The organism is Pseudomonas sp. GB2N2 (assembly GCF_054897705.1).
The window spans coordinates 686927-1148299 of sequence record NZ_CM142701.1 but is presented as its reverse complement, the minus strand read 5'-3'; the positions used below and the strand labels follow the sequence as shown (position 1 = coordinate 1148299).

428 protein-coding genes, 2 tRNA genes and 17 pseudogenes (2 of these 447 only partly in view) are annotated in these 461373 nt (G+C 59.9%); 247 read left to right on the top strand and 200 right to left on the bottom strand.

Translation table 11 applies throughout. The annotated features are described in order from the left end of the window. The 4 genes from ACYZT4_RS05385 to rarD all read left to right on the top strand — a co-directional run. Positions 1-759, top strand: partial view of a hypothetical protein gene (locus tag ACYZT4_RS05385; protein WP_461985855.1) — the final stretch only. 1410 nt of this gene lie to the left of the window's left edge; the window shows 759 of its 2169 coding nt (coding positions 1411-2169); the start codon falls outside the window, past its left edge; the stop codon is at positions 757-759. Then, positions 716-1813 (top strand): NAD(P)/FAD-dependent oxidoreductase, encoded by a 1098-nt coding sequence (locus tag ACYZT4_RS05380; protein ID WP_461985853.1) that lies wholly within the window; start codon positions 716-718, stop codon positions 1811-1813. The genes ACYZT4_RS05385 and ACYZT4_RS05380 overlap by 44 nt, the downstream gene beginning before the upstream one ends. A gap of 33 nt (positions 1814-1846) precedes the next feature. Then, complete coding sequence (locus ACYZT4_RS05375; protein ID WP_461985851.1) at positions 1847-2860, top strand: aldo/keto reductase; 1014 nt, start codon at positions 1847-1849, stop codon at positions 2858-2860. 183 nt (positions 2861-3043) lie between these two features. Then, on the top strand, positions 3044-3925 hold the full coding sequence (gene rarD, locus ACYZT4_RS05370; RefSeq protein ID WP_461985850.1) for an EamA family transporter RarD: 882 nt from the start codon (positions 3044-3046) through the stop codon (positions 3923-3925). Positions 3926-3985: 60 nt separating this feature from the next. Here the strand turns inward: rarD and hppD are convergent, their stop codons facing one another. Continuing rightward, complete coding sequence (gene hppD / locus ACYZT4_RS05365; protein ID WP_461985848.1) at positions 3986-5062, bottom strand: 4-hydroxyphenylpyruvate dioxygenase; 1077 nt, start codon at positions 5060-5062, stop codon at positions 3986-3988. Between the two features lie 414 nt (positions 5063-5476). On the opposite strand from hppD, the gene ACYZT4_RS05360 reads away from it, so the two are divergent. Next, positions 5477-7012: an EAL domain-containing protein gene (locus ACYZT4_RS05360; protein WP_461985846.1), complete on the top strand. Its 1536-nt coding sequence runs from the start codon at positions 5477-5479 to the stop codon at positions 7010-7012. Between the two features lie 233 nt (positions 7013-7245). Beyond that, positions 7246-7611 (top strand): histone-like nucleoid-structuring protein, MvaT/MvaU family, encoded by a 366-nt coding sequence (locus tag ACYZT4_RS05355; protein WP_461985844.1) that lies wholly within the window; start codon positions 7246-7248, stop codon positions 7609-7611. A 167-nt stretch (positions 7612-7778) separates the two neighbouring features. On the opposite strand, the gene ACYZT4_RS05350 is transcribed toward ACYZT4_RS05355, so the two are convergent. Then, positions 7779-8303, bottom strand: a complete 525-nt coding sequence (locus ACYZT4_RS05350; RefSeq protein WP_461988557.1) for a DUF4946 domain-containing protein — start codon at positions 8301-8303, stop codon at positions 7779-7781. Between the two features lie 143 nt (positions 8304-8446). On the opposite strand from ACYZT4_RS05350, the gene gloA reads away from it, so the two are divergent. Beyond that, positions 8447-8968, top strand: coding sequence for a lactoylglutathione lyase (gloA, locus tag ACYZT4_RS05345; RefSeq protein WP_461985842.1), 522 nt, complete (start codon positions 8447-8449; stop codon positions 8966-8968). Positions 8969-9076: 108 nt separating this feature from the next. Here the strand turns inward: gloA and ahpF are convergent, their stop codons facing one another. The 4 genes from ahpF to galU all read right to left on the bottom strand — a co-directional run bounded on the left by ahpF (position 9077) and on the right by galU (position 14031). After that, positions 9077-10642 carry an alkyl hydroperoxide reductase subunit F gene (gene ahpF, locus ACYZT4_RS05340; protein ID WP_461985841.1) on the bottom strand — a complete coding sequence of 522 codons (1566 nt, stop codon included), beginning with the start codon at positions 10640-10642 and terminating at the stop codon, positions 9077-9079. 124 nt (positions 10643-10766) lie between these two features. Continuing rightward, the gene (gene ahpC, locus ACYZT4_RS05335; protein ID WP_461985840.1) at positions 10767-11330 is read right to left on the bottom strand and encodes an alkyl hydroperoxide reductase subunit C; all 564 of its coding nucleotides are present in this window, start codon (positions 11328-11330) and stop codon (positions 10767-10769) included. Between the two features lie 369 nt (positions 11331-11699). Then, on the bottom strand, positions 11700-13061 hold the full coding sequence (gene gorA / locus ACYZT4_RS05330) for a glutathione-disulfide reductase (protein WP_461985838.1): 1362 nt from the start codon (positions 13059-13061) through the stop codon (positions 11700-11702). 130 nt (positions 13062-13191) lie between these two features. Continuing rightward, the gene (galU, locus tag ACYZT4_RS05325; RefSeq protein WP_415769266.1) at positions 13192-14031 is read right to left on the bottom strand and encodes a UTP--glucose-1-phosphate uridylyltransferase GalU; all 840 of its coding nucleotides are present in this window, start codon (positions 14029-14031) and stop codon (positions 13192-13194) included. Positions 14032-14309: 278 nt separating this feature from the next. Here galU and ACYZT4_RS05320 point away from each other — a divergent pair, with 278 nt between their 5' ends. Together ACYZT4_RS05320 and ACYZT4_RS05315 are read left to right on the top strand one after the other, a co-directional pair. After that, on the top strand, positions 14310-14498 hold the full coding sequence (locus ACYZT4_RS05320) for a hypothetical protein (protein WP_461985836.1): 189 nt from the start codon (positions 14310-14312) through the stop codon (positions 14496-14498). A 144-nt stretch (positions 14499-14642) separates the two neighbouring features. Then, positions 14643-14924, top strand: coding sequence for a hypothetical protein (locus tag ACYZT4_RS05315; RefSeq protein ID WP_461985834.1), 282 nt, complete (start codon positions 14643-14645; stop codon positions 14922-14924). An 11-nt stretch (positions 14925-14935) separates the two neighbouring features. Here ACYZT4_RS05315 and ACYZT4_RS05310 read toward each other — a convergent pair whose 3' ends face one another. Together ACYZT4_RS05310 and ACYZT4_RS05305 are read right to left on the bottom strand one after the other, a co-directional pair. Then, the gene (locus ACYZT4_RS05310) at positions 14936-15166 is read right to left on the bottom strand and encodes a hypothetical protein (RefSeq protein ID WP_461985833.1); all 231 of its coding nucleotides are present in this window, start codon (positions 15164-15166) and stop codon (positions 14936-14938) included. Positions 15167-15232: 66 nt separating this feature from the next. Then, complete coding sequence (locus tag ACYZT4_RS05305) at positions 15233-15592, bottom strand: hypothetical protein (protein ID WP_461985831.1); 360 nt, start codon at positions 15590-15592, stop codon at positions 15233-15235. Positions 15593-15804: 212 nt separating this feature from the next. Here ACYZT4_RS05305 and ACYZT4_RS05300 point away from each other — a divergent pair, with 212 nt between their 5' ends. From ACYZT4_RS05300 to ada, 4 genes are all read left to right on the top strand, one after another. Continuing rightward, a complete protein-coding gene (locus ACYZT4_RS05300) occupies positions 15805-16107 on the top strand; it encodes a DUF1883 domain-containing protein (protein WP_461985830.1) in 303 nt (100 codons plus the stop codon). 34 nt (positions 16108-16141) lie between these two features. After that, positions 16142-16312 (top strand): hypothetical protein, encoded by a 171-nt coding sequence (locus tag ACYZT4_RS05295; protein WP_461988828.1) that lies wholly within the window; start codon positions 16142-16144, stop codon positions 16310-16312. A gap of 68 nt (positions 16313-16380) precedes the next feature. Beyond that, positions 16381-17046 (top strand): DNA oxidative demethylase AlkB, encoded by a 666-nt coding sequence (gene alkB, locus ACYZT4_RS05290; protein ID WP_461985828.1) that lies wholly within the window; start codon positions 16381-16383, stop codon positions 17044-17046. Between the two features lie 86 nt (positions 17047-17132). Continuing rightward, positions 17133-18191, top strand: coding sequence for a bifunctional DNA-binding transcriptional regulator/O6-methylguanine-DNA methyltransferase Ada (gene ada, locus ACYZT4_RS05285; RefSeq protein WP_461985826.1), 1059 nt, complete (start codon positions 17133-17135; stop codon positions 18189-18191). A gap of 18 nt (positions 18192-18209) precedes the next feature. On the opposite strand, the gene acuI is transcribed toward ada, so the two are convergent. Continuing rightward, the gene (gene acuI, locus ACYZT4_RS05280) at positions 18210-19193 is read right to left on the bottom strand and encodes an acrylyl-CoA reductase (NADPH) (protein ID WP_461985825.1); all 984 of its coding nucleotides are present in this window, start codon (positions 19191-19193) and stop codon (positions 18210-18212) included. Between the two features lie 165 nt (positions 19194-19358). Between acuI and ACYZT4_RS05275 the strand changes: the two genes are divergently transcribed. The 10 genes from ACYZT4_RS05275 (at position 19359) to ACYZT4_RS05230 (ending at position 28351) form a co-directional block, all read left to right on the top strand. Continuing rightward, on the top strand, positions 19359-21812 hold the full coding sequence (locus ACYZT4_RS05275; protein ID WP_461985823.1) for an autotransporter: 2454 nt from the start codon (positions 19359-19361) through the stop codon (positions 21810-21812). Between the two features lie 107 nt (positions 21813-21919). Then, entirely contained in the window at positions 21920-22984 is a 1065-nt protein-coding gene (locus tag ACYZT4_RS05270; protein ID WP_461985821.1) for an NAD(P)H-dependent flavin oxidoreductase, read from the top strand. Between the two features lie 143 nt (positions 22985-23127). Further along, complete coding sequence (modA, locus tag ACYZT4_RS05265; protein ID WP_461985819.1) at positions 23128-23895, top strand: molybdate ABC transporter substrate-binding protein; 768 nt, start codon at positions 23128-23130, stop codon at positions 23893-23895. After that, positions 23896-24576: a molybdate ABC transporter permease subunit gene (modB, locus tag ACYZT4_RS05260; protein ID WP_461985817.1), complete on the top strand. Its 681-nt coding sequence runs from the start codon at positions 23896-23898 to the stop codon at positions 24574-24576. 3 nt (positions 24577-24579) lie between these two features. Continuing rightward, positions 24580-25659 carry a molybdenum ABC transporter ATP-binding protein gene (gene modC / locus ACYZT4_RS05255; protein WP_461985815.1) on the top strand — a complete coding sequence of 360 codons (1080 nt, stop codon included), beginning with the start codon at positions 24580-24582 and terminating at the stop codon, positions 25657-25659. Between the two features lie 71 nt (positions 25660-25730). Beyond that, complete coding sequence (locus ACYZT4_RS05250; RefSeq protein ID WP_461985814.1) at positions 25731-26771, top strand: DNA topoisomerase IB; 1041 nt, start codon at positions 25731-25733, stop codon at positions 26769-26771. A 71-nt stretch (positions 26772-26842) separates the two neighbouring features. Next, complete coding sequence (locus ACYZT4_RS05245) at positions 26843-27064, top strand: hypothetical protein (RefSeq protein WP_461988556.1); 222 nt, start codon at positions 26843-26845, stop codon at positions 27062-27064. Between the two features lie 111 nt (positions 27065-27175). Continuing rightward, positions 27176-27406 (top strand): hypothetical protein, encoded by a 231-nt coding sequence (locus tag ACYZT4_RS05240; protein ID WP_461985812.1) that lies wholly within the window; start codon positions 27176-27178, stop codon positions 27404-27406. 297 nt (positions 27407-27703) lie between these two features. Further along, positions 27704-27988, top strand: coding sequence for a hypothetical protein (locus tag ACYZT4_RS05235; protein WP_461985810.1), 285 nt, complete (start codon positions 27704-27706; stop codon positions 27986-27988). A 159-nt stretch (positions 27989-28147) separates the two neighbouring features. Then, complete coding sequence (locus ACYZT4_RS05230; RefSeq protein WP_461985809.1) at positions 28148-28351, top strand: hypothetical protein; 204 nt, start codon at positions 28148-28150, stop codon at positions 28349-28351. 53 nt (positions 28352-28404) lie between these two features. Here ACYZT4_RS05230 and ACYZT4_RS05225 read toward each other — a convergent pair whose 3' ends face one another. Next, positions 28405-28845 (bottom strand): hypothetical protein, encoded by a 441-nt coding sequence (locus ACYZT4_RS05225; protein WP_461985807.1) that lies wholly within the window; start codon positions 28843-28845, stop codon positions 28405-28407. Positions 28846-29219: 374 nt separating this feature from the next. Between ACYZT4_RS05225 and ACYZT4_RS05220 the strand changes: the two genes are divergently transcribed. Together ACYZT4_RS05220 and ACYZT4_RS05215 are read left to right on the top strand one after the other, a co-directional pair. Next, positions 29220-30350: an SGNH/GDSL hydrolase family protein gene (locus ACYZT4_RS05220; protein ID WP_461985805.1), complete on the top strand. Its 1131-nt coding sequence runs from the start codon at positions 29220-29222 to the stop codon at positions 30348-30350. A 386-nt stretch (positions 30351-30736) separates the two neighbouring features. Continuing rightward, positions 30737-30829, top strand: a pseudogene (locus ACYZT4_RS05215) (tyrosine-type recombinase/integrase); the annotation flags it as partial. A 121-nt stretch (positions 30830-30950) separates the two neighbouring features. Here ACYZT4_RS05215 and ACYZT4_RS05210 read toward each other — a convergent pair. The 6 genes from ACYZT4_RS05210 to ACYZT4_RS05185 form a co-directional block, all read right to left on the bottom strand. Further along, a tRNA-Leu gene (locus tag ACYZT4_RS05210) sits at positions 30951-31037 on the bottom strand. A 194-nt stretch (positions 31038-31231) separates the two neighbouring features. Continuing rightward, a tRNA-Cys gene (locus ACYZT4_RS05205) sits at positions 31232-31305 on the bottom strand. A gap of 415 nt (positions 31306-31720) precedes the next feature. Continuing rightward, positions 31721-33067: a glutamine synthetase family protein gene (locus ACYZT4_RS05200; RefSeq protein WP_461988554.1), complete on the bottom strand. Its 1347-nt coding sequence runs from the start codon at positions 33065-33067 to the stop codon at positions 31721-31723. 24 nt (positions 33068-33091) lie between these two features. Then, positions 33092-33646 (bottom strand): helix-turn-helix domain-containing protein, encoded by a 555-nt coding sequence (locus ACYZT4_RS05195; RefSeq protein ID WP_461985803.1) that lies wholly within the window; start codon positions 33644-33646, stop codon positions 33092-33094. 26 nt (positions 33647-33672) lie between these two features. Beyond that, the gene (locus ACYZT4_RS05190) at positions 33673-34962 is read right to left on the bottom strand and encodes an NAD(P)/FAD-dependent oxidoreductase (protein WP_461985801.1); all 1290 of its coding nucleotides are present in this window, start codon (positions 34960-34962) and stop codon (positions 33673-33675) included. Between the two features lie 161 nt (positions 34963-35123). Beyond that, positions 35124-36326, bottom strand: coding sequence for an NAD(P)/FAD-dependent oxidoreductase (locus ACYZT4_RS05185; RefSeq protein WP_461985799.1), 1203 nt, complete (start codon positions 36324-36326; stop codon positions 35124-35126). Positions 36327-36591: 265 nt separating this feature from the next. Between ACYZT4_RS05185 and ACYZT4_RS05180 the strand changes: the two genes are divergently transcribed. Next, positions 36592-37155, top strand: a complete 564-nt coding sequence (locus ACYZT4_RS05180; RefSeq protein ID WP_461985797.1) for an RrF2 family transcriptional regulator — start codon at positions 36592-36594, stop codon at positions 37153-37155. Positions 37156-37158: 3 nt separating this feature from the next. Here ACYZT4_RS05180 and ACYZT4_RS05175 read toward each other — a convergent pair whose 3' ends face one another. Both ACYZT4_RS05175 and ACYZT4_RS05170 read right to left on the bottom strand, forming a co-directional pair. Next, entirely contained in the window at positions 37159-37494 is a 336-nt protein-coding gene (locus tag ACYZT4_RS05175) for a hypothetical protein (RefSeq protein WP_461985795.1), read from the bottom strand. Between the two features lie 70 nt (positions 37495-37564). Next, the gene (locus tag ACYZT4_RS05170; RefSeq protein ID WP_461985794.1) at positions 37565-37783 is read right to left on the bottom strand and encodes a hypothetical protein; all 219 of its coding nucleotides are present in this window, start codon (positions 37781-37783) and stop codon (positions 37565-37567) included. Positions 37784-37954: 171 nt separating this feature from the next. On the opposite strand from ACYZT4_RS05170, the gene ACYZT4_RS05165 reads away from it, so the two are divergent. Beyond that, positions 37955-38194 (top strand): hypothetical protein, encoded by a 240-nt coding sequence (locus ACYZT4_RS05165; protein ID WP_461985792.1) that lies wholly within the window; start codon positions 37955-37957, stop codon positions 38192-38194. A gap of 295 nt (positions 38195-38489) precedes the next feature. Next, positions 38490-38852, top strand: a complete 363-nt coding sequence (locus ACYZT4_RS05160; RefSeq protein WP_461985790.1) for an NUDIX hydrolase — start codon at positions 38490-38492, stop codon at positions 38850-38852. A 13-nt stretch (positions 38853-38865) separates the two neighbouring features. Here ACYZT4_RS05160 and ACYZT4_RS05155 read toward each other — a convergent pair. Together ACYZT4_RS05155 and ACYZT4_RS05150 are read right to left on the bottom strand one after the other, a co-directional pair. Next, positions 38866-39581 (bottom strand): annotated as a pseudogene (locus tag ACYZT4_RS05155) (1,6-dihydroxycyclohexa-2,4-diene-1-carboxylate dehydrogenase). Between the two features lie 39 nt (positions 39582-39620). Further along, positions 39621-39923 (bottom strand): annotated as a pseudogene (locus ACYZT4_RS05150) (benzoate 1,2-dioxygenase electron transfer component BenC); the annotation flags it as partial. 172 nt (positions 39924-40095) lie between these two features. Here ACYZT4_RS05150 and ACYZT4_RS05145 point away from each other — a divergent pair. The 3 genes from ACYZT4_RS05145 to ACYZT4_RS05135 are packed head-to-tail and all read left to right on the top strand — an operon-like array spanning position 40096 to position 42445. Next, complete coding sequence (locus tag ACYZT4_RS05145; RefSeq protein WP_461985788.1) at positions 40096-40599, top strand: Hcp family type VI secretion system effector; 504 nt, start codon at positions 40096-40098, stop codon at positions 40597-40599. Continuing rightward, a complete protein-coding gene (locus tag ACYZT4_RS05140; protein ID WP_461985786.1) occupies positions 40596-42062 on the top strand; it encodes a hypothetical protein in 1467 nt (488 codons plus the stop codon). The genes ACYZT4_RS05145 and ACYZT4_RS05140 overlap by 4 nt, the downstream gene beginning before the upstream one ends. After that, positions 42059-42445 (top strand): hypothetical protein, encoded by a 387-nt coding sequence (locus ACYZT4_RS05135; protein WP_461985784.1) that lies wholly within the window; start codon positions 42059-42061, stop codon positions 42443-42445. The genes ACYZT4_RS05140 and ACYZT4_RS05135 overlap by 4 nt, the downstream gene beginning before the upstream one ends. A 313-nt stretch (positions 42446-42758) precedes the next feature. Here ACYZT4_RS05135 and ACYZT4_RS05130 read toward each other — a convergent pair. The 4 genes and pseudogenes from ACYZT4_RS05130 to ACYZT4_RS05115 form a co-directional block, all read right to left on the bottom strand. Continuing rightward, positions 42759-43127, bottom strand: a pseudogene (locus ACYZT4_RS05130) (AraC-like ligand-binding domain-containing protein); the annotation flags it as partial. 160 nt (positions 43128-43287) lie between these two features. After that, positions 43288-44217 (bottom strand): catechol 1,2-dioxygenase, encoded by a 930-nt coding sequence (gene catA, locus ACYZT4_RS05125; RefSeq protein ID WP_461985782.1) that lies wholly within the window; start codon positions 44215-44217, stop codon positions 43288-43290. Positions 44218-44268: 51 nt separating this feature from the next. Then, the gene (gene catC / locus ACYZT4_RS05120) at positions 44269-44559 is read right to left on the bottom strand and encodes a muconolactone Delta-isomerase (RefSeq protein ID WP_461985780.1); all 291 of its coding nucleotides are present in this window, start codon (positions 44557-44559) and stop codon (positions 44269-44271) included. 10 nt (positions 44560-44569) lie between these two features. After that, positions 44570-45718: a muconate cycloisomerase family protein gene (locus ACYZT4_RS05115; protein WP_461985778.1), complete on the bottom strand. Its 1149-nt coding sequence runs from the start codon at positions 45716-45718 to the stop codon at positions 44570-44572. Between the two features lie 126 nt (positions 45719-45844). On the opposite strand from ACYZT4_RS05115, the gene ACYZT4_RS05110 reads away from it, so the two are divergent. Continuing rightward, entirely contained in the window at positions 45845-46729 is an 885-nt protein-coding gene (locus tag ACYZT4_RS05110) for a LysR family transcriptional regulator (protein ID WP_461985776.1), read from the top strand. Here the strand turns inward: ACYZT4_RS05110 and ACYZT4_RS05105 are convergent. The 3 genes from ACYZT4_RS05105 to ACYZT4_RS05095 form a co-directional block, all read right to left on the bottom strand. Next, positions 46726-46968, bottom strand: a complete 243-nt coding sequence (locus ACYZT4_RS05105; protein ID WP_461985774.1) for a DUF1652 domain-containing protein — start codon at positions 46966-46968, stop codon at positions 46726-46728. The two genes, ACYZT4_RS05110 and ACYZT4_RS05105, sit on opposite strands and share 4 nt — an antisense overlap. Positions 46969-47084: 116 nt before the next feature. Continuing rightward, entirely contained in the window at positions 47085-47984 is a 900-nt protein-coding gene (locus ACYZT4_RS05100) for a polysaccharide deacetylase family protein (protein ID WP_461985772.1), read from the bottom strand. Between the two features lie 100 nt (positions 47985-48084). Next, positions 48085-49032: an ABC transporter substrate-binding protein gene (locus ACYZT4_RS05095; protein ID WP_461985770.1), complete on the bottom strand. Its 948-nt coding sequence runs from the start codon at positions 49030-49032 to the stop codon at positions 48085-48087. A gap of 297 nt (positions 49033-49329) precedes the next feature. Between ACYZT4_RS05095 and ACYZT4_RS05090 the strand changes: the two genes are divergently transcribed. From ACYZT4_RS05090 to ACYZT4_RS05070, 5 genes are all read left to right on the top strand, one after another. Then, the gene (locus ACYZT4_RS05090) at positions 49330-50316 is read left to right on the top strand and encodes an aliphatic sulfonate ABC transporter substrate-binding protein (RefSeq protein ID WP_461985769.1); all 987 of its coding nucleotides are present in this window, start codon (positions 49330-49332) and stop codon (positions 50314-50316) included. Between the two features lie 63 nt (positions 50317-50379). Then, the gene (locus ACYZT4_RS05085; RefSeq protein ID WP_461985767.1) at positions 50380-51216 is read left to right on the top strand and encodes an ABC transporter permease; all 837 of its coding nucleotides are present in this window, start codon (positions 50380-50382) and stop codon (positions 51214-51216) included. A gap of 3 nt (positions 51217-51219) precedes the next feature. Then, positions 51220-51933, top strand: coding sequence for an ABC transporter ATP-binding protein (locus tag ACYZT4_RS05080; RefSeq protein ID WP_461985765.1), 714 nt, complete (start codon positions 51220-51222; stop codon positions 51931-51933). Between the two features lie 41 nt (positions 51934-51974). Next, positions 51975-52655: an SOS response-associated peptidase gene (locus ACYZT4_RS05075; protein ID WP_461985763.1), complete on the top strand. Its 681-nt coding sequence runs from the start codon at positions 51975-51977 to the stop codon at positions 52653-52655. Positions 52656-52921: 266 nt separating this feature from the next. Beyond that, entirely contained in the window at positions 52922-53194 is a 273-nt protein-coding gene (locus ACYZT4_RS05070; protein ID WP_461985762.1) for a hypothetical protein, read from the top strand. Positions 53195-53380: 186 nt separating this feature from the next. On the opposite strand, the gene ACYZT4_RS05065 is transcribed toward ACYZT4_RS05070, so the two are convergent. The 3 genes from ACYZT4_RS05065 to ACYZT4_RS05055 all read right to left on the bottom strand — a co-directional run bounded on the left by ACYZT4_RS05065 (position 53381) and on the right by ACYZT4_RS05055 (position 54605). After that, positions 53381-53530 (bottom strand): hypothetical protein, encoded by a 150-nt coding sequence (locus ACYZT4_RS05065; RefSeq protein WP_461985760.1) that lies wholly within the window; start codon positions 53528-53530, stop codon positions 53381-53383. Between the two features lie 65 nt (positions 53531-53595). Next, the gene (locus tag ACYZT4_RS05060; protein WP_461988553.1) at positions 53596-53907 is read right to left on the bottom strand and encodes an AzlD domain-containing protein; all 312 of its coding nucleotides are present in this window, start codon (positions 53905-53907) and stop codon (positions 53596-53598) included. Further along, positions 53907-54605, bottom strand: a complete 699-nt coding sequence (locus ACYZT4_RS05055) for an AzlC family ABC transporter permease (RefSeq protein WP_461985759.1) — start codon at positions 54603-54605, stop codon at positions 53907-53909. Before ACYZT4_RS05055 ends, ACYZT4_RS05060 begins: the two co-directional genes overlap by 1 nt. 160 nt (positions 54606-54765) lie before the next feature. On the opposite strand from ACYZT4_RS05055, the gene ACYZT4_RS05050 reads away from it, so the two are divergent. The 3 genes from ACYZT4_RS05050 to ACYZT4_RS05040 all read left to right on the top strand — a co-directional run bounded on the left by ACYZT4_RS05050 (position 54766) and on the right by ACYZT4_RS05040 (position 57150). Further along, the gene (locus ACYZT4_RS05050; protein WP_461985757.1) at positions 54766-55698 is read left to right on the top strand and encodes a GGDEF domain-containing protein; all 933 of its coding nucleotides are present in this window, start codon (positions 54766-54768) and stop codon (positions 55696-55698) included. Between the two features lie 36 nt (positions 55699-55734). Further along, positions 55735-56118: a DUF2784 domain-containing protein gene (locus ACYZT4_RS05045; protein WP_461985756.1), complete on the top strand. Its 384-nt coding sequence runs from the start codon at positions 55735-55737 to the stop codon at positions 56116-56118. A gap of 114 nt (positions 56119-56232) precedes the next feature. Further along, positions 56233-57150, top strand: coding sequence for a LysR family transcriptional regulator (locus ACYZT4_RS05040; RefSeq protein ID WP_461985754.1), 918 nt, complete (start codon positions 56233-56235; stop codon positions 57148-57150). Positions 57151-57160: 10 nt separating this feature from the next. On the opposite strand, the gene ACYZT4_RS05035 is transcribed toward ACYZT4_RS05040, so the two are convergent. Then, complete coding sequence (locus ACYZT4_RS05035) at positions 57161-58738, bottom strand: sensor domain-containing diguanylate cyclase (RefSeq protein ID WP_461985752.1); 1578 nt, start codon at positions 58736-58738, stop codon at positions 57161-57163. 56 nt (positions 58739-58794) lie between these two features. Further along, positions 58795-59322: a DUF3087 family protein gene (locus tag ACYZT4_RS05030; protein WP_461985750.1), complete on the bottom strand. Its 528-nt coding sequence runs from the start codon at positions 59320-59322 to the stop codon at positions 58795-58797. A gap of 230 nt (positions 59323-59552) precedes the next feature. Between ACYZT4_RS05030 and ppnN the strand changes: the two genes are divergently transcribed. The 3 genes from ppnN to ACYZT4_RS05015 all read left to right on the top strand — a co-directional run bounded on the left by ppnN (position 59553) and on the right by ACYZT4_RS05015 (position 62185). Beyond that, positions 59553-60926, top strand: coding sequence for a nucleotide 5'-monophosphate nucleosidase PpnN (ppnN, locus tag ACYZT4_RS05025; RefSeq protein WP_461985748.1), 1374 nt, complete (start codon positions 59553-59555; stop codon positions 60924-60926). A 144-nt stretch (positions 60927-61070) separates the two neighbouring features. Beyond that, complete coding sequence (locus ACYZT4_RS05020) at positions 61071-61808, top strand: response regulator (protein ID WP_461985746.1); 738 nt, start codon at positions 61071-61073, stop codon at positions 61806-61808. Positions 61809-61960: 152 nt separating this feature from the next. After that, positions 61961-62185, top strand: a complete 225-nt coding sequence (locus ACYZT4_RS05015; protein WP_461985744.1) for a hypothetical protein — start codon at positions 61961-61963, stop codon at positions 62183-62185. A 140-nt stretch (positions 62186-62325) separates the two neighbouring features. Here the strand turns inward: ACYZT4_RS05015 and ACYZT4_RS05010 are convergent, their stop codons facing one another. From ACYZT4_RS05010 to ACYZT4_RS04995, 4 genes are all read right to left on the bottom strand, one after another. Beyond that, positions 62326-63780 (bottom strand): FAD/NAD(P)-binding protein, encoded by a 1455-nt coding sequence (locus tag ACYZT4_RS05010; protein ID WP_461985742.1) that lies wholly within the window; start codon positions 63778-63780, stop codon positions 62326-62328. A 184-nt stretch (positions 63781-63964) separates the two neighbouring features. Next, positions 63965-64114, bottom strand: a complete 150-nt coding sequence (locus ACYZT4_RS05005) for a hypothetical protein (protein ID WP_461985740.1) — start codon at positions 64112-64114, stop codon at positions 63965-63967. Positions 64115-64197: 83 nt separating this feature from the next. Next, entirely contained in the window at positions 64198-65601 is a 1404-nt protein-coding gene (locus ACYZT4_RS05000) for an LLM class flavin-dependent oxidoreductase (RefSeq protein ID WP_461985738.1), read from the bottom strand. A 155-nt stretch (positions 65602-65756) separates the two neighbouring features. After that, the gene (locus tag ACYZT4_RS04995) at positions 65757-66320 is read right to left on the bottom strand and encodes a helix-turn-helix domain-containing protein (RefSeq protein WP_461985736.1); all 564 of its coding nucleotides are present in this window, start codon (positions 66318-66320) and stop codon (positions 65757-65759) included. Between ACYZT4_RS04995 and ACYZT4_RS04990 the strand changes: the two genes are divergently transcribed. The 7 genes from ACYZT4_RS04990 (at position 66315) to ACYZT4_RS04960 (ending at position 73591) form a co-directional block, all read left to right on the top strand. Next, on the top strand, positions 66315-67355 hold the full coding sequence (locus tag ACYZT4_RS04990) for a DMT family transporter (RefSeq protein ID WP_461985735.1): 1041 nt from the start codon (positions 66315-66317) through the stop codon (positions 67353-67355). The two genes, ACYZT4_RS04995 and ACYZT4_RS04990, sit on opposite strands and share 6 nt — an antisense overlap. 163 nt (positions 67356-67518) lie before the next feature. Beyond that, positions 67519-70437, top strand: coding sequence for a monovalent cation/H+ antiporter subunit A (locus ACYZT4_RS04985; protein ID WP_461985733.1), 2919 nt, complete (start codon positions 67519-67521; stop codon positions 70435-70437). Beyond that, the gene (locus ACYZT4_RS04980) at positions 70437-70781 is read left to right on the top strand and encodes a Na+/H+ antiporter subunit C (RefSeq protein ID WP_003202835.1); all 345 of its coding nucleotides are present in this window, start codon (positions 70437-70439) and stop codon (positions 70779-70781) included. Before ACYZT4_RS04985 ends, ACYZT4_RS04980 begins: the two co-directional genes overlap by 1 nt. Next, on the top strand, positions 70778-72463 hold the full coding sequence (locus tag ACYZT4_RS04975; protein WP_461985729.1) for a monovalent cation/H+ antiporter subunit D: 1686 nt from the start codon (positions 70778-70780) through the stop codon (positions 72461-72463). Before ACYZT4_RS04980 ends, ACYZT4_RS04975 begins: the two co-directional genes overlap by 4 nt. Further along, on the top strand, positions 72460-72948 hold the full coding sequence (locus tag ACYZT4_RS04970) for a Na+/H+ antiporter subunit E (protein ID WP_461985728.1): 489 nt from the start codon (positions 72460-72462) through the stop codon (positions 72946-72948). The genes ACYZT4_RS04975 and ACYZT4_RS04970 overlap by 4 nt, the downstream gene beginning before the upstream one ends. Before the next feature lie 5 nt (positions 72949-72953). Further along, positions 72954-73232, top strand: coding sequence for a K+/H+ antiporter subunit F (locus ACYZT4_RS04965; protein ID WP_461988551.1), 279 nt, complete (start codon positions 72954-72956; stop codon positions 73230-73232). Then, positions 73229-73591, top strand: a complete 363-nt coding sequence (locus tag ACYZT4_RS04960; protein WP_461985726.1) for a Na+/H+ antiporter subunit G — start codon at positions 73229-73231, stop codon at positions 73589-73591. Before ACYZT4_RS04965 ends, ACYZT4_RS04960 begins: the two co-directional genes overlap by 4 nt. Positions 73592-73716: 125 nt before the next feature. Here the strand turns inward: ACYZT4_RS04960 and ACYZT4_RS04955 are convergent, their stop codons facing one another. From ACYZT4_RS04955 to ACYZT4_RS04945, 3 genes are all read right to left on the bottom strand, one after another. Further along, positions 73717-74154: a DUF3995 domain-containing protein gene (locus ACYZT4_RS04955; RefSeq protein WP_461985724.1), complete on the bottom strand. Its 438-nt coding sequence runs from the start codon at positions 74152-74154 to the stop codon at positions 73717-73719. Positions 74155-74240: 86 nt separating this feature from the next. Next, the gene (locus ACYZT4_RS04950; protein ID WP_461985723.1) at positions 74241-75254 is read right to left on the bottom strand and encodes an ABC transporter substrate-binding protein; all 1014 of its coding nucleotides are present in this window, start codon (positions 75252-75254) and stop codon (positions 74241-74243) included. 152 nt (positions 75255-75406) lie between these two features. Continuing rightward, a complete protein-coding gene (locus tag ACYZT4_RS04945; protein ID WP_461985721.1) occupies positions 75407-75877 on the bottom strand; it encodes a hypothetical protein in 471 nt (156 codons plus the stop codon). 473 nt (positions 75878-76350) lie between these two features. On the opposite strand from ACYZT4_RS04945, the gene ACYZT4_RS04940 reads away from it, so the two are divergent. The 3 genes from ACYZT4_RS04940 to ACYZT4_RS04930 all read left to right on the top strand — a co-directional run bounded on the left by ACYZT4_RS04940 (position 76351) and on the right by ACYZT4_RS04930 (position 77287). Next, the gene (locus ACYZT4_RS04940) at positions 76351-76539 is read left to right on the top strand and encodes a hypothetical protein (RefSeq protein WP_461988549.1); all 189 of its coding nucleotides are present in this window, start codon (positions 76351-76353) and stop codon (positions 76537-76539) included. Between the two features lie 146 nt (positions 76540-76685). Then, positions 76686-76916, top strand: a complete 231-nt coding sequence (locus ACYZT4_RS04935) for a hypothetical protein (RefSeq protein ID WP_461988548.1) — start codon at positions 76686-76688, stop codon at positions 76914-76916. A gap of 131 nt (positions 76917-77047) precedes the next feature. Beyond that, positions 77048-77287 carry a DUF2789 domain-containing protein gene (locus ACYZT4_RS04930; RefSeq protein WP_054052826.1) on the top strand — a complete coding sequence of 80 codons (240 nt, stop codon included), beginning with the start codon at positions 77048-77050 and terminating at the stop codon, positions 77285-77287. Between the two features lie 202 nt (positions 77288-77489). On the opposite strand, the gene ACYZT4_RS04925 is transcribed toward ACYZT4_RS04930, so the two are convergent. The 3 genes from ACYZT4_RS04925 to ACYZT4_RS04915 all read right to left on the bottom strand — a co-directional run bounded on the left by ACYZT4_RS04925 (position 77490) and on the right by ACYZT4_RS04915 (position 81017). After that, on the bottom strand, positions 77490-78713 hold the full coding sequence (locus ACYZT4_RS04925; RefSeq protein WP_461988546.1) for a methyl-accepting chemotaxis protein: 1224 nt from the start codon (positions 78711-78713) through the stop codon (positions 77490-77492). A 579-nt stretch (positions 78714-79292) separates the two neighbouring features. Next, complete coding sequence (locus ACYZT4_RS04920; RefSeq protein ID WP_133836065.1) at positions 79293-79697, bottom strand: TraR/DksA C4-type zinc finger protein; 405 nt, start codon at positions 79695-79697, stop codon at positions 79293-79295. 399 nt (positions 79698-80096) lie between these two features. Beyond that, positions 80097-81017 (bottom strand): AraC family transcriptional regulator, encoded by a 921-nt coding sequence (locus tag ACYZT4_RS04915; RefSeq protein ID WP_461985719.1) that lies wholly within the window; start codon positions 81015-81017, stop codon positions 80097-80099. 89 nt (positions 81018-81106) lie between these two features. Between ACYZT4_RS04915 and ACYZT4_RS04910 the strand changes: the two genes are divergently transcribed. The 5 genes and pseudogenes from ACYZT4_RS04910 to ACYZT4_RS04890 form a co-directional block, all read left to right on the top strand. Further along, positions 81107-82072 carry an oxidoreductase gene (locus tag ACYZT4_RS04910; protein WP_461985717.1) on the top strand — a complete coding sequence of 322 codons (966 nt, stop codon included), beginning with the start codon at positions 81107-81109 and terminating at the stop codon, positions 82070-82072. 74 nt (positions 82073-82146) lie between these two features. Beyond that, positions 82147-82494 (top strand): metalloregulator ArsR/SmtB family transcription factor, encoded by a 348-nt coding sequence (locus tag ACYZT4_RS04905; RefSeq protein ID WP_461985715.1) that lies wholly within the window; start codon positions 82147-82149, stop codon positions 82492-82494. Between the two features lie 73 nt (positions 82495-82567). Beyond that, positions 82568-83038 carry an arsenate reductase ArsC gene (locus ACYZT4_RS04900; protein WP_461985713.1) on the top strand — a complete coding sequence of 157 codons (471 nt, stop codon included), beginning with the start codon at positions 82568-82570 and terminating at the stop codon, positions 83036-83038. Positions 83039-83050: 12 nt separating this feature from the next. Continuing rightward, a pseudogene (gene arsH, locus ACYZT4_RS04895) lies at positions 83051-83584 on the top strand (arsenical resistance protein ArsH); the annotation flags it as partial. Then, a pseudogene (locus ACYZT4_RS04890) lies at positions 83580-83729 on the top strand (N-acetyltransferase); the annotation flags it as partial. The pseudogenes arsH and ACYZT4_RS04890, both read left to right, overlap by 5 nt. 58 nt (positions 83730-83787) lie before the next feature. Here ACYZT4_RS04890 and ACYZT4_RS04885 read toward each other — a convergent pair. Both ACYZT4_RS04885 and ACYZT4_RS04880 read right to left on the bottom strand, forming a co-directional pair. Then, positions 83788-85185, bottom strand: coding sequence for an MFS transporter (locus tag ACYZT4_RS04885; protein ID WP_461985711.1), 1398 nt, complete (start codon positions 85183-85185; stop codon positions 83788-83790). A gap of 491 nt (positions 85186-85676) precedes the next feature. Then, positions 85677-86690 (bottom strand): GlxA family transcriptional regulator, encoded by a 1014-nt coding sequence (locus ACYZT4_RS04880; RefSeq protein WP_461988544.1) that lies wholly within the window; start codon positions 86688-86690, stop codon positions 85677-85679. A gap of 103 nt (positions 86691-86793) precedes the next feature. On the opposite strand from ACYZT4_RS04880, the gene ACYZT4_RS04875 reads away from it, so the two are divergent. After that, complete coding sequence (locus tag ACYZT4_RS04875; protein ID WP_461985710.1) at positions 86794-87702, top strand: alpha/beta fold hydrolase; 909 nt, start codon at positions 86794-86796, stop codon at positions 87700-87702. Here the strand turns inward: ACYZT4_RS04875 and ACYZT4_RS04870 are convergent. From ACYZT4_RS04870 to ACYZT4_RS04860, 3 genes and pseudogenes are all read right to left on the bottom strand, one after another. Beyond that, positions 87689-87919: pseudogene (locus ACYZT4_RS04870) on the bottom strand (MFS transporter); the annotation flags it as partial. The gene ACYZT4_RS04875 and the pseudogene ACYZT4_RS04870 sit on opposite strands and share 14 nt — an antisense overlap. Positions 87920-88063: 144 nt before the next feature. Then, a complete protein-coding gene (locus ACYZT4_RS04865; RefSeq protein WP_461985708.1) occupies positions 88064-88525 on the bottom strand; it encodes a GNAT family N-acetyltransferase in 462 nt (153 codons plus the stop codon). Positions 88526-88571: 46 nt separating this feature from the next. Further along, positions 88572-89963 carry an aldehyde dehydrogenase family protein gene (locus ACYZT4_RS04860; RefSeq protein ID WP_461985706.1) on the bottom strand — a complete coding sequence of 464 codons (1392 nt, stop codon included), beginning with the start codon at positions 89961-89963 and terminating at the stop codon, positions 88572-88574. A 116-nt stretch (positions 89964-90079) separates the two neighbouring features. On the opposite strand from ACYZT4_RS04860, the pseudogene ACYZT4_RS04855 reads away from it, so the two are divergent. Then, positions 90080-90423 (top strand): annotated as a pseudogene (locus tag ACYZT4_RS04855) (LysR family transcriptional regulator); the annotation flags it as partial. A 132-nt stretch (positions 90424-90555) separates the two neighbouring features. Here ACYZT4_RS04855 and ACYZT4_RS04850 read toward each other — a convergent pair. Further along, positions 90556-90957, bottom strand: coding sequence for a VOC family protein (locus tag ACYZT4_RS04850; RefSeq protein WP_461985705.1), 402 nt, complete (start codon positions 90955-90957; stop codon positions 90556-90558). A gap of 17 nt (positions 90958-90974) precedes the next feature. After that, positions 90975-91718: an SDR family NAD(P)-dependent oxidoreductase gene (locus tag ACYZT4_RS04845; RefSeq protein WP_461985703.1), complete on the bottom strand. Its 744-nt coding sequence runs from the start codon at positions 91716-91718 to the stop codon at positions 90975-90977. A 138-nt stretch (positions 91719-91856) separates the two neighbouring features. Between ACYZT4_RS04845 and ACYZT4_RS04840 the strand changes: the two genes are divergently transcribed. From ACYZT4_RS04840 to ACYZT4_RS04825, 4 genes are all read left to right on the top strand, one after another. Beyond that, positions 91857-92753, top strand: coding sequence for an AraC family transcriptional regulator (locus tag ACYZT4_RS04840; protein ID WP_461985701.1), 897 nt, complete (start codon positions 91857-91859; stop codon positions 92751-92753). Between the two features lie 244 nt (positions 92754-92997). Further along, entirely contained in the window at positions 92998-93489 is a 492-nt protein-coding gene (locus ACYZT4_RS04835) for a DUF1214 domain-containing protein (RefSeq protein WP_461985699.1), read from the top strand. Positions 93490-93623: 134 nt separating this feature from the next. Beyond that, positions 93624-94817, top strand: a complete 1194-nt coding sequence (locus tag ACYZT4_RS04830; protein ID WP_461985697.1) for a GAF domain-containing sensor histidine kinase — start codon at positions 93624-93626, stop codon at positions 94815-94817. A gap of 213 nt (positions 94818-95030) precedes the next feature. After that, entirely contained in the window at positions 95031-96089 is a 1059-nt protein-coding gene (locus tag ACYZT4_RS04825) for an alpha/beta fold hydrolase (protein ID WP_461985695.1), read from the top strand. A gap of 179 nt (positions 96090-96268) precedes the next feature. Here the strand turns inward: ACYZT4_RS04825 and ACYZT4_RS04820 are convergent, their stop codons facing one another. The 3 genes from ACYZT4_RS04820 to ACYZT4_RS04810 are packed head-to-tail and all read right to left on the bottom strand — an operon-like array spanning position 96269 to position 99333. Beyond that, positions 96269-97366, bottom strand: coding sequence for an extracellular solute-binding protein (locus tag ACYZT4_RS04820; protein WP_461985694.1), 1098 nt, complete (start codon positions 97364-97366; stop codon positions 96269-96271). A gap of 1 nt (position 97367) precedes the next feature. Beyond that, the gene (gene aguB, locus ACYZT4_RS04815; protein WP_461985692.1) at positions 97368-98276 is read right to left on the bottom strand and encodes an N-carbamoylputrescine amidase; all 909 of its coding nucleotides are present in this window, start codon (positions 98274-98276) and stop codon (positions 97368-97370) included. Between the two features lie 4 nt (positions 98277-98280). Continuing rightward, positions 98281-99333: an agmatine deiminase family protein gene (locus tag ACYZT4_RS04810; RefSeq protein WP_461985690.1), complete on the bottom strand. Its 1053-nt coding sequence runs from the start codon at positions 99331-99333 to the stop codon at positions 98281-98283. A 134-nt stretch (positions 99334-99467) separates the two neighbouring features. On the opposite strand from ACYZT4_RS04810, the gene ACYZT4_RS04805 reads away from it, so the two are divergent. Beyond that, positions 99468-100340, top strand: a complete 873-nt coding sequence (locus ACYZT4_RS04805) for a LysR substrate-binding domain-containing protein (protein ID WP_461985688.1) — start codon at positions 99468-99470, stop codon at positions 100338-100340. A 43-nt stretch (positions 100341-100383) separates the two neighbouring features. Here ACYZT4_RS04805 and ACYZT4_RS04800 read toward each other — a convergent pair whose 3' ends face one another. Continuing rightward, complete coding sequence (locus tag ACYZT4_RS04800) at positions 100384-100761, bottom strand: RidA family protein (RefSeq protein ID WP_461985686.1); 378 nt, start codon at positions 100759-100761, stop codon at positions 100384-100386. A gap of 180 nt (positions 100762-100941) precedes the next feature. Between ACYZT4_RS04800 and ACYZT4_RS04795 the strand changes: the two genes are divergently transcribed. The 5 genes from ACYZT4_RS04795 to ACYZT4_RS04775 all read left to right on the top strand — a co-directional run bounded on the left by ACYZT4_RS04795 (position 100942) and on the right by ACYZT4_RS04775 (position 106350). Continuing rightward, entirely contained in the window at positions 100942-102252 is a 1311-nt protein-coding gene (locus ACYZT4_RS04795) for a flavin-containing monooxygenase (RefSeq protein WP_461985684.1), read from the top strand. A gap of 21 nt (positions 102253-102273) precedes the next feature. Beyond that, entirely contained in the window at positions 102274-102690 is a 417-nt protein-coding gene (locus ACYZT4_RS04790) for a RidA family protein (RefSeq protein ID WP_201194257.1), read from the top strand. A 119-nt stretch (positions 102691-102809) separates the two neighbouring features. Beyond that, positions 102810-103487, top strand: a complete 678-nt coding sequence (locus ACYZT4_RS04785; RefSeq protein WP_461985681.1) for a DUF1028 domain-containing protein — start codon at positions 102810-102812, stop codon at positions 103485-103487. Next, entirely contained in the window at positions 103484-104635 is a 1152-nt protein-coding gene (gene argE / locus ACYZT4_RS04780) for an acetylornithine deacetylase (RefSeq protein ID WP_461985680.1), read from the top strand. Before ACYZT4_RS04785 ends, argE begins: the two co-directional genes overlap by 4 nt. A gap of 299 nt (positions 104636-104934) precedes the next feature. Further along, positions 104935-106350, top strand: coding sequence for a purine-cytosine permease family protein (locus tag ACYZT4_RS04775; RefSeq protein WP_461985678.1), 1416 nt, complete (start codon positions 104935-104937; stop codon positions 106348-106350). A gap of 93 nt (positions 106351-106443) precedes the next feature. Here the strand turns inward: ACYZT4_RS04775 and ACYZT4_RS04770 are convergent, their stop codons facing one another. From ACYZT4_RS04770 to ACYZT4_RS04740, 7 genes are all read right to left on the bottom strand, one after another. Then, entirely contained in the window at positions 106444-108255 is a 1812-nt protein-coding gene (locus ACYZT4_RS04770) for a dipeptide ABC transporter ATP-binding protein (protein WP_461985677.1), read from the bottom strand. Continuing rightward, a complete protein-coding gene (locus ACYZT4_RS04765) occupies positions 108252-109097 on the bottom strand; it encodes an ABC transporter permease (protein WP_461985675.1) in 846 nt (281 codons plus the stop codon). Before ACYZT4_RS04765 ends, ACYZT4_RS04770 begins: the two co-directional genes overlap by 4 nt. A 10-nt stretch (positions 109098-109107) precedes the next feature. Continuing rightward, positions 109108-110169: an ABC transporter permease gene (locus ACYZT4_RS04760; protein WP_461985673.1), complete on the bottom strand. Its 1062-nt coding sequence runs from the start codon at positions 110167-110169 to the stop codon at positions 109108-109110. After that, positions 110162-111730: an ABC transporter substrate-binding protein gene (locus ACYZT4_RS04755; RefSeq protein WP_461985671.1), complete on the bottom strand. Its 1569-nt coding sequence runs from the start codon at positions 111728-111730 to the stop codon at positions 110162-110164. Before ACYZT4_RS04755 ends, ACYZT4_RS04760 begins: the two co-directional genes overlap by 8 nt. Before the next feature lie 10 nt (positions 111731-111740). Further along, positions 111741-112940 carry an LLM class flavin-dependent oxidoreductase gene (locus tag ACYZT4_RS04750; protein WP_461985669.1) on the bottom strand — a complete coding sequence of 400 codons (1200 nt, stop codon included), beginning with the start codon at positions 112938-112940 and terminating at the stop codon, positions 111741-111743. Positions 112941-113122: 182 nt separating this feature from the next. Continuing rightward, positions 113123-113869 (bottom strand): class II aldolase/adducin family protein, encoded by a 747-nt coding sequence (locus tag ACYZT4_RS04745; protein WP_461985667.1) that lies wholly within the window; start codon positions 113867-113869, stop codon positions 113123-113125. Positions 113870-113884: 15 nt separating this feature from the next. Next, positions 113885-114940, bottom strand: coding sequence for an ABC transporter substrate-binding protein (locus ACYZT4_RS04740; RefSeq protein WP_461985665.1), 1056 nt, complete (start codon positions 114938-114940; stop codon positions 113885-113887). 430 nt (positions 114941-115370) lie between these two features. Here ACYZT4_RS04740 and ACYZT4_RS04735 point away from each other — a divergent pair, with 430 nt between their 5' ends. The 13 genes from ACYZT4_RS04735 (at position 115371) to ACYZT4_RS04675 (ending at position 132782) form a co-directional block, all read left to right on the top strand. Continuing rightward, a complete protein-coding gene (locus ACYZT4_RS04735; RefSeq protein ID WP_461985663.1) occupies positions 115371-116639 on the top strand; it encodes an acyl-CoA dehydrogenase family protein in 1269 nt (422 codons plus the stop codon). 163 nt (positions 116640-116802) lie between these two features. Next, complete coding sequence (locus tag ACYZT4_RS04730) at positions 116803-118584, top strand: ABC transporter ATP-binding protein (RefSeq protein ID WP_461985661.1); 1782 nt, start codon at positions 116803-116805, stop codon at positions 118582-118584. After that, positions 118577-120445: an ABC transporter ATP-binding protein gene (locus ACYZT4_RS04725; RefSeq protein WP_461985659.1), complete on the top strand. Its 1869-nt coding sequence runs from the start codon at positions 118577-118579 to the stop codon at positions 120443-120445. The genes ACYZT4_RS04730 and ACYZT4_RS04725 overlap by 8 nt, the downstream gene beginning before the upstream one ends. A 307-nt stretch (positions 120446-120752) precedes the next feature. Next, positions 120753-121913 (top strand): LLM class flavin-dependent oxidoreductase, encoded by a 1161-nt coding sequence (locus tag ACYZT4_RS04720; protein WP_461985657.1) that lies wholly within the window; start codon positions 120753-120755, stop codon positions 121911-121913. A 20-nt stretch (positions 121914-121933) separates the two neighbouring features. Then, a complete protein-coding gene (locus ACYZT4_RS04715) occupies positions 121934-122986 on the top strand; it encodes an ABC transporter substrate-binding protein (RefSeq protein ID WP_461985656.1) in 1053 nt (350 codons plus the stop codon). Positions 122987-123022: 36 nt separating this feature from the next. Next, positions 123023-124081, top strand: coding sequence for an ABC transporter substrate-binding protein (locus ACYZT4_RS04710; RefSeq protein WP_461985655.1), 1059 nt, complete (start codon positions 123023-123025; stop codon positions 124079-124081). Between the two features lie 332 nt (positions 124082-124413). Then, positions 124414-126684, top strand: a complete 2271-nt coding sequence (locus ACYZT4_RS04705) for a TonB-dependent receptor (RefSeq protein WP_461985653.1) — start codon at positions 124414-124416, stop codon at positions 126682-126684. Between the two features lie 135 nt (positions 126685-126819). Beyond that, positions 126820-129282 (top strand): TonB-dependent receptor plug domain-containing protein, encoded by a 2463-nt coding sequence (locus ACYZT4_RS04700; RefSeq protein ID WP_461985651.1) that lies wholly within the window; start codon positions 126820-126822, stop codon positions 129280-129282. A gap of 227 nt (positions 129283-129509) precedes the next feature. Beyond that, positions 129510-130271 (top strand): ABC transporter permease, encoded by a 762-nt coding sequence (locus ACYZT4_RS04695; protein WP_461985649.1) that lies wholly within the window; start codon positions 129510-129512, stop codon positions 130269-130271. A 9-nt stretch (positions 130272-130280) separates the two neighbouring features. After that, complete coding sequence (locus tag ACYZT4_RS04690; RefSeq protein WP_461985648.1) at positions 130281-131042, top strand: ABC transporter permease; 762 nt, start codon at positions 130281-130283, stop codon at positions 131040-131042. A gap of 13 nt (positions 131043-131055) precedes the next feature. Beyond that, positions 131056-131850, top strand: coding sequence for an ABC transporter ATP-binding protein (locus ACYZT4_RS04685; protein WP_461985646.1), 795 nt, complete (start codon positions 131056-131058; stop codon positions 131848-131850). 126 nt (positions 131851-131976) lie between these two features. After that, complete coding sequence (locus ACYZT4_RS04680) at positions 131977-132138, top strand: hypothetical protein (protein ID WP_461985644.1); 162 nt, start codon at positions 131977-131979, stop codon at positions 132136-132138. Positions 132139-132191: 53 nt separating this feature from the next. Then, positions 132192-132782 carry a helix-turn-helix domain-containing protein gene (locus ACYZT4_RS04675; protein WP_461988543.1) on the top strand — a complete coding sequence of 197 codons (591 nt, stop codon included), beginning with the start codon at positions 132192-132194 and terminating at the stop codon, positions 132780-132782. A 175-nt stretch (positions 132783-132957) separates the two neighbouring features. Here ACYZT4_RS04675 and ACYZT4_RS04670 read toward each other — a convergent pair whose 3' ends face one another. Beyond that, positions 132958-133467 (bottom strand): hypothetical protein, encoded by a 510-nt coding sequence (locus tag ACYZT4_RS04670; protein WP_461985642.1) that lies wholly within the window; start codon positions 133465-133467, stop codon positions 132958-132960. Between the two features lie 395 nt (positions 133468-133862). Between ACYZT4_RS04670 and ACYZT4_RS04665 the strand changes: the two genes are divergently transcribed. Further along, positions 133863-134324 (top strand): DUF3574 domain-containing protein, encoded by a 462-nt coding sequence (locus tag ACYZT4_RS04665; protein ID WP_461985640.1) that lies wholly within the window; start codon positions 133863-133865, stop codon positions 134322-134324. On the opposite strand, the gene ACYZT4_RS04660 is transcribed toward ACYZT4_RS04665, so the two are convergent. From ACYZT4_RS04660 to ACYZT4_RS04635, 6 genes and pseudogenes are all read right to left on the bottom strand, one after another. Continuing rightward, complete coding sequence (locus ACYZT4_RS04660; protein WP_461985638.1) at positions 134321-135685, bottom strand: APC family permease; 1365 nt, start codon at positions 135683-135685, stop codon at positions 134321-134323. The genes ACYZT4_RS04665 and ACYZT4_RS04660 overlap by 4 nt on opposite strands. Before the next feature lie 47 nt (positions 135686-135732). Beyond that, positions 135733-138120: a TonB-dependent receptor plug domain-containing protein gene (locus tag ACYZT4_RS04655; RefSeq protein ID WP_461985636.1), complete on the bottom strand. Its 2388-nt coding sequence runs from the start codon at positions 138118-138120 to the stop codon at positions 135733-135735. A 617-nt stretch (positions 138121-138737) separates the two neighbouring features. Then, a complete protein-coding gene (locus tag ACYZT4_RS04650; RefSeq protein WP_461985634.1) occupies positions 138738-139793 on the bottom strand; it encodes a substrate-binding domain-containing protein in 1056 nt (351 codons plus the stop codon). Between the two features lie 33 nt (positions 139794-139826). Continuing rightward, positions 139827-140852, bottom strand: coding sequence for an ABC transporter permease (locus ACYZT4_RS04645; protein WP_461985632.1), 1026 nt, complete (start codon positions 140850-140852; stop codon positions 139827-139829). After that, positions 140845-142413, bottom strand: coding sequence for a sugar ABC transporter ATP-binding protein (locus ACYZT4_RS04640; RefSeq protein WP_461985630.1), 1569 nt, complete (start codon positions 142411-142413; stop codon positions 140845-140847). The genes ACYZT4_RS04645 and ACYZT4_RS04640 overlap by 8 nt, the downstream gene beginning before the upstream one ends. Positions 142414-142551: 138 nt before the next feature. Continuing rightward, positions 142552-142623, bottom strand: a pseudogene (locus tag ACYZT4_RS04635) (metal ABC transporter permease); the annotation flags it as partial. 84 nt (positions 142624-142707) lie between these two features. On the opposite strand from ACYZT4_RS04635, the gene ACYZT4_RS04630 reads away from it, so the two are divergent. Beyond that, on the top strand, positions 142708-142965 hold the full coding sequence (locus tag ACYZT4_RS04630; protein ID WP_461985628.1) for a DUF7693 family protein: 258 nt from the start codon (positions 142708-142710) through the stop codon (positions 142963-142965). Between the two features lie 7 nt (positions 142966-142972). Here the strand turns inward: ACYZT4_RS04630 and ACYZT4_RS04625 are convergent, their stop codons facing one another. The 3 genes from ACYZT4_RS04625 to ACYZT4_RS04615 all read right to left on the bottom strand — a co-directional run bounded on the left by ACYZT4_RS04625 (position 142973) and on the right by ACYZT4_RS04615 (position 146000). After that, positions 142973-143605: a Vgb family protein gene (locus ACYZT4_RS04625; protein ID WP_461985627.1), complete on the bottom strand. Its 633-nt coding sequence runs from the start codon at positions 143603-143605 to the stop codon at positions 142973-142975. A 34-nt stretch (positions 143606-143639) separates the two neighbouring features. Further along, positions 143640-144860, bottom strand: a complete 1221-nt coding sequence (locus tag ACYZT4_RS04620) for a helix-turn-helix domain-containing protein (protein ID WP_461985625.1) — start codon at positions 144858-144860, stop codon at positions 143640-143642. Between the two features lie 123 nt (positions 144861-144983). Next, the gene (locus ACYZT4_RS04615; RefSeq protein ID WP_461985623.1) at positions 144984-146000 is read right to left on the bottom strand and encodes a M14 family metallopeptidase; all 1017 of its coding nucleotides are present in this window, start codon (positions 145998-146000) and stop codon (positions 144984-144986) included. 118 nt (positions 146001-146118) lie between these two features. Between ACYZT4_RS04615 and ACYZT4_RS04610 the strand changes: the two are divergent. Beyond that, positions 146119-146658 (top strand): annotated as a pseudogene (locus tag ACYZT4_RS04610) (TetR/AcrR family transcriptional regulator); the annotation flags it as partial. On the opposite strand, the gene ACYZT4_RS04605 reads toward ACYZT4_RS04610, so the two are convergent. The 19 genes from ACYZT4_RS04605 to ACYZT4_RS04515 all read right to left on the bottom strand — a co-directional run bounded on the left by ACYZT4_RS04605 (position 146614) and on the right by ACYZT4_RS04515 (position 166246). Further along, positions 146614-147621 (bottom strand): DMT family transporter, encoded by a 1008-nt coding sequence (locus ACYZT4_RS04605; protein ID WP_461985621.1) that lies wholly within the window; start codon positions 147619-147621, stop codon positions 146614-146616. The pseudogene ACYZT4_RS04610 and the gene ACYZT4_RS04605 sit on opposite strands and share 45 nt — an antisense overlap. Next, positions 147621-148319 (bottom strand): ABC transporter permease, encoded by a 699-nt coding sequence (locus tag ACYZT4_RS04600; protein WP_461985619.1) that lies wholly within the window; start codon positions 148317-148319, stop codon positions 147621-147623. Before ACYZT4_RS04600 ends, ACYZT4_RS04605 begins: the two co-directional genes overlap by 1 nt. A gap of 5 nt (positions 148320-148324) precedes the next feature. Continuing rightward, on the bottom strand, positions 148325-149038 hold the full coding sequence (locus ACYZT4_RS04595; protein WP_461985617.1) for an ABC transporter permease: 714 nt from the start codon (positions 149036-149038) through the stop codon (positions 148325-148327). Positions 149039-149183: 145 nt separating this feature from the next. Next, positions 149184-149966, bottom strand: coding sequence for a transporter substrate-binding domain-containing protein (locus tag ACYZT4_RS04590; protein WP_461985615.1), 783 nt, complete (start codon positions 149964-149966; stop codon positions 149184-149186). A gap of 27 nt (positions 149967-149993) precedes the next feature. Continuing rightward, the gene (locus ACYZT4_RS04585) at positions 149994-152000 is read right to left on the bottom strand and encodes an aminotransferase class I/II-fold pyridoxal phosphate-dependent enzyme (protein ID WP_461985614.1); all 2007 of its coding nucleotides are present in this window, start codon (positions 151998-152000) and stop codon (positions 149994-149996) included. A 174-nt stretch (positions 152001-152174) separates the two neighbouring features. Next, the gene (locus ACYZT4_RS04580) at positions 152175-153809 is read right to left on the bottom strand and encodes a 5-guanidino-2-oxopentanoate decarboxylase (protein ID WP_461985612.1); all 1635 of its coding nucleotides are present in this window, start codon (positions 153807-153809) and stop codon (positions 152175-152177) included. A gap of 196 nt (positions 153810-154005) precedes the next feature. Next, positions 154006-154710, bottom strand: a complete 705-nt coding sequence (locus ACYZT4_RS04575) for a winged helix-turn-helix domain-containing protein (protein ID WP_461985610.1) — start codon at positions 154708-154710, stop codon at positions 154006-154008. Positions 154711-154794: 84 nt separating this feature from the next. Continuing rightward, positions 154795-155430, bottom strand: a complete 636-nt coding sequence (locus ACYZT4_RS04570; RefSeq protein WP_461985608.1) for a TetR family transcriptional regulator C-terminal domain-containing protein — start codon at positions 155428-155430, stop codon at positions 154795-154797. Positions 155431-155478: 48 nt separating this feature from the next. Beyond that, on the bottom strand, positions 155479-156180 hold the full coding sequence (locus ACYZT4_RS04565) for an NAD(P)H-dependent oxidoreductase (RefSeq protein ID WP_461985606.1): 702 nt from the start codon (positions 156178-156180) through the stop codon (positions 155479-155481). Positions 156181-156212: 32 nt separating this feature from the next. After that, the gene (locus ACYZT4_RS04560; protein WP_461985604.1) at positions 156213-158300 is read right to left on the bottom strand and encodes an acetate--CoA ligase family protein; all 2088 of its coding nucleotides are present in this window, start codon (positions 158298-158300) and stop codon (positions 156213-156215) included. Between the two features lie 18 nt (positions 158301-158318). Continuing rightward, the gene (locus ACYZT4_RS04555; RefSeq protein WP_461985603.1) at positions 158319-159479 is read right to left on the bottom strand and encodes an acyl-CoA dehydrogenase family protein; all 1161 of its coding nucleotides are present in this window, start codon (positions 159477-159479) and stop codon (positions 158319-158321) included. Between the two features lie 22 nt (positions 159480-159501). Next, positions 159502-160293 (bottom strand): enoyl-CoA hydratase/isomerase family protein, encoded by a 792-nt coding sequence (locus tag ACYZT4_RS04550; RefSeq protein WP_461985602.1) that lies wholly within the window; start codon positions 160291-160293, stop codon positions 159502-159504. A 292-nt stretch (positions 160294-160585) separates the two neighbouring features. Continuing rightward, positions 160586-161497, bottom strand: coding sequence for a SphA family protein (locus tag ACYZT4_RS04545; RefSeq protein ID WP_461985600.1), 912 nt, complete (start codon positions 161495-161497; stop codon positions 160586-160588). Positions 161498-161589: 92 nt separating this feature from the next. Then, a complete protein-coding gene (locus ACYZT4_RS04540; RefSeq protein WP_461985598.1) occupies positions 161590-162651 on the bottom strand; it encodes a 2Fe-2S iron-sulfur cluster-binding protein in 1062 nt (353 codons plus the stop codon). A gap of 10 nt (positions 162652-162661) precedes the next feature. Continuing rightward, a complete protein-coding gene (locus tag ACYZT4_RS04535) occupies positions 162662-163021 on the bottom strand; it encodes a phenol hydroxylase subunit P4 (protein ID WP_461985596.1) in 360 nt (119 codons plus the stop codon). Positions 163022-163084: 63 nt separating this feature from the next. Next, positions 163085-164641 (bottom strand): aromatic/alkene/methane monooxygenase hydroxylase/oxygenase subunit alpha, encoded by a 1557-nt coding sequence (locus ACYZT4_RS04530; RefSeq protein ID WP_461985595.1) that lies wholly within the window; start codon positions 164639-164641, stop codon positions 163085-163087. Between the two features lie 53 nt (positions 164642-164694). Then, positions 164695-164967, bottom strand: coding sequence for an MmoB/DmpM family protein (locus ACYZT4_RS04525; RefSeq protein WP_461985593.1), 273 nt, complete (start codon positions 164965-164967; stop codon positions 164695-164697). Beyond that, positions 164964-165959, bottom strand: coding sequence for an aromatic/alkene monooxygenase hydroxylase subunit beta (locus tag ACYZT4_RS04520; protein WP_461985591.1), 996 nt, complete (start codon positions 165957-165959; stop codon positions 164964-164966). Before ACYZT4_RS04520 ends, ACYZT4_RS04525 begins: the two co-directional genes overlap by 4 nt. 32 nt (positions 165960-165991) lie before the next feature. Then, positions 165992-166246, bottom strand: coding sequence for a phenol hydroxylase subunit (locus ACYZT4_RS04515; RefSeq protein ID WP_461985589.1), 255 nt, complete (start codon positions 166244-166246; stop codon positions 165992-165994). Between the two features lie 372 nt (positions 166247-166618). Between ACYZT4_RS04515 and ACYZT4_RS04510 the strand changes: the two genes are divergently transcribed. Beyond that, a complete protein-coding gene (locus tag ACYZT4_RS04510) occupies positions 166619-168322 on the top strand; it encodes a sigma 54-interacting transcriptional regulator (protein WP_461985587.1) in 1704 nt (567 codons plus the stop codon). Positions 168323-168511: 189 nt separating this feature from the next. After that, positions 168512-169441 (top strand): catechol 1,2-dioxygenase, encoded by a 930-nt coding sequence (gene catA / locus ACYZT4_RS04505; RefSeq protein ID WP_461985585.1) that lies wholly within the window; start codon positions 168512-168514, stop codon positions 169439-169441. A gap of 48 nt (positions 169442-169489) precedes the next feature. On the opposite strand, the gene ACYZT4_RS04500 is transcribed toward catA (ACYZT4_RS04505), so the two are convergent. After that, positions 169490-169621 (bottom strand): hypothetical protein, encoded by a 132-nt coding sequence (locus tag ACYZT4_RS04500; protein ID WP_461985583.1) that lies wholly within the window; start codon positions 169619-169621, stop codon positions 169490-169492. 322 nt (positions 169622-169943) lie between these two features. Between ACYZT4_RS04500 and ACYZT4_RS04495 the strand changes: the two genes are divergently transcribed. The 9 genes from ACYZT4_RS04495 to ACYZT4_RS04455 all read left to right on the top strand — a co-directional run bounded on the left by ACYZT4_RS04495 (position 169944) and on the right by ACYZT4_RS04455 (position 180786). Further along, positions 169944-171515 (top strand): aldehyde dehydrogenase family protein, encoded by a 1572-nt coding sequence (locus ACYZT4_RS04495; RefSeq protein WP_461985582.1) that lies wholly within the window; start codon positions 169944-169946, stop codon positions 171513-171515. 35 nt (positions 171516-171550) lie between these two features. Then, positions 171551-172885: an acetyl ornithine aminotransferase family protein gene (locus ACYZT4_RS04490; RefSeq protein ID WP_461985580.1), complete on the top strand. Its 1335-nt coding sequence runs from the start codon at positions 171551-171553 to the stop codon at positions 172883-172885. 29 nt (positions 172886-172914) lie between these two features. Beyond that, on the top strand, positions 172915-173691 hold the full coding sequence (locus ACYZT4_RS04485; RefSeq protein ID WP_461985579.1) for an ABC transporter substrate-binding protein: 777 nt from the start codon (positions 172915-172917) through the stop codon (positions 173689-173691). A 99-nt stretch (positions 173692-173790) separates the two neighbouring features. Then, entirely contained in the window at positions 173791-175872 is a 2082-nt protein-coding gene (locus ACYZT4_RS04480) for an oxidoreductase (RefSeq protein ID WP_461985577.1), read from the top strand. A gap of 1 nt (position 175873) precedes the next feature. Continuing rightward, positions 175874-176569: an ABC transporter permease gene (locus ACYZT4_RS04475; RefSeq protein ID WP_461985575.1), complete on the top strand. Its 696-nt coding sequence runs from the start codon at positions 175874-175876 to the stop codon at positions 176567-176569. Beyond that, positions 176566-177285, top strand: coding sequence for an ABC transporter permease (locus ACYZT4_RS04470; RefSeq protein ID WP_461985573.1), 720 nt, complete (start codon positions 176566-176568; stop codon positions 177283-177285). Before ACYZT4_RS04475 ends, ACYZT4_RS04470 begins: the two co-directional genes overlap by 4 nt. A 35-nt stretch (positions 177286-177320) precedes the next feature. Next, complete coding sequence (locus ACYZT4_RS04465) at positions 177321-178133, top strand: ABC transporter ATP-binding protein (protein WP_461985571.1); 813 nt, start codon at positions 177321-177323, stop codon at positions 178131-178133. A 66-nt stretch (positions 178134-178199) separates the two neighbouring features. After that, the gene (locus ACYZT4_RS04460; protein WP_461985569.1) at positions 178200-179537 is read left to right on the top strand and encodes an aspartate aminotransferase family protein; all 1338 of its coding nucleotides are present in this window, start codon (positions 178200-178202) and stop codon (positions 179535-179537) included. 31 nt (positions 179538-179568) lie between these two features. Then, positions 179569-180786, top strand: coding sequence for a DmpA family aminopeptidase (locus tag ACYZT4_RS04455; protein ID WP_461985567.1), 1218 nt, complete (start codon positions 179569-179571; stop codon positions 180784-180786). A gap of 69 nt (positions 180787-180855) precedes the next feature. On the opposite strand, the gene ACYZT4_RS04450 is transcribed toward ACYZT4_RS04455, so the two are convergent. Continuing rightward, positions 180856-181722: a MurR/RpiR family transcriptional regulator gene (locus ACYZT4_RS04450; protein ID WP_461985565.1), complete on the bottom strand. Its 867-nt coding sequence runs from the start codon at positions 181720-181722 to the stop codon at positions 180856-180858. Positions 181723-182059: 337 nt separating this feature from the next. On the opposite strand from ACYZT4_RS04450, the gene katG reads away from it, so the two are divergent. Then, the gene (gene katG / locus ACYZT4_RS04445; protein ID WP_461985563.1) at positions 182060-184315 is read left to right on the top strand and encodes a catalase/peroxidase HPI; all 2256 of its coding nucleotides are present in this window, start codon (positions 182060-182062) and stop codon (positions 184313-184315) included. Between the two features lie 177 nt (positions 184316-184492). After that, a complete protein-coding gene (locus tag ACYZT4_RS04440) occupies positions 184493-185512 on the top strand; it encodes an AbrB family transcriptional regulator (RefSeq protein WP_461985562.1) in 1020 nt (339 codons plus the stop codon). A gap of 335 nt (positions 185513-185847) precedes the next feature. On the opposite strand, the gene ACYZT4_RS04435 is transcribed toward ACYZT4_RS04440, so the two are convergent. Further along, on the bottom strand, positions 185848-186723 hold the full coding sequence (locus tag ACYZT4_RS04435) for a LysR family transcriptional regulator (protein WP_461985561.1): 876 nt from the start codon (positions 186721-186723) through the stop codon (positions 185848-185850). A 99-nt stretch (positions 186724-186822) separates the two neighbouring features. Here ACYZT4_RS04435 and ACYZT4_RS04430 point away from each other — a divergent pair, with 99 nt between their 5' ends. Beyond that, positions 186823-187743: a DMT family transporter gene (locus tag ACYZT4_RS04430; RefSeq protein ID WP_461985559.1), complete on the top strand. Its 921-nt coding sequence runs from the start codon at positions 186823-186825 to the stop codon at positions 187741-187743. Here the strand turns inward: ACYZT4_RS04430 and treS are convergent. Continuing rightward, positions 187721-189787 carry a maltose alpha-D-glucosyltransferase gene (treS, locus tag ACYZT4_RS04425; RefSeq protein ID WP_461985557.1) on the bottom strand — a complete coding sequence of 689 codons (2067 nt, stop codon included), beginning with the start codon at positions 189785-189787 and terminating at the stop codon, positions 187721-187723. The two genes, ACYZT4_RS04430 and treS, sit on opposite strands and share 23 nt — an antisense overlap. A 127-nt stretch (positions 189788-189914) precedes the next feature. Further along, positions 189915-191042: a GGDEF domain-containing protein gene (locus ACYZT4_RS04420; RefSeq protein ID WP_461988541.1), complete on the bottom strand. Its 1128-nt coding sequence runs from the start codon at positions 191040-191042 to the stop codon at positions 189915-189917. Between the two features lie 149 nt (positions 191043-191191). Between ACYZT4_RS04420 and ACYZT4_RS04415 the strand changes: the two genes are divergently transcribed. The 6 genes from ACYZT4_RS04415 (at position 191192) to ACYZT4_RS04390 (ending at position 201758) form a co-directional block, all read left to right on the top strand. Beyond that, a complete protein-coding gene (locus ACYZT4_RS04415; protein WP_461985555.1) occupies positions 191192-192631 on the top strand; it encodes a DHA2 family efflux MFS transporter permease subunit in 1440 nt (479 codons plus the stop codon). A gap of 234 nt (positions 192632-192865) precedes the next feature. Continuing rightward, positions 192866-194866: a type VI secretion system tip protein TssI/VgrG gene (gene tssI, locus ACYZT4_RS04410; protein ID WP_461985553.1), complete on the top strand. Its 2001-nt coding sequence runs from the start codon at positions 192866-192868 to the stop codon at positions 194864-194866. After that, entirely contained in the window at positions 194863-195729 is an 867-nt protein-coding gene (locus tag ACYZT4_RS04405) for a DUF4123 domain-containing protein (protein ID WP_461985552.1), read from the top strand. The genes tssI and ACYZT4_RS04405 overlap by 4 nt, the downstream gene beginning before the upstream one ends. Next, the gene (locus ACYZT4_RS04400; protein ID WP_461985550.1) at positions 195726-199358 is read left to right on the top strand and encodes a toxin VasX; all 3633 of its coding nucleotides are present in this window, start codon (positions 195726-195728) and stop codon (positions 199356-199358) included. The genes ACYZT4_RS04405 and ACYZT4_RS04400 overlap by 4 nt, the downstream gene beginning before the upstream one ends. A gap of 229 nt (positions 199359-199587) precedes the next feature. Then, the gene (locus ACYZT4_RS04395) at positions 199588-200472 is read left to right on the top strand and encodes a hypothetical protein (RefSeq protein WP_461985547.1); all 885 of its coding nucleotides are present in this window, start codon (positions 199588-199590) and stop codon (positions 200470-200472) included. 155 nt (positions 200473-200627) lie between these two features. Further along, positions 200628-201758: a hypothetical protein gene (locus tag ACYZT4_RS04390; protein WP_461985546.1), complete on the top strand. Its 1131-nt coding sequence runs from the start codon at positions 200628-200630 to the stop codon at positions 201756-201758. A 23-nt stretch (positions 201759-201781) separates the two neighbouring features. Here the strand turns inward: ACYZT4_RS04390 and dapF are convergent, their stop codons facing one another. The 4 genes from dapF to mqo form a co-directional block, all read right to left on the bottom strand. After that, complete coding sequence (gene dapF, locus ACYZT4_RS04385) at positions 201782-202597, bottom strand: diaminopimelate epimerase (RefSeq protein ID WP_461985545.1); 816 nt, start codon at positions 202595-202597, stop codon at positions 201782-201784. An 88-nt stretch (positions 202598-202685) separates the two neighbouring features. Then, positions 202686-203804: a glycosyltransferase family 61 protein gene (locus tag ACYZT4_RS04380; RefSeq protein WP_461988540.1), complete on the bottom strand. Its 1119-nt coding sequence runs from the start codon at positions 203802-203804 to the stop codon at positions 202686-202688. 69 nt (positions 203805-203873) lie between these two features. After that, positions 203874-205028: a hypothetical protein gene (locus ACYZT4_RS04375; protein ID WP_461985543.1), complete on the bottom strand. Its 1155-nt coding sequence runs from the start codon at positions 205026-205028 to the stop codon at positions 203874-203876. Positions 205029-205276: 248 nt separating this feature from the next. Continuing rightward, positions 205277-206932: a malate dehydrogenase (quinone) gene (gene mqo / locus ACYZT4_RS04370; RefSeq protein WP_461985542.1), complete on the bottom strand. Its 1656-nt coding sequence runs from the start codon at positions 206930-206932 to the stop codon at positions 205277-205279. A gap of 384 nt (positions 206933-207316) precedes the next feature. Between mqo and ilvD the strand changes: the two genes are divergently transcribed. Then, entirely contained in the window at positions 207317-208999 is a 1683-nt protein-coding gene (ilvD, locus tag ACYZT4_RS04365) for a dihydroxy-acid dehydratase (RefSeq protein WP_461985540.1), read from the top strand. 39 nt (positions 209000-209038) lie between these two features. Here ilvD and ACYZT4_RS04360 read toward each other — a convergent pair. The 3 genes and pseudogenes from ACYZT4_RS04360 to ACYZT4_RS04350 form a co-directional block, all read right to left on the bottom strand. Further along, positions 209039-209632, bottom strand: a pseudogene (locus tag ACYZT4_RS04360) (methyl-accepting chemotaxis protein); the annotation flags it as partial. Positions 209633-209944: 312 nt separating this feature from the next. Next, a pseudogene (locus ACYZT4_RS04355) lies at positions 209945-210592 on the bottom strand (methyl-accepting chemotaxis protein); the annotation flags it as partial. Between the two features lie 169 nt (positions 210593-210761). After that, positions 210762-211499, bottom strand: a complete 738-nt coding sequence (locus ACYZT4_RS04350; protein ID WP_461985538.1) for a DUF72 domain-containing protein — start codon at positions 211497-211499, stop codon at positions 210762-210764. Positions 211500-211664: 165 nt separating this feature from the next. Between ACYZT4_RS04350 and ACYZT4_RS04345 the strand changes: the two genes are divergently transcribed. Next, complete coding sequence (locus ACYZT4_RS04345; RefSeq protein ID WP_461985537.1) at positions 211665-212096, top strand: nuclear transport factor 2 family protein; 432 nt, start codon at positions 211665-211667, stop codon at positions 212094-212096. Positions 212097-212257: 161 nt separating this feature from the next. Here the strand turns inward: ACYZT4_RS04345 and ACYZT4_RS04340 are convergent, their stop codons facing one another. Beyond that, entirely contained in the window at positions 212258-212848 is a 591-nt protein-coding gene (locus tag ACYZT4_RS04340; protein ID WP_461985535.1) for a TetR/AcrR family transcriptional regulator, read from the bottom strand. 193 nt (positions 212849-213041) lie between these two features. On the opposite strand from ACYZT4_RS04340, the gene ACYZT4_RS04335 reads away from it, so the two are divergent. Together ACYZT4_RS04335 and ACYZT4_RS04330 are read left to right on the top strand one after the other, a co-directional pair. After that, a complete protein-coding gene (locus tag ACYZT4_RS04335; protein ID WP_461985533.1) occupies positions 213042-213755 on the top strand; it encodes an SDR family oxidoreductase in 714 nt (237 codons plus the stop codon). Positions 213756-213765: 10 nt separating this feature from the next. Beyond that, positions 213766-214674 (top strand): alpha/beta fold hydrolase, encoded by a 909-nt coding sequence (locus ACYZT4_RS04330; protein ID WP_461985531.1) that lies wholly within the window; start codon positions 213766-213768, stop codon positions 214672-214674. Positions 214675-214681: 7 nt separating this feature from the next. Here ACYZT4_RS04330 and ACYZT4_RS04325 read toward each other — a convergent pair whose 3' ends face one another. The 4 genes from ACYZT4_RS04325 to ACYZT4_RS04310 form a co-directional block, all read right to left on the bottom strand. Continuing rightward, positions 214682-215680, bottom strand: a complete 999-nt coding sequence (locus ACYZT4_RS04325) for a bile acid:sodium symporter family protein (protein ID WP_461985528.1) — start codon at positions 215678-215680, stop codon at positions 214682-214684. Positions 215681-215801: 121 nt separating this feature from the next. After that, positions 215802-217310, bottom strand: coding sequence for a tripartite tricarboxylate transporter permease (locus ACYZT4_RS04320; RefSeq protein ID WP_461985526.1), 1509 nt, complete (start codon positions 217308-217310; stop codon positions 215802-215804). Between the two features lie 24 nt (positions 217311-217334). After that, complete coding sequence (locus ACYZT4_RS04315; protein ID WP_461985524.1) at positions 217335-217829, bottom strand: tripartite tricarboxylate transporter TctB family protein; 495 nt, start codon at positions 217827-217829, stop codon at positions 217335-217337. Further along, entirely contained in the window at positions 217826-218797 is a 972-nt protein-coding gene (locus tag ACYZT4_RS04310; protein WP_461985522.1) for a tripartite tricarboxylate transporter substrate binding protein, read from the bottom strand. The genes ACYZT4_RS04315 and ACYZT4_RS04310 overlap by 4 nt, the downstream gene beginning before the upstream one ends. A gap of 157 nt (positions 218798-218954) precedes the next feature. Between ACYZT4_RS04310 and chrA the strand changes: the two genes are divergently transcribed. Further along, entirely contained in the window at positions 218955-220163 is a 1209-nt protein-coding gene (gene chrA, locus ACYZT4_RS04305; RefSeq protein WP_461985521.1) for a chromate efflux transporter, read from the top strand. A 48-nt stretch (positions 220164-220211) separates the two neighbouring features. Here the strand turns inward: chrA and ACYZT4_RS04300 are convergent, their stop codons facing one another. Beyond that, entirely contained in the window at positions 220212-221300 is a 1089-nt protein-coding gene (locus ACYZT4_RS04300) for a polyamine ABC transporter substrate-binding protein (RefSeq protein ID WP_461985519.1), read from the bottom strand. Between the two features lie 49 nt (positions 221301-221349). Beyond that, on the bottom strand, positions 221350-222651 hold the full coding sequence (locus ACYZT4_RS04295; RefSeq protein ID WP_461985517.1) for an NAD(P)/FAD-dependent oxidoreductase: 1302 nt from the start codon (positions 222649-222651) through the stop codon (positions 221350-221352). A gap of 144 nt (positions 222652-222795) precedes the next feature. Here ACYZT4_RS04295 and ACYZT4_RS04290 point away from each other — a divergent pair, with 144 nt between their 5' ends. Then, the gene (locus ACYZT4_RS04290) at positions 222796-223695 is read left to right on the top strand and encodes a LysR substrate-binding domain-containing protein (RefSeq protein ID WP_461985515.1); all 900 of its coding nucleotides are present in this window, start codon (positions 222796-222798) and stop codon (positions 223693-223695) included. Here the strand turns inward: ACYZT4_RS04290 and ACYZT4_RS04285 are convergent. Continuing rightward, positions 223692-223913, bottom strand: coding sequence for a hypothetical protein (locus ACYZT4_RS04285; RefSeq protein WP_461985513.1), 222 nt, complete (start codon positions 223911-223913; stop codon positions 223692-223694). The genes ACYZT4_RS04290 and ACYZT4_RS04285 overlap by 4 nt on opposite strands. 201 nt (positions 223914-224114) lie before the next feature. Here ACYZT4_RS04285 and ACYZT4_RS04280 point away from each other — a divergent pair, with 201 nt between their 5' ends. The 5 genes from ACYZT4_RS04280 to ACYZT4_RS04260 all read left to right on the top strand — a co-directional run bounded on the left by ACYZT4_RS04280 (position 224115) and on the right by ACYZT4_RS04260 (position 230480). Continuing rightward, a complete protein-coding gene (locus ACYZT4_RS04280; protein WP_461985511.1) occupies positions 224115-224372 on the top strand; it encodes a DUF2790 domain-containing protein in 258 nt (85 codons plus the stop codon). A 38-nt stretch (positions 224373-224410) separates the two neighbouring features. Next, positions 224411-225082: a heavy metal response regulator transcription factor gene (locus ACYZT4_RS04275; RefSeq protein ID WP_461985509.1), complete on the top strand. Its 672-nt coding sequence runs from the start codon at positions 224411-224413 to the stop codon at positions 225080-225082. Further along, a complete protein-coding gene (locus ACYZT4_RS04270) occupies positions 225079-226482 on the top strand; it encodes a heavy metal sensor histidine kinase (protein WP_461985507.1) in 1404 nt (467 codons plus the stop codon). The genes ACYZT4_RS04275 and ACYZT4_RS04270 overlap by 4 nt, the downstream gene beginning before the upstream one ends. A gap of 299 nt (positions 226483-226781) precedes the next feature. Beyond that, positions 226782-227966, top strand: coding sequence for an acetyl-CoA C-acyltransferase family protein (locus ACYZT4_RS04265; RefSeq protein WP_461985505.1), 1185 nt, complete (start codon positions 226782-226784; stop codon positions 227964-227966). A 126-nt stretch (positions 227967-228092) separates the two neighbouring features. Continuing rightward, entirely contained in the window at positions 228093-230480 is a 2388-nt protein-coding gene (locus tag ACYZT4_RS04260; RefSeq protein ID WP_461985503.1) for a DUF3772 domain-containing protein, read from the top strand. A gap of 98 nt (positions 230481-230578) precedes the next feature. Here the strand turns inward: ACYZT4_RS04260 and ACYZT4_RS04255 are convergent. The 3 genes and pseudogenes from ACYZT4_RS04255 to ACYZT4_RS04245 all read right to left on the bottom strand — a co-directional run. After that, positions 230579-230722 (bottom strand): annotated as a pseudogene (locus ACYZT4_RS04255) (aldehyde dehydrogenase family protein); the annotation flags it as partial. A 110-nt stretch (positions 230723-230832) separates the two neighbouring features. After that, positions 230833-231759, bottom strand: coding sequence for a Gfo/Idh/MocA family protein (locus ACYZT4_RS04250; RefSeq protein ID WP_461985501.1), 927 nt, complete (start codon positions 231757-231759; stop codon positions 230833-230835). Between the two features lie 200 nt (positions 231760-231959). Further along, positions 231960-232601, bottom strand: a pseudogene (locus tag ACYZT4_RS04245) (LysR family transcriptional regulator). A 159-nt stretch (positions 232602-232760) separates the two neighbouring features. On the opposite strand from ACYZT4_RS04245, the gene ACYZT4_RS04240 reads away from it, so the two are divergent. After that, positions 232761-233126, top strand: a complete 366-nt coding sequence (locus ACYZT4_RS04240) for an isochorismatase family protein (RefSeq protein WP_461985499.1) — start codon at positions 232761-232763, stop codon at positions 233124-233126. A 243-nt stretch (positions 233127-233369) separates the two neighbouring features. Here ACYZT4_RS04240 and ACYZT4_RS04235 read toward each other — a convergent pair whose 3' ends face one another. Next, positions 233370-234446, bottom strand: a complete 1077-nt coding sequence (locus ACYZT4_RS04235; protein ID WP_461985497.1) for a saccharopine dehydrogenase family protein — start codon at positions 234444-234446, stop codon at positions 233370-233372. A 267-nt stretch (positions 234447-234713) separates the two neighbouring features. Between ACYZT4_RS04235 and ACYZT4_RS04230 the strand changes: the two genes are divergently transcribed. After that, positions 234714-234950 carry a hypothetical protein gene (locus ACYZT4_RS04230; protein WP_288110417.1) on the top strand — a complete coding sequence of 79 codons (237 nt, stop codon included), beginning with the start codon at positions 234714-234716 and terminating at the stop codon, positions 234948-234950. A gap of 83 nt (positions 234951-235033) precedes the next feature. Here ACYZT4_RS04230 and ACYZT4_RS04225 read toward each other — a convergent pair whose 3' ends face one another. Both ACYZT4_RS04225 and ACYZT4_RS04220 read right to left on the bottom strand, forming a co-directional pair. Then, positions 235034-236116 carry an alkene reductase gene (locus ACYZT4_RS04225; protein WP_461985495.1) on the bottom strand — a complete coding sequence of 361 codons (1083 nt, stop codon included), beginning with the start codon at positions 236114-236116 and terminating at the stop codon, positions 235034-235036. Between the two features lie 28 nt (positions 236117-236144). Then, the gene (locus ACYZT4_RS04220) at positions 236145-236885 is read right to left on the bottom strand and encodes an SDR family oxidoreductase (RefSeq protein ID WP_461985493.1); all 741 of its coding nucleotides are present in this window, start codon (positions 236883-236885) and stop codon (positions 236145-236147) included. A gap of 100 nt (positions 236886-236985) precedes the next feature. Here ACYZT4_RS04220 and ACYZT4_RS04215 point away from each other — a divergent pair, with 100 nt between their 5' ends. Then, positions 236986-237945, top strand: a complete 960-nt coding sequence (locus ACYZT4_RS04215) for a LysR family transcriptional regulator (protein ID WP_461985491.1) — start codon at positions 236986-236988, stop codon at positions 237943-237945. Positions 237946-238114: 169 nt separating this feature from the next. Here ACYZT4_RS04215 and ACYZT4_RS04210 read toward each other — a convergent pair. Together ACYZT4_RS04210 and ACYZT4_RS04205 are read right to left on the bottom strand one after the other, a co-directional pair. Continuing rightward, positions 238115-238350, bottom strand: a pseudogene (locus ACYZT4_RS04210) (hypothetical protein). 16 nt (positions 238351-238366) lie between these two features. Further along, positions 238367-240226 (bottom strand): ABC transporter ATP-binding protein, encoded by a 1860-nt coding sequence (locus ACYZT4_RS04205; protein ID WP_461985489.1) that lies wholly within the window; start codon positions 240224-240226, stop codon positions 238367-238369. Positions 240227-240443: 217 nt separating this feature from the next. On the opposite strand from ACYZT4_RS04205, the gene ACYZT4_RS04200 reads away from it, so the two are divergent. After that, a complete protein-coding gene (locus ACYZT4_RS04200) occupies positions 240444-240827 on the top strand; it encodes a hypothetical protein (protein WP_461985487.1) in 384 nt (127 codons plus the stop codon). 180 nt (positions 240828-241007) lie between these two features. Then, positions 241008-241322, top strand: a complete 315-nt coding sequence (locus tag ACYZT4_RS04195) for an LLM class flavin-dependent oxidoreductase (protein WP_461985485.1) — start codon at positions 241008-241010, stop codon at positions 241320-241322. Between the two features lie 235 nt (positions 241323-241557). Here the strand turns inward: ACYZT4_RS04195 and tauD are convergent, their stop codons facing one another. The 11 genes from tauD to ACYZT4_RS04140 form a co-directional block, all read right to left on the bottom strand. Beyond that, positions 241558-242391, bottom strand: coding sequence for a taurine dioxygenase (tauD, locus tag ACYZT4_RS04190; RefSeq protein ID WP_461985483.1), 834 nt, complete (start codon positions 242389-242391; stop codon positions 241558-241560). A gap of 2 nt (positions 242392-242393) precedes the next feature. Continuing rightward, positions 242394-243380: a taurine ABC transporter substrate-binding protein gene (gene tauA, locus ACYZT4_RS04185; protein ID WP_461985481.1), complete on the bottom strand. Its 987-nt coding sequence runs from the start codon at positions 243378-243380 to the stop codon at positions 242394-242396. A 281-nt stretch (positions 243381-243661) separates the two neighbouring features. Then, positions 243662-246685 carry a D-2-hydroxyglutarate dehydrogenase YdiJ gene (gene ydiJ, locus ACYZT4_RS04180; protein ID WP_461988539.1) on the bottom strand — a complete coding sequence of 1008 codons (3024 nt, stop codon included), beginning with the start codon at positions 246683-246685 and terminating at the stop codon, positions 243662-243664. A gap of 34 nt (positions 246686-246719) precedes the next feature. Beyond that, a complete protein-coding gene (locus ACYZT4_RS04175) occupies positions 246720-248264 on the bottom strand; it encodes an amidase family protein (RefSeq protein WP_461985479.1) in 1545 nt (514 codons plus the stop codon). A 149-nt stretch (positions 248265-248413) separates the two neighbouring features. After that, entirely contained in the window at positions 248414-249310 is an 897-nt protein-coding gene (locus ACYZT4_RS04170; RefSeq protein ID WP_461985476.1) for a glycine betaine ABC transporter substrate-binding protein, read from the bottom strand. 47 nt (positions 249311-249357) lie between these two features. Then, entirely contained in the window at positions 249358-250026 is a 669-nt protein-coding gene (locus tag ACYZT4_RS04165) for an ABC transporter permease (protein ID WP_461985474.1), read from the bottom strand. 2 nt (positions 250027-250028) lie between these two features. Next, positions 250029-251027 carry an ABC transporter ATP-binding protein gene (locus ACYZT4_RS04160; RefSeq protein WP_461985472.1) on the bottom strand — a complete coding sequence of 333 codons (999 nt, stop codon included), beginning with the start codon at positions 251025-251027 and terminating at the stop codon, positions 250029-250031. After that, positions 251024-251713, bottom strand: coding sequence for an ABC transporter permease (locus ACYZT4_RS04155; protein WP_461985471.1), 690 nt, complete (start codon positions 251711-251713; stop codon positions 251024-251026). Before ACYZT4_RS04155 ends, ACYZT4_RS04160 begins: the two co-directional genes overlap by 4 nt. A gap of 345 nt (positions 251714-252058) precedes the next feature. Beyond that, positions 252059-253054 (bottom strand): GlxA family transcriptional regulator, encoded by a 996-nt coding sequence (locus tag ACYZT4_RS04150; protein ID WP_461985469.1) that lies wholly within the window; start codon positions 253052-253054, stop codon positions 252059-252061. A 170-nt stretch (positions 253055-253224) separates the two neighbouring features. After that, positions 253225-254199: an alpha/beta hydrolase gene (locus ACYZT4_RS04145; protein WP_461985467.1), complete on the bottom strand. Its 975-nt coding sequence runs from the start codon at positions 254197-254199 to the stop codon at positions 253225-253227. 34 nt (positions 254200-254233) lie between these two features. After that, complete coding sequence (locus ACYZT4_RS04140) at positions 254234-255127, bottom strand: amidohydrolase family protein (protein WP_461985465.1); 894 nt, start codon at positions 255125-255127, stop codon at positions 254234-254236. Positions 255128-255504: 377 nt separating this feature from the next. Here ACYZT4_RS04140 and ACYZT4_RS04135 point away from each other — a divergent pair, with 377 nt between their 5' ends. Continuing rightward, positions 255505-255666, top strand: a complete 162-nt coding sequence (locus ACYZT4_RS04135; RefSeq protein WP_461985463.1) for a DUF2986 domain-containing protein — start codon at positions 255505-255507, stop codon at positions 255664-255666. Here the strand turns inward: ACYZT4_RS04135 and ACYZT4_RS04130 are convergent. From ACYZT4_RS04130 to ACYZT4_RS04120, 3 genes are read right to left on the bottom strand one after another with little or no spacing between them, the layout of a single operon-like run. Next, positions 255647-256564 (bottom strand): LysR substrate-binding domain-containing protein, encoded by a 918-nt coding sequence (locus ACYZT4_RS04130; protein WP_461985461.1) that lies wholly within the window; start codon positions 256562-256564, stop codon positions 255647-255649. The two genes, ACYZT4_RS04135 and ACYZT4_RS04130, sit on opposite strands and share 20 nt — an antisense overlap. Before the next feature lie 6 nt (positions 256565-256570). Further along, positions 256571-258784 (bottom strand): xanthine dehydrogenase family protein molybdopterin-binding subunit, encoded by a 2214-nt coding sequence (locus tag ACYZT4_RS04125; RefSeq protein ID WP_461985459.1) that lies wholly within the window; start codon positions 258782-258784, stop codon positions 256571-256573. Beyond that, on the bottom strand, positions 258784-259248 hold the full coding sequence (locus ACYZT4_RS04120) for a (2Fe-2S)-binding protein (protein ID WP_461985457.1): 465 nt from the start codon (positions 259246-259248) through the stop codon (positions 258784-258786). The genes ACYZT4_RS04125 and ACYZT4_RS04120 overlap by 1 nt, the downstream gene beginning before the upstream one ends. Positions 259249-259366: 118 nt before the next feature. Here ACYZT4_RS04120 and ACYZT4_RS04115 point away from each other — a divergent pair, with 118 nt between their 5' ends. The 9 genes from ACYZT4_RS04115 to ACYZT4_RS04075 all read left to right on the top strand — a co-directional run bounded on the left by ACYZT4_RS04115 (position 259367) and on the right by ACYZT4_RS04075 (position 269726). Then, positions 259367-260257, top strand: coding sequence for a LysR substrate-binding domain-containing protein (locus ACYZT4_RS04115; RefSeq protein WP_461985455.1), 891 nt, complete (start codon positions 259367-259369; stop codon positions 260255-260257). Positions 260258-260587: 330 nt separating this feature from the next. Then, positions 260588-261517: an amidohydrolase family protein gene (locus tag ACYZT4_RS04110; RefSeq protein ID WP_461985453.1), complete on the top strand. Its 930-nt coding sequence runs from the start codon at positions 260588-260590 to the stop codon at positions 261515-261517. 4 nt (positions 261518-261521) lie between these two features. Then, complete coding sequence (locus ACYZT4_RS04105; protein ID WP_134418495.1) at positions 261522-262427, top strand: amidohydrolase family protein; 906 nt, start codon at positions 261522-261524, stop codon at positions 262425-262427. A 160-nt stretch (positions 262428-262587) separates the two neighbouring features. Further along, entirely contained in the window at positions 262588-263973 is a 1386-nt protein-coding gene (locus ACYZT4_RS04100) for a UbiD family decarboxylase (protein ID WP_461985451.1), read from the top strand. Positions 263974-263984: 11 nt separating this feature from the next. Further along, a complete protein-coding gene (locus tag ACYZT4_RS04095; RefSeq protein WP_461988538.1) occupies positions 263985-264608 on the top strand; it encodes a UbiX family flavin prenyltransferase in 624 nt (207 codons plus the stop codon). 62 nt (positions 264609-264670) lie between these two features. Continuing rightward, a complete protein-coding gene (locus ACYZT4_RS04090; protein ID WP_461985449.1) occupies positions 264671-265723 on the top strand; it encodes a CobW family GTP-binding protein in 1053 nt (350 codons plus the stop codon). Between the two features lie 254 nt (positions 265724-265977). Further along, positions 265978-267345, top strand: a complete 1368-nt coding sequence (locus tag ACYZT4_RS04085) for a nucleobase:cation symporter-2 family protein (protein WP_461985448.1) — start codon at positions 265978-265980, stop codon at positions 267343-267345. Positions 267346-267357: 12 nt separating this feature from the next. Further along, positions 267358-268746, top strand: coding sequence for an amidohydrolase family protein (locus ACYZT4_RS04080; RefSeq protein WP_461985446.1), 1389 nt, complete (start codon positions 267358-267360; stop codon positions 268744-268746). 122 nt (positions 268747-268868) lie between these two features. Further along, a complete protein-coding gene (locus tag ACYZT4_RS04075; protein ID WP_461985445.1) occupies positions 268869-269726 on the top strand; it encodes a hypothetical protein in 858 nt (285 codons plus the stop codon). A 55-nt stretch (positions 269727-269781) separates the two neighbouring features. Here the strand turns inward: ACYZT4_RS04075 and ACYZT4_RS04070 are convergent, their stop codons facing one another. The 4 genes and pseudogenes from ACYZT4_RS04070 to ACYZT4_RS04055 all read right to left on the bottom strand — a co-directional run bounded on the left by ACYZT4_RS04070 (position 269782) and on the right by ACYZT4_RS04055 (position 274806). Next, complete coding sequence (locus ACYZT4_RS04070) at positions 269782-270426, bottom strand: ABC transporter substrate-binding protein (protein WP_461985443.1); 645 nt, start codon at positions 270424-270426, stop codon at positions 269782-269784. Positions 270427-270458: 32 nt separating this feature from the next. Next, a pseudogene (locus tag ACYZT4_RS04065) lies at positions 270459-270623 on the bottom strand (2OG-Fe(II) oxygenase family protein); the annotation flags it as partial. Between the two features lie 445 nt (positions 270624-271068). Then, the gene (locus ACYZT4_RS04060; RefSeq protein WP_461985441.1) at positions 271069-273975 is read right to left on the bottom strand and encodes an EAL domain-containing protein; all 2907 of its coding nucleotides are present in this window, start codon (positions 273973-273975) and stop codon (positions 271069-271071) included. Between the two features lie 135 nt (positions 273976-274110). After that, positions 274111-274806 carry a tRNA (adenine(22)-N(1))-methyltransferase gene (locus tag ACYZT4_RS04055; RefSeq protein WP_461985440.1) on the bottom strand — a complete coding sequence of 232 codons (696 nt, stop codon included), beginning with the start codon at positions 274804-274806 and terminating at the stop codon, positions 274111-274113. A gap of 159 nt (positions 274807-274965) precedes the next feature. Between ACYZT4_RS04055 and ACYZT4_RS04050 the strand changes: the two genes are divergently transcribed. The 6 genes from ACYZT4_RS04050 (at position 274966) to ACYZT4_RS04025 (ending at position 279847) form a co-directional block, all read left to right on the top strand. Then, positions 274966-275682: a class I SAM-dependent methyltransferase gene (locus tag ACYZT4_RS04050; RefSeq protein ID WP_461985438.1), complete on the top strand. Its 717-nt coding sequence runs from the start codon at positions 274966-274968 to the stop codon at positions 275680-275682. A gap of 19 nt (positions 275683-275701) precedes the next feature. Further along, positions 275702-275890: a hypothetical protein gene (locus ACYZT4_RS04045; RefSeq protein ID WP_461985437.1), complete on the top strand. Its 189-nt coding sequence runs from the start codon at positions 275702-275704 to the stop codon at positions 275888-275890. A gap of 228 nt (positions 275891-276118) precedes the next feature. Then, positions 276119-276298, top strand: a complete 180-nt coding sequence (locus ACYZT4_RS04040) for a hypothetical protein (protein WP_461985435.1) — start codon at positions 276119-276121, stop codon at positions 276296-276298. A gap of 230 nt (positions 276299-276528) precedes the next feature. Further along, entirely contained in the window at positions 276529-277284 is a 756-nt protein-coding gene (locus ACYZT4_RS04035; protein ID WP_461985433.1) for an SDR family NAD(P)-dependent oxidoreductase, read from the top strand. Between the two features lie 56 nt (positions 277285-277340). Next, the gene (locus tag ACYZT4_RS04030; protein ID WP_461985431.1) at positions 277341-278630 is read left to right on the top strand and encodes an epoxide hydrolase family protein; all 1290 of its coding nucleotides are present in this window, start codon (positions 277341-277343) and stop codon (positions 278628-278630) included. A gap of 14 nt (positions 278631-278644) precedes the next feature. Then, positions 278645-279847 (top strand): MFS transporter, encoded by a 1203-nt coding sequence (locus ACYZT4_RS04025; protein WP_461985429.1) that lies wholly within the window; start codon positions 278645-278647, stop codon positions 279845-279847. Between the two features lie 26 nt (positions 279848-279873). On the opposite strand, the gene ACYZT4_RS04020 is transcribed toward ACYZT4_RS04025, so the two are convergent. Then, on the bottom strand, positions 279874-280758 hold the full coding sequence (locus ACYZT4_RS04020; protein WP_461985428.1) for a LysR family transcriptional regulator: 885 nt from the start codon (positions 280756-280758) through the stop codon (positions 279874-279876). A 152-nt stretch (positions 280759-280910) separates the two neighbouring features. Between ACYZT4_RS04020 and ACYZT4_RS04015 the strand changes: the two genes are divergently transcribed. Continuing rightward, entirely contained in the window at positions 280911-282449 is a 1539-nt protein-coding gene (locus ACYZT4_RS04015; protein WP_461985427.1) for an MFS transporter, read from the top strand. Positions 282450-282480: 31 nt separating this feature from the next. Beyond that, complete coding sequence (locus ACYZT4_RS04010) at positions 282481-283389, top strand: LysR family transcriptional regulator (protein ID WP_461985425.1); 909 nt, start codon at positions 282481-282483, stop codon at positions 283387-283389. 33 nt (positions 283390-283422) lie between these two features. Here the strand turns inward: ACYZT4_RS04010 and ACYZT4_RS04005 are convergent, their stop codons facing one another. Together ACYZT4_RS04005 and ACYZT4_RS04000 are read right to left on the bottom strand one after the other, a co-directional pair. After that, positions 283423-283752, bottom strand: a complete 330-nt coding sequence (locus ACYZT4_RS04005; protein WP_461985424.1) for a YciI family protein — start codon at positions 283750-283752, stop codon at positions 283423-283425. A 49-nt stretch (positions 283753-283801) separates the two neighbouring features. Then, positions 283802-284131, bottom strand: a complete 330-nt coding sequence (locus ACYZT4_RS04000; RefSeq protein WP_461985422.1) for a YciI family protein — start codon at positions 284129-284131, stop codon at positions 283802-283804. A 239-nt stretch (positions 284132-284370) separates the two neighbouring features. Here ACYZT4_RS04000 and ACYZT4_RS03995 point away from each other — a divergent pair, with 239 nt between their 5' ends. After that, a complete protein-coding gene (locus ACYZT4_RS03995; protein ID WP_461985421.1) occupies positions 284371-284919 on the top strand; it encodes a TetR/AcrR family transcriptional regulator in 549 nt (182 codons plus the stop codon). Between the two features lie 103 nt (positions 284920-285022). Here ACYZT4_RS03995 and ACYZT4_RS03990 read toward each other — a convergent pair whose 3' ends face one another. After that, entirely contained in the window at positions 285023-286000 is a 978-nt protein-coding gene (locus ACYZT4_RS03990; protein ID WP_461985419.1) for a zinc-dependent alcohol dehydrogenase family protein, read from the bottom strand. A 128-nt stretch (positions 286001-286128) separates the two neighbouring features. Between ACYZT4_RS03990 and ACYZT4_RS03985 the strand changes: the two genes are divergently transcribed. After that, on the top strand, positions 286129-286728 hold the full coding sequence (locus ACYZT4_RS03985; RefSeq protein WP_461985418.1) for a TetR/AcrR family transcriptional regulator: 600 nt from the start codon (positions 286129-286131) through the stop codon (positions 286726-286728). On the opposite strand, the gene ACYZT4_RS03980 is transcribed toward ACYZT4_RS03985, so the two are convergent. Next, positions 286718-287293 carry a TetR/AcrR family transcriptional regulator gene (locus ACYZT4_RS03980; protein ID WP_461985416.1) on the bottom strand — a complete coding sequence of 192 codons (576 nt, stop codon included), beginning with the start codon at positions 287291-287293 and terminating at the stop codon, positions 286718-286720. The two genes, ACYZT4_RS03985 and ACYZT4_RS03980, sit on opposite strands and share 11 nt — an antisense overlap. A gap of 104 nt (positions 287294-287397) precedes the next feature. Here ACYZT4_RS03980 and ACYZT4_RS03975 point away from each other — a divergent pair, with 104 nt between their 5' ends. Next, complete coding sequence (locus ACYZT4_RS03975) at positions 287398-288279, top strand: NmrA family NAD(P)-binding protein (protein WP_461985414.1); 882 nt, start codon at positions 287398-287400, stop codon at positions 288277-288279. A gap of 346 nt (positions 288280-288625) precedes the next feature. On the opposite strand, the gene ACYZT4_RS03970 is transcribed toward ACYZT4_RS03975, so the two are convergent. After that, on the bottom strand, positions 288626-288967 hold the full coding sequence (locus ACYZT4_RS03970) for a hypothetical protein (RefSeq protein ID WP_461985413.1): 342 nt from the start codon (positions 288965-288967) through the stop codon (positions 288626-288628). A gap of 165 nt (positions 288968-289132) precedes the next feature. On the opposite strand from ACYZT4_RS03970, the gene ACYZT4_RS03965 reads away from it, so the two are divergent. The 3 genes from ACYZT4_RS03965 (at position 289133) to ACYZT4_RS03955 (ending at position 290931) form a co-directional block, all read left to right on the top strand. Beyond that, positions 289133-289390, top strand: coding sequence for a hypothetical protein (locus ACYZT4_RS03965; protein ID WP_461985412.1), 258 nt, complete (start codon positions 289133-289135; stop codon positions 289388-289390). 84 nt (positions 289391-289474) lie between these two features. After that, positions 289475-290314 carry a glutathione-dependent disulfide-bond oxidoreductase gene (yghU, locus tag ACYZT4_RS03960; protein WP_461985410.1) on the top strand — a complete coding sequence of 280 codons (840 nt, stop codon included), beginning with the start codon at positions 289475-289477 and terminating at the stop codon, positions 290312-290314. 164 nt (positions 290315-290478) lie between these two features. Further along, positions 290479-290931, top strand: coding sequence for a hypothetical protein (locus ACYZT4_RS03955; RefSeq protein ID WP_461985408.1), 453 nt, complete (start codon positions 290479-290481; stop codon positions 290929-290931). Positions 290932-290994: 63 nt separating this feature from the next. Here ACYZT4_RS03955 and ACYZT4_RS03950 read toward each other — a convergent pair whose 3' ends face one another. Continuing rightward, positions 290995-291774, bottom strand: a complete 780-nt coding sequence (locus tag ACYZT4_RS03950) for an SDR family NAD(P)-dependent oxidoreductase (RefSeq protein WP_461985407.1) — start codon at positions 291772-291774, stop codon at positions 290995-290997. Between the two features lie 198 nt (positions 291775-291972). Here ACYZT4_RS03950 and ACYZT4_RS03945 point away from each other — a divergent pair, with 198 nt between their 5' ends. Next, complete coding sequence (locus tag ACYZT4_RS03945) at positions 291973-292272, top strand: hypothetical protein (protein WP_461985405.1); 300 nt, start codon at positions 291973-291975, stop codon at positions 292270-292272. Between the two features lie 141 nt (positions 292273-292413). After that, on the top strand, positions 292414-294540 hold the full coding sequence (locus ACYZT4_RS03940) for a TonB-dependent receptor family protein (protein WP_461985403.1): 2127 nt from the start codon (positions 292414-292416) through the stop codon (positions 294538-294540). Between the two features lie 29 nt (positions 294541-294569). Here ACYZT4_RS03940 and ACYZT4_RS03935 read toward each other — a convergent pair whose 3' ends face one another. Genes ACYZT4_RS03935 through ACYZT4_RS03925 form a run of 3 tightly spaced genes read right to left on the bottom strand, consistent with a single transcriptional unit; the run spans position 294570 to position 297508 of the window. Further along, positions 294570-295592, bottom strand: coding sequence for a sensor histidine kinase (locus ACYZT4_RS03935; RefSeq protein ID WP_461985401.1), 1023 nt, complete (start codon positions 295590-295592; stop codon positions 294570-294572). Positions 295593-295601: 9 nt separating this feature from the next. Continuing rightward, positions 295602-297077 carry an ATPase domain-containing protein gene (locus tag ACYZT4_RS03930; RefSeq protein ID WP_461985399.1) on the bottom strand — a complete coding sequence of 492 codons (1476 nt, stop codon included), beginning with the start codon at positions 297075-297077 and terminating at the stop codon, positions 295602-295604. Next, positions 297074-297508, bottom strand: a complete 435-nt coding sequence (locus ACYZT4_RS03925) for a hypothetical protein (protein ID WP_461985397.1) — start codon at positions 297506-297508, stop codon at positions 297074-297076. Before ACYZT4_RS03925 ends, ACYZT4_RS03930 begins: the two co-directional genes overlap by 4 nt. Before the next feature lie 268 nt (positions 297509-297776). Here ACYZT4_RS03925 and ACYZT4_RS03920 point away from each other — a divergent pair, with 268 nt between their 5' ends. Continuing rightward, positions 297777-299114: an MFS transporter gene (locus tag ACYZT4_RS03920; protein ID WP_461985396.1), complete on the top strand. Its 1338-nt coding sequence runs from the start codon at positions 297777-297779 to the stop codon at positions 299112-299114. A gap of 25 nt (positions 299115-299139) precedes the next feature. Here ACYZT4_RS03920 and ACYZT4_RS03915 read toward each other — a convergent pair whose 3' ends face one another. Then, entirely contained in the window at positions 299140-299619 is a 480-nt protein-coding gene (locus ACYZT4_RS03915) for a VOC family protein (protein ID WP_461985395.1), read from the bottom strand. Between the two features lie 320 nt (positions 299620-299939). Here ACYZT4_RS03915 and ACYZT4_RS03910 point away from each other — a divergent pair, with 320 nt between their 5' ends. Beyond that, positions 299940-300788, top strand: coding sequence for a hypothetical protein (locus ACYZT4_RS03910; protein WP_461985393.1), 849 nt, complete (start codon positions 299940-299942; stop codon positions 300786-300788). Between the two features lie 143 nt (positions 300789-300931). Here ACYZT4_RS03910 and ACYZT4_RS03905 read toward each other — a convergent pair whose 3' ends face one another. Beyond that, a complete protein-coding gene (locus ACYZT4_RS03905; RefSeq protein ID WP_461985392.1) occupies positions 300932-301324 on the bottom strand; it encodes a GFA family protein in 393 nt (130 codons plus the stop codon). Positions 301325-301455: 131 nt separating this feature from the next. On the opposite strand from ACYZT4_RS03905, the gene ACYZT4_RS03900 reads away from it, so the two are divergent. The 12 genes and pseudogenes from ACYZT4_RS03900 (at position 301456) to ACYZT4_RS03845 (ending at position 313750) form a co-directional block, all read left to right on the top strand. After that, on the top strand, positions 301456-301860 hold the full coding sequence (locus tag ACYZT4_RS03900; protein ID WP_461985390.1) for an antitoxin Xre-like helix-turn-helix domain-containing protein: 405 nt from the start codon (positions 301456-301458) through the stop codon (positions 301858-301860). Further along, positions 301854-302546 (top strand): RES family NAD+ phosphorylase, encoded by a 693-nt coding sequence (locus tag ACYZT4_RS03895; protein ID WP_461985388.1) that lies wholly within the window; start codon positions 301854-301856, stop codon positions 302544-302546. The genes ACYZT4_RS03900 and ACYZT4_RS03895 overlap by 7 nt, the downstream gene beginning before the upstream one ends. A gap of 138 nt (positions 302547-302684) precedes the next feature. Further along, positions 302685-303044, top strand: a pseudogene (locus ACYZT4_RS03890) (hypothetical protein); the annotation flags it as partial. Positions 303045-303282: 238 nt separating this feature from the next. Beyond that, positions 303283-305352 carry a type VI secretion system Vgr family protein gene (locus ACYZT4_RS03885; RefSeq protein ID WP_461985386.1) on the top strand — a complete coding sequence of 690 codons (2070 nt, stop codon included), beginning with the start codon at positions 303283-303285 and terminating at the stop codon, positions 305350-305352. After that, entirely contained in the window at positions 305349-306182 is an 834-nt protein-coding gene (locus ACYZT4_RS03880; protein ID WP_461985384.1) for a DUF4123 domain-containing protein, read from the top strand. The genes ACYZT4_RS03885 and ACYZT4_RS03880 overlap by 4 nt, the downstream gene beginning before the upstream one ends. Next, complete coding sequence (locus ACYZT4_RS03875; RefSeq protein ID WP_461985382.1) at positions 306179-309466, top strand: toxin VasX; 3288 nt, start codon at positions 306179-306181, stop codon at positions 309464-309466. The genes ACYZT4_RS03880 and ACYZT4_RS03875 overlap by 4 nt, the downstream gene beginning before the upstream one ends. Next, on the top strand, positions 309463-310413 hold the full coding sequence (locus ACYZT4_RS03870; RefSeq protein ID WP_461985380.1) for a hypothetical protein: 951 nt from the start codon (positions 309463-309465) through the stop codon (positions 310411-310413). The genes ACYZT4_RS03875 and ACYZT4_RS03870 overlap by 4 nt, the downstream gene beginning before the upstream one ends. Before the next feature lie 35 nt (positions 310414-310448). After that, positions 310449-310622, top strand: a complete 174-nt coding sequence (locus ACYZT4_RS03865) for a hypothetical protein (protein WP_461985379.1) — start codon at positions 310449-310451, stop codon at positions 310620-310622. Further along, on the top strand, positions 310619-311530 hold the full coding sequence (locus ACYZT4_RS03860; RefSeq protein ID WP_461985377.1) for a hypothetical protein: 912 nt from the start codon (positions 310619-310621) through the stop codon (positions 311528-311530). The genes ACYZT4_RS03865 and ACYZT4_RS03860 overlap by 4 nt, the downstream gene beginning before the upstream one ends. 258 nt (positions 311531-311788) lie before the next feature. After that, positions 311789-312058, top strand: coding sequence for a hypothetical protein (locus ACYZT4_RS03855; protein ID WP_461985375.1), 270 nt, complete (start codon positions 311789-311791; stop codon positions 312056-312058). A 147-nt stretch (positions 312059-312205) separates the two neighbouring features. Further along, positions 312206-312742: a cupin gene (locus ACYZT4_RS03850; protein ID WP_461985374.1), complete on the top strand. Its 537-nt coding sequence runs from the start codon at positions 312206-312208 to the stop codon at positions 312740-312742. A 438-nt stretch (positions 312743-313180) separates the two neighbouring features. After that, on the top strand, positions 313181-313750 hold the full coding sequence (locus tag ACYZT4_RS03845) for a chorismate mutase (protein ID WP_461985373.1): 570 nt from the start codon (positions 313181-313183) through the stop codon (positions 313748-313750). Positions 313751-313758: 8 nt separating this feature from the next. Here ACYZT4_RS03845 and ACYZT4_RS03840 read toward each other — a convergent pair whose 3' ends face one another. After that, positions 313759-314274, bottom strand: a complete 516-nt coding sequence (locus ACYZT4_RS03840) for a GNAT family N-acetyltransferase (protein ID WP_461985371.1) — start codon at positions 314272-314274, stop codon at positions 313759-313761. Positions 314275-314303: 29 nt separating this feature from the next. Further along, positions 314304-314693, bottom strand: a complete 390-nt coding sequence (locus ACYZT4_RS03835; protein ID WP_461985370.1) for a c-type cytochrome — start codon at positions 314691-314693, stop codon at positions 314304-314306. Positions 314694-314911: 218 nt separating this feature from the next. Between ACYZT4_RS03835 and ACYZT4_RS03830 the strand changes: the two genes are divergently transcribed. The 4 genes from ACYZT4_RS03830 (at position 314912) to ACYZT4_RS03815 (ending at position 320511) form a co-directional block, all read left to right on the top strand. Beyond that, positions 314912-316285 (top strand): glutamine synthetase family protein, encoded by a 1374-nt coding sequence (locus ACYZT4_RS03830; RefSeq protein ID WP_461985368.1) that lies wholly within the window; start codon positions 314912-314914, stop codon positions 316283-316285. A 7-nt stretch (positions 316286-316292) separates the two neighbouring features. Continuing rightward, entirely contained in the window at positions 316293-317684 is a 1392-nt protein-coding gene (locus ACYZT4_RS03825) for an aldehyde dehydrogenase family protein (RefSeq protein WP_461985366.1), read from the top strand. 3 nt (positions 317685-317687) lie between these two features. Then, positions 317688-318848, top strand: coding sequence for an iron-containing alcohol dehydrogenase (locus ACYZT4_RS03820; RefSeq protein ID WP_461985365.1), 1161 nt, complete (start codon positions 317688-317690; stop codon positions 318846-318848). Between the two features lie 106 nt (positions 318849-318954). Next, a complete protein-coding gene (locus tag ACYZT4_RS03815; RefSeq protein ID WP_461985363.1) occupies positions 318955-320511 on the top strand; it encodes an amino acid permease in 1557 nt (518 codons plus the stop codon). Positions 320512-320683: 172 nt separating this feature from the next. On the opposite strand, the gene ACYZT4_RS03810 is transcribed toward ACYZT4_RS03815, so the two are convergent. Beyond that, positions 320684-321019: a hypothetical protein gene (locus ACYZT4_RS03810; RefSeq protein ID WP_461985362.1), complete on the bottom strand. Its 336-nt coding sequence runs from the start codon at positions 321017-321019 to the stop codon at positions 320684-320686. A 165-nt stretch (positions 321020-321184) separates the two neighbouring features. Between ACYZT4_RS03810 and ACYZT4_RS03805 the strand changes: the two genes are divergently transcribed. Beyond that, positions 321185-322843 carry a sensor domain-containing diguanylate cyclase gene (locus ACYZT4_RS03805; protein ID WP_461985360.1) on the top strand — a complete coding sequence of 553 codons (1659 nt, stop codon included), beginning with the start codon at positions 321185-321187 and terminating at the stop codon, positions 322841-322843. 90 nt (positions 322844-322933) lie between these two features. Beyond that, a complete protein-coding gene (locus ACYZT4_RS03800; RefSeq protein WP_461985358.1) occupies positions 322934-324646 on the top strand; it encodes an amidase in 1713 nt (570 codons plus the stop codon). Positions 324647-324704: 58 nt separating this feature from the next. On the opposite strand, the gene ACYZT4_RS03795 is transcribed toward ACYZT4_RS03800, so the two are convergent. Further along, positions 324705-324959: a hypothetical protein gene (locus ACYZT4_RS03795; RefSeq protein WP_461985356.1), complete on the bottom strand. Its 255-nt coding sequence runs from the start codon at positions 324957-324959 to the stop codon at positions 324705-324707. Positions 324960-325110: 151 nt separating this feature from the next. On the opposite strand from ACYZT4_RS03795, the gene ACYZT4_RS03790 reads away from it, so the two are divergent. Then, positions 325111-325338 carry a hypothetical protein gene (locus ACYZT4_RS03790; protein ID WP_461985355.1) on the top strand — a complete coding sequence of 76 codons (228 nt, stop codon included), beginning with the start codon at positions 325111-325113 and terminating at the stop codon, positions 325336-325338. 223 nt (positions 325339-325561) lie between these two features. On the opposite strand, the gene ACYZT4_RS03785 is transcribed toward ACYZT4_RS03790, so the two are convergent. The 3 genes from ACYZT4_RS03785 to ACYZT4_RS03775 form a co-directional block, all read right to left on the bottom strand. Next, positions 325562-326887, bottom strand: a complete 1326-nt coding sequence (locus tag ACYZT4_RS03785) for an OprD family porin (protein WP_461985353.1) — start codon at positions 326885-326887, stop codon at positions 325562-325564. Between the two features lie 140 nt (positions 326888-327027). Further along, positions 327028-328377, bottom strand: a complete 1350-nt coding sequence (locus ACYZT4_RS03780) for a GntT/GntP/DsdX family permease (protein ID WP_461985352.1) — start codon at positions 328375-328377, stop codon at positions 327028-327030. 419 nt (positions 328378-328796) lie between these two features. Then, positions 328797-329489, bottom strand: a complete 693-nt coding sequence (locus tag ACYZT4_RS03775; RefSeq protein WP_461985350.1) for a hypothetical protein — start codon at positions 329487-329489, stop codon at positions 328797-328799. Positions 329490-329540: 51 nt separating this feature from the next. Between ACYZT4_RS03775 and msrA the strand changes: the two genes are divergently transcribed. From msrA to ACYZT4_RS03760, 3 genes are all read left to right on the top strand, one after another. Continuing rightward, positions 329541-330047, top strand: a complete 507-nt coding sequence (msrA, locus tag ACYZT4_RS03770) for a peptide-methionine (S)-S-oxide reductase MsrA (protein WP_461985348.1) — start codon at positions 329541-329543, stop codon at positions 330045-330047. Between the two features lie 110 nt (positions 330048-330157). Continuing rightward, positions 330158-330466: an NIPSNAP family protein gene (locus ACYZT4_RS03765; RefSeq protein ID WP_461985346.1), complete on the top strand. Its 309-nt coding sequence runs from the start codon at positions 330158-330160 to the stop codon at positions 330464-330466. Between the two features lie 35 nt (positions 330467-330501). Beyond that, the gene (locus tag ACYZT4_RS03760) at positions 330502-331932 is read left to right on the top strand and encodes a M15 family metallopeptidase (RefSeq protein ID WP_461985344.1); all 1431 of its coding nucleotides are present in this window, start codon (positions 330502-330504) and stop codon (positions 331930-331932) included. A gap of 4 nt (positions 331933-331936) precedes the next feature. Here the strand turns inward: ACYZT4_RS03760 and ACYZT4_RS03755 are convergent, their stop codons facing one another. From ACYZT4_RS03755 to ggt, 3 genes are all read right to left on the bottom strand, one after another. Then, entirely contained in the window at positions 331937-332395 is a 459-nt protein-coding gene (locus ACYZT4_RS03755) for a GNAT family N-acetyltransferase (RefSeq protein WP_461985342.1), read from the bottom strand. Positions 332396-332449: 54 nt separating this feature from the next. Further along, complete coding sequence (locus ACYZT4_RS03750; protein ID WP_461985340.1) at positions 332450-332983, bottom strand: cysteine hydrolase family protein; 534 nt, start codon at positions 332981-332983, stop codon at positions 332450-332452. 67 nt (positions 332984-333050) lie between these two features. Further along, positions 333051-334778: a gamma-glutamyltransferase gene (gene ggt, locus ACYZT4_RS03745; protein ID WP_461985338.1), complete on the bottom strand. Its 1728-nt coding sequence runs from the start codon at positions 334776-334778 to the stop codon at positions 333051-333053. Between the two features lie 149 nt (positions 334779-334927). Here ggt and ACYZT4_RS03740 point away from each other — a divergent pair, with 149 nt between their 5' ends. Continuing rightward, positions 334928-335440, top strand: coding sequence for a methylated-DNA--[protein]-cysteine S-methyltransferase (locus ACYZT4_RS03740; protein ID WP_461985337.1), 513 nt, complete (start codon positions 334928-334930; stop codon positions 335438-335440). 19 nt (positions 335441-335459) lie between these two features. Here ACYZT4_RS03740 and ACYZT4_RS03735 read toward each other — a convergent pair whose 3' ends face one another. Further along, on the bottom strand, positions 335460-336047 hold the full coding sequence (locus tag ACYZT4_RS03735; RefSeq protein ID WP_461985336.1) for an NUDIX domain-containing protein: 588 nt from the start codon (positions 336045-336047) through the stop codon (positions 335460-335462). A 52-nt stretch (positions 336048-336099) separates the two neighbouring features. Continuing rightward, complete coding sequence (locus ACYZT4_RS03730; protein ID WP_461985334.1) at positions 336100-336537, bottom strand: hemerythrin domain-containing protein; 438 nt, start codon at positions 336535-336537, stop codon at positions 336100-336102. A 145-nt stretch (positions 336538-336682) separates the two neighbouring features. Here ACYZT4_RS03730 and ACYZT4_RS03725 point away from each other — a divergent pair, with 145 nt between their 5' ends. Then, entirely contained in the window at positions 336683-337108 is a 426-nt protein-coding gene (locus ACYZT4_RS03725) for a GNAT family N-acetyltransferase (RefSeq protein ID WP_461985333.1), read from the top strand. Positions 337109-337156: 48 nt separating this feature from the next. On the opposite strand, the gene ACYZT4_RS03720 is transcribed toward ACYZT4_RS03725, so the two are convergent. Then, positions 337157-337507: a hypothetical protein gene (locus tag ACYZT4_RS03720; RefSeq protein ID WP_461985331.1), complete on the bottom strand. Its 351-nt coding sequence runs from the start codon at positions 337505-337507 to the stop codon at positions 337157-337159. A gap of 164 nt (positions 337508-337671) precedes the next feature. Here ACYZT4_RS03720 and ACYZT4_RS03715 point away from each other — a divergent pair, with 164 nt between their 5' ends. The 9 genes from ACYZT4_RS03715 (at position 337672) to ACYZT4_RS03675 (ending at position 342562) form a co-directional block, all read left to right on the top strand. After that, complete coding sequence (locus tag ACYZT4_RS03715; RefSeq protein WP_150714095.1) at positions 337672-337920, top strand: hypothetical protein; 249 nt, start codon at positions 337672-337674, stop codon at positions 337918-337920. A gap of 20 nt (positions 337921-337940) precedes the next feature. Then, positions 337941-338270 carry a DUF6388 family protein gene (locus ACYZT4_RS03710; protein WP_461985330.1) on the top strand — a complete coding sequence of 110 codons (330 nt, stop codon included), beginning with the start codon at positions 337941-337943 and terminating at the stop codon, positions 338268-338270. Positions 338271-338298: 28 nt separating this feature from the next. Further along, entirely contained in the window at positions 338299-339003 is a 705-nt protein-coding gene (locus tag ACYZT4_RS03705) for a YoaK family protein (RefSeq protein ID WP_461985328.1), read from the top strand. A 90-nt stretch (positions 339004-339093) separates the two neighbouring features. Beyond that, entirely contained in the window at positions 339094-339486 is a 393-nt protein-coding gene (gene tusD, locus ACYZT4_RS03700; protein WP_461985326.1) for a sulfurtransferase complex subunit TusD, read from the top strand. 1 nt (position 339487) lies between these two features. Continuing rightward, a complete protein-coding gene (gene tusC / locus ACYZT4_RS03695) occupies positions 339488-339850 on the top strand; it encodes a sulfurtransferase complex subunit TusC (protein WP_461985324.1) in 363 nt (120 codons plus the stop codon). Continuing rightward, entirely contained in the window at positions 339850-340143 is a 294-nt protein-coding gene (tusB, locus tag ACYZT4_RS03690) for a sulfurtransferase complex subunit TusB (protein WP_461985322.1), read from the top strand. The genes tusC and tusB overlap by 1 nt, the downstream gene beginning before the upstream one ends. Continuing rightward, on the top strand, positions 340140-340475 hold the full coding sequence (locus ACYZT4_RS03685; RefSeq protein WP_461985321.1) for a TusE/DsrC/DsvC family sulfur relay protein: 336 nt from the start codon (positions 340140-340142) through the stop codon (positions 340473-340475). Before tusB ends, ACYZT4_RS03685 begins: the two co-directional genes overlap by 4 nt. Further along, positions 340472-341464 (top strand): glycosyl transferase family protein, encoded by a 993-nt coding sequence (locus tag ACYZT4_RS03680; protein WP_461985320.1) that lies wholly within the window; start codon positions 340472-340474, stop codon positions 341462-341464. The genes ACYZT4_RS03685 and ACYZT4_RS03680 overlap by 4 nt, the downstream gene beginning before the upstream one ends. A 90-nt stretch (positions 341465-341554) precedes the next feature. Next, the gene (locus ACYZT4_RS03675; protein ID WP_461985319.1) at positions 341555-342562 is read left to right on the top strand and encodes a glutathione S-transferase family protein; all 1008 of its coding nucleotides are present in this window, start codon (positions 341555-341557) and stop codon (positions 342560-342562) included. 120 nt (positions 342563-342682) lie between these two features. Here ACYZT4_RS03675 and cysG read toward each other — a convergent pair whose 3' ends face one another. From cysG to ACYZT4_RS03645, 6 genes are all read right to left on the bottom strand, one after another. Further along, the gene (gene cysG / locus ACYZT4_RS03670) at positions 342683-344077 is read right to left on the bottom strand and encodes a siroheme synthase CysG (protein WP_461985317.1); all 1395 of its coding nucleotides are present in this window, start codon (positions 344075-344077) and stop codon (positions 342683-342685) included. Continuing rightward, a complete protein-coding gene (gene serS, locus ACYZT4_RS03665) occupies positions 344078-345358 on the bottom strand; it encodes a serine--tRNA ligase (protein WP_461985315.1) in 1281 nt (426 codons plus the stop codon). A 15-nt stretch (positions 345359-345373) separates the two neighbouring features. Next, entirely contained in the window at positions 345374-345748 is a 375-nt protein-coding gene (gene crcB, locus ACYZT4_RS03660) for a fluoride efflux transporter CrcB (RefSeq protein WP_461985313.1), read from the bottom strand. Further along, positions 345748-347070, bottom strand: coding sequence for a replication-associated recombination protein A (locus tag ACYZT4_RS03655; RefSeq protein WP_461985311.1), 1323 nt, complete (start codon positions 347068-347070; stop codon positions 345748-345750). The genes crcB and ACYZT4_RS03655 overlap by 1 nt, the downstream gene beginning before the upstream one ends. Positions 347071-347219: 149 nt before the next feature. Then, a complete protein-coding gene (lolA, locus tag ACYZT4_RS03650) occupies positions 347220-347843 on the bottom strand; it encodes an outer membrane lipoprotein chaperone LolA (RefSeq protein WP_461985309.1) in 624 nt (207 codons plus the stop codon). Between the two features lie 80 nt (positions 347844-347923). Next, positions 347924-350335: a DNA translocase FtsK gene (locus tag ACYZT4_RS03645; protein ID WP_461985307.1), complete on the bottom strand. Its 2412-nt coding sequence runs from the start codon at positions 350333-350335 to the stop codon at positions 347924-347926. A gap of 488 nt (positions 350336-350823) precedes the next feature. Here ACYZT4_RS03645 and aat point away from each other — a divergent pair, with 488 nt between their 5' ends. From aat to infA, 3 genes are all read left to right on the top strand, one after another. Continuing rightward, the gene (gene aat / locus ACYZT4_RS03640) at positions 350824-351504 is read left to right on the top strand and encodes a leucyl/phenylalanyl-tRNA--protein transferase (protein WP_461985305.1); all 681 of its coding nucleotides are present in this window, start codon (positions 350824-350826) and stop codon (positions 351502-351504) included. Positions 351505-351561: 57 nt separating this feature from the next. Beyond that, positions 351562-352269, top strand: coding sequence for an arginyltransferase (locus tag ACYZT4_RS03635; protein ID WP_461985303.1), 708 nt, complete (start codon positions 351562-351564; stop codon positions 352267-352269). Between the two features lie 100 nt (positions 352270-352369). Beyond that, the gene (gene infA, locus ACYZT4_RS03630) at positions 352370-352588 is read left to right on the top strand and encodes a translation initiation factor IF-1 (protein WP_002553999.1); all 219 of its coding nucleotides are present in this window, start codon (positions 352370-352372) and stop codon (positions 352586-352588) included. A gap of 110 nt (positions 352589-352698) precedes the next feature. Here infA and clpA read toward each other — a convergent pair whose 3' ends face one another. Next, a complete protein-coding gene (gene clpA / locus ACYZT4_RS03625; protein WP_461985301.1) occupies positions 352699-354969 on the bottom strand; it encodes an ATP-dependent Clp protease ATP-binding subunit ClpA in 2271 nt (756 codons plus the stop codon). A 30-nt stretch (positions 354970-354999) separates the two neighbouring features. Continuing rightward, the gene (gene clpS / locus ACYZT4_RS03620) at positions 355000-355383 is read right to left on the bottom strand and encodes an ATP-dependent Clp protease adapter ClpS (RefSeq protein ID WP_034146919.1); all 384 of its coding nucleotides are present in this window, start codon (positions 355381-355383) and stop codon (positions 355000-355002) included. A 225-nt stretch (positions 355384-355608) separates the two neighbouring features. Here clpS and cspD point away from each other — a divergent pair, with 225 nt between their 5' ends. Beyond that, positions 355609-355899, top strand: a complete 291-nt coding sequence (gene cspD, locus ACYZT4_RS03615; protein ID WP_461985299.1) for a cold shock domain-containing protein CspD — start codon at positions 355609-355611, stop codon at positions 355897-355899. A 70-nt stretch (positions 355900-355969) separates the two neighbouring features. Here the strand turns inward: cspD and icd are convergent, their stop codons facing one another. Beyond that, a complete protein-coding gene (gene icd / locus ACYZT4_RS03610) occupies positions 355970-357226 on the bottom strand; it encodes an NADP-dependent isocitrate dehydrogenase (RefSeq protein ID WP_008033986.1) in 1257 nt (418 codons plus the stop codon). Positions 357227-357731: 505 nt separating this feature from the next. On the opposite strand from icd, the gene ACYZT4_RS03605 reads away from it, so the two are divergent. The 22 genes from ACYZT4_RS03605 (at position 357732) to nuoN (ending at position 383911) form a co-directional block, all read left to right on the top strand. Then, a complete protein-coding gene (locus tag ACYZT4_RS03605; RefSeq protein ID WP_461985298.1) occupies positions 357732-359957 on the top strand; it encodes an NADP-dependent isocitrate dehydrogenase in 2226 nt (741 codons plus the stop codon). Between the two features lie 214 nt (positions 359958-360171). Beyond that, positions 360172-360618, top strand: a complete 447-nt coding sequence (locus ACYZT4_RS03600; RefSeq protein ID WP_461985297.1) for an NUDIX hydrolase — start codon at positions 360172-360174, stop codon at positions 360616-360618. Between the two features lie 59 nt (positions 360619-360677). Further along, positions 360678-361802 (top strand): tRNA 2-thiouridine(34) synthase MnmA, encoded by a 1125-nt coding sequence (gene mnmA, locus ACYZT4_RS03595; RefSeq protein WP_461985295.1) that lies wholly within the window; start codon positions 360678-360680, stop codon positions 361800-361802. Then, a complete protein-coding gene (gene hflD / locus ACYZT4_RS03590) occupies positions 361799-362422 on the top strand; it encodes a high frequency lysogenization protein HflD (RefSeq protein ID WP_461985293.1) in 624 nt (207 codons plus the stop codon). Before mnmA ends, hflD begins: the two co-directional genes overlap by 4 nt. A 127-nt stretch (positions 362423-362549) precedes the next feature. After that, the gene (purB, locus tag ACYZT4_RS03585) at positions 362550-363920 is read left to right on the top strand and encodes an adenylosuccinate lyase (RefSeq protein ID WP_461985291.1); all 1371 of its coding nucleotides are present in this window, start codon (positions 362550-362552) and stop codon (positions 363918-363920) included. An 86-nt stretch (positions 363921-364006) separates the two neighbouring features. Beyond that, entirely contained in the window at positions 364007-365176 is a 1170-nt protein-coding gene (locus ACYZT4_RS03580) for a ribosomal protein uL16 3-hydroxylase (RefSeq protein ID WP_461985290.1), read from the top strand. Continuing rightward, positions 365169-365594: a GNAT family N-acetyltransferase gene (locus tag ACYZT4_RS03575; protein ID WP_461985288.1), complete on the top strand. Its 426-nt coding sequence runs from the start codon at positions 365169-365171 to the stop codon at positions 365592-365594. Before ACYZT4_RS03580 ends, ACYZT4_RS03575 begins: the two co-directional genes overlap by 8 nt. A gap of 158 nt (positions 365595-365752) precedes the next feature. Continuing rightward, the gene (locus tag ACYZT4_RS03570; protein WP_461985286.1) at positions 365753-366514 is read left to right on the top strand and encodes a secretin N-terminal domain-containing protein; all 762 of its coding nucleotides are present in this window, start codon (positions 365753-365755) and stop codon (positions 366512-366514) included. A gap of 483 nt (positions 366515-366997) precedes the next feature. Continuing rightward, a complete protein-coding gene (aceA, locus tag ACYZT4_RS03565; RefSeq protein ID WP_033057066.1) occupies positions 366998-368323 on the top strand; it encodes an isocitrate lyase in 1326 nt (441 codons plus the stop codon). Positions 368324-368971: 648 nt separating this feature from the next. After that, complete coding sequence (locus ACYZT4_RS03560; RefSeq protein ID WP_077045930.1) at positions 368972-369385, top strand: NADH-quinone oxidoreductase subunit A; 414 nt, start codon at positions 368972-368974, stop codon at positions 369383-369385. 10 nt (positions 369386-369395) lie between these two features. Then, positions 369396-370070 carry a NuoB/complex I 20 kDa subunit family protein gene (locus ACYZT4_RS03555; RefSeq protein WP_008146035.1) on the top strand — a complete coding sequence of 225 codons (675 nt, stop codon included), beginning with the start codon at positions 369396-369398 and terminating at the stop codon, positions 370068-370070. A 73-nt stretch (positions 370071-370143) separates the two neighbouring features. Continuing rightward, the gene (gene nuoC / locus ACYZT4_RS03550; RefSeq protein ID WP_461985284.1) at positions 370144-371928 is read left to right on the top strand and encodes an NADH-quinone oxidoreductase subunit C/D; all 1785 of its coding nucleotides are present in this window, start codon (positions 370144-370146) and stop codon (positions 371926-371928) included. A gap of 2 nt (positions 371929-371930) precedes the next feature. Continuing rightward, the gene (gene nuoE / locus ACYZT4_RS03545) at positions 371931-372428 is read left to right on the top strand and encodes an NADH-quinone oxidoreductase subunit NuoE (protein ID WP_007946422.1); all 498 of its coding nucleotides are present in this window, start codon (positions 371931-371933) and stop codon (positions 372426-372428) included. Further along, on the top strand, positions 372425-373780 hold the full coding sequence (nuoF, locus tag ACYZT4_RS03540; RefSeq protein ID WP_461985282.1) for an NADH-quinone oxidoreductase subunit NuoF: 1356 nt from the start codon (positions 372425-372427) through the stop codon (positions 373778-373780). The genes nuoE and nuoF overlap by 4 nt, the downstream gene beginning before the upstream one ends. Positions 373781-373916: 136 nt before the next feature. Next, positions 373917-376631, top strand: coding sequence for an NADH-quinone oxidoreductase subunit NuoG (nuoG, locus tag ACYZT4_RS03535; RefSeq protein ID WP_461985280.1), 2715 nt, complete (start codon positions 373917-373919; stop codon positions 376629-376631). Continuing rightward, a complete protein-coding gene (gene nuoH, locus ACYZT4_RS03530; RefSeq protein WP_461985278.1) occupies positions 376628-377635 on the top strand; it encodes an NADH-quinone oxidoreductase subunit NuoH in 1008 nt (335 codons plus the stop codon). The genes nuoG and nuoH overlap by 4 nt, the downstream gene beginning before the upstream one ends. A 12-nt stretch (positions 377636-377647) precedes the next feature. Further along, a complete protein-coding gene (gene nuoI / locus ACYZT4_RS03525; RefSeq protein WP_157712570.1) occupies positions 377648-378193 on the top strand; it encodes an NADH-quinone oxidoreductase subunit NuoI in 546 nt (181 codons plus the stop codon). A gap of 9 nt (positions 378194-378202) precedes the next feature. Then, a complete protein-coding gene (gene nuoJ / locus ACYZT4_RS03520; RefSeq protein WP_461985276.1) occupies positions 378203-378706 on the top strand; it encodes an NADH-quinone oxidoreductase subunit J in 504 nt (167 codons plus the stop codon). A gap of 2 nt (positions 378707-378708) precedes the next feature. Continuing rightward, entirely contained in the window at positions 378709-379017 is a 309-nt protein-coding gene (gene nuoK / locus ACYZT4_RS03515; RefSeq protein WP_007905077.1) for an NADH-quinone oxidoreductase subunit NuoK, read from the top strand. Further along, on the top strand, positions 379014-380867 hold the full coding sequence (gene nuoL / locus ACYZT4_RS03510) for an NADH-quinone oxidoreductase subunit L (RefSeq protein ID WP_461985274.1): 1854 nt from the start codon (positions 379014-379016) through the stop codon (positions 380865-380867). Before nuoK ends, nuoL begins: the two co-directional genes overlap by 4 nt. 40 nt (positions 380868-380907) lie before the next feature. After that, positions 380908-382440: an NADH-quinone oxidoreductase subunit M gene (nuoM, locus tag ACYZT4_RS03505; RefSeq protein ID WP_461985273.1), complete on the top strand. Its 1533-nt coding sequence runs from the start codon at positions 380908-380910 to the stop codon at positions 382438-382440. A gap of 7 nt (positions 382441-382447) precedes the next feature. Continuing rightward, the gene (gene nuoN / locus ACYZT4_RS03500) at positions 382448-383911 is read left to right on the top strand and encodes an NADH-quinone oxidoreductase subunit NuoN (RefSeq protein WP_461985271.1); all 1464 of its coding nucleotides are present in this window, start codon (positions 382448-382450) and stop codon (positions 383909-383911) included. Between the two features lie 431 nt (positions 383912-384342). Here the strand turns inward: nuoN and ACYZT4_RS03495 are convergent, their stop codons facing one another. Genes ACYZT4_RS03495 through ACYZT4_RS03470 form a run of 6 tightly spaced genes read right to left on the bottom strand, consistent with a single transcriptional unit; the run spans position 384343 to position 390278 of the window. Beyond that, positions 384343-386085: an ABC transporter substrate-binding protein gene (locus tag ACYZT4_RS03495; protein ID WP_461985269.1), complete on the bottom strand. Its 1743-nt coding sequence runs from the start codon at positions 386083-386085 to the stop codon at positions 384343-384345. 46 nt (positions 386086-386131) lie between these two features. Beyond that, the gene (locus ACYZT4_RS03490) at positions 386132-386404 is read right to left on the bottom strand and encodes a DUF2160 domain-containing protein (protein WP_392890280.1); all 273 of its coding nucleotides are present in this window, start codon (positions 386402-386404) and stop codon (positions 386132-386134) included. Positions 386405-386414: 10 nt separating this feature from the next. Next, positions 386415-387215 (bottom strand): carbohydrate ABC transporter permease, encoded by an 801-nt coding sequence (locus ACYZT4_RS03485; protein ID WP_461985267.1) that lies wholly within the window; start codon positions 387213-387215, stop codon positions 386415-386417. Between the two features lie 8 nt (positions 387216-387223). Beyond that, positions 387224-388090, bottom strand: coding sequence for a carbohydrate ABC transporter permease (locus tag ACYZT4_RS03480; RefSeq protein ID WP_157712578.1), 867 nt, complete (start codon positions 388088-388090; stop codon positions 387224-387226). Then, the gene (locus ACYZT4_RS03475; protein WP_461985265.1) at positions 388087-389184 is read right to left on the bottom strand and encodes an ABC transporter ATP-binding protein; all 1098 of its coding nucleotides are present in this window, start codon (positions 389182-389184) and stop codon (positions 388087-388089) included. Before ACYZT4_RS03475 ends, ACYZT4_RS03480 begins: the two co-directional genes overlap by 4 nt. After that, positions 389184-390278: an ABC transporter ATP-binding protein gene (locus ACYZT4_RS03470; protein ID WP_461985263.1), complete on the bottom strand. Its 1095-nt coding sequence runs from the start codon at positions 390276-390278 to the stop codon at positions 389184-389186. Before ACYZT4_RS03470 ends, ACYZT4_RS03475 begins: the two co-directional genes overlap by 1 nt. Positions 390279-390609: 331 nt before the next feature. Here ACYZT4_RS03470 and ACYZT4_RS03465 point away from each other — a divergent pair, with 331 nt between their 5' ends. Next, complete coding sequence (locus tag ACYZT4_RS03465) at positions 390610-392448, top strand: sigma-54-dependent Fis family transcriptional regulator (protein WP_461985261.1); 1839 nt, start codon at positions 390610-390612, stop codon at positions 392446-392448. Positions 392449-392505: 57 nt separating this feature from the next. Here the strand turns inward: ACYZT4_RS03465 and cysS are convergent, their stop codons facing one another. Both cysS and ACYZT4_RS03455 read right to left on the bottom strand, forming a co-directional pair. After that, positions 392506-393888 carry a cysteine--tRNA ligase gene (gene cysS, locus ACYZT4_RS03460; protein WP_461985259.1) on the bottom strand — a complete coding sequence of 461 codons (1383 nt, stop codon included), beginning with the start codon at positions 393886-393888 and terminating at the stop codon, positions 392506-392508. A 17-nt stretch (positions 393889-393905) separates the two neighbouring features. Beyond that, positions 393906-395606, bottom strand: a complete 1701-nt coding sequence (locus ACYZT4_RS03455; protein ID WP_461985257.1) for a glutamine--tRNA ligase/YqeY domain fusion protein — start codon at positions 395604-395606, stop codon at positions 393906-393908. A 248-nt stretch (positions 395607-395854) separates the two neighbouring features. Here ACYZT4_RS03455 and ACYZT4_RS03450 point away from each other — a divergent pair, with 248 nt between their 5' ends. Together ACYZT4_RS03450 and lpxH are read left to right on the top strand one after the other, a co-directional pair. Continuing rightward, positions 395855-396358 (top strand): peptidylprolyl isomerase, encoded by a 504-nt coding sequence (locus tag ACYZT4_RS03450; protein WP_461985255.1) that lies wholly within the window; start codon positions 395855-395857, stop codon positions 396356-396358. After that, entirely contained in the window at positions 396355-397107 is a 753-nt protein-coding gene (gene lpxH / locus ACYZT4_RS03445; RefSeq protein ID WP_461985253.1) for a UDP-2,3-diacylglucosamine diphosphatase, read from the top strand. Before ACYZT4_RS03450 ends, lpxH begins: the two co-directional genes overlap by 4 nt. Before the next feature lie 131 nt (positions 397108-397238). Here the strand turns inward: lpxH and ACYZT4_RS03440 are convergent, their stop codons facing one another. The 7 genes from ACYZT4_RS03440 to ACYZT4_RS03410 form a co-directional block, all read right to left on the bottom strand. After that, positions 397239-398768, bottom strand: a complete 1530-nt coding sequence (locus ACYZT4_RS03440; protein WP_461985251.1) for a DHA2 family efflux MFS transporter permease subunit — start codon at positions 398766-398768, stop codon at positions 397239-397241. 164 nt (positions 398769-398932) lie between these two features. Beyond that, entirely contained in the window at positions 398933-400135 is a 1203-nt protein-coding gene (locus ACYZT4_RS03435; RefSeq protein WP_461985249.1) for an HlyD family secretion protein, read from the bottom strand. Positions 400136-400150: 15 nt separating this feature from the next. Continuing rightward, positions 400151-401620, bottom strand: a complete 1470-nt coding sequence (locus tag ACYZT4_RS03430) for an efflux transporter outer membrane subunit (protein WP_461985247.1) — start codon at positions 401618-401620, stop codon at positions 400151-400153. Then, positions 401617-402090 (bottom strand): MarR family winged helix-turn-helix transcriptional regulator, encoded by a 474-nt coding sequence (locus ACYZT4_RS03425; protein ID WP_461985245.1) that lies wholly within the window; start codon positions 402088-402090, stop codon positions 401617-401619. The genes ACYZT4_RS03430 and ACYZT4_RS03425 overlap by 4 nt, the downstream gene beginning before the upstream one ends. Positions 402091-402325: 235 nt before the next feature. Then, a complete protein-coding gene (locus ACYZT4_RS03420) occupies positions 402326-405994 on the bottom strand; it encodes a translocation/assembly module TamB domain-containing protein (protein ID WP_461985243.1) in 3669 nt (1222 codons plus the stop codon). Then, complete coding sequence (locus ACYZT4_RS03415) at positions 405991-407718, bottom strand: autotransporter assembly complex protein TamA (protein ID WP_461985242.1); 1728 nt, start codon at positions 407716-407718, stop codon at positions 405991-405993. The genes ACYZT4_RS03420 and ACYZT4_RS03415 overlap by 4 nt, the downstream gene beginning before the upstream one ends. A gap of 88 nt (positions 407719-407806) precedes the next feature. Then, positions 407807-408457: a GNAT family N-acetyltransferase gene (locus ACYZT4_RS03410; protein WP_461985240.1), complete on the bottom strand. Its 651-nt coding sequence runs from the start codon at positions 408455-408457 to the stop codon at positions 407807-407809. 176 nt (positions 408458-408633) lie between these two features. Between ACYZT4_RS03410 and xthA the strand changes: the two genes are divergently transcribed. Next, positions 408634-409446: an exodeoxyribonuclease III gene (gene xthA, locus ACYZT4_RS03405; RefSeq protein ID WP_461985238.1), complete on the top strand. Its 813-nt coding sequence runs from the start codon at positions 408634-408636 to the stop codon at positions 409444-409446. Between the two features lie 191 nt (positions 409447-409637). Then, entirely contained in the window at positions 409638-410978 is a 1341-nt protein-coding gene (locus tag ACYZT4_RS03400) for a substrate-binding domain-containing protein (RefSeq protein ID WP_461985237.1), read from the top strand. A 33-nt stretch (positions 410979-411011) separates the two neighbouring features. Here the strand turns inward: ACYZT4_RS03400 and ACYZT4_RS03395 are convergent, their stop codons facing one another. Together ACYZT4_RS03395 and ACYZT4_RS03390 are read right to left on the bottom strand one after the other, a co-directional pair. Then, positions 411012-411530, bottom strand: a complete 519-nt coding sequence (locus ACYZT4_RS03395; RefSeq protein WP_461985235.1) for an ankyrin repeat domain-containing protein — start codon at positions 411528-411530, stop codon at positions 411012-411014. 96 nt (positions 411531-411626) lie between these two features. Then, complete coding sequence (locus tag ACYZT4_RS03390) at positions 411627-413465, bottom strand: long-chain-acyl-CoA synthetase (RefSeq protein WP_461985233.1); 1839 nt, start codon at positions 413463-413465, stop codon at positions 411627-411629. A 342-nt stretch (positions 413466-413807) separates the two neighbouring features. Here ACYZT4_RS03390 and ACYZT4_RS03385 point away from each other — a divergent pair, with 342 nt between their 5' ends. Then, positions 413808-414086: a DUF3509 domain-containing protein gene (locus ACYZT4_RS03385; RefSeq protein WP_222585371.1), complete on the top strand. Its 279-nt coding sequence runs from the start codon at positions 413808-413810 to the stop codon at positions 414084-414086. A 100-nt stretch (positions 414087-414186) separates the two neighbouring features. Here the strand turns inward: ACYZT4_RS03385 and mtnC are convergent, their stop codons facing one another. From mtnC to aroC, 5 genes are read right to left on the bottom strand one after another with little or no spacing between them, the layout of a single operon-like run. Continuing rightward, the gene (gene mtnC, locus ACYZT4_RS03380; RefSeq protein WP_461985231.1) at positions 414187-414870 is read right to left on the bottom strand and encodes an acireductone synthase; all 684 of its coding nucleotides are present in this window, start codon (positions 414868-414870) and stop codon (positions 414187-414189) included. A gap of 4 nt (positions 414871-414874) precedes the next feature. Then, positions 414875-415420, bottom strand: coding sequence for a 1,2-dihydroxy-3-keto-5-methylthiopentene dioxygenase (locus ACYZT4_RS03375; RefSeq protein WP_461985229.1), 546 nt, complete (start codon positions 415418-415420; stop codon positions 414875-414877). A 13-nt stretch (positions 415421-415433) separates the two neighbouring features. Beyond that, entirely contained in the window at positions 415434-416054 is a 621-nt protein-coding gene (locus ACYZT4_RS03370) for a methylthioribulose 1-phosphate dehydratase (RefSeq protein WP_461985227.1), read from the bottom strand. Further along, positions 416051-417202, bottom strand: coding sequence for an MFS transporter (locus ACYZT4_RS03365; protein ID WP_461985225.1), 1152 nt, complete (start codon positions 417200-417202; stop codon positions 416051-416053). Before ACYZT4_RS03365 ends, ACYZT4_RS03370 begins: the two co-directional genes overlap by 4 nt. 28 nt (positions 417203-417230) lie before the next feature. Then, positions 417231-418322 carry a chorismate synthase gene (gene aroC / locus ACYZT4_RS03360; protein ID WP_461985223.1) on the bottom strand — a complete coding sequence of 364 codons (1092 nt, stop codon included), beginning with the start codon at positions 418320-418322 and terminating at the stop codon, positions 417231-417233. Positions 418323-418451: 129 nt separating this feature from the next. Here aroC and ACYZT4_RS03355 point away from each other — a divergent pair, with 129 nt between their 5' ends. After that, a complete protein-coding gene (locus tag ACYZT4_RS03355; RefSeq protein ID WP_461988537.1) occupies positions 418452-419405 on the top strand; it encodes an alpha/beta hydrolase in 954 nt (317 codons plus the stop codon). A 99-nt stretch (positions 419406-419504) separates the two neighbouring features. Continuing rightward, complete coding sequence (locus tag ACYZT4_RS03350) at positions 419505-420296, top strand: hypothetical protein (protein WP_461985221.1); 792 nt, start codon at positions 419505-419507, stop codon at positions 420294-420296. Between the two features lie 49 nt (positions 420297-420345). Here the strand turns inward: ACYZT4_RS03350 and prmB are convergent, their stop codons facing one another. Continuing rightward, complete coding sequence (gene prmB, locus ACYZT4_RS03345; protein ID WP_461985219.1) at positions 420346-421254, bottom strand: 50S ribosomal protein L3 N(5)-glutamine methyltransferase; 909 nt, start codon at positions 421252-421254, stop codon at positions 420346-420348. Between the two features lie 239 nt (positions 421255-421493). Between prmB and ACYZT4_RS03340 the strand changes: the two genes are divergently transcribed. The 10 genes from ACYZT4_RS03340 (at position 421494) to ACYZT4_RS03295 (ending at position 433414) form a co-directional block, all read left to right on the top strand. Further along, on the top strand, positions 421494-422084 hold the full coding sequence (locus ACYZT4_RS03340; RefSeq protein ID WP_461985217.1) for a cysteine hydrolase family protein: 591 nt from the start codon (positions 421494-421496) through the stop codon (positions 422082-422084). A 131-nt stretch (positions 422085-422215) separates the two neighbouring features. Next, positions 422216-422536, top strand: a complete 321-nt coding sequence (locus ACYZT4_RS03335) for a hypothetical protein (protein ID WP_461985215.1) — start codon at positions 422216-422218, stop codon at positions 422534-422536. A gap of 87 nt (positions 422537-422623) precedes the next feature. Continuing rightward, positions 422624-423181, top strand: a complete 558-nt coding sequence (locus tag ACYZT4_RS03330; protein WP_461985213.1) for a Smr/MutS family protein — start codon at positions 422624-422626, stop codon at positions 423179-423181. 77 nt (positions 423182-423258) lie between these two features. Further along, positions 423259-423804: a GTP cyclohydrolase I FolE gene (gene folE / locus ACYZT4_RS03325; protein ID WP_060541549.1), complete on the top strand. Its 546-nt coding sequence runs from the start codon at positions 423259-423261 to the stop codon at positions 423802-423804. Between the two features lie 99 nt (positions 423805-423903). Further along, on the top strand, positions 423904-424275 hold the full coding sequence (locus ACYZT4_RS03320; RefSeq protein WP_461985211.1) for a glutathione S-transferase N-terminal domain-containing protein: 372 nt from the start codon (positions 423904-423906) through the stop codon (positions 424273-424275). A gap of 352 nt (positions 424276-424627) precedes the next feature. Further along, complete coding sequence (locus ACYZT4_RS03315; RefSeq protein ID WP_461985210.1) at positions 424628-425977, top strand: NCS2 family permease; 1350 nt, start codon at positions 424628-424630, stop codon at positions 425975-425977. Positions 425978-426042: 65 nt separating this feature from the next. Continuing rightward, complete coding sequence (locus ACYZT4_RS03310; protein WP_461985208.1) at positions 426043-426672, top strand: LysE family translocator; 630 nt, start codon at positions 426043-426045, stop codon at positions 426670-426672. A gap of 115 nt (positions 426673-426787) precedes the next feature. Next, on the top strand, positions 426788-430042 hold the full coding sequence (locus ACYZT4_RS03305; RefSeq protein ID WP_461985207.1) for a calcium-binding protein: 3255 nt from the start codon (positions 426788-426790) through the stop codon (positions 430040-430042). A gap of 71 nt (positions 430043-430113) precedes the next feature. Further along, entirely contained in the window at positions 430114-431724 is a 1611-nt protein-coding gene (locus tag ACYZT4_RS03300) for a hypothetical protein (protein WP_461985205.1), read from the top strand. A gap of 385 nt (positions 431725-432109) precedes the next feature. Continuing rightward, complete coding sequence (locus ACYZT4_RS03295) at positions 432110-433414, top strand: hypothetical protein (protein ID WP_461985203.1); 1305 nt, start codon at positions 432110-432112, stop codon at positions 433412-433414. Positions 433415-433508: 94 nt separating this feature from the next. Here ACYZT4_RS03295 and uraH read toward each other — a convergent pair whose 3' ends face one another. Continuing rightward, positions 433509-433862, bottom strand: a complete 354-nt coding sequence (gene uraH, locus ACYZT4_RS03290; protein WP_010456673.1) for a hydroxyisourate hydrolase — start codon at positions 433860-433862, stop codon at positions 433509-433511. A 440-nt stretch (positions 433863-434302) separates the two neighbouring features. On the opposite strand from uraH, the gene puuE reads away from it, so the two are divergent. From puuE to ACYZT4_RS03250, 8 genes are all read left to right on the top strand, one after another. Next, positions 434303-435229, top strand: a complete 927-nt coding sequence (puuE, locus tag ACYZT4_RS03285) for an allantoinase PuuE (RefSeq protein ID WP_461985201.1) — start codon at positions 434303-434305, stop codon at positions 435227-435229. Next, entirely contained in the window at positions 435226-435741 is a 516-nt protein-coding gene (gene uraD / locus ACYZT4_RS03280; RefSeq protein WP_461985199.1) for a 2-oxo-4-hydroxy-4-carboxy-5-ureidoimidazoline decarboxylase, read from the top strand. Before puuE ends, uraD begins: the two co-directional genes overlap by 4 nt. 88 nt (positions 435742-435829) lie before the next feature. Further along, a complete protein-coding gene (alc, locus tag ACYZT4_RS03275; RefSeq protein WP_461985197.1) occupies positions 435830-436825 on the top strand; it encodes an allantoicase in 996 nt (331 codons plus the stop codon). Between the two features lie 91 nt (positions 436826-436916). Continuing rightward, the gene (locus tag ACYZT4_RS03270; protein WP_461985196.1) at positions 436917-437420 is read left to right on the top strand and encodes an ureidoglycolate lyase; all 504 of its coding nucleotides are present in this window, start codon (positions 436917-436919) and stop codon (positions 437418-437420) included. A gap of 50 nt (positions 437421-437470) precedes the next feature. Beyond that, a complete protein-coding gene (locus ACYZT4_RS03265; RefSeq protein ID WP_461985194.1) occupies positions 437471-438772 on the top strand; it encodes a urate hydroxylase PuuD in 1302 nt (433 codons plus the stop codon). 166 nt (positions 438773-438938) lie between these two features. Beyond that, positions 438939-440291: a nucleobase:cation symporter-2 family protein gene (locus tag ACYZT4_RS03260; RefSeq protein ID WP_461985193.1), complete on the top strand. Its 1353-nt coding sequence runs from the start codon at positions 438939-438941 to the stop codon at positions 440289-440291. Positions 440292-440462: 171 nt separating this feature from the next. After that, positions 440463-441248 (top strand): outer membrane protein OmpK, encoded by a 786-nt coding sequence (locus ACYZT4_RS03255; protein WP_461985191.1) that lies wholly within the window; start codon positions 440463-440465, stop codon positions 441246-441248. A gap of 375 nt (positions 441249-441623) precedes the next feature. Further along, positions 441624-442409, top strand: a complete 786-nt coding sequence (locus ACYZT4_RS03250) for an outer membrane protein OmpK (protein WP_461985189.1) — start codon at positions 441624-441626, stop codon at positions 442407-442409. 87 nt (positions 442410-442496) lie between these two features. Here ACYZT4_RS03250 and ACYZT4_RS03245 read toward each other — a convergent pair whose 3' ends face one another. Together ACYZT4_RS03245 and ACYZT4_RS03240 are read right to left on the bottom strand one after the other, a co-directional pair. Beyond that, complete coding sequence (locus ACYZT4_RS03245) at positions 442497-443651, bottom strand: patatin-like phospholipase family protein (RefSeq protein WP_461985188.1); 1155 nt, start codon at positions 443649-443651, stop codon at positions 442497-442499. A gap of 31 nt (positions 443652-443682) precedes the next feature. Next, complete coding sequence (locus tag ACYZT4_RS03240; protein WP_461985186.1) at positions 443683-444615, bottom strand: lipid A biosynthesis lauroyl acyltransferase; 933 nt, start codon at positions 444613-444615, stop codon at positions 443683-443685. A 118-nt stretch (positions 444616-444733) separates the two neighbouring features. Here ACYZT4_RS03240 and minC point away from each other — a divergent pair, with 118 nt between their 5' ends. The 7 genes from minC (at position 444734) to ACYZT4_RS03205 (ending at position 451521) form a co-directional block, all read left to right on the top strand. Further along, positions 444734-445465 (top strand): septum site-determining protein MinC, encoded by a 732-nt coding sequence (minC, locus tag ACYZT4_RS03235; protein WP_461985184.1) that lies wholly within the window; start codon positions 444734-444736, stop codon positions 445463-445465. A gap of 202 nt (positions 445466-445667) precedes the next feature. Next, the gene (gene minD, locus ACYZT4_RS03230) at positions 445668-446480 is read left to right on the top strand and encodes a septum site-determining protein MinD (protein WP_150631077.1); all 813 of its coding nucleotides are present in this window, start codon (positions 445668-445670) and stop codon (positions 446478-446480) included. Then, a complete protein-coding gene (gene minE / locus ACYZT4_RS03225) occupies positions 446480-446734 on the top strand; it encodes a cell division topological specificity factor MinE (RefSeq protein ID WP_007944431.1) in 255 nt (84 codons plus the stop codon). Before minD ends, minE begins: the two co-directional genes overlap by 1 nt. Before the next feature lie 103 nt (positions 446735-446837). Beyond that, positions 446838-447473: an RluA family pseudouridine synthase gene (locus tag ACYZT4_RS03220; RefSeq protein WP_461985182.1), complete on the top strand. Its 636-nt coding sequence runs from the start codon at positions 446838-446840 to the stop codon at positions 447471-447473. 211 nt (positions 447474-447684) lie between these two features. Further along, entirely contained in the window at positions 447685-448974 is a 1290-nt protein-coding gene (locus ACYZT4_RS03215; RefSeq protein WP_461985180.1) for a M18 family aminopeptidase, read from the top strand. A gap of 124 nt (positions 448975-449098) precedes the next feature. Beyond that, positions 449099-449275 carry a hypothetical protein gene (locus ACYZT4_RS03210; RefSeq protein ID WP_461985178.1) on the top strand — a complete coding sequence of 59 codons (177 nt, stop codon included), beginning with the start codon at positions 449099-449101 and terminating at the stop codon, positions 449273-449275. Between the two features lie 77 nt (positions 449276-449352). Beyond that, complete coding sequence (locus tag ACYZT4_RS03205) at positions 449353-451521, top strand: mechanosensitive ion channel family protein (RefSeq protein WP_461985176.1); 2169 nt, start codon at positions 449353-449355, stop codon at positions 451519-451521. 110 nt (positions 451522-451631) lie between these two features. Here the strand turns inward: ACYZT4_RS03205 and ACYZT4_RS03200 are convergent, their stop codons facing one another. Next, positions 451632-453305 (bottom strand): DEAD/DEAH box helicase, encoded by a 1674-nt coding sequence (locus tag ACYZT4_RS03200; RefSeq protein WP_461985174.1) that lies wholly within the window; start codon positions 453303-453305, stop codon positions 451632-451634. A gap of 433 nt (positions 453306-453738) precedes the next feature. On the opposite strand from ACYZT4_RS03200, the gene ACYZT4_RS03195 reads away from it, so the two are divergent. Next, positions 453739-454530, top strand: coding sequence for a crotonase/enoyl-CoA hydratase family protein (locus tag ACYZT4_RS03195; RefSeq protein WP_461985172.1), 792 nt, complete (start codon positions 453739-453741; stop codon positions 454528-454530). A gap of 124 nt (positions 454531-454654) precedes the next feature. On the opposite strand, the gene ACYZT4_RS03190 is transcribed toward ACYZT4_RS03195, so the two are convergent. Next, positions 454655-455410, bottom strand: coding sequence for a spermidine synthase (locus ACYZT4_RS03190; RefSeq protein WP_392890336.1), 756 nt, complete (start codon positions 455408-455410; stop codon positions 454655-454657). Positions 455411-455546: 136 nt separating this feature from the next. Here ACYZT4_RS03190 and ACYZT4_RS03185 point away from each other — a divergent pair, with 136 nt between their 5' ends. Continuing rightward, entirely contained in the window at positions 455547-456893 is a 1347-nt protein-coding gene (locus ACYZT4_RS03185; protein ID WP_461985170.1) for a class II 3-deoxy-7-phosphoheptulonate synthase, read from the top strand. Positions 456894-456964: 71 nt separating this feature from the next. Here ACYZT4_RS03185 and ACYZT4_RS03180 read toward each other — a convergent pair whose 3' ends face one another. Both ACYZT4_RS03180 and ACYZT4_RS03175 read right to left on the bottom strand, forming a co-directional pair. After that, a complete protein-coding gene (locus tag ACYZT4_RS03180; RefSeq protein WP_461988535.1) occupies positions 456965-458194 on the bottom strand; it encodes a winged helix-turn-helix domain-containing protein in 1230 nt (409 codons plus the stop codon). A 76-nt stretch (positions 458195-458270) separates the two neighbouring features. Then, positions 458271-458486, bottom strand: coding sequence for a DUF1127 domain-containing protein (locus ACYZT4_RS03175; protein ID WP_461985169.1), 216 nt, complete (start codon positions 458484-458486; stop codon positions 458271-458273). Between the two features lie 96 nt (positions 458487-458582). Between ACYZT4_RS03175 and ACYZT4_RS03170 the strand changes: the two genes are divergently transcribed. Beyond that, entirely contained in the window at positions 458583-459437 is an 855-nt protein-coding gene (locus ACYZT4_RS03170; protein ID WP_461985167.1) for a LysR substrate-binding domain-containing protein, read from the top strand. Here ACYZT4_RS03170 and ACYZT4_RS03165 read toward each other — a convergent pair. Continuing rightward, a complete protein-coding gene (locus ACYZT4_RS03165) occupies positions 459427-460161 on the bottom strand; it encodes a sulfite exporter TauE/SafE family protein (RefSeq protein WP_461988533.1) in 735 nt (244 codons plus the stop codon). The two genes, ACYZT4_RS03170 and ACYZT4_RS03165, sit on opposite strands and share 11 nt — an antisense overlap. A gap of 152 nt (positions 460162-460313) precedes the next feature. On the opposite strand from ACYZT4_RS03165, the gene ACYZT4_RS03160 reads away from it, so the two are divergent. Together ACYZT4_RS03160 and ACYZT4_RS03155 are read left to right on the top strand one after the other, a co-directional pair. Then, positions 460314-460775, top strand: coding sequence for a MarR family winged helix-turn-helix transcriptional regulator (locus ACYZT4_RS03160; RefSeq protein ID WP_461985165.1), 462 nt, complete (start codon positions 460314-460316; stop codon positions 460773-460775). A gap of 199 nt (positions 460776-460974) precedes the next feature. Beyond that, a protein-coding gene (locus tag ACYZT4_RS03155) for an organic hydroperoxide resistance protein (protein WP_461985163.1) crosses the window boundary here: on the top strand, positions 460975-461373 show its 5' portion. 21 nt of this gene lie beyond the right edge of the window; the window shows 399 of its 420 coding nt (coding positions 1-399); the start codon lies at positions 460975-460977; its stop codon lies beyond the right edge, outside the window.

The window sequence follows — 461373 nt, the reverse complement described above, 5'->3', positions numbered from 1 at the left end:
GCAGAAGTTGCGCATCAACAAAGGCAAACCTGCTTACCCGACGCGGGAGCCGGCACATTCAGCCCTGGCTGGTGCGCGGCCCCCGTATGGGGCGGCGGATTCAACCCGCGATCGCTCGACGCTTCCGTGTTGGGAAGCCCGTTGACGGATGACATGAAGATTTGTGATGCGACTGGCGCCTACTGGCCCGTACTTTCTCCGGACTCGTCAAGAAACTACGCGCCCGAGAAAAAAGGGATTTCGATCATACCGTTGCAGAACAACGAACAACTTGCATGCGATGGCGTCAACACTCCGCGCCTGATCCAAGTAAACGGTGAGCGGCTCGTGGAGTACGCCAGTTTCGACCACGTCGACCTCACGAAAAACGCCCTCGCCAACCTGATATCGGTCAGTCTTCTGGCCCACACGACAGCAGAGGATTATCAGGCGCGAATCTTGTCGATGCACAATGCCTTCGGAGCGCTAGGCGCCGTGACTCGAACAGAAAAAGCAGCGTGGTCCGTCCTGGCTTTCCAGAAAGTCACCCGTCCGGATCAAGAGTTGGAGAAGGCAGAGTCAGCCACAGGAATGACACTGGACGCCCCCGTGCATGCGTATCAGATTTACAGCTACACCATGCAGAGCCAGATTCCCGCTGATTTCACCAAGCGCAGGGCCGAAGTCATCGACTTGTATTTCCTGTTTGTCAGTCCTGCATCATTGTTGATCAAGCATGAGCAAGGCCCTTGGCAGGGGCGCTACATTGTCCAGCCATGACGTGGTCATCATCGGCGCCGGCCCGGCCGGCAGCGCTGCGGCGATCTTTTGCGCGCAGCATGGATTGAGCGTGGCGCTGCTTGACCACTCGAGGGTTTGCCGTGATCGCCCCGGCGAAACGCTGCCGCCAGCCATCGAACCTTTATTGCAGCAGCTAGGCATAGCCGACCCGGTTTTGCCGGGCAATTTCATTCGGCATTCCGGCAATTGGGTGCAATGGGGGTCGCCGCGTCGCTTCAATGCCTTTGGCGGTGATGCGGATGGCCCATGGCGCGGGTTTCAGATTCCCCGACGCCTGCTCGACGGCTTGTTACTCAACCGGGCTCAGGCATCAGGCGTTGCCGTTGTCCGACCGTGCCGCGCCTTGAAGGTTATTTGCAACAACACTGCGGTGGTCGGCGTGGACACTGACAAGGGCGTTTTCCACTGCACTCAGTTGATCGACGCCACTGGTGCGCGGGGATGGCTGGCGCGACAACTGGGATTGGAGCGTCATGCGTATTCACCTCCATTGCTGGCGACCTACGGTTACGCCAACGGAAACTCTGCGGTTTGCGACGACGCCCCCGCTATCGTTGCGCACAGGCATGGCTGGTACTGGATCGCAAGAATCGGAGCCGACTCGTATGCTTGGACCCGTTTGCACTTCGACGGTCATCCATCGAACCTGCAACCGCCAGCGGAATTCGGGCACTTGCAGGATTTCTCCAGAGTGCGTGGTGCCGATGTGACCTGGCGCGCCTGTCGGCAATGCGCCGGCCCCGGCTATTTCATGGTGGGTGACGCCGCGTCCATACTCGATCCCGGCACCTCCCATGGCGTGCTCAAGGCGATCATGTCGGGGATGATGGCGGCTCATGCCGTGGTGAAAAGCCTGGCTCATCCCATCCACCAGGACGGCTTTAAACATCAGTACCGAATGTGGCTCAACAGCTGGTTTGCACGCGACATGGGCAAGATGCGCGAGTTCTACGCCGCACACCCGGCACCGCCCGACTGGCTGGCAAGCGCGCCGATATTTCATTTTGATACGCCGGACGTTTCTGGTATTTGATTAACTCTTTCCCTCCAGTAAAAGGATTTCCTCATGAGCTACCGCACGCTGGGTCATTCGGGTCTACAGGTGTCCACTCTGACCCTGGGCACGATGATGTTCGGCGAACAGACCAGTACCGAAGATTCCCTGCGGATCATCGACAAGGCCTGGGATCAGGGCATCAATTTCATCGACACCGCCGACGTCTACACCGCGGGCCGTTCTGAAGAAATTGTCGGTGAAGCGATTGCCGGTAACCGCCATGAATGGGTGCTCGCCACCAAGGTCGGGTTTGGCCCGGTGGACGGCGTGCCGAACCGCAGCGGTTTAAGCCGCAAGCATGTTTTCAATGGCATCGATGCCAGCCTGACGCGTCTGGGCACCGACTATGTCGACATCTATTACCTGCACCGCGAAGACCACAACACGCCGCTGGAGGTTACGGTGTCCGCCATCGGCGACCTGATTCGCCAAGGCAAAATTCGCTATTGGGGTCTGTCGAATTATCGCGGCTGGCGCATCGCCGAGGTCATTCGCGTGGCGGACGCACTGGGTGTCGATCGTCCCGTCATCAGCCAGCCGCTGTACAACATCGTCAACCGTCAGGCCGAATCCGAGCAGATCACCGCCGCGTACAACTACGGTCTTGGCGTGGTGCCTTACAGCCCGCTGGCGCGCGGCGTACTCAGCGGCAAATATGCGCCGGACGTGAAACCGGACGCCAACAGCCGTGCCGGACGCGCCGACAAACGCATTCTGGAAACCGAATGGCGCGTGGAATCCTTGCGCATCGCTCAACAGATCCAGGAATACACCCAGGGTCGTGGCGTGGGCATCGTCGAATTTGCGATCGCCTGGGTGCTGAACAACGGTGCCGTCACCTCGGCCATTGTCGGACCGCGTACCGAAGAACAATGGGACGCCTACACTAAGGCGCAAGCGGTGAAGATCACGGCGCAGGATGAGGCGTTCATCGATTCGCTGGTGATACCGGGGCATTCGTCGACGCCGGGGTTCAATGATGTGGGCCATTTCGTGTCGGGGCGTAAACCCCGTCACGGCTGAACAAACACAATCCTGTGGGCGCGTGGCTTGCCCGCGATGGCATCAATGCGGTTTCAATGACGCACCGCAGCGCCTGCATCGCGGGCAAGCCACGCTCTCACACGATCGGTGTTAATCGGTTGGTCGTCGCGAAAACCACGTATCCTCCGCCCACCGTTTCACGCTCAGTTTCGCGAGGAAAGTTTGTCTAAAGGTATCGCTCTCTCGGTGTCAGCCTCGGTGCTATTTGCCGTCATGTATTACTACACTTCATTGCTCGCCCCGTTGAGCGGTGTGGAAATTTTCGGTTGGCGAATGCTCCTCACCGTACCGTGCATGACCGTGTTCATGGTGGTGTCCGGGGAATGGAAGCGCGCGCTCGAGATCGCCCGGCGAGTCATCGCCCAGCCGAAATTGATGGCCGGCCTGATCGCTTCATCGGCCCTGCTTGGGGTGCAGCTCTGGTTGTTCATGTGGGCGCCGCTCAATGGCTACAGCCTCGATGTGTCGCTCGGCTATTTCCTGTTGCCGCTGACCATGGTCCTGACCGGTCGGCTCGCCTACGGTGAACGCCTGTCCTATCTACAGAAAGTCGCGGTGTTTTTTGCCTGCCTCGGCGTGGTCAACGAGATCTACCAGGTCGGTGGATTTTCCTGGGCGACCTTGCTGGTTTGCGTGGGCTATCCGACGTATTTCATCGTGCGCAAACGCCTGTCGGCAGACAATCTGGGTGGTTTGTGGCTGGACATGGCATTGATGCTGCCCGTGGCCTTCTGGTTCGTGCAAACGGGCGATCAAGGTTTCGGGGTGTTTGATCAGCATCCATGGCTGTCGTTGCTGATCCCGATTCTCGGCGTGATCAGTGCCTCGGCGCTGGTGATCTACATCATCGCCAGCCGGCTGTTGCCTTTCAGCCTGTTCGGACTGCTGAGTTATGTAGAGCCGGTGTTGTTGCTGGGCGTTGCGTTACTGCTCGGGGAGAGCATCAAGGCCGGGGAATGGCTGACGTATATTCCGATCTGGATGGCGGTGCTGGTGTTGATGTTTGAGGGGTTCAAACATCTGGTCCGGCAGCGCAAACCCTAAGATCACACAAAACAATGTGAGAGCAGGCTCGCTCCCACAGTTTTTTACAGCGCTAATGGTTTAGTCAGTGGACAAAACTCCACGACGAACCTGATCGCGTTCGATCGACTCGAACAATGCCTTGAAGTTGCCTTCGCCGAACCCATCGTCGCCTTTACGCTGGATGAATTCGAAGAACACCGGGCCCATCAGGGTTTCCGAGAAGATCTGCAACAGCAGGCGCCTGTCGCCCGACTCGGACGAACCGTCCAGCAAAATCCCGCGCGATTGCAGTTGGTCGACCGGCTCGCCGTGGTTCGGCAAACGGCCTTCGAGCATTTCGTAGTAGGTTTCCGGCGGCGCGGTCATGAAGCGCATGCCGATCGTCTTCAGACGATCCCACGTGTCGATCAGGTTATCGCTGAGAAAAGCAACGTGCTGGATGCCCTCGCCGTTGAACTGCATCAGGAACTCTTCGATCTGCCCGGCGCCCCTGGAGGACTCTTCGTTCAACGGGATGCGGATCATGCCGTCCGGTGCCGTCATCGCTTTGGAGGTCAGGCCGGTGTATTCACCCTTGATGTCGAAGTAGCGGATTTCACGGAAGTTGAACAGCTTCTCGTAAAAGTTCGCCCAGTACGCCATGCGCCCGCGATACACGTTGTGGGTCAGGTGATCGATGATTTTCAGGCCGGCGCCAACCGGATTGCGGTCAACACCTTCAATGAACACGAAGTCGATGTCATAGATCGAGCTGCCTTCGCCAAAACGGTCGATCAGGTACAGCGGCGCGCCGCCAATGCCTTTGATCGCAGGCAAATTCAGTTCCATCGGGCCGGTTTCGATATGGATTGGCTGGGCGCCAAGTTCCAGGGCCCGGGCGAACGCCTGCTGCGCATTCTTGACCCGGAACGCCATGCCGCACACCGACGGTCCGTGCTCCGCCGCGAAGTACGAGGCGACGCTGTTGGGTTCATTGTTGAGGATCAGATTAATCTGGCCCTGGCGATACAGGTGCACGTCTTTGGAGCGGTGGGTCGCGACTTTGCTGAAGCCCATGATCTCGAAGATCGGCTCCAGGGTATTGGGGCTCGGCGATGCGAATTCGATGAATTCAAAGCCCATCAGGCCCATTGGGTTTTCGTATAAATCTGCCATGGTTGGCGCCTCATCATTATCGGGTCAATTAACGGATCGTTAGTTGCTGGCAATGCTGAGACCGGCGGGTGGCGCGCAGGAGATGCCCCGCACGCTGCGGGCGAGGAAGTCACCGTAGATCAATTGAAACCCAAAACTCTTCATTGTCGACCCAAAGCTATTGCGGGCGATGCTTCTGATTCCAGAAACGATTATTCTTGTATGCGTAATTCGATTCTACACAGCGTAAACAGGTTTGTCCGCCTTCAGTATCAAATCCCCTTTTTCCCTGCTCGCGCAAGGGGTTTGAGCGACATGAGCGGCCATGGCCATCTATCATGGCGACAACCGAACTCTTTTTGGGAGGCGAGCCGTTGCCCTGCCAGCATTTGAGAGCCCCTCTTCATTGTGTTTTCATCGTGACAGGTTTCGCAAATGCCCCTGACTGCCAAAACCCGCCGCACCCGTGGCACCCGAATCGTTGTGACCGTCCTGAGCTGCGCCCTGCCGATACTGTTGGGATTTGCCATTCTTTATGTGCAGGCCGGACGCGCGCTCGAACACAGCACCCGAGTGACCGCCGAAGAAGCCGTCCGCCAGTTCGACCTGATGCTCGACAACACCGCCCAAGCCGCACACGAGCTGCTGCCGCTGGCCGGCCAACGCTGCGACGACGTCAAACTGGCCTTGCGCGAGCAGGTCACCCGTCGCCCTTTCGTACGCTCGACCAATCTGGTGTGGGACAACAACGTCTATTGCAGTTCGTTGTTTGGTGACGTTCAGGAGAAAGTCAACGCCGGCGACTACACCCAGGGCAAGTTGTGGCTGAGGAATGGCAACCCGGTGACGCCCAATACCGCGCTGCTGGTGTATCGGCTCAGCGAAGGGCAACAGGGCGCGCTGACCACCGTCGACGGTTATCACTTGAGCAACGTGCTGCGCCTGATTGGACGCCAGACCTTATTGTTGGTACAGGTCGGCCCGAGCTGGCTGTCGGCGGACGGCAAGGTTCACCAGGATGCCCTGCCCACCCTGCCCGTCGCCGAAAGCAAACGCTCCTCCTCGCGCTATGCCTTCACCGTCACGGCGGGTTCTCCCGAGGGTGAGACCTGGCGTTACATGCGCAGCGAGTATCCGCCGCTGTTCAGTTTGTTGATCTTCTTTGGTGTCGTGTCCGGACTGATCGGACATGTCTTGCAGAAACGCTCGTCTTCTCCCAGTCGTGAAATCCAGCGCGCATTGGACGCGGCGGAGTTCGTCCCGTACTTTCAACCGGTGGTACATGGCGCGAGCAAAAAGTGGGCCGGCGCCGAAGTTCTGATGCGCTGGAATCATCCGAAGGAAGGCCTGGTTCGCCCGGATATGTTCATCCCGGTTGCCGAGCACTCGGGCTTGATCGTGCCAATGACTCGCTCGTTGATGCAGCAAACCGCGCAAGTGCTGGCGCCTGTCTCCCCCTCGTTTGACGAGCCGTTTCACATCGGTATCAACATCACCGCCAGCCACTGCAAGGACCTGGAACTGGTCAACGATTGCCGGGCGTTTCTCAATGCTTTTGCGCCGGGCTCCATCAGTCTGGTGCTGGAGTTGACCGAGCGTGAACTGATTGAGCCCACGGCCATTACGCTGCAGTTGTTCGAGCAACTGCACGCGTTGGGCGTGAAGATTGCCATCGACGACTTTGGCACCGGTCACTCAAGCCTGGGTTACTTGCGCCAGTTCAATGTGGACTTTCTGAAAATCGACCAGAGTTTCGTCGCGATGATCGGCGCCGATGCGCTGTCCCGGCACATCCTCGACAGCATCATTGAGCTTTCGGCCAAGCTCGACCTGGGCATCGTTGCCGAAGGTGTCGAAACCGAGGAACAAAGTGACTATCTCACCACCCACGGCGTGAACTTCTTGCAAGGTTATCTGTTTGGTCGGCCGATGCCCGGCGCCGATTTTGTTAATGCATTAATTCAGCATTAACTAACGCCTTTATGCGACGAGACAACGAAATCGCGCACCGATTTGAATCAAAAGACTACTGTTGTTACATGAAGAAAAAGACAGGATTTACTCTTTGCCAATTAACTACTACAATTTTTCATGCCTGCGCTAGATTGGCAGGTGAGCCATTATCACCGAGTCGCTTCAAGGCACTTGGCTTATAGCTTTGTTTGCGGTTGGTATCAGCCAAACACACTATTGGAGTAAAGATATTGTCCAGACTCGCTGAATTTCGTGCAGCTGAAAAGGCCCTTCAAGAGCAGCTCAAGCAGCTGGAATCCCTGAAGAACGATGCCGGGCTCAAGAAAGAAATCGAATTCGAAGAAAAGCTCCAGGGGCTGATGAAAACCTACGGCAAGAGCCTGCGCGACATCGTCGCCATCCTCGATCCGAACCCGGGAAAATCCGGCCTGCAACAGGCCTCCGCGCCTAAAACCCGCCGCGCTCGCGTGGTCAAGGTTTATCAGAATCCACACACGGGTGAACTGATTGAAACCAAGGGTGGCAACCACCGCGGGCTGAAAGCCTGGAAGGAGCAATACGGTGCTGGCACCGTTGATTCCTGGCTACGCGGATAACTACTCGCGGCGACAAAAGAAGCCCTGCATCAAGTGGGGCTTTTTCATGGATACCTGTTAAATGCAACGATCGCAATCGATCAACTCGCTACTTGCCGTTCAACTTTGTGCTTAATCCGTTCGGGTATCTAAAGATTGCGAAATGCACGACCGTGCAACTCGCCCCACTAAAGTTTCAGGCTGTTACGGGCCGCCGCTATTTCCTCCTGACTCGCCTTATAAGCGTCGGCCTGCCCCGCGTACGAAAAAACATAAGCTTTATCCGCACCCACCGCCGCGACCAATGTTTGCGACAGCACATGCCGGCCGTTTTGGGTAATCGTGCAGGTAGTTTCCAGCGCCGCCAGTCGGCTCAAAGTCGTGGGATGAATTTTATTGCAGACACTTTGATAGCCGCCCTGAAAGAAATCCTTCTGCACCGACTTGCGCATTTCCAGCAACACGCCCTGCACATTCACCTGATGCCCGCTGTCCACCGGGGTCATGGTCAGCTCCATGACCATCACCGGCGTACCGCCCTGATCGTTTTTCACCGCGCGCTGCCGCGACACCTCGGGCTTGGCGTCATCTTGTGGAATCGCTTCAACTTCCCAGCCGTCTGGCCAGGACACAACCGGCACGTCTGCGTGAGCACCAGCAATGCTTGAGAGCAGGCCAACCAGAACGAATAGCGATTTACAGGATCGGATCATTGCGAACAACACTCAGGGATTGAGCCGCAAAGTCTGAGCCTCGCCCGCCTGTGAGGCAATAGCCGACGGTTTGCGTTTGGCGATGCCCGCGCCCTTGCGTATCATTGGCGCCATCGTTAGCCCCACTTATGTCCGGAGGGCCCATGAGCCTGCACGAATTGAACACCTTCCCAGGCGTTACCGCCCAGCCTGAAAGCGCCACCCAGAAATTTGTCTTCAACCACACCATGCTGCGGGTCAAGGACATCACCAAGTCCCTGGATTTCTACACGCGCATCCTCGGTTTTTCGCTGGTGGAAAAACGCGATTTTCCCGAAGCCGAATTCAGTCTGTATTTCCTCGCGCTGGTCGATAAATCCCAGATCCCGGCCGATGCCGCAGCCCGTACCGAATGGATGAAATCGATCCCCGGCATCCTTGAGCTGACCCACAACCACGGCACCGAAAACGATGCGGATTTCGCCTATCACAACGGCAACACCGACCCGCGTGGTTTTGGCCACATCTGCATCTCGGTCCCGGACATCGTTGCCGCGTGCGAGCGCTTCGAAGCGCTGGGCTGCGACTTCCAGAAACGCTTGAACGACGGGCGCATGAAGAGCCTGGCGTTCATCAAGGACCCGGATGCCTACTGGGTTGAAATCATCCAGCCTGCACCGCTGTAACCCACTGTCCCGATTGATCGTTCCTACGCTGGGCGAGGGGACGATCAGCGTTGAGCACAAAAAACCCCATGATCGCTCATGGGGTTTTTGTGTTTTCCGCTTCGGGTTTTACGCCGGAGCCGACGTCCGGATAAGGTGATCGAATGCGCTCAGGGAAGCCTTGGCACCCTCGCCCACCGCAATCACGATCTGTTTGTACGGCACCGTAGTCACGTCACCGGCAGCGAACACACCCGGCAGCGATGTCTCGCCGCGCGCATCGACGATGATCTCGCCACGGGGCGACAGCTCGACGGTGCCTTTGAGCCAGTCAGTGTTCGGCAGCAGGCCGATCTGCACGAAGATGCCTTCGAGGTTGACCGTGTTGAACTCTCCCGAATCGCGATCCTTGTAGACCAGACCGCTGACTTTTTGGCCGTCACCCTTTACTTCACTGGTCAGTGCGCTGGTGATCACGTCGACGTTGGGCAGGCTGAACAACTTGCGCTGCAACACCGCATCGGCGCGCAGTTTGCTGTCGAATTCCAGCAGCGTGACGTGGCTGACAATGCCGGCCAGATCAATCGCCGCTTCAACCCCGGAGTTACCGCCGCCGATCACCGCGACGCGCTTGCCCTTGAACAGCGGACCGTCGCAGTGCGGGCAGAAACACACGCCTTTGGCTTTGTATTCCTGCTCGCCCGGCACGCCCATTTCACGCCAGCGTGCACCGGTGGCGAGAATCAGCGCTCGGGTTTTCAGGCTGGCACCGCTTTCGAAGCGCACTTCGTGCAACTCGCCAGGGTTTTTCGCCGGAATCAGCGCAGTGGCTCGTTGCAGGTTCATGATGTCTACGTCGTATTGCTTGACGTGTTCTTCGAGGGCGCTGGCCAGTTTCGGCCCTTCGGTTTCTTGCACGGAAATGAAGTTCTCGATCGCCATGGTGTCGAGCACCTGCCCACCAAAACGCTCCGCCGCGACACCGGTGCGAATGCCTTTACGGGCAGCGTAGATCGCTGCCGCAGCACCGGCCGGACCACCGCCGACCACCAGCACGTCAAAGGCTTCCTTGGCGCTGATTTTCTCGGCCTGGCGCTCGGCACCGCTGGTGTCGATCTTGGCGAGAATTTCTTCCAGGCCCATGCGACCCTGGCCGAAGAGCTCGCCGTTCAGGTAGATGCTTGGCACGGCCATGATCTTGCGATCATCGACTTCGGCCTGGAACAACGCGCCGTCGATCGCAACGTGGCGAATGTTCGGGTTCAGGACCGCCATCAGGTTCAGCGCCTGGACCACGTCCGGGCAATTCTGGCAGGACAGCGAGAAGTAGGTCTCGAAGCTGAACTGACCTTTGAGCGAGCGGATCTGTTCGATCACTTCCACGCTGGCTTTCGAAGGATGGCCACCGACTTGCAGCAGCGCCAGCACCAGCGAAGTGAATTCATGGCCCATCGGGATGCCGGCGAAACGCAGGTTGATATCGGCACCGGGGCGGTTGATCGAGAACGACGGCTTGCGTGCATCGTCACCCTTGTCGACCAAGGTAATTTGCGCGGAAAGACTGGCGACTTCTTTCAACAGTTCAAGCATTTCCCGGGATTTCGCACCGTCGTCGAGGGATGCAACGATCTCGATCGGCTGAGTGACCCGTTCCAGGTACGACTTCAACTGGGTTTTAAGATTGGCGTCCAACATACGGGCGATTTCCTTTTGAATTCTGTAAAAAAAACGCCCGAGCGAATATCGCCCGGGCGTTTTACAGGGCGGTGCAGCTTACGAGTAGGTGCGGGATTGCGCCCTGATGAAGCGTGTCACAGACTTAGATCTTGCCGACCAGGTCCAGGGACGGTGCCAAGGTGGCCTCGCCTTCCTTCCACTTGGCTGGGCAAACTTCGCCTGGGTGAGCAGCCACGTATTGAGCGGCTTTGATCTTGCGCAGCAACTCGGAAGCGTCACGGCCAACACCACCGTCGTTCAGTTCGACGATTTTGATCAGGCCTTCAGGATTGATCACGAAAGTGCCACGGTCAGCCAGACCGGCTTCTTCGATCAGCACGTCGAAGTTGCGGGAGATGGCGTGGGTCGGGTCGCCAATCATGGTGTACTGAATTTTGCCGATGGCTGGCGAAGTGTTGTGCCAGGCAGCGTGGGCAAAGTGGGTGTCAGTAGAAACACTGTAGATTTCGACGCCCAATTTCTCGAAGGCGCTGTAGTTGTCAGCCAGGTCTTCCAGCTCGGTCGGGCAAACGAAGGTGAAGTCGGCCGGGTAGAAGAACACGACAGACCACTTGCCTTTCAGGTCAGCGTCCGAGACTTTTACGAAGTCGCCGTTTCTGAATGCGTCAGCTTTGAATGGTTTAACTTGGCTGTTGATGATAGGCATCGTTGACTCTCCGTCAGGGGTTAAGAAGTTGATGGAGTGAACTCTACCCACTCGACGGACGGATGACTCATTGGCAAAGTTGATGCTGCTGATGGGTTTTCGCTATTAGCCAGTAGTATTAATAGAATGAAAAGGAATCTAACGCTTCCGTGTAGCAGCTACCAAAGGTGACGTTCGGCTGCGAAGTCGTTGTAAGGTCAAAACTGGCCGAGGCCCATGCAGAGCTTGAGGCGAACATGGCAGGAGCGAGCTCGCTCGCGATGGACGTTAACGATAACGCTTAATGTCAAATGCCCAGCGGCGTCCTTGAGTTTCTCGCGAGCAGGCTCGCTCCTATAAGGATGAACCGCCAGGCACAGACATACCCAATTAGCCCGCGACCGGCGTACGCATGGTGACAAACTCCTCGGCAGCCGTCGGGTGCACGCCGATGGTGTCGTCGAAGTCGCGCTTGGTGGCGCCTGCCTTCAAGGCAATCGCCAGACCTTGCACAATCTCACCGGCATCCGGCCCGACCATGTGGCAACCCAGCACCTTGTCGGTCTTACCGTCCACTACAAGTTTCATCAATGTGCGCTCCTGACAGTCGGTCAGTGTCAGCTTCATCGGGCGGAAACGGCTTTCATAAATCACTACGTCGAGACCAGCCTCGCGAGCTTCTTCCTCCGAAAGGCCGACAGTGCCGATGTTCGGCAAGCTGAACACCGCGGTCGGGATCAGCTTGTAATCCACCGGACGATACTGCTCAGGCTTGAACAAGCGCCGCGCTACCGCCATGCCTTCGGCCAGTGCGACCGGCGTCAGCTGAACGCGACCAATCACATCGCCCAGGGCCAGGATCGATGGCTCGGCGGTTTGATACTGTTCGTCCACTTCGACAAAGCCTTTCTTGTCGAGTTTGACGCCAGTGTTTTCCAGCCCCAGGTTATCCAGCATCGGACGCCGGCCGGTGGCGTAAAACACACAATCCGCCGCCAGCTCACGACCGTCCTTGAGTGTTGCTCTCAGACTGCCATCGGCACGCTTTTCGATGCGCTCGATGTCGGCGTTGAATTGCAGGTCCATGCCACGCTTGGTCAGCTCTTCCTGCAAGTGTTTGCGCACCGCGCCGTCAAAACCACGCAGGAATAGGTCACCGCGATACAGCAACGTGGTTTTGGCGCCCAAGCCATGGAAAATCCCGGCAAACTCGACGGCAATATAACCACCACCCACCACCAGTACGCGCTTTGGCAGTTCTTTGAGGAAAAACGCCTGATTGGAGCTGATGGCATGCTCGTGCCCCGGAATGTCCGGAATCTGCGGCCAGCCGCCAGTCGCGATCAAAATATTCTTCGCGGTAAAACGCTCGCCATTGATCTCGACCGTATTGGGGTCAACGATCTTGGCGTGGCCTTCATGCAACGTCACACCGCTGTTAACCAGCAAGGTCCGATAGATGCCGTTGAGGCGATTGATCTCGCGATCCTTGTTGGCGATCAGCGTCGCCCAGTCGAACTTCGCTTCGCCAGTAAGCGTCCAGCCGAAACCCGAGGACTGCTCGAAGTCTTCAGCGAAATGCGCGCCGTAGACCAGCAGCTTTTTCGGCACGCAGCCAACGTTCACGCAGGTACCGCCCAAGTAGCGGCTCTCCGCCACAGCGACTTTCGCGCCATAACCGGCTGCGAAACGCGCAGCCCGAACACCGCCGGAACCGGCGCCAATCACATAAAGGTCAAAATCGTAGGCCATTTTCAATCTCCTCGGCAGGGCACCAGCATACCCGCCGCCGTTTGTTGGGCAAGCGCTGAAGGCTTTTAAGGGGCGGCAAATGAAAAAGCCACCCGAAGGTGGCTTTTCAATACAAGCAAATCAAGCGCTATCAGTAAGCCTTGCCAGTCTTGTAGAAGTTCTCGAAGCAGAAGTTGGTCGCTTCGATGTAGCCTTCAGCACCACCGCAGTCGAAGCGCTGGCCCTTGAATTTGTAGGCAATTACGCAACCGTTTTTCGCCTGCTTCATCAGCGCGTCGGTGATCTGGATCTCGCCGCCTTTACCTGGCTCGGTTTGCTTGATCAGGTCGAAAATGTCCGGAGTCAGGATGTAACGGCCGATGATGGCCAGGTTTGACGGAGCATCTTCAGGAGCCGGTTTTTCGACCATGTTACGCACGCGGTACAGGTCATCAGCAATCAACTCGCCAGCGATCACGCCGTACTTGTTGGTTTCCTGCGGATCCACTTCCTGGATCGCAACGATGGTGCAACGGTACTGTTCGTACAGTTTGACCATCTGGGTCAGCACGCCGTCGCCTTCGAGGTTGACGCACAAGTCATCCGCCAACACCACGGCAAACGGTTCGTCGCCGATCAGCGGGCGACCGGTGAGGATAGCGTGGCCCAAGCCTTTCATTTCAGTTTGGCGAGTGTAAGAAAACGAGCACTCGTCGAGCAGCTTGCGGATGCCGACCAGGTACTTTTCCTTATCGGTGCCCTTGATCTGGTTTTCCAACTCGTAGCTGATGTCGAAATGGTCTTCCAGGGCGCGCTTGCCGCGACCCGTGACGATGGAGATTTCGGTCAACCCGGCATCCAATGCTTCTTCGACGCCGTACTGGATCAGTGGCTTGTTTACCACCGGCAGCATTTCTTTGGGCATGGCTTTAGTCGCTGGAAGGAAGCGAGTGCCGTAACCGGCTGCTGGGAACAAGCATTTCTTGATCATATGAGTCCTTGAAAGGGCTGTGTGTACGAGTTTCGGCGCAGTCTAATCAGGCGGCGTGCACCTTTCAATGCCCCGCGCTGGCTAACCGATGCCATCATAGAGAAATATTCTCGCGGATAGTTCCGCAGATCGTCCTGGCGCTCTTTATAGATAGCAGAGATTCGACAGTCCGCCGTCAAATCGCTCCCATGCAGGCGCACCACCCTACACCCATCAGCCCCGGCTGGGTGCATTTGGCGCTATCATTGCGCAATTGAACCAGCCAACGAGGCAAATAGATGTCGGAAGCAAAGAGTGTCAACGGGTTCCTGATCAATCAGGCGAAAGACGGCCAATGGTGGGTAGACGGTGTTAGCGGCGAAAATATCGCCGGGCCATTCCCGACCGAAGCGTCGGCGATTGAAGTCGCCTCCGTTCTCGAGCTTGAGCACCCGGCGCCAAAACGCCGCGGCAAGGACAAGTCCTGATCGGATGTCGACTTGCCTTAACAAGCCCTGCCTCGCGCAGGGCTTTTTTTCGCGATGGAGGCCGATGAAGTGGCCTTTCGCTATAACCTTTTGATTTTGGCGCTGTCACAGGCTTAGCCCCATCATCCTGACGACGACCACTCCATGAAAAAATTCTTACCGCTGATTGCATTGCTGGTCCTGAGTGGCTGCGCCACCACAGAAACAACGTACCTCAACAACGGCGAGCAGGGCCTGGCCATCGACTGTTCCGGCGAAGCCAATTCCTGGGCCGCCTGCTATGAAAAAGCCGATGCCTCCTGCGCCGGCACCGGCTATCGAATCGTCGGCACCGACGGCACACCCTCGACCAAGGAAAGCGACAAGACCCTAGGCGTCGATGTCGGCAACTACAAGAACCGCAGCGTTGTGGTCGTCTGCAAGTAAGGCGCCCTGCCCTACAGTTGAATTTCGGCGAATTTGATCCCGAGACCGCGCACGGTCTCGATCAAATCGTCGAGGCGACTGAAGGATTCGACTTCATCGTTGTCATCCACCAGGAAGTAACTGCGCCCGGCGCTCTTCTTGAAAAACACGATCCATTCCCCCAGGTTCGCCGGGTTCTGAATCACATGGGTGGCAGAGATATGTCCTTCTGCCTGGCGCTCCCGTACTTGCTCTCGCTTCATGCCCGACTCCAGAAATGACAAAGCCGCCAATGCGTTGCTTTGACGGCGCTGATTGTCACCAGCTTATCAGCCGGAAATGCACGCAGTGGCGGCATTGCGTACATCGGTCGGGCGCATTGGCACGTTGGACATGCGCTCATGCAGCTTGATGCCGCTGCCACCGGAGCGTTGTTCAATATCAAACACGGCGGCAGGACCCGAGGCGAATTTCCCAGGAACGATGACACGCACGCCTTCCTTTTCCTGCGGCTCGATTTGCAAGGCCCCGCGACTGCTGGCCAGCTTCTCCGCCAGGCATTGTGCGTACTCATGGGGCTTTTTGCCTGAAATCACGTTCATGGTGGGCAGCGTCTCGTTGATTTCCGAAACACCCGCACATCCACTGATCGCCAACGCAAATGGCAAGACCCACAGACCCCACTTCATACAAAACCTCCGATAAAGACCCTCGGACAGCACAAACGCTGGTTTTCTCCGAGGCTCACTGCTTTTCTCGCTCATGGAACGGCGAATAACTGTTTTAAATTGTCAAAGCGCGCCTCAACGATCGGATAATAACCTGTTCGGGCTGATAAACTGCGCCAATCGCCCATGCTATCGTTTTGATTTTGTAGAAAAAGCCCTTCTGGAGGCGCCTCATGAAATTTATCCACCAGCGCGAGCACCTCAATGAAGACGACATTGTCGTCATCCAATGCTCCCAAACGTGCAACATCCGCTTGATGAACGACGCCAATTTCCGCAGTTTCAAGAATGGCGGCCGTCACACTTACCACGGCGGTGCTTTCGACACCTTCCCGGCGCGTATTACTGCACCGAGCACCGGTTTCTGGAACATCACCATCGACACCGTCAACAGCCGGGCAATCAGCGTGACCCGCAAACCGACCCTGACTCACTCGATCAAGATCATCCGTCGCTCCACCACTAAACTGAGCTAAGCGACCTCCGACTCGAACACAAGCAGGTATGACCGTGGCCCAAACGACCAAATACGTTATCAAATACAAGCTTAATGGCGAACGCCGCTTCGAATTCGCTCAGCTTGAAAACGGCACCGAAGCAGAAGCCAAAGCGGCGCTGGACGCCATTCATGGCCAGGGTGAAGACGTCATCAGCGACATCAGTGTCAGTAAAGCGCTGTAACAGGATTCGGAGCGACCGCAGGGAAGCCGCTCCCTTTGGCATCATCTTTCACCACGCGCGATGACGCCATGAAACCGACCACTTTCGATTTGTTCACCGACGCCGAGCCTGAGCAACAACCCCGACGTGATCAGATCGGCGAACAGTCCTGGGTGTTGAGAGGCTTTGCCCTGCCCTGGCTGGATCAGTTGCTGCCCGCACTGGAGGAAGTACTGGCCGCCGCGCCGTTTCGGCAGATGGTCACGCCTGGCGGCTTCACCATGTCAGCGGCCATGAGTTGTTGCGGCACCTGGGGTTGGACTACCGACCGCAGCGGTTATCGCTATACCCGCAACGACCCCCGGACCGACGCCCCTTGGCCGAGGATGCCTGACGTGTTTTTCTCGCTTGCACAAGAGGCGGCGCGCGAAGCCGGTTTTGCTGACTTCGTACCCGATTCCTGCCTGATCAACCGCTATGTGCCCGGTGCGAAGATGTCTTTGCATCAGGACAAGGACGAAGCGTCCTACAGCGCACCGATTGTTTCTGTGTCCCTGGGGTTGCCGGCGATATTCCTGTTTGGTGGTTTTGAACGCAGCGACAAAAGTCAGCGAGTGCCGCTGTTGCATGGCGATATCGTAGTGTGGGGCGGCGTTGACCGTTTACGTTTTCATGGGGTCTTGCCCATCAAGGATGGTCAGCACCCGCAACTTGGTGAACAACGGATCAACTTCACTTTTCGCACGGCTGAATGAACCTTGGAATTTGACCGCAAGACCCGGAGTGCGACGACGCCTCCTGCTGATTAATCTGAATCAAACAGGTCAAAGGACACGCCGCCATGACACCCTCGATAATCGCCACCGAGAAAGATCCCCGCTGGGCCGCTGTCGTCGCTCGCGACCCCAATGCTGACGGGCAATTTGTCTACGCGGTGAAAACCACCGGCATTTTTTGCAGCCCCAGCAGTCTGGCGCGCCTGCCAAAACCGCAGAATGTCGAGTTCTTCGATACCGCCGAACAGGCACTGGCCGCCGGTTACCGCCCAAGTAAACGCTCCGCGAAAGATCGCAGTGATATTGCCGAACGACACGCCGCCATCGTGGCCGCCGCTTGCCGCCAGATCGAAACCGCTGAAGACATGCCGGCATTGGGTGAATTGGCCGACACGGCAGGCCTTAGCAGTTTCCACTTTCATCGGGTGTTCAAGGCTGTGACCGGGCTGACACCCAAGGGCTACGCCACCGCCCATCGTTCCCGTAAAGTTCGTCAACGTTTGACCGATGGAGGCTCGGTGACGAATGCGCTATATGACGCCGGTTTCAACTCCAACAGTCGTTTCTATGAGTCGGCGGATTTCCTGTTGGGCATGAAACCTGCAGATTACCGTGCGGCCGGTCAGAACAACGACATTCGGTTCGCCGTTGGCCAGTGTTCGTTGGGCGCCATTCTGGTGGCGCAAAGCGAACGCGGTGTTTGCGCCATTTTGCTGGGCGATGATCCGCATCAATTGGTCTGCGATCTGCAGGATAAATTTCGCCGCGCCCACCTGATTGGCGCCGATCATGAATTCGAGCAACTGATCGCCAAGGTGGTCGGCTTTATCGAAGCCCCGGCCATCGGTCTGGATTTACCGCTTGACGTCCAGGGCACGGCTTTTCAGGAGCGGGTCTGGCAAGCGCTGCGGGAGATTCCAGTCGGCAGCACGGCCAGCTACGCCGATATCGCCCAGCGCATCGGTTCCCCTAAAGCGGTGCGCGCCGTGGCTCAGGCTTGCGGCGCGAACAGCATCGCGGTAGCAATCCCTTGCCACCGCGTCGTGCGCAGCGACGGCAACCTTTCGGGCTACCGCTGGGGGGTAGAGCGCAAACGGCAGTTGCTGGAGCGCGAAATCCAATAGATCAAAAGATCGCAGCCTTTAGCGATTGACGTCGACGACAACCCTCCCTCGCAACTGACCAGCGAGCAATCGCGGTGCCGCTTCGATCACTTCACTCAAACCGATCTCGTGGCTGATCAGCGGCAACAAGGCAAAGTCCAGATCTTGGGCCAGACGATTCCAGGCCAGTACACGCCTGGCTTTGGGTTGAGTGACGCTGTTGATCCCTGCCAGGGTCACGCCACGCAAAATGAACGGCGCCACGGAGGCCGGAAAATCCATCCCTTGCGCCAGGCCACAGGCGGCGACCGTGCCGTTGGCTTTTGTAGCCGCACAGGCGTTGGCCAATGTGTGACTGCCGACCGAGTCGATCACGGCTGCCCAGCGTTCCTTGGCAAGCGGCTTGCCGGGCAACGACAATGGGGCGCGATCAATGATTTCGCTCGCGCCCAACTGTTTCAAGTAGTCGTGCTCGGAGGTACGGCCCGTGGATGCAACCACCCGGTAGCCGAGTTTGCTCAGCAACGCGATGGCAAAACTGCCTACGCCGCCGTTGGCGCCCGTCACCAGGACATCGCCTTGCTCTGGCGTGACGCCGTTATGCTCGAGCGCCAGAATGCTCAGCATCGCGGTGTAGCCGGCAGTGCCGATGGCCATCGCCTGGGCGGCGGTGAATTCCCGGGGCAATGGAATCAGCCAGTCGCCGTTCAGGCGTGCCTTCTGCGCCAGTCCGCCCCAATGCCCTTCGCCAACGCCCCAGCCATTGAGTACGACTTGATCACCGACCTTGTAGTCCGGATGCCCACTGACTTCGACGGTTCCCGCCAGATCGATGCCCGGCACCATCGGGAATTTTCTCACCACCGGGCTGCTGCCGGTAATGGCCAACCCATCCTTGAAGTTCAGCGTGCTATACGCCACACGCACCGTCACATCGCCCTCGGGCAGTTGATCGTCATTGATTTCTTGCAATGTGGCCCGGTAACCGCTGTTGTCTTTGTCGATCAAAATGCCTTGAAACATGACTGTCTCCTACGGAACCACTGGTTGTGGTGCAGTTGAAATACCACACGGCAACATTTTGCCGTACCCGACTTTAATCCAATCCGGGCGTTTCCATGGCCGGCGACTATGCTTTTTCCACGGCCTCGAAATGCCGCGAGAACTGTCCTGTCGATGGAGCTGACAATGCCTCACTTACGCGCCCTCTCTGTTTCGCTGATGCTCTGCCTGCTGGCTTTTACCGGCGTTCAGGCTGCGTCGGCAAAAGCGCCACCCGCCTCCACCGAACAGGCTCCGGCTAGCCCTAGCTGGCCGCAAGTACTGACCAGTGGCGACACCAAACTGACGATCTATCAGCCACAGCTCGACAGTTGGGACGGCTATACCCTTCAGGCCCGAGCGGCGGTAGAAGCCACCGGCAAGGACGGAAAATCCACCTATGGCATCGTGCAATTCAGTGCCCACACCCTCGTCGACAAGGCGACACGCTGGGTAGCACTCGATCAGTACAAACTCATCAAAGCCGATTTTCCCTCAAGCGCAGCGCAATCCGACAGTTGGGTCGCGGCGCTGCAGAAAGACGCGGCGAATCGCAAGAAAACCATTTCCCTCGATCAGCTCGAAGCCGCTGTCGGGGTGCTCGCCGCAGAACAGAAATCCAGCGACGACCCGATAGAAAACACGCCGCCGACCATTATCACGTCCGATGTTCCAGCATTGTTGGTGTACATCGATGGCGAGCCCGCCTATCGTCCGGTGGACGACACAGCCTTGCAGCGAGTCATCAATACTCGGCCGCTGTTGCTCAAGGACGCTCAGGGCAAACACTATCTGCACGTGTTCGACGGCTGGATGGTGGCTGACGGGTTGAGCGGAGACTATTCACCGTTGCTCGCGCCCTCCGCCGACCTGGAAAAAGCCAAGAAAGCCGCGATTCAGAGCCGTCAGGTGGACCTGCTGACTGGTCAGAGCGATCCGAAAGATAAAATACCGACCTTGGCCAAGCCGCCGATCCCGCACATTTATATCGCAATGGCGCCCACCGAGCTGATCGTCACCGATGGCACGCCGCAGTGGCAGCCGATCCAGGGCACTCAATTGCTCTATGTCACAAACACTACCGGGCATATTTTCAAGGAAATCGGTGATCAGGACAGTTACGTGCTGATCTCCGGCCGGTGGTTCCGTGCGACGGATATGAATGGCCCGTGGACGTTCGCCCCCGCCGACAAGCTGCCGGCGGACTTTGCCAACATTCCCGATGACAGCGCCAAAGAAAACGTCAAGGCGTCGGTGGCCGGTACTCCCCAAGCGAGGGAAGCGGCGATCGCGGCGACCATTCCACAGACGTCGGCGATCAAGAAAAGCCAGGTCAAAATAACCGCGCCACCCTTTGACGGTGAGCCGAAGCTCAAAGCAATAACCGGGACGACGCTGCAATACGTGGTTAACAGTCCGACGCCGATCATCATGGTCGATGCCAAAAGCTGGTACGCCGTGGAGAACGGAATCTGGTTCAACGCCACTTCGGTTCAAGGCCCGTGGTCGGTCGCGACCTCTGTGCCTGCAGTGATCTATTCGATCCCGCCCAGCTCGCCGATGCACTACATCACTTACGTGAAAGTCTATGAAGCCAGCGGCGATACCGTGGTCGTCGGTTATACGCCAGGCTATCAGGGTTCGACGGTAGACCCGAACAGTGGCGTAGTGGTCTATGGCACCGGTTATCCGTATACGCCGTGGGTCGGCAGCGACTGGTACGGGCCGCCGGTGACCTACGGTTTTGGCGTCGCGATCCGCTACACGCCCTGGACTGGCTGGACATTCGGCTTCGGGTTCGGCTGGAGCTGGGGCGGCAGCACCGTGGCCATGGGTTGGGGCTGGGGCGCTTATCCGTGGTGGGGAAATTACGGGTGGGGTTATGCCTGGGGACCGCATTTGTATCCGGCCCCCATGCCATGGGGCGGCGCTGCCTATGGTTACCACGGCGGTGCAGTGGCCTGGGGGCCCGGTGGCTGGGCCGGCTCCACGGGCAACATTTACCGTCAATGGGGCGACCGCGCCTCGGTCAGTCGCTATGGCGCCGGGTACAACGCCTGGACGGGGAATCGCTGGGCTGGTCAGGTCGGCGCCTCCTACAACTCGCGAACCGGTATCTCGGCTGCGGGGCAGCGCGGCGCGGTACACAACGTCTACAACGGCAATTACGCAGCCGGGCGCAGCGGCGTGGCGGTTGGCCCCAACGGTGGCGCCATTGCCGGTCGCCAGGTGACGGCGGGCAACGCGCGTACGGGCAATCAGGTCACTGCTGGCCGCGGCGCAGTCTACAACCCCAACACCGGCAATTCCACGCAGATCGGTGGTGTGCGCGGCCGTAACAGTAGCGCCGCGAGGGTCGGCGACAACGTTTACGCCGGGCATGACGGCAACGTTTACAAGAAAACCGACGACGGCTGGCAGTCGATGGTCGGCGGTGCGAAGCGGGTCAATCCTGCTAACAATGCGCAGGTACAAAACCTCAACCGCGAATCTGCGGCGCGCTCTCTCGGCAACGATCGCCTGAACAACTATCACAATTCATCCCAAGTCATGAACCGCTCGTTTGGTGGTGGCGGTGGCGGCGGACTGCATCGGCGTTGAGGGAACCCACCCGATGCAAAAACTCGATTGGTCTAGCGCCTGTCATTGCTGGTACAACTCCCAATCGACCGTCCCTGCCCTGTTTTTGACTCCGGAGAACCTTGCAAATGAGCCAATGGCCAGACACCCGAATTCTTGATCTGCTCGGGATCGAGCTGCCGATCATCCAGGCGCCAATGGCCGGCGCCACCGGTACGGCCATGGTGATCGCGGCGAGCAACGCCGGAGGCCTGGGCTCAATGCCCGCGGCCATGCTGAGCACTGAGCAATTGCGCGAGGACCTGAAGACGATCCGGCAACACAGCCAGCGCCCGTTCAACGTCAATTTTTTCTGCCATCAACCGCCGGCCGCCGACGAGCAACGCGCCCGGGACTGGAAGAATTTACTGGAGCCTTACTACCGGGAACTGGGCGTGGATTTCGATGCGCCGACACCGGTGTCCAATCGTGCGCCGTTCGACGACGCGACCTGCAAAGTCATCGAAGAATTCCGTCCTGAAGTGGTGAGCTTTCACTTTGGCCTGCCGGAAAAAACCCTGCTCGATCGGGTCAAGGCGACCGGGGCCAAAGTGCTGTCATCAGCCACGACCGTCGAAGAGGCCATCTGGCTGGAGCAGCACGGCTGTGACGCGATCATCGCCATGGGTTACGAAGCCGGCGGGCATCGGGGCATGTTCCTAAGCGATGACCTGAGCAGCCAGGTGGGTATCTTCGCACTAGTACCCCAGATCGTTGACGCAGTGAAAGTCCCGGTGATTGCCGCCGGTGGCATTGCCGATGCACGCGGCGTCGCGGCGGCCTTTCTGTTGGGCGCCTCGGCGGTGCAGGTGGGGACGGCGTACTTGTTCACGCCAGAGGCCAAGGTCAGCGCTTCCCATCACAAGGCATTGCGCACAGCGAAGGAAAGCGAGACCGCGGTGACCAATCTGTTCACCGGTCGCCCGGCGCGGGGCATTCTGAATCGGGTGATGCGTGACCTGGGGCCGATGAACGACAAGGCGCCGGCCTTTCCACTGGCTGGCGGTGCATTGATGCCACTGCGAGCGAAAGGTGAAGCAGATTTCAGCAATCTCTGGGCGGGACAGGCGTTCACCCTGGGGGTCGAGATGACGACGGCAGAGTTGACGCAACGCCTGGCGGAAGAAGGTTTGGCCAAACTAATACGACGCTGATACGCCCCCTGTAGCAGCTGCCGAGGCTCGGGGTGTGCCTGAAACATCGCATCCAACACATTCCGTTTGCAGGCAATTCGCTATATATTCGACTATATAGCGTTTTCACCCCTCGCTGTACTTGCCTACCACGGAGCCGTTTCATGACCATTCGTGCCTCACGTTTTGCCCCAACCTGCCTTGCGAGCCTTCTCGCCGTGTTCGCCATCGGTGCTGCACAGGCCGACGAAGTTCAGGTAGCCGTTGCGGCCAACTTCACTGCCCCCATCCAGGCCATCGCCGCTGATTTCGAAAAAGACACCGGGCACAAACTGGTCACCTCGTTTGGTGCAACCGGCCAGTTTTATACCCAGATCAAGAACGGTGCGCCGTTCGAAGTGTTCCTCTCGGCGGACGATACCACCCCGCAAAAACTCGAAACCGAAGGCGACACTGTCAAGGGGTCGCGCTTCACCTACGCCATCGGCACCCTGGCGCTATGGTCGGCCAAAGAAAGTTATGTCGACGCCAAGGGTAAAGTGCTGAGCGACAATCAATATCAGCATTTGTCCATCGCCAACCCGAAAGCTGCACCTTATGGATTGGCCGCCGCTCAGGTACTGGCCAAGCTGGGCCTGACCGACAAGGTCAAGGACAAGATCGTTGAAGGCCAGAATATCACTCAGGCCTACCAGTTCGTTTCCACTGGCAACGCTGAATTGGGCTTCGTCGCCTTGTCGCAAATCTACAAAGACGGCAAAGTCACCGGCGGCTCGGCGTGGATCGTTCCGGCCAGCCTGCACGACCCGATCAAACAAGACGCGGTGATCCTCAACAAAGGCAAGGACAACCCGGCCGCCAAGGCGCTGGTTGAATACCTCAAAGGTCCGAAAGCCGCTGCAGTCATTAAATCCTACGGTTATCAACTCTAAATGACGCTATCAAGTGCCGATTTTTCCGCGATCTGGCTGACCCTGAAACTGGCGTCACTGACAACAGTCATCCTGCTGATCATCGGTACTCCGATTGCGTTATGGCTTTCGCGCACCCAGTCCTGGCTGCGCGGCCCGGTCGGGGCGATCGTCGCCCTGCCCCTGGTGCTGCCCCCCACAGTGATTGGTTTCTATCTGTTGCTGGCGCTTGGCCCCCACGGGTTCATTGGCCAGTTCACTCAGTCGCTAGGGCTTGGCACCCTCACTTTCAGTTTTGCGGGGTTGGTGATTGGCTCGGTGCTTTACTCGATGCCGTTCGTGGTCCAGCCACTGCAAAACGCATTTTCTGCCATCGGCACCCGCCCGCTGGAGGTGGCCGCGACCTTGCGTGCCAATCCATGGGACACCTTTTTCACCGTGATCCTGCCGCTGGCCCGACCCGGTTTCATTACTGCGGCGATCCTCGGTTTCGCCCACACCGTCGGCGAATTCGGTGTGGTGTTGATGATCGGCGGCAACATTCCCGACAAGACCCGCGTGGTCTCGGTGCAAATCTACGATCACGTCGAAGCCATGGAATACACTCAGGCTCACTGGCTGGCCGGAGCAATGCTGATGTTCTCGTTTGCCGTGTTGCTGGCGCTTTACTCCAGCCGTAAAACCAAAGCGGGCTGGAGCTGATCGATGATTCTTACGCGCTTGAAACTGAGTTATTCGGGATTTGCCCTCGACGTCGATCTGCAACTCCCAGGACGTGGCGTCACCGCTCTATATGGCCACTCCGGATCTGGCAAGACCACGTGCCTGCGCTGCATCGCGGGACTGGAACGTGCCGAACAGGGATTTATTCAGGTCAACGATGAAGTCTGGCAGGACAGCGACAAGAACATCTTTGTAGCGCCGCACAAACGTGCGCTCGGTTATGTATTTCAGGAAGCCAGTCTGTTTGCGCATCTTTCGGTGTTGGCGAATCTGGAGTTTGGCCTCAAGCGTATTCCGAAACCGCAGCGCCGGGTGGACATGGCTCACGCGACGGAACTGCTCGGCATCGGCCATCTGCTGGATCGGCATCCGCAGCACCTTTCCGGCGGCGAGCGGCAACGCATCGGCATCGCCCGCGCTCTGCTCACCAGCCCGCGACTGCTGTTGATGGATGAACCGCTGGCAGCGCTGGACGCGCAACGCAAAAGTGAAATCCTGCCATATCTGCAACGGTTGCACGACGAACTGGACATTCCGGTGTTGTACGTCAGTCATTCCCAGGATGAAGTGGCGCGGCTGGCCGACCACATCGTGTTACTAAGCCACGGCAAGGCGCTGGCCAGTGGTCCCATCGGTGAAACCCTGGCTCGTCTCGATCTGCCACTGGCGCTTGGCGATGACGCTGGCGTGGTGATCGAGGGCCACGTCAGCGCGTATGACGCCGACTATCAGTTACTGACGTTGCGACTCCCGGGGAGCGCCGTGAACATTCGCGTTGCGCACACGCCGCTCAACGTTGGCCAGGCGCTGCGGTGCAAGGTTCAGGCGCGGGATGTCAGTCTGAGCCTGCACAGCGTCGAGCACAGCAGCATTCTCAACCGTCTGCCGGTCACCGTGGTCAGTGAATTGGGCGCGGATAACGCTGCTCACGTCCTGATTCGGCTGGACGCCGTCGGCACGCCTCTGCTGGCACGAATCACCCGTTACTCTCGGGATCAATTGAACGTGCGCCCTGGCCAGCAACTCTGGGCGCAGATCAAGGCTGTGGCGGTGCTGGCGTGAATCTGCTGGCACCTCTGCAACGGCGCGCGGTCAATGGCTGTAACGGCCCCTGATCGCCAAGGATTACCGCCATGTCCGATATCGCATTGCCCGACGTCTTGCCACCCGACCTGCATTACGTCGACGACACCCAGCCCGGCATCACCCGCAAAAAACTGCGCGGCAAGTTTTGCTACTTTGACCCCACAGGTCAGCGCATCAAGGATGCGGACGAGATCAAACGCATCAACTCCCTCGCCGTGCCCCCGGCGTACATTGATGTGTGGATCTGCGCCGACCCGCGCGGGCATCTGCAGGCCACCGGACGTGATGCCCGAGGGCGCAAACAATATCGTTATCACCCACGCTGGCGCGAAGTCCGCGATGCCGACAAGTATTCGCGTCTGCGGGACTTCGGCCTGGCCCTGCCGAAACTGCGCAAACAACTCGAAGCGCTTCTGGAAGCGCCTGGGTTCAGCCGCGACAAAGTCATGGCCACGGTTATCACCCTCCTTGATGCCACGCTGATTCGAGTCGGTAATACCCAGTATGCGCGGGACAACCGCTCATACGGGCTGACCACGCTGCGCAACCGTCACGTCGAGGTCAACGGCAGTGCGATCAAGTTCCAGTTCCGTGGCAAGAGCGGCGTCGAACACCAAATCACCGTGAAAGACCGGCGCCTGGCGCGAATCATCAAACGCTGCCAGGAAATACCCGGACAAAATCTGTTTCAATACCTGGACGAAAATGGTGAGCGGCACACTGTCAGTTCCTCCGACGTCAATGCCTATCTGCAAACCCTCACCGGTGCCGACTTCACCGCCAAGGATTACCGCACATGGGCCGGCAGCGCGCTGGCATTGGCGGTGCTGCGTGAATTGCAGTGGGAGCCCGAATCGGATGCCAAGCGCCATGTGGTGGACATGGTCAAGAACGTCGCCAGACAACTCGGCAATACCCCGGCGGTCTGTCGCAAGTGCTACATTCACCCGGGGGTAATGGAAGGATTTCTGTTGGGCGCACTGGCGCAGTTGCCGCGACCGCGCGTGCGTAAAGGGCTCAGGGCAGAGGAAGTCGGGTTGGCGATGTACCTGGAAAGGATGATCGAGGCGACTCAACCGACGAACTGACCTGCCCATTTTTTGCACGATCACCAATGGCTTCTATAGTTGGTGTGACAGAAATCAGCTTCGGTGGCGCCATGGAAGACATTTTCGTTGTGAAACGCTGCAACAAGATCATCATTCATGGCCGCCGAGCCGGGGAAGTCGATCATCAACCACCTGACGCGGCGGTCTGGTATCGCATCGCCGATACGCGCACCCACGGCTTCATCGGCGACGGTTTCGATCGTGAAGAAGACGCTCAACGCATGTGTCAGCAACTTAATGCCCGGTCCCAGGTGACAGCCCGACAGGGTTGAAGTCCGGGTCTATACTGAGTTGGCTGAAGGATCAGCAACCCCATTGGCAGAGACCTCGCACCACGCGGGCTTTTGCTGCTACAGCCAGGTTTCTTGACGGAGGTGTTTGCCATGTCCGAAAAAGAGTCCATCACCACCCTGCTCACCCTGCTTGACTCACGCCAGGCGCGCCTTGCCGCCGCGTGCAAGGAAATCGCCGATTGGGTTGATCATCAGGGCGGACATCCCACCGCCCTCAGAATTCGTGATCGCCTCAATGACATCGAGAAGGACACACCCCTGATCCGCAACACGCTGTCTTCGCTCAAACCGATCGACAAGCCGCTGCCTCGATTCAGATGAGACTGATCTGGATACGAACATATGGTTTGATTCAGGGCGCATGAAAGGCGACGTTTTCGTCATCGGGCGCGTCTTTGCCCGATCATCTAAAGCGGAGTTCCACCCGGCCAGGCGCCGGGATTTTTTGGCCTGGTCATTTCACACGGTATTCACAACTTACGCCGTACAGTGAACCTACTCCTTTTGATGAACCCCTTGGCCCGCCCGCACGCGGGCCTCTTTTTGGCTGCCGCCCGGGCGCCGAACGTCGCGACTTGAGGAAGGTCAAAACCTTACACGTCACTAAGGAGACGTCTAATGGTTACTCACTTCAAAACTGGCGGGCATCTCGCCTGCGGTCACAAAGGCAGCAATCTCACCTCATCCACTGAACTGACCCGGGTGAAATGCAGAAGCTGCCGAAACACTGATGCTTTCAAGGATGCGCGCAAAGACCAGCGCAACGTTACACGGCGCGCCGCACGCAAAGCCAAACTCACTCACACCGCCAATGACTGGCGCGCAGCATGGGTCGAGCGGCTGACCGCAATGGCCGGACTGCAACGATTGCCTCGTGGTTTTACCGGTCAACCCTTCGTTTAGCTGACAGGTCTGGCGGTTGTGACATTTGTCTCAGCCGCCTCTCCCATGATTCCCCGTAGAAACCTTGATTTTTTGGCGACAGGCCACTTCTTCGACTAGGGTTTCAATCTCATCGAAACTGCATAGTCCGCTGTTTGGGACCAATCAAGGAGGAGAAAAATGACACCTATTCATATTGCGGAGAACACTTACCGCGCTTGGTCCAGCCCAATTCTGCTGGAACTCAAGGAGAGAGAACATCAGCTGGATCCTGCCGCGCGCCAGGCACTGCAAAATGTCCTGGTGGAGAGACGGCTTGTGGATACTGGAAACCCTTCGGGCATTGAGCGGCGCAATACTGAAGAAAACGACAGTCAGGTTTAGTGGATCAGAAGCAGCCCAGGATTGCCTGAGCGCTCACCTGCAAAGCCTTGTTATTAGATCTCACCCGTTTCGCGACGCAATCGCGAGCCAATGCGTTCATTACGGAACAGCCATCGTGGTAGCTCGAAAAGATTACGCGCGCGAACGATAAGCTTTTGGGCAGTTGAGTTGCGCCGCTCCCTCACAATCATCCGGCCGATCTCAAAGCCGAAATCATCGGCATCGTCGCGCGACGCGAAACGCAAGGGAGAAACTTCACGTACCTCTCGAAGCTCTTTGCCGCGAAACCAGACCGAGATTTCGATCTCGTGATGCGTTAGCGTATTTTCTGGCTCGTCTGGCTTCGTTCTGATGGGACCGATTGTAGTAACAACGATTTCATAACCCGAGTGCGTCTTTTGTTTCGTAACTATTGAAGAATCGTCCATCAATACCAACGTCCACTGCTCGAAAAGATTGGGCGCGACAATACTCGAAATTTCGAGCAATACCAATTCGCCACCACACAGTAGTCGCATCTCGTTACAGAATGAGGGCAACAGGAAACCTGTTCCAGCAACCGAACTGCCAAGGCTTTTTTCAGACGCCGGCGTGGCCCTCCCCCCACCATGAGCTGTCCTTACCTTCATCCAAACGGTTGCGGATCGTCCAGGCAAGAGAGATTTGGCCCACCAGGCTTCTTGCCGCGGCCCTCACTGCAGCACCTGCGGTCCTATGATGGTGATTCAGCCAATCACTAGAAAATCCAAAAACAATGGTATGGACCAAAAATCTTTGGCTAAGATCGCTAGGCCGATAATTTCAGCTACGGACACCCATCAAACTGGAGGCTGTCAAGCTAACATCACCTTTACTCAAGGAGGACGCCATGATCGCCAAACTATTTTTAACGTTGCTTTTCGTTAGCAACTTTGTTTTCGCTGCCAGCGGGCCTGACGGAGCATTTATAGATGAAGACTTTCATTCTTGCATCAATATAAAATGCAGCGATTACGTTGTCCGCAAATTCCATATTGATCAACGAGCGTTAACAGGCCCAATAGTCTACGGCGAATCATTTTACGTTGAAGAAGGACGTTCAGACGAACATAAAACAATATTCGCTCCGTCCCGCATTCTCTTGGTTTACAACCCAACCAGCGGTGAAATCCTTAGACCACTCATCGACTACATACAAAACGATGAAGGAATAAAGATATTACCAGGAAGCTTGATAAAAAAAGCGCCTGTCGGCTTCTCAGGAAACATCAGCGATGACGACAAAAATAAATATGGAGTTAAAATAACGCTGGAGTTTCAAAAATATCAATACGCAGTAACCTACGAAAAGAAGGATGTATTTAATCCAATTTCTTATGGCTCGCTCGGACATCTTTCCGAATTGATTGGGAAAAATCCGTTAAAGGTTACATTCTTCGGTGACTCCATCACTCAGGGGGGAAACGCCTCGAGTGTGTATTCGGAACCGAACCAGCCGGGATATGCGGAGTTAGTCATGGCCTACATGGACACTAAATACCCTACCTTGTGGGAATATCGTAACAATTCAGTGGGAGGCATTTATTCACGCGATGCTGTTTCGGCAGTTAGCTTTAGGGTTTTGGATAAAAAGAGCGACCTCATCGTATTAGGCTTTGGTATGAACGATAGTGGTACCACCAAGCCGGAAAAATACAAAAAAAACCTGCAGCGAGTCATATCAGCCATTAGATCCGATCAACCAGACGTCCCCATATTGCTGGTGAGCAGCACTGTTGCAAATCGAGAAAGTCCTATCCAAAAGACCGAACTCCTCTCATTTTACTTGGATGTCCTGCGCCAAATTTCAGAAGAAAACGAGAGCATCATGGTTGTCGACGTAACAAGCACATGGAGAATGATGCTTAAAAACAAAAAAGATTACGATCTCACCGGAAACGGATTTAATCATCCAAATGACTTCGGTCATAGAATACTGGCTGAATCAGTACTAACTGCCATTCTGGGCGACAACTATTAATGGAACGCTCTCCGTTGATTCTGTTATGACATTCATTGCGAACAATAAAACTTTCAACCCCCTCTTGTATAGGCTTAACCACAACCTCGCTGTTAATCGTCACGGCCCGCTGAAAAGAATCATATTCCATACTTCGGATGTCGAGAGATAGGATTTCATTTTCGATTGAAGTCTGTCCTTGCCTTGGCTATTAACAGTCTAGTACATCTGTAGCAACGTAAATTCATACACTGGATAAAGCGATTACTCTAACAGTGCAGACTCGTATTTAGAGGTTTCCAATACACCTAACCCAGACTTAGTTCTTTTACAGTCGACCTTCAGCCAGCGGGACACTGGAGCTAGCGTTACTGGGATATCGGTCGGGAAGAGAGGGGACAGCCGGGAGCAAGGCTGAATCGAATGGCGACATCATGCAGGCGAAAGATCAACTTGGGCATACGACGGTAATTATGACCGAGCAATACATCCGCAAATGAAAAGGCAAGGCAAAGGCAGAAAGGTATCGCAAAAAGCGAAGTGCGAACCAACTCAATAATTGCGACCTAGAAACAAACAAGGGTTTGCATCAGCTTTCGCCCGCAAACCCTTGATTTTAGATGGTGCCCGAAGCCGGAATCGAACCGGCACGCCCTTACGAGCGGGGGATTTTAAGTCCCATGCGTCTACCAGTTTCGCCATTCGGGCGGTAGCGCGGTAAGCAGTCTGAAAACTGACCCAGGTGGATCTGTCAGCTCTGACGCCTGTGCAACAGAGGACGAAATATATACATCCCGTCCCGGTGAAGCAAGTTCGCAAACGCCCATTTCAAGACTAAATCTTGCAGGGCAGCGCAAATAAAAAAGCTCCGTAAATCATCGATCTACGGAGCTGTTTTAAAGTGGAGGCCGAGGTCGGAATCGAACCGGCGTAGGTGGATTTGCAATCCACTGCATAACCATTTTGCTACTCGGCCTCAAGCATCTGATGTCATGTAGCACAACACCAAACGCATACAAACTTGGACTAGATACGAGATCTAACTCCTTGAAAACATTGAGCTTTTTCAGCGGTCAGTGCTTTCGATGGCGTGAATTATGTACTGATTTCCCGAGGCTGACAACCCCTTGATTTCAAAAAAAATTCAGCTCTCCGCTTTAATCATCTACGGGGCTTAACAGTCGTACGTTGGCGGGAGGCAAAAAAAATCCCGGGCAGCTGATGGACGCCCGGGATTTAAAAATGCATAAACCGTGGTGGTGAACGCGGCGCCGATGTTACGGAATATTTCCGTGTGTAACAAGATAATTTTATTCACCATCTGGTTACTAAAATTTCTAACCCCTTATATATCCACACTATTTTTATGGGTAGCGGGCGACTAACGGTCTTTATAGGTACCAGCGATATTCTCGCGCACTGATGTCGTGCAGGAATGCCAAGTGATCCTGACGCTTGTTTTCGCAGTAGACATTCAAGAACTCGTCACCCAGACCTTCCCGCAGTCCAGCATGGCTTTGCATCGAGCGCACGGCCTCCAGCATCTCCAATGGGAAGTCGATGCCGCTGGTGCGATCTTCGTTAAGCGGTGCAATCGGTTCGCGCCCCGCTTCCAGCCCTTGTTCGAGCCCCACCAGAATGGCCGCCAACACCAGATACGGGTTGGCGTCGGCGCCGGCCAGACGATGTTCGATACGCAGGTTTTTAGCATCCGACTCAGGCACACGCAGGCAGGCATCGCGATCTTCGAAGCCCCAACTGGCACGGGTCGCGACGTTGACGGTGCCACTCAATCGCCGCATTGCGTTGTGGTTCGGAGCAAAGATCGGCATGCAATGCGGCAACAACTCCAGGCAACCGGCCACCGCGTGGCGCAGCGGCTGTTGCTCGTTTGCCGCCAACAGGTTATTGCCCGCCTCGTCATACAGGCTGACATGCACATGCATGCCGCTGCCGGGGTGTTGCAAGTAGGGTTTGGCCATGAAACTGGCGCGATAGTCGTGTTTCATCGCGACGCCGCGCGTGCTGCGGCAAAACAGGGCCGCCCAGTCGGCGGCTCGCAGGCCGTCATTGAGGTGGCCGAAGTTGATCTCGAACTGGCCCGGACCCAGCTCGGCAGTGATCACCGTGGTGTCGATGCCTTGCGCCTGTGCCGTCTCAACCATGTCATCAAGAACCGTCGCAAATCGCGAGAGGCGTTCGATGTGCATGTTCGGCTGATCATCCGCATCGTCGGTCAGCGGATCGCGCGCAAACTGTGGCAAGCCGTCGCTTAATTGGCGGTCGAACAGGTAGAACTCCAGCTCGAACGCCACCACGGGGAAAATACCTTTGCCAGCGAGCCGTTTCAGAACTTGCGCCAACACTTCGCGGGGTTCGAAGACGATCGGTTTTTCAGTGCCGTCGGAGGTGATGAGCATCTGCCCCAAAGGCTGTTTTTCCCAGTCGACGATTTTCAGCGTGCCCGGCACCAGACGGCGTGGCGCGTCCGGATCACCGTCGTTGAAACAGTAGTCGCCGATTTTGAACAGCCCGCCCTGGGTGCCCAACAACACGCAATTCTGCGGCAACTTCAGTGCGCTGCCGGCGGCGACTTTTTCGAGCATCTCGATCGGATAACGCTTGCCGTAGAAATGCCCGGGAATGTCCAGGGAGATCAGGTCCACGTAACGCACATCCGGGAAGCGTTGGCGAAACGCGCGAACTTCAGCAACCAGATCAGAGCAGACAGCATCCATCATGTTGTTCCTTCGTTGTTTTTATCAGGTGTATACCCAGAGCACTCGGGTGAGCTGATCGGTGAGATTGCCGTAGCGGCAATGGGTGTGGCTGGCGAGCTGAAAGCTGTCGCCTATGCCGAGGGTGATGGGTTGATCGTCATCCAGCCAGAGCGTCAGTTGCCCTTCCAGAACGTAACCGCCCTGCTCCGAGCTGTCGTTCATGTGGCGGTCGCCGCTGCTGGCGCCGGGCTCGAGCCTGCTTTCGAGCATCGAGAACGACGCGCGCATTTTCGGCGAGACGAGGATGTCGGTGATGCCGTCGGCGTAATACAGTGTGCGGCGCTCGTCCGGCCGGGTCACCCACGGCAACGCCATGGGTTTGGGCAGACTGTAGAAATAGGTGGTCGGCACACCGAGGGTTTCGCTGATGGCGGTCAAGTCCGCGACGGTCGGGCGCGACAGTCCACGCTCGACCTGCGAGAGGAAACCCACCGAGCGACCGATTTTGTCCGCCAGCTCTTTCAGTGTGTATTTTTTGTGTTTGCGCAGGTCCTGAATCAGGATCGCCAGCGCCGAGATTTCTTCTTGCATGTCCATCTGAAAGCTTCCAGAAAATGTGCGATTCAAAGGCTGTCGCGCAACCAATACCAGGCTTTGCCGACAGCTTCCAGAGGTGCAGCCATGTACTTGCCGCCTGGAAAACTGCCGTTAACCAGGCCCTGATACAAGGCGAGTTCATCCGGCTGCCCGAGTATCGCGTCGGACACCGCGCGCGCCCCGGCCAAGGTCGGTAGCACGCCATGGCCGGAGTAACCCTGAAGCCAGTAGAGATCGCCGCGCCGACCTATATCAGGCGTGCGTTTGAGCGTGAGGTCGATATGCCCACCCCAGGCGAATTCCAGTTCGACGCCTTTCAGTTGCGGAAACACCCTATGGAGGAACGGCCGGGTCGCGGCAGCGATATCCTTCGGCATGCCGCCCAGGTACGTGCATCCACCGCCAAACAGCAACCGGTTGTCCGGCGTGCGGCGGAAATAATCGAGGACGAATTGATTGTCGGTCACGCAGACATTGCTGGGCAGTAGCGCGGTTGCCTGTCCTTCCGACAGCGGCGCCGTGGCCACCTGATAAGTGCCGACCGGCAACACGCAACTCGACAGCTTCGGATCAAGTCGATCGAGATAGGCATTGCACGCCAGTACCAGCACATCGGCCCGAATACGCCCGCGCTCGGTGGTGACCACGAAACGGCCACCCGCCTCGCGATAATTCAGCGCCTTGCTTTGTTCATGAATGCGCCCACCGGCACGCTCGATGGCGCCGGCCAGACCGAGCGCCAGTTTCAGCGGATTCAGGTGCCCGCCTTCAGGATCAAACAAACCGGCCTGATAACGCTCACTGGCGACCCACTGCGGCAACTGCTCGCGTGGAATGAATTGCAATCCGTCGTGGCCCCATTTGTGGCTTGCCTCGTGTTGCCACTCGGTCAGCAAACTCACCCGACGCCGTAGCACCGATGCCCAGAGATGACCGGCCCGGTAGTCACAATCGAAATCATGGCGTCCGGGCAACGCGCGCAATTCCTGGGCAGCCCAGCGCATGCTGTCCCACAACCGTCGCGCGCGCTCGTAACCCAGCGCAGCCTCCAGCGGCGGCATATCGCAGGACCAACCGAGAATCGCCTGTCCACCATTTCGCCCCGACGCCGCCCACGCCACTCGACTGGCTTCCAGCAACGTCACACGTTTGCCGGCCAACGCCAGTCGCAGTGCGGTGTGCAAACCACTGAAACCGGCGCCGATGATCAACACTTCGGTGTCCTGCTCGCCTTCCAGAGCGGCTCGTTCCACCAAATGATCCGCGCACGTGTGGGCATAGTAGCTGGCGACGTGGCGGGTAGATTGCTGGAACATGCGAGCCTCGTGAAATTTTGTTATTTAAATTTCATGAAAAAATACACATGTTATTTCATGGCCGCAAGACCCCATGGTGCAGGTGTGAATCTCACACGACAAAAAATCCCCCGATCCATGAGGATTCGGGGGATTTTCAGTTGGCGGACAAGCCTGGCGATTTATGCAATCGGGATCAAAGGATCCGCTGCAGCCCATGCGGTTGCGCGGTCAGCCGCTGGCGGGTAGATCCACACTGTGTTGATCTGCGTCTTCAGGTTCTTGCCTTCTTGCTTCACCAATTTGACCTGACGATCCCAACCTTCGGTGTACACCGCGCCCCAGGCGCCGAGGTCCAGGCAGGTCACGTACTTCGGTTGGCTATACGGCGTAGGGTCCACGCCCAGAATCTGCGCGGCAACGTTATTGCCAGCATGACGGCCCAACATGATGGCGTGCTGGCAGGTCATCAGCGCGTAGTTGCCGATGTCATCAGAGGCGGCATACGCCACATCGCCGGTGGCGAAGATATCGTTCTGACCGATGACTTTCAGGTGGCTGTCCACGTGCAAACGACCCAAGTGGTCACGTTCGGCGGGGATCTGTTCGGTCAGCGAGCTGGCGCGCACACCGGTGGTCCAGACCACGGTTTTAGCGTCGATACGCTGGCCATCGCTCAAGTCGACACCGCTGGCATCCACGGAAACCACCGAAGCTTTCAGGTGCCATTTCACACCAGTTTCAACGCTGGCCTCTTCGATCGACCTGGCAATTTCCGCGCCCATGGAGCCGCCAATCTGAGCGCCGCGGTCGACGATAATCACTTCGACATCAGCCTCATTACCGAGAATGGCGTGCAAACGTGCGGTCATTTCGGTCGCCGTTTCAATCCCGGTGAAGCCGCCACCCGCCACCACGACGGTGTTGCGTGCTCTACTTTCAGGAAGATTAACCAGGGATTTCAGGTGGTTTTCCAGGCGGACGGCTTCTTCTATCTGGTCAACGTCGAATGCATGCTCAACCACCCCGGCGGTGGCCGGAATGGCCAGACGGCTGCCGGTGGCCAGAACGAGTTTGTCGTAGCTGCACACCTGTTTGGCGCCCGAAGCATCGATGTAGCCGACGGTTTTTTGTGCGACGTCGATGGTCTCCGCAGCGCCCTTGATGAACTTCACGCCGACTGCATCGAACAGCTCGCCGATCGGTGCGGCCAACTGGTGTGCGTTCGGCTCGTAGAAGCGTGGACGCACCCGCAGTTCGGCCTGCGGCGCCAGGACAGTGACTTCAACATCGTTGTGACCATGAATGTTGAACAGGCGCGTTGCGCTCAAAGCCGTCCACATGCCTCCAAAACCTGCGCCGATTACCAGGATGTGCTGTTTCATTTTTTACTCCACGAGAAGGCCGATCAATAAATTTGTTTAAGGTCATGGGCTTTACAGCGCCGACCGAGCAACTACGAATGTATTGATCCCAGTTGAATAACGCAATCGGTTTTTTAGACGACTGCTATCGCAACGCTTGATAGCTTGACGGAGAACCAAGATGCCAAGCCCTTGGTTAAACCGGAAACAATCTGTACCGATCAGCTTCGTTGCTTGCCTGACGTGCAACTGTTACCATTTGCGACAACATTAGTCGGAGATAAAGATGTCTCTTTATAGCGCGGGCGTTGAGTACGGCATTCATTGCCTGCTTTTTCTGGTGGGCAATGGCGGTGACACCCGCGAGGCGAGCGTGCGCGACCTCGCGGAGTTGCAAGGCGTGCCGCAGGACTATCTGGCGAAAATTTTCACCAAACTGGCCAAGGCAAAACTGGTGGTGGCCACCGAGGGCGTGCGCGGCGGGTTCAAGCTCGCGCGGCCCTCCGACGAAATCAGCGTCCTCGATATCGTCAACGCCATCGACGGTCAGAAGCTGATTTTCGATTGTCGCGAGATTCGCGGGCGTTGCGCCCTCTTCGAAGGCGAGGCCCCTGACTGGGCGCTCTCAGGCCTGTGCTCGGTGCATGCGGTGATGATGACCGCGCAAAAACGCATGGAAGACGCCCTCGCCCAACAGACCGTTCTTGATCTTGCGAGAAGAGTGGGACGAAAGGCGCCGGCCGAGTTCAGCGAGCGGGTGGATAACTGGATGAGCGATCGCCGGGATAAAAAGACTGCGGCCCTGGTCGCTGGCGAGCAGACTATCCCGGTCACTGATATTTCCGACTAAGCCCTACAGGCAGTCACGCACCGCCTCGCGCAGGGCACCCGATTTGGCCCATGGCGGGCCCTGATACAGCGAAACCCGACTGCCATCCTTCGATTTGACAATATCCAGAATCTCGTCCGCGGAGATGATGCCGGGCGCTTTGATCCGGTAGCCGTTGGAAATCCCGGTTTGGGTCGTGCTGGAAACGACTTGCTGCCACGCCGGCAGTACGCACGCGGCGTACTCTTTCGGCGGCTTCGCGCTGTATTTGCTGACATTTGGCTCGCCCGGCACCAGCGATGCCGGTAGTGAACAGCCCGCCAACAGCGCTATCGCGCCCCCCACAATCAACGTGCGCATGGCGCGTCCTTATTCCTGAAAAAGCAAATGTAGCGCGCCGTCACGCAGACATCCATTTGATAAACCGATGTCAGGGAACGGGATTGTTTGCGTTTTTGTCGGGATAGGACCGCTCGTTCAAATACGTCATCCATCTTTCATAGGCTTCATGTTGCCAGTGGGTGACGCGCTCCCACTCCGGACCGCTCAACTCATGGGCAGAAATCAGCATCATCATTTCCGTGGTTGCTGCGTCCAGATCGACGATCAGCTCATGCGCGTGAAACCTGAAATCATCGGTAGTCGTCATTTGAACGTGCCTCACCCTGGCCGAGATTAACCATTCCAGTACGACACCGGCTCTGCGTGTTCTCGTTCATTTTCCCGACCAAAGGCACTCCCAGCCGTTCAGACCAAGAAAACGCCCTCCCCCGGTAATTGCGACTAAAATTTCGTAGCGGAGAATGCTCAGGAGATCGTCATGTGGCTTAACGAAGCAGAAAACCAACTTCGGCGGGACCTGCAAAGCGTTGCGTCGGATCTGAGGTGGTCGGCCGTCGAACTGTTGCGTCTGGCGGATCAATTGCGACTGGCGGGCAATGAAGTCGATGCACAGGCAGCCCTCAGGCTGTGCGAGCTGTTTCAGGGCGACGAACAGCGACTGGCGGGCTATGCCGAAGAAGTCAAAGCGAAGGCCATCAGTCGCAATAAAGCCCACTGAACGGGATGAACACAGGCCGGAAAAACCTTCTTTTGTAGGCGCGAGCTACTTATTTGCTGTCTGGCTGCGTTCCAGCCACTTTCTGCCTTGCGATGTAACCGGGCAGAGACGCCGCGAAGGCCTGCGGCCAAATGCCCCCCAAGCGGTCGACCAAACGTCGCGACAGTACTCCGCCATCCGGTTGCACTTCAGTGCTCATGACACCTCCAACCACACAGAGGCCCGCAAAAGCGTGGATCGGCCTTAATATTGCATTTTTATGGCTGTTTTGTGACATCGAGCAATCGGGTAACACATGAAAGTACGCGCGACCGTTATTTGCGAACAAGATCGGCACATTCTCCTGGTGCGCAAGCCAAGGTGTCGCTGGACGTTGCCCGGCGGAAAGGTCGAGCGCGGGGAAACTATTCCGGCCGCCGCCATACGCGAACTGCGGGAAGAAACCGGACTTGGCGTCGATGACTTGTTGTACCTGATGGAGCTGGATTCGGGCGGCACCCGGCACCACGTCTACGAAGCGTCGGTGCTCAATTCGGATGAAGCCCGCCCGCAGAATGAAATCTTCGACTGCATGTGGTACCCACTGGACGCCGTGCAAAATCTCAACACCAGCGACGCCACACTCAGGATCGTCAGAGCATTCCAGCGTCGCCTCTAGCTTCAGGCGTGTCTCAGCCCTGGTCGCCGCCGCCCACGGGCATGATCATTCCGGTGATATAGGACGCCTCGTCGCTGGCCAGAAACAGAATGGCGCCAGCCTGTTCATCCAGTGTCCCGTAACGCTTCATCAAACTGCTGTCGAGCGTCTGGTCGACGATCTGCTGGTACCACACCTTTTCCTCAGGGCGTTGTTCAGCACTGTTGCGCGGAATCGCCCGCGGAGGCGCGTCAGTGCCGCCCGGCGCTGTCGCATTGACCCGTACGCCGCGCGGTATGGCACGCGATTGAGGCTGCGGGTCGCGATGGACGAAACGTTGACGATCGCGCCACTGCCCTGCTCCAGCATGACCGGCAGCGCGGCATGGCAGCACCATAGCGTCGGGAACAGCGAGCAGCGGACTTCGGCCTCGATTTGCGGCGCGTCGTAATGCTTAAACGGTTTGGCCCAGATGGTGCCGCCGACATTGTTGATGAGGATATCGAGTCGCCCGAAACGCTCAACCGCGGTGCGCATCACGCGGCTGCATTCATCGTACTGCTCAAGATCGGCAGTCAGTGCGAGTACCTGGTTGTTCTGGCCCAATTGCTGCTGCACTTCGAACACCAGTTCGCAGCGATCGACCAGTATCAACCGTGCCCCTTCGGCGGCCATGCGTTCGGCAACGCGTCGACCGATGCCCTGGGCGGCACCGGTGATCAACGCGACTTTTTCGTGAAATCTTTTCATGTGTACCTCGTGCACACGCCAATCCCGCGCGGCAAATGCTTATGCGGCGCTGGCGGCGAATTTTTCGTCGTAGAAGTTCGCCGGGCTGATGCCCTGTTCGCGAATGTATTGGCTCACCGCCTCGACCATCGGCGGTGGCCCGCACAGGTAGACGTCGACGTTGCCTTCGTTCAAATGCTTCGGCTCGATGTGCTGGGTCACGTATCCCTTGAGCGGGTGCTGGCTGTCGGGGCTGGCCACGCAGGCGCTGAAGCTGAAATTGGGGATACGCGCGGCGAAGGCTTCGAGTCGATCCATTTCCACCAGGTTGAAATCGTGGGTCACTCCGTAGATCAGATGCAGTTCAGGCAAGGCTCATGCTAGGACGGGGTACTAGGATGGACTATCCGCTGGGTGCAGACCTTTATCCGTTTTGTGCAGCGCTCACCCCACGGCGTCATTTTCGGAATCGGACTACATAACTGCTTACAACTTCTGCCATAAACTGCCGACCTGACTACAAGGAGTGGTTTCCATGGCTAATCACGGTTACATGACCATAAACGGCAAAGCTCAAGGAATGATCTCAGCGGGTTGTTCAACCCAGGACTCTATTGGCAACAAGTACCAGGCCACACACACGGACGAAATCATGGTGTTGTCCTACAGCCACAACATGACCAACATCGGCAACATCGGCAACATCGGCAACATCAACAGGTCGACTCACAGCCCGATCATCATCACCAAAGCGGTCGACAAATCATCACCGCTGCTCGCTCAAGCGCTTTCAAACAGAGAAGAAATCAACTGCGCGATCAGTTTCTACCGCGTGTCGTCCTTTGGCATGCAGGAAAAGTTTTACACCGTGTCGATCAATGGCGGGGTCATTGTCGACCTGACGCTTGAAGTACCGCATGCCATTTTGCAAAACGACGCGGAAGCTCAGGAACACGTGGCTATTCGTTACCGCGACATCACCTGGGTCCATCATCTGGCAAAAACCGCCGGATACAGCTCATGGGGCGAAGAGCAATGAATCCTCGTGAGCAGTGGGACGTTGACAGCGCGGCGGGCAGACTGATGGGGCAAGCGCGCACGCTCGGCGTTCGTCATCTTGCTCATGGTCTGTTACGCGAGCGCTTCAACCGAGAAGTCGCCTTTTATGCGAAGCGCATCGCGGACGATGTTGCGCAGGGCTACAAAACTCCGGAGCAAGGTTTACGGGCGCTTGTGCAAGAACAACGAGACTTGCTTATCCAGTCGCAAGCCGTTACGCGAAAAGCTGAGGGTTCGGTAAATGAACGGGTTAAGAGACTTCCGGCCTCAACGCTCACACAACCTTCATTGAAACCTGACCCGGAACGTTTATTGCGCTTCGTTCATGCACAAAATCTCAAGTCCTCTGGCACAAGCTCACCCCGCACATTGGCGGCAGTCTCTGCGCCGCATCCAGTTCCTGACCTGAAATTTTTCCCTCGAGAGCGATGGCCCGCAGAAGTCCCACAGGAAGATCCCGGGTTCTACGTGGTGCCCAGAAGTACGACGGCTGACAAACTGGAAGCTCAACTGTTCACTTCCGCCTCCCCCGCCGTCATCGCCAAGTTCAAGGCCCTGAACCCGAATCTGGATCAGGTAAAGGCCGGGACGATGATTGTTCTCAGCGACCCAAACAATCATCTCTGTACGTTCGAAGATGCGCTGTTGATGCAAGCGGCGGGCAATGTAAATAGAGCGTTGGAGCCTCTCAGTTCGGAAGAGGCTGACTTCATGGCGCGGCACTATGACGAGATTGCATTCCTGATTTCCAAAGGGTCGCTCGGGGCGGGTGCCGGACTGGCCATGTTTTCCAAAAACCTGGACGACGTGAGGGACATTTTGCGGGACATCGAGAGTTTGCATACCCGGACGTTTCAAGCCAACGGTCACCTGAAGTCCTCTGAGTTTTACGCAGAACGCAAACGCCTGCTGACTCAGTTGGATACCCAGCTCACCAAACTTACGAAAAAGAGCATCGGTTTTCCGGATCATCCCAATCTGAAAAGCGTGTTGGGCATTTCGACTAAAAGCCTTGTTCATCGTTGGCGAAAAGCGGGTGCCATTGGACAGATTCCTGGTTATGCCACGCATATTGATGCCGTTTCCAAAGCGGCGAAGTACGTCAAATATGGTGGTTGGGTGGGTACGGCGGTGGGTGGTGGCGCTTCAGTAATCAAGGTCCAGGGTGTTTGTGCAGAAGGCAATGTGGAGGCCTGTGAGAAGGTGAAATTTACCGAAGCTGGGGGTTTTGCCGGAGGGGTGGCAGGTGGAGCACTCGCTTCAGCAGCGATCACTGGCTCAACCGTAGGCTGGGTCTGTGCAGCACTTTCCGTACCGACTGGCGGGACGGCTGCTCTTGTGTGCGGCCTGGTTGTAGTGGGAGTTGGTTCTATTGTCGGCGGCGTTGGTGGAGGCAAGGGCGGCGAGTTAATTGGAGAGAAAATTTATGAGACCACTAAATGAACGTTGAAACTGTTGACTTGTTAATTGCCTGCATCGGACTAATTTACTTTGCAGCTGCATTAGCTTGGATAGCTATCGCATTGCATATGGCCTACACAAAGATGGATATGATGCTCGAACTTTATAAAAACTGTGAAGCAATCATGATCCGAGCACCTCTCAGACACGGTGGCCCCTTGGGAAATCTAATGCTTATAGGAGGCATTTCTGGAATTGTAACCTTTCCAAACTTTTATCTGAAAAGAGGAGAAGTAAGTTTGGAAGACCTGAAAAACACTCCGACTGGCTTGAGACGTAGATTGGCCATTTTACAGTGGAGTGTATGGGGTCTTTTATTGGTCATGTCGGGGTTCGCGACTATAGCTATATTCGACCTCGCTTGAACAGCCAATTGTTTACATTTGAAGCCGGGGCCGGTCGCTGCACGGGTCATACCTGCCACGACCGACAGCTTGAAACTTCTTTTATTATGAAATAGAGATCACTAACGCACTTAGGAGATTTTTGGTGAGTCTGAATACCGCCCAAAAAATTCATTTAGTCATTGGCTCACTAAATTTCGGAGGGTTGTTAATATTCATCGGCATAAGTCTTATCTCGCCTATAAAAAAATTGATTTTATATTGCACCACCTGAGAAATTGCCCTGCGATTATTAATCGTAGTGATCTCCGAAATGGAGGACCTAGAGGAATTCTATGAATTTTTCGCAATCGTCGGAGTAAGTCAGGTCTACCGGATCATCGGGATTGATCAGCAGCAACTCGCCGGTGGCGAAGTAGTGTTCCTGACCGTGACCGCGCCACAGGCAATTGCCGCGCAGCAGGACTTGCAGGTGGTAGATGGTTTCCAGCGCACCCGAGGTGACGCGCACGCTGCCGCCGTAGCTGATGCGACAGAGGTCGAGGCTGGCGAATTTTCGGTGGTTCAGACTGGCCAGCGGTCGCCCGGCGCGGGGCATCAGGATGCAGTGGTTGCCGACGTGCTGATTGACGTAGCCCGACACCGCGTACGGGTCGGCATGGTCGAATACGGCGCTGCGCTGACTCAACAGTTGCGCTTGCATCATCGAGTCACTCTCGTTGTTCTTATGGGGTGCATCGGGTGATTTTAGTGTAGGAGCGAGCCCGCTCGCGATGGACTCGAGAACGCCGCGGGGAATCAGGCACCCAGCGTCATCGTTTACGTCCATCGCGAGCAGGCTCGCTCCTACAGGGTTGGTGCGATCAGTCTTCCAGTGCGCGAACCCGTTCGTGCCGCTGCTGCTCTTCAGGCTGGGCCGACGACTGCAAGGTGAAATCGAATTCGATCTCGGCAAAACGCCCACTCACGCCGTACTGCGCCGCACGTTGCTGATCATCGCTGAAGGTGATCTTGGCGATCAGTTCATCGCGGGTGGCGTAGGCGAAATCGTCGTGCAAGTATTGGTCGCCGTCGAGGTTGATCTGGGTCGTCAGATGACGATGATCCGCGGCCGAGATGAAAAAGTGCACGTGTGCCGGACGCTGGCCGTGACGGCCCAGTTGGTTAAGCAACTGCTGGGTCGGACCGTCCGGCGGGCAACCGTAGCCCGACGGCACGATGCTGCGGAAACGGTATCGGCCATCGGCGTCGGTGACGATGCGGCGACGCAGGTTGAATTCCGATTGCGTGGTGTCGAAATAGGAATAAGTGCCGCCCGTGTTGGCGTGCCAGACATCCACCACCGCACCGGCCAACGGCTCGCCAGCGGTGTTGAACACGCGGCCTTGCATGAAAAGCGTCACACCCGGATCGACGCCGTCGTCCAGCCGCGCTTCGCCTTCGGACAATGGCGCGCCCGCCACGTACAACGGCCCTTCGATGGTGCGCGGCGTGCCACCGGCCTTACCGGCCTGCTCGTCTTCGGCGTCCATCAGCAGGTCCAGGTAATGTTCCAGACCGAGCCCGGCCGCCACCAGCCCTGCCTCTTGACGCGCACCCAGCACGTTGAGGTAGTTGACGGCTTTCCAGAATTCTTCCGGGCTCACGGCGAGGTCTTCGATGATGTTTACCGAATCACGCAGGATGCGATAGATCAGCGCCTTGGTCCGCGAGTTACCGGCATCGTTGTGCAGGCCGCTGGCCTCTTCGATAAATTTCTGGGCAGTCGCAGTGTGGGAAATCTTGACGTTCATGGGGGTACCTCATCTTGTAATTATTAGCGTGGCGAACTGAACAGGCTGGATTCAGCGGTCATCCTCGCGGATGGAAGAAGGATGCCGGCACATTGCAGTGACTTCGATCGCCATGTACGGGTACAGCGGTAATTGCATGAGCAGGTCGTGCAGCTCTTGAACGCTGTCGACATCGAACACGCTGTAATTGGCGTAGAGGCCAGCGATGCGCCACAGGTGACGCCACTTGCCTTGGTCTTGCAGGCGCTGCGCCAGGACTTTTTCATCAGCCTTCAACTTGGCGGCGGTTTCTGGATTCATGTCGACCGGCAGGTTCACGGTCATTTTTACGTGGAACAGCATAATGCTCTCCTCAGGCGAGATGAATGGCAGTAGGGGTTTTGTCGCGACGGAAAAACGCCAGGCGTTCTTCATCGATATTCAGGCCCAGGCCCGGGGTCGTCGGCACGTGCAGCTCGAAATCGCGGTAGATCAGCGGCTCGCTGAGAATGTCTTCGGTCAACAACAGCGGGCCGAACAGTTCGGTGTCCCACGCCAGTTTGTTCAGCGTGATAAAGGCATGGGCCGACGCCAGGGTGCCGACGCCGCCTTCGAGCATGGTCCCGCCATACAGGGCGATGCCCGCCGCCTCGGCAATCGCGGCGGTGCGCAACACGGCGCGTGGGCCGCCGTTCTTGGCGATCTTCAGGGCGAACACCGAAGCCGCGCCTTCGCGGGCCAGGTTGAACGCGTCTTCGACACACTCGATGGATTCGTCGGCCATGATCGGCGCCGGGCTCATGGCGTTCAAGCGTGCCATGCCGGCGCGGTTGTTGCGGGAAATCGGCTGTTCGATCAGGTCGATGCCGTTGGTGCCCAGCATCCGGCAGGCGCGCAATGCGACCGCTTCGTCCCAGGCCTGATTGACATCAACTCGTACGCTGGCGCGATCGCCGAGGGCTTTCTTGATGGCGATGACGTGGGCCAGGTCGCGGTCGACTTCACCGGCACCGATTTTCAGTTTGAAGATGCGGTGGCGACGCAGGTCGAGCATTTTTTCCGCTTCGGCGATGTCCTTCTCAGTGTCGCCGCTGGCCAGGGTCCAGGCCACAGGCAGAGCGTCGCGCACCCGGCCACCGAGCAGTTCGCTGACCGGCAGACCGAGGCGTTTGCCTTGGGCATCAAGCAGTGCGGTTTCGATACCTGACTTGGCGAACGTGTTGCCACGGATGCTGCGTTCCAGGCGCAACATCGCGGCATTGACGTTGGCACTGTCCTGCCCCAACAGCAACGGCGCGAAGTGGCGGTCGATGTTGGTCTTGATGCTGTCCGGGCTCTCGTTGCCGTACGCCAGGCCGCCGATGGTGGTGGATTCGCCAACACCTTCGAAGCCATCAGCGCAGCGCACGCGAATGATCACCAGCGTCTGGTTCTGCATGGTGTGCATCGCCAGCATGTGCGGGCGGATGGTCGGCAGATCGACGATGATCGTCTCGATCGATTCGATGGCTGTAGCAAGCATGGCGATACCCGTCAGGTTCTTAAAGTTCTGGAACCGATTCTGGTACGGCTTTTTTTATGAAGCCAATATAGAATTGGTCTGACTTGATACCTTAAAGGTATGCACCGATCTGTTTGCGGAGGCCCCATGGAATTACGTCACCTGCGGTACTTTCAGGTGCTGGCTCAAACCCTCAACTTCACCCGCGCCGCCGAGTTGCTGCACATCGCCCAGCCGCCGTTGAGCCGGCAGATTCAACAACTGGAGGACGAGCTCGGGGTGTTATTGCTGGAGCGCGGTCGGCCGTTGAAGCTGACTGACGCCGGGCGATTTTTCCATGAGCACTCCACCGCCCTCCTTGAGCAACTGGGCAAGGTTTGCGACAACACCCGGCGAATCGGTCTGGGGGAAAAAACCTGGCTGGGGATTGGTTTTGCGCCCTCCACGCTCTATGGCGTGCTGCCGGAATTGATCCGCCGGTTGCGCAGCGGCGAGCCATTGGAGCTTGAGTTAGGGCTCTCGGAGATGACCACGCTGCAACAGGTTCAGGCGCTCAAGGCCGGACGCATCGATATCGGTTTCGGGCGGATTCGCATCGACGACCCCGCGATCATCCAGACGGTGTTGACCGAAGACCGCCTGGTCGCCGCCCTGCCCGCCGGGCATCCGCTGCTGGCGGGGCCGATCAGCCTGCGCGACTTGGCCAGGGAATCCTTCGTGCTGTACCCCGGCAACCCGCGCCCCAGTTACGCCGACCATGTGATCGCATTGTTCGAGTCCTGTGGCGTGAGCATCCATGTGGCGCAATGGACCAACGAACTGCAAACCGCCATCGGCCTGGTGGGCGCGGGCATCGGCGTGACCCTGGTACCGGCCTCCGTGCAATTGCTGCACCGCGACGACATCGGTTTCACGCCCCTGCTGGAAGACAACGCGACTTCGCCGATCATCCTCAGCCGGCGCGTGGGCGATGTGTCACCGGGGTTGAATCATTGTTTGCGGATGATTGACGAGTTATCGGTGCGGGGCTAACCGGCGAACGCCCGGCGCCCGGCGCGCATTTCGGTGCGAAGCTCGGCGATCAGGTTGGAGATGGCGCGCACGTTGTTCAACTGCGCGGGCGACACGCCGGTGATCAGCAGGTCAATTCTCCCGGTGGCACGCTCGAACACCTTGATCCGCAAGGACCCGTCGGCATTCAACGTGCAAGCGCAGGACAGCGGCTGGAAGCCGGACTCCACAATGCGGCAGAGCTCTGGAACTGAAACCATGATGACGCCTCCGAGGCGGCTGATCGGATTCAACTCATTGAGGATAGCTGCGCTTTTTCAATCCGCCGCCAGCGCGCTTCAACAAAAGTGCCAACTGCCTCGCACTTTGGCAAAGCTCAATGCGCATCCCCGTCCCATATCCAGTTCCAGATTCCCGGCAATTTCACCGGTTCTGAACTGTCACGCACCGTGCGCGCCATCGCCGCCCTCTGCAACTCGGCCTGATCGTCATAAAACGCCTTCGGCGCGGTTTTCACGCCGGTCGCCTGTGCACTGTCGAGGAGGATTTGCAGGTACTCGCGGGCATGCCGGGCGGAGTAACGGTTGAGGTCATGAAACGTCACCACCACCGGGATCACACCGTCCACGGTCGGCAGTTCGCCCAAGGCAATGCGCTCGCGGACTTGCGACAGTTGCAGCAGCATATTCGCCCGCCGCCGGGGACTGGCATTGAAACCCCAGATCTTGCCGTCGTTGGCGCTCAGGTCGGTCAGCAACACGTGCAGGCCGTGGCGCTGATAGGCCGCAAACACCCGTTGGTCGTAGTTCCAGAATGGCGGGCGCACCAGCGTTGGCGCCGCGCCGGTAATCGCGGCAATGTCGGCACTGCCCTTGGTCAGCGACTGCTCCAGCTCTTCCGGGCTGAGGGATCGGTGATTGGTGTGCCAATGCGTGGCCGTGTGGAAGCCCAGTATCTGCCCCTCGGCGTGTTCGCGACGCATGACCTCGCGGCCAATGTCGCTGTCGCCCGCCCGTGGCGCGCCGGTCTGCACGAAGAACACTGCTTTGAGGTTGGGTTGAATCGGATTCGTCGCCAGGCTGTCGAGCACTGTCATCGTCGGATTCCAGAAACTCGAGGCGCTGGGGCCGTCATCGAAGGTCAGCAGAAAACGGATCGGTGCTTGCGTGCTCAGCCGCTGCTCGGTCAGCGGCGTCATTTCGATAGGCGCCGCGATGCACCCCGCCAGCCCGCCGGCGATAGCGAGTGCACCAAAAATCTTGAACAGCTGTTTCATGTTGTGCCCTGGGCCAGACCGTTGAGCCGGCACACGTGTGCGGGCGCGGTTTGGATCAGGGTACACAGTGTTTGGTTCCGGTGCTGGCGTGGGTCGTCGCTTACGGGTTGAGCGCCTGCTGGAACGAGTTGTCGATGATCGGCGCGGTCGCCAGTTCCGCCGGCAGGGCCTTGACCTTGAACAGGAAGTCCGCCGTGCTCTGCAAATCCTTGGCCGCCTGCGCGTCCACCGGGCCCACAGTCATGTGTGCCTGACGCAACCAGTGGCGCGAGACGTTCTGGTCGAGGTTGGCTTTCTTGGCCCACAGATCAGCGTATTCGTCGGTGTTGTTGTCGACCCAGGCCCGAGCCTTTTTCAGCCGCACGAGGAAGTCGGCGATGGCTTCGCGCTTGCTGTCGATGGACGGTGTCGAGGCGGCGATGGCGCTGAGTCCCGGCATCAGGTTTTTGGCAGTGAGAATCGGTCGCGCGCCGGAGAACAGGATCTGCTGCGAGATGTAGGGTTCCCAGACCGGGAAGGCATCAATACTGCCCTGTGGCAACGCGGCGGCGGCATCAATCGGCATCAGCTTGATGAAATCAACGTAGTCCTCCGGCAGATCAGCCTGTTGCAGGGCGCGCAGGGTCAACTGCTGGCTCCAGGCGCCGGGCCAATAAGCGACCTTCTTGCCCTTGAGGTCGGCGATAGTCTTCACCGGTGAATCCTTCGGCACCAGCAAGGCGATGGTGTCCGGATTCTGCCGCGAGACGCCGATCAGTTTCACCGGCGCCTGTTTGGCCGCCAGGAACAGGAAGCCCGAATCGCCGAGAAAACCCAGATCCAGTGCCCCGGTGTTCAACGCTTCGGCCAGTGGCGCGGCGGCCTGAAAATGTTTCCAGTCGACGGTATAGGGCGCTCCTTCAAGCACACCTGATGCCTCCACCGATGCACGCACGTTGTAGTAATTCTGGTCGCCCACATGCAGAACAACGGGGTCGGCAGCGAACGCCATTGGCGCAGCAAACAATGCGCTGGCCAGCAGGCTGCGGACAAATCGAGACAGGTTCATCGGGGGTTCCTCCGGGGATGATTGCGATAGACCATAACGCTCTTACAACGAGCTTTTTAAATTCGATTTATGCATAAGCTCATGATCGTCACGCAACACTGTTTGCCCAGCAACAGCGACTGGGCAGACTGTTTTCCCGGCAACACTTGTGTGCGTCGACTCTCTCGCCAAGGCCCTGAAAATGTGTGAAATACACAACATGGCACAGAGCCTGCAATATTCTTTTTATGCAGGACTCATTACTAGAAATTAACTTTTAAGACATAAGTAATTAAACGCCTTGCCGGAGCTGACCCCATGAAATCCACCGTCCTTTTCCCTAAAGTAAGGTACCTGCTCAGCGCGTACGCCCTGGCCTTGAGCTTGCAACCTATTGCGCAAGCCGCTGAAGCGCCGCCGGCCGAGGTGCATCTGGATTACGCTTATTACTCGCCGGTGAGCCTGGTGCTTAAACACTTCGGTTTCCTCGAAAAAGCCCTGCCACAGACCAAGGTCAGCTGGGTATTGAGTCAGGGCAGTAACCGCTCATTGGAATACCTCAACAGCGGCGGCGTCGACTTCGCCTCCTCCGCCAGCCTCGCCGCGGTGCTCAGCCGAGCCAACGGCAGCCCGATCAAATCGGTTTACGTCTACAGCCGCGCCGAATGGACCGCACTCGTGGTACGCAAGGACTCGCCCTACAAGACGGTCGCCGACCTGAAAGGCAAGAAGATCGCCGCCACCAAAGGCACGGACCCGTACCTGTTCACTCTGCGCAGCCTGCAACAGGCCGGCTTGAGCAAGGACGATGTGGAATTGGTGCACCTGCAGCACCCGGACGGTCGCACCGCGCTGGAAAAAGGCGACGTCGACGCCTGGGCCGGTCTCGATCCGCACATGGCGGCGAGTCAGGTGCAAGCCGGTTCGCGCCTGCTCTACCGCAACACCAACTTCAACAGTTACGGCGTGGTCAGCGTGACCGACACCTATGCGAAAGAACACTCGCAAGCCATCGAAACCGTACTGAAAGCGTACGAACAAGCCCGCGAATGGGCGGTGAAAAATCCTGACGAACTGGCGAAGCTGCTCGCCACCGAATCCGGCCTGCCGCTGGAAGTGGCCCAGCTGCAATTGTCGCGCACCGACCTGAGCAGCCCGCAATTGACCGCCAAAGACGTCATCGCCTCCAAGGCCGCCGCACCGATTCTAGTGTCCGAGGAACTGGTTCGTCGTGGGGTGAATGTTGATCAAGTCATTGATCAACTGATCGATACCGGTTTCAAAGAGACCGTGGCTCGTCAGTAAATCACCGTAACGGGTAAGACCGAATCCGCGCCCGTCGCGGATTCGTCGCGACTGGAGAACCCCATGACCAGCAAAATCAAAACCCTCGAACTGCCAGCGCCGCGGCGCGCCACTTTTTCCCTGAACAACGCCTGGCGTCTGCGCCTCAAAGGTCTGGCCCTGCCGGTGCTGATCATCCTGGTGCTGGAATTGGTCGTACGCATCGGCTGGTTGCCGTCCTACCAGATGCCAGCGCCCAGTGAAATTGCCCTGACCCTGCGGGACCTTGCCGAAGGCGCGCTGTGGAAACACATCAGCGCCAGCGTCTTGCGAGTGCTGCTGGGGTTCGCCATTGGCGCCAGCCTCGCGCTGGTATTCGCTGCGTGGGTCGGTTTGAGCCGTGAAGCCGAAGCCTGGCTGGAACCGACATTCGCCGGCCTGCGCTCGATTCCGAGCCTGGCGTGGGTGCCGTTGTTGCTACTGTGGCTGGGCATCGACGAAACCTCGAAAATCGTCCTGATCGCCATTGGCGCGTTTTTTCCGGTGTACCTCAACGGTGTCGCGGCGATCCGCGACATCGATCGCAAACTGGTGGAGGTCGCGCAGATGTATGGCTTCAGTCGCCTGCGTCTGGTGCGGCGTATTCTGCTGCCCGCCGCCCTGCCCGGCCTGTTCACCGGGTTGCGCAGCGGCATGAGCCTGGCGTGGATGTTTCTGGTTGCCGCCGAGCTGATCGCCGCAACCAAAGGCCTGGGCTATCTGCTCAGTGATGGCCGCGAGACTTCGCGCCCGGACATCGTGCTTGCGGCAATCATTGTGTTGGCGCTGCTGGGTAAACTCAGCGACGGCATCCTCGCGGGCCTGGAGAAACGCTGCCTGGCCTGGCGCGATACTTTTAACGGCCAACGCGCAGAGGATTGAGCCATGACCGCCCCCTTGCTGGACATTCGCGTCGAACGCAAAACCTTCGCCGCCACCACCGTGTTGCAAAACATCCATCTGCAATTGCAGCCACGGGAAACCGTGAGTCTGCTGGGCCCGAGCGGTTGCGGAAAAAGCACCCTGCTGCGGATCGTTGCCGGTCTGGAAAAAGACTATGAAGGTGAACTCGACAGCAGCGCCGGTGAAATCGCGTTTGTGTTCCAGGAACCTCGACTGATGCCGTGGCTGACGGTCGAGCAAAACATCGGTTTCAGTGCCGACCGTCACTACGACAAGGCCTGGGTCACGCAATTGATCGCTGAAGTTGGCTTGACGGGTTTCGCCCAAGCGTTGCCCAAGGCTCTTTCCGGGGGCATGGCGCAGCGGGTAGCGATTGCCCGCGGCCTCTACTCGCGGCCCGACGTGCTGCTGCTCGATGAACCCTTCAGCGCCGTGGACGCCTTCACCCGGATGAAACTGCAGGACCTGCTGCTGCAACTGGCCAAACGTCACGCCATCGCCCTGTTGCTGGTGACCCACGATGTCGATGAGGCGCTGTACCTGAGTGATCGGGTGCTGGTCATGGACAACCGCCCGAGCAGCATTCGTCAACAACTGGCCGTACCGTTGGTGCATCCCCGTGACCGCCGCGATCCGCTGCTGGCGCAACTGAAAGCGCTGTCGTTGACCGAGTTGCAGCGTGCGCATGTGATCTGAGGCATGACTATGCTGAAACCTCCAGACGGAGGATTCGCTTGATGTGCGGACGATTAACGCAATACCGCGGTATCCACGATTTTGTTGCGGTGCTGAGCATGCCCGACGCGCTGATCAACCACGTGGGTGACGAGCCGCTGGCCCGCTACAACGCCGCGCCGACGAATCAGTTGGCGTTGTTTCACCAGGAAGTCGATGGGCTCAGGGCCGACAAGGTACGTTGGGGCTGGCGGCCGCATTGGGCGAAGGATCGTGCGGCGCCGATAAACGCGCGGGTTGAAAAGGTCGCCCATGGTCCGTTCTTCCGCGCCATCTGGCCGCACCGTGCCATCGTGCCGATTGATAATTGGTTCGAATGGGTCGATGCGGGGGATTCGACCCGACAACCCTGGCTGATCCGTCGACGGGACCGCGCACCGATTTTCTGTGCGGCGATTGGCCGTTTTCCCACAGGCAGCGAAGCACCGCGAGACGACGATGGCTTTGTGATCATCACCGCTGACAGCGCCGGCGGCATGCTCGACGTGCATGACCGGCGGCCGGTGGTGCTATCGCCGGAATTGGCGAGGGAGTGGCTCGATCCTGCCACTCCGCCGGAACGCGCCGAACAGATGGCGTTGTTGCAGGGCGAAGGTTCCGAGTTGTTCGAGTGGTACAAGGTGGGGAAAGCCGTCGGTAACGTGAGAAACCAGGACGCGGGGCTTATTACCGAAATTACTTAAAATGATTCGATATCGATAAAAGTAGTCGCGAGTTGTATATACAGGATCACAACTCTAACGTTACAGGGAGTGTTTCATCCAAGATACACTCGATGAAACAGCGGGACTTGATCCATTAACCGCTTGTCAGACAACCGTATTGTCGTACATACATTTAGAATCACTGCGAATAACATGCGCGCCGCATTTCCATTGGCACCGCCCAATTGACCAAAGAGTCAATAATCAAGGAAATCCCTTCTACAACAAGCCTTGCAGAGAATTGAATGCGCGACGATTTAGCAATGAATCAAGTCGTTGGTCTGGAGTGCGTTTATCTTTCGACGACAGAACACTATCGACTCGACTGTTTTATCGAGCAATACATTAAAACCCGCAACCTTCGATCAGTTTCCGGGATTGACGGTATTTTGCGTTCAACGCTCAAACACTACCCGGGCAAGCCTCCGGTCATGGTCAATGAAGTGAACGCATGGATCGACAAAACCCTGGGTTATCGGGCCTTGCATCCCGATGAATTGCAACTGGACGACTTTTGAATCGAATCTGCGAGTGCTCTCGCAGCACGGTGTGGTCGGTGTCTATCCATGCCATACCCAATAAAGATCCCGTGTAGGCGCGAGCCTGCTCGCGATGGACGTGAACGATAACGCGTGCTCCGTGAAAGAACGTGTTGCCCGGGCGTTCTTCGCGAGCAAGCTCGGTCTACAAGGGATCGGTTGCGTCTAGAATTTCCTGTCAACATCTGACAGTTCTTTCCCGTCATCAGGATGCTTCCAGTCAGGCGTCGAACGCTTTTGCCGCTCGATCTCCTCTTCCGTCGGCTCATCCTCGTCTACATCATCCGGTTCCGGACGCTTTTGATCAGTTGCCATGCTCACCTCGCTTCCAAAGGGATCAGTCATCGACTTTGAGCGTAGAACACTTTCCACCCTCCCACTCAAACCCACCAACGCAGCAAAAAGAAAAACCCCATGCTTAACAACATGCTGAGCAGCGTGTTGCGGGTGTAGAGCACCAACCCCACCGCCACCAGCGAACTGATCAGGTACGGGTTGTCCCACTGCAGGTTCAGCTGTTTGTCTGGCATGAACACGATCGGCCCGCAGATCGCCGTCAACATGCCCGGCACGGCAAAACCGAGGAATTGCCGGGCATTGCTGCTCAGGCGCACCGGCAGGCGCGGTTCGAGAAACACGTAGCGATTGAGAAACACCAGAATCCCCATGCCGATAATCACTGCCCAGACCATCATGTGCGTCCACCGTAGAATTTGTTGCAGACAAAACCCGCCGTCATTCCCGCCAGCCCTGACAGCACCAGCGCCGAGCCCCATTGCCAATAACTGAACAACACCGAACAGAACAGCGACACCGCCACGCAGACCACTGTTGGTACGTTGCGCACCACCGGGGTGATCAGGGCAATGAAGGTCGCCGCGATGGAGAAATCCAGGCCCAGATGTTCCAGCCCCGGAATGCTGCTGCCGAGCACGATGCCGGCGAGGGTGAAGAGGTTCCAGGCGATGTAAAACGTCAGGCCGACACCCAGGGCGTACCAGCGGTTGAACTGCTGTTGGTCATGCTGGCTGACCAGAGCGAACAGTTCATCGGTGAGCAAAAAACCCAACCCCACACGCCAGCGACCCGGCAGCGGAGAAATCACCGAACGCAGGCTCATGCCGTAGAGCAAATGCTGGGACGTCAGCAGCAAGGTGGTCAGCAGGATCGAAAAGATCCCGGCACCACCCTTGAGCATGCCAATGGCCACCAATTGCGCCGCGCCGGCAAATACGATGCTCGACAAACCTTGCCCTTGCAGCGGGGTGAGATTGGCCTCGATGGCCATGGAACCGGCCAGCAATCCCCACGGCGCGGTGGCCAGGGATAACGGCATGATCGCCGCGGCACCGCGAAGGAATGCGCTGCGCGGCAAGTGTGAATTGGACATAACGCTCTGCAATCAGGGAAAGACCCGAGACTGTGCCACCAGTCGCCGTCGATGGCTTGAAGAATTTTGCGCACCTGTCCGCTCATCGGCTGCACGCTTGATTCGACATCGTAGTAGCAACATGATGGCGCAGCATTTTCCCTCGAGGATCCGGCCCGTCATGAGCGCAATCGATACCGACAGCGACGTCTACAAAACCCTGCTTGAATCGACCAACGCGATCCCCTGGCGAATCGACTGGCAGAGCATGACCTTCAGCTACATCGGCCCGCAGATCGAAAATCTGCTGGGCTGGCAGCAAGACAGCTGGGTATCAGTCAGCGACTGGGTCGAACGCATGCACCCGGATGATCGCGAGTACGTCGTGGATTTCTGCGTTTCGCAATCCCGTGCGGGGGTGGACCACGAAGCGGATTACCGCGCCCTGACCCACACCGGCGAGTACGTGTGGATTCGCGATGTGGTGCACGTGGTGCGCAAGGACGGTGAAGTGGAAGCGCTGGTGGGGTTCATGTTCGACATCAGCGAGCGCAAGAAAACCGAAGAGCATCTGGCGCGCCTGCAGAAGCAACTTGAGGAATTTTCGTTCCAGGACGGCCTGACCGGCATCGCCAACCGGCGCATGTTCGACACCGTGCTGGAAGGCGAATGGGCCAACGCCCAGCGCACCGGATTGCCGATGTCGCTGATCATTCTCGATATCGATTATTTCAAGCAGTACAACGACCGCTACGGACACATCAAGGGTGACGAATGCCTGCGTCTGGTCGCCCAGACCTTGTCGCTGGCGGCCAATCGACCGCGGGATTTCATTGCACGGATCGGCGGCGAAGAGTTCGTCTGGCTGCTGCCGGAAACCGATGCCGAATCGGCCAGGCTGGTGGCGCACAAGTGCCTGCACCTGATTCGCCAACAGCAAATTGCCCACGAGACTTCCGCCGTTTCAACGTTGCTGAGCCTGAGCCTGGGAGTCGCCACCACCGTCGCCTCGTCGACTGACACGGCACTGGCGTTTATCGAGCGTGCCGACAAATTGCTCTATCAAGCCAAGCGCAATGGCCGGATGCGCGCAGAGTTTGCTGACCACGCGTAACATCAAGCGATTCGCATCACGGGTCGGAGAGTCAACATGCTTTACCGGATCGCCGCCGACGGGCTGGTGCTGTTTCACCTGCTGTTCATTCTGTACGTGCTGTTCGGCGGGCTGCTGGTGCTCAAATGGCGCCAGTTGATGTGGTTGCACCTGCCTGCCGCGGCCTGGGGCGTCGCCGTGGAAGTCTTGCACCTGAGCTGCCCGCTGACGGAATGGGAAAACCGCATGCGCCATGCCGCCGGGCAAACCGGTTACGGCGGTGGTTTCATCGAGCATTACGTATGGCCGGTGATCTACCCGGCCGGGCTGACGCCAACCATTCAACTGGCGCTCGGCAGCGTGGTGCTGGTGATCAACGTGCTGGTCTATCTTCGATTGATCAGGTTGCGCACCGTTTCAAATTCACCACCACACCTGTAGGAGTCGGCTTGCCGGCGATGGCGACCGTACATTCTGCGAAAGATACCAGGGCTTCACCGGTGGCAAGTCGGACCGCCGCACCGCAGCCCCCACAAGGTCCGTCGAGGATTAAACATGCTGTCGATGGAAGACCTGTCATTGCTGGAAGCCATTCGGGAAACCGGCAGCCTGTCGCGGGCGGCGGCGCATCTTGGCAAGGCGCCGTCCACCGTGTCCTATGCGGCGCGGCAACTGGAGGAGCGTTTCGATGCCTTGCTCTTCGATCGACGCCGCTACCGCTTGCAGCTGACTCCCGCCGGGGAATTGCTGGTAAACGAAGCATCGCGGCTGATGCAGGACGTCTCGCGCCTGACCCAGCGGGTGCAGCAAGTGGCCAACGGCTGGGAAAGCCGCCTGTGGATCGTCACCGACGAACTGCTGGAGTTCGAAGCGTTGATCCCGGTGATCCATGAGTTCGACGCGCTGGAATCCGGCGTGCCCCTGCGTATCACCCACGAAGTATTGAAAGGCGTGTGGGAGGCCCTGCGTGAAGGCCGTGCGGACCTGATCATCGGCGCCACCAACGAACCGCCAGCGATTCCGTCCTTGCGCTGGATGCAACTGGGGGAAATGGAATGGGTGTTCGCGGTGTCGCCCAAACACCCGTTGGCCAAGGTCAAAGAACCGATTTCCCGGGCAACGGTGACGCAGCACCGGGCGATTGTCGTGGCCGACTCGTCCCGAGTCACCGAGGGCAGCACCTACGGTGTTTCCGGCGGACAACAGGTACTCGCGGTGCCGACCATGCGCGCGAAAATCCTCGCCCAGTGCGACGGCCTGGGCGTGGGTTGGCTGCCTAGGCATCGGGTCGGGTCGTTACTGAAGAATGGCACGCTGGTCGAGAGACAGATGGCCGATCCACGGGAGCCGAACATTCTGTATGTCGGCTGGCGCGGCGACCATGACGGCCGCGCCCTCGGCTGGTGGCTGGAAAAACTCAAGCAATCCTACCTCGCCACCCAGCTGGTTCAGGGCAGCGACCGGTTCGTCTGAACCGGCGTACTCAGTTGGCAATCACGCTCATGTTCCGACCGCTGGCCTTGGCGACGTACAGCGCCTTGTCCGCGGCGCTGACCAGGTCATCGGGACTGTCCTGTGAAGCGGTGTTGTAGGCGCAGACGCCAATACTCACGGTGACCGTCCCCTCCACCCCTTCACTGTGCTTCATGTCGGCCTGCTGAACCGCGCGGCGGATGTTTTCCGCCACCAGGAAAGCGCCCACATAGTCAGTGCCAGGCAGCACCACGGTGAACTCTTCGCCACCGTAGCGGGCGGCAAGATCCCCCGGGCGCTTGATACTGTCGCGGATGATCGCGCTGATTTTGCGCAGGCACACGTCACCTGCCACATGGCCGTAAAGATCATTGAAACGCTTGAAGTGATCGACATCGATCATCAACAGCGCCAGGTGAGTCTGGCTGCGCCGGGCGCGACCCATTTCCGCGAGGATGAACAGGTCGAACTGACGCCGGTTGGAGAGCCCGGTCAAGGCGTCTTCCAGCGCCAGCAACTCCAGGCTGCGGTTGACCTCGATCAGATTTTCCTGGGCATCCAGCAAGACCGTCTGAATCTGATTCTGCTGGCGCATCAAACGGATCAGGCGATATCCAAGAATCCCCAGGAACCCCAACAACAACACGACGATGCCGGCACTCAATGCCGATTCCTGCCGCCAGCCTGTCAAGACTTCATGCTTGTCGAGGGCGGCAAAAATGATCAGCGGGTAACCCTCGACGCGGCGAAATCCAACCACTCGCTCGACGCCATCGATCACCGACTTGACGGTTGCCGTGCCGAAATCACCCGTGGGCAATAACTGCTTGAACAACGGGCCATTGGCGACGCTGGTGCCGACCTCCGCTTCCTTGAATGGCCGGCGCACGACGATGGTGGCGTTGTCGGCGATCAGGTTGATCACGCCGTTGTGACCCATGTCGATGCTGTCGTACAGGGAAAGGAAATGGTTGAGATAGATCGTCGCCAGCGCCACGCCGGCAAAACTGCCGTCCGCGTGATTGACCCGGCGTGACACGGTCATGATCCACTCGCCGCTCGAGCGGCTCTTGATCGACGGACCAATGTGCGGCCCGCGATCGGGATGATCCCGATGAAAGACGAAATATTCGCGGTCGGAATTATTGGCGTTGGGCACATCGGCGCCATTGGAATTGGCGACCCATTGCCCGTGTTCGTCATACACGAACACGCCGTGCAACTGGCTAAGCTCACCGCGCTGAATGGCCAGCAACCGCTGCAGCCTAGGCAAGCGCTCCTGCCCGACGCCGTCGTTTTCGAGGCGGTCCACGAGGGTCAGCAGCAGCGTGTCGGCCTGTTTGATCGAGGCCTGCGCTTGCGAGGCCAGGGTCTGCGCAAGGTTGGACATCGCCACTTCCTTGTCATGCAGATGGTACTGGCGCGAGTTCCAGGCTTCCCCAACAGCGATCGCCGTCATGCACAGGCACACCGCGACGAACAGCGACACGACATGTCGAACCTTGAGCTTCGCCATCGGCTGATGCGCCGTGAAGGACACGGCGTGCCGGGATTTCGCGATGCGATCGTTAACGGACGGATGTCCCATGACGCTCCCTGATTATTCGTGAGTGGCGATTGATCCTGATCGCCTTTGAGTGACGGTTACTGCGGCTGGTGCTTCACCGCCTCAAGCCAGGCGGGGTTCAATTGCGTCTGTTCGGTGTCGATGCCCAGCGCTTCCATGCGCACCTTGTGCAGGTCCATCTCGCGGATCAACTGGCTGTGATCACTGGAGTTGGCATCCAGTTGGTGCATCTGGTTCAACCCCAGATGATAGAAGCGCAGCAGCTTCATGGCGCTCGGATCATCCTTTTCCGCGGCCGCCGTCACCTGATGCATGACGTTGGTGACGCTCATCAGGCTGCGTTTGAGCCGCCAGCCGTAGACCGCGGGCGCCATCCAGGCCTGGGTCCAGAACGTGCCGCGCATCAGCGCCGCCATCAGCAGCACCGCGACAAACACGCCCCCGACATTGAAGCGTAGATTGTCACCGCCGGGCTCGCCGAACATCGCGACCGCTGCCGTCGACAGCACCATCGCCAGGGCCAGGAAAATCAGGGCGATGATGATCGTGCTGCGGCGCGTCTGGCTGCGATAGAGCTCGGGGTTCTGCGGCTGGATTTCGAACATCGTGACGGGTTTCCTCGGGGGCACGGACAAAAAGACTGCCGGGCATTATCGCCTCTGTGGCGGATTTAGCTATGCTGAGGCTCCTTTTCGTCTTTCCATCTTTTCATCGTCAATCATCGTCGAAGAGGAACGTGGCGATACAGCGCAGTTCGTGCCATCTTCTTTTATGGATACATACTATTCGGATGTCATGCGTCCTCGGCGGGTGACATCGTTTTAAGGATCATTGAATGTCCCAACGTCAAGTAATCAACGCCTCGGTCAGTCCCAAGGGCAGCCTGGAAACCCTCTCTCAACGTGAAGTGCAGCAACTGAGCGAGGCCGGATCCGGCAGCACCTACACCCTCTTCCGCCAATGCGCCCTGGCCATCCTCAACACCGGCGCCCATGTCGATAACGCCAAGACCATTCTCGAAGCCTACAAGGACTTCGAAATCCGCATCCACCAGCAGGACCGCGGCGTGCGCCTGGAACTGCTGAACGCACCGGCCGACGCCTTCGTCGACGGCGAAATGATCGCCAGCACCCGGGAAATGCTGTTCAGCGCCCTGCGCGACATTGTCTACACCGAAAACGAACTCGACAGCCAGCGCATCGACCTGAGCAACTCCCAGGGCATCAGCGACTACGTCTTTCACCTGCTGCGCAACGCCCGCACCCTGCGTCCCGGCGTCGAGCCGAAGATCGTGGTGTGCTGGGGCGGCCATTCGATCAACACCGAAGAATACAAATACACCAAGAAAGTCGGCCACGAACTGGGCCTGCGCAGCCTCGACATCTGCACCGGCTGCGGCCCCGGCGTGATGAAAGGCCCGATGAAAGGCGCGACCATCGCCCACGCCAAACAACGCATCCATGGCGGGCGTTACCTCGGCTTGACCGAACCGGGGATTATCGCCGCCGAAGCGCCGAACCCGATCGTCAACGAACTGGTGATCCTGCCGGACATCGAAAAACGCCTGGAAGCCTTCGTGCGCGTAGGCCACGGCATCATCATTTTCCCCGGCGGCGCGGGCACGGCCGAAGAGTTCCTGTACCTGCTCGGCATCCTCATGCACCCGGACAACAAGGGCCTGCCCTTCCCGGTCATCCTCACCGGGCCGAAACACGCCGCGCCGTACCTGGAACAACTCGACGCGTTCGTCGGCGCCACCCTGGGTGACGCGGCCAAGCAACATTACGAGATCATCATCGACGATCCGGCGCAGGTCGCTCGGCAGATGACGGCCGGCCTCAAAGTGGTGAAACAGTTCCGCCGCGAGCGCAACGACGCCTTCCATTTCAACTGGCTGCTGAAGATCGACGAGGGCTTCCAGCGCCCATTCGATCCGACCCACGAAAACATGGCCAACCTGAAACTGAGCCGCAGCCTGCCTGCCCACGAACTGGCCGCCAACCTGCGCCGCGCGTTCTCGGGCATTGTCGCCGGCAACGTCAAGGACAAGGGCATTCGTTTGATCGAAGAACACGGGCCGTATCAGATCCGCGGTGACGCGGCGGTGATGCAGCCACTGGATCAGTTGCTGAAGGCCTTCGTGGCCCAGCACCGGATGAAACTGCCGGGCGGCGCGGCGTACGTGCCGTGTTATCGCGTGGTTGCCTGACCCGACTGATGGCTAACCCGATCTGCAGGAGCCTGCTCGCTGGCGATGGGTCCTTGAGACTTGCTTCGACCTCTCGGACGGCATCGCTGGCAAGCCAGCTCCTGCAGTGGAGGTGTGGCGTGCGAGTGACTAGAGGATTGACCCATGGAACATGTGGACCACATCCTGATCGTCGATGACGATCGCGAGATCCGCGAGCTGGTCGGCAATTACCTGAAGAAAAACGGCCTGCGCACCACCGTGGCTGCCGATGGCCGGCAGATGCGCAGTTTTCTCGACGCCAACACCGTGGATCTGATCGTGCTGGACATCATGTTGCCCGGCGATGACGGCCTGTTGCTATGCCGCGAATTGCGCTCGGGCAAGCACAAAGCCACACCCATCCTCATGCTGACTGCACGCAACGACGAAACCGACCGCATCCTCGGCCTGGAAATGGGCGCCGACGATTACCTGACGAAACCCTTCGCCGCCCGCGAACTGCTGGCGCGGATCAACGCCGTGCTGCGGCGCACGCGGATGTTGCCACCCAACTTGCTGATCACCGAAAGCGGCCGCTTGCTGGGCTTCGGCCGCTGGCGCCTGGACACCACCGCTCGGCACTTGCTGGACCAGGACGGCACCATGGTCGCCCTCAGCGGCGCCGAGTACCGGCTGCTGCGTGTATTCCTCGATCACCCGCAGCGGGTATTGAGCCGCGACCAGCTCCTCAACCTCACCCAGGGCCGCGACGCCGACCTGTTCGACCGTTCCATCGATTTGCTGGTCAGCCGCCTGCGCCAGCGCTTGATGGATGACTCCCGGGAAGCGACCTACATCAAGACCGTGCGCAGCGAGGGTTATGTGTTCTCCTATCCAGTGGAAATGCTCGGCGCCGAGTGATGAGGCCTGTCCCTGCCGGGAGGGTCACACTCAAGCAGCGTTGACGACGGATCAACGAGCTTGATATCGACTATGCGTCAGGGTGTTTTTTCATCGTGCGGCTTCAGCTCTACAGTGGGCTCATCTTCTCCCCACCCTTCTGGAGCTACATCATGAAAAGCATTATCAGTCTTGGTTTTATCCTGTCGGTTCTTGGCGCTACATCGGCTATCGCCGCACCCCACGCCACTTCGCAGGTTGTTGCCGCGTCGAAAGTCAGCCAACCAGCGACGCTGAATGTGAACACGGTCGGTGTTGATCATAAAGACACCCAGGCGAGCAAACTCTACGTAGCGGATAACCGTGCCGAGTTCGGTTCGAAGTATCAGCGTTATTGATTGGCCGGTGTGTACGGCTTGAAAAAGAAACCCCGGAGAGAGTTGATCTTTCCGGGGTTTCTTCGTTTCCCGCGCCCTGTAGGAGCGAGCTCGCGAAAAACGCCCAGAGACCGCATTAATTCAGACAGCACGTGTTACCGTTAACGACCATCGCGAGCGAGCTCGCTCCTGCACAGGATTTCTAAAGCCAACGCTTTGGCCTGGCTCGCCACGTCCGTCACCGCCGTACTCTCCCACCACATCCCCCGCAACGGCGGCCCCATGGCAAACAACCGTTCGGCGACCTGCCCGTCCGCTGCCAGCACCGCGCCGTCCACAGCCGCCGCAATCCCCAACGCCAACGGCCCAGGCCGCACCAGCCCGCGCGCCAGCAACTGCCGCGGCAACGGACGCGCCACTCGCCGCCAGTCGTATTCGATGCCACTGGAATTGATCAACGCCGCGCCACGCACAACCACCGTTTCAGCCTCACCACGACGACGAATGCGAATGCCCACATCCGTGCCCGAAGCAGGCTCCAGCCCCTTGAACGAAGCCGCCTGAATTCGCAAGCGTCCCTCGCCGCGCAACCGCGCCACCAGCTCGGCACTCAGCGGCGGCGAACGATGGTGATGACTTTCCCAGCACGGTCGCACATGCCGCACAAACTGCCGGCGCTGCACGTCCGTCGCCTGACTCCACAATCGGCCGATGTGCGCCCGCACCGTATCCAGCGGCGCTTGCCAATCGATACCCTGCGCGATGGCGTCCCGACACTGCCGACGCAGTTCACGCAGCAGCTGTCGCGGCGTACGGATATCGTGATCCTCTGCCAGGAAATCCACCCAGGCCGGCGGTTGCCGGCGGACGTGCGGCAACAACCCGTGACGGGAAAACACCTCGATCGGTCCGCGATGCCCGGCCTGCTCCAGCGACACCACCGCGTCGACCATGGTCAGCCCGGAACCGATGATCAACACCGTCGATTGCGGATCGAGCTGGCGCATGGCAGCCACATCCCAAGGATCGAGGGCCGCTGCGTTCAAGCCGCTGGACTGGGTCTGCGGCGTGCGCGCCGCCGGAAACATCCCCGTCGCCAACACTGCAAAATCACCCTGCAAGCGCTGGCCGTCACTCAAACTCAAGCGTACCGAGTCGTGCAGCGTTTCCAGGTCAACCACTTCGCCCCGCACATGCTCGACCGTCGAACCATTCAACGCGCCCAGTGCTTGCGCCTCGGCCAGCCGCTGCTGCACGTACAAGCCGAAAATCCCCCGAGGCGCAAACAACTCGCTGATTGGCACATGTTGCTCATCGGACTCCGGCCAGCCGCCCGCCGCAATGTACTCGGTTAGCCATTGCGTCAGGTCATCGGCGTCGTCCGGGTTGACGCTCATGCGCGCCGCGTTGCCGTTCAGCGTGTGGCCCAACTCGACCGCGCTGTAGGCCTCGCCCCGGCCCAGTTCGGCGCGGGGTTCGATCACCAGCAACGAGCGCTTGCCCGGCAGGCGCAACAACTGCGCCGCCAGCATCGTGCCGCTGAGTCCGCCGCCGATGATCAGGATGTCTGCGTGGCGGATGGCGTCGGTCGCCTGTCCGCTTCGGATTTCAGTCATGGCGCTCTCAATGTTCAGTGTTCACCCAAATAGAAGTCATGCACATCGCCCCGCGCCAGCAACGCCTCGCGGCTGCCCTCACCTGCTCAGCGCGATAGAGCGGGTCGACAATCTTCTGGACGATCATAAGTGCCAAACCCATGAAAGGCTCATCAAACAATACCAAAGTAGGTCGCGACTGCCTTCAGCTCGCTCGGTGCTTGAATTCGGCGAGCCAGTTCGACGCGGGTTGAGCGTCCGGGGCGCAGGTGGCCTGCCAGATGTAATGCAGATCGCCCAAGCCGAGCAGGTGCCAGACAAACCACTGGCCATGGCGGGTGACCTCTTGTGTCATGGGCAAAAGCGTACGGTGCTCCGCCGGGCCAAAATCTGAAAACGCCAAGAAACCTGTGGGAGCCGGCTTGCCCGCGATGGCGTCTACGCCGACACCACGTTCCTCTCCTGCTGGCGCAACCCGGCTAAATCTCGATACCCCGCACCTGGATGAATCTCCGGCAACCGTGGCCCTTCGCCGAACAACTTCTCGCGCAAGGTGCCCGGCGCGTATTCAGTTTTGTAGACCCCGCGCTTCTGCAACTCCGGCACCAGCAACTCCACGGCGTCGATAAACGTTTCGTGGGTCAGCGCATACGCCAGGTTGAAACCGTCGACATCGGTCTCTTCAACCCATTCCTGCAACAGATCGGCAACCGTGTCGGGACTGCCGACAAACAACGGACCAAAGCCGCCGATCCCAACCCAATCGGCCAGTTCGTTCGGTGTCCAGACCTTGTTCGGATCAGCCGTAGAGAAGGCCTCCACCGCCGATTGAATGGCGTTGGTATGCACATGCTTGAGCGGTTCATCGGGTTTGAACTGACTGAAATCGATCCCGGTCCAGCCGGAAATCAAGGCCATCGCGCCTTCGTAACTGACCCAGGTTTTGTATTCCTCGAACTTGGCCTTGGCCTTGGCATCGGTCTCGCCGAGGATCACGGTTTGCAGGTTGAAAATCAGGATCTTCTTCGGATCGCGCCCGGCCTCGGCGGCGCGACGACGGATGTCGGCGACGGTTTTCTTCAGCAGCACCTTCGACGGCGCGGCGACGAACACACACTCAGCGTGTTCAGCGGCGAATTGCTTGCCGCGACTCGACGCGCCGGCCTGATATAACACAGGCGTACGCTGCGGCGACGGTTCGCAGAGGTGAATGCCCGGCACCTGAAAGTGTTTGCCGACGTGCTGGATTTCGTGGATTTTGCTCGGATCGCTGAAGATCCGGCGCTCGCGATCACGCAGGATTGCACCCTCTTCCCAACTGCCTTCCCAGAGCTTGTAGCAAACCTCCAGATACTCCTCGGCGAAGTCATAGCGCGCGTCGTGCTCGGTCTGGTTTTTCTGCCCCAGATTCTTCGCACCGCTTTCCAGATACGAAGTGACGATGTTCCAGCCAGCGCGGCCCTTGGTCAGGTGATCGAGGGTCGAGAGACGTCGGGCAAACGGATAAGGGTGTTCAAACGACAACGATGCTGTCAGGCCAAACCCCAGGTGCTCGGTGACCAGCGCCATCGGCGGGATCAGCTGTAGCGGATCGTTGACCGGCACCTGCGCCGCCTGGCGAATCGCTGCATCGCCGTTGCCGTTGTAGACGTCATAAATGCCCAGCACATCGGCGATGAACAAGCCGTCGAACTTGCCGCGCTCGAGGATTTTTGCCAGGTCAGTCCAGTATTCCAGGTCCTTGTACTGCCACGAACGGTCCCGCGGATGTGCCCACAACCCCGGCGACTGGTGGCCGACGCAGTTCATGTCAAAAGCGTTGAGACGAATTTCACGGGCCATCAAACGGCGCTCCTGAAGGGTGAATGCACCAGAGCTTTAGCAGAAGTCGTGCCGTAAATTATTTATGTTTTATTTCAATGAGTTGAAGTGTTATCCAAGAAATCGATGTAGCTCTAAACCAGCAAAGTGTCTATTCAGTGTTGGCCGGCGAACAGTCAGATCACCACATTTCTCACGAACCGGACAGCCACCCTCCCATCATTGCGATAGGAATGCGGCTGGTTGCTTGCGAACATATAGAACTCGCCGGCAGCAATGTCATGGGGCGTACCGCCAAGGGTCAGTGTCAGGCAGCCTTCGAATACGTAGATCTGTTCACTCCAGCCATCGGCATCCGGCTGCGACGGGTAAATTTCCCCGGGTTGCAGCCACCATTCCCATTGCTCTACTGCACGGGTGGCCGTGGCTTTGGAGAGTAAGACGGCTTTGCTGCCGGGAATTTGGCCGGCCCAGGCCACTTCATTGATGCGACTCGGATCACGGGCATCCGGCGCCTGGATCAGGTCGCTGAACGCGACGTCCAGCGCTTCGGCCACGCGGTCGAGGGTGGTCAGGCTGACGTTCTTCTCGCCGGCTTCGATGGCCACCAGCATGCGCCGGCTGACCCCGGACTTTTCCGCCAGTGCGGCCTGGCTCATGTCAGCGGCATGGCGCAGGCGCCGAACGTTCAGGCTGACGTGCTGAAGGACCGAAGCCCGCGGGGGAGAATCTTTGTGCACTATATTGCTCACTCGGCAGGGTTGGGCAGTATACTGCGCAACATTCGGCGCATTGTGCGTCGCCCTCAGGTAGCGCGCAAGGTCATGACGTCGTTGAACTCTTCTCCGTCTTCTCCCCCGTCTTCTTCCCGTTTCTCCAGGTTCAGCAAGGCCGAGTGCGTGCTGGTGGTGATTACCATGGTCTGGGGCGGCACCTTTTTGCTGGTGCAACACGCGATGACCGTCAGCGGCCCGATGTTCTTCGTCGGCCTGCGCTTTGCGGCGGCGGCGATCATTGTCTCGCTGTTCTCCTGGAAACATCTGCGGGAACTCTCCCTGTTCGAACTCAAGGCCGGCGCCTTCATTGGCGTGGCGATCATGCTGGGCTACGGTTTGCAGACGGTCGGGTTGCAGAGCATTCCCAGCAGCCAGTCAGCGTTCATCACTGCACTTTACGTGCCTTTCGTACCGTTGCTGCAATGGCTGGTGCTGGGGCGGCGTCCGGGGTTGATGCCGAGCATCGGCATAATGCTGGCGTTTACCGGTTTGATGCTGCTGTCAGGGCCTGCGGGCGCGTCATTCAACTTCAGTCCCGGTGAAATCGCTACGCTGATCAGCGCCATCGCGATTGCCGCCGAGATCATTCTGATCAGCACCTACGCGGGTCAGGTTGATGTGCGGCGGGTCACCGTGGTGCAACTGGCAACCACCTCGGTGCTGGCGTTTTTGATGGTGGTGCCGACGCAGGAAGCGATTCCTGATTTTTCCTGGTTTTTACTGGGCAGCGCCCTGGGCCTCGGCGCGGCCAGTGCGGCGATTCAAGTGGCGATGAATTGGGCACAGAAGAGCGTTTCGCCGACCCGGGCGACGTTGATTTATGCGGGTGAGCCGGTGTGGGCCGGGATTGTCGGCCGGATCGCCGGGGAGCAGTTGCCGGGGATTGCGTTGGTGGGCGCGGGGTTGATTGTGGCGGCGGTGATTGTCAGTGAGTTGAAAACCAAGGGTAAGGCTGCGCCCGAGGTTGAACAGGATCCGGTACGGGAAACGGAGCACTGATCGTTCCCACGCGCAGCGTTGGAACGATCAAAACACAACGTTCTGAAACAATGTGAATCAGGCTTTTTCCGTCTAACGTGTAGGATTCTGCGACAGCTTGCCGTTTGGTGATCCGAGGACTGGCACGTATGATGCTTCACAAACCTCCGCAGATTAGAAGCCTATGTCCCTGATAGTTCTACTGCTTCTGCCCTTTATCGGCAGCTGTGTCGCGGCCTTGCTGCCGCACAACGCGCGTAATACCGAATCTTTGCTGGCTGGCGTGGTTGCCCTGATCGGCACCCTCCAGGTTGCCCTCCTGTACCCGCAGATCGCCCACGGCGGCGTCATTCGCGAAGAGTTTTTCTGGCTGCCCAGCCTCGGCCTGAACTTCGTTCTGCGCATGGACGGGTTTGCCTGGCTATTCTCCATGTTGGTGCTGGGCATCGGCACGCTCGTGTCGCTGTATGCCCGCTATTACATGTCACCGGATGATCCGGTGCCCCGGTTCTTCGCGTTTTTCCTGGCGTTCATGGGCGCCATGCTGGGCTTGGTGATTTCCGGCAACCTGATCCAGATCGTGTTTTTCTGGGAGCTGACCAGCCTATTTTCGTTCCTGCTCATCGGCTATTGGCACCACCGCGCCGATGCGCGCCGCGGCGCCTACATGGCGCTGATGGTCACCGGCGCTGGCGGGTTGTGTTTGCTGGCGGGGGTCATGCTGCTTGGCCATGTGGTCGGCAGCTATGACCTGGACGAGGTCCTGGCCGTCGGCGATCTGATTCGCGCACATGCCCTCTATCCTGTTTTGCTTCCACTGATCCTCATTGGCGCCTTGAGCAAAAGCGCGCAATTCCCTTTCCACTTCTGGCTGCCCCACGCGATGGCGGCGCCGACACCGGTCTCGGCGTATCTGCACTCGGCGACCATGGTCAAGGCCGGGGTTTTTCTGCTGGCGCGGCTGTGGCCATCGTTGTCCGGCAGTGAAGAATGGTTCTACATCGTCAGCGGCGCCGGTGCCTGCACCCTGTTGCTCGGCGCGTATTGCGCGATGTTCCAGAACGACCTCAAAGGGCTGCTGGCCTACTCGACCATCAGTCACCTCGGCCTGATCACGCTGCTACTGGGCCTGAACAGTCCGCTGGCCGCAGTTGCTGCGGTGTTCCACATTCTCAACCACGCCACCTTCAAGGCGTCGCTGTTCATGGCTGCCGGGATCATCGACCACGAAAGCGGCACCCGTGACATTCGCAAACTCAGTGGCTTGATCAAGCTGATTCCGTTCACCGCCACCCTGGCCATGGTCGCCAGCGCCTCGATGGCCGGTGTGCCCTTGTTGAACGGCTTCCTGTCGAAAGAGATGTTCTTCGCCGAAACCGTGTTCATCAACGCCACCGCCTGGGTCGAGATGACCCTGCCGATCGTCGCGACCATCGCCGGGGCCTTCAGCGTTGCTTACTCGCTGCGCTTCACCGTCGATGTGTTCTTCGGTCCGACCGCCACCGACCTGCCACGCACCCCGCACGAACCGCCACACTGGATGCGCGCGCCGGTGGAGCTGCTGGTGTTCACCTGCCTGATCGTCGGGATTTTCCCGGCGCAAGTGGTCGGCCCGATACTGGCCGCCGCCGCCCTGCCCGTTGTCGGCGGCACGCTGCCGCCATACAGCCTGGCAATCTGGCACGGCTGGAACGCGCCGATGATCATGAGCCTGATCGCCATGTCCGGCGGCATCGTGCTCTACCTCCTGCTGCGTAATCAATTCAAGCGCGGTCGCTTCAAATACCCGCCGATCATTGGCCGGTTCAACGGCAAGCGCCTGTTCGAGCGCAGCCTGGTGATCATGATGCGCCTGGCCCGACGGCTGGAGCGGCGGATCAGCACCAGACGCCTGCAAACCCAATTGTTCCTGATGGTGCTCGCCGCCGTGCTGGCCGGGCTGATCCCGATGCTGCACAGCAGCCTGAGCTGGGGCGACCGGCCGAAAATACCGGGTTCGATTGTGTTCGTAACCCTGTGGCTGCTGGCGATTGCCTGTGCCCTCGGCGCGGCGTGGCAAGCCAAGTATCACCGGCTCGCGGCCCTGACCATGGTCAGTGTTTGCGGGCTGATGACCTGCATCACGTTTGTCTGGTTCTCCGCGCCGGACCTGGCATTGACGCAACTGGTGGTGGAAGTGGTGACCACAGTGCTGATCCTGCTGGGCCTGCGCTGGTTGCCGCGACGGATTGAAGAGGTATCGCCACTGCCAAGCACCTTGCGCAAGGCACGCATCCGTCGTCTGCGCGACTTGCTGCTGTCGATCGCCGTGGGTGGCGGCATGGCGTTGCTGTCGTACGCCATGCTGACGCGCCAGACCCCCAACGACATTTCCTCGTTCTACCTCAGCCGCGCCCTGCCAGAAGGCGGTGGCAGCAACGTGGTCAACGTGATGCTGGTGGATTTCCGTGGCTTCGACACCCTCGGCGAGATCACCGTGCTGGTGGCCGTGGCGCTGGCGGTGTTCGCGTTGTTGCGCCGTTTCCGCCCACCGAAGGAAAGCCTGCAGTTGCCGGCCCAACAGCGTCTGCTGGCACCCGATGTGGTCACCGATCTGGTCAACCCGCGTCAGGCCAGCGACACCGCGCTTGGCTTCATGATGGTACCGGCGGTGCTGGTGCGCCTTCTGCTGCCGATCGCGTTCGTGGTCTCAATCTACCTGTTCATGCGCGGCCACAACCAACCGGGCGGCGGGTTCGTCGCGGGGCTGGTGATGTCCGTCGCCTTCATCCTGCAATACATGGTCGCCGGCACGCAGTGGGTCGAGGCGCAAATGAGCCTGCGACCGCTGCGCTGGATGGGCACCGGGCTGCTGTTCGCCACCACCACCGGGCTAGGCGCAATGGCGGTCGGTTATCCGTTCCTGACCACCCACACCTGGCATCTTGATCTGCCGATACTCGGCGACATTCACATCGCCAGCGCGCTGTTCTTCGACATTGGCGTGTATTCGGTGGTGGTCGGCTCGACGCTGTTGATCCTCACCGCCCTCGCCCACCAATCGGTTCGCGGCCACAAAACCGCGGCCCTGCCCAGATCCGTCGCCACCCAGGGAGCCGTCTGATGGAAGAAGTCATCGCAATCGCCATCGGCGTGCTTGCCGCATCCGGCGTCTGGCTGGTGCTGCGGCCACGGACGTTCCAGGTGGTCATGGGCCTGTGCCTGCTGTCGTACGGCGTCAACCTGTTTATCTTCAGCATGGGCAGCCTGTTCATCGGCAAGGAGCCGATCATCAAGGACGGCGTGCCGCAGGACCTGCTGCATTACACCGACCCGCTGCCACAAGCGCTGGTGCTGACCGCCATCGTGATCAGCTTCGCCATGACCGCACTGTTTCTCGTTGTATTGCTCGCTTCTCGCGGCTTGACCGGCACCGACCATGTGGACGGCCGGGAGCCTAAAGAATGAATGCAATGACGCACCTGATTGCTGCACCGATTTTGCTGCCGCTGCTGACCGCCGCGGTCATGCTGATGCTGGGCGAGAAACACCGACCTTTGAAAGCAAAAATCAATCTGCTTTCCAGCCTGTTGGGCCTGGGGATTTCCGTATTGTTATTGCAATGGACGCAGAGCACCGGCGTGCCCGGCTCCATCGGCGTGTACCTGCCGGGCAACTGGCAAGTGCCGTTCGGTATCGTGCTGGTGGTCGATCGCCTATCGGCGCTGATGCTGGTGCTGACCGGCATCATCGGCGTCAGCGCCCTGCTGTTCGCCATGGCCCGTTGGGACGGCGCCGGTTCGAGTTTCCACGCGCTGTTCCAGATTCAGATGATGGGCTTGTATGGCGCGTTCCTGACCGCCGACCTGTTCAACCTGTTCGTGTTTTTCGAGGTGCTGCTGGCGGCGTCCTACGGTTTGATACTCCACGGTTCAGGCCGGGCGCGGGTATCGTCGGGGCTGCATTACATCTCGATCAATCTGCTGGCCTCGTCGCTGTTCCTGATTGGCGCGGCGCTGATCTACGGCGTCACCGGCACCCTGAACATGGCCGACTTGGCCTTGAAGATCCCGCTGGTGCCGGAAGCCGATCGCGGTTTGTTACATGCTGGCGCTGCGATTCTGGCCGTGGCGTTCCTGGCCAAGGCCGGGATGTGGCCGCTGAATTTCTGGCTGGTGCCGGCCTACTCCGCGGCCAGTGCACCGGTGGCCGCGATGTTCGCGATCATGACCAAAGTCGGCATCTACACCTTGCTGCGGTTGTGGACCTTGCTGTTCTCGGGCCAGGCCGGCGCTTCGGCGTACTTTGGCGGCGACTGGCTGATCTACGGCGGCCTGTTGACCATAGGCTGCGCAGCGGTAGCGATTCTTGCCGCGCAACGACTCGAACGCCTGGCCAGCCTGAGCATTCTGGTGTCGGCGGGAATTCTGCTGTCGGCCATCGGCTTCGCCCAGCCCAACCTGATCGGCGCGGCGTTGTTTTATCTGGTCAGCTCGACCTTGGCATTGAGCGCATTGTTCCTTCTCGCGGAGTTGATCGAGCGTTCGCGTTCGGCCAATGAAATTCCGCTGTACGACGATGGCGACCTGATTGCGCGGCCGCTGGAATCCTTGCAACCGCCCAAGGGCATCAACCTCGATGACGAACAAAAAGCGGTGGTCGGCCAGGTGATCCCCTGGACCATGGCATTTCTCGGTTTGAGTTTCATTGCCTGCGCGTTGCTGATCATCGGCATGCCGCCACTGTCCGGGTTCATCGGCAAACTCGGTTTGCTGCACGCCCTGCTCAACCCGTCAGGCCTGGGCAATGGCACTGACGAGCCAGTCTCGAACGCCGCGTGGGGCTTGCTCGCGCTGCTGATCATTTCCGGTCTGGCGTCGTTGATCGCGTTCTCGCGCTTGGGCATCCAGCGCTTCTGGACGCCGCAAGAGCGGCCTTCGCCGTTGCTGCGACGTTTCGAGTGCGTGCCGATCATCGCGTTGCTAGGGCTGAGTATTCTGCTGACGTTCAAGGCTGAACCGCTGTTGCGCTACACCCAGTCTGCGGCTCAAGCGCTGAACAATCCGCAGCAATACGTAATGGCGGTGCTCGGCACCCGTGCAGTGCCGAGTCCGGAAGCCCGGGCCGCCGTCGTGCAGGTGCAGCCATGACACGTCTGTTTCCTGCACCGTGGCTGTCGTTGGCGTTGTGGCTGTTGTGGCTGGTGTTAAACCTGTCGATGAGTCCCGGCAATCTGCTGCTGGGCGCCGTGCTCGGGTTTATCGCGCCGGTGATGATGCGCAAGTTGCGGCCCCTGCCAATTCGTATCGGGCGCCCCGTCGTGATCCTGCGCTTGTTTTTCATCGTCGGTCGTGACGTGCTGGTGTCGAACCTCGGGGTGGCCTGGGGCGTGCTCAACGCCGGACGGCGCCCGCCACGCTCGCGGTTCATCAAGGTGCCGCTGGATTTGCGCGACGCCAATGGCTTGGCGGCGCTGTCGATGATCTGCACGGTGGTGCCCGGCACGGTCTGGTCGGAACTGGCGCTGGACCGCAGCATCCTGTTGCTGCACGTGTTCGATCTGGATGACGAAGCGCTGTTTATCGAGCACTTCAAGTCAACCTACGAGCGCCCGTTGATGGAGATCTTTGAATGAGCCCGTTGAGCCCGTTGCTAACGAACGCGATCCTGTTGAGCCTGTTCATTTTTTCCGTGGCGATGATCCTGACCCTTATCCGTCTGTTCAAGGGACCGTCGGCGCAAGATAGGGTTCTGGCGCTGGATTACTTGTACATCGTCGCCATGCTGATGATGCTCACGCTGGGCATTCGGTATGCCAGCGACACTTACTTCGAAGCGGCGCTGCTGATCGCGCTGTTCGGCTTCGTCGGCTCGTTTGCCTTGGCGAAATTCCTGCTGCGTGGCGAGGTGATCGAATGAGCGCGGAACTGTCTGTGTGGGTGGAAATCCCGGTGGCGATCCTGCTGGTGCTGAGCAGCGTGTTCGCGCTGATCGGCGCAATCGGCCTGGTGCGGATGAAGGATTACTTCCAGCGCATGCACCCACCGGCGCTTGCCTCGACGTTGGGCGCTTGGTGCGTGGCGCTGGGATCGATCATCTACTTTTCAGCGCTCAAATCCGCGCCGGTGCTGCATGCCTGGCTGATTCCGATTCTGTTGGCGATCACGGTGCCGGTGACGACGTTGCTACTGGCGCGGGCGGCCCTGTTCCGCAAACGCATGGCCGGGGATGACGTGCCGGCGGAGGTGAGTAGTCGGCGCAATGAGAGCAGAAGCTAGGTTCAGACATTTTTAGTGAATGTCAGGGCCTCTTCGCGAGCAAGCCCGCTCCCACAGGGATTGTGTAGACACTGAAAATCCACGGTGGGAGCGGGCTTGCTCGCGAAGGCGTCATTCGGGGCAACTCAAACCCACGCGACAGCCAACAACCCCGCTCCCAACACCATACACAACGGCGAATACACCCATGTATCGAGCCGGGCAAACCTCGAACCCCTGACCTGCTTGAAGAACCCCACCAGATTCGAATCGCCAATCGCTCGGGCGAACATCAGCATGGCGATGGCGCTGATCACCCATTGCAAGGACTTGTGGGACACCGCCGGCACCCACCAGCCGACGCGCAAACACACCAGCGCGGCAATCAGCAGCAACCCCACCGCGACCAACAGCGTGGCCCACCCCCTTGGTTTGAACGCGGGTCGCAATTTTACAGTCCCCTCAACGGGGACCTGCGGCACCGCCGCCACGGCTGCCCACTGGCCACCCAAGCCCCAATAGACGTGGATCAGGCTGATGACCGCGAAGATCGTCACCAGCCATTGAGCCAACACAAATGTCATGGTCGCGAATCCTTGAAAGGGATTTGAACAGCATCATCCTAGTCGGCATTTATAAAAGTGCGCGGCGGATCTCTGAACGCACTGCATCACCTCAACTCGGCAGAGACCTTATCCGCCACATCTTTCGGCACCCACGCCTGCCAGACGTCCGGATGAGCCTTCATGAACGCCTCCGCTGCCTGGCGCGGCGCGGTGTGTTTTTCACTCATTTCAGCCAGTGCCTTGTTCAACGGATCGATAGGCAGGTCGACCTTGCTGAAGAATTCGGCAATCTGCGGGTATTGTTTCTGGAACGGCGCGGACACACCGATGGACAGTTTCGAAGCCAGTGAACGGGTTGGTTTCGGATCGGGATTGTCGGCGTCGGTCAGGGTTTTCCACGCATCGGCGTCGAACGGTGGCTCTTCCAGCTGAATCAACTTGAAGCGTCCGAGCAAGGGCGTTGGCGACCAGTAATAGAACAGGACCGGCTTGCCGCGACGGATCGACGAGGCGATCTCCGCATCCAGCGCGGCCCCGGAGCCGCTGCGAAAATTCACATAACTGTCGTCCAGACCATAGGCCTTTAGCTTCTGTTTGTTGACCACCTCGGACGTCCAGCCAATCGGACTGTTGAGGAACCGCCCTTTGCCCGGGCTTTCCGGGTCGCTGAACACACCTTTGTATTTCGGCAGGTCGCTGACACTGCGCAGGTCCGGCGCCAGTGGCTTGATGCCCTTCGCGGGATCACCCTTGATCACGTATTCAGGGACCCACCAGCCTTCGGTGGCGCCCTTGACCGTATCGCCGAGGGCGACGACCTTGCCTTCGGCCTCCGCCTTGACCCAGACCGGGCTGCGTCCGGCCCATTCCTCGCCAATGACCTGAATGTCATTGTTGGCCAGTGCGGTCTCCAGGGTGATGGTCGTCCCCGGCAAGGTATCGGTCGGCAGCCCGTAGCCCTTCTCGACGATGATCCGCAGGATATCGGTGATCAGGCTGCCGCTTTCCCAGTTCAGGTCGGCGAAGTGAATTGGCGCCTGGGCGGCGATGACCGGGACGGGCGAAGCCAGTCCGAAAGCGACCAGGGCAGCAATTGCCAACCGTCGAAATCCGTTCATGCGTTTGCACCTCGTGCTGTTCACAGCAATAGCAGGATGGCCTGACAGAAGACCGCAAGCCTCAAAATACTCAGTCAACTGACTGTAGTAGAGGTTCCTGCTTTCGAGGGGCGAGGATCAAATTTCAGAAATGTCCTGCAAGCCCACAGCCATCATTCGCTGGCCTTGAACGTCACCAGTTCACCCTTGCGCCACTTGGCCGCCTTCGCGGTCACGGCTTTCAGGGTCTTGGTCAGGCCTTCCTGCAGCTGTTGGTGAGCAGCAAACACCATCACCGCGCTGTGGCCTTCCTTGAACACGATCCCGTGCCCGTCAACCGTGGTCACGAAGGCGTAATCGCCGAGCCCGTACACCGTTAGTTTGATTTCGCGGAACTTGATGTCCAGTTTGCCGCCTTCACGGCTGGGCAGTACCGAGGCGCTGAAATGATCGCCAACCTTGAGCTTCAGCCCCGGCTTGTCATCCACTACCAGCGCCGATTCGGTATCGAGTTCGGCAATGTAGATGCCTTCCGCGTTTTGTTCGGTGATATAGACAAAGCGTGACTGGAACTGTTTAACCAGCTTTGCGCGCAAATCACCCAGCACGAACAAAGCATGCATATCGAGATTACTTACTGCCAAGGAAACATCCCCACATCTGTAAATGATGCTGCGCGCAGACAGGCAGCGCACAGCAGAAAAAAGCGGCAATGCCGAAAAATGTAGCCAAAGGGTCCGGGGTGAATCCGGGAACGAGCAGAGGGCTAATCCAGCGCGAAGCATGAGAAGAATACTGGAATGTCACGTGCGTCGTCTTGCCTGGCATTCGTCAGAAGTTGAAGGAAAACGCCCCTCTGATCGCCGGAAAAACAGGATTACCAACCTTAAGGAAAAAACGCTGCAAGAAAAGCACTTTTCCGACATATCGCACGCAAGAAATTGCTTTAGATAACCGGCAATCACGAACCCGTGACGGTGATTCTAGAGCAGCGATGCTTATTGAGACTACCCATACCGACGTACACACGTCGGCAAAACAATGAAAAGGACTTCATATGCGAACCCTGACACACAACGTACCTCACTCAAGCCACTCATCGACGCGGCCCCCGGCGATGTTCCTCCATACGGTGTTTCACCCTGAAGAACCCTCTATGCTGCGTTTTCAGGTGGTATTGGCCGGGAATGCGTTTTTCCATATCAAGGAAATTTCCACGGGGCACGTCAGAGGTTTCCGCAGCAACCACAATGCAGCCTGCGCACTCGCTCGCGCGCTTGAGTCATGTTGCCAGGTATCCGCCTGATGCCCATTCAATAGACGTTTCGTCATGCCGACGACTTAACTCAGCCGTCGGCTGGCAACTACTGCCATACTGCCAAACCAATGAAACCCGGTCCCGCGTCGGACGGCGTTCAATACAACAATGCATTTCCAAGGGAAGGCTGCTACGTGACGGAATTTGATATCGGTGAATTTTTTATCCGGGGCGAAGCCAGAGAAGTCGAAGGCGAATTCCAGGCGGTCATTATCATGCGCGCCAAACCGCCGCTGACGACGGTGACTTGCCACCAGGTCGAGAAAGACCGCTGGTTCAAAACGTCGGACGTCGCTGCGATTGCCGCCCGCGAAGCTGCACAGGCGCTGAAGCTCGCCGTCGACCAAGGTGCGTTGAAAGCCTGATCAGCCGGTTCGCGGTCTATGCTCATCCCTGCTTTCGAACATTGCTATCGAACTCCTGAAGCGCGGCTCTCTCAGATGCTATGCAGCCGTACCTCAGATCTCGCACCCGCGCGACCAGCAAGGAGATGAAGATGGATTCACCTACCCATGACCTCAAAGGCTTGTTCGACCAGCTCGGCCTGGACTCCAGCGAAAAAGCCATCGACGATTTCATTGCCAGCCACTCCCCGCTTCCCGACGATAAAAAACTCATCGATGCCGAATTCTGGACGCCGCAACAAGCCGGCTTCCTGAAAGAGCAGTTGCGTGAAGACGCCGATTGGGCGCGGGTGGTCGACGACCTGAACCTGCGCATGCATCAGGTTCACTAGTCAGCAGGCAGTCGGTAGTTCGGCCATGATTGCGCGAACCTGACTTCAGGTTTACGCGGTACCCTGTGGGAGCTGGCTTGCCTGCGATGGACGTTAACGATAACGCGGGCATCCTGAAAACCCGTTGTCTGGACGTTTTTCGCGAGCAAGCTCGTTCCTACCGGGGATCGGTGTGGACTTCAGATCCCGACCGCAATTCCAATCAGCGCAAACTCTGTGGCTTATACCCCAACCGCAAACCACCCCAATGCCGCCCCTTGACCATGATCGGCACCGAAAGGTCATGCATCAGCTCACCCGTATCGCGGGTGTAAGTCTGCAATAACACGAGCTGTTGATGGCTGCCACAGCGAATCCCGGTGCGGTCGGCAAATTTGCGTTTGGTGCGGTTCTGCAGTGTGTCGACCAGCACATCGCCGGTCAGTGGCTGGCAGAACACCTTGTTATGGGTTGGCACATAGCCTTGCTTCGTACAGGCGATGGCGAACACCAGACCGTCATGGCGCGGCAGCAGCGGTTCCTGGATCGCCGGCAAGACTTGGTCGGCGTAACGGTCAAATCGGGTCTGGAACTTGGCGGGGCTGGTGTTGGGGATGGCGTGGTAGTTGCGATCGAACAAGTCATCCAGACTGACACGCCCCTGGTCGATATCCGCCTCGAAACGCGCCGCAATCTGACTCGCGCCTTCACGGGCCAGGTCATAAATCCGCTGATGGTAGTCGTCCAGTCCGACTTCGGCGAGACGCTCGCTGATGGTTTCGGCCTGGCCCTCCATTTGCACGGCGGCTTGCGCCAAACGCTGGGTCTGTTGATCGCTGATGGCGAGGTCAACGCGCATTTGCTCGATGGCGCGGAACAGGCTGTCGAGTTGCTCGCGGTTGGTTTCGGCGCCCTTGGCGATGTCGCCGACGTGGCTTTCGACACCGGCCGCCAGGCGCGCAATGTTCTCCAGGTGCTGACCGGTGTGCTCAACCTGTTCGACGCCGAGGTCTAAGTCGCTGGACAACTGGCGGATCTGCTCCACCACTTGCGCGGTGCGTTGCTGGATATCGGCGACCATCTCGCCGACTTCGCCGGTCGCGGTTGCCGTGCGCGCGGCCAAACCGCGCACCTCATCGGCGACCACGGCAAATCCGCGCCCGTGCTCCCCGGCACGCGCCGCTTCGATTGCTGCGTTCAAAGCCAACAAATTCGTCTGACTGGCGATGGACTGGATTACCAGCGTGACCCGCTGGATATCGTCGCTGCGCAGGCTCAAGGCCTCGATCAGCTCACGACTGTTGTTAGCGCGCTGACTGAGTTGATGCATGCGGCTGATCGATTCGACCAGCTCCGCGCGCCCGGCCGCGCTGCTCTGGTGAGCCTCGCTGGCGGCGCTGAGGGCGGTTCGGCTGAGCGTCGAGGTGGCTTGCTCGGTGGCGATCATCACTTCGGCATTGCTGACAATCTGCGCCGCGGCACTGAGTTGTGATTGCAGTTTGTCTGCCAGTTGCTTGACCGAATAGGCCACGCCCGCGGCGGACAATGCGTTGTGACTGGTGGTGTGGGAAAGGTCGCGGGTCAGCTTCGCAATGGCGCTGACGCTATCGACGGCCGCGGCCTCCGGGATCGCGCGGGAACGTAATCGGGGCAACCAGACAATCATTACGGCCAACGGCAGGCCGAGGTAAAGCGACCAACCTCCCAATGTCATGCCGCACAACAAGAGCATCAGCGCGATGCTTTGCAGCGTGGGCGTCAGCCACAGGTTTTTCGGCAAAAGCACTGGTGCAGGCACAGGCCCAACCAGAGATCCGTCTCTCGTCATCTTCGTCACCCCAAGTCACTTCTAATTGTTGTCTGCGCATTAAACGCCACTACCGGGCCATTATCCATGGTCCATTAGTCGTGGGCGTGCAGCAGATCAATGGAGGTGCGCGAGATTATTGCAGACGAAAAAAAGCATCGCGGGCAAGCGTCGCTCCTGCAGGAGTGAAACTTGCCCGCGATGCGGGGCGCTACGAAATCAGGCCTGACGCTGGTGCTTGTCGATCTGTTCGTGACGCTCTTGGGCTTCGATGCAGTACTTGGTGGTCGGGCTGATTAGCAGGCGCTTGAGGCCGATGGCCTCGCCGCTGTCGTCGCACCAGCCGAAGCTGTCTTCCTTGATGCGTTCCAGTGCCTGTTCCAACTGAGGCAGCATGCGCTGGTCGCGATCGATCGCGTTTACCAACCAGGTGCGCTCTTCTTCCACGGAAGCCGCGTCAGCCGGATCGGCCGGAGTGTCCAGGCTCTCGATAGCGATACGGTTCTGCTCGATGCGCTCGTGGGTTTCGACTTTCATGTTCTGCAACAGCTTGGAGAAAAAAGCATGTTGCTCGGCATTCATGTAGTCATCCGCCGGCATGGCCAGCAACTTGTCCTTTGTCATTGATATCTCTATAAAAAAACGTGCATTAAGGCGAATTAGGGAGCATTCCGGTGGACCTGGTCTGGCCATCGGAGAGGCGCCGTTTATTCCAAGCGCCACCCGGCACTCAATTTACGAGGGGCGGCAGTCTAAGGCCGACTTGAGGCCTCAGCAACTGAAAAGACAGCGAATTTGTCCGACCAGGCCCGGAAACTGCTCTGCGGCAGCCTTGGCAGTGGTTATCGGAGTGCGTTTATAGCAAGAAATTCAACCGAGCGGCTGTATATAGAAGACAAACGGCTTCGGCACGGGGGGTTATCGACCGCTTTCGACGGTTGTTGAACCTAATCCGCCGCTCGTTTTCAGCACGGGGAGCCTCAGAGATCGGCGGCAGGCCTTGCTCAGGTGTGAACTGACAGTCTAAAACAACGGTTCGCGCCGATAGCGCCCCGGCGATTTCCCATGAACCCGTCGGAACGCAACACCGAACGCGGCATCGGATAGATAGCCCAGCGACGCGGCGATCGTCGAGACGCTGTCGACGCTATTACGCAAGCGCGACGCCGCCACTCGCATCCGCCAACGCGTCGCGTATTCAACAGGCGCCTGACCCACACGTGACTTGAACAATACAGCGAAGCTCGAACGGGACATGCAGGCGATGTCCGCCATCTGCGCCAGCCTCCAGTTTTTCTCCGGCCGCAGGTGAATGGCTCGCAGCACCGCGGCGGTCGCAGGGTCTCGCAGGCCACCCAGCCAATTCAGTTCAGCCGCATCGGCGGTCGTGATGTGATGCCTCAGCGCGTGCACGAAGATCAGCCGCAGCAGGTCATTACACATTGCATAGGCGCCCACCTGATTCGATTGCCATTCGCGATCGAGTTCATCGAGCAGCCAGGCGAATGATGATGCGGTGTCAGATTGCGCCCGAATGATGACCGCCGGCGGCAACAGATCGATCAACTCCGCCGCGCCCGCACTGCCCAGCGACACGCTGCCGCCCAACAATTCCACGTCGTCGCCGACACCCCATGTCGCTGACGCTGCGTCATGCGCAAAAACTTCGGCGGCGTCCACGGCCTCGATGTCCGGGGCGCTGGCCAAAACGAACGGCGTGCGCGACACCACAAAACAGTCACCGGCACGCAAATGACAGGCCGGTCTGTTGTGCATCAGCAGCCAACATTCGCCCCGACGCACCACATTGAATTTCAACTCGATCGGACGAAACCGCAGGGCCCAATCGCCCCCGGCTTGCAGACGCACGGAACAGGCTGCGCGCAGGCCTGCCAAGGCCAGCACATCGGAAAGCGGATCTGAAGTAGCGTTCTGGATGATCACGATAGAAAACCGGATGTATTGAACTGTTTCGTCCATAGAGCTTAGAGAAGAATGAGGTCCTCCGATACCCGCGCAGGATACTTCCCGACATGACACCGCAAACTTCCATCTCTACGCCATTCAACGCCGCCAGCACTGCAGCCGAGGTCATGGCAGGCGTCGATCTGACCGGGCAGCTCGCCATCGTGACCGGCGGTTATTCCGGCATCGGATTGATCATCGTTAAAAGCCTGGCCAATGCCGGCGCTCAAGTCATCGTGCCGGCCCGTGACCGGGAACGCGCCCGCGCAAATCTGGCGGGCATCGAGGGTGTCACGGTCGAGTCCATGGATCTCATGCAGCCGCGATCGATTCAAGTGTTTAGCGAGAGCATCGTCAGCCGCGGTCATACCGTGTCCCTCCTGATCAACTGCGCGGGCGTGATGGCGACACCGCTGACTCGCGATGCCGACGGACACGAAGGCCAGTTCGCCACCAATCATCTCGGTCACTACCGTCTGACATGTGGCCTGTGGCCTGCCCTTCTCGCTGCTGATTCGGCGCGGGTAATAGCCGTGTCATCGCGCGGGCATCAGATTGCCGGTGTCGATTTCGAAGACGTTGATTTCGTTCGTCGCCCATACGACAAGTGGGTTGCTTACGGCCAGTCAAAAACCGCCAACGCACTGTTTGCGGTGGCACTCGATCGACGGGGCAGCGAGCACGGCGTGCGGGCATTCTCGTTGCATCCCGGGCAAATATTGACCGAACTTGCACGCCACTTGAGCGCGGATGAAATAGCCGCGTTTGATGCGCTGGACGAGCACGGTCGACCACGCGTGGCGCCCGAGTCCGGTCTGAAATCCCTTGAGCAAGGCGCCGCGACCGCACTCTGGTGCGCAACCAGTAACGCGCTGAATTCGACCGGCGGTGTTTACTGCGAAGACTGCGATATCGCGCCCATCAACGAAGCGGAATCGGGGCGCAAAGGTGTGGCGAAATGGGCTGCCAATGCCGATTTCGCCGAACGGCTCTGGACCTTGTCCGAGCAGTGGACCGGCATGACGGTCGCTTGACTGCATAGGCTAGCGCTTGCCTGCTACATATGGATATCCGTATATTCTCGCATCCATATGTACGGGCACATCGTATGTTCACTCCTCGCGAGCTGTTCAAGAACCTGGCCGACGAGACGCGCGCTCGCACCACCCTGCTGATCGCTAGCCACGGCGAACTGTGTGTCTGCGAGCTGATGTGCGCCCTCGACGACAGCCAACCGAAGATCAGCCGCCATCTCGCCCAACTTCGCAGCAGCGGTTTGTTGCTGGATCGGCGGCAAGGGCAGTGGGTCTACTACCGCCTTAATCCGGATCTACCCGCCTGGGTACACGACATCCTCAAAGTGACGGTGCAGGCCAACGCGGACTGGCTTCAGAAAAACACCTCGCGTTTGCAGAACATGGACGGGCGCCCTGTCCGTGATGTTGCTTGCTGCTGAATGACTCTCGGCCGTGGCGCATTTCCAGGTGTCTGATTCTTTAATGTCCGCCCGCAGTGGCAGGAGCAATTCCATGCGAATCCTTTTTATGTGCACGGCCAATAGCTGCCGCAGCATTCTTTCAGAAGCGATGTTCAACCACTTGGCGCCGAGCGGATTCGAAGCCGTGAGTTCGGGCAGTTTTCCCAAAGGGCAAGTGCTGCCGCGCAGTCTTGCCACGCTGCAACAGGCGGGCATTTCCATCGACGGTTTGAGCAGCAAGGGCAATGACGCCTTCGAGGACAACCCTCCGGATATTGTGATTACCGTGTGCGACAAGGCTGCGGGCGAATCCTGCCCGGTGTACTTCGGTCCGGCGCTCAAATCTCATTGGGGCCTGGAAGATCCATCTGACGTCACGGGTGACGAAGCTGCCGTTGGGGCGGCCTTCCGTGCAACGCTGGCGCGGATAGAACTTCGCTGCACAGCCTTCCTCGCCCTGCCCTTCAGCGACCTCGGTTGCGATGAGCTCAAACATCAGCTGGATCGAATCGGCACTCTCTAAGCAGGAGGACACATGGCAACGCAATTGCCCAACCTGGATTTTTCCTTGCTCGACAGCGCGCCAATCGCAACTTCTGCTGGCGATCACAAGCCGCGCATTCTGTTGTTGTACGGCTCGACCCGCGAGCGCTCGTTCAGTCGTCTGCTGGTCGAAGAAGCCGCGGGCCTGCTGGAGCACTTCGGCGCGCAGACGCGTATTTTCAACCCGTCCGGGTTGCCACTGCCCGACGATGAACCCGTCGAGCATCCCAAGGTTCAGGAGCTGCGCGAGCTGGTGCTATGGTCGGAAGGCCAGGTCTGGTGTTCGCCGGAACGGCACGGCGCGATGTCCGCCGTGTTCAAGGCGCGGATCGACTGGATTCCGCTGGAGCTCGGCGCCGTGCGTCCCACTCAGGGCAAGACGCTGGCGGTGATGCAAGTGTGTGGCGGCTCGCAGTCGTTCAACGCAGTCAATCAGCTGTGCGTGTTGGGGCGCTGGATGCGCATGTTCACCATCCCCAATCAGTCTTCCGTACCGAAAGCGTTCATGGAGTTCGATGAAGCTGGCCCTCCAGGGATTTCACGCGGCGTATGCCGGCATTTCGTTGCCCAACGCCGGGAGCGTACGACTGCATGAAAGTCTGGGGGTCGGAACGTCGTCATGCCCACCCGGCGAGATCTGTCCTTATCCGCAACGCATGGAAAGTCCGTAGAACTGACAAGGCCCGATAAAATCGGGCCTTGTCGTTTCAACTATGTCAACGCGGCCACTTACAGGTCCGTAATTTCCTTGTGTCGCGGCACCAGCAGTTTCATCACGCTCCACGCCACCAGATAGGCGCAAGCGCAGATGGCGAACATGATCATGTAGCCGGTGTGAATGTCGTTGATCGATTTGTAGTAGTCGAATACCCAGCCACCGATCTTGGTCATCACGACACCGCCCAGACCGCCAGCGAGACCACCAATGCCGACGACGGAAGCGATGGATTTCTGCGGGAACATGTCGGACACGGTGGTGAAGATGTTGCACGACCACGCCTGGTGCGCCGAGGCGCCTACGCCGATCAGCAGCACCGGCACCCAGAAACTGATGTAGCCAAATGGCTGCGCCAGCAACACCACCAGCGGGAAGAACGCGATCACCAGCATGGCTTTCATGCGACCGTCATACGGCGCGTCGCCGCGTGCCATGAAGTAGCTCGGGAACCAGCCGCCGCCAATGCTGCCGATCATGGTCATGCTGTACAGCACGGCCAACGGCCACACGATGGCCTGGCCTTTCATGCCGTATTGCGCCGACAGGTAGGTCGGGAGCCAGAACAGGAAGAACCACCACACGCCGTCGGTCATGAATTTGCCGAAGGCAAATGCCCAGGTCTGGCGGTAGGTCAACAGCTTGAACCACGATACTTTTTTCTCGGCAACGCCCGGTTCCGGGGTAACGACGACCTGCGCATCACTGCGGATATAGGCCAGCTCTTCTGCCGACAGGCGTTTTTGCTTTTCCGGTTTTTCGTACAGCGCAATCCATACCGTCACCCAGACGAAGCCCAGCATGCCGATCACGATGAACGCCGCTTCCCAGCCCCACAGCCCGGCAATCAGCGGTACGCAGATCGGGGCGAGGATCGCGCCGACGTTGGCGCCGGAGTTAAAAATCCCGGTGGCGAACGAGCGTTCTTTCTTCGGGAAGTATTCGGCGGTGGCCTTGATCGCGATCGGGAAGTTACCCGCCTCACCGATCGCCAACACAGCGCGGGACAGCATGAAACCGGCGATGGACACTGGAATCACGGCTAAGCCGAACGCAGCACTTATCGAAGCGATGCCCTCTCCCATCGGTACTGCAAAGGCATGCATCATGGCGCCGGTCGACCAGATACTGATCGCGATGACGTAGGCTTTGCGGGTGCCAATCTTGTCGACGAAACGGCCGGCAAACAGCATGGAAATCGCGTAGACAAACTGGAACACCGAGGCGATGTTGGCGTAGTCGGTGTTGCTCCAGCCGAATTGCGACGACAGGTCCGGCGCCAACAGACTGAGCACCTGACGGTCGAGGTAGTTGACGGTGGTAGCAAAAAACAGCAGCGCACAGATCGTCCAGCGGTATTTGCCGACCGCCTGGCCGACACGTTGCGCATTAATGGGCTCGTTCAGATTCATGGCATCACTTTATTATTGGATTATGGTGATGATCTCTCGGTTTCAAGCGAGATCACTTGTTACGCGCAACACATTGCTCAGTGGCTCGCGTCAGACGAGTAGCACGTGCAATCGGGGGGTGGAGGTAGCGGCCACAGACACGCGAGATGACTGTGCTAACAAGCGAGCAGTCAAGACCGGGCCACAGGAAGCGACCTTAAGGGCGGAGAGAAAGCGGATTGAGTTCATGATGGGACCCGATTTTTGTTTTTAGAGGTGTAACATCGTATGTCATCGTACAACTGTGCCTTTTATAACGAGTCGCCTACCCGGCTGTCAATCTTCAAAATAGCCGTTCGTCTCGGTTAATGAAGCCGCTTAACGTGCGATTGATGCCAAAAGGCGCAGGCTGCACCGTTCCGATTGGCACAGTCTTCCCATTTTGGAAGTGAGTATTTGAAAATCAGATAGTCGTACGACAACGCATGTCGTGACGATGAAGAGCGCGGTAGCTATTTAACCAGCCGCGTTTCCTTCGACGGCCTGTAGCCAAAATACGAGCTGTAGCACTTGCTGAAATGGCTCGGCGAGACAAAACCACACGCCACTAACACATCCACCTGGGACAGCTCCGTGTGCTGCAGCAGACGCCGCGCTTCGGTAATGCGCAGCTCCATGTAATAGCGTTGCGGCGTGGTGCCGAGTTGTTCCTTGAACAAACGCTCCAGTTGCCGACGGGAACGCCCGGCGTAAATCGCCAGTTGCTCCAGCTCCAGCGGCTCTTCGAGGTTGGCGTCCATCAGTTTCACCACCTCACGCAGCGGCGCGCTCACGCAGACATTCTCCGTGGGTTTGATCCGCCGATAGCGCGACTCTTCGAAGGCGAGGATGTCTTCGATGCCTTCGACCAGCGCTTTGTCGTGCAGGCCCTTGATCCAGTCCAGCGCCATGTGAAACGCACCCGATGGGCTGGACGCCGTGAGCCGGTCGCGATCAATGACATAGGGTTCGCTGGTGACGTGGGTGGCCTTGGCGATTTCCGCGAGTGCGGGGCGATGCTCGGGGTGAATCGCGCAACGATAGCCATCCAGCAAACCGGCGGTGCCGAGGAACCAGCCGCCATTCCACAAACCGGCCAGGCTGACGCCTTGATCCGCCGCCGCTCGCAACAGGCTGACCAGTTCATCACTCGCTTTCAGCTCTGTGCGGTAGCCACCGCAGATCACCAGCAGATCGAGGTCGTGGATCGCCGAATGATCGATGCGCGCGTCAGGCCGAATCACCAGCCCCAGATCGCTGACCACCTCGCCATCGTGCAAACCAAATGTGCGGGAGGAGAACAACCTGGGTCGCAGCAGGTTGGCGGTAACGATCGTATCCAACGCCTGGGTAAACGCCGGCAGCGAGAAATGTTCGAGCAGCAAAAAACCTGTCCGGGTCAGTTGAACAGGCTCGTTGGGTTTCTCGTTCAGATAGCGAAGATTCTTGCCCTTCATGCCACCGCTGAATTGGCGTCGTTCGATCAATGATTGAGGCACTCGGTTGCGTTAACGAACTAGGAGTCTGGCACATCAGGATATCGCAAAACGGTCTACGCTCCTTCCATCGGAACCCACAGAGATAGCGCACATGATCCGTAGCTGGCTGACCGCTTCACTATTTTTGACGCTGAGCCTCCCCGCGTTTGCCGGTATCACGCCATTCCCCACCTCATTCCGCACTCAGGACATTGCCGTAGAAGGCGCGAAAATCCACGTTCGCGTCGGCGGTAAAGGGCCGGCCGTGGTGCTGTTGCACGGTTTCGGCGACACCGGCGACATGTGGGCGCCGCTCGCCGCAGACCTGGCCAAGGACCACACGGTCGTGGTGCCGGACCTGCGCGGCCTGGGATTGTCGTCCATTCCGGAAAGTGGCTACGACAAGAAAACCCAGGCCGGCGATATTCGCGCGGTATTGGCCGCGTTGAAGATCGAACACTCGGTGGTCATCGGGCATGACATCGGCACCATGGTCGCCTTCGCCTACGCCTCGCGTTATCCGCAACTGACCGATCGCCTGGTAGTAATGGATGCTCCGGTGCCGGGCATTCCACCCTGGAACGACATCGTGCGTTTGCCGGTGCTGTGGCACTTCGATTTCGGTGGCCCGGATGCCGAGCGCCTGGTGGCGGGACGTGAGCGCATCTACCTGGACCGTTTCTGGAACGACTTCGCCGGCGACCCCAAAAAGGTCGATGAAGCCACCCGTCAGCATTACGCCAAGCTTTACGCGCGCCCCGGCACCATGCACGCGGCGTTTTCGCAGTTCCGCAGCATTCGCCAGGACGTAGTGGACAACGAAGCGTCGAACAAGACTCGACTGCCCATGCCAGTGCTGGCCATCGGCGGGGAAAAATCCTTCGGCAACAACGAAGCCATCGTCATGCGCAATGCCGCCGATAACGTCACGGAAGTGGTGATTCCCGGGGCGGGACACTGGCTGATGGAAGAAGCGCCGGGGCCGACGATCAAGGCGGTTCGCGATTTTATTGCGAAGTGATGGGGTCCAGCCCGCGCTGCACACACCAGGACAGCGGCAACGTCAGCAGCAAAATCGCCGACAACGTCATGACCGCGACAGGAATTCCCGTGATATCTCCAGGGTGACCAGACACCACCGGCGCCAGCGCCCTGCCACCGATGGTGCCGGTGTAGAACAGCGCGAACGCGTGCTCGCGTTTCTCGGCACTGGACAGCTCCGGGACCACGCCATACAGCGTTTGATCGAAACACTGATGGCGCTGGTCGCGGGCGAAAATCACGAGGAGAAGTATCAGGAAGCGTTGCGCATCCTGTCAGCGATAGCGGGGGCGATGCTAATTCCTCTGATGCTGCGCCGTTCCAGAACTGATCGGATCGTCTCAAACCAGGGCTTTTTCAAAGTACACGCGATCGAACCCATCCTCCGAGCGCCGTTCCACTTCGACGTAACCCAGCCGAGGGTAAATGGACAGGTTGTCGCTCATCTTTACGTTGGTGTAGAGATGAACGCTGGCAAGGTCCAGTTGCAGCGCCTGGGCCTCGCAAAATTGAATCAATGATTTACCGATGCCCTTCCCGCGCCCGGCTTCAGAGACGGCGACATTTTCAAGAAACATATGCTGATCCACCGCAAAGAACACGATGAAACCCCGCACGTCGTCTTGCTCCCCGATGGCAACGTGCACCTGACCCGCAGCGATCTGGGCGCCGAAATCCGCCAGCATCGGCGCAGGTTTTCGACCGATCACCTGAACATACTGGGCATACGCTTGCTCGGCACAGGCGCGAACAGCATCTTCGTCGGTGGCAACGGCTTTACGGACCCTGTGTCGCTCACTCATGGCAGCTCCTGAAAACACCTGCGGGGAAAAGCTTCGCGGAAACTGCTTACCGGCGATCCACCCAAATCGTCTGCACATTGCAAAACTCGCGGATGCCGAAATGGGACAGCTCACGCCCAAAGCCACTCTTCTTGATACCACCAATCGGTACTCGAGCGTCAGACGCTGTGTAGCCGTTGATGAACACGCCGCCCGTCTCCAGACGCGAAGCGATCTGCCGAGCCTGCTGTTCGTCAGCCGACCATACGCTGCCCGCCAGGCCGAACTCGCTGTCATTCGCCAGTTCCACCGCATGATCGGCGTCGCGCGCAGCGATGAGCGACGCCACCGGGCCGAACAGTTCTTCTTTGAAAGAGGTCATGCCCGGCAATACACCGGCCAGAATCGTCGGCGCGTAATAGTTGCCCTCGCCTTCGACCTTGTGCCCGCCTAACAGCAACGATGCACCTTCCTTCAGTGTCGCCTGGACCTGACCCTCCAACTCGTCGCGAAGGTCATAGCGAGCCATCGGGCCGATGTAGGTGTCCTCGGCCTGAGGATTACCGACGGTCAGCGCCTTCACCGCCGCGACGAACTTTTCGGTGAACACTGGCAGCAGGCTTTCTTCAACGATGATGCGCTTGGCGGCGACACAGATCTGACCGCTGTTCTGGAAGCGACCCACCACCGCAGCTTTCACCGCTTCCTCCACGTCGGCATCTGCCAGCACGATGAACGGATCGGAACCCCCCAGTTCCAGTACACATTTCTTCAGATTCGCTCCGGCCTGACTGGCAATGGCCGATCCCGCCCGAACACTGCCAGTGACCGCGACGGCAGCAATTCGAACATCCGCAATGGCGGTGGATACGCCCTCATTGGTGACGTTGATCACCTCGAACACACCGTCGGGAAGTCCTGCCTCGATCCACGCGTCGCGCAGTAAATAAGCGCAGCCCATGACATTCGGCGCGTGCTTCAGCACGTAGGTGTTGCCCGCCAGGATGATCGGAATAGCCCCGCGCAGGACCTGCCAGACAGGGAAATTCCAAGGCATGACCGCCAGCACCGGGCCCAGCGGCTGGAACTCGATGCGCGCCTTGTCATTTTCGACCGAGGTTTTCTCCGACAGCAGCATGGCCGGGCCGTGTTCGGCGTACCAGTCGCAAGTCGCCGCGCACTTTTCGATTTCAGCGCGCGCCTGAGTGATGGGTTTACCCATTTCGGCGGTCATCATCTGCGCCATCGCTTCGGCCCTGGACCGCAGCACTTGCGCCATCTTGCGCAGCGCACCGGCACGTGCGCTGACGGATTCTCTGCGCCAGGCTTTGAAACCGGCGGCTGCGCGCACCAAAGACTGCTCCAGGTCGGCAGCGTTCTCGAAGGGATACTCAGCGAAGACCTGTCCGTTGACCGGGTTGAGTGAGAGAGCGTATAGCGGGGAGGTGTGGTTCGGCATCGGTGATTCTCCTGAAGGCGCCCGTCGATGATGACCTATGGACGCCACCATAAGCGTCAGGCTAACTTTCCGATAATGAATAATTATCAACAAAACATTCTCCCGGAGAGAACGTAATGGACCTTATTCAACTCAAACTTTTCCAGACGGTCACTGAAGAAGGCGGTATCACAGCGGCCGCCGAGCGCCTTGATCGTGTGCCTTCGAACCTCACTACGCGGATCAAACAACTGGAACAGTAACTGGGCGTTGATCTGTTCATTCGGGAAAAACTGCGCCTGCGCCTATCGGCTGGACGTTCCTGGGTTACACCCGGCGAATTCTCGAACTCTCCGGTCGCCTCAGCGCGGCGTTCGTCGACGGCCCACTGCGTCATCCGGGACTCGAAGGCATCAGGGTTTTTGAGGAAGAAATGGTGCTGATCACACCTTCCAGCCATCTGGCTGACGTGGCGAAGGGGCATCCGAAGTCCCGCGCTGAACGCGTTCATTGAGCTTACGCAGGTGGAATCCGGCAAGTCCGAGCATTTGATTGCCCAGAAAGGCGCCTGACCGGGATAACCCGCCGCACTGTCGATAATTTATTTATTGATTCATTGCGCGTGCTGCCAGTTTTTGTAGACAAACTCCAGGCTGTAACCGTCCGGATCAAGGACATTGGCCGCGTAATAATTCGGGTCGTAATGCAGACGGGCGCCCGGTGCGCCATTGTCGAGCGCGCCATTTTCCATGGCGCCGGCGTAGGCTGCATCGACCTCGGCCTGGCTCCTCGCCACAAACCCGACGTGCACCGCCCGCCCCTCGACCACGCCTTTGCGCAACCAGAAGAACATCCGTCCGTTAGCACCGAAACCCTTGAGGTCTGGGTGTCCCGGCGGCCCGTCGTTGCCGTCGAAATCCAGCCGCGCGGTGATACCGAGCGGGGTCAGTGCGGCGTCGTAAAAGCGGATCGAACGCGCCATATCACTGACAGACAAAAAGATGTGATCAAGCATGATTTCAACCTCGTGATTCAGATGATGTAACCGCCAGCCACTTCGAGGGTCTGGGCATTGATCCAGCGTCCCTCTTCCGACAACAGCATGGCGATCACCTGCGCTACATCCGCCGGTTCGCCCACTCGACCGAGCGCCGTTTGCCCGGCAAGCAGCGCCTCGAACTCGTCATTCAAACCGCCACCCAGCTCGGTGCGAATCGCGCCTGGCGAGACGGCATTGGCGCGTATTCGCCGGTCGCCGAACTCCTTGGCCATGTAACGGGTCAGCACATCCAGCCCGCCCTTGAAGGCGGCATAAGGCGCAACGCCCGCCGTTGCAACACGGGTGGTCGCACTGGTCAGATTGACGATGCCGGCGCCCTCTTCCATCAACGGCAACAAGGCCTGGGTGAGGAAAAACGGGCCTTTGAGGTGAACATTTAGCAGGCTGTCAAACTGCGCTTCTGTGACCGACTCCAGCGGACAGAACAAACCGTGGCCCGCGTTGTTGACCAGGCCACTCAGGGTGTTGACGTCCCACGTCATCTGCAATGCCTGGACGACATTCGAGCGAAATTTATCGAAACTGCTGACATCGGCAACATCCAGTTGCAGCGCCACAGCCTTGCCGCCCGCCGCCTGAATTCGACCGATAACAGACTGCGCGGCCTGCGCATTGCTCTTGTACGTGAGGATCACGCCCATGCCCTGCGCTGCACAATGTTCGGCGGCACTGGCGCCGATGCCTCGACTGCCGCCGGTGATGATGATTACGCCCATGTGATGCTCCGCTGTCGTTGAAGTGAGCGACCACAGTAACCACGCCCCACTTCGACGACGCAGCCGTTCCTGCCCGATACCTGCCTGTTTCTGCTTTTCGCTTGCGCCGGATGCGCTGCACCGATCAGCATGCCTCCCATGAACACACAACTGATGGAACTCCGTTCTCTGGCCTCTAAGGCCGAGAACCGTCGCACTGAAACGGGTATTCCGCGCGTAGCCATGGTTCAGGGCGAAATTCCTGAGCACATGCTGGCGGCGGTGTATGACCCGATGATCAACCTGATCCTGCAGGGCAGCAAATCGATGACCGTCGGCGATCGCACGTTGCGCTACGACCCGGCAACGTATTTTGTGATGTCCATCGAGTTGCCAGCGGTGGGACGCGTGCACCCGGCGGCCTCGGGCGAACCTTATCTTGCGGTCAGCCTGACGCTTGATCCAATGGTGCTCTCGACCCTGCTGGCTGACCTGCCCAAACCGATCGGCCGTTACGATAACGATCCAGGATTTTCGGTGGCCGCGGTCACGCCAGCATTGATGGATGCCTGGGTGCGCATGCTGCGACTGATGGACAGCCCCGAGGAAATCGCCGCCCTCGCCCCCGTCTACGAACGGGAAATTCTCTACCGGGTACTGCAAGGCCCCCATGGCTGGATGCTCCGGGAGATTGCCGCACCGGACACCGCCATGGCCCGGGTCAGCCTGGCCATCCAGTGGATTCGCCAATACTTCGCCGAACCCATCCGCGTGGAGGCACTGGCGCAGAAAGCGGCGATGAGCGTGTCTGCGTTTCACCGCCACTTCAAAGCCGTGACGACGCTGAGCCCGTTGCAGTATCAGAAACGGGTGCGATTGCTTCAGGCGCGCACGCTGATGGTCGCCAGTGCACGGAATGTCACCAGCGCAGCGTTTGAGGTCGGCTATGAAAGTGCCACGCAGTTCAGCCGGGATTACGCCCGGGTATTCGGCCTTCCTCCGGCGCGAGACGCGGCAAGGATTCTGGGCGAAACCAAAGGGCTTCACATCATCTGACCAGCCCCGCTGAGTAAGCTCGGAGAGTGCACGCCAAATCTGCTGCTATGATTTCCTTCAGTCCGCAAAAGCGGCGGAACATTTCACTTGCCTTGGAGGCACTGACGCCGGTCTACAGTCGCGTTTTAATGTTGGGCCTGTGCCTGACTGTTTCGCCCGCCTGGGCAGATTCCGTTGATACCCGGCTGGGAAAACTGGAGCTGAAAAATGGCTACCCCAGCCCCCGGGAACACATTGGGAATGGGTGCTGACGCTCAATCCTGATCAGGAAAGCTCCAACTACTCGCAACTGGATGAGCGCACCGACTACACTTTCGAGGCGATCACTGTCGCGGCGGGGATGATCAAGCCCATCGTCGGCGCTGGCTCGCAATACATGAGCGCGTCGAAAGACGTGAACGGGCAATGGCTGGATGGCGGCAAAAATTACCGTTTGCATGTACCGGCGAATGTCCCGGTGAAAGACTTCTGGTCATTCACCGTTTACGACAACCTGACCCGATCGATGGTACAGACCGATACCCACAAGGCGGCGTTGTCGTCTTATGACACGCTGGCGAAAAACCCCGACGGTTCGATTGATCTGTATTTCGGCCCTGCCGAGCCGAGCGCGCAGGCGAGCAACTGGATCAAGACCTCGCCGGGCAAAGGCTGGTTCGCCTATTTCCGTTGGTACGGTCCGACGCAAGCGTTCTTCGACAAAACCTGGGCGCTGACCGACATCCAGGCCCTCTGATCCCGGGTGGCCGCCGCACACCCGCGGCGGCTGCCTGGCCAAGGGCTTAGGTGACCCCCTGCGAAACGATGTCAATTAGTCACAACGCCAGATAAGCGATAGTCTCAGATCACATCCTTTCAAAGCGCCCACCCATGACCCACTCAGAGTTTTCACAGGACATCGAAGCCATCGGCAGCATTGACGCGGTGCCGGTGATCCTGAGCATGGTCAAGCACCTGACCGGCATGCGTTTCGCCGCGGTGGCCAGGGTGACCGAAAAAAACTGGGTCGCCTGCGCGGTCGATGATTCCATCGATTTCGGGCTCAAAACCGGCGGCGAACTGGTACTCGAATCGACCATCTGTCATGAAATTCGCCAACACCGGAAGCCGGTCATTTTCGGCCACGCCAGCGCACATCCGATCTTTTCGCTGCACCACACGCCGAGAACCTACCGCCTGGAAAGCTACATCTCCATTCCCATCGTTCAAGCCAATGGCGAATTTTTCGGGACGCTCTGCGCCATCGATTCTGTTCCCGCGAACCTCGACGCACCCGAAATCGCCCAAACGCTCACCCTGTTCGCCCAACTGATTGCAATGAGTCTCGACACCCAGCTTCAGTTGAAAGCCACCAAACTCGAACTGAACGACGCCAAAGAACTCGGCCGGCTGCGCGAGCAGTTCATCGCGGTATTGGGGCACGATCTGCGAACACCGTTGAGCGCTATTCGCATGAGCGCCGATCTGCTGCAAACCAAGACCGCCGACAAACGCTCGCTGAATCTGATCTCGACGATCCGCAACAGCTCTACGCGGATGGGCGTGCTGATTGAAAACATCCTCGACTTTGCTCGGGGGCGGCTGGGGGGTGGTATTCCCGTGCAACGAAAACTGGTGGACGATCTGCAGCACACATTGCAAATGACCCTGGAAGAAGTCCAGGTGTCCCACCCTCACACCACGTTCATTCATTCGCTGGACGTACCGACGGGTGTCTATTGCGACGCGCTGCGCATCAGCCAATTGCTTTCGAACTTGCTGGGGAATGCGGTCACCCATGGCTCAACCACCGCGCCGATCATCCTCAAAGCCTATGCCGAGAACAACGAGATCGTGCTCTCGCTGACCAATCAGGGCACGCCGATTCCGTCGCCATTGATACCGCTGCTGTTCGAGCCTTTCACCCGGTCCGAGGCAGGGCAGCGCGGCGAAGGGCTGGGCTTGGGGCTTTACATCGCGGCGCAGATCGCGGCTGCGCACAACGGCACCTTAAGCGTGTCTTCGACAATTGAATCGGGAACGCGATTTGTCGCCCGATTCCCGGCGGAATTTAAATGGGTCTGAGTTGAGGCTCTCGCAAAACCTCCCACCACCAAGCCTAAAATTCCTGTGCAGCGCTGTGTATCACAATGTGTATGGCTATCCTCTTGATACATGAGTTTTCACCCGGCCCGCCACTCGACACAGGCCAGATACGTCATCGCGTTCAAATGCAGGCACGGTTCTACAAGGGATCAGCCCGACCCCTGACCCACGGCTTGCAACGGAGACATCACGATGAAGATGGCACTGCACAATAAAACCGTCACACCTCGCCGCCGTCTGGTCGGCTCGTCGATCCTCGTACTGGCCCTGTGCGGCGCACTCGCTACAGCCTGCGCCCAAACCTCCGTCGCAGAGCCCGTCGCTAGCCAGGCCGGCGCCACGTATGCGCCCTCTCCGTTTGGCCCGCTGAAACATGTCAACGCCGGACTGCTGAACGTGGCCTACGCCGAAACCGGCCCGGCGGATGGACCGGTGGTGATCCTCCTGCACGGCTGGCCGTACGACATTCACAGCTATGACGAAGTCGCTCCGCTGCTGGCAGCAAAGGGCTATCGGGTACTGATGCCGTATGCGCGGGGCTATGGCGATACGCATTTCCTCTCCGACAAAACCGTGCGCAATGGCCAGCCGGCCGCACTGGCCAGTGACGTCATCGACTTCATGGACGCCCTGAAGATCAAAAAAGCGGTGCTCGGTGGTTATGACTGGGGCGCACGCTCCGCCGACATTGTCTCGGCGCTGTGGCCGGAGCGGGTCAAGGCGCTGGTGTCGGTCAGCGGCTACCTGATCGGCAATCAGGCGGCCGGCAAGAACCCGCTGCCCCCCAAGGCTGAATTGCAGTGGTGGTATCAGTTCTACTTCGCCACCGACCGTGGTCGCGCCGGGTACGAGAAAAACACCCACGATTTCGCCAAGCTGATCTGGCAACTGGCTTCGCCGAAATGGGCGTTCGATGACGCGACGTTCGACCGCAGCGCCAAGGCGCTGGACAACCCCGACCACGTCGAGATCACCGTCTTCAACTACCGCTGGCGCCTGGGCCTGGTCCAGGGCGAGACGCAATACGACGCGCTCGAACAGAAACTGGCCACGGCACCGTCCATCAGCGTGCCGACCATCACTCTGGAAGGCGATGCCAACGGCGCGCCGCATCCCGCGCCAGAGGACTACGCCAAGCGCTTCACCGGCAAATACGAGTTCCGGCTGATCAGCGGCGGCATCGGCCACAACCTGCCGCAGGAAGATCCAAAAGCATTCGCCAAAGCGGTGATTGATGCGGATCACCTTTGATGATTGATCCATAGTCCGAGACTTACTCCAGCAGCTAGATCAGATACGACTCTACTGCCGTGTCGACGAAATCACGCCGACTTTCATGAAAAAAGCCTACTTCAAATCCATGGATAACCGAGCAAGCTCGCTCCTGAAGGGTTGCGATTGCGATTGATCCAGCTACTTTGTAAACCGACTCATTTCGCCGTGGCCGTCTTGAACTTGGTCCAGGTGCGCATCCGCGCGCGCATGTCGGACTGAGGAATGTCCCTGCCCGGAATCAAGCGCCCGTAGGTGGCTTCATCAAGGTAGATATCCGGGTTGTTGCGCATGCTCGCATCGACATTCGGGCGGGCCTTGGCGTTGGAGGTAGGGTAGCCGGTGAAGTTACTGATGGCCGCCATGTTCTCCGGGCGCATCACGAAGTTGATGAACGCGTAGGCGAACTCCGGGTGTTTGGCGTCTACCGGGATGGCCATGGTGTCCATCCACACGGTGGTGCCTTCGCGGGGAATGCGGTACTCGAATTTCGTGGTTTTACCGGCGCTGTCCGAGGTCCGTTGCGCCTGGGTCATGTCGCCGCTGTAACCGAGGGACACGCACAGGTTACCGTTGACCAGATCGGTCACCGGTTGCGACTGGAACTTGCGAATGTACGGCCGCAGTTTCATCAGCAGCTCACTCGCGGCCGCAAGGTCTTCGGGCTTGGCACTGCGCGGGCTGCGGCCGAGGTAATTGAGGACCACGGCCAACACTTCGTCCGGTGAATCGATCATCGAGATGCCACAGTCGGCCAACTTGCTGGCCAGTTCCGGTTTGAACAGCAGGTCGAGGCTGTTCACCGGCGCGTTCGGCAAACGCTGTTTGATCTGCTCATCGTTGTAAGTCAGGCCGATGGTGCCCCAGGTGTACGGGACGGTGGCCTGGCTCGAATGCTCGTACTGTGTGCGCAGTTTCTGCAAACCGGGCTCGATGTCATCCATCGCGGTGATTTTCGAGCGGTCCAGCGGCAACAGGCTGCCGGCGCGCACCAGGCGCTCGGCCACGGTGTCGCCGGGGAAAATCAAGTCATAACCGCTGCCGCCAGCGAGCATCTTGGCTTCCAGTGTTTCGCTGCCGTCCATGACGTCGTAGATCACCTTGATCCCGGTTTCGGCGGTGAATCTGGCCAGGGTGTCCTCGGCAAAGTAATCCGCCCAGTTGTACAGCCTCAGGGTTTTCTCTTCAGCGTGCAGCGTCGGCATGGCGAGGGCCATTCCCAAGGTCCCGAGCAACAACGTGTGCGCAATGTCCATGTCAAACCCCTTGAGTGTTCCAGCGTGCGTTGATGTTCCAACCGTCCTGACTCAGCAACGCCCCGTACATGTCCGGGCGCCGGTCGCGGTAAATCCCCCAGCTCAGGCGCTCTTCGCGCATGGCGGCGAGGTCGAGGCTGTGCACCAGCACGCCGGTGCTGTCGCGGTCGGCTTCGGCGAGCAATTTGCCCTTGTGATTACTGATGAAGGACGAGCCGTAGAAGCTCATTTGCAACTCAGGATCGGTCGTCGCCACTTCCCGGCCGACGCGATTGGCCGCCACCACCGGCAAGATGTTCGCCGCCGCGTGACCGCGCATGGTCATCTGCCAGTGATCGCGTGAATCCAACGCTGCACAGCCAGGCTCGGAACCGATCGCCGTGGGAAACAGCAAGACTTCAGCGCCCATCAGCGCCAGGCAGCGCGCGGTCTCGGGGAACCACTGGTCCCAGCAGACACCTACGCCAAGGCGCCCGAACGCGGTGTCCCAGACGCGGAAACCGGTGTCGCCGGGGCTGAAGTATTCCTTCTCCTGGTAACCGATGGCGTTGGGGATGTGGGTCTTGCGATAGACCCCCAGCAAACGCCCGTCGGCATCCGCCACGCTCAGGGAATTGAAGTAGGCGTTGCCGGCCTTCTCGAACCAGCTCAGCGGCAACACCACGCCCAATTCCTTGGCCAGCGCGGCAAAGCGCTTGAGGACGTGGCTGACCCGATATTCTTCGGCCAGCGCCAGGTGCTTGTGGCTTTGCTCAATGCAGAAATACGGCGTGGCGAACAGCTCCTGCAACAGGATGACCTGCGCGCCTTTCGCCGCCGCCTCACGCACCAGCTGTTCGGCGAGATCGAGGTTTTTCGGCAAGTCCCAGGTGCAGGGCATCTGGGTGGTGGCAATCGTCAGAATGGTCATGGCATCAACCCTTCACTGGCCAGGCAGGCTGTTGCTGGGTGATGCAATGCACCCCGCCGCCCCCATGCGCCAGGTGGTTGATCCGCACCGGCACCACTTCGCGCCCCGGGAACGCTTGAGCCAATACTTCGGCCGCCGCGTTGTCGGCAGCGATGCCGTAGGCCGGCATGATGATCGCGTTGTTGGCGATGTAGAAGTTGGTGTACGAGGCGCAGAACACTTCGGCTTCGGTGTCCACGGCTTCACTCGCTTCATACAACTCGATCAGCTCGAATTTGCGCCCGTTGGCATCAGTGGCCAGTTCCAGCGCACGACGGTTTTCGCGGGCCACTTCGGCATACACCGACTGTTTGTCGTGGGTTGCGTCCACCAGTAATACGCCGGGACGGGCGAAGGCGCAGACGCCATCGACATGGCCGTCGGTCATGTCGCCCGTCACGTAATCCGGGTCGCCCGGCAGCCAGATCGTTTTCTTCACGCCCAGCAGACGGCTAAAGATTTCTTCCATCTCGGCCTTGGTCATTCCCGGGTTGCGATTGGGGTTGAGCAGCACCGACTCGGTGGTGATCAAGGTGCCCTCGCCGTCGACATGGATGGCGCCGCCCTCATTGCTCAATGGTGTGCCAAAGCACGGCATGCCGAGGTGATTGAGTACGCTGCGGGCCAGCCCTTCATCCAGATCGTGGGCCGATTTACCGCCCCACGCGTTGAAGCGCCAGCTGACACCGGCCAGCCCTTGTTGCGGGTGGCAGACGAAGCTCGGGCCGGAGTCGCGGCACCAGCTGTCGTTGACCGCCAATTCAATCAGTTCGATGTTGGGACCGCACAGCGCTCTGGCGCTGGCAACCGCCGATGGATCGACGACCATTTTCACTGGTTCAAAACGGGCAATGGCGTTGGCCACCCCGGCAAAATTCACTTGCACTTGTGCCAGCGTAACGCGCCAACCCGACTCCCACAGTGCCTGGTTGTGCGGCCAGACCATCCAGGTCGCCGCGTGCTTTACCCACTCCGCCGGCATCTTCCAGTCGATGTTTTGCAGTTCGTTCTGTTGCATGACAAGCACCCTTGAGTTAAGTCATTGTGTTCAATGAAAATGATCTGTGTGGTCCTGGCATGCATGCTACGGCCGCCAAAACGGGCGAACAAACGATGGATTTTGCAGAGAAGTGATTAGAGGAACTTATCAATATGCTCAAGCACTGGCCCCCGCTCAGCACCCTTCGCGGCTTTGAAGCCGCCGCGCGGCTGGGCAGTTTTCACAAGGCGGCGGACGAGTTGCACCTGACGCAATCGGCGATCAGCCAGCAGATTCGCACCCTTGAGGCGTACCTCGAGCAGCCGCTGTTTCATCGCAGCGGACGCAGCGTCAGCCTGACCGATGCCGGCCACGATTTGCTCAGCACCACCCAGGCGCTGTTGCAGCAACTGGCGGTCGGCATTCGTCGCCTCGGGCAATACCAGAAACCCAACCAACTGGTGCTCAACACGACGCCGGCCTTCGCCCGACACTGGTTGCTGCCACGGTTGGCGGATTTCCGACGGGAGCATCCGGAAGTCGACCTGTGGATTTTCAGCACCGATGAAGTCCCGGACATGGCCTCCCAGACCATCGACCTCGCCGTGCGCGATGACATCAGCTCTCAGGCTGAGTGCAGTTTCAGAGTGCTGCACGCCGATCGCCTCTATCCGGCCTGTCACCCGCAGGTGTTGGCGCTCCCCGCCGACCAGCGCACCACCCTTCACGGCGAGCGGGAAATGGACTGGAGTCATTGGGCCGTGGAGGCCGGGATTGATGTCGGGCAGCAGGATCAGGGGCTGAATTTTTCCGATCCCGGTTTGCTGATGGACGCCGCGTGTGCGGGTCTCGGGATTGCGTTGGTCAGCCAGTTATTGAGTCGGCCGGCGCTTGCGAATGGGCAGTTGAAGCCGTTAGTGGAGGAAACCATTCGCGGGCCGAACTGGGCGTTGTTGACGCATCGGGACAGTGAGAACGATCCGTTGGCGCGGAGTTTCGTCGAGTGGTTGCTGGACAACCTGGCACCCGCGAGCACAAGGCTTTAACGACCAGCACGGTCATTGTAGGTCGTGTATTGAGTCTGGCTGCTCAGGCCTTGGCCGCCATCGCGGTCACTTCCACCCGCATTCCTTCAACCGCCAACGCCACACCCACTGCGGCGCGAACCGGCCATGGCTTGGCGAAGAAACGCTTGTAGACCTCGTTGAATGCGGCACGGTCGGCCAGGTCGGTGAGGTAGATGGTCAGGTGCATGACGCGGTCCATGGAACTGCCGGCGCGCTCCAGCGCAACCTTTAAGGCCTGCAACGTGCACTCGCTCTGCGCGGTGATGTCGCCCAGCTCCAGGCTGCCGTCGGCGCGGGTCGGGATCTGGGTGGAAACGAGGATGCCGTTGAAGTCGGCAACGTCCGAGGAGATGGAATCCGCGTCGGGATCGGGGGTAAAGATGATGTCCTGGTTGGCCATGGGATGCTCTTGTTCGAGGTTGAAAAAGGTGTGGGCAGTTTACAGAAAGAGCTCTGCCTCAGTTATTTATACTCAAATGCCAGCTTAATAATATTTTACCGATACCAGGGTCATCCCTAGTCTTGAGCCCAAGAAATGGCAGGCCGTTAGCGACCTCAATCCAACTCGAAGGGTATAGAGATGACCACTGAGAAAATAACAACAGACACGCTGATTGTTGGCGCCGGTCAGGCTGGCGTGGCCATGAGTGAGCATTTGAGCAAGCTGGGCGTGCCGCATCTGGTGCTCGAGCGCAACCGAATTGCCGAACGCTGGCGCACCGGCCGCTGGGATTCGCTGGTGGCGAACGGTCCGGCCTGGCACGACCGCTTTCCGGGTCTGAATTTTGACGACCTCGGCCCCGACGAATTTGCGCCGAAAGAACGTGTCGCCGATTACTTCGAAGCCTATGCCCGGAAATTCAACGCGCCGATCCGCACCGGCGTGGACGTATTGAAGGTTGAACGCAACGTCGGTCGCCCGGGCTTCACCATTGAAACTTCTGAAGGCGTGATCGAAGCCAACCGCGTGGTTGCCGCCACCGGGCCTTTCCAGCGCCCGGTGATCCCGCCGATTGCGCCGCAGGATCAGCCGTTCCTGCAGATCCACTCCGCCGATTATCGCAACCCGCAACAATTGCCTGAAGGCGCCGTGCTGGTGGTGGGCGCCGGTTCGTCGGGCGTGCAGATCGCCGATGAATTGCAGCGTTCCGGCAAGCAGGTTTACCTCTCCGTCGGCGCCCACGACCGCCCGCCTCGCGCTTACCGCGATCGGGATTTCTGCTGGTGGCTGGGCGTGCTCGGCGAGTGGGATCAAGTGGCAATGAAACCGGGCCGCGAGCACGTGACCATTGCCGTCAGCGGCGCACAGGGCGGCCGCACCGTGGATTTCCGTGGGCTGGCGCATCGCGGCATGACGCTGGTGGGGTTGACCCAGGCGTTCAACGGCAGCGTGGCGACCTTCCAGGCGAACCTTGCCGAGAATCTGGCCCGTGGCGACGAGAATTATCTGGCGCTGCTCAACGCTGCGGATGCCTACATCGAACGCAACGGCCTGGACCTGCCGCAAGAGCCGGAAGCGCGGATGACCTTCGCGGACCCGGACTGCGTGACCCATCCGATCCTCGAACTGGACCTGGCCAAGGCCGGCGTGACGTCGATCATCTGGGCCACCGGTTTTGCCACCGATTACAGCTGGCTGAAAGTCGGTGCTTTCGACAACAAGGGCAAGCCGCAGCATCAGCGCGGTGTGTCAAGCGAACCGGGCGTGTACTTCCTCGGTTTGCCATGGCAGTCGCGTCGCGGGTCTTCGTTCATCTGGGGCGTCTGGCATGACGCCAAGTACGTGGCGGATCACATCGCCATCCAGCGTTCGTATCTCGCCTATCACGATGCGGCGCAACGCGAGGCTGAAGTCGCCTCGGTCGTCACTAAAAAAACGGTCAGCGCCTAAGCCATTTTTCAGGAGTTTCACATGTCCACGCCAACCCACACCCGCATTCGCATGTTCAACACCAAGGAAACCTACCCGAATCAGAGCCTGGACAATGACCTTTGCCAGGCGGTCCGTGCCGGCAACACGGTGTACGTTCGCGGCCAGGTCGGCACCGATTTTGAAGGCCAATTGGTGGGCCTCGGTGACCCGCGCGCGCAGACCGAGCAAGCCATGCGCAACGTCAAGCAATTGCTGGAAGAGGCTGGCAGCGATCTGAGCCACATCGTCAAAACCACGACGTACTTGATTGATCCGCGGTATCGCGAGCCGGTGTATCAGGAAGTCGGCAAGTGGCTCAAAGGCGTGTTCCCGATTTCCACCGGGCTGGTGGTGTCGGCGCTGGGTCAACCGCAGTGGTTGATGGAGATTGATGTGATTGCGGTGATTCCCGAGTAGACCGAGTCGCGGCCATCGCGAGCAGGCTCGCTCCCACATTTGATCGCATTCCAATGTAGGAGTGAGCCTGCTCGCGATGAGGCCGGGCCAGACACCTCATTCATCAAGGAGTAAACCCCATGACCTTCTCCATCGCCGCCCGCTGCCCCGAAACCGGCCAGTTCGGCATTGCCATCAGCTCCTCCAGCATCGCCGTCGGCGCCCGTTGCCCGTGGCTGCTGCCAGGTGTCGGCGCGGTCTCCACGCAAAACATCACCCTGCCCTCCCTCGGCCCGGAAACCCTCGCCCTCATGGAGCAAGGCTTCACGCCCGCCGAAGCCCTGGACAACGTGCTCACGCGCAACGGCTACAGCCAATTCCGGCAGATCACCGCAATCGACCACCTCGGCCAGACCGCGCACTTCAGCGGCGGGCAAACTTTGGGCAACCACAATGCGGTGTCCGGTGAACAGTGCGTCGCCGCCGGTAATATGCTGGCGGCCCCTGGGGTGATCGAAGCCATGGTCGAGGCCTTTGAGCACGGCGAAGGTCAACTCGCCGACCGCATGCTCGCCGCGATGAAAGCCGCCATCGCCGCCGGTGGCGAAGCCGGTCCGGTGCATTCAGCCGCAATGGTCGTGGTCGGCGAGCTGACGTGGCCGATCATCAACCTGCGCGTGGACTGGGCCGGCGAAAACCCCATCGGCGAACTGGAAAAACTCTGGATCGCCTATCGGCCGCAAGTCCAGGACTACATCGACCGCGCCCTCGCCCCGGACAAATCCCCCGGCTACGGCGTTGCCGGGGACGACCGATGAACAGCAGCCGCGATTTGCTGCAGACGCTGGTGGCGTTTGACACCACCAGCCGCGAATCCAACCTGCAACTGATCGAGTTTGTCCGTGATTATCTGGCCGGATTTGAAGTGCCTTGCGAGCTGATCTACAACGAGGAGCGCAGCAAGGCCAACCTGTTTTCAACCATTGGCCCGGCGCATTTGCCGGGCATCGTGCTGTCGGGTCACACCGATGTGGTGCCGGTCGACGGTCAGCCGTGGACGGTGGCGCCGTTCGAGCTGACCGAGCGCAATGGCAAACTGTTCGGGCGCGGTACGGCGGATATGAAGGGTTACATCGCTTGCGTGTTGGCGCTTGTTCCTGCCCTCGTCAATGCTTCTCTAAAAATGCCGGTACACATTGCGCTTTCGTACGATGAAGAGGTCGGCTGCCTGGGCGTGCGCTCGTTGCTGACGGAACTGGAACGGCGTCCGGTCAAGCCGATGCTGTGCATCATTGGCGAGCCGACTGAGCTGAAACCGGTGCTCGGGCACAAAGGCAAACTGGCGATGCGTTGCGATGTTCACGGTGAAGCGTGCCATTCGGCGTACGCGCCGCTGGGCGTTAACGCGATTGAATACGCCGCTGAATTGATGGGTGAACTGGGGCGAATTGGCAATCGGCTCAAAGCGTCAGAGCATCACGACGAGCGATTTGATCCGCCATTTTCCACCGTGCAAACCGGGGTGATTTCCGGCGGCAAAGCGCTGAACATCGTCCCCGCCGATTGCCGCTTCGACTTCGAAATCCGCGCCCTGCCTTCGCACGATCCGAGCGAGGTTGCGCAGGAGCTGAAGGCGTATGCCGAGCAACAGGTTTTGCCACGCATGCGTGCGGTGAGTGAGCGCAGCGAGATTCGCTTCAGCCAGTTGTCGGCGTATCCCGGACTGGCGACGGACGCGCACAGTGAAGCAGCTGAGTTGATCGCTGCGTTTTCCGGTTCCCGCGAATTCGGCACCGTGGCCTTCGGCACCGAGGGCGGGCTGTTCGACGCCGCCGGCATCCCCACCGTCGTCTGCGGTCCTGGCAGCATGGATCAGGGGCACAAACCGGATGAGTTTGTCAGCATTGAACAGCTCAATGGCTGCGATGAAATGCTGCAAAGGATGCTGTCGTTCATCAGCTCATAGCTGGGTGGTGATCGCACAATCGCCCCCCCGCAAACCCCTGTAGGAGTGAGCCTGCTCGCGATCACGGAGTGTCAGTCAACGACGATGTCGCCTGACACTCCGCGATCGCGAGCAGGCTCACTCCTACAGGTTTTTTTTGCTGTCCGGCGAGCCATTTTTTTTAACGTCTCTACCAACAATCTTTGTAATTTATCTATCCCCACCCACCGCACATCATCCACTCCAACAAGAAAAGCGTTGCACTCGTGTGGCGCTCACCGAAGTACGTCCACGTACTCAAAATTGCCTTGGAGTCCGTCATGGTTACCGCAGCAACAACCTCCGCCCCGCTCATCGAGAAACACACCATCGGTTACGTGCCGCCCGAAGATCGCCACGGTAAAACCCGCGACTTGTTCACCCTCTGGTTCGGCGGCAACATCGCGCCGCTGCCCATTGTCACGGGCGCCCTCGGCGTGCAGATGTTCCACCTCAACCTGGTCTGGGGCATCGTCGCCATTCTCGTCGGCCACCTGGTCGGCGGCGTGCTGATGGCGCTGCACTCGGCGCAAGGCCCGCAGATGGGCATCCCGCAAATGATCCAGAGCCGCGCCCAATTCGGCTCCCTCGGCGCACTGCTGGTGGTGCTGATCGCCGGCATCATGTACATCGGCTTTTTCGCTTCCAACATCGTTCTCGCCGGCAAGTCCCTGCACGGCGTGGTCGACAGCGTGCCGGTGCCCGTCGGGATCGTCATCGGTGCCCTTGGTTCCGGGATCATCGGCATCATCGGCTACCGCTTTATCCACGTGCTCAACCGCATCGGCACCTGGGTACTCGGCGCCGGCATCGTGCTCGGCTTCGGCTACATTTTTACCCACGTGCAGACCGTCGATTTCCTCACCCGTGGCAGCTTCAACCTCTCCGGCTGGCTTGCCACCGTGTCCCTCGCCGCGCTGTGGCAGATTGCGTTTGCGCCCTACGTGTCTGACTACTCGCGCTATCTGCCGGCCAACGTGCCTGTGGCCGCGACCTTCTGGACGACTTATCTGGGCACAGTGCTCGGCTCCAGCCTTTCGTTCATCTTCGGCGCCGTTGCCGTGCTCGCCACACCGGTCGGCATGGACACCATGGACGCGGTCAAACTCGCCACCGGGGCCATCGGCCCGTTGATGCTGGTGCTGTTTCTGCTCAGTGTGATCAGCCACAACGCCCTCAACCTCTACGGCGCCGTGCTGTCGCTGATCACCCTGATCCAGACCTTCGCCTACCGCTGGATTCCCACCGCGAAAAGCCGCGCCGTCCTCTCGATCATCGTCCTCGGCGCCTGCTGCTTCGCTGCGGTCGGTGCCTCGGCCAACTTCATCGGCCACTTCGTCGACATGGTGCTGGTGCTGCTCGTGGTACTGGTGCCGTGGACCGCGATCAACCTGATCGACTTCTACGCCATTCACAAAGGTCAGTACGACATCAACTCGATCTTCAAAGTCGATGGCGGGATCTATGGCCGCTACAACCCGCAAGCGTTGTTGGCGTACGCAATCGGGATTGCCGTGCAGATTCCGTTCATGAACACGCCGCTGTACGTCGGGCCGATCTCCGAACACATCAACGGCGCCGACCTGTCGTGGTTGGTCGGCCTGATCATCACCTCGCCGCTCTACTACTGGCTGGCCAACCGCGACAGCGCCTACAAACGCCGCCTCTCCAGCGGAAAACTCGCGACCAGCCTCTAAGCGCAACGCAATCTCTGCAGGCGTACGGCTTGCCGAGTCGTCGCACCGCGGCGATGGCGATTTCACGGCCGCCATCGCCAGCAAGCCGGACTCCTACGGATGTGTGCCCAACGTCGGCGAGTTCTCCAGCAGCGTGCGGGTATACGCCGCCTGCGGTTGGTCCAGAACCTGGTCCACCAGACCCTGTTCCACCACCCGGCCCACCTTCAGCACCAACACCCGGTCGGCAATCGCGCGGACCACGCCAAGGTCGTGGGTGACGAATAACAGCGTCAGCCCCTCCACCTGCAATTGACGCAACAACGCCAGGATCGACGCCTGCACCGAGACGTCCAGCGCCGAGGTGATTTCGTCGCAGATCAGCAGTTTCGGCTCACAGACCAATGCCCGGGCAATCGCCACACGCTGACGCTCGCCACCGGACAAACTGTGGGGGTACACATCCGCCACCGACGCCGGCAGCGAAACCCGCTGCAACACCGCCTCCACACGCTGGCGGGCTGCGGCGCCCTTGATGCCGAAGAAGTGTTCCAGCGGCGCACTCAGGGTCTGGTAAACCGTCTGCCGCGGGTTCAGCGCCCGGTAAGGGTTCTGGAAAATGTACTGAATCTGATGCCGTTGCCGACCGTCACGCTTGCGCGCCGACAGGCTCAACGCGGCGCCCGCATAAAGCAATTCGCCTTCGGCATTGTCCCCCAGCCCGGCAATCGCACGGGCGAGACTGGTCTTGCCGGAACCGGATTCGCCCACCAGTGCCAGGCATTCGCCAGCGGCCACGTGCAGGGAAACGTCGAACAACACCTGGCGGTCGTAGGCCACGTTGAGGTCCTTGATCTCCAGCAAAGGCGCCCGTTCCACTGGCGCGTCGACCGGCAACTCCGGCGCCTGGGCACACAACTGCAACGCCTGAAGATACGGATCAGCGCACGCCACACGCTGCGCTGAAGACAAATCCCGCAAGGCAGGTTCGGCCAGGGAACACGCCGCACCCCTGCGCGAGCAGCGAGGCGCAAAGGCACAGCCCTGCGGTCGCTGCCCCGGCGCCGGGGCCTGCCCGGCAATCGCCTGCAAATCCCGGCGTTGCGCGACATCCGGAATCGCTGCGAGCAAACCCCGGGTGTACGGGTGCGCCGGTCGATTGAACAGCGCCTCGCGGCTCGCGATTTCGACCAGTCGCCCGGCGTACATCACCATCACCCGGTCCACCAGGTCCTTGATCACCGCAAGGTCATGGGACACGTACACCGCCGCGACGCCGAGGCTTTTACACAATCGGCGCAAGGTCGCGAGGATGTGCGCCTGGGTGGTGACGTCGAGCGCCGTAGTCGGCTCATCGAGGACAATCAATTGCGGCCGCAGTACAAACGCCAGCGCCAGCATTACCCGTTGCTGCTGCCCGCCCGAAAGCTGATGGGGAAAACGTCGCAGAAACGCCGAATCGTCCGGCAGGCCGACATCACGCAAGGTATCGACGATGCGCTGCTGCTGCGCAGCACGATCCAGATCGACTTGATGCGCCTCCAGGGTTTCGCGCAACAGACTGCCAATGCGCAGCGCCGGATTCAGCGCCGTCGCCGGGTCCTGAGCAACGTAGCCGATCAGGCTGCCTCGAGCCCGGCGCAGCGCTTCGCCCTTCAGCGTCAGCAACGACTGCCCCGCTACGTCGACATGGCCACCGACAATCCGCGCGCCGCGCCTTGCATGGGCGAGCAACGCCGTAGCAAGGGTGGTCTTGCCGGAGCCGGACTCGCCGACCAAGCCGAGAATCTCGCCCGCCTCCACACTGAAAGACACTCCGGACAGCACATCGATCTGCCCCGCCAACTCGACGCGCAAATCCAGAACCTGCAACACCCCGGCCGTTGTTACCGGGTGACGGGATTCGATCCCGGCCAGTGCATTCATGGCAGTTTTTCTCCGATCCGTGAGCTGCGGCGACCGATGCCTTCGGCGAGGATATTGGTGCCATAGGCGAAAATGCCGATGAGGATCGCGGGCGCCAGCACGGCCCAAGGTTGCACCAACAGACCGGCCTGGTTTTCATTGATCATCAACCCCCAATCGGCGGTCGGTGGCGCCACGCCGTAGCCGAGAAAACTCAGGCCCGAGAGCATGCCCACGCCCCAGGTCAGCAGGTTGCCGAAGTGCACCAGCAGCGGCGTGACGATGTTCGGCAGAATTTCCTTGAACAAAATCCTGCGCCGCGAATATCCCATCATCTGCGCAGCCTCGACGAACTCCTGCCCCGCCACGGTCACCGCGCTGCCCCGCGCCAGGCGAATCACGCCGGGAGTGAAGGCGATGGCCACGGTCAACACGATCAACCACGGCGCACGGCCAAGCATCGAGACGATCAACAGCACCAGAATCAAATCGGGAAAGGCCAGCGACACGTCCGCGAGCCAGGTGATCAGTTGATCCAGTCGCCGCCGGGAAAACCCCGCGAGCAAACCCAGCGTACTGCCCGTCAACAGCGCAATCGACGCCGCTGCAACGGACATCCACAACACCGACAGCCCACCGCTGAGCAACCGCGACACTACGTCGTGCCCAAGAAAGTCATAGCCCAGCAACGCTGCGCCAACCGGCGCGCCGTACACCGAACCCAGCATTTCCGTCGGGTTGTGAGGCGCCAGCCAGGGGCCGAACAATGCCAGGGCGACCACCAGCGCCGTGATCAGCGCGCCCTTGCGTATTTGCGGTTCTGCCAGCCACAGGCGCCAGCGCGAACGTCGGAAGTCAATCATGCATTACCTCTCAAGGCGCCTTGGACGGGGAACGCCGCCACCAGGGCTGAATGCCCCGGCGGTTGCGCTGGATCATGGTCACCCGGCGCGCGGTGCGCAGCTTCGGGGTGAGCAGTACGGTCAGCAGGTCGGCGAACAGGTTGATCAGCACCACGCCCAGGGTGATCACCAGCACGATGGCCTGGATCATCGGCAAATCGCGCATCTGAATCGCCGAGTTCAGCGAGGTGCCGATTCCCGGGTAACTGAAAATCACCTCGGCCAAAAGCGCACCGCCGATCAGCGTGCGCAGGGTCAGCGCCACGCCCTGAATCGCCGGAATCAGTGCGTTGGGCAGCGTGTGGCGCCAGACGATGCGCCATTCGGGAATCCCGCGCAGCCGCGCGGCCACCACGTAATCGGATTCCAGCGCTTCGATCATCGAGGCCCGCACCATGCGCGTCAGGTACGGCAAGGCCGACAGACTCAAGGCCAGTACAGGCAGCACCAGAAACGCCAATTGACGCAGCAGCGATTTGTCCGGATCGAGGATCGACACCGCCGGCAGGAAGTCCATGTGCGGCATGGAAAACAGCAACACCAGGCCGATGGCCAACAGGAAACCGGGTGTGGCTTTGAGAAAGATCAGCAGCGACAGGCTCCAGCGGTCGAGCCGGCCGTCGCGCCGTAGCGCCAGGGAAACGCCGAGCAATAACGCCGCCGGCACCACCAGCGCAATCACGCCGGCCAGCAGCGCCAACGTATAGCCAAAACGGCCGAACAGTAAGCTGCCGACCGCTGCGTTGGAGTCGAGCGACACCCCGAGATCACCGCTCAGTGCTTGCCCGAGCCAGCGCAGGTATTGCTCGAGAATCGGCCGGTCCAAACCCAATTGGCGCTGCAGGGTGAGAATGCTTTCCAGCGGTGCCTCGGGGCCAAGAATGACCCTGGCCGGGTCCGATGGCAGCGCCTGAGTGGCGATAAACACCACCAGGCTGATGACCCACGCCGTCAGCAAGCCATAACCCAACCGCCCGACAAACCACGACAGCCAGGCCGGCGTGCGGGGTTCCTTGCAAAAAGCCTCAGGCATGGTTCACCCACATTTCATCGAAGCGCCATGAGGCAAACGTGGTCTGCTCCGGTTGCAGTCCTCCCACGCGCACCGATGCCGCGTCCAGCACATCGTTGAAGCCCCAGATCAGCAGGCCACCGCGCTCGTGTTGAATGCTTTGCGCTTCGTGCACCAGCACTTTGCGCTGCTCAAGGTCGGGTTGCGCCAGCGCCTGGCGGTACAACGCACTGAAACGTTCGTCGTGGAAATTACTGCGGTTGTAGATCGCCTGCGGCGCGTCGTTGTGCAGCGCCGAGGCGAGGAATCCGCGAGCCGGCGTCGAGCTCGGTGACAGCAGCCAGTTTTCCCGTTGCGGCCCATTGAATACGGAGCCATCGACCTGAGTGACTTTGATCTCGACCCCGGCCTTTTTCGCCTGCTGCGCAAACACCAGTGCCGCATTGACCGCCGGCCCGGGCGTGGTGGTCAGCTCCACTCGCAGATCAGTCTGACCGGCCTGACGCAGCAGCGAACGCGCCTGTTCCAGATCGTAGGGGCGCTGGGCGATGCTGTGGTTGTACGTCGGGTCATGGGGCGAATACAGGTCGTTGGCGATGCGCCCGAATCCATTGAGCCCGCGATCCACCAACTCGCGCCGATCGGCCAGCAGGCGGAACGCCTGGCGCACCCGTTGATCCTGGAACGGTTCCTTGGCCAGGTTCAGGTTGAAGCCGGTAAACGACGTGCTCGGTGAGGCGTACAACTTGAGCCGTGAATCGGCCTTGAGCAATGCACTGTGTTCAGCCTGCACGCCACTGGCGACGTCGATCTGCCCGGCGCGCAACGCGGCGGCGCGGGACACCTGATCCTTGAATTCGATGATCTCCAGTTCATCGGCATACGGCTGGCCGGGTTTGTAGTAGTTCTCGAAGCGTTCATAGAGCGAGCGCTGGCCGGGAATAAAACTCTTTAGCTTGTACGGCCCGGCGCCAACCGGGTTGCTGATCGGGTCGTAATCGGTAGGGACGATGCCGCCGAAGCTGATCAGGGTTTCATCCAGCGGGTAAAAACTCTGGCCTTCCTTGAAGCGGATTTCGAGGGTGCGCGCGTCGAGCTTGCGCAGCGCGTTGCGGTCGATGGCACCCACCAGACCGGCAAACGGCGAAGCGAGTTTCGGGTCGGTCAGGCGCAGGATCGAGAACAGCATGTCATCGGCGCCGATGCTTTTGCCGTGATGGAATTCCAGGCCCGGTTTGATGCGGATGGTCCAGGCGCTGGCATCGGCATTAGGCTCGGCGAACTCGGCCAGGGCCAGGCGTGTGCTGACGTCGGTGTTCCATTCCCAGAACTTGCTGTAAAGCGCCCAGCCGCGAATGATCCCGCCGCCTACCGGCTTGTGCGCGTCGAGGTTGCCCGACTGATCGCCATCGATGATGCCGACCCGCAAGCGGCCACCGTGCACTGGCGTGCTGGACAACGCAGCGCCGGCATTGACCGCTGCGCCACTGTCGCAACCGCTGAGCAGGCTGCTGCCGAGCAACAGGCCACCGCCAACGGCCAGGCCATTGCCGAGAAATCGGCGTCGGGAAAATTCGTTCATCGGTGTCTCCTCAGACCGGTTCGGCCGCTGCCGTACGTTGCGATGCCGGGGTGCTGACACCCAGTCGCGGCACGTCGAAGCCGTGATCCAGGTCGAGCAGCGGGAACAACAGATCCGCCACCCGGTGCGCTTCATCGATCAGCGGGAAACCGGACAGGATGAAGGCCGACGTGCCTTGGGCTTCGTACTCACGAATGCGCTCGGCGACCTGCTCGGCGCTGCCCACCAGATAGGTGCCAGCCGCCGGGCCAAGGATGTTGAAACCGAAGAGGCTCGGGCCGAGCCAGACGTTCGGGTAGATCTCCAGATCCCGCGCCTTGGGCAAGCGGCCGGCGCGAAGGGTCTCGACGTTGCGCTGGATTTGCGGGTCGTCGCTGTGGAAGTTTTCCAGGGTTTCGCCGGGGGGCAATTGACGTTCGATGGCGTTCCGAGCGGTTTGCAGCGAAGTGCGTTGCAGGAGCTTTTCGGCGTGGGCCCAGGCTTCTTCCTCGGTTTCACGCACGATGATTTGCAGGCGCGTACCGAAGGTCAGTTCGCGGCCGATTTTCGCCGCTTCCGCCGCGACTTTACGGAACTTCTCGCCGAGTTTCGGCGGCGTGTTGGCGAAACTCAGGTAGACGTCAAGCAACTGCACCGAATGCGCCACACCCGGTCCCGACGTGCCAGCGCCCCACAACGGAATGCCGGGCTTGTGCTTCGGTGGATGCCAACCGCCCAACGGGTGACTGGCAGCACCCGGCGAACGGGGGGCGAGCTTGACGTATTGGCCGTCGAAACCTGAGGTCTCGCCAGCGTAGAAACTCTGGAACGCGCGCCAGTATTCGAGGCTGAAGTCATAGCGCTCGTCGTGGGGATAATGCACGCCGAGGGTGGCGAGGCCGGCGTCATTGCCGTTGACTACGTTGAACAGCAACCGGCCGTTGGAGAATTGATCGAAGGTCAACGCCCACTTGGCCAACACCGCTGGCGACAGTTCGCCGGGGTGCTGCGCTACGAGAAATTTCAGGCGTTTGGTGGCATCGATCAGGGCCGCCGCGACGGCCAGGCTTTCGTTGGGGCTGGAACCCAGCAGCGAGCCGTAATAACCGAGTCGGTCGCTGGCCACCGCGAGTTGTTTCAAATGCTCGAAATCGGTGGTCCAGCGGCCCTCGGGCTCCCACGGGTAAGGCCCGTCGGGGGTGGTGAGGTACCAGAGAATTTTTACCGCCATGGGTGTGTTCCTTGAAGTGTGTGCCGACTTTTTTTCAGCCGAATCCGATCCCTTTGGGAGCCAGCAGGCTGGCGTGGTGTGTCAGCTAAACAAATGGCGACTGAAACTCCATCGCCAGCAGGCTGGCTCCGACAGGGTTTTGAGATTGTTCAGGGTCATCGGTGTACGCCAGTGGCCGCCAATTAACTGCGGCGATCGATCGCCGGCACCAGGCCCAATTCGGTGGCTTTGTCGTACAGGCCGCTCATTTTCCATTGCTGGGTCAGTACGCCAGGGCCATAGGCGCGGGAACCGCCGAGGGCGTCGGCGAGCAGTTGCAGTTGCGCGCCCTCCTCCAGCAACAGGATGAATTCGGCGGTGGCGCGCAGGCCTTGTTTTCCCCAGACGGTGGACCCGCCGTTGGCTTCCAGAATCGCCAGGTTGAACGGGTTTTCGGCGATCTTGTCGAGGATGAAATCGACTTCCTGCTGACGGCGGTCGATGTACACCGGCAACTCGCGGGCCAGCTGATATCGCTGCACCGGCACGTAATGGAACGGCAGTGTGCGATGGGTTTGCGCCCACGCGCCGAGGTACGGCGAGTGCACGTGGGACACAGTGGTGACATCGGCATGTTGCTGGAACAGTTTGGTGTAGCGCCCCAACCCGCCCTTGCCTTTGCCATAGATCACGTTGCCGTCGAAGTCGGTGACCGTGGCTTGCAGCGGTTTACGGTAATTCCACGGGCCACCGTAGTTCACCGACACCAGCAGTTCCTGGCCCGGCACGCGCTCGATGAACCCGACGGTACCGGCGGCGGTGATGGTGTTCGTTTCACGAAACACGGTGAAGGCTTCTTCAGCCTCGATCAGCACCTTGTCGATGAAGTCCTTCAGTTCTTCGCTGATCAGTTGCTCGTTCACGAGCTTTTCATTAACAAGAATGGTCATGGCAGTTCTCCAGATTCAGGCGCGGCGCTTGGCCAGCAGTTCATGGGCGGCTTGCAACGGGCGCGGGTCGACCCAGTCGGCGATGGAAAAATCGCGCTCCAGGAAGCCGTGCAGGTAAAGGAAATCTTTCTGGATATCGAGGAACTCCAGACGCTGCCCGGACAGGTCCGGGGCCAGCGTGGTGTGGAATTCACCGCGATAGGCCTCGGCGACACCGGCACTGCCGGCGCGGGTTTCTTCTTCAAGAATCGCGTTCAGCGCGTCGCGGTTGTTGGCGGCCCAATCGGCGGCGGCGAGGGTTTGCGCGAGGAAGCGCACCACCAGGTCGAAATGGTTGTCGAGCAGGCTCTGGTGCACGGTGATCGGCCGCGGCGTGCCGTTGTTGATGCGATAGCGCGGTTCGGCGATCAGGTCGAGGTCGATGCCCACCACCAGCCCGAGACGTCGCGCCGCATCGGCGGCGGAAGCGCCTTTGACATACACCGCGTCGACTTCACCGCGCACCAGGTAATCGAGGCCCGACCACAGGCGTTGCAAACCTTCCTGCGGATTGGCTGCCTGCTCCTGATTCTGCAGGGCGACTTCCACCAGCTCGACGTCATCAAAATCCAGCCCCGCCAGACTCAACGCGCCTTTATAGCCATGCAGGCTCATGGCGCGAGCGATGCTGCCAGGACGGTTTTCGCCCCACGCCGGTAGCGCCAGGCGTTTGCCCTTGAGGTCTTCCGGGCGACGAATGCCGGAGTCCGGACGAACCAGAATGGTCTGCCATTCTTCGATCCAGGTCAGGCCGATCAAGCGACTCGGCGCACCGGCCGACCGTGCGGCCAAAGCAGGCACGTTGCCGCCTTCGCGAAACAGGCCCGGCAACTCATGATCGTAGTGGTGATGGCCGAGTTGACGGGCCTCCTGCAAGGTCGAGACCGGCAAGCCATCGGCGGCGAATTCCTCGCTGAGCCAGCCGAGTTTGTAAGCGATGCCGGAAGCGGTTGGCACCGGGCAACGGGTGAACCAGATCTGCTCCAGCTCAGCCGGAGCAGCGGGTCGGGATTGTTGGGCAGCAAGCGTCATGGACAGCTCCGTTGGGTGGGCAAGTGACTATTGCCAGAGTCATTGCAGCGCCCGTGCCAAAAACTGAAAGTCCCGTTTTGCGGGGCTTTGCGCCTGACTTTCAACCCTAAACCGCTGCCGATTGTTGACCGGCCAGCAGCATTGCGCGGCGACTGCTGCTGGTCGAGCAGTCGACCGCGAGTCACTGCTTCCCCAGCAACACCCTCAGCTTAAACCCCGCGCCGGCCGGGGGTTCCAGCCCTTGGCGCAGAACTTGCTCAAGGCCTGACAACATTCAGGAAACACCGCCCCCCTGTAGGAGCCGGCTTGCCGGCGATTGGCCCTCAAGCCTTGCGTCGACCCCGCCGACGCCATCGCCGGCAAGCCGGCTCCTACAAGGATCTGTGCAAGTTTCATGGACATCATCAGATCAATGATCAGAGGAACGGCAATGAGCAAGGTCGAACAGAATCCCGATGGGCAACTGGTACAGGAACCGGCACCGATCCGCCTGCTGGACAGCGAAGCGCAAGCCATCGCCGTGGCGAAAGAAATCGCCGTGGTGATCGCCGAGATCGCCGCCGACGCCAGCCAGAACGGTCAGCTGCCACGGCGTCAGGCGCAGCTGTTGTCCGAGAGCGGCTTGACTGCGATTGGCGTGCCCAAGGCGTTTGGGGGGCTCGGTGTCTCGGTGGAAACCATCGTTGAGACCGTGCGCATCATTTCCGTCGCCGACGGTGGCGTCGGTCAGTTGCTGCAAATCCACAACGTCATGCTGCGGGGAATTTTCACCGGCTACACGGACGACATCCGCGACCGGTTGGTCCGCGATGTCCTGGCCGGCAAGCGCTTCGGCAATGCGCTGGCGGAAGTCGGCGGCAAGAACAAATTCGCGCTCAAGACCCGTGTCGAGCGCCGCGCCGACGGCAAATTGATCCTCAATGGCAGCAAGTTCTACTCCACCGGTTCCTACCTCGCCGAATGGATTTCACTGACCGCCGCCAGCGATGACGGCGGTGCCGGAGTACTGCTCAACCGCAACACGGCGGGCCTGACGCTGGTGGATGACTGGGAAGCCTTCGGCCAGAAAAACTCGGTCAGCGGCACGGTGATTTTTGAAAACATCGAACTCGACGAAGGCTTCGTCTCCCGGCGAAAGGGGCCGATGAAACGCACAGGCCTGACCTTCCCTCAGATTCTTCACGCGGCGATCGACACCGGCATTGCCGAGGGCGCGCTGTCCGCCGCGGTGAACTACCTCAATCACAACGCCCGACCTTGGGTGGAAAGCGGCGTCGATCACGCCAATCAGGAACCCCACATCATCAAGCAGATCGGCGAATACGCCGTGGCCCTGCGCGGCGCGCAATCGCTGCTGCGCGACGCGGCGCGGGTGTTTGACCAACACGAACTGGACCCGGACAACAAAGAACTGCAGGACGAGCTGATTTTGTCGGTCGCCACCGCTCGCGCGCATTCCGATGCGGCGTCGCTGAAAATCTCCAGCGACATCTTCTCCCTGCTCGGCGCCAGTTCCTCGCTGACCAAATGGAACCTCGACCGCTTCTGGCGCAACGCCCGGGTCCATACCACCCACGACCCGATCCGCTGGCGTCTGCACCACGTCGGCAATTACTACCTCAACGGCATTGATCCGGGCGAATACACCGCGATCCTCAACGCCAAGGAAAAACAGGGCGCGACCACAGACAACCGCTAATTTTCGCGACACCCTCTCCCTTATAGGAGCGAGCCTGCTCGCGATGGCCTCAAGGACGCCGCGTTCCAATGGAAAGCGCGCGTTATCGTTAACGTCCATCGCGAGCAGGCTCGCTCCTACAGGGAAGCGGCGGTGCACTGCCTTTTCTTCACAGAGCTTTTCCATGATCGAAAAACACCCTCTCTTGCGCAGCCTGGCGATTTACCGGGAAATGCCCTGGCGCTTCACCCTGGTGGCAGCGTTGTACATCGCGGTAAACCTCGGGCTGGTCTGGCAGCAATGGCTGATCGGCCACGCGGTCAATGACGTCAGTGCCGGCCGTGCGGTGGTGCGCCAGGCCGATGGCAGCCTTGACGCCGGCCTCGGCTGGTACTGGTTGTGGCTGATGCTCGCCGTGGCCTTCGGTCGCGGCGCGTTGCAGTACGCCGCCAGCGTCTTGTCACTGGTGCTCAGCCAGGAGCTGTTGACGCGCCTGCGCGAACGCATCCTGCAACAGGTGCAAAACCTGCACCTGGGTTATCACTGGCAACACGGCATGGGGGAAATGATCACCCGCACCACCCGCGATGCCGACAAGGTCCGCGATGCCCTGATCAGTTTCTGGCGTCAGGTGGTGGAAACCCCGCTGGTGGTGTTGGCGACGGTCGGACTGCTGAGTTGGTACAACCCGTTCCTCGGGCTGGTGCCGCTGCTGCTGACGGTGTTCGGCCTGTGGATTTTCGTGCGCCAGACCGAGCGTCTGGTCGGCCTCGATCGCGCGGTCGGCGCAGCGTATGACCGGGTCAATCAGGACCTCAGCGAAGGCATCGGCGGTGTGCGGGTGATCAAGTCGTTCAGCCTGGAGCACAGCCGCATCCAGCGTTTTGCCGGGCAAGTGGCAGTGTTTGCCGAGCACGCCCGCCAGGCCTTGGCCTATTCCAGTTCGCGAATTCCATTGCCCCAAGCCGTCGTCGCCTTGGGTCACGTATGGATTCTGGTCTACGGCGCGCACCTGGTGGCCACGGCGCAACTGGGCATCGGTGAACTGGTGACGTCGCTGCTGATCGCCACCACCCTGGTGTTCCGCATCGAAGGCATTGGCCGGGTGATGCAAACCTTCGCCGATGCCCGTTCCAGCGCCGAACGCATCTGGCAACTGCTGGACGAGCCCGCGGCGATTCGCAGCGGCAACGCCAGCCTGCCCGACACACCGCTGGGGCTGAAACTGGAGCACGTCAATGTCAGCGCCCCCGGGGGCGGCCTGGACATTCTCCGTGACTGTTCACTGACCTTGCAGGCGGGTGAAATCGTCGCGCTGGTAGGCGCCACCGGCACCGGCAAAAGCCTGTTGGCCAGCCTGTTGCCACGCTTGAGTGACGCCAGTGCCGGTCGCGTGCTGATCGGTTCCGACAGTGCCGGTTGGCAAGACATCCGCGATTTGCATCTGGACGAACTGCGGCGCCGGGTTCACGTGGTGCCACAGGAAAGCTTCCTGTTTTCCGACACCCTCGCCGCCAATCTGCGCCTGACCAACCCGAACGCCAGCGACCAGCAATTGCGCAATGGTCTGCGCCTGGCAGCTGCCGAGGATGTGCTGGAACGCCTGCCGCAGGGCTTGGCCACGCCGTTGGGGGATCGCGGCGTGACGTTGTCTGGTGGACAGCGCCAACGCCTGAGCCTGGCTCGCGCCCTGCTCGGCGCGCCGGACATTCTGTGCCTGGACGATGCCACCAGTGCGCTGGACGCGATCAGCGAACGCCAGGTGCTGAATAACATTCGCCAACTGCGCCGCGACCAGGGCCGGGCCACGACACTGCTGGTGATCTCCGGCAAGCTCTCGACCATCCTTCTGGCGGACCGCGTGCTGATGCTCCAGGACGGCAAAATCATCGCCAACGGCACACACGCTGAACTGCTGCACACCCATCCGGACTACCGCGACCTGCTAGGGATCGACCATGGCTAACCCAATCGCCGGCAAGGCCCTGAGCGATATCGAAATTGAAGAAATGCTCGCGAAAAAGGCCCTCGACCGCAGCGTGTTCAGCCGGCTGCTGCCACTGCTGAAACCGATTCGCCGGCACATTTTCGGGGTCATCGGCATCGAAGTACTGCTGGTGTTCACCGTATTTCTGCGCCCGTGGTTTGTCCGTGAACTGCTTGATCGCGGGCTGATTCAGCAGAACGATCACTGGCTGATCGATGAGCGCCTGGTGCTCTGGCTCGGTCTCGGACTGGCAGCCAGTTGGCTCGGGCGTTTCCTGCTCGCCGGGATTTCGCAATTCGTCGCCGGCAGCGCGGCGATCCGCGTGCTCAACGACTTGCGCGTGCGCGTATTCGCCCATGTACAGAGCCTGAGCGTCAGCTACTTCGACCGGACCAAGGCCGGTCGGATCATTTCCCGTGCCGACCGCGATGTCGATGCGCTTGAACCGCTGTTGATTCAAGGCCCGCCCGAGCTGTTGGGCGCGTTGCTGCGCTGCGCACTGGCCTCGGTAATGCTCTGGAAGATCGACCCGCGATTCTTCCTCAGCCTCGCGGCCACGGTGCCGCTGCTGGTGCTGGCGACCTGGAGCTTCAAACGTATTTCCCAGCGCAACTGGGCCAAGGTCGCCGAGAACCGCAGCCGCTTCACCGCACATCTGGTGGAAAGCGTCAGTGGCGCCCGCATGTTGCAGCAATGCGCCCAACAAGCGCCGAACCTGCGGCGTTATCGCGGTCTGCTGGTTGACTTCAATCAAGCGCTGATCCGGGGCAGCCTGCGCTCCAGCTGGTTTGCGCCGTTCACCGCGCTGCTGAGCTCGGCCGGCATGGCGGTGCTGTTACTGGTCGGCGCTTATGGACTAGCGCAGGCCGACGTCACCGTGGGCCAGGTCGCCGAGAGTCTGTTCTACGTGTTCCTGTTCCTCGGACCATTGCAGGAACTGTCGGACCTGTTCGAGCGCTATGCCACCGGTTCGGCCTCGGCGCAGCGGATCTTTCTGTTGCTCGACACGCGCCCGGAGATCAACGACAGCGTCACTCCTCGCCAACTGGGCAAGGCCCGGGGCGAGGTGAGCTTCGAGCGGGTGCGTTTTGCCTACGATGCCGATAGCGCTTCGCCGGTGATCAACGATCTGGACCTGCACATTCCGGCCGGTGAAGTGCTGGCGATCGTCGGGCCTTCGGGCCACGGCAAGAGCACGCTGGTGCAGTTGCTCACGCGCTTTTACGAGGTGCAATCGGGGGCGGTGAAACTCGACGGCGTCGACATCCGCCACCTCACCCAGCATGAACTGCGGCGCAACGTCGGCGTGGTCCTGCAAGACAACGTGTTGTTCAGCGGCAGCATCCTCGACAACCTGCGCCTCGCCGCGCCACTGGCTGACGATGCGCGCCTGATTGCCGCCGCCCGCGAGCTGGGCGCGGACGAAGTGCTGGAGCGCCTGCCGCATCAATACCACACCGAAGTCGGGCCGCTGGGCGGGCACTTGAGCCATGGCCAGCGACAACTGGTGTGCCTGGTGCGCGCCTACCTCGCCGATCCGGCGGTGCTGGTGCTGGACGAAGCCACCTCGGCGGTCGACGTCCACACCGAGCGGCGCATTCAGCGCGCGTTTCGCCGACTCTGCGAGGGTCGCACCGCGATCATCATTGCCCACCGCCTGGCGACCATTCGCGATGCGGATCGCATTGCGGTGATTCGTCACGGTCGGCTGGTCGAACAAGGGCCGCACAACCTGTTGATCGATCAGGGTGGCGCATATGCGGCGCTGTACCAGACCTATTTGCGCAGTGCCGAAGCGGGTGCGTCGATAGACGATATCGTCGCCACCGCCCCGGCATAATCAAGACCGCCATCGCTGGCAAGCCGGCTCCTGCGGGTTATCGGCGACCGTGTAGGAGCCGGCTTGCCAGCGATGGCGATTCCCGGATCGCCATGAAAACCACCTGCTGCACCCCGAGCAACCACTGCTGACGGACTGCTGCTGCAGAAGCAACTTGTACCCTCCGATGCGCCCCTCCCTCAAACAAACACCCGCCCCCATTGGCCGAAACCCACCCCGCCGGCCATGGCATGTCCGTTGCAACCACCCCTGACAAAGCGTCCGCGCACCTGCGCGACGCAACGCCTACCTGGATCAGGAGCATCCCATGAGCACTGAATTTTTCTGGCGACTGCCGCTGGGCACCGATGGTCCGCAACTGACCACCGACAAACACAACCGTGGCGCCTCAGACTACCGCCCGGGCAACATCGCACCGGGGCGTTTGCCCAATGGTGAACCGGATGATTTCACCTACATCGACTACATCGCTCAGGTTGCGAAAGCCGCCGAACTGGCGGGTTTCGAAGGCGCGCTCCTGCCCACTGGACCGGAGCCGTGGATCGTCGCCGCCGCCCTGGCCCGGGAAACCCGGCGGATAAAATTCCTCATCGCTTTCCAGGCCACCTGGACCCTGCCGGCCTACGCCGCACAACAAGCGGCGATCCTGCAAAACCTCAGTCGCGGGCGACTGGAGTGGAACATCATCACCGGCGGCAACCCGGCCAGTCAGCGCGCCAACGGTGACTTTCTCGACCACGACAAGCGCTACAAGCGCACCGGCGAATTCCTCGACATCATTCAGGGCCTTTGGCAAAACGAACGTTTCTCCTACGATGGCGACATCTACCAACTGGAGAACGGCGCCCTGCCCCACGGTCTGCACAACGAGCGCAAACCCGGCGTTTACTTCTCTGGATTCTCCGATGCGGCACTGGATGTCGCCGCCAAACACGCCGACGTTTACCTGAACTGGGCCGAGCCGATCGACAAGCTTAAGCCGCACATCGAGCGCGTGCGCGAACTGGCGGACAAACAGGGACGCAGCGTGCGTTTCGGCTTGCGCGTCGACCTGTTCGCCCGGGAAACCGAAGAGCAGGCATGGAAGGATCTGCGTCGCCAGTTCGACAAGCTCGACGGCAAGACCAGCGCGGTCGCCAAAGGCTTTACCAGCGGTTCCGATTCAGTCGGTGGCGCACGCCAAACGGCGTATCACCAGAACGTCGATCGCTTTGACGACTTGATCATCGGCCCGAACCTGTGGGCCGGTTTCGCCAAGGCGAAGCCGGGGCCGACCGTTGGCCTGGTGGGCAGTCATCAGAACATCGCCGAGCGCCTGTCCGAATACCGTGACGCCGGTTTCTCGACGTTTATCCTCGCCGGCAACCCGCACCTGGAAGAAGCGCTGCGCATCGGCCAGGAAGTGCTGCCGCTGGTGCACCAACACCCTGTGGCGCAACCACAACCCAATTTGAAGGCCAGCGCCTGAGCGCGGCGGGAGAATCATTGATGACGCAACCCCTCGACACTCTCTGGTACACGCGCTGCCCGGTACCGACCGGGCTGGGCATCGCCGTGCAAAAAGGCTGGCTGCAAGACACCGTCGGTGCCCTCGGCACTGAAGTGCAATCGTTGCGCGAGTCCACCGACAAAGCCGTGCGTGAATCGCATTTCGATCACACCTTGCGCAACTCGGTGCGCCACGGTGGCAACATCCCGGCGATCTGGGCCCGTGCTCAAGGTCGGGAAACCCGGGTCATCGGCCTGTCCTGGGCGGATGAAGTGCAACTGATCCTGACCCGCGCCGACAGCGGCATCAAAACCGTCAAGGACCTCAAGGACCGGCGTTTTGGCCTGCCGGACTGGGCCGGCGCGCAGATCGACTTCACCCGCGCCCAAGCCCTGCGCGGCCTGGAAAACGCCCTGAAACTGGAGGGCCTGCAAGTCGGCGATGTGCAGCTGGTCAACTTCCGTTATGACGGCACGTTCAGCGATCCGCAGGTGCAGACCGTGAACGGCACGCCGATCAGTGCGCAACGGGTCGAGGGCCGTAACCTGGAACTGGTCGGCCTGCTACGTGGCGAGGTCGATGCGATTTTTCTCAAGGGTGCCAGTGCCGCGCGCCAGGCCCATGAGTTTGGCCTGCACACCGTGATCGACACCGGCTCGCACCCGGAACCGCTGATTCGCAGCAACAACGGCACCCCGCGCACGCTGGCCGTGGACCTGAACCTGCTGGACCAGCATTTCGAGGTCGCCACCGGCATTCTTGATTCGGTCCTGCGCGCCGAACAATGGGCCCACACCCATCCGGAAGAAACCCGTCGCTACCTGGCCCGGGAAACCAACAGCAGTGAGTACTGGGTCAGCGCCGCCTATGGCGATGACGCGCACCTGCGCCTGCGCACCGAACTCGACGAGCAAGCCATTGCCGCGTTGCAGGATTTCACCCACTTCCTGCATCGCTGGCGCTTCATCCCGAACAGCTTCGATGTGCGCGACTGGATTGATCCACGGCCGCTGCAAGCGTTGCTCGAAACTCCCACCGCACTGGCAGGCTAACCCGCCAGGTTTCATGGATTCGAACTGAAGACCCTTATGAGCAAACCACTCGATACGCTTTGGTACACCCACAGCCCGGTGCCCACCGGGTTAGGCATCGCCGTGCAGTCCGGGCGTCTGGCGGAAGCCTTTTTGCCGTTCGGCACCAATATCCAGTCGTTGCGCGAGTCCAGTGAACGGGAAGTTCGCGAAGCCCACTACGACCACCACCTGAAAAACTCGGTCCGCCATGGCGGCAACATCCCGGCGATCTGGGCCTTCGCCAGCGGGGTGCAAACCCGCGTGTTGGGGTTGTCCTGGAGCGATGAGGTGCAACTGATTCTGACCACCGCGGAAAGCGGAGTGAAGACTATCCGCGATCTGAAAAACCGCCGTTTCGGCGTCCCGAAATGGGCCAACGTGCAAATCGACTTCACCCGCGCCCAAGCGCTGCGCGGACTGGAAAATGCGCTTAAGCTCGAAGGCCTGGAAGTGTCCGACGTCGAGCTGGTGGACTATCCCTACGGCGGCACCTACAGCGACGAGCAGAAGCAGCATGTCTACGGTTCGGAAGTCAGCCTGGGTGTGACGCGCTTGAGCAAACGCAACAACGAACTGATCGGATTGCTGCGCGGCGACATCGACGCAATCTTCCTCAAAGGCGCGCACGCGGTGCACCTGGCCAACGAATTCGGCTTGCATGTGGTGGTCGACACCGGCTCGCATCCGGACCCGTTGATTCGTTCGAACAACGGCACACCCCGCACGCTGACCGTCGACACTCATCTGCTGCATGAGCATTTCGACGCCAGCGTGAAAATTGTCGACACCGTGTTGCGCACCGAGCAATGGGCCTGGGCCAACCCGGACGAAACCCGGCGTTTTCTCGCCCGTGAACTGAACACCAGCGAGTACTGGGTGGCCGCCGCTTATGGTGAGGATGCGCATCGGCGTTTGCGCACGACCCTGGATGCGCGGTCGATTGCGGCGTTGCAGGATTTCACCGATTTCCTGCATCGCTGGGACTTCATTCCACGGCGATTCGATGTGCGCGAGTGGATCGATTTCAGTGTGTTGGAAAAGGTCATTGGGTCGACGTCGCGATTAGCGGTTTGAGGTTATTTTTCGTTGGTGAGAACGCCATCGCCGGCAAGTCGGCGATGGCGTCTGAAAGGCCACCGCACTGCTGACCTGGCAACACCCTCCCGACCCACTCCTGCTTCCCCAGCAACACCCACCAAGCAACTTCCTGCTGAATTCATGGCAGGCTCTTCACACCAGGCTGGACCCCACTAATCCCTCTATTCAAAAGTGCCTTTTAACCCGGCCCTACATATTATTTATTTTTATATTTTTCATAGACTTATCAAAACTAACAAACGCTAAAAAACACTTGGCACGATCTCTGCTCTACCCCTTTTAGTGACACATTAATGGGGGAGACAAAAATGCATAAACTTAATCCAATCACCAAGAGTATCTGGCTAACTTTACTGCTCGCCGGAGGCGCCACCAGCCAGACATTGCTGGCGGCAGAAACCACGGAAGCCGACAGCAACAAGACCACTACGGAGCCGTCTCTCAAGACCGTCACCGTCACCGCTCAACACCGGGAGGAAACCCTGCAAGAGGTTCCGGTGGCCGTGTCGGCGGTACAGGGCACCAGCCTGGTGGCCGACGGTGTGCGCAACATCGGCGACATCACCACCTTCGTTCCCAACGTGGCGGCGAAGAACCCCGACGGCGATGGCCGACCGCGTTGGTACATCCGTGGTCTAGGCACCGGTGATACCGGCGCCGCCACGGTGTTTCCGGTGGGTATCTATGCCGATGACGTTTATCTGAATGCGCCGATTGCCGGTGGTGGGCCGTTGTTTGACCTGGAACGCATCGAAATCCTGCGCGGTCCGCAAGGCACGCTGTACGGCAAGAACACCACTGCGGGGGCGGTGAACATCATTTCGAAAAAGCCGACTTTTGATACCGATGGTTTTGGCACGATCGGCTTCGGCAGCAAGAATGAAAGGATTGTCAGCGGCGCCATCGGGGGCGCGCTGGTGGATGAAAAACTCGCGGCACGGGTGGCGCTCTATTCCGAAGAACGCGACGGCTTCCAGAAGAACCTCGTCGACGACAACACCTACGGTGACGTCAACAAGAAAGCCGTGCGCCTGCAGTTTCTTGCCCAGGTCAACGAGAACCTCGACGCGCTGCTGAAAATCCACAGCCGTGAATACAAAGGCGATGGCAGCAACGGCTCGTTGACCGAAGGCCGTTATTACAACGTCGGCTATCAACGACCTCAGGGGCGCGACATTGCGCTGAACGTCAACGAAGACGCCAAGCTCAATCACGACGGCACGTCGCTGACCCTGAACTGGCATCTGGGCGATTACACCCTGACGTCGATCAGCGCCTATGACTACATCCGCGGTCAGTCCACCAGTGACGCCGACTACACGCCTTACGAGGTCAACGGCGCGGCGATTTCCGATAACAAATACAGCCAGTACTCGCAGGAAATCCGCTTGGCATCGCCGCAGCAGGAAACCCTGCGCTGGCTGGCCGGCGCGCATTACTTCCACGAGGACCTCGACAGCTCGGCCCAGCGCATCATCACACCGGGCCCGACGCCCAACGGCACCGGCTCGAACCAGACCGGTGGCGCCACCGATTTTCGTGACCTGTCCTTTGATCACACCACCGACAGCTACGCGTTGTTCGGCAACCTGACCTACGATTTCACCGACGACTTCAGTGTCACCGGTGGCCTGCGCTGGACCCAGGAAAAGAAAGACATCGACCTCGACCTGACCCAACTGACCCGCACCACCGCCAACGGCCCGCTCGTGCGCCTGGGTGGCGTCGGCACCAACGGCAGTCGTGACGAAAACAAAACCTGGGAAGCCTGGACCTACGACCTGACGCCGGAATACCGGATCAACGACAACGTGCGCGTGTTCTTCCGTTATGCCCACGGCTTCCGCTCCGGCGGTTTCAACACCGGCTTGTCGACCAGTCTTGCGCAGCTGACCACGGTCGATCCGGAACAACTCGACGCTTACGAAATCGGCCTCAAGTCCGAGTGGTTCAACCATCGCCTGACCGCCAACGCCAACATCTTCTACTACGACTACTCGGACATTCAGGTGAACCTGCTGACGGTCAACAACGGCGTGCTGACCACCGCGTTGACCAACGGCGCCAAGGGCACGGTCAAAGGTGCCGAGCTGGAGCTCGAAGGCCAGCCGACTGACTACCTGCACCTGCGAGCGGCCGTTTCGTTCCTCGACACCGAGTACACCGACTTCAAAAACACCAACCCCAACACGGGCGTCGTGACCGGTGACTACAGTGGCAACAGCTTCGTGCGCTCGCCGCGCAACGTGGTGTCGCTCGGTGCCGATTACACCTTCCCGCTGGAGATCGGCGGCAAGCTGGTGGCTGGCGGTGACGTGAGTTTCCGCGACAAGGAATACTTCCTCGCCGACCGCCAGAGCAGCGTCGACAAAACGCTGAGCCAGTCTCACTACACCCTGGCCAACTCGCGCCTGACCTGGTTCAGCCCGGATGAAAAACTCAGCGTCACCGGTTTCGTCAACAACCTCACCGACCGTCGCTACCAGGTTCATGGCCGGCCCAACGGCACCCTCGGCCAATACGTCATCACCTACGGCGACCCACGCACCGTCGGCCTCAGCGTGACCAGCCGCTTCTAAACCCGATTCACGCAATCTCTTTGTAGGAGCTGGCTTGCCAGCGATGTGGCCCTCGAGGCGCGCATCGCCTATGCGGCCGCTATCGCCGGCAAGCCGGTTCCTATAGGGTTCGCGACCTTTTCAAGGAATCTGCTCATGTTCCATCGCACTCCGTTGGCCGGCGCTATCGCGCTGGTCATTGGCAGCCTTGCCGTGCCTGTCGTGGCTGCCGACTCCAAACCAACCGCCAGCGCTGATCACCTGGACACCGTCGTGGTGCTCGGCACCCGCCGAAGTGACGTCACGGCCCTGGAAAGCGCGGCGCCGGTGGACGTTCTGACCGGAGAGCAATTGCAGCAGACCGGTGCGAGCGATCTGTCCGGTGCGCTCACCGCCCTGTCGCCGTCCTTCAGCTATCCGCAATCACCCCAGGGCGCTTTCGCCGGTTCGATTGCCCAGGGCGCCTCGTTGCGTGGCCTCGCTTCCGATCAGGTGCTGGTGCTGGTCAATGGAAAACGTCGCCACACCAGTTCCAACGTCACGCGCCAAAGCCTGGTCAATGGCCGGGGCGCGGCGGCGGTTGATCTGAGCCTGATTCCCCTGAGCGCCATTCAGCGCGTCGAGATCCTGCGCGACGGCGCCGCGGCGCAGTACGGCTCCGACGCCATCGCCGGGGTGATCAACATCGTGCTCAAGGAAAAGGACGACGGTGGCAACATCGGCTACCGCTTCGGCGGCTACGACAAGGGCGACGGCATTTCGCGCAAACTCAGCGGCTGGAAAGGCTTCGCCCTGCCCAACGACGGCTTCCTGACCCTGAGTTTCGACGCCGGCAGCCAGGACCCGGCCAGCGACACCAACCCGGACAACCGGATTTTTTACCCCGGTTCCACCAGCATCAACACCCCGCGCGAACAGAACAACCGCTACCGCACCTGGCGCTGGGGCGCGGGCAATGTCTCGGACCAGTACAACTTCCTCGCCAACAGCGAAATCGGCATCAGCGACGGTTTGACCGCTTACGGCTTTGCCACCTACTCGCACAAGAATACCGACGCCGAAGGCTTCTTCGACCCGCCGACGACGCTGCGCAACAACTACAGCAGCACGGCGCTGGCGCGCTTCCCGGACGGACGCCTGCCGATCACGCGCTACGCGCTGGAAGACTACGCACTGACCGGCGGCCTGCGTTACGAAGACGACCTGCTGGGCAAATTCGACTTCGCCGTCAACCACGGCAACAACACCCTGAAGTCCACTGACCGCAATGCGATCAACCCGAGTTGGGGCGCCACCAGCCCGGAAAAAATCTACACCGGCGAACGTGAAGCCGATCAGACCAACGTCACCCTGGACTGGGTCCGGGACTTCCCCACCGACCTGTTGTACAAGCCGCTGACGCTCTCCGCCGGCGTGGCCTGGCGTCAGGAAAATTACGAGCTGAGCGCAGGCGAAGCGGCCGGCTGGCAGAACGGTCCGCTGTTCAACACGGTCGACCCGGTCACCCGCCGACGCATTCCGGGTTATTACTCGGGCATCACCCAGGTTGACGCGGCGTCACTGGAGCGCAACGTCCTGGGCGCGTACATCGATGTCGAAGGGCAGATCACCGAGAAATTCCAGGCTGGCGTCGCGGTGCGTACCGAGCACTATTCGGACTTCGGCGACACCACTAACGGCAAGCTCTCGCTGCGCTATGATTTCACCCCGCAGATCGCCGCGCGGGCCACGGCCAGTACCGGTTATCGCGCGCCATCGCTGGTGCAGAGCGGTTTGTCCTCGTTCAGCGTGCAGGTGGTCGAGCAACCACCGGGCAGTGGCAACTTCGTCGAGGTGCAGCAGCGCACGCTGCGCGCCGACAGCCCGGAAGCGGCGTTACTCGGCGGCAAGTCGCTGAAGCCGGAAGAATCCACCAGCTATTCCCTCGGCCTCGTCTGGCGGCCGCTCGCCAATGCCTCGGTGACGCTGGACACCTACCGGATCAACATTGACAACCGCATCACCCTCTCCGACCAGTTGCCGGCGGCGGTTGTGACGCCGATCTTCGCCGGCACGCCGTACGCGAACATCCAGAGCGCGGCGTTCTACACCAACGTCGCCGACACCCGCACCGACGGGATTGAGCTGGCGGGCAACTATCAGTTGGACCTGCAGCAATGGGGCCGTTTGAACCTGAGCAGCGGCATCAGCCAGAACAACACGAAAATCACCGCGTTGCGCGATGTCGGCAACATCAAGGGTTCGCAGATTGTCGGCCGCAACACCCAAGGCCTGATCGAGGACGGCACGCCGGAAACCAAGCTTGTGCTGAGCGCTAACTGGCTGTACGAGAACTGGGGCGTGACCGTGGCCCAGCGACGTTATGGCGAATGGAAAAACCTCAACGCGACCAACCCCACATTGGACCAGACCTACAGCCCGCAATGGGTCACAGACCTCGATCTGTCGTACACCTTCGACAAGGCGCTGAAGATCTCGGTGGGTGCGATCAACCTGTTCGATACGCACCCGGACAAGGCCGACGGCGCGCAGTTGTACGGCGTGCCGAAGTACTCGATCACCAGCCCTGAAGGTGCGCAGGGTGCGTTCTATTACACCAGCGTCAGTTACGAGTTCTGACGGGGTTGCTGGACAGGTGTTGCTGGGGCAGCAGTCGGTGCTGGTGACGCATCAATGCGTGGTGTTTGTAATGACGTCATCGCTGGCAAGCCAGCTCCCGCAGGAACGGTGCATGACCTGTGGGAGCTGGCTTGCCAGCGATGGCGTCAGTGGCAACAGCACAATCGCGCTGCGCTGGCACAGCTCTTGCGATACCCCTTCGGTACTTCGCCGAATTAAGACCCGCCATGCGCACTCGACGTCTGTTGTATTCCCTGACCTGGCTCATCTCGCCCATCGCCATGCTGTTGCTCTGGGCGGTGGTCGCCGGGGCCGGTATTTTTCCGCGCAACCTGCTGGTCCCGCCCGCCCAGGTGTGGCAGACCTTCGAAGAGCTGTCGGCCAGCGGTGAGTTGCTCGGACACCTACTCAACAGCCTCTCCCGGCTGGGGCTTGGTTTCGGCATCGGCTCGCTGCTGGGGCTGGCCTTCGGCGTGTTGATGGCCCTGTCGAAAAACGTCGAGATCTACTGCTCGCCGCTGTTCCATACCCTGCGCCAGATCCCCAGCATCGCGCTGATCCCGATGTTCGTGCTGCTGTTCGGCATCGATGAAACCTTCAAGATCATCATCGTCGCCAAGACTGCGTTCTTCCCGGTGGCGCTGGCCACCAGCGAAGGGGTCAAGGCCATTCCGCGCAGCTACTTCGAAGTTGCCGAGGTGTATCGCCTGCGCTGGCCGACGTTCGTCCGTGAGATCGCCCTGCCCGCCGCCGCGCCGCCGATCATCACCGGTTTTCGCATCAGCCTGACCCGGGCCTGGGTGGTGCTGGTCGCCACCGAACTGCTCGCCGCCGACAGCGGCCTGGGCCAGATGATCGAAATGGCTCGGCAGATGTTGCGCATCGATGTGGTGATGGTCGGGATCGTGGTCACCGGCGTCATTGGTTTCGCGCTCGACTTCTCTTTTCGCCAACTGGAACAGCGCCTGTTCCGTTGGCAGACCCGCTAGGAGCCGCTAATGATCCGATTACTCGCCAAATCCCGAGGCTTGCTGCTGCCGCTGTTGCTGATCGGCGCCTGGGAATACCTGTCACGCCAGGGCGCCGCCGGGGCGTACGCTTTTGTGCCGTTGTCGGCCATTGGCTCGGCGTTGCTTGAACTGTTGGCCAACGGCGAATTGCTGGTCAATCTGTGGGCGAGCCTGGCGCGCACCAGCACCGGTCTCGTTTTGGGCATTGTCTTTGGCGTGCTGCTGGGGGTGCTGATGGCGCTGTCGGCGGTGGCCAACCGGTTGATCGGGCCGTTGTTTCATTCGATCCGCCAGGTGCCGATGCTCGGCTGGATTCCACTGATCGCCATGTGGTTCGGCAACGGCGAGTTTTCCAAAGTATTGATCGTCAGCCTCGCGGCTTTTTACCCGATGGTGCTCAACACGTATCAGGGTTTCAGCCATGTCGAACAGCGTTATCGCGAGGTCGGCCGGGTGCTGGTGCTCACGCGCTGGCAACGCTTTCGGCATGTGCTGCTACCGGCAGCGTTGCCGAGCATTGCCACCGGTGTACTGCATGCCTTGGCGTTTGCCTGGGTCACGGCGGTGGGCAGTGAATTGTTCCTGTCGTCCGGTGCCGGGCTGGGGAACCTGATGATGAACGCCGAGGCCGGCTCACGCATGGAAGTCATCGTCCTCAGCGTGCTGTGCATTGGCCTCTGCGGCTACCTGATGACTTTCCTTTTCACCCTGCTCAGCCGCCATCTGCTGCGCTGGCGCACTATTCGTTGAAAGGCCGATAACCATGAATGCAATTGCCCAACACGCTGTGCCGCACATCGATTCTTTACACACCGGTGCGCTGAAAATTCGCGGCCTGAGCAAGGCCTACCGCATCGAAGGCCAGCCTTTGCCGGTGTTGCAGCAGATCCATCTCGATGTGCACCCCGGCGAATTCGTCAGCATCGTCGGCGCCAGCGGTTGCGGGAAATCCACGCTGCTGCGCCTGATTGTCGGGCTTGAGGCCGAGTACGAAGGCGATATTCTGCTCGACGGCAAACGGGTGGTCGGTACCAGTCTGGAACGCGGGATCGTGTTTCAGGACCATCGCCTGTTTCCGTGGATGACCCTGAGCCAGAACATTGCCCTGGCGTTGAAAAACCATCCGCTGTCCCAGTCGGAAAAAAACCAACTGGTGGCCGAACACATTGCACTGGTCAATCTCGAAGGATTCGAGAACGCTTACCCGCACCAGCTATCGGGCGGCATGGCACAACGCGCGGCCATCGCCCGGGCGCTGATCAACAAACCGAAGGTGCTGCTGCTCGACGAACCCCTCGGCGCCCTCGACGCCCTGACCCGGGTGCGCCTGCAACACGAGCTGCAACGCATCTGGGTGCAGCAACGCTGCACGGTGATCATGGTCACCCATGACATTGAGGAAGCGCTGTACCTGGGCGACCGGGTGATCGTCATGGACGCGCACCCGGGGCGGATCAAGCACGAAATCATCGTCGACCTGCCCCACCCACGGGACCGGGCGTCGACGGTGTTGCAGGGGTACAAGGAACAGTTGCTGGAGGAATTGGTGGGGCATTGACCTCACGCGGAGGATTTTCAAAAGAACCAAAAAGAATTAATAAATACAAAATCAGTATTTATCGTTATAAAAATTGTCGAGTAGTCTCAACCCATCCCGTCATTCATCACGACAGTGAAGAGCCCTATGAATCCGACTGCCAACATTCTTGATTTCGTCAGCTACCGCAAACGCAAGCAGGCTCAACAACGGGCACGGGCCATGTGGGAAATGTACACGCGCAGTGCTGGTCTGCAGGGCTTTGCCTGGGCCCAGCCGGTGCAGTCGACCGAGACGCGTCAGGCGTGAACACGCGTGAACCCTCGCGCTTTCTGGCGAGCGCCGACGAGCCTGTGCTGGACCTGAACAATCTGGAATCCCTGGAAGAAGACCCGATCTGCGAACGGGTTGCGCAAAACCTGCAGCGCCTGCGCGGTAAACGTCATTTGTCTCTGGACGCGCTGGCGCGGCAATGCGGCGTGAGCCGGGCGATGCTGGCACAGATCGAGTCCGGGCGCAGCGTTCCTTCCATCAAAGTGCTGTGCAAAATCGCCAAAGGTTTGAAGGTGTCGGTGGCCGCGTTTCTCGAGCATCGGGCCTTTGAAGGTGTGGCCGTGTTGTCGGTGAGCCAGAGCAAACGCCTGGTCAGTGCCAGCGGTGCCTTTGTCAGCCGTGCGCTGTTTCCGTTTGATGTGGCGCGCCAGTCGGAATTTTATGAATTGCGTCTGAGTCCGTTGGGCGAAGATGTCTCCGAGGGCCATGGTCCGGGTGTCCAAGAAAACCTGGTGGTGGCGCAAGGCGTGCTGGAGATCAGCGTAAACGATGAACGTTATCTGCTTTCGACCGGCGATTCGATACTGTTCTATGCCGACCAGCCGCACCGCTACCGCAACCCGGCGGACAGTGAAGCGGTGGCGTATCTGGTGGTGACTTATCCGGAACGGCTGGACTGATTGATACCACCGCTACCCCTGTAGGAGCGAGCCTGCTCGCGAAAAAAGTCCAGGCAACGCGTTTATTCAAATGGCCCGCGTTACCGACGAAACGGCTACGGACCAGCCAAGGCAGCAAAAATACAAAAGCCCCCGCGACCCAAGGCCGCGGGGGCTTTTTAATGTCTGCCGGGGATCAGCAGGTGCAGCACATCAGCGGCATGCCATTGCAGCTCATCATCATCGGCATGCTGCAATCGTTCATCATCTTCATCATCAGGGAGCAGCAGTTCTTCATCATGTCCATGTTCATGCCAGCCATCGGCATGAGTTTGCACATCATGCCGTCGTCCATCAGGGTGCATTCCATCACGCACTTCATCGATGGCATCGGCATGCCCATCATCGGCATTGGCATCATCATGTTCATCATCGGCATGGTCATGGCCGCTTGGGACATGCACATCATGCTCATGTTGCCGCAATGCATCATCATCGGCATGCCGCAGTTCATCATCATCTGCATCATTTCAGCGCTGTTCTTGAACATGGCCATGTCCATGCCAGCGGCCGGCATCATTTTGCACATCATGCCGTCGTCCATCATGTCGCAGGTCATGGTCGCCATCATCATCGGCATGCCCATCATCGGCATCATCGGCATGTTGGCGTTCATTGGCATTTGCATCTGCATGGCGTTCATCATGGTGTTGTTCCCCGGAGGATTTGAGAGGTGGACGAAGCTGATGGACCCGATTCTAAGGATTACCGACTGGCCGGCAAGAGGCTGGGCAAACAGCAAAAACGGACGTTAAAGCCGTTGTAGCGTGGTCTTCAGCCTGATATTAGTTGCTGCAGCGACAGAATGGTCGCTATCACACCTCTATTGAATGCCAGGTTACGTCTTTACAGGTTGTGGATATTCGATGAGCATCTATATAAATAACTGAAAGAGATAATCGTTCTAACCAGCGCCGACTATTTTTAAAACATCTGCTTATTCCACATCACCTCATCCAAATGATTTTTTAGTCTTATCTAGCTATTAAGCGACCCTCATATAATGAGCCCACTGTTTAATTCGCTAAATAAGGACATTCCATGCAACAACGCTTTTTACTGGCCGCATTGTTCCTGGCAGTTACCGGGTGCGCCAGCCCTCCTCCGGTTTCCGTGCATACCAAAGATCCCGCCAGCTCGACACTACAAGGCGATGCCTCGCGGCCGGCACAAGCGCAATGGCTGCGCACCGAGCTGTATTTCTCGGTCGGGCCACTGGAAGGCAAGGAAGGTGTGATCAGCCCCGCGCGCTGGCGCGAGTTTCTCGATAAGGAAGTTACGCCGCGTTTTCCAGACGGTTTCAGCGTGCTCGACGCCTACGGCCAATGGCGTGACCACGACGCCAAGGAACCGGAGCGCCTGGGCACTAAAGTCATCGTGATTCTTCACGAGAACAACGCCACGCACGAGAAGGACATTGAAGCGATTCGCCTGGCGTGGAAGCGGATTACCGGCGATCTGTCGGTGCTGCGCCTGTCGCAGGCGGCCAACGTGTCGTTCTAAACGGCAGGTTCCTCAAGCGACCGCTGGTTCCGTGAAGACCAGCGGCTCAGCCCACCCAGCAATACAACGCCCAACGCCAACACGCCGATGCCGAGCAACGCGCCGTAACCGACCACCGTCACGCTGGAATGCAGCATGTACAGGCACAGGCTGAAGAACAGCAACGGTAACAGCGGATACAACGGCACCTTGATTGGTCGAGGCGTATCGGGAAAGCGTCGTCGCAGAATAATGAGAGCCAGGCTGCTCAAGCCCAGAAACAACCAGTACACCGGCGTCAGGTACTCGACCATGCTGTTGAAGCCGCTTTGGGTGAAGCTGCCAAACAACACCAGCAACAACGCCACCGCACCCTCCGCCAGCAACGCCCGACGCGGTACGCCATGGCGTTCGTCCCAGTTGCCCAAGGCGCGCAATTGCGGCACATCGCGGGCGGCAGCGTATGTGGTGCGGGCGCCTACCAGCAGCGTTGAATTAATGCTGGCCACGGCCGCCACCCCGACCATCACCACAATCAGCAGCGCGCCCGGTGCGCCGAATGCCCGGTTCAACAACTCGACGGCCGGCGCATTACTCGCCGCGAGCCCGGCGAAGCCAAGCCCTTGCACAAACGCCCAATTCAACGCGAGGTAGATAGTCATCAGCACGCTGAGTGCGCCAAGCATGGCGATGAACATCCCTCGCCGACCGTCGCGCACTTCGGCTGACAACGTCGCCGCATCGCTCCAGCCACCGAAGGCCAGGAACACGAAAATCATCGCCGAAGAGAACCCGGCCATCCCGGTTTGTTCGGGGGTTACTGGCGTCGCGACCGCGACCACTTCAACACCGTGCCACGCCAGCCACACACCGGCGCCGGCAATGCTCAAAAACCCCAGCGTCAGCAACACCACCAACACCGTCTGAGTCATAAAGCCGATAGGCCGGCCCGTAAGATTGAGCAGCACCAGCGCAGCAATCACTCCACCGGCAAACAACCCCGAGCCATAGCTGCCCAGCGGCACGATCGCATCGACGTAATCGGCAAACATGAAGGCCGACAGCGCAATCCAGCCGGTGTGCATCACCGAGAACCGCGACCAGGCAAACAGAAAGCCCAGTCGTTCGCCATAGGCCGTGCGCAAAAAATGGTAATCACCGCCCGGATGCGGAAACGCCGTGGCCATTTCGGCAAAACACAGCGCACCGATCATCGAACACAGACCACCGAGGACCCACACCAGGTAGAAGTTGTCGGCCCCTACGTTCATCGCCACAGTGGGCGCGGTCTTGAGGATGTCGGTGGTGATCACCATACCCAGCGTGACCAACAACGCCTGGAACACCGGCAGATGCCGTTTGGGACCGGACAGTTCGCTCATGGGAAATCCCGTCGATTGACCGCCACCCGAGCGGGTGGCGGCTCAGCTCAGAAGCCGTAGGTGGCGCGAGCGTAGTAGTAGGCGCCGTTGGTGCCGATCGGCGACAGCACGTCATACGGCAAGTTACCGCCATAGTTGATTTGCGAATTGGAGCGGTCCGGGTAGTTGTCGGTCAGGTTGTTGCCGCCCAGTGCGATATCAAACTTGGGAGTGAACTTGTATTGCACCTCGGCATCCAGTTGCCACACCGCGCCGTAAGTTTGCTCGGGTTGCGAATCGCCGAAATCGAACACCCGCGTAGTTTCGCCCTGGCGCGTCAGACGCCCGAGCAATCCCCAGTGCTGGCTGGCCCAGTTCGCGGAAACCACGAAACGGTCCTTGGGTGCCGCGTCGGTCAGGGTGTTGCGTTCTTCCACCCCGACCAGCGCGTCGTTGCCAATGCCCAGCGCAGTGAGCTGCGACGGCGTGCCTTTGGTGCTGGTGACTTTGGTGTGGTTATAGGTGTAGGCAGTGGTCAAACCCAACAGCCCTTCGTAAAACGGCTGATGGTAATTGAGCACCAACTCGGCGCCGTGGGTGCGGGTGTCGGCGGCGTTGGTGAAGAAGTTCACGTCGTGCACACCGGCAACACCGAAGTTGTTGTTGATGTACTGCTCAAGCGCATCGCTGCCGATGCGTTGCGACAACGTCACGCGATCCTTGACGTCGATGCGAAACACGTCGAGGGAGGCATCGAAGCGTTCGCTCAACTGGGCCGTTACACCGAGGCTGAAGTTCTTCGAGGTTTCCGGATCAAGCTTCTGGGCGCCGAGGGCACGGGCAATCGGGTCGTTGACCGAGAGCACGCGGATATCGGTCAGCGTGCCGCCGTCACCGAAGTTGCTCGTGGTGTTCTGGAAGCCGACCTGTGCCAGCGACGGCGCGCGGAAATTGTTCGAGACCGCACCGCGCAGCGCCCATTGATCGGTCAGGCGGAAGCGCCCGCTGAGCTTGCCGGTGAGCTTGCTGCCGGCATCGTCGTAACGTTCCCAGCGCGTAGCGGCGTCGACGAACAAACGATCGGTGAGGTCGCCCGACAGCTCGGCATAAGTGCCGAACACATTGCGGTCCAGATCGACTTCTTCACTTGGACGCAAACCGTTGGCACCGTCCGCCCCGGTGCCGATGTACGAGGCTTCGTCGCCGGCATGGGTCAGATAGTTTTCATAACGATATTCACCGCCCACGGCCAGCACGAACGAACGCTCGGCCAGGCGCAGTTCGCGGGTGAAGTCGAGGTTGGCGGTGGTCTGGCGCAGCTCGTATTCGCCGGTGTCGAAACGCGTCGGAGAATCAGGCCCCAGCGTGACGTTAAGCGTACGTCGGGTCGCGGAATCGAATTTATTGCGGCCATGGGTGACGCTGCTGTCGAAGTCCCATTCATCGCCGATCAGGCCTTTGAAGCCGGCCGTCGCAGAGATGTCCTGATTGTCGCCAATGGATTGCGGGAGAAAGCCGTTGGGGTAGAACTGCGGCTGCTCGGACGGATAGCGATAGAACTCGGCGCCGGTGGTGTGGCGTTCGTTGTAGGTGCCGAAGGAATACGCTTTGCCGCCTGCCAGTGGCAACTCGCTGTTGAACCAGGCGTTGACGTCCCGCGCGATACCGTCGCCCATGACGTAGTTGCGCTGCCCCGGGGTATCGGCGAAGCCGTCGAAACCGGCGCGGTTGGTCGGGTCGCGATCCTTATACTCGGTACCCCCGCGGATGAAGCCGCCCTCCTCGCCAATACGTGTGCCGATCTTGGCGGTGGTCATGCTGTTCTGGCCATCGGTGGTGGTTTTGCCGATCGCGTCCTGATGCGTGTGATAAGCGCCATACGTGGTGGAGACTTCGCCGCCCTCCGGCGCGTCGTCGAGGATGATGTTGATGACCCCGGCAATCGCATCGGAACCGTATTGCGCACCGGCACCGTCACGCAGCACTTCAATGCGTTTGATGGCACTGATGGGGATCGAGTTAAAGTCCACCGGCGCCGTGCCCCGACCGATCTTCGACGAGTCATTGACCAGTGCCGAGGTGTGGCGACGCTTGCCGTTGACCAGCACCAGCACTTGATCGGGGCTCATCCCGCGCAACTGAGCAGCGCGCACATGGTCGGCGCCGCCGGAGTTGGACTGGCGTGGAAAACTGAACGATGGCAGGAGCGTCTGCAAGGCCTGGCCCAGTTCGCCGCCACTGGCACCGGCGGACTTGAGGTCCTCGGCGGTCAATACGTCCACCGGCACCGGCGAGTCCAGCACGGTGCGGGCGGTGCCACGGGTGCCGGTCACCAGCACGGTGCCGAGTCGGGTGTCGTCATCGACGCGAGCTGCAGTTTCCGCAGCGTAAGCAGGTAGTTGCGTCACGGCTGTTATAACAGCAGCCGCGAGTAATGAACGAGAGTGGTGGTACATCGAAAAGCTCCTTTTTCGCAGCTAATACCCGGCCCCCGACGACAATAAGAAAGTCGGCAAAACGTGCACGGCAATGTCTGCTGTAGTTTTAGTAATCCGGTAGGCAGCGAAGGCTGTTAAAACATGTTTTCAAGTGCGATAGCGCGCGAACAAGAGGACCCCAAAGTTAGTAGAAGCCGATGCTAGGCGAGATCATTAATTTTGGAAAAGAACCAATAATACTTAGGTTATATCGGACAGACGGTCTGTTGCGTGGGCAACAGTAGTGTTGCCCAGGCAACAACTTGATCAACTAACGAAATGCACTAATCTGTATCAGATGTGGGATCGAGTCTGTTCGCGAACGTTTTTTGTATGATGACTTTTTTCGGTGTACATATCCGTTGTTGCGGTAATCGCTTCTATTGTTTTCGCTCTTACAGCGAGTCACTTTTGAAAAGCCTGCGCGGTCCGACGAAAAGTAACCCAAACGCTCTTGCCCCACCACTTGGCACCTCGCTTGGGCCGATTACGCGTGCTGCCTGAATGAACGCGTCGCCTGGGCGTTTTTCGCGAGCAGGCTCGCTCCTGCACGGGAATGCGTACGACCAGAGAGCCAGGTCGAGGTTGCGCCACCTTCAGTCCGCAGAGGGTATCCATGCCGCCCGCGCCACATTGGCGGTGTCGCCGAACGCTGGCAGCTTCTGCGCCAGGTCGCGGACGTTTTTAACATCGAGGTCCAGCAGTTGCTGGCGGGTGATTAGGGTCGGCGGCACCAGCACTTTATGGCCCGGGTTTTCGCCGGCGATCAGCATCGCCAGGCTGCGCACGCTGATCGCGCCGGCCACTTGCGGGTTGACCGCTGCGGTGGCGGCCCAGGCACTGTCCGGTTCTTTCATGATCTGGATGTCGGCGGTGGAAATGTCGGCACTGTAGATTTTTACTTTCTTCCCAAGACCCGCTTCGTCGACGGCGATTTTCGCGCCTTTGGCAAACTCGTCGAATGGCGCGAAGATCACGCTGATCCCTGGATTGGCCCGTAACACGGCGCTGGCTTGATCGGCCACCGAGTTGGCAATCGGCGGATTCAGCGTGCCGAAGCGCGCCTTCTCGATGATTCCCGGATTCGCCGCCTTGACCTGGCTCCAGATCTCATCGCGACGCTCCATCGGGGTAAAGCCGCTGATGTAGACGTAGCCGGCTTCGAAACGCGTGCCGTTGTCCTTCACCGCCTGATCGAGCGCCAGGCGCGCCAGGGCGTGGTGATCCTGCTCGACCTGAGTGACTTGCGGGGTGTTCAGGTCGACGTCGAATGCCACCACTTTGATGCCCTTGGCGATGGCGCGGTCAATCGGGCCCTTGAGGGTTTCCGCCAGACCGAGCTGCACAATGATGCCGTCAACGCCGAGGTCGATGGCCTGATCGATCATCTCCCGCTGGCTCGCCGCCTGCTGGCGGGCATCGAACACTCGCAGTGTCGCTCCGAGGGCTTCGGTCTGTTTCTCGACGCCGCGCAAATAGGCTTCGGTGAAATCGCCAGAGAACAGATAGCCCACCAGCGCGATGTGTACGTTGCCCGTGTCGAACGGCGCCGGTGCGCCGGGTAAAGCCCTGGCCTGGGCATTCAGTGCCAGCGTCGAGAGCAACGCGGTAGCCAGGCAGTGGCGAACAAAATCCTTGAGTGATCCGTGCATATCTCTTCCTTGCGAGGGAGCGTTAAAAGCGGCTCAACGCGCCCGATGCGCGAGGCCGAAGGTGAACATCAGGGCCAATACCAGTACCAGTCCCTTGACGAAATCCTGAGCGTAATAAGGCGCGTTGAGCATGGTCAGCCCGTTCAGCAACGTGGCCACCAGCAACGCACCGACGAGCGTGCCGAAGGCATTGGGCTTTTTCGCCCCCAGCACGGCGAAACCGATCAACGCCGCGCCGAGGGCGTCGAGCACCAGACCGTTGCCGGAGCTGACGTCACCGCGCCCCAAACGCGCCGCGAGCAACAGACCGCCCAACGACGCCAGCGAGGCTGAAAGCACATAGGCCAATAATTTGAAGCGTTGCACCGGCGCACCCGCCAGCCGCGCGGCTTGCTCGTTACCGCCGATGGCGTAGAACAACCGCCCGATGCGCGTACACTCCAGAAACAGCCAGACCAGCAGCGCCACCACAGCGGTGATCAGCACCGGAACCGGCACGGTGTCCCACAACTGAGCGCGGCCGAGGGCGAGAAACGCTGCGCTGAACGCGCCTTCGGCCTCGTCGCCGTTTGGTAAGGTCATGCCCACCGCAATCGAGCGTCCGCCGGTTGGAATCAGTTGTACGCCGATCACCAGAAACATGCTGCCGAGGGTGGCGAGGATGTCCGGCACGCGCATCTTCACGATCAACCAGCCATTGAGCAGCCCGACAAGCGCGCCGCCGGCAAGGCTGATCAGCACCGCCGGCACGGCGCCCCAACCCAGCACCACCATCACGTAACTGGCAATCATCAGACTCATCGCCGCCACCGCTCCGATCGACAAATCGAGCCCTCCCACCGCCATGGTCAGCGTCACGCCCAAGGCCAGCAGCGCGACAATCGACACCGACTGCAAGATGCTGAACAGATTGCCGACCCGCAGGAATGCCGGCTCCGCGAAGCTGAAAAATATCAGGATCAGCGCCAACACCCAAAGCAGGCCATACCGGATCAGCGCTTGCAGCAAGCGTTCGACGGGTGCGGGGGGGGTCGACGCCAGCGAACTTGAATCAGGCATTCGCTTTGCTCCTTGGCGTGGCATGAAGAGGTGAAACCGTGGCCAGGTGTTGCACGTCGGCGCCGGCCAGTGCGCTGACCAGCGTGGCGCGACTCAAACCGGCGCGAGGGTATTCGGCGACCACCGCGTGATCGCGCACCAGCAGAATTCGGTCGGCGATTTCCAGCGCCTCGTCGACATCGGCGCAGATCACTAACGTCGCGCGGCCACCGGCACTGGCGCGCAGCAGTTGGCCGATATCCCGGCGGGCGCGCACGTCGACGCCTTGGAAGGGCTCATCGAGAATTAACACGCGCCCTTCCCCGAGCAGCCAGCGTCCGAGCACGACTTTTTGCTGGTTGCCACCGGACAAGGCACTCATGGGCACATCGATCCCGGCGGTCTTGATCCCCAGCGCCGCGACCTGCGCCTCCACCGCTTTCGCCTCGGCACGGTTGCGGATGAAACCGCCATGGGTGAAACGTTCAAGAAACGGCAAGGTCAAGGTGCGGCGCAAGGAAAAGTCGGCAATCAAGGACTGGCTCGCGCGATCCTCGGCGGCGAAAAATACGCCGCTGCGAATGGCCGAGCGTGGCGAGCCCGGTTGCCAGTCGGTGCCGTCCAGCTGCAGGGTGCCGGTCGCCGGCTCTCGCAGGCCAAACAGCACTTCGGCGATCTCGGTTTTACCGGCGCCCAGCAGTCCGGTGAGCACCACCACTTCACCCTCGCGCAAGGTCAGTTCGAATGCTTGAGTACGCGGCAGGATTTTCCCGTCGCGCAGCGTCAGCACTTCTCGCCCGGCCTTGAGCGGTTCATAGACATGGGTATCAAGGGACTGGCCAAGCATGGCTTCGACCGCCTCCGGCAACTGCCCGGCGCTGAATTCGCCAGCCAGTTGGCCATCCCGCAGTACGATGGCGCGGTCGGCCACGCGTTGCAGGTCGGACAAGCGATGGGAGATGTAAAGGATTGCCACCCCGCGACTGCGTAGCGTGTCGATCAAGCCGAACAGACGCTGGGCCTCGACATCCGACAAGGCGGCGGTGGGTTCGTCGAGAATCAGCAGGCGCGGTTGCAGGGCGAACGCACGGGCCAGCACCACCAATTGCCGTTCGGCTTGGCCGAGACACTCGATGGGTTGCTCCAGCGGCAAGTCCAGTCCGAGGCCGGCAGCGATGCTCGCGGCACGCTCGAACAGGCGCTTGCGGTTGAGCCAGAAGTCCGCACCGGGCTGGCACAGTTCATCGAGCAAAAGGTTTTCCGCCACGCTCAACCCCGGCGCGATGCCGTCGTTGACCTGCTGATGCACCGCGACGATCCCGACCCGGCGCGCCGACAGAGGCGAGACAAACTGCCAGCGCTCGCCATCCACCCACAGTTCACCAGAATCCGCCGCCTGACTGCCGGCGAGAATCTTCACCAGCGTCGATTTGCCGGCACCGTTGGCACCCAGCAACGCCACGACTTCGGCGGGATAAATCACCAGGCTGACCTGATGCAACGCGCGGCTGGCACCAAAGGTTTTGCTCAGCTCACGCACACGAATCAGCGGCTCGGGTGCCACGGCAACAGGCGCACTCATAAAAAATTCCGGACAGGATGGCCGCGAAAAAAACGTGCGAACACAAAGGGTTGAGGCGAGGATTAAATGCAATCTCTTATAAACAATCCAATAGTTCTATCGAATAGAAAATATTTTCTGGTTATAAGAATCGTCAACTCAACGACGATGAGCCGGTGATCTCACCAGCCGGTCACCCAGGCTTTGCACGCTCTGGACCAGAATCACCAGGGTCAGGGTGATGCCGGCCCGCTGTTTCTGCCCGGCGCAGTTCAAGGTTGGATAAGCGCCGTCAGGTCCTCGCCGAACAGCAGAATGCGCCCGGCACTGGGCCGTTCGAGCAGATTGAGGCAACGCCATCCGTTGTTGCGCGACGCCGCCCTCGAAGTGCGGCCGTTGCACCCCCTCGACAAACTCTCCGAATCCGGCCTGATACACGTCGACATCGACAGCTGGCAACGTTACGGCACCGACCCGGTCAGTTGGCTCAGCACTTGGGAACTGGCGCAGATCGAGCGGTTGCTGAGCGAACTTAAAAAATGCGGTTTGAGCGCGCTCCATTCCGGTTTGTAGCGGTAATTCATTCAGGCCGACGCACTGCCCTCACCTTCCCGCTACCACCGCCGCCACAGAAAAACTGATCGCCGCCATCGGACTCAAGCCCCGACACACCCACTCCGGCCGGCATCCTGACACTCTGCAGCACCTCTCCGGTTTTCTCGTCAACGCGGCGCAATTCGCTTTCATCCCCTTCCCACGTCCCATGCCACAGCTGGCCCTCGACCCAGGTCACCCCGGTGACAAACCGGTTGGACTCGATGGTTCGCAGGATCGCGCCGGTCTCGGGATCGATCTGGTGAATTTTCCGGTCGCGGTAGCGGCCGACCCACAACGTGCCTTCGGCCCAGGTCAGCCCGGAATCATTGCCGCCGCCCGGTGCCGGAATCGTGTTCAGTACTTCACCAGTCTGCGGGTCGATTTTCTGGATGCGATCGGCGGCGATCTGGAACAGATGCTGGCCGTCGAACGCCGTGCCCGCATCGGCGGTGACGTCGATCGAGCGTAATGTTTCACCGCTGGCCGGGTCGAGGGCGATCAGTTGTTCGCCGGTGGCAAACCACACCTGCTGCCCGTCCCAGGTCACGCCATGCACGCTGTCGACGCCGGTGAACGGGCCGTATTCACGAATGATTTCTGCGCTTGAGTATTTCATCTCGGTTGCCTCGTTTGGGTGCGTGGCGTTCATCCTAGTCACTCGGCAATGGCGCCGGGAGTAACAAGGTCGTCGCGAAACCCGGGACTGGTGGCGTCATCCAGCGTCGTGCGCGGCCCTGTCCGAATGACTGCACTTTGCCGGCCGCCGCCAAGGCATCGAGGGTGCGTTGTACGGTGCGCTGACTGCTGCCGACGGCCAGTGCCAGGGCCGAACTCGACCACGACTCGCCGTCGGCGAGGAAGGCGAACAACCCCGCGTACTTTTCGTCGACCGGTTGCACCAGCACTACAACGTCGGATGACACCAGCGCCACCAGGGCAAATCCATGCCGGGTGGCGACGACCCCGGCCAAGGGTTTCAACACCGCGCGCAGGCGCCCGACTTCGACGCGCAACCGCGCTCGATGGGATTCATCCGAGAGCTTCAGGCGAAAAGCCCGACGCACCAGCCCTCCCCTCGAAACGTCGCCGGGCCAGGCTTCGGCTAACGCTTGAGCCAGGGTAAACAACACCGGGCGCGTGGCCAGGGACACCGACATGCCGGCGCCGCGTACGGCGTAGCGGCACGCGTCGACCACCAGTGACGTTGAGGCGAGCACGGCTTCGACGTCTGCCAACACCAGCGGTCGTTCTTCGCCATGAGCGATCAACCGTGCCGCCGGCGTGTTCAGAATCAGCCAGGCGTTTTCGACTTCTGCAGTGAGCGCCGGGATGGCGGCCACCTGCGCAGCGTGCTCGGCCCTCGTCAGTGCCTGCCGGGCCGTTTGTGATTGCAGGCGGCGGATGGCAATGCCCGCCACCACCAGTTCATGGGCGGCGCGCAGTGCCGGCGGCAACGGTGCGGGGTCCAGCGCGGCGAGCACGACGTCCGCCTCGTCGAGCCGTCCGATCAGCAACAATCGACGTATCTGCAAGTATTGCGCATGCGCCGCGTTGACTCGGTCACCGTGGGTTTCAAGCGTGATCCGCGCCGCCTCAAGGGCCTTGACTGGCCAGCCGAGGTCTCGCGACGCCAGGGCGATTTCGGCCTCCGCCACCACGCAGCGCGCACGTGCCAGTGCCTCCTTTGGGCCGAATGCACGCACCGCGCGTTTCACCAGCGCCTTCGCCCGAACCAGATCGCCGAGTTGCGCCATGGCGATTCCGCGTAGCGCGAGGGCGGATGCGTCTTCGCGCAGTGCGATGCGGTCGAGCGCCGCGAGGGGATCACCGGCTGCCAGTGCCCGGGCGGCGGCGGTGATCAGTGAGTCCATTTGAGTTGCGTCACGCAGGTTGCTCCCACCATCCAATGTGGAAGTCAGTCTAGTTCACGACCGAGGCAGGCCATGGGGTTGAGGTGTCTGGGCGAGCGATGGGGCCGGCAAAAACACCAAAGGTCAATTAGGATCAAGCAAACCCCCGCTCCAATTGCGCGACACCCGGCTGCCAGTAAACTTCGCCACCACCATGCCCTGGGGCACCAGCCGATCGCGATAACGCGTCACCATCCGCCCCGTCTGTTCCGCGTGCAACACCACTTCCGAAGACGGGTCACCCGGCCGCCCCAGGATACGGGCAAAACGCTGGCCTTCCTCGACGAAATCCCCCAGCTCTTTTTCGAAGATCAGCACGCCGGGTTGCGGTGCCAGGATCGTCTCCATTTGCGCCATGTCCCTCACCTCCACGGGCCAGTCACCCACGGTCAGCGGCTCATCGATCACCCCGCAACTGCACAGCCACACGTACAATCCCTCGGCATCCCGCTCGGCGAATCGGTCGTTGACGTCGCCCTGCCCGCGCAGCTCCAGGGTCGCGGCCATGTGCCGTGGGCTAATGCCGTTGCGCAGCCAGGGCGCAATGATCGTTTCCTCGAAGGAACCGTCGCCGCCGTCATCCCAGACGATCGCCACGTCCATCTTCATCGCCGCCGCCAGTTCGCGTCCTCGCGGGGCAAAACTGCGGTGGACGTAGAGGTATGGCAAGGCTTCGTCATCGGTGTGCAAGTCGAGCATCACCTCCGCCGTGGCGGCCAGTTGCACCAGGCTCTTTTGCCATTCCTGGACATTGGTCGAAGGTCGGGCCATGGCGGCCGACTGATCGAATCCACGGTTGAAGTTATGCCCGGTGGCGTTGTGATAACGCCCGAGAATCCGGCCTTGGCGGAACTGCCCGATGCCCAGCGGATTGGCCTGCGGCACGACCGTCACGTGGCCCTTGAGCCGGCCATTGGCTTCAGCGAACTGCAACCGTTGCATCAACAGGTGCAGCACCAGCATCCCGGCAATTTCATCGGCATGCACGCCGGCCTGCAAATGCACGGTCGGCCCGCTGCCGTCGCCTTCGAAACGCCAGGCACCGACCTGCACCACGTCGCCATTGTTGTTACGAACACCAAAAGAAATATCCTGCGCCATCTGTCTTGTCCTCTCGTCCTGCCCGTTAAAAATCACCACAGTGCCGACGTTGCCACTGGAGATTGAACGTACGTTCAACTAAGCTCGGCAATCAGGCAATGTAACGAAGGATTTCGTTGTGACCACCGACTCTCCGAAATACCGCCGAGTTGAACCCGACGAGCGCCGTGAATTGCTGGTTGCCGCCACCCTGCGTTGTCTGGCCCGCGACGGTCACGCCGGTATTTCCGTGCGTCGTATCGCCACCGAGGCCGGTGTGTCGGTCGGCCTGCTCAATCATCACTTCGGCAGCATCGATGCGTTGATCGCCGACACTTACCAGAAGCTCGCCAGCGAACTGACCACTGCCCTGCATCAGGAAATCCAGCAAGTTGGTACGCCGGCGGAAAAGATGGACACCTTCCTCGTCGGCTCGTTTTCACCCAGGGTCATGGACCCGAAACTGCTTGGCGTCTGGGTGGTGTTCTGGAGCCTGATTCGTCACTCGGACTACGTCAGCCAGTCCCACGAAAAAAGCTACCGCGACTACCTCGATCTGCTGCGTACCCTGCTCGATGACCTGGCCGCCAGCGAAGGCTTCGTGATCCAGGACACGCGCCTGGCCGCCATTGGTCTATCGGCGATGCTCGACGGACTCTGGCTCGAGTGGTGCCTCAACCCCGACACCTTCAGCCCCGCCAACGGCCTCCACATCAGCCGTTGCTGGGTAAAGGGGTTGCGTCACGGAGCATTCAGCGCCGACGACGTCCTGTGACGGGTGCCGGCCGAAGACCATCGCCAGGGTGCCGCTGACCGCGATCAGTCCGGCACCGATCATCAGCGACACGTCCATCAACGTGCCCCAGATCAGGCTCGACAGCAGGAACGCCCAGATCAGCCCGGTGTATTCGAACGGTGCCAACACCGTCGCCGTAGCTCGCTGGAAACTGGCGAACAGCAGGAACTGCCCGATGCCGCCGACCAATCCGGCACCGAGCATGCCGAGCCACGCGGGGGTCGTCGCCGGGGTGTAATTCCACGGCAATGCAATCATCATGCAAACGACGAACACCACGTTGGTGATCAGCATCTGCTCAAGCACCGATGTCTGTTCATCGACCTGACGCAACTGAATGTAGGTGAACGCCCAGCACGCCGCTGCCAACAACGTCAGCACGATCGGCAGCGGCTCGCCAATATTGCTCGGGCGGCAGGCGATGATCACGCCGACAAAACCGATCAACAGGCTGAGCCACTGCCAGCCGCTGGATTTTTCCTTGAGGATCACCGCCGCCAGTACCGTGACCATGATCGGCGCGGAGAAATACAGCGTGGTCATCTCCGCGAGAGTCAGGTCCCGCGCCGCCGTGTAATACAACACCCACGCCACAATCGACAGCAGACCGCGCGCCACCAGCAAGCGTCGGCTCGGCGATCGCCAGGCCCGCTGGACGAGGTGCAAACGCCCGGCCAACAGACACGCGAGCACCACCACGAGGCTGCGCCAGAACAGAATGCTGATCACCGAATAATCGGCCACCAGCCACTTGATCACGGCGTCCTGCAACGTCAGAAACGCGTAGCCCAGCGTGCACAGGCCGATGCCTTGCAACGAGCGGTCGACGATCCGTGCTGCGTTCATTACGCCGACCTGCGCACGGGCGTACCGCGCCGTTCGACGAAGGCAAACAGCGCCTCGATCAGGAAGGTCAGGCAAACGTAGACGCCCGCCACCAACAGCAATGGTTCGTACACTTGCAGGGTTTGCGCGCGGACCACGTTGGCGGCCCCCAGCAGGTCAATCACGGCGATGGTCGATGCCAGCGCCGTCGACTTCAGCAACATCACGGTTTCACCGGCGAGGGTCGGCAACAGCAAGCGCATGGCGCGGGGTAAACGCACACGCAACAGCGACTGGCGCGAGGTCATGCCGAAGGCCGATGCGGCTTCCATTTCACCTTTGGGCACTGCCAGCAGGCCACCACGAATCACTTCGCCGACATAGGCGCCCATCGACACCACCAAGGCAAACACGATGTACCAGTAACCGTCACGCAGATAAGGCCAGAGGAAGCTGCCGCGAATCAGCGGAAACTGCGCAAACAGACTGCCAAGCCCGTAGTAGAAGATGTAGATCTGAATCAACAACGGTGTGCCGCGAAACACGCTGGTGTAGAACAGGCTCGCCCTGGCGATCAGTTTGTATGTCGAGATCCGCGCCAGCGCCACCAGAATGGCCAACAGAAAACCGAACACACTGGAGAGCATCAGCAGGGTAATGGTCGTTTGCAAGCCTCGGCCCAACAGCGCCGCGTATTCAACTATCCACGCTGGAATCATTTCAATCACTCGACCAAGGGCATCCAGCGACGAATGCGTCGCTCAAGCCGTCCCGACAGGTAGTTGGACACCAGCGTCACCGCGTAATACATCGCCGCGGCCGTGAGGTAGAACAACAGGTAATGACGTGTCGAACCCGCAGCTTGCTTGGCGGTGTACAACAGTTCGTTGGTGCCGACCACGCTGATCAGCGCACTGTCCTTGATCAGGTTGATCCACAGGTTGGCCATGCCCGCCATGGCGTACGGTGCCATGATCGGCAGCGTGACGCGCCGGAACAGGCCAAACCCGCTCAGGCCAAAAGCCTTCGCCGCCTCGATCTGGCCGAACGGGATCGCCTGGATCGCCGCGCGGAAAATCTCCGACGCGTAGGCGCCCTGCACCAGGCCCAGTACCACAATGGCCGCCAGCGGACCACTGACATTCATTACGCCGTAGCCCAGTTCGGCCATCAGCGCGTTGATCAGCATGGACCCGACGTAGTACAGCAGCAGGATCAGCAACAACTCTGGAACCGCACGAAACAGGGTGGTGTAGCCGCGCATCAGCGCTGCGATCGGGCGCGGCGCGTTCAACTTGAGGCAGGCCACGACCAGCCCGATGGCCAGCCCGAGCGCAAAGGCCCCGGCTGAAATCTGCAGGGTCATCCACAGGCCCTTCAGCAGCGCACCGCCCCACCCTGTTTCGCTGAAATTGATCAACTCGAACATTGCTGGCATTTCGTTCTCCCTTCGACGGTCTTGAGAACCCCTTCGCCCCTGTGGGAGCGGGCTTGCTCGCGAAAGCGATCTAACATCAAACAAAGATGTCAACTGACACACCGCCTTCGCGAGCAAGCCCGCTCCCACAGAGGCCGCGTTCGCGTCAGAACGCCGGTTTCACGCTGGTGCCGAAGTACTGCTGGGAGAGGTCGTCGTAGTCTTTGCTGGTCAGCAAGGACACGATGGCCTTGTCGAGTTTGGCTTTCAGCTCGGTGTCGTCCTTGCGCAGACCGGCACCCACGCCCTTGCCGAAAATCGGGTCGTACGGCACAGCGCCGAGGTACGCGAGGTCCTTGGCATCCGGGGTTTTGACGAAAGCCGCCATCGCGGTGCCGTCCGCCATCATCAGGTCGATGCGTCCGGCGATCAGGTCGGCGTTCGCCGAGTCCTGGGTGTCGTAGTACTTAACGTCGGCAATTTTTTCGTAGTAGGTCTTCAGGTAGCTGGCGCTCACTGTGGAGTTCTGCACGCCGATGGTCTTGCCTGTGAGGTCATCCGGGTACTTTTTCACCGAGGCGTCTTTCGGCCCGACAATCGCAATCACCGAGTCGTAGTAAGCCTTGCTGAAGGCGATCTGCTTTTCGCGTTCTTCGGTCACTGACATCGAGGAGAAAATCACGTCGATCTTCTTCGCCAGCAACGACGGGATGATGCCGTCCCACGCCACTTCCTTGATCTCGCACTCGGCTTTCATTTCGCTGCAGAGCTTGTGGATCAGGTCGACTTCAAAGCCTTTCCATTCACCATTGGCCTGCTTCTCGGTGTACGGCGGATAGGGTTCAGCCGCGACCGCGAACCGTATCGGCTGGGCTTGCGCCGCACCCATACCGGCCAGCATGACAACGGCCACCCCAGTCAACCAATTTGCCAAACGTCGATTTCCCATGATTTTTCCCCGTCTTTTTATGATGCGTTAGCGAGTCTGATGAGCGTTGACGAATTGTCGGCAACGTTCACTGCGTGGCTGTACGAACACTTCATCCGGCGAACCGGTTTCCTCGATCAGCCCTTGATGCAGGTAGGCGACTTTGGAAGACACATCGCGTGCAAAAGCCATCTCATGCGTCACCAGGATCATGGTCCGGCCCTCTTCCGCGAGAGAGCGGATCACCCGCAGCACTTCGCCGACCAGTTCCGGGTCGAGTGCCGAGGTGGGTTCATCGAACAGCATGACTTTGGGGCGCATGGCCAAGGCGCGGGCAATGGCGACCCGTTGCTGCTGTCCCCCGGAGAGAAACGCCGGGTATTCGTTGCGCTTGGCCGCCAGCCCTACACGTTCCAGCAAGGCTTCGGCCCGTTCAGTGGCTTCGGCACGGCTTTCCCGCAGGACCTGGATTGGTGCTTCGATGAGGTTTTCCAGCACCGTGCGATGGGGCCAGAGGTTGAAGTTCTGGAACACCATGCCCAGGCTCGAACGAATCCGCACCAGCTGCTTGGCGTCGGACACCAGCGGCGCGCCGGGGCGTGAGTGGTTCAGGTGAATGCTTTCGCCATCGACCAGAATTCGTCCCTGGTCCGGCACTTCGAGCATGTTAATGCAGCGCAACAAAGTACTTTTTCCCGAGCCGCTGGCGCCGATCAGGGAGATCACATCGCCTTCGCGGGCAGTCAGCGAAACACCCTTGAGCACCTCGATATTGCCGAAGCGTTTGTGCAGTTGATCGACTTCGATCATGGTCCGACGCACGACAGGTTCGGGCGCGGCGGCACTGCTGGTGACGCGCGCGATCACCGGCCGTGGCGCTTCACCGTTCAGCACCAGGACAAAATCGCGAATGCGCTGGCAGGCCTGGGCCAGGCGTTCTTCACCCAAGGTAAAGGACAGCCGCACAAAACCTTGCGCGGGTTCACCGAACGCGGCCGCATCCAACACCGATACGCGGGCCTCGCGCAACAGGCGCCAGGCAAATTCGATGGAGGTCAGCCCGGTCTCGCGAACATCGATCAGCACGAACATCCCAGCATCGGGATTCAGCACAGAAATGCCCGGGCAATTAGCCAAACCGCTCACCACCAGGTCGCGGCGATGGCGGTAGATTTCTCGCATGCCGTGGGTCACTTCGTCGTGGGCCTGCACCGCTTTGAGCGCCGCCTCCATGACAAAACCCGGCAGACCATAGAGCATGCTCAGCACTAATGTTTCGGCGTGGGCGACCAATGCTTGATCGGCGACGATCCAGCCGGTGCGCCAGCCGGTCATCGCGTGGGATTTCGACAGGCTGCCGATCACCACGCAACGCTCGGCCATGCCGGGCAATGCCGCCAGACTGAGGTGCTCGCGGTCGAACGCGAGGCTCTCGTAGACCTCGTCCACCACCACCCACAAGTCGTGGGCGATGGCGAGGTCGGCAATGCTCTGCAGCTCTTCGCGGGTCAACACCACCCCGGTGGGATTGTTGGGGTTGGAAAAGAAAATCGCGCGGGTTCTCGGAGTGATGGCTTTGGCCAGAACGGCAGCGTCGAGCCGGAAGCCGGAGTCTGCCGAGCAGGGCACGCGCACCAGGGTGGCGCCGGAAGCCTTGAGTGTTGCTTCGTAGGTGACGTACATCGGGTCGAGGGCAATCACCTCGTCGCCGGTGTTGAGCAAGCACATCGAAGTGGTGAACAGCGCGTTCTGCGCCCCGGCAACGATGATCACGTTGGAGGCTTGTACTTCACGGTTGAACAGTTTGCCGTAGCGCTCGGCGATGGCTTCGCGCAAGGCGTGTCGACCGGCGATTTCGGTGTAGTGGGTGTCGCCTTCGCGCAAAGCGTGGATGGCGGCATCGGTGATGAAATCGGGGGTGGGGAAATCCGGGTCGCCGACGCTGAGGATGATGACATCCTCGCCCCGGCGCTTGGCTTCATACGCCGCGTTGTGAATATCCCAGGCGGCAACGCCGTCGCCTGATATTCGCTCAACAAAGGGTGAAAACCGCATGCCAGTGCCTCGTTCGAATGGAACTGCAAGCCCGCAACCAACCGGGGGTGGTGGAGCCAACATAGTCGAAGCTGAACAGTCGTTCAATTGAAAAATACTCCGGGTTCGTGTTCAGCGCAAACAGGTCGTTTTCGCGACAGTCCCGCTGTTTTTCAGTACGGAATTTTTCGGGTATCAGCGACAGGCGCTGGCGTGCTTGAGCTCGATCAGGGTCACGCCGGCATGGGTGAAACCACGACGCAGATCGCGTTCCAGTTCATCAAGGCTTTGCGGTTCGTGGACCGTGCAACCGAAGGCCTTGGCCAGCGCCGCGAAATCCGGATTACGCGGCAAAACGCCCACCGGCTCGATGTCGAGGCTGAGCATGTCATCGCGAATCTGCCCCAGGGCGTCGTTGTTCCAGAGCAGCACCACCAGCGGGCTGTCCAGCTCCTCGACCGCCGTGGCCAGTTCCTGCACGGTGTAGAGGAAGCCGCCGTCGCCCACCAGCACCAGACCGGGACGCTGCGGTGCGCCGAATTTCGCGCCGATCCCCGCTGGCAGGCCATAACCCAGGGTGCCGTAGCCGGTGGGGTGCAACCAGCTGCGGATGTTTTGGCTGGCGAACGCATAGTTACCGGTGTAGGCCAGTTGGGTCATGTCGCTGCTGATGAAAGTGTCGGCGGGCATCGCCGCCTTGATGCGGTCGAGGATGTGTTGATGGATGGTTTGCAAGTCGCCGTGACCGGATCGGATCGCGGCTTTCAAATCTGCCACTGCTTTAATGACTTCAGTCGAGTCCCGCGCCTCTGCCGGAACTCGTTCGAGTAATGCAGCCAGCGTTTGCCGGGCATCACCGTGCAGCGCCACCGCACACGGATAGAAATCGTTGAACTTGCGCGAGTCGATGTCGACGCGGATCACTTCGCCATTCAGTGGCAGGCGCTCGCGCCAGTAATCGGTGTCGGCCATTTCGGTTCCGACGGCCAGCACCACATCGGCTTGCGCGATCAAGTCCCAACCGGGCTGCACGCACAGGCTGGAGCCGGCGTTCAGCGGTGCGTCCGGCGCCAGCAAACCTTTGCCGGCGACGCTGGTGAACAGCGGCGCGCCGAGATGTTCGCTCAGGGCCTGCAATTCGGCACCTGCCGCCAATGCTCCGCCTCCGGCGATGATCATCGGACGCTTGGCGTGTTGCAGGCGCTGCGCCGCGTCATCCAGTGCACCGGCCTGCGCCGGACCACGTGCAGGACGACGCACCACATCGACGCTCCAGTCACGGCTGATCGCACCCGCAAGCACGTCCAGCGGCACGGAAATATGCACCGGCCGTGGCCGCTCGCTGTCGAACACGGCGAAGGCGCGGGCGATCAATTCGGGCAAATCGTCGGTGGTCAATGCCACCGCCGAAAACGCGGTGATGGGTGCGGTTATTGCCCGCTGGTCCTGGGTTTCGTGCAGGCAGCCCCAACCTTTGCCGAGGCTCGCGGTGTGGTTGACGCTGGAGATCACCAGCATCGGAATCGAGTCGGCGTAAGCCTGGCCGATGGCGGTCGCCGCGTTGGTCACGCCAGGGCCGGTGATGATGAAGCACACACCCGGTTTGCCGCTGACCCGGGCGTAGCCGTCAGCCATGAAACCGGCACCCTGCTCGTGGCGGGTCAGCACATGGCGGATGCCACTGCCGGGCAAGCCGCGATACAGTTCAAGGGTGTGCACGCCGGGAATGCCGAACACGGTGTCGACGCCATAATTGGCCAGCAGGCGCACCAGTGCCTGGCCGCCGGTGAGGGTCGAGGAAGAAGATTGCGCGATCGATTGGGAGCTCATGCCAGCCCTCGTTTTATTGTTTTGAGTGGAGGAGGATGCGTCGATATTAAACACTCGTTCAACAGTGAAGCAACTCTTTCCTCAGGCGTGAAAACACGTCACGAACACAGGTTAATTACCTGTTTTAGATAGGATTTTTTCAAATTAACGGGAATATTCAGCAGAGACTGTTACATCTTCGAACATTCCTGAATGATCAGGCCGCCAGCGAAGCGCCCGCGGTAAACAGATAGCCTGCACCGTGAATGGTAATGATCAGTTCCGGCTCGGCCGGATCGTCATTCAGTTTGCGCCGCAAGCGCCCCACCAGCACATCGATGGAACGGTCGTTGGGCATCCATTCGCGGTTGCGCAGTTGGTCCATCAATTGATCGCGGCTCAAAGTCAGGCCGCTGTTGCGCATGAACACATTGAGCAGCTGGAACTCGCCGTGGCTGAGCAGGGTTTCGCGACCGTCGCAGGCCTTCAGGCGCCGGCGGTCGGTGTCGAGGGTCCAGTCGGCAAAACGCTTGAGGTGCGTATCCGGCTGGCCAACCGGTTGGGCGTGCTGCACGCGACGCAGCAGATTGCGGGCGCGGGCCAGCAATTCTGGTGGAGACAGGGGCTGGATCAGGTAATCGTCGGCGCCGCATTCCAATGCGCCGAGTCGCTCGATCGGCGCACCGATCAGGATAATCCCGACCTCCGAACGTTCACGCCATCGGCGCGTCAGGGCCAGAGCGTCCGGCCACTGCGCATCCAGCATCACCAGCCCGACCGCGAAACGACTCAAGCAAGCCTCGGCCTGAGCGGGCGTTTCAGCAAACCGTACCTCAAATCCAGCCGGAATCAGCGCAGCCCGCAACGGTTCACGGATCAGCGGATCGTCACTCACCATCAACACGCACGGCATGACCGTCATGACCTGGCTCCTGGTTTTTTTGGAATTTTGCGAAGCGGTGAGCGCACTGTAGCGCTAGCTGAACAGTTGATCAACAAGCCGATATTACGAAGCGATGAACCGTCGATACCCGCCCATTTGCACACCATCGACCCACGCTTCACAGATCTGCACGCCTTGAGCCGGGGTGAACGTCGACGGGTTCAGCCCGCATTCCAGCCACAAACCGTCAAGCAAAGCGCTCAAGCCGATGGCTGCCAGGCCGCTGTCGAAACCGTCCCAACCCTCCTCCTGCGCCAGCAATCTCAAGGCATCGCCCATGATGGTCCGGTACTCGCCATAAGAATGGTCGTGCGCCTGGTCGATCGCATCGGCGGTTTTCACCGCGCCCCAGAACGCCAGCCAGGCTTCGATCAATTCAGGGTCGAGCATGCGCGGCGAAAACGACGCCACGAAAAACGCCGACAAGTGTTGCCGGGCGCCGTCGCCCGCGCCCGCCACCGACTCACGCAGCAAACTCATGACTTGCCCGGTGATGTGCAGATAAGCATCGGCGACCAGCTCATCCTTGCCGGCGTAGTGATGACTGATCAAGCCCACCGACACGCCAGCCTCGGCGCAGATCTTGCGGATCGAAGTGCCGACAAATCCGTATTTCTTCAGGCACGTCAGCGTCGCGGCCACCAGCTTGGCCTTGCGCACCTCGGGGTCCATACGCAGAAAACGCGCTTCCTCGGCCATGTTGATCCTGCCCTCCACGAAATCGATGGCTGACGGTACAGCATTGCGTCAGCGCAGGGGATACAGCGCCTCGTCAAATTGTGACAAACGCGGGAACTCCAGCGGCGAATCCTGCTCGAGATTTTCCAGGCGCTGACGGTAATCCACCAAGAACTGCTCGCGGGCTTCTGCGCTGATGTACGGCACGTGCCACGCCACGAACGGCGGCAACACGTCGAGCCCGACGTAGGCCAGCGTGCCGCGCAGCAGCGGGCGCAACATGTCCTCCAGCGGACCGTGAATCGCGCCCTCGCCAAACATATGCTGGCGCCCGCCAAGGGTCACGGTGACCAGCGCTTTCTTGCCCGCCAGGCCGCCCTGGTCGTAAAAGCGCTTGCCGCCGTAGCAGACGCCGGACACCAATACCCGGTCGATCCAGCCCTTCAGAATCGCCGGCGTGGAGAACCAGTAAATTGGGAAATTGAGGATCAGCAGGTCGGCCCACAGCAGCTTGTCCAGCTCCTGCTGGATGTCCGGCGCCAGGCTTTTCGACTTCACGCCCAGGCGCTGTTCGAGCGCGTACACCAGGTACTCGGGATTGTCCCGGTCGTAGAAATCCTCGGCGCTGGCGACCGGGTTCCAGTTCATCGCGTAGAGGTCGGAGACCTGTACTTCGTGGCCCTGAGCTTGCAGGGTGTGCACCGCCTGATCGCGCAACGCGGCCGTAAACGACTGCGGTTCGGGATGGGCGTGAACAATCAATACATTCATTTAGACAGCCTTAGAGCAATCGATTAAAGGGTTCAAGCCAGGCGGATCAGTGCATCCACCGCCACCGCGCCTTCGGCATTCACCAGCAAGGGGTTCACATCCAGCTCTTGCAGCCGCTCGGCGTTCTCGCAGGCGTAATCCACCACCGCACGAACCGCCCGGACCAGTGCCGGCATATTCACCGCCGGCCCACCACGAAAACCGGTGAGCAACGGCGCGCAACGCAAACTCAGCAGCGCGTCATGAATCGCCTGATCGGTGGTCGGCAGCAACAGGCTGCGACTGTCCTTGAGCAGCTCGACCAGAATCCCGCCGGCACCGATCACCAGCGCCAGGCCGAAGCCGGTTTCGCGTTTGATCCCGACGATCAGTTCAGCCAGCGGCGGCGACGCCATGCGTTCGAGCAAGACCTGATCAAACACCAGCTGCGGCGCATGCTGCGTCAGGTTGCCGCGCATGGTGGCGAGCGCGGCGCTCAGGGCTGTTTCGTCTTTCAGATTAAGGGCGACGCCGCCCGCTTCCGTCTTGTGCGGCAGGTCCGCGCTGACCACCTTGAGCACCAGCGGATAACCGAGGCTACGCGCCTCGTCCAATGCCTGTTCAGGCCGGCACAGTCGCGCTTCGGGCAAGGGCAAACCGAACGCACGCAAGGCCTGTTTCGACTGCCACTCATCCAGCAGTTGCCCCGGCGCTGTCGATTCATCCGGACAGATCGGCGCCAACGCCGCTTCGCCTCCCGCCAACAATGCCTCACGCCGTGCCTGGTAATGGGCGATGCGTGACCAGGCGGCCAAGCCATCTTCCACCCCTTGCAACGCCGCCACGCCACGGGCATGCAAGCGTTCACGGGCAGAGGCCGGCAGCAGTTCGGGAAATGCCGACGTGACAAAACCGGTCTTGCCGTGCCGCTCCAACAAGTCGCAATACAGCTCCAGCAGCAGATCGCATTCCTTGCGCTCACCGGTGAATTCCGCTGGATAGTCGAGCACCAGCAACGCTGCATCAGCAGGCGTGCGCAAGGCCGTTTCAAGCATCTTTTCCAGGGCGTCGCGGTCGCCCCAGATCGCCGTTGTGAAATCCAGTGGATTGACCAGGTTGGCGTAGCTCGGCAACACCTCAGCCAGTTCCCCGCGCTGGCGGTCGTCAAATTTCGGCAGCGTCAGTTGATTGCGTTCGGCGTAGTCGGCGATCAGTCCCGCATCGCCACCGGAACAGGCCAGCGCGATCAGGCTCGGCCCTACCGGCAAGTTGCCACAGGCCGCAGCTTTGAGGGTTTCGACGAAACTCACCGGACCGCTGACGCGAATCACCCCGAGACGCTGGAACAGGCTGTCGTACAGCGCATCCGAACCGGCCAGGGAACTGGTGTGACTCAACGCCAACTCGGCACCGATCTGCGACACGCCGGTTTTCAGGGCAATCACCGGAATGCCTTTTTCCAGCGCCTTGAGTGCGGCGCGGGCAAAACCAGGCACGTTTTTTAGACCTTCCATGTGCAGGCCGATGGCGGTGACACGCGGCTCGTCGAGCAGCACGTCCATCAATTCGGCCACGCCGAGTTGCGCCTGATTGCCCACCGAGGCCATGTAGGCCAGCGGCAGCGAACGATCGGTCATGGAAAGGTTGTAAGCGAAGTTGCCGCTTTGAGTCAGGATCGCGACGCCCTTCTCCACCGCTTTGCCGCCATGGGCCACCGGCCACAACGCAACGTTGTGCAGATAGTCGAGCAAGCCATAACAGTTGGGACCGAGCAGCGCCATGTCGCCGGCCGCGTGCAGCAGTTGCGCCTGCATCGCCAGCCCTTCCTCGCCGGTTTCGGCGAAACCGGAGGCATAACAAATCGCCCCGCCCGCGCCTTTGGCGGCCAGTTCGGCGACGCAGCTCAGCGTCAATTCACGGTTGGTGGCAATGAAAACACCGTCCGGCGCGCAAGGCAGATCGGCAATCGACGCCACGCAGGGAATGCCTTCGAGGCTCGGGTGTTGCGGGTTGACCAGCCACATCTGGCCCTGGAAGCCGCCATCGGCACAGCGCTTGAGCGCCCGCGCCATGCTGCGCCCACCGACAAACGCGAGGTGACGCGGGGCGAACAAACGCTTGAGGTTATCTCTGATCGACATGGGATTCTCCTGGGTCAATCAGCGCAGCAGCGGCCGCAACAGTTCGCGGGAAATGATGTGACGCTGGATCTCTGAAGTGCCCTCCCAGATCCGCTCGATCCGCGCGTTGCGCCAGATACGTTCGACCGGACTTTCGTCCATCAGGCCCATGCCGCCGAAAATCTGTACCGCCTGATCCGCCGCGCGACCCAGTACTTCACTGGCGAACAATTTGGCCATGCCGGCCTCGCCGTCCGTCATGGTGCCCTGGTCCATTTTCCACGCGGCATGCAGGGCCAGCAGCTCAGCGGCGCGGATTTCAGTGGCCATGTCCGCCAGCTTGAACGAGATGCCCTGATAGGTGCCGATGGCGTGGCCGAACTGTTTGCGGTCGGCGGCCCACTGCAACGACACGTCCAGTGCCCGCTGCGCCTGGCCGACGCAGTTGGCCGCAACCATCACCCGCCCGGCCGTGAGCCAGGCGTTGGCCACTTCCCAGCCCTTGCCGATTTCACCGAGCACTTTGGCCGCCGGCACCCGGCAATCGTCGAAGAAGATTTCGCTGGTGTGATAACCGCGGTTGCTGACGCATTTAGGGCCACGGCGGATGGTCATGCCCGGAGTGTCGCGGTCGACCAGGAAAGACGTCACGGCGTTGCGTTGGCGACCGTTGTGTTCGTAGGTGTCCGTCACCGCGAAGACGATGGCGAAGTCGGCATGCCAGGCGTGGCTGATGAAATGCTTGCTGCCGTTGATCACAAAGTCGTTGCCGTCACACACGGCACGGGTCTTGATCGCATTGGCGTCGGAGCCGGCGCCCGGCTCGGTGAGGGCGAAACAGTCGACCTTGTCACCGCGCACACACGGCAGCAGGTAGTCGCCAATCTGCGAACCAGTGCAGGCCATGAGAATTTTCGAAGGCCGCGCGACAAACACATGCAGCGCCCACGACACCTTGGACAACTCACGCTCGATCAGCGCCTGGGACAGGTAATCAAGCCCGCCACCGCCAACTTCCTCGGGCATGTTAAACGCGTAAAAACCGGCGGCAATCGCCTTGGCGCGAATCTGCGCGGCCAGTTCCGGCGGCACGGCATCGGCGCGGTCGACGGCGTCTTCGTGGGGCAGCAGTTCTTTCTCGACGAAGCTGCGCACGGACTCGACCAGCATGTCTTGTTCTTGGGTCAGTTGAAAATTCATGGTGTACCTACCTGCGGTTCGATTACTGGCCGATGAAATGAGGCGTGCGTTTTTCCACGGCCGCCTTGAGGGCTTCCGCACCGTCCTGGCTGCGACCGCAGAGCAAACCGGCGGCCTGCTCGGCGTCCAGTTGCTCGGCGAGGCTGCGCCGGGCGCCGTCGCGGATCAGCACTTTGGTTTGGGCGAAGGCGAATGTCGGGCCGCTGGCCAGTCGCGTTGCCAGCTCACTGGCCTTGGCAATCAGTTCGTCATCGGCGCAGATTTCGCTGACCAACCCGGTGGCCAGCGCACGGTCGGCGCTCCAGATTTCGTCGAGGAACAGCAGGCGCTTGGTTTGTTCCAGGCCGATCAAGCGCGGGAGGTGCCAACTGGCGCCGGCGTCCGGCGAATACGCCATGCTGGTGTAACCGGCCTTGAAACGCGCCGATTGCGCGGCGAGGCGTAGGTCGCAGCACAACGTCAGGTCCATCCCGGCGCCGACCGCGATGCCGTTGATGGCTGCGATGGTCGGCTTGCTGAAACCGTAAAGCCGGTTCATCAATTGGTGCGCGGCTTCGGTCCAGCCGTAGGTTTCGAGGATGCCGCGCTGTTCGGCGTCGGCCCATTCGGCGACGTCCGCGCCGGCACAGAAACCTTTGCCGTTGCCAGTCAGCACCAACACCCGAACGGCAGGGTCGGCGTCGTGACCGTCGAGCAAATCGAACAAAGCCTTGAGAGTGGGAATGTCCAGCGCGTTGCGTTGCTCGGTGCGATTGAGGGTGATCCAGGCGACGCCATTTTTAACCCGGCTGAGCAGTGACGATTGCGAAGTCATGAAAGGTCCTCGTCGTTATTGTAATTGGACAGGAGGTACGAACTGTTGCCGATACTAAACAACTGTTCAGTAACTGGGCAATACTCCAAAAAAGACTTCGAAGCAGACTCGATAAAGTATTAGGTAATTGATTTAAATAGGATTTTTATAGAAATACGAAGATGTGATTGCAGGAGTTGTTACATCTTCGAACAACTCCCGTGCCGCTCAAAAAGCAGAAAAGCCCCGCCCTCGCGAAGAGGACGGAGCTTTTCGTACCTTTCTGTAGCCGTTGGCCAAGCCTGCGTTTTCTTCAGAAGGGTATGGTCAGTTTCAACCGATAGGCATTGCCTTCGGCCCGATTTCGTACCTCGGTTTCCTGCTCCCATTTGGCGGTCAGAAACCACCCCGAGTTGCTGGTGTATTTCACCGACGGTCCGATAGCCAGGGCCCTGCCTTTGTTGTCTTCGATTCGGTCACCGTTCTGGCGGTCGTCCGTCGTCTGATACAGCACATAACCCCCCACACCGAGGACCCAGCCATTGCCCAATCCCCAACCGACCGCGTAATCCACGTGCAATTCCCGGCCGGAACGGTAGTCCGTGGCATCGTTTCGCAGGTTGAAGTCGTACATGGTTTTCGCATCGACATTGAGCCCGTCCGGGTCAACGTAGGACACGGCCACCACCGGTTCGACCACCCAATAGTTGCGCCCGATATTGGTCAGGTCGCCGCGATCGTATTTACCGGTAGGCGCAATAAAATCCAGAGCGAAAATACTGTGCAGCTTTTCACTGTGATGAAAACCCAGCGCCGGCCCGAAGATGATGTCACCCAACCCTTGTTTACTTTGCGACTGGCCGTTGAGTTCGACTTTGAGATCCACCAGCGGCACGATGGCGTGGAAGCCCAGACTTCCACCAAACACCTGTTGCTCGGTGACCCAGATCAATCGCGGCGCCACCGAGTTGGCCCGGACCCGGAAGTCCACCGGGACTTTCTCGCCATGGTTGCCGCGCAACGAATCGGCCTCGTAATGACCCACAAAGAACTGTGAATATAAGCCCGGTGGCGGCATGGCGCCGGACATGTAGTTTTCTGCCCCCATCGGGTAGGAAGACCCACCGCCTTCAGTGGCCTGAACCCCGGCACTCGCGGCCGCCAGCAGGCTCAATCCGGCACGGCACAGCTGACTTGCTCGTTTGTTTCGCACAACAGCTTTCATAGGTTGATGACCTTTTGTTGTTTTTATAGTCAGCCGACACCCTGCTGATCGTCGGCAGATCAGCGCGGGTCGGCGGTAGGTTGCGGGTGAACTCAGATGCGCTTGAACAGCGCCGATCGGGTACTTTCGGTAGCGCCATCAGCGGCGCTGTAGAAGCGTTCCATGAAGATGTCGCGTTCAAACAGCCGACCTTGCATCAGGCACGTAATCGCCGAGTCGATCATCACCGGCGGTCCGCACAAGTAGGCTTTACGATTGCTGAAACGCCCGTCGAAATGCGCCTTCGCGGCGTCATGCACATAACCCTTGAAGCCCGCCCACTCGGGGTCTTCCAGCGCCTGGCTGAGCGCGGGGACGTAGGTGAAATTGCTGTGGTCGCGAGACAGCGCCTCGAACAGTTCGTGGTTGTAGAGTTCCGCGCGGTTACGCGCCCCCTGGAACAGCACAATCTGTCGCGTATCACCGGCCTCCAGCAGGTCGAGAATCATCGATTGCGGGCTCGACACCCCCGAGCCGCCCGCAATGAAAATCAGGTCGCCGCTTTGCGAGGTGCGCACGAAGAACTGCCCGTAAGGCCCGGACACCTCCACCGCGTCCCCGACCTTCAAGCCGTCGTGGATCTTGCCGGTGGCTACGCCGCCATCGACCCGGCGCACGTGCAGCTCCACTTCATCGGCGCGACTCGGCGGGTTGGCCAGCGAAAACGCTCGCGTACCGTCGATGCCGGGGAGTTGCAGGTTGATGTATTGACCGGCCTGAAACGCCATCGGCCGGTCAAGCTTGAGGTGCACGCCCTTGATGGTGGGCGACAGGTCCACCAGCGCGCTGACCACCGCGCGGTAATCCTCGACCGGATGCCCAAGGAAATCCGGGTCGGCGTCGATGTCCGCCTCGATCACCATGTCGCTTAGCGGAATGGCGCAGCACGCCAACACTTTGCCTTCGTCCCGTTCGATGTCCATCAAGGCAAAGGACGATGCCGCCCCCAGATCCACCTCGCCTTCCAGCACCTGGACCTTGCAGGTGGCGCAGGTTCCGTGGCCGCAGGCGAAGGGCAGCCAGACGCCTTGGCGCAATGCCGCCTGGAGAATGGTCTGGCCCTCTTCGACGTCGATCTGTTCGCCGGTGGGTTCGATGGTTACTTGGTAGCTCATCACCGTGTCCTCAGTTGAAGGTGCCGGCAATGCCGTTCAAGCCCGGAGTGTTGAGGTGCAAAAGGCTTTTATGGTCGATGCCGTTATCGATCAGGCTGGCCGCGTTGTCGGGGCTGAACGGCTGATCGTTCAGGCGCCATGACGCCTGGCTGAAGTCGACGTGCTGCGCATCCGGATGCTGGGCAATCGAGGGCTTGACCACGTGTTCGATGAAGTCGGCGAACGGCATCGCCGGTGGCAGCGGAAAGGTGAACGGCGCGCAAAACATCAGGTGTTTTTCCCAGCACAGGTACACCAGTTGCAGGCCATGGAAATTTTCCTGGCGGTCCAGGGGCTGGGCCTCATAGGCACCAATGGAAGTCACGGGCATGATCTTGTCCTTCTTGTAATGGGGGCGTGAAGCGGACCCGCAGGCCCGCTCCGACACAGGGCTTTATCCGGCCTTGAGCAGGTCCGGGTCGACGGGCGCGGCCGGCGCACTGTTGCGATCGTTCGGGTGCCAGTCCTGCCAGCGTCGATGTTCGGTGGAACCCAGGTACTCGAAGTTGTCCTGACCGGGGTTGATGTTGTAGTAGTCGCGCACCACCGACTCGACATCGCCGCCGCCACAGTTGCCCTGCAGAATCTGGTGCACCGGCAGCCAGGCCTGGATGTACTTGCACGGTTCGTACTGGAAAATGTCGCAGCAACCGTCGGAGCAAAAGTGATAGCGCTCGCCTTCGTGCTCGGCGCTGCGGTGGCTGAGCGTGGTCTGGTCATCCGGCTCGCCGAACGACAGCGGGATCTGGCAGATCTGGCACAACATCGGCAGGGTCGGGTTGTAAAAACGCTCGCCTTTCTCTTGCAGCGCACGCCAGTGTTCAAAGCGTGGGCGATAGATTTTGTCGAAGGTGTCCGGGTACTTTTCCGAGAGCCAGTCCAGCTCTTCGTCGGTCGGCATCCAGGTGTGGAAGTTGGTGGCCTGGCTGTACTGATAGAAGACCGACCAGGCCTGATGGCTGACATGGTCCTTGGCGATATTGGCTTCTTCGACATACTTGGGCGGACGGATGCCGTAGCGTTCCAGATCCTTGAACAGCGCCCCGCCCGCCTCTTCGAAATACACGCCCCAGGCTTCCGACCAGGACATCACTTTGTTCGGCAGCATGTAGTCCATCATCATCCCGACCAGCGTGAGCAGGCGGTAACCACGCCAGAACCACTTGTCGATCCAGCGCTGGATGATCGGCACGTTGTCTTCGTGTTGCTCGAGCAGAAACTTGATCACCTCAAGGCCCAGGGTCATGTGCCGGGCTTCATCGGACTGGGCGGAAAATCCGAACGTCACGGTGGCCATGTCGCCGTTGAACGCCGCGCCGGACATGAAGGGCACGAACAGCAGATTGGTCAGCACGTACTCGAACGAAAATGAAATCGCGGTGAGGAACTCGAACGGACCGGCCGTGCGCGCGTCTTCGAAAAACGATTTCGGCACCGAAAGAAACCACACGCGGTCATGCATATGCGCAAAGTCATGCAGGCCGTTGAAGTGTTTGTTGTAGTGACTCATCGCATGGATCTGGGTCTGCACGTGGCGCAGTTCATCGATGGCCTGCATCTGGCAAGCGATCCGCGCACCGGCACCGCTGAACTGCCGCCCGACCCGGGCGAAACCTTGATAAGCCTGGTACTCCAGCGGCGTGACACCGGACAAGAACAGCTTCAGCGCATTGACATAACGCGCGTCCGACAGCGTGGTATGGCCGTTGTTTTGCGAAAACGCATCGAAGATCGCGTAGAGCTTTTTCTCTTTCTCGGCCTGGTATTTCCAATAGGTATCCATGGTCAGGCGGAACGGGTCTTCCCACTTGTCCCAATCGGTAATCTTGATGCCCTCGAAACGCTCGTGAGGGTAGATGTCCTCGTGAGTCTGGTAGCTCGGCTCCCAGTCCAGATCACGGGTCATGCAACGGTATTTTTCTTTGGCATTAAGGCGTTTTTTCACGGCCATGATGGCGCTCCCGAATTCTTGTTATTGATGCACTGCCGGCAGGCGGCGAGTGCTCAGCTGTTCCAGTAGAGGGAGAAGCTGTCGTCCTCTTCCACGACGTTGCCGCCGAGGGTGATCACGTACATCAGCATTTCCTGGATATCCCACGGGCTGCCGGTCAGCTGCTCAACGGTGTCGCGACGGATGTCCAGTCGGCCCTTGGCCTCGATGCGAATCATCGAGGGCTGGTGCTGGATCTCGGCATGCGGGTTGTCCTGGACAATGGCCTCGACGATCGAGCGCGCGTAGTCGGTGTCTTGCAGGTTCATGTACACAAGGGAAGTCATGCGCGGGCTCCCGTCAGGCCGATTTTTTTCAGGCGTGCGCTGAACTCACTGCACACCGCATCCAGCGCCGATGCATCGAGCCCAAGGCCTGTGAGTGGCTGCAACGCGGCGACGGAACGAGCGCTCCAGCGATCGATCCAGCCTTGCACCAACGCCTGGTTCGCAGGGCTCTCGTTGATCACGGTCTTGAGCAGCGCATCGACCCAGCGCTGGCTTTCGGCAAACCACAGGCGCATGAATTCGGTGAGCATGCCGACCTGGCCGGCGCCGTTGGCGGACAGTTGCTCATCGAGTTTGTGGAACAGCAGCGGGTACACCAGGCCATCGCTGACCAGGTTCTGCGCCACGGTCAATTCGAACCAATCGCGTACCACCAGCGTGTCTTCGACATAGCGGCGCAGGCCTTGCCATGCCGGATCGTACAGCCACTGTTGCTTGGCCTGGGCCAACAGCAACACGTCACCGTCATCGAGCATCAGGCCGATCCGCGACAGGTACTGCGCGATGCCCAGTCGGTCCATGGCGTGAAACATATGCATCTGCGTGACGCTGGTGCCAAAGCCGTCGGCGGCGATGTTGCTGTTGTTCATGTTGGCGCCCATTTCGGCGTGGCGCAGGGGCAGCAACAGCTTGCCAACCAGTTCGACATTGGCGACGGACAGGCTGGCCAGCATGTCGCGCTTCTCGCAGAACGCGTAATCGTGCTCGGCGTTTTCCTGCATCTTGGCCCGGGCCTGGACGTAGGCCCCGTAGTAGTACTGGCGCGGGTCCGTGACGCTGTACCAGTCGGCCATCACCACCGCGGTGCGGGTGGCGTCGTTGAGTAATTTGTCCGGCTGCCACAGTGGCCGGTAGTGGAAATTGGTCGCAGACTCCAGGTCGAAACTGGCTTCCTGATAACGGCTGGCAACTTTGTCGCCAAAGCGGCGACGGGTATGGCTGAACGTGTTGCGGATCGTCTCGACGGTGGTCGTCTTGATCTCGACACTCATGGAGTGGACTCCTGTAGTTATTGTTGGGGGGCTTATTCGGCGTCGCGGGTGTCGCCGTAGCGCCACTTCCTCGCATCGGCGTCGAGGGCCGCAGACATCTGCGCGTCCATGTGCTGCACCCGGTTGCTTTCGCAGAACTGCTTGAACGCCAGGCGCGGGAGCACCAGCTCGACAAACAGCTCGGGATAACCGATGGCGAAATCAAACTCGACGAAGGTGTCGTCCGCCCCGCTGCGTACACGGATGTAGCGCGGCATCTGATCGAACGTGTTGCCAGGCAGGCTCATGCTCAGGTACTCCCTTGTTATGTCAGGGGTACGGAGCAACAACGGTGCCAGTGTCTGAAAAAAACGTTGACGAAGATTTTTATCTATTAATAAACAATGAGTTATACGGAGTCATAGGGCGATCAGGCGTCGTGGTGAGCGGTGCATCGGTAAGGGACAATTGATCATTTGCTCAATCGCCGCCGAACCGTTCGAGCAAATGACCAATCATGCAGCGATTGACTTTTTGTGCGCTTTCAGGCCGCTTAGAAAAAGACAACACGACCTTGGCTTGCTGAAAAATACCGGTCGCTTCGATGCGAAAAAAAAACCGCCATTGCCTGGGCGGAACGCATCACCACCCCAAATAACTACAATCAGGGGCGCAACAGAATGATCACCACGTACAAGGCCTCGCAGCACCCGCCGTCACTCAAGGACCTGAGTGACCAGGTCCGTTTTCTCGGCAGCGAGGGCAAAATCTGGCTGGATGAACAACGTATGTTGCTGGTCCAGGTGTCGATGATGGCGTCCTGCAGACGCGAGCTGATCGAGATGCTCGGCGTCGAGCGCGCCAAGGGTTTTTTCCTGCGCCTGGGTTATCAGTCCGGGCTCAAGGACGCCGAACTGGCGCGCAAGTTGCGCCCGCACGGCAGCGACCTGGAGATGTTCTTCACCGGCCCGCAGTTGCATTCACTCAAAGGGATGGTCAACGTCCGCCCGCAGGAGATCGACATCGACCTGGAGAGCGGGCAGTTCTACGCCGACATCGAATGGCAGGACTCTTTCGAAGTGGAAAACTGCCAGACGGAAAACCTCCATTCCGACCAACCGGTGTGCTGGATGTTGCTGGGCTATGCCATCAGCTACAGCTCGTTTTTCCTCGGGCGGCAGATCATTTACAAGGAGGTCAGCTGTCGCGGTTGTGGCGATGCGCACTGCCGGATCATCGGCAAGCCCGCCGAACAATGGGATGACGCCGAAGAGGTGATGCGCTACTTCCAGAGCGATCCGATCATCGACGAACTGCAAGCGCTGCAGGTGCAAGTCGCGAACATGCGCCAGCGCTTGCAGATCGAGGCGGGCAAGTTCTATGGCATTGGTCAGTCGGCGGTTTACCGCCGTACTTGCGCGCTGATCGACAAGGTGGCACCGGGCAAGGCATCGGTATTACTGCTGGGCGAGACCGGGGTCGGCAAGGAAGTCATTGCGCGCAGTTTGCATCTGCGCAGCGAGCGCGCCGGCGGCCCGTTCATTGCGCTGAACTGCGCCGCCATCCCGCCCGACCTGATCGAGGCCGAACTGTTTGGCGTGGAAAAAGGCGCCTACACCGGCGCTCAGCAGTCACGCATGGGCCGCTTCGAACGGGCGAATGGTGGCTCGCTGTTTCTCGATGAAATTGTCGAGCTCACCCCACGTGCGCAAGCTTCGTTGCTGCGCGTGCTGCAAGAACAGGAACTGGAACGCGTGGGAGACTCGCAAACCCGCAAGGTCAATGTCCGGGTCATCACCGCGACTCACGAAGACCTGGAAAATGCAGTCCGCCAAGGGCGTTTTCGCGCTGACCTGTTCTACCGCCTCAACGTGTTCCCGGTGCGGATTCCGGCCTTGCGTGAGCGGCGCGAAGACATCCCGTTGCTGATCGAGCACTTCCTCGAAAAGCTTCACGCCAGTTACAAGAAAAAAACCCTGGGCCTGTCTGACCGGGCCATGGAGGTGTGCCTGCATTACGACTGGCCTGGCAATATCCGCGAGCTGGAAAACCTGATGGAACGGGGCGTGATCATCACCGATGAAAACCAGAGCATTGCCGTTGACGCACTCTTTCCGCACTCGCCGCAACTGGCCGAAAGCGTTGGCTTGGCCAGCGATGGCCGACTCGTCCCCAGCCCCTCAGGCAGCGCTCCCGGCTGGATCGACCAGATCATCCAGAGCGGCGTTGCCCTGGATTCGGTGGAAGAAGCGCTGATTCAGGCGGCGATGGAGCGCAGCCAACACAACGTCTCGGAGGCTGCGCGCCTGTTGGGCATGACGCGACCGGCACTGGCCTACCGCTTGAAAAAATTCCCCTCGGAGCAACCGCCCTCCAAGGATTGATCATTTGCGCAATCTCCACGACCGGCAATGATCATTTGCTCAACGCCGGTTGAATCTCTCCGACCCATTTAGGTTTAATGTTCTTTTATTCAGCCACTTGGCGCCACCTAGAAGGTTGGCACCGGGCTTGCTATTGATTGTTGACCCAGGGCGATCGCCCATCACAACAACAAAAACGAGCGCTGAAACATGACCGTAAAAATATCTCACACCGCGTCGGCGAAACAGTTTCTCGCCGAGGCGAGCGGCCTGACCAACGACGCGGGTAATCCGCGACTCAAACAAGTGGTCAATGCGCTACTCCAGCATACCGTCCAGATCATCGAGACCCTACACATCAGCCCCGAGGAATTCTGGGCCGCGGTGAACTACCTCAACGTGCTCGGTGCACGCGGCGAAGCAGGTTTGCTGGTGGCGGGGCTGGGGCTTGAGCACTACCTCGATTTGCTGCTCGATGCCAAGGATCAACAGGCCGGTATCGAGGGCGGCACCCCGCGAACCATTGAAGGACCGCTCTACGTGGCGGGTGCACCGTTATCTGAACATGAAGCTCGGCTGGACGATGGACAGGACCCTGGCACCGTGTTGTTTATGCAAGGTCGAGTGCTGGATTTGACAGGTCAGCCTCTGGCCGGTGCCGTCGTCGATGTCTGGCACGCCAACACCAATGGCAGCTATTCGTATTTTGATGGCAGCCAATCAGCGTTTAACCTGCGACGCCGCATCGTCACGGACGAGCAAGGCCGCTACCGCTTTCGCAGCGTCGTGCCAAGCGGTTATGGCTGCCCGCCAGATGGACCGACCCAGCAGTTGTTGACTGCGCTCGGACGTCACGGACAGCGCCCGGCGCACATTCACTTCTTCCTCAGCGCACCGGGTCACCGGCACCTCACCACACAAATCAACCTGGCCGGCGATGCCTACCTGTACGACGACTTCGCCTACGCCACGCGGGATGAACTGATCGCCAAGATCCAGTTCAATGACGACCCGCAAGCGCAGGCAGACAAAGGGCTTGAACAGCGTTTCGCAGAAATCACCTTCGACTTCGTCCTGCATCCCAGCCAGCAGGCCGATGACGAAGATCGCCGGCAGCGGGTCCGTGCGCTCGAAGCCTAAGCGCTGATCGGCGCTACGCCGGATGCTTGCGGCGTAGCGTCAGAACAGTCAATCCCTGAACTGCGTCAGCTGCTGGTTCAATGAACCCGCCTGATCACGCAATTGCAGCGACTGATCAAGCAAACTGCGAATCGCCTGATCGTTCTGCTCGGAGATTCGGCTGACGCCCTGGATCGCCACGGACAGCTGCTCACCGGTCGCGGCCTGGCTTTGGGTCTGGCGCGTGACTTCGGTGATGCCCGCGAGAATCTCATGGGCATGCTGGCGAATCTGATCGACACCTTTGGCCGTGCTGCGACGTCGATCGCTCGGCCACGGCCTGCGTGGTATCGCCCAATTGATTGGAGATCTGCATCAACGCGCCGCTGTTCTGGCGTATCGAGCCCACCAGGCCCCAAAATAAACCAAATGGTTCACTTGACTCATTTATGATTCAGGTGAATCATTCGCTCAACGCCCTATCCCCAAATCGCTGCCGAACAGGCCCCCGAGGACAAGAACAATGAGCGAATTCAAACTGACTTATTCCACGATGTTCAATCCGCCCGCGCAGCTGCACGATCAGTTCGAGCGCGCACTGGCGGCCCTCAAACACGACCTCGGCCGTGACTACGGATTGTTCATCGACGGCAAGCAGGTGTTCAGCCCGCAAAAAATCGAAAAGCGCAGCCCGATCGACCAATACTGGTTGCTGGGGCGCTTTCACATGGCGCGAGAAGAAGATGTCGATGCCGCCATGAACGCGGCCCGCAAAGCTTTTCCGGCCTGGCGTGCGATGCCGTGGCAAGGGCGAATCGAACTGTTGCGCAAAGTGGCGCGATTAATTGAGGACAGGGTTTACCGAATCGCTGCCGCGGTCAGCCTTGAAACTGGCAAGAATCGTATGGAAGCCTTGGGTGAAGTCCAGGAAACCGCGGTGTTCTTTGATCATTACTGCGACCTGATGGAACAGAATCAAGGCTTCGATCACACCCTCCCGAACGACCCGCTGGAAGACTTCACCAGCACCAATCGCAGCGTGCTCAAGCCCCACGGCGTATGGGCAGTGATTGCGCCTTACAATTTTCCTTTCGCCCTCGCCGGAGGCCCCGCCAGCGCAGCCCTGGTGACAGGCAACACCGTGGTGCTCAAAGGCGCCAGTGAAACTCCGTGGTCCGGTATTTTGCTCGCCGAATGCATACGTGATGCCGGGGTCCCCGACGGTGTTTTCAACTACCTTAATGGCAGTGGCAACGTCGCCGGGCAAGCCCTGATCGACCATCCGCTGACAGCCGGCATCACCTTCACCGGCTCCTATGCAGTGGGCATGCGCATTACCCGGGCCCAGCTCGATAAACCCTGGCCACTGCCTTGCATCGCCGAGATGGGTGGCAAGAATGCGGTGATTGTCAGCCGCCACGCTAACCTCGAACGCGCGGCGTTGGGCATCATTCGTTCGGCGTTCGGGATGCAAGGGCAAAAGTGCTCGGCGCTGTCGCGTCTCTACGTCGAAGATCAAGTCGCAGACCAGCTGATTGCGCTGCTCACCGAGAAAATCCACGCTATCCAGATCGGCGATCCTGCGGTGCCCGGCAACTGGATGGGACCGGTGTCGACCCGCAAGGCCTACGACGACTTCGCCACCTACAGCGAGCAACTGCAGCAGCACGGCGCATGCCTGATCGCCGGCGGCGAGCAGCTCAAAAGCGAGTCGTACATCGCGGGTTTCTATTGCACACCGACCCTGGCGGAAGCGCCCTTTGAGCATCCGTTATGGACGGTCGAAATGTTCCTGCCGATCCTGATGCTCGCTCGCGTAAAAAACCTTGATGACGCCATGCAACTGACTAATGCCAGCCAGTACGGGTTGACCGCAGGCTTCTATGGCAGCGACCAGGAAACAGATTGGTTCTTCAACACTGTCGAGGCTGGCGTGACGTATGCCAATCGTCCGCAAGGGGCAACGACCGGTGCCTGGCCGGGTTATCAGCCATTCGGTGGCTGGAAAGGCTCGGGCAACACCGGCAAGGCCATTGCCTCGTTCTACTACTTGCCACAGTACCTGCGCGAACAATCCCAGACCCGTGTCGAGTAATCGCCCCTTCACCGCATAAACAGAGGAAAACGCACGTGCATAACACCGACAACAAGCATCTGCTCACCGCCCTGCCCGGCCCGAAATCCCTGGCCATGATCGAGCGTGACAGCGCCGTCGTCTCGCCCTCCTATCCCCGCGATTATCCGTTTGTGATGAGTCACGGCCGGGGTGCCGAGGTCTGGGATGTCGACGGCAATCGCTTCATCGATTTTGCCGCCGGTATCGCGGTGTGCTCGACCGGCCACAGCCACCCGAAAGTGGTCGAGGCGGTGAAGAATGCCGCCGACAAGTTCCTGCACATCTCCTCTGATTACTGGCACGAAGAACAGGTGCGCCTGGCGGAAACCCTCAATCGTCTGTCGCCCTTCGGCGAACCGGCCATGACCTTCTTCTGCAACTCCGGCACCGAAGCCGTGGAAGGCGCGATCAAGCTGGCGCGCTACGTCACCGGGCGCTCGCGCTTTATCGGTTTCATTGGCGGTTTCCATGGCCGGACCATGGGCTCGCTGGCATTCACGGCGAGCAAATACACGCAGCAAGCCGGGTTTTTCCCGAGCATGCCGGGGGTGACGCACATCCCTTACCCGAACAATTACCGGCCCCTGCTGGCGGGCGAGGATCAGGGTGCGGCGGTGCTCGATTACCTGGAAAATGTGCTGTTTCAAAGCAACGTTCCAGCACAAGAAGTCGCAGCGATTCTGCTGGAGCCAATTCAGGGTGAAGGCGGCTACCTGGTGCCGCCGGATGGCTTTCTCGAAGGCCTCCGCGCCCTGTGTGATCGCCACGGCATTCTGTTGATTGCCGATGAAGTGCAGTCGGGTGCCGGACGTACCGGCAAGATGTTCGCCTGCGAGCATTGGGGGCTGAAACCAGACATCGTCACCCTGGCCAAAGGCCTGGGTTCCGGGCTTCCGATCGGGTTGGTCACGGCGAAAAAAACCATCATGCAACAGTGGAAACGCGGCGCCCATGGCAACACTTACGGCGGCAATCCACTGTGCTGCGCGGCCGCTTCGGCCACGCTGGAGCTGGTCGAGAACGGCTTCATGGACAACGCCGCACACATGGGCGAGTACCTGATGGGCCGTCTCAATGAGTTGCAAGAACGCTACCCCGACCTGATCGGCCAGGTGCGTGGCAAAGGCCTGATGATCGGCATCGAGTTGATCACCGACCGCATCAGCCGCAAACCCGCCAAGGCCTTCGCCGACCGCTTGCTGCACACCGCCTACCGTAAAGGCCTGCTGCTGTTGACCTGCGGCGTCAGCACCGTACGCCTGATGCCGCCACTGATGATCGACAGAAACCTGTGCGATGAAGCCATCGAACTGCTTGACGCCGCACTGGCAGAAACCCTGAACGCCTGACCCACCATCACCCTCCGAGGAAAGCAGACATGAAGAAATTGCACGGTGTTTTGGCTGTTGTGTTGACTCTGGCGGCGCTGACCGCCCAGGCCAAAGACTGGAAGGACATTCGCCTGGCCACCGAAGGCGCCTACAGTCCGTTCAATGAAATTGGCCCGGACGGCAAACCGCGAGGCTTCGACATTGATATCGCCAACGCCCTCTGTGAACAGATGAAGGCACGGTGCACGTGGGCCATCCAGGATTGGGACGGCATGATCCCGGCATTGCTGGCCAACAAGTTCGACGCGATTGTCGCTTCCATGACCATCACACCGGAACGCAAGCAGAAGATCGGTTTCACCGAAAAGTACTACACCTCCTGGGTGCAATTGATTGCCAAGGCCGGCGCCCGTTATGACGCGGCGCAACCGGCGACACTCAAAGGGATCCGCATCGGCGTACAACGCGAAACCACCCATGAAAAGTTCGCCAATGAAGTTCTCGCCAAGAGTGGCGCCGAGATCGTCAGCTATCCATCCCTGGAAGAGGCGTACATGGACCTGAAGAACGGCCGTCTGGACGCCACGTTGCAAGATACCATCCCGGGGGTCGAGGGGTTCTTGAAGAAACCGGATGGACAAGGGTTTGCGCTGGTCGGTGAACAACTCAACGACCCACGATATTTCGGTGACGGCCAGGGCATTGGCCTGCGCAAGGAGGACGACGATCTGCGCTTGGCCATGGACAAGGCGCTGACGGAAATCATCGCCAACGGCAAGTACGAAACACTGCGCAAAAAGTACTTCGACGTGCCGATCCTTTGATCACTTCCGGCGCTGCCCGTAACCGCAGCGCCGGGCCGGTCTACACGCATATGAAAAACAAAAATAACGCGGCTGCCTGATCAGCCGGAGGGTTTTGCCGTGTCTCGCGATCCACGTTTCGACATTCTTTTCGAACCCCTGAAGATCGGTCCGGTGACGGCGAAGAATCGCTTTTTCCAGGTGCCGCATTGCAATGGCATGGGTTGGACTCAACCGCGCGGGCTTGCCGAATTGCGTCGGGTAAAAGCCGAGGGCGGTTGGGGCGTGATCTGTACCGAAGAAGTGGAAATCCACCCGAGCAGCGATTGCTCGCCTTTTCACGAAGGTCGACTGTGGAGCGACCTGGACATCCCGGCGCTAGCCCTGATGACCGAGGCGGTCCATCAATACGGTGCGCTCGCCGGGATTGAAATCATGCACCACGGTCCGTCGTGCGCCAACTACGACAGCCGGGAAATCCCCATCGGCCCGTCCCACCGGCCGATCACTTACAACGCGCCGGTGCAGGCGCGCGCCATGAGCAAAAGCGATATCCGCGAACTGCGCCAGTGGCATCGCCAAGCGGCCTTGCGCGCCAAACGCGCGGAGTTCGACATCGTCTACGTGTACGCCTCGCACGACCTGGGCTTGCCAATGCACTTTTTACAGCGCCGCAAGAATGATCGCTGCGACGAGTACGGCGGCAGCCTGGAGAATCGCGTACGTTTGCTGCGCGAACTGATCGAGGACACCAAGGACGCCGTAGGTGATCGCTGCGCCGTCGCCGTGCGCCTCGGCGTCGAGGAGTTGCTCGGGCCGGACGGCATCGTCAGCGCCGAAGAAGGCCGCGACATTATCGCCATGCTCGCCGAGCTGCCGGATTTGTGGGACGTCAACGTCAGCAGTTGGGCCAACGACAGCGTGACCTCGCGGTTCAAAAAAGAGGGTTATCAGGAGGAACACACCGCGTTCGTCAAATCCCTGACCAGCAAACCGGTGGTGGGCGTCGGCCGATTCACGTCGCCCGACACCATGGTCAGCCAGATTCGCCGTGGCGTGATGGACTTCATCGGCGCGGCCCGGCCATCGATTGCCGATCCGTTTTTGCCGAACAAGATCAACGAGGGCCGCACCGACGACATTCGTGAATGCATCGGTTGCAACATCTGCGTGTCCAGCGACTATTCCAGTTCCAACCTGCGCTGCACGCAGAATCCGACCATGGGAGAAGAATGGCGGCGCGGCTGGCACCCGGAAAAAATCCCGCGCCGGGGTTCGGACAAAACCGTGCTGGTGGTCGGTGCCGGCCCTGCGGGTCTTGAAGCCGCACTGGCTGCGGCCAAGCGCGGCTACGAGGTGCACCTGGCCGAAGCCAGCAGCGAATTGGGCGGACGGGTTTTGCGCGAATCCAGCCTGCCCGGTTTGATCGAATGGGGTCGGGTTCGCGAATGGCGCATCGGCCAGTTATTGCCCATGCCCAATGTCAGCCTCTACCGCGAGAGCCCGCTGGGTGCTGAAGACATTCTCGAATTCGGGGCCGGCCACGTCGCGCTTGCCACCGGCTCGCACTGGCGTCGTGACGGCGTAGGCCGTGCCAACGGCTGGGCGATCCCGGGGTTTGATTCGCCCGGCGTGCTCACCCCCGACGACCTGATGGCCGGGCATGTTCCGCAAGGTCCGGTGGTGATTTTCGATGATGATCATTACTACATGGGCAACGTATTGGCTGAACGCTGTGTCGAACTGGGCCTGAAAGTGACCTTGGTCACCCCTGCCCTGCAAGTCGCCAGCTGGTCCGCTAACACCCTCGAATCCACCAGCATCCTCAAGCGCTTGATGACGCTGGAGGTCAATCTGGTACGTCATCACAACATCACTCGCTTCGAGGCCGGTCACGTACATCTGCGTTGCGAGATCACCGGGCACACGCAGGTGGTCGCTTGTCAGTCGCTGATCAACGTCACCGCCCGCTTGCCCAAGGATGAGCTGCATCAAGCGTTGCTGGAACAGAGCGCCGCGCTGAGCGAAGCCGGTATCAGCACGGTCAGCCTGATCGGCGACAGCCTGGCTCCCGGCACGATTGCCGCCGCGGTGTATCAGGGGCACAAGTTCGCACGTTACCTGGACAGCGATATGGCGCCCCACGAATACGCACGCGAACTGCCGTTGATTGGCACGACTGCGCCCCTCTTTGAACAGTGAGATGACGATCATGCTTTATGGATATGCGGACAGCATCCTCGCGGGTGCGCTAGTCACGATCAAAGTCGGCGTGTGCTCATTTGCCGTCGCACTGGCGCTTGGTTTGCTGGTCGCCAACGGCAAGCTGTCCAGGCACCGCTGGCTGGCCTGGCTGGCCACCGGATTCACCTCGATCATGCGCAGTGCGCCGGACTTTGTCTGGTTGCTGTTTCTATACTACGGCGGGCAAACCGCGCTAAACCTGCTCGGTCAGCGCATGGGGTTCCAGGCCATCGATATCGATGCCTTCGCCGCCAGCGTGATCATTCTCGGGGTGATCTATTCGGCTTATCTGGCGGAGACCTTTCGCGGTGCCTTCCTGGCGGTCGACAAGGGCCAGGCCGAGTCGGCACAGGCCTTCGGTTTCAACAAGCTGCAAGTGCAAATGCACATCGTCGTGCCGCAAATGATGCGCTTCGCCTTACCCGGCATCAGCAACAATTGGCTGGTGGTGCTCAAGGCCACGGCCATCACCTCGATGGTCAGTCTCAACGAGCTGATTTTTCTCTCGCGCTCGGCCGGCAAAGCCACCGGCCACGGTCTGGAGTTGCTGATCGTCGCCGCCCTCATCTATCTGCTGCTGAGCACTGTCTCGGTGGTCGCACTCAGGTTTCTCGCCGCGCACTATGCCGCCGGCAGCAAGGAGATCACCTTATGAACTGGCATGTCGTCTTCGACAATCTGGCGCTGTTTTTGTGGGGTGACGGGACCCGCACCACTGGCCTGTTGCTGACGGTGGAGCTGTTCATCACCTCGCTGGGGCTGGGTCTGATGATGGCGATTCCCCTGTCGTTGCTGCGGGTGTCGAGCAACCCGTTGCTGCGCACGCCCGTCTGGCTGTTTACCTATCTGTTTCGTGGCACGCCGCTGCTGGTGCAGATCTACATCATCTACTTCGGCCTCGCCGAAATCGGCTGGATCCGCACCAGTTGGGCCTGGACCTACCTGCGTGAGGCGTACATCTGCGCGTGGCTGGCAATTGGCTTGAACACGGCGGCCTACACCATCGAGATTCTCGCCGGCTGCATCCAGAAAACCTTTCACGGCGAGATAGAAGCCGCCCGAGCCATGGGCATGAGCCGGTGGACGCAGATGCGCCACATCATCCTTCCGGGCGCCATGCGCCGGGCGATCCCGGCCTACAGCAATGAAGTGGTGCTGACCTTGCATTGCACCGCATTGGCATCGAGCATCACGTTGCTTGATCTCGCGGGCGTCGGACGTTCAATCAGCATGCGCTACGCCTCGCCCTACGAAGCCTACATCGCCGCCCTGCTGCTCTATGCGCTGTTTACCGCCCTGGTGTTTTTGCTGTTTCGCCTCGCCGAAGGCAAATGGCTGGCGTACCTGCGCCCCCGGTCAACCCATCCATGACAAGACGGCCAACCATGGCTGCAAAGGTGAACGACATGTCCAAACTCCAGGTCAACGACCTGCACAAAAGCTACGGCCAGCATGAGGTGCTCAAGGGCGTTTCGCTGACCGCCAATGCCGGTGATGTGATCACCCTGATCGGCTCCAGCGGCTCGGGCAAAAGCACCTTTCTGCGTTGCCTGAATCTGCTGGAACAACCGCAGTCCGGCGAAATCATCTGGGATGGCACGCCCATCGCCATGAAGCGAGCCCGTGACGGCAGCCTGCAAGCCAAAGACGCGCGACAGCTGCAACGCCTGCGCACGCAACTGTCGATGGTGTTCCAGAGTTTCAATTTATGGGCGCACCTCAGCGTCCTGGAAAACGTCATCGCAGCGCCGATGCGCGTGCAAAAACTCAGCCGTGCCGAGGCCACGGAAAAAGCCTTGCACTACTTGAACAAGGTGCAGATGGACCCGGTGCGGTTCGCCAGCAGTTACCCGTCGCAATTGTCCGGCGGTCAGCAGCAACGGGTTGCCATTGCCAGAGCACTGGCTGTGGAGCCGGAAATGATCCTTCTCGACGAACCGACGTCCGCCCTCGATCCGGAACTGGTCGGCGAGGTGCTGACCGTTATTCAAAACCTGGCCAGCGAAGGCCGCACGATGATCATGGTCACCCATGAAATGAGCTTCGCCCGCGAAGTGTCCAGCCAGGTGATCTTCCTGCATCAGGGACGGATCGAGGAGCAAGGCGCGCCTGCGCAGCTGTTTCGCGCACCCGCCAGTGAACGACTCAAGGCGTTCCTCGGCACGTCACTGCGCAATTCGCCTGCGCCGGAAAATGCACCCTTTGTTTCATCACTCTAAAAAATCAAACAACCGAGACGACTCGCGTTTCATCTGCCTGACGGGTGACGCCAAGGAAGTGTCCGCATGACTCATATTTTTCATCGCAATCCTGCTCTGACGCTGCCCGTCGCCGTGCGTGGCGAGGGCTGCTACCTGATCGATGCCACCGGCCGCCGCTACTTCGATGGCTCAGGTGGCGCCGCCGTGTCGTGCCTGGGCCACGCCCATCCGAACGTTATCGCGGCGATGAAACGGCAAATGGAAACCCTGGATTACGCCCACACCAGTTTTTTCAGCAGCGAGCCGGCCGAACAGCTCGCCAGCCTGTTGGCCGAACACAGCCCGTCGACGCTGGGCAATGTGTATTTTCTATCCGGTGGTTCGGAAGCCATGGAAACCGCGCTGAAAATGGCTCGCCAGTACCACGTCGAGAACGGTCAGCCTGAGCGCTGCCACTTCGTCTCCCGTCGCCAGAGTTATCACGGCAACACACTTGGCGCGCTGTCCATCGGTGGCAATCTACCGCGGCGCACGTTGTATGAGCCGTTACTGATGAAGACGACTCAGGTCTCACCCTGCTTCGCCTTTCGCTACCGCCTTGCCGGTGAAAGCGACACTGAATATGTCGATCGCCTGGGCCTGGAACTGGAGCAGACGTTTATTGACCTCGGCCCCGACAGCGTGGCGGCGTTCGTCGCCGAAACCGTGGTGGGCGCGACCTCCGGCGCGGTGGCTCCAGTGGCGGGTTATCTGGCACGGATGCGCGAGATATGCGATCGCTACGGCGTGTTGCTGATTCTTGATGAGGTGATGTGCGGCATCGGTCGAACCGGGACGTACCACGCCTTCGAGCAGGAGGACGTGGTGCCTGATTTGCTGATTCTGGCCAAGGGTCTGGGCGGTGGCTTTCAACCGATTGGTGCGGTCATGGCCAGCGACCGGGTGGTGCAGACCATCAGCGGCGGCAGTGGCAGTTTCCAGCATGGCCATACCTACGTCGGACACCCGATCGCCTGCGCCGCCGCCCTGGCGGTGCAACAGGAAATCATCGGGCAGAACCTCTGCGCCGCCGTACGCAGCAGCGGCGAACTACTCGGCGACCTGCTCAACGAGCGCTTTGGTGGCCATGCACACGTGGCCGACATTCGCGGCCGTGGCCTGTTCTGGGCGATCGAACTGGTGCAGGACCGCGACGGCAACCAGCCCTTCGCCGCCAACCTGCGCCTGCACGCCAGAATCAAACAGGCCGCTCAGGCTCAGGGCCTGCTGTGTTACCCCGGCGGCGGCACCCTCGATGGCGTCAGCGGCGACCACGTTTTACTCGCGCCACCCTATATCAGCACCCCCGAACAACTGGCTTTTGCGGTCGACACACTCGCCGTGGCGCTGGATGAAAGTCTCGCTGCACTCACACGCCAATAACACTTCAAAAACAAAAAAAGAGGCCCCAGCCATGAAACAGCGTTATCTCAATTGCGTACTGCTGGCCTGCGGTGCAGTCCTGCTCAGTCACGCCGCACTCGCCGCTGAACCACCGCGTGCCCGGGACCTGGGAATTCCCTTCGAGGGGACGCCGGGCACACTCAACGCCATCACTGACGTTGCCGGTGTGGAGGTCGGCCAGGTCACGCTTAACAGTGGCGAGGGCAAACTGGTGCAAGGCAAAGGCCCGGTGCACACCGGTGTGACCATGGTGATCCCCCGTGGCAAAGCCTCGGTGAAAGCGGTGAATGGCGGCTTTTTCAACCTTAACGGCAATGGCGAGATGACCGGCCAATCCTACCTGCAGGATTTCGGCCTGGTGTACGGACCGATCGGCATCTCCAATACCAATGCCATTGGTCCGGTCTACGCCGGTATCACCGAATGGTCGGCCAAAACCTTTGGCAACGCCATTTGGCCGGTCGTCGCCGAGACCTGGGACGGACGCCTCAATGACATCGAAGGTCTGCATGTGAGACAGGAGCATGCGATCAAGGCGATCGAGGTGGCGAAAGGCGGGGCGGTGCAGGAAGGCAACGTCGGCGGCGGCACCGGCATGGTGTGCTTTGGCTTCAAGGGTGGAATCGGTACGTCATCGCGGGTGGTCGAGGTCGATGGCAAGTCGTACACCGTTGGCGTGCTGGTGCAATGCAACACCGGCCAGCGCGATGTGTTGCGGGTGGCGGGCGCGCCAGTCGGCCAGGAACTGGCGCAAAAATGGCTGGGTTGCTTCCAGCCAGGTGTCGCGGCGACGGACAAGACGCCGCATTGCCAGAACAGCGGCGAAGGCGGTGCTCCCAGCAAGGATCAGGGTTCGATCATCATCGTGGTCGCCACCGACGCACCACTGCTGGCCACGCAGTTGAACCGCATCGCCAAACGCGCCTCGATGGGGTTGGCGCGCATGGGCTCCTTTGCGGGCAATGGTTCGGGCGACATCATCGTGTCGTTTTCAACCGGGGATGCGATCAACGATGTCGAAGAAGAAAACCCGGTGACGGTCACTCAGTTCCCGAACGACAAGATTGATCCCGTGTTCAACGCCACCGTGCAAGCCACGGAAGAAGCGATCACCAATGCGCTGGTCGCGGCTCGCGATATGACCGGAACCGATGGCTACACTGCGTACGCCCTGCCCCACGGCGAACTCGTCAACATCCTGAAAAAGTACAATCGGCTGCAGCGGTAAAGCATCGCTGGCAAACCGGCTCCTACAGGAGTTGGCTTGCCAGCGAAGGCGTTCAAACAGCCGGGGACGTCACTCGACGTAGACACTGAACCGCTTGAGCTGCGCTTCGCTGTTGGCAATTTCCTGCAGGCTTTCCTCGCTGCCGTTGGCGACCAACAACGCCGCCAACGTCTGCGACACGGCAAGTGCCGGCACCACAGACGGGAACAGCGACGGCGAAGCATTGCGCACCACGATCAGTACATCCGATGGCGCCGCAACGGGTGAGACGGGGCTGTCAGTGATCGCCACGACCCTGGCCCCTCGCTCACGAGAAAACTGCACCGCGCGCAAGGCGTCCTGCGCATACGGATGGTAGCTGAACACCACCAGCGCATCCTGCGGACCGATGCGCCGTAATTCATCGGCGAATGCACCGCCAATTCCGCTGAGTAATGTGGTGTTGTTGAGGAACATGCCGCAGACATAGCTGAAGTAGTACGCCGCCGGAAAGAGACTGCGCAAACCAACGACATAGATATGTTCTGCGTGGGTCAACAGGGAATGGGCCGCGAGGATCTGTTCGTAACGATCCGGGCTGAACGTATCTTCCAGGTTACTTTGCTCGGCGCTCAGCATCTCGCTGATCAGGCCGGTGTTCTGGTCACCGTGGGAACGCTTTCGCAGTGCGTCGGCGCGCTGAGTGAAGATCGAGTCACGTTCGGTCAGCCAATGACGGAAGCAGTCGCGCAACTCCTCATAGCCACCAAAACCCAGTTGCCGGGCCAGGCGCAGCATGGACGCCGGTTGCAATTTGGCCATGCCCGCGACTGTCCGCATCGATTGCAGGGCTATGTCATTAGGGTGATCAAGAATGAAGCGGGCCGCTCGCTGCAGCGTCGGCGTAAGCGACTGAAAGGTCTCTTCAATGTGCTTGTCCAGTTGATGCTTATCCATAGATTCCTTCACCCCGGTGTGGCGCAAATCCTAACATGCAACCGCTCAACGATCCGCCCCAAGTGTAGGCGCGTGGTGAAAGATTCTGCCTATCAAGCTTTAACACTCCCCCTATTAGCTGACTTCCCCACTCGGGTCTAACCTTAGCCTACGCTGGCGCCATAAGCCGGCCGGATTAGCGCTGAAAAGGACACAGGAATGAGCCCGAAGCGTGACTAGGCCACTCATAGGGACCGCGCAGGCCACTTGCCTATGTCATTGATTCCGCGCTCATCGCTATTTAACGCCCGCTCCCGGGACCGATAGCCGGATGAACACGACCAAAGGTAGCTCGCACATGGCAAATGAATCGAAATGCCCGTTCAATCACGCCGCTGGCGGTGGCACGACGAACCGCGACTGGTGGCCGAACCAGCTGAATCTGAAGATCCTGCACCAGCACTCGTCCCTGTCTGACCCTATGGACGATGGCTTCAATTACGCCGAAGCGTTCAAGACCCTCGACTTTGCGGCGGTCAAGCAAGACCTGACGGCACTGATGACCGATTCCCAAGACTGGTGGCCGGCGGACTTCGGTCATTACGGACCACTGTTCGTGCGTATGGCCTGGCACGCCGCGGGCACCTACCGCACCGGTGACGGGCGTGGCGGTGCCGGCTCCGGCCAACAGCGTTTCGCCCCGCTCAACAGTTGGCCGGACAACGTCAGCCTCGACAAGGCGCGTCGGCTGCTGTGGCCGATCAAGCAAAAGTATGGCCGCAACCTTTCCTGGGCGGACCTGATCGTGCTGACCGGTAACGTCGCGCTGGAATCCATGGGCTTCAAGACGTTTGGCTTTTCCGGCGGTCGCGCCGATGTCTGGGAACCGGACGAGGATGTTTATTGGGGATCGGAAAACAAATGGCTCGGTGGCGACACCCGCTACGACAAAGCACAAAAAGCCGTTGAAGCCCCCGGTGATGTTCCACTGGTGGCCGAGCCAGGGAGAAATGAAGACAGCCGTACCGATCACGGGCGCAATCTGGAAAATCCACTGGCCGCGGTGCAGATGGGCCTGATTTATGTGAACCCGGAAGGTCCGGAGGGCAATCCCGATCCCGTCGCTTCGGCCCTGGATATCCGCGAAACCTTCGGCCGGATGGCGATGAACGACGAAGAAACCGTGGCCTTGATTGCCGGCGGCCACGCCTTTGGTAAAACCCACGGTGCCGGCCCCGCCGATAACGTCGGTGCCGAGCCAGAAGCGGCCGGCCTCGAAGCCCAGGGCCTTGGCTGGAAAAACAACTTCGGCAGCGGCAAAGGTCCGGACACCATCACCAGCGGCCTGGAAGTGACCTGGACCACCACGCCCACGAAGTGGAGCAACAACTACCTGGAAAATCTGTTCGGCTTCGAGTGGGAACTGAGCAAGAGCCCGGCCGGCGCGAATCAGTGGGTCGCCAAGAATGGCGCGGGTGCCGGGACCATTCCCGATGCCCACGACCCGTCCAAACGGCGCAACCCGACGATGCTGACCTCGGACCTGGCCCTGCGTTTCGACCCGATCTATGAGCCGATTTCCCGGCGCTTCCTGGCCAACCCCGAGCAACTCGCCGACGCTTTCGCCCGCGCGTGGTTCAAGCTGATCCACCGTGACATGGGCCCCCTTTCGCGTTACCTCGGCCCGGAACTGCCCAACGAAGAACTGCTGTGGCAAGACCCGATTCCGAAGGCTGACCACGCATTGGTCAACGACAGCGACGTCGCCGCACTCAAGAGCAAAATCCTCGCCTCGGGCCTCAGCGTTTCGCAGCTCGTATCAACAGCCTGGGCAGCGGCATCGACCTTCCGTGGCTCCGACAAACGCGGCGGCGCCAACGGCGGTCGTCTGCGCCTGGCACCGCAGAAATCCTGGCAGGCCAACCAGCCTGAGCAATTGGCCAACGTGTTGGCGAAACTCGAAAGCATTCAGAGCGAGTTCGACAACAGCGGCAAGAAAATCTCCTTGGCGGACCTGATCGTGCTGGCCGGCAGCGCCGGCGTCGAACAAGCCGCCAAAAATGCCGGCCACAGCGTCACGGTGCCATTCACCCCGGGGCGCGCGGATGCGTCGCAGGAACAAACCGACGTCGAATCCTTCGGCTTCCTTGAACCGATTGCCGACGGCTTCCGCAACTACCTCAAGGGCCGCTACAACGTATCGGCCGAGCACCTGCTGATCGACAAGGCGCAACAACTGACCCTCAGCGCGCCAGAGTTGACCGCACTGGTGGGCGGCCTGCGGGTATTGAATACCAACGTCGGACAAACCGGGCACGGCGTGTTCACGCAGCAGAAGGAGGCACTGACCAACGACTTCTTCAAAAACCTGCTCGACATGGGCGTGGAATGGAAACCGACCTCGGATACCAACGAGGCGTTTGAAGCACTCGACCGCAAAACCGGCGAGGTGAAATGGACCGGCACGCGGGTTGATCTGGTCTTCGGCTCGCACGCGCAGTTGCGTGCGCTGGCGGAGGTGTATGCCAGCAGCGATTCGAAGGAGAAGTTCGTGAAGGACTTTGTGGCGGCGTGGACTAAGGTGATGAATCTGGATCGGTTTGATTTGATGTGACATCGCCGTGCAACTGCAACGCCTCCCCTGTGGAGGCGTTGTGCTTTTTGCGCTCAGGTTTTGATGGCGCGGAACCACCGTACTTGACGCTTCCCGCCGTTAAATGGGACAACGTGCACGGGCCCGGCTGGACGCCGTCGGGGTGAATCGCACAATCAAGGAAGACCGCCCTCCTTCATGAAAACCCTCCTCTGCTTACTGATCGCCACTGGCGTCGGCACCGCGCTGCAATACGCCGGCGTTCCTCACGGCCTGTTGCTGGGTTCGATACTCGCGACCGCGCTGATCGTCAGCAACCTGGACTTCGCCCCGACGCTGCGCTTCGGCCTTGGCTATGTGCAGATCGTGCTGGGGATCGCCACGGGTTTGATGTTTTCGTCATGGGACAGCCAGACAGCGGCGGGCATGTTGCCGAGTCTGGGCTTCATGTTGCTGTGCCTGGCGGTTCAGGGCGCAGTGGCGGGTTTCTGGTTGTTCCGGGTGTCGGGGTGGAACCGCAAGGATACGTTGCTGGCCGTCTACCCCGGCGCCCTCGCCGCGGTGTTCGATTTGCTCGAGTCCGAGGGGGCTTCCAGTAAAGTCATCGTCGTGCACCTGATCCGGTTGCTGTCGATCACGGTGCTGGTCAGCTTTTGCGTTCCTGGACAGAGCGATGCCACGCTGGTCGAGAACGGTCCGCTGCTCATGAGTACGCTGCTGACCCTGCTGTCGTTGATTGCCTTGTCCATCCTGCTCGGTCGCGTGTTGCTGAGCGTGGGTGTTCCGGCGCCGTACATGCTCACGGCGATCGTCATTACTGGCGTCTATATCAAGCTGGGGTTTGTGCAGGCGTTCCAGATGCCGCTGTGGAATGTCAATACCGCGGTGGTGTTGCTGGGGAGTTTGATTGGCTCGAAGTTCAAGGGGATCTCCTTGAAGGAGCTGATTCATCACGGGCGCGCCGGGGTGGTGTCGGTGGCGCTGATGTTAGTGACGGCGACCGCGTTTGCGGGATTGGCCGGGAAGATCCTCGGTAGTGATCCCTTGTCGTTGTGGCTGGCGTATATGCCCGGCGCCATTGAGACAATTGCCCTTGTTGCGTTTGGGGGTGGTTTGAGTGTGGTGTTTATTCTGACCCATCATCTGGTACGGATGGTGGTGCTGCATTTTGCTCCGGCGCTGCTTATCCAGGCGCGGCGGTGGCGGGAAGAGGTCTGACCGGGCAGGAGCCCTTTTAGGAGCGAGCCTGCTCGCGAAGTCGTCCAGACCGCGCGTTTATTCAGGCAGCGGGCGTTATCGTTGGCGTCCTTCGCGAGCAGGCTCGCCCCCGCAGGAAAACCCCGACAACTAGGTAGGAGAAATCGTCGCCAACGCACCGATCAAAATCGTCAACACCAAAAATCCGCCGAGGAAAAGGGTCATCTTGCCCATGGGGCCTCCTACAGAATGAGAGAGCGGTGCAAACGCTACAGCGAATGCCAACCGTGCCGTCATTGTGAGGCGCGGGCCAGGCGCATAACAGATGCAGATTGCGCTGGAAAATACGGATCAGATCAACGCTTCAGCGAAAAACCATGGCCGACAAGGCTCACCAGCACCTCCCCCGCTTCACTCAACTCACCCGGTGCACGAACCAGCCGTAATTCATGCAACGGCAGTTCCGCAAAACCGTCCGCCGTGGTCAATATGCGCATGCCTTGACGCACCTGAGCGCGGTCGACAATGCCGATGGCCAACCCGGCCTCAATCGCCGTTTCCAGAGCCGTAACACCCGCACTCATGATCACCGCCCGCCAGCGCCGGCCTTGTCGGGTCAGCGCGTCGATGGCCACGCTTCGGTACGGACAACCCTTGCCGTGCAACGCCAGCGGGATCGGTTTGGCGAAGTCCGGTGTGAAGTCGTGGGCGGCCACCCAGACGGGCTGGGTCAGGCCGAAAGTTTTTATGCATTGGGGATCTGCTTCCGCGCCGTCAGCCGGTTCCACCAATAGCGCGATGTCCAGTTGCCCGCGCTGAAGCCGGGAATGAAGGCGTCCGCTGGAGCCGGTTTCCACTTCCAGTTCGATATGCGGGAAATCCGCCGCCAGGCGCGGCAGTGTGCACCCCAGCACCGCGCCGGCGTACTCCTCGGAAATGCCCAATCGGACTCGCCCACTGGCCATGGGCGCGGTAAAACCCGCTAACAAGCGATCATGCAGCAGCACAAGCTCGGCACTTTGCAGCGCAAAGCGCCGGCCCAGCGGCGTCAGGCTGACCGTCTGGTTGTCACGCTCCAACAGGCGCCCGCCTGCCAAGGCTTCCAGCCGGCGGATATGCAGGCTGACCGCCGACGGGCTTTTGTTGAGAAAACTGGAGGCAGCGAGGAATTGCCCAAACCGCACAACAGCATGAAAGGTGCGCAGCAGTTCGATTTCGAGGGTCTCGGCCATGGTGCATTAATCCTGCATCAGTCGTGCTGATCGTATCGTTTGATTGCATCACGCCTTCCTTCATACCATCGAAGTCAATCCACTGTCAGGTGACTTCAGATGAGCGCCACACGAACCCGCAGGTTGATTAGCGGTTTGCTGCTGTTGGCGATGGTCGTCAGCTGGAGCTCCGGTTTCATCGGCTATCGGTTTGTGGCCGATCAAGGCAGCGTTTACCTGGCTTCATTGTGGCGCTTCATCCTCGCCGCCGCTGTGTTGCTGCCCTTCGCGTGGGCGGGGTTGCGCGGGTTACAACGCCGCGATGTGCGGCATCAGGGATTACTCGGGTTGTTCGCCATTGCGGGCTACATCGGTCCCATCGCTGCTTCCATTCAGATCGGCGTGGCGCCGGGCACTGTTTCGTTGATCTCCAATCTGTTGCCACTGAGCATTGTCGTCATGGCCGCAACGGTGCCGGGACAGCGTACTCGCGGCAGGCAGTGGCTGGGACTCGTGGTGTGCCTGGCCGGCATGCTGGTGGCCAGCGCGGCCAGCGTCGAATGGGCAAGCGCTGAGCGCTGGGTCTACAGTTTGCCGCTGCTGGCCGTGCTCTCCCTGGCAGCCGCCACGCTGTATGAAAAAGCCAGTCCCGGTCGATCGGTGTCGGCCCTGACCGCGCTGTTCATTCAGGTCTGCGCCGTGATCCCGGTGTTTGCCGTGCTCGCGTGTCTGGAGGGCGAAATGCGTCCACCGACCAGCGGCGGTTTCGCGGCGGGCGTTGTCTGGCTGGTGGTGTTCTCGACGTTGGGTGGCTACGGGTTCTACTGGCTGTGCCTGCAGCGCTTCAGCATTCAGAAAATCAGTGGGGCGCTGTTTCTGACACCGCCGGTGACCATGCTCTGGGCATGGCTGCAATTCGGCGAGCCGCTGACCCTCATTGCCATGGCGGGCGTGGGGCTGACTTTGTTGGGATTGCCGCTATTGGGAATGGGCCAGCCCTGCGCCGCCGATGAGGTGCCTAAATCATCGGCGAACTACTGACCACCCGAAGTGCCAGGCCTTCATAGGCATCCAGCGTAATGGTGAATTCACCCTCAGGCGTGAGATCACCTTCGACCCGCTCGTTGATGATGTCGACCACCGGCCCCGGCGCAATATTGGGCAGGTGAAGGGTTTCAGTGATCGGAGTCGAGCCAAAGTTCAACGCGGTGATTTGCGTGCCTTTGCCTGCCGGCAGTTCATGAACCATGATCAGCAACCCCGGATGCTCGACGTCCGGCACCAGAATCTGGCGACTCGCAGCAATATCGTAGGCACGACGCGCCGCCAGAATCCGCTTCAATTGCGAGGCGAACGAGTCATGGTCTTTCAACTGACGGGTCAGGCTGCCATACAAGGTTTTCGGGCGCGGCATCTGACCTTCGGAGAATTCCGCTTCCGGATTCAGATCCACCAAATCGTAGGCGCCGCGATGAATCCAGCGGGTATCGCCATCGGTCATCAAATGCGCAACCTGCTCGGCCGGCAGCGGCAACGCACCGACCAGGTCCCAGCCCGACAGTGCGAACACCCCCGGCTGCATCGCGTTGTACATCACCAACAGCACATGAATCTGACGGATCTGCTCGATGTCAGCCGGCGTAATGGCGTCGAGATCACGAATCCCCAGGGCGGCGGTGATGATGCTGGCGGTGGTGCAAGACACGCCGTTGGTGACGAATTTCAGGTTGTAAGGCGCGTGTTCGCCGGCCAGGCGTTCGTACATCTGTTCGCGAATGTGCTCGCGCAGGATGTTGCCGGGGAAGGTCTGCCCTTGGTAGAGGAAGGTGTCATGGGCATGCAGGGTCCAGAAATGCACCAGTTCGAGGGTCAGTTCGTCGTGATTCTGCAAGGCATGAATCAGCGAACCCGGATCGATACCTAGGCTGTGCATCTGGCGCAGCATCAAGCGCAGGAATTCGGTATCGCCCATCAACAACGCATGCTGGTAGGCGGGCCGGGTGATGAAGTCGTAGGAAAGATCGGCACCGCCGTGGGACATGGCGGCGATGTCGTCGACGGTCAGGTTCAGTTCCTGAAAACTGAAACCACCGGCCTTGCGAATCGCCCCGCCCAGCAACTGGTTACCGGTGATCGACAACGGATGGCTTTCCGACCAGGCAGTGCCGTCGAGTTTGCGCTCGACACCGAGAAATCCATTGGCGTCCAGGCGCAGGATTTTCGCGCCCATGACGTCGATGGCATGCAGTGCGTCGCCGATGATCATCTGCTGCGCGGCGAAGCTCGGGTCCAGCCAGTTCAGCGACGGCTGCCCTTCCTTGAAGTAATGCAGATACACCCAGCGTCGTGGCTTGCCGTCGACGCCGATCACGATCGGCGTTGCACTCCAGTCGGTTTCCTTGACCCCGGGCTCGAAGAAGATCACCCGTTGCAACTGGCCGACGATGTAGTGCTTGTCACGCAGGAGGTCGACCTGCTGCGGGCTGAGGTTCTGCGCGTCGCGCCCCTGAACGACCTCGGGCAGCAGCGGCCAGTCCTCCTCGCGGATTTCGACCATGTGGTACAGACCCGGATAGTCTTCATACGCCATCTCGGCCAGACGGAAATCCGCGCCTTTACCGGTATGCGACGGGATCACATCGTCGATGATCACCGCGTTGTGCGCGGCGGCCATGCGCGTTAACGCCTGCAGTTGCGCCTCGGTGCCCAGTTGTGGATCGATGTCGAAACTGATGCGGTCGAAGTTGCCGTCAATCGTCGGCGTGTGGCGGGTTCCCGACAGGCCGCCGGACCTTTTCAGCGGGCCGTTGTGAATGCCCTGGATGCCGATTCTGGACAACGCGTGCCACAGCGTTTCATCCCCAAGAGCTTCGAGCACCGTGCCATTTTCCCGGGTGACAATGGAGGCCGGGTACGCGGTGAACCACACTGACGCCAGCGCCGAGGCGTCACGGGGCCGGGTATGCGCGAAGGGCTGTTGCCACATGCGACCTTGCCCCGAATAGAGTTTGGCCCGTTGTCTCGCGGCGTGAAGCATCGATTGTTCGACCAGCCAGTCCACATGGTTTTTTTCAGCTGCCGTCATGGAAACAATCACCTCTCGTCAGGAAAAATGGCATCCGCCCTTCTGTTCCAAAGGCGTCGCTCGTTTTTATATGAGGCCCTGACGTGGCATTCGTTGCATCGCGCGGCGTTATGACGGCCTCACGCGCCTACTCGGCGACGGCGACCTGATTGCGCCCGCGAGCCTTGGCGCGGTACAGCGCCTTGTCGGCGTTGTTCATCAGGCTGTGCAGATCGTTATCCTCGACATTCATCGAGGCCACGCCAACGCTGGCCGAAACGCGATTGACCGGCCCGGTCATCAGCCCGGCGATCGACTGGATCAGCGCCTCGGCGATGTTCTGCGCCACCTCGATCGAAGTGTCCGGCAGCAGAACCGCGAACTCCTCCCCGCCCAATCGGCCATACACATCGGTTTCGCGAAACGAACGGCTGATGACGCCGCCCATTTGCCGCAGCACCTGATCCCCGACCTGATGGCCGTAAGTGTCATTGATGTGCTTGAAGTGATCCATGTCCAGCATCACCGCACACAGTGGCAAGCGGTTGTTCTTGCAGTGGCCATACAACTGCTGCGCATGGTCGAAAAAAGCCCGGCGGTTGTTCAGGCCCGTGAGTTCATCGGTCTGCGCCGCACGGGTGGACACACTGTGCGCCTGCTCCATCTCACGGGTTAAGCGAAAGGCAGTTTCCAGTGCGTCGGACACGCTGCGCGTGGCGCTGAATACAAAAGAGGCGAATACCAGGACCGCGATGCCCATGCCGACTTGCAGCGAGGTGGATTGAAACAACAGCCAGATCGTACAAGGCAGCAGCACCAGGGCAATGGAGACCATAGTCATATAGCGATAGGCCGAGTAGCAGGACACCGCACTCACCGACATCCCCACGCAAAACAGCATGACCAGCGCCTGGGCCAACAGGTCATCCGCGGGAATCACCGCCAGCGCCCCGCCGCCCCAGATACCAGCGGACGACACGAGCGTGAGCCAATAGGTGCGCTCCCAGCGCTGTGGCGTGCGTTCACTGTGCGGACTGCGGAAATAAGCAATGAACATCGAAATGCGCAACAAAGACGACGCGATCAACAGCGCTATCCACCACGCAACGACCGTGTGATCGAACCGCTCCCAGCAGAGCCAGCACAGCATCAGCACCGCGAGAAAACTGCCGAACACCGCGGAAACCGACTGGCGGAACAGCTGGTGCAGTCGGTCCGTGCGCACCTGCCTGACGATTAATTCTTCCGTTTCGTACCGCAATCCAAGGCCATCCATTTCATCCGCCTGATCAACGTGCTGCGACGGTGGCGATTGTGGCACATTGCTCATGGCCGTTTGCAGATTCATGTTTGTGAGTACGGATCGATGGTTAAACTCATGGCGCGGTTTTCTGTCAGACGCGTCTCGAAAAAAGGAACACACCGGTGAAGTCACCCGCCACGCCAGAATCTACGGTCAACACTGACGCGGGGCTCAGCCTGCAAACCCGGCTGATCGCGCTGGTGGTGGCGGTGACCTTTTTCATGGAAAACCTCGACGCGACGGTCATCGCCACTGCGCTGCCGACCATGGCCAGCGCGTTCGGGATCACGCCGGTGGACATGAACGTGGGCATCACCGCCTACATTCTGGCGGTGGCGATCTTCATCCCGCTGTCCAGCTGGATCGCCGACCGCTTTGGCGCGCGCAGCGTATTCGCCGGTGCAATCGTCGTCTTCACCCTCGCCTCGCTCTTGTGCGGACTCAGTCAGAATATCGAAATGTTCGTCCTGGCCCGCGTGCTGCAGGGCATCGGCGGCGCACTAATGGTCCCGGTGGGACGCCTGGCGGTGCTGCGCAATACCGACAAAAAAGACCTGGTGAACATGATCGCGGTGATTACCTGGCCCGGTCTGGTCGCACCTGTTCTCGGACCCGTGGTGGGCGGGCTGATCGTCACCCACGCGTCATGGCCCTGGATCTTTTACGTCAACCTGCCGCTCGGCGTTCTGGCGTTGGTGGCCGCACTGTGGCTGGTGCCTGAAGGCCGGGAACAACAGGTGCGCAAATTCGACGGCAAAGGATTCGCCCTGCTGGCCGGCGCCTGCGCTGCGCTGTTGGGCGGTCTGGAATGGCTGGGCAGCCAGCACGGCAGCGCCATGTGGTCAGGATTCGCGCTGGTGATGGTCGGCGTGATCCTGGCCGTGTGGGCGGTGCATCACTGCCGACACCACCCCGACCCACTATTGCCCCTCGGCACCGTCGCCATCGACACCTTCCGCGTCAGCATCCTCGGCGGATCACTGTTTCGCCTGGCCATCAGTGCCCTGCCCTTCCTGCTGCCGCTGCTGTTCCAGGTTGGCTTCGGCCTATCCCCCGTCGATGCGGGCCTGCTGGTGCTGGCGGTCTTCGCCGGTAACCTGGCGATGAAGCCGTTCACTACGGCAATCATGCAGCGCTATGGCTTTCGCAGGGTCCTGCTGGTCAACGGCGTGATCGGCGTGGTTTCCATTCTGGCTTGCGCGCTGTTTACCCCACAAACGCCCTTTGCATTGATTGCCGCCGTGCTGTTCGTCAGTGGTTTGTCGCGGTCCATGCAGTTCACTTGCTACAACTCCATCGGCTTTGCCGACGTGCCCAAGCCGCGCATGAGCGAGGCGTCAGCGTTGTTCAGCATGTCTTTCCAACTGGCCATGGGGTTGGGGGTGACGGTGGCTGCGTTACTGCTACGGGTGTCAATGTCGGTGCAAAACCATGAGCTGCAGGCACAGGTTGGGGATTTTCGAATTGCCTTTGTCGGGGTGGCGATGTTGGGGCTGCTGGCGCTGGTTGATGTGATCAGGTTGCCGAGGGACGCGGGGGACAGTGTGTTGAAGCGGATTTGACGAGCTTTTGATCTCAACGCCAAAGGCCCTGACCCACTTGAATGGGACAGAACTTCAAAACCTCTTACAGACTGATCTTACAAGCGGGCATTTTTTTGCTTGACGCAGTCAATGAATAACTACCGGCGAGGACTTAACGGACCCCTCCTACGCCATATATCGATTCGTCCGACATCAGCCACCGGTAGATCCACGGAAAATCTTTTGTCTTGAAATAGACACAAGGAAATGTGGATGTTCAGCGCCCTCAAACCCGTCGTGTTCACACTCGACATTCAAGGTTTTTCCCGCGAGCTTCAGGTATTCGAATTCCGCGCCAAGGAAGCGTTGAATCAGCCCTATGAAGTTAATCTCGAACTGGTCGGCGAACGCCACGGCCTGGACATCCGGTCGCTTCATCACCGCTCGGCTTTTTTGCGCTTCGCAGCGGACGGTGCCGGCATTCATGGGCAAGTCTATGCCATCGCCGAAGGTGATTCAGGCAAGCGCCTGACCCGCTACCAAATGACCTTGGTGCCATACCTTACCTATCTCTCCCACTGCCACAACCAACGCATTTTTCAGAACCTGAGCGTGCCGCAGATCATTGCAAAAGTGCTGAAAGATCAGGGCATGCATGCCGATGTCTGGTGCTTTGAGCTGAATGCCGAGTACCGACCACGGCTGTATTGCGTGCAGTACGAGACTGACCTCCACTTTATTCAAAGACTGTGTGAGGAAGAGGGTTTGCACTTCCACTTTCAGCACAGCGCCGAGCGGCATGTGCTGGTATTCGGCGACGATCAAACCAGCTTCTCGAAACCCGAACGGTCAACCACCTACAGGCAAGCCAACGGCATGGTCGCGGATGCACCCGTGATTGATCAATTCAAACTGAAACTCAATACCCGCCCAACCCACGTCAGCCGTCGTGATTACGATTTCGAGAAGCCACGCGTGCAACTCGACAGTGCGTCAAAAAAACCGCTGCTGCCGCACCTCGAGGATTATGCGTTTCCCGGGCAATTCACCCACCGCGATCGCGGTAACCAGCTAACCCATCAAGCACTGCAGCGCCACCGCGCCGATTACCAGCTTGCCAGCGGACGCAGTGACCAAAGTGCAATGCGCAGCGGCCACTTTGTCGAGATGTCCGAACATCCTTGCCCCGAACACAATGGTTTGTGGTTGTTGACGCAGGTCGAACATGTCGGCTTGCAACCCCAGGTGCTGGAAGAGCAGATGACCGCCCCCGGTGCGCCAGATGGTTTCAGCCAGGGCTACCGTAACCACTTCGTCGCCACACCCTGGGACGTGATATTCCGGCCCGCCCTCGACCATCCCAAGCCGCGGATGACGGGGCACCAGCACGCCGTCGTCACCGGCCCGCCCGGCGAAGAAATTTACTGTGATCAGTACGGTCGGGTGAAAGTCCAGCTGCTCTGGGACCGTGACGGGCAGCACAACGAACAATCGAGCTGCTGGCTACGAGTCGCCACGGGCTGGGCCCATGACGGTTACGGCAGCGTGCAGATCCCGCGAGTCGGTATGGAGGTGCAGGTAGGTTTTACCGACGGCGACCCGGACAAACCTTACGTCCTGTGCTGTCTGCCCAACGCCTCGACCCCGGTGCCCCTGGATTTGCCCGCCGAGCAGACCCGCAGCATCTTCCGCAGCCACAGCAGCCCCGGCGGTGGCGGTTACAACGAACTGCGCATCGAGGACAGGAAAGGCGCCGAGGAGATTGCCCTGCGTGCCCAGCGCGATTTCGTGCAGCACGTTCTGAACGATGAACGGATTCAAGTCGACAACCAGCGCAACGTGGTGGTCGGTGGCATCAGCAGCCATGACGTGCGCGGCGAAGAACGCCATTTGACCCATGGCAACCGCCTGACTGAACTCAAACAGGATGACCACTTGCTGGTTTTTGGCGATCAGCATGTCCGCGTTGCCAATCAAAGAATCAGCGCCATGCAACAGCTCCACTTCAGCGCCGTACAACAAGTCGTCATCAATGGCGGGACGCATCTGGCGCTTGCGGCTGGCGGTCAGTGGATAATCCTGGGGCCCGAAGGCATTTTCAGCAGCGTGCCGATTTTGCAGGGCGGCGCGCCGCCCATGTGCCTGACGGCGGAGCCGCTGATGCCCGGTGCCCTGCCTTTGTTGAAAGTGACGTTCGATGCGGCACAGCAACGCCACGCACTGATCTCCAATCGCGCCTCGCGGTGCCTGGTCTGTGAGGGAGCCCAAGCATGAGTCTTTTGAATTCCCTGCCCGACGACCTGCCCTGGAGCGCGCATCAAGCCTTCTTGTTGCTGGACGGCGCAACCCTGCGTGATTTGCCGGAGCGCCTCAAACAACTGAGCCCCGGCGCCAGCATCCTGGCGCTGTATGACTGTGCGCCCTTTACCCCACTTCGGGATATTTCACCGTTGCTGGTGACGATCGACCACCCTGACTCCCCGGTTTTTCAGTTCTATCTGCAACAGGCAGACAAGGAATGGGGCGTGCTGTTGTTCAGCGCGGCGTCTGCACACGATGTGGCTCAACACTTGCGCCAATTGCTGACGGTCGAGCTACCTGACGGCTTGTCGGTAGTCCTGCGACTGGCCGATGCGGCCGTGGCGCAGGCACTGTTCAGCATCGGTGACCAGCGTTTGTTCGGCCCACTTTCGTGCGTGGTCACTGCCGATTGCCTCCGCGCAAATTGGCAACGGCACCAGCCCCGGCTGCCCGAAAGTCCGGAACTGCCGACGCCCTATCGCTTGAGCCCGGAACTGAGTGCCGCGCTGGACGACGTTGACCGACGCCGTGCGCTGCTCGAACTCAACGCCCATTTGCTCACCTATTTTCCTGAGCGTCATGGCGCAGAAACCGTCGCCCAACGCTGGCCAATGCTTGAGCAATTGGAGAGCGAAGCGAGTGCCTTGGGTCTGAGCAGCCAATCCGAACTCTTCTATTACGCCAACCTGATGGCCTGGCTCGACGGCACGGCTCTGGAGCAACACCCACCTATCGCTCATTTGCTCCAGGCGCCCTCCCTGCAACCACCTGGCGAGCGCGTGGCGCTGGCCGCTGATCTCGCCTACCGCTCGGCCATCCAACGGGGGCGCCCATGACTCATCCTGCCAACCTCGCGGCAGCTGCCGCCTCGAAAACCGCCATCGGTTCCCCCGGCGCCTGCCCTCTACGCAAAACCCATGTTCAGTTATTGCCCTTGCGCTACGGCCTGGTGGAAAAGCCCTTCGACCCCGGTGCCAAATTGGCGTTGCCCTACGCGCTCACTACCCGCGCGTTGGGCATCCGTTTATTGCGCGATGGCTGGTTGTACGTCATCGACAGCGTCACCGGCCATCTGCACGAATATCAGGTGCTCGACGGGCTAATCAGTGCCCTTCTGCACAAGGGCCCCAAGGTTGATGATGATCAGCGTTCGCCCATCGAGGCGCGGCCGGCGCTGCTGTTTTCAAGGCGAAGCACGCTTTATGTGAATTTCGCTGAAGTGCAATGGACGGCGGCCAAATGCACTCAGGTGCTCGACAGTCGCGAGGAGCGCGAGCACTTCATGCAGGTAGTCGATCTAGGCCCGGTGGATTGTGAAACCGGCGGCATGCATCTGCTGACAGTTGCGCAAGGCAAGCAATGGCTGGCGGAGATTGCGACCGTTCCGGCCGAACAGGCGCAAGCTGCCCAAGACCGAGTTGAGCAGGTGACCCCGTCACCGCCAGACGCCGTTCTGTTGCCGACGGTCCACGTCAGTGACGCTCCCGCGCACGAACGTGAACCCTACTTGTGGGAGCACCCTCGACGTTTTCGCGAGGCGCACATCGGCGAGTTACTGGGCCAGGTGCGCGGGCCTTATCAGGACGACACGCTGTTTCTCGTGGTGCCGGATGACCTCGGCGTGTTGCGTGATCTGGCCGAGTATCAAGACACCGTGGTGGGCTGGGTCGACGAGTGGAGCAATGCCGGCACGCAAGAGCGCGATTACTTGCTGGCCTGTTACATCGAATCACTGAGCCAACTGAGTGCCGGGGACATCGGAGGGCTGGCCAAGGTGGACAGTTCTCCCGCCGTGCAGGCGTTGTTCGTCGATCTGGAGCAGTTGCCGGAACCGGATCGGGACCACTCCCGACGGGCCTTGTTGGATTACCTGAACAAGGGCGGACAGGTCGAGCCGTCGGGCGTGCCGGCACCGCCGGAGCTCGAACAACTGCGCAAAGAAGCGCATGCCGAAGCGTTCAGGTTTGCCAAGTATCAAGGCGCCACACCTGACTTCAGCGCCCACAGCCGCGCCAGCGACGAGGCCGACCGCCGTTATTACACGCGCAAACACTTCGCAGAGGCGCCCGAGGATTTTGTCGGGCGGCACCTCGATACCCTGGTCAAACTCGGCCAGGAGCAAAACCGACGCATCATCGACGTGCTCGAAGGTTCGAGTTTCAGCGGCAAACGCGGGGTCAATGATTTCATCGACCGGCCGGCAATGGACGCTGCACTGTCTCAGCATCGCGACGACCTCGGTCGCTGGAACCGGATACTCGACCGCATCACCGTCGACCGCACGATGCTGGTGGCTGACGGTCGCTTCCACCGTTCGGCCTGGTACTACGACGCGCAGGATAAACCGCAACTTCACCAAGCATTGGCCGCCGAATACGCCTGCCTCAAGGACATCTGCCGCAGCGACCAGGCCAGTGAAATCCTGCTGGGCTATCTGGACAAACACCCGGAACTGACCCGGCCGCTGTTCTACACCTTGCCCTTGGCCCTTCAGCCAGAAAAAGCCGCGCAATACGCCACGCTGTTCAACGCCGGCATGGGCGTATTCAACAACCTGCCGCACTGGTTGGCCGCGTTGGAGAAAATCGAACAGCCGGGTTTGCCCGCCCTCGACGATTTGCCCGACACCACCCGCGCCGTGGCCGACGCTGCTCAGCACAGCCTCAGCCCCGCGCTGAACCTGGGCCTGAACCGGGCACTGGAGGGATTCGACCTGACGGGCGAGAAAATCCCCGACCTCGACGAACTGTTTCGGCAACTGCCCAAGGCGTTAACGGTGCGGATTCTCGACGCGGCGAAAACCACCGGCGTGACCTTCACCGTCGCCAGCCCCGAGGAACACTTGGCGTTGAAAACCACCCTCAAGGAACTCCTCAGTGAACGCGATTACCTGAAAACCCTGACCCGCGAACGCAATCAGATCACCCACAACAAAAACCGCCAGGGGCACAAGACAGCGCGGGCGATGGAGTTGCAGGGCGAAATCGTGCGGGTGCGCGGGCAGTTGACCCAGCTTGAAGGAAGACTGGCCGGGGCGTTGAGTCCGATTGCAGAGTTGCCGGATCAGTCGGTGCGCATGTACGGCGCGACGCCGGCTCGGGCTGGGGTAACGGCGGTGTTTGCGCCGGCGCAACAGTTGGAGGTAAGGAGTTTGCTGAAGGATATTCGGATTGGGGTGAGTTCAGTGCCGAATGGGAAGTTGATTCGGAGTGAGGGGATGGGGTTGTTGGTGTTTTTGGTGCAGGGGGTGAATTTGGTTTCGGTTGTTAGGGAGCTGAAAAATCAATCCAGGAACAAGCGGGTGTGGATGCCTTTGGCCAACGCGCTAGCGGCGACTGGTGCTGCGGGATTTACTGCGGCGCAAAGTCTGGCGGATACGGCTCTGAAGGCGCGCAGCGTTGAGCTCGTCGCTGGGCTTCAAGTCCATGCTTTGCAGAATGTGCATGTGTCGATGGGGAAGATGCATGTTGGACTGGGTTTCTTTACTTACCTTTTTGGCTTTACCTCCTCAGCCGTCAGCTTCCATTCCCAACGGCAAAAATGGCAGCAGGCGACACGTACCGGAGATCGCGCCGAGCAGATTAGCGCCGCGTCGGCCACTTTGGGTGCGGGCGGCATCACGGCTATGAATGCCTATGGCTTGGGTCACACCTTGCACGCTGGTTATACCGTGGCGATAGCTAGAAACTCCGCAGCGAGAAAAGCCGCCTGGGCCGCAGCTGGAACAAGACTGTCTACCGTATTTTTCCGATTCAATCTGGCCGGTGCCTTGTTTACCGTACTGGAGTTTGGGGGCACCTGGCTTTTCAACCGCTTCAACCTCAGCGCCCACGACAAATGGCTGAATACCACGCCATGGAGTCTGGATGCAGATCATCGTGGCGACCATACCTTAGATGAATATCGGCGCTATCTGGACTATTTGTTCAACGCTCCGTATGCACAACTGGGCCCGGATGAACATGACTCGTGGCTGAAAAACCTGCTGCTGAAAGCCAAGCCCAGCGACATCCACCTGGTCCTGCCGAGGTTCAATCTCCCTGACTTTCAGCCGCCTCTCAGCGGAAAACCGATTTATCGACTGGGGATCGGCGCCCGACGCCTTTCCGTCCCCCTCCACAGCCGAGGCAGGCCGCAAGAACGCAAGGACGTCATCAGTGATGAGGTAGTGGCGAGCCTGCGCATCGTGCAAGCAGCACCCGACCGGTTGGTACTGTGCCTACGATATCCACTTGATCCTGACGCCGAGTTCATCCCGTCTTCCGAAACGCTGGAGCTGGCGGTCTGCGTAGAGACCCTGAATGCAAACGGGAACTGGGTGTCACGGACCCAAGTCATTCAAATCAACCCTCGCAGTACAGGGCGTTTCTCGGTACTGCCACTTCAATCTGTCACTGACCATCCACCATTGTTACTGGTTGAAACTCATTTGCTGGAGATGGCCGACCATGCCCCCGAAGAGTAATTTCCCAATGCCGGCCCCAGTGTCAGAGCAATCCCACAACGCCGGTGATGTCGAGCCGTTTCCCAGTGGAAGGATCACCTATCTCGCGCCGTTGCCCTTGCCGACCGCCATGCCACCGCACGGTCCTCACATAGGGGAACTCAATGAGGTCTACATGGACTTCGGATTGGGCTCACCTCAAGTGTTTATGTGGCAAGTGACACTAGGTGGACCTTTCACCGGTGCCTTCATGATTGCATTCCTGCTCCCACTCATTGCCGGCTTTTTGTTTTTCTTATTCGGAATGGGCTGGGACGACATTACTCACGCAATAGAAGGAGTTTTTCTGGCGTCATACGGAAATGCAGGATTTACCGGTGTTTGCACCCTACTCATCGGCCTCGCCGTCTGGAACCACAACCACAAAAAACGCCTCAACATCATCCCCACCCGCTTCAACCGCCAACGCCGCGAAGTCTGCTTCATGCCGGAAAACGCCACCGAACCCGTCTTCGTCCCTTGGGAATCCCTCTCGGCCTGGGTCATCGAAGCCCAAGGCGCCACCCAATACGGTATCCACCGCCAGTACGGCATGGGCATCGGTTTCCAGCATGGCGAGACTCTGACCAGCGTCGAATTCCCCTGCTTCGGCCTCTCCATCGCCATCAGCCACTGGGAAGCCATCCGCGGCTACATGGAATACGAAATTCACGACCTCAAATCCATCCAGGACCTGCAAGACTTGCAAGGCCCCGACGATCCCCCGCACGAAGGCCTGCACACTTTCCACAACGCCCGCGCGCGGCTGCACCAGCAAATCCGCGACGGCCAGCGCAACCGGATTTCGGGGTTTTTCTGGTACCTGTACCACGTCATGACGTTTTGGACGATTCCTAACCACCTGGTCGAATGGGAAATCCGCCGCCTCCAGGAAATCGGCCCGCAGACGATGCCCGACGTCATGCGCGAATGGTCCGAGCCGCTGCCGAAAGAGCAATGGGCGAAACCAAGCGAAGAACTGCTGCGCATGAGTGCACAGGTTCGTGCCTTGCATAAGCGCCAGCCACGACGGCCGATTACCGAAATTTTTGCTCAGGTACAGCGGCTGAATGCCACGGATAAGCAGCGCGCATGAGTGTTGTATCCAAGTTCATTGCCGAACGTCACGTGTGAACAAGTTTCATGAAGCTGCTCGGGATGAGGGCCCTCTCTCTGCATTATCGCTTCAATCCCTCACGGAGCCTCCAACGTTGTTACTGGTTGATACCCATCTGCTGGAACAGGCCGACCATGCCCATCAAGAGTGATGTTTCAATGCCTGACCCTGTGCCAGAGCAGCCCCGCAACGCCGGTGATGTTGAGCCGTTTCCCAGCGGCAGGATTACCTATCTCGCGCCCCTGCCTTTACCGACAGCAATGCCGCCCCATGGTCCTCATATTGGAGAACTCAATGATGTGTACATGGACTTTGGATTAGGATCACCGCAGATATTTTCCTGGCAGGTCATATTAGGTGGGCCGTTCAGCGGCACTTTAATGCTCGCTTTTCTACCATCACTGCTTGCTGGATTCCTCGGGATCGTTTTCGGTTACAGCCAAGTAGAAATCTGGGACTCGATACTCGGCGTGTATGAAGAAAGCTATGGTTACGCGCTGTTCAGCGGTTTTTGTTCCCTACTCATCGGCCTCGCCGTCTGGCACCACAACCACAAAAAACGCCTCAGCATCATCCCCACCCGCTTCAATCGCCAGCGCCGCGAAGTCTGCTTCATGCCCGAGAACGCCACCGAACCCGTCTTCGTCCCCTGGGAATCCCTCTCGGCCTGGATCATCGAAGCCCAAGGCGCCACCCAATACGGCATCCACCGCCAATACGGCATGGGCATCGGTTTCCAGCATGGCGAAACCCTGACCAGCGTCGAATTTCCCTGCTTCGGCCTCTCCATCGCCATTAGCCACTGGGAAGCCATCCGCGGCTACATGGAATACGAAATCCACGACCTCAAATCCATCCAGGACCTTCAAGACTTGCAAGGCCCCGACGATCCCCCGCACGAAGGCCTGCACACTTTCCACAACGCCCGCGCGCGCCTGCACCAGCAAATCCGCGACGGCCAGCGCAATCGGATCTCGGGGTTTTTCTGGTACCTGTACCACGTCATGACGTTCTGGACGATTCCCAACCGTCTGGTCGAATGGGAAATCCGCCGCCTCCAGGAAATCGGCCCGCTGACGATGCCCGACGTCATGCGCGAATGGTCCGAGCCGCTGCCGAAAGAGCAATGGGCGAAACCGAGCGAAGAACTGCTGCGCATGAGTGCACAGGTTCGTGCCTTGCATAAGCGCCAGCCACGACGGCCGATTACCGAGATTTTTGCTCAGGCTCAGCGCCTGAATGCCACGGACAAACGTCGCGCATGACTCAATTTCCCGGCGCTGGGGTCTTACGCCTTCAACAAGCCATCCGCAATCGTCCCCGAGAAAATCGCCTCCACCGGCCCGATGAGAAACACCGGCCCCACTCCGTCCCACTGAACGGTCACCGTCCCGCCATCACATTCAACCTCAACGGAACTGTCCAGCAAGCCTCGACGAATCCCGTTAACAACCGCGCCACAACAGCACGAACCTGAACCCAGCGGAATACCGCCCCCGCGTTCCCAGATGCGCAATCGGATATGCCTGCGGTCCATAACCTGAACGAAGTGCACGTTCGTGTTTACGGGAAATAGGGCATTGGTCTCTATGGTTGGGCCGATGGTCGCGACATCAATCAACGCGAGATCGTCTACGAAATAGGTGCAATGCGGATTGCCCATGCTGCACGCGGCCGGGCCACCATCAAGGGGCAACAAAGATGTATCCAGTTCCTGAGCCACAGGAATGTCCGACCAGCCAAAAAGCGGCGCTCCCATGCTGACAGAAATGGCGCCGCTGGAAGTGCGCTCGCAGTTCAGCAGACCGCGGTGGGTCCGCAGCGTGACAGAAGTCGTGTTTGATTCGCGCATCAACCTGTCCGCGGCACCGCGCGTTGCGCTGCCACAGGTATCCAGAGGGGAGCCATCGGCGTTCCAGAACTCCACGCGCGCTGCAGCGTCATCGCAATCGAGCAGCACCGCGAGTTGATTGAAGCCGACGCCACGGTTGCGATTGCCCATTCTTCGAGCGAGGGTACTGGTCACTGGATTGATCGATTTACGTGCGTCCACCACCACGAAGTCGTCGCCGTTGGCGTGCATCTTGTGAAAACTCAGCGGCATAAACAGATCCTGGCGACGGGAGACAGGGATGGGATCTAGCCCCATTCGCCGGGATTTTTCAAGCCAGCCCGAGCATCCGCCAAACCCCTCAACAAGGAAACAGATCCAGCGTCCGCTCCACCTCTTGAATGTCGATTTTGAAGCCATCACCCTCAGGCGTGCCCACCACAAAACCGAAATTCTGCCGGTCGCGATCGGTCAGGTACTTGTAGTAGCTGACGAAGCGGTTCGGCGGCTGCAGTGTCAGCAACGAGCCACCCGTTTGAAGTACGTTGACGCCATGCACCAGCTGACTGCCTTCAACGCCGATCACGGTTTGCGCGCCGGCACAGGCGGCCACGATGGTCGGGACGTCGTTCTTCAATGGATCGAGAATGCGAAATCCGCGGGTCTTGCGCAGGTGTTCGGCGATGTCGAGTTCGTTGCGCAACAGGCGCAAATCACCGTCGCCGCCGCGCAGAATCATCACGCCGGGGTGATTGGCATAGGTCACGTGCGACCGGAGTTTTTCACCCATCGCCCGGTAACGCAGATGCCGGTCCTGATTGTTGCTCATGTCATCGAACAGCACGAGCTCATGAAAAAACGCACCGTTCAGGCGAGTCGGCTGCATGCCGAGCCAGTCTTCATAGGCGCGGGTCTGCGCAGAGAGCGGAAATTTCGCCGAGGGCGCGGTGGTTATCGGCGTGCCTTCGTTACAGGCCAGCGGATAGGTCGGGAAGTCTTCCATCAACCGTGTGCCGAACCAGGTATTGCCGTTCTGCGTGCAGTACACGGCCCCGCGTTCGATCTCGCTGTCGACGACAATGCGTGGAAACTTGCCGGGCTTGAGCGACAGCCAGAAACTCGCATTGTCTTTGTAGAGCGCGCCGTCGATCAGCCAGACGTCCTTGAGCAAGTAACCGCGTGTCGGGCCTTGTACGACGTCGCCCAGCCCTTCCATGGTGCGCGCGGGATGTTCGAAAGGGTAAAAGCGCTTCGCTTCCCATCCGGTCACGCGTTCCATTTGATTGGGCAGAAAGAATGCCGGCGGAGAGTGCATGGTGCTGCCCGGCGCAACATCCCAGGTTTTCACCGCCAGGCTTTTCAAGTTGATCTCGGCGTGGCGTGCGAGCCTTTTTCGCGCCATGTGCCGGTACGCGGCCAGGGTCCATTTCTTTCGATTGCCAGCGGTCGAATTGCTTAGTTGCGAGACGTCGCTTTCCATGAAGTTCTCCCAGCAGAACAGGGTCATTCGGGCGTGAAGCGTTGTAGCCATTTCCGTCCTGGAAAAAAGTCAGCTGGAGGCAATCCGTTGCAACGTAGGTGTGGCTTGCACATTGGCATAGCGAATACGCAAGGTTTCGAGAAACTGTTCGCCGCTGTTCTCAGCGCAATAAAGATAAATTTTGTCCAGACCGCCAAAGACCATCTCACGATAACGGCTGGCGACCTCTTCTTCGCTCGGTCCGTCAGGCAAGCCGAGGTGAAGGGTCAACTCCTTGCCTTCGAACGCGAACAGCGGCGTGTTCCACAGGAACTGGGCAGTACCGGCCTTGGGCAGTCGTATAAACATATAGGCATGGTTGCTCAGGGAATCAATGTCGCCGCCACGCCTTCTTTTCCATTTGAGAAGTCCGTCATCCGGCCGCGCCACGAAAAGCCCGATGTCGTAATAATCGAAGCCGTTCTCGATGGCCCATTCGAGCGCCATGAAAGTTGTGATCGAATTCACTTCGCGGAGTTTTTTGGCATCGGAAAAGATCGCTTCGGTATAGCCAAAACGCATGGTGCTCCAATAGCGTTTTCCGCCCCGCTCGATGACGCAGCCAAGGTGGCAGGCAACCACCTCGTCATTCAGCGTGATCAGGTCGAGCCGGCCAACTGTCTTGGCGATCCTGAACACCTCTTGCAAGGGCAACTGGGCGGCGTGGATACCCTGCCTCGCTTGTGCATAAGGGCGAAGCATTTCCCGCTCGGCCCATTCGATTTCCTCATCCAGCAGCGCCTGACGCACCTGGTAGAGCGGCCGGTTCTTGCGGATGTTTCGACGCAACTCGCTGTCGTACTTCGCGGTGATGTCTTCGAGGGATCGCCCCAGCGGAACCACAGCGCTCAGATAGACCGGGACTTTCAAGTCGCCCGTCGTCGGCACTTCGCTGACCCTCACCACATGACTCGAGGTAGTGGGTTCCGGTTCGCCGTCAATCACTGGGCTGTTCGCCGGAGATTTTCCGCCGATCAGCAGCTTGGCCATTTCGCGCTGGTTTTTCCTGCCGACATACAGGAATTCGTGCGGACCTTCATGTTGGAGCTTGAACCGGGCAATCTCCCAGCGCCACAGACACGCTCGATCAAGGATGCCTCGCAACCTGGCGGAAACGCTTCTGATCTCGTAGCGCATTGAAGGCGAAACGAACCTTCGGACAACCGCCGCCAGGTTTTCTCTCATTTCCTTGTCATCCTTTGAGCGTTATTTTTAGCCAAATCCGATACAAATATTTGGCGGTCACTTCAATAGAACCGACTAATCATTGATATATATAGCAATTTATGTTTTTTAGCTTTCTTACATTAGGTAACAGTAAAGATACAAAGCGCATACATTGCAAGCGATGTCCGTTTCTTTCCGATAGAAATACCGCCCACAAAAAAGCCCACTGACCGTCGCCGGATCAGTGGGCTTTTGTAGGTCTCTGGTTAAAGAGCCATATCACTCGCCGCGTTCGCTTTCGGCGCCTTTGGCGCTTCTGCCGGAGCAGCCGCTGGAGCAGCCGGAGCCGCTGCCTGGCCAATCACCGGTGGCGGAGTCAGCTGCAACACCTTGGCAGTGTAGGCCCACTCCTCTGCCACTTTCTCAGGGCTGCCATTGAGCTGAGTGCCGTAGCTCGGCACGATCTGGTGCAGCTTTTCCTGCCATGCGGGCGTAGCCACCTTGTCCTTGAAGACTTTCTGCAGCACGGTCAGCATGATCGGCGCAGCGGTCGAGGCGCCCGGCGACGCGCCCAGCAGGCCGGCGATGGTGCCGTCAGCGGACGTAACGATTTCGGTACCCAGTTTCAGCACGCCACCCGCCGCTTCATCACGCTTGATGATTTGCACGCGCTGACCGGCTTGCCACAGGCGCCAGTCTTCCGCCTTGGCGTTCGGGAAGTATTCTTTCAGGGCGTTGAGGCGGTCTTCATCCGACAGCATCAGTTGACCGGCAAGGTACTCGACCAGCGGGTATTCCTTGATGCCGACCTTGGTCATTGGCCACACGTTGTGCGTGGTGGTGGTGGTCAGCAAGTCCAGGTACGAACCTTCCTTGAGGAACTTGGTGCTGAAGGTCGCGAACGGGCCAAACAGGATGACGCGCTTGCCGTCCAGGACACGGGTGTCCAGGTGCGGAACCGACATCGGCGGTGCGCCAACGGACGCTTTGCCATAGGCCTTGGCCAGGTGTTGCTCGGCGATGGTCGGGTTTTCGGTGACGAGGAACGAGCCGCCAACCGGGAAGCCTGCGTATTCCTTGGCTTCAGGAATGCCGGACTTCTGCAGCAGGTGCAGTGCACCGCCACCGGCGCCGATGAACACGAACTTGGCGTCGGTTTCGGTTTTTGTGCCGTCTTTCAGGTTTTTGTAGCTGACGCGCCAGGTGCCGTCGTCGTTCTTGGTGATGTCCTGCACTTCGCTGGACAGCTTCAAGTCGAATTTCGGGGTGGTTTGCAGGTGCGCAATGAACTGGCGGGTGATTTCGCCGAAGTTCACATCCGTGCCGATCGGGGTCCAGGTGGCCGCGATTTTCTGGTTCGGGTCACGCCCTTCCATCATCAGCGGAACCCACTTCTTGATCACTGCCGGGTCTTCGGAGTACTGCATGCCGGCGAACAGCGGGCTCGCTTGCAGGGCTTCGTAGCGCTTTTTCAGGAACTTGATGTTGTCGTCGCCCCACACAAAGCTCATGTGCGGCGTGGAGTTGATGAACGAACGCGGGTTTTTCAACACGCCTTGCTGAACCTGCCACGACCAGAATTGGCGGGAGATCTGGAACGCTTCGTTGATTTCAACGGCTTTCGGGATCGTCACTTTGCCGTTTTCGTCTTCCGGCGTGTAGTTCAATTCGGCCAGGGCGGAGTGACCAGTACCGGCGTTGTTCCAGCCGTTGGAGCTCTCCAGGGCGACGCCGTCGAGGCGCTCGACCATCTCCATCGACAGGTCAGGCTCCAGCTCGTTGAGCCAGACGCCGAGGGTCGCGCTCATGATGCCGCCGCCGATGAGCAGGACATCGACTTTCTTTGCCTCTGCCCCGTGAACGGACGTGATCCCCATCGACAAAGCCAGCCCCAACAGGGCCGTGTTCATTTTTTTAAACATCTGTAGCACCTATGATAAAACGCCATCCGCCCTTCCATCCTGATGACGAAACCCTTGTCTCACACGGCATTCAGGCAGGATGTCGTGGGTCTCGCGCATTAGATCCGGAGGGTGGGCACACAAGGCCGACGGTTCCATCGACCTCAGTTTATATGTCCCTTCTGAACTGACTTTTTATCTTTATTGGCTTCAGCTACTTGAGCGACAGTGATTCTGTTGGCGCGTCTGAAGGACACGCAAACTGAATAGGTCAAACCAAGTTGTTGCGAATAATATCACGACACAGCAAACCCGCGCGTCTGTTGCTGACTCGATAGTCCGGACACGCGCGCCGGGGCCACTATACTTACCCGGATTTTCTCGATGAGCCGGTGAGGAACAGTCATGAGCGACAAGAACGATCTGCGCAAATATTCCTCTCAAGTGGTCGACGGCGTCGAGCGCGCGCCCGGCCGCTCGATGCTGCGGGCAGTGGGTTTTACCGACGAGGATTTCAAAAAGCCGCAGATCGGTATCGCCTCGACCTGGGCCATGGTCACGCCGTGCAACATGCACATCGACAAGCTGGCGATCGAGGCGGAAAAAGGCGCGAATGCCGCCGGTGCCAAGGGCGTCATTTTCAACACCATCACCATTTCAGACGGCATCGCCAATGGCACCGAAGGCATGAAGTATTCGCTGGTGTCGCGGGAAGTGATTGCCGACTCCATCGAAGTGGTGGTCGGTTGCGAAGGCTTTGACGGCCTGGTCACGGTGGGCGGTTGCGACAAGAACATGCCGGGGTGCCTGATCGGCATGGCGCGGCTGAACCGCCCATCGATCTTCGTCTATGGCGGGACCATTCGCCCGGGCGCCGGCCACACCGACATCATTTCCGTGTTCGAAGCCGTGGGCCAGAACGCCCGCGGTGACATCAACGAGATTCAGGTCAAGCAGATCGAGGAAGTGGCGATTCCCGGCCCCGGTTCCTGCGGCGGCATGTACACCGCCAACACCATGGCGTCGGCCATTGAAGCGCTGGGCATGAGCCTGCCCGGTTCCAGTTCGCAAGACGCGGTCGGCAGTGACAAGGCCTCGGACAGTTTCCGCGCCGGCCAGCAGGTCATGGAGCTGTTGAAACTGGACCTCAAACCGCGGGACATCATGACCCGCAAGGCCTTCGAAAATGCGATCCGCGTGGTCATCGCCCTCGCCGGCTCGACCAATGCGGTGCTGCACCTGCTGGCCATGGCGCACGCAGTGGATGTCAAGCTGACGCTGGATGATTTTGTCGAACTGGGCAAGGTCTCTCCGGTCGTGGCCGACCTGCGCCCCAGCGGTCGATACATGATGAGCGAGTTAGTGGCCATCGGCGGTATTCAGCCATTGATGAAGCGCATGCTCGCGGCCGGCATGCTGCATGGCGATGTGATGACGGTGACCGGCAAGACCCTCGCGGAAAACCTCGAAAACGTCGCGGATTACCCGCCTGGCCAGGACGTGATCCTGCCCTTCGACCAACCGGTGAAAAAGGACTCGCACCTGGTGGTGCTGCGCGGCAACCTCGCGCCCACCGGCGCAGTGGCCAAGATCACCGGCAAGGAAGGCTTGCGCTTTGAAGGCACGGCGCGGGTTTATCGCGGAGAGGAAGGCGCGCTGGCCGGCATTCTCAACGGCGAGGTAAAAGCGGGCGACGTGATCGTGATTCGCTACGAAGGTCCCAAGGGCGGGCCGGGCATGCGCGAAATGTTGTCACCGACGTCGGCGGTCATGGGCAAGGGATTGGGCAAGGACGTTGCGTTGATCACCGACGGGCGTTTCTCCGGCGGTTCCCATGGTTTCGTGGTCGGGCATATCACGCCGGAAGCGTTCGAGGGCGGACCGATTGCGTTGGTGGAGGACGGCGACCGAATCGTCATCGATGCCGAAACCCGGCAGATCACCGTGGATGTTTCCGATGCGGTGCTGGCCGAGCGCAAGAGCCGCTGGGTGCGGCCGGAATCGAAGTACAAGCGTGGGGTGTTGGCAAAGTATGCGAAGACCGTTTCCAGTGCTTCGGAGGGGGCTGTCACTGATAAGTACCTGTAGGCCTGCACACCGCAGGCTCCTACAGAATTGCATTCAGTCTCAGAGACGAAAGCGGTCCACCGACTGCGACAACTGCCCCGCCAGCGCCGACAACTCATCCGTCGTCGAAGCCGTCTGGCCAATCACCTTGCTGTTCCCTTCCGACATCCCCGCAATCATCTCCACCTGATGCGCAATTTCATTACTCGCCAGGCTCTGCTCGCCAATGGTGCGAGAGATGTCGTTGACCAATTGCGTGGTACTCAGCGTTGCTTCGAGGATTTCGCGGATGGCGCGCTCTACGTCGGCGGTCACGGCCATACCTTTGTCGACCTGGGCCACGCCGGCCTCCATGCTGGTGACGGCTTCGCGGGTACTTTGCTGGATGCGCGCGACCATGGTGGCGATTTCCTGGGTGGAAGCGCTGGTGCGCCCTGCCAGGCTGCGAACCTCATCGGCCACCACGGCAAAACCGCGGCCCTGCTCCCCAGCGCGCGCGGCTTCGATGGCGGCATTCAATGCCAGCAGGTTGGTTTGATCAGCGATGCCCTTGATCACCTGAATGATGCTGAAAATCCCTTCGGACTCTTTGTCCAGCGTGCGGATAACCTGCGCCGATTGCTGCGCCGAACGGGCAATCCCGTCCATGTCGTTGACTACCTGATGAATCACCCGGCCGCCATCCTTGGCCAAGGCTTCGGCTTGATTGGCCATGCTCAGCGCACGCTCGGCGTGGCGGGTGATCTCTTCGATGCTCGCGGTCATTTCACTGGCAGCGGCGGCCATGGTGCTGGCGGCGACGCTTTGCTGCTGACTGCTGCCGGCGACTTCGTGGCAACCGCTGCTCAACTGCTGGCTCATACCGCTGACGCCGTGGGCGTTGCTGCGCACCACTTCGATCATGCCACGCAGGTCGCGCTGCATGGTCGCGAGGCTGCGAATCAGCGCACTGGCTTCGTCCTTGCGGGTCGGCTCGACAATCGGTTCGCTGAGATTGCCGTGGGCGATGCTTTCGGCAATGCGGCTGGCGGTCTGCAACGGCCCCATAATGCTCAGGATCACCCAGCGACCCTGGACAAGCAGCAGCAACAGGCTCGCGGCCAGTACGATGCCAAGTTTGAGGTTGGCATTGCCGATGGCCTGTTGCGTGCCGGCGCTGGTGTGTTGCGTGTTGGTTTCGATCAGCTCGCTGAGGGCGGCCATCTGGTCTTCGAGCTGACCGAACGCGGCATTGAAGTTGCCCAGTTCTTTTTGCGCGGCATCGGGGTTTTCCAGGGCCAGGCCGACAATCCGTTCGGCGGCGCTGATGTAGGTATCGAGACTGGGCTTGACCTTGTTCAGGCCGGCCATGATCGTCTCATTGACCGGCAGCTTGAGGTTTTCCCCCAGCACTTCACGAAAGTGCTTGGCATGTTCCTCGATGGAGCTGTGTACCTCGGTTTTACTGCTGGTGCTTTTGCCCAACCCGACCAGCATCGCCGACAACACATCGGCGCGCAGGGCGTCGTGCATCATGTCGGCTTCGAGGTGATTGCGCAGCGCGGCCATGCTGACCTCGTTGTCGTTGACCGCGGTCGCCATCTGCGAATTCCCCAGATAGCTGACCAGGCTCATGATCAAGGCCGTGAGCAGACCGGTGCCAATCAGCAGGATCAAACGTAATTTTATCGACACTCTGTAGGTCCCCTGTCAGTTGGGCAAAGTCATCCGCAAATGGCTTTTCTGAACAGGTTATCGACCGCGCCACCGCAGAATTGAAGGCAAAATGTACAAGCGCGGGTTTTTACGACATGCGGTCATTCCGGCCGATTAATGCTTGCAGACTCAGTGCATTGCCCAGCGCAAAACCACTGGCGGTGTTATCGAAAATGCACCAGCTGACGGCGCCCTTTTGCCCTGCATTTCGCACTTCTCGCGCCAGCGCCTTGAGTCGGCCCTGATCATAGTCACTGTGATAAATGCGTGGCGAACCGTGCCAGCGCCAGTATTGAATACCCGGCCACCCGCCCGGCTTGTCGCCACCGGAAAACGTCGGCGGATCGGCAGCGACACGGCCTACTTTCTGCTCGATCAATAAGGCGTCCGCCCCCAGCCAACCAAGGTGCCGAGGCTCAAGCACGACCGGCCCGGCGTAACGTTGGCGCAGAGCGTTGAAAAACGCCACGGCGATGCTTTCTTCAAAGCCCAGCGACGGCGGAAGTTGAACCAGAAGGCAACCCAGGGAAGCCCCCAGCGCCGTGCACTGGGACACAAATTCGTCGAGCAGCAACTCGCAGCCCTGCAAGCGATGAACATGGGTGATGAGCTTGGGCATCTTTACTGAAAAACTGAAGGACGCCGGCACCGACCCGGCCCAACGCTCATACGTCTGGGGCCGATGCGGACGGTAGAACGAGCTGTTGATTTCGACGGCCGTCAGCTCCGACGCGTATCGCTGCAAGTGCGTGCCGTGCCCCGGAAACTTTGGCCATTCATCGCGAGGCAGGTTCCAGCCGGCACAACCGATGTAGATCGGCAACATTTGAATCGCCCCTTGCGCGCATTTCCCGGCACATCGCCCGAATCTTCAGCTTCGAGAAAAACCCGCTCTACAAGTTCGTTTTTTTATTGCGTCATGCTAGGTTGTACGACGACTGACGAATTAAGCTCCTGTCATTCGATCACCCACAACAACAAGGAAATACCCATGACAAAAGTGAAAGTGCTGGTTGGTTTTCTGTGCCTTTTCAGTGGCTACGTAGCAGCCGCCTCGTCCTCCGGCGAGAAAGATGTCGCCCTGGCCGTCGACCATCTGACCCAGGCGATGCTGAAAAAGAACATTGCCGAACTCAACGCGCTGACCGCCGAGAACCTGACCTACGGACATTCCAGCGGCAAGATCCAGAACAAGCAGGAATACATCGCCGACATCGAAACCGGCCGTAGCGCCTTTAAAACCCTGGAAATGCAAAACCAGACCATTACCCTGTCCGGTGACGTCGCGCTGGTTCGCAATCATTTCTCGGCACAGGCGCTGAATGGCACCACGGTGGTGCCAACTGAAATCGAGAATTTCCAGATCTGGCAGAAGCAGAAAGGCGAGTGGCTGCTGGTTGGGCGTCAGGCGTTTAAGTTCTGAACGCTGCGTGATGAAGGGGGCGAGGTTACTGAACTTCGCCCCCATTTTATTGCCAGGTTGGCGATGTCGATGTCGATGTCGATGTCGATGTCGATGTCGATGTCGATCAGTGTTGCGGCGGTCAGTGTCGTAGTGGTTCCGTGCGCATGCTTATCCTCAGGCTAGAGCGGTTTGCCCAATGCGCTGTCGATCATGAGACGTACGCCCCGCAGCACTTGGGCCGACACCTCTGGCCTGGCCTTCGCCGTGGCGCGCGCGACCGAGAGCGCGCCGATCATCGCCGCACCAATGCCCATGGCGGTATCAAGCGCGTCGACGCCGGGATTGTTGGCGGCAATCCTGCGCTCAAACGCCCTCACCAGCACCAGGTAACCCTCGGTGTACGTCGAGCTGATCGCCACATCCTGGCGCCCGATCTCGCTGGCGGACGCGGCCATTGCGCAGTGGTCCGCGTAGTTGTCACGTTTGTCGACGGACAGGTAGTCGGACAGGAAGCGATCTAGGTCCGGTTCACCATCAACTGTGCCCGTATAAAGCTTGGCATTCCCCTGCTCCAGGCCCCATGCCAGCGCTTCGGCCGCCAGCGCTTCCTTGGAAGGGAAATGTGCGTACAGCGCGCCGTGGGTCAAACCCGCTGACTTGCTGATCTCAGCCACGCCCACCCCATCGATGCCCTTCAGTTGAAACAAACGGCTCGCCGTCTCTATCAGCGTGGTCCGGTTTTTTGCGGATTTCTCTTTCGATATTTTCATGATGAGTCTCCTTCGCACTCACTCTTGCACATTATCGTTGCATCCGCAATCAATCATAATTTCAAGGCTATATAACAGGATTACTGATGTTTTACTGTCTTGACTTTAATAATTACGACTACCATTATTGAGTCATTGATTGCGACCGCAATCCTATGAGCGTAAGTCGCTCGCCCTACCAGAGCACACCACCATGATCATCAAGAATTCCGTAGCATTTGTTACCGGCGCCAACCGTGGTCTTGGCCTTGCCTTCGCAAAAGAACTCGTGGCACGCGGTGCCAGCAAGGTTTATGCAGGGGTACGCAACCCTGAAGGCGTCAACATTCCGGGCATCATCGCCATCCGCCTTGACGTCAGCGACCCGGCATCGGTTGCCGCCGCTGTGGCCCAGGCGGGCGACGTGACTCTGCTGGTCAACAACGCCGGTATCGCCCGCATTCTGCCCTCGATGCTTGATCCTGGCCTGGTCGAAGCTGCCCGCGAAATCTTCGAAACCAATTACTACGGCGTCATGCACGTCAGCCTCGCCTTCGCACCAGTGCTCAAGGCCAACGGCGGCGGGGCGATCGTCAACGTCCTGTCGGATGCAACCTGGATTGCCGCGCCGTTCCTGTCCGCCTATGCCGCATCGAAATCAGCAGCGTGGAGCTTCACCAATTCGCTGCGGATCGAACTTCATGGCCAGGGCACAAGCGTGCAAGGGCTGCACGTGGGCTTCATCGACACTGACCTGACGCAAGGTTTCGACGTGCCGAAAGTCCAGCCATCCGAAGTTGTGATCCAGTCGCTGGACGGGGTGGAAGCCGGACTGCAGGAAGTGCTCGCCGACCAAGGCACTCGCGCCATCAAGGCCAGCTTGTCGACCGGACAAGCGGCGTACCTGAACCCCGAAACCGCTGCGTAAGGAGCACACCATGAAGCTCTTCCAGCGACTGGCTCTAGGGGCCACGTTATTTGCCCTCGCGGTCGGTAGCGCCCTCGCGGCGCCGGTGGCCACCCATAACAGCGCGCCCAACCAATTCGTCGAAGCTGACGGCGTGCGCTATGCCTACCGCCAGTTCGGCGCGCAGACGGGTGTTCCCGTCATCTTGCTCCAGCACTTTCGCGGCAATATGGATTACTGGGACCCAGCGGTGACCGATGGCCTGGCCAAGGACCGGCCGGTCTACCTGTTCGACAATGCAGGCGTGGGCCTCAGTAGCGGCGAAACTCCCGACTCGTTCGAAGGCATGGCCGATCACGTCGCGGCATTTGCCCGCGCTCGTGGATTGAAGCAGGTCGACGTGCTTGGCTTTTCAATTGGCGGTATGGTCGCCCAGGAGGTTGCGCTGCGCTATCCGGAGCTGGTGCGCCGGCTGATCCTGGCGGGAACATCACCGCGTGGCGGAATTGCCGGAAATGATCCGCGGGTTCCAGAAATCGCACTGCGCGAATCCATCGCCACGCTGGACGAGACCGCCTACCTGTTCTTCGATCCGGCGCCGCCGAGCCAATTGGCGGCCCGGGAATTCTGGGAAAGGCGCCATCAGCGTACCGCAGGTCTCGACAAGCTCAATTCGATGAAGGTCATCGCGGCTCAAGGAGCGGCGCTGGGCAAATGGAACACTCCCGGTGACGGCACTTTTTCGCAACTGAGCCAGATCACCCAGCCAACCCTGGTAGTCAACGGCAGCAAGGACATCATGGTTCCCACTCAGAACTCGTTCACGTTGCAACAGCACCTTCCGAATGCCAGGTTGCTGATCTACCCAAACTCGGGGCACGGTGCGTTGTTCCAATACGCCGACGACTTCGTGCAGCAGGCTAATGCTTTCCTGAATTGAGCCCTTTTCAAGGATCAACCTGAGCCATCAGTTCAGGGATAGATTCCGGACGGTTGGCATAACGTTGCGCCAGCACGGCGCAGACCATCAGTTGAATCTGGTGGAACAGCATCAAAGGCAGGATCAACACGCCGATGGTACTGCCGGCGAACAACACCTGGGCCATCGGCACGCCGGTGGCCAGGCTTTTCTTCGAGCCGCAGAACAGGATGGTGATGCGGTCTTCCTGGCTGAAACCAAAGGCTTTGCCCAGCACGGTAGACGCCAGCAAGACCAGCGCCAGCAAGATGCAGCAGACGACCACCAGCCCGACCAGCTCCCACAGCGGAATCTGGTGCCAGATGCCTTCGATCACCGCCTCGCTGAACGCACCGTAGACCACCAACAGAATCGAGCCCTGGTCGACGAACTTCAGCCAGCTCTTGTTTCGCCCGACCCAGACGCCGATCCAGCGACGAGCGATCTGCCCGGCCACGAAGGGCAGCAGCAGTTGAACGCTGATCTTGACGATGGCATCAAGCGTCGAACCACCCTCGCCGTGCACGTTGAGCAGCAACGTCACCAGCAAAGGCGTCAGGAAAATCCCGAACAGACTGGACGCCGCCGCGCTGCAAATCGCCGCCGGTATATTGCCGCGCGCCAGCGACGTGAAGGCAATCGCCGACTGCACCGTTGCAGGCAACGCGCAGAGGTAGAGCATGCCCATGTACAGATCGTCGCCGATCAGCGGCGACAGCACAGGTTTGAGCGCCAGTCCGATCAGTGGAAACAGGATGAACGTCAGGCTGAACACCAGCAAATGCAGGCGCCAGTGGCCAGCACCGGCAATGATCGACTCTCGCGAAAGCTTGGCACCATGCAGGAAAAACAGCAGGGCAATCGCGACATTGGTCAACCAGCCAAAACCGACCGCTACCTGGCCGCTGGCGGGCAGCACGCTGGCGAGAATCACCACGCCGATCAAGGTCAGGGTGAAGTTGTCGGGCAGGAAACGGGGGCGGTTCATGGGCAGCATCCGGCGGTGGCAAGGAACATTGCGCCGACTCTAACCCGCCTGCCGATTGCCGACTAACGCTAATAAGCCAGTAGATATCGCCTACCGGACATAAACCGGCTTCGGCACCGGATCAATCATCCTCATGCAACTTGATACCCCTGGCATGTAACAGATGCGGCACCACCAGCACCAGCAGCGTCAACGCCAGGAGCGCGGCGGAAATCGGTTGCGTCAGAAATACCGTCCAGTCGCCTTCGCTGATCGACAAGGCATTGCGCAGTTGTTTTTCTGCCATCGGCCCCAGCAACATGCCCACGATCACCGGGGCGACGGGGAAGTCGAAACGACGCATTAACACCCCGCCCCACCCGATCGCCAGCATCAGCAACAAATCGAAGGAAGAGTGGCGCATGCCGTAAACGCCGATGGTCGCGAATACCAGGATCCCGGCGTTCAGGTACGGCCGGGGAATTTGCAGGAGTTTGACCCAGAGGCCCACCAGCGGAAGGTTCAACACCAGCAGGATGACGTTGCCAATGTAAAGCGACGCCACCAGGGTCCAGACGAGTTCGCCCGAGGTTTCGAACAGCAGCGGTCCCGGTTGCAGGTTGTAGTTCTGGAACGCCGCCAACAGGATGGCCGCGGTGGCGGACGTCGGGATACCGAGGGTCAGTAACGGCACCAGTGAACCGGTCGCACTAGCGTTGTTGGCCGCTTCAGGGCCGGCGACACCTTCGATGGCGCCTTGGCCTTTGCTGCCAGCGAATTCTTCCGGGTATTTGCTCAGCTTGCGCTCGGTCGAATAAGACAGAAACGTCGGGATTTCCGCACCACCGGCTGGAATCGAACCAAAGGGAAATCCGATCAGCGTGCCCCGCAGCCAGGCCGGAACTGATCGCTTCCAGTCGGCGCGCGTCATCCACAGTGAGGTCAGTCGGTGTCGACCGGTCTTTTCCTCCTTCTGATACAGCAGGCTGTACAACGCCTCGCCCACGGCAAACAACCCGACCGCCACCAGCACGACTTCGATGCCATCGACCAATTCAGGGACGCCCAAGGTGTAGCGAGCAATGCCGGAGGTTGAATCGAGGCCAATCAAGCCAACTGTCAGGCCAATACCCAGCGAAGCAAAGCCACGCAACATCGAAGCCCCGAGCACCGCAGACACGGTGGTGAAGGACAGCACCAGAATCGCGAAATACTCCGTGGGACCAAATTTGAGTGCCAGCTTAGCCACTACTGGCGCAAACAATGTCAACAGAATCGTGGCGATGGTGCCGGCCACAAATGAGCCGATGGCCGCCGTGGCCAAGGCCGGGCCGGCCCGACCGTTTCGAGCCATGAGGTTGCCTTCCAGCGCGGTGACCATGGAGGAAGATTCCCCCGGGGTATTCAGAAGAATGGACGTCGTGGAACCGCCAAACTGCGCACCGTAGTAAATGCCGGCGAACATGATCAGCGCGCCAGTCGGATCGACCTTTGCGGTGATGGGCAATAACAGCGCCACTGTCAGCGCTGGCCCGATGCCCGGCAGGACCCCAATGGCCGTGCCGAGCAGGCAGCCAATGAAGCCCCACATCAGATTGATCGGCGTCAACGCGGAAGAAAAACCCATGGCCAGGTTTGCGAGAATATCCACCCTGTTGATCTCCTTCGGCCCGGATCAGAGCCAGGCGTTGACAAGCGGCGGCAGGGAAACCCCAAGCCCGGCATTGAACAGCCAGTAAATCGGCAGCGTCAGGGCAATGCCGATGGCCAGATCACGCAGCGGACGGCGACTGCCAAAGCCCCGCGCCGAACAGGCAAACAACAGTGCCGCCGCCAGGACAAACCCGATCAGGTTAATAAGCCCGGCGACACCGACCAGCCCCGCTGTCACCCACGCCACCCCTGCTTTGCCGCCGGGCAACACTTTGGCGGACTCGTCTTCGTGATCGGCCAATTCGCGAAAACCGCCAGTGAGGGCCTGATAGCTCAACACCAAGCCCACGCTGGCGAGAAATGCCGCCACGGCATAGGGATAAACGTCCGCGCCGAGGATCACGAATCCCATCTCTTCAGGAAACAGGAACGCGCCGTAGGCCAGTACGGCGCTGATGGTAATTACACCGAGGCCAATCGTCAGTTGCACCGGCACGATTGCACGCGATTGACTCATGGCTTGACCAGACCCACTTCGACCAGCATCGCCCGCAGCCGCACGTGTTCCGCATCGACGAACTTGCCGAAGTCGTCACCCGTCAAGACGTTGGGTGCCCATTTGTTGGTGTCGATGTTGTCTTTCCAGACCTTGCTCTCAGCGGCCGTCACCACGGCGTCGGTGACTTCCTTACGCTGCTCGGGCGTGAGGCCCGCAGCACCGTAAACACCCCGCCAATTGCCGATAATCACGTCGTAGCCGCTCTCCTTCAGGGTCGGTGCGTCGATACCCGCGACACGCTCGGGTGCGCCAATGGCGAGTACCCGGAACTGCCCGTTCCTGATGTATTGGCCAAGCTCGGCATAACCGCCGGTGATCACCTTGATCTGCCCGCCCAGTGCCTGGGCAACCACCTCACCCCCGCCGGCGAAGGCGACGTAATTGACCTTGTTGACCGGAACGCCCATTTTCGCGGCCAGTTCGGCAATGCCGATGTGATCGATCGACCCCTTGGAACCGCCGCCCCAGGCAATGCTGGTCGGTTTATCCTTGAAGGCTTTGAGCAAGTCTTCCAAGTTGTTGAATTCGGACTCCTTGCGCACCGCAATCACGTTGTACTCGGTGAACAACCGGGCAATCGGCGTTACATCCTTCAAGGTAATTTGCGGATTGTTCTGTTCAATACCGGTAACCATGATCGCGCCCATGGTCAAAAGCGCATTCGGATCGCCCTTGGTGCTATTGGCAAACTGTGCCAGTCCCAGCGTGCCGCCTGCTCCGCCCTTGTTTTCGAAGGTGACGGATTTGGCCACGCCGGCTTCAATCAGGGCCTTGCCCAGCACCCGCGCCGTCTGGTCGTAGCCGCCGCCCACCGACCCCGGGGCCATGAACTTGACGGTGTCCAGCGCAAAGGCAGGTGCAGTAAACGCCGCAGCAGTGACAACAACCGCGAGGCAAAGGGTGGATCGACGTAACAGAGCGAACATGCGTTTCTCCCGAGACTTTTGTTTTTATGGGGCGCCGGTGGAACGTCGATCAGGGCCTGTAGCCTGATCATCGAACCGCCATCTCGGGTTAAGCGTAGGCCATGGTTAGAATGGTGGCCTATAACAGTGATTCACTTCATTTCAGGAAGGCACGTGCATGGCCGATTCCCACGCCCATCACCGCAGCAGTGCGTGGTCGGTATTTGTCATCTTCCTGCGCCTGGGGCTGAGTTCTTTCGGCGGGCCCATTGCACACTTGGGCTACTTTCGCGAGGCGTTCGTCACACGACGGCGCTGGCTGACGGAGCCTGACTACGCGGACCTTGTGGCGCTGTGCCAATTCCTGCCGGGGCCGGCTAGCAGCCAGGTCGGCATTGCGCTGGGCCTGTCCCGGGCCGGATACCCTGGGGCACTCGCGGCATGGGCCGGTTTTACCTTGCCGTCGGCCGTCGCGTTGATCCTGTTTGCATTGGGTCTTTCCCGCTATGGCACGGCCTTGTCGTCCGGCGCGCTGCATGGGTTGAAAGTGGTCGCCGTGGCCGTGGTTGCTCAAGCGGTGTGGGGCATGGCGCGACACCTGTGCACGGATGGAATACGCGTCACGTTCATCGCAATTTGCGCAGGCGTGGTTCTGCTTGAACCGTCCGTCTGGGCCCAGATCGGCATGATGGGCGCAGCAGGCGTGGCGGGATTGCTGTTGTTCAAACCCGCGCAGCGTGCCGTGCACGATCCTCTGCCCATGACGATCAGCCGGCGGGCCGGGGCGATCTGGTTGTCGCTGTTCTTGATCCTGCTGACCGGCCTGCCACTGCTGAACCAGATGATGCCGAGTCAAACCCTGGCGCTGGTGGACGCTTTCTACCGTTCAGGCTCACTGGTGTTCGGCGGTGGCCACGTCGTCCTGCCGCTGCTGCAAACCGAGGTGGTGCCTTCGGGCTGGGTCGGCAATGAAGCGTTCCTCGCCGGGTATGGCGCCGCGCAGGCGGTACCAGGGCCGCTGTTCACGTTTGCCGCGTTTCTGGGTGCGTCAATGAACCTCGCACCTTCGGGCTGGACCGGCGGGATGATTGCCCTGCTGGCCATCTTCGCGCCGTCGTTCCTGTTGATCCTCGGCGCCCTGCCTTTCTGGGAGCGACTGCGCCGCAATGTGCGCGCGCAGGCCGCATTGCTCGGGGTGAATGCCGCGGTCGTCGGCCTGCTGTTGGCCGCGCTGTACCGGCCAGTCTGGACCAGTGCCATTCTCACCGTGCAAGATTTCGCGCTGGCAGTGGTTGCCCTGGTGGCACTGATGTTCTGGAAGGCGCCGCCGTGGCTCGTGGTCATCGGTTGCGGGGTTGCGGGGTGGTGTTTGAGCGCCATTGCCTAGGATCAACCCTCCCCTGACGCGGCCCCGTCGAGGAAGGGTTTGTCACCCTCAGGTATTGGTTTTCAACTTGGTCCACAGACGCGTACTCAACCGTGCAATCGCCGCTGGCAACTCTTCGACGGTAAACAACTTGTCGAGCACGGTCTTCGGGGGGTAAATCGCCAGGTCCTGCTTCACCGCCGGGGTCACGTACTGATCCGCTGCGAGGTTGGGGTTGGCGTAATGGATGCTGTTGCTGATGTTGGCAATGACTTGCGGCGTCAGCAGGTAGTTCATGTAGGCGTAGCCGTTCTTCTCGTGCGGTGCGCTTTTGGGCATGACCACCATGTCGAACCACAGGGTCGAGCCTTCGTCGGGAATCGAATAGGCGATGTCGATGCCGTTGTTGGCTTCCTTGGCGCTGGCGGCGGCCTGGACGATGTCGCCGTTGAAACCGATCACCGCGCAGACGTTACCGTTCGCCAGGTCGCTTATGTATTTCGACGCATGGAAATATTGCACGTATGGCCTGATTTTAAGTAGCGCCTGCTCGGCTTTCTTGTAGTCCGCCGGCTCGTGACTATGGGGCGGCAAGCCCAGGTAATTGAGGGTGATCGGCAAAACCTGCGTTGGGTTGTCGATGATCGCCACGCCGCACTGGCTGAGCTTCTTGATGTTTTCTTCAGCAAAAAACAACTTCCAGGAATGGGTGATATCAGTGCTGCCGAAGATCGCCTTGATCTTCTCGACGTTGTAGCCAATCCCCGCCGTGCCCCACATGTACGGATAGCCATACTGGTTGCCCGGATCATTGACCTCGAGTTTTTTCATCAACGCCGGATCGAGGTTTTTCCAGTTGGGCAGCTGGCTCTTGTCGAGTTTCTGAATGGCCCCGGCCTTGATCAGGCGCGACAGGAAATGGTTCGAAGGGCTGACCACGTCATAGCCGGTGTTGCCGGTCATCAGCTTCGATTCCAGCACTTCGTTGCTGTCGTGAATGTCGTAAGTCGTCTTGATCCCGGTGGCCTTGGTGAAGCTGGGCAAGGTGTCGTCGGCGATGTAGCCGTTCCAGTTGGAAATATTGACCACTTCGTCGGCGTAAGTAACGGCCGACAAGGTGGTCAGTGCAAGCATCAGGGGAATCGTGGTCACGCGCATGTTCAATCACCGAGTTGATGAGTTTTTTGTTGTTTGATCGCCGGGGTTTCTAGATTTCTGTTCTGGCCCTGACCGCTTCCACACGCATGCGCAGCATGGCACCGATATCGAGCAAGGGTTTCGGCGGCAACCAGCCCGGTTGCGCCCGGCTGATCACCGATTCGAGGAGCGGCGAGGTGGCGCCCGCAGACAGCTCGGCAAGCAACCGTCCCCACAGCGTGCCCCGCGCGACGCCCGACCCGTTGCAGCCAGCCACCGCAAACACGCCTTCTTCGACCTTGCCGAAATACGGTTGGCCGCTGCGCGAGGCGCTCAAATGGCCAGTCCAGGTGTACTGAATGTCTTGCTCGCCGAGGAACGGGAAGCGCCGTTGCAAACCGAGCACATGGTGTTTGCGCCGATGCAGCAATTCACTGTCGGTCAAGTCACGGGAGCGGTATTCCGCGGTGTTGCGGATCATCACGCGACGGTCCGGTGTCAGGCGCACTGTGGCACCGAGCGGCCGGGTGGAGAGCACGCCCCACGGCTCGACAGCGCCGATGGCCTGGAACTCTTCATCACTGAGCGGCCGCGTCAGACTGGCGCTGAGCTCCATCGGAAAGGTGCCGCTGTCGTCGATGCCGGAACGGGGAATGAACGCGTTCAGGCACACCATGACCTGCTTCGCCTCGATGCTGCCGGCGCTGGCATTGGCGCGAATACGGCCGTGGCCCAAGCGCTCCAGCCCGGTGATGTCGGTGTTTTCGAAGACGGTCACGCTGTCCGGCAATGCGTCCAGCAAACCCTTCACGTATTTCGCCGGTTGCAGCAGTGCGTTGCCAGCGCCGCACCAGATCGCGGCCTGATAGTGCCGTGTGCCGAGTTTTTCGTTCAGTTGTTCGCCTTCAAGGAATTGCGCAGAGGCGCCGACGGCGCGCAAGGTCACCAGTTTCGCCTCGACGTCGGGCAACTTCCCCGGATCGCTGACAGCGAAAAAATAGCCGGCATCGCGCAAATCGCATTCAATGCCGTGGCGCGCGATGCGCTGACGGACTTCGTCACTGGCGGCGCGTGAAATCGCTGTGTCCACTTCATAACCGGCAAACCCCTGATTGCCGATCAGTTCGTCCTTGGTCGGGTGTTCATGGCCGACCACGAAGCCAGAGTTACGTGCCGACGCGCCTTGCGCAGCCCGCTGGCGATCCACGACCACGATCCGCGCCTGAGGGTGCAATTCCGCCAGCGAGTGCGCGGCACTCAGCCCGGTGATGCCGGCACCGATAATCAGCCAATCAGCCTTTTCCGTGCCCTTGAGAGAACGGCGCGCGGGTGAACTTCCCGCCTGCGCAATCCAGCCACATTCATTGGTCATGCTTCACCTCAATCGACTGTCAATCTGCGAGCGCATGCCGTAATCGCATGGGTGTTTCCACCAGAGGCTCGCCAGAGCTAGAATCTATAAGGCCTGTAGTGATACAACCAACGTTATAAAATCATAGAGTCATTCATAAAACGCATGGATAAAATTCGCCACGTTCCTTCGCTCCAAGCCTTGCAGGCCTTGGTGGAAGTGTCCGACTCGGGCAGCTTCACGCAAGCGGCACAGCAGCTGTGCCTGACCCAAAGTGCGGTCAGCCGCAAAATTCAACTGTTGGAGAGCCACTTCGGCGTGCCGATGTTCGTCAGGACCAGCCGCACTGTGCGGCTGACGGCGGAAGGCGAACAGGTGCTGGCGACTGCGCGCACTGTCCTCGCGCAGCTCAAGGCGCTGGAGGACCGGCTGTCCCCGCAGGAACGCCCATTCCGCATCCGCATGCATGTGTCACTGGCGGTGCGCTGGTTGCTGCCAAAGCTGAGCGAGTTTTATCGACATCATCCGCAGGTTTCACTGTCGATCGAAACCGTGGCGACGGAAGTGGTGGAGCCGGCGATAGACAGTGATGCCTACATCCTTTATCTGCCCGAGCCGTCGGCTGATCCGGAATGCCTGACGCTGTTCAAGGAAGCGCTAGTCCCCGTCTGCGCCCCTGGGTTGGGCACGCTGAGCCAGCCATTGACATCGGTGGACGATCTCGTGAGTTTTCCATTGCTGCATCGCTCGGCAGATCGCAATGACTGGAAACAGTGGCTCTGCGCCAATGACGGCAAGCCGTTGGAGGATTACCGGCACATCCCCTTCAACCTCGACGAACTGGCGCTGGATGCCGCGGCTCGCGGATTGGGTGTGGCCATGACGGACCGGACGCTGGCCAGCGAATCGATCGAACGGGGTGTGCTGGTCGTCCCATTCGGTCGTGCATTGGAAACCCGAGGTGTCTACGCGCTTAACCTGCAGCCCTCCGCCAGCGCACATCCGGCCTGTGCGCTGATTTTGCAATGGTTCGCGCTACAGGCTGGCGGTGGTGTTCAATCCTAGGTGCCCCCAACAACGCCTTCCACTGCATTGGAAAACGCTACCCCCGCCTCGCGCACCAAGGTGCGCCATTCAGAACTGCTGATCAGGCCTTCCCGTTCCATCTCGTCGGCGGCCTTGAGCAACTCGTCGTATTGCTCTTCTACGTCCATGCGGATTTCGGGTTTTGCGAGGAGCTTGTACCAGGCCGCCAGGGCATCGCGTCGTCGTTGATCGGTCATGGCGTAACTCCCAGGGATAGTGTTCGTTTGGAAGTTTGCTGCGGATAACCGTTCCTCGCGCCCGACATACGGCAGTTCGCCAGAGCCGCGTTTCATTACAACTTTGTCATTGATCTGTTGGTCGGCTGTTCGGGTCGGCTGCTTAACCTGAGCTCACTGCCAGGACATTCCGGCAGCCAATCCTGAATAGAGAGACTCATCATGAAAATGTTTATCCTCGGTTTCGCCGCCCTAATCGCCACGGGCTCGGCATTTGCCGATACTCAGAGCGCAGCCCCGGTGATCCACGACAAGACCGGTTTCTTCGTGCACATGGACGTCGACAAGGTCCTGTCCAGCACCGACATCTCGCAGCATTGCGGCTTGATCCCGGCACGACTCGACTACCTCGACCATCAGGGCCGCGAGCATGTGCTGGATTACCAGGTCGACGGCAGCGGCTGCACCAATGATCATTGATCCGGCTACACTGGCGCCAACTGGCTGAGGCACAACCCATGAATATCCTGGTAGTCGAAGACGAACCCAAGGCAGGCAACTACCTGCTCAACGGTCTGCAGGAACTCGGTTATACCGTCAGCCTGGCGCGGGACGGCGCCGATGGTTTGCACCTGGCGCTCGAGCACCCATTCGATGTCATCGTGCTCGACGTCATGATGCCGAAAATGGATGGCTGGGAAGTCCTGCGCCGTTTGCGCAAGGAGGCCGATACGCCGGTGCTGTTTCTCACCGCCCGCGACGACATCGCCGACCGCATCAAGGGCCTGGAACTGGGCGCCGATGATTACCTGATCAAGCCCTTCTCTTTTGCCGAACTGGTGGCACGCCTGCGCACCCTGACCCGCCGTGGTCCGACCCGCGAAGAAGAACAACTGCAGGTCGACGACTTGCAGATCGACGTCCTCAAGCGCCGCATCACCCGCGCCGGCGTACGGATCACGCTGACCAACAAGGAATTCGCCCTGCTGCATTTGTTCGCTACTCACCAGGGCGAAGTCCTGTCGCGCTCGATGATTGCGTCACGGGTCTGGGACATGAATTTCGACAGTGACACCAACGTCGTCGACGTCGCCGTGCGCCGCTTGCGCCTGAAAATCGACGACCCGTTCCAGCTCAAGCTGATCCACAGCGTGCGCGGCATCGGCTACCGATTCGACACACAACCATGAACCGCCTTCGCCATTCCATGACCCTGCGCCTGGCGCTGGTGTTTGCCCTGTTGGCGTTTGCCACGCTGGCCCTGTTGGGCGCAGCGCTGTACCGCGATCTGGAACGCGAGCTGATTCGCCGCGACGACGCCGCGCTGGTGAACCGCATCGATCAACTGCGAAACTTTCTCAATGACAGCAACACGCTGGAGCTGATCCGGACCAAACCGGCATTGTTCCAGAACATGCTGGGCAACCGCGAATCCCTGCTGACCATTGGCGCTCCCGGGCAAAAACCACTGCTGGCGGTCAACCCCGGCAATCTTGACCTGCCATCGCTGGCGCCGGTGCCGATGGACCATCCGTTGAGTCTGGCTGACGTGCAGCACTTTCCCGGCGTGGACGGCATTCCGTTCGCCGCCGTCGCGGCGACCATCGATTCCGGCGACATGGGCAGCCTGCAAGTCCTCACCGGGCGCCTGATGACCGAGCGCACCGCGGTGCTCGCCAGTTACCGGTTCACCGTGTGTATCTTCGCCGGCATCTCGGCGATTTTGCTGGCGTTGTCCGGTTATTTGCTGGTGCATCGCGGCCTGCTGCCGGTGCGGCGCCTGGCTCGACACGCCCACGGCATCGGCATCGGCAACCTCTCCGAACGCCTTGACCACCAAGGCGCACCGCGGGAACTGCTGCCGATGATCGACTCCTTTAATGCGATGCTCGACCGCCTCGGCAAAGGTTTCGTGCAATTGGGTCAAGTCTCGACCGATATGGCCCACGAACTGCGCACGCCGATCAACAACCTGCTCGGCGAAACCCAGGTTGCGTTGCAGCAGAACCGCAGTATCGAAGCCTATCAGCAACTACTCGCCTCCAACGTCGAAGAACTCGAACGCCTGGCGCGCATGCTCGACAACATGTTGTTCCTCGCGCGCACCGACCCGTCCAGCGCCCTGAGCCAGCGTCAAGAACTGATCGCCGCCGACGAAATGGAGCGCATGGCCGACTATTTCGAAGGGCTGGCAGCGGATGTCGGTATCAGTATCGATGCCCGGGGCAGCGGTGTGATCTGGGCCGAACCGATGCTGCTGCGCCGCGCTTTGGCCAACCTCTGCGCCAACGCAATCAAATACGGCGCACCGCACTCCGAACTGTTCATCCGCGCCACGCCCTCCGCCGACGGCATCCGCCTGACCGTGCGCAACCACGGCGCGACCATCCCCGCCGAACACCTGCCCCGACTGTTTGAACGCTTCTACCGCGTCGATGAATCCCGCGAACGTTCGGCTAATTCCAATGGCTTGGGGTTGTCGATTGTCGCGACGATCATGCAGTTGCATAACGGGGGTTACAGCGTTAGCAGCGTTGAGGGAGTGACGTGTTTTGAGTTGTTCTTCCCGGTGCGACGGGTGGGTGAGTGAGTTGCAATTCAGAAGCACACACCGATCCCTTGCAGGAGTGAGCCGGCTCGCGAAAACGTTCACGCACCGCGTTCATTCAGGCAGGGCGCGTTATCGTTGACGTCCATCGCTGGCACGCCAACGCCTACAGGGGACAGCGTGAACCAGAGGGCAGGCCGGACAGCCCCACCCCCTAACAATGGCAAAAAACACCACCCCCCTTGAGCACTTTCGACATACCCCAACCCCGCCGCCGCCCCTAGACTCTTTCCCCCAATAACAGCGCCAAACGCGCACCCGACCGAACCAGGGAAACCCACATGAACCCATCCGACATTTTCGTCATCAGCGCCGTCCGGTCCGCCATCGGCAGCTTCGGCGGCTCGCTCAAGGACGTGCCGCCAATTCAGCTGGCGACCGACGTCTGCCGCGCCGCCATCGAGCGCTCAGGACTAGCGCCGGAACACATCGGCCATGCGGTGATGGGCCATGTGATCCCGACCGAAGCCCGCGACGCCTACATCTCCCGCGCCGTAGCGATGAATGCCGGCCTGCCGAAAGAAACCCCGGCCTTCAACGTCAACCGCCTCTGCGGTTCCGGTTTGCAGGCGATTGTCAGCGCCGCGCAAAGCCTGATGCTCGGTGATGCCGGCGCGGCGCTGGCCGGTGGCGTCGAGTCCATGAGCCGCGGCGCGTACCTGTTGCCGCAAGCGCGCTGGGGCGCACGGATGGGCGACATGCAAGCCATCGACTACATGCTCGGCGTGCTGCAAGATCCGTTCGCCGGTTTCCACATGGGCATCACCGCGGAAAACATCGCGGAGCGCTACGGCATCAGCCGCCAGGCCCAGGACGAACTGGCCATGCTCAGCCAGCAACGCGCGGCGCGGGCGATTGCCGAAGGTCGCTTTGACAGTCAGATCGTGCCGATCGAAGTGGCGTCGCGCAAAGGCACCGTGACCTTTGCCACCGACGAACACGTGCGCGCCGAGGTCAGTGCCGAGCAACTGGCGAAGATGAAACCGGCCTTCAAGAAAGACGGCAGCGTCACCGCCGGAAATGCCTCCGGCCTCAACGACGGCGCGGGTGCGCTGATCCTCGCCACCGGTGAAATGGTTCGTGCGCAAGGCCTCAAGCCGATGGTCCGCCTGGTCGGTTACGCCCATGCCGGTGTCGAGCCGGAACTGATGGGGCTCGGCCCGATTCCGGCCACCCGCCTGGTCCTCAAACGCGCCGGTCTGACCGTCGCCGACCTGGATGTCATCGAGTCGAACGAAGCCTTCGCCGCGCAAGCCTGTGCCGTCGCCCAGGAACTGGGCTTCGACCCGGAAAAGGTCAACCCCAATGGTTCGGGCATTTCCCTGGGTCACCCGGTGGGCGCCACCGGCGCGATTATCGCGACCAAAGCCATTCACGAACTGCTGCGCGTCCAGGGCCGTTACGCCCTGGCGACCATGTGCATCGGCGGCGGCCAAGGCATCGCCGTGCTGTTCGAACGCGTCTGACGCTGCCCACCCTGCCCCCGTTCAGCGGGGGTAGAGTCAATTAACGTTCACCAAACTATTCTTCGCGGGTTTACCTGATGACCTAACCTCATAGGCTGAATGACTAACAACGAGTCGGACACGCCTATGCGTCATCCACTGAAGGCCATGATTTTCGTCGCACTCACGCTGTTCGGGACCAGTCCCGGAATGCTGCTGGCGGCGGACCCTCCAGACGTTTCAGCGCCCAGGGCGGCCCCGCCCGCCCTCGTCGTCTCCCAAAGTGACCTTCAGGCGCTGCAACTGCGGCTGGACAGCCTCAAACAGCAGATCTCACTGGTGAACAATTTCAATCAGCTGGAGGGTCCCCAGGACCAGGTCCAAGTGTTCTTGCTGGATGTCGACCGCCTGACGGCCGCCCTGCTTCCCCAGCAGACTCAACTGCGCGCGCAACTGGGCGTGCTGGGCCCCATTCCCGTCGACGATACCGCCGCCGAGCAGTCCGAAATCGCCGCACAACGGGCAGCGGTGACCGAGCAAAAAAACAAAGTCGACGCCACCCTGAAAACCCTCACCGCGCTGAAAGCCAGCGCCACCGACCTGATCACCCAGATCGCCGGCATCCGCCGCAGCCTGCTGGAAAGCGAACTGACCCTGAGCACCCGAAGCCTGCTGAACCCGGAATTCTGGTCACCCTTGCTGTTCCCGTCGATGGACGATCGGCTGCGCTTCAGAATGTTCTTCGATCAGGCGAGCGCAGTCGTCAGAGCCGCATGGCAACCTGGTCAGCGCTTCGTCACCAGCGTGCTGTTGCTGCTGGCCCTGGTCATCTGGACGCTGGGCCGCCGGCTCGCCGAACGGGGGCTGACCTGGCTGTGCATCCACCGGATGCCGGAGGGACGCCTGCGCAGAAGCTCCCTCGCGTTCGCCTCGGTATTGGCCACCGTGATGACCGTCGGCGTGGCCCTGCAACTGCTGTTTTATACCTTCACCCGGGAGACATCGCTGACGCCGATGCTGACCACGTTTTCCCAGGAATTCGAGAAGGTTGCCTACACCTGCGTGTTGATCACCGCGTTGAGCCGAGCACTGCTCTCCACGAAGCACCCATCCTGGCGGCTGCCGGCCATGACCGACCCGGTCGCGCTGTCACTCAAACCTTATCCACGCATTCTCGCCGGCGTGCTGTTGGTGATGGTCACGATAAACCAGATTCTCAATGCCACCGGCATGAGCAGTGGCATCGTGATTGCCGGCCGAGGCATCGTCGCGTTGGTGGTCGCCGCTATTCTGGTGCACTTGCTGTGGCGCACCGGCAAAGTCCGGCGGGCCGTCGTGGCCAATGGAGAAGCCCCGGAAGCCGGCCGGACCTTCGCCGGGGTGCTTTACACCATCGTTAGCGTTTCGATGGTCGTTTGCCTGCTGGCCCTGCTGACGGGTTATGTGTCCCTGGCCAGGTTCATCACCTATGAACTGGTCTGGGGCTTCCTTGTGCTGGCCGGTTTCTACCTGCTGATGCAATGCTTCAAGGACGCTTGCGAGTACCTGTTGTCGATCAAAAGCCCCAGCGGCAAGGCGCTTAAACAGATGCTCGGCATTGAAGACCGGCGCCTGGAGCAGATCTCGATCATTCTGTCGGGGGTCGGCCGGGCCGGGCTGTTGCTGCTGGCACTGATCACGCTGTTCGTCGGCGGCGTCGGCACCACACTGGGGCAACTGCTCAGCAACGTCTTCTCGATTCTCGGCGGCGCAGGGCTGCGCAAACTCAACATCATCCCCGGCCACTTGCTGAATGCCGCGCTGGCCTTGCTGATTGGCATCTACCTGATCAAGTCGCTGGGCCGCTGGCTGGACAAGGAGTTCCTGCCGAAAACCGAGATGGACCCCGGCATGCGGGCCTCGCTCACCACGCTGTTTGCCAACATTGGCTACGCGCTGGTCATCCTGATGACCCTGTCCTCGTTGGGCGTGCAGTGGACCAACCTGGCGTGGATCGTCAGTGCGTTGTCGGTGGGGATTGGTTTTGGCTTGCAGGAGATCGTCAAGAATTTCGTCTCCGGCCTGATCCTCCTGACCGAGCGCCCGGTGAAGGTTGGCGACCTGATCAGCATCAGCGGGGTCGAGGGCGATATCCGCCGGATCAACGTGCGGGCCACCGAAATCCAGCTCAGTGACCGCTCGATTGTCATCGTGCCGAACTCGCAATTGATCTCGCAGAACCTGCGCAACGTGACGCTGGGCGGAAGTGCCCAAGGGGTGGCGACACTCGAACTGACCTTCCCCTTGGACATCGACCCCGAGCAGGTCAAGGACCTGCTCTACAACACCTATTGCGAGCACGAGACCATTCTCGACAAACCGGCGCCGATGGTGCGGTTCAGCAAGCTGACGCCCGACGGCATCACGCTGACCGTCACCGGCTACGTCGGCAGCCCGAGGATTGTCGGCGTGACCAAAAGCGACCTGCTGTTTGAAATCCTCAAGCGCCTGGGAGCCGCGGGTATCGAGCTGGCGAAGCCTGCACCCACGGTGTGAATCAGAGGGCGATCATCAGGTTTTTGCCGCCGAGTTCCAGCGAGAACCGCGTCATGTTTTGCATGCACGCTGCATCCTCACTTTTGCCCACGGCGCGATTTTGGTCGCCAGCCGGACATGTAGCGCATGAACTCGACCGTGGCGTTCAGGTCCAGCGCGCGGGCCATGTTGATCGACTTGCCCCGGCTCAGGGTTTCCAGCTGCGCCAGCTCTTGGGCATGCGCCTCCACCAGCGCGGTGAAACGGTCGACGCGAAGATCGAAGAGAAAAACAGAGCTCCAGCCAAACCGCGATGAATGGCCGCTGCCTGCTGACGCGCAGGCAGCGGCTTTTGGCGCAGGCGTCTCGGCCGTTAATCGTAGAACGGCGCAACCAACGCCCGGCTTCCGACAAAAAAGCTGTCAGCCACCAGTCGCAACGGCTGAAGGTCCAGGTCGCTGGCCTTATCGCCAATCAGCTGTTGGAAATGCCGATACACCGCCGCGTACTCGCCCTCCTCCGACACGGTTTGACGCACGCCGTCGATACTCAACAGTGCGCCACCGTTGTCCAGTCGCAAGGTGCCTTCGGAACAACGAATCTCGATGCTCCAGAGTTCGTCATGACCGTGGTCGAAATCGAACTCCGCGCGGACATCGAGCTGGCGCGCGTCGGACATTTTGATCGACGCCGCAATCGGCGACTGGCAGTTGTCGGGGACGCGCAGTTCGGCAGACTCGACGAACAGCGGCAGTGCCAGCAGATGGGTAACGATCGACAAAGCATTGATGCCGGGATCGAACACGCCAAGACCACCGGGTTGCCAGATCCACGCCTGACCGGGGTGCCATTTGCGGACGTCTTCCTTCCAGTCGATCTGCACGCTTTGCAGGGTGCGGGTGGCCAGCCAGTCACGGGCAGCCTGGATCCCAGGCGCGTAGCGCGAATGCCAGGCAAACAGACCGCTGACGCCTTGTTCTCCGACCTGATCCACCAACGCCATCGCTTCGCCCAAGGTCGCGCACGGCGGCTTTTCAACGAGCACGTGCTTGCCGGCCGCCAGCGCGAGTTGCACCAGCGCGAAGCGCCCTTGCGGCGGGGTGCAAAAGGCAATTGCATCGACCGGCGGACCGTTTTCCAGCAGCTCGCTCAAGGACCGGAAATTCTCGATCCCGGCGCACGGTTGGCCTTGCGTGGCGACAGACACCAACTGAAACCCGGAGTTGGCGTGGATAGCGGGTACGTGCTGGTCCTGGGCAATCTTGCCGTAGCCCACCAGACCGAGACGGATCGGTTGCATCGATGACTCCTGTTATTTTTCCAGTCTTGGGACGCGAACTGGCGAGATTACGTTTGTCTGGCGGGGAAGTCATGGGTGACGTGTTTCATTTTCGACATTTCAAGCCCGTACATCAGCACGGAGAGCGACCGACAAGCCCCGCGAGAAAGTATTCCATCTGCGACGTGCGGTTCGTCCGCAAAAAACGGAGACCTGCCTGATTACAAAGCAGTGCTTCCCGCAAAGTGTGGAGATTTGCCGAAATACTCGATCAGGAGTTCGGTGAGCACCTGAATTTTTTGCGTGGGGTGCTGACCTGCGGAACGAACATGTAGGCACCGGCCGGGGGGGCTGGATAACGCGTCATGATCGGCACGAGTGCCCTCGATAGCGCCGATGCGCCTTGCGATCAGGTTGGAGTCCTGTAGGTAACCAACCCGTATCGCACAGTCGTCACCCTCCGAGATGAGATCAACGAAGCGATCGCTGTAGCAGGTCTGGAGATGGAGCTGGGGGTGGCGTCGCGCCATTTCCGCAAGCACGGGCGCGAAATGGGTTGGGCCAAAAGAAAGCGCAGCGGCGACTCGCAAGCGACCACGCAGGGCGCCGCTGGGCAAGATCGCTTCCCTGGCTACGTCCATTTCGGCGCAGACCCTGGCGGCGTAGTCGCGAAACGTGACGCCTGCCTCAGTCAGCGCAGCGCCGCGAGTCGACCGTGCAAGCAAGTGCACGCCAAGTTCCGTTTCCAGCCGCGCCATTCTGCGACTGACGATTGATTTGGACACGCCAAGCCGAACCGCAGCAGGCGAAATACCCGCGGCGTCTGCGACCCCTACGAATGTCTGAAGCTCTTCGATATCCAAATCGGTGTTCCCCTTTTCGCGACACAGCTAAGCACCAGACACTATGACCGAAACGCGTACAGGAACAGCACAGTGTCGTTGTCAGGCAGCGTCGCCGCTGGCGCTGACTGTCCGTTACCGATACCCACCCCGCTCATAACGACAACACAGGATGTATCAATGACTTTTCGCAACGGCCTTACTTCGCTTCTTCGTCCACAAGATTCGGTACTCGTCCTGATTGACCACCAGCCTTTCCAGCTCACCAACCTGAACAGCCATGAGCCGCAAATGGTGGTCAACAATGCTACGGCATTAGCAAAAGCGGCCAAGGCCTTCAACATGCCGACTATCCTGACCAGCGTAATCGCCGAGCGCGGCGGTTTGATCTTTCCGCAAATCACCGATGTGTTTCCAGGCCAGACCGTCATTGATCGGACGCTCCTCAATACCTGGGAGGATCAGAAGGTGCTGGACGCGGTTAAAGCGACGGACCGAAACGGCTGGCGGACTGACGGAGGTGCTCCTGCACCATGCCGCCGGTAGCGGTATTGCGTATCTGTGGGAACAGCAATTGCTCAACACGCCGGTGCCAACTACCGCCGGGTAATTTGAACGGGGATGAAGAGACGTTTGAGCCGGGTCTTCCAAAGATCTGATTCGTTAACGAGGCTTCATCTCCTCTCCAGGAAACTTCGATACGTCGGAATCTAGACGCTGGGCTTGGTCAATGATTAGTCGTCACAGGCCGGCCACGGACCTGGCCTACTGCAATGCGTTATCCGACACTCAGTCGTCGCCAAACGATTCGGTGGCAGCTGTGTGCAGTTGGCGAACCGGCACAGAGAATACCGGCAGACCCAACGATCTCCCTCGCCCATCCGGCACTACTAAATCGCTGATCGTCGTTCCAGCGATCGTCCTCGCAAATCCACCCCCGAACAGACGCGCGGATGTTTCGAAACCGGACCGGTGTTCGCCGCCCAATACTCGACTCGCCGCTTCCACTGCCGCAAGTGGCGTGAAGGAATAGCCATTCACTGTCTCGATCACCGAACGAGCAATTGTCCCGTCGACGCCCGCCACCTCCGCCAATGCACGGGCACGATGGATCTCACGCTGCTCAAGGGTCGGGCCATCCGGCAGCAGCGACAGATCACCCTCGGGGAAGGCCTCTCCAGAGATGTGAACGAACATTGAGATGTTAGGGATTCCCGTTGAATACCAGCTGGTCACCAAGTCACCAAAGGACAATGGCGCACACAGGACCGGGCCTTCGCCGAAATCGAAGTGTCGCGGCTGCGCATCAGGCGCCGGGATCAGATGGCCATCGACTCTCGCCAATACACCCGCACCGATGATTTCGCTGACGCTCATCGCCGAGCCCCGCGACATCGCGCCAGGCACCTGAAGTGCGATGGTCAGCGAATGGGGTTGCGCCACACGAGCGGCGACATGCACCGCCAGGCAATCAGTGGTCGCCACATCCCAGCCCACACCGGGCAACAACATGACGTCGGCCGCCGCCGCTTCTGCGCCAAGCCGCTCAGCGAGGCGGTACACATTGATCTCGGCGGTGATATCCAGGTAATCGACCCCGGTTTGGATGCATGCACGCATCAAAGCCTCGGCCGTTTTCGCGAAAGGTCCCGCGAAGTTCAGCAGCACACTGATGCCGTGCAAATGCCGTTCTGGGCGATCATCAGGGGTGAATACTCGAAAAGGTACGTCCAGAAGCCTGGCGAGAGATTCAAGTTCCTTGGCATTGCGTCCCGCGATCTCGAAGTTCAGCCCCAGCGCCTTCGCGCGCTCTGCCGCCATCCGGCCGGTATAGCCGTTGGCGCCGTAAATCAGAAGTGTGCTCATGGGATTGACTCGTCGTGGATGAGAAGAGTGATCACCTTAATGACTGTCTGGGTTCAGGCGCGAAGCCAATCCTGCCGAAAACGTGCCTGTTTCTGCTTTATGCGTATGTGGTGGCCGTTCAGCCATGCGCTTGTCCGCCGGTGATTAACCATATTGGCGTGGTTATGAACTGCAGTTATCGGCCAAAAGCGGACATCGGGGTAGCGCAATTCGACGCACGCCCACAGACTGCTCATTCATCCATAACGCAGTTAAGGCAGTTTATTGATGCCCTCTCCACTCGACACAACCATTTCCATTCCCCTTTCGCCGGACGAAGCGGTTGTACTGTTTGAGTTTGTCCGTCGCTTCAGTGATACCGATAATTTGGCTATTGAAGATCAAGCCGAGCAAAGGGCCCTATGGAACCTATGCTGCATATTTGAAAAACACCTGAACCTGCCTGTGGAAGGCAACTACGCAGATATATTGCGTATGGCACGAGACAGGCTCAGGGATGAATGAATGGCAGCAGGGGGTGCGTTTTCTGCCTTTCTCGACCGGCAGAGAACGGCCAACAGCGGACATCCCTCGTCGATTCGCCATCTTCAAACGCTACCTGATGCCGGATAGTCCGAATACCCTTCCCTGCCTTGTGTGAACCAGGTGTTCATCTCACTTTTCGCCAATGGCAACTGCCGCGCTAATCGTCGAGGCAGATCGGGATTAGCAATGAAGGGTCGCCCAAAAGCAATTGCGTCCGCCAACCCGGCCTCTATCTGTGCCTGCGCCCGGGTGAAATCGTAGTCCGAGTTGAGAATCAGCACACCGCTGAACACCTCGCGGATTACTCTCGCAAGCGGTGGGCGCTCGGACTTGCCAAATGTACCGTCCAGTGGCGGCTCGCGTAATTCCAGATGAGCGATTCCAATCGAAGACAGTACCTCGGCCACACGCTTGAATAATCGCTCGGGGTCACTGTCACGCACGCCCTGCTCATAGCTGCTTGGGGTCAACCGAACACCTATGCGATCAGGGCAAATGACCTCCGCCACCGCCTGCGTGACTTCTTTCAACAAGCGAATTCGGTTATCGATCGAACCGCCATACGCATCGGTACGGAAGTTTTCGCTGTCACGCAGGAACTGGTCGATCAGGTAACCGTTGGCCGCATGAATCTGTATGCCATCAAAACCCGCCTTCATGGCATTGCGGGTTGCATGGCGAAAATCTTCCAGCAGCGCGGGAATTTCTTCCAAGGGTAATGCACGCGCAGGGGTATAGGGTTGCTTGCCTACGTAGGTGTGCGCCTGACCCGGGGCGGTGGTCACGGAGGCAGACACCGGCTGTCCACCTCCCAGAAAACTGGGGTGCACCACGCGTCCCATGTGCCAGAGCTGCGCGATGATTCGCCCGCCAGCGGCATGGACCGCATCGGTGACTTTGCGCCAGCCCGCGACCTGTTCGTCCAGCCAGAGGCCTGTCGCATAGGGCCATCCCAGACCTTGTTGGCTGATACCGATGGCTTCGGAAATGATCAGGCCGGCGCTGGCTCGCTGACGGTAATACTCCACCATCATGTCGGTCGGAATGTGGTCGCGAGTACCGCGCGCCCGAGTCATAGGCGCCATCAAAATACGTTGCGGGAGGTCGAGCGCGCCGATGCGCAGGGGATCAAATAGCGTGGTCATGAATCAGCCCTCAGATAAATGGACAGGATCAAACCAGACGTGCGCCGCCATCAATGTTGAGCACGGCGCCGTTCATGAAGGTGTTGGTCATCAAAAACACGGTCGCCGAACCTGCTTCCTCTGATGTGCCAAGGCGATGCAAAGGCAAAACCTGCTCCAGAGAGGCCACGAACGCGTCTCGACCCTCGCCCAATGCCTTGCCGAGGATCGGCGTGTTGATCGGGCCGGGCGACAGCGTGTTGACACGAACCGGTGCCAGCTCCAGTGCAAGGCCGCGAGCCAGTGCTTCCATGGCTGCCGATGCTGCCGCCAATACGGCAGTGCCGTAGGCATTGGGGCGATCAGCAAGAGAACCAGAGATAAAGGTAATCGACCCATCTTTTGAGAGCCTGTCACCGAGGGCACGGATAGCGCTGATCGCTGCCCAGATACGCTCATCGAACGCCCTGCGCAGATAGTCGACTTCAGCGGTCAGCACGGTTCCGGCGACAAAGGTACCGGCGAGCAGCACAAGGTGGTCAACGACAGGAATATCGGACAGTGCTGCTTCAACAGCATCGTTGTCGGTCACGTCCGCCGCACGCCATCCATCCAGACCATGCTCGATCGCAGCTTGCTCCGCGCGCGCTGCGTTCGAGCCAATCACAATGACATTGGCGCCTGCGGCTTTCGCTTGTATTGCGGCTGCCAGGCCGATGCCGGATGTGCCGCCGAAAATGACCACAGTGCGGTCGGCGAGTGAGGATGGAAGTGCTTGTGTGATCGTCATGATGAATCTCCGCTGGAACACCTGAATGGCGTTCGATGGAAAGAGACTAAAGCCATGAAGAGAGATTGATAATTGGGGGCAAAGTCGCTTTACTAGTGCCATGAAGGAACAAATTGGTTTAGACCGTTTAACCGGGCTCATCGCCTTTGCTCGAGCGGCCTCGCTGGGCAGCTACACCGCTGCTGCGCGAGCCCTCGCAGTGTCCCCCTCTGCCATCAGTAAAAGCGTGCAACGGCTTGAGGAGCATTTCGGGTTGATGCTGTTCACACGCACGACGCGCTCGCTAATTCTCACACCGGAGGGGCGCGACCTTTATGAGCGGGCCTTGCGGATTCTGCGAGAAGTAGAAGACATTGATCAGGCAGCCGTCGCTTCCCGAGCCGAGCCTTCAGGTGTTTTGAAAGTGACTGCCCCGCTGCCCATCGGTTTGAACATCCTGGCGCCTGCACTGCCCAGGTTTCGTGAGCAATACCCCAATCTGGCAATCGATCTGAGGCTCGGAGATCAGTATTCAGACATCATCGAGCAAGGAATCGACGTGGCGGTTCGAGTGGGCAACCTTGCGGATTCGCGCCTGGTTTCACGGCCTCTCGGGCCCCATCGAATCGGAGCGTTTGCATCACCTCACTACCTCCAGCGAAAAGGCATCCCGCTCACGGCTGAAGATCTTGCGGATCACGAGTGCGTGAATTTTCGCTACCAGAGCACGGGGCAAAGTTTGCGGTGGCCCTATCAGGCGGGTGAAAAGCAGCTTGAACTCGCGCCCGATTCAGCCTTTACCGTTGATGTCAGCGACGCGGTCGCGGCGGTACTGGCTGCCGGGGGTGGAATCGGTATATCACCGCATTATGTGGCAGCGCCCTACGTACGTCGGGGTGAGCTGATTCCAGTCCTTCCCCAGTTCACCGTGGAACGCTTCGCCATAACCGCCTTGTGGCCGGAAAGCCGACGAGGCAGCCCCAACGTTAAGGCGTTCATTGCATTTCTGATTGAGCTGTTCCCTTCAATGCCTCCATGGGATGACGTAGTGAACAAGGCGGCCGCTGCGAGACGGGGATGAACGGTTTCAGATAGGGTTAAATGCTGGAATGCGCGACCACGATCAGCCAACTTCAGCCGATGCCGACCGACAGCTATGGGTCGAAAGCGGACCAAATAGATTCGTCAAAATGAAAGTCAGATATGCCGTCGAAGACCAAAAAACGGGCGCACTCAGCGCCCGTTTATTGTCACACCGTCACTTGCTCCCGCAATCGGTGCCCGATCACATCCAGCAAGTCACAACCATTGCGCAACGGGATGACCAGCAGCAGAGAAAAGGCACCACTGTGTCGCAACCGAGTTCTGTGCGCAATGCGATGTTTTCCAGCATCTGAGTGACGGTGCGAATCCGGTAGTCAGCGGCAGCTTGCAGCACGTCGAGTGGCGCTTCGGTGAAGGAAACATAGGCTGGTCCTGGGACCAACCGTTACACCCTCCCCTCACGCCTGATCCATCGCCTCAAACACTCCCTTATCTTCCCCCAAAAACCCACCACTTTGATGCTGCCACAACCGGGCATACACCCCGTTCTTCGCCAGCAATTCAGTATGAGTTCCCTGCTCAATAATGCGTCCATCATCCATCACGATAAGCCGGTCCATCGCCGCAATCGTCGACAGCCGATGGGCGATGGCGATCACGGTTTTGCCCTGCATCATGTCATCGAGGCTTTCCTGAATGGCGACTTCGACTTCCGAGTCCAGCGCGCTGGTGGCCTCGTCGAGCAGCAGGATCGGGGCGTTCTTCAGCATCACCTGGGCGATCGCGACGCGTTGACGCTGACCGCCCGACAGTTTGATGCCGCGCTCGCCCACGAGGGTGTCGTAGCCGGTGTGGCCTTGCCGGTCGCTCAGTTGGCTGATAAACCCATCCGCCTGGGCACTGGCGGCGGCGCTGCGGATTTGCGCATCGGTGGCATCGGGACGGCCGTAGGCGATGTTGTCGCGAATGGAACGGTGCAGCAGCGAGGTGTCTTGCGTGACCATGCCGATGGCGCTGCGCAGGCTGTCTTGCGTCACGTGTGCGATGTTTTGGCCGTCGATGCGAATCACCCCGCTGTCGATGTCATAGAAGCGCAGCAGCAGGTTGATCAGCGTGGATTTGCCGGCGCCCGAGCGGCCCACCAGGCCGATTTTTTCTCCCGGTCGGATGCTCAGGCTGAGGCCATCGAGCACTTGGCGCTCGCCGCTGTAGTTGAAGCTGACGTTGTCGAAGGTGACCGCGCCGCCGGAGGTCACCAGCACGCCCGCCTCCGGCGCGTCCTGCACTTTGGTGCCCTGGGTCAGCGTCGCCATGCCATCCTGAACGGTGCCTATGCTCTCGAACAGCGAGGTCATTTGCCACATGATCCAGTGCGACATGCCATTGATGCGCAACGCCATGGCGGTGATTGCTGCCACGGCACCCGCGCCTACCTGACCCTGGTGCCAAAGCCACAGAGCATAACCACCGGCGGCCATGATCAATGCCACCACCAATGCCTGGTTGACGATTTCGAACAGGCTGACCAGGCGCATCTGGCGAAACCCGGTTTGCTTGAAATCCTCCATCGCAGCCCGGGCGAAGTGCGCTTCACGGTTGGAGTGGGAAAACAGCTTCACCGTCGTGATGTTGGTGTAGGCGTCCGAGATACGCCCGGTCATCATTGACCGCGCATTGGCCTGCTCCTGCCCGACTTTCCCCAAGCGCGGCACGAAGTACACCATCGCCAGTCCGAACAGCACGACCCAGGCAACGAACGGCAGCATCAGTTTCAGGGCGAAGCCCCCGGCCAGTGCGATGATCGCGATGAAATACACGCCGATCCCGGGTGCAATCTCGATCAGGGTGAAGAGCACGTCGCGCACGGCGAGCGCCGTCTGCATCACCTTGGTGGTGACCCGCCCGGAAAATTCATCGGAAAAAAACGAAAGGCTTTGCCGCAGCATCAAGCGATGGAAGTCCCAGCGCAGCCGCAATGGCAGGTTAATCGCCAATATCTGGTGCTGCACCATGGTGCGCAACGCCACCAGCCCGACGCTGGTCACCATGACGATGCCCATGCCCCACAACACCCGACTTTCCTGCGCTGCCGCCTCACCGCCAGCCTGCCAGGTCGAGAGCAGGTCCACGACCTGCCCCAGGAAGGAAAACAGCCAGGCTTCGTAAATCGACACAGCGGCACTGAGCAGCGCCAGCGCGAGGATGTAACCGCGGGCGCCTCGCGTGCAGGCCCACAGAAAACGACCCAGGCCGTTGGGTGGCGGGGGTACCTCGTCAGGAGGAAAGGGGTCGAGCCTTCGTTCAAATGCTCCAAGCATGGTGGTCTCCAAAACGATCAAGTGAGGGGGATTCTGCCATTGAACGGTTGCCTTGAGGGTTTTGCGAAGTCAGAGGCATGGCGCTGTTGGCAGGTGACCGGCGGTTAGGTTTCAGCCAGACCTGCGTTATCGCTGTTGAAAGCCGCTCGATTTTGACACGCGCGTATAGTGACGAGCCGGACTTTGCTCAGGCGCAACTCATGTGGAGTGACGTCAGATGACGCGAATATTGTTTGTCGGCCAGCAGCTGGAAACAGTGGACTTTTCTGATCCCGCTTTACCACCCGGATTGACGGTCGAGAAGATCCAGGCCGGGATCGACATTGCCATGGCCGCCATGGCCGATCGGGGCTGGCAGGCTGATCTTCTTCTGGTGCCACCGGACCCAACGGCGGGGCCTTTGCTGCAGAAGCAACTGGCCATGGCTCCCTACGACTGCGTGGTGATCGGCGCCGGCGTTCGCCTCCCGCCGAAAAGTCTTTTACTGTTCGAAGCGTTGATCAATGCCATCCATAAGGGTGCGCCGAATGCGTCCATTGCCTTCAACACCGGGCCAGCGGAAACTGCCGACGCAGCGGCTCGCTGGTTGAAAGGCGATTGATTGACGTTGTTCCCGGCCTCCCCTCACTGTGAAGAACCTGGCGACCAGCCCCATGGAAAAAATCGGTTTTCTGTCTGTTCGCCACTCGACCGCTGCAGCGAATTCGCGGACTTGGTCGGCCTCTGATGTGCTGCTGCAATCCATCGACCTGACGGTCGCTGCCGAAGAACGGGGGGGCGGATGGGGCGTTTTTCCGCGTCCATGATTTCGCCCAGCAACTGGCGTCGCCCCTTTCCACCGCTAGCGGCCGTCGGTGCAAAAACCAGCCGGATCGAGATCGGCACCGACGTCATCGACATGCGCTACGAAAATCCGCTGTACATGGCCGAAACCGCTGCGACGACTGACCTGATTTCCGGTGGCAGGCTGCAACTGGGAATCAGCCGTGGCTCGGGCGAACAGGTGATCGACGGCTGGCGCCACTTCGGCTACACGCCTGCTGAAGGCGAGGCCGATGCCGATCTGGGCGCGCCGACACACCGAAACGTTTTATGAGGTGCTGCTCGGCAAGGGTTTCGCGCAACAGAACCCGCGGTCCATGTTCGCCAATCCGCCGGGGCTAATGCGGGTCGAACCGCAGTCGCATGGCCTGCGCGAGGGCAACTGGTGGAGTTCCGGGTCGGACGCAACGGCGGTTCGCGCCGCGCAAATGGGCATGAACCTGCACACTTTGACCTTGAAGAACGATGAAAGCAGGCCGCCAGTTTGTGCGGCGGATACTGCCCAGCCATTAAAACGGCACATCACCCACAATCGTGGCCCTGTGCATCACTCTTCGCTCAGGACGGTAGTCGTCTATCGCGTAATGCTGGGTGATGCGGTTATCCCAAAAAGCCACGTCATTGGCTTGCCATTGCCAGCGAACCGTAAATTCGGGGCGGCTCACATGACTGAACAACAAGGCCAACAATGCCTCACTTTCCTTGGCGTTCAGCTCATTGATGCGCGTGGTAAAGCCTTCATTGACGAACAGCGCCTTACGGCCCGTCGCGGGATGAGTTCGAATGACCGGGTGAGAAAGGGGCGGATGATCTTTCCTGGCTTTCTCATAACGTTCCAGCGCCTCGGGCGTACTGCCAAAGCGTTCGGTAGGAAATGACTTGGTCAATTCATGAGTGGCCGTGAGGCCGTCCAGTAGCTGCCTGATCGGTGCGGACAAGGCTTCGAAAGCAGCGACGCCATTCGCCCACAACGTATCACCGCCAAAGGCCGGCACTTGCCGGGCTGCGAGTATCGAACCCATCGCCGGTGCCGCGAGGAACGTCACGTCCGTGTGCCAGATCGCATTGTCGCGTACGTCCGTGATGGCGGTGTCGATCAACAGCAACTCCGGATGTTGGTCGACATGCGGATAAATCGGATGCCGGTGCAGATCGCCAAAACGCGAGGCAAACCCCACGTGTTCGGCCGGCGTTATCACCTGATTGCGAAAGAACAACACCTGGTGTTTCAGCACCGCTTGTTCGACCCACTGATACTCGTGATCGCTCAACGGCTGGCGCATGTCCAGGCCCTCAACCTCGGCCCCGATAATCGGGCCGAGGGGGCGAAGAGTAAGGCTCATTGTTACTCTCCGATAAACTTGTCACTGACGAAGGATGCGTAGTCAGGCAAAACCTTTTCAATCTTCCCCTGCTCTTTCAGAAACTCGGCGGTCTTGCCGATTTCCTGCGCCGTACCACCCGCGAGAAACTGTGCACTCTTCTGCTCCGAAGCCGACGGGAAGTACGATCCATCGAGCAGTTCAGGAACGTCCGCAGCGTTGGCGCCGGTCAGCCGTGCGATGCTCTTGACCGGTGCTGAAGTGGCGGTCCAGTCGTTTTTATGCGCGGTATAGTCGGCAATCGCGGCGAGGCTGACTTTGGCAAAATCGGCCACGACCTTCGGATTCTTTTCCGCAAAGTCTTTGCGAGCGACCCACACTTCAAAGGTCGGAGCCCCCCAGTTGGAAACCTCGGAAGCGTCGGTAAGGATTTGGCCGGTTTTGCGAATCTCACCCAGTGCAGGTGACCAGGTAAATGCACCGTCGATATCGCCACGGGCCCAGGCGGCGGTGATCTGCGCGGGCGTCAGGTTGACAATATTGACCTTGCGCGGGTCGAGGTTCCAGTGCTTCAGCGCACCGAGCAAGCTGTAATGGGAGGTCGAAACAAACGGCACCGCGATGGTTTTGCCGAGCAGATCTTCAGGCTTTTTTATGCCACTGCCATCGCGAACCACCAGGGCTTCGGAGCTGCGAATCTGCGCGCTAACAATGAACGCCACCAGCGGCATGTTGCGCGAGGCGGCAGCCGCCAGCGGGCTTGAACCCAGATTACCGATTTGCACGTCCCCGGAAGCCATGGCTGCCAAAACGGCAGGACCGGCCTCGAATGCGCGCCAATCAATTTTTTTGCCAATCCCTTTCTCGTACTCACCATCGGCAATGGCACGTTTGATCGGGTCGATGCCATTGATGTAACCAATGGTCAGGTCTGCGCTATGCGCATTGAAAGACAGTACAGAGAGCCCCAAAGCCGAGATGAAAAATCTGGCCCGTTTCAGCGTTTTCATTGTTTGATTCCTGAGCGGATAGGATGGAGTGGCACCATGCTCGACTTCGGAGGCGTCGATCCGCTTAGATGTTAATGATCTATAAAAATTAGAATAAATAATTTTATGGAATTAGCTTAGATGGCATTTCCCCCTCCATAGCAGGGTCGCGTCACAACGATGTCCGTGTGCGAGTCGCTTCACCCGCGATGGTGCGGTCTGCATTACGGTTATCGGAATTTTCCAGGTGGTGACCACGCTGAGAAAAAAAGGGACCTTGGGCGATGACGTTGACGTAGGTCCTACCCTGCACGCAGATGCTCCAGGACCACCTCCAATGGATGCCGCAGTTGCCTGTCGGCCATTCGTTTCACCTGACTGCGGCATGAGTAACCGGTTGCCAGCGCTTCCCCGGACGTGTCCAGTTTTGTGGCCCATGACTGTTCGAAAATGGTCCGTGAGGTGGCCTGGTTTCGTGCTTCATGACCATAGGTCCCGGACATCCCGCAACAGCCGGTTGCCTCTGTCGCCAGTTTGAGCCCTAGCCGGGCAAACACGGTTTGCCATTGCGCAGTGCTGGCCGGGACGTTGGTTTTCTCGGTGCAGTGCGCCAGCAAACGAAAGGTCTCGATCACAGGGCGCGGGTTGTCCGGCAACGCATCGCAGAGCCATTCCTGGGGCAGCAAGACAGTGGGGCATTCATCGAGCCCCGCTACCTTCTGGTACTCCTGGCGATAGACCAGCGTCATTGCCGGGTCGAGCCCCACCAGCGGCACGCCGCAGTCGGCAAGCGCCTTGAGCTGAGTGGCGTTGCGGATCGCTGCCTTGGCGAAGGCGCGGAGAAAACCCTGAACATGCAACGGCTTGCCGTTGGCGCGATACGGTGCCACAAACACCCGATAGCCCAACTGATGCGCCAGTTGGATAAAGCTCGCCAGCAACGGTGTTTCGAAATAGCGGGTGAAGGCGTCCTGCACCAACACCACGCTGCGCTCTCGTTGTGCAGCGGTCAGTGCGCGCAAGGCCGGCACGCTGGCGACGGCGACCTCGCAGCGGGTCAGCGTGGCCTGCAAGTCATGGCGGTGGATCAGCGGACTGTCGAGCATACCGACCAGTCGCTCAAGCAGTTGACTGACCCATTTTGCGCCCATCACCGCGTTGTACAGGCCTGGCACCCGGGCCATATAAGGCAGGGTGAATTCCAGCGAGCCGATCAGGTAGTCGCGCAGCGGGCGTTGATAGCGACCGTGGTAAAGCTCCAGAAAACGCGAACGAAATTCCGGCACATTCACCTTGACCGGGCATTGGCCGGCACAGGATTTACAGGCCAGACACCCGGCCATCGCGTCGTAGACTTCATGGGAAAAATCCGCCACGCCGCGCGAGCGCGCCAGGTTGTTGCGCAACCGCGTCGGCAACCCGCTCAACCACGACACCTTGCCTCGGGCCGCTTGCAACACATCGATATTGGCCGCGCCTTGCAGCCGCAACCACTCACGAATCAACGACGCCCTGCCCTTCGGCGAATGCTGGCGTTCACGGGTGGCTTTCCACGACGGGCACATCGCATCGTTGGGGTCGTAGTTGTAGCAAGCACCGTTACCGTTGCAGTGCATGGCGGTGCCGAAACTTTGCCAGACACGCTCGTCGATTTGCCGATCCAGATCACCGCGCAGCGTCACGTCGTTGACCTTCAGCAAACCGTGGGTGGCCTCCGGAGGGGTGCAGATCTTGCCGGGGTTGAGCTGGTTGTGCGGGTCGAACGCACCTTTAAGCGCTTGCAGTGCCGGATACAGCTCGCCGAAAAACTCGGGAACGTATTCCGAACGCAAACCCTTGCCGTGCTCGCCCCACAGCAAGCCGCCGTAACGTCGGGTCAGCGCGGCGACAGCATCCGAAATCGGCTTGACCAGCGCGGCCTGGGCCGGATCTTTCAGGTCCAGCGCCGGGCGCACATGCAACACACCCGCATCGACGTGACCGAACATGCCATAGGCCAGGCCATGACTGTCGAGCAAGGCGCGAAACTCGGTGATGTAGTCGGCAAGTTTTTCCGGCGGCACAGCGGTGTCTTCAACGAACGGCTGCGGACGAACCTCGCCATCGACGTTGCCGAGCAATCCGACCGAGCGTTTGCGCATGGTGTAGACCCGGCTCACGGCTTCAGCCCCTTCGGCCAACGTGTGGCCGAGGCGCTCGATGCACGTGTCGGCCCGCAGGTGCTCGACGAAAGACGCCACGCGTGCATCCACTTGCGCCCGGTCGTCGCCGCTGAATTCCACCAGATTGATGCCAAGCGTCGGCCGCCCGGCGTCTGTCGGGAAATACTCGGCAACGCTGTGCCAGACGATGTCTTTCATCGCCAGCAACAATACCTTGGAGTCGACGGTTTCGATGGACAGCGGCTTCTGCGCCAATAGCGCGTTGGCGTCACGCAGCGCATCCATGAAGCTGCCGTAGCGCACATTCACCAGCACCGAATACTTGGGAATTGGCAGTACGTTGAGCTTGGCTTCGACGATGTAGCCCAACGATCCTTCGGCACCACAGAGCACGCTGTTGAGGTTGAAACGTCCTTGCTCATCACGCAGGTGCGCCAGGTCGTATCCGGTCAGGCAGCGGTTGAGTTTTGGGAACACCGTCGCGATCAGCTCCGCCTGGCTTTCCTGAATGTGCCGTGCCACCCGGTACACCTCGCCAATGCGGCCGGGTTGGATGCAGGCCACGTCCAGCGCCGCGTCGGACAGCGGATGACTGTGCAGGCGTTCACCACCGAGCAGCACGCTGTGCAGTTCCAGCACATGGTCGCGGGTCTTGCCATAGGTGCAACTGCCCTGGCCGCTGGCGTCGGTGTTGATCATGCCGCCGACCGTTGCGCGGTTCGACGTCGACAGCTCCGGGGCGAAGAACAGTCCGTGGGGTTTTAGCGCGGCATTGAGCTGATCCTTGACCACACCCGCCTGCACCCGCACCCAACGCTCGGCGACGTTGATTTCGAGGATGGCGTTCATGTGCCGCGACAGATCAACGACGATGCCATCGGTCAATGACTGCCCGTTGGTGCCGGTGCCACCGCCCCGCGGGGTCAGCTTGATCGGGCGAAAGCGCGGTTCGGCCATCAGGGTCGCGATGCGCGCAATGTCGTCCGCATCCCGCGGGAACACCGCCGCTTGTGGCAGGCGCTGGTAGATCGAATTGTCGGTCGCCAGCACGGTGCGGGTGGCGTAGTCGGCGCTGAGCTCACCGCGGAAGCCACTGGCACGCAGCGCTTGCAGAAATTGCGGGTACTGCGCCGCGGGTGCATCGGTGGGCAACTGAGCGATCATCGCAGGCTGTTCTCGTGTGGGTCTTGTCATGCCATTACCGGCCGAGGAACGCGTAGCCAAAACCGACCACCTTGGCATCTTCGCCATAGCCGCCAAGGAACGAAACGCCAACCGGCAAGTTGCCTTCGATGTTGCCTGCCGGCACCGTGATTTCGGGGAATCCCGTGGCCGAGGCAATGTACGAAGACGCGTAGGTATCACCGGCGGTGCAGACGTAACTGTCATCGGTCACGCCATGCACCACCGACGCCGGGCAGTTGATGGTGGCGAAGAACAGGCTGTCCACTTTGTTCTTCTTCATGATGTCCATCAGTTGCGCGCGCAACTGCGGAATCTTGTGGGAGAGGATCGAGATGTACAGCGGCGAATCGGTGCTGCCGGCATTCGCGACCGCTTCAAGGCCGGCCAGACGCGCCGGGTTCATGCCATGCGCAGCGTTTTCAGCCTGATTGTTCTTCGCCAGTTCGAGAAACTGCGCCAGCGTTCGCGGTTGGCTCGGGTTGAGGGTGCCAAGATAGCGTTCGAATTGCGGCTTGAATTCGCTCTCGCCCACAGGTCCGAGTACATCGCTCCATAGGGTTTCAAAGACTTTTGGCAATTCGATGGAGACCACCTTCGCGCCGCGCTTGCCGAGGGTTGCCTGGGCATTTTTAAAAACCGCATCCACCTCCGGGTTGGCCCCCTTGAAGTTGCTGATCACCCCGATGGTTTTACCTTGTAATGAGGAACGGCTCAGCGCGGGTTCGAACTGTATTTTATCGGCGGCCAGCTCCAGGGTCGCCGGATCGGTGGTGTCCTGGCCCTTGATCGCGTCCAGCACAATCGCCTGATCCAGCACGCTGTTGGTAATCACGCCACCGGTATCGAACGCCAGCGACAGCGGAATAATGCCGCTACGACTGATCAGCCCCAGCGACGGTCGAAATCCCACCGTGCCCGTGACGCTGGCCGGTGCGCGGATTGACCCGCTGGTGTCCGAGCCCAGCGCAAACGGTGCAAACGCCGCCGCCACCGCAGCGGCAGAACCGCTGCTGGAGCCCGAAGCGTCACGCTTGGTATTTCTTGGATTCAGCGTCTGGCCACCCAACGAGCTGTAGCCAAACCAGCCAAAGGACGCGGCGAGTTCCGACAGATTGGCCTTGCCTAGAAGGATCGCCTGCCCGTCGATCAGCTTCTTGACGGTGAACGCATCCTGTCTGGGTATCGACGAACGCAGCACGTAGGAACCGCCGGAAGTGACCATGCCGGCAGTATCAAAATTGTCCTTCACCACGAAAGGAATGCCCGCCAGCGGCGCGTACTTGGCATTGGGATTTTTCGCCCGCTGGGCATCCCACTGGCGGGCCTGATTGATTGCCTGCTCATTGAGGGTCACCAGCGCATTAATATGTTGGCCCTGGTGATTGTTCGCCTGAATGTTATCCAGATAGTGCTGGACCAGTTGTTCGGAACTCAGGGCGCCGCTATTCAACGCATGACGCATGTCGGCGAGGGTCATGCGATCAATACCGTCATCCGCCTGAGCACGTGTTGCAAGCAGCAACAACGAAAACGCCACGATTTTTTTATTCAACTGCATGGGTAACTTTCCTAATAATCAGGCGAACGCAATGAGCTCATGCCCCAAGGTTGTTGGGGTGAGCGCGACAAACAAGCAGGATAAAAACAGGCCAGCGAGAATGGGCTAGCCCGGACGTTGAAACCGAGCGGTTTCAACGTCAGCGGGAATCACTGGAGCAACTGGTTCTTCTGCAGGAACTCCCTGGACACGCTTTCGATGGACTCACGGCCAACGTCGACCCGAGAGTTGAGACCGGCAATGGTGTCATCGTCCAGTTTGGAAGACAGGGCGTTCAGCAACTCGCCGATCTTCGGGTTCTCTTTGAAGATTTCGGTGCGGATGACCGGCGTCAGCGCGTAGCTGGGGAAGAAGCCTTTATCGTCCTTCAGCACCACAAAACCGAAGGCCGGAATGCGCCCGTCGGTCGACAGGACCAATGCCAGGTCGACTTGCCCGTCCCTGAGCGCCTGGTAGGTCAACCCGCCGTCCATGCGGACGATGTTCTTGCGCTCGAATTCAAACTTGTAGGCCTCTTGAAGAGGACGCAGGCCATCGGGACGGGAGAAAAATTCGGCGTTCGAGGCGAATTTATAGGACTTGCCCGCTTCGATGTTTTTCGCGAGATCGCTGATCGAGGCAACGCCATCCTTTTCAGCCTCGTCCTTGCGCATGGCAAAGGCGTAGGTGTTGTTGGCCTTGGAAGGGTTCAACCAGGTGATGCCCTTCTCGGCGTCCAGTTTACTGATCCGCTTGTAAGTTTCGTCAGCGTCAAGTTTGTCGGTGACTTTGTTGTAGGTAATCAGGGATGTGCCGGTGTATTCCCAGTACACATCGACCTGACCATTTTCCTGGGCCGCGCGCAATACCGACGAACCCAGGTCCGGGCGTTTATCGACACTGTAGCCATTGGCGCGCAGAAGCTGAGCGGTCATCTCGGCAACCAGTTGCTGCTCGGTAAACTTCTTGCCGCCAACCACAATCGTGCTGTTGGCAGAAGCGCTGCCCACAACACCTGAAGCAAGACTAAGGCTAAGGATCACACTGGCCAGCATTCGATAAATCATCTTGCACCTCATATTGTTTTATTGGTTTAGGTCGATGGTCTTAAGATTCAGTCGCGCCCGGCCAGCCTCAGGCCTCGTGACACCGCAAGGGTTTGAATCACGCCGCAGCCCAGATCGACGGCAATCGCCAGCAGCGCGGTCGAGGCGGCGCCGGCCAGCATCATGCCGAAGTCGTTCAGGTCGATCCCGGTAAAGATCAACTCGCCCAGCCCGCCGCCTCCGACCAGAAAAGCCAGCGGCGCAGTGCCGACGTTGATTGCTAGCGCTGTGCGGATGCCGGCGAAAATCACGTTCATCGCATTCGGAATTTCGACTTGCCACAGCGTCTCCCGTGGCGTCATGCCCATGGCCTCGGCCGCTTCGACCAAGTGCTGCGGCACCGCGCGCAAGCCTTCATAGGTGTTGACTGCGACGGGCAGCAACGTGGCGACGAACAAGCCGATGATGGCCGCCCCGCTGCCCACGCCAATCACGCTCATGGCCAAGGCCAGCAACGCGAGCTTGGGGATCGCCTGCCCGACGTTAAGAAACTGCATGCTGGCCATGGCGTAACGCTGGTTCGCCGGACGGCTCATCCACACGCCCAACGGCAGCGCGACGGCCAGGGCCAGCGCCCCGCTGACGGCCACGATCTGCAGATGCTGGACCGTCAGGTAACTGATGTCGCCCCAGTAAAACTGCAGCCCTTGCCAGAATCTGCTCAGTAAGTCAGGCATTTTCAGTGCACCGCCGGCGTGATGTTTTCAACCAGCCGCGCCAGGATGTCAGCCTGGTGGACGTAGCCGATAAAGCGTCCTTCGCTGTCGTTGCACAACGCCCAATCCTGGCCGCGACCCAGCAATTGCGAGAGCACTTGGCGCAGGTCATCTGAAGGTCGGACGATCAGCTGCGAGCGCGAAGCGATGCCGTTGTTGCCACCCACAACCTGCATCTGTTGCCGCGGCGGGACCTTGCTGGCGACATCGGCTGCCCGCAGCAGACACAGGCGCTTCATGATCCGGTCGCTGCCCATGAAGTTTGCGACGAACTCGCTGTTGGGACGCGCCAGCAGATCATCCGAGCTGCCGAACTGCTGAATTTTTCCGTTGTGGAACAGCGCGACGCAGTCGGCCATCTTCACCGCTTCATCGATGTCGTGGCTGACAAACAGCACGGTTTTGTTGACCTGACGCTGGATGCGCATGAACTCATCCTGAATCACTTCCCGGTTGATCGGGTCGATCGCCCCGAACGGCTCATCCATCAACATCACGGGAGGATCTGCCGCCAGCGCCCGGGCCACGCCTATGCGTTGCTGCTGGCCACCCGACAGTTCGCAGGGGTAGCGCTTGAGGAATCTGGACGGTTCCAGTGCGACCACTTCCAGCAACTCCGCGGCGCGCCTACGGCTTTTGGCCTTGTCCCATCCCAACAGATTCGGGACGACGCAGATGTTTTCCTCGACGGTCATGTTGGGGAACAGGCCCACTTGCTGAATCACGTAGCCGATGGAGCGTTTGAGGGTGACGCTGTCCAGTTCGGAGGTGTCGCGACCACCGATGCGGATCGTGCCTGAGGTGGGCGTGATCAGCCGGTTGATCATTTTCAGCGTCGTGGTTTTGCCGCAGCCCGACGGCCCAAGCAGTACGCAGATCTGCCCCTCTTCAACATTGAAAGAGACGTCCTCTACTGCAGTGACTGAGCCGAATTTCTTGTTTAAATTCTCGATCTGGATCACGTCGTAGCTTCCTTCATTCGGCCAGTGGCCACTTTGTTCTTGTTCAGGCCTTTTGGCGTCAGCACGCGTTGCAGGCCGTAGAGCGCGTAATCGGCTGCAACGGCGATCACGCTGATGATGATCGCGCCGGCCAGCAACTGTCGGGTGTCCGATTGCGCGATGCCGCGAATAATCAGACTGCCCAGGCCACCCGCGCCGATGTAAGCCGCAATGGCGGCGATGCCGATGTTGATGACCGTCGCCATCCGCACGCCCGCCATGATCAGTGGCACAGCAATCGGCAGCTCGACCTTGCGCAAACGCTGCCAGGTCGACATGCCCATGCCTATCGCCGCTTCGCGTAACGCCGGGTCGATGTTGGAGATCGCGGTGGTGGTGTTACGGATGATGGGCAACTGGGAATAGAGAAACAGCGCAATGACCGCTGGCACGACACCGATGCCGTAGCCGATCAACGACAGGGCCGGAATCATCAGCCCGAACAGCGCGGCGGAAGGAATGGTCATCAGCACAGCGGCAAACGCCAGGACCCACCGACGCGTTCTGGGGTGCTGGGAGATCGCGATCCCGACCGGCACGCCGGTCAGAATCGCCAGCCCCACCGCTATCGCCACAATGAGCAGGTGCTGCCCGAGTAGCAGGCCGATCAGCCCGCCGTTTTCCAGAATGAAACTCAAGGTTTCCATGGTGGTTATGCCTTCTGTACGTCATTGTTATTTTTTCCGACCGTGCACCTGGAGCTGGGCGTCGGATTTGTAAGGAAACAGTACCGCGCTACCCCAGGCAGATTGAGCTTTGAGTTCGACGATTTCTATCAAAAAACCGACGTCACGAGGTCCGCCAGCCGCTGTGCGTTGTGAAATATCGATTGCGCAGGAAAGCGCGCAGGATCGCCAAATACCCCAGGCTCGCAGGCACGCACCGCCGGTCGGGCCAAGTCATTAGCTTGCTATGCGGTTGCGCAGGAAGGGTTGGCTCAGCGTTTTTTCAGGCACATAGCGTTCGTTGCCCCACGCGCCTGGTGACTGTAATCAGGAATGCGCATCATCAAATTTCCGCCGCTCCTCTCCGGGTGTGCAACCCCACACTCGACGGTAAGCCGCGCCCAGATGTGACGCCGAGACAAACCCGCAGCTGTAGGCAATGGACGCAATGGGCTGTGTGCTTTCACGCAGCAACCGGCGCGCCTCGTTCAGCCTGAGTTCCAGATAGAACTTCTTCGGTGTCATGCCAAAGTGCTGATGCCACAAGCGTTCCAGTTGCCGGTGCGACAGGTTGCATCGACCAGCGATCTCTTCGATGCCGACGATGTTCTCCAGGTTGTCTTCCATGAACGCAATAGCCGCGGTCAGCCGCCGATCGTGAATCCCGAATCGCCACTGAATCGACATCCGTTGATGTTCTTCCGGCGCCCTTATCCTCGCGTGGAGGAATTGTTCGGCGATGCTGGCGGCCAGCGGATTACCGAAATCGAGGGCGATTTGCGCCAGCATGAGGTCGATGGCGGCCGTTCCCCCGGCACACGTCCAGCGGTTTGCGTGGTTGACGTACAGCTCTTTGGTGACTTCGATGGTGGGGAATTCTTCGGAAAACTGACCGATCGATTCCCAGTGCAAGGTGCAGCGCTTTCCTTCCAGCAACCCGGCGCGTGCAAGGATGAACGTACCGGTGCTCAGTGCGCCAACGGTAATCCCCCGGGCCGCAGCGCGCTGCAGGAAGCGCAACATTTTCGGCGGTTTCTGATGTTCGATATCGAGGCTCGCCAGGACAAACACCCGATCAAGGTCGGTCGCTCGATCAATTGGCACGGTCTGGATTTCGATGCCGCTGCTGGAACTGACCGGCCCGCCCGCTTCCGTGAGCAAGGTCCATTCGTACAGCGTCTTGCCGGACAACCGGTTCGCCGCCCGCAAGGGTTCGCTGGCGCCAGCCAGGGCCATCATCGAAAACTGAGGAAGAATGAGCAGCCCGATTCGCTTGGTTGTGTAGCTATTCACAGACGTCGCTGATTCGCGGGGGGCCGTCATTGCCAGATCCTTACATGGGGGGTTCCAGCCGTTCGAGTGAACAGCGCAGGCCAGCCCGAGGGAATGGCTTTAGAGACGTCATGTTAGGGGTTGGGCAGGTATTCAGCCAGATTGAATCGCTGTGAGACCTCGTCCGCAGCCCGAGGTCTCACAGGATCATGGCGAGTGGATCAGCCCCGGGTGCGGATGGCCTCGTCGATGCTCTGGATCATCGACTTGAATACAGGGCTGTCGGCCTGGTTCTGCTGGCCGTGTTGCATGTGGGCAATGATCAACGCGCTCGGGCCGGCATCACCCGGGTAGTTCTGGTGCAGGCGCACCGACTCCGAAGGCATGTGCAAGGTGTTGTCGGCGCCGTGGATGATCAGTGCTGGCGGGAAGCCTTTTGCACCTTCGATGGACTGCTCCGGGTCATACGCCACGTAAGACTTGTAGGACTTCGCCGTGACGTGGGTGCAGCCAGGCCAACGGTCGGCGCCACCGGCTTCGGTGTAGCCGCCCAATTGCTGATCAACGTACGCCTGGGTTTCAGGGTCCAGTGGGTAGTAGCCGAGGCGGGTTGCATCAGTGCCGGTGTCGAACGGCGGGATCGGCGCATCATCCACGAGTTGGTTGATGGCGGCATCAGCCGCACCGTTGTCGGCGCGCAAGGCTTGCAGCTTGCGGATGTTGGTGTAGCTCATCGGCACCCAGAAGCGGATCTGTTCTGCGCCGGCGGCGGCCAGTTCAGCCACTGCACCGAGGCTCGCCACCGAGCCCATCGCCCAGGATGCGACGACCGGCATCTCGCCAAAATTTTCGCGGGCCCATTCGACGGCACCCAGGACTTCATCTTTCTGGTCTTCGAGGATGACGTTAGTGATCTCGATATCGCCGGCCTGGATTGTGTTGCGGATGTGCTTGTTGGAAAAGAAACCCGCGACGTCGTAGGTCATGACTCGATACCCGAGGGCGGCCAATGCACGACCGAACAACTGGCCGTACATGGTCACGCCACCGGTGAAGCCGGAGTTGAAAACCACCGGCGGCAGTTTTTGCAACGCGGCGTCCAGCTGTTCTGGCTGAAATACCGTGCCTTTGAGGCTCAGGGTTTCATCACCGTACTTAACGGCGAAGTTGATTTCTTTTGTTGTAATGTTCGTCATCACTGGTATCTCGACGTTAGGGCGTGGGCGTAGATCAACTTGCCAATTGGCCAGAGGCTCCGCGCAGAAGCTGGCCAACAGGAATGTGGGTTTCTTTCGAAACAAGATTTGCAACGGCATCAACAAAGTTAAAAGCTTTGCTCAGATCAAACAGATCGGCGTACGGCTTGCCCGGGTTGTCAGTCCCGACATGCGGTGCATCCGTGGCTTCCAGAAGGATCTTGTCCGCGCCGACTGCGCAAACAATCTGCGTTACGAAACGCGCGGTTTCCTCGGGGTGCACAGAGGTTCGATAGCCAGGGCCTTTGAACCAGACGTTGCCGCGTTCTCTCGCCGAGTCGAGTAGGGCGATGTACGCCGGCTCCGTGATGTCCCGCTCGCGGTGACAGGTGCCCAGATGATCGATGATGACCCGCACACCACGAGGGATCTGGCGCAACACGCGCAAGTTGGTCTCGGCTTCTTTTGCGTAAATGTGCAGATGCTGGTGCGGGAGCAGTCGGGCGTAGAGCGCCGACCAATGCTCATCACTGAAGCGCGTGGCAGAAACCGTTTCAGGCGGTGCAGTGTGCAGGACGATCCGGGCGCCAATGACCTGGGGGTGCGCGAGGCGTTCCCGGGAGGCGTAAGCAGGCTCCGCCTTGATCGTCCCCACCAGCCTGACGTCCCCATAGCGCTCAGGATTGGCGGCTTGCAGTGCCTTCAGTTCATCGAAGGATGCGAATACGTTTTCTGAATCCGGCAGGATACTGAGGTGGACATTATTGATAAGCGTCGGGGTTATTCCCGCATCGATCAACTTATCCAGATAAGCCGTCAGCGGATGCGGTGCGGGCAACGTGTAAGGCAGCGAACCGGCCACCCGACGCAGATCCTGCGAAGTATAAAAATGAACGTGGCTATCAATTCTTTGGGTCGACGGCAGCATGATTATTGTTTCCTGCTTTTGTGCGAAAACAATAATCGTCGTCAGCGCTTCGTTGCTCCCGCCAACTCGACGTCTAGTATCAAAATTTCGCCATGTGCGATTTCAGGCGCAGGAGGATTCGCGAATCACGGCGGCTTGTTCCGACGCCCGCAGCAGCCCTCGGGCCGCTCTGCGGCGCTGCTTGCAGGATTTCAGCGGTGCTTAAAAGAAGCTGGGGTCAGTTGGCGGGTTTGAAGTTCGTTCGGAGGATGGCGAGATTTTGTTGTCGTCAAGGGAAGGACAGGGTCGGCGGCGGGGGCTGTGAGCCAAGGTGTGAACCCTCTCGAACCTTGTTTCAAGCTGATACCATTCGAACATCTACAAGCCGGGCAGAAACCATGAATCGCCAGAAAAAACTCCAGCAGCTGTTCAAAGCTAAAGCTAAAAAAGCCAGTGCCAAATTGGCGCCGCAGAACAAAGACAGATACATCAGCAAGGCTGACCGCTTGAAACTGGCTGAAGAATCCAGTCCCGAGCCGATCATTGCCGCTGAGGGCTGATCTGCGGTTGCTGGCGCTCTTCCAGAACCCGCTCGCGCAAGGTATCGAGAAAAAGTTTCAGCACCGGCGAGTCGTCGTCAGCGCGGTAAGTGACATACAGCGGCACTTCCGGCAACGCCGGTGTCAGGCGGCGGAATACCAGCCCAGCCGGCGCCATCTGTTCGATGGATGCTGGCAACAGCGCCACGCCAAAACCGGCTTGCACCAGGCTGAGCAGGGTTTGCACCTCGATCACCTGTTGGCGGATCTGCGGGGTGAAACCGGCTTTGATGCAGCACTGATAGAGAAAATCGGCGAACCTCGACTGCTTGAGTTCCAGCGCCACGAAAGGCTCCAGCGCCAGGTCCGCCGGCGCCAGGCTTTCGCGGTGAGCCAAGGGGTGATCCGCCGGCATGACCACGCGAATCGGTTCGTAGATCAGCAGTTCATTGCGCAACTGCGGATCGTCATAACCGACCCGGAACACACAGGCATCAATGCGCTTTTCCTTCAACGCCTTAACCTGCGTCGCCGGCGTCATTTCATGCAGGCGCCAGGACACCTGGGGATAGCGTTCACGAAACAGGTGCAGCGCCTTTGGCAGCACGCCGACCATCACCGAACTGATCATGCCGATTTCCAGCTCGCCCAATTGCCCGCGACCGGTCTGACGCGTCAGGTCCAATGCGCGGTTCAGTTGTTCGAACACCAGAGGAGCCTGCTCCTTGAGCATCTGTCCCGCGGCCGTCAGCTCAACCCGATGATGACTGCGCTCGAACAGCGGCGTGCCCAGTTCCTCTTCCAGCAAACGAATCTGCTGGCTCAGCGGCGGCTGGCAAATGTGCAGACGCGTGGCCGCCCGGCCGAAGTGCAGCTCTTCGGCAAGGGCCATGAAATAGCGCAGCAATCGCAGGTCCATGGCGGCTTACCCCAGGGTCAGTGGCGTCGAACGCTGGCGCACGCCGGTCAGGCTGAACAGCGCATTGGCGATGGCCGGGGCCACGGACGGGCTGCCCAGTTCACCGACGCCACCGGGTTTGCCGGGTTCACCGTCGAGCACCAGGATGTCCACCGCCGGCATGTCCGACATGCGAGTCACCCGGTAGTCATGGAAGTTGCTCTGCACCACCCTGCCCTGCTTGATGTCCATGCGGTCGAACAGCGCGTGACCGAGCCCCCACATCAGGCCGCCGTAGATCTGTTCCTCGACGCCGCCCGGCGATACGGCCAGGCCGCAATCGACCACGCAGGTCAGCTTGTCGACCTTGATCACGCCGTCCTTTTTCGAGAGCCTGGCGACCACCGCGATGAAGCTGGTGTAACCCTGATGGGTGGCGATGCCCAAGGCGATGCCTTCCGGCAACTGCTCGCCCCAACCGGCGCGTTCAGCAGCACTTTTGAGCACCGCGACGTGCCGTGGGCGCTCGTGCATGTTGGCCAGGCGAAACGCCAAGGGATCCTGTCCGGCACCGTGGGCCAGTTCATCCATGAAACTTTCCACGGCGAACACGTTGGGAATGAAGCTCACCGAGCGGTACCAGCCGCTGGGCACGTTGCTTTCGTGCTTGATCCAGACCAGGTCCAGATGTGCCGGGCGATAGGCAAAATCCCACGCGGTGATGGCTTCAGTGGTGCTGTAGTCCATGTGGTCCGGGCGCTCGAAATAACCGGGTTCCCACTGCTCCGGCGAGGCCGGCGACACCGCATTGAGTTGCAACGCGGTCAAGCGCCCTTCAGCGTCCAGAGCGCCTTTGGCCCGGTGCAAGGTAGCCGGGTGCATGAACAGCGCACGCATTTCGTCTTCGCGGCTGTTCATCAACTTGACCGGCACCTTGGCCTGTTGCGCCAGGTACGCGACTTCGAACAACCAGTACTTGGCCTCCCGCGCACCGAAACTGCCGCCGGACACCAACTCATTGATGGTGACCTTGTCCTTGGCGATGTTGCACACCGTGACCGCCGCCTCCAGCGCCGACGACGGCACCTGCACGCCGCCCCAGTAAGTGATGGCGTCGTTCGTTACCTGCGCGGTGATGCACACCGGCTCCAGCGGGTTTTGCACTTTATACGGCATGCGATAGTCGGCTTCGAGCAGCTTCGCGGCGGTCGGCCATTGCGCGGCGACATCCCCCGCTGCCATCGCGCTGATCCGTTGCGCCGTCTTGTCGTCGATGGCCGCCGCTTGCGCTGTGGCCAGTTGATCGCTGTCGAAGTCGGCCAGGGGCGAGTCGCTCCAATGCACCTTCAATAGCTCGCGCCCCTGATGCGCGGCCCAGTAGTTGTCCGCGAGGACGGCGACGCCTTCCTGATTGCCACCGAGTACGTCGGGCCGGCCCGGAATCGCGATCACCTTGCGCACGCCCGGCACTTGCAACGCGGCGCTGGAATCCACCGCCAGCACCTTCGCGCCGACCACGGGCGTGCGTTGGATCACGGCCACCAACATCTGCGGTAACACCACGTCGATGCTGTAATGGAAGCGCCCGCAGACCTTGGCCGCCGCATCGCGTTTATGCCGCAATTTGCCAATGTATTTGAACTGCGCCGGGTCCTTCAGTGTGACCTTGGCCGGGGCCGGCAACTGCGCGGCAACATCCACCACATCACCGTAGGCGAGGCTGCGTCGAGTGGCGGCATGCAGCACGCGACCGTCTTCAGTGGTGCAACTGTCGGGGCTGACTTTCCACTGCTTCGCTGCCGCCGCGATCAACAGCGCACGCGCCGTGGCACCGGCCATGCGCAGGCGATCGTATTCGAGGGAAACGCTGGTGCTGCCACCCGTAGAAAAGACTTTCCAGACCGGATGAATGTACGTCTCGAAGAACGGATTTTCCGGCGAGATCACCTGCACCGTCATCGGGTTGACGTCCAGTTCCTCGGCCACGCACGCAGCCAGCGCAGTGTGGGTGCCGGTCCCGGAATCGTGTTTGTGCACCACCAGTTTCACCGTGCCGTCAGGCAGCACCCGAACCCAGGCATTCGGCTCGAAATCACCGCTCGGCGCCGAGGTTTTCGCGGTTGTCGCCGCGATGCCCGAGGGCAGATAAAACGCGATTGCCAAACCGGAGGCGACCGTGGCCGCCTGCTTGAGAAAAATCCGCCGCGGCAGTTCGACTTGAGTGTCATCGATAAAAGACATCAAGCCTCCTTCTGCGCAGCAGCCGCGCGCTTGATGGCCTTGTTGATTCGCCCGTACGTGCCGCAGCGGCACAGGTTGCCGGACATGGCGTTGCGGATCGAGTCATCGGTGACCGCCGTGCCGGTGTTGAGCAGCGCGGCGGCGGACATGATCTGACCGGATTGACAGTAACCGCATTGCGGCACATCTTCGGCAACCCAGGCCAGTTGCAGCGGGTGCTGTTCGGTGGCGGACAAGCCTTCGATGGTGGTGATGCTGTGACCCGCCACGGCAGCGACTGGCAGTTGGCAGGAACGCACCGCGACACCGTCCAGGTGCACGGTGCAGGCACCGCACAACCCCATGCCACAGCCGAACTTGGTGCCGGTGAGTTTCAAGTGGTCTCGCAACACCCATAACAAGGGCATGGAGGGCGATGGCTCGACCAGCTCGTGTCGTTCGCCGTTTACCGTGAATTGGATCATTGTCAGGCTCCAAGAGAGCGGCCCGTCTTTGTGCAGGCCTGGTCGCCGATTATTGGGAGCCCGGGCAAAAACCGGCCAGCGACGATTTCTGCCACCCTGTGTAAGTAGGACTAACAGCATGTACAAGCGATACCCGTCGGTGCAGTCGATGAACGCGTTTATCCAGGCTGCTCGCAGCGGCAGCTTCTCCAGCGCCGCGCGCAAGCTCGACCTGACCCACAGCGCGATCAGCCAGCAGATCCGCAGCCTCGAAGATTTTATCGGCCAGCCGCTGTTCGTTCGTGAAGGCGGCGGCAGTAACCTCACCGATGCCGGGCAGTTGTTTGCCAGCGTGCTGTCCGACGGCCTGGCGCAGATCGACCGGGCACTCTCCTCGGTGCAAAACCGCAGCGTCGCGCAACGGTTGACCCTAGATGTCGACAGTGAGCTGGCGCAGAGCTGGCTCAATCCACGATTGCCGGAACTGCTCGATTTATTGCCCGACCACGAGGTGATTCTGCTGTCGATGCCGCGCTCGGATCGCACCTCATTCGAGCGTGTGGACCTGGCGTTGCGTTACGGCTACGGCGATTGGGAAGATTGCGAGATGACCCAAATTTGCACCGATCGCGTGACCGCTGTGGCGTCGCCGACGCTGCTTGAGCGCCATGGCTTGCAGGTGCCGATCACTCCGGCGCAGGTCCTGCAATTGCCGCTGCTGGGGTATACGCGGCGTTCGTGGATTCCTTGGCTGGACGCCGCCGCCATGGCGCCGAACGAGCCGACGGCGCGGGTGGTTTTCGATAACGCAGCCAACCTGATAGCCGCGGCCGAAGCTGGGGTCGGCACCGGGCTGGTCCGCGGGTTGCTGGCGGCGGATGCGTTGCGCGCAGGACGTTTGGTGGAGCTGAACGACGCGCAGATTCCGGCGCATTACAACCTCTACGCCGTATGGCCACCGGGGCAGGCTGAGCGAGTGGCGCCGGTGGTTGAAGTGATCCGCCAGTTGGCTTTGCGTACACAGGGCTGACGCCATCGCTGGCAAGCCAGCTCCCACAGGAATCGATGGTGTTCACTGGATCTGAGACACACCACAAAACCTGTGGGAGCTGGCTTGCCAGCGATGAGGCCCGCCCAGTCAAAGCAAACCATATCGAACAGGTATCACCCACTCGCCCAATTAATATTGTACGAACCCCAACCCCCTTTCCAATACTCCTCCCCAAGCAGCCAGCGTCCCGAGCCGGATGCGACCAGGCGAGGGAATGCGCAGCAGTGCGCATAGAAATGGCCGATTGCCCGGGACGTGGCTGCTGTGAACCGCAAGGTTCCCTTCCCCGCTATCAGGAGATCGACTTCAATGATCATCGATATCAGTTGCTATCCCACCGACCTGGTGGACCTCGCCTGGAGGCATGACGGTGACCCGTTCACCGGCGAGCGTCTGCTGGAGATGATGGATGGCCCGTATATGGTCAACGGCAAACCTCGCCGCATCGACAAAGCCTTTATCCAGCCGCCACAAGGCAACACCATTTACACCTGGACCGACGGCGACCTCAGCGGTCGCGAATCCATCGACGCCTACATGGCCTACACGCTGAAAATGGTCCAGACCTACCCGGATCGCTTCATCGGCTGCTTCGTCTACAACCCGCGCTGCGGCGTGGAAAACGGTGTCGAGGCGATTGAGCGCTACGTCACCGAACACGGCTTCAAGATGGTCCAGATGCAGGCCAACATGCACGCCTACCGTCCGGACCGTGCGCTGGACTGGGTGCGTCCGTGCTTCGAGAAATGCGCCGAGCTGGGCATCCCGGTCAAGCTGCACACCGGTGACGGGCCGTACAGCATCCCTTCGGAATGGGTGCCGATGATCAAGGAGTTCCCCAACGTCGATTTCATCATGGCGCACTTCGGGGTGCAGACCGGCGGCGTCTATGTGTTCGAACCGATGCAATGGGCGATGGAACTGCCCAACGTCTACTGCGAATCCGGCTGGTGCCTGCAATCGCGGATCGTCGAGTTTGCCAAGGTCCTGCCGACCCACAAAATCCTCTTCGGCACCGACACCCCGCCGAACGAGCCGGGCATGTGGCTGCGCCTGCTGGAAGTGCTCTGCCATGAGCCGCCGCAGGGCCTGAATCTCGACGAGGACACCCTCGAAGACTACCTGGGCAACAACACCGCACGGATGATCGGCCTCGAACCGACGCCGCCGCCACGTTCCGTGTCCGAAGCCGAGGCGCAGTTGAAGCGCCCTGTCACCACCCAGCTGGCCAGGAGTTGAACCGATGATTATCGATACCCATCTGCACCCCACCAACCTGGTCGATGAGGCCTGGCGTCACACCGGCGAACCGTTCACTGGCGAGCGCATGCTCAAGCTGATGGACGGCCCGTACATGATCAACGGCAAACCCCGCCGCATCGACATGGGTTTCATCCAGCCGCCACCGGGCAACACTGGTTATCGCGACGGCAACCGTCGGGGCCGCGAAGGCGTGCGTGACTACATGTCGTACATCGCCGAACTGTGCATGAAGTACCCGGACCGCTTCATCGGCAACTTCAACTTCAACCCGCGCTGGGGACCGGAAAACGGCGCGGCGGAGCTGGAATTCCACATCAAGGAATACGGCTTCAAGATGCTCAAGCTGCACGCCAACATGCACGGCTATCGTCCGGACCGGGCGCTGGACTGGTTGCGGCCGGCAATGAAAGTCTGCGCCAAGTACAACATCGTGGTGCTGATCCACACCGGCGACGGCCCGTACACCATTCCGACGATGTTCTACCCGATCATCCGCGAGTTCCCGATGGTCAACTTCATCATCGGTCACTTCGGCATCCAGACCGGCGGCAACTACTCGTTCGAGGCGTTCTGGATGGCCATGGACACGCCGAACGTGTACTGCGAATCGGGCTGGTGCTTCCAGTCGCGGATCGTCGAATTCGCCAAGGAGCTGCCGCGCAACAAGATCGTGTTCGGCACCGATTCCCCGCCGAACGAGCCGGGCATGTGGCTGCGTGAACTCGAAGTGCTGTGCTCGCCAGCACCGCAGGGCCTGGGGATCGATGAGGATCATCTGGAGGATTACCTGGGCAACAACATCGCCCGGCTGTGCGGCATCGAACCGACACCGCCGCCCAAGGACCTGATCGAGGCAGACATTCGTCTGACCACGACTTACCTCTAAGCCTGAGCACAATCCATGTAGGAGTGAGCCTGCTCGCGATGAGGCCGGGCATTGATGTCGAGTGACCGACCGCCATCGCGAGCAGGCTCGCTCCTACAGGGGTTCGCGCTCGCTTCAAAACTTTCTGAGTGCACAGCATCGTTTTCAACGAGGTGAAACCATGACCCTCTCTACGCTCGGCGATACCCAGGATTTCCACGCGTTCATCGACGCCTATCGCCGGCAGTACCCGGACGATGTGTTGACCGTTCACGAAAAACTCTCCGCCGACCAGGACGTCACCGCCCTGGTCGACGCCTTGGCCACCCAAGGTCGCGACCCGCTGCTGATCTGCGAAAACGTCGGTCAGCTCGGCGTCCCAGTCGCTACCAACCTGTTCGCCTCCCGTACCCGCATCGCCCGAATGTTCGGTGTCACGCCGGCGCAACTGCACGAAACCTTCCAGGCCCGCGCCAATCAGCCGATCGCGCCGCGCTACGTCGAAACCGGTCCGGTGCTGGACGAAATCTTTGAAGGCGAAGCCGTGGACCTGGCGCTGCTGCCGATGCTCAAACATTTCGACAGCGACCGCGGCCCGTACATCACCAACGCGATCATCATCGCCGAAGACCCGGTCACCGGCATCGCCAACATGAGCTATCACCGCTCGATGCGCCATGCCCGGCAAACCCTCGCCACCAGCCTGCATTCACGCGGCCACCTGTGGCGCATGCTGCAGACCGCCCGCGAACGCGGCGAGGAATTGCGCGTGGCCATGGTGGTCGGTGCCCATCCGCTGTTCATGCTCGCCGCCGCCGCCCGTTTACCGTTCGGCAGCGATGAGCGCGCGGTGGCTGGCGGACTGTTGGGTGCCCCGCTGGAACTGGTCAAGACCCCGCGCTACGGCATCGGCGTTCCGGCGTATGCCGAGTTCGTGCTGGAAGGCGCCATCGACCCGGCGGCCTATGCCGAGGAAGGCCCGTTCGGCGAATTCAGTGGTTATTCCTCAGACCGTTCGACCAATAACGTGCTGCGGGTCGACACGCTGATGCGGCGCAGGGATGCGTGGCTGGTGGATGTGGTCGGCGGTCGCTACGCCGAACACCTGACGCTGGCACGGCTGCCGCGGGAAGCGGAAATGAGCGAGAAACTCAAGGCGCGCTTCCCCGCTGTCACCGCCGTGCATTACCCGAATTCCGGCACGCACTTTCATTGCTACGTCGCCCTCGACCAAAGCCGTGACGGCGAGGCGCGGCAGGTGATGCTCGCCCTGCTCGGCTGGGACCCGTACCTGAAAACCGTGATCGCGGTGGACAGCGACATCGACATCAGCGACGACAGCCAGGTGTTGTGGGCGCTGGCCACGCACTTCCAGCCGCATCAGGATATTTTCGTCATCGACGGCTTGCCCGGCAGCCCGCTCGATCCGTCGTCCTCGGTCAACGGCACCACCTCGCGCATGGGCCTGGATGCCACGCGCGGTTCGGGCTTCGACGGGATCAAGGCGCAACTGGATCAGGCCGTGGTCGAGCGAGCGCGCGCCTTGCTCAAAGGCTATCAATCGTGAACCGCCAGCGCATGGTGGTCGGCATCAGCGGCGCGTCGGGCTTCATCTACGGCGTGCGACTCCTGGAGCTGCTGGCGGAGCTGAACATCGAAAGCCACCTGATCATCAGCCGCGCCGCGCTGCTGACCATGGCCCATGAAACCGACTACAAACTGGCGGACGTCATCGCGCTGGCCAGTCACTACCACCGCGCCGACGACGTCGCCGCCGGGATCGCCAGCGGCTCGTTTCGCTGCCTCGGCATGGTGGTCGCGCCGTGCTCGATGCGCACCTTGGCGGAGATTGCCACGGGCACCTCCTCGGGACTGATCGGTCGTGCGGCCGACGTCACTTTGAAAGAACGCCGGACCCTTGTGCTGATGGCGCGGGAAACGCCGCTGACCCTCGCTCACCTGCGCAACATGACCGCCGTCACCGAAATGGGCGGGATCATCGCCCCGCCGGTGCCGGCCTTTTACGCCCGCCCGCAGAACCTTGCGCAAATGGTCGATCACAGCCTCGGCCGGGTCCTCGACCTGTTCGGCCTCGACGCCGGGACCGCGCTGCGCTGGGGCGAACTTCAACAAAAACACCAACCCTGTAGGAGCGAGCCTGCTCGCGATGGCGGTGTGTCAGCAGACATCTCCGTTGCCTGACACCCCGCAATCGCGAGCAGGCTCACTCCTACATTGATCAATTCGTCGTTAAGGAGCATCACATGAACAGTCCATTCAACGCCCCGACCCCGAACCGCAAAATCCCCGTGACCATCCTCACCGGGTTTCTCGGCGCCGGCAAAACCACGCTGCTCAACTACATCCTCAGGGAAAACCACGGCCGCAAGATTGCGGTGATCGAAAACGAATTCGGCGAGGTCGGCATCGACGGTGACCTGGTGCTCAGCTCCGAAACCGAAGAAATCTACGAGATGGTCAACGGTTGCGTGTGCTGCACCGCCGAAGTTCGCGAGGACCTGGTGCGCATCGTCCGCGAACTGGTGGCGCGCCCGGTGCGGCTCGATCACATCCTGATCGAAACCAGTGGCCTGGCCGATCCGTACCCGGTGGCGCAGAGCTTCTTCATCAACGATCCGATTGCCGATGAAGTGGAGCTGGACGCCATCGTGACCATGGTCGACGCCAAGCACATTGCCCAGCACCTTGAGGATTTGCAGCTGGATGGCGTCGACAATCAGGCGGTCGACCAGATCGTCTGCGCGGACCGCATTGTGATCAACAAGGTCGATCTGGTCAGCGACGACGACGTAGCCGCACTGCGCGGCAAGATCCGTGGGCTGAACGCCACGGCGGAGCTGGTGACCTCCAGTTACGCCGAAATCGACCTGTCGAAAATCCTTGGCATTGGCGCGTTCGAGTCGACGCAGAAGCTGATGGAAATCGGCTCGGAACACGATCACCACGCCGATGTTCACGCTGATGATCACCCTCATGATGAACCGGATCATGCACACGACCCGAGCGTGTCTTCAGTCGGCATTGCCGTCGACGGCGCGGTGAACCTCGGCGCATTCCACCGCTGGATCAGCAAACTGCGCGACGAGCAGGCGGACACCCTGTACCGCATGAAAGGCGTGTTGTCGGTGGCGAATCAGGATCAACGTTATGTGCTGCAAGGCGTGCACAGCCTGGTCGAATTCCGCGCCTCGACGTCCTGGGGCGCGGAACCTCGCTCGAGCAAAATCGTATTCATCGGCCGCGACCTGGACCGCGCGGCGTTGAACCAGGGCTTTGCCGCCTGCCTGGCAGGCTGAAAAACGGCATCGGAGCCGGTGGATGGCGGTTCCGGGCACATAAAGCGAAATGCCTGATGCAAGTCAGTCAGGACAACAAAAAAACCTGTGGGAGCTGGCTTGCCAGCGATGACGGCTGAACAGTCGACACATTCATCGACCGATAGTCCGCCATCGCTGGCAAGCCAGCTCCCACAGGAATGGAGGTGTCCTGGAAACAGCATCAGAACGAATACCCCTCTCTACAGCATAAAAACAGCAAGAGGTGATTCTCCATGTCGTCAGCCACATCTCCATCGAAAACACCATCCACCGTCCACCCGGTCGACCAGGTTCTTCCGGTCCGCCAGATGCTCACCCTTGGCCTGCAACACATGGCCGTCTCGTACATCGGCGCCATCGCCGTGCCGTTGATTGTCGCCACCGCGCTAAAGATGTCCCAGGCCGACACCGTGGTGCTGATCAGCACCACGCTGTTCTGCTCGGGCATCGCCACACTGTTGCAAACCGTAGGTTTCTGGAAGTTCGGCGTGCGCTTGCCGATCCTGCAAGGCGTTGCCTTCAGCAGCGTCGGTCCGGTCATCGCCATCGGCTCCAACCCGGAGGTGGGATTCGTCGGGGTCTGCGGGGCGGTGATTGGCGCGGGGATCTTTACGATGCTCGTCGCGCCGTTCGTGGGCCGATTGCGCCGCTACTTTCCGCCGGTGGTCACCGGTTGCATTGTCACGGTGATCGGTTTGCAGCTGTTCCCGATTGCCTATGAGTGGGTCGGTGGCGGCCGCAACGCCAGCAATTTTGGCGCGCCGGCCTACCTTGCCGTCGCCGCCGTGGTGCTCGCGACCATTCTGTTGGTCAACCGCTATGGCAGCCCGATGATGCGCAACATGGCGGTGCTGATCGGCATGTTGATCGGCGCGGGGCTGGCTTACGGCCTGGGCATGGGCAGTTTCCACAGCGTGCAGGAAGCGCCGTGGCTCACCGTGCCCTACCCGTTCTACTTCGGCCTGCCCACTTTCAGCCTGATCCCGATTGCGACCATCGTGGTGGTGATGGTCGTGCAGATGGTCGAGTCCATGGGGCTATTCGTGGCCATCGGCGACATCGTCGACAAACCGGTGGAAGAAAAACAGGTGATCAACGGCCTGCGCGCCAATGGCCTGGCAAGCACCATCGCCGGGATGTTCGCGGCGTTTCCGTTCATCGCCTTCATGGAAAACGTCGGGCTGGTGATTTTGACCGGGGTGCGCAGTCGCTGGGTGGTGGCGATCAGCGGCTTGCTGATGTGTGCCGTGGCGCTGGTGCCCAAGGCAGGGGCGATCATCGCATCGATGCCGACCGCCGCCCTAGGAGGTGCCGGGATTGCCATGTTCGGCGTAGTCGCCGCCGCAGGCATCCAGACCCTGGCCAAAGTCGATTACGAGCGCAACCGCTTCAACGTCCTGATCGTCGGTTTCACCATCGCCGCCGCCCTGGTGCCGGTGCTGGCACCGGCCCTGTTCAAGCAAATGCCCGAGTGGTCCCAGCCGTTCCTGCACAGCAGCGTGGTGATTGCCTGCCTGGTGTCGGTGCTGCTCAACGCGGCGCTTAACGGCGTCAGCGCGCCCGACAGCGCCGCCACCAAGCCTGCGCCCCACAGCCTCTGACTGGAGTAGCACATGACTCAACCTCAAAACATCCTGATCAAAAACCCGCTGGCGGTGATGACCGGCTTGCGCGGTTTGCGTGCCCGGGCCGGTAGCGTCGACATTCGCGTGGTCAACGGGCGCATTGCCGAGATGGCTGCCGGCCTGGTGGCGCAACCCGGCGAGCGGGTGATCGACGCGAGCAACTCGGTGGTTTATCCAGGCTGGATCAACACCCACCATCACCTGTTCCAGAACCTGCTCAAAGCCGTGCCCGAAGGCTTGAATCAAGACTTGCAAGGCTGGCTGGCCAGCGTGCCCTACCCGCGCCTCAACCGCTTTACCCCGCATCTGGCGCAGATCGCCGCGCGCCTGGGCATGGCCGAGTTGTTGTTATCGGGGGTGACGACCTGCGCCGATCACCACTACCTGTATCACGCCAACGGCAGCACCGAGACTGGCGACTTGCTGTTTGACACCGCCGACACGTTCGGCATGCGTTTCGTGCTGTGCCGGGGCGGCGCACTGGAATCCGCCAGCGCGCACCCGGGTTTCTCGAAAACGGCGCTGCAACCGGAGTCGCTCGAGCAAATGGTCGGTGACATCGAACGCTTGAAGTCGCGATATCACCAAGACGCCCCGGACGCGATGCGTCGCGTGGTGGTGGCGCCCACGACGCCGACGTTCTCGCTGCCGCCCACCTTGCTGCGCGAGCTGGCGCACACCGCGCGCGGTCTCGGTTTGCGTCTGCACACGCACCTTTCGGAAACCCAGAACTACGTGAATTTCTGTCGCGAGAAATACAACTGCCTGCCGGTGGAGTTTGTTGCCGAACACGAATGGCTCGGCCCCGACGTCTGGTTCGCCCACGCCGTGCATTTGCAACCGGGGGAAATCCGCATGCTCGCGCAAACCGGCACCGGCATTTCACATTGCCCGGTGAGCAATGCGCGATTGGGCAGCGGCGTTGCACCCGTCCCACAAATGTATGAGGCCGGGGTGCCGATATCGCTGGGCGTGGATGGCGTGGCGTCGAACGAATCCGGAAGCATGGTCGGTGAAGCGCACACCGCCTGGCTGATCCACCGCGCCGAACAAGGCGCCTCGGCAACCACCGCCGAGGATGTGATTCATTGGGGCACCGCCGGTGGTGCTCAGGTGCTCGGATTGGGCGCGGTCGGCACGCTGGAAATTGGTCAGGCAGCAGACCTGGTGATCTACGGCCTGGATCATCCTCGGTTCTTTGGCTTCCACGACCGGGCGGTAGCACCCGTGGTCGCGGGCGAACCGATTGCCGTGCAGTACAGCCTGGTCGGCGGACGACTGGTGGTCGATGACGGGGTGATTCCGGGGCTGGATCTTGAGCGCATGCGCGCCGAGGCTTGGGACGGCGTGCAGCAGATGATGCACACCGACGATTGATCCGGCGACCCACACAAAAACCATTGTGGGAGCGGGCGTGCTCCCCCATTTGATCGAATAGCCCACACAAATAATAAAAAGTCCCCTGAGCCAAAGCGGACAACCACTCAAGGAAATACACGATGCAGAAGCGCAAGTTTCTCGTAGGGCAGACCTTCGCCCTCAGTTCACTGATGTTGGCGACAGCCATGCCGTTACTCGCAGCAGACTGGAGCGATAACTCCATCAGTTATTGGTATGGCACCCGCTTCGCCGAGCCGGGCATCGACGGCCCGATCGCCAAGCACATTGCCGAGTTCACACATGCGGATGGCTACACCTACGGCAGCAACTTCCTCGACGTCCAGGTGCTGTTTTCCGATAGCCACGATCCGGCCAAGGGTGGCGACGACGGCGCCACCGAAGTGTATGCGGTGTATCGCCATCAACTGTCCCTGAAAAAGATCTCTGGTCGCGACTTTAAATGGGGGCCGGCTCGTGATTGGTCACTCTCGGCGGGCGTCGACTGGAACACCAAAAACACTGAATTTGCCCCTGCCAAACGCATGCTCGTCATCGGCCCGACGTTGAATTTTGATGTGCCGGGTTTCTGGGACTTCAGCGTGATGTACCGCTCCGAGCAGAACCACAATGGGCTGGCGTTCGCGCAGAAACACGACATCCGCTTCAACGACACGTACTACCTGGAAACCGCGTGGGACATTCCCTTCCAGCCTTGGTCGATTCCGCTGAAGTTCAAGGGCTTTGCCAACTTCATCCCGCCCAAGGGCAAAGACGGCTTCGGTCACGCGTCTGTCAGCGAGACGCTGGTGCACCTCAGCTTACTGGCGGATGTGGGCGCGCTCACGGTCGGAAAGAAAGACACGTTCTTTGCCGGAGTGGGTTACGAATACTGGAAGAATAAATTCGGTAATAACTCGGCCAACACGCCCGGTACCGAGGCCAATACGCCGTTCCTGAATCTTGAGTGGCATTTGTAGCGTTCCGCCACCCGCCTTGCAGTCCGCAGGACGGGTGGCATTTACCCTCGACTGCTTAAAGCTTCCCGTCCATGGCTAACTTCACGTGTTCAGGGTCGAAACGCAGCTTGATGTTTTTGCTATTGCCCAGGCTTGAACCGTCGGCGAATTGCATGCCTACCGCGTTCGAATCAACAGCCCCGGTGCCTAGCAGGCCTTTTTCAAAGGAGAAGTTTTTGACCTTGTCCATCGTCGCCTTCACTGCTGCCGACGTTGCGAAATCAACGGCCGCTGACGGTGTGTAAAACAACAGGGTTTGATCCATCTGATCCTCGTATCCGGCAAGGTCAGTGCCCGAGCGTTCAGCCATCGACGTCTTGGCGGCCTTCGCCAGCGCATCGTCCTGAGTCATCAGGTGCAGGGTTTCAAACCACGCACCGACCAGGGCCTTGCCCAGCTCAGGGTTGGCTTTCAGGGTCTTGGTGTTCACCGCCATCATGTCGATGATTTCACCCGGAATCTCCTTGGAGTTGAACACCTCGACAGTGCCCGGCGATTGCTTCTTGATGATGCTCAGTTGTGGATTCCACACGGCGGCCGCGGTGACGCCGGGGGTCATGAAGGCGCTGACGGCATCGGCGTCGCAGGTGTTGACGATCTTGATATCGCGCTCGGACATGCCATGAATATCCAGCGCCCGCGCCATCAGGTAGTGCGACACCGACAATTCGACCAGATTGACCGGCTGGCCCTGCCGTTGCTCAACACCTGGAGCATGTCGCCGATGTTGATGACGAAAGCGCCGTCCAGCGGCGGCACATCGACCCAGTCGCCAGCCCCATTGAGCACCTCCAGGCCGAGTGCGGTCGGCAGCAAAATGGTGAAGCACTCGTAGTCGGTGTGGGCGCCGATGCCGGGGCCTGCGATCAAAAACAAAGCCGAGGCGGCCTTAGGCCGACCTGGCTCATTGGTCGTACGCATTCCCCTGTAAGAGCGAGCTTGCTCGCGAAAAACGCCCAGGCAACGCGTTCATTCAGGCAGCACGCGTAATCGTTGACGTCCATCGCTGGCAAGCCAGCTCCCACAGGGAATGGTGTCAGCCCGGAGGAGGTGCACGGTCAAACGAGCGAAGCGCGCTCGCTTGATGCCCCGGTCGGCCGAGAGGCCGCCGCGTTTTTGGTTTTGATTTGGATCTGAGGCGCCCCATTACCACGCTGGCCGGAGTGAGGGGACACCGAGCCTAGGCGAGGTGCCAAGTGGTGGGGCAGGAGCGCTTTGGTTACTTTCGCGATTTTCGAAAGTGACTCGCCGTAAGGGCGAAACCAATATCAGCCATCACCAAAAACCGGATATACACCCAGGCCTAATCAACTCCGCCCCCCAGCAACGAACTCGCCAACAACGCCTGCAACCCCATCGGTTTCGCAAAGTAATAACCCTGAGCCTGCCCCGCGCCCATTTCCCGCAGCAAATCCAGCGTCGCCTCGTCCTCGACACCTTCGGCCACCACGCTGAGGTCCAGCGATTCGGCCATGCGCACAATCGCCCGGACGATCGCTCGGCTGCGCGGGCTGGCGGTCAGTTCAAGAATGAACGACTTGTCGATCTTCAAACCGCTGAAACGGTATTGATGCACGTAGCTCAGCGACGAAAATCCTGCGCCGAAGTCATCAAGCACCACCGACATACCGTTGTCGGCCAATTGCTGCATGGTCAACCGGGCAATCGCCGGCTCGGCCACCAACGCACCTTCGGTCAGCTCCAGGCAAATCCGCGACGGCGCGACCCCGTGGTGCGCCAACAGGGCCAGGACATCACGGGCGAAATCCGGGCGCGTCATGCTGTAGCTCGAGCAATTCACATGCACCGGCGGCCAATTGGCGTGCTCGGGCCGGGCGAGGATCACCGCAATGCTGGTGAGCATGTAAAGGTCCAGTCGACCGATCAGGCGCAAACCTTCGACATCCGGCAAAAACTCGCCCGGCGCGATCACCCGCCCGCCCGGCTGATGCCAGCGGATCAGTGCTTCCAGGGCCAAAAGTTCGCCGCTTTCAACACTGACAATCGGCTGGAAATACGGCAGCAATTCGTCAGTACGCTTGAGTGCGTTGCGCAAGGCGCCTTCGCGCTCAACCTGGTCTGAAACCTCACGGCGCACTTCCTGGTTGAACACCGCGTAGCTGTCGCGCCCGGCACTTTTGACCCGGTACATCGCGGCATCGGCATCGCGCAGCAAGTCGGCCGGCTCGTGATGGAACTGACTGTCAGCACTGACAATACCAATGCTGCAGGACGAAAAGACTTCATAGCCGTTGATGAAAAACGGCAGGTCGAATGCCAGCAGAATGCGTTCGGCGATGTCGATCAGTACGTCCAGTGGCGCCTCGGGCGCGAGCACCGCAAACTCATCGCCGCCCAGGCGCGCCAGCATGTCGGTGTCGCGCAGGCAACCGCGCAGACGGTGGGCGGCCTGCATCAACAGCAGGTCGCCAAAATGGTGGCCGAGGCTGTCGTTGACCATCTTGAAACGGTCGAGGTCGATGAACATCACGGCGAGGTGCCCGCCTTCGCTGCCGAACTTCGTCCAGGCCAGATTGAGGCGCTGTTGCAAGTAGGTCCGATTCGGCAGGCCGGTCAGCGCGTCGTGGGAGTTTTCGTGTTGCAGCTTGGCGTTGGCGTGATCGAGCTCGCGTGTGCGGTTCTGCACCCGGGCTTCGAGCTTGAGGTTGGCGGCATGGATCGCTTCGGCGGCCGTGCGTCGCGACAGCGCCGTGTCGATGTGCCGCGACACGAACGTCAGCAGTTCCTGGTCGCGCAGGGTGTAGCGCACCTGCGAGGTATAGCTTTGCACCGCCAGCACGCCACGCACCACATCGCCGTCGAACAAGGGAATGCCCAGCCAAGAGTAGGACCGGTTGTACTCATCGGCGAGTTCGATTTCACCTTGCGCCGACAAACGCTCAGCCTCTTCATCGTCGATCAGGCACGGTCGACGCTGGCGAATCACGTACTCGGTCAAGCCCCGACGGCCACGCCGCGCGGCCGGGCAAGTGGTTTGGCGCTCATCGACGTAGTACGGGAAGGTCACTTCACCGGTCGCGTCGTCGAACAGTGCGATGTAGAAGTTATGCGCGAACAGCAGGTCACCGACGATGCCATGCAAGGTCTGGAACAGCTCGGCCATGTCGCCCGGTTGGCTCGACAGTTCGGCAATCTGGAACAGCGCGCTCTGCAGATGTTCGGCGCGCTCGCGCTCTGCCACTTCCTGGCGCAAGGCGTCGTTGAGCGCCGACAGTTCCAGGGTGCGCCGTATCACGGTCGCTTCCAGGTCCTCACGGTGCAGAATCCGGTCCAGCGCCATGGCGACGTGGCGCGCCACCACCAGAAACAGCGCGCGGTCTTCAGCGCTGTAGGTCCGCGAAACCTCGTAGACCTGCATCGCAAGCATGCCAAACACCTCGTCCGAGGCATTTTTCAACGGCGCGCCCATCCAGAATTCGGGACGATCACCCACGCAGTAAAAACGCTCCTCGGCCTGGGCCGCGAGAATCCCGGCGGCGTCGATCAACAGCGGCTGGCCGGAGGTCAACACTTGGCCGGTCAACGACAGGTGTGAAGGGTCAAGGTATTCGTAGTGCGAGGACTCCACGGCATCCACATCGATGATGTCGACGTAGTACGGGTAGTCGATCTTGCCGGTGTGCGGGTCGTACAGCGCGAGATAGAAGTTCTCGGCGTCGATCAGGCTGGCCAGCAGTTGGTGAACCCCGACCAGAAACACCGAGCGGTCGCGGGTCGAACTGGCGAGGTAAGTGATTTCATAGAGGACGCGCTGGGTTATCTGCGCGCGCGCCAGCGTATTGGTCTGCACCTGGGTGCCCAGGCGCTGGGCAAACTCGGCGAGCGCCGGGTTTGCGGCATCTTCGACGGGCGCGAGCAGCCAGCCCAGCACGCCTTCGCCCCGGCCCGTCGGCCAGCGGTGCAACCGCCAGTTCAGGCAAAAAGCTTCGAACTCATCATTCGCAACACTTGAAGGCCATTGCACACGCGGGTCGCCCTGCCCGACCAGATGCATTTGCTCGCCGGCGCGGTAGACCACCCACGCGGTGGTATTGCCCCAGTTGCGCGAGAAGTCCAGCAATTGCTCGATCGTGTCTGTGTTGCCAGCGCTGGCCATGCCGACCGTTTCCGAAATGCCTTTTTGCTGAGATGCGGCAATGTCGCAATCGTTCGATTGCCGCGGGAAGTCCGTCAATGGACGAAAACTCATCAGCGCTCCCTGAGCCAGAAACTGGCGATACTCTCTTTCCGAGTGTTTGCAAAGTACGAACGAGCTTCTCGTTTAAAGGTTATGGAGTTTTTTTTCAATCAGTTTGTTCGATTTGGTACAAACACCCTGCTGAGCTCACGCCAGCAGTTCGGTAATCCAGCGAGCCTGCCGGGCGATTTCCTGGATTTTTTCCTCGGGCACCACCTGCCGCGCTCGGGCGAAACTGCTGAGGGTCTTGTGCTTTTCGCGCAGGATACGCTGCCATTTGGCCAGGAATGCCGGGCTGCGTTCCTGCATCAATAACGGGCCGAAGTACAGTTCCTCGCCGCTATAAACCACTGGCCCGGTGCGCTCGGCGACAATGATTTCGTAGTAGAAGCGGTTTTCCCGCAGCAATTCTTCGCAGAGGAGGCGGTAGCCATTGTCCATCAGCCATTGGCGCAGCGGCTGTTCGCCGCCGTTGGGCTGCAGGATCAGGCGCTCCTGGCCGCTGAGGTGCGCCTTGCCGCTGTCAAGGATGTCGCGAATGGTCTCGCCGCCCATCCCGCAAATGCTGATGGCCGTGATCCCGTCTGCCGGCTCGATCGCTGCCAGTCCGTTGGCCAGGCGCACAGTGATCAGATGCTCCAGATCGTTCTCGCGCACGGTGCGTGCGGCCGAGCGGAACGGTGTCATGGCCACCTCGCCGGCCACCGCCGCCGCAATCGCGCCACGACGGATCAACGCCACCGGCAGATAGCCGTGATCCGAGCCGATATCGGCCAAGCGGGCATCGGCCGGCATATGCGCCGCCACACGCTCCAGGCGCATGGACAAAGTCTGTTGGTTCAACTGCAGTTCCTTTTCACCGAGAATTGCCGGCGTCGTTGTCATAAGCGCGAGCGGCGCATGATGCTGGGTGCGGGTAGCGGGGTAAAGCCCCCGGGACTCGACATTCAAGCCATCACTACTTGTCCTATCCTTCAACCACCCACAACACCGGCGACCGCCATGCCTACTCCCGAAACCACCCTCCTCCAGAGCTGGCACCACAACGCTGGAGCCTGGATCGAAGCGATCCGCAGCGGCAGTATTGAAAGTCGCCGCCAGGTCACCGACCAGGCCATCCTGCTGGCGGTTATGAGTCGCCAGCCCGAACGAGTGCTCGACCTCGGTTGCGGTGAGGGTTGGCTATTGCGTGCGTTGGCTGAAAGGTCGATCGAAGCCGTCGGCGTGGATGGCGATGCAACGCTGGTCGAGGCGGCCCGGATAGCGGGAAGTTCTGCGGTGCACGTGGCGAGTTATGAAGCGTTGGCGCAAGCGAACGTCGATATCGGGCGTGACTACCACCTGATCTGCGCCAACTTCGCCTTGCTGCACCAGGACATCATCCCGCTGCTCGCCGCCATGAACACACTGCTCGCCCCTGACGGCGCGCTGGTGATTCAAACATTGCATCCGTGGGCCGTTGCGGCGGGCGACTATCAGGACGGTTGGCGCACCGAGACCTTTGCCGGGTTCGAGGGGCAGTGGCAACCGATGCCGTGGTATTTCCGCACCTTGTCGAGTTGGCTGAATGCTCTGGACATTGCCGGGTTTCAACTGGCCGCGCTGCAAGAACCGCAACACCCGCAAAGTCCGGTGCCGCAGTCGTTGCTGTTGGTCGCCGAACCTGAACGGCTTCGAGATTGCGAACAAAGTAAATCGTCATCGGCCTCCGGACGGTGACGCGTCCCTGCTGTTCTTTTTGGACCTGGGACTTCAGGAAGTCGATGTCGCCAAGCTTGTCGAGAAACATCACGTCGATCCGGCCGGCGATCAGGTCGGCATTGCAGTCCCGGGGCGCTACACGCGGGTTTATCCGAAGCGGGTAAAACGCTCCAGTGGCTTTTGCGGGATTCTTGAATGGGTGGAACAAGCAGTGACGGGGGCCTGATTCCGTGGAATGACGCGCGCCGCCATCGCCGGCAAGCCGGGCTCCTACAGGTCCGTGCGTGTGCCGATATTCTGTGAACGACCTCGCACGTATGAGCTTGCTTGCTGGCGATCCAGCACAATCATTAACTGAATCAATAACAACCATCAACTCAATGAAGTTCTCTTATTAAAGCCTCCGCGTAAGATCGGCTCCATACCCAACCACAACAACCCGGAGCACACGATCATGAAACGCCAAGCCCTCCTCGCCATCGCTTTCTCGGTCTTAGCATTGAATGTTTTCGCCGCTAATCAAAATGACCCACTGTTCAGCGATGCCGTTGCCGCTAATCAAAATGATCCATTGTTCAGCGACGCCGTTGCCGAAAGTGGTTCAGACCGTCTGATCGAACGCCGCGCAGTCTGAATGCAGGGTTTCACCGCAGTACACGACGAAAAACCCGGCCTCATCAGCCGGGTTTTTTTATGTCTGCCAGAGGCGCCTTATCGCCCATAACCAAAAACCATTGTCCATTTCCATGGACAGTGATTCCCCCTTTAGCTGATTTTTCAAACGACTTTCCCCCGATAGAGTGAACCCAAACCTGCAGGCTGAAGCGCTGTTCAGGTAGTTGATCACTCTTAGAGGTTACGACGATGTCCAACACACTTTTGAATCTGCAAGGCAAGGTCGCACTGGTCACTGGCGGGGCGCGGGGCATTGGCGCAGCGGTCGCCAAACAACTCGCCGAACTGGGGGCAACGGTTGCAATCAGCTTTACCGCCAATGCGCAAAAGGCCAACGAAGTGGTCAGCGCCATCGAAGCAGCAGGCGGCAAGGCCAAGGCTTTCCAGGCTGATCAAGCCGACGAAGCGCAAGTCGTCTCGCTGATCAGCAACGTGGTATCGGCATTCGGCAAGCTGGATATCCTCGTCAACAACGCCGGCGTTTTTGAGACAGGCTCAATCATTGAAACCCTGGAGACCGATCGTTTTGACCGTCAGGTTGCGATCAACATGGGCGGCGTCATCACCGGCATCCGCGAAGCTTCCCGCGTGATGACCGATGGCGGACGCATTGTGTCGATGTCGTCGGGACTCGCCTCGCTGGTGGGTGTGCCGGGGCTGGCGGATTACGCCGCGACTAAAGCGGCGATCGAAGGTTACTCCAAAGGCGCCGCTCGCGAGCTCGGCCCGCGAGGCATCACCGTGAACGTCATTCGGGTGGGCTCGATCAACACTGATATGAACCCGCAAGACGGTCCGTTTTCAGGTTGGCAGAAAGGCGCCAACGCGTTGGGTCGCTTCGGCCGACCAGACGAGATTGCCGCCGTCGTTGCCTTTCTGGTGAGCCCTTCGGCCAGCTTCGTCAACGGCAGCGTGTTCAGTGTGGATGGCGGCTACACGGCCTGAGCCTTCGGCTGCCCTCGCGGCAGCCTCCCCTCCACAGCCCTCACAGGATTCAGGCAATGCCAGAAGCAATCAACGATCATCCCGGTTTCACACTCTCCCGACGCCATCTGATCGCAGGCGCGGCCTCAGGTATTGCGCTGGCAGCCAGCGGCCTGCCCCTCGCCGTCAATGCATCGGCTATCGGCAACACCCCCGTGGGCAACGGTATTACGCCGTTTCGCGTCCAACTTGATCCCTCGGTCCTGAGCGATTTGCGTCATCGCCTGGCGGCCACCCGGTGGCCGGATGCCGGGACCACCACGGATTGGAGTCAAGGCGTGCCGTTGGTCAAAGCCAAGGCGCTCACCGATTACTGGCGACGCCAGTACGACATGACCCGGCTTGAGCGACGACTGAATGCCTTCCCGCAATTTCGCACCAACATCGATGGCCTGGGCATCCACTTCATTCATGTGAAGTCACGTCACGCCGATGCGTTGCCAATGATCCTGAACCACGGCTGGCCGGGCTCGGTCGTCGAGTTCCTCGATGCCATCGATCCATTGGTCAATCCAACCGCCCACGGTGGCACGGCAGCCGACGCTTTCCACGTCGTGATTCCATCGATGCCCGGTTATGGTTTTTCCGACAAACCGACGACCGCTGGCTGGGGCCTGCCGCGCATTGCCCAGGCATGGGACGTGTTGATGAAACGCCTGGGTTACACCCATTACGTCGCCCAGGGCGGAGACTTTGGAGCGGGTGTCGCCAGCTGGATGTCCCGCCAGCAGCCACAAGGTCTGGCGGCCATCCACCTCAACCTGCCGATTCTGTTCCCGCCCCCACCGCCGGGCACTGGCGGCTACACCCCCGCCGAGCAAGCAGCGCTGGCTCAATTGATTCATTACGGTGCAGACCTTTCCGGTTATGCGTCGATACAGGGTTCGCGGCCTCAGACACTCGGCTACGGACTGGCCGACTCGCCGATCGGGCAGGCCATGTGGATCTATGAAAAGTTTCAAGCCTGGACCGACAACAAGGGCGACCCGTCCGACGCTATCGCGGTCGACAAGATGCTCGACAACATCATGCTGTACTGGGTGACCGACACAGCCGCCTCTTCCGCTCGTTTGTACAAGGAAAGCTTCAACAAGGATTTCGTCCGCTTTGAACTGGCGGGCCCCGTCGCCGTGAGTATTTTCAAGGGCGACATCTTCACGCCACCGAAGAGCTGGGGCGATCAAACCTACGCCAAATTGGCGTACTGGAATGAAGTTCCGGCCGGTGGGCATTTCGCGGCCCTGGAGAAACCCGGTCTCTTCGTCGAAGAGCTGCGCAAAGCGCTGAAGCCCTACAGATCGGGCTGAGGGAGCCACAAAAAATGAGCTCACTGAAAAATCCAATCGGTGCCGAAACGCCGGTGGCAGCACCGGCGTGGCTGGCGGTGGGATCGCTGGCCGTCAGCACCTTCGCTTCGGTCACCTGCGAGTTTCTGCCGGTTGGCTTGCTGACCAACATCGCCTCCAGCCTGAATGTCAGTGAGGGGACCGCAGGGCTGATGGTTACGCTTCCGGGTGTGACCGCCGCACTGGGGGGCCCGTTGCTCTTGACGGCCTCCGGTCGTCTCGATCGACGGGCGGTGTTGCTGGTGCTGTCCGCGCTGCTGGTGGTGTCAAATGTGCTCGCCGCGCTGGCACCCAACCTCGCCATCATGCTTGTCGCTCGCGTGTTGCTTGGATTGTGCGTGGGCGGATTCTGGACGTTCGCCCCCAGCGCAACCGGGCATCTGGTGCCCAGCGCGATGCAGCCCAAAGCGATGTCCTACATCCTCGCGGGCATCTCGGTAGCCACCGTGGCCGGCGTGCCGGCGGGAGCGTTGCTGGGTAACTTCGCTGGCTGGCGCGTCGCGTTTGCCGTCTCTGCGCTGTTGGCCGGTACGGTATTGATCTTGCAATTGCGGGTGCTGCCCGCTCTGCCAGCGGCGCGGGCGATCAGCCCGCGCGATCTGCTCGAACCGTTCAATCGCGTGGGCGCCCGGTTGGGTTTAGGGGTCACTTTTTTTCTGGTCGCCGGCCACTTCTCGGGATACACCTACCTCAGGCCCATGTTCCAGCAATTGTTCGGTCTGACGGAGGGCAACGTGGTCAGTCTGTTGCTGATCTACGGGACGGCAGGCTTTGTCGGAACGCTGGTAGGAGGTCGTGTGGTCGCGAGAAATGCGCGTGCTGTCGCCCTTCTGGCGGCGACAGTCATTGCCGGCGTGTTGTTCAGCGCCGTGCTGGTGGACGGTGGATGGCTCGGCGGCGGTCCGATCACGGCGGGCATTGCGGGCCTGGTCTGGGGTGCGGCTTTTGGCCTGGTCCCCGTATCGATGACCGGATGGATGCTGGAGGCCTTACCGCAGGCGCAGGAATCGGGACAGGCCATGCTCGTGACGTTTTTCCAGTTGGCCATCTCCGTCGGCGCCCTGGCCGGCGGATTGGTATTCGATGCGCAAGGCATCGTCAGTACGCTGCTGTTGGGAGGCGGATCGTGCCTGATTGCGGTCGCCGTTATCAGCGCGACGTTGCTGACCAGGCGCTGACGGATTCAGCCCTTAGTCGACATATCCTACGCAAGACGGGTGCTGATGAAATCGACAAACACCCGAATTTTCCGCGACAGGTGCCGACTCGAGGGCCAGACCATGCTCAAGGGATTGGGCGGCGCCAGGTGGTCACGCAAGATGCACCGAAGGGATCCATCCGCCAGCGCCCCACGCGCGAGGAAATCTGGCAGCACACCCACGCCAAACCCGCTGACCAGCGCACTGTGGACCATGTCCATGTTGTTGCAGATCAAGGTGGTGCGGGTGCGCAGTTCGACGTCGCCGGCCATGCGCTGTATGGGCCAGTCCTGCAGTTTTCCATTTTGAAAGAAGCGAAACCGTACCCCTGCATGATCCGTAAGCTCATCCGGAAATTGCGGTTCGCCGTTGCGCTCGAGATAGACAGGAGACGCACAGACCAGCAGTTGCACGGCCGGCAAGGAACGGCGCATGAGCTGCGAATCCGGCAGGTCGCCGCCGCGAATGGCGACGTCCATGCCCTCGTTGATCAGGTCCACCATCTGATCGCTGAAGTCGATCTCCATTTCGATTTCCGGATAGCTCGACATGAAGTCGAGAAAGGCGTCGCGAAACAGCAGATAGCTGGCGATGGGCAGCGTGACGCGCAAACGTCCTCGAGGCACTTCGGTTGACTGCGTCAACGCCGCTTGGGCGTCCTCGAAGTCTTCGAGAATACGTCGGCAGCGCTCGTGAAACTGGCGGCCCTCGTCGGTCAGGCTGAGGCTGCGCGTCGTGCGCTGGAACAACCGGACTCCGACTTGATGCTCCAGACGCGTCACGCTTTTGCCCACGGCGGAGGCGGACAAACCGAGGGCTCGGCCAGCAGCCACGAAACTGCCGAGCTCGGCGGTTTTGACGAAAGGCAGAAGCCCGGTCATTCGATCCATCACACCCTCGCATTCGATCTTTTTTTTCCGCTATGCACGGACCAAGCATCGTTTTTTACAACATTAGCGCTGATTTAAGATTCTCAGTCATTCAGTTCGCATCGGGCAATAGCCGTGCGCGCGCCCTACCCTTTTTTTCAGGATCACAGCCCATGACTCCCCCGAACACCGCCGGCGCCTTTGAGCGGACGGTCATTCTCCTGGCCGTTTGCATCGCGGCCGTCACCATGCCACTGAATTTCACCGCGGCCGCCATCGCCCTGCCCGCCATCGGCCGCGATTTGAATGCAACGCCCCTGGAGGTCAACTGGATCACCAACGCCTTCATGTTGACGTTCGGCAGCCTGCTGATGCTGGCGGGCGCGCTGTCGGACAGCTTCGGTCGCAAGCGGGTTTTCATCGGCGGAGTGATCGGCTTTGCGTTGTCTTCGGCGGCATTGACCGTGGTATCGAACATGGTGGTGTTCGACGGGATGCGCGCCGTGCAAGGCGTGGCCGCTGCGGCGGTATTTTCCGGTGGCATGTCGGCACTCGCGCAGGTGTTCGACGGCCCGGCGAGGATTCGCGCCTTCAGCTTCGTCGGCAGCAGCTTCGGTATCGGGCTTGCCTTCGGCCCCATCGCCGCCGGGCTGATCATTGAGGCCTTCGGCTGGCATGTGATTTTCTGGATGATCACCGTGTTGGCGGTCGTGGCACTGGTGCTCGCCGCACGCTACATGGATGAATCACGCAATCCCGCTGCCGTCGGCATCGATTGGGCCGGCGCGATCACTTTCACGCTGACGTCGGGCGTATTTACTTTTGCCATTCTCAAAGTTCCGGAACGTGGCGTGGCTGATCCGCTGGTGCTGATGTTGTGTGGCGTGGCGCTGTTGTCGTTCATGGCCTTTATCCTGATTGAACGGCGAGTCGAGCAGCCGATGCTGGACCTGACGCTGTTCCGTTTTCCACGGTTTGTCGGTGTGCAGTTGCTGGCCGCCGCCCCCGCTTACGCCTTTGTCGTGCTGCTGGTGTTACTGCCTGTGCGCTTCGTCGGGATCGAAGGCATGAGCGCGCTGGACGCCGGTCGCCTGATGATCGCCTTGTCCGGCCCTTTGCTGTTATTGCCGGTCGTGGCAGGCATCCTCACCCGATGGCTCGCACCTTCTACACTGTGTGGCACGGGGTTGCTGATTTCGGCAGGCGGGCTGTATTGGCTCAGTCATTTACCGCTGGGTAGTACGGCAGAACAACTGGCCTGGCCGATGCTGACGATTGGCATCGGCATCAGTTTCCCTTGGGGGCTGATGGATGGTCTGGCGGTGAGTGTGGTACCCAAGGAACGCGCTGGCATGGCCACCGGGATATTCAGCACCACGCGTGTCGCGGGCGAAGGCATTGCGCTGGCATTGGTCACCGCGCTGCTGTCGGCGCTCACGGCCCATCACCTTGGCGCGCTGGCTGACGCGTCGACCATCGCACAACGTTTAATTACCGGAGACATGGCAGGTGCCAGAGGGCTGTTGTCTAACGAAAACTCCGGCATGTTGGCTCGCAGTTACGATGCCGCGTTCAATACGTTGCTGCTGGTACTCACGGCAATCACCACCCTGACTGCCGGTACAGTGTTTCTGTTCCTCGACCGTGGATCAGTCGAGGAAACCGGTAATGCGACAGCCATCCGTCTGACGGCTGAAGGTCTGGGAGATTGAGCGTTACCGCAATGTAGACCGGGAGAGACGTGTGGATCAGCTCAATGCGATCAGAGTGTTTGTGCAAGTGGTTGAACTGGCCGGATTTACCAAAGCGGCGAAATCACTGGGCATGCCGAAGACCACGGTCAGCAAGCTGATCGGCGACCTGGAAGCGCATCTCAAAGTGAAGCTGCTGAAACGATCGACACGCAGCGTGCACGTCACTCCCGAAGGCGCGGCTTACTATGAGCGCACCACGCGGTGGCTGGATGAGTTGAGAGAAATCGATGGGGCTTTCGACAGTGTGGCCGCCGAGCTGCACGGCCTGGTTCACGTTGACGCCAGCGCCTGGGTCGCGAGCAGTGTAATCATTCCGCGCTTGCCGGATTTCTACGCAAGATATCCGTCCATCGAGATCGAAATCAGCGTGGGTGACCGCGCGGCACATCTGATCCGCGAACGCGCCGATTGCGCGATCCGAAGTGGCGTGGTCAACGATCTGTCCATGGTCGCGCGTCCGCTGGGTGCGTCGCCGTGGGTGACAGCCGCGACGCCAGCATACCTGCAACAGCACGGCATTCCCTTGCACCCGAGTGATTTAAGTTCGGGGCATGTGGTGATCAACTATCAGTCGACCTCTTCTGGTCGGTCGACGCCGCTGATATTTCTCAAAGACGATGAGCCACTGAACATCGAAGTTCCGGCCTTGCTGACGGTGAACGAAAGCAACGCACACCTGGCCGCAGGGCTCACAGGGATTGGGTTGCTTTACAGTTTCGAGTGGAAGCTCAGGCCCTATCTTGAAGACGGCAGACTCGTCCGCGTGTTGGAAGAATGGCAGCCTGCGGCCTATCCGTTTCACTTGGTCTATCCGCCCAACCGCCACATGAGCGTTCGCACCCGTGCCTTTATCGATTGGGTCACGGAGCAGTTTGAAAGTCTGTCCACACCCTCCTGATGTGCACAGACTTCATCCGCCGGCCTCTAACGATCAGGTATGGAACGGTACCCACATCATCTTCACTTCGACGTTCAGCAAGCCAGCCTGCACGGACGGATCGTCGGTAGCAATCCTGTTGGCTTCCTCGAAATCGGCTGCCTTGAAGATGGTCATGCCGCCGTCTGCCAGCACGCCGTTGAGACCACCGGCCTTTTCCATGAACGGACCGCTGAGTACGGTCAGGCCTTTTTCCTGCATTTCGATCATGTAGCCAACGTGAACCATGAAGCCGGGTTGCTCGTTGTATTTCACGCCCCGAACCCAGTTCGGGCCCGGGGTTTGGAACGCGACAAAATAGTGTGGGCCGTTTTCGTCAATCATGATCGGGTACTCCAGAGGAAAAGGGGAAATCGAGGGCAGTCCCTGCCCATCAGGTGTGGAACGGGACCCAGAACATCTTCACTTCGACGTTCAGGAAACCGGACTTCACCGTCGGATCGTCCGTGCCAATCTTGATGGCTTCATCGAGGTCCGCGGCCTTGAAAATGGTCATGCCACCGTCAGCCAATACGCCATTGAGTCCGCCAGCCTTTTCCATGAACGGGCCACTGAGCACAGTCAGGCCCTTCTGGTGCAACTCGATCATGTAGTTCACATGATCCATGAACTCAGGCTGTTCGTTGTATTTCACGCCCTGGACCCAGTTTGGGCCAGGCGTTTGAAAGGCGACAAAATAGTGCGGGCCGTTTTCGTCAATCATGGTTTTGTACTCCAGAAGGATAGTTGGTTTGGAAAAATAAACGTTTATCGAGAGCTCAGGGATGCGCTGAACAGGGGATAAATGTTTTTGGAGTGTTTACTCCGATATGCAATACTATGGCGAGAGAAATCCCCTCGTCAAGGAATATTGGAGCGATGGAACCAAAATTATCCGAAGTGAAAAAACGCAGCCGCGGACGCCCCTCGAATTTTGATCGGACGACGGCTGTGCATGAGGCAATGAAGTTGTTCTGGGAGTCGGGTTACGAAGGCACGTCCTTCGACAGCCTGGTGGCAGCGATGGGGATCAGCCCGTCGAGTTTCTACAACTCGTTTGGCAGCAAAGAGCAGCTTTACGCCGAAGCGACGAATGCCTATCTGGAAGCATCGGGTGAATGGTTCGTCGGCATTTTGAACGACGAAACCGACACCCGGACCGCCTTCAAGCGCCTGATGGAAGCAACAGCTGCCGAGTTCACCCGAGTAGACTTGCCGGCGGGCTGCATGATTTCCGTGGCATGCGTGCACGTACCGACGGCGCTGCATTCGGTTCGGGACATGATGACCGGGCATCGAGCGATGGCACGGCACATGATGGAAACGAGGATTCAGCGAGGAATCGAAGAAGGTGATGTGCCCGCTAATACGGATGTAAAAGCCCTGTCGGGTTATTTCAATGTGCTGGCCCGAGGATTGGCCGTGCAGGCCAGAGATGGCGCGAACTCGGCAGAACTGCTGGAAATCGTTCAGGTCGCAATGCAGGCGTTCCCTTATCGGCCGACGCTTTAGCTCGGCCCTTTGAGCCCTGGGGCTAAATACAATGCCCGGTATGGAATATTTATGTTCTGGTCAGTCAGGGCGCTCGGTATTGCGCCCCAATCAACACCGCAGGCTAGTTGGCACCGTTAATCTCCAACAACACCTTTCCGCCTTTTCGGGTATGGATAATCGCGTCCTTGAAGGCGGTCAGCGGATACACAGTCGATACCGGCACATGAAGTTTTCCGGACCTGATCAGCTCAACGGCTTCACGCAGTATTTCCGGCACTTTTACCCTGAACGCCGGTTTGTTCTGATAAAAATTGTGCATTGTGATGCTCTTTCTCATAAGTGGTCTGAAATCACCGGGAGCAGACATGTCACCGCTCATTTGCGCGTAGTTGACCAGCGAGCCCCCTGACGACAAGGCGCTGACCAACCGGGCCGTCGCCACTCCGCTAATACCATCCAGCGCCAGCCGCACAGTGCCTTCGCCAATCAATTCCTGCACGCGCTCGGTGGCATCGTTTTCGTCCACCAGCACAAGATCGCCACCCGCCGCCTCGACTTCCGCGACTTGCTCCTGACGCCTCACAAAATTGACCGTTCGAAATCCCCGCCCCTTCGCAATCGCGATGACAGCCCTGCCCACTCCCGAATTCGCGCAGTTCTGTACCACCCAATCACCGGGTTTCAGATCAACGAATTCGCTGAGCAACAGTGCTGCTGTGGGCGGATTGATACGCAGCATTGCCAGCTGTTGAATGTCGACGTCCGAGGGCAACGCAACGAGATCCACCGCCGGAATCACCATCCGCTCGCGCCAGGTAAAACTGTAAAGCGGTGGCGTGACGCGGTCGCCGATCTTGACGTTTTCAACACCCTCTCCGACGCCTAATACAATGCCAACGGCTTCGTTGCCCACCACACTTGGCAGTGGCGGATGAACCGGGAAATTGCCGCCAAACAGCAACAGATCGTTGTGGTTCACCGGCGCGAACTCGACACCGATCAACACTTCACCCGACCCCGGCGGGGTTGGCTCCGCAATGTCGACCAGTTCAAGACCTTCGAGAGAATCGCCGTAAGCAGTGATCTGGATCGCTTTCATGCTGGAGTACCTGCAAAGAGGGGTTTAGTTGTCCATGCCGCGCAACTATCATAGTAATCGCTCTCAATATTTACCCTTCATTGAAAGCGATCACAATAAATGGATCAGTGTAGTTCAGGAGTCGCAGCGTGAAGGTTTCAAAAGAGCAAAACGCCTTTAACCGCGAGGCGCTTGTCGCTGCGGCGTCGAGCCTGTTCCAGCAGCAGGGTTTCGCCGCTACCGGGGTCGCGCAGATCAGTGAAGAAGCCGGGCTGACGCAGGGTGGGTTCTACGGCCACTTCAAATCCAAAAGCTTGTTAACCGAGGCCGCGTGCCGCCAATCGATGACCAACGGTCACGATTCCTGGCGAGCGATGATGGGCTCGGCGGCCAACGATCTGGAGACGCTGATCGACGCCTATGTTTCGCCGGAGCATGTAGAGGCCGTTGCTGAGGGGTGTCCGATGGCGGCGTATACCTGCGAGATCAAAAGCCAGGATGACGCCGTAAAGGCGACTTTCACCCACGGCTTCGAGGCCATGGTCGGCATCCTCCAGGGAGTGCTCGCCGGGGATCTTGCAGACGAAGACGCGCGTCGCAATGCGCTGTTTTTCATGTGTAGCATGGTCGGCGGTGTTGCCATGGCGCGGGCGACCAAAGCGACCGATCCGCTGCTGGCGCATGAGATGATCGCGGCGACCAGAGTAAGCCTGAAAGCCGTCGCCAGTTCGGTGCGCCTCAAGCCTTAGCCACTTCAGGCTCAGTCAAATGGTCGAGGGCTGTCTGCAAAATCTCGATCGAAAGCGCCGGGCGCGAGACCATTCTCGATAAGGTAAGCGCCCCCATCATCGTGCACATCGCAACGACAGACTGAGCACGTGCGGACTCGCTTCCCCCAGGTTCAGATTGGGCGGCCAACCATTCAAAGACCTTTTCCAGGCCAAGGGTCGCCACTTCCCTGACCGGCTCATTGCTGCGAACCAACTCACTGCCCAACGCCGCATAAGGACAGCCTATACCCAGCGAATCCCTGTGATTGGCAGAAAGGTACAACCGCACCGCCGCATCAAATCCCCCAACGTCCGCGACCTCCTCCAACTCCGCTACCAGCGCGTCAACCGCCACGCCGCACGCTTCGGCCAGCACCTGATCTTTCGATTCGAAGTGACGATAAAACCCGCCGTGGGTCAGGCCCGCCGCCGCCATGAGACCCGCAAGACCGGTGCCGCCTGCGCCGTGCCGACGAAACTCGACGCTGGCGGCCTCAACGATTCGCTGCCGGGTTTCGCTGGTTTCCTGCCGTGATTTGCGCATTGAAAAATCCTGATCAATGGTGTTTGACTTAGATGCTACTCAACATCTATATTTATGACGAGCGTAATATTTAACCTTTCGCACCACAACTCGAGGCCACCAAAATGACGCAAGCCACCATTCTCGTAACGGGCGCTACCGGTTACACCGGTCGTAAAACCATCGAAATCCTCACCGCCAAAGGTGTTCCGGTCAGGGCGTTGGTGCACAAGGAAGATGAGCGCTCGGCAGAGCTTCGCGCCATGGGCGCCGAGGTTGTGCTGGGTGATCTGCTGGACCTGAACGCCGTACGCAACGCACTCGAAGGTATTCGCACTGCCTACTTCGTTTACCCGATTGCTCCGGGCCTGATTGATGCCACTGCGCGCTTCGCACAAGCGGCGAAAGAAGCGGGCGTCGAAGCCGTCGTCAACATGTCGCAGATTTCCGCGCGACGTGAAGCCAAAAGCAATGCGGCACTCGATCACTGGACCGCGGAGCGCGTCTTCGATTGGTCAGGTCTGGCGATGACTCACCTGCGCCCAACCTACTTTGCGCAATGGCTGATCTACCCGCATTTCCGCTCGCACATCCTCGAAAAAGGCGAGATTCGCCTGCCGTTCGGTGAAGGCCGCCACGCCCCTATCGCTGCCGAGGATCAGGCCCGTCTGATTGCCACAATTCTTGAAAATCCGACACCGCACAAAGGCCAGACCTACACGCTGCACGGTCCCACCGAGCTGAACCAGCAGGGTGTCGCCGACGCTATCGGCGAAGTGCTTGGCCGCACGATCACCTATCAGCCAATCAGCCCTGAAGAATACAAACACGAACTGCTTGAAGCCGGCCTGCCTGCTTTCGTCGTGCAACACCTCGTTGAAGTCGCCCTGGATTACCAACATGGCGTGTTCGAAGGCGAAGACACGATCATCCGCGACGTTACCGGTGAAGCGCCGATGACCGTACAAGCGTTCGTCACCCTTCATAAAGCCTTGTTCGATGCGTGAAGCCGACAAACCTCCCCTGCTCCCGTTTAATCTGGCTCAAGACCTTGTAGTTCCAGTGTCTCCATCCATCACGGGTGAATCATCATGATCGGTTCAAAGCTCGGCAAACGCGCCGGCATGCCGGGCATCTCCGACCTGGCGGCAATGAAGGTGGCAATCGATGGGTATTCCCGAGGCGTTGCCCGAAAATTGGCCGATCGTCATGTCACGGTCAATGTGGTGCACGCAACACCAGATGTTGATTCGCAGACAAAAAAACCCCGCAACCCAATGGGCTGCGGGGCAAAAAATTGGTTGGTTGCGGCCAACCAAAGGAGCTCGGTGAAAAAATCGTTACGGGCCGGGGTCAGATGCAGTCCTGTGCGGCGCGTTCAAAACTCGAAGGCAGGAAGTTCGAGGCCAGCAAATGGCGCTCGTAGATGAACACCTTGCCACCGTTTCCAGCCTTGTAGGCTTCCAGCACGTTGTCCGCCGACACCTTGCTCGGCACCACGATCCGGTAGCTGCGCTGGGTCTGCGAGACCGTCGGGTTCAACGCGCTGCCCTGCAATTTCGGCACGACGCACTCGGCGTATTGGGCAGGGGTTTTACTGGTTTGCAAGGTCAGGGTCGGGTCGTTCGGTGCGCAAGCACAGCCAGCGATCAACAAAGCGCCAAACGCCATGGCAGGCAAAAATAAAGAGCGCATCGGTCTCATCCTGAAAATCAATCTCTGTTCGATGGAGGCTATTTTCCGGCTATAGCGCGCAAAGGAGAACTTGCGTTTCGTGATGGTCACTATTACTTCTAGCGATAGTGATGCGCTGCGCAGTCGGGTGCACACTTGATCACGACCTTACATGAGGACATTGGCTTGAGAACTTTTGACCTGATCCGCGATGCTGTTTTGCCCGAGTTCCGTGACCGGGTTGCCGAGTACCTGGTGCAATACGAAACCGTGCTGCTGGCCATAGAGTCGCCCGACCCGGAGTTGACGCAGGCCACCGCCAATCAGTTGCGCGGTTACTTGCGCGGGTTGAACACCACGCGAGTGTTGGGCATGGCGGATTGGGAGGAACTGGATCGGCGGGTGCTTGATACGTGGTTGCAGTGCCTGAGGCAGGGGCAGTGAAATCGCATTCGCAACCGCCCTAAAATGGTAGCTTGAGGTCCGCGAATCACGTGCCCACCGCCAACCGTCTATGAGGTCCCTTCCGTGAGCAAAGCGTCTTATATTCCTCCCAAGGTCTGGAAAAACAACGCCCCGTCTGGCGGCCAGTTCGCCAGCATCAACCGCCCGACTGCCGGCCCGACCCACGACAAGGCCTTGCCGGTCGGCGAGCATCCGCTGCAACTTTATTCGCTGGCCACGCCCAACGGCGTGAAGGTCACCCTACTGCTGGAGGAATTGCTGGCGCTGGGGCATGCCGACGCCGAATACGACGCCTGGCTGATCCGCATCAACGAAGGTGACCAGTTCTCCAGTGGTTTTGTCGAGATCAACCCGAACTCGAAAATTCCCGCGCTGCTGGACCGCAGTATCGAACCGCCGATTCGCGTGTTCGAGTCCGGTTCGATCCTGTTGTACCTCGCGGAAAAATTCGGCGCTTTGCTGCCCACCGATCCAGCAGGCCGCACCGAAACCCTGAACTGGCTGTTCTGGCAAATGGGTGCGGCGCCCTACCTGGGCGGCGGCTTCGGGCATTTCTACGCGTACGCGCCGGATAAACTCGAATACCCGATCAACCGCTTTACCATGGAAGCCAAGCGTCAACTGGATGTGCTCGACCGGCGCCTGAGCGAAAGTCCGTACCTGGCCGGTGACGCCTACACCATCGCCGACATCGCGGTCTGGCCCTGGTATGGCCAGTTGGTGCGGGACAAGGTGTATTCGGCGGCGGAGTTTCTTTCCGCCCACGAGTACACCCATGTGCAGCGCTGGGCAGAGGACATCGCCAATCGGCCTGCGGTGATTCGTGGACAGCGGGTCAACCGGACGTGGGGGGATGAGGCGAGCCAGGTGCCGGGACGGCATCAGGCGGATGATCTGAGCTGAAGCGTTTGATCGGTTTACCCTGGCGATCAGGGTGGGCCGACTTGCTCAGGCAACGAGCAGGCGCATATCGCTTCGAGAATTGCGCACAAGCGTCGCCAGGGAAGCGATTAATGGCCTATACCGAATAATCTCCCATCGTGGTTATTCAATACAGGATGTTCGCCATGAAGCTCATCCATTCACTTGCCGTCCTCATGATCACTGCCAATATCGTTGGCTGCACCGTACCTAAAACCCGCGGAGCGTCCGTTCCTCTGGTCGCCACCAAGCAGAACGCCGGTCAGATCGGCAATGTCACCCTGGCAAACTGGGGTAAAAAAACCGGCTTGAGTTTCTTCATCAGCGGCGCGCCCAGCGGAACCGTCCTGCCGTTGCGCCTCTACACCTTCATCCATAAAGGCAGCTGCCAGCAACCGGGACCCGTTGCCTACGCGATGAATGATCTGGTGAACACCGAACGCCAGGCCGTACGTGGCTGGTCTTTCTCAAGAAGCGCACCCGTCGAACTGCCCGTGCTGCTCGCCAGTGAACACTCCATCGTGGTGCGCACTGCTCCGGATAGCGGGAACGTGGATATATTTTGTGGGGAGATCAGGCGGGCGGATATGGCGAAATAGCTGGGCTGTTTCCAAACGGTGCCACAGACCTAAAGGAAATCAGAGACTTAAACCCCTCGGCCCTCAACGGGGGCGTTTGTTCTCAGAGAGGCAGTTGCCACCGTCGACCACAAGAAGCTCGCCCGTAATATAGCTGGACTCCGGAGAAGCAAGAAAGGCTACCGCGGCAGCGACCTCCTCTGGTCTACCGGCACGCCCGACTGGAACATACTGCGCGGCAGTCATTTCCTCAACTGTGCTGGATTGCGTCGCGATCCACCCTGGGGCAACAGCGTTCACGGTGATGCCGTATGGCGCGACTTCCAGCGCCAAACTCATGTTCATCCCCACAATCCCGGCTTTCGCCGCCGCATAGGCTGCCTCACCAGGGTTGCTGACGCGGGTGCCCGTCGTAGAACTGATATGGACGATGCGTCCGTAACGACGATTCTGCATCCCCGGCAACACTGAGCGGGTCAACAAAAATGCAGTGGTCAGATTACGGGCAATAGAGGTGTTCCAGACATCGACGCTCATAGTGGCCACGTCGGAGAACACCTCGGCTTCACCCTGAATCGCCATACCCGCGTTGTTCACGAGCACATCGATTCGCCCCCATAACGACTCAGACCATTTCACCAGTTCGACGACCTGAGCTGGCTGAGTGAGATCTGCAGCGCGACCTTCCACCGTATAACCTGCCGCGCTCAGTTGTGCGACACGATCATGGATGCGGGCACTGCTGCCGGTGATGATCAGCTTTGCACCTGAGTCACCAAGCCGCCTCGCGATGGCGAGACCAATCCCATGTTCGCTGCCAGCTCCACTGACCAATGCAACCTGACCACTCAAGTTTTTAAACATGCACTGCTCCATAGGGATACACAGGAAATACTGTCTGACATTAGAGGATAGACGGCGCCCGCCTGCATCGATCCGCTAATGATGTGAGCGTTTCATCACCCGCATCGACGCGCGAATCTCGACATCAACCTGCAGGCTATTCTTATCAGGGTACGACCTCACTCAAGCCGCCAGCCTCCTCCTATAGGGGTAAACGCGATGACCGGAAATACCGTGCGCCAATGCTCCTCATGGGCCATGTTCTTCCTGCTTGCCGGTAATCTGGCAATGACCGCAGGATGTTCAAGTAAAACAGCCACGGCTCGCTATGCGTCCTCCAGCGTCGGCTCAAGCTGCTATGCCAAAGCGCTCCCCTCCACCGGCGAAGGGGGTCTCGCCTGGGGAGACACCCTGAACATGGCGCGGCAGAAATCCATGAACAATTGCATTCGCTACGCCGGTAGATCCGGTGGCACGCCGGATACCTGCCAGGTGGTATTGGCCGAGTGCAGGCATTAAACGACGCACCACTGGTAGCAGCCGGACGCAGGCTTCGCCAGCTGTTACAGACTGAGTGTTGAAAATTCTCATGTGTTTACTTCGTCCCTCTTAACGTCGCAGTTCTTCACTGCCCGTCCCTGCACGTCTGGAGTTCACTCAATGCCCTTGCCCAAATCCCTGCCCACTGCATTGCTGGGGCTGGCGCTTGCCTGTCCGGCCATGGCCGAAACCCAAGGTCTGGAGCTGGGGCAAGTGCTGATTCAGGCTGAAGAGCAAAGCGACGAAGACCGCAACATCGAGGACGCCAAGGCCCGGCTGGCCGAAGTACCTGGCGGCACCAATGTGGTCGATATGCGCCGTCCTTTGCAGGGCCGCGTTTCGAGCAATCAGGAGGTACTGGCGTATCAACCGGGGGTGTATGCGCAGTCGGCGGGCAACGAAGGGGTGAAGATCTCGATCCGCGGCTCGGGGATTAATCGCGCGCCGGGCGCCCATGCCTCGGGGTTGTATGCCATGCTCGACGGTCTGCCGCTGACCGGTCCGGGCGGCACGCCCTATGAATTGCTGGAGCCGCTGTGGCTCGACCACGTGGAAGTGCTGCGCGGCGCCAACGGTTTCGACCGTGGCGCGCTGGCCCTGGGCGGCGCCATTGATTACGTCAGCCACACCGGCTACGACGCGCCGCTGTTGCAGGTGCGCTACGCCACGGGAAGCCACGGTTATCAGCAGCGCCAGGTCAGCTCCGGGCAGGTGCTGGGGAATTTCGATTACTACGTAGCCACGACCGACGCGCGGGCGGATGGCTATCAGGATCACACCGCCAGCGAGAGTCAGGGCGTCATCGCCAATTTTGGTTATCGCTTCAATCCGAACCTGGAAACGCGTTTCTACCTGCGCTACCGCCAGACCGACAACGACCTTGCCGGACGCGTGACCAAACACTCCATCGAGCACGATTCACGCGCAGCCAACCCGGCTTACGTGACGCGGGACGACCGCCGCGAACAACCGGGCAGCACCTTCCTCGGCAACAAGACCACGTACTACATCGATGACGATTCGAGCATCCAGACCGGGCTGGTCTATCACGACTATCCGATGGACTTGCGCGAGGGGCTCAACCGCTTGAAGGTGGCGTATACGGACGTCAGCGGCACGTTTGACTACAAGCGTCGCGACACGCTCTGGGGCCTGGAAAGTAAAAGCACGCTGGGCCTGCGAGTGACCAAGCACCTGCCCAATGCCGGCGCCAGCGAACTGGTGCGTATTCCTTCCGGCAACACCGCCGGCTACGCGCCGGGCACGCACATGCGCAACTTCACTTATCAGGGCTCGGACAGCGTTTTGCATCTGGGCAATGACCTGGAAATCGCCGACGACCTGTGGCTGACCACCGGCCTCGCCGCAATTTACACACGCCGCGAAAGCGCGGTCACCTTTCCGCAAAATGGTGGCAAGACCAGCCTCAGCGACTGGGATTACGCACCGCGCCTGGGCCTGCGCTACCAACTCACCCCAGATGTGCAACTGTTCGGCAATCTCAGCCGCTCGGTCGAAGCGCCCCACCCGTGGTCGCTGATCTACAGCTCGAACATTCGCTTTCCGGCAGGCAGCGGCGCCGCCACGGGCGCCCAGCGCGATCCGATAAAGCTGCGAAACCAGACTGCGACCACCCTGGAAATCGGCGGTCGCGGCGACAGCACGATGGGCCAGTGGAGCCTGGCCTGGTACTACGCTCAGGTACGACACGAATTGCTCTCGGTATTGCCAGATGCCAACGCCGTGACGCCCTACGAACTCAACGCCAGCCCCACCGTGCACCAGGGCGTGGAAGCAAGCCTGCTGAGTACACTCTGGTCGTCGGACGCTGGCGGCCAACTGCACTTGCGCCAAAGCTACACCTTCAGTGACTTCCATTACCGCGACGACGACCGCTTCGGCGACAACCGCTTGCCGGGCCTGCCGATGCATTTCTACCAGGGCGAATTGCGTTACGACTGGCCACAAGGATTCTTCGCCGCGCTGAATACGCAGTGGGCGTCCAAAGTGGCGGTGGATTACGCCAACAGTTATTACGCCGATCCCTATGCCATTTTCGGCGCGACGCTGGGTTTCAACGCACCGAAGGACGACTGGCAGACCTGGCTGGACGTGCGCAACCTGACGGACAAGCACTACGCCGCCACCGTCACGCCGGGTTACGACGACAAAGGGCTGGACGTCGCTCGGTCAACGCCGGGCGAGGGTCTGGCGGCGTATGTCGGGGTGTCGTGGAGTCTGCGCTGATGCCGCAGAGCCGTTAACGACTCAACCACTCAACAACCCAACAATGGCAACGTCACCACAAACTCACTCCCCATCCCGCTGCCTTCGCTGGCGGCGGTGACCTTGCCGCCGTGGGCTTCGACCAGCTCGCGAACGACGGTCAGGCCAATGCCCAGGCCAGACCCGTTGAACCCGATGGCGTGCTCGTCTTGAACGTAAGGGTCAAAAATGAACGGCAGTGCCTTGGCCGAAACGCCGATGCCATTGTCGGAAATACTGATCCGTAAAACATCGGCCTCGACCGTTAAAGACAGTTCGATTCTGCCGTCGATCGGCGTGTACTTGGCCGCATTGGCCAGCAGATTATTGAGAATCTGGGCGAGGCGTCCCGGGTCACCATCGACCATCAAGACACCCTCAGGAAGGTGGGCATCGAATTGCTGCTTCTGCGCATTCATCACCGGGCTACAGGCATCGATGGCGCTGTTCAGAATTTGAATCATGTCGACTTCGCGGCGATCGATGCGCAACTTGCCTGTACTGGCGCGGGAGACGTCGAGCAGATCGTCTACCAACTGTGAAATATGCTGCACCTGACTTTCGATCAACTCACGCATCCGCGGCAGTTGGTCGCTGGGCAGCCGAACCATACGCTCGGCCATCATGCTGATTGGTGTCAGCGGGTTGCGCAATTCATGGGCGACCATCGCCAGCACGCTTTTCTGCTGACTCAGTGCATGCTCGGCCGTCGCCTGAAGGTCCTGAGCGCTGAGTGCGGCCATGACCAACTGCGCATTCGCTTCGCGCAACTCCTGATACAACTGCTGCTCCTCCAGACGCGGGGGAGCGACAGCGTCTGATTGCGCCAAGAGTATCGCCAGCACCAATTGTTGATTGGCCTCGATCACCTGCTCGACTTGCTGGGTATCCACCAGCCGACTGCTGGCGTCGTTCAGCTGTTTTTGCAGCGCGGCCAAAACCGTGCGTGCTTCCACGGTTTTCTGGCCAAGCAGGAAGAGTTCGTGAGCGGCATTGGCCCTCTCGCGCTCGGTCTTGTCACCCTCTTTACTCATGAGTCGGGCTCAAACATTTTTATCTCCTTGGAGTGCTGCTCCTGAGCGCTGTCGGGTCGGTCGACCACCGAGCAGCCCCTCCTGTTCCGGCAACATTTCACCGATGTGCAGGCCACTGTCGTCAATGGTGTACTGGCGTAACTCATCAGAATGCGCACTGGCCCGGACCTTGACCACCGCCATGATGCGCAACAACCGGCTCTCGACTTCAATATAGCGCTGGACGATGATCGCATCGGTCAGAAACGCCGTGCCGTAAGGACTGAAGCGTAAATCGGTATAGCGATCTTCCAGCTCCGAGGTCATCAACACACTGACCCCGGAGTTGGTCAACGCCGTGACCATGCGCGACAACGACTCACGGAAGTCTTCGCGGAAGGTCGGCGCCACTGCCAGTTCAAAGCCTGACAGTGAATCAATGACCACGCGGGTGGCTTTCAGCCGGGTGATCTCGCCGAGCAGCAGTTGGACAATTTCGTCGATCGACAGATCTGGCGCGCGACTGTCCACCAGACCGACCTGACCGCTCGCAATCAAGCCCGACAGGGTGGCGTTCTGCGAATGATTGGGCCGCTGTTCGAATACCGCGATCACGCCGGTTTCGCCGTTGCGCGCGCCCTCAGCGAGGAAAGTCGCCGCCAGGATGCTCTTGCCCGACCCCGAAGGCCCGGCCACCAGCAACGAATAGCCCAGGGGCAAGCCCCCGCCGAGCATCTCGTCGAGCCGCGCAACCCCCATGTTCAAGCGCTTGATCGGCGATTCCAACGGCGCATCAACCGGGCTGGCTATAACGGGTGCAAAAACCTTGATCCCGGACGTCGCAATGCGAAAGGTGTGCAACCCCGGCAACGTCGGTTGGCCGCGCATTTTCATGATTTCCAGCTTGCGCACCATGGAGTTGCGCTGAACACTTTGACGCAACCAGATCAGGCCATCGGCCACGGTGAAAATCGGGTTGGTGTCGGTTTCAGTGAAGTACTCGCCGATCAGAAACGTCGTCGCCTGCCAGGTCGTCATCAACATGCCCAGTTGCTGAACGAATTGCGGCAGATTGTTGTTCGGATTGTCCTGCGTCTGACTGGCCAGCACCACGGAGCGGAACGAATCGACAAACACCAGCGCCGGCGAGTGCGTTTCGACTTCGCTGACGATGCGCCGCAGCACCTCGTCCAGGTCCCCGGCCAAGGTGTCTTCGGCCAGGTTGATATAACGGATCGACTGGTTGATCGCTTCGCTGTCGAAAAAGTCGAATTGCTGCTGATAACGCAGCATCTTCAGCGGCGGTTCACCGAGCACGGTAAAGAACAGCGCCGGGCGCTCGGGCGTCGCCAGGGCGAACATCATCTGGTGCGCCAGCGTGGTCTTGCCGCAACCCGGCGGGCCGGCGATCAGGTTGAACGAAAACTCCGGCAATCCTCCGCCCAGCACCTCGTCCAGTCCTGGCACGCCGGTGGCCAGGCGGTTGATAGTCACTTTGGTGCTCATGGCGAATTTTCCTGCGAGGGGGTGTCGCTCAAAGAAGGTTCCCACACGCCACGAAGCAAACGTGCGGTGAGCGAGGGCCCGATCAGCGTGGTCAGAAGCTCGTAGAGAGTAGTCAGCAACACTTCACCGAAAAACAGCGCTTCGGTGTCTTGCTGCTCGACGAGTACGGATTTGAGGGCAATCAGGTCCATCGCGGCCGGCACACTGTCATAGGTGCCGGCCAGGCGCGGATGGGTGGAAACGCACAGATGCAGACTGCGCCGGTAAAGCGCGACAACCCCTTGCTGGCCGATAATGGGCGTCAGGGCTGCGTCCATAGCCTGCAATATCGCAACAATCGCCTCGGCAATGTTTGCAGTGTCAGCATGGGGACCAACACGGTGCGCCAGAGAAGCTACGATCCGGCGGCTCTCTTCGCTAAGCGTGGACATGGCTGACTGATATCTGATGAGCAGACCTTGATGGTACACCCTCAGGCCAACTATAGAGCCCCTTAAAGACGCCGCACTGCAATTGAGCCGTTGATGAGGGAACGTCAGGCCCGCCTCCAACGTGGTTTGGGTGAGTGATTGGGGCGGTTTGCCCGCTTCTTGCAGTTTTTCAGTCGGTCCTGACTATGCCGACGACACTTTTGAACTGAGACGTTTCAGCCACTGCCGCGATAATCGAAGGCTAATGGATGAAATATCGAGGTTCAGCATGACTAGCGCCGCTACCAAGCAGGTCAGCCCGAAAACCCTGAGAAAAGTGATTGTCGCCGCCGGCATCGGCAACTTCGTCGAGTGGTTTGACTTTGCCGTCTACGGCTTCCTGGCAACGACCATCGCGCAGCAGTTTTTCCCCAGTGGCGATGCCAGCGTCGCATTGCTGAAAACGTTCGCGGTGTTCGCTGTGGCCTTTGCGTTTCGGCCTCTGGGCGGGATTTTCTTCGGCATGCTCGGCGACCGAATTGGGCGCAAGCGCACGCTGGCGATGACTATCCTGCTGATGGCCGGCGCGACGACCCTGATCGGCTTGTTGCCGACGTATGCGGCGATTGGCGTCATGGCCCCCGTACTTCTGAGCCTGATCCGCTGCGCCCAGGGTTTTTCTGCCGGGGGCGAATACGCCGGTGCCTGCGCCTATCTGATGGAACATGCGCCCAGCGATAAACGGGCCTGGTATGGCAGTTTCATTCCGGTGTCGACCTTTGCCGCGTTTGCCGCAGCCGCGGTGGTGGCTTACGCACTTGAAGCGTTACTGTCGGCCGAAGCCATGGGCAGTTGGGGCTGGCGCCTGCCGTTCCTGATTGCCGCGCCGTTGGGCTTGGTGGGTCTGTACTTGCGTTGGAGGCTGGATGAGACCCCTGCGTTTCAGGCCGTGACGGAGCAACAGGCTGTGGCACACTCCCCGCTCAAGGACACCTTGCGCAACCATGGCGCAGCAATCTGCTGCCTGGGGGCGTTCATTTCGCTGACGGCTTTGTCGTTCTACATGTTCACCACTTACTTCGCGACCTACTTGCAGGTCGCGGGAGGACTGAGTCGCGCTACGGCATTGCTGGTGTCGCTGATTGCACTGATCTTCGCCGCATTGATGTGCCCCCTGGCCGGGTTGTTTTCGGACCGGGTCGGGCGTCGGAAAACCGTGGTGACCGCCTGCGCGCTGTTGATCGTGGCGGTGTATCCGTCGTTCCTGATGGCCAGTTCCGGCTCGTTCGCGGCGTCCATCGTCGGCGTCATGCTCCTGGCGATTGGCGCGGTGTTGTGTAACGTGGTGACCGCTGCGTTGCTCTCGGAAACCTTCCCCACCCGCACGCGCTACACCGCGTCGGCCATCACCTACAACATGGCCTACACCCTGTTCGGCGGCACTGCACCGCTGATGGCGACCTGGCTGATCAGCACAACCGGGAGCAACCTCTCGCCGGCGTTTTATCTGATTGCCATTGCGATGCTCGCGTTGGTCGGCGGTTTGGCGTTGCCCGAGACGTCGAGGATTTCCCTGCATGATGTTGCGTCGAGTAAGAAGAACGCAGAAGTGCCTGCAGTAGTCTGAGGGGGAAATTCACCCTCTTGGCTGGCTAACCCTTCAGCGCCGCTTCAATCGTCGCGATGTCGATCTTGCCCATTTTCATCATCGCTTCGAACGCACGCTTGGCCGCCGCGGGATCGGGATCGGTGATCGCCGCCATCAGCATGCGCGGGGTGATCTGCCACGACAGCCCCCACTTGTCCCGGCACCAACTGCAGACGCTTTCCTCACCGCCGTTGCTGACAATCGCGTTCCACAGGCGATCGGTTTCGGCCTGGTCGTCGGTCGCCACCTGGAACGAGAACGCCTGGCTGTGCTGGGTCCCGGACCCGCCGTTCAACCCGAGACACGGGATGCCCATCACCGTGAACTCGACCGTCAGCACATCGCCCTGCTTGCCCGCGGGATAGTCGCCGGGGGCACGATGGACAGCGTTTACCGCGCTGTCGGGAAACGTTTCGGCATAGAACGTTGCGGCGTCCAGCGCAGTGCCGTCATACCAAAGGCAAATCGTGTTTTTGCTGGCCATTCTGGTTCTCCAAAAAATGCGGCTGACTGGTTAAACCGTAACGCGACCTGTAGCGGCTGGCGAAGCCTGCGTCGGCTGCTACAAGGAGCGCGTGGGACACGGCTGATCATTGATTCTAGCTGCCCAGCGTGGCTTCAGTTCTGCGTCTGCTGCCCGCCGCTCGGTAGCACACCCTTGAGCTTCATGAAACTTCGTTGATTCAGCCTATGTTTACGTCCGCCGATACCCAGGTATGAATGATACGTTCACAAATACCGCGTATCTTGCCCGACACAAAGCGTCTCAACGCGGCCACCGGCCTCCTTCGCCAAGGAAGAACCATGATCATTGCTTCAACTTCAACCAATGCGGCGATGTCTGCCTATACGTCTGCCGTCGATGCGAAGGCGGCGGCCGATGCCCAACAGCGCGTGGCTCAGGATGACCCGGCCAAGACGCCAAACGAGGATTCGGTGAGCCTGTCCAGTACGTCCACCGGCTACAGCAACTCGATTGCCGGCAATGCACCGTTTTTCCCTGTGCGTACGGGGATGAACGCCGATGCGCTCGTCCTCGGCGCCTCCAAGCCTGGCGCGATCTCCAGCTCCAAGGACAAAACCTTTGCCGAAGTGGCCACGGATGCCCGCAAGCGCATGGATGAAAAGTACGCGCTGATGAAAGCCAGCGGCAAACCCTACGCCGGCACCGACGAAGACCGTAACGGCCTGATGGGCGATCTGGACCGACGTTCGCTGAACGCCGTCGCCACCAATCAGGGCGGGTCTTTCAGCGCAGAGGAGCAAGCCTCGGCACAAGCCTTGATGCGCCAGCAGGGGCGCCTCGCGACCGGTTACTACAGTGGCCCGGCGGATCAGGAAAAAAACTGGAAAGACCCGTTTCTCAATGACCCGTTCGCTCGCGCCAGCGCTGCCCTGGATTTCATGGACAACATGAGCCCGGAAGAAAAAAACACGCCTGAATGGCTGTCGCAGCATCTGTCGCTGGAAGCGGCGTTGAATCAAAGCGGGAGCCTGGACCCTGCCGAAAAGGAGGCCGGGCATTTCCACAACCTGGCGGAAATCCTCGCGGGTATCGTCACGGACGGATCTGACAGCGAAAAATCCGATGCCGCCAAGAACGTTGATCCGAGTGTCGGGATTCTGAAAAAGCTGCAATCGCTGACGGCCTGACGAACGCGGACCCTGTGTGTCTGCTCGGTCGCATTCACGCTACAAAACCGGTAGGAGCCGGATTGCCGGCGATTGGGCCTTGAATATCGTGGTGATCGTTCGGGCCTCATCGCTGGCAAGCCAGACGCCTACAGGAGACGGGGCTACTCCTCCAAACGCCCTGGGCCCTCGCGGTCGTGTTCGTATCGTCTGATCAATGGAAACGGCGGTAACCATGACTCCCGCCGCGTGATCCAGCTTTCGTAGGTGGGCGTCAATTGGTCCGGCGCATCCAGTGATCCCAGGTTCACTTCGATTTCATCGTCGGTGCGGGCAAAAACCGAAGAGCCACATCGCGGACAGAAAAATCGCCCGGCGTAGTCGCGTGTTTCGCCCATTATCTTCACCGCACTGTCCGGAAATATCGCAGAAGCATGGAACAGCGCCCCATGATGTTTCCGGCAATCGAGGCAGTGGCAAAGCCCGACGCGGTAAGGTCGTCCCAACGCTTCAATTCGGACGTCGCCGCACAGGCAGCCACCGGTAAATCGTTCCATTCTGTGCCTCCGCTCAATCGTGCCGTCGTGGGACTTACAACGATAGCAGCCGCCGTCGGTCGCTATAATCTTGCGCTACAGATGCTTTTTACATATTTTTGCATCTACAGATTCAGCGCGAGGTATTCACCATGGCCACCGCCCTCCAGCAGCAAGCCTTCACCAAGAGTCAGTGCGTGACTGGCCTGCGGGCCGCTGTCGGCATCCTCGAAAAATGGCGGGCGTCCAGCGATCAGGCCTGCCAAATCCTGCGCATTTCCCGCAGCACCTACACCCGCGCGCGCCAGCATGATGCCGATTGGTCGGTGGCACTGGACGCCGACCAGATGCAGCGCATCAGTTTCGTCCTCAACATCCACGCCGCGCTGCGCCTGGTGTTCGATAACCCGGAAAACGTCTACGGCTTCCCGTCGATGGCCAACCACAACGAATTCTTCAACGGCCGCTCTCCCCTCGAAATCATGGCGCAGGGCGACATGATTTCCCTGTATGAAACTTTCCGCCGCATCGACGTGCTGCGAGGCGCCCAATGGTAAACCCGGGCGAACTGGCAGAACTGACCGGTGAGCGATTGCAGGCCTATCGATTGGTCAACTCCAAGTTTCCACCGGTAGCACTGTTTGATGACGTGGCGGATGCGGACGCGTTCGAGGTGCTGTACCAGATACAGGAACTCACCAACCCCCGACTGAACAATGAACTGGGTCGCCTCGAGTTGATTCGCCGCAGCGAAATTCCTTTCGGCATCCCCGGTTGCTCCTACGCGACAGCACCGTTTACCCACGTCAACCCGGCCGGCTCACGCTTCAGCGATGGGCGGTTTGGTGTGTTGTACCTGGCAGACACGCCGGAAACGGCGCTCGCCGAAGTGAAACATCACCAGAGCCTGTACTGGTCCAACGTGCCAAGCCTCAACTACGAGCGGTTTGTTTTCCGGGGGTTGGCCTGCTCTTTTGTGGAAGTCGGGATGAAAGACGCGACGTCCATTGCGATGACCGATCCTGTTTACGATCCCGACGACTACACCGACGCCCGACGATTGGGATTGTTGATCAAAGAAGCGGGATGCCCGGGGCTTCGATATCACTCTGTGCGGATGCCCGGCAGTCATTGTTGGGCGTTGATGACGCCAAAACCGGTTTTATCGGTGATTCAGTCGGCGCACTACGAAATGGTCTGGAATGGCCAGGTAACGAGCGTCAGCCAGATTCGTGAGGCTTGAATCTGTCGGGACAACGGGGCACATCATCCAGCCATTGCCGGCGTCGATAGTCACCATCAACCCAATGAAGTTCTCTTAAAAACTCCGGGGCGTAACATCGCATCCATACCAACCAATAACACCCCGGAGCACACCCTCATGAAACGCCAAATCATCCTCAGCATCGTTTTCTCGGTTTTTGCAGCCAACGCTTTCGCCGCGCCCCATGCCCGCACGATGATCGCTGAAGGCGGTTCGGACCGTTTGATTGAAAGCCGTGTGGCCGAAGGTGGTTCGGATCGTCTGCAAGAACGTCGCGTTGCCGAAGGTGGTTCGGATCGTCTGCAAGAACGTCGCGTTGCCGAAGGTGGTTCGGATCGTCTGCAAGAACGTCGCGTTGCCGAAGGTGGTTCGGATCGTCTGCAAGAACGTCGCGTTGCCGAAGGTGGTTCGGATCGTCTGCAAGAACGTCGTGTTGCCGAAGGTGGTTCGGATCGTCTGATCGAAAGCCGTGCAGCATGAATGAATAGCTGCACCGTACGACTCGACAAAAAGCCCGGCCTGACCCGCCGGGCTTTTTCGTGCACGGTCGTTTGTGATGCCTTTGATTGACGACAACCCTTCATTGGGAAGCGTCCTTCCGTGTTTAAAGACCCTTCCTACATAACCCGAAGCACCCCGCTGGTAGTGTGCGCGCCAATTCACAGGTGCACGGACCATGGACGGTTTGCACATCACGCTTCTTAAGGATAAGCGTATGTCCCGATCGGCCAACACCGCGCAATTCGCGCTGCACATTCCTTCTGTCAGACACGATTTCAAGGTGCTCGCCTTCGACGGTGTCGAGGCCATCAGCGCTTTATATGCGATCAAGGTCGAACTGGTCAGCGAGCACCCGGATTTCGATCTGGAGAGCCTGCTCAGCCAACCGGCATTTTTGCAGTTCGGGCATAACGGCGAAGGTCTTCATGGGCATATCGAAGACGTCCGCACGGGTGAACCCGGCAAACGCCTGACCCGTTATCACCTGAAGCTCGTACCGAGGTTGCATTACCTGCAGTTCAGCTACGATCAGCGGATTTTCCAGAACCTGACGGCGCCGCAGGTCATCGCTCAGGTGCTCAAAGGTCACGGCATTCAGGCCGATACCTTTGCCTTCCATGTCAGCACCAGCCCCGAGCGCGAATACTGCACGCAATACGGGGAAAGCGATTTCGAGTTCATCCAGCGCCTGTGCGCCGAGGATGGCATCGCGTGGCATCACCAGCATTCGCCGCAAGGGCATGTGCTGGTGTTCACCGACGATCAGACCTGGTTTCCAAAACTGGGCGCAACCCCCTATCTACAACCTTCCGGCATGGTCGCGGAGCACCCGGTGGTCCGCCAGTTCTCCACGGGTTTCAGCAGCCGCACCAGCACCGTCACGCGCCGGCACTACGACTTCCGGCGCCCTAGCCTGCTGCTGGAAAGCCGCTTCGCCGCCGAATTCACACCAGAACTTGAAGACTATCGCTACCCCGCATTGATCGAGAACGAACAGCTCGGCAAGCAACTCGCTCGTCAAGCGCTGGAGCGCCACCGTGTTGATTACCAGTTGGTCGAGGGTGAGAGTGATCAACCGTGTTTGCGCAGTGGTCATTTCTTTGACTTGGCCGAACATCCGCGCAAAGGCTGCAACGATTTATGGCTGTTGCTCAACGTGACACACACGGGAAAACAGCCACAGGCACTGGAAGAAGCCATCACCCACGACATCCAGCCTGAAGACGGCTTTACCCAGGGCTATCGCAACCGTTTCAGCGCCATCCCGTGGGACGTGTTTTATCGACCGCCACTACGTAAAAGAAAAACCCTGCTGGTGAGCCAGACCGCCCGCGTGACCGGCCCTGCCAGTGAAGAGATTTACTGCGATGAATACGGTCGCGTGAAAGTCGAATTTCATTGGGACCGGGCCGAACACGATAATGAAAAAAGCAGCTGCTGGCTGCGGGTATCGAGCCACTGGGCGGGGCCACGTTTCGGCGCGGTGACCATTCCGCGTATCGGCATGGAAGTGGTCGTCACCTATCTGGACGGCAATCCCGACCACCCGCTGATCACCGGGTGCGTGCCGAACAAGGTCAATGCGGTTCCCTACCCATTGCCCGAAAACAAAACCAAAACCGTATTGCGCAGCCACAGCTCGCCGCACACCGGCGGCTACAACGAGCTGTCGATAGAAGATCGCGCCGGGCAGGAGCAAATCTACCTGCGCGCCGAGCGCGACCTCGAACAACTGATCCTCAACGACAGCGACAGCAAAATCGGCAACGACCGCCGTGAACAAATCACCCGCGACAGCCACAGCCTCATCAACAACGACCGTTTCGAACAGGTGGACCGTAACAGCGCCAGCCTGATCAAGGGCGACGAGTTGCACACCACCCAAGGTGCTCGCCACACCGTGATCGGCGGTAACGAGGTGATTTCCATCACCGGCAACAGCAGCCTGACAGCGCAAGGTGCGCTGGTGATTCAGGCCGGGCCGCATGCTCATGTCACGGCGAACAACGTGGTGGTCAAGGGTGGACAGAGTTTGACGTGGGAGTGTGGCGGTCACTTCATCGTCATTAATGCCAGCGGGATTTTCAGCAGCGTGGCCATTGTTGTGGGGGGTGCGCCCCTGGCCGGGATGGCTGCAGAGTTTGCCCGTTCATTGATCCCCGTAGCGCCACAAGCCCTGTTTGCACCCTCACTGGCCGCGCAAAAACTTGCATTGATCCAGGCGGCTGAGCTCGCTGCGCCGGTCTGTGCCGTGTGTGAAAAGCTGGCGGAGGTGTGGGCATGAATCAGGCTTATCTGCTGCTGGATCGCTCCCAGATCGGACATTTGCCTCAGCGCCTGTTTGAGCTGGGATGCCCAACCTATCAATCGCTCTACCTGGGGACCGCTTACAGCGCGCTGGAAGAGGTCGGGCCGGTGTTGGTGCCTGTCGCTCCCGACAGCCCGCTGGCCCAGACCTTTTTCAAGGAGTGGAGCGCTACGTGTGGCATCTGGCTTGAATCACAGGCACAGGAAGCTGTGGTGCTTGAGCATTTACGCAGCCTGATCCACGTTCGTGTTGAAGGAGACGTCACGGTCCTGTTCCGTTACCACGACCCGCGCATCACGGGATTGTGGCTGTCGCCATTGTCCGTCAGCGAGCGTGATCGTGTGATGGGGCCTGTGCGACGAGTCCGGCTCCCGACATTGGATATCGTTCAGGAACATCCGGATCAACCTTCTGCGGCGTATGCCCACGAGCCCTGGTTGTTCCTGTCCGCGCAGCAATTGGAGCACTTGGGCACCGCCCAGCGACAGCGCTTCGCTCGACAATTGATCGAACACGGCCAGCACTACTTTTGCGAATACCTGCAAGGGCTGGACGCGGTTGCACTGCAACAGTGGGCGTCGCACTGCCAGCACAGTGCCGCTCGTCACGGTTACAGCGCCATCGATGAAGTGCTGCTGTGGGCTCGCTTCCATGCTGTGCTGGGCAATGATTTCCCCGATGCCCCTGCTCACGCCGTTTACCGAAATATGTTGGCCGAGCCCGGTGTGTCGCCGGGGCAACGGCTGGACAACCTGAATGCCGAACTGACGCGTCAGCAGCTTACCGACAAGGAGTTCAGCGTATGAGCGCAAAACAACTGGCGATGATCGACCGGGCCGCTCAAGCCGAACGCGCCGCCAAGGCTCAGCCTCACCTCGATATCAACAACACGCTGGCGCCGTGCCCGGCCAGCCAGCCCGAGATTTTCGTGGTGCCCGTACGCTATGCCCTGGCTGAAGAAAAGGCCGGGCATCCGAGTTGCGTTCCCGGCATCACCACGCAAAGTCGACCCATGGCCGCACGGCGCTTACGTGCAGGGTTTGTCTATCTCTGGCAACACCCTGGCCCCCTTAAACGCTATGCCGTTTCGCCGAATGGCCTGCTCCAGGAGCAAGCACTGGAGGCTGAAGCGACCACGGTACTTGACGCCACGCTGACCGGGTTGGCGCTGGAAAAAATCCACGATGCCTGGATGCTCTACAGCGAGTTCCCGCTAAACCCCGAGCATTGCCAATCGTTGAGCGACCACAGCGCCAAGCGCCATGAACACATGCGTCATGTCGCCCTGCGTACCGTGGCCAACGAACTGCAAGCCGAGCATTGCCCGCCGCTGGAAAAAGCGGTTGAGGTCATGGCCGAGCTGATCCCCGACACCTTCGCCCGGGCCATGAAAGCCGACCTGCAACCCTGCGCCGAGGAGACTGGCGCGCTGGGCGAAATCGTGATGAAAGACCCGACGCCAGCCAACATCAAGGCCTACACCGACGCCATGCACCGCGCCCGCCAACGCGAAAAAGTCATCAGCCAACACCCCGAAGCCAGCGATCAAGCGCCAGGCGAATGGAGCGCCGAACCGTGGGATGGGCAAGGCACTCAGGATTGGCTGGACAGCGCCAAGGCCAACACCGAAGGCCTGTACGCCGTCTTCGCCTGCCTGGACGACGATCTGGGCGTACTGCGCGACATCAATCACGAACAGGAATGGCTGGAAGCGAGCCACGAACAATGGCTGGGCGAGAACAATCTGCGCTTGAGCATCGGCGGCTTCGTGCGCAGCCTGATCAGCGAAGACAGCGCCGAGCTGGCGGGATCCATCAGTTATCGCTACAAGGAGCGCGACATCGACCTCACGCCCGAGCAGGGCCAGATCATGCTTGACACCCAGCGTCGGCTGGACGAAGAACTCAGGGCCGAAACCCAGGCCCGTCAATACGGTGGGCAGCCCACTCAAGCTGAAGCCACCGCCCGCGATGCGCGGATTGCAGGCATCGTCGCGCCGGTGCGGGCGTTTATTCCGCCGGACTTGTACAACGAAACGGAATTCATCGTCCGTGAATACCGCGCGGAAAAACACGCCAACCTCAACAACCATGCGTTCAGTGCCAAGGTCGGTGAATACATCGACGTCGCTGCCATGAACACCTGGTTCGCGCAGACGGCCACCGCGCACTATCAGCACATCGAACAGCGGCACACCGCATTGTTTGCCGACCGGGGCGTGTACCTCGAGCGCTCGCGCAGCGGCACCTGGTTTGTCGATTACCACGACCTGGAGACGCGGCACTGGCTGACCGAACTGGCCACCGGCTGCCTGACCGCCCAATGCATCCGCGCCCAAGGCGCCGAGCAATATGCCGACTACGTACGCGCCGTGGACGGTGGCGCGCTGAAACACCTGTTCAACGCCTGGACGCCTTCAATCGATGCGGCACTCAACAGCACCTCTCGCCTGAACGAGCTGATGGCAGCGCTGGCCTCCGACAACATCAGCGCCACCCATCAGGCGCTGGCCCCCTTGAACGCCGCGGCCTTGAACGACATCGCAGCCATGGCCCGCGAGGCGAGCAGTGCATGGAGTGAATTGGTCAATCGGTTGGCGGCGGCGCTGTTGTTGCTCAGGAGCGACAACGGCTTCAGCCGGTCATGGATGGGAATCCTCATCGCTGCGCGCTTGGGCAATAGTGTGCGTCTGGAATCTGTGATCGAGGGCGGCCGGCCGGTGTGGAAGCTGCTGGGGAAGCTGGGCGAGGCACTGGCCCGTTGGGTGAGCGAAACAGGCAAGGCCATTGGCGCGGGGCGCGTCGGGCGAATTATCAACTCGCCCATGGTCACCAACAGCGGCGGCGTGGTGCCGTTGGCGGCGTTGTTGTTGAACGTGCTGAATGCGTACAACCATTTGAGCAGGGCCGGGGTGTTGGAGGGTATGGACAGCCGGCGCAGGAGTGAGACGGTTTCGGTGACTTTATATGCGGCGGTGGCGTTGGTGACGGTGGTTGATAACCAGGTGAGGAAGGGGTTTGGGGTCAGAGAAATGTCCATGCGGCTGCCTAATGGCAGGGTCGCAAGTACGTCGACGCTTACTTTGTTTGGTGGGGTCATTGGAACCCTTTCCTTTGGCGCAGCTATAAACGAATTCAAGTCCCTTCAAATACAACTTGAAAATGCCCAGAACCGAGTCGACCCATGGCTCGAAATGCGCCAAATAGTCGTAGGTGGTCAAGTAGCGGCGTTTGGCGCCCAGGCACTCTTAGGACTTTCCTACACTGCCCGCACCATTGCTGGCTCAATAACCGTCGAAGCGGCGATCCAGCGGTACGCGCTGTACATGGGGCCCTTGAATTGGATCATTCTCGGCTTAGGGGTTGTTCACCTGATTGCATGGTTCTTTGAGCGAACGCCGCTGCAAAACTTCCTGAACTATTGCTGCTGGTCGAAAGCCCGAGCGAGCGATCTGGCACCCATCGCGCCTAAAGCGCAGCTGGACGAGCTCGATCGGCTGTACTTCATTCTTTATGCGCCTCGAGTCCGCATGGAAAGCAGCTCGCAGGCGACTACCGGTCGCGGCCCTTCTGGCCTTGCATTTGAAAGCTCCATCACGGCCCTGACCATCGACTTGCCAGGTGCGGAGCCCGGCAGTGTCTACCTGGAACTGAGCATGATGGGGAACCCGGTCGACAGCAAAGCCAACATGCACCTGATCAAAAACAGCCCTACCCCCAATTTCAAGGCGCCCCGTCCATGGCGAGATATGACGCCGTACTGGCTGAACAGCAGCACCTGTCAGTGGATACCGTTTAAAGAGGGCCAGGGTTTACGCGTGACGGGGCCGTTTGAACCGGTGTGGAAAGTATTAGTCACGACTCCCAGCACCGTCTCCCTGCGTTTGCGCTATCGCACGCCACTCACCTCAATGCTTGGCGCGAGCACCTTCATCGGCGGTGAGCGAGGGCTTGCCTTTACCCTCAATCACGACACCGGCGTCATCGAACTGTGGGGTGATCCGACGCCTGAACTGGATCGTGTGCCGAACTATCCGCTGGGCGAGGATCACCCCGGCGCTATTTACCTGCAACCCAAGGACAAACGATGAGCACGCCACCGGCAGGCACCACGAAAAAACGGCTACTTTCGCGTAATGACTACTTGGCGCCGTTGCCGATTCCTACGGGTAGAAAACCTTCCGACGTGCTGAACATCATTTGGAGCAAGAACGAAGTGTTTTTGGATGTTGGGAACTACAGCATCGGTTCTGCGGTGATGGTTATGTGGCCGACGCTAATGGTGTTTTTACTTATGGGTTACATCACGCCTGAACCTGGAATGATTTGGGCTGGGGCATTAATCATTATCGGCGTCCCTTCAATAATTCTGATTCAAGGCCTATTCCGGGAAGCGCCACTACCCGTGCGCTTCAATCGCCAACGCCGAGAAGTTTGCGTGCCCCGCGACGGCGAATATTGGATCGTCCCATGGGAAAGCGTGACCGCCGCCGCCACCCAACAATCATCGGTAAGCCAGGGCGGCAGAAACACCATGGGTTTGTTAATCATCGGTTTCGAAAACCCTGACCCGCTGGCTGAGGAAGACAACAAGCATTTCTCACTGGGCTTCAACTGCGGCGGCGGCACCACCGCCATGGCGTTGTGGGAGTGCATGCGCAGTTACATGGAAATCGGGCCGGAGGCACTTCCCATCACAAATGACTTTGAAGGAGGGCGAGAAAAGCTGCGGGGCAGAAACGTCGTTTGGGGCATTTGCTGTGAATATCTAGATGGCATCAGGCAGTACCTGGTCGCCGGGGAAGTTGGCAAAGCGGTGTGGCTGGTATTTGGAGCAGTATTTCTGGGGGCACCGCTGGCAATGATGCTGGATGCCTGGAAGCTATCGCCGCCTCCCGATTTGCTCTATCCCGACATCATCGAATGGTCAAAACCATTGCCCCCGGAACAGTGGGCCAAACGCTCTCCTGAACTTGAAGCGGCCATCGCTAAGCGCGAAGCCGAACTCGCGGCTCAGGAAGAGCGAGCATCGGTTTGAGGGTGGGGATTCAACACGGTTTGGTGGTGGCGGCTGTGAGCCTTTCCTTCATCGGTGATGAGCGAGGACTCGCCTTTACCCTCAATCACGACACCGGCGTCATCGAACTGTGGGCTGACCCGACACCTGAACTGGACCTTGTGCCGAACTACCCGCTCGGCGAGGACCACCCCGGCGCAATTTACCTGCAACCCAAGGACAAACGATGAGCACGCCACCGGCAGGCACCACGAAAAAACGGCTACTTTCGCGTAATGACTACTTGGCGCCGTTGCCGATTCCCACGGGTAGAAAGCCTTCAGATGTGCTGAACATAATTTGGCGCAAGAACGATGTCTTTTTGGATGTTGGAAATTACAGCATTGGTTCTGCGGTGATGGTGATGTGGCCGATGGTGATGCTGTTCCTGGGGCTGGCCTATTTTTTTGAAGATCCTGATGCACTGATTTTGGGTGCTTGCATCATGGTCATCCCGATTGGCTTGGTGATCCAAGGGCTCTTTCGTGATGTGCCCCTCCCCGTGCGCTTCAATCGCCAGCGCAGAGAAGTCTGCGTCCCCCGCGACGGCGAATATTGGATCGTCCCTTGGGAGACCGTGACAGCCGCCGCTACCCAACACTCATCGGTAAGCCAGGGTGGAAAAAACACAATGGGCTTGTTGATCATTGGTTTTGAAAATCCTGACCCGCTGGCCGAGGAAGACAACAAGCATTTCTCACTGGGCTTCAACTGTGGCGGTGGCACCACGGCCATGGCGTTGTGGGAGTGCATGCGCAGCTACATGGAAATTGGGCCGGAGGCAGTCCCTGAAAGTCGCGTGGGCGTTGCGCCCTTCGAAGAAACACAAATAGGTTCGATCATCTCCGATTCGCGCAGAGGCAACCTGCCAGGTGTTATTTGGGGAATATTTTGCATTACGGTTTTGGGAACGTATGTGGCAGAAAAACTTCAGGACTTGAAGCTTTCTCATCCGCCCGAACTGCCCTACCCCGACATCATCGAATGGTCAAAACCATTGCCCTCGGAACAGTGGGCTAAACGCTCTCCCGAACTTGAAGCGGCCATCGCCAAACGCGAAGCCGAACTCGCGGGGCAGGAAGAGCAAGCATCGGTTTGATGGCCGGAACTCGACGCCGGTTGGCAGTGGCGCGACGCAATACTGTCTGAAACCTCACGTGCTGCGTCGTCAACTATGGCGGCGCTTTCGAGGGGTTCGCGTTAGCTCAATAGCTGTAGGAACGATCTGAAATTTCGCGCCTGGGTTCTCAACCGACCCGGCATCTGCCTATAGTTCCACCGTCGCTGCCAACGTGGCGACGGATCTTAGCCGGTCTTAATACAGATGAACCTCTCGAACGTATCCGGAGTTTTGACTATGGCTAAGTACCACCCGCTCCAAGGCAACTTCAGCGTCGGCCCCACCCTTTACATCGACACCGAAGCCCGCGCCGCCGACCTCCTCGAAACCGCCGTCCACCGCCTCAAAGCCGCGCGTAATCTGCTCAACAGCGTCACCTGCCTGTGCGTCAAAGAAGCCGAAGGTCACGACCTGGAGCATTTCGCCAATGCTGCCCATATGTTGGTCCAGGACGGCTGTGATGCCTTGGATGTGTTGGGCTGGACGCTGGAAAAAACAGCACGCTGATAATGAGAAAGCCGCGATGTTCGCGGCTTTTTCGTGCTCGGGATAAAAGCGCTACCCAGTGAATGACTGTTCGTCAGCCCAGACGAATTCGCGCCCGCCGCGTGGGTCACACCGGAATCAGCTCCACCCCGCTCCGGAGATCTGCCCATGCCCCGCGCCCAATCCGCCACTGCCCCCGCGCAGGCTCTGTTTCTTGAACAGAATGCATGGGTGCCGAATAACCCGCGCCTGCCGGTGCTCATTTATCCCAAGGCGATTGCCGTTCAGGGCAGCGACCCCGCCACGCTGTTCGAAAAAACCTTCAACGCGAACGGCTGGCCGCCGCAATGGCGTTACGGGGTGTATGACTTTCATCACTATCACTGCGAGGGCCACGAGGTGCTCGGTATTGCCCGAGGGCATGCGCGCCTGATGCTCGGCGGTCCGCAGGGTCATGTGCTGGAGGTCAGTGCGGGAGATGTGTTGCTGCTGCCGGCGGGCATCGGTCATTGCAACCTGGGCGCCAGCGATGACTTTCTGGTGGTGGGCGCCTACCCGCCGGGTCAGCACGCTGATATTTGCCGCGAGGCGCCAAGTGCGGAGCAGCGGGCAAGTATCGATGCGCTGCCCTTTCCCGAGTGCGATCCGGTTCAGGGCGCGGAAGGCGCGGTTGGCCAACACTGGGGCATCCCGGATCAGCCATGACCGCCTCGCCCTGTGGCTTGCGCGGAATACTTGAGATAGCGTCTTCACGCAAAACCTGTAGGAGCCCGGCTTGCCGGCGATGGCAATTTCACGGACGCTATCGCCGGCAAGCCGGGCTCCTACGGATTGGGGGATGTTCGCGAATGTCGGTTCAAACAAAACCTGTGGGAGCTGGCTTGCCAGCGATGGCGTCTGTCCCGACCATCATTGGTCGCCTGACCCACCGCTATCGCTGGCCAGCCAGCTCCCACAGGGGATCGGTGGGCTCACCCACGTCTTCAGTTGCCTGAACCAAAGCATTCGCGAGCAGGCTCACTCCTACAAGGGTTCCGCCAGGCCTTATCGCGCACAAATAAAACCGCCTGCCACTTAAACCTCCCGCTCGACCTGTGATAAACAACACCTGAATGCGAGTCCCGCGTCCAACGAGGTTTGCCCATGCTTTATTCCCCACGCCTGCCGCAACTGCTGCTTTGCGCCCTGACCGGATTGCTCGCTGGAGCCGCACAAGCAGACGCCTCCGCCCCGCCGCCCGACAGTTTGCAGCCGCTGGTGGCGACGATGAACGAACGACTGAACATCGGTGATCTGGTGGCGCTGACCAAATGGGACAGCCGCAAACTTATTCAGGACAGTGCTCGGGAAGCGCAAGTCATCGGCAACGCGAGGAAGGAGGCGGCCTCTCGAAAACTCGACCCGGAAGAGTTCGCCGATTTTATCGCCGCGCAGATCGAAGCCAGCAAACTGGTGCAATACGGATTGCTCGCGCAATGGCAAGCGGCGGGCAAGGCACCGGACGTGCCGCGCCCGGACCTCAACAGAGACATCCGTCCACAACTGGATGCACTGCAAGGCCGCCTATTGCAGTACTACGCCGACTTCGCGCCCTATCGCAAAGACCCGAACTGCGCCCAATGGCTGGCGAAGACGCGATCCGCGCAGATCAAGGATGGCCTGCATGGTCAGGCACTGATCCGCGCCACTGGGGATTTGTGCGTTGTCGATTGACCCGTGTTTTACGGACGATCGGCTTTGTAAACCACACTCGGCGCCTGCCCCGGCACGTCGTCCAGCTCACTGAAACGCTGCAGGCCGATTTTTTCCAGCACACGAATCGACGCGACATGCGCCGGACGCACCAGCGCAAACACCTGCGGCATGTTCAGCTCATCGAAGCCATATTCCAGCGCTGCCCGACCCAGCTCGGTCGCGTAGCCCTGGCCCCAGGCGGACACGGCAAACCGATAACCCACGTTCAGCCGCTCAACGTCCCCGTACTTGTGCAAAGCGATGCCGCCGAAGCCGATGACGTCATTCGGCGCAGTCAATGTTGAGAGCGCCCACCACCCAAATCCGTGAACTTGCCAGTGACGAAGCCAGTCACGCAGCAGCGCTTCTGCCTGTTCAATAGCGGTCAGCGGCCCGGCCGGGTTGAACTGATTCGTCGCCGGGTCACCGTAGATTGCAAACAGGCTCGCGAGGTCCTCGGCGCGCGGCGGTTTCAATAGCAATCGCGAAGTCGTTCGCTGCATCGTTCAGTCCTTTCCGAGAGACGAAAAACTTATTGCGCCTGAAACGTCTGCAAGTACGCCAGCACATCCTCGATCTTCTCCGGATCGCTCAGTCCCCAAAAAATCATCCGCGTGCCGGGCACGACTTTCTTAGGGGCTTCGAGGTAGGCCGTCAGGGTTTCCCGCGTCCAGACGATACCGGCGGACTTCATCGCGTCGGAGTACTGATAGTCCGCCACGCTTCCCGAAGTACGCCCGAAAATCCCATTGAGCTCCGGGCCGAAGCCGCCGCGCGCCGACTCGCCGACTTGATGGCAGCCGCCGCAGATCCGCGTGAACAATTTCGCCCCGGCTTGCCCATCACCCGCCGCGACGGCTGGCGTGGCCACTATCCCGGCATTGATCACCAGGGCCAGGGTGAGTAAAGCGTTTCTCATCATATCCGTTCCAGATCGGGTAATGGTCGGTGTCGGGGCAACGATCGAAGCGTAACCGAACACCCACTTTTGATCATCAACACTTGCGTAATCCACCAGTAGGCTAAGCTCTGAGCAGCTAACTGCTCACGATGCTCGATTCTGCAGGTTTTGGTTGTTCTGGAGAGCGTCTGCACTGGCTATCTCAGACTGGCTGAAACTGTTCACGCAGGAATGACGTGATGACCGAGCCCCTCCTCAGTTTTGATGCGCTCAAGCGCGCTGCTGCTTCTGGTGAAATCGACACCGTGCTGGTGTGCATGATCGACATGCAGGGCCGGCTGGTCGGCAAGCGATTCCAGGTCGAGTTTTTCATCGACAGCGGCCATGAAGAAACCCACTGCTGCAACTACCTGCTGGCCGACGACATCGACATGGAGCCGGTGCCCGGCTATGCCGCCGCCAGTTGGAGCAAGGGTTACGGCGACTTCGTGCTCAAGCCCGACATGTCCACGCTGCGCCGTGTGCCCTGGCTGGAAGGCACGGCGTTGGTGCTGTGCGATGTGCTTGATCATCACCATCGCAAGGACTTGCCCCACAGCCCGCGCGCGATCTTGAAGCGCCAGGTCGAGCGCCTGCGCGAACGCGGCTACACCGGCATGTTCGCCTCGGAACTCGAATTCTATCTGTTCAATGAAAGCTACGAGGCGATCCACCAGCGCAACTATCACAACCCGAAAACCGCCGGCCATTACATCGAGGATTACAACATCCTCCAGACCACCCGCGAGGAGCCGGTGCTGCGGGCGATCCGCAAGCACCTGCAGGCGTCGGGCATTCCCGTGGAAAACTCCAAGGGTGAATGGGGCCCGGGCCAGGAAGAAATCAACATTCGCTACGCCGACGCCATGACTATGGCCGACCACCACGTCATCATCAAACACGCTTGCAAAGAGATCGCCGAGTTGCAGGGCAAGGCGATCACCTTCATGGCGAAGTGGCGCTACGACGCCGCCGGTTCCAGCAGCCACATCCATAATTCGCTGTGGGACAAGAACGCGAAAAAGCCGCTGTTCTTCGACGCCAAGGCCGAGTTCGGCATGTCGAACCTGATGCGTTCGTGGGTCGCCGGACAGCTCAAGTACGCCAACGACATTACTTGCTTTCTCGCGCCTTACATCAATTCGTACAAGCGCTTCCAGGCCGGCACCTTCGCGCCGACGCGGGCGGTGTGGAGCCGCGACAATCGCACTGCTGGCTTTCGCTTGTGTGCCGAAAGCAGCAAATCGATCCGCATCGAATGCCGCATTGGCGGTGCGGACCTCAACCCTTATCTGGCCTTCGCCGCATTGATCGCGGCGGGCCTGGCCGGCGTTGACGAAAAGCTTGAACTGGCGCCGCCGTTCGAGGGTGATGCCTACGTCGATGAGCAGTTGCCGGAAGTGTCGAAAACCTTGCGCGAAGCCTGCACGGCACTCAAAGGCTCGAGCATGTTGCGCGAGGCGTTCGGTGATGAAGTGATTGATCACTACGTGCACACCGCCGAGTGGGAGCAGAAAGAGTACGACCGACGTATCACTGACTGGGAACTGCAGCGCGGCTTCGAGCGCTATTGAGCACACCATGACTGCGAAGATTCAGCTCATCTCCCCGGTCGATGGCCGGGTCTATGTCGAGCGTCAGCAAACAGATACCGCCCAGCTGTTACAAGCGCTTGAGGCGGCTGCGACGGCGCAGGCGCAATGGCAGCGTCGACCCCTGAGCGAGCGCGCGATTTTTTGCAGTGCTGCGGTGGACGCGATGCTCGCCATGAAAGATCAGATCGTGCCGGAGCTGGCCTGGCAAATGGGTCGACCGGTACGCTTTGGCGCGGGTGAGCTGCGCGGTTTTGAAGAGCGTGCGCGGCACATGATCGCCATCGCACCTGAAGCGCTTGCCGCTGTCGAGCCCGCGCCAATTGCGGGTTTTCGGCGCTATATCAAGCGCGAACCACTGGGCACAGTGCTGGTGATTGCCCCGTGGAATTATCCCTACCTGACCGCCGTCAACACGATTATTCCCGCGTTGATGGCGGGCAACAGCGTCATCCTCAAACACGCCTCGCAAACCCTGCTGGTCGGCGAGCGTTTTGCCGAGGCATTTCGGCGCGCCAATTTGCCTGAAGGGCTATTCCAGAACCTGCTGCTCAGTCATTCCAGTACTGCGGTAGCCATCGTCAGCGGAGACGTACAGCAGGTGAACTTCACGGGTTCGGTGGACGCTGGCCTGCAAGTCCAGCAAGCCGCCCTCACCGATTTCATCGGCATGGGCCTTGAGCTTGGCGGCAAGGACCCGGCCTACGTGCGCGCCGACGCTAACCTCGAACACGCGGTGGAAAATCTGGTGGACGGCAGCTTCTTCAATTCCGGGCAAAGTTGCTGCGCGGTCGAACGCATCTATGTCGATCAGGCAATCTATCTGGCGTTCATCGAGCGCTTCGCTGATCTGACTCGCCAATATGTGTTGGGCAACCCGCTGGACGACGCCACCACCCTCGGCCCGATGGTCTCGCCGGCCGCCGCTGATTTTGTTCGCGGACAAATTGCCGACGCGCTGGCCGAGGGCGCCATGGCGCTGATCGATCCGAAGGCCTTTCCCGCCGATGTCCCCGGCAGCGCGTACCTTGCGCCGCAGGTACTGGTGGACGTCACTCATGACATGTCGGTGATGCGCGACGAAAGCTTCGGCCCGGTGGTCGGCATCATGCCGGTGACCGGCGACGACGAAGCCATCGCTTTGATGAACGACAGTGAATTCGGGCTCAGCGCCTCGATCTGGACCCAGGACCTCGCGGCCGTCGAACGCATCGGCAACGCGATCGCCACCGGCACCGTGTTCATGAATCGTTGTGATTACCTCGACCCGGCGCTGGCCTGGACCGGGGTCAAGAACAGCGGGCGCGGCGTGACCCTGTCGCGGTTGGGCTACGAGCACCTGACCCGCGCCAAATCCTTTCATCTGCGCCACGAGGTGTAGGCCATGAACCTGACTGGAAACTGGAACTACCCTACCCGCGTGCACTTCGGCGTCGGGCGTATCGCCGAGTTGGCCGACGTCTGTCGCAGCCAGGGCATTCAGCGCCCGTTGCTGGTTACCGACAGCGGACTGGGTCGCGCGCCGATCACTACGGCGGCGGTGGACGCGTTGCGCGCCGCCGGTCTTGGTGTCGCCTTGTTCTGCGACCTCAAGCCGAATCCGGTCGAAGCCAACCTCGCCGGTGGACTGGAGGCCTGGCGCGCCGGCAAACATGATGGCGTGGTCGCTTTCGGTGGCGGCAGCGGTCTGGACATGGGCAAGCTCATCGCTTTCATGAGCGGCCAGACCCGACCGGTGTGGGATTTCGAAGACATCGGCGACTATTGGACCCGCGCCGACGAAAGCGGTATCGCCCCGGTGATTGCGGTGCCGACCACCGCAGGCACCGGTTCCGAAGTCGGTCGCGCAGCGGTGATCATCGACGAGCGCACGCACACTAAACGCATCATCTTCCACCCGAAAATGATGCCGCGGGTAGTCATCAGCGACCCGGCACTGACCGTCGGCATGCCGGCAAAAATCACCGCCGGTACCGGCATGGATGCGCTCGCGCATTGTCTGGAGGCGTATTGCGCTCCCGGTTTTCACCCGCTGGCCGACGGCATTGCAGTGGAAGGCATGCGCCTGGTGGCCAGCGCCCTGGTACGGGCCGTGCATACACCTTCGGACCTTGAAGCGCGCGCGCAAATGCTCGCGGCGGCGGCGATGGGCGCTACCGCTTTCCAGAAAGGCCTCGGTGGCATGCATGCGTTGTCCCACCCGGTAGGCGCGTTGTACGACACCCACCACGGCATGACCAATGCCACGTTCATGCCGTATGTGCTGCTGTTCAATCGCTCGGCCATCGAAGAACGCATCACCCGCCTCGCGGCGTATTTGCGCCTGCCCTCCCCGGGCTTCGACAGCTTCCTCGCGTTCATTCTCAAACTGCGCAAAGACATCGGCGTGCCGCATACGCTGGTGGACCTGGGCGTGGATGATCGCCAGGCCGATCTGATCGCAGACATGGCGATTGTCGATCCCTCGGCCGGCGGCAATCCGCTGCCGTTGACCAAGGAAGGCGTGGCCAGCATTTTCGATTCGGCCTTTCACGGCCGTCTCTAGACCCAGAGCAAACCGTTGTAACAAGGAGCAGTACGACAAGGTGTTGAAGACCAGCCCATTGCGCAGACGCCAATGGATTGAATCAAAACCTGTAGGGGAACACAGCATGAACCCAGCCATCCAGCCCGGCGGCGACACGCACGACGAAGACGTCAAGGCCTTGCACAGCATGGGCTACGCCCAGCAACTCTCGCGACGCATGGGGGTTTTCTCCAACTTCGCGATTTCCTTTTCGATCATCTGCATCCTGTCCGGCGGTATCAACTCACTGGCCCAGGGCACCTCGGGCGCGGGTGGCGCGGCCATCGGCATCGGCTGGCCCATCGGCTGCCTGATCTCCGGGGTGTTCGCGCTCGCCATGGCGCAGATTTCCTCGGCCTACCCGACGGCTGGCGGCCTGTATCACTGGGGCTCGATCCTCGGGAATCGCTTCACCGGCTGGCTGACGGCCTGGTTCAATTTGCTGGGATTGGTCACGGTGCTCGGCGCGATCAACGTCGGCACCTATTACTTCTTTTTCGGCGCGTTCGGACCGGCACTGGGCATGGAAGACACGACCACGGTGCGCGTTATTTTCCTGGCGATCCTCACCGGCATCCAGGCCTTGTGTAACCACTTGGGCATTGGCCTTACGGCAAAACTTACCGACTTCTCGGGTTACCTGATTTTCGCCACGGCACTGGCGCTGACCATCGTCTGCCTGATCTCGGCACCGAGTTACGAGTTCGTGCGGCTGTGGACCTTCGGCAACTATTCGGGCGAAGCCGGCGGCAGCGTTTGGCCCCAGGCGTCGAATGGCTGGATTTTCATGCTCGGCCTGCTGCTGCCGATCTACACGATCACCGGTTACGACGCCTCCGCGCACACCTCCGAAGAAACGCGCAATGCCGCCGTGTCGGTGCCGCGCGGCATGGTCATGTCGGTGATCTGGTCGTTGTTGTTTGGCTGGGTGATGCTCAGCTCGTTCGTGCTCATGCTGCCGAACATGGACGACGCGGCGAAACAGGGCTGGAACGTGTTCTTCTGGGCCATGGACGCCCGGGTCAGCCCCAACCTCAAACTCGCGCTGTACGTGGCAATTTTCATCTCGCAGTTTCTCTGCGGACTGGCCACCGTGACCTCGGTGTCACGCATGATTTTCGCCTTCTCCCGTGACGGCGGCCTGCCCTGCTCGAAAGCACTGTCCTCGGTGTCGCCGACCTATCGCAGCCCGGTGGCGGCGATCTGGACCGGCGCCACGCTGGCAGTGTTGTTCGACTGGGGATCGTCGGTGATTTCCATCGGTGCCACGCCGGTCTACACCATCGTCGTGTCGTGCACGGTGATCTTCCTGTTCTTCTCTTTCATCATCCCCATTGTGCTGGGTCTGTTCGCCTACGGCACGCCGAAATGGCCGACCATGGGGCCGTGGAACATGGGACGCGGGTTGTATTCGCTGTTCGCCATTCTGTCGGTGCTGTCGATGGTGATTATTTTCATCATCGGCATCCAGCCACCCAATCAATGGGCGCTGTACATCACCATCGGTTTCCTGGTGCTGACGGCCATCATCTGGTTCGGGTTTGAAGCGCGGCGCTTTCAGGGTCCGCCGATGGGGGATTTGATCGTCAAGCGTCAGGCGGAAATTGCGGCGGCTGAGGCGGCGTTGAACAAGCCAGTGTGACGTTCAACTGTAGGAGCGAGCCTGCTCGCGATGGGCGTCAACAAAACCGCGTGCTGCCTGAATAAATGCGGTGTCTAGCCGTCCTTCGCGAGCAGGCCCGCTCCTACAAATACTGCGTTCGACGATCGATTTGTATCGCGGCTTAACCCGGTCGATAAGCGCTGGCTACCGCTTACTGAACGTTTTTCAACTTGACCACATCGCCGGACACCTTGGTGGTGTAACCGGTCAGGACCCATGCCCAGAACCAGTTTTCCTGTACCTGGGTGTTGATCAGTGCATCGCCGCCCTTGGCCTGAATCGCCGCGTCTTGTGCGCGAACGAAACGGCTGTTCTGGCGGATCGGGATCACGCCGAACAGCAGCAGGCCGGTGGCGCTGGCTTCACTGTGGCCAATCACGGTGTATTGGCTGGCGTCGTAGTGCTGAGTCTTCATCGGCGCGCCGGTGCAACCTGCCAGAATCAGACCGAACAGGGAAACGGCGACGACTTTGCTGAGATAATTCACGGTGTAACTCCATGGGAAAACGCCCGGGATCCATCTCTCGGGCGGCGCACACCATACCGAAAGTGATGGCCAATTGGTATCAATCTGTGCGACCAATCCCGAACACTGGCAACGAACCCTGCATTGGACATACCATGCCGCGACTCCAGAATTCAGATGTCGCTCATGATCAAAGCCAGTTTGCGTAGCCACCTCACCCTATGGTTTGCCGGTTTGTCGTTGCTCACATTATTAAGCGTGGGCTTCTATGTGGGCCATATCGCCACCGGCCAGATGAAGCAAGCCAGCGGCAATGCATTGCTCAGCACCGCCCGGGCAGCATCGGAGTTGCTGGGTGCGCAACTGCATGAGCGTCAGCTCGAAGTGTCGCTGCTCAGCCGGGCGCCGCTGTTCAAGCGTGGCAACCTCGACGATCCGGATATTCTGACGTCGATGCAATTACGCACGCAGTCCCGCGCAGAATATGCGTGGATGGGCGTGGCGGACGCCGACGGGCATGTGCGCCAGGCAGTGAATGGCCTGCTGGTCACTCAGTCGGTGAAGGAGCGCCCGTGGTTTCAGGCCGGTTTGCGCGGCGCCTACACCGGTGACCCGCACGAAGCTGTGCTGCTCGCCAAACTGCTACCCGCCAACGCCACCGGCGAGCCTTTGCGCTTCATCGATTTCGCCGCGCCGATCCTCAATGCCAACGGCCAGGTGATCGGCGTTCTGGGCGCGCACGCGCATTGGAACTGGGTGACGCGGATTGTCGATTCCGCCGTACTGCGCGAGGGCATGCTACTCGAAGTCGAGGCGCTGATCGTCGACCACGACGGTAAAGTGCTCTACCCGGAACAGCTCATGGGCGAAAAACTGCCAGACCTGCCGTCTTCGCAGGAAGGTCATGCAAAAACCCCCGGCTGGTCAGTCGGCAACGGCTACCTGACCAGCGTGGTCGCGGTGCCGACGCCTCCGGGTACCGGCCTGACATGGTACATCGCGGTTCGGCAACCGCTGGACATCGCGCTGCAGCCTGCGCGCGTTCTACTCTACAAATTGCTGATCCTCGGCGTGATCGCTGCGGTGGCATTCGCCTTCGTGGCTTACTACCTGGCGCTGTCACTCAGCCGCCCGATCGAGCAACTCGCCAAGTCGGCCAAGCGCTTGCAGAACCAGCAGCCCGGCGCGACCTTCGAGCTGAATCACCCGGTGCTGGAAATCGCCCAGCTCGGCCAATCGATCCAGAGCATGACTCAGTCGTTGCTCGGCAAGGAACGCGAACTACAAGAGGCCAATGCCTCGCTCGAAGCCACCGTTGCACAACGCACCGCCGCCCTCACCGCGGCCAATGCCGAGCTGTTGGCCCTGGCGACCCACGACGCCCTGACCGGCGTGTACAACCGCCGGCGATTCGATGAAAAGCTCACTGAGTACAGCCTGCTGTTTCAGCGCACGGGACGTACGTTTGCCCTGCTGTTCATCGACGCCGATCACTTCAAGCGAATCAACGATACCCATGGCCATGCGGTGGGTGATGACGTGCTTCGTCAACTGGCCACGCTGATTCAGGACAACACCCGCGCCACCGACTTCGTGGCCCGCTACGGTGGCGAAGAATTTGCCGTGCTGTTGCCCGAGGTCGAGGCGCCCGACAGCCCCGACGTCGTGGCCGAGAAGATCCGTGCCGCAATTGCCGGATCGACCTTTGCCGTCGTCGGACGGGTTACCGTGAGTATCGGCGTTGGCCTGGCTGAAAAGTCGGACAGCAACACGACCGCGCTGATCAAGCGCGCCGACCAGCAACTTTATCAAGCGAAGGGCGCGGGCCGGAATCAGGTGGCCTGAACCATCCGACCCTGCAACGAAAACCGAATTTGACGACCTGTTTTGAGACCCGCAATGTCCCATCCATCACCAGCAAACGGCGGTAACAGCATGATCGAGGTCACCGAAGTTTCCATTGCCGAACTGCGCGCGGCGCTTGAATCCGGCCAGACCACAGCGGTTGAACTGGTCCAGGCTTATCTCGCCAGAATTGACGCCTACGACGGCTCCGATACCCCCACCGCCCTCAACGCGGTGGTGGTGCGCAACCCCGACGCGATCAAGGAAGCGCAGGCGTCCGACGCCCGGCGCGCCAAGGGCGAAACCCTGGGGCCGCTCGATGGCATTCCCTATACCGCCAAGGACAGTTACCTGGTCAAGGGGTTGACTGCCGCGTCGGGGAGCCCGGCCTTCGTCAACCTGGTGGCCCACCGTGACGCGTTCACCATCGAACGGCTGCGCGGCGCCGGGGCGATCTGCCTGGGCAAAACCAACATGCCGCCCATGGCAAACGGCGGCATGCAGCGCGGGGTGTATGGACGGGCGGAAAGTCCGTATAACGCGGACTACCTCACCGCGCCGTTCGCCTCGGGTTCGTCCAACGGCGCCGGCACCGCCACCGCCGCCAGTTTCGCGGCGTTTGGTCTGGCGGAAGAAACCTGGTCCAGCGGTCGTGGACCGGCGTCGAATAACGGTCTGTGCGCCTACACGCCTTCGCGCGGAGTGATTTCGGTGCGCGGCAACTGGCCGCTGACGCCGACCATGGACGTGGTCGTGCCCTTCGCCCGGACCATGGCCGACCTGCTCGAAGTGCTCGACGTGGTGGTCGCCGAAGATCCCGATACACGCGGCGATCTGTGGCGGCTGCAACCCTGGGTGCCGATTCCGAGCGTCGCATCGGTGCGCCCCGCCTCCTACACCGAGTTGGCCGCGAAACCCGATGCACTCGCCGGAAAACGCCTTGGCGTCCCGCGCATGTACATCAATGCGGACGATGAAGCCGGCACCAGCGATGCGCCGGGAATCGGTGGGCCGACGGGGCAGCGAATCAACACCCGGCCTTCAGTGATCGGTCTGTGGGAAAGCGCTCGCAAGGCACTCGAAGCAGCCGGCGCTGTCGTGATCGAAGTCGACTTCCCGCTGGTCTCCAATTGCGAGGGCGATCGTCCGGGGACGCCGACGGTGTTCACCCGCGGACTGGTGTCCAAAGAGTTCCTGCACCACGAGTTGTGGGACCTGACCGCCTGGGCGTTCGATGACTTCCTCCAGGCCAATGGCGATCCGCAGTTGAACCGTCTGGTCGATGTCGACGGTGCGCTGATTTTCCCCCACGACCCAGGCACCCTGCCCAACCGCGAGGGCGACCTCGTCGCGGGGATGGACGAGTACGTGCGGATGGCTGAACGCGGCATCACGCCGTGGGACCAGATCACCACGGTTCCCGACGGATTGCGCGGACTGGAAAAAACCCGGCAGATCGACCTCGAGGACTGGATGGATAGGCTCGGGCTGGACGCGGTGCTGTTTCCGACAGTGGCCGACGTTGCGCCGGCCACTGCCGATGTGGAGCCGGCATCGGCAGACATCGCCTGGAGCAACGGCGTCTGGGTCGCCAACGGCAACCTCGCCATCCGCCACCTCGGTGTGCCAACGGTCACGGTGCCGATGGGCGTGATGCCGGACATCGGCATGCCGGTCGGGCTGACGTTCGCCGGCCGTGCCTATGACGATTCGTTGCTGCTGCGTTTGGCATCGGCGTTCGAATCGACCGGTTCGAAGCGCACAATTCCGCCTCGAACCCCTGCGTTATCGGGCGCTCAGTAACGGCAAAAACGGGATTGGCGCGCAGGCTCCAATCCCGTTTTTCATGCGGCGGCGTTCGTCACCGACCGTGATAATCCTCGCCCGCGACCGCGCGCAAATAGGCCTCGTCGCCCTTGGTTCGCAAGTCTCGCCATTCTTCCCAGTCGATGATGCCCTGGCGATCCATCTCGTCTGCTTGCCGAAGTAACTCCTCGTGGTAGGCGTCGGGGCAGTCCATGCGCAGCGAGCAGTTCTCGAGCGCCCGGTGCCAGGTATCCAGGGCCCGAAGTTTTTGCTCGTGGGCCGTGGTCAGCTGGTTTCCGAATGATTTCATGGCGGCGTCATCCACACGGTGTTTTTGAATGGAGCCGGTGTGTGCGGATCAGGTTCATCGTGGCCGACCAGAGGTGAGGCACGCCCGCAATAAAACTCGAACTCGCTGGTTGTCGCTGCATCCAATGTTTAAATCAATGGAGGTATGCGCGATGAATAACGATGATCGTGATAGCGAACTGAGAACCCATGCTGTGCCAACGGATACTTCGGGCAAGCCGGTGAATGTGGTTGAAAGGGACTTGCAGGACGCGGACGGTGAGGCGGCGGGGGTTGATGAGGTGATTACGCCCTCTACAACTCGCACCAAAGAGCAGGATGTTGAGGAGCTTGATCGGAAGACGGCGGAGATTGAACGCAAGGTTGCTGATGGTAACTAGTTGGAATGCCAATGCTGCGGGCGGGCGCCATTCCCTGTAGGAGCGAGCCTGCTCGTGAAAAACGTCCAGCCCACGCGTTCATTCAGGCAGCACGCGTTATCGTTGACGTCCATCGCGAGCAGGCTCGCTCCTACAAAGGGAGGGACTCGCCGTAAGGGCGAAACCAATATCGGCCATCACCCAAACAACGGATATTCACCCAATCAAAAAAACGCCAACAAACTCACAACAACGAAAGCGTGTAGTTGATGATAAAGCGATTCTGCTCAACATTACGCCCGGCATCGGTATTCGATTTGCCATTACGCACACTGAATCCAACCCCTTTAAACGTGCCGGATTGCAGCACATAGTCCAGCTGCATATCACGCTCCCACTCAGACTGATCACCGCCGCCGTTAGCCTTGATGTCCGTCCCCTTCAGATACACGATCGACGCCTTCAACCCCGGCACACCCAACGGCGCAAAATCGTAGCTGTACTGGCCGAAATCGGTCCGCTCCCCGGCCCGCGCAAAGTTCTGGATCATGCGATCCGTAGGCAAATAAACACTCCCGCCGCCCGCCCCTTTGTCCACCAGGCTGCCCTGGTTGGGCTGAACGAAGTTGCTGCCGTCCCCGACCTGCTGATGCCCCAGCGCCACCGAGTGTCCTCCGTTCACATAAGTGACCATCGCGACCCAGGTATTGTTGTCGATTTCACCGTTGTTGTCCTCGGTGTAACCGGAGGTGCGATAGCCCTGCGCACGGCCTGCCGCAGAGCTGTTAGCCCCGGTCGACGCAGTGCGGAAGTAACGCAAGTCGGTGGTGAACGAACTTTTGCTGTCGATCGCCAGCACGTGGGTGAGGCCGAAGAAGTTCTGGTTATAGAAGTCCTCCAATTGCGCGACGTAATACTGCGCCTTCAGATTGTTGGTGAGGTAGTAGTCACCGCCAGCGAAGTAAAACTTGTTGCTGTCCTGCGTCCCGCCCGGGACCGACAGGCCGGTGCGGTCCGTCGATGCGCGACCGACCGCATGTTCCAGCACACCACTGGTGAGCAGCAGGCCATCGATGTCGGTCGAGGTGACTTGGGCACCGGTGAACGACTGCGGCAACACGCGGGCATCGTTCGACAGCAGGATCGGCAATTTTGGCAGCAACGTGCCGTAGCGGAATTCGGTTTTGGCGATGCGCATCTTCGCCGTCGGGCCGACGCTGCTCCAGGTGTCAGCAGCGCCGTCGCCATCAGTCGGGATCATGCCGCTGCCGACGTGGCGCCCACCACCGCTGTCCAGCGTCACGCCGAGCAATGCCTGCGCATCGATCCCGAAACCGACCAGGCCTTGGGTAAACCCGGATTCATAGCGCAGGACAAAACCTTGCGCGGCCTCTTCGGTTTTCGACGGGTCCGCGGCGCCATCGCGGTTGTCGCTGTTGAAATACAAGGTGCGCATCGACAGTGTGGCTTTGCTGTCTTCAAGAAAACCGTGGGCGGCGGGGGCGGCGGCCTGTGCGCACATCGAACCGGTGGCCAACAACAGTGCGGTGGGGATTGCTCGCTTGAACATACGGTGCTCCAGGGTGATTTTTTTATGTTTTTTTGAGTGTTGAACGCGCGCAACCCAGCGGTGGCACTTAACACCGGCGCGCACAATGACGCGCCCGATGGGTGACCATGAGCCTTGGGAAAGCGATTGAAGTATTCGAATCAGATCAGGTAGGAAAGGCCCACAGTCAGGCCAAACGCGACCACCGAAATGATGGTCTCGAGCACGGTCCAGGTCTTGAATGTCTGGGCGACGGTCATGTTGAAGTATTCCTTGATCAACCAGAAGCCGCCGTCGTTGACGTGGGAAAAGATAACCGACCCGGCGCCCGTCGCCAGCACCAGCAATTCCGGATGCGGATAGCCCAGCCCCAGCGCCACCGGCGCGACAATCCCCGACGCCGTGGTCATCGCCACCGTCGCAGAACCGGTGGCAATGCGCATCAGCGCCGCGAACAGCCAACCCATGATCAGCGGCGACAGGTGAAATTCGTGGGCCAGGCTGACGATCTGGTCGGTGACCCCGGCCTCCACCAGAATCCGGTTCAAACCGCCACCGGCGCCCACCAGCAAGGTGATGCTGGCGGTCGGCGCCAGGCATTCGTTGGTGAACTTGAGGATCGATTCGCGGTTGAAGCCCTGGGCGATGCCGAGGGTCCAGAAGCTCAGCAAGGTTGCCAGCAACAGGGCGATCACCGAGTTGCCAATAAACAGCAGGAACTGGTTGAAACCGCTGCCCGGCGTGGAAATCAGATTGGCCCAGCCACCGATCAACATCAACACCACCGGCAACAGAATGGTCGCCATGGTGAGGCCGAAGCTTGGCAGGCGCTCACGCGGTTCGCGGTCGAGGAACTGGCGTTCCAGCGGGTTTTCCGCCGGCAGTTGAATGCGCGGCACGATGAACCTGGCGTACAGCGGGCCCGCGATGATCGCGGTCGGAATGCCGATCAGAATCGCATACATCAAGGTCTGCCCGACGGAGGCCTGATACACCTGCACCGCCAGCATCGCCGCCGGATGCGGCGGCACCAGCGCATGCACCACCGACAGGCCGGCGACCATCGGCAAACCGACCATCAGGATCGAGACACCGACACGGCGCGCCACAGTAAAGGCGATCGGCACCAGCAACACAAAACCGACCTCGAAGAACAACGGCAGCCCGACCAGGAACGCGATGCAGACCATCGCCCAGTGCGCGTTCTTCTCGCCGAAACGATCGATCAAGGTCCGCGCCACCTGCTCCGCGCCGCCGGACTCGGCCATCATCTTGCCGAGCATCGTGCCCAACGCCACCACCAGCGCAATATGCCCCAGTGTCTTGCCCACGCCCGCCTCGTAAGCCCCGACCACGCCGGACGCCGGCATGCCGGCCAGCAGCGCCAGGCCGATGGACACCAGGGTGATCACGATGAACGGATTGAGTCGGTAGCGGGCGATCAGAACGATCAGCGCAATGATGGCGATGGCGGCATACACCAGCAGCCAATAGCCGAAGGACAGGGTCATGCGGTACTCCTCGAAAGGGTCACGTCGAATGGATTGTGAAACTCTTAAAACATTTCGAGAGGTGATTTTCAAACGAAGCGAAAGTAATTTTCGTGCAGGGATAAGGGTTGTCGCGCAGAGGTATGGGGGTCCGTTGTTTTTGTAACTGGGTCGGGCCGATTTTCATGGTGCTGGGGTTGTTGATGCTCGGCGAATCCGGACCGGTGGTCACCCGCCCCCGCCAATCCCTACTCGCGACCTATACTTACCGACGCTTGTATTCTTTTTCGTCGACACCCGTGCGCAGTACCGCGCCCCGTGCCAATCGCTAACGTAAACAGGCGGACCCCACGTGTCGTGTCGCCCTGCATCAGATGACCGGACGTGCTTAATGGCTCTATGGCTAATGGATCGTGGAGAACATCATGAAAAACAAGCTTTTATCGGGCGTTGTATTGGTGCTTGCGACAACGGCGATGATTCCTGGGGCGTGGGCTGCACAGGCAAAAGTACTGGCGTCGGATGGTGCGGATCATGTTGGCGCAAGGGCGGTGGCTGCGGATGGTGCTGATCATGTGGGTGCCGGAGCTGTAGCTGCGGATGGCGCGGATCACGTCGGTGCCGGCGCCGTTGCTGCGGATGGCGCTGATCACGTCGGTGCCGGCGCGGTTGCTGCGGATGGCGCGGATCATGTCGGCGCTGGAGCCGTTGCCGCGGATGGCGCTGATCACGTCGGTGCCGGAGCCGTTGCCGCTGATGGAGCCGACCACGTCGGTGCCGGAGCCGTTGCCGCGGATGGCGCTGATCACGTCGGTGCCGGAGCCGTTGCCGCGGATGGGGCCGACCACGTCGGTGCCGGAGCCGTTGCCGCTGATGGGGCCGACCACGTCGGTGCCGGAGCCGTCGCCGCTGATGGCGCTGATCATGTCGGCGCTGGAGCCGTTGCCGCTGATGGAGCCGACCACGTCGGTGCCGGAGCCGTCGCCTCTGATGGCGCTGATCATGTCGGCGCTGGAGCCGTCGCCGCCGATGGCGCGGATAAAGTCGGTGCGAATCATCTCGCTTACTCGCGAACTGGCATAGGTTCGGATCGGGTCGCGACCTCGCTGATGGACGACAGCTACTCCGATCAATTCAACACCCCGATCGGCAATCAGTAACGTGCCCGCACACCAAGGGAAAACATGACAACGCAAACCGAAACGGCAATTCTGGCCGGTGGCTGCTTCTGGGGTATGCAGGATCTGCTGCGACGTTATCCGGGTATTCTGTCGACGCGGGTGGGTTACTCAGGCGGCGAGGTGCCGAATGCGACCTATCGCAACCACGGAAACCACGCGGAAGCGATCGAGATCGTATTCGACCCGCAGCGGATCAGCTACCGCCAGATCCTCGAGTTTTTCTTCCAGATCCATGACCCGACGACCCGCAATCGCCAAGGTAATGATGTCGGCGCCAGCTATCGCTCTGCTGTCTTCTACCTCAGCGATCAGCAGCGGGATATTGCCGAGGACACCGTAGCTGACGTTGAAGCGTCCGGGCTCTGGCCCGGTCGGGTGGTCACCGACATCACCCCGGCCGGTCCCTTCTGGGAAGCCGAACCGGAGCACCAGGATTACCTTGAACGCCTGCCCGATGGCTACACCTGTCACTTCATCCGACCCAACTGGAAATTGCCCGTGCGCGGGTAGTCACAACGGAGGCGGCTCAATTGAGCCGCCTCCGTTGTTTTAGGCAAGCGACTTTCTCTCGAATTTGTTTGAATGGGGCGGATTAATCGCCTGCAAAAGAGAGCGCAAACGTGATCACTTGTCACCTGAAGTATGTGCTGGACCCCTACCAGATTGAAGCCTTCGAACACTACGGAAAACTGTGGATTCCCCTGGTGGAAAAATTCGGCGGCCAGCACCACGGTTATTTTCTGCCGTCCGAAGGCGCGAACAATATTGCCATGGCGATGTTCAGCTTTCCGAGTCTTGCGGCTTACGAGCGCTATCGACAGGACTCGATGAGCGATCCCGAGTGCATCGCAGCCTTCAAGTACGCTCAGGAAACCAAGTGCATCCTCAGCTATGAGCGCAGTTTTTTCAGGCCGGTGTTTGGACGCTGAAATCGAAGTCGTGCACCGACCTCAGGAGACATCGCATGCACCCGTTTTACAAAACCGCCCGTCCCTGGGGACGATCACTGCTGCTCCTGTGCATCCCCGCCATGGCCACTGCCGAGCCACGGCCCGAACACATGGTCTATCTGCGCACCATCGATCCAACCATCCAGCAAGACATCCGCTACGCCGGCGCCCACAACTTCACCGGGCATCCGCTCGACGGTTACGCCGCGACCGAGTGCCTGTTGACGCGGGACGCCGCCAAGGCACTCGCCCGGGCGCAGGCATCGTTGCGCGCGCAAGGCTATGGCTTGAAGGTGTTCGACTGCTATCGACCGACACGTGCCGTGGCCGATATGGGCCGCTTCGCAACGGAGCCTGGCGACCCGCGCAAGGCCGAGTTTTATCCGCGCGTGGACAAGCCGGACTTCTGGCATCTGGGCTATGTGGCGCGGGTCTCGAATCACTCCCGCGGCTCGACCGTGGACCTGACGCTGACCGGTCCGACAGCGCTGCCCGCCGCAGTCTGGACGCCGTCCGCCGCGCAGGTCGATTGCACCGCACCCTACGCCCAGCGCTGGCATGACGGTGCGCTGGACATGGGCACCGGTTTCGACTGTTTTGATGAAAAGGCACATACCGCCAGCCCGACGATCAACGCGACGGCGAAGGACAATCGTCAGCGGTTAAGCAGCGCGATGGAAAAACAGGGATTCTCCGGGTATTCAAAAGAGTGGTGGCACTTCACCTACACCGGCGCAGCAGAGCCGAACAACGTCATGAACTTCTCGATCACGCCACTCGGCGCCAGCGAAGCGATCGACAACAGCCAGCAACTGATTGTGGTCACCAGCAAACGCTGGGACGACATCCAGGGCAGCGCTCAACGCTACGAACGGGACGGCAAAACCTTTCGCAAAGCCGGCGATGCCTTTGCGGTGGTACTGGGCAAAAACGGCATGGCCTGGGGCAAGGGCCTGAGCAGCGTCGAGCCGGGCGCCGAGCCGCTGAAACGCGAAGGTGATGGCAAAGCCCCGGCCGGGGTATTCAGCCTCGGAACCGCTTTTGGCTACGACACTGCGTCCGGAACAAAACTGCCCTACCTCGCCCTCACACCGACCATCGAGTGCGTGGACGACAGCCAGTCCGGGCACTACAACGAACTGGTCGACGGCTCGACAACTTCAAAGGACTGGAACAGCTCGGAACGCATGCGCAGCGAGCCCGGCTATCGCCAGGGCATTGTCATCGCGCACAACACACCGGCCGCCCCCGCGTCAGGTTCGTGCATTTTTTTCCACATCTGGCGCAGCCCAACCTCGCCGACCGCCGGCTGCACGGCCATGGATCAGGCGAACATTGGCCGGTTGTTCGAATGGCTCGATCCCCGGCAGTCGCCCCTGCTGGTGCAAATGCCCGAGGCGCAATACGAGCAGGTTCGCCAGCGGTGGAACCTGCCAAAGCTCTGATCCTTCAGCCTTGCTTGAGATCCAGGCAATAGGTGTAATAACCGGCGTCGCGCACGTAGCCGAGGGACTCGTACAAGCGTTGTGCGCCGTGGTTGTCGGTGGCGGTTTCCAGCGCCATGCCCTTGGCGCCGGTCAGCAACGCAAAGTCCCGTGCGGTGTTCATCAACTGCCTCCCGACGCCATGACCGCGGGCGACGGGTGCGGTGAACAGGTCGCCGAGCAGCCAGGTGCGGTGCGCATCAATCGAGGAAAAGGTCGGGAACAACTGGACGAAACCCAGCGCGTGCCCGGCAGCGTCCCGGGCGAAGAAAATCACCGATTCATCCCGGGCGATGCGCTCGGCTATGAACGCGCGCGATTGCGTCAGATCCGAGGGCTGGCCGTAGAAACCTCGGTAGGCGTCGAAGAGACTGGCGATGAGGTCGAGATGGCTGGCGTCGGCGCGATGTACCTGGACATCCATGAAAGCGGTCTCCGTGCGGCGGCAATGGTGTGACGGGAAATGTTGATATCCCGATTAAACGTTGATGCTCGCCACGGGTTTCACGTCGATCCGCGCCACCGAGCCGGTCAGGTGCGCCAGGTCCTTGTTGTGCTCGGCGATGATGTCTTCGGCGCTGATGTTGCCGTTATCCACGGTTGAGTGAGCGTCGGATGCCAGCACCACGTCGTAGCCCAGGGTCAGTGCCTGGCGCACGGTGGCGTTGACGCAATAGTCGGTCTGCAAGCCGCAGATGATCAGGCGTTCGAAATCCTGCACCGGCAGGAGCTTTTGCAAGTTGGTTTGATAGAACGAATCCGGAGTGGTCTTGCGTACACGCCAATCCTTGTCCGAAACAACGAGTCCTTCGGCCAGTTGCCAGCCTTCGGCGCCATGCGCCAATGGGCTGCCCGCTTCCTCGTGCTGGATCAGCACCACGGGAGTTCCCGCCGTCCGCGCACGGTCGCTGAGTGCGTTGATGGCGTCGATGATGCGTGCAATCTCGAAGCACTCATACTCGCCCGCGCAGAGTGCCCGCTGAACGTCGATGATTAACAGTGCGGTGGTCATGGTTCCATCCTTGAATGGTGTGGATCAGGGGGACGAAATTAAACCCGTCCCCCTGCAAAAACAACCCTCAGTAACCGAGCGACAACCCGGTGTTGCGGCGCGGATCGTTCGCACCGTAGAAACGGTTTTTGCCCACCGGTTTGCCTTCCAGCGAAGGCGCGCCGACCAGAATCGCCGCTACGTGGTTGGCATCCTGCGGCCCGGCGAACTTATGCCCCCAGCTCTCGAGGATTTTCACTGTGTCCGGGCTGGTGGTAAAGGTTTCCAGGTTGGTTTCTTCCGGCAACCACTGCTGGTGGAAACGCGGCGCATCCACCGCTTCCTGAATGTTCATTCCGTAGTCGATCACGTTGAGGATGGTCAGCAAGGTTGCCGTGATAATGCGGCTGCCACCCGGCGTGCCGACGACCATCACCACTTTGCCGTCCTTGGTGACGATGGTCGGGCTCATCGACGACAACGGTGCCTTGCCCGGTGCGATGGCGTTGGCTTCACCTTGCACAAGACCGTACATGTTCGGCACGCCGATTTTCGAGGTGAAGTCGTCCATCTCGTCATTGAGGAGGACCCCGGTTTTGCTGGCCATGACCCCGGCACCAAACCAGTCGTTCAAGGTGTAGGTCATCGACACCGCGTTGCCCCATCTATCGACGATCGAGAAATGGGTGGTGTTGCTGCCTTCGTGCGGGGCGACGCCGGGTTTGAGGTCACGGGACACGCCGGCTTTTTGTGGATTGATGGCGGCGCGGATTTTGGTCGCGTAGTTTTTATCCAGCAGATGAGTGAGCGGATTCTTCACGAAATCCGGGTCGCCGAGGAAGCTGTTACGGTCCACATACGCGTGGCGCATGGCTTCGATCTGATAATGCATGCCCTGCGCCGAGTGGTAACCGAGGTCCTTCATCGGGTAGCCGTCGAGGATATTCATAATCTCGCAGATCACCACGCCGCCAGAGCTTGGCGGTGGCGCCGAGACCACATGGTAGCCACGGTAATCGCACTCGATGGGCGCCAGTTCGCGGGTCTTGTACTTGTCGAGGTCGGCCTGGGTGATGATGCCCTTGTTGGCCTGGCTGGACGTGACGATGGCGTCGGCCACCCAGCCTTTATAGAACCCGTCGGCGCCCTTTTCGGAGATTTCCCGCAGGGTCTTGGCCAGGTCTTTCTGCACCAGCTTTTGCCCGACCTGCATCGGTTCGCCATTGCTCAGGAAGATCGCCCCGGAGTCCTTGATGTCCTTCTTGAACACGTCGGTGCCTTCGTGCAGCAAATCGACATCGCCCTGATCCAGCGCAAAGCCTTCTTCAGCCAGCTTGATCGCCGGGGCGATCACTTCCTTGCGCGGTTTGGTCCCGTATTTGCTCAGCGCCAGTTCCATGCCGGAGACCGTGCCCGGCACGCCAACCGCGAGGTGGCCTCGGGTGCTGAGGTCCGGGACGACATTGCCCTCCTTGTCGAGGTACATGTTCGCCGTCGCGGCCAGCGGGGCTTTTTCGCGGAAGTCGAGGAAGGTCTTGCGCCCGTCCGCCAGCTGGATGGTCATGAAACCGCCGCCACCGAGGTTACCCGCGGCAGGATAGACCACCGCCAGCGCATAGCTGACCGCGACGGCGGCGTCGACGGCGTTGCCACCATTTTTGAGCACATCCACGCCGACGTTGCTGGCCAAATGCTGGGCGGTGACCACCATGCCGTTTTCGGCGGCGACGGGGGCGACGGATGCCGCATGGGCGGCGAGGCAGGTGAGCGCCAATGAGGTCGCGATGAGCGATTTGGCAAAAGGTTCGAACTTCATGAGTCGGTCTCTTTTTTGTTTTCAGGGGCTGCCCATAAACAGAGGAAGGTGCTTCATGAGCACAGGCAAGTATGGCTGGGATTGCGTATTGCGCCTCCCCATCGAAGCAGTATGCTGGCCGCCTGTTCACCTGCTCGGAGTTCGCCCGCATGAGTTACACCTTCACCACCATGGCCTCCCCGGTTGGCGAGCTGAAGCTGGTCGCGAACGGTCCGAGACTGGCGGCCATCCTCTGGGAAAACGACAAACCGAACCGGGTGCGCCTTGGGCCGATGAGCGAAGCGGCGGACAATCCGATCCTGCTGCGAACGCTTCGACAGCTGCAGGAATACTTTGCCGGCACGCGTCATCGATTCGACCTGGAGCTGGATTTTCCCGGAACCGATTTTCAGAAAAAGGTCTGGCAGGCACTGCTGACTATTCCGTTCGGCGAGACACGCAGCTACCGCCAGATTGCCGAGCAGATCGGCAACCCGAGCGCCGTGCGCGCGGTAGGTGCGGCGAATGGCAAGAACCCGATTTCGATTGTTGCGCCGTGTCACCGGGTGATTGGCGCGTCAGGCAAACTCACCGGATTTGCCGGCGGGTTGCAGGCGAAGGCATTGTTGTTGACGCTGGAAGGTGGGCAATGGGGTGGAACCGGACGTCTGGAAGGCTTTTGATCGCGCAGGAGCTGCGGGCTCAGGCGAAGATGTTTTTCATCGCCGCATATTGCAGCAGCATGATGGTCTTCGCATCGCAGATTTCGCCGCGATAAAACGCCTCCAACGCGCCATCGAACGACCATTCCAGCACCTCCAGTTCCTCGGTCTCTTCTTCCAGCCCGCCACCTTCGCTGACCTTCGAAGCCGCATGATATTCAGCGATGAAAAAATGCAGTTTTTCCGTCACAGAACCCGGGCTCATGTAGGCCTCGAAAACCTTCTGCACATGGTGCACGCGATAACCGGTCTCCTCTTCCGCTTCACCGCGTATTCGCTCTTCCGGCGCCGCGCCTTCCAGCAATCCCGCCGCCACCTCGATCAACAAACCATCGTGGCCGTTGACGAACACCGGCAAGCGAAACTGACGCGTCAGCACAACGGTTTTCCGGTCGCGATTGAACAGCAGAATCGCCGCGCCATTCCCGCGGTCGTAAACCTCGCGGGTCTGGCGTTGCCATTCGCCATTGTTGCGCTGGTAATCGAAGGTGATTTTCTTCAGCAAGTACCAGTCGTGGGACAACACCCGGGACTCGATGATGTTGACCCGTTCGGCTGTATTCGGCATGACAGGGCGTCCTTATATCGTCAGAAGGCGCCCATCTTAGACGAAAACACCCTCACGATAACTGCGCCTCGAATTCCTTGAGGTACTGCCCGGCGAGGGTTTCTTTCTGCTTGTCATCGAGCAACTTGCCGGCCATCTGGAAGAACTTCTGCTCTTCCTCTTTCAAATGGTGGTGGACCTTTTCCGCAAGTTTCTTCGCGGTCGCCAGCCACGCTGGGCTGGACATCTCGGTCTCGTCGAGTTCTTCCATCATTTCGTCCATTTCGTGATGTTCGGAAATCGCATGGCGGCTCAGGTCGACGCCGTTGTCGAACTCCATCAGCGGGATATAGAAATACCGCTCTTCAGCGGTTTCGTGCGCCTGCAGTTCGGACTTCAACTGCTTGTACGCCTCGACGCGCTCCGGGGTGTCGCCGCGGGTCTTGATCAAGGCATCGGCGTAGGCGCGCTGACGGTCATGGCTTTCGCGCAAGGCTTCAAATATGTTCACTGGCAATCCTCATCGGCCGCGTTCTGGAATGACGCTGTAAAGGCTAGACAGCTGCACAATGGCGACGGTTCCTCTCTCAATGAGGGATAGAACAATCGTCCCAACCCGGATACGCTCGCGTCTCACCGCCATAAGGATGTAGCTGATGACATTGACCGTCGAACTGACGCAAAACCCCACACCTGAAGATCGCGAGGCGATTCTCGCACCCTTGCGAGCCTATAACGTCGCGCAAGCGGGGGAAGGTCAATCAGAGCTGTTGGCGCTGCTGGTGCGCAATGACCAGGGTGAAATCCTCGGTGGGTTGTACGGCCGGTTTTTCTACCAATGGCTATTTATTGAATTGATATCGGTGCCGGAACAGGCTCGGGGCGAGGGCATGGGGTCGAAGCTGATGGGTATGGCCGAAGACCTGGCCCGCGAGAAAGAATGCATCGGCATCTGGCTCGACACCTTCGACTTCCAGGCGCCGGAATTCTACAAGAAGCTCGGCTACAGCGAGCTGGGGCAGATCGTCGACTACCCGCCGGGGCACAAGCGCTTCTTTTTCCAGAAACGCCTGATCAACTGATCAAACCCATATACCCGACCAGCGCCCACAAAGGATGCTGCGTTAGCTTTAGAGGCAAGTCGCCAACGCCGCCAACCGGCGCTTGGCGACAAAATCGTCATGCTTGGCGTAATAACTCAACGCCGTTCCCGAAGCATCGGCGGTGATGTCGACAAAGGATTCCGCCGAACGGGTATAAACGGTCGACCCGCCCTTCTTGCCCGGCTGCAGATACGCGCCCGCATCGACGCCGAACACCGCTTCGTCCTGCCAGGCGAACTGCACGCACTGGGCGACGGTTTTTTCCGGTTTGTCCGAGGTCAGGGTTTTGTACGGGGTACCGGTGCGGGCATCATTCATTGCCGAACCCGCACATCCCGCCAGCAGCGTTGCGGCCAGGGCCATCATCAGAATTCGCATTGTGTGTGTGCACTCATCAAGAAAAAGCGGACTGTATCACCGTGGGCCGGCGTATCGTTCTGCTTTACTTCATTTATACCGCGACACCGCGCAACGATTCGCGCACCCTGTCGCGCCAAACGCCACATCGCCCTGAACGCCGGGCCCATTTTTCTGGAACGTCCATGACACCCAACGCCGAATTCTACAAACCAACCGCTGAATACGCCGACAAGCTGATCAGCCAGATCGGTCAGACACCATCCTGGATCGCCAAGCGCATCGGCGTCACCGACAAGCGGATTCGGTACATCCTCGACGGCGAACGCACCGTCAAGGGCGAAACCACGCCGATCCAGATGACCTACCCTGAGCAGTTTGCCCTCGAGTGCCTCGCGGCTGCGGCCAAGGCCAGCAAGAAACAGTCTTCGTAACCCGTTATCAAGGAGCGACCATGGCGGCAACCGAACAGCAACACGAACAGGCGCTGAACAAGTTTCTCGATGAGCGCCCCGAACTGCGCCACGAACTCGACAACCTCAACCCACTGCTGGCCCAGGCCAAGGGCGAAACGGCGGCGCAATATCGCGAGGAGCGTTTGCATGAAGCCTTTGAGGCCGAGGCGGAACGCCTGGAGTTGTTTGCCTGGGAGCTGACGTTGCAATTGACTGCTGCAACGCCTGGAGAATACGAGGCGCAACGTCTGGAAGTGCACCGGGAAGTGGCCGAGATGGCGGGGATGGACTGGCTTGAGTATTGCGAGTTATATGGCCTGACCCCGTAACCATCGCCGCTCAAGGATTCCGCCGCCGATGCTGCCTTCGTCCTCTACTCCCCGCGCCAGCCCGGGCCATTTGCATACCCAGAAATGGCGCGGGCGCATTGGCATGTCGCTGGTGGCCGCACTGTCAGTGCTCGCCGGCATGACTGACGCCATAGGCTTCATGGCCAGTGGCGATTTCGTTTCCTTCATGAGCGGTAACACCACGCGCCTCGCCGTGGCGATCAGCGACGGCGACATGGGCCTGACCCTGCGCCTGCTGCTGCTCGTCGCGACCTTTATCATTGGCAACGCGTTGGGCATCGTCGTCAGCCGGGTCGGCGGGCGACGCGCGCTGCCCTTGCTGCTGTGCATCGCCATGCTGTTGTGCGCGGCGGCGGCCTGGCCTTATGCCGAACAACTGCCGGCGCTGTTGGCGGCAATCATCGCGATGGGCATGCTCAATGCCGCCGTCGAAGAAGTGAACGGCCTGCCGGTCGGCCTGACCTACGTCACCGGCGCCCTGTCACGCTTCGGTCGCGGATTGGGACGCTGGATGCTCGGCGAGCGGCGCAATGGCTGGCGCGTGCAGTTGATTCCCTGGACCGGGATGTTTGCCGGCGCAGTGCTGGGTGCCGTGCTGGAGCATCATCTTGGGCTCAAGGCGTTGTTTGTCAGCGGTTTGCTCGCGGGAGCGCTGGGGCTGCTGTCGTTGAAGATTCCGCGGCGGTGGCAGTTGGGGTATATGCCGCGTTAGATTTTTCATTGACGAGGTCGGGCCTCATCGATTTAGCGGTCCCGGCGATAAAGCTTTATCATGCCCGCAGTTCCGCTGATCGAGTCCCTCATGAAGTTCGCCATCGCGCTGTTCTCCGCCGCCCAAGCTCCCTCCTCGCGCCGCGCCTTGCTGTTCGCCCATGCCGCGCTGGCCGGCGGGCATGAGATTGTCCGGCTGTTTTTCTATCAGGACGGCGTCTATAACGCGTCCGCCAGCGTGGTCACACCGCAGGATGAGCAGGACTTGCCCAAGCAATGGCGAACCTTCGTTACCGAGCATCAACTGGACGGCGTGGTGTGCATCGCTGCGGCGCTGCGCCGTGGCGTGTTGAACCAGGAAGAAGCAACGCGCTATCAGCGTGAAGCCATCGCGGTCGGCGCCCCCTGGGAATTGTCCGGCCTCGGCCAGTTACATGATGCGGTGCAGGATGCCGACCGCCTGATCTGCTTTGGAGGTGCGTGACATGGCGAAATCCTTGCTGGTGATCAGCCGTCAGGCGCCGTGGTCCGGGCCGAATGCGCGGGAAGCGCTGGACATCGTCCTGGCCGGTGGCGCGTTCGACCTGCCGATCGGCCTGCTGTTTCTCGATGACGGGGTGTTCCAGCTCGCCGCGAAACAGGACGCCAAAGCCCTGCAACAGAAAGACTTGAGCGCCAACCTGCAAGCCTTGCCGATGTTTGGCGTCGAAGAGCTGTTCGTCTGTGGCGACAGCGCCGCTGAACGCGGTCTCGACCCGGAAGCGCTGGCCCTCGAAGAAGCCCAAGTGCTGACCGCCGCCGAAATCACTGCCCTTATTGACCGTTACGACCAGGTGATCACTCTCTGATGTCGACTTTGCATGTGTTGTCTCATTCCCCGTTCGGCGACGATCGCCTTGGCAGTTGCCTGCGGGTGATCGGCGCCAATGATGCGTTGCTGCTGACAGGCGATGCGGTGTACGCGCTGCGAAAAGGCACCGCGCCGTTCAATGCGCTGAATGCCCGCAACCCGACGCTGTTCGTGCTCGCCGAAGATGCCCAGGCGCGCGCGCTGCAGATTCCTGACGCGGTGAAGGCGATCGATTATCCCGCGTTCGTCGAACTGTCGATTCACTACGACAAGGTCAACAGCTGGCTATGAACTCCATGACCGTCGGCGACCGCGCCATCGAGTTGGACAAGGATGGCTTTCTGGTCGAACTCAGTGACTGGTCCGCCGACGTCGCCAGCGCACTGGCCGCTGCCGAAGACATCGAGCTGAGCCCCGAGCACTGGGAAATCCTCGAACTGCTGCGCAGCTTCTACGCCGAATTCCAGCTGTCCCCGGCCACTCGTCCGCTGATCAAATACACCGCGTTGAAGCTCGGCCCGGAAAAAGGCAACAGCCTGCACTTCAACTTACTGTTCAAAGGCACCCCTGCCAAACTCGCCGCAAAACTGGCGGGCCTGCCCAAACCGACGAATTGCTTATGACCGACCTGACCCTCGAAACGCCCGCCGAACACCCGTTTGCCCAATTCGTGCGCATTCTCGGCAAAGGCAAACGTGGCGCCCGCGACCTGACCCGCGACGAAGCACGCGAAGCCATGGGCATGGTGCTTGACGACAACGTCGAGGACACCCAGCTCGGCGCGTTCCTTATGCTGTTGCGGCACAAGGAAGAAAGCGCCGAGGAAATGGCCGGGTTCACCGAAGCCTTGCGTGCACGTTTGCAGGCGCCGGCGTTGAAGGTGGATCTGGATTGGCCGACCTATGCCGGCAAGAAGCGCCATCTGCCGTGGTACCTGTTGGCGGCCAAGTGCCTGGCGCAGAACGGCGTGCGCATTTTCATGCACGGCGGCGGCGCTCACACAGCCGGGCGGCTGTACAGCGAACAACTGCTGGACGAGCTGAAGATCCCGCTGTGCCGCAACTGGCAACAGGTGGGTGCGGCCCTGGATAACGGCGGTCTGGCGTTTATGCCGCTGGTGGATTGGGCGCCGCAACTGCAACGCATGATCGACCTGCGCAATACGCTGGGCCTGCGTTCACCGATCCACTCACTCACGCGAATTCTCAATCCGCTGGGCGCTCGCTGCGGCCTGCAAAGTATTTTTCACCCTGGCTATCAGGCGGTGCACCGCGATGCCAGCGGCTTGCTCGGTGACACGGCGATTGTGGTCAAGGGCGACGGCGGCGAGATCGAAATCAACCCGGACGCCGACAGTCACCTGTATGGCACAAGCGGCGGGGAAAGCTGGGATGAAGAATGGCCGCAGCTGTCCGCGCAACGGCATGTCAAACCCGCCGCGCTGAATCCCGAGCACTTGAAAGCGGTGTGGCGTGGCGACGTGATCGACAGCTACCCGCAAATGGCCCTGATTTCGACCATGGCCCTCGCGCTGCGCGGTCTCGGCCAGACACGCGAACAGGCTTTTGAAACCGCCCAAGCCTATTGGGACGCCCGAGACAGATCGATTTAACCGATCATAAGCGTTCAACCTTTGCGCTTTTTTATCGAACCTATCGGAATAGACTCCTCTCCAACGCTTATCGGTTGAGGAGTTTTGAACATGGGTTTGTTAGTTGAAGGTCGCTGGCATGACCAGTGGTACGAAAGCAGCAAGGACGGCGCATTCCAGCGTGAGCAGGCGCAGCGCCGCAACTGGCTGACCGCCGACGGCACACCCGGCCCGACCGGTGTCGGCGGCTTTGCCGCGGAACCAGGCCGCTATCACCTCTACGTGTCGCTGGCCTGTCCTTGGGCCCATCGCACGCTGATCCTGCGAAAACTCAAAGGCCTCGACAGCCTGATCGACGTCTCGGTGGTCAGCTGGATGATGCTGGAAAACGGCTGGACCTTCGACCAGTCACTGGGCTCGACCGGCGACAAGCTCGATCACTTCGACTTCATGCACCAACGCTACACCGCAGACACCGCCGACTACACCGGCCGCGTCACCGTGCCGGTGCTGTGGGATAAAAAGCAGAATCGCATCGTCAACAATGAATCGGCGGAAATCATCCGCATGTTCAACGGTGCCTTTGATGACCTGACCGGCAATGACCTGGACTTCTATCCAGCGCCGCTGCGGGACGAGATCGACGCGTTGAATGAGCGGATTTATCCTGCCGTGAACAACGGCGTATACCGCGCCGGGTTCGCCACATCACAGCAGGCTTATGAAGAAGCGTTTGACGGGTTGTTTGCCGAACTGGATCGACTGGAAGCGCTGTTAGGCGCCAATCGTTATCTGGTGGGTGAATACCTGACCGAAGCGGATATTCGCCTGTTCACCACGATTATTCGCTTTGACGCGGTATATCACGGGCACTTCAAGTGCAACCTGCGGCGGATTGCCGACTATCCGAACCTGTCGAACTGGTTGCGCGAGATTTATCAGTGGCCGGGCGTTGCCGAGACAGTGGATTTCGAACACATCAAGAAACACTACTACGGCAGCCACAAGACCATTAACCCGACTGGGGTTGTGCCTAAAGGTCCGAAGCAGGATTTCACAGTGGCCCATGATCGGGCGCGGTTGAGCGGGAAAGGGATTTGGCGCAAGAACAACGGCTGAGTCTAAATCGGTGTAAATGTTGAGGGCCCCATCGCGAGCAGGCTCGCTCCTACAGTTGATTTGTGGCGTTCACAATCCCCTGTAGGAGTGAGCCTGCTCGCGATGGGGTCGACGCGGTTTCTAGACCTGCGCCTGAGCCCCTTCGAACCACGCCAGTTTCTCGCGCAATTGCACCACTTCCCCAACGATCACCAGCGTCGGCGCATGCACTTCATGCTCCGCCACCAACCGTGGTAGGTCCGCCAGCGTGCCGGTAAACACCCGCTGATTGACCGTGGTGCCCTGCTGGATCAACGCTGCAGGCGTCTCCGACCCACGACCATGTTTTATCAACTGCTCGCAAATGATCGGCAAGCCCACCAGCCCCATGTAAAACACCAGGGTTTGTGCGGGCGAAACCAGGTCGGCCCACGGCAGATCGGTGGAACCGTCCTTCAAGTGCCCGGTGACAAATCGTACCGATTGCGCGTAATCGCGGTGGGTCAGCGGAATCCCGGCATAGGCCGCGCAACCGCTGGCCGCCGTGATGCCCGGTACGACCTGGAACGGGATGCCATGGGCCGCCAGTTCTTCGATCTCTTCACCGCCACGGCCGAAGATGAACGGATCACCGCCCTTCAACCGCACCACACGTTTGCCCTGTTTGGCCAGGTCGACCAACTGCTGGTTGATCTGATCCTGCGGCACCGCGTGATCGGCGCGACGCTTGCCGACGTACACTCGCTCGGCATCGCGACGGCACAAATCTAGAATCGCCGGCGCCACCAGACGGTCGTACAGCACCACGTCGGCTTGCTGCATCAGGCGCAGGGCGCGGAAGGTCAGCAGGTCCGGATCACCCGGCCCGGCACCGACCAGATACACTTCGCCGGTTTTTTTCGGCGGCTCACCCGCGATCTTCGCCAGCAATAAGCGCTCGGCTTCAGCGCCCTGCCCGGCCAACTGCCGGTCAGCAATCGGGCCCTGGAACACGTCTTCCCAGAACGCCCGGCGCTGCTGCACATCGGGCAGCAGGCCCTTGACCTGATTGCGAAAACGCGCGGCCAGACCGGCCAGCTGACCGTACGTGGAAGGAATCCAGGTTTCGATTTTTGCGCGGATCAGCCGTGCGAGTACCGGCGCATCGCCACCGCTGGAAATAGCCACGATCAACGGCGAACGGTCGACAATCGCCGGAAAAATCACGCTGCACAGCGCTGGCGCATCCACCACGTTGACTGGCACGCAACGCCGATGAGCATCGGCGGAAACGTGCGCGTTCAGCGGTTCATCGTCGGTGGCGGCAATGATCAGCCCGCAACCGTCCAGATCCGCTTCGGCGTAACCACGCAACAGGCACTCGCCACCGCTACCGACTACGAGCTCACGGAGTTGCGGTTCGATTTCAGGCGCGACCACCCGCAGTAGCGCACCGGCTTCGGCCAGCAAGCGGGATTTGCGCAAGGCAATCTCCCCCCCACCGACGACCAACACACGACTGCCGCGAAGGTTGTGAAACAGCGGCAGATATTTCATTTAGCCGATGACCTCAAGGCCACCCATGTACGGTTTAAGCACGTCCGGCACACGGATCGAACCGTCGGCCTGCTGGTAGTTTTCCAGCACGGCCACCAAGGTACGACCGACCGCCAGGCCGGAACCGTTCAAGGTGTGAACCAGCTCAGGCTTGCCAGTTTCCGGGTTACGGAAACGCGCTTGCATGCGCCGGGCCTGGAAATCACCGCAGTTGGAGCAGGAGGAGATTTCGCGATACTTGTCCTGGCTTGGAATCCACACTTCCAGGTCGTAAGTCTTGACCGCGCTGAAGCCCATGTCGCCGGTGCACAGCGCCAGGGTCCGATAAGGCAGCTGCAGCAGTTGCAGGACTTTTTCGGCGTTGGCGGTCAGGCCTTCCAGCGCGTCCATCGAGGTCGATGGATCGACGATCTGGACCATCTCGACCTTGTCGAACTGGTGCTGGCGGATCATGCCGCGGGTGTCGCGACCCGACGCACCGGCTTCGCTGCGGAAGCACGGGGTGTGGGCGACGAACTTGATCGGCAGCAATTTCGAGTCGACGATTTCACCGGCGACGATATTGGTCAGCGACACTTCAGCGGTCGGGATCAGGTACAGATCGGCTTCGCCTTCGCGAGCGATCTTGAACAGGTCTTCTTCGAACTTCGGCAGCTGGCCGGTGCCTTGCAGCGCCGGCGCCTGCACCAGATAAGGCGTGTAGGCCTCTTCGTAGCCGTGCTCGGTGGTGTGCAGGTTGATCATGAACTGCGCGAGGGCGCGGTGCAGACGAGCGATCGGGCCGCGCAACAGGGCGAAACGGGCGCCGGACAGTTTGGCGGCGGTTTCGAAGTCCAGCCAGCCGAACTTCTCGCCGAGTGCAACGTGGTCCTGAACCGGGAAGTCAAACGCAGTCGGGGTGCCCCAGCGGCGCACTTCGACGTTGCCGTCTTCGTCGGCGCCGATTGGCACAGATTCGTGCGGCAGGTTCGGGATGCCGAGCAGGATCGAGTCCAGATCGGTCTGGATCGCGTCCAGCTCGACTTTGCCGGCACTCAATTCGTCGGCCATGCGCTCGACGTCCGCCATCAGCGGTGCGATATCTTCGCCGCGCTGCTTGGCCTGACCGATGGATTTGGAACGGGCATTACGTTCAGCCTGCAGTGCTTCGGTGCGGGTCTGGACGGTCTTGCGCTGTTCTTCCAGCGCTTCGATGCGCGCAACATCCAGCGTATAGCCACGGGATGCCAGGCGGTCCGCTACGTCCTGAAGGTTGCTACGTAACAGTTTGGAATCGAGCATGTCGGTCTCTCGTTATCAAAGTTTGGTCAAGGACAGGCCGGCCCAGGTGGCGAGCAGCCCGCCGAATACGCTGATGGCAGCATAGCCCAGGGCCAGCGGCACCTGCCCGCTTTCCAGCAGGCGCACCGTATCCAGTGAAAAGGATGAAAAAGTCGTCAGCCCCCCGAGGAAGCCGACCATCAACCCGGCGCGCACCTCGATCGGCACCTCCGGGCGGAGTAAAAACAGACCGTATAAAACGCCGATCAGCAAACAGCCGACGATATTAACGGCCAGCGTCGCGGTATAGAAGTGCCGCGGCCAATTAGCGTTGACCCAATTGCCGGTGGCGAAGCGCAACAGGGTGCCAGCGATGCCGCCGACGGAAACCGCGACGATCAATGGAAGCATTATTTTCTCCGCTGCCGGGGGCTGAGACGGTCTAGTTGCGCAAGGTGATTGAGCTTCTCGCCGATCTTCAATTCGAGGCCGCGCGGCACCGGTTGATAGAACGGTTGCGGATCAAGCTCTTCTGGAAAGTAGTCTTCGCCGGCGGCGTAGGCGTCCGGTTCGTCGTGGGCGTAGCGGTATTCGTCGCCATAACCCAGCTGCTTCATCAACGTGGTCGGCGCATTGCGCAAGTGCAACGGCACTTCCAGCGAACCGTGCTCGGTGGCGCTGCGCATCGCGGCTTTGAAGCCCATGTACACCGCGTTGCTTTTCGGCGCGCAAGCGAGATAGGTGATGGCCTGGGCCACCGCCAGTTCGCCTTCCGGGCTGCCGAGACGCTCCTGCACTTCCCACGCCGCCAGGCACAGGCTCAACGCGCGTGGATCAGCATTGCCGATGTCTTCGCTGGCCATGCGTACTACGCGGCGGGCGAGGTACAGCGGATCGCAACCGCCGTCGATCATCCGTGCGAACCAGTAAAGCGCGCCATCGGGATTGGAGCCGCGCACCGATTTGTGCAGCGCGGAAATCTGGTCGTAAAACGCTTCGCCGCCCTTGTCGAAACGTCGGCGAGTGTCGCCGAGCAGGCTTTGCAGCAGGTCGATGCCGATCTCGCTGTTGTCATCGGCCAGATCGGAGGCGTTTTCCAGCAGATTCAGCAGACGCCGGCCATCGCCATCAGCGGCGGAGAGCAACATCTGGAAGCCCTCGTCGCTGAGGCTCAATTGCCGCGTGCCCAGACCGCGCTCTTCGCTGAGCGCCCGGTGCACCAGTTTGCGCAGCGCCGCTTCGTCGAGGCTTTTGAGCACGTAGACGCGCGCCCGGGAGAGCAACGCGTTATTGAGTTCGAACGAGGGGTTTTCGGTGGTTGCGCCGATGAAAATCAGCGTGCCGTCTTCAACGTAGGGCAGAAACGCATCCTGCTGCGACTTGTTGAAGCGGTGTACTTCGTCGACGAACAGAAGGGTGCGCTTGCCGTACTGACCGGCCTGTTGCTTGGCGATTTCCACCGCCTGACGAATTTCCTTCACCCCGGCCAATACCGCCGAGACCGTTTCGAAGTGCGCATCCGAGACTTCCGCGAGCAATCGCGCCAAGGTGGTTTTGCCCACGCCCGGCGGGCCCCAGAAGATCATCGAATGCAGGGCCCCCTGCTCCAGCGCCTCGCGCAAAGGCTTGCCGCGTGCGAGCAGGTGTTCCTGACCGACGTACTCGTCCAGATTGGCCGCACGCAAACGGGCGGCCAGGGGCTGGGCAATCGGGGCGCTGCGAAACAGGTCCATCACAACTTAGGAAACCTCACTACTTGAACACTGCAGGCCCCCTGTAGGAGTGAGCCTGCTCGCGATGGCGGCATTGCATTCAACATCAATGTTGACTGAACCGACGCTATCGCGAGCAGGCTCGCTCCTACAGGTTTTGCGACGGTGGTTTATTCCTGGATCACGTCCGCGCCTTTGGGGATGTCGAACTTGAACTTGGACGCAGGGATCGGCTCGTTAGCCTTCACCCCGGTGAACAGGATGTTGGTGCGCTGACCGACGCTGTCGATCAGTTGCATGTCATTGACCAGGCCATTACGGAACGACAGACGCAGGCTGTCGAACAAGGTGTCTTTGGTTTTCGGCTTCAAGGTGAAGTCGATCACGCCGCCAGCTTCCTTGGCGCTGATGCCAAAGCTCTCGCTGATCTTCGACACATCACCGGACAGCAGCAGCGCCGGAGTCTGGCTCAGGCGCAGGTCGAGGGTCTTGATAGTCGCCTGCTCCAGGTCCGGGTCCCACAGCGTGACTTTCTTGCCGTCGGAAACCACCACTTGCTCGTTCGGCGCGTCGGTGTGCCAGTAGAACAGGCCCGGCCGCTGCAGGGACATTTCGCCGGCGGTTTCCTGCAACTGGGTGCCACTGCCATCAAGCGTGAGCTGCGAGAAACGCGCGGTCAGGGTCTGGGATTTTTCCAGCAGTTGGGTCAGACGCGTCACGTCCTTGTCGTCGGCGTGGGCCGAGAGCGTGGTCAAAGCCAGTACCGGCAGCATCAGCATGCGGATAAGACGCATGGGAGTCCTCATAACATTCGTGGGGAATGCGATGACGCATCACTGCGCCTTCGCTTTTCAATTCAAGGCATCAGATCAAATCAGTCGCGCACCGGCCCGGGGGCCAGGACTTCGCGCGAACCGTTGGTATTCATGGACGTCACGACCCCGGCCATTTCCATGGCTTCGATCATGCGGGCGGCGCGGTTGTAGCCGATTTTCAACTTGCGCTGAACCGCAGAGATGGACGCACGACGGCTTTCCAGCACGAACTGCACCGCTTCGTCGTACAGCGCATCGGTTTCGGCATCGTCATCACCGCCACTGCCGCCGCCATTTTCAAAGCCGCTACCAGCCTCTTCGACGCCGGCGAGGATGTCATCGTTGTATTCCGGTGCGCCGCGCAGTTTCCAGGCTTCAACCACCCGGTGAACTTCATCATCAGACACGAACGCACCGTGAACGCGGATCGGCAGGCTGGTGCCCGGCGGCATGTAGAGCATGTCACCGTGGCCCAGCAGTTGCTCGGCGCCACCCTGATCGATGATGGTCCGGGAGTCGATCTTGCTCGACACCTGGAACGCCATACGCGTCGGGATGTTCGCCTTGATCAGACCGGTGATCACGTCAACCGACGGCCGCTGGGTCGCGAGGATCAAGTGGATACCGGCCGCACGCGCCTTCTGGGCGATACGGGCGATCAGCTCTTCAACTTTCTTGCCGACGATCATCATCATGTCGGCGAACTCGTCGACGACCACGACAATGGTCGGCAGCTTGGTCAGCAGCGGCGCTTCGTCGTGAATGCTTTCGCGTTTGTACAGCGGATCGGCCAGCGGCGTGCCGGCGTCCTGGGCTTCTTTGACCTTGGCGTTGAAGCCGGACAGGTTGCGCACGCCCATTTTCGCCATCAGTTTATAGCGACGCTCCATCTCCGCCACGCTCCAGCGCAGGGCGTTGGCCGCGTCCTTCATGTCGGTCACCACCGGGCAGAGCAAGTGCGGAATGCCTTCGTAAATCGACAGTTCCAGCATTTTCGGGTCGATCATGATCAGTTTGGCGTCTTCCGGGCCGGACTTGAACAGGATCGACAGGATCATCGCGTTCACGCCCACCGACTTACCGGAACCGGTCGTACCGGCCACCAGCAAGTGCGGCATTTTCGCCAGGTCGGTGATGACCGGCTTTCCGCCGATGTCGTGGCCGAGAGCCAGGGTCACCGGGGATTTGAAGTTATCGTATTCCGGGGTCGACAGCACTTCGGAGAAACGCACGATCTGCCGGTCTTCGTTGGGAATCTCGATACCGACGGTGGTCTTGCCCGGAATCACTTCCACCACCCGCACGCTGGTCACGGCCAGGGAGCGCGCAAGATCTTTCGCCAGGTTGGAGATACGGCTGACCTTGACCCCGGCAGCGGGCTGGATTTCGTAACGGGTAATCACCGGGCCCGGGTGGATCGAATCCACCGAGACTTCAACGCCGAATTCCTTGAGCTTGATTTCCAGCAAGTGACCGACGGCCGCCAGGGATTCGGGCGAATAATTGAGTTGTTTCTTTTCGGCGGGATCGAGAATCGAGATCGGCGGCAAGGTGCCTTCGACGGCGCTGTCGACGAACAACGGCGCCTGCTTCTCTTTTTCCACGCGTTTGCTCGGCGCAGAAGGCTTGGGCGGCGCAGGGGCAATCACTGGCGGAACCTGTTTCTCACGCTCCGACATGTGCTTGCTCAGGGCTTGTTCGCGCTCGATCAGGCGTTCCTTGACCTTGGCCTGCTCGCGTTTGTCGGTGACGGTTGGCGCCACCACGTCATGCACGCGATCGTCGACTTCACGCAACTGCGCAACCAGCTGCTTGCGCTCGACGCGGGCGGCCCACCAGCGATTGGCCGCACCCTGGAACAGTTCGAACAGGTCGAGGGTGATCTTGCCGGTGACGTCCATCACCTTGAACCAAGACAGGTCGGTGAATACGGTCAGGCCAAACAGGAACAGCGCGATGAACAGCAAGGTGCTGCCCTGGATGTTCAGCGCGTTTCTGGCGAGGTCGCCCAGGCTTTCACCCAACGCCCCGCCCGCACCGGCCGGCAGACCGGTCGCGGCATGAAAATGGATGTGGGCCAATGCGGCGCCCGACAGCACCAGGAACACCAGGCCGATCAGACGCCAGGAAAACAGCCAGCCGCTCCATTCCCACGGCTGGTGGCGCTGACGGAAGATCTGATAAGCCTTGATCGCCAGCAACAACGGGAAGATGTAGGCGAAGTAACCCAACACCATGAACAGGATGTCGGCACTGTACGAGCCGGCCGGGCCGCCGAAGTTCTGCACATCGTCGATCTTGCTGTTGTGGCTCCAGCCCGGATCGTCCTTGCCATAGGTCAGCAAGGCCATCATCAGGAACAGGCACAAGGCGCCGATCGCAATCAATGCACCTTCCTTGAGTCGGTAGTGCAAGTGCTGGCGCCACAGTGGAACGACGGCTGGTTTAGGTGCTGCGGTGGATTTCTTCAAAACGCTACTTTTCCTGCGCCCTTGGCGCGTCCATCTGTTGAATGACTATAAAAAACTGCCCAATCCAGGCAGGTGAAAAAGTTAACCGGCCCACCGGGACTACTTTTAACACTGCACACCTTTTAACACTGCACCTTGGTTTCTATAACACAGCGCGCAGGGATTATTTCAGTGACCGGCACGCATTGTACGGGTTTGTTCGTACGATGCCATGCTGGCAGACCATGGCTCAGCATACTCAACAACAGGTCAATGGGAGGCAAACTGCTTTGAATTTGAGCACGCATTGTCTTTTGTGACAAAGGCTTATGAGGTCATTTACGAGCAAATCCAAGCTTACGACCGCCGCGACAGGCTCAAGTTGCAACTTCCCCTATCTCCGGCCGGCCGCACTGGACGCGCAGATATACCTCGACGACACTTCACTGGTTTGACGGCACACTTCACGTCATGCACCACTACCCTCCCCTTCTGTAAGCCCGGATGCCATGCTGACTTGGTTACAACGCAACACCCTGACCTTTCCGCCACTGGAAAAAGCCATGCGCGATCCCAACGGATTGCTGGCTGCCGGCGGCGACTTGTCCGCCGATCGTCTGATCCAGGCTTATCGGCACGGTTGTTTCCCATGGTTCTCGGAAGGCCAGCCGATTCTCTGGTGGTCGCCTGATCCGCGGACCGTGCTGTTTCCCGACGAACTGCATGTCTCGCGCAGCCTGGGAAAACTGCTGCGCCAGCAACGCTATCAGGTGACCTTTGATCAGGATTTTGCCGCGGTGATCCGAGCCTGCGCCGCGCCAAGGGATTACGCCGACGGCACCTGGATCACCGATGCGATGCAGAACGCCTACCTGGATCTGCACCAACGCGGCTATGCGCATTCGGTAGAGGTCTGGGACCAGGGCGAACTGGTCGGTGGTTTGTATGGCCTGGCGATGGGTCAGCTGTTTTTCGGTGAATCCATGTTCAGCCGCGCCGACAACGCCTCGAAATTTGGCTTTGCCACCCTGGTCAAACATCTGAAAAATTCGGGTTTCGTGCTGATCGACTGCCAGATGCCCACCGACCATCTGCACAGCCTCGGCGCACGGGCCATTCCTCGCCGTGAATTTGCCGACCATCTCGCGCAGCATCTGGATCAACCCAACCGTGCCACCTGGGTTTGCTGAGCGACTTTTGCGCCGGTGGCTTACACTTAATTCAAAGCTTATCCCCGAGGGTCGATCATGACCGAGTTGGCGCGTTTGAAGTTCTATGCCACTCAGCCCCACTCTTGCAGTTATCTGCCCGAGGAGCAGGCCACGACCCTGTTTCTTGACCCTAGCCAGCCCATGGATGTGCATGTCTACGCGGACCTGTCTGAAATGGGTTTCCGTCGCAGCGGCGATCATCTCTACCGGCCCCATTGCCAGAATTGCAATGCGTGCGTGCCGGCGCGCATTCCCGTGGCGCAATTTGTGCCCAATCGTCAGCAGAAACGCATTTTCAAGCGCAATCTCGACCTGCAAGTGCGGCCGGCCAAACCCAAGTTCAGCGAAGAATACTTCGACCTGTATCAGCGCTATATCGAACAGCGGCACGCCGACGGCGACATGTACCCACCCAGTCGCGATCAGTTTTCGACATTCCTGGTGCGCGATCTGCCCTTCTCGCGGTTTTACGAATTTCGCCTGGACGGGCAGTTGCTGGCCGTGGCGGTGACCGACTTGCTGCCGAACGGTCTGTCGGCGGTCTACACCTTCTACGAGCCCGCTGAAGAGCGCCGCAGCCTGGGGCGCTACGCGATCCTCTGGCAGATTGCCGAGGCCCAGCGCCTGGGGCTCGAAGCCGTGTACCTCGGTTACTGGATCAAAAACTGCAAAAAGATGAGCTACAAGACTCAATATCGCCCGATCGAACTGCTGATTAATCAGCGCTGGGTCATCCTGAACTAGAACCCCTTGGCTTAAACCCCATTTTTCGGGCACAATGCACGCCGCTTTTGCCTGGCGCAGTTGCACCGGGCCATTCATTGGACACCGAGGGCTTTACTGCATGTCGAAAGAAGACAGCTTCGAAATGGAAGGCACTGTCGTCGACACCCTGCCCAACACCATGTTTCGTGTGGAGTTGGAAAATGGGCACGTCGTAACCGCGCATATTTCCGGCAAGATGCGCAAGAACTACATTCGTATTCTTACCGGTGACAAAGTGCGCGTCGAGCTGACGCCCTATGACTTGAGCAAAGGGCGCATCACTTACCGCGCTCGCTGATCAGGTCAATACAAAACGCCCGGTTTATGCCGGGCGTTTTTGTATGTGCAGGTGACTGACAGACAGTAAAAAGGCGCCTTTCGGCGCCTTTTGCTTTGTCGCGGTTAACGTCAGGCCATTTCTGCCGTGGTTTCGAACTCGAAGGTCAGTTCGCCGTCCTTCAGGTCGATGTGAACCACACCACCATGGTCGGCCAGCTCGCCAAAGAGAATCTCTTCCGCCAGCGGACGCTTGATCTTGTCCTGGATCAAACGCGCCATCGGCCGAGCACCCATTGCCGAATCGTAGCCACCCGCCGCCAACCAGCTGCGCGCCGCGTCGGTCACTTCCAGCTGCACGCGCTTGTCTTCCAGCTGCGCCTGAAGCTCGGTAAGGAACTTGTCCACCACGCTTTTGATGACCTCATGGCTGAGGCGACCAAACTGGATAATGGTGTCCAGACGGTTACGGAACTCTGGCGTAAAGCTTTTCTTGATCACTTCCATCGCATCGGACGAGTGGTCCTGATGAGTGAAACCGATCGAAGCACGCGCTGCGGTTTCGGCACCGGCGTTGGTCGTCATGATGACGATCACGTTACGGAAATCCGCCTTGCGCCCGTTGTTGTCGGTCAGCGTACCGTGGTCCATGACCTGCAACAGCAGGTTGAAGACTTCCGGATGCGCCTTCTCGATTTCATCGAGCAACAGCACGCAGTGAGGCTGCTTGGTGATGGCTTCGGTCAGCAGACCGCCTTGGTCGAAACCGACATACCCCGGAGGTGCACCGATCAGACGCGATACGGTGTGGCGCTCCATGTACTCGGACATGTCGAAACGAACCAGCTCGATGCCCAACGCCTTGGCCAATTGACGCGCCGCTTCGGTTTTACCGACACCGGTCGGGCCTGCAAACAGGAACGAACCGACTGGCTTGTCAGGCGACTTGAGGCCGGCACGGGACAGTTTGATCGCGGTCGACAACGAGTCGATCGCGGCATCCTGGCCGAATACCGTCAGCTTCAGGTCGCGCTCAAGGTTACGCAGCAACTCCCGGTCGGAGGTGTTGACGTGCTTGGGCGGAATCCGCGCGATCTTCGCCACGATGTCCTCGACCTGAGGCACTTCGATGCGTTTCACACGCTTCTCGATCGGCTGCAGACGCTGGTAGGCACCCGCTTCGTCGATCACGTCGATAGCTTTGTCCGGCATGTGCCGGTCATTGATGTAACGCGAGGCCAGTTCGGCAGCGGCGCGCAGGGCTTCATCACTGTATTCGATATTGTGATGTTGTTCGAAACGCCCCTTCAGTCCGCGCAGGATACCGATGGTGTCCTCCACCGAGGGTTCCGACACATCGACCTTCTGGAAACGACGTGCCAGGGCACGGTCCTTCTCGAAGATCCCGCGGAATTCCTGGAAGGTGGTCGAACCGATGCAACGGATATCACCGGACGACAGCAGCGGTTTCAGCAGGTTCGAGGCATCCATGACACCACCGGACGCGGCACCCGCACCAATGATGGTGTGGATTTCGTCGATGAACAGGATCGCCTGCGGACGTTTTTTCAGCTCGTTGAGCAGCGCCTTGAAACGCTTCTCGAAATCGCCGCGGTATTTGGTCCCGGCCAGCAGTGCGCCCAGATCGAGGGAATACACCACGCTGTTGGCCAGCAGGTCCGGCACCTGGTTGTCGACAATGCGCTTAGCCAGGCCTTCGGCAATCGCGGTTTTACCCACGCCCGCCTCGCCTACCAGCAACGGATTGTTTTTGCGCCGACGCGCGAGGATCTGCGCGACACGCTCGACTTCAAGCTCACGGCCTACCAACGGATCGATACGACCCTGGCGCGCGAGTTCGTTGAGGTTGCTGGCATAAGCATCCAGGGGATTGCCTGAAGATGAAGACTCACCGCCCTCGTCGTCCTGCATATCTTGCTCACCCTCAGAGTGATCGCCGTGCCCCGGTACTTTGGAAATGCCATGGGCGATGTAGTTGACGACATCGATGCGCGCAACGCTCTGCTGTTTCAGCAGGAACACTGCCTGACTTTCTTGCTCGCTGAAGATCGCAACGAGCACGTTGGCGCCAGTCACTTCGCGTTTGCCCGAGCTCTGTACGTGGAATACAGCACGCTGCAGAACACGCTGGAACCCCAGGGTTGGCTGGGTCTCGCGATCCTCATCATGCACGGGGATCAGCGGCGTGGTGGAGTCAATGAACTCCTGCAGGTCATGCTTGAGTTTGTCGAGGTTTGCGCCGCAGGCACGCAAAACGGTGGCGGCAGCCTCATTATCCAATAGGGCCAGCAGGAGGTGTTCGACGGTCATGAACTCATGACGCTTCGAACGGGCCTCCTTGAAGGCTAGATTGAGGGTGACTTCGAGCTCGCGGTTTAACATAGCTTCACCTCATACCCAAGTGGTCGGCGATTAACCGTCCTTCTCGATTTCACAGAGTAGCGGATGCTGGCTTTCCCTGGCGTACTGGTTGACCTGCATGGCCTTGGTCTCGGCAATGTCGCGGGTAAACACTCCACATACTGCCCGTCCTTCTGTGTGGACGGCCAGCATGACCTTGGTCGCCAGCTCGCGATTCAGGTTAAAAAACACCTCGAGCACTTCGACGACGAAATCCATCGGTGTGTAGTCATCGTTGAACAAAACCACCTTGTACATCGGCGGCGCCTGTAAAGCAGGCTTCGCTTCCTGAACAGCAATGCCTGCGGAATCGTCGTCGTGTTCCTCCGGATGATCTTTTTGGAGAGTCGGGCGATCCTGATTGAATGTTAGTCGAATCTGGCTAATTGCATGCATGGAAAGAAAGGTTCGTCAGTTGTGCGAATACAGTAGTGGGGACGGCTTTGAACGATTTCAACTCCGACTGCCGGGTCACCTTGACTATCGGCAAAACGGTGTTACAACCAATAGAGCCCACAGTGGGTAAAAAAGGTCCGCGGAGTCAATCTTATTTACAGGATTCGACTGCGGATGTACTGGATGATACTCCAGTGATGGAGTCTGTTGCAGAGGGATATGGGTATGTCAGGCGTTAAGGACACAGAGCCAGTCAAAGGCACTGTAAAAGGCAAGGTCAAATGGTTCAACAATGCCAAGGGTTATGGATTTATCAACAAGGATGGTGAGAGCGAGGATCTGTTCGCCCATTACTCGGCCATCCAGATGGGCGGTTACAAAACCCTGAAAGCCGGCCAGGCGGTCGTCTTTGACATTATCCAGGGACCCAAAGGTTTGCACGCCGTCAACATTGGCACACCCGAGGACACTCGGACAGTCACCGCGCCTGCCACGCAGCAGACCGTTACGGCGTAAACCGCTGCACGTCACCCAGTCATAAAAAACCGCCCGACTCGCTTGAGCCGGGCGGTTTTTGTGTGCCTGCTTACATGTGCGAAATCAGTGCATCACCAAAACCTGAGGACGACACAAGCTTCGCGCCGTCCATCAGACGTTCGAAGTCATAGGTCACGGTCTTCGCGGAAATCGCGCCATTGGTGCCCTTGATGATCAGGTCGGCCGCTTCGGTCCAGCCAAGGTGACGCAGCATCATCTCGGCGGAAAGAATCAGCGAGCCCGGGTTGACCTGGTCTTTGCCGGCGTACTTCGGCGCAGTACCGTGCGTCGCTTCGAACATGGCGATGGTGTCGGACAGGTTCGCACCTGGCGCAATACCGATACCGCCCACTTCCGCCGCCAGGGCGTCAGAAAGGTAGTCGCCGTTAAGGTTAAGGGTCGCGATCACATCGTATTCGGCCGGGCGCAGCAGGATCTGCTGGAGCATGGCGTCGGCGATGGCATCCTTGACGATGACGTTCTTGCCGGTTTTCGGGTTCTTGAACTGCATCCACGGCCCGCCATCGAGCAGGGTCGCGCCGAATTCTTCAGCCGCCACTTCGTAGGCCCATTCCTTGAAGGCACCTTCGGTGAACTTCATGATGTTGCCTTTGTGCACGATGGTCAGCGAGTCGCGATCGTTGTCGACCACGTATTGCAGGGCCTTGCGCGCCAGGCGCTTGGTGCCTTGCAGGGACACCGGCTTGACGCCGATCCCACAGTTTTCGTCGAAACGGATCTTGGTGACGCCCATCTCTTCTTTAAGGAACTTGATGACCTTGGTCGCTTCAGGCGAACCGGCCTTCCACTCGATACCGGCATAAATGTCTTCCGAGTTCTCGCGGAAGATCGTCATATCGACGTCGCCTGGCTTCTTGACCGGGCTCGGCACACCTTCGAACCAACGCACCGGGCGCAGGCAGACGTACAGGTCGAGTTGCTGGCGCAGGGCCACGTTCAGGGAACGGATGCCGCCACCGACCGGCGTGGTCAGGGGGCCCTTGATGGAAACCACGTAATCCTTGACTGCGTCGAGGGTTTCCTGAGGCAGCCAGGTGTCCTGATCGTAAACCTGAGTCGCTTTCTCCCCGGCGTAGACTTCCATCCAGGAAATTTTGCGCTCGCCGCCGTAAGCCTTCTTAACAGCAGCATCGACAACCTTGATCATGACCGGGCTGATATCAACACCAATACCATCGCCTTCGATGAAGGGGATGATCGGGTTGTTAGGAACATTGAGAGAATGGTCCGCGTTGACGGTGATTTTGTCGCCGACGGCTGGAACCTGAATCTTCTTGTATCCCATGCTGAACTCCATTGTTTGGATTGAACATCTGGCTTGGTCCGAGCGTACCCCAGTTAAATCGGCACGCAAACCCTCTGTTCCATCCATCTGCCGCAAAGCTGCACAGTTCGCGGGGTACAAGCCTGAAAGCAAAGGGAAAAGTGCCAAACTCAAGCACGTTCGACGACTCTACGCCCCACCCTCCCCTGCGACCTTTAGACCAATGGACGAGAATCGTGGCGTATGAACCATCGGCAGATTGCCAGCTACCTATGTATAATGCCGCCGCTGACCGCAGAGTCACGCCGACCGACCTCCTGTATCTGAATAAGAAGCCGAGGGTCAGGGCCCGAAAAGCAGGATTGTTACGAGCAGTCCACCCGCTTGACGCTCGACTGATGCACCCAACATCACCGCGCACAAATCTCGACATTCGGCTCATGGATGACTTTGAACGAACGCGCTTACCCGGCGCCCCTCGAGTTTCTGCGCACGCTTTAGCAAAGAAGAGAGAGTTAATCCGAATATGCCCACCCGCTCGAAGATCATCTATACCTTCACCGACGAAGCCCCAGCCCTCGCCACCTATTCACTGTTGCCTATCGTAGAGGCCTTCACCGCCTCGGCTGATATCGCCGTGGAAACCCGCGATATCTCTCTTGCAGGGCGCATTCTGGCCAGCTTCCCCGAGCAATTGGGTGACAAAGCCGTAGCCGACCACCTCGCCGAACTGGGCGACCTGGCCGTTACGCCTGAAGCCAACATCATCAAGTTGCCGAACATCAGCGCTTCGGTTCCGCAACTGCAGGCCGCGATCAAAGAGTTGCAAGCCCAGGGCTTCGCACTGCCGGACTACCCGGAAACCGTGAGCAGCGACGCCGACAAAGAAACCAAGTCGCGTTACGACAAGATCAAGGGCAGCGCCGTTAACCCGGTTCTGCGCGAAGGCAACTCCGATCGTCGTGCGCCGCTGTCGGTCAAAAATTACGCACGCAAGCACCCGCACAAAATGGGCGCCTGGGCTGCGGACTCCAAGTCCCACGTCGCCCACATGAGCACCGGCGATTTCTACGGCAGCGAAAAAGCCGCCCTGATCGACGCCGCTGACGCCGTTAAAATCGAACTGATCGCTCAAGACGGCACCACCACCGTCCTGAAAGAAAAGACCACAGTGCAAGCCGGTGAGATCCTCGATTGCGCAGTCATGAGCAAAAACGCGCTGCGCAGCTTCATCGCTGCCGAGATCGAAGACGCCAAGGCCAAGGGCGTGCTGCTGTCGGTTCACCTCAAAGCCACCATGATGAAGGTCTCCGACCCGATCATGTTCGGCCAGATCGTTGCCGAGTTCTATAAAGACGCACTGGCCAAGCACGCTGATGTGCTGGCACAGATCGGCTTCAACCTGAACAACGGCATCGGCGACCTGTACGCTCGCATCAAGGCCTTGCCGGCCGAGCAGCAAGCGCAGATCGAAGCGGACATCCAGGCGGTCTACGCCGTGCGTCCGTCGTTGGCGATGGTCAACTCCGACAAAGGCATCACTAACCTGCACGTGCCGAGCGACGTCATCGTTGACGCCTCGATGCCGGCCATGATTCGTGACTCTGGCAAGATGTGGGGCACTGACGGTCTGCTGCACGACACCAAGGCGGTGATCCCGGATCGCTGCTACGCCACCATCTACCAGGCAGTGATCGAAGACTGCAAGGTAAACGGCGCTTTCGACCCGACCACCATGGGCAGCGTGCCAAACGTTGGCCTGATGGCGAAAAAAGCCGAAGAGTACGGCTCCCACGACAAGACGTTCCAGATCAAGCGCAACGGCGTTGTTCGCGTCACCGACAGCAAAGGCAGCCTGCTGCTTGAGCAATCGGTTGAAGCCGGCGACATCTTCCGCATGTGCCAGACCAAAGACGCGCCGATCCAGGACTGGGTCAAACTGGCCGTCAACCGTGCTCGTGCAAGTGCGACCCCAGCGATCTTCTGGCTGGACCCAATGCGCGCTCACGATGGCGTAGTGATCGAGAAAGTTCAGGCTTACCTGAAGGATCACGACACGTCGGGCCTGGACATCCGCATCATGTCCCCGGTTGACGCGATGGCGTTCACCCTGGGCCGCACTCGCGATGGCAAGGACACCATTTCGGTGACGGGCAACGTATTGCGCGACTACCTGACTGACCTGTTCCCGATCATGGAACTGGGCACCAGCGCCAAGATGCTGTCCATCGTGCCGTTGATGAATGGCGGCGGCCTGTTCGAAACCGGCGCTGGCGGTTCGGCACCGAAGCACGTTCAGCAGTTGCTGGAAGAAAACTTCCTGCGCTGGGATTCCCTGGGCGAGTTTCTGGCCTTGGCCGCTTCCCTTGAGCACCTGGGCGTTACTTACAACAACCCTAAGGCGCTGGTTCTGGCAAAGACCCTGGATCAGGCCACCGGCCAGTTCCTCGACAACAACAAGTCGCCATCGCGCAAAGTCGGCAACATCGACAACCGCGGCAGCCACTTCTACCTGGCGCTGTACTGGGCTCAGGCCCTGGCTGCCCAGACTGAAGACGCTGCACTGCAGGCGCAGTTCGGCGAGCTGGCAAAAACCCTGACCGAGAACGAGGCAACCATCGTTGCCGAGCTCAACGCCGTTCAGGGCAAACCAGTCGACATCGGCGGTTACTACCACGCCAATGCCGAGCTGATCAGCAAGGCCATGCGCCCGAGCAACACCTTCAACGCCGCGATCGCTGCGCTGGTTTAAGGTTGTAGGGATGTATAGACGCCCCGGCCCAGTGCCGGGGTTTTTTGTGTGTGGCATCAACACACTCTTACTGGCGCACTCCAACCCTGTAGGAGTGAGCCTGCTCGCGATAGCGGTATATCATTCAACACCGGTTTTGCCTGACCCACCGCTATCGCGAGCAGGCGCACTCCTACATTGATTTTTATTCCAAGTTAGAAATCGAGGAAATCCCATGGACTGGCAACCCCACATCACCGTCGCCACCGTCGTCGAAGACAACGGCCGCTTCCTGATGGTCGAAGAAACCAAGGGCGGACGGACGGTACTTAACCAGCCCGCCGGTCACCTCGACCCGAACGAAACACTGACCGAAGCCGCCGTGCGCGAAACCCTCGAAGAAACCGGCTGGGACGTCGAGGCGACAGGCGTAGTGGGTATTTACCTCTACACCGCGCCCAGCAACGGCGTGACTTACCAACGGGTCTGTTTCACCGCCAAAGCGCTAAAGCATCACCCAGACTATCAACTCGACGACGGCATCGTCGGGGCGAAATGGCTGACCCGTGACGAGTTGCTGGCACAGCGTGCAAACTGGCGCAGTGAGCTGATCATCCACTGCATCGATGATTATCTGGACGGCAAACACTTCGGTCTCGAACTGATCCGCCCTTCTCTTTAGCCTTGCGGGCTCCGGCCTGTTAGAATCGCGTCCTTTTTCAAGACACTCATTGAATCCCTATGCGTGATCCAGCCCCTTCTGACACACAAAAGACGCGCGTCATTGTCGGCATGTCCGGCGGCGTGGACTCTTCCGTTTCTGCTCTCCTGCTGATCGAGCAGGGTTACGAGGTGGAAGGCCTGTTCATGAAGAACTGGGAAGAAGACGATGGAACGGAATACTGCACCGCCATGGATGACCTGGCGGACGCCCAGGCTGTCTGCGACAAGATTGGCATCAAGCTGCACACCGCCAACTTCGCCGCCGAATACTGGGACAACGTGTTCGAGCATTTCCTGGCCGAATACAAGGCCGGTCGCACGCCGAACCCGGACATCCTGTGCAACCGCGAGATCAAGTTCAAGGCGTTCCTCGACTACGCCATGGTGCTCGGCGCCGACCTGATCGCCACCGGCCACTACGTGCGCCGCCGTGACATCGACGGTCGCACCGAACTGCTCAAGGGCCTGGACGCAAACAAGGATCAGAGCTATTTCCTGCACGCCGTCGGTGGCGAACAGATCGCCAAGACCCTGTTCCCGGTCGGCGAGCTGGAAAAACCCGAAGTGCGCGCAATTGCCGAGAAATACGAACTCGCCACCGCGAAGAAAAAGGATTCCACCGGGATCTGCTTCATAGGCGAACGCCGCTTCAGCGACTTCCTCAAGCAATACCTGCCGGCGCAACCGGGCGACATCAAAACCACCGAAGGTGAAGTCATCGGCCGCCATCACGGACTGATGTACCACACCATCGGCCAGCGCCAGGGCTTGGGCATCGGCGGTTTGAAAGACGCCAGCGACGAGCCGTGGTACGTGCTGATCAAGGACCTGGAACACAACGAGCTGATCGTTGGCCAGGGCAATGACCACCCTTACCTGTTCTCCCGCGCCCTGCTCGCCTCTGACATCTATTGGGTCAACCCGATCGACCTGAGCGAACCGCGCCAGCTGACCGCCAAGGTTCGATATCGCCAGGGCGACCAGCCATGCACGCTGGAAAAAACTTCCAGCGGCTACCGCGCGACCTTCGATGACCCGCAACGCGCGGTCACTCCCGGTCAATCCGTGGTGTTTTACGACGGTGAAATCTGCCTCGGCGGCGGCGTAATTGAAGTGGCTGAGCCATGGAGCAGCCAAGCATGAGCCCCACTCAGGAGCAACTGACCGCGCTGGGCGGCGTATTTCTCGCCGCCGTGCTGGTCGACAAAATCGCCAAGACCGGCCAGACCACCGAAGCCGGCCTGACGTGCATGCTCGGCAGCCTGCTGATTCGCGACCCCAAGGACACCCTGGAAGTCTATGGTGGCGACGACATCAACCTGCGCGAAGGCTATCGCGCATTGATCGGCGCCCTTGAACGCGACCCAAGCACCCTGCAACGCGAACCGCTGCGCTATGCCCTGTCGATGCTGGGCCTGGAACGTCAACTGGCCAAGCGCGGCGACATGCTCGACGTGATCGGCAAGCGCCTGCCGCAGATCCAGTCCCAGGTCGAGCACTTCGGCCCGGCGCACGAAAACGTGATCGCAGCGTGCGGCGCGTTGTACCAGGACACCCTGAGCACCTTGCGCCAACGGATTCAGGTCCACGGCGACATGCGCAACCTGCAGCAACCGAGCAACGCCTCGAAAATCCGCGCGCTGTTGCTCGCCGGAATTCGTTCGGCGCGCCTGTGGCGGCAGTTGGGCGGCCATCGCTGGCAGTTGGTGATCAGCCGTCGCAAGCTGCTCAAAGAGCTTTACCCGCTGATGCGCAGCAGCTGAACCGCGCCCGCTCCAACGTTTTGTAGTCAGTAACGCGTAATACGCTGGTCAGTTGGCAACGGACCGGCGAATTTTTTCATGTATGATACGCGCCCCATTTCGTTGCCCGACTGTCCGAGAACACCCCATGCAGCTTTCTTCGCTCACTGCGGTTTCCCCTGTTGACGGCCGCTACGCCGGCAAAACCCAGGCCCTGCGCCCAATTTTCAGCGAATACGGTCTGATCCGTGCGCGCGTTCTGGTAGAAGTGCGCTGGCTCCAGCGCCTGGCCGCTCACACGGGCATCAGCGAAGTGCCGGCGTTTTCCGCCGAAGCCAACGCTGTGCTGAACACCCTGGCGGAAAACTTCGCTCTGGAGCACGCCGAGCGTGTCAAAGAGATCGAGCGCACCACCAACCACGATGTCAAAGCCATCGAGTACCTGCTCAAAGAGCAAGCGGCCAAATTGCCGGAACTGGCGGCTGTCAGCGAATTCATCCACTTTGCCTGCACCAGCGAGGACATCAACAACCTGTCCCACGCGCTGATGCTCCGCGAGGGCCGTGATGATGTGATGCTGCCGCTGATGCGCCAGACTGCCGAAGCCATCCGCGAACTGGCCATTCGTTTCGCTGACGTGCCGATGCTGTCGCGCACCCACGGTCAACCGGCCTCGCCGACCACCCTGGGCAAAGAGCTGGCAAACGTGGTTTACCGTCTGGAGCGTCAGATCGCTCAAGTCGCAGCCGTTCCGTTGCTGGGCAAGATCAACGGCGCTGTCGGCAACTACAACGCGCACCTGTCGGCGTACCCTGAAATCGACTGGGAAGAAAACGCCCGCGCTTTCATCGAAGACGAACTGGGCCTGGGCTTCAACCCGTACACCACGCAGATCGAGCCGCACGACTACATTGCCGAGCTGTTCGACGCGATCGCCCGCTTCAACACCATCCTGATCGACTTCGACCGCGACATCTGGGGCTACATCTCCCTGGGTTATTTCAAGCAGCGCACCATCGCTGGCGAAATCGGTTCGTCGACCATGCCGCACAAGGTCAACCCGATCGACTTCGAAAACTCCGAAGGCAACCTGGGCATCGCCAACGCACTGTTCCAGCACCTGGCGAGCAAACTGCCGATTTCCCGCTGGCAGCGCGACCTGACCGACTCCACCGTCCTGCGCAACCTCGGTGTCGGCTTCGCCCACAGCGTGATCGCGTACGAAGCGAGCCTCAAAGGCATCAGCAAACTTGAGCTGAATGCGCAGAAGATCGCGGCTGACCTGGACGCTTGCTGGGAAGTCCTGGCCGAACCGATCCAGACCGTCATGCGTCGCTACAACATCGAAAACCCGTACGAGAAGCTGAAAGAATTGACCCGCGGCAAGGGCATCAGCCCTGAAGCGCTGCAAACTTTCATCGACGGCCTGGACATGCCTGCCGCCGCCAAGGCCGAGCTGAAATTGCTCACCCCGGCGAACTACATCGGCAACGCTGTAGACCAAGCCAAGCGCATCTGATCGACCGCTGTACCCGTTTGAGACGCCCGGCAGCGCCGGGCGTTTTTATTCCCGTCTGAAAAGTGCATTTTTTCAATAGGTTACACATGAATCCTGACATTCCTCTGCAACTTCTGGGTGGCATCACGGCGCGCGAATTCCTGCGTGACTACTGGCAGAAAAAACCGCTGCTGATCCGCCAGGCGATTCCTGATTTCGAAAGCCCGATCGACGCCGACGAACTGGCCGGCCTGGCGCTGGAAGAAGAAGTTGAATCGCGCCTGCTGATCGAACACGGCGAGCGCCCGTGGGAATTGCGCCGTGGCCCGTTTGCCGAAGACGAATTCAGCAAACTGCCGGAAACCGAGTGGACCTTGCTGGTTCAAGCGGTTGACCAGTTCGTGCCGGAAGTCAGCGAACTGCTCGAGCACTTCCGCTTCCTGCCGAGCTGGCGCATCGACGACGTGATGATCAGCTTTGCTGCCCCGGGTGGCAGCGTCGGTCCGCACTTCGACAACTACGATGTGTTCCTGCTGCAGGGTCACGGCAAGCGCAACTGGAAAATCGGCCAGATGTGCAACTCCGACAGCCCGCTGCTGCAACACGCGGACCTGCGCATCCTCGCTGATTTCGAAGCCACCGAGGAGTGGGTTCTGGAACCGGGCGACATGCTTTACCTGCCGCCGCGCCTCGCCCACTGGGGTGTGGCCGTTGATGACTGCCTGACCTATTCCGTGGGTTTCCGCGCACCGAGCGCCGCTGAAGTGCTGACCCACTTCACCGACTTCCTCAGCCAGTTCCTGACGGACGAAGAGCGCTACACCGACGCCGACGCCCTGCCTGCGGTCGATCCGCATCAGATTCAGCACGACGCCCTTGATCGCCTGAAAGGCTTGTTGGCCGAGCACATGAGCGACGAGCGCCTGCTGCTGACCTGGTTCGGCCAGTTCATGACCGAGCCGCGCTACCCGGAACTGGTCGCCGGCCCGGAAGACGTCGAAGAAGACGATCTGCTCGCCAGCCTCGAGCAAGGCGCCATCCTGATTCGCAACCCGAGCGCCCGCCTGGCCTGGTCCGAAGTGGATGACGACCTGCTGCTGTTCGCCAGCGGCCAGAGCCGTTACCTGCCGGGCAAATTGCGCGAGCTGCTGAAACTGATCTGTGCCGCCGACGCCCTGCACACCGACAACCTCGGTGAGTGGCTGAGCGACGAAGACGGCCGCGGCTTGCTGTGTGAACTCGTCAAGCAAGGCAGCCTGGGGTTCGCTGATGAATAAAATTCACGTACGTGTCGCAGACTGGCAAAAGGACAACGCCGAGATCCGGCGCATTCGTGAGACGGTGTTCATTGCCGAGCAAACCGTTCCGCCTGAACTGGAATGGGATGCTGATGACGCAACAGCGGTGCATTTTCTGGCCTTCGAAGGCGACTTCCCGATTGGCACCGCCCGCCTGCTGCCTGACGGGCATATCGGCCGGGTGTCGGTGCTCAAGGACTGGCGCGGGCTGAAGGTCGGCGATGCGCTGATGCAAGCGGTGATCGGTGAAGCCGAGAAACGCGGGCTGCAGCAGCAGATGCTGAGTGCGCAGGTGCAGGCCACGGCGTTCTATCAGCGCCTGGGCTTCAGTCTGGTCAGTGAGGAGTTCCTGGAAGCCGGGATTCCGCATGTGGACATGGTGCGGCATTCGCCTTGAGACCGAGGTGAACCCATCGCGAGCAGGCCCTGAAACACACCGCAAACGCCCCGCCATTCTCGGATGCCGGGGCGTTTTGCTGCCTACGATTCAACTTGCCCCACGCCGGGCCGACAAACTGGCAAACTCAAGACATCAATAGGCCGGAGATAACGGATATGTCCCTACGCACCCTGCTCACCACGCTGCTGCTGACCGGCAGTCTTTCGGTCATGGCCGCCACCGAGATCGTGCCGCTGAACTACCAGACCAGCACCGACATGCTGCCGATGGCGCAGGATTTTATTGGCAAGGAGGGCCAGGTCAGCGCCTATGGCAACCAACTGATCGTCAACGCCGATCAGCGCAAGATCGACGAACTTAAGGCGCTTATCGCCCAACTCGACATTCAGCCCAAACGCTTGCTGATCACCGTCGACACCAGCGAAAACAACTTTCAGGGCGACCAGGGTTACTCGGTGAACGGCGCCAAACCCAGCCAGACGCGGATCATCAATCGCAGCACCGACAGTCGCGATGGCGGTATCCAGCAAGTGCAGGCCAGCGAAGGCACGCCGGCACTGATCCAGGTCGGCCAAAGCGTACCGCTGACCAGCACACAGAGCGATTCCTACGGCGATCTGCGCAGCCAGACCGAATACCGCAATGTCACCCAGGGTTTCTACGTCACCGCCAGCGTCACCGGCGACATCGTTCACCTGACGATCAGTACCAACCGTGACCGTATGAGCCAGGAGCGTCCCGATGTAGTGAACGTGCAGAGCACCGACACAACCGTTACCGGCCGCCTCGGCGAATGGATCACCCTGGCCGGCATGAATCGCCAGACTCAGGCCGACAAACAGGGCGTGACCCGCAGCTACTCGACTCAGGGCAGGGATGACATGACCCTGCGGGTGAAAGTCGACACTTTGGACTAAACCACCGAAAACTGACTGATTAGTCGTATTAGACCAAAGATGTAGTGCCTTAAAAAAAGCACTACAAAACGTTTGACGAGCCAAAAAAGCAAAGGCATGATGGCCTCGCTCCCGCTAATCAGGGGCCCTGGCAAGGGCCTTCGAGGCGATGCTCGCATCTACCCCGCGAGCCGTTTCGTGTCTGTACCGCCCACAAGGTGTGTTTGACGAGGTTGCCGACTGGAACGAAGTTGTCCCGAGGGACGGAAGCGTATTTAGGTAACCCGGCATCACACTGAAGTTCGTATAAAGGCCCACGACGCCCGAATGCGCTCGCCAGTCCGCCCTTACCTGCTCACTTCCCCTCGAGCCCATCGTTCATCCCGTCGCCAACCCCGCCGAATTCGACCTGACCGCCTAAGCTTCTGGTCTGCGAGCGCACGAATTTTTCACCGCAGCACAACTTTCCGTATTTTCGTAAAAGACGCGACGAGGTTTATCTCCATGGCACTGACACGCGAACAGCAAATTGCAGCCCTCGAAAAAGACTGGGCTGAAAACCCACGCTGGAAAGGCGTGACACGCGCTTACTCCGCTGCTGACGTCGTCCGCCTGCGTGGCTCGGTTCAACCTGAGCACACCTTTGCAAAACTCGGCGCCGAGAAGCTGTGGAACCTGGTCACCCAGGGTGCCAAGCCGTCCTTCCGTCCAGATAAAGATTTCGTCAACTGCATGGGCGCCCTGACCGGCGGCCAGGCTGTACAACAAGTCAAAGCCGGCATCCAGGCAATCTACCTGTCGGGCTGGCAGGTTGCTGCGGACAACAACTCCGCCGAATCAATGTACCCGGACCAGTCGCTGTACCCGGTGGATTCGGTTCCAACCGTGGTCAAGCGCATCAACAACTCGTTCCGTCGTGCTGACCAGATCCAGTGGAAAGCCGGTAAAGGCCCGGGCGACGAAGGTTATATCGACTACTTCGCGCCAATCGTGGCTGACGCTGAAGCCGGTTTCGGCGGCGTGCTGAACGCTTACGAGCTGATGAAGAGCATGATCGAAGCAGGCGCCGCCGGCGTTCACTTTGAAGACCAACTGGCTTCCGTGAAAAAATGCGGCCACATGGGCGGCAAGGTACTGGTTCCTACCCAGGAAGCCGTGCAGAAGCTGACCGCTGCCCGCCTGGCGGCTGACGTTGCCGGCACGCCGACCATCATTCTGGCGCGTACCGATGCTAACGCTGCTGACCTGCTGACGTCCGACTGCGACCCGTACGACCAGCCATTCGTGACTGGCGAACGTACCCAGGAAGGTTTCTACAAAGTGCGCGCCGGTCTCGACCAGGCGATCGCTCGCGGCCTGGCTTACGCGCCGTACGCCGACCTCATCTGGTGCGAAACCGCCAAGCCGGATCTGGACGAAGCTCGTCGCTTCGCTGAAGCGATCAAAAAGGAATACCCGGACCAACTGCTGTCGTACAACTGCTCGCCGTCCTTCAACTGGAAGAAAAACCTGGACGACGCGACCATTGCCAAGTTCCAGCGTGAACTGTCCGCCATGGGTTACAAGCACCAGTTCATCACCCTGGCCGGCATTCACAACATGTGGCACAGCATGTTTAACCTGGCGCACGACTACGCCCGCAACGACATGACTGCCTACGTGAAACTGCAAGAGCAAGAGTTCGCTGACGCTTCGAAGGGCTACACCTTCGTGGCTCACCAGCAGGAAGTGGGCACCGGCTACTTCGACGACATGACCACTGTGATTCAAGGTGGCTCGTCTTCGGTGACTGCACTGACCGGTTCGACTGAAGAAGAACAGTTCCACTGATCGGCTTCGCCTGAACGATCGGCCGTTGCGGACCGAATAAAAAGCTAACCGCAACGCCGCGCATCTGACGCCCCGACTGGTTCGGGGCGTTTTTTTGTCCATGATTTAACAACCACCACAAAACCTTGTAGGAGCGAGCTTGCTCGCGATGAACGGGAGGGCGCCCCGGGGTGTCAGGTGGCCAGCGTCACCTTGACCTCCATCGCGAGCAAGCTCGCTCCTACAGGGGGCGGCGGCGATCCGGAAAGAGAGTGATCCATATCGGTATCGATGGCAGAAAAATCGAATAAAACGTGTGCCGCCGCTACATGGAGTAATCGCCATATAAGACAACTTTCCACCGACTCACCCATTAAACAGTTTAAAAACCGACTCAAACAATATTGATTATCATTTAGCTGCAACTATGTTCGTTACAGCCATCACAAAACATATTTGATGAAAAGCCGGCTAATGCCCGCAACGCCTGGGCTGCGTGGCTTTTGACGGACACTATGTCCTTATTCCCATAAATAATTTCGCTATAGGAATTTTACTTGCACGGTGTTGTGCCATAAAATCAGCGGGATTGATTGCTGCGACATATCGTCACTGCTTTGTTACTTTTTCAAGCTCAGAGACCTTTGCTCTCTGTTAAGGATTACCAGCATGCCCGAAGCGACAGGACTCATGGCCCACAACTGGGGCTTTGCCATTTTCCTTCTGGGCGTTATCGGCCTGTGTGCCTTTATGCTTGGCGTCTCAAGCCTCCTTGGGTCAAAAGCCTGGGGCCGCAGCAAAAACGAACCGTTCGAGTCCGGCATGCTACCTACAGGTGGCGCCCGCTTGCGGCTCTCAGCCAAATTCTATCTGGTCGCGATGCTCTTCGTGATCTTCGATATCGAAGCCCTCTTTCTCTTTGCCTGGTCTGTGTCCGTCCGCGAAAGCGGCTGGACCGGATTCGTCGAAGCTCTCGTTTTCATAGCAATTCTGTTGGCAGGTCTTGTCTACCTGTTTCGAGTGGGCGCCCTTGACTGGGCTCCAGAAGCTCGTCGCAAGCGGCAGGCGAAGCTGAAACAATGAGGCTTTGGCAATGCAATACAATCTCACCAGGATCGACCCCGATGCTCCTAACGAGCAGTATCCGATTGGCGAGCGGGAAACCGTTTCCGATCCGTTAGAAGATCAAGTCCACAAAAACATTTTCATGGGCAAGCTCGAAGACGTGCTTAACGGCACGATCAACTGGGGGCGCAAGAACTCCCTGTGGCCGTATAACTTCGGTCTTTCGTGCTGCTATGTGGAAATGACCACCGCCTTCACGGCGCCCCACGACATCGCGCGCTTCGGCGCCGAAGTTATCCGGGCATCACCGCGTCAGGCGGATTTCATGGTTATCGCCGGCACGTGCTTCATCAAGATGGCGCCGATCATCCAGCGTCTCTACGAGCAAATGCTCGAACCTAAATGGGTTATCTCCATGGGTTCCTGCGCCAACTCCGGTGGCATGTACGACATCTATTCTGTCGTTCAAGGGGTGGACAAGTTCCTGCCCGTGGACGTCTACGTGCCTGGCTGCCCGCCCCGTCCCGAAGCTTTCCTGCAAGGCTTGATGCTCTTGCAAGAGTCGATCGGACAGGAGCGTCGTCCGCTTTCCTGGGTCGTTGGCGATCAAGGCGTGTACCGCGCCGAGATGCCTTCGCAAAAGGAACAGCGCCGCGAACAGCGAATCGCAGTCACCAACCTGCGCAGCCCCGACGAAGTCTGATCCAGTTCTGCTGTTTCAATGAAACGAACAACTGGCTTCATTCTTTACGTTGACCCAAAGCGATTAAATAACCATGACTACAGGCAGTGCTCTGTACATCCCGCCTTATAAGGCAGACGACCAGGATGTGGTCGTCGAACTGAACAACCGTTTTGGCCCCGAGGCGTTCACCGCCCAGCCTACCCGCACCGGCATGCCGGTGCTTTGGGTTGCCCGGGCCAAACTCGTCGAAGTGCTGACCTTTCTGCGCAACCTGCCCAAGCCGTACGTCATGCTCTATGACCTGCACGGCGTGGACGAGCGTCTGCGCACCAAGCGTCAAGGGCTGCCGAGCGGCGCCGACTTCACCGTGTTCTATCACCTGATGTCGATCGAACGTAACAGTGACGTGATGATCAAGGTCGCCTTGTCCGAGAGCGACCTCAGCGTGCCGACCGTCACCGGGATCTGGCCGAACGCCAACTGGTACGAGCGCGAAGTCTGGGACATGTACGGCATCGACTTCAAAGGTCACCCGCACCTGACCCGCATCATGATGCCGCCGACCTGGGAAGGTCACCCGCTGCGCAAGGACTTCCCGGCCCGCGCCACCGAGTTCGACCCGTTCACCCTGAACCTGGCCAAGCAACAGCTTGAGGAAGAAGCCGCGCGCTTCAAGCCTGAAGACTGGGGCATGAAGCGTTCCGGGGCGAACGAGGACTACATGTTCCTCAACCTCGGCCCGAACCACCCTTCCGCGCACGGTGCGTTCCGCATCATCCTGCAGCTGGACGGTGAAGAGATCGTCGATTGCGTGCCCGACGTCGGTTACCACCACCGTGGTGCCGAGAAGATGGCCGAGCGTCAGTCCTGGCACAGCTTCATCCCGTACACCGACCGTATCGACTACCTCGGCGGCGTGATGAACAACCTGCCGTACGTACTCTCGGTCGAGAAGCTCGCCGGCATCAAGGTGCCGGAAAAGGTCGACGTCATCCGCATCATGATGGCCGAGTTCTTCCGGATCACCAGCCACTTGCTGTTCCTCGGGACGTACATCCAGGACGTCGGCGCGATGACGCCGGTGTTCTTCACGTTCACCGACCGCCAGAAGGCGTACACGGTGATCGAAGCCATCACCGGTTTCCGTCTGCACCCGGCCTGGTACCGCATCGGCGGCGTTGCGCACGACCTGCCACGCGGCTGGGAAAAACTGGTGAAAGACTTCGTCGAGTGGATGCCAAAGCGTCTGGACGAATACCAGAAAGCCGCCCTCGATAACAGCATCCTCAAAGGCCGGACCATCGGCGTCGCCGCCTACAACACCAAAGAGGCCTTTGAATGGGGCGTCACCGGTGCCGGCCTGCGTTCGACCGGTTGCGACTTCGACCTGCGTAAAGCGCGTCCATACTCCGGCTACGAGAACTTCGAATTCGAAGTGCCGCTGGCCGTCAATGGCGATGCGTATGATCGTTGCATCGTGCGCGTCGAAGAAATGCGCCAGAGCATCAAGATCATCGAGCAGTGCATGCGCAACATGCCGGAAGGCCCGTACAAGGCGGATCACCCGCTGACCACGCCGCCACCGAAAGAGCGCACGCTGCAACACATCGAGACCCTGATCACGCACTTCCTGCAAGTTTCGTGGGGCCCGGTCATGCCGGCCAACGAATCCTTCCAGATGATCGAAGCGACCAAGGGCATCAACAGTTATTACCTGACGAGCGATGGCGGCACCATGAGCTACCGCACCCGGATTCGTACCCCAAGCTTCCCGCACCTGCAGCAGATCCCTTCGGTGATCAAAGGCAGCATGGTCGCGGACTTGATTGCGTACCTGGGTAGTATCGATTTCGTTATGGCCGACGTGGACCGCTAAGCATGAACAGCACGCTTATCCAGACAGACCGTTTCACCCTGAGTGAAACCGAGCGCTCGGCCATCGAGCACGAGTTGCATCACTACGAAGACCCGCGCGCGGCGTCGATCGAAGCCTTGAAGATCGTCCAGAAGGAACGTGGCTGGGTGCCTGACGGCGCGCTCTACGCCATCGGCGAGATCCTCGGCATTCCGGCGAGCGACGTTGAAGGCGTGGCGACGTTCTATAGCCAGATCTTCCGTCAGCCCGTCGGTCGCCACATCATTCGCGTCTGCGACAGCATGGTCTGCTACATCGGCGGCCATGAATCCGTGGTCAGCGAAATCCAGAGCAATCTGGGGATCGGCCTGGGTCAGACCACTGCCGACGGTCGTTTCACCCTGCTGCCGGTCTGCTGCCTCGGCAACTGCGACAAGGCGCCGGCGTTGATGATCGACGACGACACTTTCGGTGATGTGCAGCCTGCCGGCGTTGCCAAATTGCTCGAGGGCTACGTATGACCCTGACATCCTTCGGTCCTGCCAACCGCATCAAGCGGTCGGCCGAGACTCACCCGTTGACCTGGCGTCTGCGTGACGACGGCGAAGCCGTGTGGCTCGACGAGTACCAGGCCAAGAACGGTTACGCCGCTGCACGCAAGGCCTTCGCCGACATGGCTCAGGACGAAATCGTCCAGACCGTGAAAGACGCCGGCCTCAAAGGTCGCGGCGGTGCAGGCTTCCCCACGGGCGTGAAGTGGGGCCTGATGCCTAAAGACGAATCCATCAACATCCGCTACCTGCTGTGCAACGCGGACGAGATGGAGCCGAACACCTGGAAAGACCGCATGCTGATGGAGCAACTGCCCCATCTGCTGATCGAAGGCATGCTGATCAGTGCCCGCGCGCTTAAAACCTACCGTGGCTACATCTTCCTTCGTGGCGAATACACCACCGCCGCCAAGCATCTCACCCGTGCCGTGGAAGAAGCCAAGGCCGCTGGCCTGCTGGGCAAGAACATCCTCGGCAGCGGTTTCGATTTCGAGCTGTTCGTCCACACCGGCGCCGGGCGTTACATCTGCGGTGAAGAAACCGCGTTGATCAACTCCCTCGAAGGCCGCCGCGCCAACCCGCGTTCCAAGCCGCCCTTCCCGGCCGCCGTTGGCGTGTGGGGCAAGCCGACTTGCGTGAACAACGTCGAAACCCTGTGCAACGTCCCGGCGATCATTGCCGATGGCGTGGACTGGTACAAATCGTTGGCCCGTGAAGGCAGTGATGACATGGGCACCAAGCTCATGGGCTTCTCCGGCAAGGTCAAGAACCCGGGCCTGTGGGAATTGCCATTCGGCATCACCGGCCGCGAGTTGTTCGAAGACTACGCCGGCGGCATGCGCGACGGCTTCAAGCTCAAGGCCTGGCAGCCAGGTGGCGCCGGTACCGGTTTCCTGTTGCCGGAACACCTCGACGCACAAATGTATGCCGGCGGCATCGCCAAGGTGGGCACCCGGATGGGTACCGGCCTGGCCATGGCGGTGGACGACAGCGTCAACATGGTGTCGCTGCTGCGCAACATGGAAGAGTTCTTCTCCCGTGAGTCGTGCGGTTTTTGCACCCCGTGCCGTGACGGTTTGCCGTGGAGCGTCAAGCTGCTGCGTGCACTCGAGAACGGTGAAGGGCAAGCCGGCGATATCGAGACCCTGCTGGGTCTGGTCGGTTTCCTCGGCCCTGGCAAGACCTTCTGTGCTCACGCACCGGGCGCCGTGGAGCCGTTGGGGGCCGCCATCAAATACTTCCGCCATGAGTTCGAAGCCGGCATCGCGCCTGTCAGCGCAGCCGTCCCGCCTCTGGCACGGCCGATTGTAGTCGGCGCGTAAACGCTTAAAAGGCGAAGGGTCCGTGCCCTTCGCCTTTCGTTCGATGACGCCTGTTACGGGCTGTTTGGATTCGGACGAACAACAAGATTCCATTAGCCACGCCCGCTGACACCGGGCCAACGAAGAACTTTGAACCATGGCCACTATCCACGTAGACGGCAAAGAGCTCGAAGTCGATGGGGCAGACAACCTGTTACAGGCATGTCTGTCGCTAGGCCTCGATATTCCATATTTCTGCTGGCACCCCGCCCTCGGCAGCGTTGGCGCTTGCCGCCAGTGCGCGGTCAAGCAGTACACCGACGCGAACGACACCCGTGGTCGTATCGTCATGTCGTGCATGACGCCCGCCACCGACGGCAGCTGGATCTCCATCGAAGATGAAGAGGCGAAAGTGTTTCGCGCCAGCGTCGTCGAATGGCTGATGACCAACCACCCTCACGACTGCCCGGTCTGTGAAGAAGGCGGTCATTGCCACCTGCAGGACATGACCGTGATGACCGGTCACAACGAGCGCCGTTATCGCTTCACCAAGCGCACGCACCAGAACCAGCAACTGGGCCCGTTCATTTCCCACGAGATGAACCGCTGCATCGCCTGCTACCGCTGCGTTCGCTTCTATAAGGACTACGCCGGCGGCACCGACCTCGGCGTATTCGGCGCCCACGACAACGTGTACTTCGGTCGCGTTGAAGACGGCGTGCTGGAAAGCGAGTTCTCCGGCAACCTCACCGAGGTCTGCCCGACCGGTGTGTTCACCGACAAGACGCACTCCGAGCACTACAACCGCAAGTGGGACATGCAGTTTTCGCCGAGCATCTGCCATGGCTGCTCCAGCGGTTGCAACATTTCCCCGGGCGAACGCTACGGTGAGCTGCGCCGGATCGAAAACCGCTTCAACGGTTCGGTCAACCAGTACTTCCTGTGCGACCGTGGCCGTTTCGGCTACGGCTACGTCAACCGCGAAGACCGTCCGCGCCAGCCATTGCTGGCCAACGGCGCCAAGCTGAGCCTCGACGAAGCGCTGGACAAGGCCGCTGAGTTGCTGCGCGGTCGCAATATCGTCGGTATCGGTTCGCCGCGCGCCAGCCTCGAAAGCAACTACGCGTTGCGCGAGCTGGTGGGTGCCGAGCACTTCTACTCCGGTATCGAAGCCGCCGAGCTGGAACGCATTCGCTTGGTCATGCAGGTGCTGAAAGACAGCCCGCTGCCGATCCCGAACATGCGCGACATCGAAGACCACGATGCGATTTTCGTCCTCGGCGAAGACCTGACCCAGACCGCCGCCCGCATGGCGCTGTCCCTGCGTCAGTCGGTCAAGGGCAAGGCCGAAGACATGGCCGACGCCATGCGCGTCCAGCCTTGGCTCGACGCCGCCGTGAAGAACATCGGTCAGCACGCCCTGAACCCGCTGTTCATCGCCAGCCTGGCTGAAACCAAGCTCGACGACATCGCCGAGGAATGCGTTCACGCTGCACCGGACGACTTGGCCCGCCTCGGTTTCGCCGTGGCGCACGCCCTTGACGCCAGCGCTCCAGCGGTTGAAGGCCTCGACGCAGAAGCCCTCGAATTGGCCAAGCGCATCGCCGACGCCCTGCTTGCGGCCAAGCGTCCATTGATCATCGCCGGCACCTCGTTGGGTTCCAAGGCGCTGATCGAAGCCGCCGCCAACATCGCCAAGGCCCTGAAGCTGCGCGAGAAGAACGGTTCCATCAGCCTGATCGTGCCAGAAGCCAACAGCCTCGGCCTGGCCATGCTCGGTGGCGAATCGGTCGACGCCGCGCTGCAAGCCGTGATCGACGGCAAGGCTGACGCCATCGTCGTGCTGGAAAACGATCTGTACACCCGCACTGACAAGGCCAAGGTCGATGCTGCACTGTCCGCCGCCAACGTGCTGATCGTTGCCGACCACCAGAAAACCGCCACCAGCGACCGCGCACACCTGGTTCTACCAGCCGCCAGTTTCGCTGAAGGCGACGGTACGCTGGTCAGCCAGGAAGGTCGCGCCCAGCGCTTCTTCCAGGTCTTCGATCCGAAGTACATGGACGCGAGCATCCTGGTTCACGAAGGCTGGCGCTGGCTGCATGCCCTGCGCGCCACCCTGCTGAACCAGCCGATCGACTGGACTCAACTGGACCACGTCACTGCTGCCGTGGCTTCGAGCACACCGATCCTCAATCGCATCGTCGATGCCGCACCGTCCGCCGCGTTCCGCATCAAGGGTATGAAACTGGCCCGCGAACCGCTGCGCTACTCCGGTCGTACCGCCATGCGCGCCGACATCAGCGTGCACGAACCGCGTACCCCGCAAGACCAGGACACCGCGTTTGCCTTCTCGATGGAAGGTTACTCGGGCTCCGTCGAACCGCGCCAGCAAGTGCCATTCGCCTGGTCTCCAGGCTGGAACTCGCCACAAGCGTGGAACAAGTTCCAGGACGAAGTCGGTGGCCACATCCGCGCTGGCGACCCGGGCACGCGCCTGATCGAAAGCACCGGCGACTCGCTGAACTGGTTCGCCACGGCCCCGCGTGCGTTCAATCCGGCGGCGGGCACCTGGCAGGTCGTGCCGTTCTTCCACCTGCTAGGCAGCGAAGAGACCTCTTCGAAAGCCGCGCCAGTTCAAGAACGCATTCCGGCCGCCTACGTCGCGCTGGCGAAATCCGAAGCCGACCGTCTGGGTGTCAATGAAGGTGCCCTGCTGAGCTTGAACGTGGCCGGCCAGACCTTGCGTCTGCCGCTGCGCATCAACGAAGAGCTGGGTGCTGGACTGGTTGCTTTGCCTGCGGGTATCGCCGGCATTCCGCCAGCGATCTTTGGTAAATCCGTTGACGGTCTGCAGGAGGCAGCTCAATGACCTGGTTCACGCCTGAAGTGATTGACGTGATCATCGCGGTCGTCAAGGCCATCGTGATTCTGCTCGCCGTGGTGGTGTGCGGCGCGCTGCTGAGCTGGGTCGAGCGTCGTTTGCTCGCCCTCTGGCAGGACCGTTACGGTCCGAACCGCGTCGGCCCGTTCGGCGCGTTCCAGATCGCGGCCGACATGATCAAGATGTTCTTCAAGGAAGACTGGACCCCGCCGTTCGCCGACAAGATGATCTTCACCCTGGCACCAGTCGTGGCCATGAGCGCCCTGCTGATTGCCTTCGCGATCATCCCGATCACCCCGACCTGGGGCGTGGCGGACATCAACATCGGCATCCTGTTCTTCTTCGCCATGGCCGGTCTGTCGGTCTACGCGGTGCTGTTCGCCGGCTGGTCGAGCAACAATAAGTTCGCCCTGCTGGGCAGCTTGCGGGCCTCGGCGCAAACCGTGTCGTACGAAGTGTTCATGGGCCTGTCGCTGATGGGCATCGTGATCCAGGTTGGCTCGTTCAACATGCGCGACATCGTTGAATATCAAGCGCAGAACCTGTGGTTCATCATTCCGCAGATCTTCGGTTTCCTGACCTTCTTCATTGCCGGCGTCGCCGTGACTCACCGTCACCCGTTCGACCAACCGGAAGCGGAGCAGGAACTGGCCGACGGTTACCACATTGAATACGCCGGCATGAAATGGGGCATGTTCTTCGTCGGCGAGTACATCGGCATCGTGTTGATTTCGGCGCTGCTGGTGACCCTGTTCTTCGGTGGCTGGCACGGTCCGTTCGATATTCTGCCGCAGATCCCGTTCATCTGGTTCGCGCTGAAAACCGCGTTCTTCATCATGATCTTCATCCTGCTGCGCGCTTCGATTCCGCGCCCACGGTATGACCAAGTGATGGATTTCAGCTGGAAGTTCTGCCTGCCGCTGACCCTCGTCAACATGCTGGTGACCGCTGCGATCGTGTTGCTCAACACGCCCGCCGTCGCGGCTCAGTGAGGATAGAGAATCATGAAGTACATTTTTGACATCGTGCATGGCTTCTTCACCCAGCTTCGCAGCCTGGTGATGATCTTCGGCCATGCCTTCCGCAAGCGCGACACGCTGCAGTACCCGGAAGAAGCCGTGTACCTGCCGCCACGTTACCGTGGCCGTATCGTCCTGACCCGAGACCCTGATGGCGAAGAGCGTTGCGTCGCCTGCAACCTGTGCGCCGTGGCTTGCCCGGTGGGTTGCATCTCGCTGCAGAAAGCTGAAACCGAAGACGGTCGCTGGTACCCGGACTTTTTCCGCATCAACTTCTCGCGCTGCATTTTCTGTGGCCTCTGCGAGGAAGCCTGCCCGACCACTGCGATCCAGCTGACACCGGATTTCGAGATGGCCGAGTTCAAACGTCAGGACCTGGTGTACGAGAAAGAAGATCTGCTGATCTCCGGCCCCGGCAAAAACCCTGATTACAACTTCTATCGTGTTGCAGGTATGGCGATTGCCGGGAAGCCGAAAGGCTCCGCGCAGAATGAAGCCGAACCGATCAACGTGAAGAGCTTGCTGCCTTAAGGAAGAAAGATGGAATTCGCTTTCTATTTCGCATCGGGTATCGCTGTCGTGGCCACGCTTCGCGTGATCACGCACACCAACCCAGTGCACGCCCTGCTCTACCTGATCATTTCGCTGATCGCCGTGGCCATGACGTTCTTCGCCCTCGGCGCACCGTTCGCCGGTGTCCTCGAAGTGATCGCCTACGCTGGCGCCATCATGGTGCTGTTCGTGTTCGTGGTGATGATGCTCAACCTCGGCCCGGCCTCGGTTCAGCAAGAACGCGTGTGGCTCAAGCCCGGCATCTGGCTCGGCCCGACGATTCTCGGTGTGCTGCTGCTGGCAGAACTGCTGTACGTGCTGTTCGCGCACCAGAGCGGCCAGGCCATCGGCCACACCACCGTAGACGCCAAGGCCGTGGGCATCAGCCTGTTCGGTCCGTATCTGCTGGTGGTCGAACTCGCCTCGATGTTGCTGCTCGCTGCAGCCGTGACGGCGTTCCACCTGGGCCGCAACGAAGCCAAGGAGCAATGACGATGCCTGCTATCCCTTTGGAGCATGGTCTGGCGGTCGCCGGCATCCTGTTCTGCCTCGGTCTGGTCGGCCTGATGGTCCGCCGCAACATTCTCTTCGTGCTGATGAGCCTGGAGGTCATGATGAATGCCTCCGCGTTGGCGTTCATCGTTGCCGGTAGCCGCTGGGGTCAGCCGGATGGACAGATCATGTTCATCCTGGTGATCAGCCTGGCAGCCGCCGAGGCCAGTATCGGCCTGGCGATTCTGTTGCAGCTGTATCGCCGCTTCCACACTCTCGATATCGACGCTGCCAGCGAGATGCGCGGATGAATCTTCTCTATCTGACGTTCGTATTCCCTCTTATAGGTTTCCTGCTGCTGTCGTTCTCACGCGGCCGCTTCTCGGAAAACCTCTCGGCGCTGATTGGCGTCGGTTCCATCGGCCTGTCGGCGATCGTCACTGCCTACGTGATCTGGCAGTTCAACGTTGCCCCACCGGAAGGCGGTCACTACACCCAGGTGTTGTGGCGCTGGATGGCGGTGGAAGGCTTCACGCCGAACTTCGCGCTGTACCTGGACGGCCTGTCCGTGACCATGCTCGGCGTGGTCGTCGGTGTCGGCTTCCTGATCCACCTGTTCGCGTCGTGGTACATGCGCGGTGAAGACGGTTACTCGCGTTTCTTCGCCTACACCAACCTGTTTATCGCCAGCATGCTGTTCCTGATCCTCGGCGATAACCTGTTGTTCCTGTACTTCGGCTGGGAAGGCGTGGGCCTGTGCTCGTACCTGTTGATCGGTTTCTACTACAGCAACCGCAACAACGGTAACGCCGCACTCAAAGCCTTCATCGTGACCCGCATCGGCGATGTGTTCATGGCCATCGGCCTGTTCATCCTGTTCGCCCAACTGGGCACGCTGAACGTGCAGGAACTGCTGGTGCTGGCACCGCAGAAATTCCAGGCCGGCGACTTCTGGATGGTCCTCGCGACCCTGATGCTGCTGGGCGGCGCGGTCGGTAAATCGGCGCAACTGCCACTGCAAACGTGGCTGGCGGATGCGATGGCCGGTCCGACCCCGGTGTCGGCACTGATCCACGCCGCAACCATGGTGACCGCGGGCGTCTACCTGATTGCCCGTACCCACGGCCTGTTTGCGTTGGCGCCGGACATCCTGCACCTCGTCGGCATCGTCGGCGGCGTAACCCTGGTACTCGCAGGTTTTGCCGCGCTGGTACAGACCGACATCAAACGTATCCTCGCCTATTCGACCATGAGCCAGATCGGTTACATGTTCCTGGCGCTGGGCGTAGGTGCGTGGGACGGCGCGATCTTCCACCTGATGACCCACGCCTTCTTCAAGGCGCTGCTGTTCCTGGCGTCCGGTGCGGTCATCGTTGCCTGCCATCACGAGCAGAACATCTTCAAGATGGGCGGCCTGTGGAAGAAACTGCCACTGGCCTACGCCAGCTTCATCGTCGGCGGCGCGGCACTGTCTGCCCTGCCACTGGTGACCGCAGGTTTCTACTCCAAGGACGAAATCCTCTGGGAAGCGTTTGCCAGCGGCAACCACGGTCTGCTCTACGCAGGTCTGGTTGGTGCGTTCATGACGTCGCTGTACACCTTCCGCCTGATCTTCATCGCGTTCCACGGTGAAGCGAAGACCGAAGCGCACGCCGGTCACGGTATCGCTCACTGGTTGCCACTGTCCGTGCTGATCGTGCTGTCGACCTTCGTCGGCGCGATGATCGTTCCGCCGCTGCACGGCGTACTGCCGGAAAGCGTCGGGCATGCCGGCGGCGAAGCCAAGCACAGTCTGGAAATCGCTTCGGGCGCCATCGCCCTGGCCGGTATCCTGCTGGCCGCGATGCTGTTCCTCGGCAAACGTCGTCTCGTCACTGCAATCGCCAACAGCGGCATCGGCCGCTTCCTTTCGGCCTGGTGGTTCGCTGCCTGGGGCTTCGACTGGATCTACGACAAACTGTTCGTCAAGCCATACCTTGCGATCAGCCACGTACTGCGCAAAGACCCGCTGGACCAGACCATTGGCCTGATCCCGCGTATGGCCAAAGGCGGCCACACCGCCTTGAGCCGTACCGAAACCGGTCAACTGCGTTGGTACGCGGCCTCGATGGCAGCCGGCTCCGTGCTGGTCATCGGCGCCATCGTGCTGGTAGCGGTCTGAATATGAACCTTGCGAACTTGCGAAAGGAATTGAGCCCGTCATGATTCTGCCTTGGCTAATCCTGATCCCCTTCATCGGCGGCCTGCTGTGCTGGATGGGTGAGCGCTTCGGCGCCACCCTCCCCCGCTGGATTGCGCTGTTGACCATGACCCTGGAACTCGCGCTCGGCCTCTGGCTGTGGGCCCACGGTAATTATTCATTTGCACCGGCACCGGGTGCCGATCCAACCTGGGCGCTTGAGTTCAAGCACCTCTGGATCGAGCGCTTCGGCATCAGCGTGCACCTGGCCCTCGACGGCCTGTCGCTGCTGATGATCCTGCTGACCGGTCTGCTGGGTATCCTCTCGGTACTCTGCTCCTGGAAAGAGATTCAACGTCACGTTGGCTTCTTCCACCTGAACCTGATGTGGATCCTGGGCGGTGTCGTCGGCGTGTTCCTCGCTCTCGACCTGTTCATGTTCTTCTTCTTCTGGGAAATGATGCTGGTGCCGATGTACTTCCTCATCGCGCTCTGGGGTCACAGTTCTTCGGACGGCAAGAAGACCCGGATCTACGCGGCAACCAAGTTCTTCATCTTCACTCAGGCATCCGGCCTGATCATGTTGGTGGCGATCCTTGGCCTGGTGCTGGTCAACTTCAACGGCACCGGCGTAATCACCTTCAACTACGCCGACCTGCTGAAAACCAAGATGTCGCTCACCACCGAGTACATCCTGATGCTCGGCTTCTTCATTGCCTTCGCGGTGAAACTGCCGGTCGTGCCGTTCCACTCCTGGCTGCCTGACGCTCACGCCCAGGCGCCTACCGCAGGTTCGGTCGATCTGGCCGGTATCCTGTTGAAGACCGCTGCTTACGGTCTGCTGCGTTTCGCCCTGCCGCTGTTCCCGAATGCCTCGGCCGAGTTCGCACCGATTGCCATGACCCTCGGTCTGATCGGGATTTTCTACGGTGCGTTCCTGGCTTTCGCACAAACCGACATCAAGCGTCTGATCGCCTTCTCGTCCGTTTCCCACATGGGTTTCGTACTGATCGGCATCTACTCCGGCAGCCAACTGGCGCTGCAGGGCGCGGTGATGCAGATGCTGGCGCACGGTGTTTCGGCGGCCGCTCTGTTTATCCTCAGTGGTCAGTTGTACGAGCGCACTCACACCCGCGACATGCGTCAGATGGGTGGCCTGTGGTCGAAGATCGCTTACCTGCCGGCCATCAGCCTGTTCTTCGCTGCTGCGTCGCTGGGCTTGCCGGGCACAGGTAACTTTGTCGGTGAGTTCCTGATCCTGATCGGCACGTTCACCGCAGCACCGTGGATCACCGCGATTGCCACGTCCGGCCTGGTGTTCGGTTCGGTCTATTCGCTGATCATGATTCACCGTGCCTACTTCGGCCCGTCCAAATCGGACGCGGTGTTGCATGGCATGGATGCTCGCGAACTGATCATGGTGGTCGGTCTGGCGGCACTGCTGATTTACATCGGCGTGTACCCGCAACCGTTCCTCGACACCTCTGCCGCGACGATGCATGGCGTGCAGCAGTGGCTCGGCACCGCCCTCACTCAACTCGCTTCGGCCCGGTAAGAGCGCTATGGAATTCACGACTCAACACTTTATCGCGCTGGCGCCGCTGCTGATCACCACCGTCACCATCATCGTGGTGATGCTGGCGATCGCCTGGCGCCGCAACCACTCGCAGACCTTCCTGATTTCCGTGGCAGGCCTGAACCTGGCATTGCTGTCGATCCTGCCAGCCTTGAAAGTCGCGCCTCTGGCCGTGACTCCGCTGCTGCAGATCGATAGCTTCGCCTGTTTGTACATGGCGCTGATCCTGGTCGCCACCCTCGCCTGTGTGACGCTCGCCCACGCCTACCTCGGCGATGGCGGTTCGGGTTACCCAGGCAACCGCGAAGAACTGTACCTGCTGATCCTGATGTCGGCCCTCGGCGGCCTGGTTCTGGTCAGCGCGCAGCACCTGGCCGGGTTGTTCATCGGTCTGGAACTGTTGTCGGTGCCGGTCTACGGTCTGGTGGCGTATGCCTTCTTCAACAAGCGTTCGCTGGAAGCCGGCATCAAGTACATGGTGCTGTCGGCCGCCGGCTCGGCGTTCCTGTTGTTCGGCATGGCCTTGCTCTACGCCGACTCCGGCAGCCTGAGCTTCAGCGGTATCGGCCATGCGCTCGCGGCGACCGGTCTGCCAAGCTCGCTGGCGCAACTGGGCCTGGGCATGATGCTGATCGGCCTGGCCTTCAAGCTGTCGCTGGTACCGTTCCACCTCTGGACCCCGGACGTTTACGAAGGGGCTCCGGCACCGGTGGCGGCGTTCCTCGCGACCGCTTCGAAAGTCGCGGTGTTTGCGGTGATGGTGCGTCTGTTCCAGATCTCGCCAGCCGCCAGCAGCGGTGTATTGAGCGACGTGCTCAGCGTGATTGCGGTCGCTTCGATCCTGTTCGGCAACCTGCTGGCACTGACCCAGAGCAACCTCAAGCGTCTGCTGGGTTACTCGTCCATCGCCCACTTCGGCTACCTGCTGATCGCCCTGGTGGCGAGCAAAGGTCTGGCCGTGGAAGCCATCGGCGTGTACCTGGTCACCTACGTGATCACCAGCCTCGGCGCGTTCGGCGTGATCACGCTGATGTCCTCGCCGTACAACGGCCGTGACGCCGACGCCCTGTACGAATACCGCGGCCTGTTCTGGCGCCGTCCGTACCTGACCGCCGTACTGACCGTGATGATGCTGTCCCTGGCCGGTATCCCGCTGACCGCAGGCTTCATCGGCAAGTTCTACATCATCGCCACCGGCGTCGAGTCGCACCAATGGTGGCTGGTCGGTTCCCTGGTATTGGGCAGCGCCATCGGCGTCTTCTACTACCTGCGTGTGATGGTCACCCTGTACCTGATCGAACCGAACCTGCGTCGCCACGACGCGCAACTGCACTGGGAACAACGTGCAGGCGGCGTGATGCTGCTGGCCATCGCGGCACTCGCGTTCTTCATTGGTCTGTATCCACAGCCGTTGCTGGTGCTGGTCAAGCAGGCTGTGCTGGCAGGTTGATCGCTTAAGCGGTAAATGCTGGAAAACAGAAACGGCACCTTCGGGTGCCGTTTTTGCGTTTGTGGGATTTGTTGCTTCTGTTCCCCCTCCTCCGGCGTACATATCCATTCCTGCGGTAACGGCTGCATCGGTTTCGCCCTTACGGCGAGTCATTTGCAGAAGCGGCCTGCCAGCCGACCTGGCTCATGGCTCGTACGCTTTCCCTGTGGGAGCTGGCTTGCCAGCGATGGACGTCAACGATAACGCGTGTTGCAGGGATGAACGCGTTGTCTGGACGTCCATCGCGAGCAGGCTCGCTCCTACAGGGGGTTGTGGATGCACGTACGATTTGCAGCGAACGTACCTGTCGTAGCCGGCCTGGCGATAGCGATAGAACAGACACAAACAAAAACGGCACCTTGCGGTGCCGTTCGCCTTTCACAACCCAGCCATTACTTACGCGCGTCTGCCCATGATTTCAGCAGTTCGTTGTAGCTCACGGTTTCGCCTTTAGGTTTTTCGTTGGCCAGTTTCGGTTTCGGTGCGCCCGGTTGGTCGAACCAGTATTGCGCATCGCGCTCAGGGTTCATTTTCGGTGCGCACGTGGTTTGCGCTTTCGAGCGTTCCAGGCGGGACATGATTGCGTCCTGATCCTTGGCCAGCCCATCCAGTGCCTGTTGCGGAGTTTTGTCGCCGCTGGCGGCTTCGGCGATGTGGCTCCACCACAGTTGCGCCAGACGCGGATAATCCGGCACGTTGGTCCCGGTCGGAGTCCATTGCACGCGGGCCGGGCTGCGGTAGAACTCCACCAGGCCACCGAGTTTCGGAGCCAGGTCGGTCATCGCTTGCGAGTTGATGTCCGACTCGCGAATCGGCGTCAGACCGACGATGGTTTTCTTCAGCGACACGGTTTTCGAGGTCACAAACTGTGCGTAGAGCCAGGCTGCCAGTTTCTGTTTCTCAGGCGTGGACTTCATGAACGTCCAGGAACCCACGTCCTGATAACCCAGTTTCATGCCCTCTTCCCAGTACGGACCGCGCGGCGAAGGGGCCATGCGCCACTTCGGCGTGCCATCGGCGTTGACCACCGGCAAACCCGGTTTAGTCATGTCGGCGGTGAACGCTGTGTACCAGAAGATCTGCTGGGCGATGTTGCCTTGGGACGGTACCGGGCCGGACTCGGAGAAGGTCATGCCCGCCGCTTCCGGTGGTGCGTAGGCCTTGAGCCAGTCGACGTATTTGGTAGTGGCAAAGACCGCCGCCGGGCCGTTGGTGTCGCCACCACGGGTGACGCTGGAGCCGACCGGGTGGCAATCCTCTACACGGATACCCCACTCGTCCACCGGCAAGCCGTTCGGCAAGCCCTTGTCACCGCCACCGGCCATGGAGAACCAGGCATCGGTGAAGCGCCAGCCCAGGGATGGGTCTTTCTTGCCGTAGTCCATGTGCCCGTAGATGCGCTTGCCGTCGATTTCCTTGACGTCTTCGCTGAAGAACTTGGCAATGTCTTCATAAGCCGACCAGTTCACCGGAACGCCCAACTCGTAACCGTACTTTTCCTTGAACTTGGCTTTCAGTTCCGGGCGCTCGAACCAGTCGGCGCGGAACCAGTACAGGTTGGCGAACTGCTGATCGGGCAATTGATAGAGCTTGCCGTCGGGAGCGGTGGTGAAGGACAGACCGATGAAATCCTTGAGATCCAGAGTCGGCGATGTGAAGTTTTTACCTACATTGGCCATCAGATCAGTGATCGCCTCGGTCTTGCCATAGCGGAAGTGCGTGCCGATCAGGTCCGAGTCGTTGACCCAGCCGTCATAAATGCTCTTGTCCGATTGCATCACGGTCTGCAGTTTTTCGACCACATCGCCTTCTTGCAGCAGGTCGTGGGTCACCTTGATTCCGGTGATCTCGGTGAAGGCCTTGGCCAGTACCTTGGATTCATACTCGTGGGTGGTCAGGGTTTCCGAGACCACCTTGATGTCCATCCCCCGAAACGGCTCCGCGGCCTTGATGAACCATTTCAGTTCCGCGAGCTGCTGATCGGCCGTCAGGGTGGACGGCTTGAACTCACTGCCGATCCATTTCTTTGCGGCTTCTTCATAGGCATCGGCCCATGCCGAAGCGCTCAAACCGCTGAGTGCCAGCATGGCTGCCAATGAAATGCTATGTCGCAGCTTATTGTTTTTATCGAACATAAGACCTCCTTATTGAGTTTCGGAGCAACATTGCCGAGCGATTCGACTAGCCCCAACGCATCACAGCCAACAGCCACACCAGGGACAACGCGGACGCTACCCAGATGCTCCAGTCGGTGACGCCGATTACCAGCAAATGCAGGTAGGCGCTGCCGAGAAGACCGATAAACAGCCGATCGCCACGGGTGGTGGCAATCGGCAACAAACCACGCCGAAGAACGCTCGGCGAACGCAATTCCCAGGTCGTCATGCCCACCAGAATCAGGCCAATGACGATGAAGAACGCCGCAGTAGGGACTGTCCAGCTCATCCATTCCATCATCAGTTCCTCATACCCGGCCGAGGGCAAAGCCCTTGGCCACGTGGTTGCGAACAAACCAGATCACCAGCATGCCCGGCAGGATAGTCAACACCCCCGCCGCTGCCAGTACGCCCCAATCGATACCGGACGCCGAGACCGTGCGGGTCATCACCGCCGCGATCGGCTTGGCGTTGACCGAGGTCAGCGTGCGCGCCAGCAACAATTCGACCCAGGAAAACATGAAGCAGAAGAACGCCGTCACGCCGATCCCGGAGCCAATCAGCGGCACGAAAATCTTCACGAAGAACTTGGGGAAACTGTAGCCATCAATGTAGGCGGTTTCGTCGATTTCCTTCGGCACCCCGGACATGAAGCCTTCGAGAATCCACACCGCCAACGGCACGTTGAACAGGCAATGCGCCAATGCCACCGCGATGTGCGTGTCGAACAGACCGATCGAGGAATACAGCTGGAAGAACGGCAGCAGAAAGACCGCCGGCGGTGCCATGCGGTTGGTCAGCAGCCAAAAGAACAGGTGCTTGTCGCCGAGGAAGCGATAACGCGAGAACGCATACGCCGCGGGCAGCGCCACGCTCAGGGAAATTACCGTGTTCAGGCTTACGTAATACAGCGAGTTGAGGTAACCGGTGTACCAGGCCGGATCGGTGAAAATCACCTTGTAGTTGGCCAAGGTGAAATCCTGTGGAAACAACGTCAGGCTACTGAGGATTTCGGTGTTGCTCTTGAAGGACATGTTCAGCAGCCAGTAGATCGGCACCAGCAGGAACAGGATGTAGATCAGCAGTGGAATAATCTTTCTCTTGCTCATGGCAGACCTCAGCGGTTGGCGTCAGAGTGAGTCATGGCGGTGTAGAACAGCCAGGACACCAACAGGATGATCAGGAAGTACACCAGCGAGAAAGCTGCCGCCGGGCCGAGGTCGAATTGGCCGATGGCCATTTGCGTCAGGGTCTGGCTGAGGAAGGTCGTGGCATTCCCCGGCCCACCGCCCGTGAGCACGAACGGCTCGGTGTAGATCATGAAACTGTCCATGAACCGCAGCATCACCGCGATCAGCAAGACGCTCTTGAGCTTGGGCAACTGGATGTGTCGGAACACCGCCCAGGCCGACGCCCTATCAATCCGCGCCGCCTGGTAATACACGTCCGGAATCGCCCGCAATCCGGAGAAACACAACAGCGCCACCAACGAGGTCCAGTGCCACACGTCCATCACCAGCACCGTGACCCAGGCGTCCATGGTGTTGGCCGCATAGTTATAGTTGATGCCCATGGCGTTGAGGCTCGAACCGAGCAAACCAATGTCGGCGCGGCCGAAAATCTGCCAGATGGTTCCGACCACGTTCCAGGGAATCAGCAGCGGAATTGCCAGTATTATCAGCACCAGCGACGACCAGCGGCCTTTGGTCGGCATGGTCAGGGCGATGGCGATGCCCAGCGGAATTTCAATCAGCAGCACGCAACCGGAATAGATGAATTGCCGCAGCAGCGAATCGTGCAGCCGTGGGTCGAGCAAGACTTGCCTGTACCAGTCGGCGCCGACAAAGTAGCGGCTGGACTGGTCGAAGATGTCCTGCACCGAATAGTTGACCACCGTCATCATCGGGATGACCGCACTGAACGCCACCAGCAAAAACACCGGCAGGACCAGCCACCAGGCCTTGTTGTTCTGCACCTTGTTCATGGCTGCACCTCCAGCAAGTAATCATCGGCATAGACCATCAGCCATTGCGCGGGAAAACTGATGTACGCCGTGCCTTCAGGCACAGGCTTGTCTTCGGCGAGGCGTACTTTCAGCGGCACGCCGTCGAGGTTCAGGGTCATGATTTTGTAGGTGCCGAGGTCTTCGACGTGTACGACCTTTGCCTGCATCGCGTCATCGAACGGCTCGTCCCACACGTGCACGAACTCCGGACGGATGCCGACCTTCAGGGTTTTCCACTCTGACTCGGCGATGCGTTGCTGTTGCGCGTCGGACAACGGCAAATGCGTCGAGGCGAAACCGACGCCGCCCGGTTGCGGCTGCACGTCGATCAGGTTCATCCCCGGGCTGCCGATGAAATAACCGACAAAGGTGTGGCTGGGCCGTTCGAACAACTCGCGAGGCGTGCCGAACTGGACAATCTGTCCGCCGTACATCACCGCGATCTTGTCGGCGAAGGTCGACGCCTCCAGTTGATCGTGGGTGACGTAGACCATGGTGATGTTGAACTGCTCGTGGATCTGCTTGAGCTTGCGCCGCAGCTTCCACTTCAGGTGCGGGTCGATCACCGTCAGCGGCTCATCGAAGAGGATCGCCGAGACGTCATCACGCACCAGGCCACGGCCCATCGAAACTTTCTGTTTTTCATCGGCGGTGAGGTTGCGTGCCTTCTTGCTCAGCAGTGACTGAAGGTCGAGGACCTCGGCGATTTCCTGGACCTTGCTGTGGATTTTTGCCTCGGGCATGCCCTGATTACGCAGCGGAAAGGCCAGGTTGTCGAACACCGTCATGGTGTCGTAGACCACCGGGAACTGGAAAACCTGAGCGATGTTGCGCTTCTCCGGGGTCAGGTCGTTGACCGCTTTGCCGTCGAACAGCACATGGCCCTGGGACGGGCTGAGCAACCCGGAAATGATGTTGAGCAAGGTTGATTTGCCGCAACCCGAAGGCCCGAGCAAGGCATAGGCGCCGCCCTGCTCCCAAATGTGGTCCATCTCGCGGATCGCGTAATCCTCGGGACCGCTCGGCGTGCGGCTATAGCTGTGGGCGAGGTTCTGCAAACGGATTTCGGCCATCAGGCAACCCTCGCGATGCGGCGACCGGGCGCCTGGACCAGCCGCCCCTGCGCATCGAACACAAACAGTTTATGGGTCGGGATGTAGATGCGAATCGGCGCATCGACGTCGTATTCGTGAACACCGGGCAAATGCAGCACCAACAGAAAGTGTTCGTTGCGCACGTGAAGGAAGGTTTCCGAACCGCTGATCTCGGCGACCTCGACGGTCACCGCCAGTTCGAGGTCATCGTCGTTGCTCGGCACCAGCGAGATATGGCTGGGGCGCACGCCGAAGCGGAACTCGCCCTCGCCCACCGGGCGCAAATCGACGTTCAGCGGAAAATGGATGAAATTGGCGAAGCTGACTTCGTTGCCGGCAATCCGCCCCGGCATCAGGTTGATCGGCGGCTCGGAGAACAGTTCTGCCGCCAGCACGCTTTGCGGCTGGTGATAGACCTCGGGCGCCTTGCCGCTCTGGATCACCCGGCCTTCGTGAAGAATGGTCGTAGTGCCGCCAAGCGCCAACGCTTCGTTGGGTTCGGTGGTGGCGTAGATCGCAATGGTATGGCGCGCCTTGAACAGCTCGCGCATTTCCTGGCGCAGTTCTTCGCGCAGCTTGTAGTCGAGGTTGACCAGCGGTTCGTCGAACAGGATCAGTTCGGCATCTTTGACCAGCGCCCGCGCCATCGCTGTGCGTTGCTGCTGGCCGCCGGAGAGTTCCAGCGGATGGCGCTGCAGAAATTTCTCGATGCGCAGCATCCTCGCGGTTTCCAGCACTTTGCTCTGGATCAACTCGTTAGACATACCGCCCTGGCGCAATGGCGAGGCGATGTTTTCGAACACCGTCATGGTCGGGTAATTGATGAACTGCTGATAGACCATCGACACGTTGCGCAGACGCACCGGGCGCTGGGTGACATCGACGCCGTTCATCAGGATGCGCCCGCTGTCGGGCTTGTCCAGGCCGGCCATCAGGCGCATGAGACTGGTTTTGCCGGACAGCGTACGGCCGAGCAAAACGTTGAAGGAACCGGGTTCAAAACTAAGGCACGCATCATCGATCCAGGTCTGACCCTCGACGGTGCGGCTGACGTGCTCCAGAGTGAGTGACATGGCTCGGCCTTTTTATTATTGGAGTCAAGCGACCGGAGCAGTAGAGCGAGTTTCGTGCCAGAAATTCCAAGCTGTTGATCTGGTTAAGAAATACCTGAAACGGCGTTGGGGCCGCTTTCGTTGCTGAACAGAAATGAACAACTGCGGTTGAACAACTGAACAATTGAACCGTTGACAATGAACAATAGTGAACAACACTCTACGGATGGTTTTTCCGGCACGAATGCCCGAATTCACCACGATCCTGTGTCGCGTCAGGTAGTAAGCGGTACGGAAAAAGAACCACGCGTTACCTAAAACAAAAACAATAAAAGCTCAGAGATCGACTGCCATGGCCGCACCCGCCTCGCCGCTCTCCCACGACGCCATCATCCAGGACTCCTGGTCCCGTTGCCGTGCGTTCGGGCTCGATCACCAAAGCGCCCCGGCGTTCGATCAGCTACCCGCCGCGGACATCGCGCACCTGCTGGAGAGCCAGCATTCACTGGTGCAGACCACGCATCAGGAAGTCTTGCCCTACTACGAGAACATCCTGAGCAACTCCAACTGCCTGATCATGCTCGCCGACAATCAGGGCCAGGTGCTGACCTCATGGGGCACCCAACGCTTCATCGAGCCGAACCTGACCCGTGGCTTCAGCGCCGGCGCCAGCTGGATAGAGCGTTGCAGCGGCACCAATGCGATCGGCACCGCGCTGGCTTGCGAGCAGGCGGTGCACATCGAGCACGACGAACACTTCCTCAAGGCCAACCGCTTCATGACCGGTTCCGCCGCACCGATTTTCGATGCCGAACGCAAGGTCATCGCGGTGCTGGACGTGTCCAGCGACAGCTACCTGCCGCCGTCCCACACCCTCGGCATGGTCAAGATGATGAGCCAGACCGTGGAAAATCGGCTGATCCTCAACCTGTTCCACGGCCAGCATTTTCAACTGACGTTCAACACCGGGTTGAACAACCTCGACAGCCAATGGGCCGGGTTGCTGATTTTCGACGAGACCGGTCAGGTGCTTTCGGCCAATCGCCGGGCCGATAATTTGCTCGGTATCAGCCTGTCGCGGGTCAGTGTCGAGAGCCTGTTCAAGGTTTCGTTGCTGGAACTGTTAAATCAGCCGGATGGCCTGCCCTTCTCCCTTCAGGCCTCCGGGCGCAATCGCTTTCAGTGTCTGTTAAAGCGGCCGAAGCAGGCGCCGGTTCAGGCCCGGGTGTTCGCTGAGCCCACGGTTGCCGCGCCCGCCGCGGCCGCCATCAGCCTCAATACCCTGCACTTCGGCGACAGTCGCGTGGAAAAAGCCGTGCGTCAGGCCGAACGCTTGCTGGAGAAGGACATCCCACTGTTGATCCACGGCGAAACCGGGGTCGGCAAGGAAGTGTTCGTCAAGGCACTGCATCAGGCCAGCTCTCGGAATAAACAGCCGTTCATTGCGGTCAACTGTGCGGCGATCCCCGCCGAACTGGTGGAATCAGAACTGTTCGGCTACGAAAAAGGCGCGTTCACCGGCGCCAATCAAAAAGGCAGCATCGGCCTGATTCGCAAGGCCGACAAAGGCACGCTGTTTCTTGATGAAATCGGTGACATGCCGTTGCCCACCCAGGCGCGACTGTTGAGGGTTTTGCAGGAGCGTTGCGTGCAACCGGTGGGCAGCAGCGAGCTGTTCCCGGTCGATATCAGGATTATTTCAGCGACGAACCGTTCCTTGCGCGAACAGGTGCAGTTGGGGCGATTTCGCGAGGATCTGTATTACCGCATCGGCGGCTTGACCCTTGAGTTACCTCCGCTCAGGGAACGCAGCGACAAGCAGGCGCTGTTCAAGCGCTTGTGGGAACAGCACCGTGAACCGGCGCAATGGGCCGGGTTGAGCAGCGAGGTGATGGAGTTGTTCAGCCGTCATCCATGGCCGGGGAATTTGCGCCAGGTCAGCAGCGTGATGCAGGTGGCGCTGGCGATGGCCGAGGAACAACCGGTACGGCCGGAGCATTTGCCGGATGATTTTTTTGTGGACATGGAAATGGAACCGCTTGAGGCGGATGAACCCGTGGCGGTTGATTTGAATAATGTGGAGGATTTGAATCGGCAGTTGCAGGCGGCTGGCGGCAATATCTCCCATCTGGCCCGACGGCTCGGGGTTAGCCGTAACACCCTTTACAAGCGGTTGCGCCAGTCGGAATGAGGAACGATCAAACAAAAACCCGCACAAGGCGGGTTTTGTTGGTAGCCAGCGCAGCAATCAGTCAGCCAGACGCCAGGTCGTGCCGCCCTTGCCGTCTTCCAGCACCACGCCCATGGCGGTGAGCTGGTCGCGGATGCGGTCGGATTCGGCCCAGTCCTTGCCGGCTCGCGCCGCCAGACGCGCAGCAATCAACGCATCGACTTCAGCCGCATCGACCCGCCCTTCAGCGCCGGCCTGCAGAAAGTCGTCCGCCTCCAGCTGCAACACACCCAGCACGCTCGCCAGTTCTTTCAGACGCGCCGCCAAACCCGCCGCCGCATCGAGATCACTCTCGCGCAGACGGTTGATCTCGCGAACCATCTCGAACAGCACCGCACAGGCTTCCGGCGTGCCAAAGTCATCATTCATCACTTGGGTGAAGCGCTCGACAAAGGCTTCGCCGCCCGCCGGTGCCACGTTTGGCAGGCCTTTCAACGCATGGTAGAAACGCTCGAGGGCGGCTTTGGCGTCCTTGAGGTTATCTTCCGAATAGTTGATCGCGCTGCGGTAGTGGCTCGACACCAGCAGATAACGCACGACTTCCGGGTGGTACTTTTCCAGCACATCGCGAATGGTGAAGAAGTTGTTCAACGACTTGGACATCTTCTCGCCATTGATGCGAATCATCCCGCAATGCATCCACGCGTTGGCGTAGGTCTTGCCGGTGGCCGCTTCGCTCTGGGCGATTTCGTTTTCGTGATGCGGGAACTCGAGGTCGCTGCCGCCGCCATGAATATCGAAGGTCTCACCGAGGCAGCAGGTCGACATCACCGAGCACTCGATGTGCCAGCCCGGACGGCCGTCGCCCCACGGCGAAGCCCAGCTCGGCTCACCGGGCTTGGCGCCTTTCCACAGCACAAAGTCCAGCGGGTCCTGTTTGGACTCGTCGACTTCGATCCGAGCGCCGATGCGCAGGTCTTCGATTTTCTTGCGCGACAGCTTGCCGTAGCCCATGAATTTGGCGACGCGATAGTACACATCGCCATTGCCCGGGGCGTAGGCGTAACCCTTGTCGATCAAAGTCTGGATCATCGCGTGCATGCCGGGAATATGCCCGGTGGCGCGCGGTTCCATGTCCGGCTTCTGGATGTTCAGGCGCGCTTCGTCTTCGTGCATCGCCGCGATCATGCGCTCGGTCAAGGCTTCGAACGACTCGCCGTTCTCGTTGGCCCGATTGATGATCTTGTCGTCGATGTCGGTGATGTTGCGCACGTAGGTCAGTTCGTAACCGCTGAACCGCAACCAGCGGGTCACCAGGTCAAACGCGACCATGCTGCGGCCGTGGCCCAGGTGGCAGTAGTCGTACACGGTCATCCCGCAGACATACATGCGCACCTTGTTGCCATCCAGCGGCTTAAACACTTCTTTGCTCTTGGTGAGCGTGTTGTAGATCGAAAGCACTTTTGAGGTTCCTTGAATCACTGGCCCCACGAATCACGCAAGGTCACGGTACGGTTGAATACCGGATGACCGGGTTTCGAGTCTTTGATATCCGCGCAGAAGTAACCTTCGCGCTCGAACTGGAAACGGTCTTCCGGCTGTGCATTGCCCAGCGAGGGTTCAGCACGACAACCGGTCAGCACTTGCAGCGAGTCAGGGTTGATGTTGTCCAGGAAACTGGCGCTGTCTTCGGCCTTCTCAGGGTTGGCCGAACGGAACAGGCGATCGTACAGGCGCACTTCGCACTCGACGCTGGCCGCGGCCGGCACCCAGTGCACCACGCCTTTGACCTTGCGGCCTTCAGGGTTCTTGCCCAGGGTGTCCGGATCGTACGAGCAACGCAGTTCGACGATGTTGCCGTCGGCGTCCTTGATCGCTTCTTCGGCACGGATCACGTAGCTGCCGCGCAGACGCACTTCGCCGTTCGGCTCCAGGCGCTTGTAGCCCTTCGGTGGCTCTTCCATGAAGTCATCGCGGTCGATGTAGATTTCACGCGCGAACGGCAGTTGGCGCACGCCCAGCTCTTCTTTCTGCGGGTGACGGGGCAGTTCGAGGTGCTCGACCTGGTCTTCCGGGTAGTTAGTGATCACGACCTTCAGCGGACGCAGCACGCACATGGCACGCGGGGCGTTCTGGTCCAGGTCCTGACGGATGCTGAATTCCAGCATGCCGAAGTCGACCACGCCGTCGGAACGGTTGGTGCCGATCATGTCGCAGAAATTGCGGATCGACGCCGGGGTGTAGCCGCGACGGCGGAAACCCGACAGCGTCGACATGCGCGGATCGTCCCAACCGTGAACGTGCTTTTCATCGACCAGCTGCTTGAGCTTGCGCTTGCTGGTGATGGTGTAGTTCAGGTTCAGGCGGCTGAATTCGTACTGGCGCGGGTTCGCCGGCACCGGCAGGTGTTCGAGGAACCACTCGTACAGCGGACGATGGCTTTCGAATTCCAGGGTGCAGATCGAGTGGGTGATGCCTTCGATGGCGTCCGACTGACCGTGGGTGAAGTCGTAGTTCGGGTAGATGCACCACTTGTCGCCGGTCTGGTGGTGATGCGCGTGACGGATGCGGTACATGATCGGGTCGCGCAGGTTCATGTTCGGCGAGGCCATGTCGATCTTGGCCCGCAGCACACGTGCGCCGTCCTTGAACTCGCCGGCCTTCATGCGCGCAAACCAGTCGAGGTTCTCTTCGACGCTGCGATCACGGAACGGGCTGTTCTTGCCCGGTTCGGTCAACGTGCCACGATATTCCCTGGCCTGTTCCGGGCTCAGGTCATCGACATAGGCCTTGCCGGCCTTGATCAGCTCGACGGCCCAGTCGTGCAATTGGTCGAAATACTGCGAGGCATAGCGCACTTCACCGGACCATTCGAAGCCCAGCCATTTGACGTCGCTTTCGATCGCGTCGATGTATTCCTGGTCTTCCTTGGCCGGGTTGGTGTCGTCGAAACGCAGGTGGGTAACGCCGCCGAATTCCTGGGCCAGGCCGAAGTTCACACAGATCGACTTGGCGTGACCGATGTGCAGGTAGCCGTTGGGCTCGGGCGGGAAACGGGTGACGATCTGCGTGTGCTTACCCGAGTCCAGGTCCGCCTGGATGATCGGGCGCAGGAAATTGACCGGCACGGCAGGGCCGGTCTTGGAATTCGAGGTAGGGTCGACAGTGGGCTTGCTCATAGGATCCTTGAACGTACAAGTGCGCGGCCGGAAGACAGCCTGACAAAACAAAGCCGCTATCATAGCCGATGCCGTCAAGCCGCTGACAGAGCAGGCCTGAAAACGGCTGCATTTAATCGGCTGCACATGAAAAACTGCCTCGAAATTCGCGCCTGTCGCGCTAAACTGCGCATCTTGGCCATTGACGGCCAGACCGGTTGGGGGCGAAACGCCCTGAAACCCACGAATTCATTCAAAGAGTACCGATCATGACCCAAGTCAAACTGACCACCAACCATGGCGACATCGTCCTGGAACTGAACGCTGAAAAGGCACCGCTGACCGTTGCCAACTTCATCGAGTACGTCAACGCCGGTCACTACGAAAACACCGTTTTCCACCGCGTCATCGGTAACTTCATGATCCAGGGCGGCGGTTTCGAGCCAGGCATGAAAGAAAAGAAAGACAAGCGCCCAAGCATCCAGAACGAAGCCGACAACGGCCTGCCGAACGAGAAGTACACGGTCGCCATGGCCCGCACCATGGAGCCGCATTCGGCTTCCGCGCAGTTCTTCATCAACGTTGCTGACAACAGCTTCCTCAACCACAGCGCCAAGACCACCCAGGGCTGGGGCTACGCGGTATTCGCCAAAGTCGTTTCCGGTACTGAAGTTGTCGACAAGATCAAAGGTGTTTCCACCACCATGAAATCCGGCCACCAGGACGTGCCAGCAGACGACGTGATCATCGAGAAAGCCGAGATTATTGAGTGATATTGCTGATTTCAGACTTGCATCTGGAAGAGGAGCGCCCGGACATTACCCGGGCGTTTCTGGATTTGCTCGCCGGACGCGCCCGTTCGGCGAGTGCGTTGTACATTCTCGGCGACTTTTTCGAGGCGTGGATTGGCGACGATGCCATGACGCCCTTTCAGCGTTCCATCTGCCAGGCCTTGCGCGATCTCAGCGACAGCGGCACGGCGATTTTTCTGATGCACGGTAATCGCGACTTCATGCTCGGCCAGGCCTTCTGCAAACAGGCCGGCGGCAACTTGCTGAAGGACCCGAGTGTCGTGCAGTTCTACGGCGAACCGGTGCTGTTGATGCACGGCGACAGCCTCTGCACCCGCGACGTGGCGTATATGAAGCTGCGTCGCTACCTGCGTAACCCCATCACGCTGTTTATCCTGCGGCATCTGCCGTTGAGCACCCGGGATAAACTTGCCCGCAAGCTGCGCAGCGAAAGCCGTGCGCAAACGCGGATGAAGGCAAACGACATTGTCGATGTCACGCCGGAAGAAGTACCGCGAGTAATGCAGGCCTTTGGCGTCAAGACGTTGATCCACGGCCATACCCACCGCCCGGCCATCCACAAGTTGCAAATTGGCGAGCAGGCGGCCAAGCGCATTGTGCTGGGGGATTGGGATCGTCAGGGATGGGCGTTGCAGGTGGATGAGAACGGGTTTGCGTTGGCGCCGTTTGACTTCGCCCCGCCGCCACAACTCGCCGCACCCGCGAACTAACGCCAAACACAAATCCCACTGTAGGCGTGAGCCTGCTCGCGATAGCGGTGTATCAGTCAACAAAGCTGTTGAATTTGATACCGCTATCGCCGGCAAGCCGGTCTCACTCCTGCAATTTGACCGCGCGGGGCTCAGTGACCGCTGGCAGCAGGCCCGGCCTTCGCGGCGAACGGCGGTTTCGCCAGCCAGACAATCACGATCAACCCCATGAACGCCCACCCCAGCAGCGTGAAGTAATCCACGGTGGAGAGCATGTACGCCTGGCTGGTCAGCACATGATCCAGCTGCGCATACGCCGGGTTGCTCGCCCCGCCCAGGTTCTGCAACGCCTCGCGGGTCGCCGGTTCGTAGGTGCTGATGCTTTCGCTCATGTAGGCATGATGCTGGTCCGCCCGGCGAATCCAGATCCACGTGGTCAACGACGCCGCAAAGCTACCGCCCAGGGTCCGCAGAAATGTTGCGAGGCCTGCGCCGTCGGCGATCTGGTTCGGCGGCAGGTCTGACATCAGGATGCTCAGGGTTGGCATGAAGAACAGCGCCACGCCAATGCCCATGAACAGCTGCACCAGGGCGATGTGCTGGAAGTCCACTTCGCTGGTGAACCCGGCGCGCATGAAGCAGCTCAGGCCAATCGCCAGGAACGCCAGACCGGCCAGCAACCGCAGGTCGAACTTGTGCGCGTATTTGCCGACAAACGGCGACATCAACACCGGCAGAATACCGATCGGCGCCACCGCCAGCCCGGCCCACGTTGCCGTGTAGCCCATCTGGGTTTGCAGCCATTGCGGCAGGATCAGGTTGATCCCGAAGAACCCGGCGTAACCCAGCACCAGCACGATCGTGCCGATGCGGAAGTTGCGGTAAGCGAACAGCCGCAGGTTGACGACCGGATGCTTGTCAGTCATTTCCCAGATGATGAACACCGCCAGTGCAACCACCGAAATGGCCGCGCCAATGAGGATGAAGCTGGATTCGAACCAGTCGAGGTCGTTGCCCTTGTCGAGGATCACCTGCAACGCGCCGACACCAATGATCAGCGAAATCAAACCGACGTAATCCATCGGCTGACGGCTGGTTTCCACGGGACGCGCCTTGAGCTGCGAGCGTACGACCATCACGGCGAAAATCCCGATCGGCACGTTGATAAAGAAGATCCACGGCCAGCTGTAGCTGTCAGTGATCCAGCCGCCCAGGATCGGCCCGGCAATCGGCGCGACCACCGTGACCATCGCCAGTAACGCCAGGGCCATGCCACGCCTGGCGGGGGGATACACCGCGATCAGCAGCGTCTGGGTCATCGGGTACAACGGCCCGGCCACCAGGCCTTGCAGCACACGAAAGCCGATCAGCTCCGGCATCGAGGTGGAAATGCCGCAGAGAAACGAGGCCAGCACGAACAGAATGGTTGCCCAGAGAAACAGTTTCACCTCACCAAAGCGCCGGCTCAGCCAGCCGGTCAGCGGCAGCGCAATCGCGTTGCTCACCGCGAACGAAGTGATCACCCACGTGCCCTGCTCCGAACTCACGCCGAGGTTGCCGGAAATCGTCGGCAACGCCACGTTGGCGATGGTCGTATCGAGCACTTGCATGAAGGTCGCCAGCGACAGGCCGATGGTGGCGAGCAGCAGGCTGGGCGGGGTGAATGACGCGTTATTGCTCATCGCGAATCCTATGAAACCAGAGGGGCGCTGCACCTGTTAGAGACACGCTGGACCCTGTGAGAGCGGGCTTGCCCGTGATAGCGAATTCACATTCGACATGTGTGTTGAATGTTGCGCCGTCATCGCGGGCAAGCCCGCTCCCACAGGGTCGGTGTCATGGCAAATCAGCGTTGCACGGTTTTGCTGACTGCAGCGCTGTTGTCGTGGATCAACTGCGTGATCATCGCGTCAGCCTCGGCCAATTGACGGTCATACACGTTGGTGCTGAACGAGGCCTTTTGCGGCGGCTGTTGCGCCAGGACCGGGCCGCTCTGATCGTGCAGGTTCACATCGACCTGAGTCGACAGGCCCACGCGCAATGGGTGTTTTGCCAACTCTTGGGCGTTGATGTGAATGCGCACCGGCACTCGCTGCACGATCTTGATCCAGTTGCCGGTGGCGTTTTGCGCCGGCAGCAAGGCAAAGGCGCTACCGGTGCCCGCACCAAGGCTGTCGATGGTGCCGCTGAACTTCACGTCGCTACCGTACAGGTCAGCTTCGATATCCACCGGCTGACCGATGCGCATGTCACGCAGTTGGGTTTCCTTGAAGTTGGCGTCGATCCACAGTTGATCCAGCGGAATCACCGCCATCAGCGCGGTGCCCGGCTGGACCCGTTGACCCAGTTGCACGGAGCGTTTAGCAACGTAGCCAGTCACCGGCGCGATCAAGGTGCTGCGCGAGTTATTCAGGTAAGCCTGACGCAATTGCGCGGCCGCCGAAATTACGTCCGGGTGCGACGACACCACGGTGTCATCGACCAGCGCGCTGGTGGTTTTCAGTTGCTGTTTCGCGTTGGCCAAGGCGTTTTGTGCCGAGGTCAGGTCGTCACGGGCGTGGGACAGTTCTTCCTGGGAAATTGCCCCGCCAGCAGCAAGGTTTTTTCGGCGGGTGAAGTTGTCCTGCGCCTTCTGCACTTCAGCCTGCTGCGCGTTGACCTGGGCTTTCATGCCGTCGACGTTGCTGTACAAGCCGCGAACCTGGCGCACGGTGCGGGCCAGATTGGCCTGGGCACTTTGCAGGCCGACTTCGGCGTCGTTCGGGTCGAAATTGACCAATACCTGGCCTTCGTGAACCAGATCGCCGTCATCGGCGCCGATGCTCACGACGGTGCCGGTGACGAGCGGGGTGATTTCCACCACGTTGCCGTTCACGTAGGCGTCGTCGGTGCTTTCGTTCCAGCGCCCGTAGAATTCGTGATAACCCCAGACGCCGATCGCGGCGAGGATCACCACGATGGCCAGGATCACCAGCATGATTTTGCGTTTGCGCGGGTTACTGGTGTCTGGTGCGTTGTCAGCGGTTTGGGGATTTTCTGCAGTGGCCATGACCATTACCTTGAATTAGTTGTGCTGCGTGGCTGGGGTTGCGTTGGCCGCGGTCAGGGTGTCGCCCTGAAAACCGCCGCCCAGCGCTTGCATCAGTTGAATCGACAGATCGATCTGCTCGGCATTCAGGTTGGCCAGCTGACGCTGGGCCTGGAGCAATTGCTGCTCGATGCTGAGCACGTCCAGATAGTTTCCGATGCCGGAACCGTAACGCTGGACCACGGTGTTGTAGGAGTCCTGGGCAATGTCGGTCGCATGTTGCTGAGCGCCGATCTGCCGGCCGATGTCGCGCAACTGGTTGATCGTGTCACTGACATCACCCAGCGCTTTCACCAGGCTTTTGTTGTACTGCGCCACCGCGAGGTCGTAGTCGGCGTCGCGGGAATCGAGGTCGGCGCGCAAACGGCCGCCATCGAAAATCGGTACAGAGATCGTCGGCGCAATGTTGAAGAACCGACTGGCGGAACCGAACATCGCGTCGCCCAATAAGGATTCGGCACCGGCAGCAGCGCTAAGGTTCAGGTTCGGATAAAACTGGGTCTTGCCAGCGGCAATGTTCTTGCTCGCCGCCTCGACCCGCCAGCGCGCAGCCACCAGGTCAGGACGACGGCCCAGCAGCTCGGCGGGCAGTACCGATGGCAAGGCGACGGCGCTGGCCTGGAGAATTTTCGGGCGGACGATTTCATTGCCTCGGTCCGGGCCTTTGCCCAGCAATACCGCCAAAGTAATTTTCGCGCTTTGCAGGCGTTTTTCGGCGTCGATCAGACTGGCTTCGGAGGTCGCTTCGAGGCTTTGGGTTTGCTGGAACTGGTACTGGCTGTCGATCCCGGAGCTCAAGCGACGCTGGCTCAGGTCGAGCATTTGTTTGGTGCGCTTGAGGTCTTCCTGCGCCAGGTCATGAACAATGTGCGCCTGGCCCAGATCGCTGTAGGCGCGAGCGACATCGGCCGCCAGGGTCAGTTGCGCCGACTGCTGATCGACTTCGGCAGCGCGAGCCTGGCCCAGCGCGGCTTCCCAGGCGTCGCGCTGACCACCCCAGAGATCGAAGTTGTAATTGAAGCTGGCGCCGATGTTACGCACGGTGGCGTACGCACCACCCTCGCCCCTCGGATCCTGATCGCGGGACAGGCGGGAACGGCTGACGCCGGCGCTGGCATCCAGCGTTGGCATGCGCGCAGCGTCGGCGGCGTATGCGGCGGCGCTGGCCTGATGGGCGCGGGCGTCGGCGATCTGCATGTCGGGGCTGTCGTGCAGGGCTTCGCGGATCAGGCCGTCGAGTTGCGGGTCACCGAGGCTTTTCCACCAGTCGCTTTTCGGCCAGGCCGCCGCCGACAGGGTCACGCCACTCAGGGATTGCCCGGCCTTGAGGGTTTTCGCATCGAGGCTCTGGCCTTCGGTGGTCAGGCCGCTGTAACTGGCGCAACCGGCCAGGGTCATGGCGGCGAGCACCAGGCTCAGGCCGGTACGCAAGACGTTGCTGCTCATTTGTCACCTACCCGCAGCAGCGTGATCGAGTCACCGGCTGCCACTAAAATTTTCTTCAGGATCCGTTCCAGGGTTTCCAGTTCTTGCGGGGTGATCGCACCGGCCAGTTCGTTCATGGCGTCGGCACCGATTTCCGGCAAGCGGCCAGCCAGTTGCTGGCCTTGCTCAGTTAACACAAGCTGCACCTGACGTCGGTCTGCTTCAGAGCGTTGGCGGGCGAGGAAGCTTTTCTGTTCCAGACGATCGAGCATGCGGGTCATCGAACCGCTGTCGAGGGACAGGTGCCGGCACAGTTCGGCCGGGGTATCGACGCCGTACTGGGCCATGATGATCAGCACTTTGAACTGCGCGGCGGTGATGCCGTGGGGCTCCATGTGCGTATCAATGATCCGGTCCTTGAGCAGCGCAGCCCGCCCGAGGAGGAGACCGAGATGGCAATTCTTGAATTCGTCGGGGGTGAAATGTTTCATCGAGTCACCGATTAGCTGCCTAGGCAGAGAATGTATGACGAGATGTTACTGCCTAGGCAGCGAATGTCAATGTATTAGTTAGGTTGCTTTGTATTTAGCGGATAAATGGTGTCGGATTTTGTGCCATGCACACTGACGCCATCGCTGGCAAGCCCAGCTCCCACAGGGGTTTCGGTAAACCTGTGGGAGCTGGCTCGCCAGCGATGGGAGCCATTCGGTTTTGAGAGGACGGGGTTTAGAAATCTCGCTTGTAGAAGATATCCAGGGAACTGGCCACGCCACCCGCCGCTTCGAGGTACACCTTTTTGCTCAACTTGTAGCGCAAGGCAATGGTGTTGGCCGGCTCAAATACGCCAACCCCGTATCGAAGGCTGAGCTTCTCAGAGAGATTGCCGCTGGCAACCACGCTGGTGGTGTTGCCACTGCCTTGGGTGTCGAGCTGGAAATCCTGAATCCCCAGGTCGTTTGCCAGTTTGCCGGTCACCCCGGAGCTGCCCATCAAGCCCAGCCCCAGCGCGGCCTGCGCCAGCATGTTGTTGTCCTCACCGGTGGTGCTCAACGGACGCCCCAGCACCAGATAGGACAAGGCCTGTTCCTGGCTCATCGCCGGTTCGGAGAAAATCTGTGTGGTTGGCTGCTCGGCGCTGCCACTCAAGCGAATACCGGCAATCACGTCATCGGTCTGGCGAATCGCCTCGATGTCCAGATAGGGCTGATCGATTGGCCCGGCAAACAACAGGCGCGCGCGGCGCACCGTCAGCCGCTGGCCGTAGGCGCGGTAACGCCCGTCGTTGAGCCACAGCTCGCCGCGGGTGTCCATGTTGTCGCCAATGTGCACGTGCCCTTGCAGGTTCGCGGTCAGGCCAAACCCGGCAAAGCTCAGTTTGTCCTCGCCGACCACCACATCGATGTCCATTTTCATCGCCAGCGGCGGTTTGCCCTCTGCGGTTTGTTGGCCGATGATCACCGTGTCATCGGAGACCTTGACCGTCGATGGCGGCAATTCGCGCACGATGATTTCACCCTTCGGCACCCGCACTTTGCCGGAGATGGCGAGTTCATCCCCTTTCATCAAAATCTTCAGGTCCGGCGCCATTTCCAGTTTGGCGTACGGCTCGACAGAGACCGGTAATTGCGTGCCCTTGAGCGCCAGATCCACCACCAGCGCCTGACCCCAGGCGACGTTGCCGTTCAGGCTACCCTGCCCGCTCTTGCCGCTTTTCCAGCCGCCGTTCAGCTGCACGGTTTCGCCAGCGATCACCGCTTGCAGTTGCAGGGCCTGAATGTCCACCGGCAACTCAGGGCCAGAGATTTCACCGTCGCTGAGCAGCAGATTGCCGTTCACCAACGGCGCCATCAGCGTGCCGGCAATTGTGCCGCTGCCATTCAGGCGCCCGCTCATTTTCTCAACCATCGGCACAAACGGCCGCGCCACGGACAGATCGAGTCCATTGAGACGGAACGCGCCGCTCAGCGGTTTGTTTTTCGCCAGCGGATTGATCTGCGCCTGCACATTCAGTTCGCCGAGTTTGCCGCCGACGAAGTTGAGGTCGGAATCGATGCGCTTGGGCGTGAGTTTGCTGGTCAGTTTCAGGGTCTGGTACGGGAAGTCCAGCCACTGATCCTTGTCCTTGATACGCAGCGTGCCGTCGCTGGCGTCGAGGCTGACCTGGCCATTCGGGCCGCTGGCCGGCAGGTCCAGTTGCAGGTCGGCGTTGAGCTGGCCCTTCCAGGCGAAATCCTTGGGTAACCACTGCGCGAGGCTGTCGATCGGGAATTGTTTGAGGTGGAAACGCAACTTCGGCTCCGGCATCAGGCGCTGGTCTTCACCGCACAAACTGGCCGGCCCGGACATCCAGCAATGTGCGCCGAGGTTGATTTTGCCGTCCGCCAAGCGTTCCAGTTTCGCTGGACCTTGCAGCTTCCAGTCCTGACCGCCGGCCTGGATATCGCCATTAGACAGACGCCCGCGCCAGTTGCCTTTGTCCAGATTGCCGTCGACGCCGAGCGCCAGTTTCAGTTGAGTACCTTGCAGATCAAGTGCCAGTTTCTGGTTGTTGATATCGCCTTGGCCGCTCGCCGTCAGCGTGCCCAGCGCGGTGTCGCCGGCCTGAATGCCACTGCCCTTGAAGTCGATTTTCGCCCGTTGCGCGCTGTCGAGTGTCGCGTCGAGATTCAAGCTTTGCAGGCGATTTTCTTCGAATGCCAGTTGCGTGCCTTGCAGCCCGAGCTTGCCTTGCGGCGCCTTGAGCGTGCCAGCGACATCGACGCGACCGTTGAGTTGGCCGCGCAGTTGCGGCCATAGCTGGGCCAGGCGCGGCAGTTTGATGTCGATCTGGCCAACGAGCTTGTGTTGCAGGCTGCCCTTGCCGGTGACGCTGTTGTCGCCCAGTCGAATCTGCAGCGCGTTGAGATTCCATTGCTCGCCACCGCCATCGGCCTTGGCTTGCAGAATCGCCGGTTGCCCTCGCAATTTTCCTTTCAGATCGAGGTCCGCACTCAGGCTGAGCTTTTCATTCTTCATCTCGCCTGTGCTGCGCAACGGTCCTGCCAACGTGCCGGGCAATTGCGCGACCCAGTACGCCGGGTTGATCGCCGACAGGTCGAGCGCGGTGTCCCAGGCGATGCCATCGGCAAATTGCAGGTTCAGGTGCCCGTCGGCCTTGCCCTGCCCGGCCACGAGCTGAATCTGTTGCAGGTAGATCTTCGTCAGGTCTCCGGCGAACGGGCTGCTCAGGCTGAACGCCCCGGCCGGACCATCCAGCGCAGCTTTGAAGTTGCCGAGGTAGTTGCCGTCGGTGTAGGAAACTTCACCGTTGAAGCTGCGCAGGGCCACTTCCGGCTCGTCGATCAACGGGTAGAGCCGATGCCAAGGGAAATCCAGCCAATCGATTTTTGCCTGGGCGCTGAAACCCTTGCTCCAGTCCAGAACCCCTGAGAGCTTGAGGCTTTGCTTGTCGTTGGCCGTCAGATCGAGGCCGGCGATTTGCGCGCCGTTGGCGTCGACTTTGCCTTGCAGCAACAGCGCGACCGGGCCTTTCTCGGCGGGCAGCGTCGCGGTGCCGCGCAACTGATAACCGTTTTTCAGGTCGCCGTCGCCGGTGAGTTCAAGTTGATTAAGTTGCAGGGTGTCCGGTAGATCGGCGCTGGGCTTGAAGCCGTCCGCCGTGATCCGCACTTTGGCCGGCAGGTTTTCCACCAGCGGTTGCAATTCACCGGTCAACTGGCCGTTCAGGTAACCGTGGCTGTCGGCCTTGAGGTTGAGGGTTTTCAGCAGGTCGCCGTCGACTTTCAGGTCCAGCGTCCACGGCTCGGGGGCCGGCAGCGTCAATTTGCCCTCGGCGTTCAGCGGCCAGTTGCCACCGGGTTGCAGCAGGCCTGAAAGGTTAAGGCTCAGGTCGTCCCGTTGCAGGCTCACGGAATCGATGCGCAAACCCTGCTCAGTCCAGTGCGCCGCCAGTTGCAGGCCCTTAAGTTCTTCGCTGCCGTTGAACAGCAGGCTGCCGACCTGTACGTCCCCCAGTTCGATCGCCAATGGCAATTTCAAGTCAGGCAGGGTGATCGGGCCGCTGCCGGGTTCGTCAGTGCCGGGCGGGAATTGCAGGCTGACCTGATCCGCTTTCAATTGCCCGATGCACAGGGTCATGCGCGTCAGGCACAACGGTGACCAGGCGAAAATCACCTTGTCCAGTTCGACCCGACGGGTGCCCTGCTGCCAGAGCAGATGGTCGGCGCTCCACTGCCCGCCCAGCCGACCCTGGAAGTTCTCGACGGTCAAACCCGGCACAAATCCCAGCGCCCAGCGGCTCCCGGTCGCCGTGCCGAGTACCGTGGTCACGGCCAGCAGCACCAGCATCAACAGCGCGGGAATCGCCAGCAGCGTTACTTTCAAACCACGCGTCACAGCTCAGGCCCCATGGAAAAGTGCAGTCGAATGCCGCCGTCGTCGTCCAGCGCATGGGCCAGGTCGAGGCGGATCGGCCCCACGGGAGACACCCAGCGTACACCGATGCCGACACCGGTCTTGAGGTCGGGCAGTTCGAGTGTGTTGAAGGAGTTGCCTTGGTCGATAAACGTGGCGACCCGCCATTTTTCGGCGATGGAGTATTGATACTCGACGCTGCCGGCAACCATGTAGCGGCCGCCGATGCGGTCGCCGTCGGAATTTTCCGGGGACAGGCTCTGATAATCGTAACCGCGCACGCTCTGATCGCCACCGGCAAAGAAGCGCAGCGACGGCGGCACCGAGCTGTAGCCGTTGGTGGCGCTGCCGCCCACCTGAACCCGCCCGAGGAAACGGTGTTTATCGAACACCGTGGTCAGGCCTTTCACCAGCGCGGTGCCGTAAACCAGGTTCGTGTCGGAACCCAAGCCTTCCTTGGCCACTTTGGTTTCGAATTGCAGGCGATAGCCGTTGTGCGGATCGATGCGGTTGTCGCTTTTCAGGTAGGAATAGCTGACGCCGGGCATCAGCAACGTACTCAGGCCCGAGTCGTCGCCGAGTCGATATTCTTCACGTTGCCATTTCAGCGACACCACGCGCTGCCAGCCGCTGGGCAGCTTGCTGTGCCATTCCGGGCCGATCGTCAGCAGTTTGCTCAGGCTGTCCTTGTCGGCGATTTCCTCGCTCTGATAGCCGCCGGCGAAACGCAATTTGTCGGTCAATGGCGGATCGAGCGGAATGTCGTAGAACACGCCGACGTTTTGCCGGGGCGCCGAAATTTCAGTTTCCCAGCCATAGCTGTGGCCTTGCGGGTTGACCCAGTGGCGAGTCCAGTTAGCCTTGACCCGCGGGCCGACGTCAGTCGAATAACCCAGGCCGAGGCCCATTGTCCGGGGTTTGCGAGTTTCGAGCTTGACGTCCACCGGGATCACGTCGTTCTTTGATGCGGTCGGCGCGGCATCGACTCGCACGCCCTCGAAATAGCCGCTGGATTGCAGGTTCTGGTTCAGTTCGGCAATCAATTCCGAGTCGTAAGGATCACCGGCCTTGAACGGCACCATGCGCTGCAGCAAGTCTTCGTCGAACGGCGTGTCGCCTTCGAAACTGACGTTGCCCATGGCGTAGCGCGGGCCGCTGTTGTAGATCAGTTCGATGTCGGCGACACCAGCGCGCGGGTCGACCGCCAGTTTCTGTTTGGTGAAATAGCCACTGAAGAAGCCATAGCGCGACGCCTGATTCTGGATCAGGCGCTTGGCGTCTTCGTAGCGACCATGATTGAGCACCGCGCCGGTTTTCAGCGCGTCAGTTTTAGGTACACGAAAGGCTTTGAGAGAGGCCGCTGGACCGTCGATGCGAATCGTGACGTTGCGCAAATGCACGGGCTCGCCGGGATCGATTTTCATGATCAGGCGTGGCTTGTCGCCGCCCTTGACGTCGGTGTCGATCTGCGGCTGGTAATAGCCCAAGGCCTGGGCGGCCTTGCGCGCCTGCTCTTCGGCGCCACGACTGAAGCGCAGCAACGCTTGCTCGTCACGATCGCCGAGGCTACCGATATAGCCTTCTATATTGGCCTTCAGTTCATCGTTGGACGGTTTGATCCGCACATCCAATTCACTTTGCGCCAGCGCCGCGCAGCTGGTAATCAGCATCAGCACGCCGCTGGTTATTCTTCCTGGAAACTTCATAGGCGCGGATGCTATCACGAGCGGGAGAGCGCGATAGAGCCTCGCATGGTGCGAAAGTTCTATCGTTTATGCCGCAGTTATGCGGAAGTTATGCCGAGGCGGTTTGCAGCACCTGCGGATTGGCGTGGAAAAACACATGCTCGCGGATCGGCCCGACAGCCACTTCGCCAATTTCCTCATACCCCTGACGTTTATAGAATTCCAGATAACGCGGATTCCCGGTGTCGAGCACCACGCCTTCAGAGTGCTCATCGACCGCGCACCAGTTGTGAACCGCTTGCAGCAGTTGTTCACCGAAGTGCTTGCCCTGGAATTGTGGGTGAATCCCCAGCAACGGCAGCAGGTGCACCGAGTCGGACGGCACGCACGCCATGACCGCTTCGTGGTATTCGAGGTAGCGACGGGTGCAGCGGAACCCGGTGCTGAGCACCATCCGCAGGCGCCAGGCCCAGCTTTCGGTGATGCCCAGGCGTCGTTGCGGCGGCGCGATCAGGGCGATGCCGATCAAACGGTCGTTGACCAGTAGACCGATGGCCGGCAAGTCCTGCAGAAAGTGCTGTTTGACCAGTTCGCGCACGGTGGCGCGCACGCGCTGTTCATAGCCGGGACGCTCGGCTTCGAACAGGTAACCAAACGTCGGCTCGTGGCGATAGGCCTGATACAGCAGCGAGCGGGCTTCGCGGGAATAGCCGCCGTCGAGCATGTGGATATCGGCAATGGCGGTCGAGGTTTCGGGCATAACGGTCATTCTCCCCGGCGCGGCTCGGGTGGCCGCGCTCTTATTGGTACGAGCCTGTGGGTGGCTTCACAGTTCCCAAGACAGGTATAGACCAAAGTCAGGATCTTTATCGACTGAACTGGCCCCAATCCCGCAGGTCGGCTAGCATCGCCCTTTTGCCCCAGGACCTGCCGACCATGAAGATCGTCTCCTTCAACATCAACGGGCTGCGCGCTCGCCCGCATCAGCTGGCGGCGCTGATCGAAAAGCATCAACCCGACGTGATCGGCCTGCAGGAGACCAAGGTCCACGACGACCAGTTCCCGCTGGCCGAGGTCCAGGCGCTGGGTTATCACGTGTATTTCCACGGGCAAAAAGGTCATTACGGCGTCGCACTGCTCTCGCGCAAGGAACCGCTGGCACTGCACAAAGGTTTCGTCACCGATGAAGAAGACGCGCAGCGTCGCTTAATCTGGGGCACGTTCGCCGACGCCAATGGCGTGCCAGTGACCATCATGAACGGCTATTTCCCACAGGGCGAAAGCCGCGACCACCCAACCAAATTCCCGGCCAAGCAACGTTTCTACAACGACCTGCAGCACTTGCTGGAAAGCCAGTTCAGCAACGAGCAGCCGGTGGTGGTGATGGGCGATGTGAACATTTCACCGGAAGACTGCGACATCGGTATCGGTGCGGACAACATGAAACGCTGGCTGAAAACCGGCAAATGCAGCTTTCTGCCGGAAGAACGCGAGTGGATGGCGCGCCTGAAGAACTGGGGCCTGGTGGACAGTTTCCGCCATCTGAACCCGGACGTGACCGACCGTTTCAGCTGGTTCGACTACCGCAGCCGCGGGTTTGAGGACGAGCCGAAGCGAGGTCTGCGGATCGACGTCATCATGGCCTCCCACGGCTTGTTGCCGCGAGTGAAGGATGCCGGCGTGGACTACGAACTGCGCGGCATGGAAAAACCGTCGGATCATGCGCCGATCTGGCTTGAGTTGAGCTGATTACTCCCTGTCCATTCAGATCCACTGTGGGAGCGAGCCTGCTCGCGAAAGCGTCGTGTCATTTGACATAAATGGTGCTGACACACCGCTATCGCGAGCAGGCTCACTCCTACATTGGATATTTGTCATCTTTTCGACATCTTACTGACTTAATCTCCCCGCACTTTCTTTGGCTTTTATAAGGTGCGGGCATGATGCTGCGCGTGTTCTTCCTGTTGATGCTGAGCGCCGGACTGCCCATCAGCGCGCCGGCCGTTGAATTGCCGACGCCTCAACAGGGCCCGGTGCTGCGCATCCAGGGTTCCAACACCATCGGCGCGGCACTGGGCCCGGCGCTGGTCGAGGGCTTGATGCGCGAGCAAGGGCTGCTCAAGGTGCACCGCGAAGCCCTGGATACCCCCAACGAACTGAGGGTGGTCGGCGAAACCGCACAGGGGCGACGGGTCGAGGTGCAAGTCGCAGCCCACGGCTCCAGCACGGGTTTCACCGCCCTGAAAAACGCCACCGCAGACCTCGCCGCCTCTTCGCGCCCGATCAAGGACAACGAACTGCTGGCCCTGCAGTCACTCGGCGATCTGAAGAAACCTGGTGCCGAGCAGGTCATTGCCATCGATGGCCTCGCAATCATCCTGCATCCGCAAAACCCGCTGAACCAACTCGACACCGAGCAACTGGCGCGCATCTTCAGCGGCGAAGCGACCACCTGGGAAGAACTCGGCAGCCGCGGCGGGACGATTCATTTGTATGCGCGGGATGATCAGTCGGGCACTTACGACACATTCAAGGAAGTGGTCCTCAGCCGTCGTGGAAAAACCCTGAACAATGCAGCGAAACGCTTCGAATCCAGCGAGCAATTGTCCGACGCCGTCAGCCTCGACCCACAAGGCATCGGATTCATCGGCCTGCCTTACGTGCGTCAGGCCAAAGCCGTGGCGATCGTCGATGGCCAGTCCCAAGCGATGTTGCCGCTGAACAGCCTGATCGCCACGGAAGACTATCCGCTGTCGCGCCGACTGTTCTTTTATTTGCCGCCCAACGAAAAAAACAGTTGGGCCGACGCACTGGTGGCGTTTGCCCAAAGCAGCAAGGGCCAGGCCATCGTCGCGGCCAACGGGTTTATCGCCCAGACCGTGCAGGCGATGACCGTCACGCCGAATGCGTTGATGCCCGAGGGCTATCAGGCGCTCAGCCGCCATGCCCAGCGCTTGAGCGTGAATTTTCGTTTCGAGGAAGGCAGCGCGACCCTGGATAACAAGGCCCGGCAAGACCTGACGCGGGTGCTCGATTACCTCAAGCAGAACGGCAAGACCGACCGGGAGGTCGCGTTGGTGGGGTTTGGCGACGCCAAGAGCGATCCGGCGCGGGCTGACCTGCTGTCAAAACTGCGGGCAATGGCGGTGCGGCGGGAATTGGTGAAGAACGGCGTGGTATTTCGCGAGATTCGCGGCTTTGGCGCCGAGATGCCGGTGGCGGCAAACAGTGCAGACGAGGGGCGGATCAAGAATCGGCGGGTTGAGGTTTGGGTGTATTGAGCCGATCCCACAGGGGATCGGCGTATGGACTCATCAGCCGAGCAACTTCTCCAACTGCGCCGTGGTATCTACCGCGCCCAACGTTTTCGCGGCGTCCAGCGCGGTCACGCCATTGCTGTCCTTGGCCTTCGGATCGGCGCCTTTGCCGATCAGGTAATCAACGATTTCCACGCGGTTAAACATCGCGGCCATCATCAGCGCCGTGCGGCCGTCGAATGAGGCGCCCTCCACCAGTGCACCGCCTTCGACCAAGGCCTTGACCACCGCCAGATCACCTTTGAACGCCGCACCGGCGATTGGGCTCTGACCGTTGTCATTGCGGATCTCCGGATCAGCCTTGTGCTCGAGCAGGACTTTCACGGTGTCCACATGGCCGTGATACGAGGCGAGCATCAACAAGGTGTCGCCCTTGTGATTGCGCAGGTTCGGCGGCAGGCCTTTGCTCAGCAGCGCGGCCATCATCGCTGCATCGCCCTGGCGCGCCTTGTTGAAAACCTGTTCGGCAAACTCGGCGGCTTCTTCCGGGGTCATCTGGCGGCTTTGGTCGGACATTGGAAACTCCACTGACAGTTATTCGCAAAGTCGACAGTTTCCCGAGCGGCCCCGGCGCTGTCACTTGTTTTTTCTCAAGGGCGGCCATAGCCAAGTTCAATAGCGGTATTGACCCTCGTGGATTTGCATCACCAACTGCTCAGTGACTTGCACGTAAGTATCAGTCCCCGGCAGCCAGGCGTAGATCGGATCGTCACCGGTCTTGTTCGGGTCGAAGGCTTCGTCCTTGAGTCGGGTCTTCTGGTATTTGAAAGTGCCGGTGGTCTCCATTTTCAGTTTCACCCGCAGGAACAACGGCACGGCGTACGCCGGCATGTGCTCGCGGGCGAAGGCCAGCAGCTCGCTGAAGTCCAGGGTCGCCAGGGACTCGGCGGGCGTGATCGCCGCCATGCCCGCACGCCCGTTGGTATTGCGCACTTCCACGCCATACGCCACGGCTTCGGAGATATTCGGGTGCTGCAAGAGGATGTTCTCGACTTCGGTGGTCGAGACGTTTTCACCTTTCCAGCGATAGGTGTCGCCCAGGCGATCAACGAACTGTGCGTGACCAAAACCGATGTTGCGCAGCAAGTCACCGGTGTTGAAATAGCGGTCGCCCTGCTCGAAGACGTCATGCAGCACGACCTTTTCGGTCTTCTGCGGATCGGTGTAGCCGTCCAGTGGCGCCTTGTCGTCGATCTTCGCCAGCAACAAGCCCTGCTCGCCCTTGGCCACTTTACGCATGAAGCCGTTGGTGCCACGAATCGGCGTGCCGCTGTCATGGTCATACGCCGCCAGCTCCCAGGACATCAGGGAAAAACCGACGGTGTTGTCGAAGTTGAGAATATTGGTGAATCCGATGTTGCCGTCGCTGGCGGCGTACAACTCGCAAATGTGCCTGACGCCAAAGCGCGTCTTGAACTCGCGCCAAGCACCCGGGCGCAGGCCGTTGCCGATCATCTTCTTCACGCCGTGCTGGCTGTCGTCGGCACTTGGCGTTTGATCGACGAGGTAGCGGCACAATTCGCCGACGTAACCGAGGGTGGTCGCGCGGTAGTGGCGCACATCACTCCAGAACCGGCTGGCGCTGAACTTGCGGCGAATGGCGAAACCCGATGCGCCACTGATGGCCGAGCCCCAGCACACGCAGAGCCCGGTGGCGTGATACAGCGGCAGGGTGCAATAAACGATGTCCTCGGGGCGCATGTCCAGCGCGATCAAGCCAAAACTCGCGGAGCTGCGCATCCAGCGGCCATGCTTGAACACGCCGGCCTTGGGCAACCCGGTGGTGCCGGAGGTGTAGATGTAGAAACATGGGTCGTCGAAAAACACCTGCTGACTGCTGAGCGGGTTATCGATGCTGCCATTCAGACACGCCGTCATCAGGTTGATGAAGCCGTCAGGCGCAGTGCCCGGTTGGCAATAGGTATCTTGATCGGCGATAAACCAGGTGCGTGCCGCGTCGATCGAGACGCGGTCGCGGACTGCGGAAAACGCCGGGACCAGCTCTTCACCGACGATGATGGCCGCAGGCGCCACCAGGTCAAGGCTATGGGCCAGGGCATCGCGAGTCTGCGAAGTATTGAGCAGCGCGCTGATCGCGCCGACCTTGCCCACGGCCAGAATCGCCACCAGCAGTTCCGGGCGGTTTTCGATGAACACCGCCACGACATCGCCCTTGCTAATGCCTTGGGCGATCAGGTGATGGGCCATGCGATTGGCCCACTGGTTGACCTGCGAGTACGTCAGCATCCGGTTGCCCTGTAGCAATGCCGGGCCATCCGGATTGCGCAAGGTCGCTTGCTCGAAGCTCCAGCCGAGACCACACGTCTGGGTCGGGTCTGTGACGTTGGCTGCTTTCATGCCCTTCACCACCCGCGGGATGACCCTGGCAATCGAAGGCAGTTTGCGGAGCATCATGCTCCAGGTAATCGTGTCGTGCGTGGTGCGGCTCATGCTTGCTCCCGTTCGATCTTTTTATTGTCGGGCGGCGGTGATTGAGCCCGAAAATACGTCAACGGTTCTGAAGCTGTACACGCGGTTTTTGAAATGTTTTGTATCCGCGGACGCGGCAATGAAACACGCGAGTACCGAGGGTTCGAATGGTTCCATCAAATCTTCATCGATCTCGCAAAATGCAGGGTGCACGATGGCCTTTCATGCAGTTTGCACGAAAGCAAAAAATCGCATAAAAATTAAGTTATTGATTTATATGGATTTTAAATAATTCAGGTGCTGGCACAATCACTGCAACTACCTCTGCATGCTTGCCATTAACGAGCTTACGGAGCTGAAAACATGAGCCTGATCCAAGAAAAATTTACCTCGCTGTTCTCCAACTTCGAAGTCACCACCCAACCTCGTCCGGACGGTGGCATTCTGCTGACCCTGCGCAGCAACGAAGGGAAAGTATTTAAACGTTCGATTTCCTACCAGCAATTGCATGCCGGTGATCAGCTGTCGTGGGTGATCAGCGCCATCCGCCGCGACCTGGCCGAACAAGCCAGTGAACTGCCGCAGATTTCCATGCTGCAAAGCCAGCAACGTTTCGCGCTGCCGACTTATCACTCGGCGTAAAACGTTAAACGCTGCAAACGAACAGGCCGTGAAAGCTTCCGCTTCACGGCCTGAGTTGTTTCTGAAACTGCGCAAACCCCACAGGGTATGTATACGGCGGCTAGAATGCGGAAGGGTTGATATCGGCGAAGCTGTCCACGGTCACATGCCCCGCCAACTCCCCGCCCTCGCGAGCCAGCCCGCAAGTTGCCATCCCCGCCCCACGCGCCGCGTCCAGCTCCTCGACGATGTCTGACAGAAACAAAATCTGCGAAGCTTCAACGCCGATAGCCTGGGTAATGCGCTGGTAAGACTGCGCTTCCCGCTTCGGCCCCGAGGTGGTGTCGAAATAGCCGCTGAACAACGGCGACAGATCCCCCGCCTCGGAGCAGCCGAAAATCAGTTTCTGCGCCTGAATCGAGCCAGAAGAATAAACAAACAGTTTGAAACCTTGTTGATGCCAGCGCTTCAACGTTTCGACGGCGTCCGGATAAACATGACCTTTCAACTGCCCGGCCTGATAACCCTGCGCCCAGACCATGCCTTGCAGCGCCTTGAGTGGCGTGGCTTTGCGGTCTTCGGCGATCCAGCCGAGAAGGATTTCAATGATGCGCTCGACGTCGGCGTCCGGCTCATCGCTGTCCCGGCGCACGGCGTCCATTTGCTCAGCCACATCGGCGCGCGTGGCCTGTTGGCGAACGAAGTCCGGCAGGTGCTTCGCGGCGTAGGGAAACAGCACGTCGAACACAAAACTCACCGCGCTGGTGGTGCCTTCGATGTCGGTGAGAATCGCTTTGATCGGCATCGACTCAGTCCTCCAGACGCGGGAAGCGGCTGGCGATGTCTTCGCCGGTGAAGTTGGCGACCCAGCCTTCGGCATTGTTGAACAAGCGAATCGCGACGAAATGCGGATGCTCGCCCATGTCGAACCAGTGCGGCGTGCCGGCCGGCACCGAGATCAGGTCGTTCTTTTCACAGAGCACGGCGTACACGTAATCGTCAATGTGCAGGGTAAACAAGCCACGACCGGCGACGAAAAATCGTACTTCGTCTTCGCCATGGCGGTGCTCGTCGAGAAATTTGGCGCGCAGCTCGACTTTTTGCGGGTGATCGCTGTTCAGGCTAATGACATCGACGGTGATGTAACCGCGTTCGGTCATCAGCTTGTCGATCTGTTCCTGGTACGCGGCGATCACGTCTTCCTGGCTGGCGCCCGGCTGGATTTTCGCCGCCGCTTGCCAGCGGTCGAAACGTACGCCCTGCTCGGCCAGCGTCGAGGCGATGTCTTCGAAATGGGTCAGCACCTTGTTCGGAATGTCAGGGCTGGAGACGTGGTAAACGGACAGGCTGCTCATCAGGGCAACTCCTTTAACGCTGTAGGATCGAACGCGTCTTCAACTCGCACTCGAACAAAAATTCAAAGGCCTCGATCTGCCGTAGCGCATCGCTCATGCGCGCGCCCCAAGTGTAGAGGCCATGGCCGCGAATCAGATAGCCGACGCAATCGGGATGCGCTTCCAGCCAAGGCTGCACCTTGGCGGCGAGGCGCGCAATGTCTTGATCGTTGTCGAAAATCGGCACGCGCACCCTGGATTCGTGGGTCGAGACGCCGCTGAAGGCTTTCTGCAATTCGTAATCTTCGAACTCGATGAAGTCTTCAGGCGTCAGACGCGACAACACCGTAGCGTTCACCGAATGGGTGTGCAGCACCGCGCCGATCTCCGGGCGCCAGTTGTAGAGCTGGGTGTGCAGCAGGGTTTCGGCAGACGGTTTTTTGCCTGGTTCCAGGCTGTTGCCCGACAGGTCCGTGGCCAGCACATCGTCAACACCCAACTGGCCTTTGTGCTTGCCGGACACGGTCAGCAGCGCTTGCGTTGGCGACAGGCGTGTCGAATAGTTGCTGCTGGTGGCCGGCGACCAGCCGCGTCCATACAGAAAACGCCCGGCATCGATGATTTCCTGGGCGAGGTGTTCACGGGTAAGGCTCATGGCCGCTCCTCTTGCATACGTGTGGCAATGATAACGGCAGCAGCGAAGGCTGCGAGACTGGCAATACTAAAGGTGAACGTGGCGCCAAGGGCATTCCAGCTGTAACCGGAGTACAACGCGCCGAGTGCGCCGCCGGTGCCGGCCAGCGCGGCGTACAACGCTTGGCCCTGCCCTTGCTGGCGTGCACCGAAGCTACGTTGCACGAACTGGATGGCAGCCGCGTGAAAACTGCCGAACGTCGCCGCATGCAGCACCTGGGCAAACAGCAGTACCCAAACGAACTCGGCGAACGACCCCAGTAACAACCAGCGCAATGCCGCCAGCAGAAAACTCGCCAGCAGCACCCGGCGCACGGAAAAGCGCGCCAGAATCCGGCTCATGGCCAAAAACATCAAGACTTCGGCGACCACGCCGAGCGCCCAGAGCATACCGATCAGGCCACGGCTGTAACCCAAATGCTCCAGGTGCAAGGTCAAAAAGGTGTAATACGGACCGTGGCTCATCTGCATCAGCGCCACACACCCGTAGAACGCCAACACGCCGGGACTGCGCAGTTGCTTGAGAAAGCCATCACCCGCCAGGCGTTCGCCCGGTACCGGTTGCGCGTTCGGCACCCACAGGCTGCTGACGACGATGCCGGCCATGATCAGCACCAGCGCCACCGGGTAGATGTCGAGGCTGAGCCATTCGAACAAGCGTCCCAGCGCGACCACGGTAATGATGAAACCGATGGAACCCCACAGGCGAATCTGGCTGTAGCGCTGGGTCTGGCCCTTCAAGTGCGCCAGGGTAATGACTTCGAACTGCGGCAGCACCGCGTGCCAGAAGAACGCGTGCAACGCCATGACCATCGCCAGCCAGGCGTAGGTCTTGCTGACGAAAATCAGTGAGAACGTCAGCAAGGTGCACACCGCGCCGAAACGCACGATGGCCAGGCGCCGGCCGGTGTAGTCTCCGAGCCAGCCCCAGATATTCGGCGCCACGCAGCGCATCAGCATCGGGATCGCCACCAGTTCGCCAATGCGCGCGGGGGAAAACCCGAGGTGATCGAAGTACAGCGCCAGAAACGGCGCGGTCGAACCGAGCAAGGCGAAATAGAACAGATAGAAACTGGAGAGCCGCCAGTACGGCAGCGTCGCCACGGCCATCAGACCGCAGCGACTGTGAGGTCAGCCATTAGAGCTGACCCAGCACCGGCGTGCTCACGCGCACATTGGCGTTCTGCCCGCGATGGCGCAGCAGGTGATCCATCAGCACGATGGCCATCATCGCCTCGGCAATCGGCGTGGCGCGGATGCCGACGCATGGGTCATGACGGCCCTTGGTGATGACGTCCACCGGGTTGCCATGGATGTCGATGGAACGGCCCGGCGTGGTGATGCTGGAAGTCGGCTTCAACGCGAGGTGCGCCACTATGGGCTGCCCCGAAGAAATGCCGCCAAGAATACCGCCGGCGTTGTTACTGAGGAAACCTTCCGGGGTCATTTCATCACGGTGTTCGGTGCCGCGCTGGGCAACGCTGGCAAAACCGGCGCCGATTTCCACGCCTTTGACCGCGTTGATGCTCATCAAGGCATGGGCCAGTTCGGCGTCGAGACGATCAAAAATCGGCTCGCCAAGGCCCGGCATCACGCCTTCGGCAACGACGGTGATTTTCGCGCCGACCGAATCCTGGTCGCGGCGCAACTGGTCCATATAGGCTTCCAGTTCCGGCACCTTGTCCGGATCGGGGCAGAAAAATGCGTTGTCTTCCACCGAATCCCAGGTCTTGAACGGGATTTCGATCGGGCCCAGCTGGCTCATGTAGCCACGAATGACGATGCCCTGGGTGGCCAGGTATTTCTTGGCAATCGCGCCGGCCGCCACGCGCATCGCGGTTTCCCGCGCCGAGCTGCGACCGCCGCCGCGGTAATCGCGCTCGCCGTATTTGTGGTGGTAGGTGTAGTCGGCGTGGGCTGGGCGGAACAGGTCCTTGATCGCCGAGTAGTCCTTGGACTTCTGGTCGGTGTTGCGGATCAACAGGCCGATGGCGCACCCGGTGGTGCGGCCTTCGAACACGCCGGAGAGGATTTCGACTTCGTCGGCCTCCTGGCGCTGGGTAGTGTGACGGCTGGTGCCGGGCTTGCGGCGATCGAGGTCGCGCTGCAAATCCTCCAGGGAAATCTCCAGACCCGGCGGGCAGCCGTCGACAATGGCGACCAACGCCGGACCATGGCTTTCGCCTGCGGTGGTGACAGTGAACAGCTTGCCGTAGGTATTGCCGGACATGCAGGACGCTCCGTGAAATGAACCTGAATACGTAATGCGCGCCAGTATACGCAGGCTACCCAAGTAGTTCATCCTCGAACCTTATGGGTGCCTGCGAGTCCAACCGGCATCTTCGTGAATGATGGCGTGATGATGCTGCGAGTTTTAGCCTTGAGCCTTACTTTGTTTACCGGTTTCGTCCAGGCCACTGTCCTGCAACGGCCGATCACGCTGGATACCGGCAGCGGCGAGCTGTTCGGCTCGCTGTTGCTGCCGAAATCCGACGACCCCGTGCCCGTTGTCCTGATCATTTCCGGCTCCGGTCCTACGGATCGTGACGGCAACAACCCTGACGGCGGACGCAATGACAGCCTGAAACGACTGGCGTGGGTGCTGGCCAAGCACAACATCGCCAGCGTGCGTTACGACAAGCGCGGTGTGGCGGCGAGCCTCGCGGCGACCCCGGACGAACGCAATCTGTCGGTGGAAGCCTATGTCGCCGATGCTGAAGCCTGGGGGCGCAAGATCAAGTCCGATCCGCGTTTCGGCAAGCTGATCCTGCTGGGCCACAGCGAAGGTGCGTTGATCGCCAGCCTCGCGGCGCCGAGCATTGATGCCGCCGCGGTGATATCCATGTCCGGCAGCGCCCGGCCGATTGATCAGGTGTTGCGTCAACAATTGAGCAATCGCTTGCCACCGCCCTTGATGCTGCGCAGCAATGAACTGCTCGACAGCCTCAAGGCCGGTCACACCGATGACGATGTCCCGCCGCAATTGCAGGTGATTTTCCGCCCGAGCGTGCAGCCCTACCTGATTTCCTTGTTCCACCAGGACCCGGCGGGCGCGTTCGCCCAATTGAAAATGCCGGCGTTGATTATTCAGGGCAGCAACGACATTCAGGTCGGCGTTAACGACGCCCGGCTGCTGAAAGCCGCGAAACCGGACGCGGAACTGGCGTTGATCGAGGGCATGAACCACGTCATGCGCATCGTGCCCAACGACGTCAAACGGCAATTGGCCTCTTATAAAGACCCGAATTTGCCACTGGCGGCCGAGCTCGGCACGCGAATCCTCGGGTTTATTGACGGACTTCGCGCCGGTTAAGCGCTGTTTGCCCTCCAGTCTTGCAAAAAACGGCCGATAAGCCTTTGTCGCCAGCGCCAAGACTGGCGGCCAGCAGAGCTTGGACAGGATCGCGCCGTTATGACTGAAACCCAGACTTCACCTGACACCACCGCTGACAAGAACGCCGCTCCAGCGGCCGAACTGCCATGGGCGGACGTCCACGTCGAGCACCACCGGATGCTCCGTCTGGCGCCATTGCAGACCGACCGCAACACCGGCGGACGGCCGCTGCGCTTTGTCGAATTCGGTTATGCCGAACGCAACGACAAGCAACACAGCCTGTTGCGCATGAGCATTTCGCTGCCCGGCCAACGCGTGCGCAAGGAACAGAACCACCTCGACGTGTGGGTCGATCACGCCAGCAAAACCGTGCGTTTCGGGCCTGACAGCGGTTTGCAGGTCGAGCCGATGAACCGTGGTATCGGGCGCTATATGGCGGCTCAAGGCATTACCTGGGCGAAAAAGCGTTGGGCCGGCTACACCGTCGACGGCACCGACCTTAATAACAAGGACGCGCTGAACGAAGACACGCGCCTGCGTCGCGATCACTTTCTGAAAGTGCATGGTTTTGAGGTGGTTTACGCTGACGCCCAGCATTTGAAGGGCAGCGTCAAAGCAGCACAGGTCGGCGATCTGCTCGCCGAATGGAACACCGAGAAGCTGCAGCAGGTGGAAATTCTCGAAGCGGCGCAGATGCTCCAGCAGGCGGAGCAGAACCTCGCCGAGCAAGAAGTGAAACTAAAGAAACACGAAGAAAAGGTCAGCAGGTACAAGCGTGAGGACGCAGGGCTGCGCTTCACGATTACGTGCCTGGTGGCGTTTGCGGTGTTTCAAGCGGGGTTGTTGATCTGGATTGCGACGCACAGGTAGATGATCGTTCCCACGCTCCGCGTGGGAACGATCAGGCAGCCTCCTCAGATCAGACGCGGGACGCGAATAGCGCCTGATGCTCGCGGCACTGCTCTTCCGTCAACATGAACACCCCATGCCCACCGCGCTCGAAATCGAGCCAGGCGAAGTCGACTTCCGGGTACAACGCCTCGACGTGAACCTGACTGTTACCCACCTCGACAATCAGCAAGCCCTTCTCGGTCAGATGATCCGCCGCCTCGGCGAGCATGCGGCGCACCAGGTTCAAGCCATCGTCGCCACACGCCAGTCCCAGCTCCGGCTCGTGCTGATATTCCTCCGGCATGTCGGCGAAATCTTCGGCATCGACATACGGCGGATTCGACACGATCAGGTCAAAACGCTGCCCCGGCAAACCCTCAAAACCATCGCCCTGAACGGTGTACACGCGCTCGTCGACGCCATGGCGCTCGATGTTTTTGTTCGCCACTTCCAGCGCCTCGAACGACAGATCGGCCAGCACCACTTCGGCATTCTGGAACTCGTACGCGCAGGCAATACCAATGCAACCGGAGCCAGTGCACAGGTCGAGAATCCGTGCGGGCGCGGCGCCGAGCCAAGGCGCAAAGCCCTTCTCGATCAGCTCGCCAATTGGTGAGCGCGGAATCAGCACACGCTCGTCAACGATGAACGACATGCCGCAGAACCACGCCTCACCCAACAGATAAGCCGTTGGAATCCGTTCTTCGATACGCCGCTTGAGCATGCGCTGCAACCGAACCAGCTCATCGTCTTCCAGGTTGCAGTCGAGGTAGCTGTCAGCAATTTCCCACGGCAAGTGCAGCGCACCCAACACCAGTTGACGGGCTTCGTCCCAGGCGTTGTCGGTGCCATGGCCGAAAAACAGATCCTCCCCATGGAAGCGGCTGACGGCCCAACGGATATGGTCACGCAGGGTACGAAGTCGGGAAGTGATCACGGGGGCAAACTCCAGAAAAAACGACTGACGATTCTACCAGCCAAATCGCGCCACGACGACGCAGGAAAAACACCGGGCCAGATGTAGGACGCGTCCATTTTTTTCTTTGGCTCTTGAACAAAACGAGTATCTTGACAAGGCTACGGGCCAGCAACGACGGCCCCTGCGATGGTAGCGATTCACAGAAGCGCTCACCCAGAGGACAATGTCGCAAAAGCCCCACTCCAAGGAGCCCCAGAATGTCCGTTCCAAAAACGATGTTTCAACTCAGCGGCCGCGGTTATGCAGCTGCCAATCTGAGCCACGCGACGCTTGTCATCATCGATGCGCAGAAAGAATACCTCAGCGGCCCCCTGGCCCTGGTCGGCATGGAGGCTGCCGTCGCGAACATCAAACAGCTGGTGAGCGCCGCCCGCGCAGCCGGCCGCCCCATCGTCCATGTGCGCCACCTCGGCACCGTCGGCGGGCTGTTCGACCCGCAAGGCGAGCGCGGTGAATTCATCCCGGGCCTTGAGCCACAGGCCGACGAAACCATCATCGGCAAATTGCTGCCGAGTGCGTTTCACGGCACCGAACTGCTGGATCGCCTGCAGAATCTCGGTTCGCTGGACCTGATCGTCTGCGGCTTCATGAGCCATTCCAGTGTCAGCACCACCGTGCGCGCCGCGAAAAACCTGGGCTTTCGTTGCACCCTTGTTGAAGACGCCTGCGCCACGCGGGATTTGCCCTACAAGGGCGGTGTGTTGAGTGCGGATCACGTTCAACAGACTGAAATGGCGATCATGGCGGACAACTTTGCCACGCTGGCCCTGACCCACGATCTGATCTGATCGAGGCTTGATGAGCGGTTCATGCCGCCGCTCATCCGCAAAAGCCTCTCATTAGCTGTAATTGTCTTAGCCTCAGGAACATCCCGGACAACTCCCGGTCGAAGGGCCGATACCCATTGAGGAAGGTCGGAATGAAGTTATCCGATGGTTTTGACGCACGCCGCTTGCGGCCCAAGGGCCAAAGCAACTGGCGTTTTCGCTTCGGCGCAGCCTTCGCTGCCCTGCTGGCAACGTGCGGTGTGTTGCTGGCAATGGCCGGTGCCGCGAGCCTGCTGGGGCGCCCCCCGGCACTCGGCGAGCTGAACGCCAGCCCTCTCGGCTCGGCAATCATTCTGGCGGTCGGTTTGTTTGTGCTGTACATCGGCGTATGGCTGTGGCGGCGTTGCCGTCGCCGTGCACGGCAGTCGCGCGAGCTGAACATGTCGCCGCATCTGATGAAAAAACACGACTGAATCGTCGGTCTGGCAAGTTGCCAGGCGCCAATTGTTATCGATCGTGTCGCGACTTGGGTAAACTGGCCGCCCTTCGCGGAGGCTGATATGCAAGACGACGATTTTTCCCTGTTCAAAAGCGCGATCCAAGGCGTCAAGCCGATCAAGCACGATCGCGCCGAAACCGGCAAACCAAAGGCTGACCGCGCACAGATCGCCACACTGCGCCAGGCCGCCACCGTGCGCACCGATGCCACCACCGTTGACGGCCTGTCCGATCAATTTGTGATCGACGTCGGCCCGGAAGATGAGTTGATGTGGGCCCGCGACGGCGTGCAGGAAAGCCAGATGCGCAAGCTCAGGATAGGGCAGATCCCGTTCGAAGGCAGCCTCGACCTGCACGGCATGAACGTGGAAAAGGCTCGGGAGACCCTTTGGGCGTTCCTCGCCGAAGCCACCAAATTCGAAATCCGATGTGTGCGCGTCACTCACGGTAAAGCGGTGCGCCTGGATGGCAAGCGCCCGATGATCAAAAGTCACGTCAACACCTGGCTGCGCCAGCATTCACAGGTACTTGGCTTCACCTCGTGCCAGGCGAAACATGGCGGCGCCGGAGCGGTGTATGTGATGCTCAAGCGCACCATGATGGAAGGTCGCGACGATTAAAGCTGTTGCGACAAGCTTGCAGCGCCGTGTTTGCCACCGTACCCTTGCCCTTTGCGTAAAATCCCACAGGTAGTTTCATGTCCCTGGAACAGAATTACACCGCGATCCTCGGCCAATTGGGCGAGGACGTTTCCCGCGAGGGCCTGCTCGACACGCCGAAGCGTGCCGCCAAAGCCATGCAGTACCTCTGCCGCGGCTATGAACAGACACTGGAAGAGGTCACCAACGGTGCCCTGTTCAGCTCCGATAACAGCGAGATGGTGCTGGTGAAAGACATCGAGCTGTACTCGTTGTGCGAACACCACTTGCTGCCGTTTATCGGCAAGGCCCACGTCGCCTACATTCCGAGCGGCAAAGTGCTGGGCTTGTCGAAAGTCGCGCGGATCGTCGATATGTACGCCCGCCGCCTGCAGATTCAGGAAAACCTCAGCCGCCAGATCGCCGAAGCGGTCCAGCAGGTCACCGGCGCCTTGGGCGTTGCGGTGGTGATCGAGGCCAAGCACATGTGCATGATGATGCGCGGTGTCGAGAAGCAGAATTCGTCGATGATCACCTCGGTGATGCTCGGCGAGTTCCGCGAGAACGCTGCGACCCGCAGCGAGTTTCTCAGCCTGATCAAGTAATTCGCGGTACGAAGAAAACCGGCATTCATCGCCGGTTTTTTTTCGCCCGTGAAAATCAGGTAAGCTGCGCGCCTTCTTTCGCCCCGTGAGGCTTGTCCCGTGTTCGTAAAAGCGCTTCGTGTCGGCCTTGGCCAACTGATCATCTTCATCGACTTCATCACCCGCCCGGGAAAAAAACAGCGCCCTGCCGCCGCTCAGGCTCAGGTGGAAACAGCCGCCAGGGACCTGACGCTGTATCAGTTCCATGCCTGCCCGTTTTGCGTGAAAACCCGCCGCACCCTGCGCCGTTTGAATGTGCCGGTGGCGCTGCGTGACGCGAAGAACAATGAACAGGATCGCCAGACGTTGCTGGAGCAAGGCGGCAAGATCAAAGTCCCGTGCCTGCGCATCGAGGAGAATGGGCAGACGACATGGATGTATGAGTCCAAGGTGATTATTGATTATCTGGATAAGCGCTTCGCGGCGGCTTGATGGTTTAGCGGCGTCTGCAAAGACACCAGAAAAACCAAGCAAAAAAAAACCGGCCCTTGAGCCGGTTTTTTTGTTGCTGCTCTCAAGCTGCCTGCGCCTGGCGCGCCCCGCCAATCGCCTAAACATCTGACGCCTCCAAATCTTCGCGAGCAGCCGATATATCCCTATCACCAAACTTTACGTCTACAAAAACAAAAACATTATTTGCATTTTTTGTATACAAAAGCATAATCCACTGCGTGCGAGTTCCTGACCAAGAGGTCAACAAATTCGCGAATGCCTCAAAGGGCCGCTGCCACCCTCATGGGTCCGGCCCTGGAAATAACAATAAAACTCTTGAGGAGTAATCGCTGTGGAAAGCCGCAAATCCGAAGCCCCGACACTGGAACTCTCGCCGCCGTTACGCAATGGCCTGCTGGAGCGCCTCTTCAAACTCACTTTGCACGGCACCACGGTGAAGACCGAGCTGATTGCCGGCCTGACAACCTTTATCACCATGGCCTACATCATTTTCGTCAACCCCAACATCATGGCTGACGCCGGGATCGATCACGGCGCAGCCTTCGTCGCCACCTGCATCGCGGCAGCCCTGGGTTGCCTGTTGATGGGCCTTTACGCCAACTGGCCAGTCGGCCTGGCGCCGGGCATGGGCCTGAACGCGTTCTTCACTTACACCGTGGTCGGCACCATGGGTTACAACTGGGAAACCGCCCTCGGCGCGGTGTTCGTCTCCGGCGTGCTGTTCATGTTCCTGACTTTTTCGCGAATCCGTGAATGGCTGCTCAACAGTATTCCGGTGAGTCTGCGCTTTGCCATGGGCGCTGGCGTCGGTCTGTTCCTCGGTCTGATCGGCCTGAAAACCGCCGGCATTGTCGTCGACAGCCCGGCCACGTTGATCAAGCTCGGCTCCCTGCGCGAACCAGGCCCGCTGCTCGCCGCCATCTGCTTCCTGATGATTGCCGTGCTCAGCTACCACAAAGTGTTCGGCGCGATCCTCATCAGCATCATTACCGTAACCCTCGCCGGTTGGGGCTTGGGCCTCGTCCATTACGAAGGCATCATGTCGGCCCCGCCGAGCCTCGCGCCGACCTGGATGGCCATGAACATTGCCGGCGTGTTTAACGTCAGCATGATCAGCGTGGTGCTGGCCTTCCTGTTCGTGCACATGTTCGACACCGCCGGCACCCTGATGGGCGTCGCGCAGCGGGCCAATCTGGTCAATGCTGACGGCCGCATCGAAAACCTCTCCCGCGCCATGAAAGCCGACAGTGCCTCCAGCGTATTCGGGGCGATGGTCGGTGTACCTCCTGTCACCAGCTACGTGGAAAGTGCCGCGGGTGTAGCGGCTGGTGGTCGGACTGGTCTTACCGCCGTGACCGTGGGTGTGTTATTTATTGCGGCGATGTTCTTCGCACCGCTTGCCGGGATGATTCCCGCGTATGCCACCGCCGGCGCACTGATTTACGTTGCGATGTTGATGATGGGCGGCATGAAGCACATTGAATGGGATGAAGCGACGGACAGCATTCCGGCCATCGTCACCGCGATCATGATGCCGCTGACCTTTTCGGTCGCCGACGGCATCGCACTGGGCTTCATTACCTACGTGGTGCTGAAAGCCTTCACCGGTAAGCACAAGGAAATTTCCGTCAGTTTGTGGGTGCTCTGCGCGATCTTCATCGCCAAGTTCATTTTCTTGTAAGCGATCCACGATCTAAAACAGCCTCACCCCGTCGGGTGAGGCTTTTGTGCAAATGGAGGAAAGTGATGAGTCTGGAAACCTGGCTGCTGTTCAGTGGCGCTGCGCTGGTGGTGATCCTGATCCCGGGGCCCCTGTCTTTGTTGATGATTAGCAACAGCCTGAATTACGGTCTGCGTCGCTCTTACCCGGCGTTTCTCGGTGGCGTGATTGCATCGATCTGTTTGCTCAGCGCATCGGCGCTCGGTCTGGGCGCCCTGCTGCTGGCGTCAGAACAGTTGTTCAGCGCGCTGAAACTCGTCGGTGCGCTGTACCTGTTCTACCTCGCCTGGCAGAGCTGGCAGCAATCGCGTCAGCCATCGGTCGGCGCCGAAGTGCCTCAGGCCGCACCGGTGCCGCGCTTTCGTGCGCTGTTTGGCCGCGCGTTCGTGCTCGGCGCGAGTAATCCAAAAGACATTCTGTTTTTCGCCGCTTTCCTGCCGCAGTTCTTGAGCGCCGAACAGCCGTTCCTGCCGCAGTTGCTGGCGATGATCTCGACCTGGACCGTATTGGATCTGCTGTGCAAATTGGCGTATGGCTTGGGCGCACACGGCGCGGCGCGGTATCTACGCAGTGGCAAGGGGCAGAGTTGGTTTAACCGGATCAGCGCGGGGTTGTTCGGTGGTGCCGGTGCCGCGTCCCTGTTGAGCGGGCATTGAAATCTCCCGCCCGGCGAAAGATAAAGCAACAAACACCCTAACTATGTACCGCATCCCAAGCGTCTCGACTTCCTAAGGTAGGGCTTGTTCTACACAAGCCCTACAAGGAAGTTTCATGGCACAACTTTTCAGCAGCGCTTCCGATGACACGGACATCGACGCAATAAAAATTTCTGACAGTGAACTGCGCTCCTTCGGAACACTTGATCAGGAAATCGCTGACTTCATCCGTAAACATCCCTCATCGTCGCTGCCGCAATCCCCCCCTCGTTCCGCCAGCGTCCGAGAGTCGGCGTTACGCGCACTGGATCAATACCACGGGCCTCTGACGGTCGGCAGTTTTACCGTCAGCCGTGTCGAGTTGCATCTGATGAGCGCCAGAGTCCACGGCGCTCCACTCGATCTGCACAACTCCAATTTCCGCCGCCCTCCCCAGTCATTCATCGATGGGTTGAAGCTCAATCCGATCGACGTGGAAAATCGAATCTGGGCGAGTGGATCGGTGGGTGACAACCCGATACCTACCCTGCTGTTCGAGATCGCAACACACCGCTCGGTGACGGCCCCGCCGCTGCTCGAAGAAAGCACAACTGTGCACACGCAAAAGATCGATCGACTGCTACAAGCCGCGCAGAAACTGGACATACGCGATGTCCGCCTGCCCGAAAATACCCCCCGCTGGGTCAACAAACAGAAAAGCAAAGTCGTCAACAGCATGGGCGTCGGGCTGCAGGCATTTGGCATCTATAGCGGTTTGATGGGCATTTGCGATGCGATCAAAAAAGGCGACCGTACCGAAGCAGCAATCAACGCCGGAGCGGTGGTCACGGAACTGGGTTCGCTGATCATTGAGCGAGGCCTGGTCAAAACCGCGCAGGATCTGATTGAGAACAGCGCCCGCCTCTACAAGGGGTTTTCTACCACCCGGTTCGGCCTGTTTCTGTCGCGTGCCGCAGGCTTGATCGCAGGCGCACTGACGCTGCCTTTCGACCTCTATTTCGCGATCAAGGCGATCAATGATGCCTCCCAAACGACGGGAAAGGCTGCCCTGGATCATTACGTCGCTGCCGGCATGAACCTGACGAGCGCAGCCCTGACGATTCTCCTCGGCTCCGCGGCCCTGGCCGGCTTCGCCCAGGCAGGTCCGGTGGGCATCGCCGCGGCGGCAATCCTGATCGCGGGAGCGCAGATCTACAGCGCGGTCCGACAAGTCGACGACCTCGATGACTACATTGAATTCAGCGCCGATGAACGTCTCGTCACGGGGTTCCTCGCGTTTCTGAACATCAAGCCACCTCAGCGAATACGCGACCGACACTCTGTTGCCTTCGCCACGCATCATCATTCGAAACAGCTGAATGACAGAGCCAGACAGTGGCTCGACGGGGCCATGAAAAACAGTGTCGAGGCCATCGTTAACGGCAGGTTCGAGGTCGGCCTGAAAACCACTCAAGTGCATTGGTTCGAGTGGGACGCCGAGGGACGCGAATCTACCGCTTCCGATGAAATCCGCTTGCCAGCCCTTGAGGACGCGGACGACCGCATTGACGCGAGCAATGGCATTCCTGCGGACCTTTCAGGCGTGATTCGGGGGACCGCCGGCGAATCGAAAGCGATTGTATGGCTTTTGGGAGGCGGGAACGACAACGTCACCGGGCTGGAGAAAAAACCCAATCGTTTCGTCTACGGCACCGGAATCAAGCAACTGACTGGAGGCGAGAAAGACGACGACTTCCTGTTCGAAGTAACCGGGCGGACACTCAAGCCCACCTCGCCAATCCTGGTAGAAAGTCACCTGAACGGCGGTCCCGGCGACGACACACTGGTGTTTCAAGGCAGCCTGGACTCGCAAGCCGGCTCCACTCGCGACGGCTTTGAGATCAACCTGATCAATGGTCGGGTCAACCTATTGGCAGACAGAGCATTTGTTGCCGTTCACTCACGACTGGACAGTGTCGAACATGTCGAAACACTCACCGGCGCGTCGAACATCGTCACAGGATCGGACAAGCCCAACCGCATCGTTTCCAAAGGTGATGACCAAATCGATGCCGGCGGCGGCAACGACAAAATTTACTTGATGGGGCATAGCGCTCACGCCAAGGGTGGCACGGGAAAAGACGAATATTACATCGCCCCCAAGCACGGCACCGTGACCCTGGGTGAGCGCGCTGGCGAAGAAAGCGTGATCATGCTGGGCTGGCCTTTCGAAAGCATCCAGGAATGGGTTATCGAGGGCGAATCGCTGGTGATCACCTCGCTGTGCGGAAATGACGGTGAATGGCCAGACCGGGTTCTGGTGGTGGAAGGCATCTATCAAACAGAGGGCGATAAACGCCTGTTCCAGGATCAGGTGCTGCACGTTTTCACTCAGGATGGCTTTCGGCTCACACCTGATTTCCCAGCTGAACTGGATGGCGTCGGGGCGCATGAACTCGACGTCGTGCTTCTGGCGAGGGGCACCCGGCCGGCCCCGCAGATTATCAATCAAGCCGAATATGCCGTGCCTTCGACGAAGTCCTCTCATTACTTCGTTGATCGCGACATCAGCCATTCCACCTTCAAATTCACCAAAGCCGACGACGGTATTTTCTGCAGCATTCACGTTGATTGTGACAGTACCGAAATGAGCGAAGCGCGGGCCACCTACCAGATTGAAATAACCGAAAATCATAGCAATCATTACTTGAACTACAGCCCGTTAAGCCTGCGACTGAAGTTTGGCGATAAAACGTTAATCCTGGAAAACCTCAGCGGCGATAGTGCCCAGTCTTATACAAACGTCAAAGACACGTCCTACATGATCAAGGGGATGAGGTTAAACCATGATTTGATTCTGACAATGCGCGACGGTGTGTCTTTTCGAATAGCGCTTCCGATCCCGAATTATTTTGACGATGTAAAGAGCCCCGGTACAAAAGTGTTAACCGGTCAGGCCATGTTGAAGACCCGCAATGGCAAGTACCTGCTTTTAACGCCTGAGGACAGCCGCCCGCTAATCCTGGAAGCGCATCCGCAGCTGGTTGAATTTCCTTCGCACCCGCAGAACACGGTCGCCGCGCTTGAGGGGCAGGGCTCCACTTATCAAATCAAGTTGAATGCGGATACCACGCTCAGAATTTCAACGCCCGGTGCCAGCGCGAAAACAGGCAACGCTTCGACCTGGTATTTCCATTCGCAGCTCGTGGACCCAGACGCAATAACATTGAGAGGTAACAAGTTATCGATCGGCCGCACACTTGTACTTCTCCCCGAGTATGAGGACGAGAACATTCCCATCGAAAACATTTATGTCCGAATGTCTGCCGGCGCTCTTTACACCGTCGACCTTGTTTTCGAACAGGTGTATTTGCACTCGGCAACAGATTGATAAGCCACTGACAATCAGCCAATGACTACACCACCCACACCCTGTGTCGTACACCGGTACGGCGCACTTCCATGTCCATTTATCAGAGCAAGATCATGGCCCTAAAACCACCCAATAAGAAAACCCGACCCAAGACACCCGACACTGATCCATCGACCAGGCACGCGTCTCTGGACGACGGCACGCCCATCCCTCGCGATTCATCTGACGCCGGCCTTGCCGGACTACTCCCGGATGATCTGCAGTCCTCGATCAACACCCGGCCCAGCGAAGGTGGACAGGACAATAGGGTTGGCCGCCAACCCGAGGTCGCTGTCGAAGATGCCTCTTCGTTCGGGCAAGACGCGAGCACTTCCTTGGGATCGACGCCCGCTATCACCTTCCTGGCGAGCTTTCTCGCTTCGAGCCTGACCAAGCCCCAGACTGACGGACTGCGTCACGGCAAACACCAAAGGGTCTATGCCGAAATAGAAAATGAAGGCGTTACGCTGGTTCGTCGCAACGCCAGAGGTGAATACCAGGCGGCCTCGGCCAATGAGTTGATTGCTTCGGGTCCACTGCTGGAACGAATTACGGGGACTGACTTCTGGCGCAGGAAAAACACCGATACTTCGGACGAACAACCGGGTCCGAGCAACCGCAAACGACCACGCCTTGATGAGGACACCGACACCTCACCCGTGACGGAATCACTGGCCACGCACCTTCGCGCTCAGGACGCGCCCGTGCTGGATCTGTCCGCGGCGCTGTGGCGAAATTGGGGCACTTCGACAAAACCCCTTTCGGGAGAGTCGGTGGAGATCGACAGCCTTCACTACCGGATCGTGCCCCATGGTTCACCCGAGCGCACCGGTGTTGCCTACCTGGAAAATCCGCAGTTTTCCCCCACCCGGTATGCCGAGTTCGAACAGATGTTGCGTGATGATCCAACACTGCAACCGAAATGGGCGGTCCGCAAGAACGACCAATGGCAAGTGGTCGAAAGCCCGCGCCCCTTCGACAAAAACCTCACGGGCTACGTCGGCGCGACCTTCAGGGATTTTTCCGACACGTCTCTGAGCACTGTCGCCAAAGCGGTATTCAATCGGGCGAATAATGCCGATGTGATCAATGCATTCGGCCTGATGGTCATGCACCAGACCTACCGCAACTGGGCTTCCCCTACCCGTGCCCGTGCGCCGCGCCCGGAACTGGCCGATCCGCTGCTGATGTTGCCGGCCCTGCCGGTCAGCAACGGCCTGCTGGCGTTGACCGTTCCGGACGCAGGCGTGCTGCGGCGACTGGACTTCGCCCCGCAACACTTTCAAACCGAGTGGAACAACTACAACGCTGACCGCTCCGACTACAACCTCAAGCGCCTGGTTGGCAGCGTGCTGGTGCGTAATGGTTACGAAGTCTTTCCCCTGACCAACGAACACCGTGGGCCGACGCTGGTGTTTACCCGCGCCAACCACGACGCGGTGTTCTTCCTGAAACTGGGCCGTGTCGAAGGCGACGCTATCCGCCAGATCACCCCATCGGGTAATGAGCTGACCGATCCACACCTGGGGAGCCGCATTGGCGAGCCTGCTCACGCCGCCCTGCGTATGGCTTTCGATCAAAACAAAGTGGTCTGGTTGCTGGGCGGAACCCAGAAAACCGCAGCGGGGCTGGAATCCGTTTTCATTATTAGAGAAGGCTGACATTCAGCGTTAACCGCCACAGCTCCTCCCGAGAAAACCGCCTGAGCACTACACCGCTCAGGCACTCAAGTTGATGCACGGACATTGTTATAAAACAGGTTTTTCAATGCGTCCAAAAAACCCCGTTCGACCCAAAAACCCCATGGCCCATGACGGACCCGCCGTAGTCCGCGATACGCTCGCAGACAGTGTGTCCTGGTCCTCCGCTCACACATCCGGCCTTGAGCCTGGCGTGTCTCATCATCGGGCAGAGCCCGTCCAACCGCCTGACGTTCACTCACCGGCAATAGCGATAACCGACCTCCCTGCCGATACACACGTCCGTCTGATCACCCCTGATTTGCCGATCAGCAATTATTACCTCGCCCCGAGATTGGCAGACCGATTGCCCGAGCCTGACGCGCAACACGGATTACGATCCATTGTCTCCGGACGCAAATATGTCGACCTGGTCGACGGTGGCACCGTGCTTCTGGGCGTCGACGCAGAAGGTCATTACCGGGCCAAACTCATGAGCGAACTCATCCCGTCCGGCCCCCGCTTGGCGCGGGTGGGCAACACACCCCAATGGCGCAGAATTGAGCCCGACAACATCAGTACCGTCGATTCGGAACTGATCGTTACTCGCCGCCAATTGCCGCTCGATGAGGCAACAGGACCAGCCAAACGTCCGCGCATGACCGATGGCATGATCGATGGACAACCGGTCCCAGGCGCCGGCGCCGTACCCTGGTCAGACTGGGGCATCGCACCGCCACAGGCATCGCCGACAGACGTAACCATCGCCGGGATTCGCTACAAGACCGTGCCGCGCAGTGAAACGGCGGCCGAACCCATCGTTTACATCAAGCACCCCGCGCATGTGAATTATGACTTCGATTTGCTGCAACGAACGTTGAGCCTTGATCCGGCCAACCAACCGCGCGGGGCGATTCAGGTGCCGCCGGACCAGCACTGGGAAATCGATCCGACGCGGCCGTTCGAAGTAGCGCTCACCGACTATGTCGCCACTTATTTTCCCGAGCTGACAGAAGTTTCCATGCTGAACGTCGCCAGAGAGCAGTTTGCTCTGGCCAACGGCTGCAGGTTTGCTACGGGCACCGGGTTGACGACCCTGCGGCAAGTGTTCAATGACTGGAAAACCACCAACAACACGCCAAGGCCAGAGCTGGCGGACCCGCTGCTCATGCTGCCGATCACGCCCACCTCGCCGGGCCAGGGGACGAACCGGATACTGGCGCTTCCAGCCCTGTCCGACCCGGCGCCTCTACGCCGACTGGAATTCGATCCGCACAAATTTCAGGACACATGGGATTACTTCACGTTGACCCAGTCTGCCATCGACGCCAAGCGGTTCATGAAGGACCTGCTGGAACGCAATGGTTACGCCGTCTTCACGCCGACTTCCGCTCCCACTTACCCGGCGCTGGTGTTTCTGCGCAACGGGCATGATTTTGTGTTCTACATGAGCTTGTATCGTGCCAGGGGCAACAAGATCCATGTGCCCAGTACCGATGTGCGGATTCTCACCCCCGACCGAATGCTGCAACAAATTGGCCAGCCGGCCATGCAGGCCGTCGAGCGCGCGCATAAGGTCAACAAACTGATCTGGCTGCGAGGAGGCAGTCACGTGTCGGCACAACAGCCCAACTCGGTGTTTATCGTCAGAACCGACGCACCCGCTAGCTGAAACGCAGAAAAAAAAAGCCCGCAGTGTGAGCGGGCGAAAGACCAAAGAAGCTATATGCGCAGTCGCTTCCAGGTTGATGCAGCTGCTTGGGGGATCAGCTGCCGCGGTACGTGGAGTAGCTGTAAGGCGAAATCAGCAGCGGGACGTGATAGTGATCCTGTTCCGCGGAAATGCCGAAACGCAGTACCACCACATCGAGGAACGCAGGTTCCGGCAGCTGAACGCCGCGGGCGCGGTAGTAGTCGCCGGCATGAAACTGCACCTGGTAAACACCGCTGCGGTAGTCATCGCCCTGCAGCAGCGGTGCATCGACACGGCCGTCGCTGTTGGTGATTGCGCTGGCGACCAATTCCAGCTGCGAGCCTTCAACGCGGTACAACTCGACCTTGATCGAGCTGCCCGGGCAACCGTGTGCAGCGTCCAAAACGTGAGTAGTCAAACGTCCCATTGATTCTGCGCGCCTGCCTGCGTGGAGCAGTCAGACCTCGCGCCTCCGAAGTCAGTTGAAAAGGAGACCGCACCGTTTCGGAGCACGAAAAGCTGCGGCGAGCGACTTATTAAGACACTTTTATAAAAAATTGTACACAATAAAAACGACATTTTTAATGCAACTGCAGCCATTCGGGCATTCTGGGCAATTCAGAGACCAAACCATAAGATCAGCGGAGCTTCTATACATTAGCTGACCAGTCAGGCAGGTTTCTTGCAGTACCACCTGAAGATGACAACTGATGAAAAATGCAAAAATTCAGGCTTACAAAGTGGATATAAAGTTGTATACAATCAGCCCATCGCTGTGACGCCAGCCTGTCACCTCATCGCCAGGCCGCCACACAACCTGTCAACGAATTGTCGACGAACTGTCAACGAACAAGAAGGAAGACTGCAGTGAGCGCTGACTACCCACGCGACCTGATCGGTTACGGCAGTAACCCTCCTCACCCACACTGGCCGGGCAATGCCCGCATCGCCCTGTCCTTCGTGCTCAATTACGAAGAAGGCGGCGAGCGCAATATCCTCCACGGCGATAAAGAATCCGAAGCCTTCCTCTCGGAAATGGTCTCGGCGCAACCGCTGCAAGGCGCGCGCAACATGAGCATGGAATCCCTTTACGAGTATGGCAGCCGAGCCGGCGTCTGGCGGATTTTGAAATTGTTCAAGGAATTCGACATTCCGCTGACCATCTTCGCCGTCGCCATGGCCGCCCAGCGTCATCCGGACGTGATCCGCGCGATGGTCGGTGCCGGCCACGAGATCTGCAGCCACGGCTACCGCTGGATCGACTACCAGTACATGGACGAAGCGCAGGAACGCGAGCACATGCTCGAAGCGATCCGCGTCCTCACCGAAATCACCGGTGAGCGCCCATTGGGCTGGTACACCGGCCGCACCGGCCCGAACACCCGTCGGCTGGTGATGGAAGAAGGCGGTTTCCTTTACGACTGCGACACCTACGACGACGACCTGCCTTACTGGGAACCGAACAGCCCGACCGGCAAGCCGCACTTGGTGATCCCGTACACCCTGGACACCAACGACATGCGCTTCACCCAGGTCCAGGGTTTCAACAAGGGCGACGATTTCTTCGAATACCTCAAGGACGCTTTCGACGTGCTGTACGCCGAAGGCGCCGAAGCGCCGAAGATGCTTTCGATCGGCTTGCACTGCCGCCTGATCGGCCGTCCGGCGCGACTGGCTTCACTCAAGCGCTTTATCGAATACGCTAAAAGTCATGAACAGGTGTGGTTCAGCCGCCGCGTCGATATCGCGCGCCACTGGCACGAAACCCACCCGTACCAAGGGCCAGCACAATGAGCACCTTTCAAACCCTGAAACCCTCGACCCTGAGCCGCGACGCGTTTGTCGCTGCTTTCGCCGACATCTACGAACATTCGCCATGGGTGGCCGAAAAGGCCTTCGACCTGGGCCTGGACGCTTCGATCGACGAGATCGAAACCCTGCACCAGCGCATGAGCGACATCCTGTTGAGCGCCGATCACGCCAGCCAGCTGGCCCTGATCAACGCTCACCCGGACCTGGCCGGCAAAGCCGCCGTCCAGGGCCAACTGACCGAAGCCAGCACCAATGAACAGGCTGGCGCCGGTATTCACCAATGCACGGCCGAAGAGTTCCAGCGCTTCACCGAGCTGAACGACGCCTACAAAGCCAAGTTCAAGTTTCCCTTCATCATGGCGGTAAAAGGCAGCGACCGGCATCAGATCCTCGCGGCGTTCGAAACGCGCATTCACAATTCGGCGGATACCGAATTCAAATGCGCGCTGGCGCAGATCAACCAGATCGCCCTGTTCCGATTACTGACCCTATAGCGAGCCTGGCCTTGGCGACACTGAACGCATACATCGCCCGAGGCCCTGCAAGCATCCCAAGCCAACTTATTAAAGGCAGACAAGAAGAATGAAAGCTTACGCCGTACCTTTCGAGAAGTTCGTCAACCTGGCCGACGCCCGCCTGGGCACCAAAATCATCTCGGTCACCGATGACTGGTTCGCTGATGCCAACCGCCTGTTCCAGCCGACCCCGGCTGTGTGGAAAGAGGGCGTGTTCGATGACAACGGCAAGTGGATGGACGGCTGGGAGTCGCGCCGCAAGCGCTTCGAAGGCTACGACACCGCCGTGATCCGCCTCGGTGTTCCGGGTTCGATCAAGGGCGTCGACATCGACACTTCATTCTTCACCGGCAACTTCCCGCCGTCGGCTTCGCTGGAAGCCTGCTTCCTCGCTTCCGGTGAGCCAGACGACAACACCCAGTGGACTGAAGTGCTGTCCGCCGTCGAGCTGCAAGGCAACAGCCACCACTACCACGAAATCAACAACGACCAGCCGTTCAGTCACTTGCGCTTCAACATTTACCCGGATGGTGGCGTGGCCCGTCTGCGTGTCTACGGTATTCCGTTCCGCGACTGGTCCGCTGTCGGCGACAACGAGCAGGTCGACCTGGCCTCTGCCCTGAACGGTGGCCGCGCCCTTGCCTGCTCCGACGAACACTTCGGTCGCATGAGCAACATTCTCAACCCGGGCCGTGGCATCAACATGGGCGACGGCTGGGAAACCGCGCGTCGTCGTACCCCGGGCAATGACTGGGTGATCGTCGCCCTGGGTCATGCCGGCGAGATCGAGAAAGTCATCGTCGACACTCTGCACTTCAAGGGCAACTACCCGGACACGTGCTCGATCCAGGGCGCTTTTGTGAAGGGCGGCACTGACAGCCAGATCGAAACCCAATCGCTGTTCTGGCGCGAATTGCTGCCGGCACAGAAACTCGAAATGCACGCCGAACACAGCTTCGCCGAGCAGATCAAGGCACTGGGCCCGATCACCCACATCCGCTTGAACGTGTTCCCGGATGGTGGCGTCAGTCGCCTGCGCGTTCTCGGCAAAGTCGCAAAATAACGGCCGATGAAAAACCTGTAGGAGCCGCCCGCAGCAAGCCGGCTCCTACACAAGCAACACAAATCACGAATACATGGAAAAGAAGACCCGCATGCGCACATTGACGATTGAACCGCTGACCAAAGAAGCCTTCGCCCCTTTCGGTGACGTCATTGAAACCGACGGCAGCGATCACTTCATGATCAACAACGGTTCGACTCTGCGCTTTCACAAACTGGCGACGGTAGAAACCGCCACGCCAGAGGACAACGCGATCATCAGCATTTTCCGCGCCGACGCGCAGGATATGCCGCTGACCGTGTGCATGCTGGAGCGTCACCCGCTGGGCAGCCAGGCTTTCATTCCGCTGCTCGGCAACCCCTTTCTGATCGTGGTCGCGCCACTTGGCGATGAACCTGTATCAGGCTTGGTCCGCGCCTTCGTCACCAACGGCAGGCAGGGCATTAATTACCATCGCGGCGTTTGGCACCATCCGGTGCTGACGATCGAAAAGCGGGATGACTTCCTGGTGGTTGATCGCAGTGGCACAGGCAATAACTGCGATGAGCATTTTTTCAAAGAGGATGAGCGTTTGATCCTTGCCCCCCACCAATAAGAGAAGGTCTGATCGCTCGACAACAGAGTGACAGGCGAGAGGTAAAGACTGTGGAAGCACATTTGATGGAATGGCTGAACCTGAGCGTACGCTGGGTTCACATGATTACTGGCGTGGCCTGGATCGGTGCGTCGTTCTATTTCGTCTGGCTGGAAAACAACCTCAATCGGGTCAACCCGAAAAGCGGTCTGGCGGGCGATTTGTGGGCGATCCACGGCGGCGGTATCTACCACCTGGAAAAATACAAACTGGCTCCACCGACCATGCCGGACAACCTGCACTGGTTCAAATGGGAAGCCTACTTCACCTGGATGTCGGGGATCGCGCTGCTGTGCGTGGTGTTCTACTCCAACCCGACGTTGTACCTGCTGGCACCGGGCAGCAGCCTGACCGGCCCCGAAGGTGTTGCCCTGGGCATCGCTTCGTTGTTCGTCGGCTGGTTCGTCTACTCCTTCCTGTGCGACTCGGCCCTGGGCAAACGCCCTGCCCTGCTCGGTTTTATCCTGTTCGTGCTGATCATCGGCGCGGCTTACGGCTTCAGCAAAGTGTTCAGCGGTCGCGGTGCTTACCTGCACGTCGGCGCGATCATCGGCACCATCATGGTCGGTAACGTGTTCCGCATCATCATGCCGGCACAACGCGCACTGGTCGCAGCGATTGCCGAGAACCGCACGCCGGATCCGGCGCTGCCAGCCAAGGGCCTGCTGCGTTCGCGTCACAACAACTACTTCACCCTGCCCGTGCTGTTCATCATGATCAGCAACCACTTCCCGAGCACGTACGGCAGCCAGTACAACTGGCTGATCCTGGCCGGGATCGCGGTACTGGCCGTGTTGGTCCGTCACTACTTCAACACCCGTCACGACAGCCACAAGTTTGCCTGGACACTGCCCGTGGCAGCGGTCGGCATGATCAGCCTGGCTTACGTGACCGGACCTGCGCAGATGCCGAGTGCACCTGAAGTAGCGAAGGCGCCTAACGCCATCGAGTACCAGCCGCTGCCGGAAACCGCCCTCGGTGGCGGTGCCAAACCGGCCGAAGCCAAGCCTGCCGCATCCGTCGCGGCACCAGCCCAGGCGTCCAACGCCGGGCCGCGTTTCGACAAAGTGCACAGCGTGATCCAGGAACGTTGCGCGGTGTGCCATTCGGCCAAACCGACCAGCCCGCTGTTCAGCGCGGCACCGGCCGGCGTGATGTTCGATACGCCGGATCAGATCCGCCAGAACGCCCCACGGATTCAGGCGCAAGCGGTCACCAGCCAGATCATGCCACTGGGCAACATCACCCAAATGACCCAGCAGGAACGTGACCTGATCGGCGCGTGGATTGTTCAGGGTGCGCAGACCAATTAGATAGCAAAAAGCATCGCGGGCAAGCCCGCTCCCACAGGGATCAACGCAATCCTGTGGGAGCTGGCTTGCCAGCGATCGGCCGCCCCGCAGTCCACCTGCTTAGAAAACAGCTGCCAACCGCACTGCGGCTGTAAATCACAAGAATAAAAAAGATCCGAGGTGTTGCATGTCCGAGCTATCCGAAGCGCGCATCCCCGACGCACCCGCCATTCAGCGTTTGCCCCTTTTGCAACTGATTCTGGTCGGTCTGCAACACGTACTGCTGATGTACGGCGGAGCCATCGCGGTGCCGCTGATCATCGGGCAGGCCGCTGGCCTGAGTCGTGAAGAAATCGCCTTTTTGATCAACGCCGACCTGCTGGTCGCCGGCATTGCCACCATCGTCCAGTCGCTGGGCATCGGCCCGATGGGCATTCGCATGCCGGTGATGATGGGCGCCAGTTTCGCCGCGGTCGGCAGCATGGTCGCCATGGCCGGCATGCCCGGTATCGGCCTGCAAGGAATCTTCGGCGCAACCATCGCCGCTGGATTCTTCGGCATGCTCATCGCGCCGTTCATGTCCAAAGTCGTGCGCTTCTTCCCGCCTCTGGTGACCGGCACGGTCATCACCTCGATCGGTTTGTCGCTGTTCCCCGTGGCCGTCAACTGGGCCGGCGGCGGTGCGGGCGCCACGCAATTCGGTTCACCGATCTACCTGGGCATCGCCGCGCTGGTGCTGGGCACCATCCTGTTGGTGCATCGCTTCATGCGCGGTTTCTGGGTGAATATTTCCGTGTTGATCGGCATGTGCCTCGGCTACGTGGTCTGCGGACTGATCGGCATGGTCGATCTGAGTGGCATGGCCCAGGCGCCGTGGCTGCAAATCGTCACCCCGCTGCATTTCGGCATGCCGAAGTTTGAACTCGCACCGATTCTGTCGATGTGCCTGGTGGTGGTGATCATCTTCGTCGAGTCCACCGGGATGTTCCTCGCGCTGGGCAAAATCACCGGCCAGAAAGTCTGCCCACGCATGCTGCGGCGCGGCTTGCTGTGCGATGCCGGCGCGTCGTTCGTCGCCGGGTTCTTCAACACCTTCACCCATTCTTCATTCGCGCAGAACATTGGTCTGGTGCAGATGACCGGCGTGCGCTGCCGTTCGGTGACCATTGTCGCCGGCGGGATGCTGGTGGTGTTGAGCCTGCTGCCGAAAGCCGCGTTCCTGGTAGCGTCGATTCCCCCGGCCGTGCTGGGCGGCGCAGCCATTGCGATGTTCGGCATGGTTGCCGCTACGGGGATCAAGATTCTGCAGGAGGCCGACATCGGTGACCGGCGCAACCAGTTGCTGGTGGCGGTGAGCATCGGCATGGGCCTGATCCCCGTAGTGCGCCCAGAGTTTTTCGCGCACCTGCCGGTGTGGATGAGCCCGATCACCCACAGCGGAATTGCCATGGCGACGTTGAGCGCGCTGGCGCTGAACCTGCTGTTCAACATTCTCGGCGGCAAGGAACGCGCCGCGATCAACGACTGCCACGCCCACTAAGACAGCAACGCACACTCCCCCTGTAGGAGCGAGCCTGCTCGCGATGAACCCGAGAACACCGCGTTTATCCAGATAACACGCGTAATCGTTGACGACCATCGCGAGCAGGCTCGCTCCTACAGGGGCAGTGGTTGCCTGCGCCTTGAAAAATAAAAAAAGAGGGAGCAACAGATGATTCGGACACAGAAAAGCCTGCTGTTGGGCGGCGGTCTGCTGGCCGCCAGTCAAGCCATGGCCGGCGATTTATTGTTGTGGCAGACCAACAGCCTCAGCTATCTGTACGGCAAGGATTTCGCGGTGAACCCGTCGATCCAGCAGACGATCACCTTCGAACACGCCGACCGCTGGAAGTACGGCGACAACTTCCTGTTCGTCGACAGCACTTACTACAACGGCGAGAAAGACCGCAACAAAGGCGTTCACGCCTATTACGGCGAATTCAGCCCGCGCCTCTCCCTCGGGAAAATCCTCGACCGCCGCTTCGAATTCGGCCCGATCAAGGACGTGCTGCTGGCCATGACCTACGAGAATGGCGAAGACGACACCGAGGCTTATCTGATTGGCCCCGGTTTCGATCTGGCGGTGCCGGGCTTCAACTTTTTCACCCTGAACTTCTACTATCGCCAGACCGAAGGCTCGCGTCCCGGCAGTGATGTCTGGCAGATCACCCCGGCTTGGTCCTACACCCTGCCACTGGGCAATTCGAACCTGTTGATCGACGGCTACCTCGACTGGGTCGTCGACAACGACCAGAACTCACGCGGCACTTATCACGCCAACATCCACTTCAACCCGCAGATCAAATACGACGTGGGCAAGGCAGTGGGCTGGCGGGAGAAACAGGTGTATGTCGGCGTCGAATACAGCTACTGGAAAGACAAGTACGGGATCGAAAACAGCGCCCGTCTCGACACCAATGAGAACACCACCAGCCTGCTGGTGAAGGTGCACTTTTAAGATGACCCGCAACCGTGCCCCAAACCTGTCGTCGGTGCGCTGTTGCGGGGCACTTGAGACCTGGCCAAGGAGTCAGTATTCTCCGCGGCCGCCTGAATCCGCTTTAAAAAAAAGCCCGGATTTAATTCCTGACCAGAAAGCCAACTTATCCCGGCCCTGGACGGTATCAAGGCAATCCAACACCCCTCTCAATCGACTGCTCCTGAGCCGCCGAACGGGAGTTTTTTGGTTTTTTGAAAGCCTTGGCGCAGCTCTTGCTAACAGCACTGAAGCTGACCGATTGGATGACTTTTCAACGCGACAGAAAAAGGCGCCACACCAGAGCGCCGACCTTAGAAAAATAACGTGGAATACCTACTTTTTGGGAGCAACCGAATGAAACGTATGTGCACTAGCCTGATGCTGGCGGGATCGTTGCTGGCCGGGGGCCAAGCCATGGCCGGCGACTTGCTGCAATGGCAGAACAACAGCCTGACTTATCTGTATGGCAAGGACTTCCAGGTCAACCCGCGCATTCAGCAGACCGTGACATTCGAGCACGCCGATGGCTGGAAATACGGCGACAACTTTTTCTTCGTCGACAAGATCTTCTACAACGGCGACAAGGATTTCAACGTTGGCCCAAACACCTATTACGGTGAGTTCAGCCCACGTATTTCCTTGGGCAAAGTCCTCGACCAGAAGATCGAATTCGGCCCGGTTAAAGACGTCCTGCTGGCGATGACCTATGAGTTCGGTGAAGGCGATAGCGAGTCCTACCTGATCGGTCCGGGTTTCGACCTGGCGATCCCGGGTTTCGATTACTTCCAGCTGAACTTCTACCAGCGTCAAACCGAAGGCCCGCGCGCGGGTGACAACGTTTGGCAAATCACGCCAGTGTGGTCCTACACCGTCCCGGTGGGCGATTCGAACATCCTGATCGATGGTTTCATGGACTGGGTGGTCGACAACGACGTCAACAAAAAAGGCGAATACCACGCCAACCTGCACTTCAATCCGCAGGTTAAATATGACTTGGGTAAAGCGCTGAACCTGGGCGAGAAGCAGTTGTACGTCGGTGTCGAGTATGACTACTGGAAGAACAAGTACGGTATCGAAGACAGCCAGGGCTTCAAGACCGATCAGAGCGTGACCAGCTTCCTGGTCAAGGTTCACTTCTGATTTAAAGTCAAAAGATCGCAGGCTGCGCCAGCTCCTACAGTGGAATGAATTCTCCTGCAGGAGCTGCCGAAGGCTGCGATCGTTGCTTTAAGTCAGCCCGAGAAACCGGCACAACTCATCCTTCTTGGCCAGCGCATCCCGCCGCCCCAAATCAATCAACTCGCTGCAATACCCCGACTCGAACAGCAGATAACTCAACACCCCCGCCCCACTGGTCTTGGTCGCCCCCGGTCCGCGCAGAAACAGACGCAGCGCCGCCGGCAATTCCTGGCGATGGCGCGCGGCTATCTCATCGATCGGCTGGCTCGGCGAAATCACCAGTACCTCCACCGGCGCCACGCCAAGCGCACGGGTTGGTGTGCCGTCGGGCATCAGGTGACTGAACTGATTGAGCCGTTGCAGCAACTCGATGTCGCTTTCCAGGCTGTCGATGAACGTGCTGTTGAGCATGTGCCCGCCGATTTGCGCGAGCGTCGGTTGCTGGCCGGTGTAGGCGCGTTGCAGCGGCTGTTGCGGGTCAACCCCGCGCGGGTTGCCGCTGACGCCCACCACCAGCACGCGGGTGGCGCCCAAGTGCAGGGCCGGGCTGATCGGCGCGGATTGGCGCACGGCGCCGTCACCGAAATATTCTTCGCCGATTTTTACCGGCGCAAACAGCAATGGAATGGCCGAGCTGGCGAGCAGATGTTCGACGCTCAGCTGCGTTGGCACGCCAATTCGCCGATGGCGCAACCAGGCGTTGATAGTGCCGCCGCCCTGGTAAAACGTCACGGCCTGACCGGATTCATAGCCGAATGCCGTGACCGCGACGGCCTGCAATTGCTTGTGCGCGATGGCTTCGGCGATGCCGGTCATGTGCAATTTGTCATTGAGCAAACCGCGCAGCGGCGAGCTGTTGAGCAAAGCCACCGGCACCTGCGCGCCGATGCCGAGCAGACTGTGGCTGACAAAACGGCTGGCCTGACGGATGACGCCCGGCCAGTCGCTGCGCAACACCAAGTGACTGCGAAAACCCTGCCAGAACCCGGTCAGGCGTTCGATCGCGCTACGAAAGTCCATCGCCCCGCTGGCGAGGCTTACCGCATTGATCGCCCCGGCCGAAGTGCCAACGATCACCGGAAATGGATTCCTGGCGCCCTCCGGCAACAACTCGGCAATCGCCGCCAGCACGCCGACCTGATAGGCCGCCCGAGCCCCGCCGCCGGAAAGAATCAGCCCTGTAACCGGTTCAGCTGGACTCATCGCAACACTCCATGGTGCTTAAAGAGGTGATTCAACCGCGTTTTGCGTACAGCTTGGGTTCGCCCGGTGGACGGCTTTTGAAGCGGCGATGGGCCCAGAGGTATTGCTCCGGACAATCGCGCAGGACGCCTTCGACCCACTGGTTGATCCGCAGGCAATCGGCCTCTTCGCTCTCTCCGGGAAAACCTTCGAGCGGCGCATGGATCACCAGCCGGTAACCGCTGCCGTCCGCCAGACGCTCCTGAGTGAACGGCACAACGAGCGCCTTGCCCAGTCGCGCAAACTTGCTGGTGGCGGTTACGGTCGCGGCCTGAATCCCGAACAGTGGCACGAAGATGCTTTGCTTGGCGCCGTAGTCCTGATCCGGCGCGTACCAGATCGCCCGGCCGGCCCGCAGCAGTTTGAGCATGCCACGCACGTCTTCACGTTCCACGGCCAGCGAATCGAGGTTGTGGCGCTCGCGGCCGCTGCGCTGGATGTAGTCGAACAGCGGGTTCTTGTGCTCGCGGTACATGCCGTCGATGGTGTGCTGCTGGCCGAGCAACGCCGCGCCGATTTCCAGTGTGGTGAAATGCACCGCCATCAGAATCACGCCCTTGCCGTCGCGCTGGGCTTTTTTCAGATGCTCCAGGCCTTCGACATGGGCCAGCTTGGCCAGACGCTCCCGCGACCACCACCAGCTCATGGCCATCTCAAAGAATGCGATGCCGGTGGAGGCGAAGTTTTCCTTGAGCAGGCGCTTGCGTTCGGCAGCGGATTTTTCCGGGAAGCACAGTTCCAGATTGCGCCTGGCAATGCGCCGTCGGTCGCCCGCCGCGCGATACATCAAGGCGCCGAGGGCACGCCCGACCGACAGCAACGCCGGATACGGCAATTGAACAATCAGCCACAACAGCCCCAACCCACACCACAGGGGCCAGAAACGCGGCATCAGGAATGTTTTTCGAAAACGCGGGCGGTCCATTAAAGGTTCCGGAAAGACAATGGCCGCGCATTCTACATCGTTCGACCCGGCTTGCGGCTGGCGAGCGTTCTCGTTATAAGTCTCGGCACTTTTAGTGACAAGCCGTTGTATGCCGACCATGAGCCAAACCGAACCGCAAGACCAGGATCCCGTGTTCCAGTTGAAGGGCAGCATGCTCGCCATCACCGTGCTGGAACTGGCCCGAAACGACCTCGACAGCCTTGATCGACAACTGGCCGCCAAGGTTGCGCAAGCGCCTGGCTTTTTCAGCAACGCGCCACTGGTGCTGGCGCTGGACAAGCTCCCGGCCAGCGAAGGCGCGGTCGATTTGCCCGGATTGATGCGCGTTTGTCGCCAGCACGGTCTGCGCACCCTGGCGATCCGTGCCAGCCGCATCGAAGACATCGCCGCCGCCATCGCCGTCGATTTGCCGGTGTTGCCGCCGTCCGGCGCCCGTGAGCGCTCGCTCGAGGCGCCCGTTGTGGCGAAGAAACCGGAAAAACCGCCTGAACCGACGATCAAACCGACCAAAATCATTACCTCGCCCGTACGCGGCGGCCAGCAGATATACGCCCAGGGCTGCGACCTGGTGGTGATCTCCTCGGTCAGCCCGGGGGCGGAACTTCTCGCCGACGGAAACATCCATGTATACGGCCCGATGCGCGGTCGTGTGCTCGCCGGCGTCAAGGGCGACACGAAAGCCCGGATTTTCTGCCAGCAAATGAGCGCTGAAATGATCTCCATCGCAGGCCACTACAAGGTTTCGGAAGATCTGCGTCGCGATCCTTTATGGGGTGCGGGCGTACAGGTCAGCCTGTCCGGCGATGTGTTGAACATCATTCGTCTTTAACGGATACTGCCGCATTTTCCAAGCATCTCTAAAACGTGGCGAAAACAGCTCAAACGAAGTAGGAAAAAGGCCAGAAGCAGTGTTTACCGGAGGTAAGCGCGGTTAAGGACCGGATTCCAGCCAAGGCTGTCCTACTGCATCAGTTTTCTATAGAGATGTTTTTCAGGGGCTAAATGTCCTTTTTCCTTAGGGGTGAAACACCTTGGCCAAGATTCTAGTGGTTACATCCGGCAAGGGTGGTGTGGGTAAGACCACCACCAGCGCTGCTATCGGTACCGGCCTCGCACTGCGCGGTCACAAAACAGTTATCGTCGACTTCGACGTCGGTTTGCGTAACCTCGACCTGATCATGGGTTGCGAGCGTCGCGTGGTGTATGACTTCGTCAACGTGGTCAACGGCGAAGCCAACCTGCAACAGGCGCTGATCAAAGACAAACGCCTGGAAAACCTCTACGTGCTGGCCGCCAGCCAGACCCGCGACAAAGACGCGCTGACCGTCGAAGGCGTGGAAAAAGTCCTGATGGCGTTGAAGGAAGACTTCGAGTTCGTGGTCTGCGACTCACCGGCCGGCATCGAGAAAGGTGCTCACCTGGCCATGTACTTCGCGGATGAAGCGATTGTCGTGACCAACCCGGAAGTGTCCTCGGTACGTGACTCGGACCGCATGCTGGGCCTGCTGGCCAGCAAATCGCGCCGCGCCGAAAACGGCGAAGAGCCGATCAAGGAACACTTGCTGCTGACCCGCTACAACCCGCAGCGCGTCAGTGACGGCGAAATGCTGGGCGTCGAAGACGTCAAGGAAATTCTCGCTGTGACTCTGTTGGGCGTGATTCCTGAGTCCCAAGCGGTACTCAAGGCATCCAACTCCGGCGTACCGGTGATCCTCGACGACCAGAGCGACGCCGGTCAGGCGTACAGCGATGCCGTTGATCGCCTGCTGGGCAAAACCGTGGAGCATCGGTTTCTCGATGTGACGAAGAAAGGATTCTTTGAGCGTCTGTTTGGAGGCCGGTAATGAATATTTTTGACTTCTTTCGTGCTAACAAGAAGCCAAGTACCGCCTCGGTAGCGAAAGAGCGTCTACAGATCATCGTGGCGCATGAACGCGGCCAACGCAGTACCCCGGACTACCTGCCCGCCTTGCAGAAGGAATTGGTCGAGGTGATCCGCAAGTACGTCAATATCGGGTCCGATGACGTGCACGTCGCCCTGGAAAACCAGGGTAGCTGCTCGATTCTGGAACTCAATATCACCCTGCCGGATCGCTGAGTCGACTCGACGGGAGCCACGGCGGCTCGATGATGTGGGCAACCTACTTTTGTAGGAGTCCATGTGATCGAGTCGCCGTTGGCGTTTGTTACGAGGCTGTTTAATGCCGTTGTCCAACGTCCATATCATTCATCAGGACGCCGCCGTCCTGGTGGTGAATAAACCGACCCTGTTGCTGTCCGTCCCTGGCCGGGCCGATGACAACAAGGACTGCCTGATCACCCGCCTGCAAGAAAACGGCTACCCGGAAGCCCGCATCGTCCATCGCCTGGACTGGGAAACGTCCGGCATCATTCTGTTGGCCCGCGACCCGGATACGCATCGCGAATTGTCTCGGCAATTTCACGACCGTGAAACCGAAAAGGCCTACACAGCACTGTGCTGGGGCCAGCCGGAACTGGACAGTGGCAGTATCGACCTACCCTTGCGCTACGACCCGCCGACCAAGCCTCGGCACGTGGTGGATCATGAGGTCGGCAAGAATGCCCTGACGTTCTGGCGCGTGCTCGAGCGCTGCGGCGACTGGAGCCGGGTCGAGCTGACGCCGATCACCGGCCGCTCCCATCAATTGCGTGTGCACATGCTGTCCATCGGCCACCCGCTGCTGGGTGACGGGCTCTATGCCCATGAGCAGGCGCTGGCCGCCTGGCCGCGATTGTGCCTGCACGCGAGCATGCTCAGCTTCACCCATCCGCAGTCCGGCGAGCGCCTGCGCTTCGAGTGCCCGGCCCCGTTTTAAGCGTCAACGCAAAACCCTGTGGGAGCGAGCCCGCTCGCGATTGCGGTGTATCAGTCGACAGAAACAGTGACTGATACACCGCAATCGCGAGCAGGCTCGCTCCTACATTGGATCTCCGTCGGGTTCAATCCCGAGGCATTCCCTGCAGCACCCCACCGCCAATTCTCCGGCCAATACGGTAAACTTGCGCCACTGCTGTCTGGAGCTATTTATGCGCGAAGAGTTGAACCAAGGCCTGATCGATTTCCTCAAGGCCTCCCCTACCCCGTTCCATGCCACTGCCAGCCTTGTCCAGCGCCTGGAAGCGGCGGGTTTTCAGCGTCTCGACGAACGCGAGCCCTGGGCCACCGAAGCCAATGGCCATTACTACGTCACCCGCAACGACTCCTCGATTGTCGCCATCAAGATGGGCCGTCACTCGCCGCTGCACGGCGGCATCCGCCTGGTCGGCGCCCACACCGACAGTCCGTGCCTGCGGGTCAAGCCGCAACCGGAACTGCAACGCCAGGGCTTCTGGCAGTTGGGTGTTGAAGTCTACGGCGGCGCGTTGCTGGCACCTTGGTTCGACCGTGATCTGTCCCTGGCCGGCCGCGTGACGTTCCGCCGTGACGGCAAAGTCGAGAGTCAGCTGATCGATTTCAAGGCACCGATTGCGATCATTCCGAACCTGGCCATTCACCTCAATCGTGAAGCCAACATGGGCTGGGCCATCAACGCCCAGACCGAACTGCCGCCGATTCTCGCGCAGTTCGCGGGTGACGAGCGGGTGGACTTCCGCGCCGTGCTCACCAACCAACTGGCGCTGGAACATGGCCTGAACGCCGACGTGGTGCTCGACTACGAGCTGAGTTTCTACGACACGCAAAGCGCAGCCGTTATTGGCCTGCATGGCGACTTCATCGCTGGCGCGCGCCTGGACAACTTGCTGTCGTGCTACGCAGGCCTGCAGGCCCTGCTGACGACGGAAACCGACGAAACTTGCGTACTGGTCGCCAATGACCACGAAGAAGTCGGCTCCTGCTCGGCGTGCGGCGCCGACGGCCCGATGCTGGAGCAGACGCTGCGTCGCCTGCTGCCTGAGGGTGACGAATTCGTCCGCACCATTCAAAAATCTCTGCTGGTATCGGCTGACAACGCCCACGGCGTGCATCCCAACTACGCCGACAAGCACGACGCCAACCATGGCCCGAAACTCAATGCCGGCCCGGTGATCAAGGTCAACAGTAACCAGCGCTACGCCACCAACAGTGAAACCGCCGGGTTCTTCCGCCATCTGTGCATGGCCGAAGAAGTGCCGGTGCAAAGCTTCGTGGTGCGCAGCGACATGGGCTGTGGCTCGACCATCGGCCCGATCACCGCGAGCCATCTTGGCGTGCGCACCGTGGACATCGGCCTGCCGACGTTTGCCATGCACTCGATCCGCGAACTGTGCGGCAGCCATGACCTGGCGCACCTGGTGAAAGTGCTGAGCGCGTTCTACGCCTGCCAGGAACTCCCGTAGAAACCTGTAGGAGCCAGGCTTGCCGGCGAAGGCGTCCTTGAGATCGCCATCGCCGGCAAGCCGGCTCCTACCTGTGTTAAAACCGCTAGAATTAAATTATCCCTTTCGACAAGGCCGTCGCCCCATGATCACGATGTCTTCCTTTCACGCCATGCTGATCCCCATTCTCGCCGGGATGATCATGCTGGCCATCGGCTTCAATTTCCGCGACAAGAACGCCGGCGTGTTCGCGATGTGGCTCGGCATGCTGATGATTCTCGCCACGGTCGTGTTCAAGATCCTCGCCAAACTCAACGAATAAATCCTCCCCCCGGCTCGCATTGATTTTGGCGGGCTCGTACACTCGGCCGATCTGCTCCTTACAAGGTTGACCGCCTCGTGTTCGCTCGTCTTTTTGCCCTGCCCTGCCTTTTCCTCGTCAGCCTGATGACACTACTGCTGACACTGTTGCCGATCGCGTCGGCCCAGGCCGTTGGTTTGCCGAGCCTGCTCAACAGCTCGACAAAGACTCAGCCAGAGGCGCAAGAGCCGCTGGGGCAATCCCTCGACGAAGTCATCAAGTCGCTGGAGAACGACCAGGCGCGAACCAAGCTGCTGGCCGACCTGAAGAAGCTGCGCGATGCTACCAAAAAAGCCCAACCGGCCGCCGAAGAAGGTGTGCTCGGCCTGATTGGCGGCGCGCTGGCCAGTTTCGAAAAACAGTTCTCCGGCGCCGACAGCCCGCTCACGCGCTGGTCCGACGAGTTCAACCTGGCCAAGGACGAACTGACCGCTCTGGCGCTGCCAGCCAACGAATGGCTGCCTATCATCTTTGCCTTCGCCGTGATCCTGATGGTCTGGAGCTTGCTCGCGGCCGCACTGATCTGGCTCGGCCATCGGGTGCGGATGCGCTTCGGCCTGACCGAGGAACTGCCGCAGCACCCCAAGGCGCTCGACATGCTGCGCTTTGCCCTGCGCAAGCTTGGGCCGTGGCTGATCGCGCTGGTGATCACGGTGTACATGAGTTATGCGCTGCCCTCGTCATTGGGCAAAAGCCTGGCCATGGTGCTGGCCTATGCGCTGGTGGTCGGCACGTGTTTTTCGGCGATCTGCGTCATTGCCTTCTCTTTGCTCGACGGCCCGCACCGCCACCGCGCCCTGTACATTCTGCGCCATCAGGCCTTTCGGCCGCTGTGGCTGATCGGCAGTTTTGCTGCGTTCGGCGAAGCCCTGAGCGACCCGCGCCTCGTCACCAGTCTCGGCACTCACCTCGCGCACACCGCCGCTACCGTCGCCAATGTGCTGGCCGCGTTGTCCACCGGGCTGTTCATCCTGCGCTTCCGCCGCCCGATCGCTCACTTGATCCGCAACCAGCCACTGTCCCGACGCCTGACCCGCCGCGCGCTCAGCGACACCATCGATATTCTCGGGACCTTCTGGTACGTGCCGGCCCTGGTGCTGGTGGCCATCTCGCTGTTCGCCACGTTCGTCTCGGCCGGCGACACCAGCACCGCATTGCGTCAGGCACTGATCTGCACCGTGCTACTGGTGTTGTGCATGGTCATCAACGGACTGGTGCGCCGGCACGCGCTGAAACCGCAACGCGGGGTGAAACGCCATGCGCTGTATTCGGAGCGCCTGAAAAGCTTCTTCTACACCTTGGCTCATCTGACCGTGTGGCTGGCGTTCATCGAACTCGGCCTGCGGGTCTGGGGCATGTCGCTGATTGCGTTCACCGAAGGCGACGGGCATGAAGTCAGCGTCAAACTGTTCAGCCTCGGCGGCACGCTGATTTTTGCCTGGCTGATCTGGATTCTCAGCGACACCGCCGTGCACCACGCCCTCACCCGCTCGCGCAAAGGCCTGGCCAGCGCGCGCGCGCAGACGATGATGCCGCTGATCCGCAACGTGCTGTTCGTGGCGATTTTCATCGTTGCGCTGATCGTCGCGCTGGCGAACATGGGCATGAACGTCACGCCTTTGCTCGCCGGTGCCGGCGTGATCGGCCTGGCCATCGGTTTCGGCGCTCAGTCGCTGGTTGCCGACCTGATCACCGGGCTGTTCATCATCATCGAAGACTCCCTGGCCATCGACGACTACGTGGATGTCGGCGGCCACCTCGGCACCGTCGAAGGCCTGACCATTCGCACCGTGCGCCTGCGGGATATCGACGGCATCGTCCATACCATCCCGTTCAGCGAAATCAAAAGCATCAAGAACTACTCACGGGAGTTTGGCTACGCGATCTTCCGTGTGGCGATCCCCTTCAATATGGACATCGACAACGCGATCAAACTGATGCGCGACGTTGGCCAGAAGATGCGCGCCGACCCGCTGCAGCGGCGCAACATCTGGTCGCCACTGGAGATTCAGGGGGTGGAGAGTTTTGAGTCGGGCAATGCGATTCTCAGGGCCCGCTTCAAGACTGCGCCGATCAAGCAATGGGAAGTGTCCCGCGCGTTTAACCTGTCCCTGAAACGGCACCTGGATGAAGCAGGCCTCGACCTGGCGACACCGCGCATGAGTGTGCAGGTGGTGACGGCCGGTGGCGGCCCGGTGACGGAGTGATTTTTTGTAGGAGCGAGCAAGCTCGCCCCTACAAGGGAAAAAGGCAGGCAAAAAAAATCCCCGAACCAGTCGGGGATTTTTTATGTTCGATCAATCAGCCCGGGGGCGGATCAATCTTCGCGGTAGCGACGCAGCTTCAACTGCTTGCCGGCAACACGAGTGTCCTTCAGTTTGGTCAGGAGCTTTTCCAGACCATCTTCCGGCAGTTCGACGAGGCTGAAGCTGTCACGCACCTGGATGCGACCGATGGCTTCACGCGCCAGACCACCTTCGTTGAGGATGGCGCCCAGCAGGTTTTTCGCGGCGATACCGTCACGCGCGCCCAGCGCGGTACGGCAACGAGCACGACCTTCGGCCAATGCAACCGGAGCACGACGCTCACGATCACCACGGTCCGGACGATCACCGGTACGCTCTGGACGATCGCCACGCGGTGCGTTGTTCGGCACCAGTGGACGTTCTTTCTCGATCGCAGCCAGGGTCAGCGCCTGAGCGTTGGTGGCTTTGCGCAGCAGCGCAGCAGCCAGCGCACGCGGGGTGCAACCGATGTCGGCGGTCAGGCGATCCAGCAGATCACCGTGAGTCGATTCGGCATCAGCGACCAGTGGCGACAGGCTGTTGGTCAGTTTCTTGATGCGGGCATCGAGAACAGCTTGTGCGTCCGGCAGGCGAACTTCGGCAACTTTCTGACCGGTTACACGCTCGATCACTTGCAGCATGCGGCGCTCACGCGGAGTCACCAGCAGCAGCGCGCGACCTTCGCGACCGGCACGGCCAGTACGGCCGATACGGTGAACGTAGGATTCCGGATCGTACGGCATGTCAACGTTGAATACGTGAGTGATGCGCGGAACGTCCAGGCCACGAGCGGCAACGTCGGTCGCCACAACGATGTCCAGACGGCCATCCTTGAGGGATTCGATCACGCGCTCACGTTGGTTCTGAGCAATGTCACCGTTCAGCGCAGCGGCTTTGTAGCCTTTGGCTTCCAGGGCACTGGCCAGGTCCAGGGTCGCTTGCTTGGTGCGTACGAACATGATCAGGGCGTCGAAGTCTTCGACTTCCAGCAGGCTCAATACAGCCGAGGTCTTCTGGTCAGCGTGAACCAACAGGTGAGCCTGTTCGATCGCGGTAACGGTCTGGGTCTTGGTCTGGATCTTCACGTGCTGCGGATCACGCAGGTGACGTTCAGCGATAGCACGGATCGACTGCGGCAGGGTGGCCGAGAACAATACGGTCTGGCGGGTAGCTGGCAAGGCCTTGAAGATGACTTCGAGGTCGTCCATGAAACCCAGTTTGAGCATTTCATCGGCTTCGTCTAGAACCAGGTGGTTCACGGTAGCCAGAACTTTTTCGTCACGACGCAGGTGGTCGCACAGACGGCCCGGCGTGGCGACAACGATCTGTGCGCCATTACGGATTGCTTTCAGTTGTGGACCCATAGGGGCGCCGCCGTAAACGGCCACAACGGTAACGCCCGGCATTTGCTTGGCGTAGGTTTCGAAAGCGGTTGCTACTTGCAGCGCCAACTCACGGGTTGGTGCCAGGATCAGGGCTTGCGGCTCGCGCTTGGCAGGATCGATGCGATGCAGGATAGGCAGGGCGAACGCGGCGGTTTTACCGGTACCGGTTTGCGCCTGGCCAATCATGTCGTGGCCGGCCATGATGATCGGGATCGATTGATGCTGAATAGCCGAAGGTTCTTCGTAGCCGGTCGCAATGACGGCTGCAAGAATGTTCGGATTAAGATTAAAAGCGGCGAAGCCGCCGGTTTCCTGGGTCATGGGTCTGCCTCTAAGTGCATCCGCAAAGACCCATGCTCCAAAGCTGCGCATGCCGTGTAAGACTCAAGAGTCGCCCTGGCTGCTTTGTCGGCGGGGATTTGCGAAAACGAATGAATGAAAATGATTCGTCAAGGGAGAGTCCGCTGTGCGGATGTGCAGCCGAAGCTGGCTTCGGGGAATTGCGCTACCTAAACGCGGCCCGGTTAAAGGCCGGCGCGCACTATACCGGAATTTGCCCAAAAAGGGAGCATTATTTGTCGGGAAAATGACGGATACACCGTTGTGTCACAGGCTTTGCGGATAATCGTGCAACGGTCTATTTTTCAAAGGCCCGGCCCTGCTGGCGATGGCGCTAAAACGGTTCACCGCGGCGACACTGCGCTGCGGTTCTTGCCGATCCGATCCCACCCCTTCCCGCTCGAGGAATTGCCCCATGAATCAGCCCGCCTGCAGTCGTGTCACCCGCGAGCGACACGGCCATGTCCTGATGATCGGACTGGATCGGGTGGCCAAGCGCAACGCCTTCGACCTCGCCCTGCTGAATGAGCTCAGCCTGGCCTACGGCGAGTTCGAGGCCGACAGCGAGGCGCGGGTGGCGGTGGTGTTTGGCCATGGCGAGCATTTCACCGCCGGGCTGGATCTGGTCAGCGCCAGCGCGGCGCTCGCCGAAGGCTGGCAAGCGCCACCTGGCGGTTGTGATCCATGGGGTGTGTTTGCCGGCCCCCGTGTCAGCAAACCGGTGATCGTCGCCGCACAAGGCTACTGCCTGACCATCGGCATCGAGCTGATGCTGGCCGCCGACATCAATCTTTGCGCCAGCAACACCCGGTTCGCCCAGAAAGAAGTACAGCGGGGGATCTTCCCTTTCGGTGGCGCTACGTTGCGCCTGCATCAGATTGCCGGCTGGGGCAACGCCATGCGCTGGTTGCTGACCGGCGATGAGTTCGATGCCCATGACGCGTTGCACCTAGGGTTGGTGCAGGAAGTCATGGCCAGCGAGGATTTGTTGCCTCGGGCGATTGAACTCGCGGAGCGGATCGCCCGGCAGGCGCCGCTCGGGGTGCAGGCGACGTTGATGTCGGCGCGACAGGCGCGTTATGAGGGGGAAACGGCGGCGGCACAGGGGTTGCCGCTGTTGGTGAAGAAGCTGTTGGCGAGTGAGGATGCCAAAGAAGGTGTGCGGTCGATGGTCGAAAAGCGACCCGGCGTTTTCAAAGGGGTTTGAGATTTTTGCTCCCCTTTACGGCCCCATCGCGAGCAGGCTCACTCCCACATTGGGAATGCGTTCCCCTGTAGGAGTGAGCCTGCTTTGGGCGGCGTTCCGACGATGAGGCCGTCGCAGACAACCATTAGGTGGCCGGGCGAATCGCCTTGATCAGCGACTGCAACGAATACCCTAACCGCGGCGCCAGCGCTTCGGCCCGCGCCACCAACCCGTCCATATCCAGCTCCTGATCCAGCTCCGACGGCACGATCAGAATCACATTGCCCTCCTTCACTGGCAGCTCCCAGTAATGCCGGTGGTAGAGCCCGCGCAACAACGCCGCACCCAACGGTTTACCATCGTCGGTGGCCCACTGATTGATCACCAGCCAGCCACCCGGATTCAGGCGTTTCTGACAGTTTTCCAGAAAACTCCAGGCCAGGTGCCCGACACCCGGGCCGACATCGGTATAAAGGTCGACAAAAATCAGGTCCGCCGGCTCGGCGGTATCCAGCAACTCCAGCGCATCACCGACGCGGATATACAGGCGCGGATCGTCATCCAGCCCAAGGTACTCGATAGCCAGACGCGGCACGTCCGGGCGCAACTCGATGGCTTCGACATCTTCCAGCGGCAGGAACTTGAGGCACGCCTGGGTCAGCGTCCCGGCACCGAGACCAAGGAACAGCGCGCTGTCCGGTTGCTCGTGGCACAGCGCACCGATCAGCATCGCCCGGGTGTAATCGTATTCGAGCCAGCTGGGGTCAGCGGTAAACACGCAGCTCTGCTCGATGGCATCACCGAACTCGAGAAAACGGTAATCGGCCACTTCCAGCACGCGAATCACGCCGAACTCGTCCTGTACCTCGGCGAGCAGATGCTCGACGCGCTCCTCAGTCATTTCGTCTCCAGATCGTCACGGGCCACGCCGCAACAAGAAGCGGCAAAGGCGCGATTGTCCGCGAAGCGACGGGAACAGGTCACGCACTAATTTGCTGATAACATGAACGCCCGAGCGTAAAACAACCGAGACCGTGATGAGCCAACCCTGGAGCCCTGACAGCTGGCGCGCCCTGCCGATCCAGCAACAACCCCAATACCCCGACGCCGCGCATCTGCGCCAGGTCGAACAAACCCTGGCGAGCTATCCGCCGCTGGTGTTTGCCGGTGAAGCCCGGGAGTTGCGCCGTCAGTTTGCCGAAGTCACCCAGGGTCGCGCGTTTCTGTTGCAGGGCGGCGATTGCGCCGAAAGCTTCGCCGAGTTCTCCGCCGCGAAAATCCGCGACACCTTTAAAGTGCTGCTGCAAATGGCCATCGTCATGACCTTCGCCGCCGGGTGCCCGGTGGTCAAGGTAGGGCGCATGGCCGGGCAGTTCGCCAAACCGCGTTCGGCCAACGATGAAACCATCGACGGCGTGACCCTGCCGGCCTACCGCGGCGACATCGTCAATGGCATCGGTTTCGACGAAAAGAACCGTGTGCCGGACCCGGAACGCCTGCTGCAGTCCTATCACCAGTCCACCGCCACCCTCAACCTGTTGCGCGCTTTCGCCCAGGGCGGTTTTGCCGACCTGCACCAAGTGCACAAGTGGAACCTGGACTTCATTGCCAACTCGGCCCTGGCGGAAAAATACAGTCACCTCGCCAACCGCATCGATGAAACCCTGGCGTTCATGCGCGCCTGCGGCATGGACAGCTCGCCGCAACTGCGCGAAACCAGTTTCTTCACCGCCCACGAAGCGCTGCTGCTGAACTACGAAGAAGCCTTCGTGCGCCGCGACAGCCTGACCAACGACTATTACGATTGCTCGGCGCACATGCTGTGGATCGGCGACCGCACCCGTCAGCTCGACGGCGCTCACGTTGAGTTCCTGCGCGGGGTGAACAACCCGATCGGGGTCAAGGTCGGCCCGAGCATGAACCCAGAGGATTTGATTCGCCTGATCGACGTGCTCAACCCGGAGAACGATCCCGGTCGCTTGAACCTGATCGCGCGGATGGGCGCGAACAAGGTCGGCGATCACCTGCCGGCGCTGATCCGCGCGGTGCAACGTGAAGGCAAGCTGGTGCTGTGGAGTTCCGACCCGATGCACGGCAACACCATCAAGGCCAGCAGCGGCTACAAGACCCGCGACTTTGCGCAGATCCTTGGCGAGGTGAAGCAGTTCTTCCAGGTTCACCAGGCAGAAGGCACGTATGCCGGTGGTATTCACATCGAAATGACCGGGCAGAACGTCACGGAGTGCATTGGTGGGGCGCGGCCGATTACCGAGGATGGGTTATCGGACCGGTATCACACTCACTGTGATCCGCGGATGAATGCGGACCAGTCGCTGGAGTTGGCGTTTTTGATTGCCGAGACCCTGAAGCAAGTCCGGCGTTAGACCGAGTCGCGCCAATCGCGAGCAGGCTCACTCCTCCCTGTAGGAGTGAGCCTGCTCGCGATGGCGTCGGGTCAGGCACCATCAATCTGTGCGAATGCCACCCGCAACCGCATCGCACTCGCCCGCGGGCAGTTCAACTGCACCCGTTCCAGCCCCAGCCAATCCGCCATCCGCCGCAAATTCACCGCCAACGCCAACATCCCCTCCTCATCCAGCCCCGGCTCTTCTTCATGCACGGCGTGAATCGCCAGCCGTCCCAACGCCCGTTCCGCACGCAAATCCACCCGCGCGGCAATCCGCTCATTGTGCAAAAACGGCAACACGTAATAGCCATAAACGCGCTTGTCCGCCGGCGTGTAAATCTCCAGCCGATAACGAAAATCGAACAAGCGCTCGGTACGACTGCGCTCCCATATCAGCGAATCGAAAGGCGACAGCAAGGCGCTGGCCTCGACCTTGCGCGGCATCTTCGGCTCCGGCAGGCAAAACGCCGGTTGCCGCCAGCCCTGCACCTCACAGGTCAGCAACTCACCCGCCTCCACCAGTTCCGCCAAGCGCGGGCGCGCATCAGCGGGGTTCAGGCGAAAATAATCCCGCAGATCTTTCTCGGTCGCCACACCCAAGGCAGTCGCTGCGTGCAGCAGCAGACCGCACTGGGCCTCGGCTTCCGTGAGCAAAGGCTGCTGCAACACTGGCGAGGGAATCACCCGCTCCGGCAAATCATAAAGGCGTTCGAATCCGCGACGTCCGGCCACCGTGACTTCACCCGCAGCAAACAACCATTCCAGCGCATGCTTTTCCGCGCTCCAGTCCCACCAGGGTCCTGCCCGCTCCTGACGGGTCGACAGGCTTCCGGCACCCAACGCGCCAAGCTCCTCAACCGACGCCAGCACCCGGCGAACGGTGTCCTGCTGCTCGCGGCCGAAACGCGCCAGTTGTTGATAGATATCTTCGCCCCGGCTCGCGCGCAGCATGCGCCAGCGCATCAACGGGTACATCGACAGCGGCAGCAACGAGGCTTCATGGCCCCAGTATTCGAAGAGCGTGCGCCGCCGGCCCGAACTCCAGGCAGCCTGGTCGAGCAAGTCGGATGAATAATTGCCGAGGCGGGAAAACAGGGGAAGGTAGTGCGAACGCACCAGCGCATTGACCGAATCGATCTGCAAGATGCCCAGCCGGTCATTCAGGCGGTTGAGCTGGACGGCCTTGATCGTCGCTGGCGGCTGGCGCCCGTTGAATCCTTGGGCAGCCAGCGCCAGGCGTCGAGCCTGTTTGATGGAAAAGGACAGCGTTGCGGGAATGGCCAGGGGCATGAGCATCTCCTTGTCTGCTCGCAACCTACCTCACCGGGAGACGGTTTGTGTAGTTGTCGGTGATTCATTTGTGCATCGGGTCATCCCAAAATGGGCGGATGCTTTCGTGTTCGACGTCCGCACGACTGATGCCGATGTCCTTCAGCGCTTCGTCGCTCATGCTCGCGAGCAACTCGCGTTCGCGGTGCAGTTCATACCAGCGACTGATCTTGTGCAGCAAATCCGACACGACGTGAATGGAATGTTTTTCTACCTCGACGTAACCTTTTTGACCTTTCATCTTATTGCCCTCCGTTTGGGATGGCTCAAGTGTCGCGCCGGGACTAAGATCAATCCAACGAATGTTTCTGATGCAACACATCTCGGGGATTGATGAATGTCTGCCTACCCTAGTATCGACACGGATGTGCTGCGCACCTTCGTCGCCATCGCCGATCAGGGCGGTTTCACCCGCGCTGGGGAACTGGTCAATCGCACGCAATCTGCCGTGAGCATGCAGATGAAGCGGCTGGAAGAGGACGTGTTGCAGCGCCAGTTGTTCCAGCGCGATGGCCGCCAGGTGCGGCTGACGGCTGAGGGCCAGGTGCTGCTGGGTTACGCCCGGCGCATCCTCAAGTTGCACAGCGAGGTGTTCAACACCTTGCGCGAGCCGCACATGGTCGGCACGGTGCGCATCGGCACACCGGATGATTACGTGATGCGCTTTCTGCCGGGGATTCTGCGGCGCTTTGCCCAGTCGTACCCGCTGATCCAGATCGAGGTTCACTGCGAATCATCGAAACAATTGCTCCAGCGCCAAGACCTCGACCTGTCCATCGTCACCCGCGAGCCGGGTAACGAGATCGGTCAGTTGTTGCGCAAGGAACGGTTTGTCTGGGCGGAGGCGCAGTGCTACAGCGTCCACGAGCAGACGCCGTTACCGCTGGCGATGTTCAACAGCGACTGTTTCTGCCGGTTGTGGGCGTGCAACGCACTGGACGCCATGGGCCGTGATTACCGCGTGGCTTACAACAGCTCCAGCCTGTCGGCGATCATGGCCGTGGTCAGCGAAGGTTTGGCCGTGACCGCGCAACTGGAAAGCCTGATCACCGCAGACTTGCGCATTCTCGGTGAAGCCGAGGACCTGCCGATGTTGCCGGAGGCCAGCATCATGCTACTGCGCAACCTCCACAACCCGTCGCCGATCACCGAATGCCTGGCGGAACACATCGTCGAAGGGTTCAAACTTTAAAGGCAAGCATCACCGCGCACAGTACGAGGAAGCCGCAGAACAGACCGCGCAACAGCCGCTCCGGCATGGCGTGGGCGACCTTCACACCCCAGCTGATGCTCATCAATCCACCGACCGCCAAGGGCAGGCCAATCATCCAGTCCACTTCATGGTGCACCGCATAAGTCACCAAGGTAACGCTGGTGCTCGGCAATGCCAGCGCGAGTGACAAACCCTGAGCGACCACCTGGGTGGTGCCGAACAAGCTTGTCAGCACCGGTGTCGCCACCACCGCCGCGCCCACCCCGAACAAACCGCCCATGCTGCCGGATACCGCGCCGAGGACACCCAGCCATCGCGGCGAGTAATTCATCTGCGCCGACGGCGGCGCGTTGGTGGTGAACATTCTCAGAAGGTTGTACGCCGATAGCGCGACCAGGAACGCGACGAAGGCGATACGCATGGTTTGCGCATTGATACCAACTGCCCACAGCGATCCGACCCAGGCGAAGCAAAAACCCATTGAGGCCAGAGGCAGTGCGTGACGCAATTCAATGCGATTGCGCTGGTGATAACGCCACAGCGCCAACATCACGTTGGGGACAACCATCACCAACGCGGTGCCTTGAGCAAGCTGCTGATCAAGCCCGAACAGCACCCCCAGCAACGGAATCGCGACCAGACCGCCGCCAATCCCGAACAGTCCGCCAAGGGTCCCCAGGGCGATGCCGAACAGTCCATACATAAAAAACTCAGTCACAGCCGATTTCCCCTCCATTCCAGGGCACCCATCCTACGCATTCACTGCGGACAGGAAAATGCACAGCAACGCAAAATATCTGGCGCAATAAACATTCGCCCGCTAGATTCATGACGATCACAGATCAAGGTTTCAGAATGAACACCGACAGCACTACCCGGGATAACTGCGACGACCTGTTGCTGAACAATCAGACGTGCTTTGCCCTGCACTCCACTTCGCTACTGATGACCAAGGTCTATAAGCCGTTGCTGCAAGCGCTGGGCCTGACCTATCCGCAGTACCTGGCGATGATGGTGTTGTGGGAACGGGATGGTCTGACCGTCGGTGAAATCAGCACGCGCCTGCTCACCGACCCCGGCTCCCTGACGCCACTGCTCAAGCGCCTGGAAGTCGAAGGCTTGCTCACTCGCACCCGCAGCCGTGAAGACGAGCGGGTGGTGATTGTCGAGCTGACTGAACAGGGTCGAGCCCTGCGGGACAAGGCGCGGGATGTTCCGCAATGCATTCTCGGCGCTAGTGGCATGACGCTTGAGCGATTGCAGAACCTGCAAGCGGAACTGCAGGTGCTGCGCAGTAATCTGCAGGACAGCCTCTAACCCTGGAAACGCAACACATCCAATGTGGGAGCAAGTCCGCTCCCACATTTTTTTTGCGGCGCCCATGAGAATCCTTGCAGGAAAATTTTTTTGAAAATTTATCTTGCGCACTAACTATTTGCGAGATACATTCATCTCGCACTTACTTAGCGCACAAACATTTAGCGCAAAAATCCAAACCTGAAGCGAGGCTCACATCATGCAAACTCTCTACACCGCAATCGCAACCTCCACTGGCGGCCGTGACGGTCGTGCGGTTTCCAGCGACAACATCCTCGACGTCAAACTCGCCACGCCCAAAGAACTCGGCGGTGCCGGTGGTGCTGCAACCAACCCTGAACAACTGTTCGCTGCCGGTTACTCGGCCTGCTTCATCGGCGCCCTGAAATTCGTCGCCAGCCAGACCAAACGCAACATCCCGGCCGACGCCTCGATCACGGCCCATGTCGGCATCGGTCAAATCCCTGGTGGTTTTGGCCTGGACATCGACCTGCACATCAGCCTGCCGGGTCTTGAACAAGCCGACGCGCAAACTCTGGTCGACGCTGCCCACCAGGTCTGCCCGTACTCCAACGCCACCCGTGGCAATGTCGAAGTG

Bases quoted from the DNA above. Each gene is read 5' to 3' on its own strand.
- ACYZT4_RS05380 (WP_461985853.1), top strand. From the start codon at position 716: ATGAGCAAGGCCCTTGGCAGGGGCGCTACATTGTCCAGCCATGACGTG.
- ACYZT4_RS05375 (WP_461985851.1), top strand. From the start codon at position 1,847: ATGAGCTACCGCACGCTGGGTCATTCGGGTCTACAGGTGTCCACTCTG.
- hppD (WP_461985848.1), bottom strand. From the start codon at position 5,062: ATGGCAGATTTATACGAAAACCCAATGGGCCTGATGGGCTTTGAATTC.
- ACYZT4_RS05360 (WP_461985846.1), top strand. From the start codon at position 5,477: ATGCCCCTGACTGCCAAAACCCGCCGCACCCGTGGCACCCGAATCGTT.
- ACYZT4_RS05350 (WP_461988557.1), bottom strand. From the start codon at position 8,303: ATGATCCGATCCTGTAAATCGCTATTCGTTCTGGTTGGCCTGCTCTCA.
- gloA (WP_461985842.1), top strand. From the start codon at position 8,447: ATGAGCCTGCACGAATTGAACACCTTCCCAGGCGTTACCGCCCAGCCT.
- ahpF (WP_461985841.1), bottom strand. From the start codon at position 10,642: ATGTTGGACGCCAATCTTAAAACCCAGTTGAAGTCGTACCTGGAACGG.
- ahpC (WP_461985840.1), bottom strand. From the start codon at position 11,330: ATGCCTATCATCAACAGCCAAGTTAAACCATTCAAAGCTGACGCATTC.
- gorA (WP_461985838.1), bottom strand. From the start codon at position 13,061: ATGGCCTACGATTTTGACCTTTATGTGATTGGCGCCGGTTCCGGCGGT.
- galU (WP_415769266.1), bottom strand. From the start codon at position 14,031: ATGATCAAGAAATGCTTGTTCCCAGCAGCCGGTTACGGCACTCGCTTC.
- ACYZT4_RS05320 (WP_461985836.1), top strand. From the start codon at position 14,310: ATGTCGGAAGCAAAGAGTGTCAACGGGTTCCTGATCAATCAGGCGAAA.
- ACYZT4_RS05315 (WP_461985834.1), top strand. From the start codon at position 14,643: ATGAAAAAATTCTTACCGCTGATTGCATTGCTGGTCCTGAGTGGCTGC.
- ACYZT4_RS05310 (WP_461985833.1), bottom strand. From the start codon at position 15,166: ATGAAGCGAGAGCAAGTACGGGAGCGCCAGGCAGAAGGACATATCTCT.
- ACYZT4_RS05305 (WP_461985831.1), bottom strand. From the start codon at position 15,592: ATGAAGTGGGGTCTGTGGGTCTTGCCATTTGCGTTGGCGATCAGTGGA.
- ACYZT4_RS05300 (WP_461985830.1), top strand. From the start codon at position 15,805: ATGAAATTTATCCACCAGCGCGAGCACCTCAATGAAGACGACATTGTC.
- alkB (WP_461985828.1), top strand. From the start codon at position 16,381: ATGAAACCGACCACTTTCGATTTGTTCACCGACGCCGAGCCTGAGCAA.
- ada (WP_461985826.1), top strand. From the start codon at position 17,133: ATGACACCCTCGATAATCGCCACCGAGAAAGATCCCCGCTGGGCCGCT.
- acuI (WP_461985825.1), bottom strand. From the start codon at position 19,193: ATGTTTCAAGGCATTTTGATCGACAAAGACAACAGCGGTTACCGGGCC.
- ACYZT4_RS05275 (WP_461985823.1), top strand. From the start codon at position 19,359: ATGCCTCACTTACGCGCCCTCTCTGTTTCGCTGATGCTCTGCCTGCTG.
- ACYZT4_RS05270 (WP_461985821.1), top strand. From the start codon at position 21,920: ATGAGCCAATGGCCAGACACCCGAATTCTTGATCTGCTCGGGATCGAG.
- modA (WP_461985819.1), top strand. From the start codon at position 23,128: ATGACCATTCGTGCCTCACGTTTTGCCCCAACCTGCCTTGCGAGCCTT.
- modB (WP_461985817.1), top strand. From the start codon at position 23,896: ATGACGCTATCAAGTGCCGATTTTTCCGCGATCTGGCTGACCCTGAAA.
- modC (WP_461985815.1), top strand. From the start codon at position 24,580: ATGATTCTTACGCGCTTGAAACTGAGTTATTCGGGATTTGCCCTCGAC.
- ACYZT4_RS05250 (WP_461985814.1), top strand. From the start codon at position 25,731: ATGTCCGATATCGCATTGCCCGACGTCTTGCCACCCGACCTGCATTAC.
- ACYZT4_RS05245 (WP_461988556.1), top strand. From the start codon at position 26,843: ATGGAAGACATTTTCGTTGTGAAACGCTGCAACAAGATCATCATTCAT.
- ACYZT4_RS05240 (WP_461985812.1), top strand. From the start codon at position 27,176: ATGTCCGAAAAAGAGTCCATCACCACCCTGCTCACCCTGCTTGACTCA.
- ACYZT4_RS05235 (WP_461985810.1), top strand. From the start codon at position 27,704: ATGGTTACTCACTTCAAAACTGGCGGGCATCTCGCCTGCGGTCACAAA.
- ACYZT4_RS05230 (WP_461985809.1), top strand. From the start codon at position 28,148: ATGACACCTATTCATATTGCGGAGAACACTTACCGCGCTTGGTCCAGC.
- ACYZT4_RS05220 (WP_461985805.1), top strand. From the start codon at position 29,220: ATGATCGCCAAACTATTTTTAACGTTGCTTTTCGTTAGCAACTTTGTT.
- ACYZT4_RS05200 (WP_461988554.1), bottom strand. From the start codon at position 33,067: ATGGATGCTGTCTGCTCTGATCTGGTTGCTGAAGTTCGCGCGTTTCGC.
- ACYZT4_RS05195 (WP_461985803.1), bottom strand. From the start codon at position 33,646: ATGGACATGCAAGAAGAAATCTCGGCGCTGGCGATCCTGATTCAGGAC.
- ACYZT4_RS05190 (WP_461985801.1), bottom strand. From the start codon at position 34,962: ATGTTCCAGCAATCTACCCGCCACGTCGCCAGCTACTATGCCCACACG.
- ACYZT4_RS05185 (WP_461985799.1), bottom strand. From the start codon at position 36,326: ATGAAACAGCACATCCTGGTAATCGGCGCAGGTTTTGGAGGCATGTGG.
- ACYZT4_RS05180 (WP_461985797.1), top strand. From the start codon at position 36,592: ATGTCTCTTTATAGCGCGGGCGTTGAGTACGGCATTCATTGCCTGCTT.
- ACYZT4_RS05175 (WP_461985795.1), bottom strand. From the start codon at position 37,494: ATGCGCACGTTGATTGTGGGGGGCGCGATAGCGCTGTTGGCGGGCTGT.
- ACYZT4_RS05170 (WP_461985794.1), bottom strand. From the start codon at position 37,783: ATGACGACTACCGATGATTTCAGGTTTCACGCGCATGAGCTGATCGTC.
- ACYZT4_RS05165 (WP_461985792.1), top strand. From the start codon at position 37,955: ATGTGGCTTAACGAAGCAGAAAACCAACTTCGGCGGGACCTGCAAAGC.
- ACYZT4_RS05160 (WP_461985790.1), top strand. From the start codon at position 38,490: ATGAAAGTACGCGCGACCGTTATTTGCGAACAAGATCGGCACATTCTC.
- ACYZT4_RS05145 (WP_461985788.1), top strand. From the start codon at position 40,096: ATGGCTAATCACGGTTACATGACCATAAACGGCAAAGCTCAAGGAATG.
- ACYZT4_RS05140 (WP_461985786.1), top strand. From the start codon at position 40,596: ATGAATCCTCGTGAGCAGTGGGACGTTGACAGCGCGGCGGGCAGACTG.
- ACYZT4_RS05135 (WP_461985784.1), top strand. From the start codon at position 42,059: ATGAACGTTGAAACTGTTGACTTGTTAATTGCCTGCATCGGACTAATT.
- catA (WP_461985782.1), bottom strand. From the start codon at position 44,217: ATGAACGTCAAGATTTCCCACACTGCGACTGCCCAGAAATTTATCGAA.
- catC (WP_461985780.1), bottom strand. From the start codon at position 44,559: ATGCTGTTCCACGTAAAAATGACCGTGAACCTGCCGGTCGACATGAAT.
- ACYZT4_RS05115 (WP_461985778.1), bottom strand. From the start codon at position 45,718: ATGCTTGCTACAGCCATCGAATCGATCGAGACGATCATCGTCGATCTG.
- ACYZT4_RS05110 (WP_461985776.1), top strand. From the start codon at position 45,845: ATGGAATTACGTCACCTGCGGTACTTTCAGGTGCTGGCTCAAACCCTC.
- ACYZT4_RS05105 (WP_461985774.1), bottom strand. From the start codon at position 46,968: ATGGTTTCAGTTCCAGAGCTCTGCCGCATTGTGGAGTCCGGCTTCCAG.
- ACYZT4_RS05100 (WP_461985772.1), bottom strand. From the start codon at position 47,984: ATGAAACAGCTGTTCAAGATTTTTGGTGCACTCGCTATCGCCGGCGGG.
- ACYZT4_RS05095 (WP_461985770.1), bottom strand. From the start codon at position 49,032: ATGAACCTGTCTCGATTTGTCCGCAGCCTGCTGGCCAGCGCATTGTTT.
- ACYZT4_RS05090 (WP_461985769.1), top strand. From the start codon at position 49,330: ATGAAATCCACCGTCCTTTTCCCTAAAGTAAGGTACCTGCTCAGCGCG.
- ACYZT4_RS05085 (WP_461985767.1), top strand. From the start codon at position 50,380: ATGACCAGCAAAATCAAAACCCTCGAACTGCCAGCGCCGCGGCGCGCC.
- ACYZT4_RS05080 (WP_461985765.1), top strand. From the start codon at position 51,220: ATGACCGCCCCCTTGCTGGACATTCGCGTCGAACGCAAAACCTTCGCC.
- ACYZT4_RS05075 (WP_461985763.1), top strand. From the start codon at position 51,975: ATGTGCGGACGATTAACGCAATACCGCGGTATCCACGATTTTGTTGCG.
- ACYZT4_RS05070 (WP_461985762.1), top strand. From the start codon at position 52,922: ATGCGCGACGATTTAGCAATGAATCAAGTCGTTGGTCTGGAGTGCGTT.
- ACYZT4_RS05065 (WP_461985760.1), bottom strand. From the start codon at position 53,530: ATGGCAACTGATCAAAAGCGTCCGGAACCGGATGATGTAGACGAGGAT.
- ACYZT4_RS05060 (WP_461988553.1), bottom strand. From the start codon at position 53,907: ATGGTCTGGGCAGTGATTATCGGCATGGGGATTCTGGTGTTTCTCAAT.
- ACYZT4_RS05055 (WP_461985759.1), bottom strand. From the start codon at position 54,605: ATGTCCAATTCACACTTGCCGCGCAGCGCATTCCTTCGCGGTGCCGCG.
- ACYZT4_RS05050 (WP_461985757.1), top strand. From the start codon at position 54,766: ATGAGCGCAATCGATACCGACAGCGACGTCTACAAAACCCTGCTTGAA.
- ACYZT4_RS05045 (WP_461985756.1), top strand. From the start codon at position 55,735: ATGCTTTACCGGATCGCCGCCGACGGGCTGGTGCTGTTTCACCTGCTG.
- ACYZT4_RS05040 (WP_461985754.1), top strand. From the start codon at position 56,233: ATGCTGTCGATGGAAGACCTGTCATTGCTGGAAGCCATTCGGGAAACC.
- ACYZT4_RS05035 (WP_461985752.1), bottom strand. From the start codon at position 58,738: ATGGGACATCCGTCCGTTAACGATCGCATCGCGAAATCCCGGCACGCC.
- ACYZT4_RS05030 (WP_461985750.1), bottom strand. From the start codon at position 59,322: ATGTTCGAAATCCAGCCGCAGAACCCCGAGCTCTATCGCAGCCAGACG.
- ppnN (WP_461985748.1), top strand. From the start codon at position 59,553: ATGTCCCAACGTCAAGTAATCAACGCCTCGGTCAGTCCCAAGGGCAGC.
- ACYZT4_RS05020 (WP_461985746.1), top strand. From the start codon at position 61,071: ATGGAACATGTGGACCACATCCTGATCGTCGATGACGATCGCGAGATC.
- ACYZT4_RS05015 (WP_461985744.1), top strand. From the start codon at position 61,961: ATGAAAAGCATTATCAGTCTTGGTTTTATCCTGTCGGTTCTTGGCGCT.
- ACYZT4_RS05010 (WP_461985742.1), bottom strand. From the start codon at position 63,780: ATGACTGAAATCCGAAGCGGACAGGCGACCGACGCCATCCGCCACGCA.
- ACYZT4_RS05005 (WP_461985740.1), bottom strand. From the start codon at position 64,114: ATGACACAAGAGGTCACCCGCCATGGCCAGTGGTTTGTCTGGCACCTG.
- ACYZT4_RS05000 (WP_461985738.1), bottom strand. From the start codon at position 65,601: ATGGCCCGTGAAATTCGTCTCAACGCTTTTGACATGAACTGCGTCGGC.
- ACYZT4_RS04985 (WP_461985733.1), top strand. From the start codon at position 67,519: ATGTCCCTGATAGTTCTACTGCTTCTGCCCTTTATCGGCAGCTGTGTC.
- ACYZT4_RS04980 (WP_003202835.1), top strand. From the start codon at position 70,437: ATGGAAGAAGTCATCGCAATCGCCATCGGCGTGCTTGCCGCATCCGGC.
- ACYZT4_RS04975 (WP_461985729.1), top strand. From the start codon at position 70,778: ATGAATGCAATGACGCACCTGATTGCTGCACCGATTTTGCTGCCGCTG.
- ACYZT4_RS04970 (WP_461985728.1), top strand. From the start codon at position 72,460: ATGACACGTCTGTTTCCTGCACCGTGGCTGTCGTTGGCGTTGTGGCTG.
- ACYZT4_RS04960 (WP_461985726.1), top strand. From the start codon at position 73,229: ATGAGCGCGGAACTGTCTGTGTGGGTGGAAATCCCGGTGGCGATCCTG.
- ACYZT4_RS04955 (WP_461985724.1), bottom strand. From the start codon at position 74,154: ATGACATTTGTGTTGGCTCAATGGCTGGTGACGATCTTCGCGGTCATC.
- ACYZT4_RS04950 (WP_461985723.1), bottom strand. From the start codon at position 75,254: ATGAACGGATTTCGACGGTTGGCAATTGCTGCCCTGGTCGCTTTCGGA.
- ACYZT4_RS04940 (WP_461988549.1), top strand. From the start codon at position 76,351: ATGTTCCTCCATACGGTGTTTCACCCTGAAGAACCCTCTATGCTGCGT.
- ACYZT4_RS04930 (WP_054052826.1), top strand. From the start codon at position 77,048: ATGGATTCACCTACCCATGACCTCAAAGGCTTGTTCGACCAGCTCGGC.
- ACYZT4_RS04925 (WP_461988546.1), bottom strand. From the start codon at position 78,713: ATGATCGCCACCGAGCAAGCCACCTCGACGCTCAGCCGAACCGCCCTC.
- ACYZT4_RS04920 (WP_133836065.1), bottom strand. From the start codon at position 79,697: ATGACAAAGGACAAGTTGCTGGCCATGCCGGCGGATGACTACATGAAT.
- ACYZT4_RS04910 (WP_461985717.1), top strand. From the start codon at position 81,107: ATGACACCGCAAACTTCCATCTCTACGCCATTCAACGCCGCCAGCACT.
- ACYZT4_RS04905 (WP_461985715.1), top strand. From the start codon at position 82,147: ATGTTCACTCCTCGCGAGCTGTTCAAGAACCTGGCCGACGAGACGCGC.
- ACYZT4_RS04900 (WP_461985713.1), top strand. From the start codon at position 82,568: ATGCGAATCCTTTTTATGTGCACGGCCAATAGCTGCCGCAGCATTCTT.
- ACYZT4_RS04885 (WP_461985711.1), bottom strand. From the start codon at position 85,185: ATGAATCTGAACGAGCCCATTAATGCGCAACGTGTCGGCCAGGCGGTC.
- ACYZT4_RS04875 (WP_461985710.1), top strand. From the start codon at position 86,794: ATGATCCGTAGCTGGCTGACCGCTTCACTATTTTTGACGCTGAGCCTC.
- ACYZT4_RS04865 (WP_461985708.1), bottom strand. From the start codon at position 88,525: ATGAGTGAGCGACACAGGGTCCGTAAAGCCGTTGCCACCGACGAAGAT.
- ACYZT4_RS04860 (WP_461985706.1), bottom strand. From the start codon at position 89,963: ATGCCGAACCACACCTCCCCGCTATACGCTCTCTCACTCAACCCGGTC.
- ACYZT4_RS04850 (WP_461985705.1), bottom strand. From the start codon at position 90,957: ATGCTTGATCACATCTTTTTGTCTGTCAGTGATATGGCGCGTTCGATC.
- ACYZT4_RS04845 (WP_461985703.1), bottom strand. From the start codon at position 91,718: ATGGGCGTAATCATCATCACCGGCGGCAGTCGAGGCATCGGCGCCAGT.
- ACYZT4_RS04840 (WP_461985701.1), top strand. From the start codon at position 91,857: ATGAACACACAACTGATGGAACTCCGTTCTCTGGCCTCTAAGGCCGAG.
- ACYZT4_RS04830 (WP_461985697.1), top strand. From the start codon at position 93,624: ATGACCCACTCAGAGTTTTCACAGGACATCGAAGCCATCGGCAGCATT.
- ACYZT4_RS04825 (WP_461985695.1), top strand. From the start codon at position 95,031: ATGAAGATGGCACTGCACAATAAAACCGTCACACCTCGCCGCCGTCTG.
- ACYZT4_RS04820 (WP_461985694.1), bottom strand. From the start codon at position 97,366: ATGGACATTGCGCACACGTTGTTGCTCGGGACCTTGGGAATGGCCCTC.
- aguB (WP_461985692.1), bottom strand. From the start codon at position 98,276: ATGACCATTCTGACGATTGCCACCACCCAGATGCCCTGCACCTGGGAC.
- ACYZT4_RS04810 (WP_461985690.1), bottom strand. From the start codon at position 99,333: ATGCAACAGAACGAACTGCAAAACATCGACTGGAAGATGCCGGCGGAG.
- ACYZT4_RS04805 (WP_461985688.1), top strand. From the start codon at position 99,468: ATGCTCAAGCACTGGCCCCCGCTCAGCACCCTTCGCGGCTTTGAAGCC.
- ACYZT4_RS04800 (WP_461985686.1), bottom strand. From the start codon at position 100,761: ATGGCCAACCAGGACATCATCTTTACCCCCGATCCCGACGCGGATTCC.
- ACYZT4_RS04795 (WP_461985684.1), top strand. From the start codon at position 100,942: ATGACCACTGAGAAAATAACAACAGACACGCTGATTGTTGGCGCCGGT.
- ACYZT4_RS04790 (WP_201194257.1), top strand. From the start codon at position 102,274: ATGTCCACGCCAACCCACACCCGCATTCGCATGTTCAACACCAAGGAA.
- ACYZT4_RS04785 (WP_461985681.1), top strand. From the start codon at position 102,810: ATGACCTTCTCCATCGCCGCCCGCTGCCCCGAAACCGGCCAGTTCGGC.
- argE (WP_461985680.1), top strand. From the start codon at position 103,484: ATGAACAGCAGCCGCGATTTGCTGCAGACGCTGGTGGCGTTTGACACC.
- ACYZT4_RS04775 (WP_461985678.1), top strand. From the start codon at position 104,935: ATGGTTACCGCAGCAACAACCTCCGCCCCGCTCATCGAGAAACACACC.
- ACYZT4_RS04770 (WP_461985677.1), bottom strand. From the start codon at position 108,255: ATGAATGCACTGGCCGGGATCGAATCCCGTCACCCGGTAACAACGGCC.
- ACYZT4_RS04765 (WP_461985675.1), bottom strand. From the start codon at position 109,097: ATGATTGACTTCCGACGTTCGCGCTGGCGCCTGTGGCTGGCAGAACCG.
- ACYZT4_RS04760 (WP_461985673.1), bottom strand. From the start codon at position 110,169: ATGCCTGAGGCTTTTTGCAAGGAACCCCGCACGCCGGCCTGGCTGTCG.
- ACYZT4_RS04755 (WP_461985671.1), bottom strand. From the start codon at position 111,730: ATGAACGAATTTTCCCGACGCCGATTTCTCGGCAATGGCCTGGCCGTT.
- ACYZT4_RS04750 (WP_461985669.1), bottom strand. From the start codon at position 112,940: ATGGCGGTAAAAATTCTCTGGTACCTCACCACCCCCGACGGGCCTTAC.
- ACYZT4_RS04745 (WP_461985667.1), bottom strand. From the start codon at position 113,869: ATGACCATTCTTGTTAATGAAAAGCTCGTGAACGAGCAACTGATCAGC.
- ACYZT4_RS04740 (WP_461985665.1), bottom strand. From the start codon at position 114,940: ATGACGCTTGCTGCCCAACAATCCCGACCCGCTGCTCCGGCTGAGCTG.
- ACYZT4_RS04735 (WP_461985663.1), top strand. From the start codon at position 115,371: ATGAGCAAGGTCGAACAGAATCCCGATGGGCAACTGGTACAGGAACCG.
- ACYZT4_RS04730 (WP_461985661.1), top strand. From the start codon at position 116,803: ATGATCGAAAAACACCCTCTCTTGCGCAGCCTGGCGATTTACCGGGAA.
- ACYZT4_RS04725 (WP_461985659.1), top strand. From the start codon at position 118,577: ATGGCTAACCCAATCGCCGGCAAGGCCCTGAGCGATATCGAAATTGAA.
- ACYZT4_RS04720 (WP_461985657.1), top strand. From the start codon at position 120,753: ATGAGCACTGAATTTTTCTGGCGACTGCCGCTGGGCACCGATGGTCCG.
- ACYZT4_RS04715 (WP_461985656.1), top strand. From the start codon at position 121,934: ATGACGCAACCCCTCGACACTCTCTGGTACACGCGCTGCCCGGTACCG.
- ACYZT4_RS04710 (WP_461985655.1), top strand. From the start codon at position 123,023: ATGAGCAAACCACTCGATACGCTTTGGTACACCCACAGCCCGGTGCCC.
- ACYZT4_RS04705 (WP_461985653.1), top strand. From the start codon at position 124,414: ATGCATAAACTTAATCCAATCACCAAGAGTATCTGGCTAACTTTACTG.
- ACYZT4_RS04700 (WP_461985651.1), top strand. From the start codon at position 126,820: ATGTTCCATCGCACTCCGTTGGCCGGCGCTATCGCGCTGGTCATTGGC.
- ACYZT4_RS04695 (WP_461985649.1), top strand. From the start codon at position 129,510: ATGCGCACTCGACGTCTGTTGTATTCCCTGACCTGGCTCATCTCGCCC.
- ACYZT4_RS04690 (WP_461985648.1), top strand. From the start codon at position 130,281: ATGATCCGATTACTCGCCAAATCCCGAGGCTTGCTGCTGCCGCTGTTG.
- ACYZT4_RS04685 (WP_461985646.1), top strand. From the start codon at position 131,056: ATGAATGCAATTGCCCAACACGCTGTGCCGCACATCGATTCTTTACAC.
- ACYZT4_RS04680 (WP_461985644.1), top strand. From the start codon at position 131,977: ATGAATCCGACTGCCAACATTCTTGATTTCGTCAGCTACCGCAAACGC.
- ACYZT4_RS04670 (WP_461985642.1), bottom strand. From the start codon at position 133,467: ATGATGAACGCCATGCAGATGCAAATGCCAATGAACGCCAACATGCCG.
- ACYZT4_RS04665 (WP_461985640.1), top strand. From the start codon at position 133,863: ATGCAACAACGCTTTTTACTGGCCGCATTGTTCCTGGCAGTTACCGGG.
- ACYZT4_RS04660 (WP_461985638.1), bottom strand. From the start codon at position 135,685: ATGAGCGAACTGTCCGGTCCCAAACGGCATCTGCCGGTGTTCCAGGCG.
- ACYZT4_RS04655 (WP_461985636.1), bottom strand. From the start codon at position 138,120: ATGTACCACCACTCTCGTTCATTACTCGCGGCTGCTGTTATAACAGCC.
- ACYZT4_RS04650 (WP_461985634.1), bottom strand. From the start codon at position 139,793: ATGCACGGATCACTCAAGGATTTTGTTCGCCACTGCCTGGCTACCGCG.
- ACYZT4_RS04645 (WP_461985632.1), bottom strand. From the start codon at position 140,852: ATGCCTGATTCAAGTTCGCTGGCGTCGACCCCCCCCGCACCCGTCGAA.
- ACYZT4_RS04640 (WP_461985630.1), bottom strand. From the start codon at position 142,413: ATGAGTGCGCCTGTTGCCGTGGCACCCGAGCCGCTGATTCGTGTGCGT.
- ACYZT4_RS04630 (WP_461985628.1), top strand. From the start codon at position 142,708: ATGCGCCCGGCACTGGGCCGTTCGAGCAGATTGAGGCAACGCCATCCG.
- ACYZT4_RS04625 (WP_461985627.1), bottom strand. From the start codon at position 143,605: ATGAAATACTCAAGCGCAGAAATCATTCGTGAATACGGCCCGTTCACC.
- ACYZT4_RS04620 (WP_461985625.1), bottom strand. From the start codon at position 144,860: ATGGACTCACTGATCACCGCCGCCGCCCGGGCACTGGCAGCCGGTGAT.
- ACYZT4_RS04615 (WP_461985623.1), bottom strand. From the start codon at position 146,000: ATGGCGCAGGATATTTCTTTTGGTGTTCGTAACAACAATGGCGACGTG.
- ACYZT4_RS04605 (WP_461985621.1), bottom strand. From the start codon at position 147,621: ATGAACGCAGCACGGATCGTCGACCGCTCGTTGCAAGGCATCGGCCTG.
- ACYZT4_RS04600 (WP_461985619.1), bottom strand. From the start codon at position 148,319: ATGATTCCAGCGTGGATAGTTGAATACGCGGCGCTGTTGGGCCGAGGC.
- ACYZT4_RS04595 (WP_461985617.1), bottom strand. From the start codon at position 149,038: ATGCCAGCAATGTTCGAGTTGATCAATTTCAGCGAAACAGGGTGGGGC.
- ACYZT4_RS04590 (WP_461985615.1), bottom strand. From the start codon at position 149,966: ATGGGAAATCGACGTTTGGCAAATTGGTTGACTGGGGTGGCCGTTGTC.
- ACYZT4_RS04585 (WP_461985614.1), bottom strand. From the start codon at position 152,000: ATGCGGTTTTCACCCTTTGTTGAGCGAATATCAGGCGACGGCGTTGCC.
- ACYZT4_RS04580 (WP_461985612.1), bottom strand. From the start codon at position 153,809: ATGAGCTCCCAATCGATCGCGCAATCTTCTTCCTCGACCCTCACCGGC.
- ACYZT4_RS04575 (WP_461985610.1), bottom strand. From the start codon at position 154,710: ATGACGGTCATGCCGTGCGTGTTGATGGTGAGTGACGATCCGCTGATC.
- ACYZT4_RS04570 (WP_461985608.1), bottom strand. From the start codon at position 155,430: ATGGCCGAGGAAGCGCGTTTTCTGCGTATGGACCCCGAGGTGCGCAAG.
- ACYZT4_RS04565 (WP_461985606.1), bottom strand. From the start codon at position 156,180: ATGAATGTATTGATTGTTCACGCCCATCCCGAACCGCAGTCGTTTACG.
- ACYZT4_RS04560 (WP_461985604.1), bottom strand. From the start codon at position 158,300: ATGTCGATCAGAGATAACCTCAAGCGTTTGTTCGCCCCGCGTCACCTC.
- ACYZT4_RS04555 (WP_461985603.1), bottom strand. From the start codon at position 159,479: ATGAATTTTCAACTGACCCAAGAACAAGACATGCTGGTCGAGTCCGTG.
- ACYZT4_RS04550 (WP_461985602.1), bottom strand. From the start codon at position 160,293: ATGACTTCGCAATCGTCACTGCTCAGCCGGGTTAAAAATGGCGTCGCC.
- ACYZT4_RS04545 (WP_461985600.1), bottom strand. From the start codon at position 161,497: ATGAAAGCTGTTGTGCGAAACAAACGAGCAAGTCAGCTGTGCCGTGCC.
- ACYZT4_RS04540 (WP_461985598.1), bottom strand. From the start codon at position 162,651: ATGAGCTACCAAGTAACCATCGAACCCACCGGCGAACAGATCGACGTC.
- ACYZT4_RS04535 (WP_461985596.1), bottom strand. From the start codon at position 163,021: ATGCCCGTGACTTCCATTGGTGCCTATGAGGCCCAGCCCCTGGACCGC.
- ACYZT4_RS04530 (WP_461985595.1), bottom strand. From the start codon at position 164,641: ATGGCCGTGAAAAAACGCCTTAATGCCAAAGAAAAATACCGTTGCATG.
- ACYZT4_RS04525 (WP_461985593.1), bottom strand. From the start codon at position 164,967: ATGACTTCCCTTGTGTACATGAACCTGCAAGACACCGACTACGCGCGC.
- ACYZT4_RS04520 (WP_461985591.1), bottom strand. From the start codon at position 165,959: ATGAGTGTCGAGATCAAGACGACCACCGTCGAGACGATCCGCAACACG.
- ACYZT4_RS04515 (WP_461985589.1), bottom strand. From the start codon at position 166,246: ATGAGCCTGCCTGGCAACACGTTCGATCAGATGCCGCGCTACATCCGT.
- ACYZT4_RS04510 (WP_461985587.1), top strand. From the start codon at position 166,619: ATGATCACCACGTACAAGGCCTCGCAGCACCCGCCGTCACTCAAGGAC.
- catA (WP_461985585.1), top strand. From the start codon at position 168,512: ATGACCGTAAAAATATCTCACACCGCGTCGGCGAAACAGTTTCTCGCC.
- ACYZT4_RS04495 (WP_461985582.1), top strand. From the start codon at position 169,944: ATGAGCGAATTCAAACTGACTTATTCCACGATGTTCAATCCGCCCGCG.
- ACYZT4_RS04485 (WP_461985579.1), top strand. From the start codon at position 172,915: ATGAAGAAATTGCACGGTGTTTTGGCTGTTGTGTTGACTCTGGCGGCG.
- ACYZT4_RS04475 (WP_461985575.1), top strand. From the start codon at position 175,874: ATGACGATCATGCTTTATGGATATGCGGACAGCATCCTCGCGGGTGCG.
- ACYZT4_RS04470 (WP_461985573.1), top strand. From the start codon at position 176,566: ATGAACTGGCATGTCGTCTTCGACAATCTGGCGCTGTTTTTGTGGGGT.
- ACYZT4_RS04465 (WP_461985571.1), top strand. From the start codon at position 177,321: ATGTCCAAACTCCAGGTCAACGACCTGCACAAAAGCTACGGCCAGCAT.
- ACYZT4_RS04460 (WP_461985569.1), top strand. From the start codon at position 178,200: ATGACTCATATTTTTCATCGCAATCCTGCTCTGACGCTGCCCGTCGCC.
- ACYZT4_RS04455 (WP_461985567.1), top strand. From the start codon at position 179,569: ATGAAACAGCGTTATCTCAATTGCGTACTGCTGGCCTGCGGTGCAGTC.
- ACYZT4_RS04450 (WP_461985565.1), bottom strand. From the start codon at position 181,722: ATGGATAAGCATCAACTGGACAAGCACATTGAAGAGACCTTTCAGTCG.
- katG (WP_461985563.1), top strand. From the start codon at position 182,060: ATGGCAAATGAATCGAAATGCCCGTTCAATCACGCCGCTGGCGGTGGC.
- ACYZT4_RS04440 (WP_461985562.1), top strand. From the start codon at position 184,493: ATGAAAACCCTCCTCTGCTTACTGATCGCCACTGGCGTCGGCACCGCG.
- ACYZT4_RS04435 (WP_461985561.1), bottom strand. From the start codon at position 186,723: ATGGCCGAGACCCTCGAAATCGAACTGCTGCGCACCTTTCATGCTGTT.
- ACYZT4_RS04430 (WP_461985559.1), top strand. From the start codon at position 186,823: ATGAGCGCCACACGAACCCGCAGGTTGATTAGCGGTTTGCTGCTGTTG.
- treS (WP_461985557.1), bottom strand. From the start codon at position 189,787: ATGACGGCAGCTGAAAAAAACCATGTGGACTGGCTGGTCGAACAATCG.
- ACYZT4_RS04420 (WP_461988541.1), bottom strand. From the start codon at position 191,042: ATGGATGGCCTTGGATTGCGGTACGAAACGGAAGAATTAATCGTCAGG.
- tssI (WP_461985553.1), top strand. From the start codon at position 192,866: ATGTTCAGCGCCCTCAAACCCGTCGTGTTCACACTCGACATTCAAGGT.
- ACYZT4_RS04405 (WP_461985552.1), top strand. From the start codon at position 194,863: ATGAGTCTTTTGAATTCCCTGCCCGACGACCTGCCCTGGAGCGCGCAT.
- ACYZT4_RS04400 (WP_461985550.1), top strand. From the start codon at position 195,726: ATGACTCATCCTGCCAACCTCGCGGCAGCTGCCGCCTCGAAAACCGCC.
- ACYZT4_RS04395 (WP_461985547.1), top strand. From the start codon at position 199,588: ATGATTGCATTCCTGCTCCCACTCATTGCCGGCTTTTTGTTTTTCTTA.
- ACYZT4_RS04390 (WP_461985546.1), top strand. From the start codon at position 200,628: ATGCCCATCAAGAGTGATGTTTCAATGCCTGACCCTGTGCCAGAGCAG.
- dapF (WP_461985545.1), bottom strand. From the start codon at position 202,597: ATGCCGCTGAGTTTTCACAAGATGCACGCCAACGGCGACGACTTCGTG.
- ACYZT4_RS04380 (WP_461988540.1), bottom strand. From the start codon at position 203,804: ATGGAAAGCGACGTCTCGCAACTAAGCAATTCGACCGCTGGCAATCGA.
- ACYZT4_RS04375 (WP_461985543.1), bottom strand. From the start codon at position 205,028: ATGAGAGAAAACCTGGCGGCGGTTGTCCGAAGGTTCGTTTCGCCTTCA.
- mqo (WP_461985542.1), bottom strand. From the start codon at position 206,932: ATGTTTAAAAAAATGAACACGGCCCTGTTGGGGCTGGCTTTGTCGATG.
- ilvD (WP_461985540.1), top strand. From the start codon at position 207,317: ATGAGCGACAAGAACGATCTGCGCAAATATTCCTCTCAAGTGGTCGAC.
- ACYZT4_RS04350 (WP_461985538.1), bottom strand. From the start codon at position 211,499: ATGTTGCCGATCTACATCGGTTGTGCCGGCTGGAACCTGCCTCGCGAT.
- ACYZT4_RS04345 (WP_461985537.1), top strand. From the start codon at position 211,665: ATGACAAAAGTGAAAGTGCTGGTTGGTTTTCTGTGCCTTTTCAGTGGC.
- ACYZT4_RS04340 (WP_461985535.1), bottom strand. From the start codon at position 212,848: ATGAAAATATCGAAAGAGAAATCCGCAAAAAACCGGACCACGCTGATA.
- ACYZT4_RS04335 (WP_461985533.1), top strand. From the start codon at position 213,042: ATGATCATCAAGAATTCCGTAGCATTTGTTACCGGCGCCAACCGTGGT.
- ACYZT4_RS04330 (WP_461985531.1), top strand. From the start codon at position 213,766: ATGAAGCTCTTCCAGCGACTGGCTCTAGGGGCCACGTTATTTGCCCTC.
- ACYZT4_RS04325 (WP_461985528.1), bottom strand. From the start codon at position 215,680: ATGAACCGCCCCCGTTTCCTGCCCGACAACTTCACCCTGACCTTGATC.
- ACYZT4_RS04315 (WP_461985524.1), bottom strand. From the start codon at position 217,829: ATGAGTCAATCGCGTGCAATCGTGCCGGTGCAACTGACGATTGGCCTC.
- ACYZT4_RS04310 (WP_461985522.1), bottom strand. From the start codon at position 218,797: ATGTTCGCTCTGTTACGTCGATCCACCCTTTGCCTCGCGGTTGTTGTC.
- chrA (WP_461985521.1), top strand. From the start codon at position 218,955: ATGGCCGATTCCCACGCCCATCACCGCAGCAGTGCGTGGTCGGTATTT.
- ACYZT4_RS04300 (WP_461985519.1), bottom strand. From the start codon at position 221,300: ATGCGCGTGACCACGATTCCCCTGATGCTTGCACTGACCACCTTGTCG.
- ACYZT4_RS04295 (WP_461985517.1), bottom strand. From the start codon at position 222,651: ATGACCAATGAATGTGGCTGGATTGCGCAGGCGGGAAGTTCACCCGCG.
- ACYZT4_RS04290 (WP_461985515.1), top strand. From the start codon at position 222,796: ATGGATAAAATTCGCCACGTTCCTTCGCTCCAAGCCTTGCAGGCCTTG.
- ACYZT4_RS04285 (WP_461985513.1), bottom strand. From the start codon at position 223,913: ATGACCGATCAACGACGACGCGATGCCCTGGCGGCCTGGTACAAGCTC.
- ACYZT4_RS04280 (WP_461985511.1), top strand. From the start codon at position 224,115: ATGAAAATGTTTATCCTCGGTTTCGCCGCCCTAATCGCCACGGGCTCG.
- ACYZT4_RS04275 (WP_461985509.1), top strand. From the start codon at position 224,411: ATGAATATCCTGGTAGTCGAAGACGAACCCAAGGCAGGCAACTACCTG.
- ACYZT4_RS04270 (WP_461985507.1), top strand. From the start codon at position 225,079: ATGAACCGCCTTCGCCATTCCATGACCCTGCGCCTGGCGCTGGTGTTT.
- ACYZT4_RS04265 (WP_461985505.1), top strand. From the start codon at position 226,782: ATGAACCCATCCGACATTTTCGTCATCAGCGCCGTCCGGTCCGCCATC.
- ACYZT4_RS04260 (WP_461985503.1), top strand. From the start codon at position 228,093: ATGCGTCATCCACTGAAGGCCATGATTTTCGTCGCACTCACGCTGTTC.
- ACYZT4_RS04250 (WP_461985501.1), bottom strand. From the start codon at position 231,759: ATGCAACCGATCCGTCTCGGTCTGGTGGGCTACGGCAAGATTGCCCAG.
- ACYZT4_RS04240 (WP_461985499.1), top strand. From the start codon at position 232,761: ATGACTTTTCGCAACGGCCTTACTTCGCTTCTTCGTCCACAAGATTCG.
- ACYZT4_RS04235 (WP_461985497.1), bottom strand. From the start codon at position 234,446: ATGAGCACACTTCTGATTTACGGCGCCAACGGCTATACCGGCCGGATG.
- ACYZT4_RS04230 (WP_288110417.1), top strand. From the start codon at position 234,714: ATGCCCTCTCCACTCGACACAACCATTTCCATTCCCCTTTCGCCGGAC.
- ACYZT4_RS04225 (WP_461985495.1), bottom strand. From the start codon at position 236,116: ATGACCACGCTATTTGATCCCCTGCGCATCGGCGCGCTCGACCTCCCG.
- ACYZT4_RS04220 (WP_461985493.1), bottom strand. From the start codon at position 236,885: ATGACGATCACACAAGCACTTCCATCCTCACTCGCCGACCGCACTGTG.
- ACYZT4_RS04215 (WP_461985491.1), top strand. From the start codon at position 236,986: ATGAAGGAACAAATTGGTTTAGACCGTTTAACCGGGCTCATCGCCTTT.
- ACYZT4_RS04205 (WP_461985489.1), bottom strand. From the start codon at position 240,226: ATGCTTGGAGCATTTGAACGAAGGCTCGACCCCTTTCCTCCTGACGAG.
- ACYZT4_RS04200 (WP_461985487.1), top strand. From the start codon at position 240,444: ATGACGCGAATATTGTTTGTCGGCCAGCAGCTGGAAACAGTGGACTTT.
- ACYZT4_RS04195 (WP_461985485.1), top strand. From the start codon at position 241,008: ATGGGGCGTTTTTCCGCGTCCATGATTTCGCCCAGCAACTGGCGTCGC.
- tauD (WP_461985483.1), bottom strand. From the start codon at position 242,391: ATGAGCCTTACTCTTCGCCCCCTCGGCCCGATTATCGGGGCCGAGGTT.
- tauA (WP_461985481.1), bottom strand. From the start codon at position 243,380: ATGAAAACGCTGAAACGGGCCAGATTTTTCATCTCGGCTTTGGGGCTC.
- ydiJ (WP_461988539.1), bottom strand. From the start codon at position 246,685: ATGATCGCTCAGTTGCCCACCGATGCACCCGCGGCGCAGTACCCGCAA.
- ACYZT4_RS04175 (WP_461985479.1), bottom strand. From the start codon at position 248,264: ATGCAGTTGAATAAAAAAATCGTGGCGTTTTCGTTGTTGCTGCTTGCA.
- ACYZT4_RS04170 (WP_461985476.1), bottom strand. From the start codon at position 249,310: ATGATTTATCGAATGCTGGCCAGTGTGATCCTTAGCCTTAGTCTTGCT.
- ACYZT4_RS04165 (WP_461985474.1), bottom strand. From the start codon at position 250,026: ATGCCTGACTTACTGAGCAGATTCTGGCAAGGGCTGCAGTTTTACTGG.
- ACYZT4_RS04155 (WP_461985471.1), bottom strand. From the start codon at position 251,713: ATGGAAACCTTGAGTTTCATTCTGGAAAACGGCGGGCTGATCGGCCTG.
- ACYZT4_RS04150 (WP_461985469.1), bottom strand. From the start codon at position 253,054: ATGACGGCCCCCCGCGAATCAGCGACGTCTGTGAATAGCTACACAACC.
- ACYZT4_RS04145 (WP_461985467.1), bottom strand. From the start codon at position 254,199: ATGACGAACATTACAACAAAAGAAATCAACTTCGCCGTTAAGTACGGT.
- ACYZT4_RS04140 (WP_461985465.1), bottom strand. From the start codon at position 255,127: ATGCTGCCGTCGACCCAAAGAATTGATAGCCACGTTCATTTTTATACT.
- ACYZT4_RS04135 (WP_461985463.1), top strand. From the start codon at position 255,505: ATGAATCGCCAGAAAAAACTCCAGCAGCTGTTCAAAGCTAAAGCTAAA.
- ACYZT4_RS04130 (WP_461985461.1), bottom strand. From the start codon at position 256,564: ATGGACCTGCGATTGCTGCGCTATTTCATGGCCCTTGCCGAAGAGCTG.
- ACYZT4_RS04125 (WP_461985459.1), bottom strand. From the start codon at position 258,784: ATGTCTTTTATCGATGACACTCAAGTCGAACTGCCGCGGCGGATTTTT.
- ACYZT4_RS04120 (WP_461985457.1), bottom strand. From the start codon at position 259,248: ATGATCCAATTCACGGTAAACGGCGAACGACACGAGCTGGTCGAGCCA.
- ACYZT4_RS04115 (WP_461985455.1), top strand. From the start codon at position 259,367: ATGTACAAGCGATACCCGTCGGTGCAGTCGATGAACGCGTTTATCCAG.
- ACYZT4_RS04110 (WP_461985453.1), top strand. From the start codon at position 260,588: ATGATCATCGATATCAGTTGCTATCCCACCGACCTGGTGGACCTCGCC.
- ACYZT4_RS04105 (WP_134418495.1), top strand. From the start codon at position 261,522: ATGATTATCGATACCCATCTGCACCCCACCAACCTGGTCGATGAGGCC.
- ACYZT4_RS04100 (WP_461985451.1), top strand. From the start codon at position 262,588: ATGACCCTCTCTACGCTCGGCGATACCCAGGATTTCCACGCGTTCATC.
- ACYZT4_RS04095 (WP_461988538.1), top strand. From the start codon at position 263,985: ATGGTGGTCGGCATCAGCGGCGCGTCGGGCTTCATCTACGGCGTGCGA.
- ACYZT4_RS04090 (WP_461985449.1), top strand. From the start codon at position 264,671: ATGAACAGTCCATTCAACGCCCCGACCCCGAACCGCAAAATCCCCGTG.
- ACYZT4_RS04085 (WP_461985448.1), top strand. From the start codon at position 265,978: ATGTCGTCAGCCACATCTCCATCGAAAACACCATCCACCGTCCACCCG.
- ACYZT4_RS04080 (WP_461985446.1), top strand. From the start codon at position 267,358: ATGACTCAACCTCAAAACATCCTGATCAAAAACCCGCTGGCGGTGATG.
- ACYZT4_RS04075 (WP_461985445.1), top strand. From the start codon at position 268,869: ATGCAGAAGCGCAAGTTTCTCGTAGGGCAGACCTTCGCCCTCAGTTCA.
- ACYZT4_RS04060 (WP_461985441.1), bottom strand. From the start codon at position 273,975: ATGAGTTTTCGTCCATTGACGGACTTCCCGCGGCAATCGAACGATTGC.
- ACYZT4_RS04050 (WP_461985438.1), top strand. From the start codon at position 274,966: ATGCCTACTCCCGAAACCACCCTCCTCCAGAGCTGGCACCACAACGCT.
- ACYZT4_RS04040 (WP_461985435.1), top strand. From the start codon at position 276,119: ATGAAACGCCAAGCCCTCCTCGCCATCGCTTTCTCGGTCTTAGCATTG.
- ACYZT4_RS04035 (WP_461985433.1), top strand. From the start codon at position 276,529: ATGTCCAACACACTTTTGAATCTGCAAGGCAAGGTCGCACTGGTCACT.
- ACYZT4_RS04030 (WP_461985431.1), top strand. From the start codon at position 277,341: ATGCCAGAAGCAATCAACGATCATCCCGGTTTCACACTCTCCCGACGC.
- ACYZT4_RS04025 (WP_461985429.1), top strand. From the start codon at position 278,645: ATGAGCTCACTGAAAAATCCAATCGGTGCCGAAACGCCGGTGGCAGCA.
- ACYZT4_RS04020 (WP_461985428.1), bottom strand. From the start codon at position 280,758: ATGGATCGAATGACCGGGCTTCTGCCTTTCGTCAAAACCGCCGAGCTC.
- ACYZT4_RS04015 (WP_461985427.1), top strand. From the start codon at position 280,911: ATGACTCCCCCGAACACCGCCGGCGCCTTTGAGCGGACGGTCATTCTC.
- ACYZT4_RS04005 (WP_461985424.1), bottom strand. From the start codon at position 283,752: ATGATTGACGAAAACGGCCCACACTATTTTGTCGCGTTCCAAACCCCG.
- ACYZT4_RS04000 (WP_461985422.1), bottom strand. From the start codon at position 284,131: ATGATTGACGAAAACGGCCCGCACTATTTTGTCGCCTTTCAAACGCCT.
- ACYZT4_RS03995 (WP_461985421.1), top strand. From the start codon at position 284,371: ATGAAGTTGTTCTGGGAGTCGGGTTACGAAGGCACGTCCTTCGACAGC.
- ACYZT4_RS03990 (WP_461985419.1), bottom strand. From the start codon at position 286,000: ATGAAAGCGATCCAGATCACTGCTTACGGCGATTCTCTCGAAGGTCTT.
- ACYZT4_RS03980 (WP_461985416.1), bottom strand. From the start codon at position 287,293: ATGCGCAAATCACGGCAGGAAACCAGCGAAACCCGGCAGCGAATCGTT.
- ACYZT4_RS03975 (WP_461985414.1), top strand. From the start codon at position 287,398: ATGACGCAAGCCACCATTCTCGTAACGGGCGCTACCGGTTACACCGGT.
- ACYZT4_RS03970 (WP_461985413.1), bottom strand. From the start codon at position 288,967: ATGCGCTCTTTATTTTTGCCTGCCATGGCGTTTGGCGCTTTGTTGATC.
- ACYZT4_RS03955 (WP_461985408.1), top strand. From the start codon at position 290,479: ATGAAGCTCATCCATTCACTTGCCGTCCTCATGATCACTGCCAATATC.
- ACYZT4_RS03950 (WP_461985407.1), bottom strand. From the start codon at position 291,774: ATGTTTAAAAACTTGAGTGGTCAGGTTGCATTGGTCAGTGGAGCTGGC.
- ACYZT4_RS03945 (WP_461985405.1), top strand. From the start codon at position 291,973: ATGACCGGAAATACCGTGCGCCAATGCTCCTCATGGGCCATGTTCTTC.
- ACYZT4_RS03940 (WP_461985403.1), top strand. From the start codon at position 292,414: ATGCCCTTGCCCAAATCCCTGCCCACTGCATTGCTGGGGCTGGCGCTT.
- ACYZT4_RS03935 (WP_461985401.1), bottom strand. From the start codon at position 295,592: ATGAGTAAAGAGGGTGACAAGACCGAGCGCGAGAGGGCCAATGCCGCT.
- ACYZT4_RS03930 (WP_461985399.1), bottom strand. From the start codon at position 297,077: ATGAGCACCAAAGTGACTATCAACCGCCTGGCCACCGGCGTGCCAGGA.
- ACYZT4_RS03925 (WP_461985397.1), bottom strand. From the start codon at position 297,508: ATGTCCACGCTTAGCGAAGAGAGCCGCCGGATCGTAGCTTCTCTGGCG.
- ACYZT4_RS03920 (WP_461985396.1), top strand. From the start codon at position 297,777: ATGACTAGCGCCGCTACCAAGCAGGTCAGCCCGAAAACCCTGAGAAAA.
- ACYZT4_RS03915 (WP_461985395.1), bottom strand. From the start codon at position 299,619: ATGGCCAGCAAAAACACGATTTGCCTTTGGTATGACGGCACTGCGCTG.
- ACYZT4_RS03910 (WP_461985393.1), top strand. From the start codon at position 299,940: ATGATCATTGCTTCAACTTCAACCAATGCGGCGATGTCTGCCTATACG.
- ACYZT4_RS03905 (WP_461985392.1), bottom strand. From the start codon at position 301,324: ATGGAACGATTTACCGGTGGCTGCCTGTGCGGCGACGTCCGAATTGAA.
- ACYZT4_RS03900 (WP_461985390.1), top strand. From the start codon at position 301,456: ATGGCCACCGCCCTCCAGCAGCAAGCCTTCACCAAGAGTCAGTGCGTG.
- ACYZT4_RS03895 (WP_461985388.1), top strand. From the start codon at position 301,854: ATGGTAAACCCGGGCGAACTGGCAGAACTGACCGGTGAGCGATTGCAG.
- ACYZT4_RS03885 (WP_461985386.1), top strand. From the start codon at position 303,283: ATGTCCCGATCGGCCAACACCGCGCAATTCGCGCTGCACATTCCTTCT.
- ACYZT4_RS03880 (WP_461985384.1), top strand. From the start codon at position 305,349: ATGAATCAGGCTTATCTGCTGCTGGATCGCTCCCAGATCGGACATTTG.
- ACYZT4_RS03875 (WP_461985382.1), top strand. From the start codon at position 306,179: ATGAGCGCAAAACAACTGGCGATGATCGACCGGGCCGCTCAAGCCGAA.
- ACYZT4_RS03870 (WP_461985380.1), top strand. From the start codon at position 309,463: ATGAGCACGCCACCGGCAGGCACCACGAAAAAACGGCTACTTTCGCGT.
- ACYZT4_RS03860 (WP_461985377.1), top strand. From the start codon at position 310,619: ATGAGCACGCCACCGGCAGGCACCACGAAAAAACGGCTACTTTCGCGT.
- ACYZT4_RS03855 (WP_461985375.1), top strand. From the start codon at position 311,789: ATGGCTAAGTACCACCCGCTCCAAGGCAACTTCAGCGTCGGCCCCACC.
- ACYZT4_RS03850 (WP_461985374.1), top strand. From the start codon at position 312,206: ATGCCCCGCGCCCAATCCGCCACTGCCCCCGCGCAGGCTCTGTTTCTT.
- ACYZT4_RS03845 (WP_461985373.1), top strand. From the start codon at position 313,181: ATGCTTTATTCCCCACGCCTGCCGCAACTGCTGCTTTGCGCCCTGACC.
- ACYZT4_RS03840 (WP_461985371.1), bottom strand. From the start codon at position 314,274: ATGCAGCGAACGACTTCGCGATTGCTATTGAAACCGCCGCGCGCCGAG.
- ACYZT4_RS03835 (WP_461985370.1), bottom strand. From the start codon at position 314,693: ATGATGAGAAACGCTTTACTCACCCTGGCCCTGGTGATCAATGCCGGG.
- ACYZT4_RS03830 (WP_461985368.1), top strand. From the start codon at position 314,912: ATGACCGAGCCCCTCCTCAGTTTTGATGCGCTCAAGCGCGCTGCTGCT.
- ACYZT4_RS03825 (WP_461985366.1), top strand. From the start codon at position 316,293: ATGACTGCGAAGATTCAGCTCATCTCCCCGGTCGATGGCCGGGTCTAT.
- ACYZT4_RS03820 (WP_461985365.1), top strand. From the start codon at position 317,688: ATGAACCTGACTGGAAACTGGAACTACCCTACCCGCGTGCACTTCGGC.
- ACYZT4_RS03815 (WP_461985363.1), top strand. From the start codon at position 318,955: ATGAACCCAGCCATCCAGCCCGGCGGCGACACGCACGACGAAGACGTC.
- ACYZT4_RS03805 (WP_461985360.1), top strand. From the start codon at position 321,185: ATGATCAAAGCCAGTTTGCGTAGCCACCTCACCCTATGGTTTGCCGGT.
- ACYZT4_RS03800 (WP_461985358.1), top strand. From the start codon at position 322,934: ATGATCGAGGTCACCGAAGTTTCCATTGCCGAACTGCGCGCGGCGCTT.
- ACYZT4_RS03795 (WP_461985356.1), bottom strand. From the start codon at position 324,959: ATGAAATCATTCGGAAACCAGCTGACCACGGCCCACGAGCAAAAACTT.
- ACYZT4_RS03790 (WP_461985355.1), top strand. From the start codon at position 325,111: ATGAATAACGATGATCGTGATAGCGAACTGAGAACCCATGCTGTGCCA.
- ACYZT4_RS03785 (WP_461985353.1), bottom strand. From the start codon at position 326,887: ATGTTCAAGCGAGCAATCCCCACCGCACTGTTGTTGGCCACCGGTTCG.
- ACYZT4_RS03780 (WP_461985352.1), bottom strand. From the start codon at position 328,377: ATGACCCTGTCCTTCGGCTATTGGCTGCTGGTGTATGCCGCCATCGCC.
- msrA (WP_461985348.1), top strand. From the start codon at position 329,541: ATGACAACGCAAACCGAAACGGCAATTCTGGCCGGTGGCTGCTTCTGG.
- ACYZT4_RS03760 (WP_461985344.1), top strand. From the start codon at position 330,502: ATGCACCCGTTTTACAAAACCGCCCGTCCCTGGGGACGATCACTGCTG.
- ACYZT4_RS03755 (WP_461985342.1), bottom strand. From the start codon at position 332,395: ATGGATGTCCAGGTACATCGCGCCGACGCCAGCCATCTCGACCTCATC.
- ACYZT4_RS03750 (WP_461985340.1), bottom strand. From the start codon at position 332,983: ATGACCACCGCACTGTTAATCATCGACGTTCAGCGGGCACTCTGCGCG.
- ggt (WP_461985338.1), bottom strand. From the start codon at position 334,778: ATGAAGTTCGAACCTTTTGCCAAATCGCTCATCGCGACCTCATTGGCG.
- ACYZT4_RS03740 (WP_461985337.1), top strand. From the start codon at position 334,928: ATGAGTTACACCTTCACCACCATGGCCTCCCCGGTTGGCGAGCTGAAG.
- ACYZT4_RS03735 (WP_461985336.1), bottom strand. From the start codon at position 336,047: ATGCCGAATACAGCCGAACGGGTCAACATCATCGAGTCCCGGGTGTTG.
- ACYZT4_RS03725 (WP_461985333.1), top strand. From the start codon at position 336,683: ATGACATTGACCGTCGAACTGACGCAAAACCCCACACCTGAAGATCGC.
- ACYZT4_RS03720 (WP_461985331.1), bottom strand. From the start codon at position 337,507: ATGCGAATTCTGATGATGGCCCTGGCCGCAACGCTGCTGGCGGGATGT.
- ACYZT4_RS03715 (WP_150714095.1), top strand. From the start codon at position 337,672: ATGACACCCAACGCCGAATTCTACAAACCAACCGCTGAATACGCCGAC.
- ACYZT4_RS03710 (WP_461985330.1), top strand. From the start codon at position 337,941: ATGGCGGCAACCGAACAGCAACACGAACAGGCGCTGAACAAGTTTCTC.
- ACYZT4_RS03705 (WP_461985328.1), top strand. From the start codon at position 338,299: ATGCTGCCTTCGTCCTCTACTCCCCGCGCCAGCCCGGGCCATTTGCAT.
- tusD (WP_461985326.1), top strand. From the start codon at position 339,094: ATGAAGTTCGCCATCGCGCTGTTCTCCGCCGCCCAAGCTCCCTCCTCG.
- tusC (WP_461985324.1), top strand. From the start codon at position 339,488: ATGGCGAAATCCTTGCTGGTGATCAGCCGTCAGGCGCCGTGGTCCGGG.
- tusB (WP_461985322.1), top strand. From the start codon at position 339,850: ATGTCGACTTTGCATGTGTTGTCTCATTCCCCGTTCGGCGACGATCGC.
- ACYZT4_RS03685 (WP_461985321.1), top strand. From the start codon at position 340,140: ATGAACTCCATGACCGTCGGCGACCGCGCCATCGAGTTGGACAAGGAT.
- ACYZT4_RS03680 (WP_461985320.1), top strand. From the start codon at position 340,472: ATGACCGACCTGACCCTCGAAACGCCCGCCGAACACCCGTTTGCCCAA.
- ACYZT4_RS03675 (WP_461985319.1), top strand. From the start codon at position 341,555: ATGGGTTTGTTAGTTGAAGGTCGCTGGCATGACCAGTGGTACGAAAGC.
- cysG (WP_461985317.1), bottom strand. From the start codon at position 344,077: ATGAAATATCTGCCGCTGTTTCACAACCTTCGCGGCAGTCGTGTGTTG.
- serS (WP_461985315.1), bottom strand. From the start codon at position 345,358: ATGCTCGATTCCAAACTGTTACGTAGCAACCTTCAGGACGTAGCGGAC.
- crcB (WP_461985313.1), bottom strand. From the start codon at position 345,748: ATGCTTCCATTGATCGTCGCGGTTTCCGTCGGCGGCATCGCTGGCACC.
- ACYZT4_RS03655 (WP_461985311.1), bottom strand. From the start codon at position 347,070: ATGGACCTGTTTCGCAGCGCCCCGATTGCCCAGCCCCTGGCCGCCCGT.
- lolA (WP_461985309.1), bottom strand. From the start codon at position 347,843: ATGCGTCTTATCCGCATGCTGATGCTGCCGGTACTGGCTTTGACCACG.
- aat (WP_461985305.1), top strand. From the start codon at position 350,824: ATGCTGACTTGGTTACAACGCAACACCCTGACCTTTCCGCCACTGGAA.
- ACYZT4_RS03635 (WP_461985303.1), top strand. From the start codon at position 351,562: ATGACCGAGTTGGCGCGTTTGAAGTTCTATGCCACTCAGCCCCACTCT.
- infA (WP_002553999.1), top strand. From the start codon at position 352,370: ATGTCGAAAGAAGACAGCTTCGAAATGGAAGGCACTGTCGTCGACACC.
- clpA (WP_461985301.1), bottom strand. From the start codon at position 354,969: ATGTTAAACCGCGAGCTCGAAGTCACCCTCAATCTAGCCTTCAAGGAG.
- clpS (WP_034146919.1), bottom strand. From the start codon at position 355,383: ATGCATGCAATTAGCCAGATTCGACTAACATTCAATCAGGATCGCCCG.
- cspD (WP_461985299.1), top strand. From the start codon at position 355,609: ATGTCAGGCGTTAAGGACACAGAGCCAGTCAAAGGCACTGTAAAAGGC.
- icd (WP_008033986.1), bottom strand. From the start codon at position 357,226: ATGGGATACAAGAAGATTCAGGTTCCAGCCGTCGGCGACAAAATCACC.
- ACYZT4_RS03605 (WP_461985298.1), top strand. From the start codon at position 357,732: ATGCCCACCCGCTCGAAGATCATCTATACCTTCACCGACGAAGCCCCA.
- ACYZT4_RS03600 (WP_461985297.1), top strand. From the start codon at position 360,172: ATGGACTGGCAACCCCACATCACCGTCGCCACCGTCGTCGAAGACAAC.
- mnmA (WP_461985295.1), top strand. From the start codon at position 360,678: ATGCGTGATCCAGCCCCTTCTGACACACAAAAGACGCGCGTCATTGTC.
- hflD (WP_461985293.1), top strand. From the start codon at position 361,799: ATGAGCCCCACTCAGGAGCAACTGACCGCGCTGGGCGGCGTATTTCTC.
- purB (WP_461985291.1), top strand. From the start codon at position 362,550: ATGCAGCTTTCTTCGCTCACTGCGGTTTCCCCTGTTGACGGCCGCTAC.
- ACYZT4_RS03580 (WP_461985290.1), top strand. From the start codon at position 364,007: ATGAATCCTGACATTCCTCTGCAACTTCTGGGTGGCATCACGGCGCGC.
- ACYZT4_RS03575 (WP_461985288.1), top strand. From the start codon at position 365,169: ATGAATAAAATTCACGTACGTGTCGCAGACTGGCAAAAGGACAACGCC.
- ACYZT4_RS03570 (WP_461985286.1), top strand. From the start codon at position 365,753: ATGTCCCTACGCACCCTGCTCACCACGCTGCTGCTGACCGGCAGTCTT.
- aceA (WP_033057066.1), top strand. From the start codon at position 366,998: ATGGCACTGACACGCGAACAGCAAATTGCAGCCCTCGAAAAAGACTGG.
- ACYZT4_RS03560 (WP_077045930.1), top strand. From the start codon at position 368,972: ATGCCCGAAGCGACAGGACTCATGGCCCACAACTGGGGCTTTGCCATT.
- ACYZT4_RS03555 (WP_008146035.1), top strand. From the start codon at position 369,396: ATGCAATACAATCTCACCAGGATCGACCCCGATGCTCCTAACGAGCAG.
- nuoC (WP_461985284.1), top strand. From the start codon at position 370,144: ATGACTACAGGCAGTGCTCTGTACATCCCGCCTTATAAGGCAGACGAC.
- nuoE (WP_007946422.1), top strand. From the start codon at position 371,931: ATGAACAGCACGCTTATCCAGACAGACCGTTTCACCCTGAGTGAAACC.
- nuoF (WP_461985282.1), top strand. From the start codon at position 372,425: ATGACCCTGACATCCTTCGGTCCTGCCAACCGCATCAAGCGGTCGGCC.
- nuoG (WP_461985280.1), top strand. From the start codon at position 373,917: ATGGCCACTATCCACGTAGACGGCAAAGAGCTCGAAGTCGATGGGGCA.
- nuoH (WP_461985278.1), top strand. From the start codon at position 376,628: ATGACCTGGTTCACGCCTGAAGTGATTGACGTGATCATCGCGGTCGTC.
- nuoI (WP_157712570.1), top strand. From the start codon at position 377,648: ATGAAGTACATTTTTGACATCGTGCATGGCTTCTTCACCCAGCTTCGC.
- nuoJ (WP_461985276.1), top strand. From the start codon at position 378,203: ATGGAATTCGCTTTCTATTTCGCATCGGGTATCGCTGTCGTGGCCACG.
- nuoK (WP_007905077.1), top strand. From the start codon at position 378,709: ATGCCTGCTATCCCTTTGGAGCATGGTCTGGCGGTCGCCGGCATCCTG.
- nuoL (WP_461985274.1), top strand. From the start codon at position 379,014: ATGAATCTTCTCTATCTGACGTTCGTATTCCCTCTTATAGGTTTCCTG.
- nuoM (WP_461985273.1), top strand. From the start codon at position 380,908: ATGATTCTGCCTTGGCTAATCCTGATCCCCTTCATCGGCGGCCTGCTG.
- nuoN (WP_461985271.1), top strand. From the start codon at position 382,448: ATGGAATTCACGACTCAACACTTTATCGCGCTGGCGCCGCTGCTGATC.
- ACYZT4_RS03495 (WP_461985269.1), bottom strand. From the start codon at position 386,085: ATGTTCGATAAAAACAATAAGCTGCGACATAGCATTTCATTGGCAGCC.
- ACYZT4_RS03490 (WP_392890280.1), bottom strand. From the start codon at position 386,404: ATGGAATGGATGAGCTGGACAGTCCCTACTGCGGCGTTCTTCATCGTC.
- ACYZT4_RS03485 (WP_461985267.1), bottom strand. From the start codon at position 387,215: ATGAGCAAGAGAAAGATTATTCCACTGCTGATCTACATCCTGTTCCTG.
- ACYZT4_RS03480 (WP_157712578.1), bottom strand. From the start codon at position 388,090: ATGAACAAGGTGCAGAACAACAAGGCCTGGTGGCTGGTCCTGCCGGTG.
- ACYZT4_RS03475 (WP_461985265.1), bottom strand. From the start codon at position 389,184: ATGGCCGAAATCCGTTTGCAGAACCTCGCCCACAGCTATAGCCGCACG.
- ACYZT4_RS03470 (WP_461985263.1), bottom strand. From the start codon at position 390,278: ATGTCACTCACTCTGGAGCACGTCAGCCGCACCGTCGAGGGTCAGACC.
- ACYZT4_RS03465 (WP_461985261.1), top strand. From the start codon at position 390,610: ATGGCCGCACCCGCCTCGCCGCTCTCCCACGACGCCATCATCCAGGAC.
- ACYZT4_RS03455 (WP_461985257.1), bottom strand. From the start codon at position 395,606: ATGAGCAAGCCCACTGTCGACCCTACCTCGAATTCCAAGACCGGCCCT.
- ACYZT4_RS03450 (WP_461985255.1), top strand. From the start codon at position 395,855: ATGACCCAAGTCAAACTGACCACCAACCATGGCGACATCGTCCTGGAA.
- ACYZT4_RS03440 (WP_461985251.1), bottom strand. From the start codon at position 398,768: ATGAGCAATAACGCGTCATTCACCCCGCCCAGCCTGCTGCTCGCCACC.
- ACYZT4_RS03435 (WP_461985249.1), bottom strand. From the start codon at position 400,135: ATGGCCACTGCAGAAAATCCCCAAACCGCTGACAACGCACCAGACACC.
- ACYZT4_RS03430 (WP_461985247.1), bottom strand. From the start codon at position 401,620: ATGAGCAGCAACGTCTTGCGTACCGGCCTGAGCCTGGTGCTCGCCGCC.
- ACYZT4_RS03425 (WP_461985245.1), bottom strand. From the start codon at position 402,090: ATGAAACATTTCACCCCCGACGAATTCAAGAATTGCCATCTCGGTCTC.
- ACYZT4_RS03415 (WP_461985242.1), bottom strand. From the start codon at position 407,718: ATGAAGTTTCCAGGAAGAATAACCAGCGGCGTGCTGATGCTGATTACC.
- ACYZT4_RS03410 (WP_461985240.1), bottom strand. From the start codon at position 408,457: ATGCCCGAAACCTCGACCGCCATTGCCGATATCCACATGCTCGACGGC.
- xthA (WP_461985238.1), top strand. From the start codon at position 408,634: ATGAAGATCGTCTCCTTCAACATCAACGGGCTGCGCGCTCGCCCGCAT.
- ACYZT4_RS03400 (WP_461985237.1), top strand. From the start codon at position 409,638: ATGATGCTGCGCGTGTTCTTCCTGTTGATGCTGAGCGCCGGACTGCCC.
- ACYZT4_RS03395 (WP_461985235.1), bottom strand. From the start codon at position 411,530: ATGTCCGACCAAAGCCGCCAGATGACCCCGGAAGAAGCCGCCGAGTTT.
- ACYZT4_RS03390 (WP_461985233.1), bottom strand. From the start codon at position 413,465: ATGAGCCGCACCACGCACGACACGATTACCTGGAGCATGATGCTCCGC.
- ACYZT4_RS03385 (WP_222585371.1), top strand. From the start codon at position 413,808: ATGAGCCTGATCCAAGAAAAATTTACCTCGCTGTTCTCCAACTTCGAA.
- mtnC (WP_461985231.1), bottom strand. From the start codon at position 414,870: ATGCCGATCAAAGCGATTCTCACCGACATCGAAGGCACCACCAGCGCG.
- ACYZT4_RS03375 (WP_461985229.1), bottom strand. From the start codon at position 415,420: ATGAGCAGCCTGTCCGTTTACCACGTCTCCAGCCCTGACATTCCGAAC.
- ACYZT4_RS03370 (WP_461985227.1), bottom strand. From the start codon at position 416,054: ATGAGCCTTACCCGTGAACACCTCGCCCAGGAAATCATCGATGCCGGG.
- ACYZT4_RS03365 (WP_461985225.1), bottom strand. From the start codon at position 417,202: ATGGCCGTGGCGACGCTGCCGTACTGGCGGCTCTCCAGTTTCTATCTG.
- aroC (WP_461985223.1), bottom strand. From the start codon at position 418,322: ATGTCCGGCAATACCTACGGCAAGCTGTTCACTGTCACCACCGCAGGC.
- ACYZT4_RS03355 (WP_461988537.1), top strand. From the start codon at position 418,452: ATGATGCTGCGAGTTTTAGCCTTGAGCCTTACTTTGTTTACCGGTTTC.
- ACYZT4_RS03350 (WP_461985221.1), top strand. From the start codon at position 419,505: ATGACTGAAACCCAGACTTCACCTGACACCACCGCTGACAAGAACGCC.
- ACYZT4_RS03340 (WP_461985217.1), top strand. From the start codon at position 421,494: ATGTCCGTTCCAAAAACGATGTTTCAACTCAGCGGCCGCGGTTATGCA.
- ACYZT4_RS03335 (WP_461985215.1), top strand. From the start codon at position 422,216: ATGAAGTTATCCGATGGTTTTGACGCACGCCGCTTGCGGCCCAAGGGC.
- ACYZT4_RS03330 (WP_461985213.1), top strand. From the start codon at position 422,624: ATGCAAGACGACGATTTTTCCCTGTTCAAAAGCGCGATCCAAGGCGTC.
- folE (WP_060541549.1), top strand. From the start codon at position 423,259: ATGTCCCTGGAACAGAATTACACCGCGATCCTCGGCCAATTGGGCGAG.
- ACYZT4_RS03310 (WP_461985208.1), top strand. From the start codon at position 426,043: ATGAGTCTGGAAACCTGGCTGCTGTTCAGTGGCGCTGCGCTGGTGGTG.
- ACYZT4_RS03305 (WP_461985207.1), top strand. From the start codon at position 426,788: ATGGCACAACTTTTCAGCAGCGCTTCCGATGACACGGACATCGACGCA.
- ACYZT4_RS03300 (WP_461985205.1), top strand. From the start codon at position 430,114: ATGTCCATTTATCAGAGCAAGATCATGGCCCTAAAACCACCCAATAAG.
- uraH (WP_010456673.1), bottom strand. From the start codon at position 433,862: ATGGGACGTTTGACTACTCACGTTTTGGACGCTGCACACGGTTGCCCG.
- uraD (WP_461985199.1), top strand. From the start codon at position 435,226: ATGAGCACCTTTCAAACCCTGAAACCCTCGACCCTGAGCCGCGACGCG.
- alc (WP_461985197.1), top strand. From the start codon at position 435,830: ATGAAAGCTTACGCCGTACCTTTCGAGAAGTTCGTCAACCTGGCCGAC.
- ACYZT4_RS03270 (WP_461985196.1), top strand. From the start codon at position 436,917: ATGCGCACATTGACGATTGAACCGCTGACCAAAGAAGCCTTCGCCCCT.
- ACYZT4_RS03260 (WP_461985193.1), top strand. From the start codon at position 438,939: ATGTCCGAGCTATCCGAAGCGCGCATCCCCGACGCACCCGCCATTCAG.
- ACYZT4_RS03255 (WP_461985191.1), top strand. From the start codon at position 440,463: ATGATTCGGACACAGAAAAGCCTGCTGTTGGGCGGCGGTCTGCTGGCC.
- ACYZT4_RS03250 (WP_461985189.1), top strand. From the start codon at position 441,624: ATGAAACGTATGTGCACTAGCCTGATGCTGGCGGGATCGTTGCTGGCC.
- ACYZT4_RS03245 (WP_461985188.1), bottom strand. From the start codon at position 443,651: ATGAGTCCAGCTGAACCGGTTACAGGGCTGATTCTTTCCGGCGGCGGG.
- ACYZT4_RS03240 (WP_461985186.1), bottom strand. From the start codon at position 444,615: ATGGACCGCCCGCGTTTTCGAAAAACATTCCTGATGCCGCGTTTCTGG.
- minC (WP_461985184.1), top strand. From the start codon at position 444,734: ATGAGCCAAACCGAACCGCAAGACCAGGATCCCGTGTTCCAGTTGAAG.
- minE (WP_007944431.1), top strand. From the start codon at position 446,480: ATGAATATTTTTGACTTCTTTCGTGCTAACAAGAAGCCAAGTACCGCC.
- ACYZT4_RS03220 (WP_461985182.1), top strand. From the start codon at position 446,838: ATGCCGTTGTCCAACGTCCATATCATTCATCAGGACGCCGCCGTCCTG.
- ACYZT4_RS03215 (WP_461985180.1), top strand. From the start codon at position 447,685: ATGCGCGAAGAGTTGAACCAAGGCCTGATCGATTTCCTCAAGGCCTCC.
- ACYZT4_RS03210 (WP_461985178.1), top strand. From the start codon at position 449,099: ATGATCACGATGTCTTCCTTTCACGCCATGCTGATCCCCATTCTCGCC.
- ACYZT4_RS03200 (WP_461985174.1), bottom strand. From the start codon at position 453,305: ATGACCCAGGAAACCGGCGGCTTCGCCGCTTTTAATCTTAATCCGAAC.
- ACYZT4_RS03195 (WP_461985172.1), top strand. From the start codon at position 453,739: ATGAATCAGCCCGCCTGCAGTCGTGTCACCCGCGAGCGACACGGCCAT.
- ACYZT4_RS03190 (WP_392890336.1), bottom strand. From the start codon at position 455,410: ATGACTGAGGAGCGCGTCGAGCATCTGCTCGCCGAGGTACAGGACGAG.
- ACYZT4_RS03185 (WP_461985170.1), top strand. From the start codon at position 455,547: ATGAGCCAACCCTGGAGCCCTGACAGCTGGCGCGCCCTGCCGATCCAG.
- ACYZT4_RS03175 (WP_461985169.1), bottom strand. From the start codon at position 458,486: ATGAAAGGTCAAAAAGGTTACGTCGAGGTAGAAAAACATTCCATTCAC.
- ACYZT4_RS03170 (WP_461985167.1), top strand. From the start codon at position 458,583: ATGTCTGCCTACCCTAGTATCGACACGGATGTGCTGCGCACCTTCGTC.
- ACYZT4_RS03165 (WP_461988533.1), bottom strand. From the start codon at position 460,161: ATGTATGGACTGTTCGGCATCGCCCTGGGGACCCTTGGCGGACTGTTC.
- ACYZT4_RS03160 (WP_461985165.1), top strand. From the start codon at position 460,314: ATGAACACCGACAGCACTACCCGGGATAACTGCGACGACCTGTTGCTG.